Origin of the sequence: Borrelia miyamotoi (assembly GCF_019668505.1) — a bacterium.
Classification (GTDB): domain Bacteria; phylum Spirochaetota; class Spirochaetia; order Borreliales; family Borreliaceae; genus Borrelia; species Borrelia miyamotoi.
The window spans coordinates 346,030-807,402 of record NZ_AP024371.1; the positions used below are offsets into that span (position 1 = coordinate 346,030).

A 461,373-nucleotide genomic window follows, 5' to 3' on the forward strand; every position below is an offset into this window, starting at 1 on the left:
ACATATACTAAAGTAAATATACAAATATTAACCTATAAGGAGTTACAAAATGGGTTTTCATATTTATGAAATAAAAGCTAGACAAATAATTGATTCTAGAGGAAATCCAACAGTCGAAGCAGATGTAATACTTGAAGATGGTTCTATGGGTAGAGCAGCTGTCCCATCAGGTGCATCAACAGGAACAAATGAAGCTGTTGAATTAAGAGATGGCGACAAATCTGTTTATATGGGCAAAGGAGTACTTAAAGCAGTCGAAAATATAATAAACATTATATCTCCAGAACTTGAAGGAATGAATGCTTTAAACCAAGTTGAAATCGATAGAAAAATGATTGAACTTGATGGAACACCTAATAAATCAAAACTTGGAGCTAACGCTATTCTTGCAGTTTCAATGGCCACAGCTAGAGCAGCAGCCGAATACCTTGGACTTAAAATTTATCAATATCTTGGTGCCTACAAAGCCAACATTTTACCTACACCTATGTGTAACATTATAAATGGAGGTGCTCACTCTGATAACTCTGTTGATTTTCAAGAATTTATGATAATGCCAATTGGAGCAAAAACTTTCAGTGATGCAATAAGAATGGCTGCTGAAGTTTTTCACACACTCAAGAGAATTTTAAGCCAAAAGGGCTACTCAACAGCTGTTGGAGATGAGGGTGGATTTGCACCAAATCTAAAATCAAACGAAGAAGCTTGTGAAGTTATTATGGAAGCCATAAAAAATGCAGGATATAAACCTGGAACAGATATCGCAATTGCCCTAGATCCAGCAACATCTGAATTATATGATCCAAAAACAAAAAAATATGTGCTTAGATGGTCAACAAAAGAAGAACTTACTTCTGAAGAAATGGTTGAATATTGGGCAAAATGGGTAGAAAAATATCCTATCATATCAATTGAAGATGGAATGGCAGAAGAAGACTGGGATGGATGGAAAAAACTCACAGATAAAATCGGAGATAAAGTTCAACTTGTAGGAGATGATCTATTCGTTACAAATACATCATTCCTTAAAAAAGGAATTGAAATGAAAGTCGCAAATGCAATTCTTATTAAAGTAAATCAAATTGGAACATTGACTGAAACTTTTGAAGCTGTAGAGATGGCAAAAAAAGCAGGATATACTGCAATAGTTTCACACCGTTCAGGAGAAACAGAAGACACAACAATTGCTGATCTTGTTGTTGCACTTGGAACAGGACAAATTAAAACAGGTTCTTTATCAAGAACAGACAGAATAGCTAAATATAACCAACTCTTAAGAATAGAAGAAGAATTAGGAAGTATTGCCGAATACCATGGCAAAGATGTTTTTTATTCTATATAAATAAGAATATAAATAAGAATCACAAGTAAAGCCCTTTGAAGGGCTTTTTTCATACAAATAAAATGTAAAAACGAATACCTATCTTTTTGAAAATTGAAAACTTTTCCTAGCCTTCTTTTTACCGAATTTTTTACGCTCAACTTTTCTTGAATCTCTTGTTAAAAACCCATTAGCTCTAAGAATCATCTTATGCTCTTTATCAAGATCAAAAAGAGCTCTTGCAATACCATGCCTAATAGCACCAGCTTGACCTGAAATACCCCCACCATAAATGTTAATATAAAAATCATATTTTCCAAGAGTATTTGTCAAAACCAATGGAGATAAAGCAATTGCCTTTAACTTTTCAAGTTGCATATAAGAATCAACATCTTTACTATTGATCTTAATATCTCCCTTTCCTTCTCTAATATAAACCCTAGCAACAGAAGACTTTCTCCTTCCAGTACCCATCCCTAAATTAATATCCTTAACGTCTGAACTTGCCATTTTGCCTCTCTTCATAACTTAATTCTAATTTACAAGGATTTTGAGCTTTAAGCGTATGATTAGAATCAGCAAAAACTCTAAGATTCCGAAAAAGCTCACGCCCCAAAGGTCCTTTTGGTAACATGCCTTTAATAGCTATCTCAAGAGGTGCTGTTGGCTTTCTATCAGACAATGTTCTAAAAGTATCAGAGTAAAGTCCTCCAGGATACCTTGAATGTCTATAATAAATTTTCTGAAAATATTTCTTACCAGTAAGCCTGATCTTTGAAGCATTGATAATTACAACATTATCACCTAAATCTTGGTGTGGCGTATAATAAGGCTTATGCTTACCTCTCAAAATTCTAACAACTTCTGTAGCAACTCTACCAAGAACTTTATCTGCCGCATCAATTATATACCACTTTTTCTCCACACACTTTGGCTTAATCCATATTGTCTTATTACTTGTTATCCTCTTCATAATAATGCACAGACCTCTCTTAGATATTCTACAAAATTATACTCCTTCATTGTATTATTTGCAAGTTAACCTGTCAATACTGACAACCCCAAATTTTTCCTTTAGTCTAAGCGAAACTTTGAAAAACCCATCTAAATCTCCTTTAGAAAATTTTAAAGGAACAAGAGAAGGGGTGTTAAAAATAGGGCTAATTAAATAGCCACTCTTTAAATACTCATTAAAAACTTCATTATGATACTCAAACCTATAAAGAGGAAACATATATCTATTAATTATTCTAAACATAGGTGTAGAAAAAACATTAAAATTAATTTTTAAACTCTTTTCATAAGACAAAATACTAGTAAACATATGCCTAGCAACCGCTAAAGTTAAAGCATCAAAAGTATCTCTAAATTCTATTTTTCTAGACAAATTATCTACTATAGCAACGCTAATAGACATACACCCAGGCATTGGAATATTTACAAGCATAGGATATCTAAAATTATTAAATCCAACCCTAAATTCATATATGCCCTGTTTTTCTTCCCAAGGATTACTAAAACAACTCTGACCTGTTAAAGACAATAAAAAATCTCTAGCATCCTTCTCAAACTTAAAAACACATACAAAACCTGCTTCCTTAAAAAAAGAAAAAAGAACATTTTCAAATTGCTTTCTAAATACAGAAGGATAAGAAGCCGTAAGACCTCTTGAAAAAGTTTGCTTAAGAATAAGATTTAACCCTTTAACTCTATGCCCCAAAAAGCTCAGACCTCCATTTAAGTATAAATCTAAATATCTATTACCATTAATATCATAAAGATAAAAAAACCTTGCCCTTTTAATTATAGGTAAACAATCAACCAAAGATTCTCTACACATCCCTTAATTTGCCCATTAAAATTTCATTCGCAAGAATGGGATTAACCTTACCAGAAGCTTTACGCATAATTTGCCCCATCATAAACCTAATTGCATGACTTTTACCTTTCTTATAAAGTTCAATTGATTTAGGATTTTCATTTAGAACCTCAATTACAATTGATTCAATAAAAGATTCATCACTTATCTGTTCTAAATTTTTTTCATTAATAATGACCGCAGAAGAAACATTGCGCTCAAGCATTTCCAAAAATACTTCTTTTGCAATCTTACCACTTACCTTTCCGCTAACAATAAATTCAACAAGTTCACTAATATATGATGGTGATAAACTAAAATTAAGTATGCTTATTTCTTTATCATTCAGCACACTCAATACCTCAGATAATATCCAATTCGCAACTCTCTTAGGATCACTTGAATCCATTGCTGTCTCTTCAAAATATTTAACCAAGTTTTTATCAGAAGTCAAAGTAACAACATCAAAATCACTAAGCCCATATTGATTTTTCAATCTGATTCTAGCATCAAAAGGCAACTCCACCATTCGATTATCCTTTATACTTTCAATATAAGAATAATCAAGTTTGATTAAAGGTAAATCAGGTTCCTTCATATACCGATAATCAGCAACCGTTTCCTTACTTCTTTGAAGTGTTGTAACACCCCTTTTATCATCAAAACTCATTGTATATTTGCCTATACTATCAAAAGTTCTTCTATGTAAAATCCATTCTTCTTTTTGCCTTGATTCCTCATAATCAATTGCAGATTTGATTGATTTAAAAGAATTTAAATTCTTTATCTCAGCAATGGGCGTTTTATACTCAACAGACTTTTCATTAACAAGTAAATTAACATTAACATCACAACGAAACGACCCATTTTCCATGCTACACTCAGACAAATCAAGATATCTAAAAATTTCTCTTAAAGCAATTAAATAAGCTACAGCTTCTTCCCCACTATTAATATCGGGACTTGAAACAATCTCCAACAATGGAGCACCTGCACGATTAAAATCGATATAACTTCGATTTTCACTTTCAAGTAAATGCAAACTCTTGCCAGAATCTTCTTCCATATGTATTCTAATAATATTAATTTTTTTTAAACCTGAATAAGTTTTAATAAAGATGAATCCATTTTCACAAATTGGTTCATCATTTTGAGATATTTGATATCCCTTAGGTAAATCGGGATAAGCATAATGCTTTCTATCAAACTTAACAATATTTCTAATTTCAGAATTAGTAGCATGCCCAGCTAAGATTGCACTATTAATAAGTTCTTTATTTACGCTAGGCAAAGCCCCAGGAAGTCCAAGACATGTTGGGCAAGTACGGGAATTTGGAATTCCACCAAAATCATTTCTACATCTGCAAAAAGCTTTCGTCTTTAATCCTAATTGTACATGTACTTCTAAACCAACAATCAATTTATATTCCATTTATCATAATCCCTCTATTACATTCTTTGCAAAATTCAAAAGCTCAAAATCTCTTTTAACTTGACCAATTATCTGCATACCAATAGGCAATCCATTATCATCTTTAGCAAAGGGAATAGAAAGTGCAGGAGCACCAATAAGGTTAGCAATTACAGTACACAAATCAGAATAATACATTTTTATAGGATCATCAAAATTCTCACCTATTTTAAAGGGTTTTACAAGACTTGTAGGTGTAACTATATACGCATAATTACTAAAAATTGCATTAAACTTAGGAACCAATAAATTTTCAATAATCTTGCAAGCCTTTGAATAATATTTCAAATCATAACCTTCTGATAACAAATAATTACCAAGAACAATACGCCTTTTTACTTCTTCTCTTAAAAAGATACTCCTATGTCTATAATAAAAATCATCAAGACTTAAATCATCATTGAGTCTTTTTCCATAATGAAGACAAGTGTAACGCGCAAGATTAGAAGCAGCTTCAACTGGAGATACCGAATAGTAAAGAGAAAGCACAAAATTAATCTCCTCTATCGAAACCTCATGTATTTCAACTCCTTTATTTAAAAGTCCAGACTTAAATAGAGCAAACTCACAAGCAACCTCTGGCTCCATCAAATTCTCATCAAGTTCTTTAATTACAGCTAATTTAATGCCTGATAAAGGCTTACTCAACAATGGATAAGGAGATTTCAAAATATCTATACTAGTAGCATCCATTCTATCAATTCCACAAGTATACCTTAATATTAAAGCCACATCATCAATGGAACTTGCAAAAAATCCTATTTGATCAAGAGATGACGCATATGACACAAGTCCATAACGAGACAAACCTCCATAAGAAGGTTTAAAACCAATTAAATTTGCAAAGGACGCAGGAATTCTAACAGATCCTCCAGTATCACTACCAAGTGCAAAAGGAGCCTGATTATCAGCAACAACGGCCCCAGAACCACCAGAACTACCACCCACAACATATTTTTTATTTAAAGGATTAAAAGTAACGCCATAATAAGAGAATTCACAAGAAGATCCCATTGCAAATTCATCCATATTAGTTCTACCAATAAAAATTGCACCGTTATCTCTTAATCTCCTAATAACAGTTGCATCATAAGGTGAAACATACCCTTGTAAAATTTCAGATGCACAAGTTAAACTCTTATTTTTAATTGAAATATTATCCTTAACAGCAATAGGAATTCCAATTAAAGGTAAATCTTGTCCCTCCCCTCTATCTAAAAGCCCATCATACTTTTTTGCTAATTCTAATGCGTCATCAAAAAATTCAATATACCCATTAATACCTTTATTTGCTTCATAAAGCTCTTTATAAAAAGTCACAATATCATAAATCTTACACCTGCGAGTTAATACTAATTCCCTTATCTTTATTAAACTTAAACCCCTTAAGTCCAAATCAATACTCCCTATTCAAGCACCTTAGGTGATGAAAAATATCCATCTACAAACACATTACTAAAACTTTTAATAGATTCAATACTCAAAGAAGATAAAATCTCATCATTTCTGCAATCAGTAATAACACCCGTTTTCTTTTGAACATCATCCCTCACCTCAATCTGAGAAATTTTATTTAACATGCCAATAATTTTTTCAAATTTTTCAACAAATTTCTGTTCCTCTTTTTCACTTAATCTTAATAAGCTTAACTTCAAACTATTTTCTAAATGAATATCTTCCAAATTAGACCTCTAAATTTTATAAAGTTTTTCAATGTAGTTTGAGCTTAAAACAGCTTTTTTGCCATCACTTAGATGAATCTTAATAAATTGTTCATTATTTTTATACCATTTATCAATAACGATACCATTTTCACCATTATAATTTATATAATCTCCAATATTAAAGCTTTTACTACCATTTTTTGAAAAAAAATATTTAAAATTATCTTTTAAGTATTCTGGAACAAAAATAATATCATAATTATCTTTGCTAATATCTTGGAAAAAAACTGAAATAGCTGTACTTCTTAAAATTCCTGCAAAAAATCTCTGCAAATTAATTGTAACAACAAGTTCAAATTTAGCTCTAGTAATAGCAACATAAAAAAGCCTTCTTTCTTCCTCCAGCCTGTCTTGAGTCAATTTTTCAATCTCAGCAGGCAATAATCCCTTCTCAAGACCAGATATTATCACTCTATCAAACTCAAGTCCTTTAACCCCATGAATTGAAGAAAGTATCACACTAGACTTAGAATCTCCATGAATTAAAGGTGCAAGAGAAGAATTTTCTAGAAATATCACAAGTCCTTCAAAACTTCCTGAATATTCAACTCCACTGTTAATAAGCTCATCAATATTTTTAGATTTGTCATCTTTATCAAATTTTTGATAATAATCCCAAAACCCAAATTTAATTACAACATCTTTAATAAATGAAGATAAATTCGCATAAAAATCTCCTTGCAGCCTTTCCCATAGTTCATCATAAAAACTTAAAAAAGCAACAAGAGAATCTCTTGCTTTGCCCTTCAGAATATTAACAATTTTTCTACTTGCAAGAATTAAATCAAGATTGATATCACGATCATTGATCATTCCAACTATTTTATCCGTAGTGATTTTTCCAATTCCCCTAGCAGGTTTATTTATTACTCTTAAGAAAGATACTCTATCTTTTTTATTGACAAAAAGTCTTAGCAAAGAAATTATATCTTTAATCTCTCCTCTTTCATAAAACCTAATTGAACCCAATACTTTATGTGGAATATTATGTTTTAAAAAAGCTTTCTCAAACTGCAAAGATTGGTAATTAAATCGATAAAGAACTGCTGTCTCAAGTTTATCTTCAAGAAGAAAATTAGAAAAATATTCCGCCTCATCTGTAGGATTTTGAAAAACAAAAAACTTTATCCTTTTGCCCATCTTATTTTCTGTAATTATCACTTTATCATATCGATTACTATTCTTTGAAATAACATCATTTGCAACATTAACAATACTTAGACTAGAACGATAATTTTGCACCAAATAATATTTAGACACATCGTCAAATGTTTTTTCAAACTCAAGAATATTCTCAATCCTAGCACCTCTGAAAGAATATATAGATTGATCTTCATCTCCCACCACCATAAAATGATGCATATCTTTACAATAAAGCTCTTTTAAAAATAAAAACTGTGCATAATTAGTATCTTGATACTCATCCACAAAAATAGCCTTAAACCTCTTGTGAACTTTCACTTTTATATCTTCACAATTTCTTAACATAAAAGTGACCTTCAGAATAAGATCAGCAAAATCAAAAGCATTATTTCTAGATTTTTCTTGCTCATAAAGCTCAATATCTTTATAACTTTTCTCATCAAGACCATAATAGTCATCTAAAAAATAATTTTCTTTACACTTAATTATTAAAGACGATACATGCTTTGCAAGTTCAATGGTTGAAGCAAGCCCAATTTGCTTAACAAATCTCACAACATCATTAGTATCCCAAATTGTAAAATTTGAATCATAATTTTTATCAAATTCTTTAAAATAAAGTCTTAAAAGCCAAGCACCAAAAGAATGAAAAGTCTGAATATGCAAAGCCTTATCAAAATCAAAAAGATAGTTTATTCTCAAATTCATCTCACTCGCGGCCTTATTTGTAAAAGTTAAAGCAAGAATTTCTTCCGGTCTTAACTTCATTTTTTTTATCAAGTGTGCTATTTTAGCTGTTATAACCCTTGTTTTACCACTACCTGGACCAGCCAAAACAAGAATAGGATTCTTAGTATCATCTAAAACAATTTTCTTCTGATAAGAATTTAAACTAAAAAGAAACTTTTCTATTTTATCCATTAATAAACTTCAGAAACTTTAAGATCAAAACCTCCAGGGGTTTTTAACCAAAAAAATTGAAATGCCATTATTTCTCTTCCAAAACTCTTTAAAAAAGAAGTAATATCCTTACCTTGAAGAATAATATTCATGTCAGAAAGTCTTGATAAGAATAGAATCACAGAATTTTTAAAATTTAAAATAAGAGGAACACCCTTAGACGCAAGTAACGATTTACCATAAAGATTATTCTCATCAGCATATCTTAAAAATGTATTATTTAAACAATTAATCACTAAATCAATATTAACAATATTTTGAGAAGAATATACAGTAGGATATTCACTAATCACTCTATCCTTAGGACCATTAACTTTAAATCCCCAATTTAAAATATTAAATCTCTTAGATAAGTTCGTCTCAAGAACATATTCAGCATTTAACGCAAAAGATTCTAAGCTTACATGAGCTTCCTGAATGTTACCTTGAGAATAATTATCATAAACCATTTTAACTCTGATAGTACCATCCAAATTTATTTTTTGAGATTCGCCTAACTTAAAAATATATCGCCCATTTTCTAGATTACTTATAATAACCAAATTATCATTTAAAAAAGAGATTTTATACTCTGCAATAGAATTACCATAAATTAAAGATAAAAAGTCACCTTCTCCAAGTACAACATTCCAAAAACTTTCCTTATCAAAAATAACCTCATGAAATCTTGGTGTTCGCCTTGCAACATGATTTGCCTTAAAAATTTTTCCTAAAAATTGCTTGATCCCTCCGAAATTTAAAATCAAAAGTATTAACACTATAACACTAATTACTCCTAATAATATTTTAATCATTTTATAAAAATCTATCTTAAAAAGATTAAAATACTTCTCTCCAAATCCACCTTCATTCACAAAATTTAAATTGATATTTTGATCCTCATCCTTAATCCCAATATAGCTACTATTAAGATTTTTTTTATATTCCTTAAAAAGAGATGATACATACCAAACATCAACACCTAAATACTCACTATAAGCTCTTAAAAATCCTGAAGCCAAAACTTCATTTGGAAACAATTCAATATTAGAATCCTCAAGTGCTTTAAGATATTTAACAGAAATCTTAATATCATCAGATATCATTTCAAGAGTCAAGCCTTTTTCAACCCGAGCCTTTTTTAAAAAATCTCCAAATCTAATGAAATGATTTTCTTGCATCTTTTAACACCTCAAGTTTTTTTAACATCGTACAAAAAATTATCTACCTTATTTGAAGTTTTTGGCAGCTCATACTTAAATTTACTCTCAGGAAGCCCAATATTAAACTTCACAGACAAAAGATCGATAATTATTTCTTTACCACCACCTGTAGGATAAGCAACAACCCTCCTCATTATACCATTTGGGGTAAAAGCAATCATAAAGAAATCAATTGTAGCAGCACCCTTATGAAGTCGCCTTGAAAAAGTTAATTTTATAAAATTCTCTGCCCCGCCTGATTCATCAAGAGGTTCTAAATTGGGAGAATTAGTATAAGATACACTATACTCAGTGCTCAAAATACTCAGCAAACCACTCCCCACCCCACCACCTTTCCCCACAGTCAACTCTTGTCTAAAAGAAGTACCAAGAGCTGGAACATAAACTGTTAAAACTTCGCCATCACTTGCAAAAACCTGATTATTTGAATCCAAGTTGACAATAAATTTATCGGGATACTTATACAACAAAGTTCCTGTTTGCTTCAAACCTTTCACATTAAGACTAATTTTAGCCTGCATATCTTCTATGTTTTGGTACTTTGCAGAAATACTCTCAAAATACTGAGTAGCAGATACTTGAGCAAAAATCAAACAAGGACACAAAACTAACATTATTCTCTTCATCATAAAAACTCGTATATTATTAATCTAAACTTCAATAAATATATTATGAACATATGTCCAACAACAGCATAACTTGTTATAATAATAACTCTTATTTATAATATATCATTTTGCAAACTAATAATAAACATATTTATCAAAAGATTAAGAGGTAAAATGTCATTAAACTATAACGAAATAAATGTTATTCTTAAAGAAGTGCCATTAAAAAATTCATTTATAAGAAAAATCAAACAGCCTAGCCACAAAACTTTGATTATAGAACTTTATAATAAAGAAGAAAATAAAAAAAATTTTAATATATTAATAGCACTAGACCAAAAAAAAACAAGAATTCATAAAACAAGCAAAGAATTTAAAAACATCAAACCCAATTTAAGATTTTCTGAATTCTTAAAATCAAAAATTCAATATGGTAGAATATCTGAAGCATATCAAATAAAAAATGAAAGAATAATTTTCATTAAAGTGATCAAGGATAAAATAATAGTCTTGATCTTCATAAAATTATGGCCATCAGCCCCCAACATAATTGCAACAGACACAAATTTTAAAATCCTTGATGCATATTACAGAAGACCAAATTCAGGAGAAATTACAGGTAAAATATTCACAACAGTCAAAAAAATTATTGAAAATAACGATGCAAATGAAAAAAAAGAAATCAAATTAAAGGATGGATACAATAACGAACTATCTTACTCCAAATTTATCGAAAACTACTATGATGATTTAGAAATAAAAGAGACTCAAGCACACAACATAAAATTACTTAGAAAAAAATATGAAAAAGAAAAAATGAATTTAGAAAAAAAAATAAGCTCTTTAGAGAAAAAAATAAGCTCAATTGAAACAATTGAAACTCAAAGAGAAAAAGGTGAAATGATCTTATTAAATATTAACAAAATAAAAAAAGGCATGGATGAAATAATTTTAAAAAATAGCAAAGAAGAACAAATTAAAATAATACTGGATAAAGCATTATTTCCTAAAGATAATGCTTCAAAATACTTTAAAGAATATAAAAAAAATAAAAATGCTTTTAGTCTAATACAAGAACAATTAAAATGTGCAAAAACACAATACGATACACTAATATCAAAGATATCTTGCACAGATAAAAAAGATTGTAACATTCTGGAAAATAAAAGAATTATAAAAAAATCATCTATCGGTCTTCATTTCATATCTTGTGGATTTGATATCCTTGTAGGAAGAAATGCAAAAGAAAACGATGAACTTTTAAGAAATTGGGCAAAAGGAAACGACTACTGGCTACATACAAGAGACTATCCGGGTGCTTACGTTTTTATTAGAAATAAGAAAGATAAAACGCCTCCTCTTGAAGTTTTATTAGATGCCGGTAATTTATGTGTATTTTATACAAAACCTGCAAGACAATTGGGTGAGGCTGATCTTTACTATACCAATGTTAAACATTTAAGAAGAGTAAAAGGAGGTAAACAAGGGTTTGTAATACCTAATAGAGAAAAAAATTTAAATATTAAATTAGATCCTCAAATCTTAAACAAACTAAAAAATAAAAATGTATAAAGTATCTTAATCTACACTTAAAATAAAATGACAAGTTATCAAAAAATATTGTTATTGAAGATTAAAAAGCATAAAATTTATATTGTAGGAGAAAAATAAATGATACAAAAATTAACAAAAATAGTAGCAACAATATCTGACCTCAGATGTGACCCAGAACATATTAAAGAGCTATATGAAGCAGGAGTAAATGTAATAAGACTTAACACCGCTCATCAATCTCATGAAGATGCAATAAAAGTAATCAAAAATGTTAGACAAGTTTCAAATAAAATAGCATTAATGATTGATACAAAAGGACCAGAAGTCAGAACAGCTAATATTGAAACTCCTATTACCGTTAAAATAGGAGATAAAATAATAATTTCAATATCACCTATCAATGAGCCTAACTCACTGCAAACTAATTACGATGGGTTTGTAAATGAAATTCCAAATGGATCAAAAATCCTCATTGATGATGGCGAACTTGAAATGACTGTTACCGAAAAATTTGCAGATAGATTAATTTGTGAAGTCAAAAACAACGGACAAATAAAAAATAAAAAATCAATAAACACACCAGGAATTTCACTTAAACTACAATCCGTGACTGCAAAAGATAAGGGATTTATTGAACTTGCAGCAAAGCAAAATATTGATTTTATCGCCCATTCATTCGTAAGACATGCACAAGATATTCAGGATGTCCAAGATATATTAAATGCTGCTGGGAATCCAGAGGTCAAAATTATTTCCAAAATTGAAAATCAAGAAGGAATTGATAATATTGAAGAAATTGCTAAAGCTTCTTATGGAATTATGGTTGCAAGAGGAGATATGGGGGTAGAAATACCTGCTGAAGATGTTCCTTTAGCACAAATTAAAATCACGCAAACCTGTATCAAATACGGCATACCCGTAATTACTGCAACACAAATGCTTCATACAATGATTGAAAATCCAAGACCTACAAGAGCAGAGGTTTCTGATGTTGCTAATGCAATTCTAAACGGAACAGATGCCATAATGTTATCGGGTGAAACAGCTTATGGTAAATATCCAATTGAATCCGTTAAGATGATGACCAAAATTGCCATAGAAGTTGAAAAATATAGAGAAAAAAAATTATTCCAAAATGAAATTTTCTGTAGCAAAAATCTTATAAGAAACTACATTATTAAATGTGCAATTGACGCAACTAAGACAATGCCTGTTAAAGCTATTATTGTCGATTCACTTAAGGGAAGAACCGCAAGAATAATGGCAACATATAGAGCAAGTGTGCCTCTATTTATTACAACAAACAATGAAAGAATAGCAAGAGAATTAGCACTTTCTTATGGAGTTTATTCTAATCTTGTTGATAATAACTTCAAACGAGCAACTGAATTTGTAGTAACCTCTCTTGAGATGCTTAAAAAACAAAAAACAGTCCAAGACTCAGATATCGTAGTAATTGTCTCTGGAAATCCAAATAGAGACACCAACAAAGGCACAGAGTTTATGGAAATAAATACAGTAGAAGATGCAATTAAAGGATATAACCTATAAATAAAATAAGAGATAGCTTAGTTGATAATATATTTTATTCAAATAATAAGCTAAACCTAAAATTATTAAACCCAAATAAAAGAAAAACTCATAAAGCGCTTCTAACTAGCTATGGAACCTATGAGTTTTTCTTAAAAAAGATTGACTTATTTCAAAAAGTAATAGCATATAACACAAAAAATGTGTTTATTTTCTCACAAACAAAAGAAAATTTACAGATCAATATTTCAAATCATGAAACTTGGAAAATCTTTAACAAAACAATTGATGTCAATTTAGACATAGTAAATGTCATAAAAAACTTTAAATTTACAAGTAAAGAAGATAAAATAATAGAAAATGACCATAAAATTGAAATTACACTGAATTTTATTAAAGATATAACAGAAAACATAAAAATCATTCCTATCATCTTGGGTAAGAAGCTTAAAGGCCAAGCTCTAAAGGAGTTTAGTGCATTTTTAAATCCATTTACAAAAAAAGAAGAAAATTCTTTTATATTCCTATCCCAATTTATCTCACACTCTACAAATCTAAATAAAACCATCCAACTAGAAACAACACTAAAGAAACTATTGCTCACTCCTCATTTAAATTCATCAATTTTATTAGAATATTACAATGCACGAAAAATATTTCCTGAAAATATAAGTGCAATCACAATAATTCACAAAATTTTCCAAAAATTTGAATTTACAAACCGTGAGATCACAAGCAACAACAATGAATACTCAATAATGGAAAATATTTTATTAAATTAAGATTCACAAAATCAAAATTTAAATAAAATCCTCTATTTTTTTAGAATTCTTTTTCAAAAAGACGTTAAGGCCTATCTTTGAAATACTTCTTAAAGCATTTGCAGAAACCTTAATATTGATGTTTTTTCCAAGTTCAGGAACAAAAAATTTCTTATTTATTAAATTTACTTTAAAAGTTCTCTTGGTCTTTAAACCAATATGCTGTCCTCCTCCGCCTTTTCTCCTGGCAAGACCCTTTCTTGGAACATTATGACCAAACATTGTCTTTTTACCTGTTATTTCACATTCTCTTCCCATCCAAACACTCCTAAACTATATTTTTCTTTTCTAAATATAAATCTATCAATTTTAAAAATAGATTTAAACTATCAATAATATTTTTAATAATACTACCAAAGTTTACACTATTGCCATAATTCTTTACAAGATCAATATCAAGTTCTTTCCAATTATAAACAAGCTCCTTCTCTGAAGAAGGTCTCACATAATCTTCTAAACAATCTTTCAAGCGTCGTACCAAAGAATAAATCTTGGAATAATATTCATTCAATAAAACTAAAGCCTTTTTATTAATATCTGATATTATATTTAACAGTAATTTCTCTGATGATTTATCTCCAATTGCGATCCTGTGCAAAAGAGCATTAATTCTAGAACCATAGCTTCCCTGTTCACCAAGATTATCATCAAAATCAATAAGACCTGAATAAATACCAACTAAAGAATGAATATCATTAGAAATATCCCTGGAACCTTCCATATCCTTCCACTGCCCCTTAATAATAAGGATATTAATAATATCACTTAGCTCTTTTTTAACAAAATTAACAGTATATGTTTTTAAATAACCTAAAAGCTTAGAATAAACATATCCAGTAGTATTTAAAATGCTAGATGTAATCTTGGCATTCATACTTTCATTGTAATTATCCAAACTCAAAATAGTAACGCCAGGGAACAATTTTTCGGCTAAATGCTCGGACTTACTGTTTTTTTGCAAAATCTCAACTTTTGCTATTTCATTCGAAACATGCTTAGAAAGATCATTAAAAAAGACTCTTGCCTTAGCTTTTGATTTTTTAATATCAGATATAGGCAAATAATCAGGCTCACCACTAACATACCTTATGAGATATAAAATTTCTTTACTTTTATTTATTTCAATTATAGAAGTTAATATTTTAAGCCAAATATTTGGTTTAATAGGAAAATTATCCTTATCTCCATATACTTCTAAAAGAATATCGTAAAGATTCCTCCAAATAGAAATATCTCTAATAGAATATATACATTCTAAAAAATCTTTAATATCATCAAGAATTACACCACAACTAATAGCACTAAATCTTGGCTTATATATAAAATCATCTTCCGGAAACAAATGATCAAAATTTTTAACAATTGAATAATATTGATATGAAACTAAATCAAAAAAGATCTCTAAAGCTCCACAAGTCTCATCTATCAGCCTAACTTGTTCCTGAGTTATATTTTTCAACAAATAATTCAAATTATTATTCAAATTCTTAGGAACATCAGACGTAAAATTGACTATGTCATTAGCTGAGAAAGAATAAATATATTCTAAAGATTTTTTTTGATTTTCATTCAAATATTTCTCAACAACAAAATGAATGATTTTGTTTGAATTCCGATATCTTTGTACAAAAAACTTAAGAGGAATAAAAACTTTGTAAAGATTATAAATAAATTTAGCAAACTGAGGTAAAGCTTGAATTTTTGAAGCACTAAACAATTTGCTTACTTTACTTAAATTACTTTTTATTTGCCTAAGTCTTCTCTGCTTCACCTGCTCAGGAGTAAGCTCTCTAGTAAAGATAGAAAATAAAAAATCAAATAGACCCAAACTAAGCAATCTCCTTCTACAATAAAATCTAACATTCTCAAGACATTAAAATTATAAAATAAACTATAAAAATTATACATAATTTATTGTAAAATAGAACAGAATAAATGATTTTATGTACATAAAGAAAATAATTTTAACCATAACCTTAACTTTAACTTTCAGCTGTTCAAATGATAATACCATCACCATACTGACTGACAATAAAATTGTTCCATTTTACATAAATCAATTCAATGTCCAAAACAAAGCAAGCTTTATCATTAAATACAAAGAACACATTAACATGCAAACGATTAATGAAGAGAATGCCCAAATAATTATCTCAAAAAATATAGACAACATCAACATAGCCAAAAATTTTAAAAATATTAAAAAATACTATTACCCAGATTATCCAATATTAAATAACATATCTGAAAAATTTACATACAGAATTATTCCATTAAGCTTTGATATTCCTATCTTAATATATAAAAATGAATATCAAATACAAAAATATATTGATTTACAAAATATTAAGGAAATATATAAAAGCTTTCAAAAGCATAAAAAATTTTTTATCTCCCCATACATCTCTGAAAATCTATTTTACATAATGTCTGAAATAAACGACATAAACTTTCACTTCAAAAAAAACAAACCAGAATACGATGAAAAAAAAATGTCTAACATAATAAACTACTTCAAATCTTTCATGAATGCTAATGAACTTGCATTACAAAAAAGCTTCGCAGAAAAATACAAATATTTAAATTTAGAGAAAATATTATTTCAAAAGAAAACCCTTCTTATTGCAGGAACAACTAATTTGACATACTACAATAGCTTGAATAAAGATACCAGAGATAAAATCAATTTTTCATATCTAACAAATAAGGAAAAGAAATCATCAGCATACAATATAAACTTTATAGGCGTTAAAGAAATATCAAAACCTATAGACAAATTCATTCAATGGATACTAAACAAAGAAGTACAGAAAACTCTAATTAAACTTAAAAACAAAGCAAAATTTAACGAACATTTTGGATTTGTAAATGGATTTACACCTTATAAAGATCTAAACCTAAAATTGAAGTACATAGTCAAAGAAATACCTTTATTTATCATAGACGAAAATTATATAAACAAAAATTCATACATATTAAACAAAAAACAAATAGAAAAAGAAAATCAAATGATTAATGAACTATTTTTATCTAAAATAGATAACACAAATTCCCAATAAAAGTTATTCACATCTATAATTAACTAGCATTACATGTAACACACTAATAAACAAGATAGAAAAAATCAAAATAAAAGATATATATATATTAACGGATATCTGGATAAAAAGCGCTATTAAAATTAACAATAAATAATTTATAAAAAGAGAAACAATAACTGAAAAAGCAGCTATAATCAAGGATACAAGAAATATTACAAATTTTAAATTAAACTCAAAATTTACACGAGAAGCTACAGCAATAAATACAACTCCCAAAAAAACTAATACCATGGGACTCATCATTAAAAAAAGACTTGAAGAAAAAACATTAATCAATCTTAAGTTAAGTAGTTTGACTTGATTAAAAGCACCTGTAAGATTTTGAATAGGCAAAAAAATATCATTTTCACCATAATTTGCAAATAAACTCAAATTATTAATATCTTGATTAATATCAATGATACTTGGACTACTTAAATTAAAATTTGTAAGCGACACAATAATCCTAGTAACAGTAACATCACTATTTTCATTTTTCTTATCTAAAACATTCTGATAAACTCTATTCCCCTTAAGAGTAGCAAATGGCACTTTAATATGCAATATAATATTGCCTAAATTATCAAATTTAACAAGCTCAAAATTTTTAATCATCTTTATATAAGACCTAGTATTTACTACCTTTTGCATATAAATATAATCGTACGTCCCATTATTATAGTCAGGTTGAAACAAAAACACATCATTCAGACCATAATGCTCATAATATTTTTCAATTTCATCAAAAAAGAAATACTCACTTTTAAGTTTTTCTAAAGATTTATTCTTATAATTTAAGATCTCATTGTCATTTGGAAATAAATTATGAAGTTTTAAAAAGCCATAATACGCAGATTTAAATTTTCCTGTATTAAGGTATAAAAAATTTTTTTGCTTCTCTTCAAAAACTGAATATTTTTTTTCAAGATCAACGTTTTTATTCTCATTAATAGCCTTGAAGGTCAAGTCTAAGAGTGCAGAAAAATCATCATCTTTAGTCGAAGCAAATCCCATGTAAGCAAAATAATTAGCTGTAGAATAATCACCTTTATCAATAAATCCATTAACAATATCTTGAAAGTCTTTCTTCTTTAGATTTTTAATCAAATACATTTTAACAGTCTTTCTAGCCTTTTCTAAATCAATATCATAAACAGGCATTCTATCATATTCAGACCGCACCAGGTAATAATTCATTGAAAGCTCATTGTCATCAGCATTAATAAGTTTCATCTTTTCATATATCTTAATCAATTTTTCAAGGTATCTTTTTTTCTGCTTCAAAATTTCTATTGACTCATCCACACCTAAAATCTTATTTGAAGATAAATTTATATCTATGTTTTTAACATAATTAACTATTGTATTTGCCTGACCTTCAAGAAAATTATACCTCTCATAGTTATACTTACATTCACTTCTTTGAGCAAAAATGTAAGACATAATAGAGTTAAAAATAAGCATAAAAACAATGCCCATTGTAAAAAATAAAAAAATGAACGGATAAAGCTTTTTAAATAAATATCCTTTATACTCTCTTAGATAAAGTCGTGTTTCATTATTAGTCAAAAAAATAAAATAAATTAAAACAAAAAAAATAAAAAATCCATTAAAATAATAATAAACGCTTAAAACAGTGTCCAAAAATGTAACGACTAATATATCTTTTTCTAGATAATCCGCTCCAAAAAAATATACATAACAAAAAATCAAACCAATAATGAAAAACAAAAAAATAATAAAATTGCTTAAAAATATATATAATTCTCTTCTCATATCTATTAAACTATATTAATGCAAACTATTACTAAATTTTCCACTAACCCTAATATACTCAGAAATAAAACCAACTAAATAAGTAGAAAAAAAGGTTAGCAAGCAAAAAATAAAAGGAACATAGTTAGAAAATGCACTTTCTCCAATAATCAAATTAACATTCTTTGGAAATTCAATCGCATAAATATTGTAAACTTTAAAAAAGAATATAACAAAAATAGGATAAAGAAATAAAGAAAAACAACTTGAAAATATAAAGTTAAAAGTATAAGAAAATGAAAACAAAAGTAAAGAAAATCCAAATATATTAAATATTAAACTAAAAGTTTCTAAAGAAAGCAAAAAACTACTTAAGGTATCCAAATCATTCAAAATAGAACTCATCAGATTATTATATGATTTTTGAGTTAAAAATGCATTTTCATTAAAATTAATGGTATCAGATTGAGAAAAATCTGGATTATATGAAAAAGCTTTTAAATGTTCGCCATGCAACCCATTATCTTCAACTTTCAAAACACCTTTAAAACCAAACAATTTAACATCATCACTATAAAAAATTATTTTATCATCAAAAAAATATACTACCCCATCTTTAATAGTGCTTTTCCCTCTGCTATACGAATTCAAAAAGACAGAGTTAAAATTAGAGAATGCCAAAAATCCAAAATAAGATAATAGTAAGATAAAAATAAAAACTACAATGTAGAGAGTTTTAGAAACCTTAAAACTCTCTACATTAAAAGGATAAGCAATTCTCATAAAGGTAAAAACAAGAGAAAAAGGAAAGGCATAACGATAAGCATCATAATAAAGTTTAAAACTCACAATAGACAAATCTAAATGTGAAAAATTATACTTTAAGTAAGATGCACAAATAAAAATTAAAGAAAAGGCAAAAAACATAAAAATAAATCTACAAGATATTAAAAAAACAAATCTTAAAATACTCAACACAATAAGTTCCTACAAGTCACAAATAATCTAAGATTTTCCCATAGACAAAACTTCCTTAATTTTTTGTTTAGCCTCTTCAAAGCTAATTTGCAAGGCCAAACTAATTTCATGATGTAAAATTAATTCAAAATCATTTAAAATCCTTTTTTCATAGAAGGGTAATTCTTTTTGCATAGATTTTGTATATAAAAACTTATACAATTTAGCAGTACTTAATATATCACTTTGTTTATAAAAATCATGACTACCATCTTTTATCTTCTTTTGATCTATTTGGCCTTCAAAGTCTTTAATTACATCAAAAACTTCCCCTACCTTTTCCTTGCTAACTAAAGCTCTAATTCCAAGATCATCTGCTCTAGAAACTGGAACCATAAAAGTCATCTCATTAAATGGAAAATATATTTCATAATAATCAATAAATTCACCATTAAATTCTTTATTTTGAATGTTCTTTATTTTGCCCACGCCCTGCATTGGATAAACCACAGCTTGATCTAATACAAATGCCATTCTTTACCTCATATAAAATATTCAATAATATATAAACTTAAAAGAATCATAAAAACACACTTAAATTAGTTCTAATACCAAATTTATTTACATAAAACAAATTTTCAAGATAATCATTACTATAAAAACTTATTATCATGCTAGGAGTAAGCTTATTAATATTTGCAAAAAACATCTCTTTGTTCCTTTTAACAGCTTTAAAGTCATAGTAACCAATAAAGTTAATCTCTTTATGTGATTCTTTTAATCTCAGAAAATTTTTTTTAGAAATTATCTTATCTTTATCAATAATATAACACGTTTTATATGTATTTTCCAGCACACTCATTAAAACAAGCAAAATCGTATTTACATCATAGCAACCAATATCAATCCTTTTAAAAAATTTACAAACAGCTCTTAACAATTTAGAGTTTGAAAAAACAAGCGAAGAACTCTTAACACGCTTCCTAAAGGTTTTAAAAAACAAAAACTTTAGCAAAGATCTAAAATCAACAAAAATAACCATCGAATGATATGGATGGGAAATAAGATACTCAAATCGACTAATCAATTTATCACTGCTCTTAAATACGTCTATTGGAACTCCAAAAAAATAAATCCTATCTGGTTTTGAATATATATCTTTTAAATTAGCCATTATTCGCCTCTAATAATAATTTAAAACAAGCAAGAGAATAAACAATAGCTGTATCAGATCTTAAAATTGGGGTATTAAATTTTACAAACTTAAAATCTAGTTTTTTAAAGAAATCAATTTCTGCACTTGAAAAACAACCCTCAGGACCTATTAAAATTCCAATCTTATCAAAAGCACTAACATCATCACCACAACCTAGTAAAACACCATTTTTATGAGCAACGTAATAATTAACGGATGAAGAATAAGGAATGCTAAAAAAATCTCTATAAAAATTAATACTAGGCATTTGAGTATTACCACTTTGCTTCAAAGCTTCATCAATCACATTTAAAAATCTTGTACTCTTAAATGCTAAATTATCCATGTCTATTCTAGAAACAGAATGATCAGCATTAACAATATTTATCTGATCTACACCAATTTCAACGATTTGCCTCAAACTTAAATCTAATTTTCTACCCTTAAGACTAGATATAAACATACTTATTTCATAATCACGCTTCTTTAGTTTTTTCACTTTAAGAGTAGAAAGCTTAATAAAATTACTATCTATACTTGAAATTTTAGCAAATCTTACTTCTTTCCCTTTTAAGAGAACATTTAACGTATCACCTACCCTAACTCTTCTTACATCAACAAGATAATGATAAATCTTAACATCATTAATAATAATATTATTTTCCAACAAACAACTATCATCTAAGACTATTTGCTTCACAGATTAATTTTTATTTCCCTTTAAAAGATATTCATAAGCAGCTCTTAAAGCTTTATCATAACGTAAATTATAAATTGGCATTTCATTATCCGTGTGATGATAAAATTGTAACAATAAATGATGGCCTAAAAAATCTTTGTCTATTTCTTTATGGCTTGAATGCTTTTTAACAACATTATCCACAAAAGAATCTATTTCATCCTCAGTAATTGATCTTTTATTTCTTTTGCTCTTCAAAAAATTCTCTACCAAATTTTTATCAAAAATTTGCCTGTATGCTAAAAGATCATCCTCAGAGTACTCTGATTTTTCAATCTCTAAATCAGGTTTAATACCAACATTATGAATACTGCTACCAGAAGGAGTATAGTACTTTGAATTTGTAATCTTAAATCCTCCAGTATAGAAAGGTAATATACGTTGAATTACACCTTTGCCATAAGACTTTTCACCTATAACATAAACTCTATGATTATCCTTTAAGGCTCCCACTAGAACTTCTGATGCTGATGCTGAGTACCTATCAATCAAAATAACAATTTTCATGTCTAAAGGCACTATATGTGAAGAACTAGCCTTATAATGCATAGGAGCATTAGAATCTCTTGACTTTGTTGATACAATAATTCCTTCAGCTAAAATATCATCTGCTATCTTTATTGCATCTTGAAGATAACCTCCAGCATTCAATCTTAGATCCAAAATCAAAGATTTGATCTTCTGTGTCTGCAGCTTTTCAAAAGCTTTTCTAAAATTCATGTTAGTATTTGGATTAAAACTTAATATCTTAATATATCCAATATCTTTGTTAATAACATCATGCTTAACGGTATTTATATCTACTTTCGCTCTGATAACTTCAAATTCAAGATTTGAATCTTTATCTCTTAAAACGGAAACCTTAACCTTAGTACCCACTTCTCCACCTAAAAGTTCAATAAATTTCTCTATTGTCATTAAAGCAGTACTCTTCCCATCAATAGCAGTAATATAATCACCAGCTTTAATTCCAGCCTTATAAGCAGGTCCATCTTCAAAAAGACTAACAACCATAATGTAAGAAGCAATAGAATTGCCAGAGTTCAAAGAAACATCTTTCTTTGTAATCGAAATTCCAATTCCAACATAATTCCCTTGTGTAGTCTTTGAAAGATCTAATAAATCTTTCTTTGTTAAATATTGAGAATAAGGGTCATTTAATGAATTAAACATTCCCTTCAACGCCCCTTCAAGAAGAGCCTCCTCATCAACGTGCTCAACATAATTCCTCTTAATAAATTTAAAAGCTTCCAGCATCATCTGAGAATAACCTTCCTCAGACATCTTAATATTAGAAGAATTTGCTTGTGCAAAGATAGATTCCACAATAACCGAAGAACTGATACTTAAAATTAACACAAAATATACAAATATTAAAAATTTCTTTTTCATTTAGTTAATACCTACGTAAATAAATAAAACTTGATTTTATCTTCATAATATAATATTTTAGAACTATGTTAAAGACAAATCACTCAAAAATAAAAGGAATAATTGAAGTATTCATTCTTATTTTACAAGTAATTTCAAGTCTATTAATATTGTCAGCGCTATACGGATTTACTGAAAACACAATGTTTATAAGTAACTCTTCTATAAAATTCATGATAGCATTTATCATATTCTCACCAGAATTATGTGTATCAATCTTAACAATACACTACATACTGTATGAACAATTTAAAATCCTCCACAATTTAATTACCATAACAAAAATTTTTCAAATAATCATGTGTACTTCACTTATTATATTAGGATTGAGTCTTAACTTATTGTATTTGTACCAAATATGGTCTCTTGTTATGTTAGCAAAAATAGTAATAACTTACATTATATTTAACTCAATAATTTTAATTTTAATTAAAAAAAAGGATAAAATGACGGAGTAAAGGTTTGATTATTATTCCTGTAGCTAGTGGAAAGGGAGGTGTTGGAAAATCTCTTTTTTCAGCAAATATTGCAATTTGTCTTGCAAATGAAGGAAAAAAAGTATTGCTTGTAGACCTTGATCTTGGAGGTTCAAATTTACACTCTATGCTCAATATCATACCCAAAAAGAGCATTGGAACTTTCCTGAAAACAAAAATTCCCTTTAATAATATAATAATTGAATCAAACATAAAAAATTTAAGCTTCATTGCAGGAGATTCAGACATTCCTGAACTTGCAAATATAGCCATATTTCAGAAAAAAAGAATAATAAATAACTTAAAAAACTTAAACTATGATTACCTAATAATTGACCTTGGAGCTGGTACAACATTTAATACAATAGACTTTTTTTTAATGTCAAATCGTGGAGTAATAGTAACAATTCCAACAGTAACAGCAACAATGAATGCTTATTTATTCCTAAAAAATGCAATATTTAGACTTATATCAAAAGTATTTATCAAAGAAACAAAAGCATATAAAATAATATCTGATATCAAAAAAGACTCTAGTGATTTACAAAAAATATATATACCTAATTTATTACTCAAAATAGAAGCTTATGATCCTGATAATTATGCAAAATTTATGAAGATATTCTCACAGTTTAGTCCTTTCATAATATTTAATATGCTAAATACACCTGATGACATCAAAAAAACTGAAAAAATACTCAAATCTGCAAAAAACTATTTAAATGTCAATTTGCAAAGCATAGGTTCAATTTACAAAGATGAGCTTGTTGATAAAGCACTAAACTATCAAATACCAATAACTATTTATAAACCAACAAGCCTAACTTCCAAAAGCATGCAAAAAATAGCAAAAAAATTAATTGAACTTGAAATTGTAAGAAATAATGTAGAACTTCTAAGCGAAGATGATCTAAATGAAAACTATCATTTTATAATTAAAGAAGCACAAAATGAATACCTCGAAAGATATTCATACCTTGAATCATTACTAATGAACAAAACAATAGATAATAATGCAATTATTGATATAATAAAATCTCAACAAAGAGAAATTGCAAAATTGAGAAAACAAAATATGATGCTTAAAAAAAAGTTATTTGCAAAACTAAAAAAAGACTAATAAGGAGAAAAAATGCCAAATTACATAAATTATCCTAGCTGGTTACATCCTGAAGTAATTAAAGGAATACCAATTACATGGTACAGTTTGTCTTACATTAGCATAATAATAATTAGTTATAAATTCATTTGGTATCAAATAAAAGCCGATAAACTTGACATAGAAAAAAGTGATTATGAGACATTACTGTTTGCAGGTGTTATAGGAGCAATACTTGGTGGAAGATTAGCATCTACTTTAATTTACGATAGAAGTGGGATTTATTATACACACCCATGGCTAATCTTTCTCCCATTTGATCAAAATTGGAACTTCACAGGATTTAGAGGAATGGCAATACATGGAGGCTTTTTCGGAGTAATTATTGCAGTGATAATAACTATAAATACTAAGCTTAAACATACAAACGTGAAGAAATACTTCCTAAGAATAGAAGATTATGCAGCAATATCCTTCTCTTCAGTATATATACTTGGAAGGTTTGCTAACTTTGCAAATGCAGAGCTTTATGGAAGACCAATGAAAGGTGGAATAATATTTCCCAACGCAGAACCTTTTAAAGTAACTTATAAAGGAGTAAAAGAATTTGCAGAATCAGTTGGACTGGAAATACTTCCTCATGATTTATTTATTAATCTCCCAAGGATTCCATCACAACTCATCGAAGGGTTATTTGAAGGGACCATATCCTTTTTATTACTATGGTTTATTTTTAGGAAAATAAAACAATATGATGGTTTTATCTCTGGAGTATACATGATTCTTTATGGAGTATTTAGATTCTTTATTGAATATCTAAGAGAACCAGATAAGGAAATAGGATTTGTTATAACTTACAAAACACCTGAAAGTATATCAGATTTTTCATTTCTAAATATATCAATGGGACAAATATTCTCACTAATTTTAATATTATTTGGAATAATTTGGCTCTTTTGGGCAAAAATGAACTCAGAAAAACTAAAAAAATAAATCACAAAATATAGATTTAAAATAAAATTAATATAAACTTATTTAAATAAAATGAGGAATATAAATCCAAACACCATTGTAATATCTGAAAGAGATATTAGTGAAAATGATATTACAAGATGTAAATCTATATTTAAAATAGTACAAATAGTTAAATCTAGAAAAAATATCTCTAGTGAATACATAAAACAAAATAACATTAAGGTTGCTATCATCTACAACTATAAAAGACAAATAGATTTTTCAATAAGCCTGGCAAATGACCTAAAAAACATTAATAACATCCATTCTATCATCATAAATAACAAATCTATAGACGAATCAATTTATAGATCAAACCACATAGATATATTAAAGGACATCAATGAACTAAGCGATAAGTATAAACTAATAAAACAAAAAAAATTTTATTATGATAATAATAATACTAATCTTGATTTTTTCTTAAATCTAGCTGAGCTTATTCAAGAAATAGTAATCATCACAAATACCGACAATGAAATCATCTATATTAATGAGAAAGGTAGCAAAGAACTTGAACTCCCAATAAAAATTAGAGGAAAACCAAATAAAATAAGTGATATTAATATCATAGATTTAGAAAAAGAAATCAAAATAGATTTGAGTTACAACATTAATGATATTCCTGAATTCAAAAACATATTGATAACCAACTGCATTTTAAAGACTAAAAATAACAAAAAATTAGTCGTAGATTTATTCATCAGTACAATTGCTCACAACAACATTGATAAATTAATTACAATAAAAGACATATCATACTTAAAACCTAAATATAAAACTAAAGATCTCGAGATTATCGACCAACAAACAGACCTGTATAATATTAAAGGACTTGAAAAGCTGTTGATCAATCAAATTGAATCTTCTTACAAAAAAATATATTTATTTGACTTAGACTTGCAAATAAACACAGAATGCGAATATAAAGATAACAAAGATAACTTAGACTCAAAAATACTGAAAAAAATTACCTCCAAAATAATGTCACTCTACTCAGAATACATATTTAAACTAAAGGATAATAATCTCATAGTCATTATATCCACAAATGGAGGAGAGCAAAGAATAATCTCAATTGCAGAAGAAATCAAAAAAACTATCTCTACAGAACTTAGAAAGGAAGGTTTCATAATATTTAAATTTAACATAGGAATAATAGAAGTAAATTTAAAAGAAGATATAGAAACAAAGATTTCAAAATTAAAAATAGCAACAAAAATATCTGATGAGTACAAAGATTCTATGCCTATTTTATACAAAGATGAATTACCAGAAACAATACTTATTAAAAATCAAAATAAAATATTTGAGTACATAGTAAAAGCAATAAAGAATGACTTTTTTAGTCTTTACTATCAAAAAATCACTCCTCTTAAAAAACACCTTAAACCTAAAATTGAAATATTAACAAGACTTTTTGACTATACAGGAACTCCTATTCCAAACAGCAATGTTTTTAGTTTAATAGATAAGTATAATTTAACCGTTGAAGTGGATAAATTAGTAGTTACTAAAGCTTTAAGAGAATATACAAACTTTGTAGCAAAAAATGGTATTCATATCTTTTCAATCAATATTTCACCACATTCACTCAAATCCAAAAACTTCAGAATGTTCTTAAGAGAAACACTTCTCAAAAGCCATGTGCCACTTCAAAACATATGCTTAGAAATCACAGAAACTGGAATTTTAGAAAATTTTGAATTAATCAACAAGTATTTTAAAGAACTCAAAACCTTTGGTATTAAACTTGCACTTGATGATTTTGGCAGCGGATATACTTCACTTTCATACATTAAAATCTTGCCAATAGACATAATTAAAATAGATGGATCTTTTATTCAAGTAATAAATTCTAGCCAAATAGATCTTGTAATAATAAAATCAATAAAAGAAATTGCTGACACAAAAAAAATAAAAATTATAGCTGAATTTGTATCAAATGAAGCAATACTTAAAAAGATAAATGAAATCGGAATAGATTATGGACAAGGATTCCTATGGCATAAACCAGAACCAATCTAAGCAATACTCAATGTTAATGCAAACCATCAAGTTACTTTAGAAAAAAATAAAACTGACAAGCTAGCCATACATGCAATCTTTAAACACATTTTATGACAAAGACAATTTTACTATCAAACTTATAAATCTTTAGAATCCGTTTTTTGTTATTGTTAAACTGAATTTTAAAAAGAATAGAATGTTATAATAAATAATTGGGAGGAAGAATTTTAATGACAAAACAAAATCCTTGGATTTCTTTAAGCGAAAAAGAGAGAGATAATATTTTAGAATTTGCTCAAAAATACAAAAAATTTCTAAGCACAATTAAAACCGAACGAGAAGCTACCAACTACGCTATAAAAAGGGCAAAGGAACAAAATTTTATCAGTGCCTGTGAAAAAGAAGAACTAAAAACTGGAGATAAAATCTTTTATACATGCCGCAATAAAAATGTTGCTCTTATATTTATTGGAAAAGAACCTATTGAAAATGGAATGAATTTCATTGTATCACACACAGACTCACCAAGACTTGATGCAAAACCATCACCAATTACTGAAGAGAGCGAATTAGCATTGCTTAAGACAAATTATTATGGAGGAATCAAAAAATATCAATGGTTATCTCTTCCTCTATCAATACGAGGGATAGTATTTTTTCAAAACGGAGAAAAAATAGAGATTAACATTGGTGATGATAAAAATGATCCCGTATTTGTAATTCCTGATATCTTGCCGCATCTTGACAGAAAAGTACAAAGAGACAAAAAATCCGATGAAATTATTGAGGGCGAAAACTTAAAAATCATAATCGGAAGCCTACCTATTGAAACTAAAGAAAAAGAAAAAGTAAAATTTGCTACTCTTAAGCTAATAAAAGAAAAATATAAAATAGAAGAAGAAGACTTCATTTCAGCAGAAATAGAAATAGTACCAGCAGGGGAAGCAAAAGACATAGGATTTGACAGAGCACTCATTGGAGCTTATGGTCAAGATGACAAAGTTTGTGCTTATACATCACTAGAAGCAATTCTAAATTTAGAAGAAACTCCAAGCAAAACCGCTGTATGTTTCTTAGTCGACAAAGAAGAGATTGGCTCAACTGGATCAACTGGACTCAATTCAAGATACCTCGAATACTTTGTATCAGACATAATATTTAAACTTGATAAAAACAAATATAATAATCTTCTTGTGCAAAAAGTATTATGGAATTCAAAAAGCATATCCGCTGATGTCTGCGGAGCAATAAACCCCTTATTTAAATCTGTTCATGATGAACAAAATGCACCCAAATTAGGATATGGAATACCTATAATGAAATATACAGGACACGGGGGCAAAATAATGGCAAGTGATGCTGATGCTGAACTTGTATCTTATATTAGAAATTTGCTAAATAAAAACAACATAGCTTGGCAAGTAGCTACACTTGGGAAAGTGGAAGAAGGTGGTGGAGGAACTGTTGCAAAATTTTTAGCACATTATGGCATAAGAACAATAGACATGGGACCTGGAGTAATCAGTATGCACTCACCATTTGAAATAACCTCTAAATTTGACATATACACTTCTTATATGGCATATAAAGTTTTTTTCAAAGGATAAATATGAATAAAAAAACAATAAAAACATCAAAACATATCTTAGAATGCTTTGGAGGCATTGCAAATATTAAGCAAGTAGAAAAAGATATTACTAGAATAAAAATATTAGTTGATAGCAGCTCCTTAGTTAAAAGAGAAAAATTAACAGAAAATCAAAATATCATAGGAGCAATTAAGTCAAATGAATTCATAGAAATTGTAATGAATTTTGAAATAATTGATGATGTTTATAATAATATTATATACACGATGAACAAAAAAGGACAATAGGACCCCAGACAGGTCCTAAACTTTAAAATTTCTCATATAATCAATAACTGCTTCAGGCATTAACTCTTTATTTAAAATTTTATAAACTATGTTCGCTAAGTTAGAATAATTTGAATTATTACCCAAAGATCTAAAAAGCAAAAAAACTTCTTTAGCAGCAAATATTCCCTCCGGCAAATAACCAATCTTGTGAAGATTTTTTATCAAATCATCTATATCTGTCAAGCCTTCTAAAATATTTTTACTCACAAGTTCACTGCCAAATCTTCTATTCCTTCCAAAAATACTTCGACAAGTAACATCTAAATCTCCAGAGCCAGCCAAGAAAAAAAATGTTTCCTCACTACAAGTACCAATCTTACATGCAATATTTTTCATGTCACTTAAGGAAACTGAGAATAAAAAAGATTCCGTATTACTACCTATCAAATTAGGATTTTTAATTTTATATGCATCCAAAATTCCAAATGCAATTGCAAATATATTCTTCAAAGCTGACGCTATCTGAACACCAAGAACATCATTACTATAAAACATAGAAATGGAGGTATCACTAAACAAATCAATAAACTTAAAAGCATTCACCCTGCTCTTACTGGCAGCCACAAGTCCTGTAATAATTCCAAGTCCAACTTCCTCAGCATGACTTGGACCAGAAATATACGTAATTTCATTTTTATATTCATTTAAAATGCTTTCTGCCACCTCTACAATTGTAAGAGGTTTTTCATCAATCGTTATAAAACCCTTTGTAAGTATTGCTAAATTAGGCTTTTTAGCAAAACACATATGTCTTAATTTATTTAAAATGTCTAAAGTATAAAGGGAAGGAGTGGCAATAAAAATATAGTCAGATAAACTTACAACGTCAAGCAAGTCAGAACTTGCAACCAAATTATCTGGTAATTTAATGCCCTTTAAATATTTAACATTTTCATGATCATTATTAATGCTATCTTTAACACCTTCTTCAAAAGACCACAATAAGATATTATCTTGAAATTTACCTGCCAAAACCTTAGCAATAGCGGTTCCCCAAGCTCCTGACCCAATGATAGATATTTGCATATTTACTCCTTAATAATCACAAGTTATAATAACTCATATTGAATCGTCTCATCTAAATAAACTCTAACCTTATCATTCTCCTTAAACCGTTTTAAAATCATGTCATTAACCAATAAACTTCCAATTTCCTTGACCACAACCTTACGCACACCCTTAATGCCAAACCCACTTTTATAAGTCTTATCCTTCAAATAATTGATAACGCTTTCCTCAAAACAAACATAAACCTTTTCAGCCTTTAATATCTTAACAAAATTATTCATCTCTTCAATAATAGCTCTTTTAAAATCACTCCCATCTAAAGGTCTAAAGAAAAAAATGTGATCCACTAAATCCAGGAACCTACTAGAAAAGCGTTTTTCTAGTAGGTTCCTGCTATTTACTGTCTCATTTTTAAATCCAATACCATTAAGTTCTCCATGTTCCACATTAATATCCATTATTATTATACTATCTGACAAACTCACACCTCTACCAAAATTATCAAAAAGTTTCCCAGTATTAAATCCTTCAAAAAAAAAATCTATGACTCTCTTTGGAGATTTGTCAAAATCTGCTAGGAAAATAATTGAGCTTGATGATTTACTCAAAAATTTAAAAAATTTAGTAGGTTCATCATAAAACTCAGCTCCATATACAGGTCCTATTAATCGATTAATTCCATCAAAATCGCCATACTCACTCATTCCCAAAGTAAGCTTAGGAAGCTTAAGCTCTTCTGATAAAATAGATACAAGTTTACTCTTATTTATATCAGAGGAACCCATTAAAATAAAAATACCAAGAGTGTTATTTTTTAATAAAAATCTAATCCTTAAAAGTTTTATGTTTAATATCAAATCAGATAAAAGCTCTTCATCAATGATCATGTGCTCCCTTATTTTACTCTCCAGATTAATAAGTAATTCATTATCATAATCATCAAAATTAAAAATATTAGAGCCAATCATGGACTTAACAAAGTCTCTCATATCATCACCAGTTATCACTTTCCTATTACCCTCAAGCTTAAATTTAGCTCCAAGATCATCTAAGAGATCAAAAGCTTTATCGGGAAGAAATCTGTCTTTAATATATTTAGACATAGAAATTGAAGCCCATAGGGCTTCATCTGTATATTCAACATTGTGATGTTTCTCATACTGTTCTTTAGTCCCTTTTAAAATAAGATAAGCATCCTCAAAACTTGGTTCTCTAAGTTCTATGCTATGAAATCTCCTCATTAAAGCTTTATCTTTCAAAAAGAACTTCTGATATTCATATTTAGTAGTAGCACCAATAAATTTTACTCTGCCTAAAGTTAATATAGGTTTCAATAAATTAGAAACATCCATATTACTAAAAGATGTAGCACCAGCTCCAACTATCATATGAATTTCATCGATAAAAAGAATCACTTTTTTTTTAAAATATAAGAAATCTAAAATTTTATTTACTCTATCTTCAAGATCTCCTCTATACCGAGTCCCGGATATAAGTCTTCCAATATCAAGAGAATAAACTTCATAACCTATTAATTCTTGAGGTACTTGGCCTACTTTAATCACATAAGCAAGTCCTTGAAGTAATATTGTCTTTCCAACTCCAGGCTCTCCAAATACAATTAAATTACTTTTATGTCTGCGAAGCATAACTTGAATCAACTTAAACAACTCTTTTTCTCGACCAATCAAGGGATTTTTTTTTAAACATGGATCTAAACTAACAGTAACATTAACTAAAAAATATTCAACAAAATTACTATTACCCAATGAATCATCATTTTGCTCTAATTTAAAATAATCTTCTTCAAAAATACCCAAACCTTCGTCTCCATTTATATCTTTAATAGAAAAATCAAATGAACCCAATCTCTCATTCTCAAGAGATCCCAAATTTAAGTCTGAACCCAAATAATCATAAACTTCAATCATCTTGTCAAAAATAGTTAGATTAAAACCCGATTTCAATAAAGCATCTAAAATTGTATTTTTTCTTTTTCTAATTAATACCCATAATAAATCTTTCTCTTGTAATCTATAAGGCTTTTTATAATAAAAAATAGTATCTATTATCTCTTGATACAAATCATTTATTTTAAAAAGATAATCTAAAATATCAGAATCTCTCAATGGAAGCTGCTTAAAAAATTCTTCCAAGATCTTATCAAAACTATAAAAATCAAGTGTACATAAACTAAGCAATTCTTTAATTTTTTCATCGCTAATTAAACTATAAAAAATATGCTCTTCGGTAAAGATAAGATGCTTACGTTCCATAAAAAACAGAAATGATTTAAAAAATAAATTATTTAAAGCTCTTCTGTTATACATGAAACACCAACTACAAAATAACCCTCAAAACTTTTTTCTTACCAACTCTAAGTTCAATCTCACCATTAGTAAAATTATCCTTATTAAGGCAATAATTTTGATCTCCTATTCTTACTTTATCTATATAAACTCCTCCAGCACTAATCAGTCGTCTAGCCTCTGACTTACTAGATACAACTTTTAAAAGAGTCATCAGATCAATTAACAAAATACCTCCTCCATCTAAACTAAGTGATTCTACTTTAAAGAAAGGAATATCCATTTTATTTCCTCCATCTCCTTTAAATGCTGCCTGAGCTGCTGAGGATGCCTTTAAAGCTGCATCCTCTCCATGGATAATCTTTGTTATTTCAAAAGCTAATATCTCTTTTGCTTTATTTAACAATGCTCCTTTAAAACTTGAAATACGCTCAATTTCGTCATCTTCCAAAAAAGTAAACAGATATAAAAATTTCTTAACATCCAAATCTGAAACATTTCTAAAATATTGATAAAAGTCATTAACACTGTAAAGCTTTGAATCAAGATAAACTGCACCCTGTTCCGATTTGCCCATCTTTTTGCCGTCACTTCTTGTAATAAGTGGTAATGTCAGTCCAAAAACCTCTGTTCCTAACTTTCTCCTAACCAAATCAACACCTAGTACAATATTTCCCCACTGATCATCGCCCCCAATTTGAAGATTACAATTTTTAGTCTTACTTAAGATATAAAAATCATACGATTGCAAAAGTTGATAATTAAATTCAATAAAAGAAAGACCATTATTCAATCTTCTTTTATAAGTCTCAAACCCCAACATACGATTAACAGAAAAATGAACCCCAATATCTCTTAAAAATTCAATATAATTAATATTATCAATCCACTCTGCATTATTAAGAACATATCCTTGACTGAAATCTATTATTCTAAACAACTGTTCTTTTATTACCTTAACATTTTTTTCTATATCTTCCTTTGATAAAATCTTTCGCATTGTATCCTTACCCGAAGGATCACCTATCTTTGTAGTACCACCACCAATTAGAGCAATTGGGATATGACCTTGTTTTTGAAGATGCGCCATTGCCATAAAAGGAATTAAATGTCCAATATGTAAAGAAGTCGAGGTGGCATCAACACCAACATAAAAAACTATCCTTGCATTCTCCATTAAGGCATTTAAAGCTTCCAAATTAGTACACTGTTTTAAGAATCCTCTTTTTTTCAAAATCTCTAAGGCAAGATTCATCTATTTGCAACTCCTTTATAATTTAGAATTTCAGTCCTAATATATGAATATAAGTCATCAATAGAAATTCTTATTTGAGCCATACTGTCTCTCTCTCTTAAAGTAACTGTCCTACTTTCAATAGTATCATAATCTATTGTTACACAATAAGGTGTACCGATTTCATCTTGACGCCTGTAACGCTTACCTATTGTACCACTATCATCATAAAACATGTAAAAATCATCACTAAGCTGCATAAACACTTTTCGAGCAAGCTCAGGAAGTCCATCTTTCTTTACAAGAGGAAGTATTGCAACTTTATAAGGAGCAAGTTTAGGATGCAAACGCAAAACTATTCTTTTAAACCCCCCATCAAGGTCTTCATGCACATAAGCATCACAAAGAATCATTAAAACACTCCTTGTAAGTCCAATAGATGTTTCAATAACATAGGGCACATATTTCTCACCACTCGTTAATTCATGATATTCAAACAACTTAGGTTTGCCACAAAACTTTGCATGCTGAGATAAATCATAATCACCTCTATTATGAATTCCCTCAATTTCTTGAAAACCAAATGGAAATTCATACTCAATATCAACTGCAGACTTAGCATAATGAGCAAGTTCGTCCTCTTGATGTTCTTTAAATCTAAGCTTCCTGGGTTTTATTCCAAGAGCTTCAATAAAAAAACTCATTCTTTTTTGCTTCCAATAATAATACCAATCATTCATCTGATCAGGATGTACAAAAAATTGCATTTCCATTTGTTCAAATTCACAAGTCCTAAATATAAAATTTTTTGCTATTATTTCATTCCTAAATGCCTTTCCAACCTGAGCTATTCCAAAAGGAACCTTAAGTCTTGTGGCATCTAATACATTACGAAAATTAACAAAAATACCCTGAGCAGTCTCTGGTCTTAAATAAATTTCACTGGAACTATTTTCAACCGCCCCAATATTAGTCTTAAACATTAAATTAAAACTTCTTGAAGATGTAAAAGCACCCATAGTATTACAATTAGGACAATTTTTAGACAAATCAACAGAATCTGTCCTAAATCTATTTTTACAATTTTTACAGTCCACTAATAACTCTGAAAAACTCTCAACATGTCCCGATGCTGTCCAAACCTCAGGCCTCATTAAAATAGAACTATCTAGACCTACCACATTCTCATGCAAATAAACCATATCTTTCCACCATTCTTTCTGTATATTTTTCTTAAGCTCAATACCCAAAGGTCCATAATCCCATACACCTGAAAGACCCCCATAAATTTCTGAGGATTGGAATACAAAACCTTTTCTCTTAGCAAGCGAAATAATATCTTCTATTTTAGTCATATTAAACATCTCCAAACTTATTTATTGTTTATAAACTATGTGTCTCTGCAAAAACTGCTGCGCTAGATTTATTCTATCAAAAACCTTAACCTTGCCAAGTAATTTCAAAGATTCAAAAAGAGGTGGTGATACCTTACTGCCAAGAACTGCAATTCTAATTGGAAGAAGAACTTCTCCTATTTTTAGATTATTTGCATTAGCAAAATCATAAAAAATCTTTTCGTTTTCAGACAATATCCTTGTTTCAAATCCTTCCAAAATTGGCTTAATCTTTTCTAAAAGCAAATAAATATCACCCGCTGTTTTTTTATTACCTAAAAACTCATCTAAGCTCCATGTTTTAATATCCTCATAAAAAAACTTAAGCATAGTTACAGCTTCACTAAGCTTTCTAATTCTTGGCTTTATTAGAGGAATCAAAAGTATCAATTTTTGCTCATCATAATAATTAACATCTTCTTTAAGGTAGCCTGCCTCTTGCAAAAAGGGAATCAAAAACTTGGCTAGCTCGCCATCTTCTTTTTTCCTAATATAATAGCTATTAAAAAAATCTAATTTATGATAGTCAAAAATAGCAGGAGATTTATTAATTCGATCAATAGAGAATAGCTTTTGAAGTTCTTTTTTTGTAAAAAATTCACTCTTATCATCATAAGACCAACCAAGCAAAGTAATATAATTAATAATAGCTTCCGGCAGATATCCATCATTAATAAATTGTTTTAAAGCTGTAGCACCATGCCTCTTACTTAATTTTTGTCCATCACTACCCATTACCATTGGAAGATGACAATAAATGGGAGGAACCCATCCAAAAGCATTATAAAGAAGAACATGCAAGGACCCAGAAGAAAGCCACTCCTGAGCTCTTAAGACATGTGAAACTTTCATTAAATGGTCATCAACAACATTTGCAAGATGATAAGTTGGAAGTCCATCAGATTTAAGAATAACAGGATCGGGATTAATATCCTTATTAGCCCATGTAACCTTACCAAGTAGGATGTCATTAAAATAAGTCTCCCCATCAAGAGGAATCTTAAATCTAATAACAGGACTTATTCCTAAACTTAAAGCATCTTTAATTTCACTTTCACTTAAATTTCTACAATGTCTATCATAACCTGTTGACATCTTATTAACAATTTGAATCTTTCTAATTCTCTCTAGTCTCTCAGGCGTGCAATAACAATAATAAGCATGATTTGATGCAACTAATTTCTTAGCATATTTTTGATATACTTCCGTTCTTTTTGACTGAACATAAGGTCCATAAGGACCACCACAAGTAGGCCCTTCATCAAAATCAATACCAAGCCACTTTAAACTTTGATACAGATCTTCTTCTGCTTCTTTAAAATACCGAGTTTGATCCGTATCCTCTATTCTAAGCAAAAATTTCCCACCACAGGATTTGGAAAAAAAATAATTAAATAAAGCTGTCCTAATTCCCCCAATATGCTGCAACCCAGTTGGAGAGGGTGCATATCTAACTCTTATATTCAAAACATAACCTCTTTTAATAAAAAAATATCTTTTTTTGAAAAATCAAATATATAGTAAAATACCACAAAAAATAAGTTTGAATTAAGCAATTTTGTATGCTTAGCATTCAATTGCTCTTCATATTTAAAATATTTATCTCTAATCTTAAGTCTATATTCTTCAATCAACCGACATTCCAAATTAGAGCTTTTCAATAAATAATAAAAATAAACTGTAAAAATAGGATCAAATCTTAAAAAAAACTTTTTTAAAAAGTCTATTTCATTACTTAATTTCCCACACTCTTCATCAGAAATTGCATTAAGTGCCACACAATATCTTACCCATCTATTCTTACTGTCTCTATAATTTACAATCAAACTAGAAGCTTTTTTTCTTTCCCTCAAACTAATAAATACAGAATAAAGCTCTACTATTGTCTTATTATTTAATTTAGCATCTTTTAAATAAAAAAAAAGTTCATCAAGACTCTTTTTATCTTGTTTAACTAAAATTATTTTTAAAAGAAGAGAAATATCAAACACACTCTTAAGCGTCTTTCGAATTATCTTAAGCTTTAAAAAAATATAAGTATCCTCTATTCCATTAAATATAAAATATAACCTGGAATATAGAAATCTGTAATAAATAGTATTAAAAATAACTATAAATAAAATCAAAGCTAAAATAACATAAAAATGCAAGAAAAGAAAGTCTAAAAAATTAGAAAATTTTAAATTTCCTAATAAATACATAAAAAATAAAAAAGCACAAAAAAATATAATATTAAAAATCAAAAGTATTCTGTCAACCATCAAAAATCTCTTATAATAAAACTCAGTTTTAAAATTGATATACACATGTAGTATTATACTAAATAGATAGACAATTAATAAATAATATGTTATACATGGTTATTACTCAGTTTAAGCTTAAGGATAAAAATGCAAAACTTTGACAACCTAGAAAAAGATATAAAAAATTTTTCATACATAATAGATAAAGATTTCTTAGTATGGCCGGAAAACTCACTTTTAAAACCTAAAAACATTGAACTAATTGAAAAATGGGGTCTAAAAAAGGCTCTTAAAATGCAAAAAACTTTCTTTAATGAGTCAGCAATGCAAGAAGCAAAAAAACTGATTAATGTAGAATATGATAAAGAATCCATTGCTAGTTATCACATACTAATAAGCAATTTAGAGGAAGTATATGAAACCTGCAAGAAAAACAAAAAAATCTACTATCAAGACGTTCTTCCAACTGTAAAAAAAGTAATAGAGTTTTATAAAAAAAATCAAAAAACATTTATCAAATACATCAAAATACCAAAACTATTATCCGACTACAACACTATTCACCCAGTCAATACCGCAATACTAACCGTGGCACTTGGCAGTGAAATGAATCTAAACAATCATAAAATGGTTGAACTCTGCACAGCAGCTCTTTTACACAAAATAGGTTTCCTATTTATCCCCTTAAAGATAAGTGAAAAAAAAGAAAAGCTAAGTGATGAAGAATTTGAAGTAATAAAAAAATATCCCACACTAGGCCATAAAATACTATCAACTACTAATTTTTCGCAATCTATCTGTTCGACGATATTAACTCATAAAGAAAACTTAGATGGTTCAGGATATCCCAATAAACTTAAAAGTGAAAACATCAATATTGAGTCTAATGTAATAGGTGCTGCTAGCGCATATAGTGCAATACTTTTAGATAGAACATATAAAGAGGCCTTAAATTCTGGGGCATCTCTTATTGAATTAATACAAGATGCTGATAAGAAATTTGACAAAAGAGTTTTAAAACTAATAATTAAAGTTCTCTCTCAATGTCCTCTAGACTTTATTGTTGAACTTAATGATAAATCAATTGCTAAAATAATAAAAATTAATGAAACCAATACTAATACACCATACATACAATATATAATAAAAGACAACAAAGTTGTAACCTGTAGTAAAAATCAAAATTATGTTAAGTCCATCCCTAAAACAGAAACAGGCATTAAAAAAATACTCAGAAAAGATGAAATAGAATTTCTTTTAAAAAAATATAGTTTAGAAAAAATGTAAATAGGAGTAAAGCATGATTTTAATAACATCTGCAATGGATGAAGAATCAATAGAAATAAATAATATTATTGAAGATAAAGAAGAAATTATATTGGGTGATCATTTAGGTAAGAAAAAAATTTATAAAGGAGAAATCTCAGGGCATAAAATAATTTCTTTAACCACTGGTATTGGTAAAGTAAATGCTGCTATTTGGACTAGCTACATTATATCAAAATATAAAATCACTCATATAATAAGCTCAGGAACTGCTGGTGGAATAAAAGAATCTGAAAATATTAAAATAGCAGACATAGTGATATCATCTGAGACAGCATTTCATGATTTTAATTTAACTAAATTCGGATATAAACCAGGACAAATACCAAACTTTCCACAAAAATTCAAACCAGATGAAAATCTACTAAAAAAAACTGTTGACATTATCGAAGACAAAGTTCAAAATGTTAGCGCTCACATTGGCCTAATACTTACAGGTGATCAATTTATTGGAGATGAAAAACAACTAGAGCAAATTAAAAACAACTTCCCAGATGCTTTAGCTGTAGAGATGGAAAGTGCTGCGATTGCCCAAGTAGCACACACATTCAAGATACCTTTCATTATTGCACGTTCTGTATCTGACTTACCAAACATCAAAGACAATCACATAGACTTTAATAAGTTCTTACAAGTTGCATCAATTAATGCAGCTAATATGGTCAAAGAACTCATTAAACTCATATAAGGTGATAATATTTATGACCAATAACAATCAAACATTAACATCTGAAGCTGTATCTGAAGGACATCCTGACAAGATTGCAGATCAAATTTCTGATGCCATACTTGACGAAATACTTAAAAAAGACAAAATGGCGAAAGTCGCATGTGAAACATTAGTTTCAAAGAATTTAGTAGTCATAGCAGGAGAAATAAATAGCAAAGCAAAAAAATACATAGATATACAAGAAATTGCAAAACAAACAATAAAAAATATTGGATATACAAATATAGAATATGGACTTGACTATAAGTCTGCTACAATAATTGATGCTACTGGACATCAGTCAATGGATATTACAAATGCAGTTGAGAAAAAAAACACAAAAAACATAGGAGCAGGGGATCAAGGAATAATTTTTGGTTATGCATGCAATGAAACTGAAAATTTCTTACCCATAGCATATGAATTAGCTAACTTAATTTTACAAAAAGCCAGCAAACTTCGAAAATCAGGTGAAATTAAATGGCTACGCCCTGATGCAAAATCCCAAGTTACCATCGAATATGATTCTAATAAAGCACCCATTAAAATCAGTAATATTGTTGTATCTCATCAACATGATCCTGATATTCCTCAAAATTTCCTAAGGCAAACAATCATTGAAAAGATTATAAGACCTACCCTTGAAAGCAAATCAATGCTTGATAAGGATATTAAATATTACATTAATCCTTCAGGTAATTTTGTCATAGGAGGCCCTACTGGAGACACAGGTCTTACAGGAAGAAAAATTATTGCTGATAGTTATGGTGGCTTCGCAAGACATGGCGGTGGCGCTTATAGTGGCAAAGATGCTACTAAAGTTGACAGATCAGCAGCTTACATGGCAAGATATATTGCTAAGAACATGGTAGCAGCAGGTATTTCTAAAGAATTTGAAATGCAACTCGCTTATGCTATTGGGATCCCTGAACCAGTATCTGTGAAAATAACTACAGGCATAAATGATAACAAATATGAAAAAAAAATATTAAATTTTATCCTCAATAACTTCGATCTAACTCCCAATGGCATAATCAAAAAATTAAAATTAAGAGAACCTATTTATTCTAAAACATGTACATACGGACACTTTGGAAAAAATGAACTAGAATGGGAAAAATTAGATTTCGTAGATAAAATAAAAAAGGAGTTCAAACATGAATAAAATAACAAGCTTTACAATCGATCATACAAAACTAAAACCTGGCATATATATTTCAAGAAAAGATATATTTGAGCATTTAACATTCACTACTGTAGATATTAGAATGAAATCTCCCAATAGAGAACCTGTAATAAATCATGCAGAAATACATACAATTGAGCATATAGGAGCAACACTACTAAGAAATAATAAAGTCTGGGGAGATAAGATACTATACTTTGGACCAATGGGGTGTAGAACCGGATTTTATCTAATTATTTTAGGAAATTATGAAAGCAAAGACCTTATTGATTTAATATCTTGGCTTTTCCATGAAATTGCTGACTTTCAAGGAGATATTATAGGCGCAACTGCAAAAGAATGTGGTAATCACCAAGATCACAATCTAAACATGGCAAAATATGAATCTAATCGGTATCTAGCAATATTGGGAAATATAAAAGAAGAAAATCTAACATATCCTTAAGAACAATAAAAATTCATATACCTACAACTTATAAACATCATACCATTTGGAAGAAGTTAATAAAGTAGTCTGATGATGCCAAAATGTGATTAAATGCAAATTAATCAAGCATAATAAATAAAAATACTTGCACAATCAACTTTTATAAGAAAACCCTCTAGAATAAAGTATTATGACATGACAAAAGCTTATATAGAAATCAAAAACAATATTTTTCAGATTTTAAATATTATGACTTATCTTTCTAGACAAGTCCAAAAGCTCATCTCCTGATAATTCAATATTACTACCTCTTTTAAACCCAAAATTATCCCCTTTAAATCTTGGCACTACATGAAAATGAGTATGAAAAATAACCTGTCCTGCATCAGAGCCAATTGCAGTATAAATATTAATACCTCTACAAATACTTGGCCCTAACTTTTTTAAAGATAGAGCCACTTTGTTACAAACCCTCAATATTTGCCCATTAAATTCATCACTCATATCCAAAGCATCATTGCTATGTTGTTTTGGAATAACAAGCGTATGTCCAATATTTAAAGGATTAATATCAAGAAAAGCAAGAACTAACTCATCCTCATAAACCTTATAACAAGGTACCTCGTCTTTTACTATTTTGCAAAAAATACATTCACTCAAAAGTTTCTCCTATTCAATCACAATATTAGAAATAGACTAATATCTCTAAAAATAATTGTTCAGAACTAATTTTGCTATATTAAAATAAGCAATCAAGGTAATAACATCAGCAATAGTAGTAATTAAAGGTCCTGCCATTAAAGCTGGATCTATTCTTACAAATTTGGCTAAAATGGGTAAAAGACCTCCCAATATTTTTGCTACCATCAAACCTATCATCAAACATGAAGAAACAACAAAAGCTATTCTAAACCTCTCACCATGCCCAGGAATCACAAAAAGTACAATTCTTATAAAATTAATACTAGCAAGAATTGAGCCGACTAAAATACTAACACATACTTCCTTAAGTAACACTTTAAAAAAGTCTTTTACCTTAAGAGTTCCAAGAGCAAGTTCACGAATGATTAACGCAGATGCTTGAGAACCAGCATTTCCTGAAGTATCCATTAAAAGTGGAATAAAGCTAGTTAAAATGACTAAAGACAAAACCAAATTTTGATAATTAGTAATTATAGTGGCAGTCAGAGTAGAAGATATCATAAGAATCAAAAGCCAAACAATTCTATTTTTTGTCATGTCAAAAATGGAAGTATCAAGATAAGACTTGCCTAAAGGGGTAACCGCAGCCATTATCTGAAAATCCTCGGTATTTAAATTCTGAATAACTTCAAGAATATCATCGATAATTATGATTCCTATCATCCGCCCCTCATTATCAACAACAGGAACACTTGAAATATCATGATTCTGAAAAAGAAGAGCAACATCTTCCTTTCCATCACTAACTTTCACAATATAAAATCCGGTACTCTTCATTATTGAAGAAATCACAACGTCATCGCCAGACAACATCAAATCTTCAATCTTAATAACTCCTTTTAACCGTTTTTCTTCATCTGTAATATAATAGGTATAAACGTCTTCTTTGGTTTTTGCCACCTTTCTAATATAATCAAGAGCTTCTCCAACACTAAAATAATCTTTAAGTTCAATATATTCTATTGTTACAATTGACCCAGCAGAATTATCGTTATACGATAAAAACTTATTAATAATTTCTCTATTTTCCTCAGTAGAGCTTGCCAAAAATCTTTGCACAACATTTGCTGGCACTTCTTCCAAAAGATCAATAACATCATCAAGATTTAACTCATCTATCATTTCTCTTATTTCTCTGTTTGTAAAAGAATTTGCCAACTTGTTTTTTGTAACTTGATCAAAGTTAGAAAAAGCTTCAACAGCAACTTTCTTTGGAAGAAACCTATAAAGCAAAATCAAATAAGACCCATTAAGTTTTTTCAGAGTTTCACTAATATCAAAAGCATCATATTTTAAAAGTTCTTCCTTTATTTCAGAATATCTCCTCTTTTCAAGCAAGGTTTTTAAAAATACAACATCTATCATATCAACATCTCCAAGATTATAACTCTGAATAAATGTCACAATTGCCTATTAATTAAAGCTTATCTAAAAGCATTGAACACCTACCTGAAGGTATAGGTAGAGTCTTTTCTTTTTTATTCAATATATTTATTGTAAAGTAGTAAAGTTTTTCTGACTCCATTTTGATCTCCCATCCCCTCTTACCCTTATTACATATAATTGTAGTTTGATTCTTCTTAAGAGATAAACTCTCTATTCCCATGACCTCAAGAGCAGGAATATTCCAATAAACTGTTTTATCAGGTAAACTAATTGTAAGTCCAATAATATTTTCTATCATCAAACTAATACTAAAAAGTGCAAGATAACAAATAATATCTTTTTCTGGAAGAATCTTTTGCTCAACATTCAAATATGCAGGCCCCTCTCTCATTGGCTTATAAGCCTCCCAAATATGTCCTTTAACTTTGCCATCAGGCAATAGAGTATCTAATATATAATACAAATGCCTTATGGTAAATTCCCTTGCAATATTTGCACGCCTACAATATTCAAGCCCTTTAATAACAAAAAAATTCATATAAGTGTAAACAGAACCATAATACCCATTTCCATCTAAATTAAACCGAGGATCATTAGCTGAAAGAGTAGGAAAAGGATTTGGGGTTCCAAAGTGCTTATGACTTTTTAAATAAAAAATCATTCTTTCTATTCTATCTTCACTTGGAATTTCAGAAAGAAGTGGTAAAAATCCCACTATTGTTTTACACCTAATAATATTTTCATTCATGTCCAGATCATAATAAAATCCATCTTTTTCATCCCACATTAATGAATTAATCTTAGCTTTAAGAGAAAAAAACCTTTTCTTATATTCGAGTGATAAATTTTTATCATTTAGTATGTCTGCCAACTTAGCAATACAATATGCACTATGTACCTGAAATGAATTAAAATCTATCGGATAATATGCATCTTCTCTGGGAGAATTTTTATAAAAAATTTTATTCATATCAATTGAATAAAGACCGTTTGATTTTAAAAACTTTTTTTCTATCCACTTATAATATCTATCAAGAATTGGCAAAACATCACAAATACGTTTCTTATTACCCGTTTTATGATATAAATTATATTCAACCCAAGCAAAAATTGGCAATCCAATACCATCATCATTACCTTCTATGTAAACAACATTATTACTGTGATCATAGCGAGTCCTAATTGCACCAGATGCCTCTTGAAGTTCATAAAATTTATCAATAGTGGATGTGGGAGAATACTCTCCATTACTGTAAACAAGAAAAAAGCTTGAAAGACAAGCTTGAAGTTGATCTATAAACCCAAGATTTTCAGAATAATAATTTTTATCCTTTTTACTCTTTTCCAAAGCTTGAGAGAAAACAATTTTGTCTTGAATCCAAGAAAGACTCTTATTATAAATATCAATAAAATCCTGATCATAATAATAAATTTTGGGAAATACACTCTTATTCAATGCTCAAACCTCTGAAAAACAAATATCAATCGACTTCTATTTATTATACATTATAATAATAACAAAATGGGAATTGAAAACTAAAAATTTTAAAGTTAGCCCAAAGTAAGTCAGTTTAAAACAAATTGTAAAAACAGATTATCACTCTAAAATCAAAAAAGATTAGTAATAAACAAGGAAAGCCAAAACCAAACTAGCATACAAAAAACATGCAAATATATTTCCAAATAATTATTTAAGATTATTATTAATTAAAAATTCCTTTCCTAAGAAAACTATTATAAGTCTTCTCATTATTTGGAACAATAATATCCCCATTAATTATCATTTCAGAAATATGATCCAATTCTCTCTCAAGCTCAAAAGAAATCTCTTTAGGATTCTTAACAAAACCTAGAAAGCCTTCTTTTAATCCATAATTTAATAACTTTCCACCTTCAAACATATTTGTTCTTAAGTAATTTGAAGTAACAATATTCAAAACTCTTCCAATATCTTTAATTGAAGACGTAATAACATTTTCAGGAGCAAGGTGTGACTGATCTTGACCAACTCCAATAATATAATATCCATCCCCAAGCTCTTTGGCAGCCTCAATAATTCCAAGTCCAACTAATCCCGCAATATGATAAATAATGTCTACACCATTTGCATACATCTCATTTGTCATTTTCTTTCCAGTATACGTATCGACAAAACTACCAATATACTTACTATCAATACTGATATTCTTGTTAGCATACATAGCACCCGCTTCATATCCATACCTAAATGCATTAACAACTATATCATCAACTCCACCTAAAAATCCAATTTTGCCCGTCTTAGATGTTTTAGCTGCAATATAACCTACTAAAAACGCACATTCCTCGGATCTAAAAGTTATAGCTGACAGATTCTCAGGAATGATCAAATCCCTATTATAAACAGGATCAATAATTGCATATTTGATCCCTGGATTTTCTGAAGCAACAATAATAGCAAGATCACTAAACTTATATCCAACTAACCAGATAAAATTTGAACCATTATCCTTTAATGATTTTACATCAAATAAATAAGAATCTGAACTAGATTCCTTCATAACTATTTCTAATCCAAATTCCTTTTCTAACTTCTTAACACCATTCCAAACACTTCCATTAAAAGCATTATCATCAAATGTTCCATCAATTAATACAGCAATTTTAGCAAGTCTACCATCTACTTTAGAACCAGAACATGAAAAACATAAAATGCACAAAGCTAAGAATAAATTTCTCACACATATCTCCGCTTAAGACCAATCTAATTAAAATTCTATAACCTTAGATTAAATAAATCAAATTCGTATTCAGTCAAAGATATAATGAGCTCTCTATTAACTCTTATTCTGAATTTTCATAAGCTCACTAAACAAATCATTACCAGTAATGTTATGTTCTCTAAAAATATCTATAACACATTCTTTCATTCACTGATTTTTTAATAAACTTTATCCTCTCCTAATTAAATAGATTTACAATAGTCTTAAACTTTAAAACAAAAATACCTTAACAAACTATCAATAAAAATAAAACTAGGTTACAAATATTAATGAATTGTTTTGTTTATCAATAAAGAATTAATTCAATAGATTATGAATCTCTAAAAATTTTTTATACTTATCAAGATTACTTGGCACCAAAATATCTCCACTAACTATTTTATCTTCTATAGATTCAATCTTAATCATAATATTTTCCTCGATTTTGGCATTATTCTTAACAATACCCACAGCACCGTCTTTAAGACCTAATTCTAATATCCTTCCACCAGCAAAAATATTTGTTTCCAAATAACTCTTTGTTATTTCGCAAATAGAATTTCCAATATTTCTAACAACTGATGTTAAAATATTCTCAGGGGCAAGGTATGACTGATCTTGATCAACTCCAATAATATAATGCCCAATCCCAAGTTCCTTTGCAACTTCAATCACTCCAAGACCTGCAAGTCCTGCTGCTACAAATATAATATCAATATTATATTTATACATTTTCAAAGCAATAGTTCTAGCTAAAGACAAATCCACAAATGATCCCACATACTGAGATTCCAACTTAATATCCTTATTTGCATATTTAACACCAGATTCATATCCGTACCTAAATGCATTGATAATTGTACTCTCAATTCCACCTACAAATCCAATTTTACCTGTCTTAGATGTATGAGCAGCAAGATAACCAGCCAAAAATGAAGCTTCTTCAACTTTAAATGAAAGACCAAGCAAATTTTCCGGAATATTTACACCATCTTTGTAAATAATATCAATAGCCCCATAATTAATATCTCTATTAAGTAAAGCGGCTTGCTCAATAGCTTCCTGAAGCTTATAACCAACTCCCCAAATAATGCTAGAACCTTTATCCTTAAGAGCTTCTAAATCACTAACATAAGATATACTTGATGAAGTTTTTCCAAAAATATCAACTTTAAAATCTTCTTTTAAAATTTGAATGCCCTTCCAAGCACTCTCACCAAATGACTTGTCCTCAAAAGTTCCATCAACCATTAAAGAAATTACAGGCCTATTTAAAGACCTAGAATTAGATGATTCTTTAGCACATCCAAAAAAAGACAACACAATAGAAATGAACACTATTAATTTATTCATATAAAAGCTCCCACCATTACTCAACTCTTATTTATCAAACTGACAATAAAAGCATCATAAGATTTCTTATCTCTGGGAACTTCAATCTCATTATTGATTATCTTATTTTTAACTTCTGAAAACCCATCATAATCACTCATCAAATCTAAATTTATCAACTTATTAAAAAGTAAATCAAGTACTCCATCTCTAAGTCCAAATTCCAATTCTTTGCCGCCATTCCACTTTCCAAACTCTAAATAAGCTCTTGTCAAATCTAAAATAACAGCATCAATTCTCTTAACATATGAAATAATTATGTTTTCAGGAGCAAGATATGACTGATCCTGATCAACTCCAATAATATAATGTCCATCGCCAAGCTCTTTGGCAACCTCAATAGCACCAAGACCTGAGAGTCCTGCTGCTGAAAATACAATATCAACACCAGAAGCATACATCTTACTTGCAATTGAACGTCCAAATGAAAGATCAGAAAATGTCCCTACATATTGAGAATTCAATTCAATATTCTTATTTGCATATTTAGCACCAGATTCATATCCATATCTAAATGCATTAACAACTGCAACATCCATTCCACCTAAAAATCCAATTTTACCCGTCTTAGATATCTTAGCAGCAAGATAACCTGCTAAAAAGGCTCCTTCCTCAGACCTAAATTTTACATTCACCAAATTCTTAGGTAACTCAACATCATTTGCGTAAGCACCCTCAATAACAGCATAATTAATATCAGAATTTTCTATGGATTTTTGTAAAAACGTATCTGTAAACTTAAAACCAATTCCCCAAATTAATCTAGAACCAGCTTCTTCCAATCCCCCCATATCTGCTAAATAATCAGAAACTCTAGATTCTTTCTTAATCATTTTAACCTCAAATTCTTCTTTAATTTTATCCATAGCCTTAGAAGAGCTCTCATTAAAACCTCTATCATCAAAAGTTCCATCAACAATCAAAGAAATAGTATCAGACGGTGAAACTTTATTTTGCGAACCTACACAACCTAAGATAAAAAAAAATAAAACAACATTTCTTAAAATACATTAACCCCCTATTACCACAAATATATTAACTAAATTCACAAAACAAAAGTATCAAGAATTTTTTATTATTACCATCTATAATGCGTAAAAGCTCTATTTGCTTCTGCCATCCTGTGAGTATCCTCTTTCTTTTTAAAAGCAACACCTGTTGCATTGTAAGCATTAACAAGCTCATTTGCTAACTTCTCTTGCATTGACTTTCCACTCGATTTTCTAGCAGCTGCAATAATCCACTTCATTGCCAAAGCCTCACGCCTTTCTTCTCTAATTTCAACTGGCACTTGATAAGTAGCACCACCAACTCTTCTACTTCTAACCTCTACCAACGGTTTAACATTCTCCAATGCCTTATTAAAAGCAGTAATTTTATCACCCTCTTCAATTTTTTCTGAAAGCATATCAATTGAACTATACATTATAGCTTCACTGATTGACTTTTTTCCATCATACATCATTCTATTGACAAATTTAGCAATAATCCGAGAATCATACTTAGTATCTTTAAAGATTTTTTTCTTAATCTTTTTACTCTTTCTTGACATACAATTTATACCTCTTAAGCTTTTGGTTTCTTAGTACCATACTTAGAACGACTTTGCTTCCGATTATTAACACCAAGTGTATCCTTAGCCCCTCTAATAATATGATACCTAACACCCGGCAAATCTTTAACTCGTCCTCCTCTGATAAGAACAACTGAGTGTTCTTGTAAATTATGACCAATCCCTGGAATATAAGCTGTTACCTCAAATCCATTTGAAAGCCTAACACGAGCTACTTTTCTTAAAGCCGAATTAGGTTTCCTAGGTGTAACAGTCATTACACGAGTACAAATTCCTCTTCTTTGAGGACAATTTTGAAGCGCAAGAGATGATGTTTCTTCCTTTCGTCTCTTTCTTGGCTTTCTAATTAGTTGATTGATTGTAGGCATCCATGCTCCCCTTCTGCTAATTTTACCAATAAAATGGTATCAAATATATGACTTCTTTTCAAGCTATAATTCAGAGCTTGAATTCTCCCTCACCTTAACTCTCTTATATAAATTCATACCTGTTCCGGTAGGAATTAAATGTCCAATTACAACATTTTCCTTAAGACCTTTCAGATCATCAATACTACCCGCAATTGAAGCATCTGTTAAAACTTTAGTTGTTTCCTGGAAAGAAGCAGCTGAAATAAACGAATCTATATTAAGAGATGTCTTTGTTATCCCAATAAGAATTGGGCTAGCTACTGCAGGCTCACCACCTTGCTCAATTACCCTTTTATTTTGCTCATAAAAAGTATGTTTATCTACTTTTTGATTATAAACAAAATTAGTATCACCCACAGATACAATTTTAACTTTTTTCATCATTTGTTTAATAATTACACCAATATGCTTATCATTAATACTCACACCTTGCTTTCGATAAACATCCTGAATTTCTGCTAATAAAAACTCCTGCAAACTAATTCCACCAAGAATTTCAAGAACATCATGAGGATTAATCCTTCCATCACAAAGCATATCTCCAGCCTTAACAATATCTCCATCCCTAACTAAAAGATGTTTACCAGCAGGAATATAATGTTTATGCTCAACTCCATACTCATCTAAAATATTAATGAGTCTTTTACCCTTCTGAATTGCCTTAAATTGAACAACTCCACTTACCTTAGCCATTTCTGTCAAATTCTTTGGAATTCTTGTCTCAAACAAATCATTAACCCTAGGAAGACCACCGGTAATATCTTGAGTTTTTTCAGAACCCTTAGAAAGCTTAGCAATTACATCTCCTACATTAACATCTTGTCCATCTTCAACTTGAAGATAAGCATCTCCAGGAAGAACATAAGATGCAATCTCAACCCCTCTGTCATTAATAATTAAAATCCTAGGATCAAGAGACTCAAAAACTTGATCCGTAATTCTCTTCTCAATATTCCCGGTTTCAAGATTTATTTCTTCTTTAAGAGTTGTACCTAAAATAACATCTTTAAATTTAATTTTTCCTTCAAGTTCAGCAATAATTGGTTCTGCAAAAGGATCAAATGTCCCAATTATACGCCCAGCCTCAACATAATCACCCACATTGATTTCAAGTTTCGTACCAGCTTTTACAGGTATTTCTTGTTCTTCAGAAACAATCATAAGCTTATCATCTTTAATCTTAGTATAACCAATATAAGATGATATTACATCAACACATTCCTTATTTGTAAATAAAGGCATTCCCTTAATTACCTTTTGAGAATCTAAGACTTTAAGATCATTAACATCCTTAATATCTTCTTCATAAATAACATTTATTATTTTTAAAGTTCCTTTTCTTGTAAAGAGCAACCCACCATCAATCTGAACATTAAATCCCTCTATTCCATTAAGAATAAAAGAATTTTTAAGCGAAATCTTATCATCCTCACTACCAGCCTGTGCAACTCCCCCAATATGAAAAGTTCGCATGGTAAGCTGTGTTCCAGGCTGACCTATTGACTGAGCAGCTATTATGCCAACAGCCTCTCCAATATTAACAGGTTTATTATTTGAAAAATCTCGACCATAACATTTTTGACAAACTCCATGCTCAGCTTCACAAGTTAAAACAGATCTAATAACAAGCTTGTCAATACCAACAGTTTCTAATAACTTTATCCTATCCTCCGTAACTTCTTCATTTACATCTAAAATAATCTCACCCGTAATAGGATTTTTTATTCTTTCAATTGAATAACTGCCAACAACTTTTTCTCTTAAAGGCTCAACCACTTCCTCACCATTCTTTAAAGCTTCGACCTTTATACCATTAATAGTTCCACAATCTTCTGTTCTAACGACAACATCTTGAGCAATATCAACCAATCTTCGCGTTAAGTAACCAGCATCAGCCGTCTTAAGAGCTGTATCTGCAAGTCCCTTTCTTGCACCATTTGTAGAAATAAAGAACTCTATTACAGAAAGTCCTTCCTTAAAATTAGAAATAATTGGAAGCTCAATAATATCCCCAGATGTTTTAGCCATTAATCCTCTCATCCCTGCAAGTTGTCTTATTTGATTTTTACTCCCACGAGCACCAGAGTCAGCCATCATATAAATTACATTAAATCCATCTCTATCTTTTTTAAGAATCTCCATCATCCTATTAGTAAGTTCTTCATTTGTTTTTGACCAAACAGAAACAACATTATTATATCTCTCTTCTCCAGTAATAACGCCTTTAGCATAATCATTTTGAATTTTTGCAATTTCTCTATTAGCCTTATCTACATATGCTTTCTTCTCTTCAGGTACAATAATATCACTCATACTTATTGTACATCCAAATTTAGTAGCATATTTAAATCCAAGCTCTTTAATAATATCTAACATTTCAATTACAATAGAGGAACCATGAGCAACATAAACTTCAGAAATCAAAATCTGTAATTCATAATCACTAAGCGTCTTGTTTACAAATGCAATTTTATCTGGCAAAGCTTCGTTAAACACAACACGCCCTGCAGTAGTTTCTACATATTCACCATCAACCTTTACATAAATTCTTGCATTATAGTTCAAACACTTACTATTAATTGCAATAAGAACATGATTTAAATTAGAGAATTTACGTCCTTCTCCAACTACATTTTTTCTCTCCATAGTTAAGTAATAAAGACCTAACACAATATCTTGAGATGGAAATACAATAGGATGTCCATTTGCAGGATTTAACAAATTATTAGTTGAAAGCATTAAAGCCCAGCTCTCAGCCTGTGCTGCAGGAGTTAATGGAACATGTACAGCCATCTGATCACCATCAAAATCAGCATTATAAGCATGACAAACAAGAGGATGCAGTTTGATTGCCTTGCCTTCAACTAAAACTGGTTCAAAAGCTTGTATTCCCAATCTGTGAAGTGTTGGGGCTCGATTTAAAAGTACAGGATGTTCTTTAATAACATTATCTAAAATCTGCCATACTTCATCTACTTCTTGTTCAATTAAACTTTTTGCCCTTTTAATATTAAATACAGATTCACTCTCAATTAATTTTCTAATTACAAATGGCTTAAAAAGCTCAAGCGCCATCTTTGCAGGAATACCACACTGATGCAACTTAAGTTCAGGACCAACAACAATGACAGAACGACCCGAATAATCAACTCTCTTCCCAAGAAGGTTCTGTCTAAATCTACCTTGTTTACCCTTTAATGCATCAGAAAGAGATTTAAGTGGTCTATTGGATGTGCCCTTAACAACCTTTCTTTTATGTGAATTATCAAAAAGAGAATCTACTGATTCTTGTAACATTCTTTTTTCATTTCTTACAATAATCTCAGGCGCATTAAGCAATAAAAGCTTCCTTAAACGATTATTCCTATTAATTACTCTTCTATAAAGATCGTTAAGATCAGAAGTTGCAAATCTTCCTCCATCAAGCTGAACCATTGGTCTAATTTCTGGTGGAATTACAGGAAGAACATCAAGAATCATCCATGATGGCTTATTACCAGAAACTTTAAAATTCTCAATAATCTCAAGACGCCTTAAAAGTTTTTTATCCGTTTTATCATCTTTATCAATCATTTGAAGTCTAAGCTTAGATGAAAGTTCGTCAAGATCAAGATTCTCAAGTAAAGTTTTAATTGCTTCAGCACCCATTGAAGCACTAAAAGACATCCCATATCTCTCTTTTGCTTCAGAGTATTCATCTTCATTTAAAAGTTGCATTTTCTTAAGATCAGTATCACCTGGCTCAATTACGATATATTTTTCATAATAAAGAATAGAATTCAAATTAGAAGCCGTAATATCAAGTAAAAGACCAATTCTAGAAGGAATATATTTATAATACCAAATATGAGCAACAGGAGCTGAAAGCTCAATATGCCCCATCCTTTCACGTCTAACTTTAAAATGAGTTACCTCAACGTTACAACGATCACAGATAATGCCTTTATACCTGATTGATTTAAATTTCCCACAATAACATTCCCATTCTTTTGTCGTTCCAAAAATTCTTTCGCAAAAAAGACCATCTTTCTCAGGTCTTAAAGTTCTATAATTAATAGTTTCAGATTTTTTAACCTCTCCATAAGACCAATTTCTAATCTGTTCAGGAGATGCTATCTTTATTTTTATCTTTTCAAAATCTTTTATCTCTTTCATAAAACCCTCAAAACCTAAGCCTTATTAATCAATTCCTCTTCCTTTTCTGTTAAAGGAATTTGATTGCCATTATCATCATAAATTGATAAATCAAATCCTAACCCTCTTAACTCCTGCATCAAAACATTAAAAGATTCAGGAATTCCAGATACATTGGTAGGAATACCTTTAACAATATTTTCATATATCTTAACTCTACCTGACATATCATCTGATTTTACGGTTAAGAGCTCTTGAAGGGTATGAGCAGCTCCATAAGCTTCAAGTGCCCAAACTTCCATCTCTCCAAGCCTTTGCCCACCAAACTGAGCTTTTCCCCCAAGAGGTTGCTGAGACACAAGTGAATAGGGTCCTGTAGATCTTGCATGCATCTTATCGTCAACAAGATGATGTAGCTTAAGCATATATATAATTCCAACCATCACCTCATTTTCAAACGGTTCCCCCGTATATCCATCATATAAAATCTCTTTTGACGTTTCATTAAAGCCGGCCTTTTTTAACTTTTCTTGTATACATTCATTTGTAGCAGATTCAAAAACAGGAACATCATAATATTCATTAAGATATTTACCAGCAAGACCAAGCTGAGATTCCATTAATTGTCCAATATTCATACGAGATGGCACTCCCAAAGGATTCAAACATATATCAAGAGGAGTTCCATCCGCAAGATACGGCATATCCTCAACTGGAAGAATCTTTGCAACTACACCCTTATTGCCATGTCTTCCTGCCATCTTATCCCCTTCTTTAAGTTTCCTTTTCTTAGCAATATAAACCTTAAGTATTTCATCAACACCAGGTGGAAGATTACCAACATCATCTTTGGTGATTCTTTGAACATCAATTACAGTACCTTCTGTACCATGTGGAACTTTAAGTGAATTATTCTTAACATCTTTTGCCTTTTCACCAAAAATAGATGTCAAAAGCCTAAATTCAGGAGTAATATCTCCCTCTGACTTTGGCGTTACTTTACCAATTAAGATATCACCCGGCTTTACATACGTTCCTATTCTTACAATTCCATTTTCATCAAGCTTACTTAGTATCTTTCCACTAACATTGGGAATATCAGCTGTAACTTTTTCAGGTCCAAGCTTGGTTTCTCTTACCTCAATACTAAATTCTTTAATATGAACTGAAGTATAAAGGTCTTCCTTTACAATCCGATCAGAAATTAATATAGCATCTTCATAATTAAATCCGTTCCAAGGAATAAAACCAACTAACAAATTATTTCCAAGTGCTAATTCTCCATATCTAGTAGCAGGTCCATCAGCAATTATTTCACCCTTACTAACTACTTGACCTTCCTTAACTAAAACTGACTGATTAAAAGAAGTATCCTGGTTTGTTCTTTCATATTTTGCAAGTTCATATTCATCTAAATCATTATCATCAGCAGCATCATCAGGCCTGATCACTATTTTGTTACTTGTTGCCAATACAACTACACCTGCTCTTTTCACTTTAACAACAACACCAGAATCCTTTGCAACTATTCTTTCCATACCAGTACCAACAATAGGTGGTTGTGGAAATAATAAAGGAACTGCTTGACGTTGCATATTTGAACCCATAAGAGCTCGATTTGCATCATTATGTTCAAGAAAAGGTATTAACGCTGAAGAAACAGAAATCAACTGTCTAGGTGAAACATCCATATAATCAATATTTTCAGGAATCATTGTAGTATAATCACCAGAAACTCTAACAGAAATTAAATCATTAACATAATTACCCTCAGAATTAACAGCAGCGTTTGCCTGAGCAATGCACTTTTTTTCCTCATCAATTGCAGATAAATACTTGATCTCATTAGTAACTTTGCCGTTAATCACCTTTCTATAAGGAGTTTCTAAGAACCCATAATCATTTACCTTCGCATAAGTAGCCAAAGAAACAATAAGACCAATATTTGGCCCCTCAGGGGTCTCAATAGGACACATTCTACCATAATGCGTATAATGCACATCCCTTACTTCAAAACCTGCACGATCCCTTGAGAGTCCTCCAGGTCCCAAAGCATTAAGACGTCTTTTATGTGTCAACTCAGCCAAGGGATTAACTTGATCCATAAATTGTGAAAGCTGACTAGTTGCAAAAAATTCTTTAACAGCAGAAACAATAGGTTTAACACTTATTAATTCTTGAGGTTTAAGACTAAATACCTCTTTATTAGACATTCTATCCCTTGCAATTTTCTCTACCCTAGACATTGCTCCCTTATATATATTTGTAAGCAACTCACCAACAGAACGAACTCTTCTATTTCCAAGATGATCAATGTCATCAAGAACATCATGTCCATCATATATTCTTAAAAGATGAGATATTGTATTTACTATATCTGTCATAGTAAGAACGGAAGTTGTTAAGTCATCAAGGCCGAACTCTTTAGAAAGCTTATATCGCCCCACATGACCAAGATCATATCTCTTCTCTGAAAAAAACACAGTCCTTAAATCATTCTCAGCACTATCAATGGATATTGGCTCACCAGGCAAAAGCATACTATAAACCGAAAGCATTACAGCTTCTCTTGAAAGTTCTTTAACGCCATCTTTTAAAGGAAAATAAGCATCTTCCTTTTCAAAACAATTCAAAATAATATTAGAACTAATAAAATGTTTTCCAGGAACACTGTCATATCCATCAAAATCAATAAGATCTATCTCCTTTACTCCATTTTGTAGAAAATCTTCAATATCCTGCAAGGTTATTTTATCTCCTGCCCGATAACTCATATTTTCTTTTATATCAACATCTACCGCTAAGTATTGACCCGTAATATCTCTTTTAGTATCTTCATTTACTTCAATTTTTTTAATTTTATAAAAAGTTTCAATTATTTTTTCTCTAGTATCAAGACCCAAAGCTCTTAAGAAAAGAGTAACAAGTATTCTTTTTTTCCTGTCTATCTTAACATAAAGGTAATCTTTCTTTGAATCGATCTCAAATTCCAACCAAGAACCACGATAAGGAATAATACGAGCATAATATAAATCTTTTTCCTTGTAAAAAACAACCCCAGGGGATCTGTGAATTTGAGATACAATTACCCTTTCTGCACCATTAACAATAAAAGTCCCTCTATCAGTCATTAAAGGAATAGTCCCCATATAAACATCTTTTTGTCTTATCTCTCCTGTTGTTAGAAACTGCAAATTTAATCTTATCTTTAACACAGCCTCATAACTTTGGCCCTTTCTTTTGCATTCCTTTTCAGTAAAATTAATAGAATCATTGTCAATGTAGTATTTCTCATATTCAAGCACAACCTCACCATTGCTACTTTTCATAGGAAAAACATCCCTAAAAACAGATTCAAGGCCTTCATTGAGCAAAGGTTTATTATTTTTTAATCTCTTAAGCTGCAAAAATTTCTCATAAGAATTCAATTGTATTTCGATTAAATTAGGTAAGTCTAAGATTTCTTCTACTTTTCCTTGTCCGAGATGAACCCTTTTTATCATTAAAAGACTCCTTTTAAGGCACAACAAACCACCACATGCCACTAAAATGACACGTGGAATAACAAATCTGGCATATTTTTAATGCTTTACTTAATTTCAACTTTTGCACCAACTGCTTCTAATCGTTTTTTGATTTCCTCAGCATCTGCTTTTGAAATACCTTCTTTAACTGCTTTCGGAACAGCTTCAACTAAGGTCTTAGCCTCTCCAAGTCCAAGCCCAGTAATAGCCCTTACCTCTTTAATAACATTGATCTTACTATCTCCAAAAGATACAAGCATTACATCAAATTCTGTCTGCTCCTCAGTACCACCTCCTGAAGGACTAGGTCCCGCAGCAACAGCAACCGCAGCAGCAGTAACCCCAAATTTTTCCTCAATAGCTACTATAAGCTCAACAACCTCAGATGTTTTAGCCTCTTCAAGCCATGTTAAAATATCTTCTTTACTTAGTGCCATATTAACTTAACTCCTCTTACATTATTATTTCAAACAGTGATAGCATGTGCACTTTATTAAGACTAACACCATTTTAATTACACCTTAACATCAGATACAGCCTTTAAAATCCTTGCAAGTTTTGAAATTGGCGCCTTAAGCACACTTATAAACAAAGAAATAGCCTCTTTCTTAGTAGGAAGTTTGCTATATGCATTAAGTTTAGCCTCATCATAGATCTCTCCTAAAATAAAACCTCCCTTAACCTTTAGAGTAGTAGTTTTAACAAATTCATAAAAAATTTTTGCAACAACATTAGCTTCATCAACAGCAGTAACAATAGCTGTTGGACCTAAAAGATAAGAATCAAGACCATCTATATGTTTATCTTTTAAAACTCGCTTCATTATATTATTTTTTACAACCTTTAATTCACCCTTCTCTTTTTCAACTTTATTTCTCAAGTCAGTAAGCTCCGCTACTGTTAATCCCCTGTAATCTAAGAAAAAAATATTATCCTTATTATTTAAAAACTCTCTTAACAAATTAAACATTTCAACCTTTTTAGGGTTTATCTTTGCATCCATAATCCAACTCCTACACAAAATCGATCTTTACAGAAGGCCCCATGGTAGATGTCATATAAACACTATTCACAAAAGTACCCTTTAAATCACTTGGTCGCTTCTTAAGTAATTCCTTAATAAATTCATTATAATTCTCTTTTATCTTTTTATTATCCATAGACGATTTACCAACAGAAAAATTAATAACACCATTTTTATTTGCCCTAAACTCTGTACGACCCCTCTTAAAACTAGCTATTGCACTTCTCAAGTCATTTGTAATAGTTTGTGTCTTAGGATTTGGCATTAATCCTCTTTTACCTAAAATAGGACCAAGCTTTCCCACATCCTTCATCATATCAGGTGTTGCAACAACAATATCAAAGTCATTAAACCCACTTTTAATCTTATTAATAAGGTCATCATCCCCAACATAAGAAGCACCAGACTCTCTTGCCTCATCAGCTTTAACACCCTTTGCAAACACAAGTATTCTCTTCTCTTTCATAAATTGATTTGGAAGAACAACTGTGTCTCTAACTGTATGATTCTTCTTCAAATTGAGATTAACAGATGCATCTATAGTTTCATCAAACTTAACAAACTTAATCTCTTTCAATAAGTTTATTGCATCATCTATGCTATAATATTTACGCTTATCTACCCTAGATAGAGCTTGTATATATTTTTTTCCACTCTTAGCCATTATTTTTCCACCTCAACACCCATGGAACGAGCACTTCCTGCAATGATTTTAAATGCAGCCATCTCAGTTTTTGCATTTAAATCAGGCATTTTGACCTTTGCAATTTCCATGATCTTTTCCTTTGATATAGTTCCAACCTTCTCTGTATTTGACTTCTTAGAGCCTATCTCTATCCCAATAGCCTTTTTAATCAAAACCGAAGCTGGTGGAGTCTTGACAACAAATGAAAAACTTTTATCTCTGTAAATAGTTATAATGACAGGAACAACAACTCCCGTTTCCATTTTAGCCGTTCTTTCATTAAATTCTTTAACAAATTGAGGTCCACTAACACCATGAGGTCCAAGGGCCTGCCCTATTTTAGCTCCTGGAGCGGCTTGAGCAGCCGGAATTTGAAGCTTGACCCAAGCAATCTCTTTTTTCTTCTTAGATATATCAGACATAAAAACTCCTTATGGTAAAAACGCCTTTTAAGCTCCCATTAACATATAATTAATCATTAAATTTTCTCTATATGCTGAAAATCAACTTCAACAGGAGTTGATCTTCCAAAGATTTGAACTGCAACCTTCAGCTTTTTTTTCTCATAATCAATAGACCCAATAACACCCTCAAAAGAATCAAAAGGCCCTCCCTTAATCCTAACTCTCTCACCTTCTTCAAAATCATAAAGTATGAAAATAGACTTATCTGCCTTAATTTCTCCAGCCAGCATAAAGACACTCTTAACTTCTTCATCACTAATTGGAAGAGGTTTTTGCTCTTTATTAGTTCCTACAAAACTTACAACACCTGGAATCTTAATAATATCAGCAACTGTGCTTTTCCACTCTTGTTCAGGAAGATCTAGCTCAATAAGAATATAACCTGGCCAAATCTTTCTTTCTCTTATCCGCTTTTTTCCATTTCTTATCTCCTCTACCCTTTCAATAGGAGCTTTAACATCTAAAACATTACTACCAAAAATACCTTCATCAATCAAAAGTCTTATCTCTTGTTCAATCTTCTTTTCATATTGAGAAAAAGTCTGCAATACATACCAGGCCCTGGACATAATCTTTCCTTAAAATACATAAGTTATAGCAAGATACATAATATAATCCACTATACCTAAAAAAATTGAAATAAAAAAAACCAACCAAAAAACTTGCTTTCCACTGCCTATCACTTCACTGTACTTAGGCCATGTTATTTTTTTAAGTTCCAAAACGCTTTCTTTAATAAATTTAAACACTTAAAAGCCTCTCTTTAAATACCAAACCACAGGCCAGGAGGGACTCGAACCCCCAACATGCGGTTTTGGAGACCGCTGTTTTACCATTTAAAACTACTGACCTATAAACTTTATAATTATTTTATCTTGCCTTCTTTATGAAGAGTATGCTTCCTGAGAACTGGACAATACTTCATTAATTCTAATTTCTCTTGCTTATTACGCCTATTTTTAGTAGTAGTATAATTTCTAATTCCTGTTTCTTCACACACCAAAGCTATAAGCTCAATGGCACCTTTGCCCTTCTTCTTGCCCATAAATAACACTCCTGAATATAAAAAGCCCTCAATCGGATTTGAACCGATGACCGCCACCTTACCATGGTGGTGCTCTACCACCTGAGCTATAAGGGCATCATTTCCCTTTATAACAATCCCTTATACCATACTAATTTATTCTCTGAAAAAAGACAAGCCCTTCTTAAATTATATTTCTAGGCTCTCATTTAATAATGACAAGCTTCCCTTCTCTTAAAAGATTAACATTATTCTTATTTGAAAATATCTTATTAATAGAATATTCATCAAGTATGATATCTGAATTATTTTTACCATAAATCCCTTTAGCAATCAACCTTAAAGGATAATCCCCAATTCTACCCTTATCTTTATAAGAGATATCATTTGTATATTCAAGCATTCCCCATTTTCTAAGTGCAGCTGGCTCAACCATGCTTTTATCAAAATAAAGCTTAATATTTTCATCATAAATCTTAATAAAGAAAGCATTCATTAATTGCACAACAGCGCCTGAAGAAGACTTATAATCATCACCAGCATAAACAATAATCCCAGTATAAGCAAGCTGCTCAACACTTGTATTCACCAATGGATAAAAAGCTCTATAAGGCTTACTATGGGATAAAAATAAGTTAATAAAATCAGGAAAAAGACAAAGTTCATATCTAATGGTTATGCTTTTTAAATCCTCTGAGTGCTTAGTATATCCCCTTTTTAAAATGCTATCAAGTCCTGAAAAATAAAGTATCAAATGGGGATCTGAGTTAAAATAATCTTCAAAAGTATGATCAGAATCAATTACCATTTCAAAAAGAGACTGTCTTATTAAAGTATCCTTAAAATCATTAATGCTAAATATTAATCTAGAAGTAGAATCATCAAGCCCAGCTCTATCAAATTTATCCTCATCCACTGGCTTGGTAATATCAAAATAAACGTGCTTTGTATCCCAATCAATTGTCCTCTTTATACTAGACTTAAATAGAGAATCTTTTATAACAGAAACATTAGAATAAAGTAAAAATAAAAAACTAAAAAGACTATTAAGTAAATTCAAATTAAATCTCCTTACTTTTTACCTAAATAAACTCCTATCCAAGCCCAACCATTATTAATTTCTGGATCTTTTGGATAAGAAATTTTTTTAAAGACAAAATACCATTCCCAAATATGCTCCCAACCACTAGAACCAAGATAAGATATATCATTGCTAGAATCAGCCTCAAAACGACTTGCAAACTGTATTCCATTTTTTCGCTTACTTCCAAGTTTAATCATTGTTGTTAAAAAACTATCTGTATTAATTGAATTACCTTTGCCACCCCTTTGATCCCAACTTTGAATAAAAAAATTATGTTTGTCCCTTATGCTTAATAATTTTGCAGTATTTCCAGAAAAAATATATCTCTTAATATCATTAATCAGATCATTCAAATTCCTATAAATTATAAAGTCTGGATTATTATAATAATTAACTTTAGTAACAACAGCAGAATAGTCTATTGAATCTATTCTTAAATCTGCCCTTGGTATTAAAAGAAACTTTTTATAATAAAAATACGCTTCATCATAATTTTGGATACTCTCTAAAATTAGAGCAAGATTGTAATAATAATTGCCCTTATCTGCATTAGTAAGACTATCAGCATTAGCATCAAGCAACAGTTTATAATAACGTATTTTGTAGTCAGCATTAATATTTAAATTGATAACTCTTTTTGCAATATCTATTTTTACAGAGCTATTCTCGTAAATATAATCATTAAAATTATCAACAACATACCTGTAATAGGTAAAAGCCACTAAGTCTTCCTTAATAAAAGAATATATATTACCCATCAAATAAAAATACAAAGGATAATATTCCTTACCAATATCATTAGCGATTCCTTGATTGACAGACCTCAAAGCACTTTTATAATCTTTATTGCGCATACGAATATCAACTATTCTATCAACAATAATAAATCTATCTAAATCCTTTTTACCTGACTCTTCTAAAAGACCCATGAGATTTTGAATTTCGCTATGCTTAGTTCTATAACAGCTAAAAACCAGTATCAGTCCAAATACTTGAATTAATAACCTCATTGTCTTTATTATATAATAAAGGGCATGTATAACAAAACACATCTTAAAGTCAACAAAAACTATCAGGATTTAGCATGAATAAAAAATTAATATACATTATTTTATTACTCATATTATTTCTATCTTGTTATTATGAAAATAATAAATATGGTATTGTTCTAGATTCAAACAATAGAGAAAAACTTCCAAATGGCTCAATTGTTACAATAGAAGATATCAATCAAGAAAAAAAAACAATAACAATAAACTATAATGGAATAAAATTTATAGTATATAAATTTACAATAGAAGAGTTTCAAACAAAAAAAGAAGCAGAAAAATTTAGACTAAGCATTCAACCATATATAAATAAGTATGCGATCAGTAAAAAAGATCTCCTTCCTCTTAGAACCTCGCCAGACAGCTATAGAGAAAACATAATATATAGAATTCCAAAAGAAGCTGTCTTGAAAATAATAAACGTTGGAAAAGAAACAGACGCAGGCTCACTTAAAGGAAGATGGTTATACGCCTTGACAAAAGATGGATACAAAGGTTATGTCTTTGACTACGCACTCGAAACTTTCGATAATATTACAGGCACAATATTTACAAATACACTAGATCAAACCTCACAAAATGAAGTAATCAATACATTTAAAAGTATTAAACACTTAAGACCAATGTATTATGAAAAAATGATTGCTCATAAAATGTATGATACCAACCTACTAAGAAAAGACTATGGATTGTTTTTTACTCCTAAAAATGAAATAAAAATCAATATACCCGAATTAAGTCTATCTTTCAAATTTGACATTATTGATGAGGTAAAACCGAATGGATTTCTATTCAGATCTAAAACTTCAGAGAAAGATTTTATTCTCCTAACAAAAGAAACTCAAAATTATTACAAGTCAACCATAAAAGTTAAAGAACACAACATTGAAGCAAGATTCGTGACTATTGAGCAAAATATTGCAAAAATTATTCTTGAAGCAGAAGAACAAAATCAAAATCTAATAAATAAACTAACATCTTACGGAACATTACTAAATACACAATATGGAAATATTAGATTTAAAGAAGACAAAACTTTTGTTTGGGAAATAGACAAAAAAATTTATAATCTACCAAGTTCTGGAACGTTTGAAATAATCGGAATTAGTCCAAACTTACAAATTTCATATAAAAACGCTATCAAATTGATCAATAATGAAGGAAAAGAATATTTCTGTTTACTAGATTATACTAACAATGCCTTACAACTAATATTCACATCTCCAAAAAATGTCGAAAATAGTTCAGTCATAATTGATGACAAGGATAAAATTGCGATCATATTATTTAATAATATTCAGATTAATCAAAATATACCTATAAGAATCCAAAAAATATTTCAAGGGTAAAAGCAATGAAAATAATTCTCATATTACTATTCACACAATTTATTATGTCTTTAAATGCAAATGAAAACATAAAAATAATAAAAGAATTATCAAAAACAATTTATTATCTTAATAATAAAGAATACACCACAAATAAAGAAAAGCTAGACAACTTTGTAAAATCAATAAACTTAAATGATAATAATATCTTAAAAGAGTTACAAAAAATAAAAAATGAATTTTTCATCACATCTGTATATTTCAAAAACACAAAAGGGACTCTAATAGCTCTAAATCTCTCCGCAGAAATAAATTTTCAATACAAAATATCTCCACTATCAATTTCAATAATCAATAACGATTTTCAAACCACAAAAATATTAATAGACTATGGAATTAACATTAACAGAATAGATGAAACAAAATATCCATCAATATTTTGGGCAATATACCTAAATAATGAAAAAATATTCAATTTCTTAAAAGACAAAGGAGCTGACTTAAGTTTTACCCTTAAAAATGGAAAAACACCTACACAAGCTGCAATAGAAATTGAAAATATTGATTTAATCGAATTACTACTTAAAAAAAATGCCTATATTAAAGATGAATATAAAAAAGAAATGAAAAATTTAAAAAATAAAAATTTAAAAAATATTCTAAAAAAATACAAAATAATATAAAGCAATTAGTACCCATATAACATATCAACATTTTTATTCTTTTAAAAAAGGTTTTTATGTATTTTGTCTATATTTAATAACTTTGTTACCTTATGGCACTCATTACAGTCTATGTAATCTAAAATTCCATGTAAAGACTAAAACCAATATTTTATCATTAAGACAAGATTTTACAATAACAATCGATAAAAACTTATCATGTTCTTCCAAAATACTAATCTCAGGGAATTACATATTATAAATATTTTATTGAGAAATCATACTAAAATTTCATATTTACCAAAAAATCTAGTAAGATTTATTATGCTATAAAGACTATTTTTAAAACTCGCAAAGGAACAATTTATGAATACAAAAGTCAAATTTTTTCTAACCATACCCATTGGAATATTGCTTGGATTATTTCTTCCCTCTGAAGCCTATAACACACTATCACATATCTTCATAAGGTTGGCATACTTTTCCTTAATTCCTTTTTTAATATTTTCAATTCCACTTGGCATAGAAAATATTATTGATAATAAAAAATTCAGAAAATTGATTGTGAAAACCATCTACTATGGAATTTTAATTAATACAATAGGAGTAATTGTATCCATTGTAGCTGCAACAATATACATACCACAAAGAATTCCAATATTAGACAAAAATATTCCAAATCTATATATATTTGATAAAGCAGCATTTCTTGAAACATTTTTCCCAAAAAACATCTTCACAATACTTACAAACAACAACCCAAATCTTTTAAGCATTTACATTATTTCAATAATTATTGGAATTAGTTTTTATTACGCAAAACAAAAGGGAAGAATTGCTAGAGAGCTTATATTAAGCACCTCAAATCTTTTTTACAATGCAAACGGAATAGTTGTAAAAATACTAAATTTTGGAATTATTTTCATTACAGCAGCATACACTACAAACTTAAAAAATTTCAAAAACTATCAATACTACATAAACAGCATAATATTTTTTTCATCATGGACAATAATCATTATTCTAATAATAATTCCAATGATTAGCTATCAATTAACCAAAAATTTTAAACTCGTATACAAAAACATATTAATATCCATCCAAAATATAATATTTGCAGGTTTTACAATGGACTCTTATGCTCCTTACTCTGTTTTAATAGAAGATATTAAAAATGAAAGAATGAACATAAAAAAATCAATAATCACCAATATACCAATAATCAACTTTATTTCTAAATCTGGAACAATTTTTATCGCAACAATTTCATTTTTTATTATTTTAAAATCTTACTCTAGCTTGCCCATATCAATTTATGAAATAAGTTATATGAGTATATTAACATTTCTTTTTATTTTCGCATTCCCACACGTACCAAACAGTTTAATTTACATAATTACAATGCTATGTTCAACTTATACAAAAGGAATTGAACTCAGTTACTCTAATATAACTCCAATAATTCCAATCTTAACATCCCTAGCTTTAATGATAGACTTCACATCTAATATAGCAATAATGTACATAATAGACTTCAATGAACTACAAGATACTTAAAGTAGTCTTTAAATGAAATAAATATTAGTAAGACCGTGCAAATAAAACAAGATACTTGACCACTCCATTACAATAAATACAAGTCAAGTTATTTAAAGATCTATTTTGGAATTCTTCAGGAATGCATCGTATTGTAGCTTTTGTATCATTTTTAATCCCTTCTTCACAAACTTCACTTCCACACCATGAAGAAAGCACAAATCCTAAATGGTTATTAATATAAGTCTTAAAAGTATCATAATCATTCTCTTTAAATCCAATAATTTCTTTGGTATTCAAATTCCTAAATTCTAATGCTCTATTAAACAATTCAGACTGCATATTTTCAAGTTCACATCTCATTTTCGATAATAACTCTTTCATTGATACTTGATACTTAGAATTTTTATCTTTGTCTCTTCTTGCAACAGTGACACAGTCCATTATAATATCATTAGATCCTATTTCAATTCGCATAGGAATTCCTTTAAGTTCTGCAGCAGCAAATCTAAATCCCGGAGAATTCTTAACATCTTTATCAATCTCAACTCTAAACCCCTCTCTCTTTAAAATATCAAAAACAGTAGTTGAATATTCAAGAATTCTTTTATTTGCCTCATTATCTACTTTAAAAATAGGAACAATAATAATTTCAATTGGTGCTATTTTTGGAGGCAATATCAAACCCTTGTTATCAGAATGAACCATAATCAATGCTCCAATTAATCTAGTTGAAACTCCCCAACTAGTAGCAAAAACATAATCCATTTCACCTTTTTTATTCTGAAACTTAACATCAAAAGCCTCTGCAAAATTTAATCCCAAATAATGAGATGTCCCCACTTGTAAAGCTTTTTTATCTTGCATTAATGCTTCAAGTGTGTAAGTAGACACAGCACCTGCAAATTTTTCCATTTCGGTCTTCTGACCACAAAATACAGGAATAGCTAAATAGTCCTCAATAAACCTTTTATAAAGATTTAAAATAAATAAAGTCTCTTCTTTGGCTTCCTTTTCAGTCTCATGCGCAGTATGCCCCTCCTGCCATAAAAACTCAGTGGTACGCAGAAATGGTCTTGTTCTTTTCTCCCAACGAATAATATTTGTCCATTGATTTATTTTAACAGGCAAATCTCTATAAGATTTTATCCATTTACTATACATATTCCAAATAACTGTCTCAGAAGTGGGCCTTAAAATCAAAGGTTCTGATAATTCTTCCCCACCAGCAGTTGTTACAACAGCAAGTTCTGGTGAAAATCCTTTAATATGTTCTCTCTCTTTTTCCAAAAATTCATAAGGGATAAGCAATGGAAAATATGCATTCTCATGTCCTGTCTTTTCAAAATTGTCATTAAGTATTCTTCTAATTCTCTCCCAAATAGCATATCCATAAGGCATAATAACCATACAACCTTTAACAGGACCATAATCAGCCAGCTTTGCCTTCTGCACTATATCTAAATACCACTTCGAAAAGTCTTCTTCTTTTGAAAAAATAAAATTACCCATAAGCTTTACCCTTTTTGAAAAATTTTAGAAATCCTAATCATAAAAACAACACAATTTGCCTTGCAAAGCAAAAAAATGCATTTGTTTTATTTATAATAATCATCTAGCCACCACTATTTACATCTTTAATTTAAGCACTGCCATTTTTAACTCATACAAAAACAACAACAGCACTAACTAAGAAATCTACAGTAAAAACATCTTAAAAAGATCACAAAAAACAGTAAAAATCATAACAAAGAACAAAAATAACCTGAATAACTTGAAAGAGAAATCTATATTTAAATTTATATTTATATTAAAAATATGTCAAATATATTTTTAATACAAATCTTTGCTCTAATACTTATCTTTATAAGTTGAAAAAATATGATTGTACCTTACAATAGATTTTTGCAATATATATGTAGAAAAATACATATATATTTAACTACCATATAATGGCAAAAATTAGGAAAAAATTTATTACGCCAAAAACTTAGACTAAAACATAGCTACAAGAATGTTATAAACAACCCTCTATCTACCAACTTTAAAAAAAAATTAGGTATACATTTTGCCAATGTTAATAGGTTATCAATTTCCTATGTTATTTTAAAAATCAGTCCAAATTTGACATTACTTCACAAACTACAAAAAACAAAGCTAAGTTTTATGACTCAAAATCGCCAAAAACATATTGATATGAATCAAATCTTAATATTAAAAGCAGATAAAACAAAAAAAATAATAGAAATATTGACTACCCAAAAACCGCTTTATATCACACGCTTTACAAAATATAATTCTAGGAATTATACACATCTAATAAAACATAAGTTTAAAGGAGAATTTATGAAAACATTATTAAAATTGATTATGATTTTATCATTAGTAAATCCATCTTTTGCAACAAAAATTGATCCATCAGCTCTTAACAAAATACTAAATGAAAAACAAAACCAAAATAAATTTGGGATAGGTCTTGGCATGGGAAATCCTATCACTAATATTATCATTAATTTTCCATACGTAGAAATAGATCTTGGATATGGAGGTTTTAATGGCCTAAATCCTAATAATTTCACACCTTATATTGTTTTTGGAACTGACATCCTATTCAAAGAAGAAGTTTACCAACATACAATCATCACCGGTGGACTTGGTCTGGGCATTGACTTGTCTCAAATAAAAACAAATGAACAATATGCTGCGAACCTACAATCAGAAAATAGTATAAATAAACAAGAAGAATTTTCACTAGTCTCAACTAATAACAGATTGGGAACTGTACTTAGAATTCCTATTACATTGGAATACTATTTTTTGAATAATGTTGTAATAGGGTTCAAGGCTATAGCAACAATTGGAGGCACAATGACATTTAAGCCTACATCAATGGAAGGCATAAGGTTCGGATTTTTTGGTTTTGGATTCATAAAAGCATACATATAAAGGAAAGTTAATGAAAAAAAACTATCAAAAAATATTTATATTAATTTTAATATTCAATTTACACTATTTTGCGTTCTCTAAATCCAATAATGCTTATTCGATTAAATGCAAGCAAGAAGATAACGGAACAACCTGCACCACCAATGATAATTTCATTCCCAAACAACAACCTAATCCTATTCCCAAACAAAAACCTAATCCCACTCCCAAACAACAACCTAATCCTATTCCCAAACAAAAACCTAATCCTATTCCCAAACAAAAACCTAATCCTATTCCCAAACAACAACCTAATCCATATAGCTCCCCCCAATTAATGGAAACAAAAAGCAACCCCTATGCACTTGCAGCAGGAATAGGCACTGGAAATCCTTTAGTTAACATTTTAATCTCGATCCCATACATAGACATAGATTTTGGATATGGAGGCTTTCTGTACTTCAAATCTGAAAATTTTCACCCCTACATTTTAATAGGAATCGATCTAATTTTCAAACAACAAATAGGAAATTCTTTAATAGTTGGAGGGGGCTTCGGAATTGACACAGACTGGTCACAAGCAAATTTAACTGTTCCTGGAACTACACAACCTTCTCCTTATGAAAGGATAGGAATAGCGACCAGATTACCCATATCAATAGAATATAAAATTCTACAAAATTTATCATTAGGACTTAAAATTTGTTCCACAGTTGGTTCAACAATATTTCTCACAAAACCAACAATAGTATTCGAAGGAATGAGATTTAAATTTTTCGCAATCGGATTTATCAGAGTTTTCATGTAAACAATGAATTCTTACTTAAGTCAAAAGATCAATATTTTGCTATAAAGAGATTGCAACAAAAATTTCTCCATTCCCATGAATTAATAATCCTTCATTATAGTCCCCTACAAATAGGCTTTCTCCTTTTTGAAGAAAAAAGTCATCGTTGATATAAATTTCTCCATTCATAACCAACAATATCATTACACTATCTCTTTAAAATAAATCTTTCCATCTATATATCTTTGAAATAAACTTAAATTAATACCTGGAAGATTAAACACATTAAAACCATCAAGGTTTTCACCCCTTAATAATGAAAATATTCCCTCTTCAAACCTACCAAACCTAAGCATTTCCCCCTTGTCAATGTATCTAACAGTAAGACCTGCCCTAATCATATTGTCAGAATTAGTCATAAGCTCAAGACACTCACCTTTAAGATAAGCATAAACTTCTTGACTATTTATATAAAACACTTGACCTGGATTTAATTTAAAAATACGCATTCTTAAAAACACTAAAAGATCAATATCTGATCCATAAACCCTATCAATCTCATTAAACCAATAAGATCTAAAACTATCTATAGAATATAAATTTATTTGCACTTTATCAATGACATCTTCAATTTCAAACTTTTTCAAACTAAATATATTCTTTATAAATTCATTATGCGTTGTAAAATGAAAATCCAATTTCAACTTTCCATATATATTTTTGATTTCAAAGAGAGGTAAAAAGCCCTTAAGGACATAAAAGTCACTTAAAGCATAAACAAGTTCTATTTTTGGATTTATATCTTTATAAACTCTTTTAAAATCATTAATTTCTATTCCATTTTCATTCTCAAGTTTACAACCTTTTAAAGTAATATCTTTTGAAGGATGTATTTGAATTGATAAAGATCTTTGAACTGAGAGAATCTTAAATAAAAAAACAATTCATTCTCATTGCCCAAAACTCTTTATGATGCTCTAAAAAATTACAAAGAGAAACGCATTGACCATCAACCAATATCTTACTAGAAAATGTCTTATATGCTCCAAGCCATATCTCAGCTTTAGGTAAACCATCTTCTCTTCGTCCTAAAAGAAAAGGAATGAAACTAGTTTCCACCCCCAATCATATTCTTTAACTTCATTTTTCATTAAAAATGTATTGTCACTTCTCATTTAAATTCCTTAATTTTTAAAGACTTAAGAAAGATAACCAAGCTCGTTGCAACCACAATACCAACAAACATTGCAATAATAAATCCCAACTTGTTATTAACCACAGGAAGAACTATTGGGCACTCCATGTGGGGAGCATGATCTGCAACACCTAAGAATGCAGCAATTATACTCGAAACAGCACCTCCAATCACTATTGAAGGCAATACTCTTACAGGAACACTAGCAGCAAAAAGAATAGCGCCTTCACTAATACCAATAAAAGAAAACAAAAACGCTATTTTCCCAGACTCTCGCTCTTCGTCTTCAAACAATTTAGGCATAATAAAAGTAGCAAAACCCATAGCCATAGGAGCAACATGAATAGCTGATGCAACCATGCACATTATTTGTGGAACTGGAGGAATCATACCAACGCCAAAAAAGAATGCAACTTTATTAAAAGGGCCTCCCATATCAATCGATACCATTGCACAAAGTATTAATCCAAGCAATAACTTACTTAAAATGCCATAAATTTCTGAATTAGTCTGAAGTGACTTAAGACCAACCTCAAGGAATGTCATAAATTGCCCAATATAAACACCTCCATAAATCATAAAAAGTCCAATCATAACAGTACTTATTAAAGGAACTATAAAATAGGCATCATGGGACTAATCCATTCAGGAACCTTAAACTTTGCTATCCATCTAGCAATAAACCTGTCATAAACCCCGTCAATATTGCTCTTAGAAATCCTGCTTTAATATCTCTGGCAAGCACCCCCCCCAACCTCAAAAAAAGACCAGGTGCAAGACTCCGGCTTATTAGCAATTGCTATAGCAATAAAACCCGAAAGTATTGGCAACAATCATACTAAAAGATACAGCACCAATATCTATAATTTTTTTATAAAAAGGATACTTATCAAAATTTAAACCATCAGCACCAACTCCTGAAAAGGATATACCAAGAGCTATTAAAATACCACCACTTGCTACAATTGGAACAATAGGAGACACACCACTCATTAAATACTTATAAAAAGTAAATTTATCTATACCAAACTTGTCTTTAACAGCACTAACATTTTTATAATTAAATATTGGAGCATCAAACGATGCTCTGATAACATTATCTACATCACTGATAGCCTTTGTAGTTGAAATCTTATAAACTTTCTTTCCATCAAATCTCTCTCATTAATATCATTATCCACTGCAAGTATTACAACATCAGCAGCTTTTCAATATCTGACTCTGTTAAAGTATTATTAATACCAATAGAATCCTGTGGGTCTCAACTTAAATGCTGTACCCTTGCCTCTTAGATTCAATTTCAAGCTTCTTAACAGCAATATATGTATGTGCAACTCCCACAAAAAAAACACACATACATATACTATTTTGCATGGCTTAGAAACACTTATAACATTATCTGCAGAATTCTCTTCAAGATTTTTTACATAAGAATAAATTTTATCAGGACTATTTAAAACTTTTAAAATATTTTTAAACTCATTGCTTTCAAATAAATTAGCTATAAAAGCTATTGACTTAATATATTCATTATTTGGACGACTTTTTGACATATATATTAAAAATATTAAATTAATAGGTGGATTATCATCAGACCACTTTATATCATTGCTTTATATATAAAGCAATGATATAAAACTTGACTTAATAACATCTCCCATAAAATGAGGAATAGCACCTCCATTTTCCCAAGATGTATCTCCTATTTTTTCTCTCAAGTAGTCCCTGAATAAATTCATTCCTATTATGTATATAACCCTACTTACTTACTTGCTCAACTAAAAAATCAATTGTTTCTTCCTTGAAATTTATTTCATTAGATATAAAAATGAGTTCTTTTTTGAAAAACTCTACAATATAACCTTTAACCCCCTTAAATACTCAACTTAATTCTATCATAGTGGCAAATCATAACCCTTGATTTTAATTTTTCTTTATTTTCAATTTATTTTATATTAATATACACTTGTTTACATTCTTTAAATGAAATACAAAAAGCCCATTATTAAAAGAAAAATTAAAATGATTTTTCTTCAGTAGAGAAAGAATTTATTCTTTATTAAAAATTACATCACGTAACAAAGCCATATATCTTTTGAAAGATATACAAAAAAATCTATATATTATTCAATAACATATTCAAAAACTGAGTATTTATTAATACATTCAATGTTTCTTTTGATTTTGATATTAGATATAATCTTAAATGTAGTAAAGAAATATAATTATGAAAAAAAAGATAAAAATTTTGTTCTGCTTTTACATATTAATTTTATTGGTATTCTTATTTTTATATCAAAATCCAAAAACCTTAAATAATATAAAAGAAATAGCTTCTAGTTATTTAGAAAAACTCAATGAGCAAATTTACGGACCTAAAAGTTCAATCGAATTAAAAGAAGAGCATCTCTTACCAAAAGGCTATCTTACCACTCAAATACTAAATAAAAAATACTACTCTTTAGGATATGCAGAGAGTGCAAGGCAGGCAGAATGGACGGCTTACCACTTAAAAAGAGAAATGATCGAATTGGCCTTAACTTTAGTTAAAGAAAATAAAATCAAACGAAGTAAAAAATTTTTTGAAGATAAAGATATTAAAGGAATTGCTCCCAAGTTAACTGACTACATCAAAAGCGGGTATGACAGGGGGCATATTGTCAGTTCTGCTGACATGTCTTTTTCCAAGAATGCAATGATAGATACATATTTTCTGTCAAACATATCACCTCAACAAAAAGAGTTCAACTCCGGAATCTGGCTTAAGCTTGAAAAATTAGTTAGAAAATGGGCCATCTTAAAAGAAAAGCTTTATATTATTAGTGCAGGAATTTTAACAGAAAATAAGGGATTTATTGGAAAAAATAAGATTCTAATTCCAAAAAATTTCTATAAAATAATACTATCATTAAATAATGACAACTCTTATGACATATTGGCTTTCATCATCCCAAATAAAAAGGCCAAAGATTTAGAATTAAGAAATTATGTTGTGAACGTTAATACAATTGAAAAAAAAACTAAAATAGATTTCTTTGCAAAGCTTGATGCTGGAATAAAAAAAATAATTAAAATGAAAAAAGACATACATTCTTGGAAATTTTGATGAAAATACTCTTTGCAAAATTAAACATTTTCTTGTCAACAATCTCTATATTGGGAATAATTGTTGTATCAATATTCGTATATTACATAAATTTTAATATAAACTTTTACCTCTATCTTATTAAGACCTATAACGAGAACTTCTTGATTTTAGTAGATAAATTTTTCATTTTCAGCACTGGCATCATAGGATCCATTTGGACATACATAAACTATAAAAGAACCAATAACATACAATTCGTATTTTTTTATTGTTTTATTTGTTCTTTTATACTTGAACCTATTTCAATTTTAAAACATTATCTCTTAAGTCACACATTAAGTCTAGAATTTTATTATTTCATGAAATTTTATCACTTAATAAGTATATTTTCATTGCTAAATTTATTTTTTCTAAGCCTATACATATGTGACTTTCAAATAAAATCAATAACTTATACTACTTACTTAATTTTTACTTTTTCAATGCTTTATAGTTCATTAGTACCTATTAACGCTTATGACCAGACAAATTATTTATTATTTCCAACAGAAAATAATAGGTTTTATGTTGATTTAACATCATTACTAATACCAATAAACATTTTGGTAGCATTCTCAAGGAAAAAAAACTTGAACTACCTTTTAATCTTTATATCAATATTTCTAATAGTATTGGGAATTTATCTCAATTCTATAGAAATACCTTACGCCTTCATACCAAGCTTAATAGGAGTTCCAATGTACTTAAGAGAAGCAGGGAAGTTTTTCTTCTATTGGCTATAAACTATACTCATTTAACACAAAAGATAAAGTTGCTACACCTAAAGATAAAAATAAGTTATCGTATTTCTTAAAATCAAAAAGCTCCACAAGCACAGCCCCAATTCCAACAATTGATGCTAACACAAAGTTAGGAAAAAAATAATAAAAAACAATAAACGAAACCAAAAATACAACGACAACACTACCTGAGAATGTTTTATCATTTACAAGTTTAAAAGAAGGAATCATTTTGCCCAAAAGACTTGCAAGTCCATCTCCAATACATGCAGAAAATATCCCAATATAACTAAAAGGCTCAGATATAAAAAAATAAGTATAAAATATACTCATCACCAGAAATATTGGAGAAAAAGAAACCTTGCACGAAGACACCTCTCTAGACTCTAATATTATTTCCGATATACCCTTTAGAAAAAATAAATTTATTTTCATTATTCTAAATATTTCTAAAATTAAGTATACAAATATAAAAAATAAGCTAAATGCAATACCTATCCAAAAATTTACTTTATAAAACAACAAAAAAATTAAAGTAGAAACATGAAAAAATTTCCTATAAATCTCAAATTTAATATTTTTGTCCAAAAAAACTCGATTCAACATTACTTAATTTTCCTTAAAATAATATTAAATCTTAAAAAAGAATTTGCCTTTATAATTCCACCAATGCTTCTCTCTCCATAGGCAAGATTTGGCGGAATTATTATTACTCTCGCCTCTTCCTCGCACACATCTGACAACATTAAATTCCAACCTTTAATCACTTGCCCATCACCCAACCATAAACTCTATTGATTCACATCCCTGTCAATTGAACTGTCAAACTTTACTCAGCTTAGCAAAAAACCCCCATAGTCTACTCTTACAACATTGCCCCTTTTAACACTTCTACCATTACCTTGCTTATTTATCTTGTATAAGATATTATTTTCATCCTTTTAAAAATCTTTGTAATCTTGATCAATTACCTCAAGCTGAGAGGCCACATATTTTTTAGTCTCATTAACCTTCTTTGACTCATAACTTTGCTTTAATTTTAAAAATTCTTCACTGTTAACCTTAAAAGCATTTGCATCCTCACCAACACGATAAATCTTTATTCTTTCTATTTTATCTCCTTGACTTATACTTCGAACCGTATCCATCCCTGAAATTACTTTACCAAAAATTGAATGCTTAAAATCAAGATAAGTAAGATTATCTGCAAGAGTGATAAAAAACTGACTCCCATTGGTGTCAGGACCCGAATTAGCCATAGAAACAATTCCTGACTCATTATGACTACTCAATCTTTTGTTAAATTCATCGGGGAAAAATAACCAGGCCCTCCTCCAGTCCCCGTTCCTGTAGGATCTCCTGTTTGAATAACAACCTCATCAACAACCCTATGAAACATAATATTTTCAAAATAAGGCTGATTTGTAACAAAATTTTTAATAGCGCCTTCACTAAGACCAACAAAATTCATGACTGTTAAAGGTGCATCCTTATAGTAAAGTTCAATTTCTATATTGCCCTTATTTGTACTAATAAATGCAAATATCCCATCTTTTTTCACTAAATCTTTCCTTTTGCTACCACAAGCTACCAGCATTAAAACTAATAAAAAATATAATAAAAACTTATACACAAGTCTATTACCTGAATTAATGTTTCAATAAAGCTATCAACACTTATTTTACAATTTTTCTATGAAAATTGTAAAATAAGCTAGCAATTTACAATCATTAAGTAATACTATTTAATAAAGAAGAGATTTATCAAACTTGGATCTTATCAAATGTTAAATATTAGCAATGAACTCCTTCTAAAATTTTGTAACTTTATATACGAAAACAGCGGGATCAGATTTGATGAAAAAAATGAAATTGTGTTAAAGGGGCGTATTAATGTTGCAATGCAAGAACTTGAAAATATAAATACCCCAAAACAACTATATGACTTAATAAGTTCTGATAAATTTCAAAAAAAATACTTCTTAGATCTTGTTACAACCAACCTAACACAATTCTTTAGAAATAGAGCCCATTTTACAACTTTTGAAAAATTTGTAATTCCAAACTTAGTAAAAATTAAAAACCAAGAAAGCAAAAATAAAATTGTTATATGGTCTGCTGGATGCTCAACAGGAGAAGAACCATATTCTTTGGCATTCGTTCTTAAATCTAATCTCCCAAAAAATTTTGACTTCACTATTATTGCTTCCGATTTAAGTTTAAAGTCTCTAATGAAAGCAAAAGAAGGACATTATAATACAAAAAAATGCGAATACATTCCAACACAATATACAAAATACATCAAACCTCACATGGATGATGGTTACACCGTAATAGAAGATATTAAAAAACACATACGGTTTGACTATCATAATCTAAGTTTTGAAAGTGGTTTTTCAAATATAGATGTTGTTTTCTGCCGAAATGTACTCATATACTTTGATGAAAAATCTAAAATAAAGGTTTTAAAAGAATTTTACGCATCTATGGCTAGTAAAAGTTATTTATTTATTGGACACTCAGAATCACTTTTTGGTCTTAATCTTCCTTTTAAATTTTTAAGAACATCTTGGGCTATAATATACGAAAAAGATGATACAAATCTCCCCCCCAAAAAGTTTCATTTCCAAAGCAGATATAGATTATAATCTGGCACAAAAACCCACAGGAGCAAAGCAAAAGTGCAAATAAAAATTTATGTGCTTATTATTGAAGCTTCTTCTATTAATAGAAAAGCCATATCAGACATTATAAACTCATCTTCAAACCTTGAAGTTATTGCCACTGCAGCTAACAGTGACTTTGCTCTTAAAAAACTTAAAAAACATCCAGATGTAGTACTACTTAGTTTAGAAACAGAAACAATAAAAGAAATTGCTTTCATAAACAAAAAGAAAAATATCATCGACAAGCTTCCTGTTGTTATCCTATCATCATGTCAAGAAATAGCAAAAAATGCACTCTTAAAAGGTGCTAACGATTTCATAATAAAAACTAATAACAAATTAGAATGTATAAAAGATAAAATGATTAATTTACTCTCAGTTTATGGTAACAAAACTATAAAAAACAAAATTATCAGGAATATTAACTTAGAAGTTAAAACAAATAAATCCTTTACAGATAAAAATGAGAAAGAAAAAAATTCAAATACAATAAAACTAACAGATGAAAATTTAATAATTAAAAAAGAAAAAATTGAGAATAAACATTATAATAAAGAAGCAATAATAAATGAAAAAGATTTAAAAAAATTGAAAAGTAAAAAATTCGAAATAGTTGTTATTGGAATATCTACAGGTGGACCTGCAGCACTAAAGAAAATACTACCAGAAATTCCTAATAATTTTCCTGTTCCAATAGTCATTGTTCAACATATGCCAAAAGGATTCACCTCAGAATTTGCAAAAAACCTTAACAATATTTGCAACTTAATTGTAAAAGAAACAACTAATCAAGAAATACTTCAAAAAGGATTCATATACATAAGCTCTGGGGGATACCACACAAGAATAAATAAAATAAATGGAAACTACAAAACAGAAGTTTTTGATGCTGAAAATGTAAACGGTCACAAACCTTCCATCGGGGTACTCTTTAAATCAATATCAGAAAATGTAAAAGAAAAAGCAATAGCTTTAATAATGACTGGAATGGGAAGTGATGGCTCTAGAGAAATTGGAGAAATTAAAAAAGCTGGTGGATTAACCATTGCACAAGATGAGAAAAGTTCAGTAGTTTTTGGAATGCCAAAAATAGCAATAGAAGAAAATAATATAGACTATATAGTTTCAATAAGTCATGTGATAAAATTATTAAAGGCCATCCTTCTTGATGGTTAGATTTTTAAAAACAAGGATAACTTTTGGACATTAAAAAAGAGAATACCTATGATCATTTTTCACACGTCAGCATTTTTAATATGGCTCATAATAAAATATATATCTTAGGAACAGCACATGTATCAAAAAAAAGTTCACAAGAAACAGCTATTTTAATTGAAAAATTAAAGCCAGACTTTATTGCCGTTGAACTTGATGAGACTCGATACCATGCAGTTCTAGAAACAGATGAAAACGAGAAGTGGCGTAACTTGGATATATATAAAGTAATAAAGCAAGGAAAAGCATTTTTGTTAATAGTACAAATTATTTTGAGTAATTTCCAAAAAAAATTAGCAAAAGAACAAGGTATTAATCCTGGCGAAGAGATGAAAACAGCTATTTTAAAAGCTAAAGAGCATAACATACCATTGATACTTGCAGATAGAAAAGTTGAAATTACTCTAAAGAGAGCCTGGAACTGTGTTCCAATTTTTGAAAAAGTCAAAATAATATCAAGTCTATTTTCTTTCTCAGATATAAAAGTAACACAAGATGAAATTGAAAAACTTAAAGAACAAGACATTCTCTCAAATATGATGGAAGAACTTGCAAAAGAAATTCCTACTGTAAAAAAAATTTTAATTGATGAGAGAGATGAATTTATAGCAAGTAAAATACTAGAAGGTTCAGGAACAATCCTTGCAGTTGTTGGCGCCGGTCACGTAAAAGGAATAACAGAAAACTTAAGAAAAATTAAAGAAAACAAAAAAATTATCAATATTGACGTTCTTAATATCATACCTAAAAATGCTTTTTCGATGAGTAAATTAATATCTTATTTTATAGCAATCTCAATTGTTGTACTGATAGCAAGCTCATTTTACTTTAAAGGATTTGATCTGACATACAAAAATTTAGAGTCCTGGATAATATGTAACTCTTTATTTGCAGGTCTTGCTGCTCTTTTACTAAGAGCTAATATTATAACGATAATAACAGCATCAATTGGTGCCCCAATATTCTCTTTAATCCCATTTATCGGAACAGGCATGGTTGCAGGTCTTGTTGAAGCTTACATAAACAAACCAAAAATAAAAGACTTTGAAAAACTGCAAGAAGACTTGGTTAACATAAAAGGATATTTTAAAAATAAAATTACAAAAATTTTACTAATAGTATTTTTTGTAAACATTGGGTCTGCAATTGGAACAATTGTTGGACTTAAATTCTTGTTAAATATTCTTAGATAAACACCAAAAAGAAAAATAAGAGAATATAGGAGTTATATATGAAACTTGTTCTTTTAGGGCCCCCAGGTTCTGGAAAAGGTACAATTGCCAAGATCCTCTCAAGTAAACTTAACTATTATCATATTTCAACAGGAGATCTATTCAGAGAGAATATATCAAATTCTACACCTCTTGGGAAAGAAATCAAAAAAACAGTTGAAAGTGGACAACTAGTACCCGACTCAATCACGATAAAAATCGTTGAAGATAAAATTAATACCCTTGAAAATCAAAACAATCTTATTCTTGATGGATTCCCCAGAAATATCAATCAAGCTAAGGCTTTAGATAATTTCTTGAAAAATATTCAAATAATAAACTTTTTACTCGATGAAGAGGTACTAATAAAAAGGCTTTCCGGAAGAAGAATATGCAAGTCCTGTGGCGGTATATTTAACATATACACACTGCCTACAAAAGAAAAGGAAATTTGTGATCTTTGTAAAGGTATCCTTTATCAACGAAAAGACGACAAAGAAGAATCTTTAAAAGTCAGACTTAAAGAATATCATCTACAAACAAAGCCACTAATAAATTTCTACTCAAAAAACAATAGAATTAATAATATAAATGCATCAAAAAATATTGATGAAGTAAAAAAAAGTTTAATGGAAATAATTTCAAAAAACCAAAAATATTAATTTAAAATCATCATTTTATTATATCTTATTTTTTTAAAAAATAAGATATAATAAAGCAATGCATATGAAAGTAATAATTAACATTATAAATAAATTATTAATAATGTTAATGCTCTTACAGACTGTTTTGATTCATCCAAACAAAAATCAAGATGAGATGGGATATTTTTATATTACCACTCAAGCAGCTTATTATATACCACATGCACTTGGAACCTTCGGAAGTAGATTTTCTCCAAGTTTTATAACCCCTCAATTCACCTCAGTAGAACCAAACGAACAGATTTCACCTAGCGCCTGGGGAAGTATTAAAATAATATCATATTTAGGATACTATAAATCTTTTAAACTTTTTAACGATCCGTATTCACTTTTATTTAAAGATAACAAAATAAATCTTGACTTTAGAATTGGACTATCACCTATCATTTTACTACTTAAAGGAATGCTAAATTTCACTCCTATTGCATTTATGGATTTGTATACAGGAAGTGAGATCGGAATAGGTTGGCAAGGATTTGGATTTAAGGGAATTGGAGTACATATTGGTAATGGACAATATTCAAGCAACCCTGAATTTTATTCTGAGATAACAATGGGAGGCAAGCTACAATTTGATCTGAATGCTACACTTGATGGAGACTGGACACATATTATTACAATAATTGGAAATAATATTCTGTATGTAAACAATCCACATGCTAGTAATAATCAACTTTGGAAATACAAAGCTGATGAAGGTAAAAATATAAATGGATTTACAATAATCCCTTATATAGCCTTAGCTTACAAAATGCCGCTGCCTCTTAATTTAATTGGAATTTTATACGAAGGAAAAACATATATTGGATATGCAAGAAAAGTAAGTACAACACAAAATAAAGGATGGGGAAGTGATTTCTTCTATCATAATCTTTCTCTTGTCGCAAAGTTTGAAATAATGGAAGTTTTAGACTTAGACATACTATTTAAGTTCTCAACTGCGCCTATTTATACATCAGATACAATAGGAATGGCTGATATTTCAAAAAGAACAGCCACAGGTAATTCATATATTTACTACAATTCCATTGGATTCTCTTTAACTTACAGATTTAACTCTAATTCAATCTAATATTTAAACTGATTGCGGCCAGAAATCTTAGCTTCATATAACTTATCATCAGCAAGCTTAATAATATTAGTAAAATTAACATCATGAGGAATTTGCTCAGCAAGTCCAATTGAAACTGTGACAAAATTAGAAATACTACTGTATTGATGAACTATCTTCAAACTCCTAATATCCTCAATGATCAGACTAACAATCTCAATCATTTCTTCTAAACTCTTATCGACACAAAATAAAATAAATTCCTCACCACCATATCGAGCAATATCTATTTTATATCTAAGCGCGATTTTATTCAAACTCTTTGCAATCAACTTAAGACATTCATCACCATTAGTATGCCCATAATTATCATTATACTTTTTAAAGTAATCAATATCTAACATTCCCACAATGACGTGTCTTTTATGCTCTAAGGCTTGCATCCAAGCTTTAGCAAATTTATCTGTAAAAAACCTTCTATTAGGAATTTGAGTAAGACCATCAATTCTTGCAAGATTTTTAAAATAATCTCTAAGCCTCTTAAGCTCAAGATGAGTCTTAATTCTTGCATTAATAATCCTGCTATTAAAAGGTTTCAGAATATAATCCACTCCACCAACATTAAACCCCTCAAGTTGAGCCTCAATAGAGGCTCTTGAACTAATAAAAATTACAGGAATATCTCTAGTCTCAGGATCATTTTTAAGCCTTTTACAAACCTCATAACCACTCATATCCGGAAGCAACACATCAAGAAGGATTAAATCAGGACTAGCAATCTCAACCTGTTTTAAAGCATCAAACCCATTCAATGCAACTCTGATCTCATAATCATGTTGCAATATACTTATTAATAAATCCAAATTCGTGGGAGTATCATCCACAAGTAACAACTTTTGAGGCTCATTTGAAATCTCTTCGAAATTATCCAAAATCATACCTTTAATCATGATTTTTCTATCTTATTACCATGCATCATACGTTTAACAATTTTAGAACTTTCTTCAAAGTTATATAATCTTAAGTATTTAACAAGAGAATCAAGTAATATCATATTATGATTATCCAAACTATACTTTTTAAGAATTTCAAGTATTCCTCTGTACTCTTTTGGATTTCTATTCTGTATACCATTTAAAAGTCTTTGCATAAGACTTAAAAATTCATCATTATTGTTAAACTTGAATTTTTCTGGGTCCTCATCCTCAAGAATACCTAAAATTTGAGATTTTATGTTATCAACAAGTACAACCAAATCTTTACGAGCATTATAGTATAATACTTTTAATTCTTGCATTGAACCTGTACCTATCTCGATCTGTTTAAAATTCTTAAATAAGCCGCTACGCATATTACCAAGAGCTCCAGCAATTGAATGTGACAAACTCTTTACTAATTCTATGTCATCTGCATTGAAAGCTTCATCTAAATCACGCATAAAATTATCAATCATGCCAATAAATCCACTGCATAACTCAACATACATATCATATGAGATATTTAAATCCCTTAAAGCCCCATTAACATCTAAATTAGGCAAATCAGAAAATCTATTTAACTTCTTATCGTATATGGTTTTATTTTTTTCAACCTCAATATGCAAATATTTTTTTAACATACATTTAATTGAACTAATTTGTATTGGCTTTGCAAGATAATCATTCATTCCATTTTCTAAACACCTATCTTTATATTCTCTTAATGCATGTGCAGTCACAGCTATCAACACACATGGAATTAAGTTATTTTGGCTTTCAAATTTGCGCACTTCCTTAGACACTGTAAATCCATCACAACTTGGCATTCTTATATCAATAAAAGCCACATCATATCTATTAGTTTTTAAAAGCTCAATAGCCTTAAATCCATCATCTACAATATCGATAGAATCTTCTTTGACACCTATAACAATCAAGATATTTTTTAAAATCTTCTGATTAATTTCATTATCCTCAGCTATTAAAATGCTTACATTATTTTTAAGCTGAAGAGAAGTAGACTCACTCACTACCGGAATATCTATAATGGGGCCATTTCTAATCCAATCAGAATAAAAATCCCACCTTTTAAAAGGTTTTTGAATATATGCATATTTAAAATTAACAATCTTATCACTATTTAAATAATGGAACACAAACACTATCTTTATGTTATAATTTAGATTTTCAATCCTCTCAGCAAAATCAAGACCTTCTTGCAAACCAGAATCATCAACGTTTATAAAAATAAAATCATAATAAGGATATTCATAACAAGCCTTATAAGCACCTTCATACGAAGAAAAATAATTTATATTATCTTTATAATCAAAAACCTCACTTATTCTATCCAATACCTCGATAGCCTTTTTACTTAAAACCACACTTAAAATCTTTTTATCCTTTACCAGCTCTAGTTTATTTAATGCTCTATCTTTAATCTTGCCACCTAAAACAAAAGGCAACATAAATGAAAAAGTTGTTTCCTTACCTACTTCACTCTCAACTGTAATGCCAGGACCACCCATTAAACTAACAAGCTTCTTAGATATTGCAAGCCCAAGACCGGTTCCTTCATATCTTTTTGAATCAGCATAATCTCCTTGCTTAAATAACTCAAATATTACCTGCATATCTTTCTTTTTAATCCCTTTGCCAGTATCAGTTACCTTAAACTCAATAGTAACGATTTTATTACCATTACCATCCTGTGTACTGCATATACATTCATAGTTCAAAACTATGATCCCATCTGTAGTAAATTTAAAAGAATTTCCTATTAAATTAATAAGTACCTTTTTAAGTCTAGTTTTATCCCCTATTAAATAGTGCCCTAAATCTGATTTTGAATAAAAAATCAAATCAAGCTTTTGTTTCGCACTTTGAGACTGAAAACCCTTTAAAACACCTTCAATTTCATGCTCCAAATCTATTTCATTATTTTCAATATATATCCCGTTCATATCTATTTTAGAGATATACAATATTTCATCAATTAAAGAAAGTAATGAAATAGATGAATAATTTATCATTTGTACATACTCTTTTTGAACCCCCAAAAGTTCAGTATTTTGTAAAAGCTCAGCAGCTGCTATTATGCCATTAATAGGAGTACGAATATCATGACTCATACTTGCTAAAAAAATAGTTTTAGCAACAATAGCATCTTCAATAACTTTTTTCTTGATAATTGCAGAAGAATACATTTTTTTGCTAAATACTATTTCATTCCACAAATTAAATAGGAAAAATATTAAAATAGTAAAAATAAAAATACCAATGGTTAAAACTGCTATACCAGACTTTTTTAGCATTATATCTTTAGAACTCTCATGAATATTAAACACCCAGTCATTAAAATATAATTTATTGTCAACGTTTGCACAGAATAAAATCTTTTGTATAATTCTTCTTAAAATATAATCTTGGTTATAAACTGCAATATTTAAATCAAATTTTAAATCTGACACAGTAAGAATTCTCTTAACATCCCTAATATTCAAGTCCTCAAAATTAACAGTAGCAGTATATTCATCGCTAATAATTCCATTAACCTTGCCTCTATAAAGAAGGTCTAAAGCCTCTTTAAAACCATTCACTTGAATTAGTTGTTTGCCTATTTGAGTTTCCAACTTCTTTGTATACAAAAATTTAAGTATTGCAAAACGATCAGAGGACTGAGAAGTAAATGGCCTTGTCCTATTTGAAAAAATATGTAGTGGGATTTCTGAAACTGATTTAATGTTAAAAACATAGTCTGAATTTGAGTCATCTAAATTAGCAGACAACATATCTAAATTTCCTAGCTTGATTAATTCTTCAATCTCATCCCTTCCACTTACATTGATGATATTGAAATCTAAATTCGTCAATTTCATTATTTTATTAATTAACCACTCATTTACTCCTCTATAACGACTAGAATCAAAATAATCAATAGGATACCAATTTTTCACAGCAAGATTTAATTTTTTATTTCTCAATAACCAAATTTTTTCCTCAATATTAAAATTACTACTATTTATATGACCATGACAATTATCTTGATAATCTTCAATCTCATATTGTCCAAACCAATTTTTATCTATTTGCAAAAAAGTATCAAATAAAATATTCTTTGCTAATACATTAAGCATATATGCAAACACTTGCAATTTCTTATTATTAGTTGCTAACACTAAAAACCTTTTTTGACTTAAATTTGGATCCTGAAATCTCAATACATTGTTATATCCATGCAACTTTGATAAATACCTTGTGGTAATTGAATTTTCTATAAATCCATATGAATGATTTACTATATCCGAAAAATTACTTACTATATCTGTACTTTTATCTATCTGAATATCACTTAGATTGAAATCAATAATTTGTGAATTTATGACTTTATTACTATTTTTAGCATTTGTAAAATATAAGTTAAAATTAAGTGAGTATATTGGAGATGTTATTTTGTAATTCTTAGAACTTAAAATATTATCATCTTCAATAATTCCACCCCAAACAGATACGTCTTTATCATCCACACCTCTTTTAATGTTTTCTTTTAGAAATCCTACAAATTTCACTGAAAAACCATATTCTCTAGCAAGAGTATTCCATAAATCAACCAAAATCCCTGAAAATTGACCTTTAGAATTCACAAAACTCAAAGGAGGATAATCATTATACATTCCAACATCAAGCTTAAATAAATTAAAAGATTCATATTCTTTTTCAGAAAGAGATTGCATATAACTAAAAAGGTCAATATCTAAATATTTTAACTGACTAATAGCATTCTTACTAATGGCAGTTCTTACCCCAAAACTATAAAAATATTCAGATTTAAAAACTTTCATAAAAGATGGATAAAAAGAACTATACCATATACTAGATAATGATTTATAACTTCCATATACTAAATCAACCTTGTTATCTCTTAATGCCAAAAGTAATTTTTCAGTATCTGTAAATGAAAAAACATTATCAACACGACCATGAAATCTTAAAATATCCTCATATATAGTGTTCTTGACAACACCTACGCGCAACTCGTCTGAAAAAAATGAACTGATATATTTTTTGCCTTTCTCACCATTATAAATTAATGCAGACACACATTTTCCAATCTCATTTTTAAAGTAAAGATATTCATTTAAATTTGAATTATAAGTTAATCCTAAATAAACCACATCATCTTCAATTTTATTTTTGTCAAGGTAATCAATATATTCTACGCTAATATTATAATTATGATCTTGCGCCCATTTGTTCAAAAGATGAAAAATCATGCCAACCATTTTACCTTCTTTATTTTTATAATAAAGAGGATGATATTGATCTACAAGCTTAAATTTCAGGGTTTGTTTAGCAAATAAATTGATATAAGAAAAAAAAAATATAAGTAAAAAAATAACTCTTAAAATACTCATAATTTATAATACACATCTAATGAATATGAAATGAAAACAAAAAAACCCTGGCAATAACTTACTCTCCCGCGAACTCGCAGTACCATCAGCGAATAAGAGCTTAACTTCTGTGTTCGGAATGATAACAGGTGTTTCCTCTTTTCTTCAATCACCAGGGTTGCCTTATAAGGAAGACAAAAATATGGTCAAAGATTCGGGTAATTAGTATTAGTTAGCTTAATATATTACTATACTTACACTTCTAACCTATCAAACTGGTATTCTTCCAGAACCCTATAGGATATCTCATCTTGAGGAAGGCTTCCCACTTAGATGCTTTCAGCGGTTATCCTTTCCGAACGTAGCTACCCAGCACTTACCCTTGGCAGGATAACTGGTACACTAGAGGTTCGTCCATCTCGGTCCTCTCGTACTAAAGATAGCTCCTCTCAAATATCCAACGCTTGTGGCAGATAGGGACCAAACTGTCTCACGACGTTCTGAACCCAGCTCGCGTACCGCTTTAAATGGCGAACAGCCATACCCTTAGGACCTGCTCCAGCCCTAGGATGCGATGAGCCGACATCGAGGTGCCAAACCCTTCCGTCGATGTGAACTCTTGGGAAGGATAAGCCTGTTATCCCCGGAGTACCTTTTATTCGTTAAGTGACGGCGCTTCCACTCGCTACCGCCAGATCACTAAGACCTACTTTCGTATCTGCTCGACTTGTCAGTCTTACAGTTAAGCTACCTTATGCCTTTACACTTACAGAGTGATTTCCAACCACTCTAAGGTAACCTTTGCGCACCTCCGTTACTCTTTAGGAGGCGACCGCCCCAGTCAAACTACCCACCTGGCACTCTCCTCATATCACTATGAGTTAGAAACTTAATTAAACAAGGGTGGTATTTCAAGTACGACTCCACTATCCCTAACGAGATAGCTTCAAAGTCTCCCACCTATCCTACACATACCTAATCAAATTTCAATACCAAGCTATAGTAAAGGTTCACGGGGTCTTTCCGTCTAACCACAAGTAATCGGCATCTTAACCGATACTTCAATTTCACCGAGCTCCACGTTGAGACAGCGTCCAAATCGTTACACCATTCGTGCGGGTCGGAACTTACCCGACAAGGAATTTCGCTACCTTAGGACCGTTATAGTTACGGCCGCCGTTTACTGGGGCTTGAATTCAATGCTTCGCTTTTACACTAACATCTCCTCTTAACCTTCCAGCACCGGGCAGGTGTCAGTCCCTATACTTCTCTTTACAGATTTGCAGAGACCTGTGTTTTTGGTAAACAGTCGTTCGGACCATTTTTATGCTACCTAATCTCTTAGGTCATACTTATCCCGAAGTTACGTATGTATTTTGCAGAGTTCCTTAACGTGAATTCTCTCGCGCGCCTTAGAATTTTCATCCCACCTACCTGTGTCGGTTTGCGGTACGGTCCCTTATAGCCTAACCTTAGAAGTTCTTTCTTGGCACCTTGACTACCTACATTTCATGCTGACGAAACAACACTCATCATCACATCTCAGCTCTTCTAGCGGATTTGCCTACTAGAATCAACACCTTAATGCTTAAACTAGGACTACCATCGCCTAGCAGTAGTTAACCTCATGCGTCACTCCAATCGAAACTATAAGAGGTACGGGAATATTAACCCGTTTCCCATCGACTTCACTTTTCAGCTTTGCCTTAGGGGCCGACTAACCCTGGGAAGACGACCTTTACCCAGGAAACCTTAGGTTTTCGGCGAATGGGAATCTCACCCATTTTTTCGTTACTTATACCTGCATTCTCACTTCTGATACCTCCATTAAACTTCCCAGTTTAACTTCTCAGGCTTACAGAACGCTCCTCTACCACTCTAACCTAAATTAGAGTCCAAAGCTTCGGTAATGTATTTAGCCCCGTTACATTGTCGGCGCTTAAGTACTCGACCAGTGAGCTATTACGCACTCTTTAAAGGTATGGCTGCTTCTAAGCCAACCTCCTGGCTGTTTACGTACCTAAACCTCCTTTTCCACTTAATACATTTTTGAGACCTTAGCTGTTGGTCTGGGTTGTTTCCCTCTCGACTATGAACCTTATCGCCCATAGTCTCACTCCTATTCATCATGCAATAGCATTCGGAGTTTAACTGAGTTTGGTACCCTTTGACAGGCCCTAGCTCAATTAGTGCTCTACCTCTATTACACTAAAATAAGGCTGAACTTAAATCCATTTCGAGGAGAACCAGCTATCTCCGAGTTTGTTTAGCCTTTCACTCCTATTCACAGCTCATCTCTGCCTTTTTAAACAGACTAGAGTTCGGCCCTCCACTTGGTTTTACCCAAGCTTCAGCCTGGCCATAAATAGATCACTCGGGTTCGGGTCTACCACATCTAACTAAATTGCCCGTTTAAGACTCGCTTTCGCTAAGGCTCCAGCACTACTATGCTTTAACCTTGCTAGACATGATAACTCGCAGGTTCATTATACAAAAGGCACGCCATCACCATGAATAATCATGGCTTTGACTGCTTGTAAGTCTACGGTTTCAGTTCTATTTCACTCCCCTCCCGGGGTTCTTTTCACCTTTCCCTCACGGTACTCTTCACTATCGGTAGCTTTATAGTATTTAGCCTTGGAGAGTGGTCTCCCCAGCTTCAGACAAGGTTTCTCGTGCCCCGTCCTACTTAGGAACATCTTTAAGAAGATATTTACATTTAAATTACAGGGCTATCACCTTCTTTGGCTAACTTTTCCAAGTTATTCTTCTATATAAATATTTTGTAACTTCTCAGCTTATTACAGACTAAGCTCCAAGCGTCCTACAACCCTCTAAATGCAACGCTCTGCAGCTTGACACATTTAAAGTTTAGGCTACTCCCCTTTCGCTCGCCACTACTTAGGGAATCTCTTTGATTTCTTTTCCTCAGGGTACTTAGATGTTTCACTTCCCCTGGTATAGCCTTTACTACTTACGTAGTAAATAATTAGCATCTAGCTAATTGGATTACTCCATTCGGTGATCTCGGGATCGTAAAATGTTTGCTTCTCCCCCAAGCTTTTCGCAGCTTACCACGACCTTCTTCGCCTTAAAGCTCCTAGGCATCCACCATAGACTCTTTATTACTTTGACCATATTTTTATCTTCCGTCTCTAATTTGCCAATCGTTTATACAACATAAACTAATATATATTTTTAACTTTACTATGTCAATACTATTATTGAACTTTTCACTAAATAATTTTTCAAAAATTAAATCACACTATCCATATTGAGCAATGCCAGGTATAAATCTTACAGGTAAAAACATCATTAATCCTAAAATTGTTCACTTACCCTCAATAATTTCAAATAACCTACTTAAAAGCAAGAACAAATAAACAAGAAACTACAAAATAAAATATATTAAAGAATAATAATAACAAAACACATAACTTATGTCAGATGAATGCTCTATATTAAATATAGTAAAATGAATATTTACAACCTAAATTACTTAGACAAGATATAATCAAAAACATTAATTAATATCAAGATTAAAAAATTCAATTAAAAACTTTGCAACCCCATCTTCATCGTTATCAAATTTTGTAATCTCGTTATTTGGTAAATTAGACTTAACAAACTCATTTGCATTTTTCATGATAATTCCCTTTCCAACATTTTTCAACATCTCATAATCATTACCGTTATCTCCAAACGCTAAAATAGCATCCATAGAAATACATTCAAATAAAGCAACATTTTTAACAGCATTATATTTACTAGCATCAATACTTGTAATTTCCAAAAGATCCTGAGAGGAATAAAATAGATTTATATCTTTAAAATTTTTCTCTTGAATTTTATTTCTAAACTCTTCAAGCTTAGAAGAATCATGAGAATAACAAACTACTTTAGAAAAAGAATCTACTTCAAGCAGAGACAAATCAACAATAATAGGTTTTACCCCTAAATTTTCAATAAAATAATTCATAATTGGACTTCTAATCTCTCTATCAGAATACCAATCATTAAGAGTATAAAGATTAATATCGATTCCCGCTCTATTGATATTAAGAATTTCTTTTACTATATCATAATTCATCTTATGTCTCAAAATCAGATTGTTTTTTAAAAAAACCTCAGCTCCATTGGCAGTTATAATATAACACTCATCGATTTTCACCTCTTTAAGTTGCACTAAGACATCACTCACCTCATACAATCTCCTACCGGTAGCAATAATGATATGAAAATCATCCTTTAATTTTAAAAGAACCTTAAGAGTCAATGATGTAATTTCATGATTGTTATTAAGCAAAGTCCCATCAAGATCGAAAACTAACACTTTATATTTTTTAAAATTGGCATTCATTATAACACCTTCTTTTTTAATAAATAATATCACATTAAATTGATTATGACCCATAATCCTGACTTGAATTAAATTAACAAAAAAAATATAATGATGATCTTAAAGGATTAAAGATAGAGAGTTAAACGTAAGATTAAATGAATTATGAAATCTCAACTTTATTTACAGAAGAAAAAATAAGAAACAAAATTCAAAATTTAGCTCAAAAAATTAGAAACTACTATAAAGATAAAAATAATGTAGTTTTTATATCTCTCCTTAAAGGTTCTTTTATGTTTTTTGCAGACATTACAAGAGAGATTGGATTAAATGTAAAAATAGATTTTCTTCATGTCTCAAGTTATAATAATAAAACCCATTCTTCATTAAAAGTTTTAATAAAAAAAGATATTGATGTTAATATAGAAAATAGTTATGTCATGGTCTTTGATAACATCATAGATACCGGCTTGACATATAAAAAAATCATTGAACACCTAAAAAGCAAAAATCCCAAAGAGATCAAGATCTGTACTCTTTTTAATAAACCATCTAGAAGATTAACAAAATTAAAGATAGACTATATAGGATTTGAAATTGCTAATTATTTTGTAGTCGGATATGGTATTGATTTTAACGAAAAACATAGAACTTTAAAGAATGTAGCAAAAATAAATAAATAAATAGGAGATATAAATGTCAATTTATGCAGTGATTGGAACTCAATGGGGTGACGAAGGAAAGGGCAAAATTACAGACTTTCTATCAAAAAAATTAGATTATGTTATCAAATTTAACGGAGGCAATAACGCAGGGCATACAATCGTTGCTAATAATCAAAAATTCATTTTTCATCTCTTACCATCTGGCATTTTGCAAGGAGCAAAATGCATACTTGGACCTGGTGTAGTAATCAATCCACTCATTCTAATTGAAGAACTTAAAATACTCAAACAAAATAACATAAAGACAAAAATATTGATAAGCGATAAAACGCATATAATAATGCCTTATCACATTAAAATCGACGAACTTAACGAACAAAAAAAGGGTACTTATAAAATTGGCACCACAAAGCAAGGTATTGGACCTTGTTATGCTGATAAAATCAATAGAACAGGCATAAGAGCCATTGACTTAATTAACATAGATATTTTCGAAAAAAAACTAAAAACAAATTTAGATGAAAAAAACGAAATTATAGAAAAAATCTACAACGAGAAACCCTTTAATTACGATGACATTCTTAAACAATACAAAAAATATATAGCAATACTTAAACCTGCAATCACAAATACAGAAGAAATATTGAAACATGCCATTAATTCAGGTAAAAGTATCTTAATAGAAGGTGCTCAAGGTATAATGCTTGATATTGAACATGGAACCTTTCCATTCGTAACATCAAGCAATACATTAATTGTAGCAGCAACAGGATGTGGCATTCCTATCTCAAAAATCACGCAAAGGATTGGAATAGTAAAAGCATTCTCATCAAGAGTTGGTTCAGGACCTTTTGTAACTGAAATCTCAGATCCCATTGGAGATAAAATTAGAGAAAAGGGTCAAGAATATGGCTCTACAACAAAAAGACCTAGAAGAATTGGCTGGATAGATCTTTTAACAATAAAAAAATCTATCTATCTTAATGAACTAAATCATTTAGCCTTAACTAAACTAGACATACTAAATGATATCGAAAAGCTTAAAATTTGCACAGCATATGAATTTCAAGGCAAAATATATGATTATATACCCACTTCTTGTGAAATACTTGAAAAAGTTCAACCTGTATACAAAGTCTTTAAAGGATTTAAAAAAGACATCAAAAATATTAGCAATTATGACGACTTGCCTATTGAGGCTAGAGCTTACATTGAATTTATAGAAAAAGAAGTGGGTGTTCAAATTTCAATTTTGTCTCTTGGAGCAGAAAGAGACAAAACCATTGTTAGGAATAAAAAATGGATGAATATATAAATCCCCTAAAATCAAGATATGCAAGTAAAAAAATGCTTTACATTTTTTCACCAAAATTTAAATATACTACATGGAGAAAATTGTGGTACAACTTAGCTTTAGTCCAAAAAGAATTAGGAATAGATATTAGCAACAAACAACTTGATAAATTATCTAAACACATTGAAAACATTGATTTTGAGATTGTAAAAAAATATGAGGAAAAATTTCAACATGAAGTCATGGCACATCTTTATGCTTATGCTGACTTAGCTGGCGACAATGCTAGAAAAATTTTACACCTTGGCGTTACAAGTGCATATTTAACAGATAACACAGACTTAATCCAAATCAAAGAAGCTCTATTGATCATCAAGAATAATCTAATAACATTCATTAAATCTTTAAAAGAATTCTCAACAAAGTATAAAAACCTGACAACTCTTGCATATACACATCTACAAAAAGCACAATTGACAACTCTTGGGAAAAGAAGTAGCTTATGGCTTCAAAGTCTAATTTTTGACTTTGAAGAACTCAATTTCATTCTATCCAATATGTGTCTTAGAGGAGTAAAGGGAACAGTTGGAAATCAAAACAGCTTTAATGAATTGTTTTCGTCTAACTTTGAAAAGGTAAAAAATCTAGACATTAGTCTAGCAAAAAAAATGGGATTTAACAAAGTTTATAAAGTAACTAGTCAAATCTACGACCGTAAATTTGATACATCAATATTAAATTTTTTAAGCAACCTATCTCAAAGTGCACACAAAATTACTAATGATATTAGATTCATGCAACATCTTGAAGAGATTGAAGAACATTTTGAAAAAAACCAAATAGGTTCATCAGCAATGCCTTATAAAAGAAACCCTATTTATAGTGAAAGGGTAGCTTCCCTTGCTAAGTTTATCATGAGTCTACAATCAAGTGGTGGATTTATAGCGGCAACTCAATGGCTTGAGAGAACTTTAGACGATTCAGCTTGCAAGAGGATCAATATTCCTCAAGCATTCCTAGCCGCTGATGCTATTTTAATATTATTAAATAAAATATTTGATAATATTAGAGTAAACAAAACAATAATTGAAAAACATGTCAAAAAAGAAATGCCATTCATATTAACAGAAGACATATTGATGAAAGCAACAAAAAATGGTGGTGATAGACAAATATTACATGAAAAGATAAGAATTTATTCAATGCAAGTAAGAGAAAATCTTTATTCAAAAACAACTGAAAACGACTTAATTAAACTAATCCTCAATGATGAAAGCTTTAAATTAACACCTAAAGATATAGATGAAGTTTTAAATCCAAATGAAAATATAGGTTTTGCATCATTGCAAGTCGAAGACTTTATTAAAGAGACAGTTGATCCCATTCTTGAAAAAAATAAGAAATACTAATATTTAGAAACAAATTTATTGTTTTTTATATAAAATCTCCAAAGCTTGCTCGCATATTCTTCGCCTGCATAATCAACATTTATTCTCTTTGAACATAAAACTTCAAAATCAAAAGATAAGCCTCTCCTTAAAAAAAGTTCACAATTATTAATAAGATCTACTTTATTAAACTTTAAATCTATATTTAAAAACTTAGTAAGCTTGCCAGGTCCATTAGTAAATATTCCAGCAACCTTCATTGAAGGTGAAATAGGTTCAACTCCTCTTATCAAAACAGCATGGGGATTATGCTCATTAGATGCTACAACGTTTAACATATAATGCATGCCATAAATCATATAAACATAAGCATATCCCCCAATATTATACATTGCACTTGTACGAACTGTTCTTCTACCTCCATACGCATGGCAAGCTTTATCTGTTAAACCCATATACGCTTCTGTTTCAACAATCCTTGAAATAACTTCTTTACCATTTATATTTCTAACCAGAAAATGTCCAAGTAAAGACTTAGCGACAATAACAGCATCTTGCATAAAAAATTCTCTATTCATTAATACAATTCTAAACAAAAATGAAATTTAAACTCAAAACCTATTGTAATTGGAATAAATGTAAAAATTATTGAAAATAATATATAACCAAAATCTAAAAACAAACTGCATATTGACAAACACAATAAAGTTCAATAGAATTTTAAAGGGTAATGATATTTTGGGGATCATAGCTCAGGTGGTTAGAGCGCAGGTCTGATAAACCTGAGGTCGGAGGTTCAACTCCTCCTGATCCCAATTCAATTAGGTTGATTCATGACTAGCTCTTTGATAATCTTAATAAAATAATTAAAGATAAATTTTTTGCATGTAATCAAGTTTTGGAATCCATAAAAAACAATTCATCAAGATAACAAACAACATAAAAACATATCTTAGCCCCTGAGGTAATTTATTAACTCAATATAATAAAATACTAAATGCACCTAAATGAATCAAAAAAATAACGCTTTAAAGGCAACAATATGTTTGCATAGATTTTTAATAAAGGCCATTTCTTAAAAGGCTTAATTCATACTTATTTAACAATAAATAAATGGAGGTTAAGGGACTCGAACCCTTGACCCCCGGCTTGCAAAGCCGATGCTCTAAACCAACTGAGCTAAACCCCCCAAAAAGCCTTTGAGAAAACAAGGGAAGAGTTAAAATAATAATTAATTTAAACAATTTCTTTCTCTTAGAAAGGAGGTGATCCAGCCACACTTTCCAGTACGGCTACCTTGTTACGACTTCACCCCCCTCACTAAACATACCTTAGATACCTTCCTCCCTTGCGGGTTAGAATAATAGCTTCGGGTATCTTCAACTCGGGTGGTGTGACGGGCGGTGTGTACAAGGCCCGAGAACGTATTCACCGTATCATTCTGATATACGATTACTAGCGATTCCAACTTCATGAAGCCGAGTTTCAGACTTCAATCTGGACTGAGACCTGCTTTCTGCGTTTTGCTTCACATCACTGTTTCGCATCGCTTTGTACAGGCCATTGTAGCACGTGTGTAGCCCAGGACATAAGGGCCATGATGATTTGACGTCATCCTCACCTTCCTCCGGCTTATCACCGGCAGTCTCGTCTGAGTCCCCATCTTTACATGCTGGTAACAGACAACAAGGGTTGCGCTCGTTGCGGGACTTAACCCAACACCTCACGGCACGAGCTGACGACAACCATGCAGCACCTGTATACAGACCCCAAACGGGGAATAGTTATCTCTAACTATATCCTGTATATGTCAAGCCCTGGTAAGGTTCCTCGCGTATCATCGAATTAAACCACATGCTCCACCGCTTGTGCGGGCCCCCGTCAATTCCTTTGAGTTTCATTCTTGCGAACATACTCCCCAGGCGGCACACTTAACACGTTAGCTTCGGTACTAACCTTTCGATTAACACCAAGTGTGCATCGTTTACAGCGTAGACTACCAGGGTATCTAATCCTGTTTGCTCCCTACGCTTTCGTGACTCAGCGTCAGTCTTGACCTAGAAGTTCGCCTTCGCCTCTGGTATTCTTCCTGATATCAACAGATTCCACCCTTACACCAGGAATTCTAACTTCCCCTATCAGACTCTAGTCATGCAGTTTCCAGCATAGTTCCACAGTTGAGCTGTGGTATTTTACACATAGACTTGCATATCCGCCTACTCACCCTTTACGCCCAATGATCCCGAACAACGCTCGCCCCTTACGTATTACCGCGGCTGCTGGCACGTAATTAGCCGGGGCTTATTCATAAATTAACGTCATCGCTTTGTCATTTCCTACAAAGCTTATTCCTCACTTATAAAAGAACTTTACAATCTTTCGACCTTCTTCGTTCACGCAGTGTCGCTCCGTCAGGCTTTCGCCCATTGCGGAAGATTCTTAGCTGCTGCCTCCCGTAGGAGTCTGGACCGTATCTCAGTTCCAGTGTGACCGATCACCCTCTCAGGCCGGTTACTTATCATAGCCTTGGTAGGCTCTTATCCCACCAACTAGCTAATAAGACGCAGACTCATCTACAAGCGAAGCTTTAAAGGCTTCCTTTCATCAACTAACATCTTAATTGACTTTATTCGGTATTAGCTACTATTTCTAATAGTTATCCCCATCTCGTAGGTAGATTATCCACGCGTTACTCACCCGTTCGCCACTGAATGTATTACTACATTCCGTCTGACTTGCATGCTTAAGACGCACTGCCAGCGTTAGTTCTAAGCCAGGATCAAACTCTTCGTTATTTTTATTTTTTACTTTTAAAAATTAACAGGTTATTTATTTTATTTGGCTATTAAAACCTTACTTAACTCTTCCCTTCTCTTCTCTTCCAATTTTGAATATCAACTCTTACTAAGATATAACATACGTTACACTTTGTCAATACTTAACATTCATTTTTTACATTATTATTTTTCAAAAAATGATTTTCATAATCTTTCATTGCTCTACCCTTCACTAAGTGCCTAACAACACCTAAAACATTACCTATACCTTCATATCCATCATAATGACTATCTCTTAAATTTGCACCCATTACATTTTTAAATCCAGCCTTCTTAGCAGCAAGAACCTTACTATCAATATTAGAAGACGCCCTAATTTCTCCTGAAAGAGAAATCTCTCCCGTAAAAATTAATTCTTGATTTACAATAATATCCGTCTTAGCAGAAAATAATGCAACCAAAACAGCAAGCTCAATTTCTACATCATCAATCCTAAGTCCCCCAGAAACATTCACATATACATCATCATTATTAAAATTAAGATTTAAATACTTACTAAGAACAGCCAAGATTCTTGATATTTTCTTAGAATCTATTTTTTCTGAAAAAATTCTAGGAATATTCATACCTGTACTTGTAATTAAAGCCTGTATTTCTACAAACAAAACTCTACTTCCCTCATTAATAATTCCAATAGCAATTCCTGAAGATATTTTCTCCTTTTTCTCCAAAAAAATAGAAGAGGGATCTTTAATCTCAACAACTCCCAAACATGTCATTTCAAAAATACCTATTTCATTAATAGCCCCAAATCTATTTTTACTAGCTCTAAGCATACGTAAAGATTTTTCAGCCTCCTCAAAATAAAAAACAGCATCTACAATATGCTCTATTACTTTTGGTCCCGCTAATATACCATCTTTTGTAATATGTCCCACTAAGCACAAAGCCACATCCTTCCTTTTTGCCCACTCTACAAGTTTGTAAATACAATGCTTTAGTTGAGACACACCTCCAAGACTGCCTTGAACTTCTTTTGAATGCAAAGTTTGAATAGAATCAACAACCATAAAGTCCAGTTCAATATTTGAAAGCATTTCTATCAAAGAATCAACATTTACCTCATTAGTTATCAAAATATCAGAAGAAATCTTCAGTCTATTTGCCCTTAATTTAATTTGTGGAATTGACTCTTCCCCGGCAAGATAAAGCACATTTTTACCAGCACGTGAGATAATATTAGAAATTTGAAGTAAAAAAGTTGATTTTCCAATACCAGGCTCTCCTGATATCAAAATTGTACTTCCAATGACAATACCAGAGCCAAGAACTCTATCAAATTCATCAATACCTGTTAAATGCCTAATATTTTCAATTTGAGTAAAATCTTTTAAAGAGAATATTTCACTTTTTGCATTATTCAAATTTGTCTCATATCCAACTTTAAATTCAGTATACTGCTCTAAACTTTCCCAACTAAAGCACTCAGGGCACTTACCTAACCACTTTAAAGATTTATATCCACACTTTAAACATTTGTAAATTTCTTTTTCTTTATTTTTTGCCATAAAAAATCAATAAGTAGACTTCTTTTAATCTGGTAAAGTGGCAAGCTATCTTTTAAAATTAGGAACCAACTTCAACCTTAAATAATCAAAAATCTTTTAAATCTTGAATTTATTATCCTTAAACTTAATCTAAAATTTTTTAAAAGTCAAAATACCTTCCTCCAAGGTCATTATAATTTGCAAAAACATAACTTATGCTTACATAATTCCCTTTAAATTTATTTATCTTATATCCTAGCATAAAAAATATCAAATTAATTCTTTCAAGTAAATTCAAAAATTTATTTCTCAAGCTTAACTTATATAATAGCAAAGAAATACAATACAACCAAATTCTAGATGTTAAAGCCAAAATATTTGAAATATAATTAGACTGCAAACATAAACAAATTGAAAATGATCTTAACTTTTAGACTTCCTGCTAACCAGAACTGTAAACTCTCCTTTATTTTTGTTATTCTCTTCAAAATATTTTTTCAATTCTAAAGGCTTGCCAATTTTATATTCTTCATATAATTTTGTCATCTCACGACCAACAAGAACATTAGCATCTAAATTCACTAAAGAAATTTCAAATAACAACTTTAAAATTCTATGATTGGACTCAAGAAGAACAAATGCATCACCTGTATGATAAAGTTCCTCAATCCTTTTTAATCTCTTAATGCCTTTGTTTGGCAAAAAACCTTCAAAGATTACAACCTTATCTTTAAAAGGATTAACACTAATAACTGTACTAAAAGAACTAACTCCTGGGATAGGACAAACTTTATACCCATTTTTGAATGCTGCATCAACAAGCAAACCACCGGGGTCACTAATACAAGGAGTGCCCGCATCACTAACAAAAGCTACGCTTTTTCCATTAGACAAATACTCTAACAATAAGCTAATTCTTCTATGCTCTATTACTGCATTACAAGAAATTAACTTTTTAGCAATACCATAATGAAATAAAAGTCTCTTAGTAATCCTTGTATCCTCAGCAAAAACAACATCAACCAACTTTAAAATATCAATTGCACGATATGTAATGTCACCTAAATTACCTATGGGGGTTCCCACAATATATAACACATAATCTCCTTAAAATTTTAAAATACAACTCATCCAAAATTGCATTAAACTTACTAATAAATAATATCCAACACTCAAATTTTTACACATTAAATCTGCAAGAAGAATCTCCATATAAATTAATTACTCTTGAAATATTTTATGATTTAAGAAAAAAGTTCAATTTTTACATCTTCACATGAGAAAATACTTATTTTATGTTATATTTATATTATTACTTAATTTCAATAACTGAAAGCTAAAAGGGGGTAAAGTTTTATGTTTAAGCTCATTAGAAAGATATTTGTAGTCTATTTTTTGTGCATCACACTCACTGGATTAGTCATGGTTTTCGTTGACAGTAAATTTTCCGAAAAGCAACCTAACCAAAATAGCAAAAGCCAAATTATCAAACATACAATCAACCCTGACTTAATTATGCTTGCATCTTCAATTGGAGGATTTTTAGGAGTTTATGCTGGAACATGGCTTTTTGATTATGGCAAAGACAATTTTTATTTAAGCTGGGGAAGCTTAATGGTATTAAGCTATAATATAGCTCTAATTCTTTCTGTATATTCCAAAACAAAAAGCAAATGAATATAATTTAGGTGTTACTTATAATAATTCCTCTTTTTATCAAGTACTTATAAACTTCCTCTGGATTTTCTAAACTTTCGATCAAATTTTCAGTTTTATCATTTATCTTATCCACAAGTCTTTTAAAACTCACCTTTATTCCTTTACTTTCCAAAAAATCCTTTGCTGATTGAGAAATAACACTTGCATGAACATTTTGAAGTCCAATATTGTAAATGATAACAGCAGCAGCCTTGCCTACAACTTTATCATAAATTTCTAAACCTTCCTTATTTTGAATGTATTTATTAATAAAATTATCAACCTCTAAGAGAGGTTTTAATCCTCTTTCCATATTAGAATAAAGTATTCTATGTTCTTTCAACAATCTTAACTTAGGATTTAATCCTGATATCATTTTTACGCCCTCTTAAATACGCCCTCTTAGAATTTATTAAATAAGAGTTGTTAACATTAATCATATACATAAATTCAAAATACTTCAATATAAAAAAATGATATATTATTAAATTGAATTATGCTAATTACTAAAGAAAATACCAGTTCAAAAATTGAAGTAAAAAAATCAATTTTCTTATCATATATTTTCCACGTAGAGAAAAAAGAAGATATAAACAAAATATTAAAAGAATATAAATTAAAATTTAAAAATGCAACTCATGTCGTTTACGGATTTAGAATTGGAAATTCAAATTCATTTATAAATGGAATGAGCGATGATAAAGAGCCAAGATCAACAGCAGGCAAACCTACACTAGATGCCATATTAAATAAAAATTTAACAGATACTTTAATCATTACGATACGCTATTTTGGAGGAACTCTGCTTGGGAAAAGTGGTTTAATCAAGGCATATTCTAAAGCAGCACAACAAGTAATCAGCGCATCAAATTTAATAGAAAAGGAAGAAATGCAAACATTAATTCTTAATTTAAATTACAATCAATATCATTTACTTACACGAATAAAAAACAAAATAGGAATTAAAATTATAGATGCAAATTTCCTAGATAAAATAAATACTACAATAAAATTTAACATAACAGATAAAAAGAGCATTATAACATTTCTACAAGAAAATTCCCTAATTTAATTAAATTTAAAATGCATATAGACATTTAGATAAGTTAAATGTCTATATGCATTTTACCACTTTTGGGAATAATTTTACATATATTATTACCATTTTCATTATTTATGTTTTACAATAGAATATTATTAATATGCAGAAGAGAAAACTTTTATGAAAATAATATCTATTATTAACCAAAAAGGCGGTGTTGGAAAAACAACTAGTGCTATAAATATTGCTTATTCAACCACATTGCTTAATAAAAAGACTCTTCTAATAGACATTGATTCACAAGGGAATACCAGTAGCGGAGTTAACATCCCAAAAAAAGAAGACACAAATTCAAGTTATGAACTTATTTATAAAAAACAAAAAATTAAACCTATTAAAAATTTCAATCTAGATATAATTCCTTCAAATCTTAAGTTAGCATTACTTGAGAAGGAATTAATACATGAAATTGCAAGAGAAAACTTTCTAAAAAATGCTTTAGAACAATATAAACAAGATGACTACGATTTCATTATACTTGACTGTCCCCCCACCCTTTCAATACTCACAATAAATGCACTTGTTGCAAGCAAATATCTTCTAATACCAATAGAAACAGAATTTTTCGCATTTGAGGGTATCAGTCAACTATTAGATACAATAACCACCGTTAAACAAATAAATCAAAATTTAGAGATCGCTGGTGTGTTCATAAACAAGTATGATATCAGAAATAAAAGCAAAGAAAAATATATTGATTATTTAAAAAAAGTATTCAAAGAAAAATTTTTAAATACTAAAATAAGAAAAAATATAAGCATTTCCAAATCTCAAGAAGAAAACATACCAGTACACATTTATAATAAAGAAAGTAATGCAGCAAAAGATTTTTTAGAGCTTACAAAAGAAATAATGGAGAAAATTAAAAAATAAAAATGTCAGACAGTCTAGACACTCTAATGGCTTTAATGGGCCAAAAGTTAAAAAAAAATGAAAAAGACAAACATATTTTAGCAAAGCAAGCATTAATTATCATTCAAAATAAAAGTTTTAAATATGAAAAATTAGATAAAGAAATAGCTGATTTCTTAAAAATGAAGCAATATGAAATTTTTAACATTTTTAACAACACATACACAGAAATTGGAAAAATACTAAAAGAAGCAAAAGAAAAACTAAGTGGCACTAATCAACACGACGGACTCTTTTATAAATGGTTCACTAGTATGGGATTTAAAAAGGATAAAGTTTACTCATTAATATCAAGATATAAGTTGCTTGTCGAAAATTCCGATAAGCAACTTATAATAGAAAATTTACCTCTGTCTCTCTCTTATGAAATTTCCAAAAAATCCTGTCCTACTCATTTAAAAATGAAAGTCCTTAATGGAAAAATAAAATCTTTAAAAGAATTTAAATTACTTCTTTATAAAAAAGATGAAAACTATGAAAAAAATTCTGAAATTAAATTTAATAAAACACAATTTACAAGAGAAGACATTATAAAAATAATAGAACTACTTCTACAAGAACTAAAAAATATTAAAAATATTAAACTAGACAAGATAGAAAATAAAAAAGAACTTTTTACTAATTTAAAAGAAATGCAACAAAAAATAAATCAGATGAAAAAAATCACTTAATACTTTCAAAGACAGAAATAATTCTTTTCAAATCAGAAGATGTAAAATAACTTATTTCTATCTTCCCTTTTTCTTTACTACCCTTAATACTTATTTTAGTTTGCATTCTACTTATTAAAAATTCTTTAACACTATTTAAAAAAGGATCTCTTAATATTTTAGATGTATCATTAACGGGCTTATAAAAATTTTTAACATAATTCTCTGCATCTCTAACAGACAACTTCTTTTTAATGATTAAAAGATACAGAGCATATCTATCTTGATTATCCTTCAAATATAACAAAACTTTAGCATGACCTAATGATATTTCTCTTTTATGTAAAGAATTTAATATCTCTTGCTCGAGTTCCAAAATTCGAACTAAATTAGCAATATGAGACCTGTTTTTCCCTATTCTTTCAGATAAAGCTTTTTGAGTCAAAGAATGCTTATCCATAAGATTTTTATAAGCATATGCCTCTTCAACAGGAGTTAAATTTTCTCTTTGAATATTTTCAATTAAAGACATAAAATCTTTATTTTTTCTAGTTGGCTCTATTTCTATAATAGGAACTTGTCTCATATCAGCAAGCTTAGCAGCTCTAAATCTTCGCTCACCTATTATTATGTTATATCTACCATCATTATGAAAAACAACAATAGGTTGTAATATTCCATTCTCTTTTATAGAGATACTCAATTCTTCAAGTTCAGCAAGATTAATAGACTTTCTAGGTTGTAACTTATCTATATCTAAAAGATTAATATCTACCATCTTAAAAGTCTCTTTCATTCTATTAAAGCCCTCCCTGTAATAATACAAAATTTTATAAAGTTGTTCTATGCCAACTTCTATTAAAGAAACAACACAAAAAAAAGAATGTTCCACGTGGAACATTCCAACAATATAATTAAACATTAACTTATTATTTGATAAATTTTGAAACAGAAACTAACTTATCCTCATCAAGAGATATCACCTGCATTCCTCTAGCATCTTTACCTTGTTCAGATATTTTATCAACCAATGTTCTTAAAACTTTTGAGGTTTCACTTATAAGTAAAACCTCATCATCATGTGAAACTGTAATAGCATCAACAACTTCACCTGCTTTCTCATCAGATTTCTTATAGCTAGTATAGCCAGTAGCTCCTCTTTTAAGTCCCGTCACTTTAGATATTTCTAATCTCTTACCATATCCATTTTCAGAAACAATCAAAAGATGAGATCCTTGTCCTACTACTAATGCCTTAATAAACACATCACCCTCTCTTACTTTCATACCAGACACACCTTGAGTGCCTCTATGTGTAAGCCTAATATCATTTGAATTAAACGCAAAAGCATTACCTTTTTTAGAAATACAAATAACTTTCTCGTCTTTAGAAACAATTTCAGCACTTGTAACAAAATCCTTATTATCAAGTTTAATGACAATAACACCCCTTGATTTAACCGTCTTAAAGCTTTCCGTTTCAATACGAGCTATTTTCCCTTTTGCAGTTGTTATTAATAAATAATTATTCACAGATAATTCATTGCTATTTTTAATAGCCAATATTCTTTCCATCTCTCCCAAATTAATAAGCTCACGAACATTTTGTCCCTTGGAAGTCCTAGAAGCATCCTTAATACTATAAGCATTAATTACATAAAGCTTCCCTTCATTTGAAATCATCAATAAAAAATCATGAGTATTTACACATAAAGCAATATTAACTTGGTCACCATCTTGCAACTCAAAAGAACCAAGACCCTTACCACCTATACCTTGAAGTTTATACTCATCCTGCAAAATTCTTTTAATAAAACCTTTTTTTGTAAGAATAACAATAACATTTTCTCTCTGCATTAAATCTGACATACTGGTTTTTAAAACCTCCTCATCATAAATTATTTTTGTTCGGCGCTCATCGCCAAATTTTAAACTTAAATTAATAATCTCTTCTCTTACGATATCTACAATTCTGACTGGACTAACAAGAATATCCTCATAATCTTTTATTAAAGCTAAGACAGTTGTAAAATCTTCTTCAAGTTTCTTTACCTCAAGAGAGGTTAACTTTTGTAACTTCATATCCAGAATAGAATTAGCTTGAACTTCTGACAAACTAAACTCCTTAATAATACGTTCCTTAGCATCTTTTACAAGCCTAGAAAATTTTAGTATTTCTATTATTCTATCAATATTTTTTAAGGCAATATTTAATCCTTCAAGAATATGTGCCTTTTCTCTTGCCTTCTTTAAGTCAAACTCTACCCGCCTCCTAACAATTTTCTTTCTATGCTTAATAAATTCAGATAAAAGCTCTTTCAAATTTAATTGCTTTGGAATTCCATTAACAAGAGCCAAGTTATTTATACTAAAATTTTTCCTCAATTCAGAATATTCGTAAAGCAAGTTCATAACAACATTAGGATCAAATCCTTTTTTAATTTCAAGAACAATTCTAATACCATCACGATCCGACTCATCCCTTATATCAGATATACCTTCCAGTTTTTCTTCTTTCATTAATAATGCTATTTTCATAAGCAAAGATGATTTGTTAACAGCATACGGTATCTGTGTAATTATAATAGAAAGATTATCCTCAGGTTTTTCCTCAATATGGTACCGAGCTCGAATAACAACACTGCCCTTTCCTGTCGTATAAGCCTTAATTAGGCTATCATTATAAACAATTTCAGCATAAGTAGGAAAATCTGGTCCTTTAACTATTTCAATTAAATCATAAATGGAAACATTATCATGATCCAACATATAAATTATGGCATCACAAATTTCCTTCAAATTGTGTGGAGCCATACTTGTTGCCATTCCAACAGCAATTCCACTAGAACCGTTTACCAATAGAAACGGAAAAGCAGCTGGCAAAACTTCAGGCTCAAACAAAGAATCATCATAATTAGGTCTAAAATCAACAGTTTGCTTATCTATATCTCTCACAAGCTCTTCAGCTATTCTGGCCATGCGAGCTTCAGTATATCTCATAGCAGCAGGAGGGTCACCATCAATAGAACCAAAATTTCCCTGTCCACTTACTACAGGATACCTTAAAGAAAAGTCTTGAGCAAGCCTTACAAGTGCTTCATAAATAGATTGATCACCATGAGGATGATATTTCCCAAGCACATCTCCAACAATTCTTCCAGCCTTCTTGAACGATTTTTCAGATTTAAGTCCCATTTCATGCATTGAATAAAGGATTCTTCTGTGGACAGGTTTAAGACCATCTCTAACATCAGGAAGAGCTCTTGAAACAATAACAGACATTGCATAATTTAAGTAAGAAGTTCTCACCTCATCTTCTATTTTTATATTTAATATTTGTTCTTTATTTTCTTCAATTGCCATTAATGCTCCAATCACACATCTAGATTTACTACATCAAGCGCGTTTTGCTCAATAAATTCTCTTCTAGGCTCAACTTCATCCCCCATAAGAGTAACAAAAATTTTCTCAGCCTGCACAGCATCATCTATGCCTATTAATTTCATCTTTCTAGTAGCAGGATTCATAGTAGTTTCCCAAAGTTGTGTAGGATTCATTTCTCCAAGACCCTTATACCTTTGAAGGCTAACTTTATCTCTCTTAAGAGTCTCAATTGACCCCAAAAAAGATTCCTTTTCCAAATCATTATAGAAGTAATGAACCTTACTGTCATATTTAACTTTATAGAGAGGTGGCATAGCTATGTATACATGCCCATTTTCAATTAACTCTCTCATATAACGAAAGAAAAAAGTAAGAAGTAATGTCCGAATATGAGATCCATCAACATCAGCATCAGCCATAATAATAATCTTATGATAACGAAGTTTTTCAATATAAAAAGTCTTTCCAACACCAGCCCCAAGAGACGCAATTATTGGAATAAGCTTATCATTTGTGATAACCTTATCTTCTCTTGTCTTCTCAACATTAAGCATCTTGCCCCATAATGGCAAAATAGCTTGAAAAAATCTATTTCTGCCCATCTTTGCGCTTCCCCCTGCAGAATCACCTTCAACAATATAAATTTCTCTCTCAACTGGATTCTTAGATGCACAATCTGCTAATTTTCCAGGCAATGCCAAGCTTTCAAAAGCACTTTTTTTCCTCTCAGACTCTCTAGCTTTCCTTGCCGCTTCACGAGCACGAGCAGCCTTTATTGCCTTATTAAGAATTACATCTATTTCTAAAAGATTATCACCAATAATTTTCAAAAGCCCATCACGTACAATATTTTCAACAATTTTTTTTACATAAGAATTTCCCAATTTTCCTTTAGTTTGACCTTCAAATTGAGGTTCTGGAACCTTAATAGAAATTACCGCTGTTAAACCCTCTTTAAAATCATCTAATGTAAGACTTGGAACATCTTTCTTGCTTATCTTTGACTCCCTAAAAGCTTCACTCATCGCCTTTAAAAGACCCTGCCTAAAACCAGAAACATGGGTTCCGCCCTCTCTAGTATTAATACTATTTGCAAAAGACAAAATATTTTCAGAATATCCCTCAGTCCACTTAAGACCAACATTAACAATAACATCATCACAAGAACCTTCAATAAAATAAGGTTCACTTTGAATATTTTTGTTATTACTTGTTATATAATCTACAAAAGCTTTTATTCCACCTTCAAAATAAAATTCTAAAAATCTCTCTTTCCCTAATCTTCTATCTTCTAGTAAGATTCGTATCTTATCATTTAAAAATGCAAGTTCTCTAAGTCTCTTTGATAAAGTTTCAAAATCATATTCCAAGGTTTCAAAAATCTCAGCATCAGCTGAAAAAGTAACTTTAGTCCCCCTATAAGAACTTGCCCCAATAACTTCAACCTCAGATGTTGGAATACCTCTTGAAAAAGTCTGCCTAAAGACCTTGCCATCTCTACTAACAATCACTTCTAAAAAAGATGATAATGCATTAACAACTGAAATTCCAACCCCATGAAGTCCACCAGAAACTTTATAAGTATTTTTATTAAATTTTCCTCCAGAATGGAGCTTAGTTAAAACAAGTTCAAGTGCACTAATCCCTTCTTCTTCATGAATATCTGTAGGAATCCCTCTACCGTTATCATTTACTGTTATGGAATTATCCTCATTTATAACAACATCTATTTTATCACAAAATCCCGCTAAAGCCTCGTCAATGCTATTGTCAACAACTTCATAAATCAAGTGATGCAACCCATTAATTGAAACAGATCCAATATACATACCGGGCCTTTTTCTAACAGCCTCAAGCCCCTTTAACACCTGAATATTACTAGCAAAATAACTCATAAACCTTCCACACAATTAATAATAATAACATAGACATAGATATAAATAAATTTTATATTAAAATTAACATAATATCTATTAGATAATACAAATTATAAGACATATTCAACTTGAATTGAAAACAAAAAAATTGCAAAATCAATAAATAATTAAAATAATATTCTAGTTCATTATTATACTATATACTTATACCTACATTAATCAAATCAAAAAGATATAATGATAAATAGCCAAGGTCAATAAGGATAAAGTATGCAAGAGGGAAAAAACATATGGAGCTTAATTTTAGCAGCAATAAGAAAAGAGCTTTCTGAAGAAGAATTTTATATATGGTTTGAAAATTTATATTTCATAGATGCAACTGACAACAGTATAAAAATATCTGCTCCAAATTCTTTTCATAAAAATCAAGTAGAAAAGAGGTTTGCCAAAAGAATAAAAGAAATTCTCATAGAAAAAAACCATAATACAATTAATGTTGAATTTATAAATCCAGAAAATGAATTAAAAATTCATGATATAACATCTAAAAACAATGCATTAAAAAATGTTTCTATACAACAAGATTCAACAAAAAAAAGATTGGTATTTAAAACTCACACCAAAAATGTAGAAGAAAATACAAAAAAATATACCATAAAAGAAGAAATTCACACAAAATATAGAAATCCCTTTCTTAAAAAGAAATATACATTTGAAAATTTCATTACAGGCCCAAATAATAAGCTTGCATACAATGCAAGCTTATCAATTGCAAAAAATCCTGGTAAAAAATATAATCCATGCTTAATTTATGGCGGAGTTGGTCTTGGAAAAACACATTTACTTCAAAGTATAGGAAATAAAACAGAAGAATTACATAAAGAATTTAAAATACTTTACGTAACTGCTGAAAATTTTTTAAATGAATTTGTAGAAAGCATAAAAACAAATGAAACAAAAAGATTTAAAAAGAAATACCGATATTTAGATATGCTACTACTAGACGATATTCATGATTTACAAAAAAAAGAAGGAATACAAGAAGAACTTTTTCATACCTTCAATGCTCTTTATGAAGATAATAAGCAAATGGTATTTACATGCGACAGACAACCCTCAGAACTCACAAATTTCACAGATAGACTAAAAAGCAGATTTACAAGAGGATTAAATGTCGACATATCAAAACCAAACTTTGAACTAAGAATAGCAATCATAGAAAAAAAAGTAGAAGAAGATGGAATCAAAGTTCCAAAGAACATTCTCAATTTAGTTGCAAAAAAAGTTACAACAAATATAAGAGATCTTGAAGCCGCTGTAACAAAATTAAAAGCCTATATAGATCTAGAAGATATTGAAATTGACACTAACATAGTAGAAAAAATAATTAAAGAGATAATAGCTTATGAGCAAGAAAACACAAATACACATAATAAAATAAACATCGAAAACATAAAGAAAGTCATATTAAGAGAACTAAAACTCACAAATAAGGACATTGAAGGCAACAGTAAAAAACCTGAAATCACAAAAGCAAGACACATTTATGCTTATCTTTTAAGGAATTTTACAGAGCTTTCAACAATTGAAATAGGCAAAATCATTGGAGGGAAAACCCACTCAACGGTAATTTATTCAATAAACAAGATAGATAGAGAAAGAAACAATGACTTAGAAATTAACAATTTAATCATAGAACTTATGAACAAAATCAACAAAAATTAACAAAATTTATAAAATTTAAAACATTTTTGAACAAATTAAACAAATAATTCATCAAAAAATACAAATAATTAAACAGATCTTATTCATTATAATATAATAAGATAAATAAAATTAGACAATTAGACAGCTCTCTACTAATACCACTATTAAAATATAATAAGACAAACACATAGACAATAAGAAAAAACTTACGCTTATGAAAGCCCAAAATTGGTGATATAATAATCAAGGAGGGTAAGACATTGAACGAAAAATTTATACTGTGCGATACAGAACAGATTTCAAATGAGATTGATAAAGCAAAAAGCATAATTCTAAACAGGAACATAAATGATATTTGGAGTGCAATATTGTTTGAAATAAAAAATTCTAGCCTCACAATAAAAGCAACAGATAGAAATATCCTTTTTCAAAGTACAATTCCAATTGTTTCAGCTGAAAATTTCAAGGTACTAATCAATGCTTCCAACTTTTCCGATGCAGTTAAAGCACTAAATTTGTACGATGAACTAAAGATAAATTTTAATGAAGATGAGAGCAAATTAAGTATCATTGGAGAATCAGAAAATAAAAATGATATCTTAGTAAATGATCATTTAAGCGAGCCTACTTTTTCTAATGAAGAGATTGAAAGTTATAATTACGACATAAATGGAGAAATTTACAAGTTTACAGTTGAGTTAAGTCAGAGAGAATTTAAAAAGATCATCAGTAAAGTATCATTTTCAGCATCACATGATGAGTCTAAAAACATTCTAAATGGGATTTACTTTACAAAAGATAAAAATTCTGCATTAATTCTTATTTCTACCAATGGTCATAGAATGTCTATATATAGAACGGATTTAGTATTTGAAGAGGATATTAACTTTATTGTGCCTGTTAAAATGTTTAATTTTTTAAGGCAAATGATGGTAGGAGAAGGTATGATAAAGATCAAGGTTTCTGATAAAAAGTTTTACGTTGAATTCAATAATTATAAAATAGCTTGCAGTCTGATAAGTGGTAATTATCCTGATTATGAAAGTATTATACCAAAGAAACAAAAAAACAGATCATTAGTAGAGATTAATGTTTTAAAAGATAGGCTTTCAAGGGTGAGTTCTTATACGGATAAAAGGTCTAAAAAAGTTATTTTGAGTTTTGCTAGTGCTCAATTAAAACTTATGGCAGAAGATCCAATTACGGGAAGAAAAGGGGAATTTTTTGTAAAAGAGCCCAATTATAGTTATGATGGAGATGATGAAATCATAGCTATAAATAGTTCTTATTTTACTGAAGCAATGGGTGTGTTTGATACTTCAAATCTAGAAATAAAATTTAATGGAGAAGGAGGGATATTAAAGTTAAGTGAACCAGAAAACTCTGATTTTATGCATTTAATAATGCCTATGGTACTAAACTAAAATTTTTTTTATTGATGACAATGATAAAGAAAATTGAGCTTTTTAATTTTAAAAACATAGAAAATCAGGTCATTAATTTTGATTTTAATAATGTTTATTTTTGTGGAAAAAATGGCTCAGGCAAGACTAATATCCTTGATGCCATTTATTGTCTTGCTTTTGCCTCTTCATTTTTAGTTGGTACTGATAGGGAACTTGTTACATATGGCAAGACTGAATTTTATTTAAAATGTTTCTATCAAACTAAAGGCAAAGATGGTAGGATTAGTTTATCATTCAGGAATGGGAGAAAAGAAGTAAAGGTTAATAATAGACTTATAAAGGATAGAAAAGAGTTAATATTAAACATTCCAACAATTGTTTTTTCAAATTATGACACTGATTTCATCATCGGAGCGCCTGTTAAGAAGAGATGGTTTTTTGATCAAGCAATAAGTTTTATTTCTTTAAGTTATTTAGATTCTCTTAGGAAATATCGGAAAATTTTGAAGCAAAGAAATCTGATTTTAAGACAAGGTAATAGGAATTTGCTTAAAGTTTATAATGAAATTTTTGTTGATTGTGCTCTTGAAATAACAAAAATGAGAAAAAATTTTATAAAGCATTTTTATGTGTTTTTTAAATACTATTATTCTTTTATTTTCGATTTTTCTTATAATTTAGAGATTAAATACTTACCTTCTGTGAAATGCGATGAAAGAGATGATTTTTTGCGAACTTTAATTTTAAAAGAAAAAGATGAACTTTTTAGAAAAAGTACTTTAATAGGTCCTCACAGAGATTTATATGAGATATTAGATGGTGATAGAGTGTTTACTCATCATTCTTCAACTGGGCAAAACAGGACGCTTTCTTTAATTTATAGACTTGTTCAAGTTGTTATTTTTAATAAGCGATTTGGTGTAGCTCCTATTTTACTTTTTGATGATGTATTTTTAGAATTGGATAGTATAAAAAGAAGAAAAGTTTTTGATATTTTGCCAAAGGATTCTCAATGTTTTTTTACATTTTTGGATGACTGTTATAATATTAAACGAGACAGTAATTTTGTGGTATATAGGGTTAATAATGGAAGATTTGAGCTTTAAAAAAGCTACTGATGTGCTTAAAGAATATTTAAATTCGAATATATGTGCTAATGAAAAACTAAATGCTAGTTTTGTACTTTCTCAAAATTGGCAAGTTGTATTTAAGGAGCTTGCAGATAGAGTAAAATTATTGAATTTAAAGGATAATAAGATATTATTTATTTCTGTTAAGAATTCAAGTGTTTTATACAACATTTCTATTAATAAATCAAAAATAATAAAATTAATAAATGATTCTACAGGCCTTGAGATAGTAGATATAAGGGTTTTAATAAGATGATTTTATTGACAATTGTAATTTTATAATATAACATTGTAGTGTTTATCTTGTATTTTATAAATAAAGAATGTTTTTAATTGGAGGGCTTTTTTGAAGAGGACTTATCAGCCTAGTCGGGTTAAGAGAAACAGAAAGTTTGGATTTAGGGCTAGGATGAAAACTAAAGGCGGAAGACTTATTCTTGCAAGACGAAGGGCAAAGGGAAGGACAAAATTAACTGTTTCTGATGAAAAAAAGAAGTATTAATATAAAATCAAAGGTAGAAATTCAAGAGCTTTTTAAAAAAGGTGGCTTTATTAGGCTAGAGGGAATTAATGTATTTTATGAGTTTACAAGCTTGGCAATCTCTAGGATACTTGTTACCTTTCCTAAGATTTTTAAAGGTGCTGTTAAGAGGAATCGCGTTCGGAGAGTCTTTAGAGAATGTTTTAGGAGACGCTTTGATTTACTTAAGGGTAAATGTGTTGACTTTATTTTCGTGGTTTATCCTCAAAAGGCAGATGTTAGTTATTGTGAAGTTGAGACGATGCTAAGGAATATAGATTTGGATGTCATTAAGAGGAAGGTGTGAGTCATAGTAAAAGAATTTTAAGATTTATTTATTTTTCTTTGTTTTTTATTGGCATGTTTATGCTTATTGATGATATATTTTTCTCTAAAAAATCCCCTTCTGTAGTGGATAAGGAAATTGGTTTTAACTTAGATAGAGATTTTGATATTGATAATTCTTTAGTTGATGAGGATTATGCTTTAAGCTTAGGTGCTAATTCTAAGAAGATTAGTATTCAAACTAGAATATATGATGCTACTTTTTCTACGTTTGGTGGAAATTTAATTTCTTTGAAGCTTAAAAATCATTTAAATTTAGAGAAGGAACCAACTGAAATGGTTAAAGTTGGTATGAATAGGGAAGGTCTTTTCTATATTAGTTTTGATAAATTAAGTAAAAGTTTATTTTTGTATGACAGATTAGATGACTATACCCATGTTTTTAAGACAAATTTTGAGCATAATGGCAAGTATTATGAGTATATCAAGAGATATACATTTTCAAAAAAAGATGAATATCTAGTTAAGTTTGAAATCTTTTTAAACAATGTTGATGCTGATAATAATATTGATATTGATTCTTATCAGTTTGTATTAAGCTCTGATGTTGAAGAATTGAGTCAGAGAGGTCGGCTTCAGTATAGTAATTATTTATCTCAAAGCATTTATTATGATAATAAACTTAGATATGGTAAAGATGGTTTAAATGTTGTTAATCCTAGGTGGGTTGGTGCGGGTACTAAATATTTTGAAGTTTTAGTTGCAAAAGATGGGATGAATGTTGAATTTAAACAGAAAGATAGTATTTTAAATACTTTTATTTTGAATAAAATAGGTAATAAAAATATTAGAGATGCCTTTTATATTTATGTAGGACCTAGAGATAGTAACTATTTAGATATTTTTGATAAAGATAACCTTAATAGTTTTGGTTTGTCTAATGTTGAATTTGGAATGTCTGTGGAAAAGGGATTGTTATATTTTATTCAGGTTCCCATGCAATTGATAATGCAAATTTTTTATGATGTTATTCCTAATTGGGGACTTTCAATAATATTTTTAACAATTGTTGTAAGGATACTTATATTCCCTTTAACTTTTAAGGGTTTTAGAGCTACAGCAGAGCTTTCTAAATTACAGCCAAAAATGAAAGATATACAAATGAAATTTAAAGATGATCCTAGAAGATTAAATGAAGAGATGGGTAAGCTTTACAGGGAAGAAGGTGTTAATCCTTTTGGAGGATGTTTTCCTATTCTTTTACAATTACCTGTATTTTTTGCTCTTTATGGGCTTGTAAATAATTTCTTTTTACTAAGGGGGGCTAGTTTTATTCCAGGTTGGATTGATGATTTGTCAGCTGGTGATAGTGTATATTATTTTGGGTATAAAGTTTTTTTGTGGACTGATATTAGAATTTTGCCTTTTGTTATGATGGTTACTCAGTTATTTTCTACGATGATTAGTTCTAATGTTGATTTTAAGAATCTTGGCTCACAGCAAAAGCTTTTATATTTTGGTATGCCTATTATGTTTTTTTTCGTACTTTATGATATGCCATCAGGGCTTTTGATCTATTGGATTACAACAAATATTTTTACTATTTTGCAACAATATTACATAAAGATGAATGTATCTGAAAGGAGGAACAAATGAGTTATGAGTTTTATGGGAAAACAGAACAAGAAGCAATTAAAAAGGCCATGAGAGATCTTGATTTAAGAGAAGGTGAATTTGATGTAGAGATTTTGAATAAGGAAAAGGTTGGTTTTTTATTTAAAAAAGAGATGATCAAGATAAAAGTATCTCCTCATGTTAAAGAGGATGCAAAAAAGTCCGCCGGGATTCAGCTTAATGAAGATGTTTATGATAAAGTTTTAACCTTTATTAATGAAATGATAAATAAGATGGGTTATTTTGTTGATTTAAAGATTGCATCTAACGAAGGTGAGTATATTAAAATTTCTATTGAAACAGATAGTCCAAATATCTTAATTGGAAGAGAAGGAAGAAATTTAGATGCTTTACAGCTTTTGGCGAATGTTTATTTATCTAGGCTTATTGGAGACAGTAGTAATTTTAATAGGATAATATTAGATATTGAAGACTATAGAGAAAGATTTAAATCAAGGTTTATTAATTTGGCAATAAACTCTTTGCATAAGGTTAAAAGAAGTAGACGTTCTATTCTTTTGCCAACAATGAATCCTTTTGAGAGAAGAATTATTCATACTACTTTAAATCGTTATAATGATATTAAAACAGAAAGTGAGGGAGATGGAAATTTAAAGCGAGTTCGGATTTCTTATGTTAGGGGTAGTAAATATAATAGTAATTTTCGTAGTTACCGTAAGATGGATGCTAATGTTAGGAAGTAAGTGTTTGCTTACAATGTTTGTAAAGAGATTATTATACTTATGTTTTGTTTAAAGCTATAACAATTAGTATTTAATTAATTGATGATTTGTGGTAAAAGGGTGGGGGGGAGAATTAAGATAATAGTTATATTTTTATTTAGTAATTTTTGGTAGTGGTGGTTCTATGAAGGTATTTTTAACAGGTATTGCAGGCTTTATTGGGTTTTATGTTGCCAAGAAGCTTGCTGATAATGGGCATGAAGTTTTAGGTGTTGATATCTTAAATGATTATTATGATCCTAGTCTGAAGTATGAGAGATTAAAAATTTTAGGATTTGATTATGAGCATATAGATAGCGGTAAAGTTGTTCAAAGTAATAGGTATGATAATTTAAGTTTTGTTTATCTTGATATTTTAGATAAAAAGAGAGTCTTGTCTCTTTTTTCTTGTTATAAATTTACGCATGTTTGTCATTTGTTAGCTCAGGCCGGTATTAGAGATAGTATTAAAAATCCCGATAGTTATATTTCAGTTAATATTGTTGGTTTTTTTAATGTTTTGGATGCGTGTAGGATATATAAAGATAATATTAAGCATTTTGTTTATGCTTCAACGTCTGCAGTGTATGGATTAAATGAAAAAATGCCTTCAAGCGAGGATAATATGACAGATCATCCTTTAAATTTGTATGCGGCTAGCAAAAAGTCTAATGAGGTAATAGCTCATGCTTATAGTGCATCTTTTAATATTCCAACGACAGGGCTAAGGTTTTTTACGGTTTATGGACCTTATGGGCGACCTGATATGGCATTATATTTATTTGCAGCTGGAATTATAAATAAAACTCCTATTAATGTTTTTAATAATGGAAATATGGCTAGGGATTTTACGTATATTGATGATGTTGTAGATGGTCTTTATAATATACTTAGGAATCCAGCTGAAAGTGATAGTAATTTTGATGTACATAATCCCAATTCTTCAAGCTCACGTGCTCCGTATAGAATATATAATATAGGTACGGGACATTCTATTAAAATTAAAGATTTTATTAATGAACTTGAAGTAAATCTTGGAAATAAAGCTTATAAAAAATTTTTACCTATGCAAAAATCAGAGGTTGTAGAGAGTTGCTGTGATATTTCAAAACTTAAAAATGATTTTGATTATGAAGCTTTAACGTCTATTAAGGATGGAATAAAAAAATTTGCAGATTGGTATAAGTCTAGAATAGTTAGGTAATATATTTTGGTATATTTATTAGCATGGAATTGTAATATTGAGTATTTTTTGAGATTTTGTTTTTTTAAAGTAAGGTTAATTTTAGATTTTAAAGTCTATAATATAGAATATATGTCGACTGCGAGAAAGGAGGTTATATAGGTGGGTGTTTTAAATAAAATCAAGCCTGGTGTGGTTTATGGAGAAGAGCTACATACTTTATATGAGATATGTAAGAGTGAAGGGTTTGCTATTCCTGCAATTAATTGTGTAGGTACAAATTCAATTAATGCTGTCTTAGAAGCGGCAAAGGAAGTTAATTCTCCTATTATGATACAGTTTTCAAATAGTGGTTCTGCTTTTATTTGTGGTAAGGGATTGAAGGTTGAAAAACCTCAAGGGACTTCTATACTTGGAGCTGTTTCTGGTGCTTTGCATGTTCATTTGCTGGCAGAATATTATGGAGTACCTGTTGTTCTTCATACAGATCACTGTGCAAAAAAATTAATTCCTTGGATCGAAGGGCTTTTAGAATATGGGGAGAAATATTATAGAGAGCATAAAAGGCCTTTGTTTTCCTCACATATGTTAGACTTATCTGAAGAGACGATTAAAGAGAATGTTGAAATATCAAAAAAATTCTTAGAGCGAATGACCAAGATTGAAATGTTTTTAGAGATTGAACTTGGAATTACTGGTGGTGAGGAAGATGGTGTTGATAATTCAGATAGAGCACATCATGAGTTATTTTCAACTCCTGAAGAAATTTACTATGGATATTCTGAACTTATGAAGGTTAGTCCTAATTTCCAGGTTGCTGCGGCTTTTGGTAATGTTCATGGGGTTTATAAGCCTGGGAATGTACAACTTACTCCTAAAGTATTAAGAGATGGTCAAAATTATGTTATCTCAAAGACTAATTCACGTAATCCAAAGCCTGTTTCATATGTGTTCCATGGGGGTTCTGGATCTACAATAGAAGAGATTAATGAAGCACTTTCTTATGGTGTTGTTAAGATGAATATTGATACGGATACTCAGTGGGCTGCTTGGGATGGTATATTAAATTATTATAAGAAGAATGAAAATAGATTGCAAGGACAGCTTGGTGATGGGATTGATTCTGATGCTCCAAATAAAAAGTTTTATGATCCAAGAGTGTGGCTTAGAGAATCTGAGGTTAGCATTAAGGAACGTGTAAAACTTGCTTGCAAGAATCTCAATAATATTAATAGAAATTGAAATAAATGTATCTATTTAAGAATTTTGATTTTGTCGCCTTTTTATGGGCGGCTTTTATTTATGTATATTTATTATGAATAAATGGATTTATTTTTATATTTAACTTATTTAATGTATTATCTATTTTCATCATAATTTTGCTTTTATTTTTTTATTTTAGTATTGTGATTTTTATTTTTTTATTTTAACATTTAAATTGAAAGTTTGGTATGACTTTAGATTGCATTTTTATGCAAATTTTAAAAAAGGAGGTTTATATGTTGTTGACAAATTATAAGAAAAGTTTTCTGGATTTTTTGAATGATGATTTTGATTTTATCAGTTCTAAATGTATTCAAGATGTTCCAGTAAATATTAAGGACGAAGGTAAGTTGTTCATTCTTGAAGCATACTTGCCAGGAATAAAAAAAGAAGACATAATAATTTCAATTAAAAACGATTATCTGACAATAAGTTATGATAGGAAGGATGAAGAGGAAGATAATAGATACTTAAGAGTAGAGAGAAGAGATATCTCTTTTTCAAGAAGTTTTAGATTATCTGGAAATATTGAGCAAAATAAAATAAGATCAGAACTAAAGAATGGTGTTTTGATTGTTGAGCTTCCTAAAAAAGAGGAAGTTCTTAAGAAAAGTCAAGAAAAAAAGATTGCAATTGAATAAATTTGATGAATCTTGAATAGGATGCTGGATGCATCCTTAATTTTTATGATCTTCAATTTTTAAGTTGAGTTCTCTTATTTGTTCATTTGAAATTCTAGAAGGAGATTGATCAAGCGGACTGGTTGCAAATGAATTTTTTGGGAAAAGTATTACATCTTTTATTGAGCTTGAGTGGGTCATTAGCATTAAGAGTCGGTCAATTCCAATTGCTATTCCACCATGAATGGGTGCTCCATATTCTAATGCTTTTAAAAAGAAGCCAAATCTTTCTTCTGCTATTGTGTCTTTAAGTCCTATTATGTTGAAAATTCTTTGCTGAAGTTCTCTTGTGTGTATTCTGATTGAACCTGAACCAAGCTCCGTCCCGTTTAATAAAAGGTCATAAACTTCACCTAAGGCCTTGCTTGGATTGCTTTCTAGAGTATTGATATATTTTTGTTGAGGAAGTGAGAACATGTGGTGAACTGCTTGATAGTTTTTTGTTTCTTCATCATATTCAAATAGAGGAAAGTCATAAATCCATAGAAACTTAAATGTGTTTTTGTTTATTAGGTTAAGTTCATTTGCAATCTTGCTTCTAACTTGTCCCATGGCTTTGCAAGCAATTTTCCATGAATCAGCTATAAAAAAGATTATGTCGTTGTTTTTAAGTGAATAAGTTTCAATTAGAGTTTGTTTTATTTCATTTAAAAATTTGGCAATACCTCCTTGAAATTCATTATTTTCCATTTTTGTAAAATAAAGACCATTGGCCTTGTAAATTTTGGCATGTTCTTCTAAATTATTTAGCTTGCTTCTTGAGAAATTATGGGCTTGATTTTTTACTATAATTGCTTTTATTGTCCCTTTATTCTTTAATGTATCTTGAAATACATTAAATGAGGATTGCTTAAAATGTTGGCTCATATCTTGTATTAGTAGCTCATACCTAGTATCTGGTTTGTCACTTCCATATGTATTCATTGCATGTTTATAGGTCATTCTTTTAAATTTTTTTGGCAGATTAATGTTTAGTATCTTTTTAAAGACGGTGGACATAAGATTTTCCATTAATTTAAATACATTTTCTTTCTTTATAAAGCTCATTTCGAGATCGAGTTGCGTAAATTCTGGTTGCCTGTCACCCCTTGAATCTTCATCTCTATAGCATCTGGCTATTTGGAAATATTTGTCAAGTCCTGCTATCATTATAAGTTGTTTATAAAGTTGTGGTGATTGTGGTAGCGCGTAGAAGTGACCTTTATGTATTCTTGAGGGAACAAGAAAATCTCTTGCACCTTCTGGTGTTGATTTTACAAATGTTGGGGTTTCTAATTCTAGGAAGTCTTTTTTTATTAAGTAATTTCTTATTATGTGTATTACTTTACTTCTTAATATTATTTTTTGTTTTTGCTCTTCACGTCTTAAATCTAAATATCTGTATTCAAGTCTTGAGTTATCACTTGCATTATTATTATCTTCAATCATAAAGGGCAGTTCATTACATTTTGAGATTATATCTATATTTTCTGCTAGTATTTCAAATGTTCCTGTTTTCATTTTTTTATTTGCAAGTTTTGAGGGTCTTAGCTTTAATTTTCCTTGAACTTTAATGCAATATTCCATTTTTATTTGGGATGTTATCTTTAAAAGATTTTCATCATTTACAAGTACTTGTGCTTCATCATATCTGTCCCTAAGATTAATAAAGGTAACTTTTCCATGATGTCTGATTTTTTTCACCCAGGCATTTATTTCGACTTTTTGGTTTGCAAGTTTATCATTTATTTGATTACATTTAATGGTTTTAAACATAACTTTATCCTACTATTATATTATAAATTTCTTTATCAGTTTTAGCTTTAAGCATTGCTTTTTTGTTAGAGTCAACCTTGCCCACAATAGATGCTAAAATTCTCGGATAATTAACATACTCTTTTGCTGGGTATAGTATTAATATAAATATATGACTTAGATTTTTATTAATTGCATTAAAATCAATGCCATTGTGACTTATTCCAATAGCAATATGCATTTTTTTGATTAAATTAGTCTTTAAATGAGGTATTGCAAACCCTTCTTTAAGGGCTGTGGTTATTAACTTTTCTCTTTCCATTAGGTCTTGTAATATTATTTCTTTATCAATTTCGACTTTTATTACATCTAGTAATTCTCTTAATACCTCAATTTTATTTGTTGCTTTTAAGTCTAAAATAATATTTTCTTTTTTAATTCGTTTATTAAGATTAATGTTACTGCTTATTTTGTCATAATTGATTGAGTAGTCTAACTTTTGTGCATTCAAAGAGACAGTTTTAACTTCTTCAGTCATTCTTTCTATATTTAAAATGGTTTCTCTAAATAAATCTTGTATGATAATTAGGTGTTTTTTGGGACATTCAAATGTAATTTTACTTCCTTCTCTTTTTATTGACAGTGAGATATCATTGCGTCTTGCATTTATATATTGTGAGAAGTCATTTTTTATTTGTTGAGTGAAAAATCCTTCGTTTCTTAGTTCATTTTTTAATTCCCATACAAGTATTTTTGTTAAGTTATCATATTTAAATGATACTGTAATTTGAGTATTTTGTTCTGTTTTAATTTCTTTCTTTAAGCCGTTTTTATTTATTTGAAATAAGATATTTATTATTGGTGTTGCAATTATTGTTGGCAGGAAGACTATAATTATTATTATTCCAAATATTTTTTGACTTATAAATTCAGAGGAAAGTGCTACGTTTGCAATTATTAATGATATTTCGCCTCTTGGAACCATTCCAAAGGCTATTCTTAGTGCACCTAATTTGTTAAACCCTAAGAAGCATGATGGAATAAAACAATATATGACTTTTGTTACTACAGCTATACAACTAAGCAGAATTCCAAGCATTAAGACTTCTTTTGATAATATCACATTAATGTCGGCCATGAGGCCTATTGATGTAAAAAATACTGGTATAAAAAACCTTTCAAATATTGTTAATTTATCTTGAATTACACACACAATATCTGTTTTTGACATAGCAAGCCCAAATATATAAGCTCCAATTACGAATGACATTCCTAAGTTTTGGAAAAAGCTTGAAATAATAAATGTTAAAGCAATAGTTATTACAGTTGCTAGAGTAACACTATTAAAACTTTTAAGTAATTTTGAAATTGGTTCTGATAGCAAGATTAAAACAAATGTTAGACAAAACCAAATTAGTATGTTCTTAATTGTAGTTGTAATTGAGATTGCAATATCAAGATCTGAGAGTGAGCGTGATATTGTTATTATGCTTGTTAGCATAATCATTGAGAGAACATCATCAATTATTGAAGTTGATATTATTGTTACTCCTTCTGATGTACTCATTTTTTTCTTAGCTGAGAGTATGCTTGCAGCAATTCCTGCGGAGGAAGGTGTTGCTATTATCCCTATAAAAAGAGATGTCGGACTAATGAATGGCACGTCAAATAAAATAGTAGATATTAGTGCAAAACTTACGAAAGTACCAATGACCTCTATTATTCCTATTAACCCCCCACGTGGTAAGAATTTAAGGAATAATTTTAAATTAGTTTCAAGACCTGCCATAAAGAGTAGGATGATTGATGCTATTGTTGATATTGCAAATATCTCTTCATTAATTAGATAGTTATCACCCACACTGATAATTCCTAGTGGAAATAATAAAGGAATTTTAATCTTTCCAAGGAATGTTGGACTTAGGAGAATGCCTGTTGTTATTTGTCCTATTACTTTTGGAATTCCAAATTTCCCTACTAAGTTGCCAATAAGATTAGCTAATATTACAATAATTGCTAGGCTCATTATGAAAGAAGAAATTTTAATTTCAACATTATGACCCGTATCTTTCATGTAGTCTATCATCCCAAATGAAAGGATAGGATTTATCGCAAATAATGCTTTGTACAAGGCTTTTTTATTCATTCTTTAATCTCTTTTGTAAAGCTTGAATTTAATAATAATTCTGAAAGTTGATTAATGATTTCAATTTCTTCTTTCCCATTTGCTATAATTTTTATTTTTTCTTTGTGCTTAACTCCAAGTATCATAATTTCAACTGCAGATTTGGCATCAGCTTCTTGTTTGTCTTCTGTAACTAATTTTATATCGCAAAAAGGATATTGACTTGCAAAGTCTGCAATCATGCTTGATGGTTTTGAGTGAATACCTTCTTTGTTGGTTATTTTAATTGTCATTGTTTGCATTTATTTTTACTTGTTTATTACTTGTCTCTTTTTTACTTTTCTCCTTGTTTGCTGTATTTTGCAGTCTTTCTATTAAGCCTTCTGTCAAGGCATATAGTTCCTTACCTTCTTCTGTAATATGTATTCTTTTTCCCCAGTTAAAGTGCAGATGAGCATCTATGTGAAAAATATCGTTTTCTTTTTTTATTGTGATTTTGAGACTTTCTGAGTTTTGTTTAATGTGATCTCCAAGTTTTTCTAATTTTTTTACAATAAAATTTTTTGTATTATTACTTAAATGGTAATTAATAGTTTGTATTTTAGGTTCCATAAAGTTCTCCTTCAAGTTTTAATTCATTTCTATATTTATTTACAGTTCTCCTTGAAATATTGATACCTTTAGATTTTAGTATATCAGAAATTTGATTATCTGCCATCTTCTTATTTTGCTCTAATATTCCCTTTATCACTAATTTAATGCTTAATTTTGAGAATTCATTTGTTTTAGCACCACCGACTGAATTAAATAGTTTTTTAATTGATATTGTCCCCCAGTCGAATTTTAAGTATTTATTTTTTATTGTTCTTGATATCGTTGATTTTGATAGATTAATTTTTTCGGATATATCAGCCAATTTCATTGGTCTTAGACTTTTAAAGCCTCTTCGTAAGAATTCTTTTTGCAATGTATATATTGCTATTCCTATTTTAGCCAGTGTTTCATCTCTGTATCTTAGAGATTCAATGAACCATTTTGCTTGTTTATAATTTTTTAAATCTTTAACCTCTTGTTTTTTAACTTCTTTTTTGAAAATATTGACTTCTTTGATTTTTATCTTCGGTTTATTATCTTTATTGATAATAATGATATCTGGTTCAATATATTCGTTTGTATCATATTTATCTTTAAACTCAAATGTGGGATTAGGATTAAGCTTAAGCTTAATAGTTTCAAGAGCTTTACTTAAATCTTGAGAGCTGATTTTAATTTCTTCTTTTAGTTTATCTTGATTATTTGCAAGTAAATCTGCTTTTTCAAGGATTTTTATTATCCTGGCATCTAATTTATGATATTTTGCTTGTAGTATTAATGATTCTATGATATTAGGTACGCAAATTCCTATTGGATCGAATTTTTGAATTAGTTCGATCATTTTATTTACTTGAGACCAATCTTCTTTTATAAAGAAGTCATAAGGATTGATTATATACAGTCCTCTGCTGTTTAGATTGTTTATTATGATTTCTCCTATGTTAATCTCAGCTTCACTAAGTCTTTGAATTCTTAATTGTAGTAAAAGATGTTCTTGAAGAGAAGGCTTGGGTGATGTTTTAGCTAGTGCAATTTCGTATTGTGTTTGATTATCATCATTCTCCTTGTAGAGAAATTTTCTAAATTGATAAGTTTTTAGTGTTTCGAAAAATATTTTACTTGAGTCTACTTGAAGATATTCATTATTTTCAATTTCATCTGATATGATCTTTATCAGTTCTTTTTTTTCGATACTTAACATTTTCATTGCATTGATTTGTGTTATTTGTAATTTTTGTGTTAGCTTTAAATTTTGTTTTAGCATCTTTATATAAAAATATATAATATTCCACTGGATATGATTAGTACTGTAGGAGTGATACTTTTGCAGAGCAATAGAATAATTAGGTTCAATCCTATAAGTGTAATGTTTTTTAAAAATTCTGTGTTATTAAAGTTTGGTTGTGAGAATATGCTTTTAAATAAAATAATTGTAGTCATTATCCATAATGATATGATTACGGGTTTCAAGCTTTTAAGGTAGTAATTTAAGAATTTTATTTCGTTCAGTACTGATGTTATAAGAATGATGATTAATATTGGAGCAGTTATAAGGGCTATTGTGGCAATTACTGAACCAGTAATTCCAGCTACTTTTGTACCAACATATGATGCTATATTGGTAGCAATGGGACCAGGAGTAATTCTGGATATTGTAATAATATTAATGAATTCTTCTTTTGTGATCCATGCCTTATTATCAATAATTTCTTTATTGATGAGAGTTGTAATTCCGTTTCCTCCACCGAAGTTTAGGATTCCTATTTTAAAAAATGTAATGAATAAAGTTATTAGAATCAAATTTGTACCTTTTTAAGAAAATCTTTTCTTTGCTGTATACTTTGCAAAACATATTAATAAGCACATTAGTAATATGTATAATAGGTCTACATTAAATTTGTATAGAACATATGTTATCAATAAACATGTTATCCATTTTTTTATTGATTTTTTTAGCATTTTTTTTGAAAATTCAACTATGAGCATTGACATTATAATAGCTGATGATATTTTTGAACCTTTGAGAAATTTTTGGAAGTAAATGTTATTTGAATTTAAGTTTGCATAGAGTGTTATTATTGTGATTATAACTATTGATGGTAGAATGCCAGCAATAGTTAATAGAATTGCTCCTTTAAATCCTTTAAGCTTTTTACCAATTAAGAATACAAAATTGACTGCTGTTACTCCAGGAATTACATTTGATGTTGCAAGTATTTCATTGAACTCTTTATCAGATATTAATTTTTTTTTATTTACAATTGTTTTTTTAAGTTCAGATATTATTAATAACCCTCCACCAATTGTGAGTGTTGTTATCTTTAAGACAAGATATAATAATATTAATAATTCATGTGATTTTTCTTTTTTTTTATTCATGTATTCCTTGTCCTAATTTTAAAGATTGTTAGGACTAAATTCAATTGTACCATAAGTGACTATTTGTGTTGATAAACATGGATACTTTTATGTATTAATTTTTTGTTTTGGTATTGAGTCTTATAAAGATTGTATTTTTCTATTATTTTTTATACTATAACCTAGTAACTTATGGGTGAACAACCAAGAGCATTGAATATATTAAAAGAAATATTTGTTTTTCAAGGGTATGTTGATAGAATTTTTGAAACAGTAGTAGTTTATGGGTTAAAATTTATCTTAGCACTGTTAATATGGTATGTTTTAAGGTTTTTTATTGGAAAATTGAATAAGCTTTTCTTTAAAGCTTTTGAGAAGTCCAAGTTGGAAACAAAACTAGATTCTACTGTTCTTAATTTCTTTAGGTCATTTTTTAAAGTGATGACAGATGTGGTGTTAATTCTTATGATTTTACCTTATCTAGGTGTTCCTACAGCTTCTATTTTTGCTGTATTTGGATCTTTAGGTCTTGCGGTTGGATTTGCTGCTCAAGGGATTTTATCTAATTTTGTTAGTGGGTGTGTCGTATTGAATGCAAATTTTTTTAAAATAGGTGATTATATTAGTTGTGATGATTTTGAGGGAGAAGTAAATAATATTCAGATATTTTTTACTACACTTAAGACTGTGGATGGTAAAATTGTTAAGGTGCCAAATAGTAAGTTTACAAATGCGTCAGTTACTAATTTTTCTGCAAATCCGAAAAGGAGGATTTCATTCAACTTTCAAGTGCCTTATGATACAGATATTGGTTATCTTAAAATCAGTATAGAAAATTTGGCATTTTCCTTTAATAAGGAACAATATAGTGTTGATGAACCTAGTGTTGTTGTGAAAGAATATACACCTTATTATATAGTCATGCAAGTAAGATGTTTTGTAAATACTAAGTTTTTCTGGGATTTTCAGTACTTCATAGCAGAGAATATTAAATGTATTTTAGCTGATATGGGAATAAAATTTCCCATTCATATCGTGGATTTTAGCAAATTGCATTAATATTTTTGGTTCTTAATGATTTCAGAATAATACTGTTCAATTTGTTCTATGACAAATGAGCTTGAAAAAGTAGTAGACATCTCTTCTGTGTTTTTTTTAAAAGTTTGTAATTTTTCATCGTTTTCTATTAATTCTTTCATATGTTTGTATATGTCCTCATAATTGTCTATTAGGAATCCGTTTTTTCCTTGCTGTATTAAATCCTTGTATATTATGTCATTAACAAGTACTGCAGGTATTCCTGTACTTAAGGCTTCAATGACCGTCATTGGATACACTTCGCTTATTGATAGACTTGCAAATATGTCAGAAATTTTATAATAATAGTACATTTCTTCCCATGGGATTGGTCCAGTGAGTATGATTTGTTTTTCAAGACCGTATTTTTTTCTGAAATGTTTTACTTTATTTAATTCCTTGCCCCTACCTATGAGGAGTAGTTTGCAGTTTTTGTTTTCAATGAGAAGTTTTTTTAGATGTTCTATTAGCAGGGATACATTTTTTTCTTTATTGATTCTTCCAACAAAGATTATGATCTTATCATTTTGATTTATTCCATGTTTATTTAAAATTTCTTGTTTTTTTTCTTGACTTAGTTCTTTTATAAAGAGTTCTCTGTCCACTCCATTTGGTATTATTTTGTAGTCAGCATTTTTTGCAAAATTAAAATATTTGTCGCGTGATTTAATTGATGGATAAATAAAATGGTGAATTTTATCATAAAATTTTTCCATCACTTTGTCTGGATTAATTAAGTATTTGAGAATTCCTAGATAATGTTTATAATGGTCCCACATTGTATGATTTGTATGAACTATTGGGATATTATATTTTAGGGCTAATTTTTTACCAATATTTCCCATAATGAATTCCGAATGTGTATGAATTATTTCAGGCTTATGTTCTTGTATGATTTTATTTATTTGTGTTTTGTTTGGGAGTGCTATTTGTGCATCTATTTTGTTGTTCATTTTAATTGATGAGCATCTGTAAACACAGCTTTCTTTTAAATCTACTCTTTGGGATTGTGTACAAAAGATATAAACAGCATGGCCTTTTTTTTCTAATCCTGCTTTAATTTGTCTTATAGATGTTGATACTCCATTCTTGTCTGGAATATATGTATCTGTGAATATTGCAATTCTCATGTTTTATCCTTATAAACTAATTATAACATATTACTATTTGCGTTATAATGTTATTTAAATGAAGGAAATTTATTTATTATTAGGTAAAGAACAGGGATTGAAGGAAGCTTATTTAAATGACATTGTTAGCAAATTAGGTACTGATGATGTATGTGTTACCAAGCTTTTTATGTCGGAATTGTCATCAATAGAACTTTCTGAACTGCTTTTAACTAATTCTTTTTTTTATAAGAAAGAGGTCTTTGTTGTTTATGAGGCTGAAAATTTAAAAAACAAAAAGGACTTAGAGCTAATTTATAGTGTAATCTTAAAATCTTTAAATAAGGTTATTATTTTTATTTCTGATGAAAATTCGATCAGTTTTGATCCTAAAAATTCTTTAAAATTAGTTAAGAAAACTTTTTATGAATTATCCGGCGCTGATAAATTTTTGTTTGTAAAAAAAAGTTTTTTTGAACTTGGAATTAAAATTACAGATAGAGCAATAAATTTAATGCTTTTCATGTTAGATTCAGATACTAAGATTTTAGGATTTTATATAAATTCCTTTGCTCTTCTTATTAAAGATAGAACCATTGATGAACATGATGTAAATTCTTGGCTTAATTTTATGCGTCCTGAGAATCCTTTTTCCTTGTTTGAGTCAATTTTGAAAAGGGATATGGAGAGTTCATTATTTAAAGTTAAATCCATCCTGGAGCAAGGAGAAGATTTGATTAGTATTTTAATGAGTCTTGGTTGGCAGTTTAAAAAATTTTTGAAGGTAAAAACAGATTGTGAAAGTTTTAATAGTATTCCATCTGCATTTAAAAAGCATAAGATCTTTGCCTCAATAGAAAAAAGTTATAAGATAGGACTTAAAAATTACTCGATTGTTGATATCAAATTTATTTTGAAAATATTGCATAAGTTTGATTTATATGCAAGAATCTATGGTAAAAATATGCATTTGAATTTAGCATATTTTATGCTATTAATCTTATTAACCCAAGATGATACCATGCTTAATGATTTTTCTTATAAATTTGGGTGTACTTTTTAAAGTGTCTGCTTGATCTTGAAGTGAATTTAAGGTTTTTAAGTAACAGAAATATAAGTACTTATTAAATGAATTTAACTTGACTTTAATAATATTTTATGATTTATTGTTTTTCAAATTCTGATTATTTGAGAATTCTTTTATTCTTTTTGCCGTTTTGATGCTTGTCCTTATCTTTTTTGCTATTTCATCTTCACTTAAGAGTAATATATCTTTGTATGTTCCAAGCGTTTTTAAAATATTTTTGGCTTTTTGTTCTCCAATTCCTTCTATATTACTGTAATTCAATTTTATATTTCTGCGTAGCTTTTTGTTAAAGCTATTTGCTTTCCTGTGAGCTTCATCTCGAATGTTTTGTAATATCTTAAGAGCAGAATGTCCTTTTGGTAGTTGAATACATTGTATTTTGTTTGGTAAAAATATTATTTCTTCTTTTTTTGCTAGTGCACAAATAGAAACTTTGTCTTCAATTTTTAATTCTTTTAAAGCGGAATAAGCGGAACTTAGCTGACCTTTTCCTCCATCGATTAGGACTAGATCGGGTAATTCTGATTGTTCATTAATGAGTTTTGAATATCTTCTAAATGTGACTTCTCTTATTGCCTTAAAGTCGTCAATCTCGCCATTATTTAATGAGTTGATCTTATAAACTCTATATCCATTTTTAAAGGGTTTGCCCATTTTAAAGGTAATAAGTGATGCTACTGTATCGTATCCATTGAGATGAGCAATGTCAAATCCTTCAATTGTTTTTGGTAATTTTGTCATTTCAAGAATAATCTTTAGGCTTTCTAATGCTTTATTTTGTTCATTATCATATGATCTTAATGCTATTTCTGCATTAGAAATTGCCATCTCCATTATTTTTATAGTGTCTGGAGTTTCTTTGTAAATTATTTCTATTTTTTTATCTTTAAATTCATTTATTAGTTTTGTGATATTTGTAGTGTCAATCTTTTTAAAGATATGTATTTTATCAGGTACTATCATATTTAATGATGTATAGTATTGTGTTATAAATACTTCAGTTAACTCATCTTCTTCATATATGCTTTCATCGAAATTTATGTCTTTTTCTACTAATTTTCCGTCTCTGTATTTAAGTATTACTATGACATTTAAACTATCATTTTTATGAGTGTATATATAGTCTGTACTAAGTTTGTTCATTCTTGTAATTATTTGTGTTTGACTTATCTCAATTAATGATTTTTTAGTTTCTTTTAACTTTATTGCTGTTTCGAAATCCTCTTTTTTAATTACTTCTTTCATTTTTATTTCAATCTCATCTAAAAGTTTGGATATATTTCCATTTAATATATGTCTTATTTTGTTTACTTCTTTTTTGTATTGTTCTTCAAGATCTTCTCTATGACATACTCCAAGACATTGACCCATGTGAAAATAAAGGCAAGGGTTTTTTGATTTTTTTTTGCATTTTCTAGTTTTAAATGTTTTGTTGATGAGAGCTAGGACTAAGTTTAGGTTTTTTGCATTAACATATGGTCCGAAGTATTCGCTTCCATCATTTATTATTTTTCTGGTTTTAAAGATTCTTGGGTACTTTTCACAAGTTATTCTTATCATAGGGTATCCTTTATCGTCTTTTAACTTGATATTGTAATCTGGTTTGTGTTTCTTGATTAAGTTGCATTCTAATAGTAAAGCTTCATATTCACTATTTGTGGTAATTATTTCTATATTTGCTACATTTTTCATTAGTATTTTTGTTTTATGGCCAATTTTTTCTAGAAAATAGTTTTTTACTCTTGCTCTTAAGTTTTTTGCTTTTCCTATGTACAGTATCTTGTTATCTTTTGAGTACATCTTGTAACAGCCACTTGTTGATGGAAATTTTTGTACTTTTTTATGTAAATTGTTTAAATGTTCTTTCATTTTGTGCCTATTATTGCCTTGAGATAATCATTTTATTTTTGTGATATAATGCTATATTATACTTGAATTGTTATATGTTTTTGATTTTTTATGTTGAAAAAGATAAAGGTCTATAATGAGATTGATTATTATATTTTCCCTATTTTGTTTATTTATTTTTAGTGTGTTTTCTCAGGAACTTAAGTTGATTCTTGATGCTAAAGATGGATTTAAATTTATTCAGGAAGCTCATAATATTAGCTTTGCAAGAGATAGTAGGGGTGTTCTTGGAATTTATTTGGATAGATATAAGGGAATTTTAGATTTTGATAATATTGATTTAAGATTAGAAATGGAAAAAGATAACATTGTTAAGGATGCTGCTTTAAATTATTTTGTTGATTCAGATAATGCAAAAATTTCAAATTTTTTTCATAATATTTCTGGCAGTTCCTTAATTTTTTATTCAAGCCGCAATACTGTTAAACTTAAACCATTAACAAAAAAGGCTTTTTTCTATTCAGGCAATGTAATTTCTGATTTTACTATTCAGTTTTGGGCTTACCGTTCTACTTCTGTTACTGGGGAAGTTATTGTAAGTTGGAACGGATATAAAAATGTTAAGGGTGTTTGGCTGGACCAAGCTATTCGTTTAGAGAGTGAGGAAGGAACTTTCGTTTGGAATTTTAATAACGTATTTTTGAATGATAATGGAGAACCCATTAGAATTAAGATGAAAAGTGATGATGATTTTATTCCAAAAGAATGGCATTTGCATACTGTGAGGTATAGGCAGAAAGATGGTTTATTGGAATATTTGATAGACTCTAAGCCCCAGGCTATAGAATATGTTACTGCTGATAAAAAAGAAGGTTCTGGCTATTTATTAAATATTGGTGATTTTATTGATTTTACATTGGGACAGTATTTTACAGGAGCTATTGAGAATTTTGAAATTCATAAAAGTTTTGAAGAAGTTCACAATGCTTTCTTTTCAAAAAGTAAGGGATATATTATTACAGAGCCAATCAAGTTATCTAAGGATTATTCTCAAATTTTATCTATTGAATTTGATAGTGTGAAGCCAAAAGACACAGATATTGTTTACTATTATAGGTTGGATAATAAGGTTTTTTATGGAAAAAATGAGAATGGAGAGATTAAAAAGAATTTAATGGGAGATTGGATTCATTTTGAGCCTAAAAATGAATTTCCTAAATTTAATGCATCAAAGTATATTCAAATTAAGGTCGAATTTTATCCAAGTGGTGTTCCTTTAGAAAGTCCAGCTCTTTATAATATGATTATAACATACATACCTGAGGCTGCTCCTTTCCCTCCTTTAATAACAAAAGCCGTTCCGGGTTCTGGTGAGGTATTAATTGAATGGTTTCCTGTTATTAATGCTAATATTGGTGGTTATTATATTTATATTGGTTCTAGTCCTGGCAATTATCATGGTAAAGTTGGCAGTGTTTTGACATCTCCTATTGATGTTGGTAAGCAGACCTCTTTTAGAATTACAGGTCTTGAAAATGGAAGACTTTATTATATTAGTGTTGCTTCTTATAATTTAGACAAAAGTGTGAATGAGGCTTCTTTTTCAAAAGAAATTGCCGTAAGACCTATGGAGCTTTTGAAGCAATATGAATAGCACTAATGTTGAAAAGGCCTTGGATCTTTATAAAAAGGGTGATTTTAAGAATTCTATTTTAAATTTGGATGTTTTTGATGATAGTTTTGATGTTCTATCTCTTAAAGCTTTAATTTATTTTAGACTAAAGGATTATAAGGCACTTCTGTATATATTAGATACTTATCCTGTTTTAAGTGAGTATAGTTTTTTAATTAAACTTTTAAATTATGGTAAATTTGAGGGAAAGGAAGATAAATTAAGTTATTTCCAAAATTATAATCTTGGGGTTTTTTATTTTGGATTGAGAAATTATGAGAAGTCTTTGAGTTGTTTTTTAAAAGCTAGTGAACAGAATTCTAAATTTGTTCAGGCCATTAATAATGCTGCTATTTTGCTTGAGATGCTAGGCAGAAAAGATGAGGCTGTTCAGATGATTATTAAAGCTGCTGATGTGGATAAAAATAATACTCTTGTTAAATTGAATGCTTGGTTTTTGGAAAAAAATTGTATATTTGAGAGTGCAAAACCGTTTAAGATAGATGAGAGCTTTTCAGAGATTAATCTTTCTCTTATTGTTAATTATTTAATGTATTACCTTTATTCTATTGGAGAGATAAGTGGTGCAATTAAACTTTCTGAGAATCTTTTAACAGATTCGAGTCATTCTAAATATATTTGGCATAATAGAGCAACTATTTTGCATAAAATAGGCAATATGACACAAGCCACCCAGTCTTATGTGAAAGCTATTTTAAGTTTTCCTAATATCTATACAATATATAATATGCATATTGCCACAATAAAATTGTTGAATTTTTCTCCTAAAAAGTCTATTGATAGGATAGTGTCAGATTATCCTGATATGGATTCAGTTTATTTTTATGCATTTTTATTTTTTTTAAGAAATCGAGATCTTGAAGATGCTTATTTTTATATGAAAAGGCTTTGTGAACTTAAGCCAGATATTTATTCTAATTTTTTAAGTCTACTTGAAGCCAGAGAAGATATTTTTATTGAAGAGCTCTTAGATGAGTTTGCAATGGCTTTGAAGGGTAAGTGGGTGTTGGAGTATTTATTTTTTATTGATAATTCTTTGAATTTAAAAGATCCTGTGTTCATATTTAGTTATGAGACTAGAATTTGTCCATATATTTGGAAAATCAAAGATGAGCATATTGAGCTTAGGTCTAGCAACAATGAGGTAGAAATTGCTAAAAAAATTCTTTCAGATGCGCTTACACACTTAAAATTTGATGTTACAATTAAAGAATTTAAGGATTTAATAGAGGTTTATAGGGATTTTAGAATCAATTATTAGGATTGAAAGTTATTTATTGACAATATGATGACTCTAATATACTATTTTGATATACTATTTATTAGTATGTTGCAAGGAGAGATGCCAGAGTGGTCGAATGGGGCTTCCTGCTAAGAAGTTGTCCTTTTAAAAGAGGGACCATGGGTTCGAATCCCATTCTCTCCGTGTAGGTGGAGAATTTTTGTTAAGGTTTATTTGACAAGAGTTTCTTAAATTTATTAGTATTTATAAATAATTTGGGAGAGGTGGCAGAGTGGTTTAATGCTACGGTCTTGAAAACCGTCGTAGGGTAGCCTACCGTGAGTTCGAATCTCACCCTCTCCGTTCTTGCGTTTGTAATTAGTGAATTGCACAGCCGGTTTCTTAATTTTCAGTATTTTGATCGATTGGAAATGTAAATTCAACTTTTCCATTTGATCGTGCTCGAATTACAAGTGGATCATAAAAAATTACAACTTTATTGTTTTTAAAATAATATTTATATTGTCTGAAAGCTTCTTCAAATTCTTTTTTAAATTCAGGGCTGTCATTGGAATAATTTATAAATTTTATGAATTCTGTTTTTACCTGTTCTCTTAGTACTTGCATTAAAGAGTCTAATTGATCTTTTGAAATTACATCTGAGAGTTTGATTTTTTCTTTCCCCCTTAGGTTAATCGGATGATATGTTGTAAGTCCGTTTGCATCATACTTTTTTATTGTGTATTGAGAGTATAGAATTGATGTTATTTTAAGATCTGGGTTTTTAAATATTTCAAAGTTAGAGTAATAAAAAGGCTCATAGTTGTATTTCTTTGATTCCCTTATTTTAAGGAATTCAGTTTCGTTATAGGTTTTCCATTCTTTTATAAGATCTTCAAATCCAAGGTCTAGACCTGCTATGGTGGGGATTTGGGCATCTATTTGAAAGATATTATTATTTGAATCAGTAATGGTTTCTTTGATAATTTTTGTTTCAATATTAATTTCAGCACTTTCTATTTTTTTTTCATGTTTTTTGCATGATATAATCAATGAGAATATTGCTATGATGATTGGAAGCTTGATTGTCATTTATTACTCCTTTTGATATACGAATTAATATTTTACTTTTTACTAATTGTAATAAATAATAATTTTTATTACAATTGAAGTAAAATGTTTGTTTGTGCCCGTAGCTCAGCTGGATAGAGCGTTAGATTGCGATTCTGAAGGTCGGAGGTTCAAGTCCTCTTGGGCACAGAAAGTTGTTGATTTTGGAGAGATGGCCGAGTGGCTGAAGGCGCACGCTTGGAAAGCGCGTATACATGAAAATGTATCATGGGTTCGAATCCCATTTTCTCCGGTTCCTAGGAACCGCACTATTGAGTGTTACCTAATCCCGTTAGGACTGGAAAGTAGCAGCGGTAAGTGATTACTTAATGAGTGCGTAAGTCTTAGGATAAATTTAGTTTTCTTAAACAGGTTAAGTGTATTTTCATAAAAAGTTAATGTTTAAGAAAAGTATTAATGTTATGTTGCTGAAGAATAATTTTTATTGTTTAAATAATTTTTCGTTTACAAATCTAGAGCTTGAATAAAATTTATTGATGTGTGTGAGGATATGGGATGATATCTGCAAGAGGTACTGCTATTAAGAAGCGTCCCAGAGATTTTAATTCTCTTGAGGGTCAAGATTTTGTTGTTGAAACTTTAAAGCATTCAATAAAAAACAATAAAGTAGCAAATGCTTATATATTTTCAGGACCACGAGGAGTTGGTAAAACTTCTTCTGCAAGGGCTTTTGCTCGGTGTTTGAACTGTCACAAAGGACCGACAATTATCCCTTGTGGTGTGTGTTACAGTTGTAAGTCTGTTGATAACGATAATAGCCTTGATATTGTTGAAATTGATGGTGCATCAAATACCTCTGTGCAAGATGTTAGGCAAATTAAAGAAGAAATAATGTTTCCTCCTGCTAGTTCTAGATATAGGGTTTATATTATTGATGAAGTACATATGCTTTCAAATTCTGCTTTTAATGCTCTTTTAAAAACAATTGAAGAACCTCCCAGTTATATTGTCTTTATTTTCGCTACAACAGAGGTTCATAAGCTTCCAGATACAATAAAAAGTAGGTGTCAGCATTTTAGTTTTAGGCTTTTACCTTTAGATAAGGTTTATGAGATGTTAAAGAGAGTTTGTCTTGAAGATAATGTTAAATATGAAAATGAAGCTTTAAGGTGGATTGCTTATAAAAGTGGGGGGAGTGTAAGGGATGCTTATACTCTTTTTGATCAGATTGTTTCATTAAGTAATTCCAACATAGAGTTTGAAAAAATCAGATCTAAGATGGGATTGACTAGTGATGATTTTTTAGAAAAATTGGCCCTAAGTATTATTAATGATGATTTAAAGGGATTGATTTATGTTTTAGATGCTATATTTTTAACGGGAATTTCATGTGAACAATTTCTTCTTGATGCAATTGAATTCTTTAGAGAGATATTGTTTTTAAAATTAGATATTAAAAATCTTACGTTCATTGGTGTTAAATCTGAGAACTTAAAAAAAAATTTATCAAATTTTGATTTAAAGCATATTGAGAGAAGTATTAGTGTATTGCTTGCAACTTATAGAGATTTGCAGTTTTCAGTGAATCCTAGATATGAACTTGAGATTAATTTTATTAAGATACTTAGACTTAAAAATTATGTACCAAATCATATTTTAATTGAGCAAATTCGAGATATTGAAGCTAAAGTTCTTGATGAGGTTGGTTTTAATGTCAATGATCCTGATTCTGATTTAAAACTAGAATTAGATAATATTCCTGCAGTGGAGTCATTGGAGATTAATTCAGAGAAAATTGAGACTGCTTTTTTAGAGACTGATATTAATAACTCTGAATGGCTTGACTCTGATGCTGGTAATGATATTGATGAGATTTTTATAGAGACAAAAGATAGTTTTAATGAGGTGGATGATAATGATAAAATTAAAGAAAGTTTTATTTATTTAGTATCTAAATATGTCCAGACTTTAGTATACTCAGGAGAGGTTCTTATTGATAAAGGGGTACTTTATTATAAGATTTTTAGTGGGTTTGAATATAATCAGCTGCAAGCTTATCAGAATGAAATAAGAAATGAGTTTCGTAAAGAATTTCCTAGGTTGAATGTTATCTTTCAAAGGCAGTTTAAAGATAATGATGATGAGTTTGAGAATGATGTACTGAGGATTAAAAACATTTTTGGAGCAAGTGAGGTAAAGGAGTAGAATGTGTCAGTAAATCCATTTGATTTTTTGAAGAATATGTCAAATTTTAAAGGTAATATTGATAATATTAAAAGAGAAATATCCCAAATTGTTGTTTATGGCAGAGCGGGAAGCGATGTTGTTGTTGTTGAGATGAATGGAGAGTTTGTTGTCAAAAAAGTTACAGTTAAGGAAGAATTTTTTAGCGACTTAGATAATGAGTCCCTTGAGCATATGATAAAATCAGCTTTTAATGATGCTATTTTTAAGGTTAAGGAAGAAATAAAGTCAAAAACCATGGGTTCTATTCCATTTGGGATTTAAATTTTGATTATAAAAGATTTAATAGTTTTAGTTTCTAAGTTGCCGGGTATAGGTCAAAAGACGGCAACACGAATGGTTTATGATATTCTTTATAATGGTGACGATTATGCAAAAAATCTGGGACAAATTTTAATTAATCTACATTCTAGGGTAAGAGAGTGTAAAAATTGTTACAACTTTGCTGAGAGAGAATTTTGTGATATTTGTACGGATTTAGATAGAAATAAAGATTTGATTTGTGTTGTGGAAACACCACAAGACTTAGAGGTTATTGAGTCTACGAAAGAGTATGATGGATTTTATTTTGTGCTTCATGGTCATCTTGATCCTTTAAAAGATATTGGTCCTGGTAGGTTAAAGCTTGACAAGTTAGAGAGTTATGTTAGAGAGCTTGGAGCTCAAGAAGTGATTGTTGCTACAGAATTTAGCATTGAAGGGGATGTAACAGCTAATTATATTAGTAGTCTTTTAAAGAATTTAGATGTTAGTGTTACAAGAATAGCATCTGGTCTTCCTGCTGGAGGAAGTATCAGTAGTTCGGATAAAATTACTGCTCTTAGGGCTTTACGCTTGAGACTTAAGATGTGAAATTGGACAATCTTTTATTGTTATAGTTTTTAAGAATTGTTCTTCATAATTTTGCTCATTTTTTTATTTTTCTTTTGAAATTGACCTGCATAAGGTCAATAAATTATGTCTTATAATTAACTTAAATTTTGTTGAAAAAAGGGGGTTTTATGTCTGCTTTAATACAAAGAACTTTATGTGTTATTAAACCTGATGGAGTGAGAAGAGGTTTGATTGGTAGTGTAATTTCTAAATTTGAAAGAGCAGGATTGAAAATTGTGGCTGCTAAGATGATTTTAGTTGATAGAAAAATGGCTGAAACACATTATTTGTATGATGATATTGCTGTAAGGCATGGCGAATTTGTTTGGCAATCTTTGATTGATTTTATAATGAGTTCTCCAGTTTTTGCGTTTGTTGTTGAGGGTGTTGAAGTTATTGAAGTTGTTAGAAAATTTTGTGGTTCTACAGAACCAAAAATAGCTTCTCCTGGGACAATAAGGGGCGATTTTGCGTATCATAGTTTTAATTATGCAAATGAGAAAAAGTTTTCAGTTTATAACGTAATCCATGCTTCTGCTAATGTTGATGATGCTATTCGTGAAATATCTGTTTGGTTTAAAGAAGATGAAATCTTAATCTATGAAAGGGACGATGAATTTGAACATTATTATGGTTGATATGAATATTAGAGTTGCAATAAGGCCTATTTTGAAATGGGCTGGCGGAAAGAAAAATTTATTGAAATCTATTTTAGATAATATGCCCCTTGCTTTCAATAATTATATTGAGCCTTTTGTAGGTGGGGGAGCATTATTTTTTGCTTTGAATTTGAAAAATTCAATTATTAATGATATAAATTCTAATTTAATTAATTTTTATAGGGAAATTGCTTATAATTTAGATAACTTTTTATTAGAAATAGAAAAATATAAATATAGCTATCCTTACTTAAAGGATAGCTATATTTATATTAGAAATCGTTTTAATAATGAAAAATTGACCAATTTAGAAAAGGCATGTATTTTTCTTTATTTAAATAAAACTTGTTATAATGGTCTTTATAGGGAAAATCTCAAAGGGAAATTTAATACTTCTTTTGGTAAATATAAAAAAATTAGTTTTTATGAAGTTAAAAATTTACGGCTGGCTTCTAAGCTTTTAAGAGAAGTTAAAGTTTTAAGCTTAGATTTTTTTTGTTTACTTGATTTTATAGCGAAAGATGATTTTGTTTATCTTGATCCTCCTTATATACCTTACTCAAAAACAAGTAACTTTACAAATTATAGTAGATATAGGTTTGATTTTAAAATGCATGAAAAATTGCTACATTTTTGTGACAAGATAGATCAAAGAGGGGCTAAATTTTTGCTTTCAAATTCTAATACTACGTCTAGCCTTGAACTATATAGGAATTATAATGTTATTTTTGTTGATTCTAAAAGATTTATTAATTCAAATCCAGTTGGACGTGGTAATATAAGAGAAATTTTAGTGAAAAATTTTTAGGAGTATTGCATAATTATTATATTATTTTTAGATAATCCTAAAGAAGGATTATTTTTAAAGTGAAGTAAAAATTTGTGGTTTGTGAGTAATTTATATTATAAATCTGTTGGATTCAAGTGGTGTGGATAATTATCTAAATCTGATGAATTAAAATCATATTGAAATTTTATGATTATATTTTTCAATTGGAAAGCGTAAGTATTACTTTATGAGCTTGTTTAAGGATTTGTATGATGAGAATTGCTTTGTTTTATTTTTTACTACTTTTACTTTTTTTAAATTGTACTTTTGATTACAGTGAGTATTCTGGTAGAACAGAGGCTGCCAAAGAGACTCCTTCAATACAAATATTGGGGATTAGTTATCATAATATTGTAGGTGGAAAGAAACAGACTATATTAAAAGCTTTAAGCTTGAATTATTTTCATTATTATAAGATTTATAAAATTGATAATGGAAGATTTTTATATCATGCTTTGGAAAATCGAATTTCGGGTAAATTTAATGTTTTGGAAGGTTCGCATGTTACTAAGGATTCAGACATAAGAGATTCTGTAGAGTTAAAGATAGAAGATACAAATAACTATTACCTGATTAATACTAATAGGCTTTTATGGCGGAATAGTGAGAAAAGATTATTGTCACCTCCAAATGAGTTGGTATTCATTAGATTTAATGATAGTAATATAACTGGCAAGGGGTTTTCATATTTTTTAAATAATAATAATTTTTATTTTTATTCCGGGATTGAAGGACTGATAAAATGAGAAGTTTGATTATTTGCTTAATTTGTATTTCTTGTTTTTGTGGTTATGCACAAGATAAAGGGAAGTTAGATGAGTCTTTGAAGTTGCAAACCGTAGAGAGTCAACAAAAAAAGAAGGAATTTACTTTTAGATCGGATTTTTCTCATGGTATTTTGTCTTCTTTTTACAGGAGAATTGTTTTAAAGGGGAATCCTGAGGTGATTTCATCTGATTTTAAGCTTAGAGCTGATGAGATTGAAATTTATGGTGAGGGAAGTTCTTATATTGAAGCCCGTGGAAATGTTTATTATGAGGATTATGGCAATAAAATGAATGTTAAGTCTCAGTTTTTGTTTGTTAATAGAAAACTGGATAATTTCTATCTTCAAAAAGGAGTTGAGCTTGAAGACTTAGAAAATGAACTTGTTGTTAAAGCTGAAAGAATTGAAGGTAATCGAAAAACAAATATTTATATTATGCAGTATTCTGTTAAAATATATAAAGGTGATATCTTTGCAAGAGCTGAAAATGGAATTTATAATAAGGAAAATAAAGAGATAATTCTTGAGGGGGTTCCTGTAATTTATCAAGATGATAATTATTATTCTGCTTCAAGAATAATTTTGAATACAGAGACCAATAAATATAGTCTTGAGGGCGATGTTGAAGGTAAATTTACTCAAGTGGAATAAGATGTTTTTCAGTAAAAGAAATAAAATAAAATTAATAAGAGAAAAACTTAGTTTTAGCACTAATAGCGATATTGTTCTTAAGGTAGATAACATTGTTAAGAAATATGGAGAGAAATGGGCTGTTAATGGGGTTACCATTAATGTTCATCAAGGTGAAGTTGTAGGTCTTCTTGGTCCTAATGGTGCTGGGAAAACTACAACCTTTTATATTATTGTAGGCTTTATTAGAGCTAAGAGTGGGAGTGTTTTGATAAATAGTTATGATGTTTCTGATCTTAACATGTATGAGCGAGCACGGCTAGGAATTGTGTATCTGCCACAAGAATCATCTATTTTTAGAGAACTTACAGTTGAGGATAATATTTTGGTTGCTCTTGAGAGGCGAGAAGATTTATCTCAAACTGAGCGTAAGATGGAGCTTGAAAAGCTTCTTAAAGAATTTGAAATTAAGAGAATACAATATCAAAAAGCTTATACTCTATCTGGAGGAGAGAGAAGGCGAACTGAAATAGCTAGGGCTTTAGCAGTTAGTCCATATTTTTTATTGCTTGATGAACCTTTTGCAGGTATTGATCCTATTGCCATTAGAGATATAAAAGATATAATAAAAATTCTAAAAAGTAAAAATATTGGAGTTTTAATTACTGATCATAATGTAAGAGATGCTTTTGATATAGTAGATAGAGCTTATATTATTTATCAAGGACAAGTACTTGATGAGGGAAATGTTGATTATATTATAAATAGTGATAAAGCTAAAAAGCTTTATCTTGGTAAAGAGTTTAAGTTATGAAAATAATAGAAAGAGAATTTTATTATGAGTTTGAATTAGATTCTAGTGTTAAGTTGATCTATACTAAGAAACCTTTCAATTTAAGTGTAAGAGATATTAGTAGTGATAATTTAAGTTTTATTCCTAAGAATAAAAAGATAAAGTATTTAAAACAATTACATACGAATGTTGTTTATAATGTTTCTGATGATTTTGTCAATTTTCAGGAAGGAGATGGACTTGTTTCTTCTTCTTGCAATGTTGCTCTTCTGGCTTACTATGCAGATTGTCTTCCAATATACGTATTTGACAAATCAAAAAAATATATTGGGCTTGCTCACAGTGGATATAAGGGTACTTTTAAGCTTGTTATTTTAAAAATGTTATTGATGTTTGAAAGCATGGGCTCGGATTTTCAGGATTTAAAAGTTGTTTTTGGTCCTTATAATAGGTCATGCTGTTATGAAATTTCTTTAGAGTTTTTTGAAAAAGTAAATTCAAAATTTAGTAAAAAGTTGTTAGATATGTCTTTTTGTAGAAAGGATGATAAAATATATTTTGATAATGCTAATTTTAATTTGGGGTTGATTTCTAATTTTAATTTAGATCTTGAGGATTCAGGTTTGTGTACTTATTGTAGTGATAATCTTTATTCTTATAGAAAATCTAGGGAAAAGAGGAGTTACGCTTCAATTTGGAGAACTTAATTTGACTGTTAAAGAGTTATCATCTATCTTGGATGAAATTTTTAAAGTAAAAGATTATGAAAATATTGACAAAAGTATTAATGGGCTTCAAGTAGGTAATTTAGAATTAGAAGTTAAAAAGATTGCTTTTGCTGTTGATGCAGGTATGGCAACTTTAAAAGAAGCAAAGGATTGTGATTTTTTAATAACTCATCATGGCATTTTTTGGTCAAAGTCAGAGAAAATTGTTGCTGGAGTATATGAAAAAGTTAAATGGCTTATTGAAAATGATTTATCTCTTTACTGCATTCATTTACCGATGGATGCCCATCCTGTTTATTCTCATAGCAAGGTTTTTTCTGATTTTTTAGGATTTCATAGCCCTATTTCTTTTGCAAGTTATAAAGGATTTAATTTGGGTATTATTGCTACTACTAAACTTAATTTTTCTGAAATTTTGAAGAAAATTGAAGCTAATAATAAGCATATTCTTTATTATAAAAAATTTAAAGAACATGTCGAAAAGGTAGCGATTGTTAGTGGTTCTGGGTCTTCTTTTTTTGAGGAAGCGTTGGAACATGGCATTGACTTGTTCATAACAGGAGATACTTCTCATCAGATATATCCTTTAGCTGAGGAATATGATGTAAATTTAATATTTGCTGGTCATTATTTTACTGAAATGTTTGGATTAATGAAATTAATGGAATATTTTGGAAATCAGAAAGAATTAGATGTTAATTTTATTTTAAAAGATACTAATTTATAAGGATTTTACATGAGTATAAATAAGCACAGATTAATTAACAATTTGATATTTGTCTCTACTTTAGTTTTTTGTGATCAATTATCTAAATATTTAATTGTTAAGTATGTCAGAATTGGAACTGAATATTTATCTTTTTTTGGAGATTTTTTTAAAATAATACATGTGAGAAATACTGGTATTTTATTTTCAATAGGCTCTAATATTGATTCTAGTTTGAAGAATTTATTTTTCCTTGTAATTCCTATTATTGTTTTAGTTTTAGTTTTTTATTTTATATTAAAAGAACGCAGTAGATTTGCTAGAATTGCTCTTTTATTGATTTTATCTGGTGGTATTGGAAATATTGTTGATAGACTTTTTAGACCCTTGGGAGTTGTGGATTTTTTGGATGTGAGATTTTTTGGTATTTTTGGACTCCAAAGATGGCCAACTTTTAACTTTGCAGATACTTATGTTGTTATAGGAATGACTTTATTTATAATTTATGATTTGTTTGCAAGAAAGAAAAGTATTGATTTATGAAGATTTTGTATTTTATTTTATGTTCATTAATTAATTTATCTTTGATGTTTTTGGTTTTTTTACTGGAATTTCTTTTGATTGCTAAAATTAACATTATTGCTTCTTCTGTTTTTCAATTGATTCTAGTTTTTTTTATGATTATCATTTCAATTGTGATAAGCTATTTTGTATCAAGCATTATTGTAAAGAATGCTATTTCTAAGTTTTTCAATCTAGATTAATAAAGAGAGAGGCTTTAGTGAGTTTGCGGATTTTGGTTACTGGAGAGGTTGTAAGTAAGCCTGGTATTGTTGTAATAAAAAATTTTTTGTCTTCTTTTAAGCAAAAGAAGCACATTGATTTTGTAATATCTGGTAATAATTTTACTACAGGATTTAGAGGGCTTTGTAAAAGGCATGCATTTTTGTTAAAAAAGTATGGTATTGATGTTTTAACTTTAGGAGAAAATGCCTTTGTAAGGGCTGGACTGAATGATGATCTTGATAAATTTAATTTTATTTTAAAGCCTCTAAATTGTCCTACAAAATTAAGAGGTTATTCTTATTTTATTTACAATGTTAGTGGCAAGAAGATTGCTGTAATTAGACTTGTTGGACAAACAGGTATTACAAAATATAATTTTAATAATCCTTTTTTTGCTTTTGATTATTTTTGTGAAAAAATTAAGTTGCATACTAACAACATAATTGTGATCTTTGATTCAAATACCACGGCTGAGGTTAATGCTATGTTCTTTTATCTAAAATCTAGAGTCAGTGCTTGTTTGGGTACTGGTAAGAGAATATTAACAGCAGATCTCAGAATTTTCGATGGTACTGCGGTTATTACTGATCTTGGTAGGGTTGGCAGCTTAAATAGTGTTGTTGGATATGAGCCTAAATTTGAAATAGATAAGTTCTTGAAAGGATTTTTAAATAATCGGTTTACTGAATCTTGGGAAGGGCTTGGTTTTAATGGTGTTATAGTTGAGATTGATAATGGTAAAGCTGTGTGGGTGGAGGTTGTAAGGGAATATATCGAGTTTGATGGTAATCTTGAGAATAGAAGTGATATTTGAAAATGATATTTTAATTTCTTAGAATGAGTTTAATTTATGCAAGCTTTATTTATTTGGGGGCAATAATGTATAGATATGTTGTAGAGGGTGGTTTTAAAATAGGTGGAAAAATAACAGCTAGTGGAAATAAGAATGCGGCTTTGCCTTGCATTACAGCTGCATTGCTTACAGATGAAGAAGTTATTTTAGAAAATATTCCAAATATTAAAGATGTAGAAGTTATTTTGGACATTTTAAAGAACATGGGAGCTTGGGTTTTAAGGGATGGTGATGTTGTTAAAATTAAAGTTTTGAATATTGTAAGAACAGAGGTAGATTCTTCTTTGACAGATTTAATTAGGGCTTCAATTTTGTTTGTAGGACCTATGCTTGCTAGGTGTGGTAAAATCAATATTGCTCCTCCTGGTGGAGATGTGATTGGAAAAAGGCGTCTTGATACTCATTTTTATGGACTTGGTAAGCTTGGTGCTAAGCTGATAAATAGTGAACGGATTGTTTTAGAAGTAGGTAAATTGGTCGGTGCTGAAATGTTTTTAGATGAAGCATCCGTTACTGCTACTGAGAATATTATTATGGCTGCTGTTCTTGCTGTTGGTGAGACTGTGATAATGAATGCTGCATGTGAACCACATGTACAAGATTTGTGTAATATGTTGAATTCTATGGGTGCTAATATTTCTGGTATTGGTTCTAATATGCTTAGAATAATAGGTGTAAGAAAATTAAGTGGAACTAGATTTCGCATAGGAGCTGATTTTATGCAAGTAGGTTCTCTAATTAGCCTTTCTGCGTTAACAGGAGGTGAACTTGAGATTAACAAGGCTGATCCTAGGAATTTTGTTTTAATAAAGCATGTATATTCTAAACTTGGCATTAATTTTGAGTATGACAATGAAAACATATATGTTAAGGAAAAACAAGATTTGAAGGTTAAATTAGATTTTGGAGGTTATATTCCCAAAATTGATGATGGACCATGGCCAGCTTTTCCAACAGATCTTATGAGCATAATGATAGTAACTGCTACTCAAGTTCAAGGAACTGTTCTTATTTTCGAGAAAATGTTTGAATCAAGAATGTTTTTTGTAGATAAGCTTATCAAAATGGGTGCTCAGATTGTTCTTTGTGATTCCCATCGTGCTGTAGTTACAGGAAAAACTATCCTTAAAGGAAGTAATGTATCTTCTCCTGATGTTAGAGCTGGTATGTCTTTGCTTATTGCAGCTCTTTGTGCTAATGGTGAGAGTCGTATTCAAAACATTTATCAGATTGAGAGAGGATATGAAGATGTTGTTGATAAATTGAGTTCTTTGGGGGCAAGGATTAAGAAAGTGTTATAAAAATAGGAATTATATCTTTGTTAGAAGATAATTTGATTGTTTGACAAAAGCAGGATAAGGGGAATTTTATTGTTATTATTGTTTAGATTTTAAGAGATAATTGATATTTTATGTTAAAAAGCTTGGCATTTATATGTTGATATATTACTATTTACTGAGGATAAAGCTTTGTATATGAGTTTCATAATTGAATTTATTTATTTTTGAATTGAATTTATTTATTTTTGAATTGAATGAAAAAGTACTTTTGTGAAGCCTTATGATAATTTATAAGTATAATATGTGCTATGATAATAAGTAAATCTAGAGAATTAATATTAGAAGGTAATTTATATAAAGTACTTTTAGTTATCAGTTTGCCTATCGTGATAACTAATATGCTTCAGTCTCTTTATGAACTTACAGATATGTTTTATGTTGGAAAACTTGGAGCTATGTCGCTTGCTGCATTGTCTCTTGCTGGGCCTATTAATTTTCTTATTATGGTTTTTGCTATGGGAATAGCTATGGGAAGTGTGTCTTTAATGTCTAAATGTATTGGAGAAGAGACTTTTGCTAAGTTTTCAAAATATGCAGGCCAATTGATATTTTTAAATTTTGTATTGTCTTTGTTTGTTGCAATTTTGGTTTTATTGTCTATAGATTTTATTTTAGATGTTATGGGCATAAGTGGTGAACTTAAAGAAATTACAAAATCTTATTTCCATGTTGTAATCTATACAATACCTATAATGTTTTTAAGTGTTTCTGTTATATACATCTTAAATTCTCAAGGAGAGACCGTAATTGCAATGTTATTGACTTTGATTGCAAATATTATTAATATTATTCTTAATCCGATATTAATGTTTACGTTTGATTTAGGTATTTCTGGTGCTGCTTGGTCTACTCTTTTTGCAAAATTAATGACTGTTCTTTTTTATTTTTTTTTAACTTATAGACTAAATTATGGGCTTAAAGTGCATTTTAAGGATATTGCTCCAGATATTCCTATAATAAAAAATATTGTTAGTTTGGGTCTTCCAGCTGCTTTTGGACAGATTATGGCTTCATTGTCGTTTTTTATTTTTCATTATATTGCAGTTCAAATCAACCCAAAATTTTTAGCTGCTTATGGCATGGCTAATAATATTATTTCATTTCTTATTCTTTCTGGAGTGAGTATTGGTACTGGCATTATTTCAATTGTTGGACAAAATCTTGGCGCAAAGAATTTTGATAGAGTAAGAGATATTTTTAAAAAGGGATTTTTTGTTACCTTAGTAATAATGGTTATTTTTGCAGTATCTTTAATATTTTTTAGAGGAATTATAATAAAAACTTTTACAAATGACTTAGAAGTTTTTAGTTATGCTAATGACTATTTGTTAGTGGCATCGATTGGTGCTATTGGATTTGGATTGCAACAAGTTTTTTTTGGAGGGTTCATTGGAATGGGACTTACAAAACTTGTTATGATTATTGTTTGTGTTCGTCTTTGGATTATTCGCTTGCCATCTGTGTTTATATTGCAGTATTTTGGAGTTTTGGAAAATTCTTTAGGATATGCTTTTACAATCTCAAATTATGTAGCTTTAATTATTTTGTTCTGCTTAAGTCTTAATTTTAAATATTGGATTAAGAAACGGTAGGGTTATATTTATAATCATTTAAATTAGTTTGGTTGAAAATCAGGATTATATAATTTTATATTTGCAAGTAAGGAAATCATATAAAAATTGAATATTAATAAATCAATCTTGCTTTAAAAATATATAGAATATGTTTTTTTGTTTCTTATTAATATTAATATTTAATTTGAAAGTTTTTTCTTCTCCTGCCTTAAGTCCTTCTTTAATTATGAAACCTGTTTTATTTCCTTTTTTAAAAATTGCGAATGAATTTTGTTTTATGTCTATTTTTTTATTATTTTTAAGAGTAATAATTAAATTATTTTTATCACTAGTATTAAATCTTACTATTTCAATCTTTTCTGTATTTTTCTTTATGGTGATAATATGAGTAATTTCTCTGGCAATTTCTTTTGATTTGACAGAATTGTTTTTTATGCATGATATAGTGATTGATATAATGAATATTATCATCGTATTTAGTGGTATATATTTTAAATTGTGTCTTGACATATTATTATTTTATTGTAACCTTTTTAATGATAAGCTTAGAATAGTTAGTAAACTTTATGTTTTATGTGATTATTTGCCTAGTATATCAAATACTTCAATATTAAGTTTGTGATTATTTTTTATGTTATGGGCATGTAATGTCATTTAAGTCTTAATCTTATGTTTATTCTTTTAAAGAGAGTATTTATAGTTAAAATTAAGGTTTTTTATATAATGTTAAAATTGTTTGTGTGTGTTTAGCAATAATCATGGATTGATATTAATGTCAAAGTCTTTGTGTTTTATATTGTCTTTATAATTAATAAGCTGTGTCTTCAACTTTAATTTGTTTGAAGCAAATATTGTGAATCAATATGAAAAGTATTGCTTGCTTTTAATAATTTTATTCAAGATATATTAATATATTGACTATATCTTGAATAATATGTAGACTAATAGAGTTATTAAGAATTCTTTTAGAAAAACACGAAAGTCGGGTCAATTTCTAATGAGGTATGTTCTTTTAATATGGTTATGTATCGTGTAAGTATTATATATGTAATTTTATCTTAAGAAAGAAACAAAATGGAATTCTTAAAATAAGAGTCTTAAAGAAATAAATGAAGATTTGGAGCACAAATTTGGGAGGTGATTCATGGCTAAAGAAGTTTTTCAAAGAACAAAGCCACATATGAATGTGGGTACAATAGGGCATGTTGATCATGGTAAAACAACATTAACTGCAGCTATTAGTATTTATTGTTCAAAGGTCAATAAAGGTGCTAAGGCACTTAAGTATGAAGATATTGATAATGCCCCTGAAGAGAAATCAAGAGGAATAACAATTAATGCTAGACATATTGAATATGAAACTGAGAGTAGGCATTATGCTCATGTTGATTGTCCTGGGCACGCTGATTATATTAAAAATATGATTACAGGTGCAGCTCAGATGGATGCAGCAATATTATTAGTTGCAGCTGATAGTGGAGCAGAGCCTCAAACAAAAGAGCATTTGCTTCTTGCGCAACGAATGGGAATAAAGAAGATAATAGTGTTTTTAAATAAACTAGATTTAGCAGATCCCGAGCTTGTTGAGCTTGTTGAAGTTGAGGTTTTGGAACTTGTTGAGAAATATGGCTTTCCTGGTGATACTCCAATAGTAAAGGGTTCAGCTTTTGGAGCTATGTCAAATCCTGATGATCCTGAAGCTACAAAATGTATAAAAGAACTTCTTGAATCTATGGATAATTATTTTGATCTTCCTGCAAGGGATATTGATAAACCATTTTTGCTTGCTGTTGAAGATGTTTTCTCTATTTCTGGACGTGGTACTGTTGCTACTGGTCGTATTGAAAGAGGTGTTATTAAGGTTGGGCAAGAAGTGGAAATTGTTGGAATTAGAGAAACTAGGAAAACAACTGTTACTGGTGTTGAAATGTTTCAAAAGATTCTTGAACAAGGTCAAGCAGGAGATAATGTTGGTCTTTTGCTAAGAGGTGTTGATAAGAAGGATATTGAAAGGGGTCAAGTTATTGCTGCTATTGGTACAATTACTCCTCATCAAAAGTTTAAGGCTTCTATATATTGTTTAACTAAGGAAGAAGGTGGAAGGCATAAGCCATTTTTTTCAGGATATAGACCACAGTTTTTTTTCAGAACCACGGATGTTACTGGCATGGTTAATTTAGAGGGTAAGGAAATGGTTATGCCTGGAGATAATGTTGATATTGTTGTCGAACTTATATCCTCAATAGCAATGGATAAAAATGTTGAGTTTGCTGTTAGAGAAGGTGGTAGGACAGTTGCTTCAGGAAGAATTCTTGAGATATTAGAATAGTGTAAAGTTTAGAGAGCTTTTTTATCTCTAAAGCTTAGGAGAATAAATTGATTACTAAAGATAAGATACGAGTAAGGCTTTTTAGTTTTGATGTTAAAATATTAGATCAGAGTGCTGAGTCTATTGTTAGAGCTGTTCATAAGTCAAAGGCTAAAATTAAAGGTCCTATTCCTTTGCCGACAAAGATAAAGAAATATACTGTTTTACGTTCTCCTCATGTTAATAAAAAATCAAGAGAACAGTTTGAAATGAGAACTCATAAGAGGCTTATTGATATTTTAGAGCCTACTTCTGCTTTAATGGACTCTTTGATGAAATTGGAGCTTCCTGCAGGAGTGGAAGTTGATATTAAGCAGTAAAATAGATTTTTTAAGTTATGAATTTGAGGTGTTTTAATGTTGGGATTGATAGGAAAAAAAGTTGGCATGACGCAGGTCTTTCAAGATAATGGGGTTGTGGTGCCTGTGACGGTAATAGAATTTGAGCCCAATTATGTTATAGGAAAAAAAACAGTAGAAAGAGATGGATATGATGCCCTCATAATGGGTTCAGTTGATCTTAAGAGTTCTAAGATTTCAAAGCCTATAAAAGGTCAATATAAAATCCTAGAGAATATTGAGCCTAAAAGATATGTTATAGAATTTAAGGGACTTAAAGGTTATGAGGCGGGTGATGAGATTGGTCTTGATGCTTTTAGAGCGATTAAGTATGTAGATATTACTGGTATTACTAAGGGTAAGGGTTTTCAAGGGGCTATGAAGAGGCATAATTTTAGTGGTGGTCCATCTTCTCATGGTTCTAAGTTTCATAGACATCTTGGTGGTACCGGGCAAGCTACTACACCTGCTAGAACTTTTAAGGGAACTAAAATGGCTGGCAGAATGGGTGGTGAGCAGCAAACTATTCAAAATCTTGAAATTGTTTTTATTGATGAGGATAAAAGAGCCATTTTGGTAAAAGGAGCTGTGCCAGGGGTCAAGGGTTCTTTTGTTATTGTTAAAAGGGCAAAAAAAGTGGGTGTTTAGTATGGAAAAGAGAGTTTTTTCTAAGGATGGACAAGAACTTCGATTTATAGATTTAGAGGATAGAGTTTTTAATATAGATGTTAGTTATGGTTCTATATATAATGCTATTAATAATGAGCTAGCTAATCTTAGAGTTGGAACAGCTTCAACTAAGACTAGAGCTGAGGTTAGGGGTAGTTCAAAGAAGCCTTGGAAACAAAAAGGTACAGGACGTGCAAGGGTTGGTACTAAGAGAAATCCAATTTGGGTTGGTGGAGGTATAGCTTTAGGACCAAAACCAAGGGACTATAGTTATAAGCTTCCAAAGAAGGTTAAAAGACTTGCTTTTAAATCTGTTCTTAGTCTCTTTGCATCTGCAGAAGATAAATTTAAGGTTGTTGAAAATTTTACTATTGAATCAGGAAAGACAAAAGAGCTTACATTGATAATAAAGAATTTTATAAAGACTAATGGAAAAACAGTTATTTTATTGGGTAATGATGATCAGATGATTAAAAGAGCGGGAAGGAATATAAGGGATTTAAAGATTTTATCTTTTAATAGACTTAGAGTTGTTGATTTATTTTATGCTAAAAATTTAATAGCTCTTGAGTCTGCTATTAATGGGCTTAATGATCTTTATGTTAAATAAGATTATAATGGATGTTAAGGATGAGTTATGATGAAAGCTTATGATATAATAATTTCGCCTATGCTTACTGAGAAAACTAATATTCAGCGAGAAAATATGAATGTTTATACTTTTAAAGTTAGAAAGCAAGCAAATAAGAAAGAAGTTGGTGTTGCGATTAAAGAGCTTTTTAATGTTACTCCAGTATCATGTAATTTGCTTAATGTCAAAAGCAAGGTTAAGACAGTTGTTTCAAGAAAAGGTTATCCTATTGGCAAAGGGAAAACTTCTTCATGGAAAAAAGCATATGTTTATCTTAAAAAAGAAGATAAGATAGATATTTTTTAGTGGTTTTGGAGAAAGGAAAATATGGGTATTAAAACTTATAGGCCAAAAACTTCGTCTTTGCGTTATAAGACAACTTTATCTTTTGATGATTTAAGTAAGGGTAATAGCCCTTTGAAGTCTTTAACTAAGGGGAAGGTATCTAGGGCTGGAAGAGATTCTTCTGGAAGAATTAGTGTTAGAAGAAGGGGTGGAGGACATAAAAGACGGTATAGGGAAATTGACTTCGGAAGAAGAGATAAGTTTGATATACCTGCTCGAGTTGTGTCTATTGAATATGATCCAAATAGAAGTTCTAATATAGCTTTACTTGTTTATAAGGATGGAGATAAAAGATATATTATTGCTCCTAAAGGCATTAAAGTAGGTGATGTTTTACAAAGTGGTCCAAATGCTCCAATAAGGGTTGGCAATTCTTTGCCGCTTGAAAATATTCCTGTTGGTAAGGCAGTACATAACATTGAACTTAATGTTGGAAGAGGTGGACAGCTTGTAAGAGGTGCTGGGGGATATGCCATGGTGCTTGCTTCCGAGGGAAATTATGTAACGGTTAAGCTTCCATCAGGTGAGGTTCGCATGGTTTTTAAGAAATGCATGGCAACTCTTGGAGAAGTTGGGAATGAAAATTATATTAATGTTTCTATTGGTAAGGCTGGTAAGAGTAGATGGCTTGGTAAAAGGCCTAAGGTAAGAGGTGTTGCAATGAATCCTGTCGATCATCCACATGGAGGTGGTGAGGGTAAGACTTCTGGTGGTCGTCATCCTGTATCTCCTTGGGGTCAGCCAACTAAGGGATATAAGACACGGAAAAAACATAAGTACTCAGACAAGTTTATTATTAAAAGAAGAAATAAGTAGGAGTGTATAGTGGCAAGATCTATTAAAAAAGGACCTTTTATAGAAAAAAGTCTTTATAAAAAAGTTTTGGCATCTTATGGCAAAGATAAAAGGGTGGTCATTAAAACTTATTCTAGAGCCTCGACAATAATTCCTGAGATGGTAAGTCTTACTATATCTGTTTACAATGGAAAGTCTTTTATTCCTGTGTATATTACTGAAGATCTTGTTGGGCATAAACTTGGTGAATTTTCGCCTACACGGATTTTTAGGGGACATGCTAAATCAGATAAAAAGGGAAGGAAGTGAAGTTTATGTTTGTTAATAGAAGATATACTGCAAGAGGTAAGAATTTGCCATCTTCTCCAAAAAAAGTAAGGCCTATTGCCGATAACATACGAGGCAAGCCTTATACTGAAGCTGTTGCAATACTTTGTTCTATGCCCAATAAAGGTGCTAAACTTTTGTGTAAGGTAATCAAATCAGCAGCATCGAATGCTATTTATCATAATAGAAATCTTTCTGAGGATATGATATTTGTAAAAACAGTAATGGTGGATGATGGAAGAAGACGTAGGAGCATTTGGCCTAGAGCTAGAGGCAGGGCAGATAAGCTTATTAACAGAAGTTGTCATATTTTTGTTGAAGTTTATGAAAAGATGTATGGTGGAGAATAAGATATGGGTCAAAAAGTACATCCTTACAGTTTAAGACTTAAAATTAATAAGGACTGGAAATCAAAGTGGTATTTTGATAAAAAATTATATTCTGAGGTTCTTCATGAAGATTTCTTAATAAGACGGGAAACTATGAAATTTCTTAAAGGAATTAGGTTTGATATTTCCGATATAGAGATTATTAGAAACAATCTTCAAAGAGTAACAGTGGTAATTTTTACTCCAAGGCCTGGTTCTGTTATTGGTGTTAAGGGAGCTAATCTTGAAAAAATTGGACAATTGTTAACTAGAACAATATCTAAAAAAATTAATATTAAAATAAAAGAGATTAAGAAACCGGAATTTGATGCACAAATTGTTGCTAATGGGATAGCAAAGCAGCTGGAAAATAGAGCTTCTTATAGAAAGCTTTTAAAATCTACACTTTTATCTTCCATTTCCAAAGGTATTCAAGGTGTAAAAATTAAAGTTTCAGGCAGGCTTGGAGGAGCTGAGATCGCCAGAAGTTTTGAAGTGAAAGAAGGTCGAATTCCTTTGCATACTCTTAGAGCTAATATAGACTATGGTTTTGCTGAAGCTCATACAACTTATGGTGTTCTTGGTGTTAAAGTTTGGCTATTTAAGGGAGAAATTTTAGGAAAGCAGACTAATTCAGATGCTGGTCAGGTGATTAACAGGAAACCTTTAAAAGATAAGCGGGAGCCTTTTGGTAAGAGTATGTTTGATGATAAGAGTAGAAAAGTTTTAAATGACGATAGGTTTTCTAAAGAAAAATTATAACTTGGAGCTATATCCAGAAATGATTTTAAAAAGAAAAATGGTTCTGATGTTTAAGAATCTTTAAGGAGCGTTAAATGTTAAGTCCTAAGAAGGTTAAGTATAGAAAGAAGCAAAGAGGAAGACTGTCAGGAGAAGCTCAAAAAGGTAACAGAATATCTTTTGGAGAGTATGGACTTGTTTCTCTTGAGACATATTTTATTACTGCAAGGCAAATTGAAGCTGCTCGTATTGCTATGACTCGTAAAGTTAAAAGGGGGGGTAAAATTTGGATTAGAATATTTCCAGATATACCTTATACTAAGAAGCCAGCTGAGACAAGAATGGGTAAAGGTAAGGGAGGTGTAGATCATTGGAATGCTCCTGTTAAACTTGGAACTGTTATGTTTGAGATGGCTGGGGTGTCTAGAGAACTTGCAGAGGAAGCTATGATGCTTGCTAGTTATAAGCTACCGGTTAAAACTATATTTGTGATAAGGCGAGATTTGAGGTGAGTTATGTTAAAAAAATTTAGGGATCTTACTCTTGAAGATATGAAAGCTAAGATATTAGCTTTAAAAAAGGAATATATGGACTTAAGGTTTAAGGTTGTAGTTGGTCATGTTGAGAATCCTTTAAAAAAAAGAGAACTGAAACGAGATATTGCAAGGCTTAATACAATCATTCATGAGTATGAAATTGGGATTAGGAAGGTTTAAACATTATGGCAAAAGAAAATAAGAAAGAGCTGATTGGAAAGGTTGTTAGTGATAAGATGAGTAAAACCATAGTTGTTGAAGTTGTTCAAAGAAAAATGCATCCTATCTACCATAAGTATTTAAAAGTTAGCAGAAGAGTGAAAGCGCATGATGAGAGAGAAGAATCAAAACTTGGAGATACAGTGAAAATTATTGAGGCTAGGCCTGTTAGTAAAGAAAAAAGATGGATGCTTGTTGAAATCTTGGAGAAGTCAAAGTAATTTCAGTTATTTTTTAGAGGAGGTTAATTTATGGTACAGGTTCAGACATATTTAACGGTTGCTGACAATACAGGTGGCAAGATAGCACAGTGCATAAAAGTTCTTGGTGGAAGTAAAAAGCGATATGCTAGGGTTGGAGATATAATAGTTGTTGCTGTAAAGCAAGCAATTCCCAATTCACCTATTAAGAAAGGAGAGGTGCATAAGGCTGTAGTTGTTAGAACATCAAAGGAGATAAGGCGTAAAAATGGGACTTATGTTAGATTTGATGATAATGCATGTGTTATACTTGATGCTAATTTGAATCCAAGAGGTAAAAGAGTTTTTGGACCTGTTGCAAGAGAGTTAAGAGATGCTAACTTTATGAAAGTTGTCTCATTAGCATCAGAGGTAATATAAGGGGCTTATTTATGAAGACAAAATTGAAAGTAGGTGACAATATAAAGATTCTTTGTGGTAAAGATAAAGGTAAAACGGGCGAAATTGTTAACATAGATAGAAAAAATTTTAAGGTTATTATTAAGTCTTGTAATATGGTGAAGAAAGTTGTTAAGGCAAGAACGCCTCAAGAAAAGAGCAAAATAATTGATAAGGAAGCACCTATAGATATTTCAAATGTAATGTTATTTTCAAGTGGTGTATCTTCAAGAATAGGCATTAGATTTGAAAATGATGAAAAAAAGAGGTACCTTAAAAAGAATGGGGAGAATGTTTAGCTTATGAGTTATGTTCCTGAGTTAAAGAGGCATTATAAAGATATTGTTATAAAAGATCTTGTTAGTGAATTTCAATATAAATCTGTTATGCAAGTTCCAAAAGTAGAGAAAATTGTTGTTTCTATGGGAGTGGGTGATGCTGTTAAAAATAAAAAGCTTTTAGATTCAGCTGTTTTTGAACTTAGTCAAATTACTGGGCAAAAGGCTGTTAAGACAAAGGCTAAAAAGGCCATTGCTGGATTTAAAATTAGACAAGGTCAAGAAATAGGTGCTAAGGTTACACTTCGAGGTAATATTATGTATGAGTTTTTATATAAACTTATTAATTTAGCGTTACCCCGTGTTAAGGATTTTAGGGGCGTAAATGGCAATGCTTTTGATGGTAATGGTAATTACTCTTTTGGAATAGCAGAGCAGATAATATTTTCTGAAATAGATTATGATAAAATAGAGAGGATATCTGGCTTGAATATTACAATAGTAACTACGGCTTTAAATGACAGAGAGGGTAAAGCTTTGCTTGCTAAGTTTGGTATGCCATTTAGTAATTAAGAGGAGTTTTTATTTATGGCTAAAAAGTCAATGATAGTTAAGGCCTTACGAAAGCCAAAATATAAAACAAGACAAAAAAATAGATGTAAATTATGTGGGCGTCCAAAGGGATATATGAGAGATTTTGGTATATGTCGTATATGCTTTAGGCATCATGCATCTGCAGGACTAATTCCTGGTGTCTCAAAATCAAGCTGGTAAGGAGAGAGTTTATGGCTGTTACACATTCAGTAGGAGATATGTTAACTAAGATAAGAAATGCAAGTAGAGTGAAGCATGAGTCTGTAGACTTAAAGATGTCTAAGATCAATAAGTCAATCTTGGAGCTTCTTAAAGAAGAAGGCTATATTAAGAATTATAATATCTTTGATAAGAAAGGTATTTCTTTTATTAAGGCAACACTTAATTATGATAGTAAAAGAAATCCGGCCATAAATAGAATCGATGCTATTTCAACTCCTGGTAGAAAGGTTTATTCTTCATATAAAAATATGCCAAGAATAAAAAATGGATATGGTATCTTAATAGTATCTTCTTCAAAAGGTGTTATTACTGGTAAGCAAGCCAAAGATAATAAAGTAGGTGGTGAGCTCATTTGCTCAGTTTGGTAAGGTTTAAGAGGTAGGTAAATATGTCACGTATTGGTAAACTTCCTATAAAAATAGTTGATTCTGTTAAAGTTGATATTAAGGATAATATAATAACAGTTGAGGGAAAGAGAGGCAAGTTAAGTCAAAAAATAGATAATAGCATTCAGGTTAAAGTTGCGGGTAACAATATTATTGTTGAACGTTCTTTTGATGATAAACAGACAAGAGCTTTTCATGGACTTTATCGAAGCTTGATTTTTAATATGGTTAAAGGAGTGTCTGATGGATTTTCAAAATCTCTTACTATCAATGGTATAGGATATAGGGTTGAACAGCAAGGGAATAGTCTTTTTTTGAATTTGGGGTATTCAACTCAATTTGAATATGTAATTCCGGAAGGAATTAGTGTTCGACTTGATGGTAATACCAAAATTGCTGTTGAGGGTATAAATAAGTGTAGAGTTGGTCAGGTTGCTGCTGAGATTAGAAGTTTAAAAGTTCCAGAGCCATATAAGGGAAAAGGAATTAAATATGATGATGAAGTAATCAGACGAAAAGTAGGAAAATCAGGGGTAAAAAAATAGGTTCTAGGTGAGCATTTATGAAAAAAGTAAGAGAAGCTGAAAAAAGAAATATAAAACGTAAAAAGAGAATAAGGGATAGAATTGGATTTGGTGTTGCTGATAGACCTAGAGTTACAGTTTTTAAATCCAATAGATATTTTTATGTTCAAGTTATTGATGACATTGCCGGTCATACTCTTGCAAGTATTTCTACTATTGAAAAAGATCTTAAATTGAAAAAAAATGTTGTCGATGTAAAGAAACTTGGTGAAGTTCTTGCAAAAAAACTTAAGGATAAAAATATAAGCAAACTTATTTTTGATAGAAATGGTTATAAATATCATGGTCTTATTGCAAGTTTTGCAACTTCTTTGCGAGAAGCCGGTATTGATTTTTAGGGAGGAGGAGGGAGTTATAGTGGAATCTCAAATTCATAAGAAGCAAATAGAGAAATTAATATCATTAAATAGAGTTACTAAGGTCGTAAAGGGTGGGAGAAGATTTTCTTTTTCTGCTTTTATGGTTGTTGGTAATGGAGAGGGGCAGGTTGGCTGGGGATTTGGTAAGGCTAATGATGCTAGTGATGCAATAAAGAAGAGTTTAACGAATGCTAGGAAAAATTTAAGGCTTGTTCCTATTAAGAAAGGGACTCTTCCTCATATGGTCATTGGAGATTTTAAAAAAGCTAAAGTTTTAATTAAACCAGCTACTCAAGGTACTGGTATTATTGCAGGTGGGCCTGTTCGTTCTGTCATGGAAGCTTTGGGAGTTCATGATATTTTGAGTAAATCTCTTGGTTCAAATAATTCTATGAATGTAGTAAAGGCGACGTTTAAAGCATTTGATTTGGTTTTAGATGCTAGGAAAGTAGCAAAGATAAGAGGTAAAACTTTAAAGACTTTATGGAGTTAGTTTATGATTAAGAGAAAGTTAAGACTTCAGCTTAAAAAAACTAGGTTTAAAGCTTCGAGGTCTAGACATAAAAATAAGGTTTTTATTAAAAAAATGAAATCAAATAGAGAAATTCTTGCCAAAAGCGATATTAAAGTTGAGGTTCAACTTAAGAGGAGTCTTATTGGAAAATTGGATAGTAAGGTTAAGACATTGAAAGCTTTGGGATTAAAGAGAATAGGAGATAGGAAAATCCATATTTTAAATAAGTCTATTCAAGGCATGCTTAATAGTGTAATTAGCATGATCTTGTTAAGTGAGGTAAAGAATAATGGTTAAGCTAAAAAGGCCTTTAGGGGCTAATAAATCTCGAAAGATTGTTGGTAGAGGTCCAGGTTCTGGTCTTGGAAAGACTTCTGGTCGAGGCCAAAAAGGACAAAAAGCCAGAAATACTTCGCCAGGAGTTGGTTTTGAAGGTGGACAAACTCCTCTTTATAGGAGACTTCCAAGAAGAGGTTTTTCCAATCATGATTATAAAGTTAGGTATGAGATTGTGGGGCTTGGAGATATAGATAAAAAATTTGAGACCGGAGATTTAGTGAATTATAGTACTTTGTTAGAAAAAGGGCTTGTGAGTAAAAATAGAAAAAATATCAAAATTTTGGCTAATGGCGAGCTTACTAAGAAAGTTAGTTTTGAAGTTTCTCGTATTTCAAAGTCCGCTGAAGAATTTGTAACAAAAATTGGTTGCAGTATTAAATTGATTTAGTATGGTAGTGAAATGAAAGGGTTATTTTTTAGTTTATTTACAATTAGGGATTTAAGAGGTAAATTTTTATTTACTCTGTTTATTCTTTTTATTTTTAGGGTTGGCTCTTATTTGCCAATTCCTGGAATAGATCCTGTGGCTCTTAGAAGTTATTTTAAGTCTCAGTCAGATTTTTCAATTACGAATTATTTTGATTTTTTTTCAGGCGGTGCTTTTAGTAATTTTTCCATATTTATGCTTAGTATAGGTCCTTATATTTCAGCATCAATTATTATTCAGCTTCTTGTTTACTCTTTCCCTTCTCTTAAAAAGATGCAAGAGGGAGAGCATGGAAAAAAGAAAATAAAAAAATATACTAAATATTTAACTATTGTTGCAGCAGTAGCTCAAGGATATGCTACGAGTCTTTATGCCAAAAGTATTCCAGGCGCACTTAATATCCCTTTTTATAGATATATTTTTATTGCTATTTTAACCGTTACAACGGGTACTTTTATTCTTTTGTGGTTTGGTGAGCAAATTAATCAGAAGGGAATTGGGAATGGTGTGTCTTTAATAATTTTTTCAGGTATAGTTGTTAGGCTTCAGGCGGCTTTGTTTAATTTGTTTCAAAGCATGCGAGATCCATCTCAAAATATTAATCCTGTATTTGTTATATTAGTTTTAAGTGTTTTTATTTTGGTTGTCATGTTAATTATATATGAATATAAGGCGCAAAGGCGTATTGCTATACATTATGCTAGAGCAACCACAAAAAATACAGTTAGTTCATATTTGCCAATTAAGCTTAATCCGTCAGGTGTTTTACCTGTTATTTTTGCATCAGTGCTTATTACTTTGCCTTTGCAAATTTTGAGTGGATTTGCAGGAGTTTCTGTTCTATCAAGACAAATTTTATCTTATTTAAGACCTAATGGATTTTATTATACATTATTAAATGTAGTCTTAATAATAGGATTTACATATTTTTATTCAAAAATACAATTAAGTCCAAAAGATATAAGTAATAATATTCGAAAAAATGGAGGAACTATTCCAGGTATAAAGGCAGATGAAATGGAAGGTTATTTAGATAGTATTATGAATAGAACGTTATTTTCAGGCTCTATTTTTTTATCTATTATTGCAATTATTCCATTTTTAGTGCAAAATATTTTCAGATTTCCTTATGATGTCTCAAGGATTATGGGTAGTTCTTCTCTGCTTATTATGGTAGGAGTAGCTCTTGATACATTAATTCAGATTGATGCGTATTTAAAGACTCAAGGATTGTCTCGTAGAACTAGCAAGCAGTATGCTTTTTTGCAAAAAATTTAGGAGTAATTTATGAAAGTTAGGGCGAGCGTAAAGCCGATTTGTGAAAAATGCAAAGTGATAAAAAGAAAAGGTGTTGTAAGAATCATTTGTAATAATCTTAAGCACAAACAAAGACAAAAGTAAGGGGAAAAAATGGCTAGAATAGCAGGAATAGATTTGCCAAATAATAAGCAACTTCAGATAGCTCTTACGTCTATTTATGGCATAGGAAGGGCAAGAGCTTTAGAAATTTGTAAAAAGACAGGTATTTTGCCGGAGAGAAGGGCTAAAGATTTGGATAATGATGAGGTGAATAAGCTTAGAAAGATAATTGAGAATGATTATGTTATTGAGGGAAAGCTTAGAAGTGAGTTAGCTATGTCTATCAAGAGGCTTATGGATATTGCCTGTTATAGGGGGCTTAGACATAGGAAAGGTTTACCCTTAAGGGGACAGAGAACTAAAACTAATGCAAGAACTAGGAAGGGCAAGAGAAAAACTGTAGCTAATAAAAAAATGGCTACTAAATAAAGTTTGTTTTGCCTATTGAGGAGGGAGAAGGTTGAGTACAAAGGTGTCAACTAATAAAAAAAAGATAAAAAGAAGTATTGGGGAAGGAAATGTTTATATACAGGCTACTTTTAATAATACAATCGTAACTGTATCAGACATAAGAGGAAATACTTTGGCTTGGGCAAGTGCAGGTGGAATGGGATTTAAGGGTGCTAAAAAATCAACGCCTTATGCTGCTCAGATGACCACAGAAGCTGCTTTAGGTAAGGTTAAGGATTTTGGTATTAATTATGTTCATGTTTTTGTGAAAGGTCCGGGAATTGGTAGAGAGTCTGCTATACGAGCTGTTGGGTCAACGGGTATAATTGTAAAATCAATCTCAGACGTTACTCCAATACCGCATAATGGATGTAGACCTAAAAAAACTAGGCGAGTTTAGTTAGAGGAGCTATTAATGTCTTTAGGAAAGCTTTTGAAAGATTTTACTATACCTGATAGGATTGAGTTTTTAAGGGGAGAAGATAATGGCTCTTATGGAAAGTTTATAATATATCCTTTTGAGAAAGGTTTTGGTGTCACTATTGGAAATACTTTAAGACGAGTCTTGTTATCTTCTATTGAAGGATATGCTGTTTCTGCTATGAGAATTCAGTCTAATCAAAGTGGATCTTTGAAGATTGTTTCAAGTGAATTTGATTTAATACCTGGTGTTGTAGAAGATACACTTGAAGTAATTGCTAATATTAAAAATATTAATTTAAAGTTAGATGAGGGAGTTAACAGTAAAACGATAAGTATTAATGTTAATGGTAAAGATACTAATGTTTTAAAGGCAGCCCATCTTGAAAGGGAGGGTGTTGAGGTTTTTAATAAAGATTTAGTTATTGCTACACTTTCAGGTGAAGCGAATTTAGATTTTGAATTTCAGGTCAACTATGGGAGAGGGTATATTTCTTCTGAACAAAATGCGAAATATTTAGAAGAAGTTAATACCATTGCGATTGATTCTATATTTTCTCCAATAGAAAAGGTGACGTATTTTATTGAAGATACTAGAGTGGGACAAAGGTCTGATTATGATAAGCTTGTTATGGAAATTTGGACAACAGGTGTAATTAGTGCTAAAGATGCCATTAAAAAGGCAGCTTCTGTAGTGAGGGAGTTTTTACTTCCATTAGTTAATTTTGAAGATAAAGTTGTTCATTCTGTTGAGGATTCTGAATTTGGAGATTCTGATATACTTAACATGAGTATTGAGAAATTAAATTTGTCTGTCAGATCTCTGAATTGTTTAACTAAGGAAAATGTTAAAACTTTAGGAGAACTTATTAGTAAAACTCCAGAGGAACTTTCAAAAGCAAGAAATTTTGGTAAAAAAAGTTTAGAAGAGATAGTTGAAAAACTTAATTCTTATGGATTATTTTTGGGAATGCCTAAGGCAGAAGCTCTAAAAATCTTGAATAAGAATGATAAAGTATCTAATTAGGAGAGAGCATTGTTATATGAAGACTAAGGTAGGATTTAATAGATTAGATAGAAAGTCAAGTCATAGAAAGGCACTTTTGAAAAATATGGTAATTTCTTTTTTAAGGCATGAAAAAATAATTTCTACTAAGGCAAAATTGAGTGAAGTTAAGAGGTTTGCTGAAAAATTAATTACAAGAGCTAAAGTTGATAGTGTGCATAATAGGAGAGAAGTATCAAAATTTATACATGATAAATATGTCCTTAATAAATTATTTACTCAAATTTCTCCTCTCTTTAAGGAGAGAAAGGGTGGTTATACTAGGGTTATTAAGCTAGGACGAAGGTATGGAGATGCAGCTGAGATGGCGATTCTTGAACTAGTTGATAAAACCTTATAAGAAAAATAATAGTCTTACATATTAAATATGTCCTTCTGAAGGATTTGTATTTAATTGGTTTAGTAGGATAGGGGGTAATTGTATGTCATATATTACTTTTTCTTCTATTCTTGCTGGTATCCTAGGTGTTGTATTAGGTTTTGTAATAAGAATTATTTTAGGTAGATTTTCTTTATTAAATTTAGATAAAAAACTGAAGAGAGTACAGGAAGAGGCAATCTTAGAGATAGAAAATGAAAGAAAGCGAATTATTTCACATACAAAAGCTCAAATGCTTAAAGATAAGAACCAGCAGGATAGGGAAATAAGAGAACGAAAAAATGAGGTTTTTAATTTAGAAAGAAGATTATTACAAAGAGAAGAAACTTTAGATAAGAGAATATCAGCTCTTGACAAGCAGCAAAGTAGGATTGACTTTAAGCTTAAGGAGTTTGAGCAAAAAGAAAAAATAATACGAGATAAGGAATTATCTCTTGTTAAAAAATTGGAAAATATTTCAGGTCTTACTAAAGAAGAAGCAAGAAAGATTGTAATTGAAAGAATTGAAAATGAGTCTAAAAGAGACGCTCAAGTAATTATTAATAAAAGTGAGCAAGAGGCTCAGCTCTTAGCAGACAAGGTAGCAAAAGATATATTAGTTTCTACTATGCAACGCATAGTAACTGAAGTTAGCTCTGAATTTACAGTTACTTCTGTTGAACTGCCTAATGATGAGATGAAAGGTAGAATTATCGGTAAAGAAGGGCGTAATATTAGGGTTCTTGAAACGTTAATAGGTGCAGATATTATCATTGATGACACTCCTGAAGCTGTAGTTATATCTTGTTTTGATCCAGTGAGAAAGGAAATAGCTAAAAGAACTCTTGAAAGGCTTATTGCTGACGGAAGAATTCACCCCGCAAGAATTGAAGAGGTCGTATATATTGTTACAAATGAGATTAATAGTATCATTCTTGAGGAAGGCGAGAAAGCAGTATTTGATTTAAATATACATGGATTTGATAAAAGGCTTATTAGAGGACTTGGAAGACTTTACTTTAGAAGCAGTTATGGTCAAAATGTTCTGAGTCATTCAAAAGAAACAGCAATAATAGGGGAAATTTTAGCTAAAGAGATGAAATTAGATCCGGTTGTTGTAAAAAGAGCATGTCTTTTGCATGATATTGGAAAGGGCATGGAGAGTATTTCTGAGAATAGTGAGGGACATGCTATTACAGGTGCTGAGCTTGCTCAGAGTTGTGGGGAGAGCGATATTGTTGTCAATGCTATTGCTGCGCATCATAATGAGATAAAGCCTGAAAGTTTTGAGGCTATTGTTGTTCAGATAGCTGATGCTATTTCTGCTTCGCGTCCTGGTGCAAGACGTGAAAGTTTGAACAATTATATAAGTAGGCTTAAGAGACTTGAAGAGATTGCGTATGGTTTTGAGGGTGTTCAGAAGTGTTATGCAATTCAAGCAGGTCGTGAAGTTAGAATTATTGTTGACAATCTATTAATTAACGATGAGAAAGCTACTATGCTTGCAAGAGATATTGCAAAGAAAATAGAAATTGAGATGAGGTATCCTGGTAAAATAAAAGTTACTATTATTCGTGAGACCAGAGTTATTGAGTATGCAAGATAATAATTTTATTAAAGTTTTAATAATAGGAGATATCATAGGTGATGGGGGACTAAAAAAGGTTTTTTTCAATCTTAAGGGCCTTAAAGAAAAGTATAATGTGGATCTTACAATTGTTAATGGAGAAAATTCATCAGGTGGTTTTGGAATTACTCCAGAGATAGCAGAAAATCTTTTTAGATCAGGTGTAAATGTTATTACTACAGGTAATCATGTTTATGCTGAGCATAGTATAAGAGAATATTTGACCAAGCAGAAATATGTTTTAAGACCAAATAATTTTTCAGATCTACTGGAAGGACATGGATATTGTATTTTGAATGTTAAAAATGAGAAAGTTGCTGTTATAAATGTTCAAGGATTTTTAGGAATGAATTTCATTGTTAAAAATCCTTTTGAAAATATAAAGAAAGTTGTGAACATGATTAAAAGCAAGGTTAGAACTATTTTTGTTGATTTTCATGCTGAGAGTAATTATGAGAAAGAAAGTTTTGGATATTTTTTGAATGGATTGGTAACAGGAGTTGTTGGTACGCATACACATATAATGACTCAAGATGAGAGAATTTTAGATAAAGGTACTGCTTATATTAGCGATCTTGGGATGACTGGTAGTTTGAACTCTGTAATAGGCTTTAATCCTGAGATTTCTCTTAAAGGATTACTTGAACATGTATCTTTAAGAACAGAAACTGTTGAAGAGAATGTAATTATACAGGGAGTTGTTATTACTTCTCATTTAAAGACGGGGCGTGCTCTGAAAATTGAAAGAATACAGAAATAGTTTATTAAATATGCTTTGCAAAAGCTATCCCAATTTGACAAGAAAAGAATTGACAGTTCTAATTTTAACTGGCAGGGTATATGTTAATTCTCATAAAGAAAGAAATCCTAAAGTTTTGCTATTAAGAAATAGTGAAATAAAGTTAGTGGAAAGCGAATCCAAACAATTTGTTTCAAGAGGAGGAAATAAACTTTTTGAATCCTTAGAAATATTTAAAATTATGATTAAAGATAAAATTTGTATTGATGTTGGTGCTTCAACAGGTGGTTTTACAGATTGTCTTTTGCAAAATGGTGCAAAATTGGTTTATGCAGTTGATGTTGGGTTTAATCAACTTGCTTATAAACTAAGAGTTGACTCGAGGGTTAGGGTTTTTGAAAAGACTAATATTTTTGATATCAAACAATTTGATATACAGCCTGATTTAGCCGTTATTGATGTTGCTTTTAGATCTGTAGTGAGTATATGTGCAGATTTGATTGATAAACTTTCTAATAAATTTATTATTGCTCTTATTAAACCTCAGTTTGAACTTAAAGGATTAGATTTAGATATAAGGAATTTTAATGGGATAGTTGAAAATAAATATTTAAGTAAAATTTTAGATAAGATAATTAGAAAATTTTATGATAACAATCTACAAGTTAAAGATATATTAAAGCTCAAAACCAAAGGACGTAAGGGAAATCAAGAATTTATGTTTTTGATTGTTAAAGATAGTTCGGTAAGTCTTGATCAATCTCTTGTACTTCTTAAAGATATTAATTTTTAATATCTTTTGAATTGTTTGTTATCTAGAATTCCTGAGAAGTTTAAATTTAGATCTCCAAGTATTATTGGATTATCTTCAATTTTTAAAGTTATTCCGTTAATACCTTGAATTTCAAGGCATGTTAAAATAATTTGTTTTACCTGATTTATTGTTCCTTCTATTCCAAAGCTGTTTTCGTAAAATTCTTTAGATAAATTGATGTGAGCAATTCCATTATTTATACTTAAATTTAATATTTTTGTATTAATAGGAATTAAACTTAAGAAATTATTTTTAAGTTCATATTCATTGGGACCGTTAATTAGTGCTTTTAGTGTTTCTTCAAGAATGTTTTTGTCATATTGAATATTTCTTTTAATACCTTGCTTTAGAAAATGTCCCTCAGAAGTAACTTTGATAAAATATAGCTTGACTGTTTTTTTATTTTTGAAGTGTTTTTGTTTTTGATATTTCAGTTCTTCTTCAATTTTTTGTATTTCAGGTGGCTTGATTAAAAATTTTTCGTTATTTAGTGTTTTAATGGTTTCACTATTTGTAGTATCCAATTTTGCCTCTATTTTGTTAGGTTTTGATTGGATGAATTCAAAACTTTCATTATTGTTAATTTGTTCTTTGAATATATTTTTAAATATTGAATTTTTAATTATTAGTAATAAGCATAATCCTGTTAGAAAAATAGCAAATAATATTAAAAATACATCTACTTGATTAATATTACTTTTTTTGCGTCTACTGTTTCTTTTTTTTCTTATCAATTGAATATCCGTTTATAATTGGCATAAAGCTATAACATTTGATATTATAATAGAGATACCTACATAAAGGAAGAGGCGGGTTAGCTTTGATTAGTTCTAAAGTTCAAGATTATAAAAGTGTTCTTATTGCTGGTAGGCCAAATGTTGGAAAATCTACTTTATTTAATAAGCTTTTAGGTATGAATAGAAGTATTACTGATGAGATTTATGGAGTTACTAGGGATTTAATAAAAGAGGTTTGTGTGGTAGATGCTTACAAGTTTTATTTGATTGATGCTGGTGGATTTACACTTTTAAAGGATGAACTTAGCAAGCTTGTGGTTAATAAAGTTATAGGCTTGCTTGATAGCATCGATTTGATTTTACTTGTTTTAGATGTAAATGAAATGTTATCAGAAGATTATGAACTTATTGAAAAATTAAGGAAATATAGTGCTAAGATAGTTTTGGTGTTAAATAAAATAGATAGTCAGCATAAGAAAGTTTTGGCTTATGAGTTTCAAAAATTAGGCTTTCAGCGAAGCTTTTTGGTTAGTGCAACTCACGGGAAAGGAATTGATAGTTTAAGGACTTTTTTAAAGAACTCAGTAGGTAACTTGATAAGTGATGATAATAGTATTGATGTTAAAATTGGTATTATAGGAAAGCCAAATTCAGGTAAGTCTACTCTTATTAATTTTTTAGCAGGACATGAAGTTTCAATTGTTTCTCCTATTGCTGGAACCACAAGAGATTTTATTAAATCAAAATTCCAAAGAAATGGTAAAACTTTTGAACTTATTGATACGGCTGGAATAAGACGGAGAGCAAGAGTAAATGCAGTTATTGAACATTATTCTGTAAGTAGAGCTTTAAGAGTTATTGATATGGTGGATATTGTCTTTTTATTAATTGATGTTAAAGAAGACTTAACAACTCAAGATAAGAAAATAGCTCATTATGCAACTAAAAAGGGAAAAGGTATTATTATTGTGTTTACCAAGTGGGATCTGCTAGAGACAAAGAGAGGTTATTTTGAGGCTTTAAAGAATCGTGTTAAGTTCTTTTTTCCTGTTTTAAGCTTTTCTCCTATATTAAGGATATCTGTTCACAATGAAATGGGAATAGATAATATTTTTAAAGAAGCAATTAAATTAAAAAAACAACTTGAATTTAAGACAAGTACTGCTGATTTGAATAAAATGTTAAGTTTATGGATTAAGGATTATCATTTAAGTGCTTCACATAAAGTGAAATATATAACTCAGGTTAGTGTTAATCCTGTTAAGTTTATTTTATTTACAAATAAGGTAACTAATTTCCCAAATTCTTACTATAATTATTTAGTAAATAATATTCGTAAAATTGGTTATTACAATATCCCAATTTTAGTAGAACTAAGATAAAATACAAGAGACTTACAGTGAGATATATATTTTTATTTTTAGTAGTTGGTAATCTAAATCTATTTGCATTTGAGAATTTTTTTTATGATTTTAGTGTTAGATCAAATTATGAAAAGCATTTTCATTCAAGTAATCTTGCTAAAAAAATGAAACCTCAAAAATATTATATTTCAGATAATTATTATGTTGAAGTATCAAATTCAATATTGGGAGATTACGCTTATTATTCTTTTTTTAACCGAAAAGATGGTGTATCTTATATTTTTCCAGGCTCTTATGTGATTAAAGTCGGAAGACATGGTATTGAACAGGTAAAGATATTTTTCTTAAATAGAGCAGACACTTTTATTAGAATAAAAGCAAATGATGTTCACTCTAGTGCTGACTTTTATTTGATAGATACTTTGATTCATAAAGATGTTAAATTGCCTTTTAAAATTGGTGATATTGCTATTGGTTCTTTTCTAGAAATAGCAAAATATATTGGTGATTTTGTTGATTTTGGACTTTTTAATCCACAACACCTTAAAGTTCATGAGAATGTTTCTAATATTGTTGACAGTCTGAGAACTTTTTTAAAATTTTCATCTCCAATTTTTGAAGTTAATGATGGGGCTATGAATGAATTAGGTGAGATGGTCTATATTAAAACTGGTGAACCTCAAAGAGAGCCTCAAGGTTTTAATTGTTCTGGATTTGGTAAATGGGTGGCAGATTCAATTTATAAGACAATGACAGGAAAACTTTTGAAAATAGAGGATCTTAAGGTTAGGCATATTGGAATTAGAGGTAATAGCTTTACTAATTATTATGAATTTAGTCTGGACCCATTTTTTGGACTTGACTGGACTCGTAATATTGCCTATAAGCTTAAAAATATTAATTCTAATTTGGATTTGTCTAAGGTTAAGGAGTTGGATGTAAATAGCGTTGGTTTTCTTAAATACATTGATAATCGTGGATATGAGATTGATAATTTAGAGTTTATTTTGTATTATCTAGCTGTAAAGGAGCCTGGTCATATATATTTTGGCTCAATTAGTACAACAATTAATAAATTTCCAGGAAAATTGTTTCATAAGCATGTTGTTGTATTATTTCCATTTATTGATAAAGAATCTATTTTTAGAGTATCCTTAATGGAAGTTAATGATGAAACTTCTATTAAATCACTTGGAGGTAGATATCCAAATTCATATGTTCATTTAGTTAGAGTCAAAGTTCCTAATAATATATCTATAGTACCAATACCAGAAAGGATAAATAATTAGATATTATGATAAAGGCTGTGATATTTGATTTCGATGGAACTCTTTATCCTGAGATTGGTCTAAATTTATCAATGTTTTCTGATTTTTTAAGGAATATTAAATTTTTTTTAGCTTTTAAAAAGGTAAGAAAAGAAATAAGACTTTTGCAAAGTGGTCAAAGTGTGCCTTCTAATAAGGATGAGTTGATGTCCATGCAAGTTGAAATGCTTGCTAATTATCTAGGTTTCAATCCAAATAGGTGTGAATTATTATTGAATAAAATATACTATGGTGCGTCTTTTGGAGATAGATTTAGAAGTTTAAAACCGTATTCGGGAGTTCATGATTTGATTTACTCTCTTAAATCTAGGGGAATAAAATTGGGGGTGATGTCAGATTTTCCTATTGCAACTCGTGTGAGTAATTTATTAGGTATTGAAGATAGTTTTTGGGATATTCTTTATTCATCAGAGGATACTGGTTACTTAAAACCACACAAAATAGCTTTTTTAAGAATTGTAGATGAATTGGGAATAGATAACAATCATATTTTGTATGTTGGCAATTCTTATGAGTATGATATTTTGGGTGCTAGTAGTGTGTGTATGAAAACGGCTTTTTTTTCTAAAAAAAGATTGTTTAAAGATATTAGGTGTGATTTTATTTTTAATAATTATAAAAACTTGCAAAGATATATACTTTTAAATATATAGAGTGTGGGTAAAGTATTTATGGTAGATTTTGTAACCATTTTGATTAATCTCTTATTGGTTTTTATAATTTTATTTATTTATAGGCAGTATGATAGACGTTCAAGAGCTTTAGATAAGATTAAAAAATTTATCGATATTGCTAAGGATAATCTTGAAGATTTTATTGATGAGAAGACAAAAGAGATTAATAATCTTGCTGTTGATATGGAGGCATATCAACGTTCTAGTATAGAGATCATAAAAAGAATAGATGAAGTTCAGCAAAAAATTAAAAATAAAAGTAATGATTTTGCAGAAGTTGAAAAGAAAATAGCTTATCACGATTCCATGCTGAAAGAGCTAGATGACATGGCCCTTAAGGTACAAGACAATATACAAAGACTTCAAATGGATGGAAAAATAGTAGATAAACTTTCAAAAACCTTAAAGAATTTTAATACTCAGATTGATTCTGTTGATTCTAGATTAAGTACAGTTTTTGAAAAGTTTGATAAGACAAATAGGGAAAATCTTGAGGCAATCAAGATTGAGAGTTGGGATAAATTTGATAATACTATTAAAGAATTTAGTGTGAGAGTAGATAATCTGGACAGAGATCTTATTTCTTATCAAGAATCTTTGGTAATGCTTGAAGAGAGAAAGATAGAAATGTTAGATAGGGGTAACGAAAAGCTTGAGAGTGAGTTTAAGACGTTTTTGCTTAAGATGGAATCTAGTATAGATAATTATGATAAATCAATGAAGGATTCTTTTATTATATATGAAAATAAATGTAAATCAATCGAAAATTCCCTTGATCTTATTATGGAACAAGCTAAGACTAAGATTAATGATAAAGAAGATTTTATTTTAACCAGATTGAATGAAGAGCTACAGATAAAGTTTGATGAAGTCTTTATGTATGTTGATGAGCGTTCCAATCAGATGAGAAATAAACTTGAAGGCAAATTGAAATTAATAGATGATGAAATTTCTTCTGTCAGTTCTGTTTTTAAGGACAATACCTATTCTAGATTGAATTCTCTTGAAGAGACTATAAAACAAGAAATGAGACAGTATGAAGAGCAATTTGCAGATATTTTGGAGCAATTTAGAGTTCAAGTTGAATCTAATGTTGGAGATATTTATAAAGAATATGGTATTAAGATAAATCAATTTGATCAAAACATAAAAGAGAGAATAGAACGTAGTTTAGAAAATGCTAATTTGAGAATAGAAAGTGTTCAGAGTAACGTTTTAACATTGCTTGATGGCTTTGAAAGAGATTCTAATAGAATATATGTTGAATTTAAGGAAAAAGTTAAAGGGGATATTGATAATTTTAATGAGAATATATTTTCAAGGGTTAATAATGTTGGAGGTGAGTTGGAATTAAGGATTTCAAATGTTACCACAGATATTAAAGATAAGATCTCCAAGTTGGATAATAGAGTATACTCAGATCTTGAAAAAATAAATGAAAGATTTGTTAGTGGCTATTCATATTTAGATACTAGTATTAGTTCAAAGTATGAAACTCTCTTAGAAACTTTGAAATTAAAAAGTGGTGAATTAGAGACTCAGCTGGAAAATAGTTATAAAAATGTGACAGATAAGTTTGATCGTTCTATTAATGATTTTACTTTTAAGTATGATGAAAGATTTAATAAAATCTCTGAGAGATCAGATTCTGATTATCAAAATTTTGAAATTACTAGCAAAAAGATAAAAGAAGGTATAAGTTCTTTAAATGATTTGTTGGTTAAAGATTTTGAGACTTTAAGAAGAGATTTTGAATCCAATTTGAATAATGTGGTTACTGATATTAATCATGAGTTATCTGATTTAAAGAGTCGTTATGGAGAGGATATAGGTGAATTTATTAGGCAAATGGAATCTAGCAAGTTGCAGCATGAACATTGGCAAAGGGAAGTAAATTCTAATTTAGAAAATGTTAAGTTTGATTTAAGTAGAACAAATGAAGAATTTTTAAATTTGATTGAAGTTCAAAGAACAAAAGGAAAAGAACTTAGTGAGAATATTTTCAATGAACTCTCAGAACATATTCAAAAGAAAGCAATGGACATGCATAATAATTGGAAAAATGAGCTTATTGTTTTAAACAAATCTTTACTTGATATTAAGATTTCAAGTGAAGATTTACTTTTATCAGTTTCTTCAAAGATCGAGTCTTTTGAAAAAGATGTTGGTGAAAGGCTTGAGTATGTAACATTAAAGACAGAGGACTTTGAAAGTTCAATATTAGATAAGTATAAAGAATTAAGAGATATGTCATATAATAACAGTGAAGGAATTTTATCTGGGGTTAAGGACTTTATAGATAATCAGGCTGAAATAATTCACGATAAAGTCATTATAATGCTTAATGAGCTTAATGAAGGATTTTCGAATAGAGAGGAGTTAATTAAAGAAAAAATAGAAGAGCTTGATTATAGAGTTAAAGACTTTAAAGTTGAGTGTGAGGATGTTTTAAATAAAATTAGGTCAGATCTTGATGGATTTATTGAATCTAGGGTTCAGAAAGTGTCTGAAATTAAAATAGATAATCAAAAGCAAATAGATGATTTTTTAAATAGATTATCAGAAGATATTTTAAGCAAAAGGGATATACTTAATGGTGAGATAGATAGTAAGCTTAATGATTGGCAAGGTAAGTTGAGTGAAATATCTGTTAATGTTGAGAATGTATTATCATCAGGGAAGATTGATATAACTTCTATCGATTCTGAGATTACTTTAAAAATTGGTGAGCTTAAGACTACTTTTGAAAGTCTTGAGGGTTATTATCTTGAAAAAATAGATGAATTTAGAAATCAAGGAAATGTATATTCAGATGAGCTTCTGAAAAATATTATGAATCATTTTGATGCAGATACTAAGCAACTTGAGGAAAGTTTATCTAAGAAATTTGCTACAGTTTTAAAAAGATCAGAAGAGTTTGTTAAGGAAGTTGATAGTTTGCTTAATGATAAGAGGACAGATATTACTTCATTCCAGTCAAGTATTGATATTACTATTGATTCTTTGAACTCAAGATTTAATGATGTGGGTAGAGAAATTAATGAGAAATATAATAAAGTGATATCTGATTCTAGAGAATATTCAGAAATCCTCGCAAATAAATTAGAGAATGAGATAGGATATGATATTGAAAATTTAAATAGAAGACTTGCAGATAAAATAGATGTGCTTAGTAAAAATATGGATGAAAGTTTGGAAAGTTTTAAATCATCTTTTGATGTATCAAAGTATCAAGTTGAAAATTTTGAGATTAAGCTTAAGGACATAATAGAAGAAGAGGAATTAAGGATTGGTGCATTGCTTAAAGAAGTTGAGCAGCAGTATAGAATTAGGCGAGAAGAAGCAATTGATTATAGGAGAAATATAGATAATGATATTGCTCAATTAAGAGAGCACTTTGTAGAAGTAATTAATGAACTTAAGAATAATATTGAGGATAAATCTGATTTTTTAAATGATCTTTATAAAGAAAGATTCAAGATTATTGAGAATAATTTTGATGAGAGATATTTAGCATTTTTTATTGAGAGCGAAGGTGCTATTTCAAAAATTCGAGATGAAATATATAAGATACTTGCAGATAATGATGAGCATTTGAAGACAAAAATTTCTGATATGGAGCATCATTTTGAGATGATTGAGGAAAGGTCAAAAGAAATTTTGGAACTTGAAGAAGATCTAGGAAAGAGAATACAAGAAAATAATAGTAGAATATATCATCAATTTGATACCATTAAATCTGGCATTGAAGAGGAAATGAAAGCTCAATTTGATATGTGTATGATGAAAGCTACTGCTTCAATTGATGATGAGATTAAAAAGTATGAGCATGGAATTAATGAGAGGATATCTGCTCTTCAGTTAATTGAAAATAGTTTTGCAATGATAGAGAAAGATTTAAAGGCTAAGATTAGTGAATCTCATAGTGAGTTAGGCAAGATTCTAGATTTAAGATACAGTGATATTGAGGATAAGTATGATGAGAGACATTTACTAATAGAGAAAAAAATAGATGATAAGACTAATTCTATTGATGAGATGATTGCAGAGAAATATGCAGAACTTGAGGGTAAGTATGATGAGAGACATTTACTAATAGAGAAAAAAATAGATGATAAGACTAATTCTATTGATGAGATGATTGCAGAGAAATATGCAGAACTTGAGGGTAAGTATGATGAGAGACATTTACTAATAGAGAAAAAAATAGATGATAAGACTAATTCTATTGATGAGATGATTGCAGAGAAATATGCAGAACTTGAGGGTAAGTATGATGAGAGACATTTACTAATAGAGAAAAAAATAGATGATAAGACTAATTCTATTGATGAGATGATTGCAGAGAAATATGCAGAACTTGAGGGTAAGTATGATAAGAGGCATTTACTAATAGAGAAAAAAATGGATGATAGAACTAATTCTATTGATGAGATGATTGCAGAGAAATATGCAGAACTTGAGGGTAAGTATGATGAGAGACATTTACTAATAGAGAAAAAAATAGATGATAAGACTAATTCTATTGATGAGATGATTGCAAATAAATATGCAGAACTTGATAGTAAATATTTCAATATGCATCTTGATATGGAAAATAGATTAAATACATGTGTGTCTGAGCTGAGTGCAGAACTTTTTCATTCAAGTGAAAAGATGGACAGTGAGATTAAGGAGCAATTGAGGACTCTTGGTGAGCTTAAAGTAAATTTGAGTAATATTGAAGGAGATGTGTTAAAACTTAAGGAGGATTCTTATCACAATGTGTCATCCCATCTTAAACTTCTTGAAGAGGATTTTTGTGAAGATTTAAAGACAAGGAGCGAAAATCTAAAAACTTCTTTAGAGAAGTTTGTAACATTCTCAGAGCAAAGAATCGGGGATTTAGAAAAAGATATAATGAAGAGCTTAGAAGATAAAACTGTTCTTTTGCATAACTTTAAGATTGAAATTGATCGGGAACTTATGCTTAATAAAGAAAGTCTTTGCTCAGAATTTAATAAAGAGTTTGATATCAGAAAACAAGATGCAGAAAGTAAGATAATTTTAATGGAGACTGATGTTACCAATCGAATAGATGAGTTTATTAGATTGGTAGACAATCGTCAAAATAGTGTTGACTCTTGGTTTTTAAAAATTAAAGATGATATGACAAGTTGGCAAGAAAATACTTATAAAGATCTTGAAGAGCAAGCAGGCATTACAAAGCGGAATTTAATTGAAATTAAGAGTGATGTTTCTACTATTGAGAGTGGCTTAGAAATTGTTAGAGGCAGTGTTAAGCAAAGAGCAAAAGAAATTTTTGATCGTTTAAATGGAGATATTGAGGAATTTGAGAACAGGTCTTATCTTAACTTGAAAAATATTTCAGATAATGTTCAGGATAAAGTTTTAAATATTGAAACTTTCATGGATTCTAAGATTAGATCTATAGATGATAAGATAAGTTCGCTTGTAGAAGAGATTGCAACACAAGTGGAGATTAAATTTTTAAGTCAGCAGAAAGATATTGAAGATAAAATTATTGAGACTAATGAGAAATTAGAATATGAATTAAATCTAATGACTTCTAAGATTGATGAGGAAAAGCAAAAAATTTCAAGCAAATTTTTAAGTGATAAGGATAGTTTTGAATCTCAAGTGAAATTGATGCAGGATGATATTTGGAGGATTTCTGAAAAATTGAATACATATAGAGTGGATATTGAAAGAACGATTAGAGAAAATTATGATTCTTTTTCCAGTTCTGTTAAAGAGGAGTATGTTGCTTTTGAAAATGAAATTAAGAATAGTATGCATTATTCAGAAGAAGATATAAAATCTTTAAAAGATAGCTTGAGGGTTCAAGTTAATAGCATAGAGTCTGAGTTTAAGGATACATATAATCAAATGATTAAGGGTATTGATGAAAATATATCACAGCTTAAGTTAAAGGTGTTGAACTATGATAGTGATCTGAGTCATTTTATTGATGATATGAAGGATAATTTAATTGTATACAAGGCTGATTTGAGAGAAGAGCTTGATAGTCGCTATGCTACCATAAGTGCTAAGCTTGAGAATTTTAAAAAGCTTGAAATTGAACTTCATAGAAATAATGAGATTCTTAAAGAAGTTTATTATTTCAAAGATAACTTGGAAAAGTTACGGGAAAATTTAGCAAAAGAAATTAATCTTGTTCAAGTATATAAGGATAACTTTGAAGATATTAGTAGAGAAATTGAGGATATTAAAGGTAAATCATCAGATGTTGTTAAAGTATTTAATGATTTAAAGATGCATCAAATGGATATACAGGAAATTAAAAGAGATCTTGGTCAATTTCTTGAGTTTTATGCTTCCTTTAAAGAGAGATATAAGAAATTTACAGAATCTTATGATGAAATTCAAATTTACAAAACTAAGCTTAGGGAGATAAAGGAAGAGCAACATAGTATCCTTGACAATTATGATAGGATTAGTAATAAAGATAGTATATTAAAATCTACATTAGAATCTGTTGATAAAAATTTTGATTTAATAAGTGAAATAGAGGATAGAATGCAGGCCTTATTGAAGGAGAGTGCTGGGTTTCAGCAGAGTCTTGTTGATTTGAGAGATATTATGTCAGAACTGTTAATAAATAAAGATTTATCACAGGAAGTGCTAAATAATGTTCAAACTCTTAAAGAAATGGTAGGGGAGATTGAAAATAAATTAGAACATACTAGGGATATAAGAGAAAAGGTTGCTAAATCTGAGACGAGACTAGAAAATTTAAATATTGCTGCGGAGGAGAGAATTAAAACCCTTGGAATTCTTGTAAAAACAGAATCTAAGTATAAGGATAATGTTGGTCTTAATAATGAAACAGTCAGAGATTCTGTCATTAAACTTATGAGACAGGGTTGGAGTGTCTTGGAAATTTCAAGGGCTACTAAATTATCTGTTGGAGAGGTTGAGCTTATTTTGGAGCTTGGAATTAGTAATAAAAGTGATGATTAATGGGATACACTTTGATGGAAAGTAAATTTGATATAATAAAGACATTACATCCTCTTGAGATGAAGGTAATTTTAAATTATGAGGAGGGAGATGAAATTTTTGCCTTAAGGCTTTCTGAGGACTTATTTTATAATGAGGGGCAATCCAATAAAACAATTGAATGGCTTGTTTCTAAAGGTATTCTTAGGGAAACTTTTAGAAAGATTAATGTGTCTTATCGTCTAACTGAAAAAGGTTTTGATGCTTTAGATAATGGTTCGATTGAAGAGAGGATAGTTAATCTTGTATCTAGAAAAACAGTTTTAGTTGCCAATTTGTCTTCAGAATTAGGAGTTGATGTTAGGGATGCTGGCAAGGCATTTGGTAATTTATCTAAGGAGGGGGTTCTCTCTTTGGGATTGGGAAAAGAAATTATTGTTAAGGATTTGAAAAAGCGTTCTAATTATAAAGTAGTTAAAGAATTACTTGCAAAAGCTAGGTGCTGCGATCTTTTCGAAGATAATTTATCCCAAGATGAATTATTAGTTATTGCTAATTATTCTAAGAAGAAGGGTGCTAGCAGTGTATTATTTAAGGTAATAGAAAAACTAGACTTAAAATTTGAATTTTCTAAGTTTGGGGTGGAGATAAGATCTGAACTTAATAAAAATAATCTAACAGGTGGTGATGAGATTGTAAAGTTGACCCCTGAGATGTTAAAAAGTAAATCTTATGAGAATAAAAAATTTAGAGCTTATAATATTCACGTTTCGTCGAATAAGACCTTTATTGGGCGTGCCAATCCTTATTCAGAGTATATTGCTAGCGTTAAGGATAATCTTGTAAGTCTTGGTTTTGAGGAATTTGATGGGCCTTTGGTAGAAAGTGAATTTTTTAATAATGATGCTCTTTTCATGCCTCAATTTCATCCTGCACGAGATTTAAGGGATGTTTATTATATAAAGGAACCAAATTCATTACAATCTTTGCCAGAGCCTTATTTTTCTAATGTTAAGGCTGTTCATGAAAATGGTTACATTACAGGTTCAAGAGGTTGGAGATATGATTTTAGCAAAAGTATTTCGAAAAGGTTGGTACTTAGAACTCAAGGTACAGTGCTATCAGCAAAGCAATTAATTAATGCAAAAAATCCTGGTAAATATTTTGGAATTGTTAGATGTTTTCGATATGATCAAGTTGATGCTACTCATGGCACTGATTTTTATCAAACAGAAGGAATTGTTCTTGGGAATGATGTCAATGTTAAAACTTTACTAGGGCTTCTTGAAATTTTTGCCAAAAAACTGGCTGGTGCTACCGAGATCAAGTATGTTCCTGCTTATTTTCCATTTACAGAGCCTTCAATTGAGGTTCATGTGAAGCATCCTGTTCTTGGTTGGTTTGAGTTAGGTGGGAGTGGTATTTTTAGACCAGAAGTTACAAAACCCTTTGGAATTGATGTTCCCGTTATTGCTTGGGGTATTGGTATTGATAGAATGGCTTTAATGCATTTAGGTTTAAGTGATTTAAGGGAGCTTTTTACCCATGATATTGGTGATGTTGTGTTGAGGCGAGGGAAAATAAATGCCTAAGATTGAAATTTATAAAAGTATTTTATTAGAAAAAATGGGAAAAGATTTGACAACTTTTGAGCTTGAGTCTATCCTTGAAATGTCAAAAGCTGAAATTTGTGAATTTAATACGTCGAATGATAAAATAAAAATTGAATTTAATGACACAAATAGACCAGATTTGTGGTCTTGTGTAGGGCTTGTGCGTCAAATGAAGATACACCTTTTTGGTAAAATACCTTCGTTTGGATTTTTCTCAATGGCAGATAATTTGCAGAAATTTTACGGTGAAATTTTGGTTAGTCCTGAAGTATTTAGTATTAGGCCTTTTATTTTTGGGTTTTTGGCAAAAGGAATGATTTGTGATGAAAAAATGCTTGAAACTTTAATTCAGTTGCAGGAAAAGCTTTGTAATAACTATGGACAAAAACGTAAAAGAGTTGCAATGGGAATTTACTCATTAACTTCTATTAGATTTCCGTTAAGGTATATTGCTTGTGGCTCTGAGTATAAATTTATTCCTCTAGGTATGGATACTGAAATGTCTATTTCAGAGATCAATAAGGAACATCCTAAGGGAATAGAGTATGCATCAATTCTTAAAGATTTTGATCAATATCCTTTATTGTTAGATTGTAAGGATAAGGTTCTTTCTTATCCGCCAGTGATCAATTCTCATGATATTGGAGCTTTAAAATTAGGTGATACCAATTTATTTATTGAAGTTACAGGAACTGATATAGAAGCTACTTTATTGTCTTTATCAGTTGTTTCTTGCGATTTGCATGATATGGGTTTTGAGATTTTACCAATAAAGACCGTTTTTCCTGAGGAGACTCTATTTGGAAAAGAAATAGTTTGTCCTTATTATTTTCAAAATACTGTAGATGTTAATGTTGATAGTGTTAATAGGATGTTTGGTAGTAATTTAACAATAAATGATATGTGTCTTGAATTAAAAAAATTAGGAATATCTGCTTTTTTGAAGGAACAAGATAAGTTTTATATTGTTCCTCCTGTTTATAGGAATGATTTTCTTCATGAAGTGGATGTTATTGAGGAAATAATGATAGGCAAGGGACTGGGTAGTTTTAAGCCAGAGCTTCCAAAAAGTTTTACTTTAGGAAGATTAAGTCAAGTAGAAGAGTTTTCAAGAAAGATTAGAGATTTAATGATTGGAATGGGATTTCAGGAGATGATTTATAATTATCTGGGGTCTAGGAGAGATTTTATTGAGAAGATGAATATTGAGGGTAATGAACTTTTAAGTGTTGCTAATCCAATGACAGAGAGTTATGAGTATATTAGGGCCTCAATAGTACCTGATTTGCTTAAATCTGAGAGTATTAGTTCCAATTTCCCTTATCCGCATAAGATTTTTGAGATCGGTAAGGTAGCTTTAAAAGACTTAAATAGTGTTGATGGCACTATTACTTATGATAATTTGGCTTTTTTAATGGCTGATAGAGATTTTTCATTTAATGAGATTAATTCTTTAGTTTCGTCTCTTTTTTATTATTTGAATATTGAAGTTAAATTAAGAGAATCAAATAGAACTCTTTATATAGACGGTAGAGGTGCTGATATTTTCATTAATGATACTATTATAGGTAATTTTGGTGAAGTGTCACCTTACATATTGAGCAATTTTGGAATTATGGTCCCATGTTGTGCTTTAGAGATTAATCTTAATAAGTTTTTAAATTAATGCAAATATTTTTGTCATTATATGACATTTGGATACAGTTATATTTTCACAAGTGAGGCGGGAGTGGGGGATGTGTATTAATGTTAGAGTTTGAATCGCTGGATATAAAAAAGAGTAATAAAAAGATTATAAGAACGGAGCTAAATTCTGTTAAGGATGTAATCATTGTTGGTTCAGGACCTGCGGGGATTACGGCTGGAATCTATGCTGTTATGAGTGGATATAAGACAGTTATTTTAGAAGGTCCTGAACCTGGAGGGCAGCTTACAACAACTACAGAAGTATATAATTATCCAGGCTTTAAAAATGGTGTGAGTGGAAGAGAATTAATGTCAAATATGAGAGATCAAGTTATAAATTTAGGTGCTACCACTTATCTTGAGACTGTAAGTGCCATAGAGAAGAGGAATAATATTTTTTATCTCTTTACTGATAATTATATTTATAAAAGCAAGGCTGTTATTATTGCAGTGGGATCAGTACCTAAAAAGTTGGATACTCTTAAGAATTCGGATTTATTTTGGAATAAAGGTATTTCTGTGTGTGCGATCTGTGATGGCCATCTTTTTAAAGGAAAAACTGTTGCAGTGCTCGGTGGAGGCAATACGGCAATCTCGGAAGCTATTTATTTAAGTAAGTTATTAGAAAAAGTATATGTTATTGTGAGAAAGGATTATTTGAAAGCCATTGCTATGCTAAAGGAAGATGTCAAAAAGTTATATAATGTTGAAATTTTATATAACTGTGATGCAATAGAAGTTAATGGAAATAATTTTGTATCTAGTATTCAGATTGTAAATAATAAAGATAATTCTGTTTTTAAGTTAAGCATAGATGGAGTATTTATTGCTATTGGTTATAAGCCAAATACAGAATTTTTAAAGGGATTTTTAGAATTGGATGAAGATGGATATATCTTAACTCAAGATCTTGTTAAGACTAGTGTTGAGGGTGTATTTTCTTGTGGTGATGTTAGTAATAAGTTTTATGCTCAGGCTATTACGGCTGCTGCTGAAGGATTTCTGGCGTCTGTTGAGCTTAGAAACTTTCTACAATAACTAGATTTACTCTAATTATGTAAAGTGTTAAATCAAATTAAGTTGTCTTTTTATTTCAAATATTAAGATTCCTGTTGAAACTGATACATTTAGTGAATCTATTTTGCCTCTAGTTGGAATTTTTATCAGAAAGTCTGAATTTTCTTTTATTAATTTGTGTATTCCTTTGCCCTCATTTCCCATAATAAGTACAATTTTATTATTATTTATTTTAATGGTATTTATTGCCTTTCCTTTAATATCGCTGGCATATATCCAAAATCCATTTTTTTTCAATTGTTTTATTACATTGTTTATGTTTGAAACTATCAGTTTGTTGACATATTGACTTGCTCCAGAACTAGTACGTAAGATGGTTGAGTTGTCTTTTACACTTCGTTTCTGGCTAGTAATTACAAGATCAATTCTAAATTGTTCTGATGTTCTAAGAATTGCTCCAAAATTTTGAGGATCTTCTATTCCATCAAGTATTAATATGAATACGTTGTTTTTATGTTCAAATTCTTCTAAGTATTCTTCTAAACTTTTATCTTGTTTTTTTGTATTGTTAGATTTTGGAGCAATTAGTTTTAATGCAAAGCCCCTATGATTGTTGGTTTTAATTACCTTAGCAAGATCATTAACTTTTATTATTTTAAGGTTATATTTTTTTGCTAATTTTTCAATGTTTGTACTCTTTGGACTTGTTTTTGAAATATATAATTTAAGCCCTTTATTGTTTTTGATGCTTTCAATTATTGAATTGGCGTGTGTAATATACATACCTAAACTGGTCTTAAAGTTGTCTCATCAGTGTCTTTGATTTCCTTGCTTAAAGCTTCCATTAAGTTAGTGGCATCGTAACTTAGATTTTGAGGGGTTTTTATTTTAACAATCAAGATGAGATTTCCAAGTTTTTCTGTCTGTAGTATTGGCATGCCTGCATTTTTGATGATAATTTGTTCATTATTTTCTATACCCTTTGGAATCTTTATTTCAATCTTTTTTCCTGCTATTGTTTGTATTTTTACTTCTTTTCCAAGTGCTGCTTGAGTAAAGCTTATTGGAAGAGTTGCATATAGGTCTTTGCTATTTCTTTTGAAGATTTTATGGGGCTTTATAGATACTCTTATATATAGATCTCCATATTGTTGATTGTCAGGATTTATACTGCCTTTTCCTCTCATTTTTATTTGCTGGGAATCATCAATTCCTGCTGGAATTTTTAGTTCAATTGTTTCTTTATGTTTTATACTTCCAGTACCTTTGCATGATTTACAAGGATTTGATACTATTTTTCCATTTCCATGGCATTTTTGGCATGTAGTTGTTACTCTAAAAAAGCCTCCCCCTTGCATTACTCTGCCGCTACCATTACACATGTTGCATGTTGAAGGACTGGTGCCTTTTTCAGATTTTTTTCCAACGCAAGATTCACATAACATATTTCTTGTGATATTAATCTTATTTTGATATCCCAGGTAAGCATCTTCAAGTGATATTTCTATTTGGTACGTTATATCTTGACCCTTTGAATTCTGGTTACTTCTCTCTTGTCCACGTCTTCCAGTAAAAAATGAATCAAAAATATCGCCAAAATCCTCAAAAATGTCTGAAAATCCATTAAATCCGCTGGAAAACCCACTAAATCCTGATCCTCCGCCTTCAAAAGCTGTGTGTCCGAATCGATCGTATTGAGTTCGCTTGTTGTCATCTCCTAAAACTTCATAGGCCTCTGTTGCTTCTTTAAAAATAGATTCAGCTTCTTTGTTGTCTTTATTCTTATCAGGATGATATTTAATTGCTATTTTTCTATATGCTTTCTTTATTTCATCTTTTGAGGCTCCTTTTGAGAGCCCCAAAATTTCGTAATAATCTTTTTTCACTATTTTTTATCCTCATCAACAACTTCGTAATCAGCTTCTTTGCTTTCACTACCTGCATTGTTTTGAGTATTATCTTCATTTGATGATTTAGCTTGAACGTCTTTGTACATCATTTCAGCTATTTTATAAGAAGCTTGTTGAAGTTCTTCTGTTTTTGATTTAATTAAAGATATATCTAAGCCTTCTAATGCATCTTTAAGAGCTTTTATTTTATTTTCAATAGCTTCCTTGTCTTCACTTGTTATTTTGTCTCCATATTCTTGTAGAGATTTTTCTGTTTGGTAAATTAATGAATTAGCTGTGTTTTTTACTTCTATGCTTTCTTTTAGTTTTTTATCTTCCTCAGCATGGGCTTCAGCATCCCTAACCATTCTTTCAATTTCGTCCTCAGATAGTCCTGATGATGACTCAATTCGAATTTTTTGTTCTTTCCCAGTTCCCATATCTTTTGCGGAAACATGAACTATTCCGTTTGCATCAATGTCAAAGCTAACCTCTATTTGTGGCACTCCTCTTGGTGCTGCTGGTATTCCGTCAAGAATAAAATTACCTAGTATTCTGTTTTGTGATGCCATTTCACGTTCACCTTGCAGTACTTTAATGTCTACTGAGGTTTGATTATCTGCTGCTGTTGAGAATACCTGGCTCTTTTTGGTAGGAATTGTAGTGTTTCTTTCAATTAGTTTTGTCATAACTCCGCCAAGTGTTTCAATACCTAGTGATAGAGGTGTAACATCAAGGAGTACCATATCTTTAGTTTCTCCTGTTAAGATTCCACCTTGAATTGCAGCTCCTATTGCAACGGCTTCATCAGGATTTACACCCTTATTTGGCTCTTGCCCAAATATTTCTTTTACTATTTTTTGAATGGCTGGTATTCTTGTAGAGCCTCCAACAAGTATTACTTCGTTTATATTAGAAGCTTTAAGTCCAGCATCTTTGATAGCCTTAAGGCATGGTTCTTTTGTTTTTTGAACTAAATGATCTACCATCTGTTCAAATTTTGCTCTTGTGAGAGTGTATTGTAAGTGCTTGGGTCCATTTGCATCAGCTGTGATGAATGGAAGGTTTATTGATGCTTCTTGAGCACCTGATAGTTCTATTTTTGCCTTTTCTGCTGCTTCTTTTAGTCTTTGAAGTGCCATTTTATCGTTTGAAAGGTCAATAGTACTATCTTTTTTGAATTCAGTAATTAAGTATTTAATGATTTCGTCGTCAAAGTTATCTCCTCCAAGATGAGTATCCCCGTTGGTTGATTTGACTTCAAAAACACCGTCTCCAAGTTCAAGTATTGAAATATCGAATGTTCCTCCACCAAGGTCATAAACCGCAACTATTTCTTCGTTTTTTTTCTCAATTCCATAGGCGAGAGCTGCAGCTGTTGGTTCATTAACAATTCTTTTAACATCAAGTCCAGCAATTTTGCCGGCGTCTTTTGTTGCTTGTCTTTGTGCATCGTTGAAATAGGCTGGAACAGTGATTACAGCTTCAGTAACTGTTTCTCCTAAATATGCTTCAGCTGTTTCTTTCATTTTTGTAAGAGTTGCAGCTGATATTTCTGGTGGTGACATTTGTTTTTTTATGTTAGAAATGTTTACACGCGCATCTCCGTTTTGACCTTTTTCTACTCTATAAGGAACCATTTTGATTTCACTTTCAACTTCATCAAATCTTCTTCCCATGAATCTTTTTATTGAATATATGGTATTCTCAGGATTTGTAACCATTTGATTTTTTGCAACTTGTCCTACAAGCCTTTCACCTTTATTTGTATAAGCTACAATTGATGGAGTAGTTCTTCCTCCTTCCGAATTTTGTATTACAACGGGTTTTCCATGCTCCATTATAGCTACACATGAATTTGTTGTTCCAAGGTCAATTCCTATTATTTTTCCCATATAAAGCCTCCTTTTATTATTTTTGATTTCTAATAATTAATTTTTGCTTTGTGCCACTTTAACTTTTGCAGTTCTTAATACCCGATTATTATAGCAATATCCTTTTTGGTATACTTCTACAATTTCAGGAATTTTAGCTCCTTCTTTTTCTTCTATGCTTATTGCTTCATGTTGACTTGGATCAAAGTCTTCTCCTGGCTTGCCAAACTTTTTCAAGCTATATTTTTTGTCGAAGCTTGAGAGTATTTCATTTTCAATCATACTAATTCCTGATAATAGAGTGTCAAAGTCTTTTGATTGTTTTGATGAATCTATTGCTCTTTCTAAATTGTCAAGAAAATTGATTATATCTTTCATTATGTTTTCATTTGCAAATTTAATAAAATTTTCTTTGTCTTTTTCAAGTCTTTTTCTAAAATTTTCAAATTCTGCTTGTTTTCTTAAATACAGATCTTTTAGATTTGAAATTTCATTTTCTAGTTCAGTAATTTTTTTCTCCATGCTAGAACTGTCTTTATTTGGGAGTGTGTCATTTTCTTGTTCTTTAATTTTTTCAGTTGCTTCGCATTTTTCTTGTTCTTCCACTTTAGCCTCCTTTTATAAAGCATTTTATCTTCAAAGAGAAGATTTTACAAATTTTTTATTGAAAAATTTTTTATGAATTTGATTCATTTTAATTATTTTTAAAGAATGTATTTTGATTATTAAGTTATATTAGTATAATATTTACACATATTTTGAAATTAATTAATTACTATGTGTACTTTTTTGTCAAAGTAAAAAAATAATTGTTTATTTGTTTGTTTAAATTTTGTTTGAAAGAATATATTGAGGGGGTTTTTATATGAGTGTGTATGGTTTTAGAGTAAGGCTTGCGTCAGGGCCTGAGATTTCTCTTTCGGATTACATGCATAAGGTATTACTTATAGTTAATGTGGCAAGTAATTGTGGTTATACAAATCAATATTATGATTTGGAAATGCTTTATAAGATATATAAGAGGAGAGGATTTTTCATATTGGGATTCCCTTGTAATCAGTTTGGATTTCAGGAGCCTGGGTCAGATAGTGAGATTTTAAAATTTTGTCATACGGTTTATAATGTTTCGTTTCCTATTTTTTCTAAAATTGATGTTGATGGTGAAAATGCACATCCTCTATATAAATATCTTATAGAACATTCTCCATGGAACTTAAGGGGAAGAATTCGTTGGAATTTTACTAAATTTTTAATAGATAGAGAAGGCAGAGTGGTAGATAGATATGAGTCTAAGATATCTCCAGTTAATTTTAGGGATAAAATTGAAAAATTCTTAAAGATGATTTAGAACTTTATTGTAACTTTGTCTGTTATTGCTTATTATTTCCTTTGTGAAAGTATGTATAGTGCAGACAAAGTTCAGATTTTTTGAGTATGATAAAATCCTAGGTGAATTTGAGAAAATTTATGAATATGCCCTTAAAAATAAAGTTGATATTTTAGTCTTTCCTTTTATTTTTGTTGGTGGTGTTGAGTATGAGCATTTGTTTCATAGAGCAGAATATTTGAGGAAGGCTTTTGAGTGCTTTGATTTTATAAAGGAGCAAGTTGATGATAGACTTTGTGTTGTATTTGGGCATTATAGTTTCTATGAAGACAAATTATTAGATTGCATATCTGTGGTAAGTGATCATCGGTTTATATTTACAACTAAAGAAGTCAATATACCAGTTTTGTTTGATTATAAGGGAAAAAGTATTGCTGTCTTGAATTTGAATGATGAGCTTTTTTTTCAGGGATTTGAAGAAAGTTTTAATGATTATTTCAATAAATCTGATTATCTTTTAGTTCCATCAAAATCTTATTTTACTAGCGATAAAAATAACTTAAGACTTAAATTCTTCAAGGAGATAGCTATTAAAAATAATGTGGAAGTTGCTTATGCCAATTTGTATGGTGTTTTTGACTCTATTGTATTTGATGGCTTGAGTTTTTTTATTAATAAATATGGAAAAATAAAACAAGCTAGGAAATTTGAAGATGATATTTTACTTAATGATGGATTTTATGATTTAAAACTTGACTCTGAGTATGAAATTCTTGATAAGCTTATTGAAGCGTTAGTAATTGCTTTAAGAGAGTATGCTTATATTTCTAGATTTGATAAAGTTCATTTAGGTGTTTCTGGAGGCATTGATTCTGCTCTTGTTGCTTATATTGCATGTGTTGCTTTGGGTGCTCATAGAGTTGTTGGCATTTCTATGCCTAGTAGGTTTTCATCAAAAGGATCTGTTTCTGATGCAAAGGAACTTGCTAAAGAGTTGGGATTTAAATTGATTGATATGCCTATTGAGAGCATGTTCAAATCTGCTTTGGAGTTTTTTGATGGGTATTTTAATACAAAGGGAACTACTAAAGAGAATATTCAATCAAGACTTAGAGGTCTTTTTTTAATGTCTTATAGTAATGCAAATAATTCTTTGCTTCTAAGTACTGGGAATAAAAGTGAACTTGCTGTTGGTTATTATACCCTTTATGGTGATTCTTGTGGAGGAATTTCTTTAATTGGTGATCTATTTAAAAGGGATGTTTATAATCTTGCAAAATATATTAATTTAAAAGAAAGAAGAGCGGTTATTCCTGTTAATATTATTGTGAAAGAGCCTTCTGCTGAGTTAAAGCTCAATCAAAAGGATAGTGATTCTCTTCCCAGATATGAAGTTCTTGATGAGATCTTAAGTCAATATTTGATTGAAAATAAGTCCTTGGATTTACTGTATAAGTCTTTTGGCAAAGAACTAATTACAAAGGTGTTGGACTTTTATTCTGGTAGTGAGTATAAAAGAAGGCAAAGTCCTATGATAGTTAAAGTTTCAAGAAAAGCTTTTGGTAGTGATATTATACTTCCTATTCCGAAAGTTGTCTTAACTAAGTAAAAATAGTAATAATGGGATATAAGATAGTTTTATTGAAAAAAGGTTGATATGATGTTTTAAATTTGACATGTCAATTTTTACTTAAGCTAAAAGATAGGTTAGGGGGGGTATTCTTAACTATTTAAGGGAGTATGTAAGGATTTATTTGTTTTTAGTTTTTTGTTCCTTGGTATTTTTTTTAGACATTTTTTTGTTTTGGTTGATATTTGAGTTATCAAGAGATTTTAATAGTTTATTTAGTGTCCAATTTGAAAACTTGATATAAAGCTTTTTAATTGGATTTTTTGTATTTTTCAGTAACACTTTTAGAGATTCAATATTCATTATAGTTATTATTTCTTTTAAATTTTTTGGCAAGTTATTGAAGATCTTAGAACCAACTTTATGTCCTTCCATGATGAAGTTTTGAAGCATCATTTGCTCTTTTTTTTGTAACCTTTTCATGTATAATTTCAATATTCTTTCTTGTGAACTCATTATTTCTGAATTTATTTTTTCTTGTTTTTTTGATATTTTTTTATTTGATTCAATAATAGGTTTCTTAGGAAGAGATTTATATGGATTTGTTCCTGGGATGTAATTTTTTGGAATCTTCATTTGCCTTTACTCCTATTTTTGTTAATGAATATGTGCTTTTATTAATTTTATTAAGTTTTTTGCGTTTATACAACCGATATTGATATTTTAATTCTTTATTATTAATATTGAATTGTATGCAAAGATATTTGGGCCTAAGCTTTTTTTACTTGTTGATTGGTATATTGTTTTTATTTTTGGTTGTTTTTGTTCAGTTTAGAGGCTTAAGTTCGAGTGTATTTTTGTTAAAAGATTTGAAGTTTTTAGTTAACAATAAGTTTGAGGATAGTCAATCTGTTTTGGATAGTCTTGTTATTAGTTTAAGGGGAATTAAGATAAACTTATCTAAGGTCAAGCCACTTGTTATTCCTGAAACTGGGCTTCATTTGTATCCAATTTCTTATAAAGTGCAGGATGATGCAATTTTTGTTTATTTTGAAAATAATATTTTCTTATTATTTGCGTTCGATTCAAATGATAATTTTAATATTAGTTCAAATCTTTCTAAGAAACTGATAATGAGTTATGAAATTGAGGGTGATTATAAAATTTTATTTGATGAAAATATTATAATTAATGGTGCAGATAGCTATTTTAAAGTTTTTTTGGGAAAACATAGTAAGATTAATGAAAAGGAAATTTCAGTTAGTCCTCAAGAAATTTTTCAGATCGGTAATTTGATTGAAAAATCTAAAAAGTCAGAGGAATTTGTGTCTAAATCATCTTTTAAGGATACACTTTCAGATGTAAATTATTCTGTTTTATATCCATTAATTAAGACTGTAGATAAGAAGGATTTTGACTCAGAGTTAGCTTTATTTAGAGATAAAGCCTATGATGCTTGGACTAACGAGTCAAGATTTAGTGTTAAGAAGGGTGGATGGCGTAAAGGTAATATATATTCTTTTCATGAGGATATATTTATTTATCTTTTGGCTGAGTCTTTGATGAGACCTAATTATGAGGATATTTTTTTAAAGCTTAAATCTTTAATAAATCTTAATAAAGATCAATTGACATATTTAAGTGTGAATTATTATCTTGATGAAGAAAAACTTGAGCAATTTTTGCATTATTTATCTGTAAATAAAACTTTTATTGATTCTCTTGAGTTGGATAAGCTTTTAGGATATTTGAAAGAAGATGCTTATCTTTTAGAGAAGATTTTTTTATCTGAAAATGTTTCCATTTTAAATGGTGCGTTAAATATTTTAAGGAATCCAGAAGTAATATTGACTTCTGGATTTAATTTAATTCAAGCTTATAATGTGCTTTCTAATTATCTTGTATTTTTGAAATTTGATAATGATAATTTTGTTATTGGGAGACTGAAAGGAGAGCTAACTAAGTTTATATCTACTTTATTTTCTGTAACTAGTAATGGAGAAGTGTATATTTCTGATGATAAGAGTGATTTATCTAGAGATTTAAAATATACACTGAAGATTTCAGGCTTACTTAAAAGACTTGCTTACCAATTGAGCGATGATTTAATGTTAAATTTTGCTTTTAATGCTATTTATTATTCTTTAATTAAGCCTGATGTTGATCAGATTCCTTGTGAAGATTATTATGCTGATATTTTTGATAATGATTATATTCCAAAGTTCAGCTTATTTCCAAATATTGGAGTTGGTAATTGGATTTATGCTGCGTCAAAAATTGTAAATTTTAACTTTTCTGATGCTTTTTATTCTATTGATTTTGAGCGTAATTTAAATTCACCTGGGTATTTATTTTTTAAAGGTATTTCAAATCCTACTTTGGTTCGATTTAGGGATATTAATTGGTTCACTGATCCTCAGTTTTACATATATTCTGATGGATGGAGATATTACTTTGATAATAAGATGTTGGTTTTAAAAATAACACCTAAAAGAATAAGTGATACTAATATTCTATTAAGATTTGATAATGTAAAGTTAATTAGGAATGTTAATGAGTAAATTTTTTGGTACATCTTGTTTAATCATTGATATTGGCAATACAAGTATATCTTTTGCATTGTATGAGTTTAATAAAATTCAGGTATTTTGCAAGCTTGGAACAAGACGTGATTTGAGTTTCAAGGAGCTTTATGATTTTCTTAAATGTAAGTTTGACTGTAAGGTTGATAAGGTATTTGTAAGTAGTGTTGTGCCAGTTATTGATAAGGTATTCATAAATGTTATTGTTTCTATTTATAAGATAAATCCTTTGTTCATTAGATTTGATTTAAATTATAACTTAAGTTTTAATATTTATAATAGTCGTCGATTTGTATTAGGTTCAGATGTTTTTGCAAATCTTGTTGGAGCTATTGAGTTTTATAATGTTCATGATGCTTTAGTAGTAGATCTTGGAACTGCTTGTACGATTTTTGCTATTAGCAGGAAAGAAGGAATACTCGGTGGTCTTATTAATGGTGGACCTTTCACAAGTTTGAATTCATTAGTTCATAGTGCGTATCTTTTAAAAAATTTTAATCTTACAGTACCGAAAGAATTGCTGGGTGTTTCAACAATTGATAGTGTAAATAGTGGTGTCATTTATCAGTACAAGTATTTAATAGAAGGTGTTTATTATGAACTTGTGCGTGATTATGATAGGGCATTTAAGTTGATAATAACAGGCGGAAATTCTTATTTGATTTTACCTTTAATAAGCATAGATTTTGTTCATAATGTGTATTTGACTATTGAAGGAATTAGAATTTTAGGGAATGCATTTAAAGGAGATTATTAGTATTTATATTGGCAAATGTTTTTGTGTGCAATTATTAATACTATTAATACTGCAAATTTAAAGGTAACAATTTTTGAAAAACTGTAGTTATAGTGTTTTGATATAACTTATATTAAAGTTAGATATAGATATTTTTTAATGCTTGAAAATATTTGTAAATAATTCTTTTTTGTTAAATTTTCTGTTTATTCCAAAACGGGTTAAAGAAAAATCATATTTTACAGGATCGTCTTTATTGTTTTTTGCAAAGTATTTTGTAACTTCTATTGCTTTTTTAAGACTTATATTTTTATTGATTTGGATGTTAAATAGTTTTGATGAGATATCTGTCATGTGAATGTCCATTGGAACTATTAAATTTGATGAGCTGAATTTATCCCAAATTCCTAAGTCAACTTCATCTTTCCTTATCATCCATCTTAAAAATAGAAATAATCTCTTACAGGCACTCCCCTTTGAAGGTTTTGGCAGTATTATGCCAAATGATTGTCCATTGAGGTTTTCCATCTGTGTTATTAGATCGTCTAAACTTGATATGAAATTTTCATTTTTTTTGTAAATGTTATAGAGTAAATTTTCAATTGTTGAATAATGTTCTTTTATTCTCTTAAAAGACATGAGTAGTTTTACAATATCTTCTGTTTTGAAAAATCTATAAATAAAGTCCTTGTATATTATGTCTAAATCTTTTTTTTTAAGTATCTTGAGTGTTTCTGAGGGCTTATTCCCAAGTGGTTTTAAAACTGTGTCAATTGCTGATAATATTTTTTCAACTCTTCCTAGTGCTAATGAGGAGCTAATAAGACCCACAAGTTCAATATCTTCTTTTGTAGTATATTTGTATAAAAATTCTAGGGGATCAGGATGAACAAATTCTCGTTTATTATATTTACTGTATATAATTTCTAATACTTCTAATATAGTATTCTTATCTTTTTGCATTGTCGAATTCTAATAGTCCAAGCAATATTTTTTTTAATTTTTTATCGTAAAGTTTATCTTTTGCCCATTTCCCGGTAAGATCATATATTGTTGGAGCAGAACCTCTTTTTACTAAGTAAAATCTGGGATCAACCATACTGGATTTTATATTTTGACTTGAAGCATAAGCTTTTAAATGTTGAATATGGGCCCTTATTCCTTCTTTAATGTTAGGAAAAGAACTACCCTTTGTGAATTTATCAGTAGCTCCTATGCCTGAAAAATTGTGTTGTTCTTTAGAAACAATACCATTGAATTTTAAAATACCTGTTTCAAGTAGCATTTGAGCGTAGGCAATATCATAATTTATTCCTTCAATTAGCGCTTCATCTATATAAGTTTGTGCAATTGTTTTAACGTATTCTGTTTCAAGGTGGGGATTCATTTTTAATGTATATTTAACAAGATCTTCTATTTGACTTTTACCTTTACTTAGTAGAAAAGGAATATATTTTTCTTTTTGTATTTCAGTGTTTACTTCAATTATTTCTGTAATACAGTAACCTTTTACTGTTAGTAACATTAAAGATATTGCTAACAGTAAAAATATCTTTGGCATTTTAAGATCCTCTTTCTTCAATAAATTTATTTATTTCATTGATTATAAGATTAAATCTTTGTAGCATTAAGTTTTTATCTTTAAAAAAATTGAAACTTTCTAAATATCTTCTACTGAAGATAAAATCAGAAATTTCGCCAATATTATTCATGTTTATTATTTTTATAGGAGATGGCTCTACGTTTGCTTTTTCCCATTCATTTTCATCTTGATTTATTAATAGTTGCAATGTTTTTATATTTAAGTTTTGAGGTTTACCACCAATGTTTATATATTTATATATTTGTTTATTTGTGCTTATTATTGAATTTGCAATATTTGCTTGGTTTCCCATTGTAATTAGAATTAATTTATTTAAATTAATTCTCAGGCCTAGAAATTTTAATTTTTGAGTTGATTTAATAAGTTCGAGAACATTTTGAATCTCTGAAACTTCAGATGTTATATCTTTTCTATCGCTGAAGATTTTGATAGGTTCTACTAAATACTTAATAGTTGCATTTAAAGTATGAGTTAGCAAGCCTGCATTGTCATTTTTAATAAAATTATTAGTATTGATATGTTTGTATTTTGGCGCATATAGATAGACAATGTTTCCTTTTTTAACTAGTCTGTTTACAAATGATTTAAACATTGAATCATGAGAATAAAAAGGTAGAATTATTAAGATACTATCATATAGTTTTTGATTGTTGCTAATTGGAGCATCTTTATATACGTTTTCATATCGAGGAAGATAATTCATTTCATTTATGAAAAATGGGTTGAATTTATAAAACAAAAAAGGATTTTGACGTTTAAATCCTATAGTAAGATTAATTGGATACCAAATTGATAGGTTTAAATTATTCTTTTGATCTTTGATTTTTGTAAAACCTACTCTGTAGCTAGGATTTACATCTTCTGGATAATTTATAAATAAGCCAAGGTATGAAAATACTGTTGCGATAAGTACAATCATGATTGATGGTAGTATTATCATTATTTTAAAAGGGATATTCAAAATGATTCTTTTAATTTTATTGTCTTTACTATATTGTCTTCTTCTAAGAATTATTGTTTTTATAGTTTTAATAGCAGTTGTTATTAAAAAGAATAAGAATATTGTCCCAACATAGAACATTAATGGTCTGATTTCTGTTAGATATAGCGTAATTATAAAAAAGATTCCTGGAAAAATTATAAAATAATCTTCATAAGAAAATTCTCTTTTAAAATTGAATAAGTTTATTGCTAAGAATATACTAAAGCTGAGTAAAAATATTACTTCATAATATTGTTCATTCATAAAAAATAATTTATTCCTTAACTAATTATAAGCATAAAAATATTATTTACAACATAATTTATTGAGTTATAAAGCAAATAATAATGGTATAATTTAAGCGTTGTTTATTTTGTTTAACCTTAATTGATGATTGATATTGTGGTTGAAAATATCAAATTAGAATTTAGAATCATAAATGATTATGAGTAGTGTAGTTTGTAAGTTATTTTCCAAATACTTTATTTTTTAGTATTACACTGTTTTTTAGGTTAGGTTAAATATTTTTGCTTTGTGTTCATTCTATTTAAGATATTTATTACCTTTTATTTTTTTGATATCTTATTTTTAATGTTTGGTTTTATTATAATCTAATTGGACCCTTTAAAAAGGTAGTGGTAATACATGTTGGGAATTTTTTTAGGAACTGGTGCATCAAGTGGTATTCCTATGTTGAATTGTAGTTGTAAGGTATGTAGTTCAAAATATGGTAAAAATAAAAGGCTTAGAAGTTCATTTCTTCTCAGTTTGCATGGAATGAATTTATTAATTGATACAGGCCCTGATATTAGAACTCAGCTTTTAAGAGAAAATGTCGTTAAGTTAGATTTGGTATTATATACTCATGAGCATTATGATCATATTATGGGTCTTGATGATATTAAATTTTACACAAGAACTTCTCCTTTGCCCATTTATGCTCGAGATAGTGCAATGCAACATATTAAAAATGCTTTTCCGCATAATTTTTCGTCAAAAACATCTATAAGTGGGAGAGCTAATGTTATTCCTAATTTGGCAGTTGATTTACAACAAATTGTTTTTAGAGGAATAAATATAATCCCAATTCCTTTGTTGCATGGAGATATAATCAGTTTAGGATATAGAATAAATAATCTAGCATATCTTACTGATGTTAAATTTATTCCTGAGATTTCTTACAATTATTTAAAGGGATTAGATGTTCTTGTAATAGATGCTTTAAGGATCAATCCTCATCCCGGACATCTTCATTTTGATGATGCTATTATTGAAGTGAAAAAAGTAAGTCCTAAAATTGCTTATTTTACACACATTGCACATGATATAATGCATGAAGAATTTGACTATCTAAAAAGAGAAGATATTTATTTGGCTTATGATGGTTTGAGGATACATGTTTAACTCGAGTTGGTAGACAATTTATGAATTTAATTTCGTGGAATGTAAATGGAATAAGAGCTATTTTGGGTAAAGGTTTTCTTGAATTTATTGAAAAATATAGTCCGGATATCTTATGTCTTCAGGAAACTAAGGCTTGCAAAGAACAGTTACCAAAAGAGCTTATTAATGTTAAAGGATATTATTCGTACTTTTCGAAATCCATAATAAAGGGTTATAGTGGAGTTGGTATTTATTCAAAGATTGAACCTATTAAATTAGAGATTATGAATATAGAAAAATTTGATAGGGAGGGAAGATGTTTGATTGTTCATTATCCTGATTTTATCCTTATTAATGCGTATTTTCCTAATTCTCAAGCTTTAAGAAAAAGACTTAATTATAAGCTTGAGTTTTTAACGAATCTTGAGTCTATTGCAAGTTCATTTGTAAATTCTGGCAAAGACATTATCATTTGTGGTGATTTTAATATTGCTCATACAGAAATTGATTTATCTGATCCTAAAACCAGCAGAGAATCTGCTGGTTTTTACATTGAAGAGACTACTTGGATGGATAGTTTTTTAAATGAAGGTTATGTTGATACCTTTAGAATTTTTAATAAGGAACCGGGTAACTATACTTGGTGGGATTATAGAACAAAGGCGAGATCACGTAACATAGGTTGGAGGATTGATTATTTTGTTGTTAATGGAACCTTTAAATCTAAGATAAGAAATGCTTTAATTTTAAGTGAAGTAATGGGGAGTGATCATTGTCCTGTTTTTTTGGATTTAAATTAGTATAAGAGGTGTATATGTATTTTGCAATTATTTTTATTTTGTTTATTCAGGGTTTTATTTTTGGGATTAATTTAGAGAGTATTGATTTTTATCGCAGTCTTGAGAAGAAAGAGCTCTTACGTGTGCTCTACTTATTGGACAGAGATAAATATTTTACTAAGAATAATGAACTTTTTACGTATATTGATTTGGCCAAGCAGGCTTTGATTGAGAGGGGTGTGAAAATTTTAAGTGGCAGTGATAAATCAGATAATGTGCAAAATATTAGTGATTTAAAACATTTAAAGAATTGTAATAATGCAAAATTTATATCAAAAGCATCAGAGGCTTTAAATATTTTTATTTATTGTGATGATAATGATGGATTTTTGAAAACTTTAGATGGTCGAAATATAGGCATTCAAGATGGTAATTTTGTTATTTTGAATTCATTGCCTTTTAAAGGCTATGATGGCATATCAAGAGGACATTCTACCATCGAAATTTATAATGCAAGTATTTTATACCCTGATTTTAGTAAGTTTCTTTTGGATAAGTCTGGATCTTTTGTTTATGTTGAGGAATTTAATAAGAGAGTTTACTTTAATGATATTTCAAAGTTATCAAAGGAAGAACTTTTATTCTTATTTTATGAATTGTTTCCTGTTTCTAGGTTAAAGGGTGTGAAAGATTGGTATGATTTTGGATTTTCATCTATTCTTAAGGAAGTTAAAAAAGCTTATAATATAGAAATGAATTTAAATGCAAGGAAAATGAAATGAGACATAAGTATATTGACATTGATGTGTTAAAATTTATCTTTTTAATTTTGGTATTTATTGTTTTATCTTGTTCGTCTTCTAAATTAAAGGTGAATAAAAACTTATTAAGTGGTCAACTTAAAAATGGACTTAAATATTATATTTATGCCAATCAAGTTCCTGCTAAGGCTGTTTATATGGGAATCTTATTTAATGTTGGATCTTTAAATGAAGAGGAAAATGAGAGAGGTTTGGCGCATTATCTTGAACATATGGCGTTTAAGGGTACAAAGGATTATCCTGGTGGTGAGGGTATTTTTGAAGTTCTTAAAAAATTTGGGATGGAATTTGGAGCAGATATTAATGCTTATACTAGTTTTGATAAAACTTATTATAATCTTAATTTGCCAGATAGTAGTAATGAATCAGAAGTTGATGAAGCTTTGAATTTGTTAAGAAACTGGGCTTTTCAGATCGAATTTGATGAAGTAGAAATAGATAAAGAACGTAATGTTATTCTTGAAGAAAAGAAGCTGAAGGATAATTATTTAGGTAGGATTAATGAAAAGGTATTTGGATTTGTTTTGGGTAGTAGTAAGTACGCAGTTCGATTTCCTATTGGACTTGAAGATAGAGTTTTATCTTTTAAGTCAGAAGACTTTAAGAAATTTTATAAAAAATGGTATAGACCAGATGTTACTAGTGTCATTATTGTAGGAGATATTGATCCTGGTAAAATTGAAAAGAAAGTAATAGATCGGTTTTCATCTTTAGAGAAACCGGAAGGTAAGCTTGAGAAGATTAAAATAAATTTAGACACGGTAATAAATGAAAAATTTATAAGTATAGAAGATTTTGAGACGCCATTTCCTAGCATAAATTTTATTCTTAAAAAGAGTGTTAACAATAGTTTTGGCACTGTTGATGATGTTAAAAGATTTGTTGATAAAATTTTATTAAAAAGTCTTTTTAAAAATAGATTTTACGATTTAAAGACTGCTGGAACAAATAATTTTATATCATTTAATAAGATTGATTCAGAATTGAAATCAGATGACAATTATATTTTAGTTGATCAAATTTCTTTTGAGATTAACCCAGAGCATTTCAAAGAAGGGATAGAAGGGTTTTTCTATGAAATTGAGAGAATCAAGAGATTTGGTTTTACGCAGGGAGAAATTGATGAGGTCAAATCTAAACTTATAAGTAATTATAAGCTAAGTAAAGATAACATTAATAAGCGATCTTCATCTAGTATTGAGGATAGTTTAGTAAACATTGCTTTTCAAGGTTCTAAGATGTTTGATATGAATGAGTATTTTGATATTGCTATTGATTATCTAAATAAGATTAGTATAAGAGCAATATTAGATTTGGCTAAGAAGGAAGCGACCATAGATGATATGGCTATTTTTTATTCTTATTCTAAGAAATCTCATCCTAATTTGACTCTTGAAGAGATTAACGCATTACGTGACTCTGCTTTGGTTAAAGAGATTAAACCTTATAATGATGTATCAATTCAGAAAGAATTCTTTAAGAAGTCTTTGGAAAGCAAAGATATTGTTGAAGAGAAAGAATTATCTGAGGGAATTTCATCCTTTATGCTGGAAAATGGAGTTGAAGTTTACTTTAAACATAATGGACGTAATAAAAATGTAGTCAATTTTAGTGCGTATTCTTGGGGTGGTTTGTTAAGTGAGAATCCTGATCTTGTGCCCGTTTTGTCTTTGGCTCCAAGAATAGTTTCTAGTTCGGGGTATGGAGATTATTCTAGACTTCAATTTGAAAAATATTTGTCAGGTAAAGGTATAAGTTTAATTCCAACAGTTGGTGAGCAAATGTCAAGCATTAAGGGTAGTGCTGATATAAAAGATCTTGAAACTCTTTTTAAGCTTATATACTTTACATTTAATGAGCCAAAAATAGATGATATTGTTTTGCAAAATATCATTACTGATTTGAAAGCAAATATTAAGAGCAAGGAAAATGATTCTAAACATTTGTTTTATAGTGCTATTAGACGATTTTATAACAATGATGATTATCGTTTGAGAGATATTCAAGAAGCTGATTTGAAAAATATATCAAAGGATATTCTTTTAAGTTTCTATAAAAAGAGATTTACTTATGCAAATAAATTTAAATTTATATTTGTGGGAGATGTTGACCTAGAGATAATAAAAAATCTTTCAAGACAGTATTTAGGTAATTTAAATTCTCAAGAATTGGATGAGTTTAAAGATATAGATTATTCTTATAAGAGAGGTACGGATAGAATAGTTGTAAAAAAGGGTAAAGATGCAAGTAGTTTTGTGCATATTTGTTATCCTTTTAATTTTAACTATTCACCTTCGGATACTTTGAATTATGATGCTTTATCATTGCTCTTGACTGATGATCTTGTTAAGAATGTTAGAAGGAAGATGTCTAGTGTTTATTCAATAGGAGCATCTTTTGATTATGTCATTAGAAAACATTCTAATTCAGATGGTTTTATCATTATATCTTTTGCAGTTGATCCTAAAGTTCTTGATAATGTTTTAAAGGTTGTTAATGAATATATTGTAGAAAAACAAAAAACAGGTTTTACAGATCAGGATTTTGATTATGTCAAGAAAAATATTATTAAAAATGATAATATTAGTTCTGAATCTAGTGGGTATTGGATTTCAAAGATATTATTTTCAGTTTTTTGGAATAATGATTTGAGATCTTCTTTAGGTGTTAAATTTATTGAAAATAATTTGAGTAAGGACGTTATAAATAAGTTATTTAAGAAAATTGATTTGGAGCAGAAAGCAGAGATTGTGTTAATTCCTGAGAAGGGTAATTAGTTTGAATTTTTGGAGCTACATGTTTTGCTCTTTTTTTATTTTGTCTTTGAAAAGGATTAATAGTTCTCCAGCTATTAATCCTTTTGTTTCCCATAATAATGCTTCTAATTTTTTAGCCCATTTATCGTATCTATTTAGTCCAAACTTGGGGAAATAGTTGGTGTTAATTAAATAGGTTGCAGTTTCTTCTTTTGGAAGTTGGGTGATATAAGCATAGAATTCGTTTATTATTAGATATTGATAATTAGTATCATAATCTTTACTGTCTAAAAATTGAATCCAAGCTTGTTTATCTTTTTGTATAACATTTTTACTCCAGAAATTAGAGATTGCTTTATTAAAATTCTTGTCTATAAAGTAATACATGTGTAAGATTTCATGCATAAATATTGTGATTTGATCCATGCTGAGTATAGTTTCGTCTTCTGAATAAGCTGCAAATGCAATATTTTTTGATTTATCTTTGATTTTAATTGTATTATTTTCAATGTATGCTAATTTATTGATTATAATTAGATTTTTTAAAATTATTTCTTCTTTGTTTAATTTGATATTTAATTTTTGTGCTTTGTTGAAAAATGTAATTATGTCTTGAAGTCTGTAATCGTGTCCTCTCCATCCTATTTTGTTTTTTAGTTCATTGTTTGAAAGTAATACGCCTCTAAATTCTTTTTTCTCTATGAAAAATGCTATTCTTTTTAACATTAAAGACTGATATTTGAGATTCTTGAATTTTAGTACATATATGTTAGGTTCTGAGATTAGATTAAAAAGTTCAAATGCATCTCTTCTGTAATTTTCTTTTTTATAGTTTAAGATGAATTTTAGATCAGAATTTATTGGTTTATTTATATCATAATAAGCATTCATGTTAATATATCCAATTTCTAGTATTTGAATCATATTGTTGTTTTTAGTAGACTTTATTTTGTCATTTTCATTTTCTAGTGATGTGTACTTTATTAAATTAGATAATACTATTTTTTGTGATTCTTTTTCTGAATATAAGTTTGCAAGTATGGGGCTTGATATTTTTTCTTTTGCTTTAAAGCCTAAGATAGGAAACATATTTTTGGTAAGATTAAATTCAATAGAATATTCATTTTGACTAATGAGTATTTTAAATTTCTGAAGACTTGACCTTGCTGTTTGAATATTTGAGTTTTTTATTTTAGCGTTATTTAGACTAATAGATTTGATATTATCCATTTTAATTTCTATTGTTAATTCTTTGTCTTGATTAACTATTTTTGGAATATCATATGAAAAATTTTTGTCTTGAGTGTTGATTTCTATGCTTGCATTTTCATTGATCTGGAGATTTAGTATGATGCAGCAACTTACTGCTTTTTTATTACAGTATGTTACTGTTTTATTGCCATTGATGATTAGGGAGTTTTTTTTATTTTTATTTTCATATAATGCTTGATAATTTGCTAATAAAACTAATATTGCTAGAATATTTTTCCAATCGTAACATGTGTTCATTAGTAAAAAAGAGAGCTAGCAAGATGTTTTTTATTACATCCTCTAGGGGAATCGAACCCCTCTTGCCAGGATGAAAACCTGGAGTCCTGACCGATAGACGAAGAGGACAAAGAATTGAGCTCAGTAGGGTTTGAACCTACGACCCCCGCCTTAAAAGGGCGATGCTCTACCAGCTGAGCTATGAGCCCGAAAATAATTAAATCTGCCAAAGTTAATTATAACATTTATTTAAAGGCATGTCAATACTTTGCTTATTGCAAAATAACCCGATTTAACTTATTTAAGTGAGCTGCACAGGACTTGAACCTGTGACCTGCGGGTTAAGAATCCGTTGCTCTACCATCTGAGCTAGCAGCCCTCCATTTTATTAATAAACTAATAAATAGGATAAATACTTGTAGATATAATGTCAAGAATTATGATTACTTTTTTCTATCTTTTCTAGTAGCTTTTTTGCTTCTGAATGATTGGGATTTAGGGTTAGTAATTTTATTAAAGTATCTTTTGCTAAGATTTTGTTTTGTGCATTAAGTCTTGATTTTGCAAGTTTTAATAGTATGTTTTGGTTATTTGGCAAAAATCTTAAAGCGTTTTCATATGCGAAGTCAGCCTCGTTATATCTTTCAAGTTTGTAAAAAGAATCTGCGATTAAAATATAGACTTTGACTATTCGTGCCCCATTTGACCCAAAACTAATATATTTTTGAAAATATTTGAGAGCATTGTTATATTGTCCTTGAAAAAAATAAGCTTCTCCCAATGCTTGGATTATTCTTGGGTCATATTTATTTATTTCGAGACCTTTAATGGATTCTAGTTCGGCTCTTTTGTATTCACCTGTTGCTATTAGACTCCATATAAGTATTGATCTTGCATCTAAATTTTTTGGTTTATATTTTAGCTCTTCTTGAGTATTTATAATTGCTTCTTGGAATTTGCCTTGTCTGTAGAGTAAAAGAGAATCTTCTTTCTCTTCTTCTGCTTTTATTAGGTTTGAACCAGAAAGTAACATGATAATTATTTTTAAGCAAAAGCTTTTATTTATCATTTTTTCTCCATTTCGCAATTTCCGTTAAATAGTGCTCCTGACTCTATGAATAGTTCTTTTGTTTTAATGTCTCCGATTAATTTTCCAGTTTTGTAAATTTTTATTGTTTCTGAAGCATCTACATTTCCTTTCATTGTTCCATGATTTAGGAAATTTTTACACTTAATTTCAGCTTCCACATTAGCTTTTTCTCTTAGATATATTGAGTTCGTGGAATTTATGAGTCCTTTAAGCATTCCTTCAATAATTATTGGTTTATTGCTTTCGATATATCCTTCAAACTCAAAGCTGCTCCTTATAATATTTTGGGTATTACTTTCTTCAAATTCTAGGGTGTCAATGCTCAATTTAACTCCTAAAAATGAATGCTTAATGAAGCATTCATTTTTACTTTGACTTTAGATGTTTACTTTTAATCTCTTCTTTGTCCTAAAAATCTTAGTAAATATAGGAATAGATTTATAAAATCTAGATAAAGCTTTAAGGATGCTACAATGACCATTCTGTTTTTAATTTCAGTATCATCTTCTAACATTCTATTCATTTTGGAAATATTTTGAACATCGTAAGCTGTTAAACCTGTAAATAATATCACACCTATAATTGAGATTAAAAAATTAAGACCTGAACTTCTTAAGAATATGTTAAAAATTGATGCAATAATGATGCCCCACAAGCCCATGATGAGATAACTTCCCATTTTTGTAAGATCTGTATTTGTTGTGTATCCATAAAAAGACATTGCAAGAAAAGTTACAGAAGTGATTCCAAATGTGTAAAATATTGAACCTTGGGTGTATATCATAAACACAGAAGATAGTGTTACTCCTGATAAAGCTGAGTATCCTAAAAAAAGTGCTGTTGCTGTGCTACTTGATATTTTTTCTATTGCTCCGCTTATTGCATACACAAGTCCAAACTGTACAAGTATCATTGTTATATACAACATTGGATTTGCAAATATTATAGCTCTCATTGTTGCATTTTCAGATGTTGTATATGCAAATACTGCAGATATTAAAAGACCAACTGCCATTAATCCAAAAACTTGAGCCAGAAATTTATTTTTTATCCTTATTTCTTGTTTGACTTGACTTAATTCAAACATAATGATCCCTCCTATTTATTTTGTTCATTAAATTTTTTACATAATTCAGCAAATATGGCACTTGGAACTTTGCCATATCTTAAAAATTCCATTGAAAACTCGGCTTTTCCTTGTGTGGACGATCTTAGAACCGTTGAAAATCCAAACATCTCGCTTAATGGAACCTCGGCTTCAACTTTTGAGAAACTTCCCTCTTCAGTAGAGCCTAAAATTATTCCTCTTCTTTGGTTTAAAAGTCCAAACATATTTCCTTGAAATTCGGTTGGACCTTCAAGAGTTACTCTCATTATTGGTTCTAGTATTGTAGGTTTTGCTTTATTGTAAGCTTCTCTGAATGCTCCAATTGCTGCAAGTTGGAAGGCAATGTCTGATGAGTCAACAATATGGTATTGCCCATCATTAATTGTAATTTTGATTCCTGTAATTGGGAAACCAATTAAAGTTCCCTTTTCCATAGCTTTTTGGAATCCCTTGTCACATGATGGAATGTATTCTGTTGGAATTACTCCACCTTTTATAAGATTGACAAATTCATAAGTTTGCTCTTCTGTATCAAGTGGTTCCATAAATCCAGCAACTCTTCCAAATTGACCTGCACCTCCTGATTGCTTTTTATGAGTATAATTAAATTCTGCTTTATCTGTAATGGTTTCTCTGTATGCTACTTGAGGTATTCCTGTTTCAACCTCTGCCTTAAACTCTCTCCTCATTCTTTCAATGTAAACTTCTAAGTGTAATTCACCCATGCCTTGTATTATTGTTTCTTTTGATTCAGCATCTACATAAGTTTTAAATGTAGGATCTTCTTTTGTAAATCTTCCAAGAGCTTTTGCCATATTATCAGCTGATTTTTTATCCTTAGGCTTTATTGATAAAGATATTACTGGTTCTGGAATATACATTGATGTCATTGAATAATTAATTGAAGGATCACAGAATGTATCACCTGAGGCGCATTCTATTCCAAATAATGCAACAATATCTCCACTGCATCCAAATTCAATGTCTTCAGTATTATTGGCATGCATTCTAATAAGTCTTCCAACTTTGAACTTTTTAGAAGTTCTTGAATTTATTAGTTCTTGTCCTTTTTTTAATACTCCTTGGTATATTCTTACATAAGTTAATTGTCCGTATTGTCCATCTTCCAATTTAAAGGCTAGAGCTACAGTTGGTAGGTTATCATCAATTTTAAGTTCAATTTCTTTTTCATTTGCGTTTAGGTCGAGTGCCACGTTTTTAACATCATAAGGACAAGGCAAAAATCTAGTTACAGCATTAAGCAGAAGCTGGACACCTTTGTTTTTATAAGCTGAACCCATGAATACAGGACAAAGTTTTAAAGCCAAAGTACCTGTTCTAACAGCATTGTATATTGTTTCTGTAGACACATCTTGTCCTTCTAGGTGAAGTTCCATAAGCTCATCGTTAAAGTCGGATAAGGCATCAAGCATTATTTTTCGCTTTTCTTTAGCTTCATTGAGTAGCTCAGCAGGAATTTCTTTTTCTATAATTTCTGTTCCATCTTTGCCTTCAAAATAGTAGGCTTTCATTAAAACAAGATCGACAACTCCCATATGCTTGTCTTCAAGTCCGATTGGAATTTGCATTAAAATTGAGTTTAAATCAAGCTTGTCTCTAAGCTGATCTTTTACATTATTAGGATTTGCTCCAGTTTTGTCACATTTATTTATGAAAGCAAGGCGTGGTACATTATATCTTTTTAATTGTCTATCGACTGTAATTGATTGAGATTGTACTCCTGCAACAGAATCAAGAACAAGTATTGCTCCATCTAGAACTCTAAGTGAACGTTCAACTTCGATTGTGAAGTCAACGTGGCCTGGAGTGTCAATAATGTTGATCGGATGGTTTTTCCATTCAACATGAGTTGCAGCCGATGCGATTGTAATGCCTCGTTCTCTTTCAAGTTCCATTGAATCCATTGTTGCCCCAACTCCATCTTTACCTTTTACTTCATGAATAGCATGAATTTTGTTACAATAAAAAAGAATACGTTCTGTAAGTGTGGTTTTTCCTGAATCAATGTGGGCACTAATGCCTATGTTTCGCAATTTTTGATAGTCCATGGACTACTTTTCCTCCTGAGTATATATTAATTAGAACACTACTTATCCTGGACATTCTACATTATTTTTTAAAAAAAGTCCATTTTGAAATTGTTTTAATTGGTTTGACTTAAAAGAATTGTATTTTCTAAAAGGTAATCTTAATATATTTTAATGGCTTTTAGTATAAGAATTTACGTGTCTTTAGTTAAAATCATCTTAGTGGTTGTAATAAATTGTAAAAAAGAGATTAAGAAAAGATATTTTTTATCAAAAAACTCAATTATTTTTTGATTTAATCTTGTGGTTGATGATTTAGTTATTTACAGATTTACTTGACTAAATTTTATTAGCAGTATACAATTAGTTATAAGGAATATATCATTTAGTAAATTTTGATTTTATTGATTAAAAATGCTTAACATTTAATGAATTTACTCTTTCTTTACTTTATATTTTATACTCCTAAGAATAATCATTGGAGGGTATAAGTTTGAATACTTTAACAATATCTCATGAATTGAGCAAAATACATCAAGTGGATTATGATTCTGCTTTGTCTGAACTTTCTGTATTTTTTAAGGACGGAAGAGCTTATAAATATTTTAAGATTGAGCCAAGACATTTTAGTATGATATCTAAGCTTGTGCAAGAGAGAAAATCAGTTGGTAAATATTTGACAGAACATATATTTAACAAGTATGATCAAGAGAAACTTTAGTTTTAGTCATTGAATTAGTAATGAAAGAAGGACTTCCTTGTTTGGTAAGTCCTTCTGTTTGTTTTGAGTTAATTAAATGCAATTTTAAAGGAGGCTTTGTATTGATTTTTTTTGTAATAAAAATTATAATCTTCTTAAATTTAAATTTGAGAAAGGTTGAGAAAACATGAAAAAATCATTAATATCTATAATGTTTTTTTTAGTCTTCAATGTGTCTTATTCTAAAGTTTTTTATTTTTCAGCAGGTTTTAATACTCAAGTTAGCCTTGAATCGTTTTTTTTATTTAATAAAAAGACCGGTACGGTTTTGGATAAGTTGATGAGTGTTGAATTTTTATCTATCTTGGATCTTTATAAGAATAAATTTTTTAATATTTCTCGTTCATTTGTTTATAATTCATTTGATTTCAGTGCTGCTAGTAAAGCAAGTGCAGTTGCTCTTATGAAATTACATTTTGAGGATCCTGAATATTTTAGTTCAAGACTATCTGGTATAAATTCATCTGAGGTGACTAATTCGCTAAAATCAATTCAGAAATTACTAAATTTAGATTCACACAATGATATTGGTGTTAAGAAAGAACGTTTATCGAAATTATTTAAGGAAATAAAGAGCAACTCTTTATTTCAAATTTTAGATGCAGATGGATTGGGGGTGAGTAAAGTTTTAACTCCTTTCGAGAAAGCAATGACGAATTTTATTGAGATAGAGGAATGGTTATTTGATGGATTAAAAGAATTTGGAATTAATGATAAAAAGGACTTTTTGAAATTTCATTCTGAAATTTCAACTCCAGGCACTATTTTAAATGATGCTTTGAGAAAAAAATTGTCACCTTTGTTTAGCACTGGTGTTCAAGGGTATTTTCAAGTTGGTCTTCCTATTGCTAGCAGTGATTTTTATTATGGATTTGAGCTTGGATTTGGTATAAATCTTGGGCGGAGCATTTTGAAGGATGTGGGCGCTTTAAAAGATTTATCTTCTCCTGTTAGTTTTGGTGTAGGAATGATACCAAGATTCTTTGTTAAATATGATATTTATTATTTAGCGGCTACTTTATTTACAGGTTTTGGTGATAAATCTTTAGTTGCAGATCCTGTTTATGTAGGAAATTTAGCTGGTAATAGCAAAATAACTAATCCTTTTAATGTTATTGAGACAGGCTTAAGATTTAGACTAGCATTCCTTAATTTAGAATCATCAGTATTATTTTCTGTTAGTGATTTTAAATATAGAGACTTAAGGGTTGGACTTGGGTTTGAGGTACCAATAATTTTGTAAGCATTGATATTGTTTTAATGTTTTGTTTGTATTTGTAATACTTTATCTAAAGTGTATTTAGGTTTTATTTTAATGTGTAAGAGGTTATTTTTTTATTTTTTTTTTATTTGTTGTCATCTTGTAGCTCTCTTTCTAAAGAATATCAAGCTATCTCAGATGAATATTATAAGCTTGCCAAATTAAATGATGATCTTGGTAATAATGAGACTTCAGTTGCACTTTATGAACAAGCTATTAAATTTAATTCTAATGTGGATGATGCATCTAGTTATAATTTTGTTTTGGCTTATATCAATTTAAAGAGGTATGAGGAAGCTGAGTTAAAACTTGAATCTTTATTGGAAAAGGATCCTGACAATGTTTTATTGGTTAATTTAAAAGCTTATTTATTATTTAAAAAAGATAATTTGGACGAGGCTTTAAAATTTTATTTAAAGAATTTGGAAGTGGTGCCTGCTAATCAAGAAGCGTTATTTAATGTTTTTTATATTTATCATTTAAAGAATGACATAGAAAATGCAAAAAAATATATTTTGAAATATAAAGAATTAAATTATTCAGTACCTGCTAGTGCAAATGAAATAGTTTCATCTATTTTGGAAGGTTAAAGTATTAAATTATAATTTTATGCTATAATAACTCAAAATATTTTATTCCATCAGTTGATTTTTCAGATTAATTTTAGTATTTTAGGGAGGGCTTGATATTAGACTAAGAGTTTTGTTTTTAAGTTTATTGCTATTTATTACAAGCAATGCTTTCTCAAATATTGATTTTGAATTTAATTTAGGGCTTGGCTTTGATTTCCCAGTTAGCATTATTTCAAATTTATATGATACAGCTTTGTATATAGGTGAAAAACTCTATGATGATTTATCTGATTCAGATAAAGAGGTTGTCTCTCATCGTGTTGCTGATATTGCTAACATTTCTAATAGTGGTTTAACTTATGGGGTATATGCTCAAACGGGAGGAAGATTTGCAGATTTTATTTCATTTGGTTTGGAACTTGGAGTTGATTTTAATTTATTTAGGATAATCAAAAGCAGGGGAAGATTGAGTAAGGTTATTTCATTAATTGCAGCTATTAAGTCTAGGTTTTATGCAAGATTAGACTTCTTTATTGGAGCTGTTTTAATATTTACTGGACCTAGAACTAATATGGTTTTTGCTGATAAGGGGTCCATTTGTAGTGAATTTGGAGTGTTTGGTTGGGATCTTGGTGCAAGAGCTACATTTTCTTTTTTGATGCTTGAGGGATATTATAGTTGGAATATTAAGAATAATAGATTTTCTGATTTAAAGCTTGGTGTAGGATTTGAGTTTGGAATTATTTAAATAAATAACAAGTGGCTTGATAATCTAAATTTTTGCATTACTTTTAGATTGATTGCATTATCTAATTTATAAATTTACTTATATTTAAGGTTTTAACTTTGTAAATCTTTCTTAGATTTGTGTGAATTTTATTTATATTAATGTACAATAAGATAAAGGTTTTCTGTTTAAAGTAGGGAGTTTTAAAGTTGAGTTTGCTTATTAAAAAGTCGTTAGGGATTATTGCCTGTCCTGGTGGTAGAGTATTTGCAGATAAAATAATGGAAGAACTTAGAAAAATATTTTTAGATGCTGAGAGTAGAGTTATTGGAAAAATTTCACAAACTACTAATTCTTTAAAAGAAGATGTTTTGAAGCCTGAGGGAAATTTATCTCATTTATTAGAAGGATTTGAATTTTCTGACTTAAGTTTTGACGAGACTATGGAAATTCCTGTAAACTTTGTTAAATTTGCTAATGGTGAATTTAAGGCAGAAATTTTAGAAACCATAAGAAATAAAGATATTTTTATTGTGCAAGATGTTTCTAATACTTATCCAGTTTATGTAAATAATAATGAAAAAGTAATAATGACAATTAATGATCATTTGATGAATTTGATGACTACCGTAGATGCTTGCATACAGGCTAAAGCTCATTCTGTTAGTGTTATTGTACCTTCTTATCCTTACTCTAGACAGGATAAGAAACATTCAAGAGAAGGATTAACAGCAAGCCTTTTTGGAAGATTTTTAGAGGAGTTGGGAGTTAAACACATTTTGACACTAGACATTCATTCAAAAGCGATTGAAAATGTTTTTAGAAAAACATATTTTGAAAATTTAAATGCATCTTATGAGATTTTTTGTGCTTTAGCTGAACTGATAGATATTAAAGATTCAAATTTAGTAGTTGTTTCTCCTGATACTGGAGCTGTTAATAGAAATAAGTTTTTTGCATCTAGTCTTAAGAGGCCATTAGCTTTGCTTTATAAAGAAAGAGATTATTCAAAAATAGCGCATAATGTTAACGATTCTAATATTTCTGTTACTAAGCTTTTGGGGGATGTTGAAGGTAAGAATGTTTTTATGAGTGATGATATTTTAGCTACTGGTGGAACTTTTATTAAGGCTGTGAAATTGCTGAAAGGGATGGGGGCTAAGAAGATTATATGTGCCATAAGTTTACCATTTTTTAATGGAGATGCGATTAGGTATTTCGATAAGGCTTATGAGGAGGGCTATTTCTATAAAATAATTGGGACAAATGCTGTTTATCATGATGATAGACTTATCAGTAAATCTTGGTATTATGAATCTAATGTTGCGCATCTTTTTGCCGGTGCAGTTCTTGCAATTCACAATAGAGTTAGTTTTCAAAAAATTCTTGATAGAAGTCATGATATTCAAGAGTTAATTTTTAAGAGTTAGTTTTATGAATGTACTCAGTATTGATATTGGTACTAGTACTTTGAAATCTGCTTTAGTTAATTCTCAACATGGGGTTTTAGACTCCCTTGATGTAAATTATTTTGATTATTTTAATGTTGATTTTGAAAATTTTGATTATAAAATATGGATTTTTGCTTTAAAAAAAGTAATTTCTAACTTTAAATATAAAAAAATAGATTGTATTTCTATTAGTGGCATTTCTCCATGTTTAATAGCTCTTGGTTCAGATTTGATTCCTTTAGAGGTTTTACATTGGAATTCTTCTAAGATGGTTGGTAATTTTAGAGGAAAATCAGCTTTTTTGCCTTTTGTGCTTAGCACGCTTGAGAGAGGAATTTATGATAAGGTTAGATATTTTGTATCTTGTTTTGAATACTTTATTTATTTATTCACAGGTAATCTGATTACAAGTTATCCAAGCTTATCTTATATTCCTTTTATTTGGAATGATCTTGAAATAAGGGCATATAATCTTGATAAAAATAAATTTCCTCCTTTCTTAAGGATGGGAAAAAGTGCTGGTCAGGTTACTAGTAGTGCTAGTATTGAGTTTGGAATTAAGAGTGGGATAGAGGTAATTAATGCTGGAATAGATTATTTAAGTGTACTTGTTGGAAGTGGCGCATTTTTTTCTGGAGTTGTATCGAATAGAACAGGTACAAGTGAAGGCTTTAATTTTGTTGCAGATGGATATTTACCGGGCTTTTCTTTGGCTTATCCTTATTTTTTAGACAATTTGTTTATTATTGGCAAGATAGTTCCTTCTGGATATTTATTACAATTATTTAAAGATAGATTTTTTAGAAATAAGAAGTCTTTTAAAGAATTTTTTGAAGAAATTGCTAAAGCATATGCTATATGTGATGTTTATTTTTATTTAAACAAAATAGAGCTTTTTTCTGACCATATTTTAATAGATTCACAGATACGAGATGATTTGAGTAAAGGTATTTTTGGAAAATTGGATAATCCTTTACAGATAGGGATTGCAATTCTTGAGTCTTCTTATTTTGCCTTCTACAATAGAATACTTCAGCTTAAATCCGTGAAAAAGGATATCTTGGACATTTTTGTGAGTGGTTCTAATTCTGATAATTTGTTTTTAAACGAGTTAAAATCTAATATTATTGGTAGAGATTTAAAGGTTTTTGAATTTAAACATTCCGAGATTATTGGTAATGCAGTCTTGGCTTTCTATTATTTAAGAGAGTTTGATAGCTTGAAAAAGGCATTTGAAAAGATTGCTAAATTTAAACAGGTTATATATTTTAATGCTAGTGTTCATAATATTTATTTAGAGAAATATAATAAATATGTCTCTAATTTTAATTTATTTGTTGATAGTTAATATATAAGCGTCTTTAAACTCATTTAAGCCTAATATTTTTTTGAGCTCTAGTTTTGCTTCTGATATGGTTTTGTAAGGTCCAGATCTGATCCTATATATATCTTTATCATTTACTGTTGCCGAGTGAATTCTTGCATTTATTTTATATTTCATTAATTCTTGAATATTGTTATCAGCAGAAATAGGATCTGAGAGTGATGCAAATTGTATGTAGTATTCTTTTTGGGGGTCATATTTATTATCTTTATTTTTAAACTTATTATAGTTTTGTTCTTTTTTGATTTCTTTGTTTGTCTTTGTAATAATTTTTGTTTGGGGTATTTTTTCTTTTGCGTACGTTTTTTTAGTCTCTTGTTGATTTATTATTTGTGGTTTTTGTTTGTTAATAATTTTTTTATTATTGCTATTTATACTGTTACTTAAACTTTTGTCTTGTTTGCTATCTTGTGTGAGGTCAATTATGATTTCGTTTGGCTTGTCGGCTATTGATAAAGTTTCTTCAGGGTTTTCGTTTTCTATAACTTTTTCATCTTTTACTTCTTGTAAAATAATATTTTTACTTGCGATATTAGAGGCTAGGTTTTTATTTGGGAAGAAAATAATTATTCCAAGAAATATAATTGTGCAAACAGCTACAATTGAAGTTAATGCTACTAAAAATCCTTTGCTATTATTTTCATTAAAATCTTGCACTATATTACCCCTTTCATCTTTATTCTAATCTCTTTTTTTAAACACTCATAGCTCTTATTGTTAATTATATTTATTATTTTTGAGTTTAGAATATTTTTTTTTAAAAAAATATCTTCTTGCCACTTAAGCACATTTATAATTAGATTTTCGTCAATGTTGCGGTTTAATTTTATCCTTTTTTTTATTATCTCATCATTTGCTTTTATTATAAATATGTACCCGCAGAACTTTGCAAGATTTAATTTAAAAAGTAGTGCTGCATTAATTATAATTTTATGAGGCGTGCTTTTTAATATGGTTTGTTCTACTTCTTTATATATAATAGGGTGTGTTATTGCTTCTAATTTTTCTAATTTTTCCTTATCTTTAAATACAATATTACGAAGTTTTGCTCTTTCGATTTCATTTTGATTATTTAATATTTCTGTACCAAATGTTTTGACTATTTTGTCTTGTTTGAATTTTAAGGCTATGTGTCCAATTTTATCTACATTTATTTCTTGAAAATTATATTCGCTTCTAATGATTTTTGAAACAGTATCTTTGCCTGTTGATATTTTGCCAGTTATGCCAATTATTGATGTATTTCTCCCCATGATTTTCCAGTCTCAATATTTGCTTTTAGAGGAAGTTTTAAAGGATAGGCATTTTCCATTATCTCTTTGATTATTTTTTTTACTTCTTCACATTCTTGCTCTGGAGATTCAATTAACATTTCATCGTGTACTTGTAAGAGTATTTTTGACTTAAGGTTTTTACTTTTGAATTCGTTATATACTTTTATCATTGCGATTTTCATTATATCAGAGGCACTTCCTTGGATTATACTGTTTATTGCCATTCTTTCAGCATCTGAGCGTTCTGAGCAATTCTGGCTATTAATTTCTTTTATATATCGTCTTCTCTTTAAAAGAGTTTCACTGTATCCATTTTTTCTTACAAAATCTATTTGTTTTGTTATAAAAGTTTTTGTTTTGGAATAAAGATTAAAGTATGAATCGATGAACTTTTGTGCTTCTTCTCTTTTAATTGATAGTTCTTGTGAGAGCCTATAAGCTGACATTTTATAAATTATTCCGAAATTGATTGATTTTGCTATTCTTCTCATAGAAGATGTTACTTTGTCTTCGTTTACTTTAAAAAGTTGAGATGCTGTTTTTTTATGAATGTCTTTTTTATTTTCAAATGCTTCAATGAGTGCTTCATCTTCTGAGAGATGTGCTAATATGACAAGTTCAATTTGTGAATAGTCAGCTGAAATAAAAACATTACCTTTCCCGGGTTTGAAAGCTTTTCTTATTTTACGTCCTTTTTCGTCTTTAATTGGAATATTTTGTAAATTAGGCTTGGTACTTGAAATGCGTCCTGTTGCTGTTTTTGTTTGTATAAAGTTTGTATGTATTTTGTTTGTTTTTTTGTTTATAAATTTTATTAAATTGTCTGTATATGTGCTTTTTAGTTTTACGAGGTGTCTATGTTGTATGATTTTTTCTATAGATTCATGTTGATCTTTTATTCCTTCTAATACTTTAATGTTCGTTGAATTTTTCTTTACATTTTTAGGTATTGTCAGATTTAATTCTTTGAATAAAACTGTATATAGCTGTTTGGTTGAATTTAGATTAAATTTAATGCCTATACTTTTTATTACATCATTCTCAATTAATTTTAATTCTTTATCAAGTTCATGACCATATTGTCTTAAATAATCTTTGTCAAGATAAATTCCATTTTCTTCCATTTCTGTAATGACATTGCTAAATGGCATTTCTATATCCATCATTAGGCTTTCTAAATTTTCTTCTTTGAGTTTTTTTGTAAAAAGTGTAAATAGCCTAAAAGTAATGTCGGCATCCTCAGAAGCGTAATTTGAAACTATATCAAGTGGTATATCTTTCAAAGTGCCTTTTTGTACTACTATGTCTTCGTACCTGATATTTTTATGCATTAAATATTTTTCTGCCAGAAAATCAAGAGATGTTTTTGTATTTGGGTTGATGATATATGCTGCTATTATTGTATCAAAATAGGGAGGAATTATATTAAATCCATGTTTTTTAAGTATTTTGTAATCAAATTTGTAGTTTTGACCAATTAATTTAGGTTTTGTTTTAAAAAATTCATTGAATTTTTGTATTATATATTCTTTTTCAATATATTTTTTTTCTTTAGTTTCTATGGGAATATAATAACTTTCAAGTTCTTTAAATGAAACTGAAATTCCTATTATTTGTGCTTCATGGACGTTAAGAGAAGTTGTTTCTGTGTCTATTGCCACATAACTTGTACTTTTTAGTTTTTCTATTAGTGTGTCAAGTTGTTCTTTTGTTAGTATTGTTTCATATTGGATATTTTCTTCTTGTATTGTCTTAAGAGTATTTGGTGGATATGATGTTTTTTTTAAAACTTCTGTGTCTATTTGATTTAGCTTTGTTGTATTTGTTTCAATGATTGATCTTTGTGTTTGACTTATTATAATATTTCTTTTTCTTAATATATCTTTGTAAGATTTGATTAGGGTTGTTGCAGAGTATTCTTCAAGTAATGAAATAATATCTTCTTTAAGGTTCTCCAGTTTAAATTTTTCAAGTGCTGGCAATTCAAGATCTTCTACAAGACTGATAAGTTCATAACTTAAAAAGGCATTTTTTTTCTCTTTTAATAGGATTTCTTTGTATCTATTATTGATAGAATCTAAATTTTCATATATTCCATTTAATGTTTGAAATTCATTTAATAGCTTAACGGCGCCTTTTTTTCCTATGCCTTTAATACCTGGTATATTATCTGATCTATCTCCAACGATGGACAGGTAACTTTTGATTTGCGATTTATCTATTCCAAATTTTTTCATTACGTAATTATTATCCATTTCGATAAAACTACTATTCTCAATTTTGAATATTTTTGTTTGGCTTGACATAAGTTGTAATAGATCTTTATCCGGGGAGATGATATAAGTTAAGTAATTGTTACTTTCCGCTTTTTTTGAAAAGCTAGCTATAAGATCATCAGCTTCATATCCTTTTATCTCAAACATTGGAATGTTTGCTCTTAGCAGAGCTTCTTTTATCCAATAGATTTGGGGAATTAAATTATCTGGAGGGGCGTCTCTTGTTGCTTTATAGCTTGGGTATTTTTGTTGTCTAAATGTTTGTGTTTCTGAATCAAAAGTTACAATTAAACTTTCTGGATTTTTATCTTTTATTATGAAAAAAAGAGTTTTGAAAAATCCAATAAATGCATTAACATTTTCTCCTTTACTATTTATTAAAGGGTTGTCTTTCATCACATGATAGTTTCTAAATATTATATTTAAAGCATCGATTAGATAAATTTCTTTCATATTTTGACATCTACTGAAATTGAGTTATTGTAACTGAAAAGATTTTTAGGAAATTGTATTTTTGGAATCGTTGTCTTTTGATCAAATAACTCCTTTAAAACTTTGCATGTATTTTGGTATTGAATGCATATTTTTTCTTTTAATAAGTTAGTTTCTGTAATTAATTTTTCAATTTCTTCTTGTATTTGATTTTGTCCTTTGATCCATGAATTTATAGTTATATAATAATTATTGATTGAGTTTACGATTAGAGCTTTTCTAGGATTTGTAATGTTTAATATGTTTACCTCTTTTTTGATTTCTTGATTTTCAAGTTCCAAAATGGTTTTTAGCTCTTTTAGTTCAAGTATTAGATCTTTTAAATATATTTTTAATATTTCGTTAACTGACAATATTAATTCCTAATTTTTTGTTAGTAGTATTATTATTATCTTTTTTAAGTAGTATTTTCCAAGCTGTGTGCAACTTTTTGAGGTGCTTTAAAACTTCTTGAATATTATCCCTATTCTTTTCCAATATAACACTTTCGAGTGCTTTGTTTAAAGAGGAATATATTGATAATAAATTATTTGCAATATCTCCACCATCTGCAAAATTTAATGTAGACATTAGTTCAATAATTATATCTTGTGCATGATAAACTTTTGCATCAGCTTTTGTTTTACTTATTAAGTCTTTGCTTTTATAAAATTCTTTAGCCACTTCTAGATCTTGTATTGCTTTTTCATAAAGCATTACCAATACTGATATAGGATTTGATGTATTGATTTGTGTTTTTTTATATATGTGTTCTTTTGATATCAATAATTTTCTCCTAGTTAAGTTTTTTTATTTGCTCTGCTATTTGATCTTCTTTGAAAGGTTTTGTAATATACCCTTTTGCTCCAAGTTCCAAAGCTTTTGTAATTAGTTCTTGTTTCCCTAGTGCTGTAACCATTAATACATTCATTTTTTTTGCAAGTTTATTGTTAACTTCATTCATTTTTTCAAGAGCTGTAATACCATCCATACCCATCATTGTTATATCAAGAGTTATCAGGTGAATTTCTTCCTGTTTTTCAAATTCTTTAATGGCTTGTATTCCATCTTTTGATTCAAAAAATTCGTTAAATCCTAATTTTTTTAATATCTTGATTAGATTTTTTCTCATAAAAATAGAATCATCAACTACCAATGCCTTTTTATTTGTATTCAAATCTTACCCCTTGTTTAATTATAACATAGCATAATTTCTTAATAGTATATTAAAACTCATTAATATCAATAACTATTTGTAATATATAATAGTCTACTTTGTTATTGTACTTCAGATTTTAATATTAATGAATTTGTTACTCAAGGATTTGATTTAAAAGATTCATATTTTTATTGGCAATTTATGGACTTTTTTTGCGAAAGTTTATGACGTTGCTGAAATTTGTGCTTTTATTTTCACTACTTAACTATAATATTTATTATTGTTATTTACATTATTTTGTTAAAATATATTGTGAATTCTTAATTAGGTTCGATGTCATATTTATGGTCAAAGATATAGAAGATGAAATTTTAAGCTTGAGAAATGTTATCAAAAAATGGAACAAAGAGTATTATGTTGATTTTTCTCCTAGTGTGAATGATTTGATTTATGATAAAGCTCTTTTACGACTTCAGGATTTAGAAAATAAATATCCTGAATATAAAACATTAGATTCTCCCACTCTGAGATTTGGTAGCGATCTTTTAAATAGTTTTGAAGAAGTAGAACATTCTTTTCCTGTATTAAGTTTGGATAAGGCTTATGATATTAAAGCGTTATTATTGTGGATTAAAAAAATACAGCTAGATAGCTCTAGATTAGGGTTTTGTAATGTTATTTCAGTTGAGCCCAAAATTGATGGATGCTCAATTGTTCTTTATTATAAGGATGGTATACTTCAAAGAGCCTTGACTAGGGGAGATGGAAGGGTTGGGAATGATGTTACTGAGAATGTTAGAACAATTAAGAATGTTCCTTTGCGTATTGATCAAAAAGTTGAATTGGCTTTGCGGGGTGAAATTTATATTACTAAAGAAAATTTTTTGAAAATAAATCAAATGTTAAAAAATCCTTATGTTAATGCTAGAAATTTAGCCTCAGGTGTACTGAGGAGGATAAATAGTAAGGAAGTTGCTAATTTTCCTTTAGATATTTTTGTTTATGATATTTTATATTCTCAATTAAAATTTAGTATGAGTAGTCATTGTGCTTTTAACAAGCTTAAGAAATTTGGATTTAAAGTTAATCCTTGCTGTACATTTAGCGGTAAAAATTTGGAAGAAGATATTATTAGCCATGTAAAAAAGATAGAAAGGCAAAGAGATTCTTTTGAATATGAAATTGATGGTGTTGTGCTGAAAGTTGATAGCTTTCCTTTAAGGAAGATTTTAGGATCTACTTCTCATCATCCAAAGTGGTCAATAGCTTATAAATTTGAATCTTTTATAGGTTTGAGTAGGGTTGTTGATATAGTTGTTCAGGTTGGTCGCAGTGGAAAGATTACTCCTGTTGTACATGTAGAGAAAGTTTTTGTTGCTGGAGCTTTTATTACTAATGCAAGTTTGCATAATCAAGATTATATAGATTCTATTGGTTTAAATATTGGAGATGTTGTTGCGATCTCAAGACGTGGAGATGTTATTCCTGCTGTTGAATTGGTGGTAGAAAAGCTTGCGGTTGGTAATTTTAAAATTCCTAATGATTGTCCTTCATGTAAAATGACTTTAGTAAAAGAAGGAGCACATCTTTTTTGTATGAATAGATTTTGTTCTTGCAGAAAAATTGAGCAAATAAAATATTTTTGTAGTAAGAAGTGCATGAATATTATAGGACTTTCGGAGAAAACAATTGAGTTTCTTTTTAAAATGAATTTTATATCTTCAGAAATCGATCTTTACACTTTTGATTTTGATAGACTTATTAATCTGAGAGGTTTTAATCTTAAAAGAGTCAGTAATTTAAAACGTTCGATTGAAGATAGTAAAGGTAGAGCATTTAGAAAGTTGCTTCTTAGTGCGGGAATTAAAGAACTTGGAGCAAATACAGTATTATTATTGATTGGTAGCAATTTAAACTCATTTGATATAATTAGTACTCTTTGCAAAAACAAAGAGTATGCTCTTTCAAAACTTTTAAGGATTAAGGGAATTGGGGAAAATATAGCTTTAAGCATTATTGAAGCATTTAATGATAAGAATATTCTTGCTAAGTTCAATTTTTTTAAAGAATTAGGATTTGCTATGGAAGAGGATAATGCTCATTATTCTTTAGATACTTCTTTTTTATTTGGTAAAAAATTTTGCATTACAGGTTCTTTTAAGGGTTTTCACAGGGATGTTCTTGTTGAAAAAATTACTAGGAAAGGTGCTACTTTTAAAAGTTCAGTTACTAAGAGTTTAGATTTTTTGCTTGTTGGAGATAATCCTGGATTAAAAGTGAATAAAGCCAGTGATTTGGGCATTAAAATTTTTGGTCTTTCTGATATTAGAGGTTTCATAGACTTGGATGATTGAATTTATTTTATTATTTTTATGTTTTTAAATTTCGATGTTAGATTTTTGTATAAAGTACGTATTTCGTCTATATGCTCTACTTTTATTAAATTTCTAAAAAACGTTTCTTTATTTTTTAATGATGGGTTGATAAAATGGTTTTTAACTTTATATTTTGGGATTAGTTTATAAATTTCTTTTGCCCTATATAAATTTTTTGTTGGTTCTATTTCAATATAATATCCGTTGGATTTTTTAAAATCAAATTCATGACTTTTATTTTTAAAATTATAGTTGTTTGAATGTGTATCTGGGTATATTGTAAAGTCAGCAGTTTTTATTACGGCATTTTCATATGTTATTTTTGCGTTGTTAGAATAAAATTCATTTTTTGGGTGTTTTAATTTTGTTCTTTCTCTTGGTAAGAGATTTCTGTTTTGATATTTTTCAAGTTCTTCTTGAAGTGTTAAAATGGTATTTTCATTATTTGCTAATCTTTTGTCTAATGCATTTATTTTATCTTTCTTTTTTTGAAATTTATATTTATTTTCTTTATATAATTCTTCATTTTTCTCAATTTTATCGTTCAGTGCATCTATTACTTTTTCTAGTGACAATAGGTTGTTTTCGATATTTTTTAAATTATTATCATTATTATTTTTTAAATTTATTAACTCTTTTTTAAGTTCTAGTAATGCATCTTCGTTGGTTATAATTTTATCATCAAGTTCATTTATTCTGCTGATATTATTGTTAAGCGAGTCTTTATTACTAGTGATTTTATCATCAAGTTCATTTATTCTGCTGATATTATTGTTAAGCGAGTCTTTGTTACTAGTGATTTTATCATCAAGTTCATTTATTCTGCTGATATTATTGTTAAGCGAGTCTTTGTTACTAGTGATTTTATCATCAAGTTCATTTATTCTGCTGATATTATTGTTAAGCGAGTCTTTATTACTAGTGATTTTATCATCAAGTTCATTTATTCTGCTGATATTATTGTTAAGCGAGTCTTTGTTACTAGTGATTTTATCATCAAGTTCATTTATTCTGCTGATATTATTGTTAAGCGAGTCTTTGTTACTAGTGATTTTATCATCAAGTTCATTTATTCTGCTGATATTATTGTTAAGCGAGTCTTTGTTACTAGTGATTTTATCATCAAGTTCATTTATTCTGCTGATATTATTGTTAAGCGAGTCTTTGTTACTAGTGATTTTATCATCAAGTTCATTTATTCTGCTGATATTATTGTTAAGCGAGTCTTTATTACTAGTGATTTTATCATCAAGTTCATTTATTCTGCTGATATTATTGTTAAGCGAGTCTTTATTACTAGTGATTTTATCATCAAGTTCATTTATTCTGCTGATATTATTGTTAAGCGAGTCTTTGTTACTAGTGATTTTATCATCAAGTTCATTTATTCTGTGGATATTATTGTTAAGCGAGTCTTTATTACTAGTGATTTTATCATCAAGTTCATTTATTCTGCTGATATTATTGTTAAGCGAGTCTTTGTTACTAGTGATTTTATCATCAAGTTCATTTATTCTGCTGATATTATTGTTAAGCGAGTCTTTATTACTAGTGATTTTATCATCAAGTTCATTTATTCTGTGGATATTATTGTTAAGCGAGTCTTTATTACTAGTGATTTTATCATCAAGTTCATTTATTCTGCTGATATTATTGTTAAGCGAGTCTTTGTTACTAGTGATTTTATCATCAAGTTCATTTATTCTGTGGATATTATTGTTAAGCGAGTCTTTATTACTAGTGATTTTATCATCAAGTTCATTTATTCTGCTGATATTATTGTTAAGCGAGTCTTTGTTACTAGTGATTTTATCATCAAGTTCATTTATTCTGTGGATATTATTGTTAAGCGAGTCTTTGTTACTAGTGATTTTATCATCAAGTTTATTTATTCTGTGGATATTATTGTTAAGCGAGTCTTTGTTACTAGTGATTTTATCATCAAGTTTATTTAGTGCTTGCATTTTTGAATTAAAATATTCTTGTTCTGGTTCGTATATGTCATGTGTATTTTCCTCAGATAGATAGTCATATTCTTCATCTAATGTATATTCATTTTGATTTTTTTCATATTCTTGATTATTATCATAAACATTGTTTTTTGCTTGAAGAGCATGATTAAATAGATTTTCTTTTGTGCTAATTAATTTTTTTATCTTTTCAATTTCTTTTTTTAAGCTTGTTGCTAGGGTTTCGTATTCTTTATTTGTTTTTTTTATTGATTTTAAGTTTGCTTGGTTTAAAAGATTTTCTATGTTTTGTATTTTTCTCTCATAATTTTCGATTCTAATCTTTAAGTTATCTATATTTTTTATGAGCCAGTCGTCTAAATTTTCTTGTTCTGAGTAAAAATTTTGTGCACTTAAACTTTGTGGATGTTGTAATGCTTCGCTTATTAATATGTTATTTGTTGTTTGTTTGTTGTTTAATATTTGAGGTTGTTTTGAGATTGTAAACTTAAGTTTATTTAGTTTTTTACTTGATGAGTTTAAATAGCTTTCTTTTAGGATTTTATTTTTTTTTAGTTGAATTTCATCTTCTTCATTATTAAAGCCTTCGCTTAAGTCTTCTTTGGGAATGTAAATTTTTAATTGATTTATTATGTAGTTAGTTGCACTCCTTTTAGCCGTTCCAAAGAGTAATGCATGCAATAAGAGCATAAAAATTTTAAATAGCATTGGGATTGTCTTTTTGCCTTTATCCATAAATACCTTATTGATATTGTTTGATATCCTATTTAATTCTGATACTACCATAGTTTTTAAAATTTATCAAAAGAAAATACATTATCAGATAAAAATTCATAATTAATGTGAATATGACCTTTTTAGGTGGGTAATGGGTGGGGGAGGAATATGTTAAGGTCTGTGTTTTAATTTATTAAGTGTTATTAGTGTTGAGTAAACCTAAAATTATTGACATTTTGTGTTTTTATTTCCAATAGCAATTTTGTTGGCATTGTGCCATAATGATACAAATAGAAGATAAATTGTAAATTTTTGACTTCTTATTTTACTTAATTGTTTATGAAGATAGAAAATATGGATGAGGTTTTTGCTTTGCCAGTTTGTTGTAATATCAAGAATTCTGTCATTAGTGATTTTAAGCTTTCGGATAAATATAAAGATCAGGTTTCTGCGATAAGTTATAAAGATGATATTATTTTAAAGTTCATTGATGTTGTTGATTCTAGTGAGTTTAATTTAAAACTTTTTGATAATAAAATAGATTTTGAGGGACAGGTTCCTTTGATTTTGTATTCTGATAGTTTGGATTCTTTATTAGATGCAGAAGCAAGTGTTATTTTTGAACTAAAAGCTATTGAGCATAGTGATGTTTCTTTTAATTCAAAATTAAAAGAAATGGATGAATTTGAAATTCATAATTCTTGTTATGAGTTTTCAGAATATTTAAATTATTGTAATGATATTCTTTTGGTTAGAGTATGCTTTGAAAATGATAGTTTAATCATTGATGCAGACCTTGATAATATTGCACTTGTAAAACAGATTATTAGTAATAATTTTTGTATTGGTAAGGATAAGATCATTATTAATCCTATTAACAATGATTGTGTTAATATTTTATTTTCGATTTCTTTTAATGCTGTCTTACAAGGTATAATAATTGCTAAGAGAATTGGGAAAAAGGTTAATGTTCTTTATTATAAAAGGCATTTTTTAATGGCACAATCTTTGAGCTTAAAGTTTTCAGTTATTAATTGTCTATCAGCAAAGAATAGGATAGCTAAGATTATTGTAGACCTTGAAATTAACAGACCGTTGAATTTTCTGTATAAATTTTATTTTGACTATCTAAAGCATATTTTTAGTAATTTGTTTTTTGATGTGTGTATACACATTAATTTTATGGAGACTAAGAGTAATTCTGTGTTTTTTTATGACAATCATTTTTTATTTGGGATATCTGTTTATAATTTTATTTATTCAAATTTTTATAATATTGCAGTTAGTTTGTCAATTGAACCTTTGAGTTATTTACTAAGTTATGTTAAAAAAGAATATAATGTTTTTTTAAAGCTTTTTAAAGAGATAGATTTAAAAAATTCTATTATGAGGAAATCATCTGCTATAAGTTTGAATAAAGAATATAATATTTTTGATGTGAGAAGAAAGGGTATAGGATTTTCCTTTTTAAGTCTAGACTCTGCTTTTTTAGGAATTAATCAAACTGTTTCTATAAGTTTGCATAAGGATAAATTGGAAGTATTTATTCCTTACAAGGGCATAGATGTCAACTTAATTAACTATTTAAGGAATAATTTGGCTAGAACTTTTAATTTATCTTATAATAATGTCAATTTTATTGTTAGTGACATCATTAAAAATGATGTTAAACTTTATTATGGTACATTGATCAAAGAATCTTATGTTATTGAAAGAGAGGTAATAGCTATTAAGGATAATCTTGCTATGATTATTGGCAAGGAAGATTTTCATGGAGAATATCCTATTATAGTTGGTCAAAATTTTGTTGTGGACATGGAGCATAGGATTAATGTTGCTTGTTCTCTTGAAATTGATATAGAAATAAATTCTTTTAATATCACATTTAGTAATGTGAATTTTTTTATTGAAGATGGTAAGTTCGATAAACTTAGAGTAAACAATAAAAGAGTATTTTCGATTTTTAGCTTGGCAGTTGACTATGTTTTTGGGAGCATTACTTATGATATTGTTGATTCTGTGGCGCTTGAGTTTATTGAAGATGGTGAATTTGTTTTTTCTTTTAGGGCACTATTTATTGCATCTATTTCTGCAATTAGAACGGCTTTAATTCAGGCTTTTGACTTTAATGTATGTAAAACTCCTATTGATCTTAATGACATTCTAAATAGTTGGAGCGTACGAATTGATACTAATTAGTTTTAATTTGAATGGAGAGAGTCTTTCAAAAAGTGTTAAGCTTCCTTTAAGTACTAGGGAGCTGTTGATAAATATTTTTTATTCATCTGAGAGAAATTTGATTGAAAAAATGAATAAAAATTTTTTCTTAGTGCTTTTAGATTCAAAACCTGTATATTCGTTTTTAGTCCCAGCTTTTATGTTAAATGGACGTAGCATCATTACTATTGAGGGATTAAGAAATACTACCTTTTATGAGGCTTTGGTTAAGGTTTTATTAGAAAATGATTTTGGTTTTTGTGCAAATTGTTTTTCATCTAATGCATTATTATTTTATTATTTTTTAAAACGTAAAGTTATAATTAGAACTGATATTTTAGGATATTATAATACATTAAAGTGTCATTGTGTCGATGTTAATACTTTTTTAGAGCTTTATTTACGCTTAGAAGAATTAGAGAGAAAGTGAGTTGTGTGAGAGTATATTATCCAGAAAATTTTAATGCTCTTGTTAGTTTGTTTAAGAGGGATTTAGATAATTATATAGTTTATAATGAGATTGATTTTCATAAAAATTCTGAAGTTTTTATGAAAAAGGAAATTTCAGGTGATTTTTTTGTGATTAATAATTTTGAAAAATTTAATAAGGTTTCTCTTAAGAGTAATTTTTTGGAAATGGGGCCATGTATTACTTATGATGCAATATTGCAATTTGGGGAGAGAAATATTCCAAGGCTATTTTATGAATTTATTTCAAGACTAAGTGATAGAATATATCTAAGCAGCATTAATATTGCTAATGGATTTTATTATAAAAATACAGTTTTTGATTTATATCCTTTGTTATTGAGTCTTGATGCTCATCTTGAGTTTAAAAGTATTTTAACCAAAAAAACTTATACTTATAATGCTTATAGTATTAATAGAGATGATTATATACAAAGTCGCAATACTTTATTTTTGAGTAAGTTAAAATTTCCCATTACAAATGTGTGGAATAAGAGTTTTTATAGTAGAATATTTGTTGATAGTTTTTCATTTGATATCTTAGAAGAAGTAAATATTATTTTTGTTTGTGTTCTTTTAAATGTTAAAAGAGGTATTATAAGTGATTTTTTAATGAAAATATTTTATAACGACAAGGTTATTACTTTAAGTGATTTTCAAGTTTTGCTTATTAATAAGTCTTTGCCTTTATCTGTATTTGAGATTGAAGATTCTCTTAAGATGCTAGATAAGAATATTCGAGATGCTAAAATTTTTAGTTTGGGGGAGAGAAGTTTAAGACTTATAAAAAATTTTTATTTTGATATATTGTCTAATTTTTAATCTTGTAAAAATTAGCATTATTAAATAATTACTGATTTTTTGGCATAGTTTTAATATAAAAGTAATAGAATTAATTTATCAATTTGTTTTTATGCATTATAATGTTTATTTGTTAATAACTTAATCAAAAAATACATTATTCAAATAAGGGGCTTAAGTTTATGGTGAAAAAAGAAGCTACAATTAAAGCCGTTAATGGCTTACATGTTAGACCAGCGTCAACATTTGTAAAAAAGGCTAAGGAGTATGCTAGTGATATAACTATTGAAGCTGATAATAAATCTGTTAATGGAAAAAGTTTATTTCGATTACAAACCCTGGAATTATCTTTTGGTAAGAAACTTTTGGTTTGTGCTGAGGGTGATGATGAAGAGAAGGCTGTTGCAGAACTTGTTGAACTCCTTGAATCTTTTAAAGAATAGGTTTGGAAGGTTGATATGACTTTAACGGGGAAAAGAATATCTAAAGGGATAGGTATAGGAGAAGCTCTTTTTATTAAGAAAGATTTTACTAAACTCTTTGATGAATCGAAGATTACTTCTTTACAAATTGATGATGAAGTAAAGAAATTTCATGATGCTAAGTTGAAAGCTATGTCTGTACTTGAAAGTCTTACAAATAAGGCTGTAGCTCAATTTGGTGTTGACAAAGAAGGTATTTTTGAAGGGCAGATGTTAGTTATTGAAGATTCTGAACTTTCAGATTCTGTTATAAGCTTGATTAAGCATGAAAATTATTGTGCTGCTTATGCTGTTTATCTATCCTTTAAAGAATTGATTGCAGGGATGGAAAAATATACAAATAATTATTTAAAGGAGAGAGTTTCTGATTTTAAAGATATTAGGAATAGGCTTATTTCAAATATCTTAGATCAAGTAATTGATTTTTCTGAGATTGATAGAGATGTAGTTTTAATTACTGAAGAATTAACACCTTCTGATACGGTGCAAGTTGATTTAGGTTATGTTAAAGGATTTGTGACTACAGTTGGTGGTGAAACTTCTCATGCTGCCATTTTGGCAAGGACAATGGGACTTCCAGCTCTTGTGGTAACACCTTTAGATATTGAGAAAATTAAAGAAGGTGAGAAGTTAATAATTGATGGGCTATCTTCAGTTATTATTAGTAGTCCTTCATTGAGTGAACTTGATAAATATGAGCATAAGATATTAGAGTATAATGAGCATGAAAAAGAGCTTTTTGCTTTAAGGAATCAGGATTCAAAAACAAAAGATGGTGTTAAAGTATCTCTAAAGGCTAATATTGGGATTCCTGCAGATATTTGTTATGTTAATAAATATGGACTTGATGGAATAGGACTTTTTAGAACGGAGTTTTTATATATGGAATCTGTAAAACCGCCAACAGAGGATGAACAGTTTGAAGCCTATAAAAAAGTTATAGAAACTATTGAGAAAAAAGGTGTTGTTACTATTCGTACTCTTGATGTTGGAGGAGATAAGGAAATTCCATATTTTAATTTCCCAAAAGAAGATAATCCTTTTCTAGGATATCGTGCTCTTAGGATGTATATGGACTATGAGGATTTAATACAAAGTCAATTTAATGCAATTTTTAGGGCTAGTCATTATGGCAAGATAAGGATTATGGTTCCGATGCTGACTAGGTATGAAGAAATTGATATAATTAATCATTTTGTGGATAAAGCTAAATCAAATTTGAGGTCTAGAAATTTGCCTTTTGATGAGAATTTAGAAGTAGGATGTATGATAGAAGTCCCTTCAGCAGCTTTAGTTGCTTCTGAGTTTGCTAACAGGTTGGATTTTTTTAGTATTGGTACTAATGATTTAACTCAATATACTTTGGCTGTAGATCGGGGTAATCAGAAAATATCAAATTTATACGATAAATATAATCCTGCTGTCTTAAGGTTGATTAAAAAGGTTTTGGATGCTGGTAATAGTTTTGGTATTGATGTTTCTGTTTGTGGTGAGCTTGGAGGAGATGAGGCTGGAGCTTTAATTCTTGTTGGTCTTGGGTTTAGAGCTTTGAGTATGGTGCCTAGTGCTTCACTTCGAATTAAGTATTTGCTAAAAAAATATACAATATCTGATTTAAGTGAATTGGCAAATAAAGTGTTAAATAGTAAGTCAGAATCAGAGACCTTAAAATTTTTAGATAAATATATAGGAGATTAACTTATGGGATTTTTAAATTTTTTTAAAAAGGCCGCTACTCTAGATTTAATGGCGCCTGTTAGTGGAAAGGTTATTTCAATTGATGGGGTTCCAGATGAGGCTTTTGCTGAAAAGATAGTTGGAGATGGAATTGCGATTATGCCAACTGGAAGTGAGTTAGTTTCACCTTGTGATGGGAATATTGGTAAAATTTTTAAGACTAATCATGCCTTTAGTCTTGAAACTAAAGAGGGTGTTGAAATTTTTGTACACTTTGGTATCAATACTCTTAATTTGAATGGCAAAGGGTTTACAAGGGTTGCTGAGGAAGGCATGAGTGTAAAACAGGGAGATGTTATTATTAGGCTTGACCTTGAGTATTTAAAGGCTCATGCGGAGTCAGTGGTTACTCCTGTTGTTATTGCAAATTCTGATGAAGTTGCAAGTATTGAATATGTGTTTGGAAGGTTTGATGACGGATCTGAGTGTATTTTACCTTCTTCTACTGCTTTAACTGAAGAAATTAAAAATAGGATATCTCAAACTAAGTTTGTTGAAGCAGGCAAAGATGTAGTGCTTAGAGTTAAAAAATAAGTTCACAGCACAAGCTGTGAACTTATTTTTGTTATATGCTTTTCTCTAACATTTCATTTATAATGCTGATAAATTGACTTGGATTTTTGCTTGGTAAGCCTGAAGTTATCATTGCCTCTTCAAGAAGAATGATGCTTATTTTTTCTAAATTTTCATCGTCTAGATTTTTTAAATTTTGAATGATTTTATTATTTGGATTGAGTTCAAGAATAGGTTTTGTTTCTTTGACTTCTTGTCCCATTGATATCATGATTTTTTGCATTTGATAAGTGGGGTCAGTACTGTCAATTATTATTGCTGATGGCTCTTTTATTAGCGTTGCTGATAGTGATACATCTTTGACATGATTTTTGAGTATTTCTTTTACTTTGATTAGAATATCTTTAAATTCTTCTTCCGTGTGTGTGAAATTTTCATCTTTTAATTCGTCGCTTGTTTCGTTTTTATTTATTGCTTTTAATTTTATTCCGTCGTATTCTGTGATGAAATTTAGAATTGCTTCATCAAGTTCGTCATCCATGATAAGAGTTTCATAGCCTCTTTCTTTATAAGCATTTACAATTGGATTAATTTTGAGTATGTTTTCTTTCCCTCCGGTTATATAGTATATACTTTTTTGTTTTTCAGGCATTCTATCTTTGTATTCTTTTAAGGATATAAATCCATCTACATGAGAAGACTTGAATCTAATTAAAGATACGAGCTTGCTTCTGTTATCAAAATCTGAATAAACTCCTTCTTTTAAGCATCTTCCAAATTCTTTGGAGAATTCATTGAACTTGGAAGGATTAGTTTCGCTTAGCTTTTCAAGTTCAATGAGTATTTTCTTTACAGAGGATGCTTTGATTTTAGTCAATATTTTATTTTGCTGTAAAATTTCTCTACTTACATTTAGGGGCAAGTCTTGACAATCTATTATTCCTTTTATGAACCTTAAGTAATTTGGTAGTAAGCTGTCTGCAGAATCTGTAATGAAAATTCTATTTATAAATAGTCTTACACCGGGTTTAGGGTTTGGGTAATATAGATTGTAGGGAGCTTTACTTGGAACATAGAAAAGGCTTGTGTATTCAATACTTCCTTCAGCTTTTGTATGAATATGGATTAATGGATTTTCATAATCAAAGGTTATATTTTTATAAAATTCATTGTACTCTTCATCGGTGATTTCATTTTTATTTTTTATCCAAATTGCTGTGGTTTCATTTAATTTCTCTTCTTGCTCTTCAAATCCTTCCTGTTTGCCATCTTTCATTAAAGGCTCCTTATACTTAATGAAAATAGGATAACTGATGTGATTTGAATACTTTTTGATAATTTCTTGAATTTTCCATTTGTTATTGTATTCAGTTCCTTCTTCATTCAGATAAAGAGTTATTTCAGTTCCAATTTCGTCTTTTTCTGCCTTGTCTATTTCATATCCTGTTTTACCGTCACTAAACCAGATATAGGCAAATTCTTCCAAAGCTTTTTTTGTTATAACCTCGACTTTGTTTGCTACAATAAAAGCACTGTAAAATCCAACTCCAAATTGTCCAATTAAACTTGCAGCTTTTTTCTCGTCTTTTTTTAAGTTATTTATAAATTCTTTGGTTCCTGATTTTGCAATTGTGCCAAGATGATTAATCAGGTCTTCTTTGTTCATTCCAATTCCATTATCTTTTATCTTAATGGTTTGCTCATTAAAGCTTATTTCTATTCTTGGATCTAATTTGACATTCTTAAATTTTTCGTCTGTTAGGTTCAAAAATTTAAGTTTGTCAATTGCATCAGAAGCGTTTGAAATTAATTCTCGTAAAAATATTTCTTTATGAGAATAAAGAGAATGTATGATTAAATAAAGTAAATCATTAACTTCTGTGTCAAATTTTTTTTTCATAAAATTCTCCTATCTTGCATTTGTTTTAATCTTTACTTTTTTTATAATATAACATAATCTAAGAATAGTGAATAAAATGAATTTATCCAGAAAAGAATTAGGGTAGAGGATAGTATAATGGATGTTGGTATTTATGGGCTAGGAGTTATGGGCAGTAATTTAGCATTAAATATTGCTGATAACGGTTTTAATGTTTCTGTCTATAATAGAGATAATGATAAGACGGAAATTTTTCTTACAAGTAATGCTCATAAAAAGATTAATGGATTTAAAGATATTAAAACTTTTATTGGAAGTTTAAAAAAGCCTAGAAAAATTATTTTAATGATATCAAGCTCGGCTATTGATGAAGTCACTGAACAAATTTTACCTTTAGTTGAAAAATTCGATATTATTATTGATGGTGGAAATTCTCATTATAAGGATACGATGAGAAGAGAGCAAGAATTATCTTCCAAGGATATTTATTTCATTGGACTTGGAATGTCAGGAGGTGAAAATGGCGCAAGGTTTGGACCTTCTTTGATGTATGGTGGGAGTAAAAAGATTTATGAATTAATTGAGCCTCTTTTGAATAAGATAGCTGCCAAGACAAGTTCAGGAGATATTTGTTCTGCTTATGTTGGTGAAAATGGGGCTGGTCATTATGTAAAGATGGTTCATAATGGAATTGAATATGCGGATATGCAGCTAATTGGTGAAGCATATTTTTTTATGAAGAGAGCTTTTAATTTAGATAATTTAAGGATTTCTGAGGTGTTTGAAAAATGGGGAGAAGGAGATCTTTCTAGTTATTTGATGGAAATAACATCTAAAATTTTAAGATATAAAGAAAATAATGAATACTTACTTGATAAGATTTTAGATGTTGCAAATCAAAAAGGTACTGGGAAGTGGTTATCAATTGAGGCTTTTCAATTAAATGTGCCAGCAAATTTGATTTTTGAATCTGTGTTTGCAAGGTTTTTATCAGGATTAAAGCATGAAAGAGTAATTGCTAGTGACATTCTTAAAATGGATGTAGATTTTATTAAATTCGATCTTAGTGATTGGATTTTAGATCTTTATTATGCTCTTTTAGTCTCTAAAATATTAGCTTATGCTCAAGGTTTTATGATGCTTAAGGCTGCATCTGTTAATTATGCTTGGGATTTAAACTTGGGAAAAATTTCTTTGATTTGGAGAGAGGGTTGCATAATTAAAAGTGTTTTCTTAGATAAGATTAAGTTGGCTTATGATAAAAACCCACATCTTATTAATTTGCTTTTTGATGATTACTTTTTAGATATAATAAAAAAGCATCATAAATCTTTAAGACGTGTAGTCTCAAAAGCTAGTGAAATAGGAATCCCTCTACCAGTATTTTATGCAAGTCTTTCTTTTCTAGATTCTTATTCTACTAATTACTTGCCGGCCAATTTAATTCAGGCTCAAAGAGATTTTTTTGGTTCGCATAGTTTTGAAAGAATTGATTCCAAGAGGGGTGAATTTTTCCATAGTGTTTGGGAGTAATTTAAGAGTATATTGTGTGTTAAATATAATATTTAAAGAGTATTCCACCCATTATATTTGTTTTAAGTCCTGCATAGATGTGGTGATATGCAATGGATTTTGCGTTTGATACTAATTCTATTGAAGGTGCTATTTTAAGTCCTATTTCTGTTTTTGTTGTTAAATCATACAAAATAGCTATTGGAATTCTAAATCCAAATCCTATTTCCATATTTTTAAAATCTGATTTATGAGATGATATGTGTATGTTTCCACCAATTCCTGTTCCAAAAGATAATTTGTCTGTCAATGGTATCGTGAATATAAGGTCTAGAGCTGAGAGTACAAATACATTAAAATCATATTTTTTTGATTTGAGTTTGAAGCCTGACAGGTGGATACCATTAGTTCCTCCATAGCCTATTTCAAGATCAATAAATGGGAATGACATAATATAGTTGAATATTGGATTTCCAATGCTTCCTCCAAATCCTATTTTTCTATCTAAGTATGAGCTTTTCCCAAATGAATTAACCCGCATACTTAATATTAGTATTACTATTAGCATTAATTTTTGCATTAAATCACCAACAATTAAGATTTTTATATCATTATATGTTATTTTTGATGATTGATAAATTTTAGTGGAAAGGAATATTTCATGTATTAAGAATATGTGAAGGTTACTTTGTTTAGTTTATAAAGAGAAAAGTATTGACTACTTTTTCTCTTTATATAATAAATAGTTTTTATTATACAAACCAAAATCTTATTCCAAGTGCCGCAAATACTTCCCATCTAAATCCAACTCTTTTGCTCCAAATATTTATTCCAAGACCGGGTGCTACTTTAAAAAATAGATCAAATTTTTTTTTGGTTATTGCAAGATTTAGAATCAATGGTAATCTTGCTCCTAAACTCAGTGGTCCATTATTTGTTTGGTTTTTGTCCCATCTTGAAAGCCATATTGTCCCATAAATGCCACATCCAGCAAAAAAGTCTAGAATATCTGTACCTGCGAAATTATTACTTGTGGAAAAGATATAATCTACTGCTAAAAATAAGGTTCGCCAATCCTTAAAAAGGTTATTTGTCCCACTGTAGATACCAAAGTCTACATCAAAATTCCAAATGTTGAGTTCTAAAACAATTGGGAATGGTAGTAAGGTTCCTATCCCGAATTTACTTCTGGTTGTTGATTCTAAATTTGCAAAAGCATATGTTGATAATAGCATTAACATTATTAAGATAAGTATGTGCTTTTTTATCATAAGTTTTTTACCTTCTTTTTTATCATAAGTTTTTTCCTTTTGTTATAAAACTTAATTCTATTTCTATATTTTAATAATCCAATGAGTTTGTGATAGAGAAAGTGTATCTTATAATTTATTTTTTATCCAATTTTTTTTCATAGTTAGGGAAATGAGTTGTTTATTCGTGGGTATTCTTGCTTTAGTTTATAACTAGTGCTGGAATAAGATTTTTACTTGTGTATTTACTTTATTGTCCAATGTTCCATAATTGCAATTGATTTAAATAAAAATAAATTATTTGTGATTCATAGGTATATAATAGATATAAAGGCAATATTTATATTGTGTGAGAGTTAAATTTTTCATAGGAGTTTTATTGTAGTTTTGCTTGAATTGTTTTGTTAATGTTATTTAACATTTATGTTTTTACTTTACTATGTAAGATAATTGTATGAGATTTCATTTTTATTATGGATAGTAGCTTAACATTATTTTATATTTGTTTGGTATTGAAATTTTTGATTTATAATTGATACATAACAATATGTAAGATATGTGGAGTTTGAATAAAACTTGCAAGTACTCTATTTGTAATTATTAGTTATCTTAGTTAAGAGGCATTTATGGAATTAGAAACCAATGTACAAGATAAGTTAAGTCAGTATCTTTTATTTAGTTTGGATGAGCTTTATGCGATTGAGATTAAGTTTGTTGTTGAGGTATTAGAGTATACGAAAATATCAAAAATACCAAGGACCCCTGATTATATGGCAGGAATAATTAATAATAGAGGGAAAATAGTTCCAATAATTGATATTAGAAAACAATTTGGTATGGAAGAGCGTAAAGTTAATGATGATGAAATGAAGAAAAATAAAGGCGTTAATATTTCAAATATAATCATATTAACTTTGATACATGAAGGGGATGAATTGAATCTTGGGATTTTAGTAGATTATGTTAATGAGGTTCTTGAATTAAATCCATCTGATATTGATGATGCTCCAAAGCTTGGAACGGGGTTTAATTCAAGATTTATATCTGGGATTGGTAAGAATAATAATAGGTTTATTATTATTCTTAATATAGAAAACTTATTTGATATTAAAGACCTATCCAGATTTAAAAATACTACAGTACATCACTCTGATTATGATTAATAGGAGTTTTTAAGTGTTATGATTTATAAGCCAGAAGGGGAACTTGTGGTAAACAATATTTTTAAGGTTAAAGAAGATCTTTTAAATATTTTTAAAGAGATGCAAGAAAAAGAGACATTGATTATTAACCTTGCAAATGTAGAAAAAGTAGATGTTACTTTTATACAAATTTTGTATGCTTCCAGTAAATATGCTAGAGATATAAATGTATTTATAAAGATAGAATATCCGTCTGATGAAGTTTTAAGTTCATTAATATATGGGGGATTTTTAAATGACATTGAAGATATTGATAATTTAGATTTAGGGTTTAGTTTAGTTGAATTTTAGTTTTATGTATTTAAGGGCATTGTATGAATAGCAATGATATTATTGATAAATTTAAAGATTCTTTTAAAGAGGAGTCTGTAGAGAATATTTCAGATATTGAGCAAGCACTTCTTAATATTGAGTTTGAATCAGGAGAAGAGGTTATTAATTCTATTTTTAGGAATTTTCATACAATAAAGGGCAGTGCTGGAATGTTTGGTTTTAATTTGACAGCTTCTCTTGTGCATGAAATAGAAACGGTTCTTGATCCTATAAAGGGCGGATTTGATGTATTTAATCAGAATACTGTTGATGCTACTTTAATGGCAGTTGATTTTATTCGGGAGCTAATTGAAGGAGATGAGGCTATTGATGAGATTGCATATAAAGATCGTGAAAAATTTTTAATAGATAAAATAAAAAAAGGGGTTGGATTTGGTAAAGATTTGGTTTTAACTTTTAGTGGAGAAGAGGAGATAAGTTCTTCTAGTAATTTAGGTTCTCAAGGAGCTGTCTTGGGTACATCTTTAGAGGAAGATAAATTTGAAGATGAGGCTTTAAATATTGAGACTAAGTTTTATAGAGTTCGTTTTTCACCTTCAAAGGGAATTTTATTTCATGGGCATAAACCCATCAATTTTTTAAAAAAATTATTAAATTTAGGAAGTGGGCAGGTTAGGGCTAACGTTAAAAATATTCCTAATTTGGAGTTAATATCTGCTGATAATGTTTATGTTGAGTGGGAAGTTAAGTTAGAAACAGAAGAAAGTAAAAGTGCTATAGAAGATATTTTTATGTTTTTGGATGGACAGTCAAGATTTATTGTTGAAGAAGTTGACATGTCTTATGAAATTTCTAAAGCTTTTGAGCTTGATTCTTTAGTAGATAATTTAGATAAAAATAGTGATGATGATATTTTTTCTAAAGAAAGTCAGATTTCATCATCAAAAGAAATATATAATAAGGCTGCTTTTAAGGTCGGTGGAGCTAATTTTAATGATGATACTGCAAGGAGTAAAGTAAACATTGCAAGTATTAAGGTTGATTCGAAAAAATTAGATCATTTAGTAAATCTTGTTGGTGAGCTTGTTACGATTCAATCTAAGTTGGCAAAGGAAGCTGAGAATAGTAATCTTAATGTTTTAAATTCAATTTCAGCTGAGTTTTCTTTTCTTATTAATGAACTTAGAGATTATACTACAGGACTTAGGACGGTTCCTATTGAAGTTTTATTTGTAAAATTTCAAAGAGTAGTTAAGGATTTATCTGATCAGCTTGGCAAATCAATTCTTTATAATACTCAAGGTGGTGATACTGTTCTTGATAAAAGTATTATTGAAAGATTAAATGAACCCTTAGTACATTTAATAAGAAATTCAATTGACCATGGAATTGAGTCAGTTGAAGAGAGACTAAAATTAGGAAAGGATTCAAAAGGTACAATTAAGCTTTCTGCATATCAGTCAGGTGATTCTGTGGTTGTTACTATCGAGGATGATGGTAAAGGACTTGATAAGCGTAAGATAATTAAGAGGGCTATAGAGAAAAATATAATATCTGAGGCTACTTCAAAAGCTTTATCCACTACAGATGTCTATAATTTAATTTTTGAACCTGGATTTTCAACAGCTGATGTTGTGACTAATATATCGGGACGTGGTGTTGGAATGGATGTTGTTAGAACTCAGGTAGAGTCTCTTAGAGGAAATGTTGTTCTTGAGAGTGAATTTGGTAAATATACTAGAACAAAGTTGATTTTTCCTTTGACTTTGGCAATTATTGAAGGCTGGCTAATTAGAGTCAAGGATGATCATTTTATAGTTCCTATTTCTAGTGTTGAATCTTGTTTTGAGGCAGATAAATTGGTTTCTAAAGTATATGGGCTTGAAAATAATGGTAATGTGATGAATTACAGAGGTGGTATGATTAATTTTATACGTTTGCGAGAGTTTTTTGGGATATCTGAGGAAAGGAGTTATAGTGAACATGTTGTCGTTGTTAATACAAATAGTGGTAAAATAGGGCTTGTGGTTGATGAGATATTAGGGCAACATCAAACTGTTATAAAGACTTTAGGTAAAATCTATTCTAAAGCAGAAGGAGTTTCTGGAGCTACAATACTTGGAGATGGTAGTCTAGCGCTAGTGATTGATATTGATGCAATAACTAGGGCTATAAGATAGTATATTTATAATATATTTTGAGGTTTTATAAGGTAGGTTTATATAAAAGAGTAGTAATGTGAAAATATTGATAATTGATATTCAAGGTCTTATAAGGCAAGTTTTTGTTAAAGTTTTTTCTAAGGATGCGGGTGTTGAGATATTAAATCCGGGTTCTAATTCTTTAAATCTTATTAATGTTTTTTTACAAAAATTTCCTAATTTGGTTATTGTTGATGAAAATACAGCTAAGTCGCATTTTGGAACTGCTCTTAATAATGTTCTTAATAATATTTTACTTCCTGTTGTTTTTATAGTGCAAAATGAAGTTTCTCCAAATTTTGGATTTCTTGAGTCTAAGCAAGATAGAATTAAATTAATAATAAATAAACTTAACTTTAAGCTTACAATTAATTTATTTCGGAGTGATTACTTGGCTTTAATAAAATCTGAGGTCCTAAAACTAGCTAATAATAAATTTATTGCTTCGTCTGCAGCTAAAATAATTAAAGCTCCTAATTTTTTTGATACGTCTGAGGGAAAGAAATCCGATATGGATAGTTCTGGTATAACAAAAAGCTATAAAGTTTCAGATGTTATTAATGTTGCTCCTAAGAATGATCCAGATGTTGTTTTGAGATATCAAGGTGTTATTAATAAAAATAAAACCGGAAAAGTTATTTTTGTTGGTTCTTCAACGGGTGGTACTGAGGCTTTAAGAGTTTTTTTAAAGATTTTTAAGAGAGACTCTCCTCCAATTGTTATTGTTCAACATATGCCAGGGGGATTTACAACATCTTTTGCAAAAAGTTTGAATAATGAACTTGAAGTTGATGTGAAAGAGGCTGAAGATGGAGATATTTTAAGACCCGGTCTTGTAATAATTGCAAATGGTCATTATCATTTAATTGTGAAGTATGTTAATGGTAATTATTTTGTTAATTTATTAGATGGTCCTTTGGTTAGTAGACATAAGCCTTCTGTTAATGTGTTATTCCGTTCTGCTGCTATGTATGCTGGAGAGAATGCTATTGGAGTTATGCTTACGGGGATGGGAGATGATGGTGCTTTTTGTATGCTTGAGATGAAGAAAAGTGGTGCATATAACATTGCTCAAGATCAGGAAACATCTGTGGTGTTTGGTATGCCTATGGAGGCAATAAAAATAGGGGCTGTAGATAAAGTTCTTCCTTTGAATAAGATATCTGAATATATTTTGAGGAGATCTTAATGGAAGATAATAATAAACTTTTAGATATTAATCCGCATATTAATAAATTATTTTCTGAGCTTGAAATTTTTGATAATCGTTCAAAACAAATTTATGCCAGTTTAAGTAAATCAATTCCTAAATTAATAGAGAAGCTTTCTAAAGATGTTAAAGATTTATCTTTTAATATTGGTTTTATTTCTAATCTTGATATTGATAATGATTACTCTTTAAATAATTTTATCTCTAAAGTACTAAGGGTATTGGATGATTTTGTATCTTATTTTAATTCGTCAGCTAAATTGCTTGAAACTCAGTTCAGCATAATAAGGGATAAAGTCAAGGATATAGAGATTCTTGAAGATGTCATTGAAAAGATGAAAAAAAGTTCTATTGATATGGAAATAATGTCCATTAATACTTTAACTGTTGCTATGAGAGCTGGGAGAGCGGGAGGGGCTTTTTCTTATATTACAAATGAGATTAAAACTTTGACCCAATCTATGATTAAGCAAGCAGATCAGCTGACTAGTAGGGGTAGAGATATTAAAGTTGGACTTGATCGTGCTAAAGAGCAGATACTTGAAAATAATACTGCTGAGAATAAAATTCTTGAAGAGTTTAAGGATAGTTTGGTTAAAAATATAGATGAATTTTCAGGAGAGATAGGAGAAGTTATTGCCTTTTATGATAATATACTAGGCATACTTAATGATTTGAGATCTAAGTTTGTAAATGCCGTATCTTATTTACAGTTTCAAGACAGACTTACTCAGTCTTTGCATCATTTAAATATTATGTATTCAAGCGTTGATATTTTAAGGTTTAGAGATATAAATGAAATTCAAAAGTTAAAAGTTTTGTCTGTTTTTACAGATTCATCCAAGATGATAATTAAGGATGTTATTGCTAAATTGGATGAAAATTTTATGGCTTTTGAAGGATTTCTTGATGCATCCATTTCTTCTATTAGTGTTATTAATGATTTAAAATCAGATAATTCTTTATATGTTGATATTTCAAGATCAGTAGAATCTTTTTCGATTATTTTATCAAGTTTACTTAAAAGAATTGATGACGTTGAGAAAAATAATGCTGATTTTTTAAATCTTTATTATGAGCAGATTAAGATTGTTAAGTCTTTGGAATTTATGTTTTCAAATATTTCAGCTATTTCTTCTAGGTTCCAAAACATTAATATAGCTTCCAAAATAGAGGTTGTAAAAAGAGTTGAACTTGAGGATATGGAGAGTAATATTTCTGAGATGTCAAAAGTTATTAGTAATATTGAGCTCAATATTACTAAAGGACGAGAATTCTTAACTCAAATAATATTTTTCTTTGAAAAAGTTGTAAAGGATTGTGATAATAGATTTTATCTTGAAAAAAATTATTTTAACAGGTTTAAAAAATTATTTATTGAGTTAAAGAATGATATTTTTGAGATAAAAAAGATTGCTGTTGATCAAGTATTATCTTATGAGATATTTCCAGTTCAGTTCTTGGAAATATTCGAAGAAATAAAATTAGATATTCAGAATATTGAGAATTTAAAAATGGATCTTTTGAATCTTGAAAAGACTTTAGTTAAAATGGACGATGATATTAATGGTATTCTTGATTCAGAATTGTTGAAAAATGGTTTTGATTGTGTTGAAATTGAGGACAAGGAGTTTATTCGCAGAATTGCTAATAGATTTACTTTATTTGTTCATAAAAAATATTTATTGTCTCTTATTGAAGATGAAAGAGATGTGCTCTCATTTGATGAGGGTAGTGTAATTTTATTTTGACTTTTGTATACTTTTATATGGTTTTAGGAGGATTGAATGCAGAAAAAAATTTTAGTTATAGATGACAATAGAGCTATTAGACAAAGTGTTGCTTACATTTTAGAGCAGAATGGTTTTAGAGTTTCTGAGGCCCAGGATGGGTTAGAGGGTGTGTCAAAATTTAAGGAAGCTGTTGGACAGAGTGATAAAGATTTTGATCTTGTTATTACGGATATTAATATGCCTAATTTAGATGGAATAGGGCTTATTAAGCAGATAAGAGAATTTGGAAGTTTTGTTCCAATACTTGTTTTGACTACTGAGTCTGAGCAGTCAAAGGTTGATGAGGGACGTAAAGCTGGTGCAACTGGTTGGCTTGTTAAACCTTTCAATCCTGACACTCTTATGCAAACAATATCAAAAATATTTTAGTCTTTGTTTCCAAACTATGGTTAAGGTTTAGTATTATGAGTTTTAAATTAAAGGAACAATTTTATTTTCATTTAGGAGAATTAGTCAAATTTAATAGTGTTGCTGCTTCTTATTCAAAAAATAAGCCTTTTGGGGAACAGATTGATTTGTGTTTGGATAAAGTTTTAGAAATAGCTCAAGATATTGGTTTTGAAGTTTTTAAGGTCAGGGATGGATATTATGGTTTTGCTGATATAGGGAAAGGCGACGAACTTATAGGTGTTTTAACTCACATTGATGATATTGTTGATGCTGGAAATGTTTTTAATTGGCATGCAGATCCTTTTAAGCTTAGTTTTAAAGATGGCAAGGTATTATGCTAGGGATGTTTTGATGATAAGGGACCTTTGATGGCTGTTCTTTATGCTTTTAAATTGTTAGTATCAGAGGGTACTTTTTTGAAGAAAAGATTTAGGGTGATTTTTGGAACAGATGAAGAAACCGCATGGCGTTGTATTGAGCAGTATAAGATTAGGGAAGAGATTCCTGACTTTTCTTTTACGCCTGATGGTAATTTTCCTGTTGTTAATGCTGAGAAGGGGTTATTACAGTTTGATGTTATTAGTGATGAGAAATTTTTTATGAATTTTGGTCTTGGATTTGGATATAATGTGATTCCTGATGAGTGTTCTTTTGAGCTTGGTGATTTTAATAAATGTGATTTTAGAATTTTACTTGATAGTTTTGAGGGTAAGGTTAAATATAAGTTTTTTGAGAACAATGTTATAATTCAAGGAATTTCTGCCCATGCTTCATTACCTGAGATTGGTGTTAATGTTGCTCCTTATGCCCTAACTATTATTAATTATTTAGATGTAAAAGCCAATTTTATTAACTTTTTTAAAGACAAAATAGGTTTTACTATTAATGGTGAAAAACTGTTTGGTGAAGTCTTAGAAGACTCAAAATCTGGCAAGCTTACTCTTTGCTTGACAAAAATTAGTTTGTCTAAGACATCTAATCAGATTTTATCTTTTGATATGAGATATCCTGTAAGTTATAAGAGAGAAGGATTAGTGGATTTAATAAAGAAAGCTTTAAATTCATATTCTTTAGATTATCATGAAGTATCTTGTCTTGATTCTCTTTATGTTGATTCTGGTTTAAGTTTTGTTGAGTCTTTGATTGAGGTTTATAAGAAATTTACCGGCGAGATAGGTGCTATACCTATTTCTATTGGTGGTGCAACTTATGCAAGGGCTTTAAAGAATTGTGTTGCTTTTGGTCCATTATTTAAAGGAGCAGATAATACAGCTCATAAAATTAATGAATATATTAAGGAAAATGATCTTATGAATCTTATTTTGATTTATAAATATGCTATTGAGAGCTTGAATATTTAAATTTTTATAGGTATTAATAATTTTTTATTTGTTTTGTCAAGTTTATTAATATTTGTAGCAAGTTATATTTGTATTTTTTTCTATAGCATGGCTTGGTATAAGCTTAATTTCTTATTTAAGTAAATGTAAATACCGGTAGTCGGAGTCGAACCGACACGAAGTTGCCCTCATCAGATTTTGAGTCTGACGCGTCTACCAATTCCGCCATACCGGTAATAGTCTTATTTTACTACAATAGTGCCTAAAAAATCATCATTTTTATCAAAAACTTTTTTTAAGTTTTGAAGGTCAATTCCATTTAGTACATAAGCCTTAAGACTAAGCTTTGATGCTAGTTTAGTTGCTATTGGGTCGAATGGCAGATTTGCACCAGGTTCCCAGTTTTTTCCAACAATGTCTTGTAATTCCTTCCAAGTAATGTTTTTTAATCCTTTTGCATCATCAAATTTGTTTGGATCTTTATCATAAATTTGGCTTACATTTGTTAAATTAATTATTTCATCTGACTTAAATTTTTCGGCAAGCTTTACAGTAATATAATCTGTTGAGAATCCTGCTTTCCATCCTGATACAACTAATATTTGTCCTTTAAAATGGAAATCTTGAGTGGGATCGCTAACAATATTGTCAATGCATAATGGTTGCATTGCTTTCTTAATAAGTGTGGCATTTAATTTGGTTGCCATTATCCCAATCTTATCAAGTTCATGATTTTTAAACTTAGGATTGATTTGTTTATAAGCATCTTGATATTCTCTTGCTATTTTTCCACCTCCTGTTATTAAGATGATTTTTCTTCTATTACTTTCTTTTACCCATTTGAAAATAAGATTTCTAAGATTTTTAATATATTCTATGTTGATTTTATCAGGATTGATTATTCCACCCCCAAGGCTAATTATTTTAATCATTTAAACTCCTTATTTTGGGTTGCTTTATCTATTCTTTGATTTGTATTATATAGTATATTTAAACTTATGTAAGTTTCTTAACTATATTATTTGGAGTTTACTTATATTTTGTTTAGAGAGTTTCAAATTTTGTCAATAATTACTTTTTAAGGGTTTGGTGTATGAGTGCGTGTGAGATTTATGTTAATTTTTTATTTATAGAGTTTTTTTAAAGAATCAGTTTTTTGTCCTTGTATTTATTATAGACTCTTTTTACAATAAGTATGAAGAGAGTTTTAATTAAAAATAGACTTTATAGATGTTTCATTTTAGTATGGTAAGAGTAAGGTTTATTCGGGATTAAACTTAACTTTTTCACAGTCACAGACTTGCTTGATTATTGTAAAAAGAGTGGAATGGAAAAAACTACTTTGCTTAACTTTTATTAGTGGTGAGATTTTAAATTCGTTAAAAGGGGGGGGGGAGGTGAGTTTTATTTGATTCTTCAAAAGTTTTTCTAAATATAGCCTTTGAATTTGATGAATTTATTTTTTGTGTTTTAAGAATTTAAGCTGCCCAATATTTCTTTAAATGATTGTTATGAGTCTTTGTATAGATTTTGTCCAAGTTTTAGAGAAAAAGATTTATGGAATATACTTATTGAAATTTGAGGTAGATGTTAATCTCAAATTTATGTCTTTTTCATACGGTCAGAAGGAAAAGAGTGTTATTACTTTTTCTATTGCTACAGATGTTCATATATTGATCTTTGATGAATTAACAAATGGTTGTGGTATTGCTTCAAGGAGTGTTTTTAGGGGGCATTTCAAGTGAGATGGAAGACAAAATAGTTAGTGTTAGAGATTTTGTAGATCATTTGAATATTATTGGGAATAATAATACTCTTTTCTCAAATTCAGTTTCTTATATTAAGAATAACTGTGAAGTTAAGGATTGTATATAAATTAGGTTGGAAAGAGGTTGATTATGAACAAGAAAAAAGTGGATTTAAGTAGATTTATTTTGAGATTGGAGCTTGTGATAATGATTTTAAACTTGATTTTTGCTTTTTATATATTATTAGCACTAAGGTAAAGGATTTAGCAGATGTTTAGTTTAAAAAGATTTTTTAATCTGTTTATTTGTGATTTTGTTTACGATAAAAAATTATATTTTTATTTTGTTATTTCAATTTTTTAGCTCTTACTTTTTTCCACATTTTTTTAGGAATTTTTTAGGGGGGGGGTACTGATTCACTGCTTTTCTATTTCTACAAGGTGATTTCTTATTGTATTTTGGAGATTTGTTTTATCTTATTTATGTATGCAGAATGTTTGATCATTATAAATTAATTCATGATTTGCATGAAGAGATGTATTTTGTTTATTTCTATCTGTTTCAACCTTAGATAGATATTTGTTTGGTTTATTTAAGTTTTTTGTTGATAAATATTTATTTGAGATTAAAAACTAATTTTAGTGATTTCAATAAAGGGTATTATTGATTTAATTTATTTTCATTCTTTTTGCAGGTTTTATAGATAGTTGTGCATATTTTGTTCTTAAAAGTTTAGGTAACTTAAATATTCAGGCTTGTTTGAGTATTTTATTGGAATTAATATTTTTTTTGCAATACTATTCTTTTTATTATTGGGATTTTTAGTTGTTGTATATTTATCATTATTAGAGTTATGGTGACTACTGCTTATTTATGAATAAAGTGATTATTGATTTTCATAGTTAGCATTTTTTATTAAAATGATATTTTAAAGGTAATTTTTTTATATAAATTATGTTTATGGATAAAATTGTAAGTTTTTTTGTAATTGTTATGGTGCTAAAGATTTTGATTTAAGGTATTTTAGACATTGGCATTGGTTGTTTGAATTTATTTTGGAGGGTGTTAATGATAGATAATCTAAAGATTTTGGTAGTAACAGGTGGAGTGATTTCTGGGATAGGTAAAGGAGTTACATCAGCAAGTATCGCAAGGTTATTTAAGGATAATTTGAAGATAACACCAATTAAGTGTGATGGTTATTTGAATACTGATCCTGGTACTATTAATCCTGTGGAGCATGGAGAGGTTTTTGTTCTCAATGATGGTGGGGAAGTTGACATGGATTTTGGTCATTATGAGCGATTTTTGAATCTGAATTCTAAATCTAATTGGAACATTACGATGGGCAAAATATATAAAAATATTCTTGAAAATGAGAGACAAGGGAAATATTTAGGACGGACTGTACAGCTTATTCCTCATGTTACTAATGAGATCAAAGAAACGATTTTTAGGATTGCTGAAGATGAGGGCAGTGAACTTTTAGTAATTGAGATTGGTGGTACTGTAGGGGATATGGAAAACATTTTGTTTATTGAGACAATGAGACAGATAAGATATGACATTGGGAGTGATAATATTGCTTTTGTTCACTTGACTTATATTCCAAATCCTGTTGGGATAAATGAACAAAAGTCTAAACCTACGCAACAGAGTGTAAAGACTTTAAATAAAGCTGGAATTTTTCCAGATTTAATTATTGCTAGAAATTCTCAACTTTTAACAAACCAGATAAGACAAAAAATAGCAATGTTTTGTAATGTTGATGCTTCATCTATTATTGATAATGTTGATGTTTCTACTATTTATGAAATCCCTCTATCTTTTTATAAACAAGGATTACATGAAATTTTGGGATCAAGATTAAAAATAAATGTTAAGCCCAAAGTGGATAGTCTTGATCGATTAGTTAATATAATAAAGAAAAATCTTGTATTTCCTAAGAAGGTAGTCAATATTGCTATTTGTGGTAAATATACTGAGCTTGGTGATTCTTATGCATCAATATTTGAGTCTTTAACGCATGTGTCTGCTAATTTAGATATGTTGGTTAAGACAACTGTAATTGATAGTACCAATTTTAATGAGGAGATGTTGAAGAATATAGATGGTATAGTAGTGCCTGGTGGTTTTGGTGGTAGAGGATATGAAGGTAAAATTCGTGCAATTAAATATGCTCGTGAAAATAATATTCCTTTTCTTGGTATTTGTCTTGGTATGCAACTTGCAGTAATTGAATTCGCTCGTAATGTTTGTGGAATACTTGATGCTGATACTGAAGAAAATTTTTCTGATGATGGTGCTACATGCAGATCTATTAGTCCTGTTGTTCATTTATTGCCTGGTCAAAAGGAACTGAAAGATAAGGGTGCTACAATGCGACTTGGAGGACATCCTGTTTTTTTAAAGAAAGGTACGATTGCTTTTAAACTTTATGGAAGTGAAATGATCTTTGAAAGATTTAGACATAGGTATGAGGTTAACAATGACTATCTTGATGTATTTAATAATCATGGACTTGTTGTATCTGGATTTTCTCAAGATTCCCGGATAGTAAAAATGATAGAAATACCGAATAATAAGTTTTTTGTAGCTTGTCAATTTCATCCTGAGCTGATTACAAGATTGGAGAGTCCAGCTAAACTTTTTGTAGGGTTAATAAAAGCATGTCTTTAATTATTAAGTTTGTTATTATTTTATATTAATAATTATCTGAAGTTTGACTATTTGTTAGGTATATTGATTAATGATTTTTATAATTGAGTATTTTGGATTTAGTTTCTAGAAATATTAAGTTAAATATTTTAGTAGCAATTTAAATTGATTCCATGAAGTATGGGTTTGGATTGTTTTATAGGTGATTTGCAATAATCATGCTTGTTATTTAATATTTTGTTTTAGTTTAAGGTATGCCCTATTAAAAATCAGATTTTATTTTGATAAAATAAGTATGGATATGGATTTAAAAGTTGAATTTGTTCATTTGCATGTGCACTCAGATTATTCTCTCCTAGATGGAGCTGCCAAGATTACAGATATTGTGGCAAAGGCAAAAAAATGTAATATGTCCCATATTGCATTGACAGATCATGGCAATCTTTTTGGTGCTATTAGGTTTTATAGGGAAGCAAAAAGAGAAGGAATAAATCCCATAATTGGTATTGAAGCTTATATGTCAAGCACGGCAAAGCATATAAAGAAAAATGATGAGCTTGGAAGACCTTATTATCATTTAATTCTTCTTGCAAAGAATGAATTAGGTTATAAGAATTTATTGAAGCTGACAAGTATTTCCTATCTTGAGGGATTTTATTATCGTCCAAGGATAGATAAGAGTGATATTGAAAAATATTCTCAGGGTCTTATTTGCACATCTGCATGTATTGGTGGGATTATTCCTCAATTAATTATTGCAGGTAGATTTGATGATGCAAAGAGTGAAATTCTTTGGTTTAAAAGTGTTTTTGGTGATGATTTTTATCTTGAGCTTCAACGTCATGGTATTAAACAACAGGATATAGTTAATGAAAAATTAATAGCCTATTCTAGAGAACTTCATGTTCCACTAACTGTGTCGAATGATTCTCATTATGTAAATAAAGAAGATGCAAAGGCTCAAGATATTATGGTATGTATTGGAACAGGTGCTAAGATAAGCGATCCTAATAGACTTAAAATGGAGACTGATGAATTTTATATTAAATCTCAAGAAGAGATGTATGAACTATTTAGGGATTTACCAGAAGCTTTAGCAAATACTTTGAAAATTGCTGAAAAATGTAATGAATTTGAGATCCAATTTCCAGGTCCTATTTTTCCTGAATATCAGGTGCCTAATGAATTTGTTACCCTTAGTCAGTATTTGGAACATTTGACACTTGAAGGTTTAAAATTTAGATATGGAAATATAAATGATAGCATTAAAGATCGTGCTTTTTATGAACTCTCAACGATTATCAAGATGGGATTTGAAGCGTATTTTTTAATTGTTTGGGATTTTATTAAATTTGCACATGATAATGGTATTCCTGTTGGTCCTGGGCGTGGATCTGGAGCTGGTTCTATTGTTGCATATGCTCTTAGAATTACAGATATTGATCCTCTAAAATATAATTTGCTTTTTGAGAGATTTTTAAATCCTGAGCGTGTATCTATGCCTGACTTTGATATTGATTTTTGCTTTGAAGGTAGAGATGAGGTTATAAAGTATGTTACAAGCAAGTATGGTGAGGATAGGGTTGCACAGATAATTACTTTTGGAACTTTAAAGCCTAAAGCTGTATTTAAGGATGTGGGAAGAGTTTTAGATATTCCTTTTTCTGAATCCAATGAGCTTACTAAGCTTATTCCTGATGGGCCAAAGGTTTCCTTAAAAGAAGTTTTTGCAGATGGGTCTTTAAGTGCATATTTAAATAAGGGGCCTATTTATGACGAATTGATGAATGCGGCACTTGTTCTTGAAGGCATGAATAGACATGTTTCAACTCATGCAGCAGGCATTGTAATTGCTAGGACAACTTTAACAGATTGTGTTCCACTTTATAAAGATTATAAGCAAAACACGGTTTCTACTCAGTATACCATGGATTTATTAGAGGATTGTGGTCTTGTAAAGATGGATTTTCTTGGACTTAAGACATTAACTTTAATAAAGAATGCAGAAAATCTTATTAGGCTTACTAAGCCTGATTTTAGTATTGCTAATATTTCTGATAGTGATCCTAAGACTTTCAAGATGCTTTCTGAGGGACGTAGTGCTTCTGTTTTTCAGTTTGAATCTGAAGGTATGCAGCAAGTTTTAAGGGAAGCTAAACCTGATAGTATTGAGGATTTAATTGCTTTAAATGCACTTTATCGTCCAGGTCCTATGCAATTTATACCTCAATTTATTTCGGCTAAGACAGGGACTAGGCGAATTAGATATCCTCATCCAGACTTGAGGGAAGTTTTAAAACCAACTTATGGAGTTATTGTTTATCAAGAGCAAGTGATGGAAGTTGCAAAGATTATTGGCGGGTTTTCTCTTGGAAAAGCAGATATCTTAAGGCGTGCAATGGGAAAGAAGAAAGAAGATGAAATGAATAAGATGAAGGTTGACTTTATAAAAGGTGCTATTAGTAAAGGTTATGATGAAAGCCTTGCAAGTGATATATTTGAGCTTTTAAAGCCTTTTGCTAATTATGGATTTAATAAATCTCACGCAGCTGCATACTCTTTAATAGCTTATCAAACAGCATATCTTAAGGCTAATTATCCTGAAAATTTTATGGCAGCCAATTTAACAAATGAGATTAATAACACTGAAAAACTATCTTATTATATTGAAGAAGCAAAGTTAATGGGTATAAATGTTTTAAAACCCGATATAAATCAGTCTTTTAAAGAGTTTCGTGTGGTGGATTTTAATATTTCTTATGGTCTTAATGGGATTAAGAATATTGGTGGTTCAATGGTTGATCTTATAATTACTGAGAGGCAAGAGAATGGAGAATATAAATCTTTTGAAGATTTTATTAGAAGAGTAGATGATAAAGTTATAAATAGAAAATTTCTTGAAGCTGCAATAAAGTCTGGACTTTTTGACAGTCTTGGGCAAAATAGAAGAACACTTTTTGAAAATTTTGACAGATTAATAGATGTTGTAACGAAAGATAAAAATGATAAAAGGTTTGGTCAATGTAGTTTGTTTGCTACTTTTGGAACACAAGATATTACTCATAAAAGTTTTAGTTATGATATATTTGAAGAATATTCTTATCCTGAACTTTTGGGATTTGAAAAAGAGCTTTTGGGATTCTATGTCTCTGGACATCCTCTTGACCCTTATAAAGCAGAAATAGAGCGCTTTACAGATTTTAATGTTTTAGAAGATCTTGCTATTAAGAAGAATAGTACTGTTAAATTTGCTGGTATTCTTAATTCAATAAAGGTTATTCATACTAAAAGAAATAATACTAAGATGGCATTTGGTGTTATTGAAGATTTTAAAGGTGTGATCGATATTGTAGTTTTTACTGAAAGTTATGAGAAATATAAACATTTGTTTATTGAGGGTGATGTGATTGGTGTTGTAGGTAAGATGACATTTAATAGGGATAGATTTTCAATAATTGTTGAAAAAGTTTTAAATATTAAAGATATTTCTTTTAATAAGATTAATAATCTTTATATTAAACTTTCTAATGAAAGATTAAATGATTCATATCTTCTTTATTCTTTAAAGGATAAAATTTTGAATCTTGAAGATAATACTGGATTTTCGAATGTTTATCTTTGTTTAAAAAATGATGATAAAAGTTTGAAGCTTAAAATGAATTTAACTTTAAATTTTAAACCTGATGAATTTAAAATTAATTCATTGAGATGTAGTGAAATAGTAGAGGATATTTGGTTTGATTAGGAGGGTTAATTGTGATAATAGAGACTTTAATGATGTTTTTGAATATTTATAGAATTTTAATTTTAATTAGAATTTTTCTTAGCTGGCTTGTATCCTCAGGAATTAGTACTAGTATGTTTTTTAGATTCATATATAATTCAACAGAGCCATTTTTATCTCTTTTTAGAAAGATTAGATTTCTCAGACTTGGTATGTATGATTTTTCACCAATTGCGGCTTTAATTACTATTACAATAGTTGAGGAAATGTTATCTTATGGTGATTATAAGCTTTCTACATTTGTTATATTGTTTATTGTTGAGGTCTGGGGAATATTTAGAAGTATTTTTGTTACTGTTATTTTTTTCTTTATTTTAAGATTAATATTTTTGTTTTTACATCTATTTGATGGTAATGATTTTATTAGAAGCGTTGATTCATTTTTAATTCCTTTGTCTTTTAAGATAAAAAATATGGTTACAGATAAACATATGTCTTATGCTCTTAATTTAATTGTAGCAGGAGCATTATTAATGGCATTCATAATTATTTTTGAGCAAACTATACAGGCTATTCGTATGCTAAGTTTTTACTTGCCCTTTTAGGAATTTTGCATGTTTTTACATGAGTTTCAATATGATTTACAGGGTATAAGTGGTCTTGGTAAGAAGGGAATTGATAGGTTAAGTAATCTTCAAATTACAAATATTAAAGAACTCATAGAATATTTCCCCAAAAAATATGAGGATCGCCAAAATGTAAAAACTTTTCCAGACCCCTTGAAAGTTAAAAATTGTGAACTTATGACAATTTTTACTGTTTTAGAACATAAGAATTTTGGACATAATTTTAGGAAGAATTTAAAAATGATAGCTCGGAGTGAAAATGGTGAGATATTCGAGATTCTTCTTTTTAATAGAGGATTTTTAGAAGGGATTTTTAAGATAGGTCAAAAATTCTATATTTATTCTAAATTCAATTATAACGATTATACTCAGATGTGGAGTTGTTCTAATTTTGATAGTGAAGTTTTTAGTTATAATCCTGAAAGATTTAAAAAAATTGTTCCGGTTTATTCTCTTAGTGAGGGACTGACTTCTAAAAAGATATCATCTTATATCAAAGAAGCTCTTGTTTATTTTGTCAAGTTTGGGCAATCAGATATTCCTGAATTCTTGATCAATAAATATTCATTATTGCCGTTTTATGAGGCTTTAAATGAAATTCATTTTCCAAGTTCTTTTGAAATGCTTGATAGATCAAGAAAAACTTTAATTTATAGGGAGATTTTTTTGCTTCAGTTTTTTTCAAGGGGGAAAAACTCTAAAGTTTTTTTAAGGGGGGAGAGATCTCTATCAAGAAATTTGCTTGAGCAGATTATTTTAAAACTTCCATTTAAGCTTACAAGAGATCAAGAAGTTGCAATTGATGAAATAATTGACGATCTTAAAAGCAGTAAGCCAATGAATAGATTGTTGCAAGGTGATGTTGGAAGTGGAAAAACTCTTGTTGCTTTTTTGTCTAGCATTCCTTTAGTTGAGGCTGGATATCAAGTGGCATTAATGGTGCCTACTGATCTTTTGGCTCAGCAACATTATAGCAATTTGTCAAGAATATTAAAAGATTTTAATGTTTCTATAGCTCTTTTAACTGGTAGTTTAAAGAAGAGAGATAGGGAAGATGTTTTGAAAAAACTTCAGAGTGGGATTTATAGTTTAGTAGTTGGGACTCATGCTATTTTTGCTCAAGGAACAAAATTTAAAAAATTAGCTTATATCATTATTGATGAACAGCATAAATTTGGTGTTGAACAAAGAGAGGAGCTTAAAAATAAGGGAGAAGGAGTTGATGTTCTTTTAATGTCAGCGACTCCTATTCCCAGAAGCTTAGCTTTGACTCTTTTTGGTGATCTTCAGGTATCTTTAATTAAGAAAGGTCCTGCAGGTCGAATACCAGTTACTACTTATTTAGCGAAGCATGGAAATGAAGAAAAAGTGTATGAGTTTTTAAAAAATGAACTTGCAAAAGGGCATCAAGTTTATTTTGTTTATCCTCTAATATCATCTTCACAGAAATTTGATTTAAAAGATGCTACTAGTATGTGTTTAACGCTTAAGAATATTTTTGTTGAGTATTCGGTTGCTATGATTCATTCTAAGCTTGAATCTAATATCAAAGAAGAAATTATGCAGGATTTTTATTTGAGGAAAATAGATATTTTAGTTGCAACAAGTGTTATTGAAGTTGGTATTGATTGTCCAAATGCAACTTGCATGGTAGTTGAGCATGCTGAGCGTTTTGGACTTTCTGCTTTACATCAAATTAGGGGTCGTGTTGGTAGAGGTAGTTTAAAATCTTTTTTATTTTTGCTTTATAAGGAACCTTTAACAGAAGCGGGGAAATTTAGACTCAAGACTATAAAAGAAAATATAGATGGATTTAAAATAGCAGAGGAAGACCTTAAATTAAGAGGTCCTGGCAATTTATTTGGGCTTGAACAAAGTGGTTATTTAAAGCTTAAAATAGCTGATTTTATTGAGAATAGGGAAGTCATAAGTTTGATTAGAGAGGAACTTAATATGTTTTTTTTAAATAAGTCTTTTTATAATAAATCAGATATTGAATTACTTGATAATCTTTTGCTTTCATATTTAAGATCTGTTGGTAAAGATAATTAGTATTAATTACTATATTTTTGAATTAACTTTGAAAGTTCTTTTTTATGTTTATTCCAAAATTCAAGAAGTTTATACTGTAAATTGTTGAAATATTTTTTTTGAATCGTACATGCTTGTTTGCCAATGTACATGTAATGCCAAGGTTCTGATTTATAGCCAGTTTCTCTTTCATGATTCTTTGGATACGATAATGAGAATCCGTACTTTAATGAATTTTCATAAAGCCATTTGCCTGCTTTTGTATTTAGTAAATTATCATCTATTTTGATGAAATCTATAGTTGTTCCTAGTTGGTGTTGTGAGTGGTTAGGAATTGCTGATTGGATTTTTGCTATCTTTTTTCCGTAAGTTTTTACATTATATTCAAATAAAAATTTTTGATATTCTTTTGTTCTATATGCTGACATTATTTTGATTTGGAAACCATTTTCTTTGCCTGCCTCTACAAGATTTATTAAGTCATCTATTAATATTTTTCTTATCGTTAAGCTTTCTTTTCCAATGTTTTTTAATTCTTTAAAGTTTTTTAAATGGACCAAGTCAGTTGGATTGTATTCTTTAGGAATTGGGATTTTTTTATTTACAATTATTAAGAGATCATTTTTTTCTGCTTCAAGTAATGGTTTAATCTCTTTTATGAATTGGATGGGATTGTTTTTTATTTGTTTTTGATAAGGTTCGTATAAATCTTTTGTTGTTTTAAGTAAGATTGCTAGATCTTGTTTTGATATTGTATTTTTTGATTGAAAAGTTAAATTGTTAATTAATAGTGTTAGTGAAAAAATATTGAGTAATCCCATTCAAACTTAATTATATTATAATTTATTTTTATTATAGGAGTAGTTTTAAGTTTTTATAAATATTAATTTTAAGTTTTATTTGCAAAAGTGATAAACTAAATAGTATATGCTAAGAAAGTTTAGTTATAATTCGATATTAAGAGAGTTACTGGTTTTAGCCATTCCTATAGCTTGTGAATCTTTTTTGTTTCAACTGGTAACGTTTTTTGATAATTACATGATTGCTTATTTAGGTTCTGCTCAAGTAACAGGGGTTTCTCTTGCAAATAGGGTAACTTTTATTTTTTTTATTTTTATATTTGGACTTGGGACTACGTTTAGTGCTTATGCTTCTCAAGCATTTTCTAAGAAAAAATTTGCACATATTAAGCAAGCATTTGCTTATGCTTTAGTGATTGGAGCAACGATTGGAATTATTTTCTTTTGTGTGTCTTTTGTTTTCTCAAAGGAGATTGTTAATATCTTCATAGAAGAAAATGAGTCTTTAAATTTTGGTATGACTTATTTAAAAATTATTTCTTTTTCTTACCTTTTTATGACTTATTCTTTTTTGTCTGCAATGGGTTTTAAGAGTATCAAATATGTAAAAATACCTTTGATTATTACTATATTTGTTGTATTAATTAATATTATTTTCAATTACATCTTTATTTTTGAATTGAGTATGGGAATAAGTGGAGCAGCATATGCTACTTTAATTGCTAGAATTATTGAGTTTATCTTTTATTTTTTTTATAACCTTTTAAATGTAAAGTTTTATTACCATTTAAGAATAAGTGATTTTATTGTTTCAAAAAGTGTTAGAATAGTTTATTTAAGCGTACTGATGCCTGTTTTGTTACATGAGATTTGTTGGGTTTTAAGTATAACTGTTTTGCATGCTTTTTATGCACGACTTGGAGGTAGTGAATATGCATCTTTTGCTGTAGCATCTAATTTTTTTGATTTATGCTTTGTTGTGATGCATGGAATGGGACTTGCGACTGGTGTTATTATTGGACACCTTATGGTAAAGGATAAGAAGCATGTTAGATCATTGGGAATATTTTTATCTGTTATTGGAATTATTTTAGGATTTTTGGTAGCCTTTATTCTTTTTGTGACATCTAAATTTGCGCCTATTATTTTTAGTAATTTAGATTTTCCTGAACTTGTTGGCACCTTTATCTCTATTTTTGCAAGTGTTGTTGTTTTTAAGTGTTTTACATCTCAGGTACTTGTTGGTATTTTTAGGGCTAGCGGAATTCCTAATATTTGTTTTTATATTGAAGTAGGAGTAATTGTTTTTTATACATTACCAGTTGCCTATTTCTTAGTTTTTTTTACAAATTTTAGATTGCCATTAGTAGTTTTTATTGTAAATTTTGAAGAAATCCTTAAAAGTATACTTATTTTAATAGAGTTTTTTAAAGATGACTGGATAAGGGAAATTCATTATGAAGAACTGACTTAATTTATAGAAGTATTATTTAATGCTAATTAGGATATTGTATGAGCAATATGGATTCAAACTTTATATTGATTAATTTAATATTAATTTATATTTTTTACTTTACTTTTTATTAAGTCTTTCATAATGTTATTCAGCTTAGTGTTTTTATGCCTTATGTTATACTACTTAAGTAGATTAAAGTCTGTTAAAACAGAGTAGTTATTTTGTTATAATACTGTTGCTGTGTGTTTAGATAATATAAAAGGTAAAAATTTTTTGATTATGGGTTTGGGTCTTCATGGAGGAGGTGTGGCTGTTGCTAGGTTCTTGTTGAAACATGGCGGAAATTTGGTAATTACCGATTTAAAGAATGAGTCAGAATTAGTTTCAAGCATTAAATTTTTGGAACAATTTAGAAATAGGATTCGATATGTTTTAGGATATCATGATGAGGATGATTTTAAAAATGCAGATGTTGTTATTAAAAATCCTTCTGTAAGTGCTAATAACAAGTATTTAAAGCTTGCAAAAAGAATTGAAACTGATATTAGTTTATTTTTAATATTTAATCGAAATCCGGTGATTGCTGTTACAGGAACTAAGGGAAAGTCGACTCTTACATCTCTTTTGCATAGGGTTTTGGTTTCTAAGTATCCAAATTCTAAGCTTGGAGGTAATATCGGGATATCTCCTTTAAGTTTTTTAGATGAGCTTGACGGAATATCGCCTATTGTTTTAGAACTTTCTTCCTGGCAATTGCATGATCTTAAAAATTTATGTCCCATTATTAGCATTATAACTAATATTTATCATGATCATCAAAATTATTATTCAGATTTTAATAGCTATATAAAAGATAAGTCAAAAATTTTTATAGCCCAAGATTCAGGAATTTTGATCTTCCAAGATCAAGCCTATTATGATTATTTTTATAGATTTAAATCCCAATCCAAGGTTGTTTTATTTTCAGAAACTATGCCTTTAAACTTTGAAAATGACATTTTTTATTTTAGAGATGGAAAGATTTATTTAAATAAGGAAGTGATAAGTACTCTTAGTGAATCAAGAATTGTGCTTTTGATTTCTAAAATGATTGCTGTTTTTGTTGCAAGTTACTTGAGCTTGGATTTAGATGTTGTATCTAAGATTGTTGCTGGTTTTAATGGAATTGAGCATCGGTTGGAATTTGTAATAGAATGTGAAGGTGTTAAATATTATAATGATACGGCGTCAACAATTCCTGATTCTACAGTTTTGTCTATTAGAAGTTTAAAGGCTGATGGAAGTTTTATTAATCTTATTGTTGGTGGAACTGATAAGGAGCTTGATTTTTCAGTTTTTGGTGAGATTTTAAGCATGGTTAAAACTTGGATTTTGTTAAGAGGAAGTGCTACTTTAAAGATCATTAAGTTTTTAGAGGACAATAAAATTAAGTATTTTATTTTTTCTTCTTTAGAAGAATGTGTTTGTTATGCAAAAAAAATTTCTATTCAAAATGATATAGTTTTATTTTCCCCGGCTAGCGCTTCTTTTGAGCTTTTTAATAATGAATTTGATAGGGGACATCAATTTAAAAATTTGGTTAGTATTATGACTTAAAATCTTTTTTTTTAGGATTTTATAATGGAAGTATCTTAATATCTCAAGAATGCTATATATTTTATATAAAAATTTTTGGTACACAAAGTCATAGCATCCAATTCTGTGAATAATTTTGCCTCCAAATCCGGTTTTGAATTGAAACAGACCAAATAAAGGATGCTTTTCGTTAGCAGTTGGAGGGATTCCTAGGAGATCGTATTCTTGTATTGAAAGACTTTTAAGCATTTGTATTGCTTTAAATTGCACAGCGTAATTTGGCATTAAGTGTTTATTTTCTCTGCTTGAGGCACCGTAGAGGTATGTAGCTTTATCTTTATATATTCCAACAATTATTCCAGATATTAGTTTGCCATTATATAGTGCAATTATTAGTTTGATTTTAGAGTTCTCATCTTCTTTGAATGATTTTATTAGATCTCTTATGTAATCTTTTGAGTGAATAGCAAATTTATCTCTTTTAGCTGTTTCTTGATGAAGTTTGTAAAATTCATCAAAATATTTAAATTCATCATCTATAATTACTGTTATATTTTTTTTACTGCTGAGATTTACATTGTATCTTGTTTTCTTTTTCATCTTAGCTTTGATTTTATCTAATGAATCGTTTAAATTTAGTATTGTTGTATTTGGGGGCTGTATATCGTCAAATGATTTTTTGAGATTTTTAAATTTAATTTTTAGTGGGCTATAGTTTTCTTTTAGACTTCTTGAGGTATAAAACATTAAATCATATCGTACGAATATGGTATTTTTATGCAAATATTGTTTTATATTTTCACTAAATTTTTTGATTTGAGTATTAATCTTTTCAATATTAAGCTCTTCAATTTTTTGATTTGAAAATTCTGGATGAGCGATATAACTTAGGTAAAAGTTTCCAAAGATCTTTCTTTGCATCACAAGAATTTTATTGAAATGGTTACTACTTAATGCTATAGCCTTCCATGGACTTTTTTTGCTTGAAGTTTTTTTTACAATTGTCCATAGCCTACTTTGAAGGTAATTTTCATTTAAGCTTTCTATTTCTATTTTTTTAATATCCATTGATTTTTCTTAATTAGAGCTTAATATATTTTCCCATTTAGGATTTCTCTAGATAGTACTTTTTCTTTAGATTTTTCTAATATGAGGTTAATATCATTGATTTTAAGTTCTCCATTTTCTGCCATAATTTGAGTTTTAGAGAATTTATCTATGTTGATCTTTGATGGATGCTTTAATTCTTTATTAATATCACTTTCAAGTATTATTCGTTCTCCAGGAGTGGGATTATCTTTAAAATCTTCTACAATGATTACCTTAAAATTTTTGTCCTTATCTTCAGTTGCAATTAACATTCCCTCAGATCTTATTCCTCTAAATTTGGCAGGCTTTAGGTTATCAACTATTATTATGTGTTTTCCAAGTAATTCTTCTTCTTTGTAATAGTCTGCAAGATTGCTTACAATTTGTTTTCCATCAGGAGTCCCATCATCAAGTTTTAAAATGAAAAGCTTTTCTGCGTCTGGATTTCGTTCTATTGTTTTTACTTTTACAACTCTTAAGCATACTTGTTCGCTGAATAATTTTATTGGATTTTCTATTTGTTTGTCTTGCATATTTTTACCTCCTGAATATTTTAATTTTAAACTGTCAATTAATTGTTTTTCTATCTTTGAAAATAGTACTTCCGTGTTCTGAATTGTATTTAGACCTAGATTTATTCCTAAGAATTTGTTGGAAATTTCATAACTTTCTCCGAAAAACTTTCTTATTTTGTCACTTGTGTACGGTATAAAAGGTGAAATTAAGATTGATAGGTCCTTTATTAAATATATTAGGTTTAATAATAGTTCTTTTGTTTCTTTAGGTTCATTATCTTTTGTTTTCCATGGTTCTTTGTCTTGAAATATTTTATTACCTATTCTTGAAATATCAAGAATCTCTTTTAGAGCTGATTTTAGTTCTGTTTTTTTGAAAAAATTTAGAATTCTTTCATATTTGAAGTTAATTTTTTGCCAAAAGTCTTCTTTTATTTCTATTTTCTCTATTTTCTTTCCAAAAAATTTTTTATAAAATGTTAGTACTCGGTTAATAAGATTTGAAAAATTTCCAATAAGCTCACTGTTTATCCTTTCCATGAAGTCATTCCACGTGAATTGAAAGTCAGATTTTTCGGGCCTGTTATAATAGATGTAAAATCTCCAAGCATCAGCTGGTATGCCAGTTGTTATGACATCGTTACCAAATATTCCAGTTCCTGTAGATTTTGAGAATTTTAGATTTTCGTAATTTAAATATTCACTTGAAGCTAGATTACTTAGCATTGTCCAGTTTTCTTTACTTCCAAGCTCTATGCTAGGGAATATAACAGTGTGAAATAAAATATTATCTTTTCCAATGAATTGCACTAAATTTGTTTCTTCATTATTTTTCCACCATGATTTCCAATCTTTTAAAATTTCTTTTGTAATTGAGATATATCCAATTGGTGCATCAAACCATACATAAAATACTTTATTCTCATATCCCTTTTTTGGTACTGGTATTCCCCATTTTAAATCTCTTGTTATTGCTCTTTGTTTAAGTCCATCTCTTAAGAATGCATTTGTCATTTTAATAGCATTGGCATTCCAATTTTTATTCTGTGAGGTTGTTTGTATCCAATGCTCAAGTTCATTTTTTATCTTTGGTGTGTCAATGTAGAGATGTTTAGTTGTTTTTAAAATAGGTGTGTTTTTGCAAATTATGCACTTTGGATTTATTAAGTCGGTTGAAGCTAATAATTTAGAGCAGTTTTCACATTGATCTCCTTTTGCATTATGTCCGCAATTTGGGCATTCTCCTGTTACGTATCTATCTGCTAAAAAGATTAGATCTTGTTGGCAGAAAAATTGTTCGCTTTCTTTGTCTGTGATATAACCATTTTTTTCTAGCTTTAGGAATAAACCTTGTACAGTTTCTTTGTGGCATTTGTTAGTTGTGCGTCCAAAGATATCAAATTTAATGTTAAACCATTCATAAATTGATTTGTGTATTTCATGATATTTATTGCAAAGTTCTTCAGGAGTAGTTTTTTCAATTAAAGCCTTAGTTTCTGTTGCTGTGCCGTATTCATCTGTGCCGCAGACATAAAGCGTTTCTATTCCCATCATTCTTGAGTATCTTGCAAAAGCATCTGCTGAGAGAACTTGTACTAAGTTGCCAAGGTGAGGTATGTTGTTAACATATGGCAATGCAGCTGTAATTAGATTCTTTTTTTTCACTTAATTTATTTTTCCTTTTTTTGATGTATTATATTCGTATTTTAATACTAATGCTAGTTTATTTTGTGTATTTTGTTTATTAAATAATTTATTATTTTATTAATATATAAGTATAGCATAGAGATATTACATAGGAGATGTTATGGGGTCCTTTAATTTCAAAGATTATGTATTTGGTAGAGCAAAAAAAATTGTAGTGGAAAAGGGAGATAAGGCTAGTATAGTTTTTCCTGAAAGTGGGGATATTAGGATTTTGAAAGCTACTATTGATATTTTAAAGGAAAAACTTGCGGGACTTGTTGTGCTTATTGGGCGTGAAGATGAGATCTTGAAAAAATTAAAAGAACTTGTGGGATCTAGGGATGATATCTTAGCAATGGTAAAGGTTGTAGATTTGGATTCTTTTAAGGGTTTTGATAGATATATGGATGAATATTGTAGTTTGCGACAAAAGAGAAAATTGACTTTAAAGAGGGCTAAAGAAGAGCTTTTAGATGAAATTGTTTTTTCTATGATGATGGTTAGACTTGCTGAAGTTAAGACTTGTGTTTGTGGTGCTTTAACGCCTTCTGTTAAGGTTTTAAAAAGTGTTTTTACAATACTTCCTAAACTTAAAGAGACTAAATTTGTATCTTCTTTTATGATTATGGATACTGGAAGTGATCTTAGTCGGGTTGAAACTTGTTTTGGATATGAAGGAATTTTAATGTTTTCTGATTGTGCTGTGATAGTTAATCCTGATTCTTTACAGCTTGCAGAAATTGCAATACATAGTGCAAATTCATTTAGGAATATTTTTAGTGCACAGCCAAAGGTGGCTCTTTTAAGTTTTTCTACTAAGGGGTCTGCTCATTCCGTAGAAGTTGAAAAGGTGCGAGGTGCTTTAGAGATCGTTAAGAGTAAGTGTACAGACTTGCTTATTGATGGAGAACTGCAGCTTGATGCAGCTTTGATGAAAAGTATTGCTGAGAAAAAGTGTAATGATTCCTTAGTTGCAGGTGCTGCCAATATATTAATTTTTCCTAGTTTAGAATCTGGTAATATTGGTTATAAGCTTGTTGAGAGATTGGCTTTTGCTAAGGCCTATGGCCCTTTCTTGCAAGGATTGCAAAATCCTATTAGTGATCTCTCAAGAGGTTGTTCTGTGGATGATATCGTATTAACAAGTGCTTTGATGATCAGTAGTTAGTTTGTTTGAAATTATGATGAATTCTTTGACAGAGATCTCTTCAGGTCTTTTATCTAAAAATTTTTTTAAGAAATCGTTTTGAAGAATGCTTTTATCTTTGACAAAGTTAATGATTGTATTTTTAAGTTTTTTTCTGCGACTTGTAAATACTGTTCTAATTAATTTATTAAATGCTTTAAAGTCTTTAATGTCTCCTTTGCAGGGAATTAATTTGAGAGTTGTTGATTGTACTTTGGGTATTGGATAAAAATTTTTTTTATCTATATCCATTATTTTAATTACATTAAAGTGTGATTGGACTAGCACTGTGAATGATGAATAGTTTTTATTCCCCTTTTTTGCAAGCATTCTGTTTGCTAGTTCTTTTTGTACTGTAAATACCATGTGTTTTAGGATTTCATCTTCAATAAGCACTGATATTACTTTTGATGCGATATTATAAGGTAAATTTGAAAATATTTTGTTAATATTTTGTTCTTCTCGTTTATATGTCTTTAAAAAATTACCTTCGGTGAGCTTAAAATTTTTAAATTTTCCAAATTGTTCATTTAAAATTTCTGAGTATTTAGGATCAATTTCAAAAGCTGTTAGGAAATTTGTTTTTTTTAGTAAGATAGTTGTCATAGCTCCCAGACCTGGCCCTATTTCCCAAATTTTTTCATTTTTTTTTATTTCCAGTGAGTCTACTATTTTTTCTCTTATTTGCTCGTTAATGAGGTAATTCTGTCCCCATATTTTTCTTGGAGCTATATTTTTGCTTTTAAGGGCAAGCTTAATGCTGTTTATGCTGTTATAGTTTATGTTCATAGATAGTAAAATAATAGCATATTGCTATATTGGGTGCTTTAGACTTTTATTTCAGTATCTCTTTCTTGTTCTAATTTGTAGATTATGTAAAATATCGTTAAAATACTTAAGACTAAAAATATTCCTATGTTGTGATTTTGAATTACTGGAAATTTGCTAAAGAGAATAGCTGTGCCTTTTATTGTCTTGAATATATAGATGTTTATTAGATCAAAGAATAAAAACAGATGTGTGTTTATTGCATAGGCTCCTAAACTTAGTATTTTTATTATTAAAAATACTAGTATGAGAGGAGTAACTATTAGGTTTGATATTATTGAAATTGGTTGAAGATTAAGATTATTAGTGTAAAGAATGGGAGCTGTTGTAATCTGAATCAGAAAGATTGTAAAAATTGAAGAGATAAGTGCGTTTAAATTATATCTTTTCTTAATTTCAAGAGAGATTGATATTCCAAGTACTGCAAGATAAGACAATTTGAAGCCTACTGAGTTTAGTGTGTGTGGTAAGAAGATGGAATTTATTATAAAGCTAATTGATAATGTGCTAAGCAAATTAATTTTTCCGTATGTCAATTTGTAGATTATGAGTGTTTCTATCATTATGAATGCCCTTAGTGCAGATGGTGAAAAGCCAGTTAATATTAGATAATTGAATAGTATTGTGCTTAGAATGAAGTATTTTAGTTTTTCATTTTTGATTTTATAGAGTAAGTGATAAAATATGATATAAGTTAGGTAAAAATGCAAACCAGATACAACTAATATGTGTGATATGCCTGCTTTTTGAAATAAGTTATTTTCATATTTTGTTATTCCCAATTTATTATTTGTTAGAACTGCTTTGGAAAAGTGAGAATATTTGGTACTGGTTGTGTTTAAAAATCGATTTATTTTTTTATTGTATTTCGCTTTTAGCTTTACTAATAGTGGTCTTTTGATAAGTTGGATTTTATTATTTTGAATTTTGATGATATCTCCGATTTGATACTTGTCTTCAATATTTTTAAATGTAAGTTTGTATTTTTGACCAAATCCGTCTATTGATTCAATCCTAGTGTTTGAATATTTTTCAAGATATGTAATATTTGTTATTTGATAAAAATCATTCTTAAGTCTTTTGAAATTGAGGCTAATTTCAAATACGATTAGGAGACCTGTACTAATTATGAATGTGAGTGTCAGATGAGCATTTTTTTTGATTATGAATACTAATATTAAGATTAAATTTAAATAAATTGAATTTAATCTTAAATAATATCTTGTTAATAGGTTTAATGAACTTATGATAAACAATAAAATCATTAGTAGTCTCTTTTTAAGAAATATATTTTAATATATTAATTTATTTTTAAAATATATTAAGATTATATTAATTCATTTTTAAATTAGTTATTATAAAGTTTGACAATATGATATTTATATATCTATAATTTATTATGATATTATTAAACAATGGTAAATATCCTGTAAAATATGTTTTTTTAGAACTTTTCTTGGTTTATTTTATAGTTACTCGCTTGCTTTCTATTTATGGACTAAATGTTGATCTTTGGAACTTTAGTGAAAACCATTATTATTACTGGATATATAGCACCTTTTTAATTCTTTTCATTTTACATTTTTCTAGATTAACAAGTTCTTACAATTTTAGAGATGAATTTTTTATTCCTGAATTTAGGCCCATTTTTGTTTGGCAATCATTTTTAATTTTTATTGGGATTATGATTTGTATTTTTTTTCCATTAATTATTTTATATTTTTTTCTTTTTTATTTTCTTCCAGAATCATTTCAATTCTGGGTTAATGCATCTGGGCCTAGTTTTGTGTGGAGTATAAGTAATAAGCAAGCACTTTTTTTAATGGTTATTACTTCCCTTTTTACAGGAGGAGTTGAAGAATTATTTTTCAGAGCTTTTATTATTACCAAACTTAAACAGGCAGGAGTTGCTTCATTAATAGCATCTTTTATTAGTAGTGTTATTTTTGGTTATGGACATTTTTATTATGGATTTATTGGGTTTGTATTTGCATTCATTTTTGGGGGGATTTTGTCTTATATATACTTAATTTATAAGAATATATATTATTCAATTTTTTTTCATAGTTTTTATAATATTTTTGTTAGTTTTTTGCTCTTTTTATTAAATTAGTTAAGGAGGATTTTATGGTAGATACTATACCTAAGCGTTTTAATGAAGTTGTTAGACTTTATGGGGATCTTGATATTTTTATTTATAAAGAAAATGAATCTATAGATTTTAAGAAACAGACATATTCTAGTTTTTGGAATGAAGTTAGGAGTATTGGATCTGGGCTTTTACATTATGGAATTAAAAAAGGAGATAAAATAACTCTTATTTCTGATTCAAGAAGAGAGTGGTTAATTATTGATATAGCTGTTATGAGCTTGGGAGGTATTGATGTTCCAAAGGGTAATGATTCATCTGAAGATGAGTTAGCCTATATTATTAATCATTCTGAGTCTAGTTTTGTTTTTGTGGAAAATGATAAACAGCTTCAAAAAATTATTGCTAAGAAACATGATCTTAAATTTGTTAAATATGTTGTTGTGATTAATGATAACAGACTTTATGAGGATAAGTTAGAAAATATGAAAATAATATCTTATAAAAAATTATTGAGTGTGGGTGATGATTTTTTAAAAGATAATCCTAGCATGTTTGATTCTGAGCTTGAAAAGGTTTCTGATAAAGATATTGCAACTATAATATATACTTCAGGAACAACAGGATTGCCAAAAGGTGTTGTATTGCGTCATGAATCTTTTATTTTTCAACTAGATAGGATTTATGATTATTTGCCAATACTTTTACCAGGAAAGATAATGATTTCTGTTCTTCCTCTTTGGCATTCGTTTGAGAGAATTTGTGAATATATAGTTGCTCTTCATGGTATATCAGTTGCTTATTCAAAGCCTATTGGACCCATTTTACTTAAAGATTTTGCAATTTTAAACCCTCATTCGATTATTTCTGTTCCAAGGATTTGGGAGGGAATAAGGCTTGCTATTATTAAAAAGGTATCGGAGTCTTTTTTCAAGAGAGTTTTATTTAATTTTTTTTTAAAAACGGGAATTTTTTATGTAAAGCTTAAGGAGAGATTTTTGGGGCTTGTTCCTGTTTATAAGAAGCCAAATTTTTTGATTGCATTTTTTATGAAATTTATTTATCTTGCTGGATTGATTTTAATGTTTCCTTTTAAATTATTAGGATATGTTTTAGTCTTTAGAAAAATAAATAAGGCACTTGGAAAAAGGTTTGAATTTGGTATTTCTGGTGGGGGAGCTTTATTAGAGTATGTTGATTATTTTTTTAAGGCTGTAGGTATTTTGGTTCTTGAGGGTTATGGTCTTACAGAAACAGGTCCCGTTTTAAGCGTGAGACGTCTTAAGCATCCTGTTACAAAAACTGTTGGACCTTTATTTCCGGATATTGAATATAGGATAGTTGATAGTGATGGGAATGATTTATCCTATGGTGAGAAGGGCGAACTTTGGGTAAGATCTCCTCAGATTATGAGTGGTTATTTTAAAGATGAAGCGAAAACAGATGAAGTTTTAACAAAAGATGGGTGGCTTAAGACAGGTGATTTAGTTTATGCAACGATTAACGATGAAATTTCAGTTGTTGGAAGAAGTAAAGATACAATTGTTTTAAAAAGTGGAGAGAATATTGAGCCTGAGCCTATTGAGCGGGCTTTATCAAAGTCTTTGTTTATTGATAATGTTATGGTTATAGGTCAAGATCAGAAGTTTTTGGGAGCTATTATTGTACCTAATTTTGAACATCTTGGAAAGTGGGCCAAGACCAATGGAATACTATTTGCTTCTCATGATGATTTATTATCTAATAAATCTGTTAATAATCTTTATTCTAAATGTGTTTCAGATATAGTTAACTCTAAATCTGGATTTAAGAATTTTGAAAAAATCGTTGGATTTATTTTGTCAAAAGATGCTTTTGTTGTTGGTGAAGAGCTTACAAATACTCTTAAGCTTAAAAGGTATTACATATATAAGAAATATCATAATAAGATAATGACATTGTTTAATAAAGACAATGTTTAAATAAGGATGAAAGGATGACTTTGAACTATTGCGATATGCTCTTGAAAGATTCAAATTTACATCTTTTGCATGTAGGGAATGTTGAGTAAATTCATGCAGTTTTTTATTGTTTGTAGAGCGGCTTTTGATAAATCAATTCTTGCATTCGTGAGTTCAATGTTATTCCTGTCTATTATTTTTGTGTCTTGATAGTATGTGTTGAAGCTTTTTGCAAGTAAGTAAGAATAGTTGGCTATTACTGAAGGATTAAGGTCCTTTGAGGCTTTGATTATGTGTTCTTCAAGTTCAGAGATAATCTTAATTATTTCCCATTCTTTTTCATTTTCTAAGACATCAAAATTAATATTTTTAGAGGGCAAGTTTAATTCTTTGTATTTTTCAAGGATACTATTAATCCTTGCTCCTACATATTGAATGTAGGGACCTGAGTTTCCAATAAATGATAAACTTTCTTCTTTATTAAATAATACATCTTTATGTATTGCTATTTTTAATAGATAGTAATGAATAGCTCCTAATGATATGTTTAATGCGGTATTTTGATAGTTTTGCTTATCTAAATACTTTTTCTTTTTTATCTCTGACATAGTTAATTCAATTAGATCATGAATTAGATTATCAGCATCAATTATCTTGCCTTCTCTTGATTTCATTTTGCCTTCAGGTAAATTTACCATGCCATATGACAAATGCATGAGATTGCTTTCTTTTGTAATACCTAATTTATCTGCAATTAGAAACAAATTTTTAAAATGGTGAATTTGTTCATTTCCAACTACATAAATCATCTCATCGAAATTAAATTCATTTTTTCTAACTACTATATTTCCTAAATCTTGGGTTAAATAAATAGATGTTCCGTTGGCTCTTAATAGTACTTTCTGTTTGAATTTTTGTTCGGTTATTTCATTTTTTTCTGTAGGTATATCTATACATATTGCTCCATCTTTTCTTTTATAGCATAAACCGTTCTCTAATCCTTTAAGTACAATTTTTCGTCCAATCTTAAATATTTCACTTTCAAGATAAGTTTTATCGAATGTAATATTTGTAAGTGTATAAGTTTCATTGATTCCTTCAATTGCCCATTTATTTAGTTTTTGCCAAAGTTGGATGGTGTTTTCATCTTTTGCTTCCCATTTACATAGTAATTGTTGTATTTCTTCTTCTGCTACTATTTTATTATCTTTGGCATATTCATTGTATTTTACATAGAAATCACCGATTAAATGATCTCCTTTTTTAAGGGAAAGTTCAGGAGTTGTGTTATTGCCAAATTTTTTGTAAGCTAGCATGGACTTGCAGATATGTGTACCTCTATCGTTTATCATATTTATTTTTGTTACCTGTCCACCAGCAGCTTTTAGTATTCTTGATAAGCTTTCTCCAATAATGTTATTTCTAAGGTGTCCTATATGCAATGGTTTGTTTGTATTTGGTGATGAGAATTCTATTATTATTTTTTTGTTTTGGAGTGCATTGCTTATTCCATATTTTTCTTGCTGTTCATTAACTTTTTTGATTGTATTTTTGATATATTCTGTTCTGTTAAATTTTATATTTAAATAAGGTCCCATTGACTTGGTTTCATATTTATTTCCAAGCTGTTTGATTATCTCTTCAGTAATCACAGATATATTAAGTCCTAAGATTTTACTAAATTCGAATGTTAATATTGATAAATCTCCCAGTTCACTTTTTGGAGGTTTTTGCATTATTATATTTATTTTTTCTAATTGAATTTTTTGTTTAAGTGCAAGATCCTTTATTGTTTTGCTAATTTTATCTTCTAAATCTTTTTTTATTTCACTAATCATTCTTTTTTCCTTTTATGCTTATTAATATATTAATCAATAGGAATATTAAAGATGCTACTAGAAAAACATTTGAACTATAAGCTGGGGTTTTTATTATATCGCTATCTTTAATTATTAATAGTTTAAGATTAAAAAATTGTAATCCACCAGTATTAAGTATTTCTCTAAAGAGTGAAATTGTTGTGCTTAGTGATATGAATGTTATTATTGGTAATTTGGAGTATTGAAAGATGTTTGATTGATCTTGTAAGTTCTTAAAAGGTTCGTTTTTATGAAATGATACTATTATAACTATTAAAATAGGAATTGAGAATCGTAGATTTTCATAAAGGATAGGCGTTACATAATACATAAATAGGTAAGTTAAGCTAACAAATATTCCTATTATGAACAAGTAAATTATTAATATTTGATTTTTTAATTTTATTTGTTTAGTGATTATTGCTGGAAGTAAAATGCACAATGAAATCCAAATTGATATTATAGCTCCTTCTAAAAAATTTTTTGTATAAGCAAAAATTGGAAAGAGCATTAAGGATGTTTTTAAATACTTATCTGTGACATAAAATGTTGTATTCTGCATAAGATTTACCTTGAGTTATTTTGTTTTAAACTGATTGGTATTTGTGTTAATCTCTGTAATGTGATTTGAGTTTGTTGTTCCAAAAGCTTTTATGCTTTCAACTGTTTCGATTAGTTTTTTGATTTCTTCTTTTAGTCCCTTCATTGAATTTGAAACTGTGATGTTAATTTCTTCTAGGAAAGAAACTGTATTTATTATTTTTTTGTTACCTCTAAATATTTCATTTGAACCTATTTTTACTTCATATGTTATTTCTCTCATTGTGTTTAAAGCCTTTAAAATTTCTTGGCTTCCAATTGATTGTTCTTGCATGGTGTGATTTATTTCTTCTATGATTTGAACTACAAGGTTGATTGAGTTAAATATTTGATTGAAAGCTTTGTTTGTTAATTCTGATGTTTTTACTGTTTGATTTATTGAGTCCATTATTTCATTTATTGCTGTTGCAACTGATTCTGACTGTGAAGTAGCTTGTTCTGCAAGATCCTTAATTTCTTCTGCAACGATTGCAAAACCCTTTCCAGCTTCACCAGCATGAGATGCCTCAATAGCAGCGTTCATTGAGAGTAAATTGGTTTGACTAGCAATGGATGATATTAATGCATTAGCTTCTTGCAGTCTTGTTGAATTTTTATAAATTTCTTTAATTTGCATGATAATTTCTTTTTGTTTTTTTCTACCATCATCAGAAAATATTTTAAGCTCTTCTGTGCTTTTTGCAGCTTTTTGTGTTATCTCTGTTACTGATTGTATGCTTCCGATCATTTCTTCAATGGCGGAGGATGATTCTTCAACGCTTGAGGCTTGAGTTTCAATTGAATTGTCAAGTGATGCAATATTTTTAGATAAATTTTCTATTGTATTTGTTGTATTTGAAATAAACTCAACTTGCTTTTCTATTTCTTCTTGTGTCTTTTCTATATATTTATTTGAGTTTGTTATTGTATTATAAGCTTTGTTTATTTCATTAAAGAGTATATCTCCATTGTCTTTTAATAGTTTTACTCTGCCTTGTAGTGAATTTATTACATTCTTTAGGTTTTCAATGAACTGTCCAAAGTAATTTATTGTATCGCTTATTGAGTCTTTTCCTTGTGATTCAATCTTTATGGTTAGGTCTCCTTCTTTTACTTTTGGAATAACCTCATTAAGCTTTTCTATTTTTGATATGATTAATTTTTTAATTGTGAGTATCATGATGAATATAAATGTTATTATGAGTAGTATTATTATTGATATTGACATTAATTTAATATTATTGAACTCATTTGCAAATATATTGTTGTAATTCATTTGTATTGCTAAATACCAAGATGAAGATATAAGTCTTGTTATAGAAATTATATTATTATTGTAGCTAATATTGTAATTACTCTTTTTGTCATTTATTGCAGTGAGTAATGGGACTGTTATTTTTGTGTTGTTTTGCAATAGGTCATTTATTGATAATTTTATGGGTTTAAGTGTTTCTTCATTTTGTTCTCCAAAGATGTCTCCTTGATTATTAATTGCATATATTTTGAAGTAATGGGAACTTTTATATTGGAACCCCTTTTCTAGTAAAGATCTTTCTAGGAGCATAAATATATTTTGTCTTAATTGTCTTATGTGTTCTAATATGTCTATATATAGGATGATATATCCATCGCTATTTATAATAAGATCTTTTTTCAAGCTTGTATTTTTATTGTGTGCATTATTGAAATCGTTTTGTTCTTGTTGAGGTATCTTGTAAAACATTTGTATATATGCTTTATTATTTATTTTTGTTAAATCTTGACTTAATGTGAATGTATTATAGTGATTTGCATGATTACTTGCTTTAGCTTTTTTTAAATCTATGTAAGTATTTAATCTTCTATCATTGCTTGAGTATAATATTTTTCCGTTTTTGTTTATGTATTCTATTATTTTTATGTAGGATGGGAAAGAACTTAACTGATCAGTAGAGATTGTGTTTTTTAAATTTTCTTTTTTTTGTGTTTTAAGATTCTGATTATGATTTTTAACAAAATCATCAATAGCGATTAACATGTTTCTTGTATCTCTAGAGAAGCTTTTTGTCATTATATTATTGACGAATTTTGTAAAGCTTTGAAGTTCTTTTGTTATTATTTTCCTGTATCCGTTATTTAATAGTAGGAAAATACTCATAGCAATAATTATTGTATAGACTACAATAACAATATTAAACTTGTAAAAAAGACTAGAACTAGAATGATTTCTTTTCACTTGAAGCCTCACAAAACTTTTTATAAAATATTACAACTAACTAGTATTATATATGTTTTATTATATAATTATATACGTATATTAGAATAATAAAATGCATATTTTTATTAAATATTTATGTAGTAATTTAATTTAGCTTGAAACTTTGTTTTTATGGATTTGATTTTGGAGAAGTTTTTTTATGGATGAGGATTTGGTAAATGTTAAATTAAAAAATATGAGATTTTTTTTATATCTTGTACTTTTTATTTTTATTTGCTTTAGTATATTATTTTTAGGTCAAGCTTATTTAAACTATAAAGACGGATATTTGGAGCGTATTGAATCTGATTTTAAATTATTTTCAAATAATGTGGCTTTGCAGATTAGAAGTAAGTATAATAATGCTGTTGGTGTTTTAAGAGAGTTCGTTAAGAATAGTGAAGCTTTAAATAGTTTACGTAAGATTTCAGATAATTTTATTTCAAGTGTTGACTTGCGATTCATGCATGATTTGAATGCAAATATTGATTTGTTTTTAAATTCTGAGGGATTTAATGAGGTAATAAAAATTTTTCAGCATTTACCCTTTGCAGGAAATTCTTTAGAAGGGGTTTTCTACATTCCTGTTGGGCAAAATGTTTTGATTTCAAATAAAGACTTTTCTTTCTTAGGTATAAATAACATTCTTGAAGATCCGATTTACTATGTTCCTAAAAGTAAGCATGTTGTGTATTATTCAAATTATAAGAGAATAGCAAATAAGCTCTATTCTGTTGTTAGTATGCCTGTTATGAATACTAATTCTTCAGTAAGGGGTGTGATTTGTTTTTTAGTTTATTTTGACGATTTGTTTATTAATATTGCAAATCAGTTTAATTCTTATTTTAAATCTCACAATTCAAATTATGAATTTTTTTTGATTGATAGAGAGTTTAAGCCTTTATTTTTAAGTCTTAATGATTTAAATACTAATAATTTTGCTACAAACTATACAAATAGTGTTTTAAGCAGTGTTATAAGTCATATTAAGAAAAATTCCAATATTTCTAAGTATGTTTTAGAGCATAAAAAAAAGTATTATGTTTTAAGTAGTTTCCAGATTGATCAAAACGGATTTCAAGGTATTCTTTTGAATATGGAGTATCTTCCTCTTAGATTTCAATCTAATGCAATTTTTTTCTTGGGATTTATATTTTTTTCTTGTTTAGTTATATTTTATCTTTGCAATAAGCTCATTTTTCCCTTTATTGAAGATTTTAGAATGCTTATTAAGTATAAAAAGGCAAAAGAGGATATTCTGAGTTTTGAACCTATTTTAGAAGTTAAGTATAAATCTTTTATTTTTTCTTATATTGGTGCTGAATTTGATAATTTTTTTACAAAATCCACTCAGACTATCAATAGTATGAGTGGCTATGTACAAGATTTGAAGAAGTGTTTAAGTGAGATAAGTATGTCTGAAGAGGTTATGGATAAGATTCATAATAGTCTTGTTACTTATGATAATATAGGTGATGCTTGTTCTAAGTTTGAGAAATCAATTATGAATATTTTAAAAGACTTTGAGTCTATATCTGGACCAATTAGTGAGCATAATAAAAATATATTAGATATTTCTACGAAGTTTGAAGAAAATGCTATTGCTTTTTATGGAATAGATAAAAATTTAGAGATTTTTGATAAAGTTGTTACATCAAATTCTACAAGTATTAATAGTGTAAAGAGTAAGGTTTTTGAATTGAGTTCTATTTTTGAAAGTGTTAACAAAAATTTTTCTGAGCTTTTATCTCAAACTAATAATCTTCAAAGTGCAAATAAGCTTTTGGTGTTAATATCGGCTCAGACTAATATGCTTGCAATGAATGCAGCCATTGAGGCAGCCAAAGCTGGAGATGCCGGTAAAAGTTTTGCTGTTGTTGCAGAGGAAATTAGAAAGCTTGCTATTAATTCTGGAAAGTATTCTACAACTATTAAGGATGAACTTAAGATGGTTAATAATATCATTTCAGTTATAAGCTCCGAGATTGATTCTATTTATAAGGATTTTATGGATGTTCAGGATAATATTGATAATAACTCTTCTCAACATGAGAAGATTAATATTACTCTTGCTAAGCATGTAAGAGAAATTGAAGAGTTTAAAAATAAGTATTTATCTCACGATATTAAGATTAAAGATGCTAAGAATATGTGTAAGGAGATATTTAATAGTTATTTTGTTATTAAGAGAAAGTTTAATAATTTAAATAATTATTTAGGTGAGTTTGAGTTTTCTAGAATGAGTTTAGAGGCTTTAGAACCTTTGCGTGAGCATATGGTGTTTGTTAATGAATATAGAGAAAAAATTGCTAATATGAAAAATATTGTTGGAAATATTGATAATGGATTTTGGGATGTATAACCTAATTTTTGTTACTAAATCCGATATAAAGGACTTCTTCTTCAATTGAAAAGCCTGTTTTTATTTTCACTTCCGTTTTTACCCTTTCAATTAAGGTTTTTATATCTTTAGAACTTGCTTTATTATTATTGATAATAAAGTTGCCGTGGTATTTTGATACTGATGCTCCTCCAATTTTTAGTCCTTTTAAGTTGCATTCTTCGATTATTTCCCCAGTAGGTTTGAGAAAATTTTGATTATTTTTAAATGTACTACCGCTACTTGGAAATAGATAGTGACCTTTGTCTATTCGTTTTTGCTTGTTTTGTTTCATGATCTCTTCAATATGCTTTTTATTGCCTTTTCTTAGGTTAAGAGTTGCTTTTAATATTATAATGTTTTTGTTTTGAAATGGGGAAAATTTGTATGAAAATTCATTTCTCTCAAATTTTTTGCAGGTAGTTTTTCCATTTTCATCTATAAACACAATCTGATCTAGTATTGCAGATATTTCACTTCCAAAACATCTGGCATTCATCCAAATTGCACCTCCAAGTGTTCCAGGGAGTCCGTATATAAACTCTAATCCGCTTAATTCATTTTTCAGTGCAATATGACATAGGGCTTCAAAATTGGTACCACATTCAGCAGTAATTTGATTATTTTTAAGTTCAACTTTACTTAAGTTTCCAGTATAAATTATAGGAAAATCAATTTCTACTTCATCATTTATTAATAGATTGGAGCCTCCTCCTAAAACAAATATTTTGACTTTTTCTTCTATTGCTGCTTGAAAGATATTTTCTGTATCTTTGATTGTTTTAGGTGCTAAGAATAATTTGGAAATGCCCCCTATTTTATAGGTTGTATAGTTTGTAAGATTTTCTGTTTTAGGCTTAATATTGATTTTCTTGAGAAAATTATTTATGTTTTTAAACATGTTTTTAATTGTATATTGGATTTTTGCTTTTTTCAAAATTGAGGTAAATTTTTTCAGATTATGTGAATTTTGTTAATCAATTTGTCAAATTTCTTTAAATATAATAAACTTGTATGGTAAGTTATGTAGAGATTATATTAAAGTTTAATTTTTGTTTTTTTGATCTCTAGAATTAATTTTTTCATGGAACATATGCTTCTTAGGTTATATAATACAAAAACAAGAAATTTATCTGAAGTAAAAAATTTTGGTGATACTAAAGTTTATGCTTGTGGTCCGACTGTTTATAATTATGCTCATATAGGTAATCTTAGGACATATATTTTTGAAGATCTACTTGTTAAATCATTAAGATTGTTAGAATATAATGTTCGTTATGCAATGAATATTACTGACATTGGTCATTTGACAGGCGAATTTGATGAAGGAGAAGATAAGATCGTGAAGGCTGCAAGAGAGAGAGGACTTACAGTTTATGAAATCAGCAGATTTTTTACAGAAGCTTTTTTTAATGATTGTGCAAAGTTGAATGTCCTGCGTCCTGACAAGATTCTTGTTGCAAGTGAATATATTGTTGGAATGATAAAAGTGGTCAAAGTTCTTGAGCAAAATGGATTTACTTATTTTGTTAATGGTAATGTTTATTTTGATACTTCTCATTGTAAGACTTATGGACAGATGGCGGGTATTAATCTAAATAATTCTATTGATTCTTCTGTTTCCAGGGTTGAAGTTGATCCTTTTAAAAAAAATAAATTAGATTTTGTTTTGTGGTTTACGAATTCAAAGTTTAAAGATCAAGAAATGAAATGGGATTCACCTTGGGGATTTGGTTATCCAAGTTGGCATTTAGAGTGTGCGGCAATGAATTTAGATTATTTTAAGAGTACTCTTGATGTTCATTTGGGTGGAGTTGATCATATTGGGGTTCATCACATAAATGAAATAGCAATAGCAGAATGTTACTTAAATAAGACGTGGTGTGACATATTTGTTCATGGTGAGTTTTTAATTATAGAAGATGAGAAGATGTCGAAATCAAATAATAATTTTATTACCATTAAAGATTTAGAGGCCAATGGATTTTCTCCTTTAGATTTTAGATATTTTTGTTTAACGGCACATTATAGAACCCAGCTTAAGTTTACATTTAATAATTTAAGAGCTTGTAGAGTGGCTAGAGGAAACATGCTTAATAGATTAACTTCTCTCTATTCTTCTTTAAATCAATTTGACATGGCATTGCTTAGTAAGAATTATGGAAATATTGAATCTGTTTTGGAGAATAAATATTATAATAATTTTTTGGATAAAATAGCTTTTGATTTAAATATTCCTCAAGCATTAGCCTTGTTATGGGATCTTATTAAAGATAACAATTTATCTGCTCTTTCAAAACTTAGACTTGCGTTTAAGTTTGATGAAGTTTTATCTCTTAATTTAAGAGAAGGAATACTTGAAGAGATTGAGATGGATAGGGTAAATATTGGTGATGTTATGATTTCTTTGTTGGAAGAGAGAAGACTTGCTAAAGTGAGAAAAGACTTTAAGCGTGCTGATGAAATTAGGGAATATTTTCATTCTAAAGGTCTTATATTAATCGACACTGAAGAGGGGACTAAGGTGAGAAGAGGTTAATTTTTGGCAATATTTTTTAAGGGTAAATATTTCATTTTAAGCTTGGTTTTTCTAATTTTTTTGAGTTTATTTATTTTTTCTGGATTTTTATTTTACTTAAAACCTATAATTTATGAAATATCACCTATGCCTGCCTCGCATGAAAATGTACTTATTATTAAAGGATATAATTTGGGAGATAACGTTGGAGAGATTAATATTAATGATCATTACTTAATGAAAAGTAGTATTGTTAGCTGGAATAATGAGCAGGTTGTTTTTAGAATTACAGATGAAATAAATTCGGGTCTTGTTTTTGTAAGGAATGATAAAGGAGTTAGTAATGAGATTTTTCTTGTAATTAGTCGGCAAGTCCCAATTAAACTTGATGAAGAAAAAACCCCATTTCTTTTTGATTCTCAAGACTTGGTTTTAATGACAAATGTTCCTGTGACATTAAGGGGTAAAAATTTAGCATCAGATTCTGATATTGTTGAAATATTTATTCAAACAAAGCAGGAACGTTATAAAGTCTTCCCTGAAGATATATTGAGTTTAAGTGGAGAGGAGATAAAATTTATTCCACCAAAGACTTTGCATTTTGATGGTGAGATTTTTTTGTTAGTTAACGGAGTTGAAAGTAATAGAATTTCTTTTAATTTTGGTACAAATTTTTTTAAGTGGAATTTAAAGAGAGGTAGAAGTTTTAAAATATTTCATGAGATTTATTGTGTTAATGTTAATGATAAAGATTTTAGTTTGGCATCGGATGACATTAATTTTAATCTTTTTTATTTAAGTCCAATTGAAAATGAAAGACAAAAAATTAAGTTTTTATATAATAATGGGACCGAATTGAATTTAAGTAATTTATTTTTTAAAAGCTTAAAATCGAATAAATATCACTTAAAATTTGAAGTTAAGACTTATAAGTTAGATTTAGAAATTTCTGATAGAAAAGCTTTTGAAAGTGTTAAAGTAAACACTGATAGTAATATGTATGAATTTAAAACTTATGTCTTAAATAAGAAAAATCGTTATTTATCTTATAATTCGCTTGATTTAAGTTCGATTAATTTTAATATAAACAAGAAAAAAAATAGCAATTCAGTTTATGACTTATCAAAGTCTATTATTGATGCTTTAGTTTCGCATTTTACTCTCCTAGATAATGATTTAACTTTGGATGAGTCTATTAAAGTAAGAAAGATTTCAGCTGATAATTTGATCATACTTACAAATTTGTTATTTTTACGAAATAATATACCGTTGAGAAATGCTGTTGGATTTTATTTTGATTCTAAGTCTTCTACTCTTAAGGAACATACTTGGTGTGAATTTTTTTTGGAATATGTTGGGTTTATTTATTTTGATGTAGTAAATGCAGTATTATTTAAAGACAGTTCTAATTATTTTTTGAATATGTCAGAGGATTATATCCATTATGGATATAAGGAAGATTTTGATGATAACTTATTGTTTAATGGATACTTAGATTTAGTATTTTTTAAATATAAAAGTTTGATAAATAATAATTATTCGCTAAGCCATAGAATTACTTTGGAGGAAAACATTGATAGTAGATAAGATTTTGTTTGATTTAATTGAAAAAGAAGATAAGAGGCAGAGAGAAAATATTGAATTGATTGCTTCTGAGAATTTTGTATCACCATATGTAAGACAGGCTGTTGGAAGTATTTTGACTAATAAATATGCTGAGGGTTATCCTTCCAAAAGATATTATGGGGGATGCTTTGTTGTTGATGATATTGAGAGTTTAGCTATATCACGAGCAAGGGAGCTTTTTAATGCAAGTTATGCTAATGTTCAGCCTCATAGTGGTTCTCAAGCTAATATGGCTGCTATAATGGCACTTATTAAGCCTGGGGATAGAATTCTTGGAATGGATTTATCTCATGGTGGTCATTTGAGTCATGGTAGTAAGGTCAGTTTTTCTGGAATTTTTTTTGATTCATATTCTTATGGAGTGTCAAGAGAATCTGAAATGATTGACTATGATGATGTTAGGAGAATAGCCAAAGAATGCAGACCTCATTTAATAATTGCTGGTGCTTCTTCTTATTCAAGAGAAATTGATTTTAAAAAATTTCGTGAGATAGCAGATGAAGTTTCAGCTTGTCTTTTGTGTGATATTGCTCATACAGCAGGTCTTGTTGCTACAGGTTTTCATAATTCTCCTGTTGATGTTGCACATTTGACTACAAGTACTACTCATAAGACTTTAAGGGGACCCAGAGGGGGATTAATTATTGCAGGTAAAGATTCTAGTATAATAGTTAATTATAATAATAAAGAGAGAACATTGGAAGATGCTGTTAATTCTTGTGTTTTTCCAGGAACTCAGGGTGGACCTTTGATGCATGTTATTGCAGGTAAAGCAGTGGCTTTTGGAGAGGCTTTAACAAGAGAGTTTAAGGATTATATTTTTAAGGTCATAGAAAATTCCAAAGCTATGGCTGAGTATTTTATCTCAGAAGGCTTTAGAATAGTTAGTGGTGGGACTGATAATCATTTATTTTTAATTGATCTTGGTATTTTGGATATTACAGGAGCTGATGCTGAGGGTATTCTTGAAAGTGTAAACATTACCCTTAATAAGAATGTGATTCCTTTTGATTCAAGGAGTCCTTCTGTAGCTTCTGGTATTCGCATTGGGTCTGCTGCTATTACTTCAAGAGGTTTAAATAGAGATGATTCTATTAGAGTTGCTAGTTTTATTGTTAGAGCTTTGAAAACTAAGTCTGATAATGAGCTTAGAAGAATAAGACAGGAAGTCATAAAATTTATTAGTAGTTTTAGTATGTCTTAATTTTGATTATCAGTTTGTTTATTTAGGTGTCTAATTTGTTTCAGATTTTATTTTTGTTATTACCATTTATTTTGCTTTTTAGTCCCTTTATTTTAATCATGTTTCTAATATTTTTTGTTTTTTTTATAATCTCTATCATTTTAGGTGGATTTAGGATATATACAACAAGAGATTATTCTTATTCTAAGTTAAGAGAATTTGAGTTTTACAAGTTATCTTTTTTATTGATAGCTAAGTTGATTTCTATCTTAGGATCAATGACTGGGGAGCAATTAAGTTATATTAATTTTCTGATTAATTCTTTGAATTTATCAGAGAGATATAAGACAGAAATTTATAATATCTTTCATTTTTCTATTACTCAGAACAGAAATGCAGATAAGATATTATATACTTTGAAGCTTGGTTATTCTCAGTATAAAGATCTTTTTGTATGGCTTGTTGCAGCTCTTAAAGAGATTAATAATTTATCTAGATATGGCAATTATGAAGGGGATAAATTTATTCGCTATGTTACTTCTTTCCTTGAGCTTGATTTTGAAAATTATGACACTTATAAAAATGTTAATATAAAAATTGTTAATCCTTATAAGGTATTAGGATTGAGGTATGATGCTAGTAATGATGATATCAAGAAAGCTTATAAAAAGTGGGTTATGAAATGCCATCCAGATAGATTTGCGAATGAGCCTGTTAAACAAAAAGAAGCTAATGAAAAATTTATTAAGATTCAAGAAGCGTATGCAAAGATTTGTAAAGAGAGAAATTTGAAGTAGATACTGTCAGATGCCACCTTTATAAAATTTTATTATTTGAGATAAGCTTTTACAAGCTGTTTAAAGAGTAAATTTATTCTTTAAACAGCTTGTTTTTATTTATTCACTGAAAGCTACTTTAAATTGTAGGAATACACTTCCTTTTTGATCTTTTTGTAATATAAGATTATTTGAGTCCCATCCAAGTGAAATTTTTGTCAATTTAATCAGATTGTTTAGTTCTAATCCGGTTTTTACGTATATGCTTTTAGTTGAATTTTCAGGTGAGCCTAGGAAATGAGTACCTACATATGGGGTTATATATGTGTTTTTTGATATAGATTCTACAGGTATTGCATAATCGATGTATAAAGCACCTCCAAGCTTAGTTGACTTATAAAATGAATTTGCTTTACTATTATTATTGTTCTTAAAATTTGTGTCAAGAGCATTCATTATATTATCTGATTCAGGATACTCTTTTAATAGGTCATAAACCCCAATTGAAGCTATCCATCCAAGACCAGGAATAAGACCTTTCTTATTATCTTCATAAGTTGAAAGCTCTGCATTGAGAGTTTTAAATGATTTTTCAGAGATTTTCTTTAGTAGTGGTATGTTGGAAGATTGAGTATTATATAAGTTTTGTCCATAGCTAATTCCAATTCCAACTCCAGATTTTTTATCTTGTTCACCAAATATTTTTTTACTGAAAGAATTACTCCCTCTAATTGCCCATGATTCTTTTTCCCCTTCATCTTTATTCCAAGCGAAACCAATACCTATTCCTGCAGAAAATGCAAAATTAGTGGTTTGATTTGTATTAAAGTTAAGATTATTCGATTTTGGATTTAATAATTTAGTATCTTTATTTGTGTTTGCTTTTTTAGATATGTGTCCAAATATAGAAAAATCGCTGGCAAATGGATCTATTCCAAGGTCATAACCTGTTTTTAGTATTAGGTAAGTATTTTTATCATTAATTTTTGTAAGACCAATCTTGTAAACCAATCCAATGGATGCTATTATGGATGCATTTGATAAAGTTGGACTCACAAGATCTGAGTTAGTAATAGCTGTATTTTGTACAGTATATGTTGATGATGAATGATTAAATGTTGAGTTTCCGATTCCCCCTGAGAGTCCAAAATTTAATTCAAAAGGGGTTTCTACAATAACATTTGGACTGTTTTGTTCTAATACATTTTGTATTGGTTTCCATTTTAATTGAGTTCCGTAAATTATGCCTTTATAAGTCCCATTGTAAGGAGTTTCTTTTTTTTTCTTTTGCTCCTCTTCAGAATCGTCATTGTTTTTTTGATGATTTCTATTGCCTGTTCCTATTGCTCCAATTGCAATCAAAAACTCTATTTGTGGTAGCAGATTGTATCCAAATTGAAGTGTACCTGTTCTTTTAACTTTGCTTTTTGAGAAAATTTTTTGACCTATATCTCTGTTCTTACTTGGAAAACCGTAGTATTTACTTTGAATGCCAGTCATTGGTGCGAAACTGAATAATGATTCTTGGTTAAAATCAAAGTTGGTCATCGACTCCATTTTCAGGTAGAAATCATATATTTTTATATTTGCTATAATTTCCCCTAAATCAATTTTTAATATGGCATCTTTTGTTCCTTGAGCTTTGAAGCCCACATTTTCTATTTTGATGTAAGCTGAGAAGGGGTCGTCTTTTCCTATTTCTTTATTTTTTTCAGGTGATTTGAATTTGATTTCTATCTGGCTTTGGTTTTGCAGTCCAGGAGTGAGTTCATCTATGTCAAATCTGAACTCACTCTTGTTTTCAAATGTTATTTTATGAGTCCATTGATTTTCTTTAATCTCATTATTAATGACATCTGTATCTTCTGCAAAAACTATGGTCGTACTTAATGTCATTATTAAAAAATATAATATTACTTTGTACATCTTTTGTATCCTCTCTGTTATAATACTGGTTACTTCATTAGAAGTTTTATGGTTTATATATTCTGATTTACTGGATATAATATTAGTTCCTAGGTAAAAATTCAAGCGTTTTGATGTTTCATATTAATTATCTTTGAATAAGACTAACATAATTTTTTGTTAGTCTTATTTTGTTTTGCTTAAATATTTAATTTTTATAGTAAGAAGTAAATTAAAATACCTGATATAAGGACATAGCAAAGGGCGTATACGATGGTTTTTGATAGTAATTTGCCTTCTTGTCCAATAAGTCCTGCGGTTGTTGTTGCTATTGTAATATTTTGAGGTGAGATCATTTTGCCTCCCGTTGCTCCTGTTGTGTTTGCGGCTGCAAGCCAGTAAGGATTAACATCAATATTTGCTGCAATTTGTGTTTGTAGAGGACCGAATAGAACATTTGAAACAGTATCGCTTCCTGTTAAGAAAGTACCTAGAGCCCCAATTAATGGACTGAATAATGGGTAAAATGTACTTGTCATTATTGATATGCCATCTGCAAGATCTTTTATCATGCCACTATGTGTCATCAATCTTGATATTGATACTATACAAATAATTACAAATGAAGATGATGCCATTTTTTTTGTTGTAAGTAAAAATATTTTTATTTGTTCAACTATAGAAATGCCTCTGAGAGAGTAAGACACTAGTGTTGCAAAAATAATTAAAAATCCTGGTGAAGTTATCCATTTAAATTGTAGTGGATTTGCTCTTGGATAAATTGAAAGAACAGTTTTAAAGCTTGATAAATATTTGTTTATTCCATGGAAAAGTGGTGATGCAATTATTATAAATAATACTATTAAAATATAGGTCAAACAGGCAAGGAAGCCTTGCATTGGTGATAATTTTATATTTTTATGAGTTGTATCTTTTTTTTCAAAAAGCATTGCATAAATTATTGTTATTGTCATTGATAATATACTTCCAAGTATTGCAGGGAGTTCGGGTCCTAAAATCCTTGAAATATAAACTTGAGATATTGCTACTGATACTCCCGAAAGGAGTGTAAGGACAATAATTCCTCCCTTAAGAGCTTTAATTCCTCCTCCTACAAGCATAACTAGTATAAATGGTATAACTATAGTTGGAAATATTAATTGTAAAGAAATATTAGATGATAACATTTTAACATCTAATTCTGTTGCTTGGGCTAAAGATATTATAGGAATTCCTACTGAACCATAAGCGGTTGAAGATGTATTCATAATTAAACATATAAGACAAGCAAATAATGGTTCAAATCCCGTTGCTATTAGTATTGATACTGGAATTGCAACAGCAGTTCCGTATCCTGCAACTCCTTCTAGAAAGTTGCCAAATCCCCATGCTACAAGCAAAACTATTATTCGTTTATCAGAAGATACATTTGATAACATGGCTTTTATAATTTTTATATCATTTTGACTTTCAGCCATTTTATATGTGAAAATGGCAGCTATAATTACAATGACTATTGGCCATATTCCCATTATTGTTCCCTCAAGTATTGCAAGACTAGTGTTGACTGCTCCTAGGTTTTTATCAATTAGGACTATTGCAATAGTTACTATTAAGCATATTGGTATTACGTAGTAGGCTGGTTTTTTTATTATCCCAAGTCCAATAATTATTAGTATGATTGGTACTAATGCTTTAATGAAATCATAGAAATTCATCATAATATTTGCTCCTTTCTAAATTCTTAATTTTATAATAAATTATTATGAATAATATATAATGTTAATTTATGACAGTTGTCTCCACTATTATAAGTGCTTTAATTTTATTTGGTGTATTTAGCGAGATTTTTTCATTTGATTCATTTGAATTTGAAAGCGTGGTGAGAGATGCTAAGTCAATTGTTTTACTTGATTATGATACTAAATGTATTCTTTACGCCAAAAATCCAAGTTTAATTTTTCCACCAGCTTCGCTTACTAAACTAGTTACTATATATACTGCTTTAGTTGAGGCTGAGAAAAAAAATGTTAATTTGAAGAGTACTGTTCCTATTAGTAGTGCTGCATCATATTATAATTTGCCTTTAGATTCTTCCTTGATGTTTTTAGAGGAAGGTCAAAAAGTAAGTTTTGAGGAGTTACTTAAGGGTCTTGTGATTTCTTCAGGTAATGATGCTGCTATTGCAATTGCTGAATTTATAGTTGGGGGAGATTTAAACAATTTTGTTAATTTGATGAATATTAATGTTTTAGATTTGGGACTTAAAAATATGAATTTTGTTGATACATCGGGTTATAGTCGTGATAACAAAATCACGGCATTAGAAATGGCATTTTTTGCAAGAGCTTATATAGAAAAATTTGAATTTATGCTTAATATACATTCTCTTAAAGACTTTGTTTATCCAAAGCCTGAAAATTTAGGCAATACTTCTGCTTCAAAGATGTTAAATTTAAAACAAAAGAATAAAAATATTTTAATTCTTAATTATCCTTATGCTGATGGATTAAAGACAGGTTATATTAAATCGTCTGGGTTAAACTTAGTTGCTACAGCAAAAAAAGATAATATAAGGTTAATAGCGGTTATTTTGGGAGTTGATAAGGGAGCTAACAATGTTGGTGAGAAAAAGCGTGCTTTAATTGCACAGAGGTTGTTTGAATACGGATTTAGTAATTATTCTCAATTTTTTTCATTGGTAAAATTAAAAGAAAAGATCTATAATAAAATAATAGATATGGGTCGATATTTCTTTATAGGGCTTTTTAAATATGCTTTTTCGAAAGATACAATTGATGGGATGGGGTTAAGTTTAATGTAGAAGAATTTATGTATCCATTTTACAAGTGATGAAGTAGTATATTCATGAATTCTTTTGGATATTGGTAGGTTTGATGTGTTACGTTTGTTTGTTCAGTACATTGCAGGATGGGAAATTCTAAATATTTATTTATGGGATTTTTATAAAAATTTTTTAAGAGAGTAGTTAATTGTATGCTAGATCATTTTAATTTTAAATTAAAGAGAGATGTGACAATAATAGTGCCAGGTGAAGCTTTTGTGTCAAATGATAGAGTAATTTCTACAATACTTGGTTCTTGTGTGTCTGTTGTACTTTATGATGGAGTTCATAAACTTATAGGGGTAAATCATTATGTCCTAGTAAAATCTGATTCAATAGTTAATATTGATCATAGGGGTAGGTATGGAATTTATGCTATTCCTATGTTGATTGATGCTATGATAGAAAATGGAGCATCGGAGGGTAATCTTATAGCTAAAATTTTTGGAGGTGCTAACTTTATGGCTAAAGGGAAAATAAGGGTAGGGCTTGAAAATTCAAATTTTGCCTTTAGTGCATTAGCCAAATATGGTATTCCAATTGTAGCTCAAGATTTAGATCAGTCTAAATCCAGAAAGATTTTTGTGTTTCCTGAAAATTTTAAAGTTATTGTAGAGTATCCAGATGGTGCAAAAGTTTTTTAATATTATCTTAATTTGATTGAACAAATGTAATCTGTTACTGTTTTTAATGAAATTTTTATGAATTATTGCAGTTTTTAGGAATAAGAAAGTTATAGTTGTTGTTTGACAGGTAAATTAGCTATGAACATTTGAAGTTACAAATAATTGTAAGTTTTAATTTTTAGTTGATTTAGAGATTAATTTTTTTAGATCGTTGCATGATAACATATTATGAAAATAAATATGTTTAATCTTAATTTTTAGTTTGATTTTATTAAGGAATAAATATGGAAAATATTGTAATTAGTTATTTTAGGCAAATATCTCAAATTCCTAGATGTTCGAAAAATTTAAAAGGTGTTAGTAATTTTATTAAAGAAGAAGCTAGAAAATTTGGATATTCCTTTAAGGAAGATGATGCTGGTAATATTGTAGTTAAGGTTAAGGCTAATGATTGCAGTAGCAGCATGTTGCCTGTTATTTTGCAAGCTCACACGGATATGGTTTGTGAAAAAAATGAATCTGTTGACCATGATTTTGAAAAAGATCCAATTAATATCATTGAAGATAATGGATATTTTTGCGCATCAGGCACTACTCTTGGTGCTGATAATGGGATTGGAGTTGCAATGATGCTTGCTATCATGAGTGAGTCTTTGACTTTTAAGCATCCTGACTTAGAGCTTCTTTTTACTGTTGATGAGGAAATAGGATTAATAGGTGCTATTGGGCTTGATTCTAATTTATGTAGTGGAAACATGTTAATTAATCTTGATGGAGAAGAAGAAGGTTATTTTTTAGTTGGCTGTGCTGGTTCTCGACTTGTGCATATTAACTTTGAACCTCAATATAGACAAAGTAGGAAAAAAATGGGGGTTGAAATTTTATTTACGGGGCTTAAAGGAGGACACTCTGGTGCTGATATTCATGTTGATTTAGCAAATTCTTTGAAATTGATGTTTTTTGCTTTAAATAAACTTATATCAAGTATGGAATTTGAGATTGCATATATATTTGGTGGGGATAAAAGCAATGCAATTCCTAGAGAGGCAAAGGCATTAATACTAATTGAAACAGAGCATTATGTTTTATTAGAGAAAGAGTTAGAATCATTTAAGCTTAATGCACAAAAGATGCATACTCTTGATTATGATTTTGAAATTATTTTAAGGAGAGTAGATTTTTCTGATAATGTTTTAGATGATATGACTCAAGAGAAGCTTTTAAATATGGGCATGGCATTTTTGCATGGGGTTCATAAAGTTGAAAGCTATGATGAAAAACTTGTTAGGACATCTCTAAATTTTGCTAGTCTTTTAAAGGTTGGTAATGAGTATCAGTTTGTATTTACAATAAGGTCTTTATTAGATATTGAGAAAGAATATATTTGTAATCATTTAAAGGCTATTAGTTCTCTCTCAGGTGCTAATTTTAAAATAGTTTATGATTATTCTTCTTGGGAGCCTGTTGGGGATAGTAAGCTTTTGAAGCATCTTAAGAATGTTTATAGAGATATGTATGTTCAAGAGGCTAAGATTGTAGTAATTCATGCTGGTCTTGAAACTGGAATAATATCTGCAAAATTTGGGGGAATAGATTCAGTTACAATTGGTCCTTGGATTGAGGCCCCTCATACACCAAGAGAACGAGTTGATATTGCTTCAACTATTAGAGTTTATAATTTTTTGAAGGAGAGCTTAAGGACTTTATAAATTTTTTATTTTTATAGTGCTGAATTTCAGGTATATGTTTCTGTTGACTTAGTGTCTGAATGTATATAAAATAAATTTACATGTAATTGGGATAGTTGGTGGTTGTAGCTCAGTTGGTAGAGCACCGGGTTGTGGTTCCGGCTGTCGCGGGTTCAAGCCCCGTCAATCACCTTTTACTTGTATCAAACTACACCCATAGCTCAAATGGATAGAGCGTTGGACTTCGAATCCGAAGGTTGCAGGTTCAAACCCTGCTGGGTGTAAAGTATTAGTTTTGTACTTGAAAAAGCTTTTTAAGTTTTGTATACTACCTAAAGTGTGCAGGAGTGGTGAAACTGGCAGACACGCTAGACTTAGGATCTAGTGCTTTTGGCTTGTGGGTTCGAGTCCCACCTTCTGCAAGAAATGCGAAAGTAACTCAGGGGTAGAGTATCACCTTGCCAAGGTGGAAGTCGCGGGTTCAAATCCCGTCTTTCGCTTAATTTTTAGCAATTATTAACATTAATATGTGTAAATTAGAGGAATAGTGTGATATTGAATAACAATGTAAGGTTAATTTCCGATTCTAAGGTTGAGACTGTTATTAGAGTTTCAAAAGAGTTTGTTAAAGATAAGTACAACGAGATCTTGCAAGACTATTCTTCTCGTCTTAAGGTCAAAGGTTTTCGAACAGGAAAGGTTCCTTCTAGTCTTATTGAAGGTAAATATTCTGATAATATCAAATCTCTTACTATAGAAAAAATTATTCATCAGTCTTTAGAGGAATTCTTTAAAAGTTCTATTTATAAACCATTGAGTTATGCTGCTCCTAAAATATTAGATGAAAGATTAGAGATAGATTTTGAGAAAGATTTTGAGTTTACTTTTGTTTATGAGGCTTATCCTGAATTTGAGATACCTGATATATCTGATGTTGAAGTGAAAATTCCAGAAGTTACTATCTCTGATTCTGATGTGGAAGAAGAGCTTAAGTTATTACAATTTGAAAATTCAATGATTGTTAATGATAGTGGTGATGTTAAGTTAGGTAATATTGTTAAGGTTGATTTTATTGAACTTGATGATTCTTTAAGTGAGATTTTAACAACTAAAAGGCAAGATTTTGTTTTTACTGTTGGAGAGTCTCATAATTATTATGGGATTGATAATGATATTCTTGGAATGAAGAAGGATGAAGAGAGAATAGTAGAGAAAAGTTATGATTCAGATTATAAATTTAGTGAGCTTGCTAATTCTTTTAAGAGATTAAAGGTCGTTATTAAGGATATAAAAAAGCGTGATATTCCTGAGCTTAATGATGATTTTGCAAAGGATATTAAGGATAGTTTTAATACATTAGTGGAACTTAAAGAGCATATAAGAGAGAATATGTTGAGGCTCGTTAAAGAAAAAAGTGAGTCTCTTAAACTGTCAAAATTATTATCTGATATTGTGAATAGGCTAAATATAGAAGTTCCACCTGCTATGTTTGAGGCTGAATTTAAGAAAACTTTAAGTGAATTTTCGAAGAAAAATAAGATTAATTTTGAGCAGTTAGATAATTTTTCTACAGGTTTTGAAGGTGTTGGTGATATTTTAAAGGATAATGTACTTAAACAGTTAAAATCTAAGTTGGTTTTTCAAAAGATGGTAGATAATGATTTAACGGAAATTACAGAGGTTGATTTGGAAAGTGAGCTTGTTAAGCAAGCTAAGGATGCAAAGATGGGATTTGCAGATATTAAAAAGTTTTATGAGGATAACAATTTGCTTGAAATTTTAAAAGATGAGATTAAGAGACAGAAAGTTAAAGATAAAATTTTAAAAAATGTTAAGGAAGTTAAACTTAAAAAAGTTAACTTTAAAGATTTTATTAATTATAAAACAGGTGAATAATGATAAGAGAATATATGTATAATTTAGTGCCTACTGTTGTAGAGCATACTGGAAATTATGAGCGCGTATTTGATATATATTCAAGATTGTTAAGAGATAGGATAATTTTTTTGAGTGGTGAGATTAATGATATGCGAGCAGACACAGTCATTGCTCAACTTCTTTTTTTAGAATCTGAAGATCCAAAGAAGGATATATATGTTTATATAAATTCTCCGGGGGGTAGTATTACTTCAGGGCTTGCAATTTATGATACTATGCAGTATATCAAATCAGATGTAAGAACGATTTGCATTGGTCAGGCTGCTTCAATGGCTGCATTCCTGCTTGCAGGAGGTACTATAGGGAAACGAGAATCATTATCGTATTCAAGAATAATGATTCATCAGCCTTGGGGTGGAATAGGCGGTCAGGCTAGTGATATTAATATACAGGCAAATGAAATTATAAGGCTTAAAAGATTAATAATAGATATTATGTCTGATAAGATGGGAGTTTCTAAGGAAAAATTATCTCTTGATATTGAGAGAGATTATTTTATGACTCCAAAAGATGCTCTTGATTATGGTATTATTGATAATATTTTGATAAGAAATTAGTTTTATTTAGGTGGACTTTATATGGCGAGAAGCAAAGGTCAGAAAATTGAAGGGTGTTCTTTTTGTGGGCGTACTAAGATTGAAGCTGAAGGGCGAATTATTTCTTCAAAGTCCGTTGCTATTTGTTTTGAATGCTCTAGAATATGTTATAATCTTTTTCAAGAAGAATCGGAACAGCCTAAAAGCAGTAAATCTTTAAAAAAACTTCCAACTCCTAAGCAACTTAAGAGTCATTTAGATAGATATATTATTGGACAGGAAGATGCGAAGAAGGTATTATCTGTTGCTGTTTATAATCATTATAAAAGGATATTTAGGAGCAATAAGAACGAGAGTGGAGTTGAGCTTGAGAAATCTAATATATTGATTGTGGGTCCCACTGGAAGTGGTAAGACTTTGCTTGCAAAAAAGTTGGCAGCTGAGATGAATGTTCCATTTACAATTGCGGATGCCACAACGCTTACTGAGGCTGGATATGTAGGAGAAGATGTTGAGAATATTTTGCTTAAGCTCATTCATGCTGCGCATGGAGATGTAAGTTTTGCAGAAAGAGGTATCATTTATATCGATGAAATAGATAAGATTGCAAAGAAAGGTGAAAATGTTTCAATTACAAGAGATGTTTCTGGAGAAGGTGTTCAGCAATCTTTATTGAAGATAATTGAAGGAACTATTGCAAATGTTCCACCAAGGGGTGGGAGAAAACATCCTTATGAAGATACTATTGAAATTAATACACATAATATATTATTCATATGTGGTGGGGCTTTTGTGGGGCTTGAAAATATTATTAAGAAAAGAATTAATAAAAGCTCTATTGGATTTTCATCTGCTGGTAGGAAAGATTCCAGGGAAGATAATGTTTTAAAATACTTAGAGATGGAAGATTTGGTTAAATTTGGACTCATTCCAGAGTTTGTTGGTAGGCTTCCTGTGCATTCTTATCTTGAAAAACTAGAAAAAGAAGATTTAATTAAAATATTAGTTGAACCTGAAAATTCTATTGTCAGACAATATTGTCATATGTTTAAGATGGATAATGTTGATCTGGTATTTGAGAAGGACGCACTTGAAGTAATCGCAGAAGAAGCTATGATTAAAAATACAGGTGCAAGAGGTTTGCGATCTATTTTAGAAGAATTACTTAAAGATGTTATGTTTGAAATACCTTCAACTAAGCAAATTAAAAAGGTTATTGTTACTAAAGAATCGGTTTTAAATAGCGATATTGAGCCCTTAATTTTGACAGGAAAGCATATTAATAAGCCTTGGGCAAAAGAGCTTTATGAAATCAATTGTAAATCTAATTAGTGCTAAAAAAGATGATCTTCCAGTTATTTTTTTAAATAAAGATGTTTTTTTCCCCAATGTGACTTTGTGGGCTACCTTTGATGATATTGATTCAATTAATGCAGTCTATCAGTCTATGTTAGAGGGTAGATTGATCTTATTTTTTTGCGTCAATAATACTGAGTTTAATAGTTTTGGGAAAATAGGTTTAAAAAGTTTATATTCTATTGGTACCTATGCAAAGATTGTTCAAGTTGTAAAAGTTACTGAAACTTTAATAAAAATTTTAGTTGACTGTCAAGATAGGGTTGTTATAAGAAGTATTTTCAAAAAGGGTAATTACTTTAGAGCAAAAGTTGATTTTATATCTGATAAATGTGAACTTAATAGCGAACTTTTTACTTATGCTAAATTTTTAAGAGAGTCTTATGAGACTTATAGATCTTATTTTTCTGTTAAAACATTAGAAGATGATTATGATAGTAGTAAGTTTTTTGATAGTCCAGCTAAGCTTGTTGATATTATAGCATCTAGTGTGAATTTTGGATATAAAGCCAAAGTAGAGCTTTTACAAGAATTAAATATTCAGATTAGAATAGAAAAATTAATTATAAATTTAAATATTGAGACTGAGCTTTTAGTTCTTAAGAAAGATATTAAGGATAAGGTTAAGACTAGACTCGACAAGGGACAAAGAGAATATTTTTTAAATGAGCAAATTAAGGAAATTCAGAGAAGATTAGGTAAGGATGAAACTGATTATCTTAAGAGATTAAATTCTAAGGATGTTCCTGAGGATATTAAATCTAGAATCGAAAGGGAAATATCTAGATTGGCTCGTATGAATACAAATTCACCAGACACTAATATTGTTAGAAACTATGTCGAGTTGTTGCTTGATCTACCTTGGAATGAGAATACTGTTATGAGGAATTCTTTAAATGAGATTGAATTTATTTTAAAAAATTCTCATTATGGTATGAATGAAGCTAAAGAAAAAATAATGAATTTTTTAGCAGTTTATCACATTAATTCTAAAGTTCAAGCACCCATTTTATGTCTGGTAGGTCCACCAGGTACTGGGAAAACTTCTGTTGCATTATCTATTGCTAAATCTCTTTCTAGGAAATTTGCGAAAATTTTCCTTGGTGGGTTAAGGGATGAAACAGATATTAGAGGACATCGAAGGTCTTATATTGGGGCTCTTCCAGGCGTTTTTATTAATGCAGTCAAAGTGGCTGGAGAATCTAATCCTGTGATTCTGCTTGATGAAATAGATAAGATTAACAGTACTTATAAAGGAAATCCAGAAGCAGCACTTTTAGAAGTTTTGGATTCTGAGCAAAACTCCAGATTTGTTGACCATTATTTAGATATTCCTTATGATCTTTCTAAAGTGTTGTTTGTAGCAACAGCCAATTCTTTGCATGGAATTTCTAAGCCTCTTCTTGACCGGATGGAAATCATTAAGGTAGAAGGGTATTCTTGTATTGAAAAATTAAAAATTGCAAATAATTTTTTAATACCAAGTATAATTAAAGAAAGTTTTTTAAATAAAGTTTATATAAAAATAGAAGATGATGTTATTTTGCACATAATCAGAAACTATACTATGGAGTCTGGAGTTAGAAATTTGAAAAGAGTTCTGACTAATTTAATTAGAATGGTTGTGAGAGAATTGCTTTATGTTTATTCAAGGGAAGATATAATTGAAGGAAATTTCTATTTTCCAAGTTCTTTGATTCATGGTAGTAATTCACTCTTTACTCATGATCCTGATATTCCTGGTATTTACAAAATAATTAATATGAAGAATTTTCATTTTTATATTGATTGCGAATATAAATTTAATCTAATTAAGGTCGATTCTTCTGGATTTGTTTATGGTCTTGCCTGGACAAGTTATGGAGGGGCTGTCTTGCCTGTTGAGGCTATTAAATTTGATAAGAAAGGGGATATCATTTTAACAGGTAGTCTTGGAACTGTTATGAAGGAAAGTGCACAACTTGCTTATTCTGTTGTAAAAACTTATTCTTCTAAGCTTAATTTTGATATAAATGAAATTCCTGAAATTCATCTTCATTTTCCAGAGGGAGCTATACCAAAAGATGGCCCTTCTGCTGGAATTACTATTGCAACAGCGATAGCTTCTGTATTGTCTGATAAAAAAGTACCCCTAGATCTTGCTATGACAGGAGAGGTTACTCTTAAGGGTTCGGTTCTTCCTGTAGGAGGCATTAAAGAAAAGGTACTTTCAGCTTATAGAAATGGTATAAATAAAATTATTTTACCAAAAGATAATGAAAAAGATTATATTAAACTACCAGAAGAGATTAGAGATAATATTTATGTTAAGTATGTATCTCATTTAGGGGAGGTATTTGATTACTTAAATATTATTTAGAGGTTTTTATATGTTAAAATTTACTAAGGAGGATTTATGAAGGATGGAATCAGAAAACCTTCAGGAAACAGAATGTCATTTAATTCTCAAGGTCCTGATAAAAACGTAATTAAAAATAACCTTTCATCTTTTTCAAAGAGTAATTTTGGAAAGAGCTTTACTAAAAAGAAGAAAGGCAAGTAGAAGTATAAGGCATGGCTATTATTAGCCATGCCTATACTTCTACTTTTAAGCTCTCTTAGAATAGTATTCAACAATCATTTGTTCATTTGCAAGAATAGATATTTCATCTCTTGAGGGAAGGCGGACTACCTTTACCTGCAAAGTATCAGCATTCACTTCTATCCAAGTTGGTAATTTACGAAGGGATGATGTTCTTTCTATATTTGATCTGACCAGTTTTTTTAAGTTGTCTTTTTCTTTTACTTGTATCACATCGTTTGCTCTTAGGGTAATGGATGGAATTGTAACTTTTCTTCCATTAAGCATGATGATACCATGTGAAACCACTTGTCTTGCGTGAGCTCTTGAAATGGCAAATCCAGCTCTGTATACAACATTGTCAATCCTTCTTTCAAGTAATGCTAAAAGATTATCTCCTGTAACCCCATGTTGTCTTCTTGCTTCCTTAAAAATATTGGTAAGTTGCCTTTCACTTATGCCGTAAGTAAACTTTACTTTTTGCTTTTCTATTAGTTGTTTTCCATATTCTGTGGTTTTGGCTCTTCTAGATCTTCCATGCATTCCAGGTGGATTTGGCTTTTTTTTAAGTAATTTGTCGTACTTAGGCTGCTCAAATATATTAACACCAAATCGCCTTACCAGCTTCCCTTTAGCTATATTTTTTCTATTCATTAATTCCTCACGTTTACAAATAGCAGGGGTAGGATTTGAACCTACGACCTTCGGGTTATGAGCCCGACGAGCTACCAAACTGCTCCACCCTGCATCTTACGGTAAAGTTTAACACAATTTTATTTGAAGTGTCAATCAATTTTGTTTTGCTATATTAAAACGTATATTTCACATATTTCTTTATGGTGTTTTTTTATGATTTTTTTTATGTTTTCTATTTTTTGTATTAACTTTTTTAAGTTATTTTCATAATTTAAATCTAGTTTAATATAGAGAATTAAGTTATTTCCTTGATGTGAAAAATTAAGTTCTTTGAAATTTGCATCAATATTTTTTAATGTGTTTTTAACTTCTCTTTTTAAATCTATATCTTGTTTTGAGAGAAGGTTATTAGCATTGTTTATGATTACCTGTAGTCCTTCTTTGATCATGATAAAACTAATGCATATGGATATTACTTTATCAAATCCTGTCCATACGTAGTTTGCAAGTAATAAGCTTAGTGTAGTGCCTCCATGGGAGAATATGCAGTTTTTATCAGATGATGATAATGCTAGAAGCAAGTAATTGTTATATCGTTTACCAATTTGGAATTTTGCCAAATATTCAATTATTTTGACTAAAAAAAAGATAAAGGGTACTAATGGTATCCAAATGCTTTTTTTTAAAGAATTATTTGAAAATATTTCTAATATGTTTTTTTTATCTTCTTGAGAATGATGGTCATAGTTATGATGATGAATATGTAATTCAGATTTACTGCTAAGATTTATTAGTTTATTCAATCCTGTTGTGTTTAAAAATATTGTAAATCCTGTAATTATTATAATTATTCCTATAATAAATGATATTAGGTTTTCTATTTTTTTATATCCATAAGGATAATAAATTGTCTCGGGACGACTTGTAATTTTTAAACTAAAATAGGTAATTGTAGATAGTATAAGATCTGATATAACATGAAGTGCATCTGCAATGAGTGCAAAGGAATTAAAGAGAATTCCTACAGTAAGTTTAGATGTTATTGATGCTATTTCTGCTAATATTGAGCTAAGTCCTATTTTCATTATAATCGTATTTTTTTTTGTTTCATAAGTTAAGTCTTTTTCATATATATTATTTTCGTTTGAAAATTCTAGGCTTTTAAGTTCTTCATTTATGTCATTGATTTCGCATAAAATTTTTTTTAGCTTATTTTTTTTGCCATAATAAATTAGATTATTAATTAGGACTTTTTCTATTCCCTCTGCTTTGAAATTTGGATCAATATAGAAATGATTAATTTTAATCTCTTTGTTTTTTATTTGTGCTTTAAGATATGAAATTATTTTCATGTTATTTTCTATATAAGCTATATAAATTTCATCTTTTTTTAAGCTTTCAAGTTTTAAATGAGAGTACTTATTAATATTTTTATATTTGATTATCTTGATCATGTTTTCACTTTACCTTTTTTTGCTGCATAATCCTATTATTTGTAAAGATAGCATTATTTTTTTTGATGTTCAATTAATTTTGTTAATATCCTAAATTAGGTGGAAGTTGTTGGAGGTTATGTTACAATCTCAATTTTTTGTTAAGTAATGTAAAAGATATATTTTAAAGATAAAGTTTTAATAAGTAATGTAAATAATTATGAAAGATTTTTGCCTTTATATAAGCTTTGAAGTTATGTAATTTGGTTTGTCTTAAATATCCTTGATAGTTCTTCTTTATTGAATGGAACTTTAAGTAAATCTTTCAGTGTATAAATTTGTGATACTTTTTTAGTAACTTTAAATTGATTAGGATCTGTTATTAATATTTTGGTATCTTCTTCAAAAAATTCTGACATTACTTGACGACATATTGCACATGGAACACTTGCTGGAATTGTTGTAATCATTATAAAGTCTATTTTTTGTGTGCTAACAGATGATATCATATTCATTATTGCAGCTTGTTCTGCACAACGAGTTGCCCCAAAGCTTGCATTTTCAACATTTGAACCTTGAAAAAATAAATTTTCTTTGGTTTTAATACAAGCCCCTACTTTAAATTGTGAATATGGTGAATATGCATTATTTCTTGCAGCTTCAGCTAATTGAAATGCTTTTTCAATTGTTCTTTGTTCATTATTTTCCATTTAAGACTCCTTGATTTATTGTGTTGTCAATTATAGCACAGTGCTTATAATTTTCTATTGAAATATTGTAGAATGTTTAATGGTAAGAGATAGTTGTTGATTTATGTGAAAGGATTGTTAATGTTTTTTTATGATAGATGTTATTAATTTTATTAAGAAATATAATAATTTTATTATTATTGGACATAAAGAGCCTGATTTCGATTGTATTGGTTCGTCTTTAGCTTTAGCTTCTTTTTTGTCTAGAATAAATAAAAAGGCTATTATGTTAAATGAGGGTCCTTTTGTTAGGAAGGAAATAATTCCTTTTGAAAATAAGTTTTTATCTAGATGGCCAGATATTGATTTTTCAGATTATGCTGTCATTATTTTGGATTGTTCCATATATGATCGAGTTGGAGATGAATTTGTTTTTTATATAAAAAAAATGCCTATTGTGGTTATTGATCATCATGCGTCGGGTGATAAGTTAGATGCTCCTGGTTATGTTGATCCTTGTGCTCCTTCAACTACTTTTTTGATTGAGAAATTGGTTAGAGAGTTTGGACATGAGGTTACTAAAGAAGAAGCATGGTATATTTTAGTTGGATTTTGCACAGATACAGGATTTTTTAGATTTATCTCAAGAAGTGATCCTGAGCCTTTTGAAATGGTGGCTAGACTTGTTTCTAAAGGCTTAAGCCTTAAGGATGTTTATAGTTATGTTGAATCTGTTAAGAGTTTAACTTCAATAGATATTCTTAGTATGATGTTAAATAATCTTAGATCTTATTTTGATGGAAAAGTATTGCTTACTGTTTTGCCTTTCAATTCTAAGCAGGATACTAATGTTAGTGGCGTTAATGAGTTATTTTATGCACTTCTTGCTAATGTTGAGAATAATGAAATATTAGTTATTTTAAAGGAGATAGGGGATGGTTCTATTTTGGTGGGGCTTCGCTCTAGAGAATATTTTGACGTGGGTGAACTTGCAAAATGTTTTGGAGGCGGGGGACATAAGCATGCTAGTGGGTTTAAGGTAAAAAATAGTACTTTAACTCTTTTAGAAAGTCAGATCATAGCATATATTAAGGACTTTATTAAGAACTAAAGTTTGTTAAAGGAATTTGTCCTTTTGGATTAAAGTCTTCTGTCAAAGTTAGGAAGCCGGATTTAAATGTCAATATTGTTGTTCCGTATACTATTACTATATTGTGTATCCAGTCTAGTTTTTTGATATTTTGGGGTGTGAGTGAGGCCATTATACTTATTTTATCTTTATATTCTTTTAAGTTTTCTATGTATTTCAGACTGCCGGGTGTTGAGAGATTAAAAATAACTTGCTCATGTGTTTCAATTAATTTTTTTATTTCTTGAAGTTTTTTAGGTTTTATGCTGTTTAAAGGATAATAGTCATAATAATAACTGGAGCTGTTTGGAAATATTTTTTTACCTTCTGTAATCATTGTTTTATAAGGTGATATTAAAAGTGTTTTTTTGTGCTTTGAAACTTTTTTCGATAATTTGACTTTTGTTATCCCTCTTAATGTGCTTTGTTCAAAAAATTTTTTGGCCTCTTTGGTAGGTATTGTTTGAGTTTTTTTTAGATTTGGATAAAGTGTTATTTTATTTTTTTTCTCTTTTAAGTATTCTAATTTTATTCTAAGTATTCTCTTGTTGGATTTAATAATATTTTCTCTTATCTCATTATCTTTTTTCATTAGACTTAATAGGTTGTTGTAGGCGTTATTTTGGATGTCTTCATTTAGTGATATTAATAAAATGTCAGTTTCAGTTCTAATAATTCTCTCAATTGTGTCATAGATGCTCTCGTTTTTGTATCTTACGGCATTCATTAATAAATCGTCTGTTATTATTAAATTATCATATTTCAGATTTTTCCTAAGTAGTTTCTTTATTATTTCAATTGATGATGATGCAGGTATTGCTTTGCCATTTGTAAGCATTGGATATGCTATATGTCCACTCATAATTATTGGAATGTTTTCTTGTATTAGTATTTTGTATGGTAATAGTTCATTTGATTGCATTTCTCTTAAATTTAAATTTATTGTTGGCATTTGTGTATGAGAATCAATAGTGGTATTCCCGTGTCCGGGGAAGTGTTTTGCTGTTGAAATTATTCCTGCTTGTTTTTGACCTTTGTAAAAGGCTAAAGCAAACAGAGAAACAATTTTAGGATTATTTGAATATGTTCTTGGGCCTATTGCGAAATTATCTTCATTGCTGTAAATATCTGTTATGGGTGCAAAATTTAGATTAATTCCAAGTTGTCTTAACTCATTTGCTATGTAATATCCTGTAAGGTAAGAGTCGTTTGGCGATAGAGTAGCTGTAATTCCAAGATTTCCTATTGTTTTTGATGTGTTAAGCTTTATATGTTGTGTCCATCCACCTTCTTGGTCTGTTGCAATGAATAGAGGAATTTTAAATCTATTGTTTTGAGACATTGATTGTGCTTGATTTATGCTTTTTATTAGCATTTGTAAATTTTTGGCGTTCCATCCAAAAATTTTTATTCCTCCTAGATTTTTATCTTTTATGAAATTCAGGGTAAATTTGGTTATTTTATCTCCTGGATAACTTATCATAAACATTTGTCCCAATAGTTCTTTATCGTCCATTTGGTTTACTATTTTATCTATTAACTTTTCTTTGTCTTTTGTAGTCCAAAAGTTATGAGGAAAGCAATTATTATTGATAAAAAGGATCGTAATACAAATAATTTTTTTCATTTAAGTCATACTAATCTTCTATTTTTTGCTCATAAACATCTTATATTGTTTCATTCTAGGTCCTTATTATTTTAAAATCACTTCAATGAATGAAAAAATTTAAATTATAAATTTTTGTTCTTATTCTAATTCATAATTAGAAAATTTAATTTATCATCAATAATAATTTTATTCTTCTCTTTAAAAAATACCAAGTACTTATTTTCTAAAGAGACGTTATTAATATATTAATTGATTATGATCGTTTTAACGAAATGAGTTGTATCATGAAAATGATAGTTTGATATTGACAAAATATCTTTGAATTTATACACTTTAATGGCTATATAAGCTGATGTAGCTCAGTTGGTTAGAGCACTCGGCTCATATCCGAGTTGTCGTGGGTTCGATTCCCTCCATCAGCATAAAGGAGCTTACATTATGAGAGTAGCTATTGTGCTTGCAAATGGCTTTGAAGAGACTGAAGCTATAATCCCTATGAATATTTTAAGACGTGGTGGTGTGAATATTAAGGTTATCAGCTTAAATGATGATAAAGTTGTTATAGGTGCTAGGGGATTTAGTTTTTTGGCTGATGAGAATATATCAGGGTGTAGTGCAGATGGTGTTGATTTAATAATATTGCCTGGGGGGATGTCTGGCGCTATAAATCTTTTTGAATCAAGAGACTTGGATAGAATCTTAAGAAGTATGAATTTACAAGGCAAGTTTATTGCAGCCATTTGTGCATCACCAGTGATTGTGCTTGCTGCAAAGGGGCTCTTAGGTATAAATAAATTTACGTGCTATCCGGGATTTGAAAATGGTATTACTGATGGTGAATTTATAGATGAAAATGTTGTTATTAGTAATAATTTCATTACTTCTAAGGGTGTTGGTACAGCTTTTGAATTTGCTTTTGCTTTACTTAAAATACTTAAGGGAGAGAAAGTACTTGAAGATGTAAAAAATCAAGTTTTGCTTTAGGGTGATTTACAATATTTAAAATCTAGGGTATTTTGATTGATCTAATTTATGATTATTTTGAAATTAAATTTTTGATATTTTCAAGAATAATTAATTCTTCATTTGTTGGTATTATAAGTATTTTTGTCTTGCTTTTTTTACTTGAGATTTCAGATTCTACGTTTTTTTCTCTTGCTAGACTATTCTTTTGCGGATCAATTTCTATTCCAATGTTCTCAAAGCCTTTTAGTGCCAGTTCTCTTATTCCATAATCGGTAATACCTATTCCGGCTGTGAAAATTACTGCATCAACATTGAAATCAAGAACTGCAAGGTAAGATCCGATATATTTTTTTATTCTATAAGCCATTATTTCAACTGCAAGTTTGGAATTATAGTCATTTTTTTCTACTCTTTCCCAAATATCTCTGAGATCGTTTGATTTAAGAGATATTCCAAGCATGCCACTTTCTTTGTTAAGGATTTCTTCAATCTTTCTTGGGGTTTTGTTGAGTAGTTTGCTCATTAAAGGGATAATTGCAGGATCTATATCACCACTTCTTGTACCCATTACAAGTCCTTCAAGAGGGGTAAGGCCCATGCTTGTATCGTAAGATACTCCTTTTTTGACTGCATTAATGCTTGAGCCATTGCCTAGATGTAATATTATTAAGTTTAGATCTTTTGTATTTTTGTTAAGTATTGTTGAAACTCTTTTTGTTATGTATTCATATGATAAACCGTGAAATCCATATTTTCTAACGTTATGGTTTTTGTACCAGGAATATGGTGTAGCGTATAGGAATGCCTTTTCGTTCATGGTTTTATGCCATGATGTGTCAAAGCATAAAACTTGTTTAGCGTTTGGAAATATTTTAGTTATTGTTTCTATTACTTTTATTGCAATTGGATTGTGGAGAGGTGCAAGCTTAGAGACCATTTTTAGTTTGTTTAAGACATTCTCATTAAGTACTACTGAATTTTTGAAATTTGGCCCTCCATGTACAATTCTGTGTCCTATTGCTTTAATTTCATCTGGTGTGTCTATGATTTTTAATTTTTTGGTTAATATGCTAATCAGTTGTTTTAATGCTTTCTTGTGTGATTTAATACTTGGATCTGTTTTTTCCAGTAATCCGTTTTTGGTTTTAATTTTAATTATTGATTCTCTTGTTTTTATTTTTTCAATTGTTCCAGATGCTAGGACTTGTGCGTCTTTGTTTTTATAGAGTGTAAATTTTAATGAAGAGCTTCCTGTATTGAGTGTTAATATTTTCATATCTTTCACCTTATTTTGCCATTAAGATAGTTCAAATTTTTGTATATACAATTAATTTTTTCAGATACTTTAATATTTTTTAAATTTAGAAAAATTGAATTTTTGTATTTTGGATTTATTTTAATTATGGTGGGATTGTCTTTTATAATTTGCATTATTTTTTCAGCAGGAATGCTTTTTATGTTTAAATATTCGATTTCGAGTAATCCATTTCTTTCTTTAAGGCTTACAATATTGAGTTTTTTTGCAATAATTTTTAATCCTGCTAATAGAAATAAGTTATTTAGCTCTTTTGGGATTGATCCAAATCGATCATGAATTTCATCTCTTATTTTATTATTTTCTTCTTCACTTTGAATGGATGAGATTTTTTTATAGATTAATATTTTATCTTGTTCGTTATTTACATAGCTATCGGGTATGAATCCATTATAGTTGATTTCAATAATGACTTTGTCTTCTTTGAGATTCTTGCTTCCCATTCGCTTCTCAATTGCTTTGTTTAGCATTTTTAAGTAGTAATCTAGACCAATAGATTCGATTTCTCCATGTTGTTCTCTTCCAAGTAGATTTCCAACACCTCTTATTTCCATATCTTTTATTGCTATTTGAAATCCTGATCCAAGTTCTGAGGATTCAGATATTGCTCTTAGTCTTTCAATCGCATTTTCTTTTAAGCTCGAGTTTTCTTTATATAGGAGATAAGCAAAGGCTTTCTGTGAGCCTCTTCCAACTCTGCCCCTCAGTTGGTATAGTTGTGCAAGTCCAAATCTATTTGCATTGTTAATAATTATTGTGTTTGCATTTTCAATATCTATTCCATTTTCGATTATTGTTGTTGCTATGAGTACTTGGTATGATTTGTTTATAAAATCATGCATAATATTTTCAATTTGGTTACCTGTAAGTTTTGCATGGAGGGTTGCAATTCTTGCATAAGGAACTATTTTTTCTAGCATTGCTTTTATTGAGTCTAATTCTTGAATATTATGATGCACAAAAAAAACTTGTCCATCTCTTGAAAGCTCATTTTCTATTGCATGTTTAATTAATAGCTCACTAAATTTTTCTACATAAGTTTCAATTTTAATTCTGTTTTTGGGTGGAGTTTTTAAAACAGAAATGTCCCTTAGTTTAATTAATGACATATGAAGAGATCTTGGAATTGGAGTTGCTGATAGAGCAAGGCAGTCAACAGAGACTTTTATTTCTTTTAGTTTCTCTTTTTCTCTTACTCCGAATCTTTGTTCTTCATCAATTATAATGAGACCTAAGTTTTGATATGTTATTTTCTTAGAGAGTATTTTGTGTGTTCCAATTATTATGTCAATTTTTCCTGTTTCTAAGTTTTGAATGATTTCCTTTTCTTTTGATTTTTTTGTAAACCTGCTCATCATTGCAATTTTGATTGGAAAGTTTTTGAATCTTTGCTTAAATGTGTTGAAATGTTGTTCTGTAAGAATTGTTGTTGGAGAAAGTATTGCTACTTGTTTGTTTCCCATGACAGCTTTAAATGCGGTTCTCATTGCAACTTCTGTTTTACCAAATCCAACATCGCCGCACAAAAGTCTGTCCATTACTTTTGAACTCATCATATCTTGTTTGATTTCTGATATTGCGGTTAATTGATCTGAAGTTTCATCGTATGGGAATTCTGATTCAAATAATAATTGCAGTTCATGATCTTGAGGATATTTAAATCCCTTGATACTTTCTCGTTCTGAATAAAGTGCAACAAGATGATCGGCAATTTCATCAATTCTTTTCTTTGTGTAAGCTTTTTTCTTTTCCCATGTTTTTGAACTGATTTTATCTAATTTTATATTTTGTGTTTCATTGCCAATATACTTTTGAATAAGGTGTGTTTGTTCAATTGGGATAAATAATTTTTCATCATCTGCATATTCAATTTCAATGTAGTCTTTTTCAAGGAGACTTGTTTTGATTCTTTTTATCTGTCGGAATATTCCAATTCCATGGTTGATGTGAACTACGTAACTATTTTTTTCAATTTCAGTAAATGAATCAATAATTTTTGTCTTTGATGATTCGAAAGTTTTGTTTATTTTTTGTCTTCTATTAAAGATATCTGATTCAGTAATAATGGCTATTTTTTCTTTGTTTATTATAAGTGAGCTTGATATTTTAAAAATCTCAATTATGGTTTTTGGCAGATCCTTGAAGACATATTTTAATTTTTCTTTTTGTGAATTAGATTCTGCTGCAATAATTACTTTAAATCCGTTGTTTAGCCAGTTTTTTATTTCTTCCTTTATAAGTTTAATGTTTGAAAAAAATTTACACTTACTTTCGATTTTAAATTCTATGAGTTCTTCTGTTGTTGTGTTTGCAGGGGATTTTACAAAAAATATATTAGTTTTTAGTTTTAAATCTTTCAAATTTATGAAAATTTCTTTTGGTGAAATTGTTTTTTCTTTTGATTCTATTACTTGATTATAAAGCTTTTCATACTCTTTGTGGATCTTTTTGATCTCTTCTTCCAAATTTGATATTTCGAAATTTATAGTAGGTGTATCTTCATTTATTTCTTGACTTAGATATGTGTCTCCTACTAATGGATAAAACATTTCTTCTGCTCTTGCATTATATTTTGTTTCGATTTTTTTAAATAGTTTTTTATATTCATTTTCTTTGATGTAATGTTTTAATTTGTTTATGCTTGCGTTATCCCAAATAATTTCCTTTGTTGGAATGATATTAAATTCAGAAATATCATTATCTTGTTTTAATTGAGTGAGGGGATTAAAATATTTGATTTCTTCTATTTTATTAATATGCAGTGAAATTCTTATTGGTTCTGCTTTATTAAATGGGTATATGTCTATTATTTCACCCTTTATTGTAAATTCTCCAGGTAATGTAACCCTTGTTGTTTTTTCGTATCCTAGTTTTATAAGCTTATTTTCAAAATTTTTTATGTGTATTATCTTACCTGTTTTAATTGTGTAAATGTTTTTAAATAAATTTTCTTTTGTAGGAATTTTAGTAAGTAGAGACTTTAGCAAGACAATGTAGATTCCAGGGTTATTTTCGTAAAAATTGATTAAGAAATTTACTCGTTTTCTAAAGATCTTACTTTTTGAGTTGATTCCTTGATATGCAAGGGGACTGAAATAATTAAGTTCATATATTTTGTCTGTAATTTGCATTAAGTCATTTTGAATCTCATCTAAAATATTTTCGTTTTTAACTATTAATATAACTTTATTATTATTGCTGTATTCTTTTATTGTGTTGATTAAAAAAGCTTTAAAAAATCCTTCGTACCCTACTAATGTAAAAGGTATATTTTTTTCAATGAGTTGTTGCATTCTTTTTAAATTTTGATTGTTATGTAACCTGTTAGTTAATTCTTTTTTTATATTCATTTTTTACCTTTTTGTTTATGTAGTTTAGTATAATATTATATATTATAGGTATGTTCTGTTTCGTTATTTGTAATATAATTAGATTTTGAGGAGTTTATGGAATTTAGAAAATTATTGTTTGTTATATCACTTACTGTTGTTTCTTTTATGCTTTTTTCTAGAGATTATAAGGGCCTTGATTTTAAGATAAAGTTTTTCAATCAATCAATTTATCGTGTTAATAATAATGTTTCTATTGAAGTTTCGCTTAGCAATTTATCTGATGATTTACTTACTCTTGAAATAGGCGATATTAATACTTTTGGTTTTGATTTTGATGTTACAGGTACTACTAACATAAAAGTTAAAAGACCTCTTGAGTATGTTAGAAATAGAGCAAAAAATATCGCAATTCCTGTGAGAACTTTGACCTTAAGACCTAATGAGAGATTTTCTGTAGTTATGAACTTAAATCAATTTGTGCAATTTGATAAAGATGGAGTCTATTTTGTCAAAGGTGTGTTTTTTCCAGATATCTCAGATCCACAAAAAAGTATAGAGTCTAATGTTATTACTTTGTTTTTAAAGCCTAAAATGGGCAATGGTGCTGAAGAATTTGATTTTTCTAATTTAACTTCTAATCATGAAATTCAGAATGTTTTGAAAAGAGAGAATCTATCTCCTGATAAGGTTGTTGAATATTTATTTTCAGCGTTGCGGCTTGGGGATAAAGAAAAATTCTTTTTGTATATTGATATTGAAAGTCTCATTTTAAATGATCGAAGTAAATCGTATCTTTATAAGCAGGAGCTTAAGTCGGGTTCTAACAATATGCTAGAAGAGTATAAGGAGTATTTGTGGAATAGTAGTAATTCTGATATTTCAAGAGTTCCAAGTAAATTTTCCATTGTTGAAACAACTTATACAGATTTTACAGGGAAAGTTGTGTCTGATGTGTATTTTGATGATGGTCATTTTTATGTAGCCAGACGGTATACCTTTTTTTTAAAAAAGTATGATTATTGTTGGATCATTTATGATTATACTGTTCAAAATACTGGTATTAAGGAGAAATAGTAGTCCTTTTATTTTTAATATTAAAAGATTTAGTATTATTCTGTGGACCATAAGTTCCTTTGTTTTACATGCCGATTTTAAACATGAAGTGGTTAAAGGTGATACCTTATATTCGCTCTCTCTTAAGTATAATGTTTCAATCAAAGAACTTAAAAGAGTAAATAGTCTTATATCTGAGAGTATTAGAATTGGACATGTGTTAGTTATTCCAAGTTCGACTAGGGCTAACAAAATTGTTGCTAGGAAGGTCGATGATAAGCCTAAGTTGAACGATATTAATACTAGTGCTAAGATTCATGTTGTTAAAGTCGGTGATACTATTGGAGATATATCGAAAAGATATGGCATTAGGGAAAAAGAATTAATGGCTTGGAATAATTTAAGTTTTAAGAGTCTTAAGGTTGGTTCTAAGTTAAATTTAGATGAACCTGATTTTTTAAAGCCATATGTAGTTAAAAAGGGTGATTCTCTTTCAAAACTTTCCGTAGATTTTGATATTAGTGTTGAGGATATTGTACGCTTTAATTCTCTGGAGAATAAGAATTTAATGATTGGTCAAAAATTGTATATTAAAAGGGCTTTTGATAATATTAATTTTCATTATGTAAAGCAAGGAGAGACTCTTGGTAAGATTGCATATATTTATGGAGTTACTGCAAAGCATCTTGTCCGTCTTAATGGCGAGAAAGCAACAAATTTGAAGGTAGATTCAGTTTTAGATGTTTCCAAGATGATGGAAAAAAATTCGCCAAGTTTTAAGCCCTTACAATCAGAGACTGAAAAGCGCAGTAGTGAGACTTTTATATCCCATAAAGTGTCTGTTGGTGAGACATTATATAGCATTGCTCGTAGATATGGAATTTTGCTTGAAGATCTTAAGATTTGGAATAATTTGAGTGGAAATAGTATTTTTCATAATCAGGAACTTAAGATTTATAATAAGAGCAAAGGGGCAATTATTTCAGATAAAGATCTAAGGGAATTGTTGTTGGATAAATCTAGAAATGCTAAGACTAAGGTTAAAGCTATTGCAAATATTTCTTCTGCTAAGAGTAAAAAGTTAGATTTGAATTTTTCAGGTGTTTTAGACAGTAGGGATGCTTTTGATATTAGTGCTTTAGTTATTTTAGATCCTAAGATACCTATGTTTGAAGATAATGGAGTTTTCCATTATTGGTATAAGCCTAAAAAAGTGAGTCAACCAAGTGAGCTTTATTCAGAAGATTGGTATTCTCCTTTAAATGCCTATAAAAAAGCAAGTCAGCTTTTTAAAAGTTTTGAAAGTCTTGTACAATCTAGGTCGGTTAAAAATGTCAAGTTAAAAAATAAATTAATCATTATTGACCCTGGACATGGGGGACTTGATCCTGGTGCTATTGTTAAAGCTAGAGATGGACTTAATAATGAGATTTTTGTTGTAGAGGATGAATATGTTTATGATATTGCGTTAAGACTCTATGTATATCTTAAAGAATATGGAGCTAATGTTGAACTTACTATTTTATCACCTGATCATTTAATTAGGGATAGTGTGTCTGCTAATAATACATTTGTTAATGTTAAGAATGAAGTCTATAATAATTATGATTTAAATAAAAATGATACAGTTGATTCTTGGATAAATGGTACTCTGGAAGGTTTGAAAAAAAGATTATCTGTTGTAAATAAATTTATAAATAAGTATAAAAATTTTAAGGAAGAAGATGTTCTTTATATTAGTTTGCATTCCGATAATAGTATTGGTGCGCCTCGATGTATGGGATTTTATTATCAATCTGAGGAAGGCAAAGGATTTGATTCTCATTCTAAGAATATGATTGAAAAAATGACAGAAGATTTTAAAAGAGCCTCTTATATTAAGGGACAAAATCTTTATATGCTAAAAAATAACATTGTTAAGACCAAATTTTTAGTTGAGGTTAGAAATTTGGCATTTGACGAGGAGGCCTGGGCAATTAGATCTTCTAAGCTTAGAGATCGGGATTCTAGAATTCTTGCTGATGCTATTTTGAAAATCTTATAATTATGTGTCAAGTGTGCTTGACAAAAGAGTTTCAATTTAGCATAATATCTAAGTGTTAAATCCCCTATAGCTCAGCGGTAGAGCAGGTGGCTGTTAACCACTTGGTCGGAGGTTCAATTCCTTCTGGGGGAGCTTTTCTTATTTGTTTAAGATTATTTTTTCTATTTCTTCTCGTTTTATTTTAAAGTAATTAAGTCTTTCAAGTAATTTTTTATTATTACCACTTCCTAGTCTTAAGTGTTTTTGTATTTGTTTTCTTTTGTGTTTAGATTGTTCTCCTGTGATGCCAAGTTCTATTAAATCATTTAAACTTAAACTTTCTTTTTGTTTCTCATGATAAAAAGTTCCTATTTTTTTTAAAATTTTTGTTATTTCAAGTTTAGAAGACATTTCCACCTCTTGATTGTTACTTTTAAGATGAGCATGCTTAATTTTGTCTTGGTTTAAGCAACCGACTCTTTTAAGGATATTTTTCCTAATTAGGTTTCCAGCTTTGTCACTATCAGTGAAAATAATTATTCCGTTTGTTTCTATTGCTTTTTTTAAAATATTGATAGTTTCTTGTGTAAGATATAATCCTCCAGTTTCAACTATAGTACACTTAAATAATTCTTTTATTCTATTAGCATCATCTTTTCCTTCAACTACAATTATTTCTTTTATTTGTTCCAGGTTTAATTCCAATTTTCAAAAAATGATCTAACAAGTTTTATTGCTTCTATATGATCTGAGATTGCAATAGTTTCTCTTAAAGAGTGCATTCCCCACATTGGAGTTCCAATGTCTATGGTTTCGATGCCTGTTTGGGAATTTGAAATTGGACCAATTGTGCTTCCAGTGTTGGTATTTGCTTTCATTATTATTTCTTGAATTTTAATATTATTTTTCATAGCTAGTGATTTTAGTTTTGCGCAGCTATTTGCTGTTGTTGCATATTTGAAGTTGGCATTGCTTTTAATAGTTACTCCTTTCCCTAGACTGATTTGATAGCTTGGATCATGTTTGTCTATATAACCTGGATGAGCCCCATGTGCACCATCCATTGAAATGTTGAATGATTTATTTAGTTTTATTAAGTGTTCTTCTTTTCCTAGATTTAAAACATGATCAATTCTTTCTAAGACTTCTGTTAATAGTTTTGAATTAGCTCCTCTGGAAGTTAAAGACCCAATCTCTTCATTGTCGAAAAATACAATTACTTTGTTTTTATTGTTATTCGTGTTAATAAATGCATTCATGATGGCGTGACATCCTGATTTATTGTCAAGGTTTTTGGATGCTAAAAATTCACCCTCGCTGCCTATGATTTTGGCAGGTTCAGCTGCTGTGAATATTAAGTCGCATGATAGAAAATCTTTTTTAGATATTTGCAGTTTTTCTAGAATTTTTTCTTTAATGCTCTTTTGAAGACTTGTAATGATTACAATGTGTTCATGAGCATCATATGCAAATCCTTCATTTACTTGTCGGTTTAGGTGAATAGCTACATTTGGTATAATTCCAATATTTTCAATTGTTATGAGTTCTGAGTTAATTATTCCATCTTTATTAAAGTATACAACTCCTGCTAAATTTAAGTCTCTATCAGTCCATGTTGAAATTATTGGGCTGCCATAGACTTCTATATGGTTAGAAAATACATTACTTTTTTGCTTTATAGATTCTGTTTTAAGTTTTAATCCAGGACTATCAGAGTGTGCTGTTGCTATTAAGAATGGTTCATGTATGTTGTTAATGTTGATGTTGAATGCAATAAGACTTGTTTCTTCCTTTTTTACATAATAGTATCCCGTTTTTAATGACCATTTATCATCAAGTTTTAATTCCTTTGCATTAAGATAATACATCAGCTTTTTTTCGATGTAGTTTACTAAATGGTATGGAGTTAAGCTTTTATCCAGTAACTTTTGGAAGTGTGATATATCTAATGTATGGTCATTCATTTTTGTTTTTCTCCTTTGGTTTGATTGTTTTAATACCTAATATTTTATTATAATAAATTAATAAGTGTACATATATTAAGGAGATTAAATGCGTAGATTTTATAAGTTGATATTTGTGCCTTTAATATTTATTGCTTGTACTGCAATTTCAGAAGTTAATTTAAAAGATGATGTGAGTGGGACGGTTTCATTAGAATTTAATGTTAATAAAGAATTTGAGAAGGTCAGGAAAGAAATTGTGACAACTCTTGGGGGAGAGGAAGTTGCTAAAATTCCTCTTTTTCCTATTGATATAATAAAGCAATATTTTGACAATGAAGGTAAAAACTTAGGTTTAAAACTTTTAAAGATTAAGTCAGATGGTGATTCTTTTTATTTGGATTTTCAATTTGGTAGTTTGATTAAGATTTTAAAAGATTATCTTGAAGATGAGAAAATGCCTATATTTACGGTAAAAAATAAGAATGGAAAAAATGTTCTTGAGATTGATGCTAATTTGAAAAATATTACTAAGATTATTAATCTGAATAAGGAAGGTTTAAGTGATGCTCTTGCTGCACTTCTACCTTCGGAAGAAATGCCAATGTCAGAGAAGGAGTATAAGGATGTCTTAGTTTACTTTTTCTCAGATTTTACTCCGCATGCAAGCGAGCTTATTGATAACTCTGATATGACAGTTAAGATTAAGACATCAAGGAAAATTCAAGAACAGTTTGGATTTAATCAAATTGACTCAAATACTTTAGAACTTAAGTTGAGTATGATTAGAACCTTAAGCTTTGAAAAGCCAATAAAATTGAAGTTGGTTTATTAAACTTTGTATAATATTCTTTTTAAGAGATAAGCATTAATCCTTATCTCTTTTCATAAGCCCTATTAATATGCTTGTTATTAAAGTTCCTATTAGGATAGATATTATCCACATTAATGGATGAATGACTATTGGAAGTATGAATATACCGCCGTGTGGGGCCATGAGTTTTACTTCAAAGAGTGCAGATAAAAAACCTCCGATGGATGATCCTATTATGCATGCAGGTATTATTTTAAAAGGATCTGTAGCTGCTAAAGGGATTACCCCTTCTGTTATGAAACATGCACCTAGAATATAACAAATTTTACCAGTTTCTTTTTCTTCTTGAGAGAACTTATTTTTGAAGATGCTAGTTGCAAGTGCAACTCCAAGTGGAGGAGTCATTCCTCCTAACATTATGCTTGCATGAGGGATATAATTTCCTGCAGTTATCATTGCAATTCCAAATGCATAGGCTGCTTTGTTTATAGGACCGCCCATATCTATTGCCATCATGCCACCAAGTAGTGCACCCAATAGTGCCATATTTGTTCCGCTAAGTGAGTTTAATATATTTGTTATGGATATATTAATATATGCAATTGGTGCTAACAATGAGTATGTTAACAAGCCTGATATTAGTACTGAGAAGAGAGGATAGGTTAAGACGGGGTTTATATTACTTATTTTTGGCGATATTATTTTTTTACTTATTGATTTTATTGCTAAAGTTACATATCCTGAAATGAATCCTGCTAAGATCCCTCCTAAGAAACCTGCATTTCCTCTGCTCATCATTAATCCTGTAATCATGCCGGGTGCAAGTCCAGGACGTTCTGCTATGCTGAATGAAATGTACCCAGCAAGTATTGGAATCATTAGGAAAAAAGCATTGCCATTGCCGATTTGCATTAAAATATCAGCTATTTTATTATAGCTTGCATCATTTGGATCAAAGGCTTTAATGCCAAACATGAATGATATTGCAATAATTATTCCTCCAGATACTACAAATGGGAGCATAAAGGATACACCATTCATTAAGTGTTTATATGCATTTCCTGTTTTTTGAGCTTTTTCGCTTTTTCCTTTTACTTTATTACTAGTATAAATTTTTGCCTTATTATCAAGAATGTTTTGAATGAGTTCTTTTGCTTTGTGTATTCCCTCTTTTACTTCAACTTCAATTAGTGGTTTACCATCAAACCTTTCTTTATTAACGGTTTTACCAGATGCAATAATTATACCTTTTGCTCTTTTTATCTCCTCATCTTCTATTAGATTATCAATTCCACTAGAGCCATTAGTTTCTACTTTGATTTCTACTTTTAGTTCAGTTGCTGCTCGTTTTAGGCTTTCGGCTGCCATATATGTATGGGCAATTCCTGTGGGGCAGGCTGTTACTGCTAGAATGAAGGGCTTAGAACCAGTTTTGTTTATGCTTGCATTTGTATTGCCATTTAAAAGAATTTCTAAGAATTTGTCTGTGTTGTTTGTGGTCATGATTTTTTGTCTTAGAACTTCATTATTAAATATGTTATTAAGATGGGATATTATTTTAATATGGGTGTCGCCTGTGATATTTTCGGGCACAGCCATCATGAAGAATAATTTTGAGAGCTTTAAGTCAGAAGCGTTAAAATCAAAACCTTCTCCTTTAACTCTTAATATAGCTATTCCATGTTTCTCAACGAAATTACCTTTTGCATGTGGCATTGCAATATATTCTTCAAGGCCTGTGCCGCTTATTGACTCTCGTTTTTTAATCTCTTTTATAAAATCTTCTTTGTTTTTTAGATATCCATTTTCATTAAGCATATCGGCCATTTTTTCAATGACATCATCTTTGCTTTTTCCCTCATAATTTAATATTATTAATTTTTTAGAAAATAACTCTTGCATAGGGGACACTCCTTGCTATATTTATTATAGCATCCATATTATACTTATCATTATTAGTATGGATATTGTATCATATGGTGATTAATTATTACATTTATTTAATGAGGAGATTATTTTGATATATACGCTTACGCTTAATCCTTCTGTTGATTATAAAATATTTGTAGATGGATTTCAGAAAGGATGTCTTAATTATGTAGCTAGGGATGATTTTTTTGCTGGTGGTAAAGGAATAAATGTAAGTAGTGTACTTAAGAATTTTCAAATGGAAAGTGTTATTTTTGGATTTTTGGGTGGATTTACAGGTAATTATATAAAAAACTCTCTTGATTTGATGGGGATAGAACATGATTTTGTTAGTATAGCTGGTAATACCAGAATAAATATTAAAATGATGTCAGATGGAAAAGAAACAGAAATTAATGGAAATTCACCTGCTATTCTTCAGAGTGATTTTCAATCTTTAATTTTAAAATTGAAAAAATTGGATAAAGGTATGTTAGTTATGTCTGGTAGTGTTCCAAGCTCACTTGGATGTGGAGCTTATAATGAAATAGCTGAGCATCTCTCAAGAGATATTCAGTTAATTATTGATACTAGTGGTCTTGCTTTGCGAAAGGTTGTAGATCTTAATCCTTTTTTAATCAAGCCAAATATCAAGGAACTTGAAGAAATTTTAGATATGAATTTGAATTCTACTAAGGAGCTAATTGATGCTGGATGTAAGATTGTGGAAATGGGTGTGCAAAATATTATAGTTTCAATGGGAAGCGATGGGGCTATCTTTATTAATAATAAAGATATTTTTGTGGCTAGTGTTCCTAAAATTAATTCAGTAAGCACTATTGGGGCAGGAGATTCTGTTGTTGCTGGCTTTATATATGCATATCAAAATGGAAGTTCTCTTTGTGATTCTTTTAGATTTGGAGTTGCATCAGGTACCTCAACAGCACTTAAAGGGCAACTTTGTAATCTTGATGATGTTAATGATACTTTTGATAAAGTGGGAATTAGGCGTCTTTAGCGACTTTACTTAGGATAACTTGGATTTTTTTAAATATTAATGAGTTTTACATTTTAGTGGACTTTTCATGTTTTAGTGCAATTTCAATGATTGTTCTTATCATAACTTTATGTCTTGGATTTTTCTTTATCCTGATGTGCATATTCTTTATAATTAATATTAAAATGTGAAAAAATCACATAACCTAGACACAAATTTTTTCTTATAAAAGATTGTTATCGGGAGCGACGGGACTCGAACCCGCGACCTCCTGCGTGACAGGCAGGCATTCTAACCATCTGAACTACGCCCCCAAATACAACACCTTAAAATTATATGGTTTTTCTTTTTATTTGTCAATTTGATTTAATGCATCTATATGCTCTAAGATTTTTGAATCTCTTTCTATTGTTTTTAGGCTAACATTTTTAATAATATCTTTGCTTGATATTATTTCTATACTTTCTTTAGCTCTTGTTATTGCAGTATAGAGTAGTTCTTTTGTTAAAAATGGATGATCTTCTATTATTATTTGTACATGTTTATATTCAGAACCCTGGCTTTTATGTATTGTTGTTGCAAAACTAAGTTCATATTTGTTTAGTAAATTAAAATTTATCTTTTTATATTTTTCATCCTCTCTTTTGAATAAAGCGTAAATTTTGGAATCTTCTTTAAAAAGAATACCTCTTTCTCCATTAAATAGATTATTTTTATAGTCATTTTGAGTAATTAGAATTATTTGTCCAATTAAATTGCCATAGATTTTTTTTAAATCTAATTTTATTATTTCATTTATTCTTTTTATTCCAAATCTTCCAAAATTTTTTGAGCATAAAATGACGGTGTTAAGCAGAATATTGATTATTGATTCAACTTCTTTGTCTTTTAGTGAGTTAAGATCAAAGTTAGAGATATCTTTGTATAAATTTTTTCTGTAATTTAATAATTCATTTTCAATATTTACTTTTTTGATATCTTTTAAAATGATATTTTTGTTAACGTTAAGTTGAAGATCAATTAAATTTGCATCTTCTTTATATATTGCTTCTGCTAGTAAATTTATCTCATTATTGCTTCTAAAGTTTTTTTTAAGTATTTCTACATTTTCAGCACTTATTTCTTTTATTTTCATAAGACTTGAATATACATTTCCTCCAGCTATTGATGGAAGTTGATTCTTATCTCCTGTTATGATAAGTTTTGTGCTTATCTTGATTGCCTTTAACAATTTTAAGAAAGTGCTTGCATCTATCATAGATGCTTCATCAATTATTATTATTTCAAATTCTAGAAAATTGGCTTCGTCATATTTGTTGCCTTTGCTGATAAATGAAGTTTTTAATAATTTTTGTATTGTGCCATATTCTGTTTCAATTTTTTTAAATGATGTTTTTAAACTTGACTTTAGTTTTTGACTTGCTTTTCCAGTTGGTGCTATAAGAGCTACTTTTTGTTTGACATTCAAGTGAATATCGATTGCCTTTAAAATATAATTAATAGTTGTTGTTTTGCCTGTTCCAGGACCGCCACTGAGTATAAAGAAATTACTTTTTAAAGATTTTTTGATTGAATTAATCTGTTCTTCACTTAGTCCTTTAGTGTTTAAGTTGGTTATAATGTTTTTTATTCTTTGATCGCTTATTTTACTTTTATTATTCTTAAGTCTTTGATCTATTTTTTGTATTAGTTCTTCTTCTTCTCTAAAATTTTTTTGGGTATAGATGTGAATATTATTTTCTAATATTAAAGGAGTTGTGATTTTTTCATCTTTATTGTAATCTTTCATTATATTATTTTCTTTTAAATATAAGATCATTTCGTTTATTTTTGTTGGTTTTGTAAATTTTGCAATTTCTTCTAGTATGTTTATTGATCTTTGGTAAAATTGATTTTTTTCTTCCAATTCAAGGAAAGCACATTCAATTGTTTTTTGAATATCTTTTATTAGTAAATTAATATTAGCTCTTAAATGACCTTTGGAAAGGTAATTGAATAGAAATATTAAAAAAATAGTAAGTTCTTCACACTTTTCATTTTGTATTTTTTTTGTGATTGAGTATGCTTTGTAGCAATTGCCTATGTTTATGTTTAAAGCCTCTATTATTTCATAAATTTTGATTTCTGGAGCTAAATGATTTCTATTATTGCTTTTTAAAAACTCTCTTAAGACTAAATAATTTCTCATATTGTCCTTTTAATTATTCAATTGCAAATATATTTGCTCTAAATCTAATTCTTTGAAATTTGGTATATTAAAGTAAATCCCATTCTGAGTTTTAGATTGTTCTTTAGTAGCATTTTGGAATGCTCTTGTAAAGAGATATATTACTCCTCCAAAATGTTTGTTATATTCTTCTATGTTTTTAAAGAGTATTTTTTTCATTCCTAGTGTGTAAATTTTGTATTGTAAGTCATACTGTTCTTGTTTCATCTTCTTTTTTAGTCTTGTTAAATTGTAATCTTTCAAATTTTTTCCAAGATAATTTGTTTTATAGTCTAGAATATATATTCTATTATTTATCTTAAATATAAGATCAATAATTCCTTTTATATATCCGTTATTTAATGTTAAATCTGATTTGTAATGATTTTTAAATAGAGACTTTTGTTTATAGATTTTTGAGTTTATTTTGATTAGAAATTCCATTTCTTTTTGCAATTCTTGAATATCACACAATCTTGCATTAATAAACTTAATTTTAGTGTTTAATATGTTGTAGATCATCTTTGTTAGTATTTCTTGTGTTTTTGGTGTGTTTAGTTTTGAATTAAAATGTTCTATTTTTTTTTGTATAAGGGCAATGTTGATTTTTTGAAAGTTATTGAAATTGTCTTTTGCATCGCTGAAATTTATATCTTTCATTATGGCGTGTAAAATATTTCCAATATCCTTGCCTCTTGGAAGTATTTCATCAGTGAGAGTATCATCATTGCCATAAGTTTCGTCATCTTTTGTTTCTTGATTTGCATAATAATTGGACTTATAAATTGCTGCAAGACTTGTGTAGCTATGTGTGTGTTCTTTTTTAAATAGGTTTTTATTTATTGGAGTTGGCGGGATTAATTTTATATCTTTATTATTACTGATTTCTAATTTATTAAATTGATTAATTTTAATCAAATTGTATACGTTAAAATCTAGATTTATTCCATCAATTGTTTTTATTTCTGCTAGTTCTAACATTTTGTTTATTATTGTCCCTTTATTGATAATAAATAGGGCAAACCTAGATCGTGTTGTTCCTACATAAAAAATGTTTTTCTCTTCATTTAAAATTTTCTGTTTAGCAAATTGTTGATTTTTTTTTAATTTTAAAAAGTCATATTCTGTCTTATTTTCTAAGCAAAATTTATAAAATGTGTCAGATTTTTTCAGTATATTATCATTGTTTTGTGTATCGCCTATTAGAAATACAATATTAAGACTGAGTCCTTTTGATTTATGAATTGTCATTATTTCTATAGATTGACTGTCTTGAATTGTATTTTGATCTTCATCTTGTTCAATATTTTCATTAAGGATTAGGCTTTCTAGAGTGTATATTAGTGATTCTATATTTTTGTCTTCATAGTAAATTTTGGATATAAAATCTAAACTTGTCTCATAGTTTTTAAGTTCTTCAAATTTTTTTTCAGTTATTAGAATTTCTTTATAGCTTTTTTTTGATTGTGCAAATTCAGTAAAGGTAGAGTTACTAAAGTTTTTTGCCAGACTAATCCATAAATCTTTATTTGATACAATGTTGTCTATTGCTTTTATTAATGTTATTTCTTGATTTTCAAGTAAATGTATTATGTCAATAATAGCTTCTTCTATATATTTTATTTCATTTTTTTCAATTAACCTTAGATATAATTCCCATGGAAGGTTTATTATTTTGCTGGTTAATATATAATTTAGAGTGTGAAAATTTTGTTTTCTGTCTAGACATTTTATGAGGTAAAATATTTCATTAAATTCTTTAGTCTTAAATAATGACTTTTCGATCTTAAAACTTGTTTTTATATCTTGATTTTTAAGCTCTTGATCCATTAAAGAGATTTCTTTGCTCGTCCTGCAAAGTACTTTGATGTCTGATTCTTTAATTTGTCTAAGTTTATTATCATCATAAATTTTGCCGTTTGTTAGCAAATATTTTATTGTTAGTGCTGTTTTTTGTAAGACGTTTTCATTTCCTTCAGTTTCGATTATATTTATTGCTTCTATTTTTTTCTCATTTACAAAAATTTTATTTTCATCATTCTTGGGATTTGTTATTGACTTGGTAAATTCTGTTTGTTCTATTTTAGCTGTGAATGTTTTATTATAGATATTGTCAAACATAATATTTAATGGTTCAACTAATTCTTTGTTTGATCTGTGATTTGTTAGTAAAGTTATTCTTGCATCATCTTTTATTTTGTATTTTATGTTTTGGTTGTAAAATGATATATCAGCATTTCTAAATGTATAAATTATTTGCTTAGGATCAGCGATGAATACTATTTTTATACCACAATCATTAAGTATTTCAAATATTTCTATTTGTATTAGGTCTAAATCTTGTGCCTCATCTATTAATATTATTTTATATCTGTTTTTTATTGAATTTAATAGTTTGCTATTAGAAGATTCTAGGTATTTTTTAAAGTTTATCATTATATGTTTTTGGTCTATTGTATTTGTTTCATTAATAGTATGTGCAAGTTCATTTTCTATATATTTAAGTATCTTATGTTCGACTTTTAGTTTAATGTATTTCTTAAGTGTGTTTTCATCTTCTTTGTATGTGCTTGTTTGATGACTAAGTTCTATTAAATCGGTTTGTATTTTTAATTCTTTAGCTGATAGAGTAACATTTTGTTTGAGATTAGATTCTATTATTTTGTAGAAAAACTTGTTATTTACAAGTATGTCTGTTATTTTGACTATGTCTTTCTCGTGAGTATATTTTATTTCTGAGGTTTTAATTCCTTGGTTATGTTTATTTAGAAAAATTCTTTTTTCTTCCATAGTCATTTCATTTAGTGCTTCGACTATTAAGTTATAATTATGAATTAATTTATCCTTATTTATGAGTATTTTTTCAAAAGTTGTTTGATTTTTTAACCAATCTCCAAGTTCTTTTGTTTTGTTTCTTTTATATGCTTGTCTCATATGTTGAGTTATATCTTTTGTATTTTTAAAATTGGATTTAAAGATTTCAAGTTCGTACTCTTTAATTTGTAATTCTTTTTTTAATGAATCTGTTTTTCTTAAAAACTCATAAACTATTGTATCTATTTCTGATTTAAAGCTTGTTTTTACGCTGTATATGGAAAAATTTTCTGTCTCTATTTGAAAATTATTTAGAGAGTATAGTGCAAATTTGTTTATTGTTGAGATAAAAATTTTATTTGATTGCTCGTAAATTGTTTGTAGAGATTTATTTGTTTTTGAATTCTGATATGCATTCTTAATTGATTTTAGTATTCTAATGCGCATCTCTTCTGTTGCTTTTTTTGTGAATGTTAGCACCAAGATATCGCTTGGAGAGTACATTTTGTTTGTGAGTAGGTTCGTAATAGTGTTTTCAAGTATGTATGTCTTTCCAGTTCCTGCTGAAGCCTCAATTAATACCTTTTCATTGTATTTAATTTTATCTATTATTTTTCTCATAGGATTAATTGTATAGCCTTAAATGAATTTAGCATAAAAGTCCTGAAGTAGCTTTTCTAAGTTTTTATCTATGTTTAAATCATGAGTGTCTTTAAATCTGTTATAGTATGGACACCATGTTATATCTTTTTGTTTGAGAATAAATTCCATAGCTTTGTTAATATTAATGCTTTTTTTCAGAGATTTTATTTGTGTTATTAATATTGTTGGAAATTCGTTTATATCTTTTGTTTTAATTAAACTTTTTTGTATTAAATCCTTATAGATTGGTGTGGGATAGCTTGAAATATATGCTATTTGTTTTAGTAGATTTACAAGATCTGAAGAGTTTATTATCTTATTTATATATTTATTATCGAGTGATAATTTAGAGTTTTCATAAAGAATTCTTATTTCTTGAATTGAATCTATATTCTCAATTTCACTTTTTAAAATTAGCCCCATTATGTATAGATTTATTTTTCTGATGATTTTGTCTTGGCTGTAATCTTTTTTTTCTAAATTGATGTAATAATATTGATTATCGATTTTATATATGTTTTTAAGTTTTCCTTTTAACTTAAATTCTAGCGTTTCACCTTCAAAGTTAATGGGTATGTTTTTGTTTAATATGATGTCGGCTTTTTGCATTTTGAAAAATTCTTGAAAATTAATAGTAATATTATTTTTAATTTCATTGAATTTTACTATGAATTTTTCTTTTACTGTTGCTTTTTTGATGTTTATAGGAATTATTCCCTTTTGAATTTGGTTCTCAATTATAATATCTATTATTTCTAATATGTGGTTTTCATTAATTTCATCTCTTATGCATTCGTGTATTGGTATGAGATTATTCATTAGCTTGTAATTAAAATTATCAATGTCAATAATCTGCTCTTCTTGATTTTCCTTAATTTCACTTATTTGGCTTATATCTTTGATGTATACATTTAATATTTCTTCGTAAAAGTATTTGTAAGGATTAGTCATAGCTTTATTGATATCTTCTATTTCTAGTGTGATTTGTTTTTTTAATTTGATTCTTTTCTGTTTGAATTTTGAGTGATTGCTTTTTTGTAGTAATGTTGCAATATTAAAAGCCTCTGTATCATAGTTGATTAAGTAATCATCTTTTTCTTGTTTGAAGTATTCAAAATTGTAATTTTCAATTGGGTGGATTTCAATTTTTAGTTCTTCTCCCATATTTTTTATGTGGTTTACTATCTTATTTATTATTTTAGGTTTATTGCTTTCTGGATTTAGAGATTCGCTTGTTGAGTAGTAAAAATAAAATTTGTTTGATGCTGCAAAAATTATCTTAATTAAATTTGAAATGGTGTCTTGCTCCACATTAACATGGTCATAATATTCATTTAATAAATTCATGTTATCAAAGTAAATATTTGAATCTAATTCGTTAGCTCCTAAGAAGTGAATTTCGGATTTTTGTAAATATTCGATTTTATCGGAGCTTGCAACAAGTATACCTGTATTTTGATTATTTAATTGATATGATTTTTGTTCTAGGCTTTCTTCAAGCATTATTTTGAAAAGAGCAAATTCAACTTTTCTTCCTTTAACTTTTTCCATGTAATCTTTGTGAAGATTGTCATTGAAATCTCTTGAGAAATTTTTAAGGTATTGTATTCTTGTTTTTATATATTCATCAATTTTATTATCATTTTCAATTTTAATATATTTATCTATGAAGATGTCTATTATTTCTGCCCATTCGTATATTGTATATTCTTGTCCTTTGAAGTACATTATGTCTTCGTATAAGCTTCTTATTATGCTTATTAAGCTTATTATTGAATCTGAATCTTGAAAACTTATAACTTCTTGACAATTTTTGCATTCATATTTTTCATTAAAGATTTCAGATGTGAGAAATCTGTTAAAACCATCTTCCCATGAATTTAAAAAATTCTTATCATAAGATAAGCTTTCTTTATGCGTATCGTTCATTCCAAAATTAATATTTACTGCGTCGCTAAATTTTATTAAGTATTCTAATTCACTTATGGAGATGTTAAATTTATTCATTACTTTTGTATTACTTAAAAATTCAATTATTTCTTTTCTGTTGAAATTACTAATCGATCCTCTGTATGAAATAAAAAGTTTCATTAATTGCTTTAAAGCAGTTACGCTTTGGCTTTTTGAGATATCTTTAGAATCTAGAATGTTAAATTCAATTTCATATTTATTTAAAAATTCTTCTATGTATGGTAAGTACATATCCATATCTTTTGAGAGGTAAGTTATTACTATATCATTTATTTTTAAATTATTATTTTGTGTTGAATGTAAAATATTGTTTACTAAAATTTCTACCTCTCGTTTTTTTGTTTTTGCCTCTATGATTTTAAAACTATTATCCAAGTTTAATAGAGGGGTATCTTTTATAATGTTATTTTTGAAACTTGCTAAAAAATTTTTCTCTTTAAATGATTGAATATCAATTTCTTGTTCTATTTGCATGTTTGAGTTGCATTTTTGAAATTTTATTGGTACTAATTCTTCTATTAAAGTGGATTTAATTTGAGTTATGTCTTCAAGTATTAATTCGTACACTGTAATGTCAAAAATTTTTTGCAAGCAATATAAGATCTTTCTGTCAATTTCTCTGGTTTCTTCAATGATTATTATTCTTTTTGTTTCAATGCTCTGTTGGGTTTTTGTTGTCTCTTTTGCTATTTTTTCTTGCAGGTCAAAAATGTTGATTTGATTTTCAAATAGTTTGTCAAACATTTCTTTTTGCATTAATTCACTATGGTTCTCATTTTTATCTTTAAAAAGAAGTTTATTTTGTCTCCAATGCTCAATCAGATTTGAAAATTTAGAGTAATATTTATGAAATAAGTTTACTATCTTTAATGAAAATATATATCTATTTTTTGTTGATTTAAATTCTTTGATGTTTTTTATTTTATTGTCTTTTAATATGTGATATAGAATGAATTTTTCTGTTTCTGAGTAAAGGAGTAGTGTATTATTTTCTAAAAAATTTTTTATATTGTGGTTTTTTATTGAAAGTTTATATATCGTTTTCATTATGTTTTGTTTTATATTGAGGTTATATGAGACTTCATTCATATTGGCTATATATTTTTTAATTTCTCCACTTAAAATGTTGTTTTTTACGATGATGATGGTTTCTTTTTTGAATATGTCGTCATTTCTAGTTAGCTCTTTAATTTTGTTATAAATTCTGCTTACTTTGTTTGTTTTATATATTTTGTACATATTGTTATAGAATTTTGTTTTTTTTAGTAAGCATGTTCCTTAAGTTTTTTAATTTTTCTGTAATGCTTACTTTGTATATGTGTGGATTTATTATTCTCTTGTAAGTGTGATCGATTTTTTTTAGGTCGCCTTGAGCCCTTTTTCTTATGTGTTCTAAACTTGATTCGAAGGTTTTACGAGTTTTATTATGTTCAAAGGCTGTATGCATTAAAAATTCAAAGCTTTCATATGTTTTTATTTCTTTGAATATATTTTCTTGTATGGGGTGAAAAATGATAAATTTCTTTTTTGAACTTAACATTTCTTTTATTTCTTCTTCTTCTTCTTTTAAAAAAATTAGATCGAAAATCATTTGTCCATTTGAATATATTCTTGCAATTCCTTTTTGAGAAGGTAATGTTGTTTTGTCTATATTATTTGATATTTTCATTTTAGGAATAAATTCATCGTTTTGTTTAATTGATATTATTTTGTATACTCCTGCAAGATTGGGATCTCCTTTTGCAGTAACTAAATTAGTACCCACCCCCCAAAAATCAATGGGAGCATGAATTGAGTTTAGATACATAATAATCTCTTCATCAAGTTCGTTTGATATAATAATTTTTACTTCAAATAATCCATTCTCGTCAAGTTTTTTTCTAACTTCTTTGCTTAAGTATTCAAGATCTCCACTGTCAATTCTAACAGAAAAATTTTTGTTTCCTTTGTTTTTTAGTGCTTTAAAAACTTTTATTGCATTTTTCAGTCCACTGTTAAGTGTATCGTAAGTGTCAATTAGTAAGCTTACGTTGTTTGGATATGTTTTTGCGTATTCCCAAAAAGCTTTTTCTTCACTTTCAAAACTCATTACCCAGCTATGAGCCATTGTGCCAGTTACAGGGATATTGTATTTAAATCCCGCAAGCATATTGCTTGTGAAGTCGGCGCCCCCTATGTAAGCAGCTTTGCTTGCTGAGAGTGCACCATTAATTCCTTGAGCTCGTCTAAGACCTAATTCAGCTAGATTTTTAGCCCCAGCTTCTTTAATTCTTGCTGTTTTAGTTGCAATTAGGCTTTCAAAATTTATTGTATTTAATACAATTCCTTCTATAAGCAAAAGTTCAATTAGATTGCCTTCAATAATTAGTATAGGTTCATAGGGAAAAACTATTCTTCCTTCTTTTATTGAGCTTATTTTTATGTTTAATCTAAATGTCTTTAAATATTCTAAAAAGTTTTTATCAAAATATTTTAGACTTTCTAGATATTTAATCTCTTCTTCTTTGAATTGGAATGCTTTTAAAATATTAAATAAAGTGTGCATTCCTGCTAAAATTATATATCCGTTTTTAAATGGGGTTTTTCTAAAAAACATTTCGAATTTGGCTTTTGGATTGATGTTTTTTGTGAAGTAAGCATTCATCATTGAAAGTTCATAAAAGTCTGTGAATAGTGATAAATTTTTCATTGATTTATATTATACATCATACTGATATTTGCTTTTCAATTTTATGATTTTTATCTTAACTTATCTTTATTGTTATTAAATTTAGGAAAATTGTATTTGGAAGTAAGAAGTTGAGTCATAGCTTTTGATGTAACAATAATAGTATAATGATCTATTGGAGATATTTTATGAGTGAAAAGAATGTATCTAGTTTTGATGTTGTAATATTTGGTGTTACTGGTAATTTATCTAAAAAAAAACTTATTCCTTCTCTTTTTAATTTGTATAAAGATGGTCATATTAGTAATTTTAGGATTATAGGATTTTCACGAAGAAACTTTACTGACGAGGAACTTAAGATTTATGTTAAGGATTCTTTGTGGCAAGAGGAGTCTAATGCTTTAGTTGATGATTTTCTAAAATTTTTTATTTATTTATCAGGTGATTTTAGAGAAAAGGATGCTTATATAAAATTGTCTTCTCTTTTAAAGAATAGAGAGACAATATATTATCTTTCAACCTCTCCTAAATTTTATGGGATAATAATTGAAAATTTAAAACCATATTCGTTTAATAATAATCCTTATTTATCTAAGATTATTCTTGAAAAGCCTTTTGGCAGTAGTCTTGATACAGCCAGGTTTCTAAACTCTCTTCTTTACTCTGTTTTTAAAGAAGAACAAATTTACAGGATAGATCATTATTTAGGCAAAGAAACAGTTCAAAATATTTTTACATTTAGATTTGGAAATTCTATTTTTGAGAATATTTGGAATAATCGTTATGTAGATTTTGTGCAAATTACGGTAGCTGAGGAGGTTGGTATTGATGGTAGGGCAGAATATTATGATTCTTTTGGTGCTTTAAGAGATATGATTCAGAATCATATCTTGCAACTTTTAAGTTTAGTTGCAATGGAACCTCCTATTTCATTTAATGCTGACTTTATTCATGATGAAAAGGTTAAGGTTTTAAAGAGTTTGAGAAAATTAAATAAAGAAAATATGGGAAGTCATATTGTTAAAGGACAATATGTTTGTTCGCGAGTACAAGGAGTTTTAAAGAAAGGATATAAGGAAGAAGCTGAATTTTTAAATGCTTCAAATACTGAAACTTATTTAGCTATGAAATTATTTATTGATAATTGGCGTTGGTTTGGGGTTCCTTTTTATATTAGAACAGGAAAAGCACTTGTAAGAAAATTTTCAGAAATATATATTCAGTTTAAAAAACCAGGTTTCACTATTTTTAATACTGGTTTAAGTAATATTTCAAATGCTTTGATTTTTAGAATTCAACCAAGAGATGGCATTGAAATTAAGTTTAATACTAAGCGTCCAGGGTATAATTATGAAATTCAGGAAGCTAATATGGAATTTTCTTATCATGCTTCTTTTAACAAATTTTTTGGTGAATCTTATGAGAGGTTGCTTTTTGATGCTTTTTTGGGTGATAGGACTTTGTATGCTCGTAATGATGAGATTGATATTTCTTGGGAATTTGTCTCAGATATTCTTGATAAATGGGAAGACGTTAAGAATTGGGATTATTTTTATGGCTCGGAAGGACCAGTTGAAGCAAATATGGTTTTAGAAAAGGATCATTTTTGGCGTAAGATGTAGGTGAAAGCATTATTTATCATTTATTAATTAAGATAGAAATTTATGGATACTTTGTTTAGAGTGTGTTTGAGACATTGCTCTGAATGATCTTTGAAGAGTATATCTTGAAGACAATAATCTTAGTGTAATTTTAATTTATGTTTTATTTTTTTATTTGGAATGAATTTTTTATATAAAACTATTAAATATTTTGTTTTGTGCTATAATTGTAAAAATACATGCATATATTTTTATAATTATGTTTAATTAAGGTGATTTGCTTCGCTTTTTTTTATCTTTGAGGTTTTACATGAACAGTATCGATATTAATACCGTGTCAGATTTTGGTGGTTGTTTTGTTTTTATATGGATTGTGGCGGGGATATTTTTAATTTCTTTTGACATTGAAATAAAGAGCGGAGTTAATCTAATTTTGATTGCAGCTGCTTTGATGTATGGTGCTATGTTTTGTGATAATCTTTCTTTGATATCAGATATAGCTATTTTTTTAAACCGTACTCAAAAAAGTAATATTGTAGGTATTTTAAGGTTAATTCTATTTATGCCTTTTCATCAGCTATACTTACTTTTTTTGGTTTTTATTTTCTTTCATATGAATATTGTAAATGTTATGTCATTTTTAATTTATCGGCTATTTTTAATATTTTTTATAATCTTATTTATAGTTGGTTTTGCTACAGATAGATTGACTGAAACTTTTGCTAAAAGTTAAGTTTGTTTTAGATATTATTTAGATTTTGAAAAATCTTTTTGATAAAGTTCTATACTTTTGTCTAAGTTATTTAGGAGGTTTGAAAATGGGCGAGAATGATTATGTAAAACCAAGCTTTTTAGGGCTTGTTCCTTTCCTTGTTTTTATTATTTTTTATGTAGGCACAGGAGTGATTTTAGAAATTCAAGGTGTAGAGATGGCTTTTTATCAGATGCCACCAATAATTGCCATGTTATTAGCTATTATTGCAGCATTTCTTTTATTTAAGGATTCATTTGTAGATAAGCTGAATGAATTTATTGAAGGATGTGCACAAAATGACATTATGTTTATATCTTTCATATTTATGATTTCAGGTGCTTTTTCAACTGTGTGTAAGGAAATAGGCAGTGTGGGAACTGTAGCAAATATTGGACTTAGGTATATACCACCTAATTTATTGGTAGCAGGAATATTTTTAATATGTCTTTTCCTATCTACTGCAACTGGCAGTTTTCTTGGAACTGTTGTGGCTATTACTCCAATTGGATTTGAGATAGCAGATAAAAGTGGTATTCCATTGCCAATGGTTGCAGGAGCTGTGCTTGGAGGTGGTGCTTTTGGCGATAGCATGTCTTTGATATCAGATACAACTATTATTGCAAGTCGTACACAAGGAGTTAAGATTATAGATCTTTTTAAGAGTGGTGCTTTTTTGACATTTCCTGCATCTATTTTATCAACTATAGCATTTGCTATTTTAGGTTCTTATATTGGTGGCATTGGGGTTAATGTTGAACTTGGAGAGATAAATTATTTAAAGGTGCTTCCTTATCTTTTTGTTCTAATTTTTGCATTCTTAGGAGTAGACGTATTTTTAGTTTTATTTTTTGGAATATTGATTGCTGGTAGTATTGGTATTTTTTGTGGTGATTTAACTTTACTTCTGATGTTCAAGAAGATTAATGAGGGATTTTTAGATTTAAGTGAAATGCTGATTCTTGTTATTTTGACAGGAGGAATTTCTTATATGACTATTAGGCGTGGAGGTTTTGAGTGGATTTTAACTAAGTTAAAGTATTTTGCTAAGTGTAGAAGGAGTGCTGAGTTTACAATTACTTTTTTAATAGTTGTTGTGACAGGATTTCTTTCAAATAGTGGTCTTGCAATTTTGGTTAATGGGACTGTTACTAAAGGTATGTCTGAAGCTAATTCTGTGTGTCCTAAGCGTTGTGCAGCATTACTGTCAATTTCTTCTTGTGCTTTAATTGGGGCTTTACCATATGGTATGCACATGATAAGTGTTATGAATATTGCAAAAGGTACTATATCCCCGCTTGAGATCATGCCATTTCTGTTTTATCAGGTTTTTCTAGGCATTATTATCATTTTATCTATAGCTTTTTTTGGATTAAAAAATCAGTTTTTAAGTTCTGCTGAGACTTATGAGTCTTAAAAAAGAAAGGGCGTTTTCCATTTAAAAAGAGAGGCGCCCCTAGATTTTGCTAAGATGATAAGTTTACATATATTCTCATTTGTTCTTCTTTCACTATTTTTGGTATTGCTTTAAATACTTCATATTTTGAAATATTTTTTGGAAAAAATTTTTCTTCTAAAAATAGTTTAATTTCAGAATTGTTTTTTGCTTCTTCCTTTAATCGACTAAATGTATTTTTATTTGGCGAATTGTATTTTGTTGCTTCGAAGTTTGCATAAGATGTTTCATTTTCATATAGGAAGTTTATAAACTTATAAGCAAGTTCTTTATTAGGTGCATCTGATGGAATAACAATTACGTCAATCCAGAGATTTGTGTTTTCAGGTACATAAAAGTCTAAATTTGGATCTTTAAGCATTGCATCTAGTGCTTCTCCACTCCATGTTAATTGGATGGAGGCTTCATAATTAAGCATGAGTGATTTGGCAGCAATATCTGAAAAATAGCCTACTATTAAGGGAGCTTGTTTTTTTAATAGTTCTTCGGCTTTTTTAATTATTGATATGTTGTGTTCATTAAAGGAATAACCAAGTTTTTTAAGTGCTACTCCAATATTTTCTTTTGGAGAATCTAACATTGCAATTTCTTTTCTGTATTTTTCGTTAAATAATATGTCAAATCCATTCATATCTTTTATGTCAACTTTTGTTTTATTATAAAGTATTCCCATTAATCCCCAAAAGATAGGGACAGAGTAAATATTACCAGGATCATATTCTAGATTTTGAAATTCTTCTAACAAATTACTTTTTACATTTGGTAGTTTTGAATGGTCTAGAACTTCAATTTTGTTGGTATTTGCTAATTCTCCAACCAAATATTCTGATGGAACTATGATATCATAATAACCTTTTGTATTATTGAATTTTGCCATCATTTCTTCATTATTATTGAAACATTCATAGTTTATTTTTATATTGTTTTCTCTTTCAAATTGGATTAGTAGTTTTTCATCAATATATTCAGCCCAATTAAGAATATTGAGGGTGCTGCTTTTTCTGTTTTTAGAAGAACAAGATAACACTGTTAAAGTTATTATTAATATTAAAATTTTTTTCAAAATTAAACCCCTTTTTGCTAAATTTCTGTGTCTACTGTTAATTTTTTGATACCTACACATTTATTAATAATAAATAATAGACCAAGTATTACAAAAAATAGTATAGAAGAAATGACATTTATTATGGGTTTTATGCCTTTCTTAGTTAATGAATTTATAAGTATTGATAAGTTGTTAAATCCCTGTCCTGTTGTAAAAAATGATATTAAAAAATCATCAACTGATAGTGTGAATGCAATAAGGCCTCCAGTTACTACACTTCCAATTATTTCTGGATATATTATGTTTTTAAATATTTGACTCTCTGATGCCCCAAGATCTCGGGCTGCGTTGATAATATTTTCTGGAAGAGAATATAGTTTAGGTAAAATTATTATTATTATATAAGGAGTTGAGAAGATTATGTGTGACATTAGCATGGTAGTAAAACCCAGTTGAATTTTTATCAAGGAGTAAAATGTCATTAGGCTGATACCAGTTACAATGTCAGGATTAATTATTGGTATTTTATTTATTGATAACAGGATATTTTTTATCTTTTTATTTTTTGTTTTATAAATACTGTAAGCTCCCAAGACACCAATTACAATAGAGATTAGAGATGATATTATAGCCACTAGTAAAGTATTATATATGACTGTTCTTATTTTCTGTGATGCAAAGACTTCTTTATACCATTTTAGACTAAATCCTTGAAAAAAAAATCCATTGTCTCCTGCATTAAAAGAGTAAACTACTAGAATGAGTATTGGGGCATAAACGAATCCAAATATTAGAAATAAAAAAGCATTTTTTAGTATTTTTAGCATATTAATATCCTGATTTTACGTTGTTTTTTTGCATTAATTTAAGTATTATTAAATTGAATGTTAATATTACTATCATGACGATAAATGAAATAGAAGCTCCAGTATGCCAATCTTCTACAAATAAAAATTGTTTTTCAATTAAATTTCCAATTAAAATTTGTTTAGAGCCCCCTAGCAGATCTGAGATAATAAACACTGTAATTGAGGGGATGAATACCATTATTATTCCTGTTGCAAGATATGATAATGTTAATGGCAACTTTATATATAATAATATTTGCCACGTTCTTGCACCAAGGTCTCTTGCAGCTTCAATGTATTCATATTTTATTTTTGAGAGTCCTATATATATTGGTAAAACCATGAATGGTAAAAAGTTATATACCATGCCTATTATTACAGCTTTTTCATTGTAGAGCAATTCTATAGGTTTAAGTCCTATTGCTTCAAGCGCGTTATTAATAATTCCATTTTTGCCTAGTATTCTTATCCAAGCATAAGTTCTAAGTAGGGTATTAATCCACATAGGAAGTATTATCATTATTATAAGCATGTTCTGGATGTTTTTTTTTGACATGGATATAAACCATGCTGTAGGATATCCAATTAGCATACAAAAAATGGTTGTAATTAATGCAAAGTTTATGCTTCTGGAAAAAATTTTTAGGTAGCTTGGTTCTAACAATCTTGTAAAATTTGCAAAGGTGAGCTCGTTTTGTTCATTAAGAAATCCTAGAACTATTATTATTACTACTGGGAAGATAATAAAGATTGATAAGAATAAAATATATAATATTAAAATTATTCTATTCATTTTTATTATTCCTTGCACATTACATGAATATCATCAGGTCCTAATAAAATATCAACTTCTTTACCAACTTTTGTAAGTTTTGTACTTTGCACTAACCAATTAGATTGTTGAATTTTTATTGCCATTTCGTAGTGTACGCCTTGGAATATCGCTGAAGTAATTATTCCACTTAAATGTCCTTGGCCTTTTGGTAGTATTTTTACATCTTCTGGTCGTATTACTAGGTCAACGGGTTCTTTATTTTTAAATCCTTTATCAAGACATTCGAAATTTTTATCGAACATGCTAACAACGAATTCTTTTTCATACGTTCCTTCAAAAATATTGCTTTCTCCGATAAAACTAGCTACAAATTTTGTTTTGGGTTCATTATAGATTTCCTCAGGTGTTCCAATTTGAAGGATTATTCCTTCGTTCATTACTACTATTCTGTCACTCATTGTTAATGCTTCTTCTTGATCGTGCGTAACATAGATAAAGGTTATTCCAAGTTTTCTTTGTATTTTTTTAAGCTCTTTTTGCATTTCTTTTCTCATCTTCAAGTCAAGAGCTGAGAGTGGCTCATCTAATAGTAAAAGTTTCGGTTCCATAATTATTGCTCTTGCAATTGCTACTCTTTGTTTTTGTCCTCCTGATAATTCATTAATATTTCTATAGGCATATTTTTGCATATCAATTAAGGAAAGTACAGATTTTACTTTTTCTTTAATTAAGTTTTTACTTATCTTTTTCATTCTAAGTCCAAATGAGATATTGTCAAAAACATTCATATGCGGAAAGAGAGCATAATTTTGAAATACGGTATTGATCTCTCTTTTATTAGGTGTAATTTTTGAAATCTCTTTTGATAGGAAATAAATTTTCCCTTCATTTTGATTTAAAAAACCTCCTAATATTTTTATTAATGTTGTTTTTCCACATCCTGATGGACCAAGTAGGGTGATAAATTCATTTTTTTTAATTTTTAAGTTAATCTTATCTAGAGTTTTATTGCTACTATCAGTGTAATAATGACTTAAGTCTTTAATCTCTAGGATATAGCTATCCAACTAATTGGACCCTCCCTTTTTCATGTGTCTATTTGAACTACATCAAGAAGATTATACTTTATATTAATGCTTATGTAAATAATTTATTTGTTGTTATTATGACATTTTACGTCAAGTATAATTTTTCCAAATTTTCCTTCTCTGTATTCTTTTATTAGTATTTTTGATGCTCTCTCGAGATCTATTTTATATTTTTTATTTATAAATCCTCTTTTTCTTCCAAATTCTTCTAAAATTTTAAGTGAGTCTGTTGATGTTATATTATATTGTTCTAGGAATTTATTTTTATTATTTGTGTGCATTTTCTTAAGTAAATATAGTGCAAGTTCTGTATTGTCTATTATTTCGTTTTTTATCATATCTAGTATTGCAAGTTTTTTTGCAATGTCCTGGTTTTCTAAATTGTGCCATAAGATTCCTGGCATGTCGAAGATATTAATTTCTTCATTTACTTTTACTATTTGTATGTTTTTTGTGTGACCTGGTTTATTTGCAACACTTGTGCTTTTTTTCCCTACCAGTAGGTTAATTATTGATGATTTGCCAACATTTGGTACTCCAATTACTAAAACTTTTATTTTTTCTTTGTAATTTTTAATTTTTTTTACATTAGCTATTTTTTTTATATTGTATATTATTTGATTTTTTATTCTCTTTTTATATATGTTGGTAATTATTACATTATTACCAAGTATTTCAAAGTGTCCTTTCCATTTTAAAATTTCTCTTTCTTGTACGAGATCTGATTTGTTTAGAAGTATTATTTTATCTTTTTTTGAGTTTTCAATTATTTTTTCAATTAGTGGATTTTTGCTGCTAATTGGAGCTCTAGCATCAAGTATTTCTAACACAATATTTGTTTTCTTAAGGTTTGTCTGAATTAAGTCTAATGTTCTTTTCATATGACCAGGGAACCAATTGATTTTATTTGACATTGTTAAATTATAGCTTAATTTACGAAGATATAAAATTTTTGTTTTATATGCTTAAATTTATAGCTAATTGTATCTTTTTTAAAAATGATATAGTTTATAATTTAACATTTTTGAAAAATTAACTTATAAGAGGTTTTGATATTACTCTAGAAATTAAAAAGGTCTAATTGTTTCTTGTCAAGTACTTGAAGGTAACAGCTTTATTATGTCAAAGATGGCCTTAACTGATAAAGATGGGAGGGACGATTGGAATCAGAGCTAATGGTGTTTTAGATATTAATCGAATAAAATTAGAATTTTATGATAATATTTATGTTTTTATGCACCTACTATTATGAAATGGATGAACTTTATAAGAAGGGCTTGATATGACTGTTCTTAATGCTATTCTTAAGATATGTCTTGATAGTTTTTTTGTAAAAACAAATGTTTCAATCATTAACTAATAGTTAATTTTATCTCATTTAAAAATGATATACTTTATGATTTAACATTTTTGAAAAATTAATTTATAGGAGGTTTTGATATTATGCTAGAAATTAAAAAGGGTCTAATTGTTTCTTGTCAAGCACTTGAAGGAGAACCATTACATAGCAGCTTTATTATGTCAAAGATGGCCTTAGCTGCAAAGATGGGAGGGGCGATTGGAATCAGAGCTAATGGTGTTTTAGATATTAATCGAATAAAATTAGAAGTAGATTTACCCATAATAGGTATTATTAAAAAAGTTTATGATAATTTTCCTGTTTTTATTACACCTACCATTAAGGAAATTGATGAACTTTGCAAAGAAGGGGTTGATGTGATTGCTTTTGATGCTACTTTTAGAAGGCGTCCTGATGGTTTTTCGTTATCTGAATTTTTTTATAAAATTAAAGAAAAATATCCCAATCAGCTCTTGATGGCAGATATTTCTTCTTTGGAAGAAGCTATTAATGCAGATAGGCTTGGATTTGATTTTATTGGTACTACTTTATATGGGTATACAGAGGATACTGAAGGGTGCAATATTGCAGATAATGATTTTGAATTTTTAAAAAGTTTAATTAAATATAAGTTTAAATCAAGGTTAATAGTTGAGGGGAAAATTGATACTCCTCTTAAAGCTAAAAGGAGCGTTGAATTGGGAGTTGATTTGGTTGTTGTAGGTGGTGCCATTACACGACCTATGGAAATTACAAAGAAGTTTGTTGATAAAATGAGTGAGGTTAAGGAAATATAGAGAGTGTTTATTATGTTTAATGAGTCTCTTTTTTAGATATATAGGAGGGTTTTATGGGAAAATTTTTTGAGAATGCTCAAAAAGTTGGGCGTTCTTTTATGTTACCTATTTCTATTCTTCCTGCAGCAGGATTGTTTTTAGGTATTGGAGGTGCTTTTTCTAATCCAGCAACTATTAGTGCATATTCTTTTTTAGATGTGTTTGCTCTTCAATCAGTATTCAATGTAATGCGTGCTGCAGGTGCTATTATTTTTGTTAATTTGCCTCCGATATTTGCAATTGGGGTTGCTGTTGGTCTTGCAAAATCAGACAAAGGAACAGCGGGACTTGCTGCTTTTATTGGATATTTAGTTTTAAATGCTACTATTGGTGTTTTAGTTGAGATATTTGGAAAAGTTGAGGATTTCTCAAGCGGATCTGTTGGGTCAATACTTGGGATTAGAACTTTAGAAACAGGTGTTTTTGGTGGGATTATTGTTGGTGCTTTAACTTATTCTCTTCACAATAGTTTTAATAAGGTTGAATTTCCAAGAGTTCTTGGATTTTTTTCAGGTTCTAGGTTTATACCGATATTAGTGTCTTTTTCAAGTATGATTCTTGCTGTGTTTATGTTTATGTTTTGGCCTTTTGTTCAATTTGGAATTAGCAAGGTCGGTGTATTGGTAGAGGCTACTGGATATGTTGGTACTTTTATTTACGGTGTTTTTTTACGAATGATTGGGCCTTTTGGATTGCATCATATATTTTATTTGCCTTTCTGGACAACTGGTCTTGGTGGTTCTGAAATTATTAATGGTAGGTTAGTTGAGGGCACTCAGAATATATTTTTTGCGGAACTTGCATCTCAAGGTACTGGTAAATTTTTTGTTGGAACTAGTCGTTTCATGAGTGGAAGATTTATTACTATGATGTTTGGATTACCTGGTGCTGCTCTTGCTATTTATCGCCTTGCAAAGCCTAGTCAAAAGGCAAAAGTTTTTGGTCTTTTATGTTCGTCAGCTTTTACTTCTTTTTTAACAGGAATTACAGAACCCCTTGAATTTTCTTTTCTATTTGTAGCACCAGTTATGTATGTGCTCCATGCGATATTTGATGGTTTGGCATTTATGCTTGCTCATATTTTACAAATCACAATAGGACAGACTTTTTCTGGAGGATTTATTGATTTTATTCTTTTTGGAATTTTGCAAGGGAATTCAAGAACAAATTGGATTTTGGTCCCAGTGGTAGGTTTTTTTTGGTTCTTCTTATATTACTTTACTTTTACTTTTCTAATAACTAAATTTAACTATCAAACTCCTGGGAGAGAAGATATTATAGAATCTAAGAATGCACCTCTTTCTAATTCAGATGGAAAGGAAATCAATATTGCTTTTCAAGTAATTAAGGGTCTTGGAGGTTTTGATAATATTGTTGAACTTGATTGTTGTGCTACAAGACTTAGAGTTACTGTAAAAGATTCTGTGAAAGTGTTAAAAAATATTCTGGAGAGTACTGGAGCAAAGGGAGTTATTATCAGGGGTAGTGGAGTTCAGGTAATTTATGGGCCTGGTGTTAGTGTGCTTAAAAATGAAATTGAGGAAATTATGGGTAATTAATGATAGTTTGAATTTTATTTTAAGCAAGTGTATGCTTTTTAACATCACTTGCTTTTTATGTTTTTAATGAAATCGACCGAGTGTTTTGTTATATAAGATGTATTTTGGGCACTTCTATAGCTATGATTTCCGACAGGGACATGAGAGTGAATGTTTTCAATAAGAATCATGGGAAGTTCTTTTTTATATCCTCCATATTCTCTTATGAATTTATTTATTTTCTCAGGGTCTACTGTAGGATCGTTTGGGGAATAAATTATTGTTATTGGAGTTTGTATTTTGTCAAAACCATTAGAATTGATTAATTTAATAAGGCCCATCATTGCAATTATTGAGTCGACTTGTCGTGTTGGTGAATGAAATGTTTTAACCTCTTCGTGTTCTTTTCTTTTATTTTGTCTTATTGTAGGTTCATTATATCCGCCTGTTATAAGGTAGGCAATTTGACGTCCCCAAGGATAATAAATTAGGTTTGTTCTTTTATCTTTGGGATAGATATTAGGTGATATTAAAACAGAAGAGTGTATTTTGTCTGGATAGGTTTTTAATGCCCAAATAGTACAAGCCCCACCATTTGAAGTTCCAATTAGTATTAATTTTTTTCCTATTGACTGTCCAATTTGAATCGCTTCATCGATATCTCTTAACCAATCTTGAGTTTTGACATTTTTGAATGCATCTTTGCTTTTAATTCCATGTCCCTTGAGTCTTGTAAAGAAGATATTTGCATTTAATGCTTTTGCTATATTGTTTGGAACGGGGTAAATTTCATTTTTGGATGCTCCAAAGCCATGAATGTATACTACAGAGTATTCTGTTCTTTTTTTGTCTTTGTTCCATATGATTTCTTTTCTTGTGTTTTCTTCTAAATTAAACTTGGATTCTTCAATGAGTAAGTATTGATCAATTTCTTCAAGTGTATTAGGAATTTTAACTTTTGAGAATTCGTTCTTAAATTTTACTCTTGGGCTTACTAATATTAATAGAAGTAGGAATATAAAGATAAAAATAACGTTTTTTATGTTCATGGATTGTTTTCCTTTTGATTATTGTCATAGTCTATATTAGATTTTTCTTTTTTAGATTGTTGATGACAATTGTTACATGCCCCTGAATAAATAATTTCAATGGATTTAGTTTTCCATTCTTCTCCAAGTTTGTCTTTCAGAATATCTTTAATGTCATCAAGTTGGATGGGGTAAACTTGATTGCATTTGTTGCATTTAAAGTGAGCTATTGTAGAAGTCAAGCTTAAGTAGAACCTTGTTTCTTTTTGGTCGGTTGTTTTTATATCTTTTAGGATGTTACGCTCTTTCAAGATGTTCAATGTATTATACACTGTTGCTTTTGATAAACTAGGTATTTCTTTTATTAATTTGTTGTAAATTTCTTTTGCTGTAAAATACTCTCTTGGATTTGATGCAATGTGTAAAATTATTCTATTTCTTGAATGAGAGGCTTTCATGCCTAACTCGGTTGTTAATGATTTTAGTAAGATAGGGTCATTAGTAATTCCGACTTTTTCTAAAGTAGAATGTACCTCTGTTGTGTTGTTGTTCATATATAATACCCTTTATTATTTAAGATTAAGTACTTTAATGTCCTTATAAAAATAATTTTATAACGGTTTATTAATATTTTGCTACTGATAGCTATTTATTTTCATTTTTTTTTATATTTGGGTAAAAAAGTAGAGTTTTTATTTTTGAATTTATCTTTATTTTATTATCGAAATTGTTATTAATTGGTAGTAATAGCAAGTTTAAACTCAAAAAATAGTTTTTTAAATCTTCGGTTTTTACTGCATTGTAAGAACCTCCTATGTTTAAAATGAACCATCTCTTAAGACCTCTTTTTTCAATTTTGTAATTAATAGTGTATATAATATGTTTTTCGATATTTAAGAAGCTTATGAAAAAATTACTGCGTTGATCGTTTCCTTTAGATATTAAAAATTCTGTGCCATTAATATATCCTTTCATGTCTTTTTTTGTTTCAATAATTTTTTCATAAGTATCCAAATCACTGTATCTTGCAGTAATTTTTAAGTTCGCCCCTTTCTCTACTTCAAAAATAGGTATTTCAAAACTTGAATATTCAATTAAATAATTTGTGTTACTTGTCTTTGAACTTTTGTTATTACTATCTATAATAGAAGGCCATACTATTTTAATCGATATAAAAAAGCTTAAAAGACTTTCGTCTAGAAAGAAATCAATTATTGATTTTTCTTTTGTATTGAAATTTAAGTATTGTCTAATTCCTAAAATTTTCTCATTTGAAAATGAAAATGAACTTTCAATAGTTGGTTCTATAATTATGTTTTTTTTTGATAATATTTTAATATAGGTTCTGCAAGAATCTAAAAATTCAGCTTTTCTTTCTTTATATTTTATTTTGTTAAGTTTTCCCGATTCAAACTTAACATGATATTTTTCATGGGACAGTGTAAAATTGCCTTCCATGTTGTATTCAAGATTTTTACTTGTACTAGGCTCTAAGTTATTTGAATAATGTTCAAAATTTTTGTTAACTAAAAAGTCTTTTAAGGAGGTTTCGTTTATTTGGTATTCTTTTAGTCTTTTGTTTTGAAATTGTAATATTAATGATTGTTCTTTTAATGAATTAAACTCTGGAATTTCTAAGAGCTCTGTGATTATTTTTTTGCCTTCTAGATTTTGTATCTTGATACTGTAAAAGTTTGCTTCTAGCGCTTTTAGATACAGTAAAAAGTTTTTTAGTTCTTGGTTGTTATAGACGTCTTTAATTTCGTGAAAGTAAATAAGTGTATCTGTATTATATTTTTGTGTTTCAGGTTCTTGAATTTCTGATAAAAATTGACAATTGTTTTTATAAAAAACCAAATATTTTTTATTGTTTTTTGCAGTTCTTACTCCTTCTATGTAGTTAAAATTAAGTTTTCTATATAGTTCAAGTACTTTCTTTCTTAGTTTTTCCATATTGTATATGTAAAATGTATGTGGATTATCTTTAAATAAGTCTTTATATCCGCTTTTAAATGGATTTTTTAAAGCCCAGTATAAATCTACGTGTATTTCATTGTGTAACATGTATTCATGAGGATTGCCGCTGTATGTGCTTGGAATGTAAATATCTTCATTGTTTTTAAGCCTTTTAAAGAACCATTTGTTTAATTCTGGATTTAATTTTAAAATTTCAAAAAAGTATGTTGGAAATATCCAATGTATCTTGTAGTTTAGATTTTTATTTTCAATTAAATATTTGGTATTTGATAAGATGGAATATAATTTACTCTCTGCAAATGCAGTTATTGAAATGATAACAATGTAAGTTTTTGAATTTCTGAATTTTCTAAATATCATAAAAAATCTTTACATAAGTATATATAGATTAGTATAAATGGTATTGATTTTTCAGTAAATTCTTTTTAAGAGGTTTCTTTATTTTTATGTAATTTTAGCTTGATTAATGAATAAAAAAAATTTATATTTTTATAGTGATGCGTGTAAATAATAATATTTTATTTAACTTTAATTTTTATACTTAAGGAGTAAAATTTATGGCTAAAGACATATATTTTAATGAAGATGCTAGGAAAAATCTGCTCAGCGGCATTGAAAAATTATCAAATGCTGTAAAGGTAACTCTTGGTCCTAAAGGGAGAAATGTTTTAATTGATAAAAAATTTGGTTCTCCTACTGTTACAAAAGATGGAGTGAGTGTTGCTCGTGAGATTGAGCTTGATAATGCGTTTGAAAATATGGGAGCACAGCTTTTAAAAGAAGTTGCAATTAAGACAAATGATCTGGCTGGAGATGGAACTACTACGGCTACTGTGCTTGCTTATGCGATTGCAAGAGAAGGACTTAAAAATGTTTCTTCTGGAATTAATCCAATTGGAATAAAAAAAGGAATAGATCATGCTGTGACTTTAGCTGCTGATAAGATTCGCAAATCTGCTAAAAAAATTACTACTAAAGAAGAAGTTGCACAAGTGGCATCTATTTCTGCAAATAATGATACTTCAATAGGTGAAAAAATTGCTGAAGCAATGGATAGGGTTGGAAAAGATGGAGTTATTACTGTTGAAGAGTCAAAGACTTTTGATACTACAATTTCTTATGTTGAGGGAATGCAATTTGATAGAGGATATTTATCTCCTTATTTTTCTACAAATAAAGAAAATATGAGTGTAAACTTTGATGATGCTTACATCTTAATATGTGAAAAGAAAATTAGTACAATTAAAGAACTTTTGCCAATTCTTGAAAAAGTTTTAAATACAAATAAACCTTTGTTGATTATTGCTGAAGATATTGAGGGAGAGGCTCTTGCAGCGCTTGTTCTAAATAGCGTTCGTGGTGCTTTGAAGGTTTGTGCAATTAAAGCTCCTGGGTTTGGTGACAGACGCAAAGCAATTCTTGAAGACATTGCAATACTTACTGGAGGGGTGCTTGTTAGTGAGGAGTTGGGACTTACTCTTGAGAATATTGAACTTGAGCAGCTTGGACAATCTAAGTCAGTAAAAGTTGATAAAGATAATACTACAATTATTAATACTGGAAATAAAGAGCGAATAAAAGAGCGTGCTGAGCTTATTAAAAAACAAATTGAAGAAACAAGTTCTGAATACGATAAAGAAAAACTTCAAGAGCGTCTTGCAAAACTTGTTGGCGGAGTTGCTGTTATTAATGTTGGTGCTGTTACTGAATTGGAACTTAAGGAGAAAAAACATAGGGTTGAAGATGCTTTATCTGCGACTCGTGCTGCTGTTGAGGAAGGTGTTGTTCCTGGTGGTGGATCAACTCTTATTGAAGTTGCTATGTATCTTGATACAGTTGATACAAGTAAGCTTACTTATGAAGAGAAGCAAGGTTTTGAAATCGTAAAAAGGAGTCTTGAGGAGCCAATGAGACAAATAATATCTAATGCTGGATTTGAGAGCTCTGTTTATATTCATCAGATTAAAACTGAAAAGAAGGGACTTGGTTTTGATGCAGCTAACTTTAAATGGGTGAATATGATAGAGAGTGGTATAATTGATCCTGCCAAGGTTACAAGAAGTGCTCTTCAGAATGCAGCTTCAATTGCAGGATTGCTCTTGACAACAGAGTGTGCTATCACTGAAGTGAAGGAAGAAAAGAGTAGTGCTGGTGGTGGCGGCGGTTATCCTATGGATCCTGGAATGGGAATGATGTAAGTTAGTCTTATTTTTAGGTTTATTTGTTATAATATATTTGTATTGTTATGAGGAGCTAGATTTGAGTGAAAATGAGTTTGTTTTTTGTGTAGGTTATGATGGCTCTAAGGCAATAATAGATAAAGAGCTTTTAAGTCAGCATAAAGATAAGGGTGTAGAGGAGCTTTTGAATCTTGGATTTTATAGAAGCGCTTTTAGCAAGGCTCTTTGTAAAAATGATGATACTCTTATTAGATATTTAATTGAAGAGTATAATAAAATTAGTAAATCTAGTTATAGTAAAAAAGAGGAGCTTGAGCTCCTCTTTGGAGTAGTTTATCCGGATAATATTGCTAGTATAAAAGTTACTTATGTTTAAAAGTTAGGAAGTTTTATGTTTTTATTACAAGATTTTAGCCATAACAGTAGTTTTTTTCGAAGTTTGTTGGTTTTTATTCCTGTAATTGCTATATTTTGGTTTTTAGTAATATCTCCTCAGCGCAAAGAAGAGAAGAAAAAAAAGGAGATGATCAAGAACCTTAAAAAAGGAGATAAGGTTTTGACTATAGGTGGAATTTTTGGAGTTATTAAAAAGGTTAGTGATTCCGAGGTTTTACTTGAGCTTAATCCAACTTCTGAAGCAAAATTTATAAAAAGTTCAATTGAAAAGGTTATTTTTGACGACAGTAAAAGTAAAAATGCAGGCATTAAAATCAATTAATATAATATATAAATAAATATAATATATAATGTAATATTAGTTTAGACTAATATTTAGTTTAAATAAACTTAATAAGGGTGCTATTATATGAATAGAGTCTCCAAATTTATATTAATATTGTTTGTAACATCATTTGCTTATTTTTTAATATTTCCTACTTTAAGATGGTATTTTTTTACTAATGATGAAGATAAAAGAATTAGCTCTTATTCGAAAGAGGCTTTAAGAGATTATTCTAAGAGTAAAGCCTTGAGCTCTCTTATTCAACTTAAGGAATTATATCAAAAAGATCCCAATGGTCAGATTCCAGATGATTTAAAGTATTTAATTCCAATTTCAAAAAATAACTATAGAATTTATGGAAAAAATTTTCCCAAATCTTTTAATCTCAAAGCCTTAAGGAATGGATTTTTGACAGATGCTGATATTGAAGAACTTAGTCTTGAAATTTATAGGTATTATGAAAATATCAAGAAAAATAAAAACGGAATAATACAACTTGGACTTGATTTATCTGGTGGAATGAGTATTACTATTTCTCTTAATTACTCAGGTCTTGAACAAAAGTTAGGGAGAACTTTAAGTTCTTTGGAGAAGGAAGACGCTCTTGAGCGTACGATGCAAATACTTAAAGAAAGGGTAGATACCTTTGGGCTTACAGAACCTAAGATTACAAAGGAAGCAGGTGGAAGTAAAATTTTCTTAGATATTCCGGGAGAAAAGGATGAAAAACGTGTTGATTCTCTTTTAAGCGGTAAAGGTAATTTGACCTTTTATGTGATTGATAATGAGGCTACTTCTTTGCTTAATGATAGGGTCTTAGAGGCTGGACCCCTTTACTCTATTGCTGATATTAAGGATAGTATGAGATTTGGAGATAATAGGAAAATTTTTCCATTGTATGTTAAAGATTCTTATGGTATTGATGATGAATCTACAGTACGTTATTATGTTGTTGACTCTAGTATTGATAGTTCTTTTGATGGTTCTCATATTAGGGATGCTGGGATTTCAAACAATCATCAAACAGGTAAAGAGATTGTTACATTTAGTTTAGATAATGAGGGAAGTGAGAAGTTTTTTAGATTGACTCAAAGAAACGTTGGTAAAGCTTTGGCTGTGGTTATGGAGGGAAAAATTAAATCAGTGGCTAATATTAATCATGCTATTGCTGGTGGAAATGTTTCAATTCAGGGAGATTCTTTTGATAAAAGGGAAGCTAATGAGCTTGCACTTGTTTTTAAAACAGCGGCTTTCCCAGTTGAAATAAATATAGATGATCTAAGAATTATTGGACCGACTATTGGAGAGAAAACCGTTAAGCTTGGAATAAAGGCATCTCTTCTGGCTCTTGTTTTGGTTTTTTTGTTTATGTTTGTATATTATAAGATGAGTGGTTTTGTAGCAGCGTTTTCATTGGTTATTTATAATCTGTTTTTAATATTGGCAATGCTTTCGGCATTTAACTTTACTTTAACTCTTACAAGTATTGCAGGTCTTGTATTAACTATGGGTATGGCTGTTGATATTAATATAATTATTTATGAGCGGATTAAGGAAGAAATAAAAAATGGTCGAAAATTTGAAAGAGCATTTGAGGATGGTTTTAAAAAAGCTTTTTGGGCAATAATGGATTCGAATATTACAACATTTATTGCTGTGCTGTTTTTAACTCTTCTTGGAACGGGGCCTATTCAGGGTTTTGCATGGTCTTTGTCTATAGGAATTGTAGCATCACTTTTTAGTAGCTTAATCTTTTCAAGGTTTATTTTAGAATTTATTATGTCTTTAAGTAAAAATAAATGTGTAAGTATCTCTTGGAGTTCAAATTATGCAAAGGGTGTTTAATTTTTTTAATTATGGAAATAAAGTTATTATAGTTAGTTTTTGTATTATTTCCTTGGGCTTTATTTATACTTTTATGTATCATGGTGGATATAATTGGGGCATAGATTTTTCTTCAGGTGTTAGTATTAATTTTGTGATAGATAAAGTTGGTATTAAGGATTATGAAATAAAAAGATTACTCTCTTCAGTTTATAAAATATTTGATGTTAATGAAATTATTTCAAGTGATGCTTCTAAGAGCCATTTTTCCATTATAGTGAAGTCAGATATTACTGATTATGCTTTAAAAAAAGAGATTCAACGTACTTTAGTAGATAGGTTACATATGGAGTTTGGTGTTGATATTGAAATTCTTGATTCTTATTTTATTGATTCAAGTTTTTCATCTTTTTTAAGGGCAAAATCAATGTTATTGGTTTTTTTAACATTTACGCTTATTTTGATTTATGTAGCATTGAGATTTAGGTTAAGTTATGCTGTTTCATCAATCTTTGCAACGGTACACGACATACTTTTTGTAGTTGCTTTTTTAGGGGTTTTTAGAATAGAGATAAATAGCTCAATAATTGTTTCTATACTGACGATTATCGGTTATTCTTTAAATGACACAATAATTATTTTTGATAGAGTTAGAGAAAATTCTAAAAGTATTCCATATACTTCGTTTTTAAATGTTTTAAGTGTAAGTATTAGGCAAATTTTATCAAGGACCATTTTAACATCTATTACAACATTTGTTGTGGTGCTTTCTATTTATGTGTTTACTGAGGGTGCTATTAAAGATTTTGCTTTAATATTTATGGTAGGTGTTGTTGTTGGTACTTATTCTTCAATTTTTATAGCTTCTACTATTCTTTTAAGTTTTAATAAAAAAATTAAATAGATGTTTTGTTATAATATTGTGATATGAAGTTTTTTGATTTTGGCTCATTAGGATTTTATAGGTTTTTTGATTTTCAGAAACATTTAAATTTTAGTATTTTTAGATATGGTTTAATAAATTATTATTCTTATAAGGAACAATCAACTCTTATTAATGATGCCAATTTACTTAAAGGTAAAATTATATTTTTAGATAAAGCTCATCAAGATATTGCTAAAATTTCTTCTAGTACTTATTCGAAGATAAATGAGAGTTTAAATGTTAATAGGAAGATATTTTGTGATGTTTTAATTACTATTAAAGGTTTGATAAAAAAATATTATCCAGAGTCAGAATTTTTAGATTTAGAATGTGATTTGCTTTTAAATGACGAAGATACTTTTAATAAAAGTTTAGATAAGCTTAGATATTTGAATTTTAGAGTAGATCTTAAGAAGAAAATTGAGGAATTTGACAGAAAAAGTAAAACCCCATATTCGTGCATAAAAATTGCTACTTTTTTTATTAAGGAAGAGTTTTTAGAAAGACTTGCAAATTCGATTGATTTTTTTTCTAATGAAGCTAATAATAATAGTCTGGATTTGATCAATAAAGAAATAGGTGATTATTATGAAAGGGTGGAGAAGGTTAAGGTGAGCGAAAATATTAAAGACACACATAAAAAGTTTGTTATAGAGTATGCAAAAGAAAAAATATCAAAAATTATGAGGGAACATAGTCTTGATGTTTCTAAGTTACTTATTAAAATTTCTTTATTAGATATTACTATTCAGTGTTTTGAAAGTTATTATTTAAATTTATTAGAGGCCCTTAATGTTCTTTTTTCAATAAATAATATTATTGAGATTGGTTTGGATGAATTACCAGATGCTATTTTTAATGATTGGAATGAACTTGTTTATTTACGTAGGAGAGATTTTCAGAAACTTGTGTTAATATCAGATTATGTCTTTCAGAAGAGGATAATATCTGTTATCAATTCTGGGGGCTGGAAATTTACTTTCTTTAGTCTTTCACCTCGTCAAGGTGATATTATTCAGTTTGCAATAGATATTAACAAAAATTTTAATAACATTGAAGATGGAATTAAGGAATATGAACTTAAAATAAATAGGTTTAACGATCTCAAGCTTGATTGGGAAAAAAACTTAAAAAATTTTGATCATTTATTTATTTAAAATTTTTAATTATATAATTCCTTTAATCTTTCGTAAATTTTTTTTACTTCATCATTGATGATTTTGGGAACATCTACTATTAGCTTAACTTTAAGGTCTCCTTTAACAGTATTTCCAAGTGCAGGCATTCCAAGACCTTTTAAGATGAGTTTTTCTCCATTTTTTGTATCTTTTGGAATCTTTATTTTTATTTTTTTACCTTCAATTGTTTCAAAAATTTTTTCGCTACCCAAAGCTATTTCCCATGGATATACCCTAATTTTTGTTTCTAGATTTCGTTCCTTTAAGGTAAAATTTTTATAACTTGATATTTCAAATTTTATAATTAAGTTACTTCTTTTTCCAGATATTGGATTTATATTGCCTTTTCCATTGAACCTTAGTTGAGTAGTTGCACTTGTTCCTTTTGGAATATTGATTTCAATTTTTTCATTGTTTGTTAATATGGATTTTTTTCCTCCCATATAAGCGTCATATAGTGAGATTTTAATGGTTATCTCTTTATCTTTAAGTATTCCTTTTGTAGAGCTTCCAAAAATGTTTGAGAATAATTCGAAATTTTCAAAATGGTGAAAGCTAGTGTTTTTGAATCCTTTACTAAAGGATTCTGTGTTAAAATTATTATTAAAATCTGCGCTTCCAAAATTATCATAGTTGTTTTTTTTTTGTGGAGATGAGAGGACTTCATATGCTTCATTTATTTCTTTAAATTTTTCTTCAGCAAATTTGTTTCCTTTGTTTTTATCAGGGTGGTATTTTATGGCTAGTTTTTTGTAAGCTTTTTTGATTTCTTCCGTTGTAGCATCTTTTTGTATGCCAAGTATTTTGTAGTAATCTTTAGACATTCAAACCTCTTGCTTTTATTTTCCGTTTTATATCTAAGTTATTTGATTTCATTATAATTAATGCTATCATTATATATATTATAATTAATGCTATCATTATATATATTATAATTAAACTTAAATTTTTTAAAGACTGTTTGTACAATAGTGAGTTTTTTACGTTTGAGTGATTTGAGTATTTATATTGATCTTACCAGATGTTTTAGTTATGATTTTTTAAATAAGATACTGCGTGGGTTATACTTTTACTTAGAGGTTTTGGGTTTTCCAAAAATCAATACGCTTTATATTAAATATGAAACTTTGGATTTCGACAATAGTTCTGGTTTAGAATTTTTTTTAGCTTCTCTATCTGATAATTGTAACTTTGTTAAATTGGATGAATTTATCTTTGAATTGCATCCTGGCGAGGATAATATTTACATTTTTTACAGGCACTCTAAAACCATCCATGATTCCTAAAAATTTTGAAGAAAAACTATTTATATCAAGACTAACTCTACTAACAGAAAAATCATTTAAAATTGATAAAAGAGAAAGTCTATAGTTGATAATATTCATAGGTTCAATTTTGATTTGAACATTGATTTGAATATTGGTATTCCTTATCAAGAGAAGGTGCATCTTAAAAGTGATTTAGAAAGATTAGTTGCATGTTATCCTGAATATATTTGTATTTTGGAATTTTTAGTTGATGAGGAAAATTATATTGAGTTTTTTAAAGATGTTTCTTTTATTTATGATGAAGCTAAGTCTGAAGATTTTTGGTTTTATGCTCTTGATTTTTTAGAATCTAATGGCTATATGAATTATGAGATTTCAAATTTTACCTTAAAGGGTTATGAAAGTAAACATAATTTGAGATACTGGGAAGCTTAAACCATATTTGGGTTTTTGAATAGATTCCGTTAGTTTACTTATTGGTACTAAAGGTGATAATCTTAAGGTTATAATGAGAAGAGATAATACTTCTTTAAGCAGTAAAGAATCTTCAGCGACTTTTGAGATTTTAAGTGATTTAGGTTTTTTTATTTGTCATTGCATGACAAACCTTGGTACTAAAAATGGTCTTGATATCTCTGTTTTAAAATGTAGGTTTATATATAATCAGGAGGATTTTTTTAAGTTCATTGATTATCTTTTAAGTTTAAGTAGAGCAGTTGTTTTTAGCAATGATGTTATTTACTTAGATGGATATGAAAAGTTTAAATTGAATTTATACCTTAGGTTGATTAGAGATTATTTAGTTAATAATTGTTTTAAAGTAAATTTTAAGTTTCTTTAACTTTTCCATTTTGATAATATACAATTTTTGTGTTTTGGTGATTGAAAATTCCAATTTCAAGTATTCCTGGAATTAGTTTAAAGTATTTTTCAGCACCTTTAGGATTTTCAATATTCATTTCTATATCTAAAATGTAGTTATTATTATCACTTATTAATGGACCTGCTTTAGATTTACAAGTTCTTAAAATAGGGTTAAAGTTCATTTTTTCTAGATTAGCTGTAATAAACGGAAGAGCATCTGGAACAATTTCAATTGGTACAGATATTTTTTCTCCTAAAGTTTGTACAATTTTTGTTTCATCTGCAATAATTAATAATTTATCAGAATTGTATGATACTATCTTTTCCATTAAATGAGCTGCTCCACCACCCTTTATTAGAGTTTTTTTTTCTAATAAAATTTTATCAGCTCCATCAATCGTGATATCTATATTTTTGCTAAATTTTGTAAATTTAGACTCGTATGTAATATTTTCTCTTGCAAGTAAATATTTTGTATTGCTGCTTGTTGGGTAAAGTTTTAGATTTTTTAAATCTCCCGATTTTATTTTTTCGCTTAAATATTTAATGGCATAAAAAACGGTTTTTCCTGTTCCAATCCCAAGGTGCATATTGCTTTTTACATAGTGATCAATTGCATATTGTGAGACTAATCTTTTTTGTTCTTCCATTCTAAAATTATCCTTAATCATATAGGTTTAGTTATAGGCTTTTAGAATTAATTATATCATTAAGGATGAGGTAATCAACAGTTCTGAATTTTTAATAATTTTGTCGAGTAATTTGTTATGTTTGTGTCTATTAGTGAATTTTTGAGTATTAACATTAGTTGAATTTTGTGCTAATTTTATAATTGATAGGGTGTGATTAAAGCAATAAAAACATTTCTTAGGAGATTTTATGTATAAATTAGTTTTAGTTCGGCATGGTGAGAGTGAATGGAATAAAGAAAATCTTTTTACAGGTTGGACTGATGTTAAGCTTTCTGAAAAAGGTATTTCTGAAGCTTTAGAGGGGGGTAAAGTTCTTAAACAAGAGGGCTATTCTTTTGATATTGCTTTTAGCTCAATGTTATTAAGGGCTAATGATACTTTAAATATTATTTTGAGTGAATTGGATCAATCTTACATTGATATAGAGAAGTCTTGGCGACTTAATGAGAGACATTATGGGGCTTTGCAGGGGTTAAGTAAAACTGAAACTGCTGAGAAGTATGGAGAAGATAAGGTTTTAATATGGAGACGTAGTTATGATGTTGCTCCTATGCCTTTAAAAGAGTCTGATAAGCGTCATCCAATTCATGACTTAAGGTATAAAGGAATTCCTAAAAGAGAGCTTCCTTCAACAGAATGTTTAAAGGATACTGTTGTAAGAGTGATACCATATTGGACAGATAAAATTGCTAAGGCTATTATTGAGGAAAAAAGGGTTATTATTGTTGCTCATGGTAATTCCTTAAGAGCTCTTGTTAAATATCTTGATAATATGAGTGATGATGACATTTTAAAGCTCAATATTCCAACTGGTATTCCTTTAGTTTATGAACTTGATAAAGATTTAAACCCTATTAAACATTACTATTTAGGGGATGAGGATAAAATTAAGTCAGCTATGGAATCTGTTGCTAATCAAGGTAAGAAAAAATAAAGAGTTTATTAAGAATGAATAAAAAGAGATCTTCTTTAGTTTAATGATCTCTTTTCATTTTATTTTTAATTAATTGGATACTAAAGCTAAATATAGTGTTTTACAATTTCTTCAAATTTTTTAATGCCAATTGTTTTAATAAATCCTGCTAATTTTGGTCCCTTTTCTTTATTAATTAATATAATATATAGTTGCTTAAATAATAATGGGGGATCAATCTTGTTTTCTCTTGCAATGTTGTAAATTTTATCTTGAATTTCTTTTTCAGTTATATTATTAAAATCTTGTTTTAGAAAATCTATTAATTGTGTTATTGCTTGTTTATTGCTAGCATTTAAGGGCTGAATGTTATCGAATGTTGATCTTAATGAAAATTTAAAGTCTTCAGGTGCAAATTTTTTTATCCAGTTAATGGCACACTCAATTTTTTTCATAAGTTTTTCTTTTTGATTTTCTTTTACATCATTTAAGAGTTTTAAAATTTTGTCTTTATCGCCTTCAAAGATTTGACAAATTACACTTAAATGTCTAAAACCAATTTGATAAGGAATTTCTTTGTCTGGTGATTTTGGTTGAGATAGTTCATAAATTCTTTTGAAAGCTTCTTTTTTGTTTTCTTTGATTTTATCAATTCCATAATATACTCTTTCAAATTTATCGTAGTCTTCATAAATTTTTATTACATCAAGATCAAATGATATTGAAAACTCTGTGTTAGGTTTTGTTGATGCAAATAGGAATCTTGTAACTTCAGGAGTATATATTTCAAGTACATCTTTTAGTGATACGACATTTCCTGATGATGAGGATATTTTTCCACCATGTCCTTTGATTGATATGAAATCATATTGAAATGTTATGGGAGGAGTCCCTCCGAAAATTTTTACAATCTTTTTTGAGGTGTCAAAGCTTCCTCCACTACTGTGATGATCTTTCCCAGCAGGCTCGAAGTCAACTTTTTCGTATTTCCATCTCATTGGCCAGTCAACCCTCCATGGAAGCTTTACAGCTCCTGTTTTTCTTAAGTCAAGTGATTCTTTATTTCCGCATTCGCAATAGTATTCAATGGAGTAGCAATAATTATAACTTTTTATTGTTGTAGTATCTCTGTTGCATTTAGTACAAAAAACACTAATAGGATACCAGTTATCTGCAAGTTTTGTTGTTCTATATTCATTTAGGGCTTTTGCTATTTCGTCTTTATGATCTAATGCAAACTTAATTTGACTTGAATAATCACTTAACATGTACTTTAGGCTTTGATCTATAAATTCTGGCTCAATACCTACAGTAGGTAGATATTTTTCAAATTCTATTTCATTTGCTTTTGCATAGCTTGACTCGTTAGTTTTAGTGTCAGGAACTCTTGTAATTGCTTGTCTTAAATAGGACGTTAGTAATTTCTGATCTGGCATATTGTTAGGTACTTTTCTAAATACATCATAATTATCCCAAGAGTAGATAAATCTTACATTTTTGCCTGCGTCTTTTAATGCTCGTGCTACAAGATCAACAGAAATTACTTCTCTAAAATTTCCAATATGTACAGTTCCTGATGGAGTAATGCCTGATGCAACTGTATATTGTTTTTTGTCTCCCTTTTCTTCTATGATTTTTTTTGCATAAAAATCTGCCCAGTGTGCTGTTTTCATAATATTACCCCTATTTAAAGCTTGATTTTATCATTCTATTTTTTTTGTTTCAAGATTTCAAATAGATGTTTTATTACATGATTTCGTTAATTTATTAGGTTTTTAATTATTTTAGGATTTTTGTTCCAATTTTTTCTTAATTTTACTTGTAAAAACAGGTCACATTTTTTTTCAAATATTTTTGATATTACTTTTCTTGATTCTTCTCCAATTACTTTTATTCCTTTTCCTCCCCTGCCAACTATTATGCCCTTTTGACTCTCTCCAGCTACAATAATGTTTGTTTTAATGAAAAGTTTATTTTTTCTCTCTTCTAAAATTTCAATTTCTGTATATAAGGAATATGGTAATTCTTCTTTGAGTCTTTTAATAGTTATTCCTCTAATTATTTCACTGATTCTTAGGTGCATTTCTTGATCTGTATAATATTCTTCTGGATAGTAAATAGGTCCTTCTTTGAGATTTGCGTAAATTTTATCTTTGATTGTTTCAATATTAATTTTTTTTTCAGCGGAGATTTTTATAATATTTTCTTTTTTTATTCCTCTTGCTTTTAAAAATAGCATTATTTCTCTTTCTTTTGTTTTTTGAAGGTCAATTTTGTTGATGATTACTAGAAAATTAATTTTGGATTTACTAATAATTGTTAGTATTTCATTTTCTTCAATACCAGGTTCATCTTGAATATCAATTACATAAAGAATTAATTCTGTCTCTTTAATTGCAGAATATACGTTACTCATCAGTGCTGTATTAAATTTTTTTTTACTTAGATGAAATCCCGGTGTGTCTATGAAAATAATTTGACCTCTTTTGTCTGTAAATATTCCTTTTATTTTGTTTCTAGTTGTTTGTGGAGTAGATGAAATAATTGATATTTGGTGTCCACATATTGAATTTAAAAGTGTAGATTTTCCTGTTGTAGGTCTACCTATTATTGATATAAATCCTGATTTCATTTTAGCCTTCCTATTAAATATATAGTACATTTATATGATAATTGATGTATACTATCTTTAAGTATTGTATTTAAAGGATTATAGTTTGAAAAAAGTCAATTTCGAGGTTTTTTGTGAACAGTGTGGTGAAAAGGTTAAACTTAATAAGTCTGTGTGTTCTAATTGTCAATCTAAACTGGGTGATCTTGAGTGTCCAAACTGTATGTATGTAGGTGTTGTTTCTGGATTTGAAAATGGTTGTCCAAGGTGTAGTTATAGCCCCTTTGAGGAGCTTAAGGAAACTCCTTTTAAAAGAAAGCATAAAGTGAGAATGAATAGTTATTTGAATAATAATGTCTTTTTAAGATCAAGATTTAATTTTGGATTTCATGTTAATGTGATGCTTTATTTATTTGCAAGTTTTTTGATGGTTTCGTTTTTGATGTATATTCTTTTTTTCTAGGGATGATTTCACATGGGAATTACAGTTTTTTATTTGTTTTCTGTTTTTTTGTCTTTTAAATTCGGAGATGATTTTAAATCTGTTGAAGAAAATGTTATGAAAAACTCTATTTTTTATTATGATATTAAAGAAGTTGAATTTCCTTTTGCTAAGACGCAAACTTTGAGATTTGATGGCAAGAGCTCTTTGAGATATGCTTACTTTAATTTTGATAAAGATAGGCTTTATTCGTATACTTTTGTTTTTGATAGAAAGTTGATTTCTCAATATTCTATATTTCTTAGTGTTAAAGAAAAATTTGGTGATGCCACTGTTGTAACTCCTTTTAATTATCTTTGGGATATTGGTGATTCTATCATTGCTTTAAATAGTAATATCTTAAGAATGACTTTAAAGTCTTATATTGATAAGGGATAAGGAAAATTGAATCTGAAGACTCTTTTTGTGTTAATTTTTTATATGTCCTGTTCTAATCATGTTTATAACAAGGAAATTATCATAAATGATACTAGCTTTTTTGTTAAGCTTGCGGTTGATGATCTTACTAGGACTAGGGGATATATGGGAACTAAGAGCATAAATGAGAATAATGGTATGCTTTTTATTTTTAAGGGGGAGAGAAATTTATCTTTTTGGATGAAAGATACTTCTGTTCCACTTGAAATCGCTTATATTGATTCTGCAGGGGTTATTAAAGAAATTTGCAGTTTGGTTCCTTTTTCAGAAAAAGCTGTAAATTCTAGACATAAGGTTAAGTATGCACTTGAGGTCCCAAGAGGCTCTTTTTCTAGATTTAAAATTAAAGTGGGTGATAAAGTGAAGTTCACTTTTGATGTTGACTCTTTAATTGTAGAATAGCTACTTGGCCTTTATTTTTTGAAGTTCTTCTTCTATGTGGTCTTTTATTTTGTCTTCTTCATTTTGTAAGGTATCCTTATCAGTCTCATTGGGTACATTTTTAATTTTATTTTTTGTATCGTTACCTTTTATTACTTTTTTAAAGATGGATATTGTTGTTGCAACTTCCTCAATAGCATCAAGGAGAAAGGATTCTTTTGCATGCTCTTCAGCTTTGACAATGTATACCAAAGAATTATTTCCTTTTTCAGGATCATGGATAATTTCCCATGATCCTAGTACTCGATTATTGTAGCTATCACTCATTAGAGATTCTGATATTTCTTGAATTTTATCTGAATTAACATCAAATGTTTCTACGATGCCAAATATTTCTCTTGTTTTTGATTTTTGATATGAATTTAGTTTTGATCTAATTATTATCTCTGTTTTTGTGTCATTGCTAATTTTTGATACAATAAAGTCATTTTCTTTGTCTATTTTATACTCAATTTTGTTATTGTCAAGTATTTTTTTTATTCTCTTATCATAAATTATATTTTTGTCTTTGCAACTTATCAGTCCTGTAAGTATTAAAACGGAAATAACTATGCTATATTTTAGTTTATGTATGTTTAATGTACTCATTTTTAACATTTTAGTACTTATCATGTAACTATTATAGTTTAGTTATAGGAATTTTTGAAGTAAGTTTATGTATTTTAAGAGTAATAATTATTCTTATACGGTGATTCAGTCTAAAAATAATTATGTGCAAAAGTCAACATTTGGAATCTCTTTTGTAATTTTAAATAGAGGTACAAAAATTTTTAGAGAAGATTTATTTAAATCCCTTTCTAATTTTGATTTTATAAGAGAGATTATTTCTATTGAAAAACAAAGTAATAGGAATTCTATTCAATTTATTTCAGAGAGCTATGATAAATTAAAGTTTATTTTACTTTCTGATGACTTGAATTCTGGTGAGAAGGTCAATTTGGCGATGAAAGAATCCATTTGTAGTTTTGTTTTTGTTTTAAAAAGTGATATGTACTTGCTAAATCCTTTTTGGATTCCTAATATACTTGACGAAATAGTTAAAAAAAATGTGCTTCTCGTTGGAGGAGAATTTTTTGACAAGGAAGAGGCAGTTATTCCTTCAGTTTTTCTTCCCACCGTTGATAAGCAGCAAAAATTAAAGGTAATTTTAATAAATTCTGAGAGGGATTATGAAAAGACTTTAGTTACAATGGATTATTGTGGTCTTTATTCTAAGGAGAAGTTTATTCAGTTAGGGGGTTTTGATAGAAGGATTGAAAACGAGTATTTTCAAAGACTAGATTTTGGACTTAGGGCTATTTATTTTGGAGAGAGTGTTCATATCTATAGGAAATTGAGAATACAATATACTGCTTTAAATGCTCCAGAAGATTTGACAAAAGATAGAAGTTTTTTGATCTTTTTGCTTAAAAATTATGTTCCTATTTTTGTTGGAAATGGAGTAAAATTTTCGTTCTTTAGATTTTTGAAACTATGTTTAAGATATCGGATTAATTTTTTTAAGTTTGGCAAAGAATTTAAAGAGATTAAAAGTGAAACTGTTAAAAATAGCTTAAGGTTTAAAGGTGATTTGAAGAGTGCAATTGAGCTTTGGGAAAATAATATTATTGATTAATGTAATCTTTGTCTATCTATCTTTAGAGGCTCAAGAAGCTGATTATGTTAATATTCTTGATTCATTTGATAGTAAATTTTTTAAATTCAATTTTAGCATTGAAAATGATATTCTTACAATTGAAAATGAGAAGGGACATCTTAAGATCAAGGTTGGATTTGAATATGGTCTTTCATCTATTGGTTATTACATTTATATAGAGCCCATCCTTTTAAAGGATGGAGAGATCCTGATAACTAAGAAAGCTTTGATGCAAATTGAAAATCATTTTAAATCTTTGCAAACTTATAGTAAGCCACGAATAACGTCGATAGTAATTGATCCTGGTCATGGAGGTCATGATAGAGGGGCTGTTGTAACGCATAGGATCAATGAATATGATATTACTCTTTTGGAGAAAGATTTTGCTTTAACTTATTCTATGCATTTGTATAAAATCTTAAGTAATTATTTTTTAGACAGAAATATTTTATTAACGCGTGTAGATGATATTTTCGTGCCGTTACAAGATAGGTCTGAACTTGCAAATGCTATTAAACCAGATTTTCCAAATAATGTGATATTTTTGTCAATACATGTGAATAATGCTCCAAATCCTAAAGCTAGAGGGATTGAATTTTGGTATCTTCCCCAGGATTCAAAAAGAGAAGTTATAAAAAATTTAAAAGGGTATGATGTCAGAGGTAATAGATACTTAAGGGAACTTAATGATATACTAGATATTAAGTATAAATATGAATCAAGGAAATTGGCTGAGATTTTATATGAGACTTTTATTGAGGTTGTATGTGAAACTAGAGTCAGATCAATTAGGGAAGAGCAGTGGTTTGTGATAAAAAATAGTAGTATGCCAGCTGTATTAATTGAGATTGGATTTTTATCTAATATTTATGATGCGATGTTGATTTTGGATTATAGTTATATGAGTAAAATGAATATATTAGTACTTGAATCTTTAATTAAATTTATTGAATTTTATGAAAAGTAATATGTTGGACATATTTTTAAAAAGTAGTTTTGTTTATTATAATTTTGTTAATCGTAATGTGACCAAATATATACTTGTGATACTAGTTGCATTTTTATTTTTAAGTTTCCTCTTTTCTTCATATGTGATTTTTTTAAATCATGAGAATATCTTTTTTAGGAAAGTATTTTATTTTTATTCAGAACATGGTTTGATTTCTGATTTGAGATATTTAAAGGAAAAAAAAACTCTTAAAGAGAATTTGGATTTTTTAGTTAAAGACTTTTTATTGGGTAATATTAAGGGTTTTGCTTTACAATTCAGTACAAGGGATGTAAGACTTTTGTACTCTTTTATCTATAATGATGTATATTGTATAAATCTTTCAAAAGAGTTTTATGATTCTTTTGACAATGGTAGTTATAATGATTCTGATAAATTAAAAATAAATTTGTTTGTTAAATCTTTGAAGAAAACAATTAATTTTAACTATCCTGGACATGTTGGAAAGATTTTTATTTTTATTGAGGGGTATATTCTAAATGTTTAAGTGTGATATTTGCTAAGCGTTCTTGAATATGTTGTAAAATTAAGAATTGAGATCTTAAGTTCTTTTTTATGGAAGGAGTTGGTTTGTATGATTAAAGCACAAAAGCTTGTTTCTATTTTATTTTTTCTTATTTTGTTTAGTTCTCTTTTAGCTCAAGAGCTATCTGTCGACACATCAGATGATAGTTCTCAGAAAAATGGGCCTGGGGAATTAGTTTTTGACTTTTCAGAACTTGCAAGAGATCTAAATTCAACTAGGCTTGATCTTACAGATTATGTTGATCGTGTATATTCGGGGGCTTCAGGTATTGTTAAGGCAGAGGATATGATATTAAACCTAGGACTAAATAATTGGATTGTTCTTTTGACTCCTTCAGCTAGAATGCAGGCTTATGTAAAAAATTCTTTTGTGTCTCCAGCTATTGTTAAGGGTGAATCCAAGAGATATGCTGGCGATACAATCTTGGGAGTGAGGGTATTTTTTCCAAAATATTCTCAATCTTCTGCAATGATTTTACCTCCATTTAAGATTCCTTTTTATGCTGGAGACGATGGCAATCAGTTTTTAGGTAAGGGACTCATTGATAATGTTAAGACTATGAAAGAGGTTAAGGTGACCGTTTACAGTTTAGGTTATGAGGCTGATCTTGAAGTTTTATTTGAAGATATGAGTGGTATGGAATATGTTTATCCTTTAGGCACTTTAAGATTTAAGGGTTGGGCGGATTTAGTATGGTCAAATCCTAATTATCTTCCAAGCATAAATTCTAGGATGATTAAAGATAATATTCCTAACTATCCTCTTCCCTCAAGTAAGATGAGATTTAAAGCATTAAGAATTTTAAAGTCTCATAGTTCAAGGGAGCAGAATTTTATTTTTTATGTCAAGGATGTGAGAGTTATTTATGATAAGTTAAATGTTTCCTTTGATTCTGAAATTGATAATGAATCTACATTTAAAATTTATGAGACACAGGGGATAGAATCACTTCGAAAATTAAAGGCACAGGAAACTTTTAGGAAAATTTTAAAGATTAAGGAAGATGTATCAATGTCAGATGAATCTTTCCAAAATTTTTTAGAGAAAGGTAATAATGATGGGGCTGGGTTACTTACTAAAGAAAAATGAATTTAATGATGTCAATAGGGCAAAACTCTTTAGAGTTTTGCCCTATGAACTAAAATAGAATAGGAAAATTAAGCTAATGATAGATTCAGAAAATGAAGAACTTTTGGAGATCTTTTTTGAAGAAGCTCAAAATCTTGTAGATACTCTTGAAGAGAATATCATGTCATTAGATGATGACCCTAATAATACAGAAACTATTGATGAGATATTTAGGGCTGCACATACCCTTAAAGGTAGTTCAGCTTCAGTTGACATGATGGAACTTTCAGGATTTACTCATGTTATTGAAGATGTATTTGATGCTATTAGAGATAACAAATTAAAAATATGTAATAATCTTGTTGATTTACTTTTAGGTTCGCTTGATGTAATAAAAGGCATGCTTGATGCACGTCTTAATGGAAATATTTATTTACAAGATGTAAGCGATCTTAAAATTAAATTAAGAGGGTTTTTAGAGAGAGATCAGACAACTTCTGTAGTGTTTTTAGATAATGTAAGTGACGATGAATTTTTGCTTTCTTCCCGTGAACTTAGTGATATGCGTGAAGGGTTGGGACTTGGACAAAAAGTTTTAAGGGTTAGTGTCCATTTTAATGAAGACAATCCCATGGTTACAGTTGCTGGGATACAGATGTTTCAATCTTTGAAAGACTTAGGGCCAATTCTTTACACTGTTCCTAATTATGAGCAAATTATTGCAGGTAAGTTTTTAAAAAGAGTAGATTATTATTTGATGTATTCAAATAATCTTAGTGTTGAGAAAAAAATAAACTTGTCTGATGTTGCTTTAAATTATGTAATTGATGAATTTGATATTGAGAGTGAGTTAGCAAAAGCAGAGTTAAGAGAAAAAAATATTGTTGATAATAATACTTCGTCTAAAGATGAATTGCAACTTTCTAGTGATGAAATTGTAAGCTTAAAGGAATACATTGGTAATGCTAAGTTATTTGAGGTGAAGTTAAATTTCAATAAAGATAATCCTATGGCAACAATTTCAGGACTGCAAATGCTTCAGGCATTAAGAAGTTTGGGAGAGGTTTATAAATCTATTCCTAATAGTGAAGATTTATTAACCGATAAGTTTTTTGATTTTATTGTGTATTATTTGATATCAAATACCTCAGTGGATAGTATTTCTAGAAAAGTAAATTTGTCAGATGTTGTTGTTAGTTTTGATATTAATGAAGTTGATTTGAAAAAGATTAAAAAGGTAGATTTAAATACTGAAGTTGATAATTATGCTCCTGTTAAGGAATCTAAGAAAGTGCCTGTGAATATCAATTTAATTAGGGTTGATAGTAAAAGAATAGATTACATGCTAAATCTTGTAAGTGAGGCTGTCGTAAGTAAGTCAACTTATAATCAAATAAATTTTGATATGATATCTTTTCTTCATAATTTTAATCATTTTTATGATTCTCAAGAAAGTTTTCGAAATAATTTCTTGGTAGATTTAAAGATGATTTTTAAGGATATTGGATTAGACTTAGAAAGTTCTATTGAGAATCAAATAGCAGGTTTGGTCGAGTATAAGGTTGATAGAATTCTACATGATATTTCAGAATTGAAAGATTTGTTGTTAAAAATTATTCAGGATTCTAAATCTACCTCTAATAGGCTTTCTAGAATAATTACTGATTTACATGAGAGTGTTTTAAAAACAAGGATGCTACCAGTTTCTGGTATTTTTTCAAGATTTACAAGAGTTGTAAGAGACCTTTCAAAGAAGTTGGGTAAAATTGTAGAGCTTAGTACTGAGGGGGAGGATACGGAGATTGATAAATCTGTTATGGATGATCTTGTAGAGCCTTTAATGCATTGTGTTAGAAATTCTATGGATCATGGACTTGAAACTGCTGATGAGAGACTTAAGAAAGGCAAGGATGAAGCTGGTCATATAGTTTTGCGTGCTAAGAATGAGGGTAATGTGATATCAATTGAGATTGAAGATGATGGGAGAGGGATAGATCCAAATATTATTAGGAGAAAATCAATTGAAAAAGGTTTAATTAAGGAGAATACGATTTTATCTGAGAGTGAGATTCTGAACTTAATTTTTTCTCCTGGATTTTCAACGGCTAGTCAGATTACAGATGTTTCTGGTAGAGGAGTAGGGCTTGATGTTGTTAAAAATAGTATTAAAAAATTGAATGGGACTATTGTTATAGATTCAAAAATTGATGTTGGTACTACTTTTAAAATAAAGCTTCCTTTAACATTAGTGATTGTTCAGGGTCTTCTTGTAAAATCAGGCAGTGAAGTTTATGTTCTTCCTTTAAATAGTGTTCTTGAGACGCATAGGATTAGTGAAGAGGATATTAAAATTCTTGAAAATGATCATGAGGTGTATAATTTAAGAGAAGAAATTATATCTGTGCTTAGACTTGATGAGCTTTTTAATATAAAGTATGATCAAGACTTATATGAGAAATTTTTGATAGTCGTTAACATTAATGATAAAAAGGCAGGGATCGTTGTGGATTCTATTCTTGGAGAAGAAGATTTTGTTGTAAAGCCTATTAAAGACAAGTATGCTTCAAGTCCTGGAATAGTTGGGGCTGCTACACTTGGTAATGGTAAGGTTGTCTTAATTATTGATATATTTGGGCTTTTTGATTTAAAGGATATGAAAGAATAGTTTTATGATTGAAATAAAAGAGATATATTTAGGTGAGCGTGATTTAAGTAGTCAGGCAAAAGGAATTAACTCTGTTAATTTGGACTTTAAAGTAGTCTCGTTTAATATTGGAAATGATAATTATCTAGTAGATATTATGAAAGTGAAAGAAATTAGGAAATCTAGTAATTTTACATATGTTCCAAATGCTAGAAGATATGTGGTTGGTCTTGATAATTTAAGGGGAGAGATAATCTCTATTATTGATCTGAGAATAATGTTTAATTTGGAAGTTATTAAGAAGGAAGTTGAAGACATTATGATCCTTAGGAATGGAGATCTATTGGTGGGAGTTATTGTTGATAAGGTGAATAATGTTTTTTCTATTGATTCTTCTCTGATTCAAGATCCTCATCCTGTTTTATCTCAGGAATCGCTTATAGGCTATATAAAGGGAGTGGTTGAATACGGTGAAAAATTATATATTCTTCTTGATGTAGATAAGATTTTTGATTATGATGAAGAAAATGAGTTTTTAGGGGATAAGAGTAAGGATGATGATATAAATACTCTTGAGTATGAGGATAAGTCATTACTTAGTAGTAATCATTCTCTAGAGTTGCCAGAATCATCTTTTAGTGAGTATGTAACGTTATCTGAATATTCTTTAGATGATTTAAAGATTATTAAAGAGAATCTTTTTAAATATTCTTTCAATGCTTCTTTGGTAAATGATGAGTTTTTAAAGAAAGTTGCAATAAAATTAGATATTGCTAATATTAATGACTTAGTTTATGATAATTTTTTAAGTGAATTTTATTCAAAATCATCAGGACTTTTATGGGATGATAAGTATCTAAAAGAATTCCAAGATGAGATTGTTAAGAAGCATATCAATACTATGAATGATGTTAATTCTATTTTAAATGTTTTTGAGATTGGATGTGGTGATGGAAAGGAGACAATGTCTTTTGTGAATGCTTTATATGATTCTTATAAAAATCCTTTTAAGGTAACGGCTATTGATAATGATTTACTTAAGGTGATTAGCACTGCTAATTTAGCTTTCTCAGAATCTGAGATTAGTATGAGCGAGGTTTATAGAAAAAATTCCTTTGAGCAAGATTCAGGAATTTATAAATTCAAGCCAGAGGTTATGAATAGTGTTTTATTTGAATATTCAGATGCCATTTTATCAGAATTTCCAGAGAATTTAGGAGTTATTTTTTTAAGAGATATTTTATGTTTCTTGAATAATGATGATCAGGTTTTAATTTTAGATATGATTGCTGAAAAATCTGTCAAAGGAGCTATTTTGATTTTGGGAGATAATGAAGAACTTAAGAATAATAATATTTTTGTAAAGGATAGATCGGTGGAATATTTTAATCTGTATAAAAGGATCTAAAGGAGAAATTAATGAGAATAGATTATATAGAACCATTTTTAGATGCTGCTTCTTCAGTTTTAAGAGATATGTTGCTTGTTGAGGATATTCAGATGGGTAGTCCTGGACTTAAGTCGATAAATCAAAAAATAAAAGGGGTTTCTGTAATTGTAGGGCTTGCAGGTTCTGTTGAAGGTAGCATTGTTATTGATATGGATATTGCTACGGCTCTTTTTGTCGCCTCTAAGTTAAATTTTGAGGAGTATACTGATTTTGATGATGAAGAAACTAAGGAGATGGTAGCTGCGACTCTTACGGAAGTTGGTAATATTATTGCTGGTAATTTTGTTACTACTTTGCATGCTAAAGGCTTTATATTTGATATAACCCCACCAGCTTTTATTTATGGGGAAAATATGAAAATAAGTAATAAGGGTTCTGAGGCATTAATAGTACCTTTTACTTTGCCAGATGGTAAAATTATAGAAGTTAATATTGCAATAAGAGAGAGGGTTTGATATGATTATGACTTTGAAAGTACTTATTATAATAAAAGAAGAGGGTTTAATATGATCCAGAAAACTACAATTGCTACGGATTCTTTAACTAAACCAAAGGGGATTAATTATGATACAGGAGTTCCTTTTAATGTTTTAATTGTAGATGATTCAGTTTTTACTGTAAAGCAGCTTACACAAATTTTTACTTCTGAAGGGTTCAATATTATTGATACTGCTGCTGATGGTGAGGAGGCTGTGATCAAATATAAGAATTATTATCCTAACATTGATGTTGTTACTCTTGATATTACTATGCCCAAGATGGATGGGATAACTTGTCTTTCTAATATTATGGAATTTGATGCAAATGCTAAAATAATAATGATTTCTGCTTTGGGAAAAGAACAGTTGGTTAAGGATTGTTTGATTAAAGGTGCAAAGACGTTTATTGTAAAGCCTCTTGATAGAGCTAAGGTTCTTCAAAGAGTCATGTCTGTATTTGTTAAATGAAGCAGTGCTTAGTATTTGAGGTGTGATCTGTAAAAAATCATTTCATTGCTTATTTCATTTAGATTTTTTGTGAAGTAAGGTATGTTTAGGTTGAAGATTTCTAGTCTGTTTTTGTTATTATTGCCTATGTATAGCTCTAGCTTATAGAATCCTTTTTTTGTGTATATTAATGCTGAGCTTTTAAAAATTGAATCTATAGTTTTTATTTTGAATATTTTATAGTTTGAAAAACTATTGTCAATAATTTCACCTTGAAGTAAATATTTGTTGGCTTCTCTGTAAGTTGGAGTTATTTTAGTGTAGTCAATTTTACCTTTTATAATGCTTTTTATGAAATTTTCTGTTAATTTATATATCTGTATTTCATATGTGCTTTTTGGATGTTTAGTATAATATTCTTCTTCTATTATTAAATTAAAAGCAGAGTATTTTTTCGATGTTTCTGATGATCTTTTTTCAATTGAAGTTGTTATTAATCTTGAGTGAATTTGTGTGTTGATGATTAATATCAGGAATATTTTTTTTATCATGTATGTTCCTTATTGGTATTTATTATTCTTTTTACTGTTTCAATTTCTAGGGGAAGTTTACTTCTTCTTCTTTCAGTTAGCTTATCTTTTAATAAGACATTGTTAAATACTTTTGCCATTTCATATACTTTTTCTTCGCTGAAATAGAATGGAATTTGAATTTTTCTATATTCAATTGGATCTTGTAATATTTTTTGTATTAGTATAATTGGATTTAGAAAACTTGCTTTAAAGAATTTATAAAAATTTGTTAAAAACAGAGCAAATGATACAAAGAGTGTAAATAGAAATATCCCAATTACAGAATCGCTTTTTCTTTGCAGATATTTGTCTATATAAAATTTTGTTTGATCCATTTCTATAATTTTATATTCACTAGGACTGTAGTAGAAAAATATGTCATCAGATTTAGAATATATTGTTTTGTCTATGTCTTTAATTATTAGTATGAAAGGATATTTTTCTTTAATATAATTTTTTTCAGTTGTTATGGAGATGTTTTTTATGATATTAAATTCTTGTTTTTCTGGAATTGTGTTTGCAAAACCTGAGCTTGAGAATATTATAAAAAATATGAATGGAATTAGTAAACTTATTGAGAATGTTCTGGCAAATGCAATTAGTATTAAATTTTTCTCTTTTGAATTGTAATAGATTTCGATCATTAAGTCGTTAAATCTAAGGAGTCTTAGGAATCTTAATTTAAAAAGTGAAAGTATGATTGGACTTAGAATTGTTTCATGAGGATTAATAATATTTTGAATTTGATGAGAACTATAAAATATTAAAGGAATTAGGCAATGGAGCAGATCAAAAAATAAATTATTTCTTATGTATATTTGTGATGTTCGTGAAAAATAAGCTTTTGAAATTTTATATAGAAAAACTAAGATCAATATTGAATCAAATAAAAATCCAATGAATATTAGTGCAAATCGAATCTTGTATGGCAAAAAAAGTATTATTGATAATTCTTCTATTAGAAATCCAAGTATTGAAGCAATTAAAGTGGCTTTAAAAAAATTTGAGAGTACCTTTACCATTTATTTTTCCTAGCTATTTCTAGAAGTTCTTTCATAATTCTTGGATCATATTCTTTTGAGCTTGATTGTTTTATTGAGAACCAGCTTTCGTCATATCCTATGAATCCCTTTACTCTATTGTTTTTAATGTTTGGGATTTTGGTTCTGTTTGCAAAAATAGATATTAATGTTGCAATTGGGGACATGTTACTTACATTTTCATACTTAAACAAACTTTGAGTTATTAATTTAGTTGTGTTGTCGTCTAAGAAGTCAATTTCTTTGCTGACTAATTTTGATATATTTTCAATATTTGTTGAAATTAATTTCATCTCTTTTTCAAGATAAAACTTGATTATTAAAACCCTTAATAATAGTAGTATTTTTAAGTAATTTTTTATAATTTTTGAGGAATCAAGAGTATCATTTTCTTTTTTGATTAGGTATCTTGTATAGGAATTTTTGTCTTCAAAGAGTTTGTTTATATAAAATGTTATATATCCACTACTTATGACATTAAAATTATATAAAAATTCTTTTCTTAAGTAAGGATTTGCTTTAATGGAATTGAATATTAATTCTAAATTATTTTTATTGAATTCTTTTCTAAAAAGGTCTTTTACGATGTTAAGATCAATAGAATCGATGCTTGACAAAATAATAGGATTAATTATTATGTCTGTTTTTTTTTTAACGTATTGAATAAGTAAATCAGCATCAGATTTAAAGTTTTCATCAATAAATGTTGAAATCGTTTTTTTATTTTCTTCTAGATATTTTATTATTTCAATTTCTTTTTCAAATACTGATAAGCCCTTTATGCTTTCATGATTAAATAAATAATGATACAAGTGTGGAAAATATACCTTTAAATTCATTTGATTATGTCCAGAAGTTCAGATGGGCTATTTAGGATATATTTTGCTCCATTTTTTTTTAATTCATCTATTGTTCTAAATCCCCATGAAACTCCTATAGGTAGGAATCCGACATTTTGGGCAGTTATCATATCAATGTCGCTATCTCCGATGTATGCTATTTCTTCTGGCATAAGATTTAATTCTATTATCATGTCAAGTGCATTTGCAGGATCTGGCTTTGCCTCAAATCTTGATGAATAACCTCTGATTTCAAAAAAGTTGATATCTTTAAATATATCTCTTGCTATTATTAATAGTTCTTCATGGTTTTTATTGCTTAAGATACCAATAGGAATGTTAAGTGAATTTAGCGTGCTTAAAAGTTCTGGTATTCCATCATATGCTCTTGTTTGGGAAGAAAGATTTTGATTGTATTCTTTTACAAATTCTTGATAAAGATTGTCTTTAAGGTGTTTATTGTTTAGGTTTATCTTAAGGTATTTTAGAGTATTCTCTACTAATTTAGAATATCCTCTTCCAATAAGATTGTTAAATTCATCTGTTTTAATTTCTTTATATCCTAGCTTTTTTAATGCCAAATTCATTGAAACTGCAATGTCCATAATGCTGTTTATTAAAGTTCCATCCATGTCAAAAATGCAAGCTTTTATTTTCATATTTTAATCCTCTTAAAGATAATCATTATTTTAATGTGCCTTCATTTTATAATTGTTTTTTGTCTTTTATTAATTTTATTCCATGATTTTTAATATTTTACATTGTTTATGCTTTTTTTCTAAAAGATCCCTTGCAAATATTTACTTTTAATTTTAACATATTTTTCAAGGGTATGAACAAGTATCATTTTGTATTTGTGAGGTCTCAGATTGTTTTTTTATGCAAGATATACTGATTTTAGATAAAGTTACTAAGCGGTATGGCGATTTTATTGCAAATGATAATGTTTGTATAAGCTTTAAAAAGGGTAGAATACATGCAATTCTTGGTGAAAATGGTGCTGGCAAAACTACTTTAATGAAGACTATTTATGGGATTCATAAGCCAGATAGTGGGAAAATTTTTTTAAGAGGAAAGGAACTACAACTTAAAGATTCAAGCGAGTCCATTTTGAATGGTATTGGAATGGTTTTCCAACATTTTATGTTAATTCCAAGATTTACAGCTTTGCAAAATATTGTCTTAGGGTATGAAGATACAAGGTTTGGTTTTATTAATTATGCTCTTGCTAGAAAGAAGATACTTAAACTTTCTGAAAAATATGGTTTAAAAGTAGATATTGATAGTCTGATTGAAAATTTAGGTGTTGGGATGGGACAAAAAATAGAAATACTTAAAGTCCTTTATAGAAACTCAGATATTATTATTTTTGATGAACCTACAGCGGTGCTTACACCTAATGAGGTTGATGAATTCATGAATATTGTAAGAACATTGGCAATGGAAGGGCATACTGTAATACTTATTACACACAAAATAAAAGAAATAAAGACTGTGGCACACAAGTGTACAGTTATGCGTCTTGGAAAAGTAGTTGGAACTTTTGATGTTGCTGAGGTTGATGATAAAATCCTTGCTAGTTTGATGATATGCAAAGAAACTTCTCTTGATATTTCCAAGAAGCAGATTGTTTATCACAAAAACATTCTTGAGATTAGAGACTTAAATGTTAAAGATGAACGAGATGTTTTAAAGGTTAAGAATGTGAATTTTAATCTTAGAGATGGTGAAATTTTTGGAATAGCTGGCATTGAAGGAAGTGGTCAAGAAGAATTAGTTGAAGCAATTCTTGGAGTTAAGAATGTCTTTAGTGGAGACATCCTTAAGAGGAGAGTTGATGGTAAGTTTGAATCAATAAAGGGTCTTAGTGTAAGACAAATAATAGATAAAAAAATTGGCCATATCCCATCTGATAGACAAAAACATGGTCTTATTTTAGACTTTAATATTTTTCAAAATATTGGGCTTAAGAGTTTTGATGATGCAAATTATTTAAAAATTAAGAGTAGTAATGTTGTAGGTAATGGTAGATCAAGATTTGAGTTCTTAAATGCTGTTAAGAAACAGTTCGTTAACTTTGATTTAGGCGCTCTTAAAAAAATAAGTGAGCAGCTTGCAGTATCATTTGATATTAGACCAAGGGATATTTTGAGTAAAGTTAGAAATTTATCTGGGGGTAATCAACAGAAAGTAATTATTGCACGTGAAATTAATTTGAAGCCTGAAATTTTATTAGCAGTTCATCCTACAAGGGGACTTGATATAGGTGCTATTGAAAATGTTTATCAAAAGATAATGAAGCAAAGGGATGAAGGAATGACAGTTCTTCTTGTATCTCTTGAACTTTATGAGCTTATGAAAATTTGTGATAGGATAGCTGTAATGTATGATGGGAGAATTGTGGATGTTTTGGAGGATAATTTTGATGCTGGTGTTATTGGTAAAATGATGATGGGAGTGGTTTGAATGATAATTAATGATGATAAATATAAAAAGGTAGTTATAGCGTTTTTAAATTCATCAGTATTCATTAATTTTTTTTCGTTTTTTTTAGGGATTTTAATTCTTGGATTAATAGTATTGATTCTTGGGTATTCCCCTTTTAGAATGTACTATATAATGCTAGAAGGTGTATTTTCGTCTCCTAAGCATTTTGGATATATTTTAAGCTATGCCACGCCATTGATTTTTACAGGCCTTTCGATTGGCATTGCTTTAAAAGCAGGACTTTTTAATATTGGTGTTGAAAGTCAATTTATGCTTGGTTCCATTTCAGCTTTGATAGCTGGAATTTTTTTAGATTTTTCTCCTTTATTACATGTAATTTTCATTTTTATTTTTTCCTTTTTAGCATCAGGAATTTTAGGAATTTTGATTGGATATTTAAAAATTAAATTCAATATAAGTGAAATAATTTCGGGGATAATGTTTAATTGGATTTTATTTCATTTGAATAATTTAATTATAGATTTGTCTTTTATTAAAAAGGACAACAGTGATTTGTCTAGGTCCATTAGAGAAAGTGCTTTTATTGATTTTTTTGGTTCTTGGAAGTTTTCATCTGAGGGACTTGCTTATAGAGCAGAGCATCCATTTATTAATGATTTATTAAAGACTCCTCTTAATTTTGGGATAATTATTGGAATTGTTATTGCTATTTTAATTTGGATTTTATTGAATAAGACGATACTTGGGTTTAAAATAAAATCTGTAGGTTATAATATTGCTGCTTCTTATCGTGTGGGTATTGATATTAAAAAAGTTTTGATGTTTGTTATGTTTCTTTCGGGTGCACTTGCGGGGCTTGCAGGTGCTGTACAGGTTATGGGGGTTAATAAGTCAATATTTAAACTTTATTACATGGAAGGGACTGGTCTTAATGGTATAGCTGTTTCCTTAATAGGAAATAATTCGCCAATAGGAATAATATTTGCAAGTATTTTATTTTCAGTTTTACTTTATGGGAGTGGTAGAGTTCAAAGTTTAATGAGTCTATCCTCTGCAGTTGTGACTTTAATGATAGGAATAGTAATGATTTTAATTTCTGCTAGGCATTTTTTAAATAAGATATTCTTGGGGAGGTATAAAAAATGTTAGATGCACTACTATTTATAATCAGTGAAACTCTTGTAAATTCTCAGACCTTAATTTTGGCTGGTCTTGGAGGTCTTATAAGTGAAAAAAGTGGAATAATAAATATTGGTATTGAAGGTACAATGACGCTTGGGGCATTTGTTGGTGCTACTTTTGCATATTATTATGGGAGTCCATTATTTGCAATTATTGTTGGAGGTCTATCAGGACTTGTTCTCTCAATCCTTCATGCCATTTTTACTATTTTTTTTCAATCAGATCAGATAATAACTGGGATGGCTATTAATTTTTTGGGGCCAGCTATTGCCATGTTGCTTGGGACTTTTATTTTTGGTTCTGTTTCAACTCCTCCAATAGATATTAAATTGCCTGTTTTTTTGGAAGGTGTCTTAGATAAAAAGTCTCTTATGTTTCAAATTTTTGGTAAAAGGTATTCACTCCATATGGCAATAATGTGTGTTATTCTTTTTCATATTGTATTTAAATACACTAAAATTGGACTGAGAATTAAAGCTAGTGGTGAGGATCCAGAAGTTGTAGAATCGCTTGGGGTTAATGTTATTATGATTAGGTTTTTTTGTGTACTTTTAAGTGGATTATTTGCGGGAATGTCTGGAGCAGTGCTTTCTACTGTGATTGCTTCAAGTTATACTCAAGGAATTATTGGTGGGCAAGGTTTTATTGCTATTGTCATGTTAATTTTTGGGAATTGGCAATCTTTTGGAATTTTAATGGGTAGTTTTTTATTTTCTTTTGTAAGAACTCTTGTTGTTATGATATCCCAAATTTCTTTTTTTTCTTTAATGATTTCTCCTAAAATATTAATCATTTTACCTTATGTGGCTGTGATTCTGAGTCTTATGTTTTTTGCAAAAAATAATTATGCTCCTAAATCTTTAGGTTGTCCTTATAAAAAATGTTGATTTTTATTCTTATTTTTTTTAATATACTGTTTAAATTATTTGAGGTTTATTTGGGGAATTATGTTTTTTGGTATATCTTTTATAAAGATATCTACTTAATTCTTGGGTTTGTTAAATTAATTAGGTGAGTAGTTAATTTACGAGGTAGTTTTATGTTGAAAATTAAGCATAAGTTCATTGGATTTTTGTTTTTATATTTATTGATAACTATATTGTTTTTCTCTTTGATTTTTAAATTTGTTTTGGGTAATTATTTAGAAAGTTATTATAAGCAATTTACAAGATTGCAATTAAGACGAGCTGCCTTTTTTATGCAGTCTTTGTTGGATACATTTTATATCGTAATTGATGGTGCAAGTTCTACTTTAGCTCTTGAGAGTATACAAGAATATTCTTCTTTTAAGAATGGTGGGCGTGGTTTTTCAGAAGTCGATTGTAACTGGCTTGCAGAAAATTCTAAAATGGTTATTGATACTTTAAAGATGGATAAAAGATATCGAAGTCGATTATATGAGATATTATTGGATTTAAAACTTAATAGTTTCTATGAAGAATTTGCATTTCTTGATTTTGATGGTAAAGTAATTGTTACGACAAGACATGAAAATAATATAGATTTTGGTCAGTCTGAAGCAAGTGCTAGCTATATTAAGAAATCTTTAGAAAGTTATGAAAAGAATAAATTAAAGTTTATTGGCTGGTATTCTGATCTTACTGAGGGGATAGCAGGAGAGATTGCTGTGAGATCTCACTATGCGGATAAGAAAGCTTCTGCTATAGTTGTTCCTGTGTATTCAGCAGAAGATAAAATTGTTTTTGGTTATTTAGTAGGTTATTTACTCGATGATATTATAAGAGATAAATTGGATAGAGTTAGATTTGGTTTTTATAATAGAGGAAATTTATCCTATTTAGATCCGCATAATAATCTTGTTAATCCTTTAATAGAATATCGTGAGGGTTCTAAGGTTAGTGATAAATTTATTGGTACTTTAAAGAATACATTATCCAAGCCTCCTAGAAAACCTGCTGTGTCAACTGAGATACCAGTTTATCAAGTTGAGAGAGCTTATTTTCCAGAGATGAAGTTGTATAATTATTTTGCCATATTGCCTATTAGCAGTGAGCTTGGGAAAAATAGCGGAATTCTTATTGCAAGAATTCCTTATGAAGATATTTATGGTGTTGTTGACAGTTTGGCTTTTAAATTTATTGCATGTTCTATTTTAGGAATTATCATATTGGTTGTTATTTTTGCAGTAAAGGCAGAAACAATTATTAGTTCTAGGTTGAATCTGGTTGGAAAATTAGTGAAAGAAATAGTTCAAGGTAATTTAGATAAAAGTTATGTTATTGATGGTGATAAATATTCTGATGAGCTTAGTTCATTAGGCTTGCAAATTATTAAAATGAGAAATGCTATTGCGGATGCTGTTGTAAGTGTACTTAAGAACATTAATTATGTTAATAAAGCAAGTCTTGAAGTTGCTAATTCAAGTCAAAACTTAAGTTCTAGTTCATTACAGCAAGCTTCAACGCTTGAAGAAATGTCAGCTAATATTGAACAAATATCAGCTGGAGTGAAGATGAGTGCGAATAATTCCCGAGAAACAGAGCAAATCGCATTGATTACTAATGAAAATGCTCAAATAGGGGGTAAGGCTGTTGAGGAATCTGTTATGGCTATGCAAGCCATTGTTGAGAAGGTTAGTGTTATTGAGGAGATAGCTAGAAAAACTAATTTGCTTGCTTTAAATGCGGCTATTGAAGCTGCAAGAGCTGGGGAGGAAGGCAAAGGATTTGCTGTTGTGGCAAGTGAAATTAGGAAGCTTGCTGATCTTAGTAAGGAGTCTGCTCTTGAGATTGGTGAACTGGTTGATAAAAATTCTAAATTGGCAGCAGAGGCTGGATTGATCTTTAAAGAAATGTTACCTGAAATAGAAAAAACCACTGATCTTGTAAAGAAGATTTCTGAGGGAAGCTATAAGCAAAATGAGCAAATTATGCAGTTTAAAATGGCCCTTGATCAGGTTGAAGAAGTTGTTCAGGCTTCAGCATCAAGCAGTGAAGAGCTTTCAAGTATGGCTGATAGAATGCTTGAAAAGGCCAAAGAGCTTAGACAGGTAATATCTTGTTTCAAGATTAAAGATTTTGAGGTTGGTACTTCTGATGAATTTAGCTCTATTGAGGATGGTGTTATGATTAAAGATCTTGCTTCTTTAAATGTAAAAGATAATTCCTCTTTAGGAGATAGTCAAAATGATAATATACATGGCGATTTAACTGTAAGTCATAATAAGTCTATTAATAAGAGGGTAGATCCTAAAAAAGCTATTGATGTTGCCGATAAGGACTTAGATTTTGATGAGGACTTTTCAGATTTTTAGAATTTATTTTTGTGAGAGGTGGTTAGTGTATGAAGCTGAAAGTTAGGATATTGCTTATTGTTAGTATTTCTATATCAATTTTTATTTCTATATTGTTTATCATATTTGGGTTGTTGATTAATTCTAGTTTAGTAGATCAACAGTTAGATCTTATGCAAAATTTTATTGGGAATGTCAAAGATTCTTTAACGATTTATCTTTCCTCAATGGAAAAAAGGGCAAAAATTAATTCAATGTATTTAGATTCTTTAGCTAAATTTGAATCAATGAATAAGAATAAGTCTAAAAGAATAGAAGCTATTTTAGATCAAGTTGAGATCTTGGGAAAAACAAGCAAAGGCGATAATCTGATGATAACGAATAAGAAGGGTGAAGTAGTATTGACTACTGCTGTTAGAGATAATAGTGATTATGGTGTTTCTGTTGCAGATAAGGAATACTTTGCTAAGTTAAGGGAAACTACTTCTATTTATAACTCTTCTGTTCTTTTGGCAGATTATGGATCTGTTGAAGCGGTTTTAATGAAAGATATTTCTAAAATAAGAAATAAGGCGGGACAAATTCCTTATTTGTTAATAGGACTTCCTTTAAAGGATTATGAAACCGGTTATATTTTTGGTTATTTTATGCTCTTTCATTCACTTGATTATATTTATAACTCGTTTAAAGGTATTACTTTTGGCGCATTGGGTAGTGGCCGGGCTATGGTATTTGATAAAGCAGGTTCATTTCTTGTTCATCATAAATGGTTGCCTGGTGATAACTTAATTAATGCTAATTCGTACTACAATGATGTGGTTAAAAATACGTATGAAGATTTAATTCAAAAAAATAAGGAAATTAGCTTAAAAAATTACATGGATCCTTATGGAAAAAAGTTTGTTGGAATTGCGAAAAAAGTGCAATGTCAGTTATCTAATTTTCCTTTTATAGTATATATACGAGCTAATGTTAATGATTTTTATTATATGTCTAGACTGACTAATTTAATTTTGGGAATAAGTTTTGTCATTACTTTAATTATTCTTGGATTGGTTACTATTTATCTTGTAGGAAAGCTTAGTTCTTCTTTAAATAGAATTTTAGTTTATTCTGAAAGACTGGCTTCTGGAGATTTTACTGTTTCAAATAATCCTTTAGAATGGGAAACCTTAGAACTTTATGAATTGTATGAAAATTTAGAACTTTTGAGGTCTAAATTTTCGTCTCTTGCAAGAGGAGTTAATGAGAATCTTGATTATCTTTATGAGAATGCAATTCAGGTAGCAAATGCTAGTCAAAATTTGAGTTCTGGAGCAGTTGAACAAGCGTCTACATTAGAAGAGATGACGGCAAACATTGAGCAGATATCTCAGGGTGTTACCGAGAATACTGGGAATGCGTCTACTACCGAGAGTATTGCTGTTAGTACTAATGAGAGAACCAAAGAGGGACATAAGTCTGTTGTTAAAGCCATTGAGGCGATGAAAATTATTACAGATAAAATAAGCGTTATTGATGAGATAACCCGACAAACTAATTTACTTGCTTTAAATGCTTCTATTGAGGCTGCTAGGGTAGGAAATAAGGGAAAAGGTTTTGAAGTTGTTGCTGCTGAGGTCAGAAAGCTTGCTGATCAAAGCAAGGAGTCTGCTAGAGAAATTATTGATATTGCGCAGGAAAGTTTAACTATTGCAAGTAAAGCAGGTAATAATTTTGAACAGATTGTTCCTGGAATGGAGGAAACAGCTAAACTTGTTAAGAATATTACTTGTGAGAGTTCTAACCAGAGTAATCAAATTGAACAGTTTAAGAATGCAATAGAACAAGTTAGTCAGTTGGTTCAAACAACAGCATCAAGTAGCGAAGAACTCTCAGCAATGTCTGAGAGAATGTTGGAAAGTGTTAAACATTTGAAGGAATCAGTAGATTATTTTAAGATTAATCAATAATTTATAGGGATTTGGATATACCTATAAATTACTATGTCTAAACATATATGCTGTTATGTTAGTGTTTTGAGGATTTTAGCTCCGCCCAGGCATTCATCTTCTTGATAAAATATGCAGAATTGTCCAGGTGAGATTCCATAGTCTTTTTCTTCTAGGGTAACCTTTATGAAATCGTTTTTTAACATTGCTATTTTGCATTTTATTTTTTTCTCTCCATGTCTTATTTTGGCATTTAAGTTATCGTGATTTGATGGTCGATTTATCCAGTTTGTTTTGTGTACTATAAATTGTTGTTTCCCTTGTCTTAAGTAGTTTTTGCTGTTTGAGATGTAAATGATGTTATTTTGAATGTCTTTTTCTACGACAAACCATGGTCCATTGTTAAGTTTGAGACCTTTCCTTTGTCCAATTGTAAAAAACCAATATCCATTATGTGTTCCAAGTATTTTGCTCGTTTCTTTTTCTATGATATTACCTTTAAGTTCTCCTAAATGATATTTTATAAATTCGTTGTATTTGATTTTTCCAAGAAAACAAATTCCCTGACTGTCTTTTCTATTTTTATTAGGCAGATCTATTTTATGTGCTATTTGTCTTATTTCAGTTTTTAATAGGTTTCCTAATGGAAAGTGCAATTTTGATATTTGTTCTCTAGACAGATGAGATAAGAAATAGCTTTGATCTTTTATTTTATCTTTGGCTTGTTTAAGTATGTAATTGTTATTTTTATTTTCTATTTTGGCATAGTGTCCTGTAACAATTAAATTATAATTTTCATTGAGCTTGTCAAAGAATACTCCAAATTTTATTCTTTGGTTGCAGAATATATCTGGACTTGGGGTATTCCCAAGCTTTAATTCTTCAATAGCATAAGTTACTATTGTGTTATAATATTCATCTTGTAGACTAATGATTTCATATGGTACATCGAATTTTTTACACACAGCCTCTACATAATTAATATCTTCTTTCCAAGGGCAGTTTCCAATGTAGGAAAGTTCATCTTCAAGCCATATTTTTAGATAATAACATTTTATGTTCTTACAGCCTTTTTTTATCATTGTATAAAGAGCTACAGAGCTATCTACTCCGCCAGATAGAAGTACTGCTATTTTCATAATTTGTTTTCTCCCTTCATCATAATAGTATATTGAACTTTGATGTTTTTATGATCTATAGTATAATACTTTAGAATCATTTTTTTGTTGGAGTGAAAATGATGAAGGTAGGTATTAGTGATATTAGAGTTTTTTTGCCTTTAAATTGTTTGGATTTACGTGTCCTTTTAGAAAATTCTTTATATAATGCGGATGAAAATTTTTTTAGGAAATTTAATAGAGCAATTGATGCAACTTTTCAAAATGCATTTAGATTTACAAGTACAAATGAAGATAGTGTTACGATGGCTAGCTCTGCTGTTAAGCTAATTTTTGATAATAATGATCTTAAATTAGATAAGATAAGGTTATTCTTAGGAGGAACTGAAACGGGCGTAGACTATTCAAAATCAATTTCATCTTATGTTTATGGGGCTCTTAAGTTAGCTGGTATTGATTTAAAAAACAATTTCTTGACCTTCCAAGTTCAGCATGCATGCGCAGGTTCTGCACTTTCTTTGCACAGTGCTGCAAGTATTTTAAGCCATTTAGATAAATCTGAGTATGGCATAGTATTTTCTAGTGATATTGCACATTATAGTAATATGACCACAGCAGAGATTACTCAGGGAGCTGGAGCAACAGCAGTGCTTATTGAGCAAAATCCAAAGATTTTATCTATCAATCTGTCTGAATTTGGGGTTTATACTGATGATGTTGATGATTTCTTTAGGCCATTTGGAAGTCTTGAGGCTAAAGTAAAAGGACGATATTCTATTGAATGCTATAATAAGGCAAATGAAGAAGCTTTAGCAAATTTTGCATATAAGAAAAATATGAGTATTAAGGATTTATTTTCTAAGTATAGGTTTATTTTACATGTACCTTTTGCAAAAATGCCTATAGAATCGATGCATTATGTTTTAAAAAAATATTATAGTGAGGATGAATCTGAGAGAAATGCTTATTTAGAATCCATAGACTTTTATGATTCTGTTGAGGCTTCTAAAGATGTGGGCAATTTATATACTGGTTCAATATTTTTGTCTTTAATGTCATATTTAAAGCGAGTGTTTGCAAAAAAAGATATTAGTGGAGAGAAAATACTTTTTTGTTCTTATGGTTCTGGTAATATTATGGTTATTTATGAGCTTACAGTTGAAGATGGTGCTCAATTTGTTGTTAAAACCTGGGATATTGATAAAATACTGTCAGTAAAGCACAATGCAAATTTTGATGAGTATAGAGATTTTTTTGAAAATAAGATCGTTCCTGGTGAATCCCAAGGATTTTATTTAAAAGAAATTAGAGATGATGGATACCGGGTTTATGGGTATCGAGCCTAATATATTAAATAATAAGAAACGACAGATTGAAATTTGTTTAAATAAAGAAGATGTAAGTAAGAGTGATAATTTTTTAAATTATGTTAATTTAAAACATGATGCACTTAGTGAGCTTAATTTTTGCGAGATAGATACAGGTGAGAGTATATTTGGTTATAATATTGCTATGCCCATTTTTATTTCATCAATGACAGGGGGTGTTAGAGAGGGCAATGAACTAAATATATCTCTTGTTAAGATTGCAAATGATTTAGGAATTCCAATGGGTTTGGGTTCCTTTAAGCTTGTATTTAAATATCCTGAATATATTAAAGATTTTGCCTTAAGAAAGTATGCTGATAATATACCTTTATTTTCAAATATTGGTGCTCTTCAATTAAGAGAGTTTGGAATTTTTGAGATAATTGAGATGAATAAGAAACTTGAGGTTGATGCTATAATTGTTCATTTGAATTCAGGCCAGGAATTAATGAATTCAAAAGGTGAGAGAAACTTTAAGGGAATTAAGGACTCAATTGCTAGCCTTTGTTCTGCATCAAATTTACCGGTTATTGTTAAAGAAACAGGCTTTGGCATTTCTCCTGATTCTGTTATTAGTTTGCTAGATCTTGGGGTTTCTTATGTTGATTTAGCTGGGAGTGGTGGAACTAACTGGGTATTGGTTGAAGGAATCAAAGAAGAAAATTTGGATGTTGCATCTTGTTTTTCTAATTGGGGAATACCTTCAGTTTTAACGTTACTTAGTATTAAGGATTCTTTTAAAGCTAAAATTTTTGCATCAGGAGGGTATAATACTGGAATGGATATTGCTAAAGGAATTGTTCTTGGCGCTAAGTTGGTAGGCGTTGCATCAGCCGTTCTGAGGGCTTTTTTTGCAGGAGGTGAAGTTGCTTTATATAAACTTTTGAAGGATTATGAATATGTTTTGAAGATGGCTATGCTTCTAAGTAATAGTAAGAATTTGGCACAGTTTAGGGTCAATAAATATTTTTTAAGTTATCCCTTGCTGTCTAATGTTAAGAGCTTTAAAAAGTTTTATGAGGCTTAGTGAGAATTTTAGAAATAAAAGTATTTTAGATAAAAAACGAGAGATAAAGAGTCTTTTAGAATTAAATCCCTGTGATTTTTTTTATGATTCTGCTGATGAAGATTTTCTTTCTTGTATGATAGAAAATTATGTTGGTTATTTATCCTTGCCTGTTGGTATTGTAAAGAATTTGAAGATAAATGGAAAGTATTATGCTATACCTATTGTTACAGAAGAATCATCAGTTATTGCCGCATTAAATTTTGCAGCTAAGATTCTTGAAAATGCTAATTTAAGTTATTCTGTAGGTGAAGTCTTAGGTATTGCTCAAGTTTATATAAAGACAGAGGAAGATTTAAGTGATGTGCTTCTTGGTCTTTTTGCAAAAATTGATCTTTGGTCTAAATCTCTTTTGCAAAATATGGAACGTAGGGGTGGTGGACTTAAGAGGCTTTCAACTAAGTTTATTAAGGAAATTGGTATTCAGAAGTTAAATATCTATGTAGATGTTTGTGATGTTATGGGTTCAAATTTGCTGAATTCAGTAGCTGAGCAAGTGTCTTATCATATTACTCTAGAATTTGGATATGAGTGTGTTTTGAAAATTTTAAGCAATGATTCTAATGATTTTGTTTTAAACGCCAACTTTAAATTAAATGTTAATTATTTGCTTGGAGATAATAAAGAATCTTTGGCTTTGGCACAAAATATTGCTCTTATTTCTAAGATAGGATTTTTTGAAGAAGAACGTGCTGTTACTAACAATAAAGGTATTATGAATGGTATAACGGGTTTATGTGTTGCTACACTGAATGATACAAGGGCGCTTGAAGCATGTATACATAAATTTGCGTCAAGAAGTGGTAGATATTTACCTCTTAGTAAGTTTTATGTTTCTGATGATAATTTGATTGGAGAGATTGAACTTCCTTTACAGGTTGGATTTAAAGGAGGTTCGGCTGGTTCTCATGAAGCAGCTGTATTGAGCTTTAAGATTATGGAGATTGATTGTAAGAGAGAATTTATGGGTGTTCTATCTTGTGTTGGGCTTGCAAGTAATTTTGCGGCTTTAAGAGCACTTGCTCTTGATGGAATTCAAAAAGGACATATGAAACTACATGTTAAGAAGATTTTATATCTTCTTGAAAGAGATTATAATGTGTCTAGTGATGAAATAGGAAAAATATTGTTGAAGATGAGTGATAGTGGGATTTATTCTCTTGACTTTGCTCTTAAAGTTTTAAAAGGTTTGAGAGTTTAATGTGAAGGTTAGATGTAAGGTTAATCCTAGTTTGGCATTAATTAAGTATTGGGGGAAGAGGGATAAATTTTTAAATGTTCCAGCTACTTCTAGCATTGCTGTAAGTATTGATAAATTTCATTCAGTAAGTGAGATTGAGCTGTCATGTAAGGATGAAATAATTTTAAATTCAAATACAGTTGTATTAAAAGATAGAGAGATAAAATTTTTTAACTATGCGAGAAAAATCCTTGATAAGCCAAATATTTGTTTTAGGGTGATTAGTGAAAATAATTTTCCAACAGCTGCAGGACTTGCAAGTTCAAGCTCAGGTTTTGCATCTATTGCTGCTTGTATTTTAAGATATTTTAATCAATATTCTCATCAAAAAGCTTCAGACCTTGCAAGAATAGGCTCAGCTTCAGCAGCAAGAGCTATTTATGGTGGATTTACATTTCTAAAAGAAGGGGCTAAGAGTGCATTTCAGGTAAACAGTTTCAATTGTTTTAATGATTTGTGCATAATATTTGCTATAGTTGATAGTAAAGAAAAAGAAATTTCTTCAAGGGTTGCCATGGAGATTTGCAAGCAAGAAGAGTTTTATTGGGATGCTTGGGTTAAATCTAGTCGAAGTATATTCAAGGAAGCTTTATATTTTTTTTTAAAAGGGAATTTTAGTGAATTTGGTCTCAAAATTGTAAAAAGTTATCAGTGTATGTTTGGTTTAATGTTATCATCTTCTATTATTTATTTTAAAGGTATTACCATAGACTTAATAAAGTATATTGCTAATCTGAGAAATAAGGGAATTCTTATTTTCGAAACGATGGATGCAGGACCACAGGTGAAGATTTTATGTTTACAGAGAGATTTGGAATTCATTTTAAATGAACTTACTAGAAATTTCACAGATGTTGATTTTGTTGTTTCAAGGATTGGAATTGGTTTGGAATGGATATAATTAATTTTTCGGTGCCTGGTAATTTGCTTTTAATGGGAGAATATTCTATTTTAGAAGAAAATGGCCTTGGACTTTCAATTGCAATTAAAGAGAGAGCTTATTTTTCTTTTAGGAAAAATGATACTTGGCGCTTTTTTGCTAAAAAAACTAAAATTGATAATTTTACTTTAATAGAAAATAATGATGATTTTATTTTTAAAATGTTTAAGTATTTAAAACAAAAATATTTTGCTAATATAGAAGATTTTCCCTTTGATGTTTATGTTGATACGAGTAATTTTTTTTTAAATAGTGGTGCCAAGAAAGGTTTTGGTTCAAGTGCCGTTGTTGCTGTTGGGATTGTATGTGGAATTTTTTTGGTTTTGAATAATAATAGTTATTTTATTAAAAATCAAATTTTTATGTATTGTCTAGAAGCTTATCGGTATGCTCAGGGAGGTATGGGTAGTGGATATGATATTGCTACAAGTCTTTTTGGTGGTATTATTAGGTTTAAAGGAGGAAATTTTCCTATGTATGAGCTTTTAGAGCAAATGTGTTTTAGTGATTTTTATTTAATGAAAGGTCCCAAGCCGGTTAAAACTACTAGTTCAATTGTTAAGTATTGTGAGCGTAGGGCTTCTTTAATGAGTTTTATAAGAGATATTAATATTATAATGGAAAAAATTGTTCTTAATGCCAGTCGTTCTTCTGCTTGTTTGCTTTCTAGTTTGAAATCAGCAAAGGATATAGGATTAGAAATTGGAAAAAGGATAGGTATTTCTGCTGATTTGCCTTTAGATATTTCGTATCTTGAAAAAGAATGTGCCTTAATTAAGGCTTTAGGTGCTGGCAATGAAACTTTTTTAGTCTATAAGCCAAATTTTGAAGTTTTTAAACAATTTAATATTGAACCAATAGAGCTAGATTTAGAAGGTGTTAAATTTTGCAGTAGATGATGTTTATAATAAAAAAACCTTCTAAAATATTGCTTTTAGGGGAACATAGTGCTGTTTATGGTTTTCCAGTTATTGGTGCTACAATACCTCTTTATATGCAGTTAGTTTACACCTTTTCTGATTCTTGGAGGTACTTAGGAGTGCCTTCTTTTAAAATAGATGAGATAATACATTTTATTAATAATAACTTTGAAAAAGTTAGACCTATTGAATTTTTAATATTTTCCCAGATTCCAGTTGGATTGGGGTTTGGTTCTTCTGCCAGTCTTAGTTTGTGTTTTGCTGAGTATATTGTAATTCATGATGAATATAGGAGTTACAATAAAATTTTGTTGGCACGAAAAATTGAAGATATTTTTCATGGAAGGTCTTCTGGTATGGATATTTTGCTAATTGAGTTAGGTGGAACTTTTTATTTAGAAAATAAAAATGGTGTCCTAAATTATAAAAGGATAGCACCTTGTAATTTTTACTTTTTGATTGGGGCAGTCAGGAGAGAATGTGTAGTAAGTAAAATAATATCTGATTTAAATTACAGGATTTCTCTTGATAATGGTCAATTTGAAATTATTAAAAAACTTGGTTATATTGTTAGGGATTCTTGTGTTGCTTTTGATAAGCAAGATATTTCTTTATTGGCATATAATATGAATGTTGCAAATAACTATTTAAAGTCTTTGGGTTTATCCTCAGACATGCTTGATTATGTAATAAAAAGAGGCCTAGAACTTAAGGCTCTTTCTGGGAAATTGAGTGGTGCTGGTCGAGGTGGAGCTTTTATTTTGCTTTTTAGAGATAAGAATGAAGCTCGCTTGTGTTTGAGAGAGTTGAGTAAGGATTTAGATAAGAACAATATTTGTTTAATTTGTAAACTTCAAATGTTTAGATTTTAAGCTTATTGAAAAAAATTGTATACTTGCTGAATGAAATAATTTTGTTGGGTTCAGAGGGATTCGAACCCCCGACATCCTGCTTGTAAGGCAGGCGCTCTGACCAGCTGAGCTATGAACCCTTTTAATACTGAGGACAATTATATAAAATAAATTTGACTTATGTCAATTTATTCATAATTTTTCTCCAAAAAGAACTACAAATATATTTTTATTGTTTTGTGTTTTTAATACGTATCCACCTATTTTACTTGTATCTTTGTTTAGAAGAGCTCCTTTGTGTTCTGGACTTTTAAGCCAGGCATTTGTTACATCTTCGACAACTAGACCTGATGCTAGAATTTCTCTTATCTTATAAAAATATTGATCGTATTTTTTGACTCTTTGCATAGGAGTTGTGCCAAAGAGTGTATGAGTTAATACTTTATTTGCATTAAGACTTATTGCATATTCTTCTGCTACCGTCTCAAGAGTTGTATCTATTTCTAACTTTTTTAATTTTAAATCAGCTCTTAATTTGTGAATTGATGAGTAAAGAAATTCTAAGTCTTCATTTGCTCCTAGAAGCATAAATTGGCTTGTGAAAATTAAAATAATAAGAATGAATTTTTTTTGCATAATGATTCTACTTATATTAGTATGTTATTATAACATATATCAAATTGTTTTAACTAGGAGAATAATATGACAAATAATTTAAGTTATTTAAAAAAAGATTATTTAGATAAGATAAACTTGAAACTTCAAGAGTTGTTAGCAGGACTTCATGTTTTTTATGCTAATTTGAGAGGTATTCATTGGAATATAAAGGGTGTTAATTTTTTTGTGATTCATAAAAAAACTGAAAATCTTTATGATTATGTTGGGGAGGTTATTGATATTCTAGCTGAGAGAATTAGAGCACTTGGTTATGATTCTGAGTTTAGATGCTCTGCATTTATTAAGATGTCTTTTATTAATGAAATTAGTTTAGAGATTTCTTCAAATTTGGTACCTTCAATTAGTAGCATTATTTGTAATCTTAATGACATTCTTAAGAATATATTTGAAATAAGGTGTTTTGTTGATAGTAAATCTGATTATGGGACAGCTAATGTTTTAGATGATATTATTGCTTATTTTGAAAAATATTTATGGATGTATAGATCATTGTTAAATAATTGTAAGTGTTCATGTGATAAGGATGATTGTAAGTGTTCATGTGATAAGGATGATTGTAAGTGTTCATGTGATAAGGATGATTGTAAGTGTTCATGTGATAAGGATGATTGTAAGTGTTCATGTGATAAGGATGATTGTAAGTGTTCATGTGATAAGGATGATTGTAAGTGTTCATGTGATAAGGATGATTGTAAGTGTTCATGTGATAAGAAAGAATATTTTAGTGAAAATGATGATCTTGTGATATGATATAAAAACAATTTTAAGATTTATTTTTATATTTGTTAATTAATTATAGAATTATATCTTAGTTGAAGAGAGCTATAGCAAAATCTATAGCTTTCATGGTATTTGAGGGCTTTATGGAAATTAGGAATATTGGAATCATGGCACATATTGATGCTGGAAAGACTACTACTACAGAAAGGATTATATATTATACTGGTAAGTCTCATAAAATAGGCGATGTTGATTCTGGCAATACTGTGACTGATTGGATGACACAAGAACAAGACAGGGGCATTACAATTAGTTCTGCTGCTATTACTTGCTATTGGCGGGAGCATCAGATAAATATTATTGATACTCCTGGACATGTTGATTTTACAGCTGAAGTTGAGAGATCTCTTCGTGTTCTTGATGGGGGTATCGTCATTTTTAGTGCTGTTGATGGGATTCAGGCGCAAACCGAAACGGTTTGGAAACAGGCATCAAAATATGGTATTCCAAGACTTGCTTATATTAACAAAATGGATCGTGTGGGGGCTGATTTTATTAAAGTAGTTGAAGATATAAAAAATAAATTTGGTATAGTTCCAATAGTTTTACAAATGCCAATTGGAAGTGAGAGTAGCTTTGAAGGAGTTGTAGATATTATTCGTAATAAAGAGTTGCATTTTGAATTTAAGGATGATAAACCTATTGTGATTGAGGAAGTGGTGCGTGAAGAGTTTGTTGAGAATGTCAAAAATTTTAGAGAAAATTTAATAGATGCTCTTAGTAATTTTAGTGAAAGAATTACTGAACTTTTTCTTGAAAATTCTGTCATTGATGATTCTCTTATAATGGAAGAGATTAGACGATGCACTATTAGTGGCTTTATTGTTCCTGTTTTGGCGGGAACTAGTCTTAAGAATATTGGTATAGAGCCTTTAATAGATGCAATTGTAGATTATCTTCCAAGTCCTTTTGAAAAAAATTTTAGTGTTTATTCTTTAAAAACAGATAGAAGTATGTCAATTGATCCTAGAAATGAGAAAAATTTATCTGCACTTGTTTTTAAGGTACAATATTTTAGTGCAATTGCTGCACATCTTTATTTTATTAGGGTTTATTCAGGAGAACTTAATTCATCTAAAAGGGTTGTTAACGTTGCTAAGAATAAGCGTGAAAAATTTACAAGGATTTTTCGAGTTTTTTCAAATAAAAATGAGCAAATTAATGCGATTAGAGCAGGAGATATTGGAGCAGTTATTGGACTTAAACATTCTGTAACGGGAGACACGCTTGTTGAAGAAGGAAATGAGATTGTACTTGAACCTTTAGTATTTCCAGAGCCAGTTGTATTAATATCTGTTGAGCCAGAAAGATCGTCTGATGATGCTAGACTTAAAGAAGTTCTTGAAATAATTGCTAAAGAAGATCCTACTTTTAACTACAAGGAAAACAAGGAAACAGGGCAATTATTGGTGTCTGGAATGGGTGAGTTACATCTTGAGATTATTATTATAAGGATTAGGGATGAGTTTAAACTTAATGTTTATACAGGTAAGCCCCAAGTAAGTTATAGAGAGAGTCTGAGTTTGGAAGTTAATGACGTATTTAAATTTGTTAATATTTTTGCAGGTAAAGAAGTTAATTTGAAAATTGGTATGATTGTTAGTCCTTTGGTAAGAGGTGAAGGCAATAAAATTGAGTTTGAGTGCAGTGTTGATTCTTTATTTAAAGCTGCGATATTAAGAGGTATTACTTCTGTGTTTTCAACTGGTATTATTGGATATCCGATTATTGACACGGGAGTTAAGATTACTTCATTGGATTTTGATAAAGGTAAGATTAATGAGTCTGTCATTGAGTCAGTATCGGGTCTTGCTTTTAATGAATTTTTTAAAAGGGCAAATCCTATTAAGCTTGAGCCAATAATGATGTTAGAAATTAGAACTCCAATTGAGTATACTGGGGAGGTAGTTTCTACATTGAATTTTGTTGGTGGAATAATTCACTCTATTAGTAATATTGAGGACTATGAAATAATAAAAGCTGAGGCAGCTTTTGAAAAACTTTTTGGGTATACTTCTGTTTTAAGAAGCTCTACTAAAGGCAGAGGAGATTTTACTATGGAATTTTCATACTTCAAGGAAAAGCATGAATAAGTATTATTAAATTTTTTATAGTGGAATCGTTTTAGTAAGCTTTTTTTGTCTTTGTTCTTTAATAATGATTTTTGCGTTGTGGTTCTTAACATTTCATTATCTAGAATGAATTAGTGCAGTATGTATGTTTATTTATTTTGGTTTTAGTCTTAATGTATTTAAAAATTATGACTTATATTTAAGTGATGTGATACGCATCTGGTTTATATTTTGTTTTTTCTATTCTTTTTAAAGTTTTGTTATTACTTTTTTTTGGTTAACTAGCTTTGAACTTTGCGTTTTAATATTTTATTGGAATATTGCAAGATTAAAAAATATAAGATATTTTTTTTTATTAAAAAAGATTCTTTTTGTCTTGTAAGTGCTACTAGAATATTAGGGTGATTTTTTGATATGATGTCTTATTATGAATATTTTTTTATTTTAAAAATAAAGGAGGTTGTGTTATGCAGGGTGAGAACATGGTTTCAATTAGAGGTAGTAATAGAAAAAAGATACTCCTTAGTTTGAAAAATATGCAGTATTCAAGAACGGATTTAGCTCGAAAATTATCATTGACAAATGCGGCGGTTACGATTCTTACTAATCATATGATTAAAGAGAATATTTTAGTTGAAGTTGGTTCAAAGGAATCAGATATTAGAAAGCATGGGCGAAAAGAAATCCTTCTCGATATTAATAAAGATTTTGCATATTCAATTGGAGTAATTATTTCAAGTAATTATTTTCAAATAGGAATTGCAAATCTTAAATGTGAGGTTTTAATAAGTGAGACTTATTCTTTTGAACCACCAGTTAGTGCTTACGAAATATTGGAAAAAATTAAGGATCATATGATTGAAATTATCTGGAAACATAATTTTTCAAGGGATAAATTTATTGGATTAGGATTTAGTATTACTGGCATAATTAAAGATAAGGAATCTGGAATTGTTAATGATAGTCATGGTACATGGATTGAAAAAGATGTGCCTGTTAAGGCTATACTAGAAGAGTATTTTTCACTTACAGTGTATCTTGAAAGTTATGTTAAAAACCTTTCACTTGCTGAATTCATGGGAAAGAATGTAGATAATATCATGTTTTTCGATTATACAGATACTGCTGAGCTTTCTATTTGGTCTGATGGTAATGTTTATCCTGGATTTAATAATAAATCTGGTATGGTGAGTCATATGGTAATTGATTATGGAGGTGAGAAAAATTGTCCTACATGTGGAAATAAGGGTTGTGTTAATATGTTAATATCTAATTTTGCACTTCAGCGTTTGATTTCGAAAGAGTTTATGAATGGTGAGATTTCTGAACTTTATGACAAGTATGAAGGTAAGCTTAAAAAAGTTACGATATATGACATTTTTTCTCTTCATGATAGATATGAGTTTATACAGAAAATAATGGAAGATACAGTAAGATATTTGGCAATAGTTATTATTAATATTCAGAGGGTTCTTGATTTTAATTATTTGGTGCTTTATGGACAAAGTTTTAAACTTAAAAGTTTTTTTGACCTGTTGAAAGATGAAATAAAGAGGTTAAACAAGGAGAGAATAGCATTGAAGCTTAGTTCCCTAGATACTGAAGTATCAGTTGTTGGACCTGCTTCTAGTGTTATATTTAATAAATTCTATTTGACGGGGGGAGATATTGATTAATATTTTCTTTTTTTGTATTGTATATTCTGTAGAATTTTTTACAAATGAAGGTGATTTTTAGTGTTTGAGAGCTTAGGTACAGGTTTTAGAGATTTTATAAAGTATATTTCTGGAAAATCTGTGATAAATGAAAAGAATATTGAAGTAGCCATTGACACTATTAAGAATACTTTAATTGAAGCTGATGTTAATTTAAGAGTTGTAAGACGTTTTGTAAATTCTGTTGTTGAGGAAGCAAGGGGGATTAAGGTTTTAAGAAATGTTGATCCTAAATCTCAGTTTATTAAGATTGTTAATGATAGACTTGTAAATTTTTTGGGTGATAAGCATTCTGAGCTCATTTTAAATCCTGTCAACAAATTATCATGCATTTTGATGCTTGGTCTTCAAGGTTCTGGGAAAACTACAACATGTGCAAAACTTGCAATGCGACTTAAATCGGAGAATAGAAGAGTTCTCCTTGTTGCGGCAGATACTTTTAGAGCGGCAGCGGTTGAGCAGTTAAGGGTTTTAGGTGTGCAAATTGGTGTTTCTGTTTTTACTCTTGATGGTGAAAATAATCCTATTGAGGTTGTAAAGAAATCCATTGAATATGCTAAAGTAGAGCTTTTTGATACTGTGATAGTAGATACTAGAGGGCGTCTTGAAGTTGAAGATTTATTGTTAAAAGAGATAAGAAAAATTAAAGATGTTTTGACTCCTACCGAGACAATATTGGTAGTGGATGCAATTACAGGTCAGGTTGCTGTAAATGTTGCAAAGGAATTTAATGATAGTGTTGGAATTACAGGTGTAATTTTTACAAAATTTGATTCTGATGCTAGAGGTGGAGCAATACTGTCACTTAAGACTATTTGTGGTGCGCCTATTAAATTTGTTGGAGTTGGAGAAAGGCCTGAAGATCTTGATGTTTTTTATCCAGATAGAGTTGCTTCACGAATGCTTGGCATGGGAGATGTTGTTAGCCTGGTTGAAAAAGCTCAAACTGTTATAGATAAAGAGGAAGCTTTAAAACTTGAAGAAAAGTTTAGAAAAGCTAACTTTAATTTTGAAGATTATTTAAATCAATTTAAATATGTGCGTAGTATGGGTGGGATTTCTAGTTTGATGGGAATGCTTCCTGGTGTTTTTTCATCAAAAATGTTGTTTCGTAGTATCAATGAAAAGGAGATTAAAAAGGAAGAGGCGATCATTCTTTCTATGACTAAGCAAGAGAGATTGAATCCTGTTATTTTAAATAGTCCTTCAAGGAAAAAAAGAATAGCTTTGGGAAGTGGAACAACAATTTTTGAGGTAAATAAACTTATAAAAAAATTTAGTCAGGTAGTTTTAATGATGAAAAAAATGCAAAATAAGAGCTTTCAAAATAAGATAGCATCTCTTTTGGGAGGTAAAGGAGGAATAGTAGATTGAGTGTTAGAATAAGATTAAAAAGGATGGGGGCAAAAAAGAGGCCTTATTATCGAATTGTGGTAATGGATTCTGCTTCGCCTAGGGATGGACGAGCTATTGAAGAGCTTGGGTATTATCATCCTATTGAAAGCCAAAATCAGATTAAAATCAATGAGGATAAATTTAAGGATTGGATAAGCAAAGGAGCTATTCCAAGTGATACAGTTAAGAAAATTTTAAAATTTAGAGTTAGGAGGACTTAATGAAAGAATACGGCAATGAAATTGAGCTTATAGAATTTGTAGTAAAATCTCTTGTAGACAAAAGAGATGAGGTTAAGTTGAATGTAGTTGAAGGGGAGAAGTCAACTATTTTAGAATTAAGAGTTTCTGCAACTGATGTTGGAAAGATAATTGGAAAGAGGGGGCGCATTGCAAGGGCTATTAGGACGCTTCTTAGTGCTTGTGCTGCAAAAACGAATAGGAGAGTTCAGTTAGAAATTTTGGACTAATTGATGTTTGTGAAGGGCATAATATTGTCATCTTATGGAGTGAATGGATATGCTAAGATTAAGAGTATATCCAATGGTTTGAATGATTTTTTTGACTTAAAAGGTAATAAATTAGTTTTAAAAAAGGAATGTTGCTCTTCAGTTGAAGTTAAGGTTGAAAATATATCTTTAGTAAATAATTCATTATTATTGAAGTTTGAAGGATTTAATACACCTGAGGCTATTAAAGATTTAATTGGTTTTGAGTTATGGGTAGATGATGAATTTGCATCTAAATTAGAAGAAGGTGAGTATTACTTTGGTAAGCTTATTGGCTATGAGCTTGTTAATAGTGGAAAAAAATTAGGTGTTATTGTGTCTTTTTTGGAGTGTGGGGAGTCAATTCTGCTTGAAGTTAAAGTTGGGAGTAAATTGTTTTTTATTCCCTTTTTAGATGTTTATCTTGGAGATATTGATAGTTCTTTGAAGACTATTGAACTTAAGGTGTTAGAACTCTTAGAATGAAAATTACGATTCTATCTTTATTTCCTTCAATCATTACTCCATTTTTTGAAAATTCAATAATGAAAAAGGTTATAGATAGAGGAATAATAAGTTATGAGCTTATATCTATTCGTGACTTCTCTAATGATAAACACAAAAGGTGTGATGATGCTCCTTATGGTGGAGGTGCAGGAATGGTTTTGAAAGCTCAACCTATTTCTGATGCTCTTGATTATATAAATTCAAAAATAAAAACCACGATATTTGTAAGTCCATCTGGAGTTAAGTATACTCAAAAATTGGCTTATGACTTGTCAAAGAAGAATGAACTTGTTATAATCTGTGGGAGATACGAAGGGCTTGATCAACGTGTAATTGATTTGTATGTTGATCTTGAGATTTCAGTTGGAGATTATGTGTTGTCTTCAGGTGAAATTGCTGCTCTTGTTATAATAGATAGTGTATATAGATTATTAGATGGTGTAATAAGTCCAAGTTCCTTATTTGAGGAATCTTTTAATTTTGAGTATGGTTTACTTGAGTATCCTCATTATACTAGGCCTTGTGAATTTGGAGGGTTAGAAGTTCCTGGTGTGCTTCTTTCTGGTCACCACGAAGAAATAAGGAAATGGCGATTTATTAAGTCTGTTGAAAAAACAAAGAAAAATAGATATGATTTATACCTTAAGTATTTGGAAAAAAGAGGAGAAAAAGATGGATTTAATAAGAAAAATTGAAGCTAAAGGCAAGAGAACAGAAAGCTTTGATTTTAGGGTAGGAGATACTGTTTGTGTTAGTTATAAGATAATTGAAGGCACTAATGAGAGAGTTCAGAATTTTGAGGGTCTTGTTATATCTATTCAAAATAAAGGCATTGGACAAACTTTTTTAGTTAGGAAAATTTCTTCAGGAATTGGTGTTGAGAAAATTTTTCCAATGCATTCACCTATTATAGAAAAGGTTAAAGTTTTAAAGCGAGGGAAGGTAAGGAAGGCCAAGCTTTATTATATGAGAGATAGAATTGGTAAAGCTGCAATGAAGGTGAAGGAACGCCTTGATATTAAAAAGCTTAAATAACGTTCAGTTACCCAAAGTTGCTTTAGATAAAAATCTTCCTTTAAGTGGGCAATTGGAAGTTGTTAAATCTATTGGTGTTAATAAGTGGCTTGTATTTTTTTTAGGTGATTACTTTGAAGTAAAGAGTAGTTTACCTTTGAGAGTTGGACTTAAGTATTTTGCTAGGATGATTAATACTTCAGATAATTTTTTAATTAGTGTTAGTTATACATCTTTATTTGAGGATTTCGATTTATTTGAAAGTAATGATAGGGTTATGCTTAGGCGAAGTGGTAATTTTGTAGAGCAGAACACTCAAGAATTATTCAATAATATTTTTGATAATATAAAGGATGAGTTTATTTTAAAGTTTCTTTTGGCTTTACATGAACAAAGAAGCATAGGAAATGAAAATTTTATGCAAATTTGTGATTATTTTAGCGGTAAAGTAAAAATGAGGCAACAAGATGTTAAGTTTCCAATTTTTATTGAAAATAATGATGGTTTTGTTATTTCGATTCCCTTTAGATTTTTGAAAAGTTCTGGTTTATTATTTTTGTTTTCTTATAAAGATCTAGAAAAGATTTATAAGTGGAGTTTTGTTTATTTTTTTAATGAAAAGGAAAAAATTATTTGTGAGATTAGTAATGTTAGTTCTGATTCTAAATTAAGGATATATTCGGATTTGAGTTTAGATGGTATTATTGGAGAGCTGAAAAGTTCTCTTTTTTGTTATAATATAACTGATATAAAAATCTTGACTTCAATGCACGATTTTGAAAATTTTGATTGTGAAGTAAGGGTTGTTAAGAGTGTTAATTATAAAGTATGAGTAAAGAAGAATTAGCTTTGTTAATTAAATATGATACTAAATTCCCAGCTCCTTTTATTTTGGCCAAGGCCAGAGGAGCGAAGGCTTTACGTATAAAAGAGCTTGCTAAACAAGAGAATATTCCTATTGTTGAGGATAAATATTTATCTGAGAGTTTTTTTTCCGTTAATGAGGGAGATTTTATTGATTCTAAGTATTTTAAAATAATTGCACATATTTTATCTATTATGTATAAATTTAAGAATAATAAGTTATGAATAATAGGTAAATTAAAATTGGAAAGAGAGGCTTTTGTTTTGAAATATTTGCTAAAAAGTGATTATAGGGTAATAGATATAAGTTATTATGGTCAGTCTTTAATGAGTGAACTCATTTGGGAATGTTCTTTTGACATTATTTGAATTTAAGGGGGAGAGATATTATTTATTTTCTTGATAGAATTGAAGGAGATAAAATTGAAGTATGAACAAAATAAAGTGAGTGGCAATAATTTACGAAAAAACACCAAAATTCCTTATTGGAAAAGGAAGAGGATAAAATCTGATCTTAAAAAACAAAAGGCTACATCTTTAAACACTAATGATAATAAATCTGTTGACACTGACTCTGGCAAACGCATAAATCACAAGGTGAATAGTCAAAAAGGTTTTATTAAAGACCGCAGATCGCATGTGAGAATTAAAGAGATATGTCCTGTTTGTGAGAAGCAAATCAGGTATATTGCTTCGTGTATGTCTATGAACTTTGATGGTGAGGACAAGCCTATACATTTTGATTGTGCTATGGATAAGTTGAGGTCTGATAATGGTCTTTTTCAAAATGAGAGTTTAGTGTATGGGGGAATTGGTAAATTTTTCGTTGTTGATAAATCTGTTAGAGGAAATAACTTATCTTTTAAAATACTTAAGGAGATTGATTTTGAAAATTTAGAAAGTCATCCTAGTTGGCGGAAAAAGCTTTTTCAAGATATGAATAAAGGATTTAAATTTTATTAATTATGAAAGTGGCATTATTTCCTGGTTCATTTGATCCTATTACTTGGGGACATATTGATTTAGTGAAGAGAGCATCATTGATTTTTGATAAGATCATTGTCCTTGTTTCTAATAATAGTGCTAAGAGTTATTTGCTTAGTGATATTGAAAGATATGAACTTACTTGTGAGGTTATTTTATCTTTAGGATGGTCAAACATTTTTGTGGATAGATATGACGGAATTATTTTAGATTATATTTTAAAGAATAATATTGGCTTTATTGTTAGAGGTGTCAGGGCTTTTCGTGATTTTGAGTTTGAATTTGAAAGATATATTGTTAATAACAAGCTTGGTCCTTCAGTAGACACAGTATTTTTACCAAGTAGTGATAAATATTTGTTTGTAAGATCAGATCTTGTTAAGGAATTAATTAAGAATAAGAATTTTGCTCTCTCAAATTTTATTCCAGAATTAGTGCAAAAAAAGTTAAAATCTAAATTTATTGACAAATTGTCTTGATAATATATATATTATTAAGATATATTTGTTTATTTTAAGGAGACAAAGAGATGGCTGTTCCTAAATTTAAGCCTTCGAAATCTAGAAGTAGGACGAGGCGCAGTATAAATATGAAAAAAAAAGTACCTCAGCTTCAGGAATGTTCAAATTGCGGTAATCTTGGAGTAAGGCACAGAGTATGTGGAAAGTGTGGTTATTATAGAAATAGTCAATACTTGGAATTGTAATTTGAACGAGGAATGTTTATTTATGGATCAAAGTGAGATTTTTAAAAAAGTTAGGTCTATTATATCCGAGCAGCTTGATAAAAAAGAAGATGAAATTACTATGGAATCTAGGTTTGTTGAAGATCTTGGTGCAGACAGTCTTGATATTTATGAACTTTTATATTTGCTTGAGGAAGCATTTGATGATAAGATTCCAGAGAATGAAGCTAGTGAGTTTGAAACTATAGGTGATGTTGTTGCTTTTATTGAGAAAAAAAAGGATTAATGGGTATTCTTGTAATGAAGCTTGATAAGGATCGCAAAAGAAAACTAGATGATTTGTTAATGAGTTTGCATATTAATTTTAATGATATTGTTTTGTTAAATATGTCTTTAATTCATTCATCATATGCGAATGAATTTGATCAAGGATATTCTAATAATGAGAGATTGGAGTTTTTAGGAGATTCTGTCCTGAATCTTATTATTACAGATTATTTGTATAAATTTTATCCTGATAAAAGTGAGGGCGAGCTTAGTAAGGCCAGATCTTATATTGTTAGTGAAGAATCTCTGTCCAGCATTGCTCGAGAACTTAATCTTGGCAACTATCTTTTACTTGGTAGGGGGGAAGAAAGTAATGATGGGCGTAATAAGAAAGGTATTCTTGCAGATGCTATTGAAGCTTTTGTTGGTGCGCTTTATCTTGATGGTGGTTTTTTGAAAGCTTATGCTTTTGTAGTGGAGCTTTTTGAAGTTCATATAAGGTTGATGTTTAATCGTGGTGATTTTAAAGATTATAAAAGTCTTCTTCAAGAATATGTTCAAAAAAAGTATAAAATTTCGCCAAGTTATAAATTGGTTAAAGAGTTAGGACCTGATCATAATAAGATTTTTTGTGTTGAGCTTTATGTTAATGATAAATTTATATCAAATGGTAAGGGAAGATCTAAAAAAGAAGCTGAGATGATAGCGGCTGAAATGGCGCTTAAAAATGTTGTAAATATTGATCTTTAATTTTTTTGATTAGAGTCTCTTTTTTGTTTAGTTTGGGATTGTTCAATACTTCTGTTAGCAAGTGATTTAGGATTTTTCCAATATTTTTATTGTCTATTAAGTTAATGTTTTTGATATCGTTGCCATTTATTTTTAGTTCTCTTAAAGACAAGGGATCTCTTAGTAGTTTTTTTCTTTTTATATTATTCATTATGAATTTGAGCTTAGCGTCTTTTCCTTTAATAGCTTTATATATGTCAAATATTTCCTTATAGTTTTCTCTGGTGGCTTTACTTAGTAGAATTCTGACATTGTTTAGACTTTTAATTTTTAAGGCGTTGATTTCATCAATAATGATTCTGTAGAATATTATCAGTTTTATATCTTTGTTTGAGAATTTAAGTAATTTTAACTTTTCTCTTAAGCATTGTATATCTTTTTTTATTGTAAAAATAACTATTGCTTTTAAATAGAATTTTTTTTTATTTAAAAGATTAATTTTATTTTTTAATTTTTTGTTTATTTCTATATTGAAAAAATATTTGAAGAAATTTATTTTTTGTAGATAATTGACTCCCTTTATTGGATTTTTTCCTTTTAAAAGTTTGATAAATTCATTATTTATTCTTTCTTTTGATAAAAGCAAGATGTTTTCTTTTTTGTATTTCATAGAAATTAATGTGTTATGATCGATTGTAAAGTCAAGTGTAGATGCAAACCTTGCAGCTCTAAGTATTCTAAGTGCATCTTCTTCAAATCTTTTGTTTGGTTCCCCTATACATTTGATTATCTTTTTATTAAGATCTTTTTTGCCATTATAGCAGTCTATTAGTTCACAGTTAAGCATATTCATTGCAATTGAGTTTATTGTAAAATCCCGTCTTTTAAGATCTTCATTTAAGTTTTTTGTAAATTTTATTTTTTTAGGTGATCGTTTGTTTTCATAATCTATCTCTATTCTATAAGTTGTGATTTCAAAAATTTTTTTGTTAAAAATTATGCTTATTGTCCCGTGTTTTATTCCTGTTTGCATGTTATTTGGAAATAGTTGCATTATTTCTTCTGGGGTTGCATTTGTTGCAAAGTCGAAATCATAAGGTTCTTTTTTAAGAAGCAAGTCTCTTAAAGCACCTCCGACTAAGAAAAATTCATAGTTGTGATTATTAAAGATTTTACTAATTTTCATTATATCTTTAGTATTCGTGCCTAAGTTCATATAGAAATATATTATAGTTGAAATACTATTTTTATAAGGTTAGAAAATAATTTTAGTTTATTTTAAAATGTCATAAAATAGTACTTGTTTGATTTATATTTGATATTTATAAACGGGGTTTTATGAGCAAGAGTAATATTAGTATATATGATTCTATTGATAAACTTTCAAAAGATTCAAGGATTAAGTTACTAAGGGAGATTAAAAAGAATTTAAGCCTGAATTCTTCGGTATTATCTACAGTTAATTCTACTAATTATTTAGATTCAGATTCTGCCATTCAGATTGATGATTTTTTATCCAAAAAATTTATGGAAGAATCATTTTTGTTAAAGATATGGATATATGTTTTAAGTTTTTTGCAAAGAGATAAGAGTAAAGAGGATATTTATAAAATTTATCTTCTAAAAAAATTAGAAAGTCATATTAATAGTATTTATAAATATCCTGTCATAGATTTTAGGAAAGGGTATCTACGTATAGGTTTTGTAGAAATGTTTTTTGAACTTTATTGTCATTTAGTGAAGCTTAAAGAATATTTCAAGATGTTAGAAGATAATAATGTTATTGAACAAGCGATGTTTGAAGTTATTCAGAGCAAGATTCCTAATTTTAAGTGTAAGGTAGAAGATTTTTTGGAATCTGAGGTGTATGAGCAATTCTTAAAAAAAGAGAAAAATCAAAGTGAGTTAGAAGAGCTTATTAAAGTAAAAATTAGTTCTTATATTAATTCAATTCCTTCACAACTTTATAAAGTTGTAGAAGACGTGTTTGAATTTTTTTATGTTTTAAATAGTATTTCATTTTTTCCTTATAAGTCTTTTTTTTCCTTATTTAATATGGAACTTTTAGATAATGTGGATAATTTTGATGTTGCTAATCTTGATGAGACAGTTAGTGCCAGTTTTGCGAGTGTCGATAAATATTTTAAATGTTTCTTTGAGCTTTTGTATACGTTAAGAGATATTGAGATAAATGAAGAAATTTTAAAAATTATTATTAAAAATTATTTTTTAATAATAAAATCAAATGAGAATTTTGTTTTGAGTGAAGAAAAGCTTTTAAAAATTGATGCTATGTTTAAAAGTGTTTTAGGTATTATGTTAAAGATTATTAATTTATCAAAAACTTTGCCTTATTTAGATGTTTTTAAAATTTATTATGAAAATCCAGTTTTAAGACCTAAGAAGTATGTTCCTTATTTAGATGTAAAAAGTTTTTATGAAAATATTTTATTGTTAAATGTTAGTAATCAGCTTGTTAAAGAGCATGATAAGGATTTAAAAGTTCTTGTTAATCAAGAAATGAAAAGCTTCATTAAAAATTATAGTGTTATTTTAAATTTAAATAGTGTAATTTTTAAAGGAATGGAATTTGAATATTCAAATTTTAAAAAACTTTACTTTCTTAATGAGTTTTTTAAGGATATCTATGATGTAAAAATGATGGAAATATTAAGGACTATAAATAATGTAGTACTTGTAAATAATTCTGACTTAAGGAATTTGTATGTTAAGCTTGAGAAAGATATTGGTACTCTCAAGAAAGAAGTTTATGATTTTTATCTTGAGATTAATTATAAAAATGAGGAATATGAAAAATATATCAAAAATGATAATGATGATTCTTATAGGGAAAAAATCTTGGAATGGTGCTTAAAAAAGACTGGTGCTATTAAAAAGCTAATTCTTAATTTTATGAGTTATTTTCTTGATCTTAAGGAAAAATATATTGCCCTTTTAGAAAATAGTAATACTTTCATACAAAGTGCTCTTAATATTTCTTATAAATTATCTCCAGAAAGTAATGCAAAGATTAGCTTAGATTATGTTATTAGTAATAATATGTTGTTTATAATTAGACGTGCTCTTTTTATACTTGAGAATTTATAGATTCTTATGAAAAGCTTTAAGGCAAATGATTTAAGATTATTTTCGATTTTTATTAGAGTTTTAGTATTAATTTTATTTCTTAATGCTTTACTTAGTTTATTTATATTTTTAGCTGGAGCTTATAATGTTTTTATGTATTCTTTACAAAAATTTTCACTTGAATTTTCAATTGTATTAAGTGCTGTTGCTTTTGGACTTGAGGCTACTAGATTAATATTTTTTTATATCTTTCTAAGAAAGAGGATTAAAAATTATATAATTTTGATGTTTAGTTTTATTATTTGTTTTTTAGCTTTTTTTATAAAAATTTTTCTTTCTCTTGGAATATAATTTTATTTATTTCTGTATTTTCTATTGACTAATATATTGTATTTTTATAAACTAACCATTGTCTTTGCTATTGCCGACTTAGCTCAGCTGGTTTAGAGCAGCGGTCTTGTAAACCGCAGGTCGTCGGTTCAACTCCGACAGTCGGCTCTTCTTTTAAGGGGCGGTACCGAAGTGGTTAACCGGGGCAGACTGTAAATCTGTTGGCATTGCCTACGTGGGTTCGAATCCCACCCTCCCCAATTTAAGGTGTAATTTTTATAAATATTTTGTGAGGTTTAATTTTTTTTGTTTGGTTGTTTTAGATTTAATGTTGAGGTTTTTGTAGTTTTTAAATATTTTGGAATTTATTGTAATCAAATCTTAGTTAATATTTATAAATTGTGTTTTTTTCATTTTTATTTGGTTAAAAGCATAGGAGTTTGATTTGCTTTTTTTTTTAAAGAGATTTTAAGGTCTTATGGCACTAAAAAAATTTTTCATTTCCTTTTTTATATTATTTGTTGTTTTTTATGTCTTCGTATTTTATTTGTATTTATTGAATTCTTCTCCTTTGAAAGCTGAATTGATATATGAATTTGAGGTTCAAAAAGGATGGGGAGTAAAAAGAATTGCTTGGGAGCTTCAAAAAAAAGGATTAATTAGGTCTGACAAATTATTGATAGCTATTTCTTATCTTTTTGGTAGTGATAAAAAATTTAGGGAAGGCAGGTATTTGATTAATGGTAATTATTCAACTTTTAATGTATATAAAGAGTTGTTGAAAGGTAGCCCTATATTTCCTATCAATATTACCATACCTGAAGGATATACTGGTAGAAGAATAGCTTTAAAGCTGAATGAGTCAGGTATCATTAATGATGATCAGAGTTTTTTGGATTTAATAAACGATGTCAAATTTATTAATAAGCTTGGACTTAGTTATGATTCTCTTGAAGGATTTTTATTTCCAGATACTTATAAATTTTATAAGGATATGGATATGAAGGAAGTAATTCGAATTTTTGTTGCTAATTTTTTTAGCAAACTTAGCTCTATTGGCATAGATCATAAGTCTTATTCTGATGAAGAGTTTTATAATAAAGTGATTATTGCTTCTATTGTCGAGCGTGAGTATAGAGTTAGCAGTGAAGCACCAATAATTGCATCTGTTTTCTATAATAGAATAAAGTCTAATATGGCATTACAATCTTGTGCCACAATTGAATATATTCTTACTGAAGAACTAAACAAACCTCATCCTAAGAGGATTTATTTTGCAGATTTAGAGATTGAGTCCGGATATAATACTTATATGAATAAAGGTTATCCCCCAGGCCCAATTTCTAACGCCGGGATTATATCTTTAAGAGCAGCCTTTTTCCCAGATAACACAAATTATTTATTTTTTGTTATAAAAGATCCTAATATTGGGACTCATAATTTTTCTTCAGCTTATAATGACCATCTTTTAGCTGCGGATACTTATATTCGTAGTTTTGTTGCTAAGGAATAAAGAAGTATGGAGTATTCTAATTTGATAGATTTGATTAAAAAAAAAGTTGATATTGTAGATTTAGTAGGTGAGCGTGTTAGTTTGCTTAAATCGGGGGCATCTTATAAGGGGCTTTGTCCTTTTCATGCTGAGAAGACACCTTCTTTTTCTATAACTCCCTCTCAAGGACTTTTTTATTGTTTTGGATGTAAAAAGGGAGGAAATGTCATAACTTTTTTGATGGATATTGAGAAGCTTGATTATAATGCTGCTATTAAGTCTTTGTGCAGTAGGATAGGGATTGTATATGATGATATTAAGAAGACCACAAAAATTAAGGATGAAGGGCAGGATAAGGCAATAGTTTCAACAATATATGATTTGAACTATAAATTGATTAAGACTTTTGTATTTTTTTTTAATAATAATCAGGGGGTTTTAAATTATATTTTTAATGGAAGAGGGATATCAAGAGAGGTTATTGATTTGTTTAATATTGGTTATTTGCAACAAGATGTTCCAAATAAGTTTAGTTTTTATGATTTTTTGATTTCAAGAGGATATTCTAATGAAATATTAAGTCAGAGTGGTTTGTTCTCAAAAAAAAAGCAAAGGTTTTCTATTTTATCTGGAAGATTGATTTTTCCAATCAGAGATTTTAAAGGAAATGTTGTAGGATTTGGAGGTAGGAACATATGCGGAAATAATGGACCTAAGTATATCAATTTAAGTGAAACAGAGGTTTTTAAAAAGAGAGAATTGCTTTATGGATTTTATGAAGGCTTTTCAGTAATTAAGGAAAGTAGAGCTGTAATATTGACAGAAGGTTATATAGATGTTCTTGCCTTTTTTACAGCTGGTGTAAAAATTGCTGTTTCTCCACTTGGTACAACTTTTTCAAGAGAGCATCTTGCTTTAATTAGGAGATATGCAGATAAAATAATAATATGTTTTGATGATGATGCTGCTGGGCTTTTGGCTACTTTTAAGGCTTATCAGATTTGTTTACCGCTTGGTGTTAATGTAAGTGTAATTGAAATGAAATATGGAGTTGATCCTGCAGATATTTTAAAGAAGAAGGGAGCGTCTGCTTTGAAGAATATGATTAATAATAACTGTGAGGCTTTTGAATATCTGTTGAAAAAATATTCCGGTAAATATGATTTAAGTAAAACAACAGATTTGAATAGTATGATTGGTTTGTTTATAACTTTGATAAGTTTATCAAGTACTAATACGCAAAGGGATCTTCTTTTATCAAAGCTTGAGAGTAGAGTAGGTGTTAAGTTAGAAACCTTAAGAGAAGATTACTATAGTATTAGAGAAAAGGGTGCTATTGCAAGTTATAGGAGAAATGCATATTCTTATGAAATAAACACCTATGAGAGATATTTAGTCGTGGCCTTATTGAAAGACTTTAATTATTTTACTATAATAAGGCGTAATATTATTGATAGCGACTTGTATGATGTTGATGTAAAGAAAATTTTTGTATGCTTTGAGAACCTATTTGAGAATAGTGCTAATGTTTCATTGCTTAATTTAAAAGATTTATTAAGAAGTAAGTATAATTTTAATGAAGTTTTTTTTGAAGATATGCTAAAGGTAGAGTTTGAAGTGGATTGTGAAATGGTTAAACAAATTTTGTTTGCAATTAAAAAGAGAAAGGTAGAAAAGCGAATTTCCTTTTTTAAGGAAATGAACAAAGATAATTTTTTAGTAGATGCTAAGACACAAATCAGAGAATTGATGTTTTTAAATATGCAAAGAGAACGATTGAGGATATATTTGAATGAATAATACAAAGAATAAAGACTTGCAGACTTTTAAGAAAAAGAATTCAAAAGTAGTAAAAGCCATCTTAAGTTATTTAGGAGATAAGAAAGCAATTACGTTTGGAGATTTAACAACTTTTTTATCAGGGGATATTTTGGAGCCTGAAAATATTGATTATGTTTATGAATTTCTTGAAGATGAGGGAATAAGCTTGATTAATGAAAAGATGGAGTCGGATATCTGTGATATTGAGGATTTAGATGAAACAAATAGAATTGATACTCAATGCATGATGTTGGATGATGCTGTTCAAAATGATGATGAGATAGATGATAAATTAGATGGATTTGAAGATGAAACTATAGAAAGAGAAGATTTTAATTCAGGGTATATTAAGAGTGGTTTGTTAAAGGATAGTCATTCTGAGGATCCGATAAGACTTTACTTAAAGGAAATAGGAAAAGAATTTTTATTAACTGGGCATCAAGAGGTTGAGCTTGCAAAGCAGATGGATTCTGGTGAGAGTATAATTGAGAATATTCTGAGAAGTGAAGGACTTGTTATCGAAAATTATTATAATTTAGTTAATGCTATTTATTCAAGAGTAAGTAAAGAAGAGTTTTTTAAAAAAGAAAAGGAACGGGAAAAAGATAATAATTTTGACTATTATAACAAAAAAAAAAGGATCTCTTCTTTTTATAAGGCTTCTTTAAAACCATTTCAGGATCGTTTGGTAAGATATATAGAAAAAAAACATAGATTATATGAACTTGGAGAAGATATTTTTGAAGAAAATATTGCTAATGAGAGACTTGATATAAAAGAAATGCTTAAGTCTGTTCCTTTATATCAAGAGGAGTTGCGAATTTTTTCAGATGATTATATTGACTCTGCTAGCAAGATCAAAGATTTAAAGAGGCAACAAAGGTCTATATTGGATAGATTAAAGATAGATAAAGTAAGAAATCTTAGGATTCTTGGGAGGGATTTAGCTATCCCTGAGAGAAGAGAGAGGATAGAAAAATCTTTAAATATTCGAGAAGATCTCATTAAAGAGCAAATTACAGAAGCTCAGCTTGCTCAAAAGGAGCTTGAGAGAATTGAAATGTATTATGAGTATCCAATGGATAAGATAATAAGCATGTCAGAAGAAATTTTGAAGGGTAAGCAGATGATGCAGCATGCAAAAGATCAGTTAATTAAAGCTAATTTGAGACTTGTGGTAAGTATTGCTAAAAAGTATGCCAATAGAGGTTTGCATTTTTTTGATCTTGTTCAAGAGGGTAATATTGGGCTAATTAAAGCAGTTGAAAAGTTTGAGTATAAGAGAGGGTTTAAGTTTTCTACCTATGCTACATGGTGGATTCGTCAGGCAATAACAAGATCAATATCAGATCAGGCGCGTACCATTCGTGTTCCTGTGCATATGATTGAGCAGATAAATAGGTTGAATAGAGAAACAAGATATTTGGTTCAAGTTTTAGGTAAGGATCCAACAGATGAAGAGTTATCAGCTAGATTGGGATGGGATCTTAAAAAGGTAAAGACTGTAAAGAATGTTTCAAGAGAACCTGTGTCGCTTGAAACACCAATTGGAGAAGAAGAAGATTCTGTTCTTAGTGATTTTATTGAAGATAAAGCGATAAGAAATCCAGCAAAGCATACATCTTTTGTAGTTTTGCAAGATCAAATAAGAGCAGTTCTTGGCACTCTTCCAGAAAGAGAACAGGAAGTTGTTAAGATGAGATTTGGTCTTGAAGATGGGTATTCTTTAACTCTTGAAGAGGTTGGGTTGCATTTTAACGTTACAAGAGAAAGAATCAGACAGATTGAATCTAAGGCATTAAGGCGACTTAAAAATCCTAAAAAAACTCAAAAACTTAAAGATTATTTGGAAGATTTAAATTGACTAGGAGGATTCATGGAAACTAATATTGATATACTTAAAAATCTTGAAGGTATATATAAGGCTAGGTTTGAGCTTGAGGAAAAACAAAAAAATATTCCTAGGTACTTGCAAGCCAAAAAAGCTCAAATTGATGAACTTATTAGATCTCTTGATGAATTACAGCTTAAATTTAAAGACTACCAAAAAGATGATGCATCTTTGAAATTGGATATTCAAGACATTAATGTGAGAAAGAGTAAAGCAGAAGAGAAAATTGATAGCATTAAAACTCAAAGGGAGTATGAGGCTCTTGAAAAAGAATTACAGACTATTATCGATGATGAGGTTGCTATTAGGAAGAAAATGACGCATATTACTGGACTTAAGACAAAAATAGACAAGGAAATAGTCGAGGTTAAGAACAAGCTCGAGGTTGAGCAAGATATTTATGCTACTGAGAGTACTAGTCTTGAAAATGAGCTTTTAGAAATTGTAAAAAAACTTGATTCTATAAAAATAGAAGAGGATAAATATGCTTCTCGAATGGATGAGGACTTTTTGTTTAAATTTCAGAGGATTATTAGAAATAAATCCAATGGGGTTGTGCCTTTGATTGACAATGTTTGTAAGGGTTGTCATATGATACTTCCTGTTGAGTTCGCAAATAAGGTAAGGCGTGAACCGGATGATATTAAGTTTTGTCCTTATTGTAGTAGAATACTATATTATCAAGATAAATTTGAAATTGGTTTAGAAATGGTTCCTGGTGGTTTAGCAGATCTTCTAGAATAAAGTTTTTAATTTTTTTATTTTATTTAAGTTGATGTCCAGTCATCGCTTAATATACATTTAGGTATTTTAAGAGGAAAGTCCGAGCTCCAATAAGAGCATAATGCTAGGTAATACCTAGGGGTTTTAAACTTAAGAAAGTGTCACAGAAAATTACCACCTTAGGGTAAGGGTGAAAAGGCGAGGTAAGAGCTCACCGCTTATTTAGCGATAAATAGGGTCAAGACAAACCTCATTAGGAGCAAAATCAAGTATGCAAGCTTCCTTGGCTCTTGAGGGTGTGCTTGCGGGTAGATTGCATGATTTTTTCAGTGATGGAAAAACAAGATAGATGATGGCATAGTACAGAACTCGGCTTATGGATTTCAACTTAAATTTTTATAGAGAGTCTTTATGGGGATCAATTATCTAAAATATATTTTTTATTTACTGATAAGTTTATTGCTTTTGTTTTTTATTTTTTATGTTTTATCTTATTTTAAGGCTTTTTCCAACTCTTATTTAAAGGCAGGACCTACTGAGGTGAATTTACTTGTTCTTTGGGATAATAAGGAATATAAAGAAATAATAGATTATGCTGAGAATGGCCTTAAGAAAAACAGGTTTGATTTTAATCTAAATTTGCTTCTTGGATTTTCATATTTTTATTATTCCTTAATGTTGAATGATAGTTACTTGAAAGGTCAATTTTTAGACAGTGCAATAGCAAGATTAAGGTTTTTGATGTCGATTAATGATGATGCTCCTATGGGTTTACTTTATTATATTTTGGGTAAAGCTTATTCTCATAAAGGTGAATATTATAGTGATCTTTCTGTTAAATATTTAAATAAAGCCTTATATTCAAGTAGTTTTACTTTTATGAGTATGCAAAAGGATATTTTTGAGTATTTAGGATATTCTTATCAGCTTTTAAAGGATTATCATGCTAGCTTAAAATTTTTTGAAAAAGCTTATAGAGAGAACAAGTCTGATCTTGTTCTTTGGAGTTTGGCATACGTTAATTATAAGGCTGGGAACATTGATGAGAGCATTGAATATATAAATAAATTTTTGCAAGAAGAAAATGGAACATTTGTAAAAGATAGAATTGATGGTAATTTAATTCAAAAAGTATATTTATTGTATGGAGATATATTTTTTGAAAAAAATAATTATGATGAGGCGTTCAATTGTTATGATAAAGTCTTGAAAATTAATAGTTTAAATCCTAATGTTTATGTTAAAATAGGAGATGTATATAGAAAAAAAGATAAAGATTATCCTAAAGCTAGAAAATATTGGAGAGAAGCATTAAGCATTGATCCTTATTTAGAAGAAGCAAGGGAGAGGCTGAAAATTAGTTTAGAGGATTTTTAGGGAGAGCTTGAATTGAATTTTTTTAAATCTTTTTTGATAGATATTGGTATTGATCTTGGTACATGCAACACTTTAGTTTATATCAAGGATTATGGTGTGGTGATGAGTGAGCCTTCAGTAGTTGCTATTGATGTTAGTAAGGGTAATAGAGTAGTAGCTGTTGGGCGTAATGCAAAAAAAATGCTTTGGAAGACACCGGAGAACATTAAGGCCGTAAGACCACTTCGTGATGGTGTTATTGCTGACATTGAGAATACAGAGAAAATGATTAAGTATTTTATAAGTCAGATTTTTTCTAGAAAAAAATTGTTTTTTAAGCCCAGAATGGTAATAGGAGTGCCAACTTGTATTACGGAAGTTGAGCGAAGGGCTGTGAAAGAGAGTGCAATGAATGCTGGTGCTCGTGAAGTTAAGGTTATTGAGGAATCTCTTGCAGCTGCTATTGGATCTGATATTCCTATTTTTGAACCAACTGGTCATATGGTATGTGATATTGGAGGAGGAACTACTGAAATATCGGTTATTTCTCTTGGTGGTATGGTAGTAAGTAGAGCTATTAGGACAGGTGGAGATGAGTTTGATGAAAGCATTATAAAGTATATGAGGAGTGTTCATAACATTGTTATTGGGCAGCAAACAGCAGAAAAATTAAAAATCAAGATCGGTAATGTTTATCCAGATATTCATAATTTAAAAGTAGAAACAATAGATATTAAAGGGACAGATGCTGTTACTGGGCTTCCTAGAAAGCAAATTATTGATTCTATGGAGATACGAGAATCTTTGCAAGAACCTATTGGTACTGTTGTTGATGAGGTTAAGAGAACTCTTGGAGCAACTCCTCCAGAGCTTGCAACAGATATTGTTGAGCGTGGGATCATATTAACAGGAGGTGGAGCCCTTCTTAAGGGTCTTAGTAGACTTTTGTCAAAAGAAACAGGAGTTCCAGTGTATGTTGCAGATAATCCTTTGTTGTCCGTGGCTGTTGGAGCCGGTTTATTTTATGATTATGCCAATAGAATAGATATTAGTAAAAATATATATAGTTTTATTAATGAATAGGTATGAAGTTTCTTGTTAATTTCAAGAATTTTATTAAGGTATTAAGTGTATTAATATTTGCTATCATTCTTATGATTTATGATTCAGGTAGTTTTAATGCAAAAAAGAAAGATGATTTTTTTATTTTTACTTTAAATTCGTATATTCAAAGCAATATGCATGATTTTTTTATTTTTGTTTCTAGCCTTTTTAAGGCTATAAATGAATATAAGGATTATGGTAAAACAGTAGAAGCTTATAAAAAAAGAATACAGCAACTTGAGATAGTAATTCAAAATGTGCAAGTGTTAAGACAGGAAAATTCTAGGCTTAAAGAACAGCTTGGATTTTATTCAGTACATGCTAATGATTTTATTTCTGCTGAAGTAATTTATTTGAATTATGCAAATATTTCTTCCTTAATGGCAATTAATAAAGGCTATAATGATGGTGTTCAAAAAGATATGATAGCTATTGCTTATCAAGATGGATTTAGCGGTCTTGTTGGGAAAGTTGTTAAAGTTTATGCGAATACTGCAAGAGTTTTACCTTTAACCAGTTATGAGAACTTTGTTTCTGCAAGAATTCAAAATAGCAAATTTATTGGTCTTGTTGAGGGCAAGGGGTATGGAGAGGCTCTTGAGATGAATTACGTTAATAAATTAGCCGAAAGTGCTTTAAAAATTGGAGATTATGTTGTTACTGCTGGATTTAGCGATTATCCTGGTGGGATTTACATAGGAAAAATTACTTATTTTAATGTGCTTGAGTATAATTCCCTTTTAAGTATTAAAATAGAACCCATAATAGTTTTAGACAAGTTAGAATATGTTTTTTTGATTAAGGGTGATAGTAGGGTAGAGAAGTGATATCTTTTGTACTCTATTATGTTATTAGTGTATTTTTGGGACAGATTTTTCAGTATTATTGTGATGTTAGTTTTTCTTTTTCAATAGATATATTTTTAATTATTTTGATTTTCAATTCTCTAAACTTTGTTTTTAATTTAGGTTTGGTATCAAGTATTTTGCATGGCTTTATTATGGAATATTTTAATGGATTACCACTTGGATTTTTTGTCTTTAGTTATGTTTTTATATTTTATCTTCTTGGTAAAGTTAAGATGGTTGTTCCAAATAGCATGTTTAGCATAACAGTGTTTTTTATTTTTTCAAAATTTATTATTTGGTTTGTGGCAATGGTTTTTTCAGATTTTATTGATCTTAAAGGTTTCAATTATTCAATATTTGATCTTAATCTCATGCTGAATATAGTATTTTTGAATTTCTTATATCCGATTTTAGGTTATTGTACTAAAAATTTTTATACTATTAGAGAGGAATACTAGAGTGAAAGTTATTTTGAAGGGCAGATATAGGTTTGGGCTGTTACTTCTATCTTTCGTTTTTTTTTCTTATCTTTTTACTTTATTTAAAATGCAAATTGGGAAGCACTTGTTGTATGATAAAGAAGCAACAGTTCTTTTATCTAGAGTGGATAAAATTAAGGCCTCAAGAGGTGAGATTCTAGATTCAAACTTTAATGTTCTTGCGAATAATCTTACGATATTTGTTTTAAAGATTAGTTTGGAGCAATATTATGGTATGTCTCTTGAGGATAGAGAGGAGATGTTAAATTTTTTATCAAGTATTTTAGGTATTGAAAAAGAGCTTATTATTTCTAAAATTGAGGCTCCTAGAGGATATTTTAAGGATGTAGAAATAGTTGAGCTGAGTCCGGAAATGTTGTTTAGAGTGGCTGAAAAAAGAAGTTATTATCCTGCACTTTTGTGGACATATTCTTTTAAAAGAAATTATTTAGTGGATGATTCTTTTTCTCATTCTATCGGGTATGTTGGCAAGATCAATCAAAGGGAACTTCGTGCTTTTTATAATGTTAAAGGATATGATAATAATTCTACAATAGGCAAATTGGGTATTGAACAAACTTATGATAGTTATATTAGAGGAAAAGAAGGTTTAATTAAATATAGAGTAGATTCTAGAGAAAGAAAAATAGATAGTGGTTCTATTATAGAGTATATGATTCCTGGTAATAGTATTGTTTTAAACATTAATAAGGATATTCAAATGCTTGCAAAGAAAACTTTAGGTGAAAGATACGGCTCTGTAGTGGTGTTAAAACCTGCAACAGGAAGTGTGTTAGCTCTTTATAATTATCCTTATTATTCAATGAATGATGTTTATAATAAATATTCTAAAGAAGATTATTCTTTCCTAAATAGAGCAATACAATCAGTTTATCCCCCTGCATCTATTTTTAAATTAGTTATGACCACAGCATTGTTAGAAGAGAGGGTCATTGATAAGGATAGAAAGATATATTGTTTGGGATATTTCAGAGTGGGCAATAGAATATTTCATTGTTGGCATCGTAGTGGGCATGGTTATGTCAATTTAGAGCAAGCTGTTGCTCATTCATGTAATGTTTATTTTTATATATTGGGACTTAAGTACCTTGGTATTGAAAAGATTTTTAAGTATGCAAAAGAATATGGCTTTGGAGAGAAAACTGGCATTGACTTACCAAATGAGGTTTCTGGTCTTCTTCCAAGTCCGGAATGGAAAGAGAAAACTTTTAATCAAACTTGGGTAGGTGGTGATACTGTAAATTTTTCAATCGGACAGGGTTTTTTGAGTGCTACTCCTATTCAGATTGCTAATATGATAGCTATGATTGCAAATGAAGGCGTTGTTTATAAACCAAGGATTGTTAATAGGATTTTGAATGGAAATAGTAATGAAGTTATTCTTGAGAATGTTCCTGAAGTTCTTAGGAAAACAGATATTATTAGCAAAACTACTTTTAAACTTTTAAAAAATTATATGAGAAATGTCATAACTTATGGTACTGCTAGAAATTCAGTTCTTACGAAAGCTGTCAAGGTTATAGGAAAGACAGGAACAGGTCAAACTGGTGTTACTGGTCTTGAAAATAGTTCTTTTGTTGGGCTTGCTCCTTATGGTGGAGCTCCTGATGAACAAATTATTATCTTTAGTTTGGTTGAAGGAAGAAGTAATGTAGATAATATGTGGGCTGCTAAATCCATAGATTTAATGATGCAAGGGATTTTTGCTAATCAAAGTTATGAAGATATTCTTAAAGAGTATAGACCGTGGTATATTAGGTAGGGACGACAAATGGCTGTTTTTAGGAAAAGTTATGATGCTTTGACATTATTTAGTTTAGTGATGATATCTTTTATTGGAGTTTTACTTATATATTCTAGTGATTATACCTCTAATGGTTCTTTGATAAAAATTGAATATATTAAACAAATTGTATGGGTTTTTAGTGGGTTTTTTATAATTTTTTTCATAGGAAGATATGACCTTAAGATTGTACATGGTATGATTTATCCTTTGTATTTTTTACTGATTGCTTCTTTGATTTTTACTGTTCTTTTTGGTGTTACTGTTAATGGAGCTAGATCTTGGATTGGCATTTGGAAATTAGGAGGACAACCTTCAGAATTTGGTAAAATTATTAGTATTTTAGCTCTTGCTAAATTCTACAGTAGTAGGGAGGAGGGTCATCGTAGTTTTTTTGTTTTTATTTTTGGTTTTATTTTAATTTTGCCTGTTGTTTTGTTTGTATTGTTACAACCTGATTTTGGTACTGCTGTGGTTTATTTGAATATGTTTATATTTATTTCCTTTTTTGCTGGTATAGATATACATTATATTTTATATTTTACTTTAACAGGGATCTTTTCGTTCCTTTTTATGGTTTTGCCGGTTTGGTATGAATATAAGGCAGATATGGGAAGTATTTTATATTTAATTTTTTCAAATAATTTTTATTTTAAAGTGGCTTTTTTAGTATTAGTTTTAGTGTTTTTATTTTCTGCTATAGGTTTTTTTATTTCAAAATATAATTTAACCATTAAATTTGTTTATTTTTATATGTTATTTATGAGTTCAATTTTATTAATTTCAGCTTTCTTTTCTAAGTTTATTTCAAAGTTTATGAAACCTTATCAAGTTAAAAGATTTTTGGTTTTTTTAGATCCAAATATTGATCTTAAGGGAGCTGGCTGGAATTTGAATCAAGTAAAGGTTGCTATTGGTTCTGGGGGAATTTTTGGTAAAGGATTTTTAAAAGGTCCTTATACTCATGCAAAATATGTTCCGTCTCAAAGTACGGATTTTATTTTTTCAATCCTTGCTGAAGAATTTGGCTTTTTTGGGGCTAGTGTAGTTTTAGTATTATTTTTTTTTATTTTTTTTAGGATTTTAATCATAATGAATAAAAGCAAAGATGTGTATATGTCTTTGGTTCTTGCAGGCGTATTGAGTCTTTTATTTTTTCATACATCTTTTAATATTGGCATGTCTTTAGGGCTTTTGCCAATTACAGGTATACCTTTGCCTTTTTTGTCTTATGGTGGTTCCTCTACCATTACTTTCTTTTTGGCTATGACTCTTTATTTTAATATTGAATCTATAGTAACTATGGATTAGAAAATTTTATTTATTGGTTCTTATTTTTTTATCTGTTTTTTTAACAAATTTTTTTGTATATTATATTTATAAATTTAGAAGATTTCTTGTTTATCTATGACTGTAGTTAAATTTTAAATTTATTATAAAATTATATAATATAAAATCTTAGGATTTGTAAGGTGTTGTTATGAGTGAAAACTTAGATAGTAGCAGTGTTCTTTATAATAAAAGACATTCGATTGCACATGTTATGGCAGAAGCTGTGATTGAATTATTTCCAAATACTAAGATTGCCATAGGGCCTCCAATTAAAAATGGATTCTATTATGATTTTGATTTTGAAAAACAGATTACAGAAGATGATCTTTTATTAATAGAACAAAAGATGAGAGAGATTCTAAAGACAGGGAGTTCTTTTATAAAAGAAGTAATAACTAAAGAGCATGCTTTGGTGCTTTTTAAAGATGAGCCTTATAAAATAGATTTAATTCAGGATTTTGATATTAAAGATGAGATTTCGATATATAAAAGTCATCATTTTATTGACCTTTGTAAGGGCCCTCATGTTGACAGTATGAGTAAAATTGATCCAAAAGCGTTTAAATTAACTAATATCGCCGGTGCTTACTGGCGTGGCAATGAGAAAAATAAGATGCTTACTCGTATTTATGGAACTTTATGGAACAATGAAAAAGAGTTAAAAGAATATCTTAGGTTAAAAGAAGAGATAAGAAAGAGGGATCATAGAAAACTTGGGCGTGAGCTTGATTTGTTTTCTGTTCATGAAGAGATAGGTCCTGGTCTTATATTTTTTCACCCAAATGGTGCTAGGGTAAGAGCTTTAATAGAAGATTTTTGGAGAGAAGAACATTTTAGGAATGGTTATGATATACTTTTTACGCCTCATGTTGGTAAATCTTGGCTTTGGGAGACTTCGGGGCATGTAGATTTTTATAAAGAAAGTATGTTTGAAAGAATGGAGATAGATAAGCATAATTACTATGTTAAACCTATGAATTGTCCATTTCATATTGCAATTTATAATACTGGAAAGCATTCTTATAGAGATTTGCCATTTAGATGGGCTGAACTTGGTATGGTGTATCGGTATGAAAAGATAGGTGCTCTTCATGGTACTATGCGTGTTAGAGGATTTACGCAAGATGATGCACATATTATATGCACTTATGAGCAAGTTAAGTCTGAGATTCAAGAGATTTTAAGATTTGCTCTTTATATGTGGAATAAATTTGGATTTACTGACTTAAGAGCGTATATTTCTACAAAGCCGGACAAAGCTGTGGGAGATAAGGACGATTGGGAAATGTCAGTAAGAGTTTTAGAGGAAGCTTTAACTGATCTAAGTATTGCTTATAACGTTGATGAAGGAGGTGGTGCTTTCTATGGACCTAAAATTGATCTTAAAATCATTGATTCTCTTGGTCGAGAGTGGCAGATGAGTACAATTCAATTTGATTTTAATCTTCCTTCAAGATTTAAAATGACTTATATAGCAAAAGATGGCAAGGAAAGGCAACCCTTTTTAATTCATAGAGCTCTTCTTGGTTCTATTGAGAGATTTTTTGGAATTTTGGTAGAACATTATGGCGGAGCATTTCCTGTGTGGTTAGCACCTCTTCAAGTTGTAATTATTCCTGTGAACAATATTGTACAAGAGTATGCCTTAAAAGTATTGTCTTGTTTTAAAAATGAAGGCATTAGAATAAAACTTGATGATGATAGTAATACTAGGATGAGCGCAAGAATTAGACAATGTCAAGTTCAAAAAGTCCCCTATATGTTTATAATAGGAGAAAGGGAGGTGGCAGAAGAAAAAATTTCGATTAGAACCAGGGCAAATGATCAGATTAATGGACTTTCCTTAAAAGAAGCTCTTGAATTTGTGAGATTGAAGGTCAATAATAAGGAGATTTTATAGATTGAATTTCAAGAGTATAATTAGTCCAAATAAAATAACTTTTTTTAGAATTATATTATCTTTTATTATCTTATTTATATTTTTTCTTGAAGATTTTTGGAATCTTTCTTTATTTTTAATCTTAGTTTGGGTTTTAATTACTTTTAATGAAGTAACAGATATTATTGATGGATATGTTGCCAGAAAATATGGTTTGGTTAGTAATGTAGGCAAGATTTTAGATCCTTATGCAGATGTGTTGCAACACTTGACTTATTTTGTTTTTTTCTTTTATAAAGGCATTACGCCATATTATTTTTTTGTAATTTTTATATATCGTGAAATTTCTGTTGGTGTTGTTAGAAATTTAATTATTCAGTTTAATGTAGTTCAGCAAGCTAAGTTTTTAGGTAAATTGAAATCATTATTTTATGCTATTGCGACATTTTCCAGTCTTTTTCTTTATAGTTTAGATAAATTGAAAATTAGTATATTTGTTGAGAATTTTATTAGTTCAATTTTAAATCTAGATTTCAATTTTTCTTTTTGTGTTGGAATGATATATTTTATATCTGCATTTTTGACTATTATATCTTTAATTGAGTATGTTTTTGTATTTTTGGATCTTATCAAGTATGAAAAATAATATATTATTTATATTTGTTTGGATATTAATTAGTTTTCGTTCTTATTCTCAGTTAGATCAAATATTAACGGAAATTAAGCCTTTAAATATTTTAAGTGAAAGTGGGAAGGGGAGTGTTTATCTAAGAGTTAGTAAATCTTCTAACTATATCTTAACTTTTCATAGTTCGCTAGATTCAGATTTTATCTATATGGTGTATGATGTTTTTAACAAAAAATATATCACAGATAAGATAAGAAAAAGAGATATCAAGCTTGAATTGAATAAAGACATTCTTTATGCTGTGATCTATGTTACATCTGAGAATGTAAGCATTAATTTTACCTTGACTGATTTAGATTTGTCAATAATAAGTGGTAATGATTTAAGAGCAAAATCATCTAATATAAAAAAACAAGATAAAACTTTTTTAATAAAGGATTTACCAAGCTTTCAATTGGGTTCAAAACTTAAAAGGTATATTTTAAGAACTTATAACCGTAGTATTTATCTTGCTTATCAGATGGAGCATAGTGATAATATTAAGGTTTCTTCATTTATTGAAAATATTGGTTGGTTTGATATAAGTACTGCTGTTAATGACAATATTACTAATATTGCGTGTTTTGATTTTGCAGTTAATTCTAAAGGAGAATTATATGTAGCCTTTACTACTAAGAATACTAATGATTTTTTTAGCGAACTTATAGTTAAAAAATTTAATAGTCGAAAGTGGATTGATATTAGTCCTAAGTTTAGAGATAACATTGGATTTTTGGTAAGTATTAGCATTGATAAGCAAGATAATTTATATGTGGCTTATTTAAGAAAAATTGATAGTGAATATAAAATAAGTTTTGTTGCAAATAGAGGGTATGGTAGTGTTTGGAACAATATCATGGATTCTTATACCTCTAAAGGCAATGCCAATGTTAATATTTCAAGTATTGGTGTTATTTCTGAACCTTTTTTAGGAATTTTTTATAATTATAAAATCAATGATTATGTTAATTCTGAGTTTATTGTTGATACGGGAAAGAGTTGGGCAAATGCAAATATTCAGTCTGTAAATATGGCAAATTCTGTCAAAATTCTTTCTAATTCTAAGTCTGACCAAGCTGCAATTGTTCTAAGTTGTATAACAAAGGATAGACCTGTTGTAAGTGTATCTACCTTTAAGTGTGATAAATGGCAAAATGTAAGTCCCAATATTAAGATCAAGGGAATGGTTAGTGATATTTTGATTTATCGAAATGACTTATTTTTAACCTTTGAAGATGATAATAATATCAGAATTCTTTATTTTGAAGATGATAATTGGTACTTTCTAAATGAATCTGAAATTTTTAAGAAATTTGTTTGTAGGCCTCAGCTTGCTAGATATCAAAATGAAGGATTTATATTGTCATATCTAAGTTTAGACTTTAAAGTTTTATTCTTTAGCTTGATTAGCTAGTATGAGTTCAAAGTAAGATTTTTTTTCAATATTTTTTTGTAATTTAAATTCTTTTATTATTTCGTAAATTTCTATTTTAGCAAGGCTTAACTTGTTTTTATTATAAATTATTTTTTCTACTTCTAAAAAAGATCCAAGATTTTCAATTTCATTAATTTCTATGTTTAGATTTCTTTTTTTATAAATTAAACTTTTTTTGATTTTTTTATATAGGATTTTAAAATCCATTTGTTTTAAAAAAGATATAAAATTGCTTATATGGTCCACTTTAAATTCGATTTCTTTATTTATTTCTATTTCATTTTCTAAGGATTTAACTTTAAATGTTACAATTTCTTCTGAATCATTAAGTTTTCTTATCCTAATTATTTTTTCTTTATTAAAATAATAAGTATCCTCTTTTATTGCTTCTTTGATAAATTTGAATTTTTGATTAGCCAATTTTAAAATTTCCTTAATTTTTTGGGGAGGAATAAAAGCTTTCGATTCAATTTCAAACATATATTAAAAATAATAAAATTATGGTAATATTTCAATGGTCTATAATTTTGCCATTTTTGTAGTGGTATCTTATATATTTATGTTGAAATTTGAATTTAGTGATAGGTTTTTTCTTTTTAGTTATTTTATTTTTATTATGTTACTGGGCTCTTTGTTATTATCATTACCTATTTCTTGGAATAGTGAGGAAAAATTAGATTATATAGATGTTTTATTTACATCTGTGTCTGCTGTTAGTATTACGGGACTTGTTACTGTAAAGATGGAAAATTTTTCTACTTTTGGGTTTATTGTCATAATGCTGTTGATTCAATTTGGAGGTCTTGGTTTTATAACAATTGCGACTTTTTATTTGCTTATTCCTAAGCGTAAATTGAACTTAACTGATGCTAGAATAATAAAGCAATATTCTCTTTCAAATATTGAATATAATCCTATTAAGATTTTGAAAAGTATACTTTTTATAACTTTTTTAATTGAACTAATTGGGCTAGTATTAATATTATTGTGTTTTAAACTTCGAGGTGTTAGGATTTCATTGCTTGAGGCTTTGTTTACTACAATTTCAGCATTTTGTAATGCAGGGTTTTCTATGCATTCTGAGAGTATTTATGCTTGGCGTGATGTTCCTGAGGCTATAGTTGTTGTTGCTATTTTAATTGTTTGTGGGGGACTTGGCTTTATGGTGTATCGTGATGTTACAAATACTATTAAATATAGGAAAAAGCTGTCTCTTCATGCTAAAATTGTTTTTTTACTTAGCTTTTTTTTAATTGTTTTTGGTGCAGTTGTATTTTTTTTCTCAGAGATTCACAAACTTGAGGAGGGTTATTCACTTGGAGCTCTCATATTGAATTCGATATTTTATTCAATAAGTACAAGAACGGCTGGTTTTAGTTATTTTGAAAATTCTTTTATCACAAGTAAAACTCAGATGCTTTCGTTGCCATTTATGTTCATTGGTGGTGCTCCAGGCTCAACTGCTGGAGGAATTAAGATTACCACTTTCTTTTTAATTGTTCTTGCTGTAGTGAAATCTCAAAATGGTCAAAATGGTGATGGTTATATTATTGGTTCTTATAAGGTTTCAGTTGATAGTATAAGATTTGCACTTTTATTTTTTGTAAGAGCTATTTTTATTTTATGTTTTGCGTTTTTTGTTCTTCTTGCTACTGAGGGTGGTGGTAAGTGTAGAGTTATTGGTTTAGGATATGAAATTTTTTCTGCTTTTGGTACTGTTGGTTTGTCAGTTGGTATTACACAGGATTTGTCATTTTTAGGTAAAGTAATTATAATTTTTACTATGTTTGCAGGTAGAATAGGGCTTTTTTCTATGGCAATTTTTGGGTCACGAAGATCTCGTTTTGAAGAATTTACAAGACCAAGACAAGATATTTTAGTAGGGTGAGAAAGAATGAAAACATTTGTTATTATTGGTCTTAGCAAACTAGGTATACATGTTCTTGAAAATTTGAGTAAACTTGATTGTCAGATTATTATTGTTGATACATCAAGAGAGTTGGTTGAAGAGTATGATGTTATTTCTACAGAAAGCTTTGTTCTAGATCAATTTACTAAAAATGCTTTAAAAAAGATTATTCCTATAGATACTGATGCTGTGATTATTGATTTTGATAATGACCTTGGAAAGAGTGCTCTTATTACTCATTATTGTAATCTTTTAGGTATTAAAGATATATATGTTAAAACTGAAGATAATGATGATGCTGAGATATTAAAAACTCTTGGTGCTACGAAAATTATATTTCCAAGTAAGGATGCTGCAAGAAGATTGACCCCACTATTAGTATCTCCTAATCTTTCTACATACAGTATTGTTGGTTATGATATTATTGTTGCTGAGACTATTATTCCTAAAGAGTATGTTGGAAAAACTCTTCTTGAGGCTGACTTAAGAAGGGAAAAGGGCATTACTGTTATCGCTGTTAGAAATTTAAGCAATTCTAGATATGAATTTGTGGATGGAGATTATTTTTTCTTAAAGGATGATAAAATTGTGATTTGTGGTAAACCCGATAGAATTGAGAGTTTTACAAATAATAAAGATTTGATTAAAGACTTAATATCGGTTTCTAAACCAGATGATATTTCTTCTAAGGTAGAGCCTAAGAGATTAGGATTTTTAGGTCTTTTTGATTTTATGAAAAAATTTAATAAAAATAATAGAAATGATTGATAGGAATTTGAAGATGACTAAGATTATTCCTGTTGCAAGTGGAAAAGGTGGGGTTGGCAAAACCTCTTTTGTTGCTAATATTGGTTATAAACTTGCAAGTTTAGGCAAAACTGTAATACTTGTTGATCTTGATCTTGGTGGTTCTAATCTACATACATGTTTAGGAGTGAAGAATGTTGGTATTGGAATAGGTTCTTTTATTAATAAGCGTGAAAAAGATTTTTCAAGTTTAATTCTTAAAACACCTTATAAAAAGCTTTATTTGATCCCAGGGGATGCTCTTTATACTGGAACAGCCAATATTCCTTTTTCTATTAAAAAGAAGATCATAGAGTCAATTCAAAGAGATCTTGTTGCTGATTTTGTTTTCATAGATTTGGGCTCAGGTACATCTTATAATACAGTAGATTTTTATTTGGCAGCTTACAGTGGTATAATTGTTACTGTTCCAGAAACGCCTTCAATTCTTAATGCTTATTCTTTTTTAAAAAATGCACTTTATCGTCTTTTATATTTAACTTTTCCTCCAAAGAGCGCTGAGCGTGAATATATTAGTAATTTTTTTAAAAATAAAATAGAAGGTACAAACATTAAGTTTAAAGATTTGGTTACGGGAATTGAGGCTGTATCTTTGAGTTCATCGCTTAAGGTAAAAAAGATGATGAATAATTTTTATCCTAGGGTTGTACTAAATAGAATAGAATCTAGTGAAGAAATAGCTATGTGTGAAAATTTAATAAACGTTGTTAAAAATAATATTAATATACCAGTCGAATTTATTGGTTTTATTCCATTTGCAAAAAGTTTTAGAGAATCTGTTAATAATAGAATTCCATTTACTGATTTTGATAAAAACTCTAAACTCAATAAGTATTTTGAGTTTATTGCAAATAATTTAATTAAGTCTCCAGTTGAGGGTTCGCCTTATATCTATGATGATATATACGATATGATTAAGGATCAAAGTCAATTTATTAGGAGATAGCAGAATGATAATGATACTTGTTTTGGAGGAATAATTTAATGAATGGTCTTTTGATAAATAAGAATTTAGGTTTTGAAGATTTAGATTTTAAAATCGAAAATTTAGGAGAATGTAAACAAGATAATCCTTTAATTGATTTTTATGCTAATGAGGGTCATATTCATTTTGCTGATGAGATTAATAAGATTAGGTTTAATATTTATAAAAATGAAGATGTTTGTGATAAATTTGAAAATATTTTTTTAGAAAAGGCTGGACCTAGAAGTAAGATTTATTTCATTCCAGAGCATGTTAAAGCGGCAATCACTACTTGTGGAGGTCTTTGTCCAGGGTTTAATGATGTTATTCGTTCAGTTGTTAGAACCTTATGGAAATTATATGGGGTTCGTAATATTTTTGGAGTTAAATTAGGATATAAGGGTTTGTTGCCAAATGCTAATTTAAATTTTGTTGAGCTGAATCCTGATATAGTAGATGATATTAATCAGTTTGGCGGTACAATACTTGGTTCATCAAGAGGGGGAATTAAACCTATTGAAATAGTTGATACTTTGGAAAGAATGGGAATTAATATGCTCTTTAATATTGGTGGGGATGGAACACAAAAAGGTTCTGTTCTAATTGCTGAGGAAATAGAGAGAAGAAATTTGAAGATTGCCGTTGTAGGTATTCCAAAGACAATAGATAATGATTTTATGTTTGTTCAGAAATCTTTTGGATTTGAAACAGCTGTAGAACAAGCAGTTGCTGCAGTTGCTGGAGCGCATTTTGAGGCAAATAGTGCTTATAATGGAATTGGTCTTGTTAAGGTTATGGGTAGAGATTCTGGGTTTATTGCTGCTTATACAGCTTTATCTTCTAATGATGTTAATTTTTGTCTGATACCAGAACTAGACTTTGATATTGAGGGTCCTAATGGATTTCTTGCTCATCTTGAAAGAAGACTTTTGTCAAAGGGGAATTTGGATGAAATACCTCACGCAGTAATCTTAATAGCTGAGGGAGCAGGGCAAAAATATTTTGATTTTAATAATCGCCAAAGAGATGATTCTGGTAACTTGCTTTATGAGGATATTGGACTTTATATTAAAGCTAAGATTAAGGCATATTTTGAGTCAAAGAATATTCCAATCACTCTTAAGTATATTGATCCTAGTTATATTATTAGAAGTTCACCGGCTAATGCTAGTGATTCTCTTTATTGTGCTCGTCTTGGTTCAAATGCTGTTCATGCGGCTATGGCAGGGAAGACAAAGTTATTAATTAGCTTGTGGAGTACAAAGTTTGTGCATATACCAATAAAGATGGCAGTAATTGCCAGAAATAAAGTGAATATAAATGGTTCTTTCTGGCGAGATGTTCTTGCAAGTACTGGGCAGCCGTTTAGTATGAAGAACTAAAATAATAAAACTTAATTAGTTATTTTGCTGCATTACCTGCAACATTTAATGCATCCCAAGTTTTTGAGAATGGTGGAGAATATGAAAAATCCATCATTCCAAGTTCCTTTGTTGTAAGTCTTGAATAAATTGCTAAAGATAGTGCATGCATTCTTATTGCAGCTCCATTTTTTCCAATTATTTGTGCTCCAATGATTTCTTTTGTTTTTTCATTGTATATTAATTTAATATACAAATCTTCTTGATTTGGATAATAATTTGTATGGTTTTTATCCTTTATAAATACTGTTTGATATTTAATTCCAAGCTTTAAAGCGGCTTTTTCTGTAAGACCAGTTCTGGCTGCTTCAAGAGATAAGACTTTAATTGATGCAGATCCTAATGTCCCTTTAAAAGAAACACGTCTTCCTGCTAAATTTTCTCCGATTACCTTTCCTAATTTATTAGCTGTTGTTGCAAGAGGTATATAATCATTTTTTTTACTTACAATATTATAGATTGTAGCACAATCCCCTGCAGCAAAGATATTTTTTACACTGGTTTCACCATATTCATTGACAATTATTGCACCATTTGGTAGTGTTTCAAGTTGACCTTCTAAGAATTCAGTAGCAGGTCTTACTCCTGTAGAAAGAATTATAAGATCTGCTTTATATTCAGCTTTATTTGTAATGATCCCTTTAACCTTTTCTTTACCTATTAAGCTTTTTGCAAATTCATTTGTATGGATTAAAACATTATTGCTTTTTAGTTCTTCTTCCATTATGTTAGTAATTTCTTTATCAAATGATTCAATTAGTATTCGCTTATCTAGTTGAATTATTCTTACGTTTTTTCCTAGGGCTTTAGCAGCTTCTACCATTTCAATTCCAATATATCCAGCTCCGATTATTACTATATCATTGATGGTTTTTTTTTCAAAAAGCGCTCTTAGTTCCTTTCCGTCTTGCATGTTTTTTACTGTATAAAAATTATTTAGTTGAATATTGCTAATTGGAGGAATTATAGGATTTGCTCCTGTTGCAATTACTAATTTATCATAAGTGTCATTGAATATCTGTTTTGTTTTAAGATTCTTTATTTTAATAGTATTGTTTTTTGTATCTACTTTAATAACTTCATGTTCAGTGAATACTGATATTCCATTTTGTGCAAATTCATAGGATGTTCTTGCTATCATATTGTTTGGTTCATCGAAGAAACCTCCAATAAAATATGGGAGTCCACAAGTTCCAAAAGATGTAATGTTTGTTTTTTCGTAAATAGTAATGCTTAATTCTTTATTTGTTCGCTTTGCTTTTGCAGCAGCACTGGTTCCTGCAGCCGTGCCTCCAATAATTATTATTTTCATAGAATCCCTTATTGTGCTATTTCATTTTTATTATTATAAATATTTCTGTCTAATTGTTTAAGAGTTTTTGCTGTTATTACGCCTGCAACCATTGAATCACTGACATTAACAGATGTTCTACCCATGTCAATTAAAGGTTCAATTGATATTAATAGTCCAACAAGCTCAACGGGCAGGTTCATTGATGAGAGAACTATTAAAGAAGCTATTGTTGCACCTCCTCCAGCTCCAGCAACTCCAAATGAGGTTATTATTATTATTCCTATAAGTTGGAGGATGAATAGAGGATTTGTTGGATTTATTCCTTGAGTAGGAGCAATCATTATTGCTAGCATGGCAGGATGGAGGGCTGCACAACCATTTTGTCCAATTGATGCTCCAAAAGCACTTGATAGATTTGCAATTCCCTCGCTAACTCCTAATTGTTTAGTTTGTACTTCTACATTAACAGGTATTGTTGCTGTGCTAGAACGAGATATAAATGCAAATGTTAGAACTGGCCATGCTTTTTTAATAAATGTAATTGGATTTAGTCTGTTAAGTGCAATTAATGTCATGTGCATTAAAAGTGTGATACCAATAGCAACATAAGAAGCAAACACAAATTTTCCAAGTTTCATGATATTTGAAATATCGCTTGTTGCTGATATTTTTGTGATCATTGCTAATATAGCATAAGGTGTTGACTTGATAATTAAAATTATCAGTCCTGAAGTTAAATCTTGTACTGTAGATATTATTTTTTTAAAAAATTCTATTGATTCTGGTTTTTTTTTGGAAACTCTAAGAGCGACGATGCCTACTAAGGCAGCAAATATTACTATCCCGATTGTTGAATTTGGCCTTGTTCCTGCCATATCTGCAAATATATTTTCAGGGATAAGTTCCGATAATTTTTGTGTAATTGGATTTTGTTGTAGTCTTTCAAGACCTTGATTTAATCTTGTACCTTGCATAATCTCATCTGTTCCAGATTGGAGTCCTTCTGCTGTTAACTTAAAGAAGAGAGACGTACAAATACCAATTATTGCAGCAATTCCAGCTGTAAATATGAGTATAAATATTACAGATAAGCTCATTTTCCAAACGTCTTGGCTATTTGTTAATTTTACTATTGCAGATATTATTGAGACAAGTATGAGTGGTATTACCATCATTTTAATTAATCTTATATACCCTATACCTATGATATTAATCCATTTCATAGTTTCTTTTATTATGGTTGGCTTTGATTCATAGAAATATTTCATAGTCAACCCAAAGACTATTCCTAAGACTAAAGCTATTAATAGTCTTTTTGTAAATGAGATTTGTTTTTTGTATAGGAAGTATAGAAGTCCTATTAGTGTAATCATGATTGTGATATTTAATAGTATATACATTATTGTTGTATCCATTTTTACCTCTTATTCATAAGTTTTATTTTGGCATATATTTTTAATCATATTCTTGTTAAGTTACTTATAAATCAATTTTATAATTGAAGCAATCTTTCATAAGATTCTATTATTTCATCTTTTGCTTCATTGTTCTTTAGAATTTTCTTTGCAATTGTTTTACCAAGTTGAACGCCTTCTTGGTCAAATGAATTTATGTTAAGTAAAAATCCTTCAAACATTACCTTGTTTTCATAGTGAGACAGTATTGCGCCCACTGTATAGGGTGTAAGTTCTTTTGAATATATTAATGCGGAAGGTCTCTCGCCTTCAAAGTTTTTGTTTTTGTTTGTATCTTCTTTGCCATTAGAGAATGCAATTATTTGAGCTATGAGATTTGCTTTTAATTTGTTGTTATTTGATATTCTTTCTATAGTTATATCTTTTTTTAGTTGTGATTCACTAAATCCTATTAAATCCATTGGCACTATCTCTGTTCCTTGATGAAGCATTTGAAAGAATGAGTGTTGAACATCTGTTCCAATCCCCCCCCAAATTATTCTTACTGTTTTATAATTAATTTTTTCTCCAAATCTGTTTACACTTTTCCCATTGCTTTCCATTTCAAGTTGCTGTAAATGAAGATAAAAATTTTCCATTGCTTTTGAATATGCGATAATACAGTTACTGCTGTAGTTAAGAATGTTACTTTCATATACACTAATTAGTGCTGCTAGGAGAGGGGCATTTTCCTTTACGTTTTTGTTTAGTGCTTTTTTATCGACTTCATGAGCCCCTTTTAAGATTTCTTTTGTAGTGTTTTCTGTGAAACAAAGAGTAATTAGGACAAGACCAACAGCTGATGTTGGTGAAAATCTTCCACCAATTGAATCATGCATAAAAAAGTATTCAAGATACCCCTTTTCAAGGGCCAGCACACTTCCCTTTGAGGTGATGATTATGATTTGCTTTTTATATTCGTTGATACCATTATCTTCTAATTTTTTAATTAAGAATTGCATGTTAGATTCTGTCTCTAGAGTGTTCCCGCTTTTTGATACTATAATAAACAATGTTTCCTGAAGATTTATTGCATTTAAGATTTCTTCTGCTTCATCTGGGTCAACATTTGAAATGAAATATGCTTTCATTAGATGTAAATTTTTCTTATTTGCATAATTTTTGATTGTAGTATATAGTGCTTTGGGACCAAGACTCGAACCACCAATTCCAATTTGTACCACATTTTTGAAGATTTTTCCACTTATACTCTTAATAGAACCGTTTTGAACTTGTTTTGCAAATTTAAAAATTCTTTCAAGTTCGCTCTGAAAAAATTTTCTCATATTTTCATTATTTTCTATGACTTCTGTTCCAAGTTGACCTCTTGTCAAATGGTGTAGAACTTTTCTATTTTCGCTGATGTTAATGTTATTTCCATTAATTATTTCTTTATATTTTTCTATTAGATTTGCTTCGTCACTTAAATTTTGAAATATTTTTAGATGGTTCTCATTAATTTGTTTTGTAGCATAATTATAATGTACTTTATGTCCTTCTATTTTAATATCATATTCTTTTATTCTATTTCCCTTTAAAGCTTTTTTTAGTTCTTCTGGATTGGTTTGTCTTAATTCTTGAAAACTTTTGAGCTTATTAAGATCTTTGTATTTAAGCATAAAGAATCCTCCAATAATTTTTCCATATTCATAATTTTATTTTAAAGATTTTTTTTATTTTAAGTATAATAAATTTTAAAAATCTTATTATACTGTTTCTCGAATAATTTTTTAATTGATTTTCTCCTGCCTCTGATTCACTTTTTGTGAATGATTTTCTAATATTATTTTCATCAAGTTCAATTTCAAGTAAAGTTTTTTTATTTTCTATGGGGATTACTTTGACTTCGACTTCCTTGTATCCAAGTTCTTTTAAGACCTGATATCTTCTGAAGCCTGCTATTAGATTTTTGTTTTTGTCTATTATTATTGGATAAATTAAGCCATGCTTTTTGATGCTCTCTTTAAGAGTTGTAGTATCTCCTATATTTTGTCTGATTCGTCTTTTAATCCTTATTTGTTCTAAATCTATTAACATTTTATTAATCCAATTGAATATTTTCCCCATTTACATCTTTATGTTCATTTTCATTAGTGGGAGAGTTTTTTTTAATTTTTGTGTTATCTTCAGATTCCTTTTCTTTAATTTCTGTATAACTTTTTTTATCTATTTTTGTGTCATTAATATTATTATTATCTGTCATTGTGTTTGGAGTGTCATGATTTAGATTTCCTTTATTGTACTCATTTTTTGCACTGTTATTTTTGAATTCATCGACCTCATTTTCAGGTTCTATTTTGTTTTTTATTTCATTTAATTTGTCAAAATCATCCATGAGATATTCAAATTCGTTAGTTTCAATATTTAGCTCATCATTATCATTGATTTTATCTATTCCATAAATATTAAATTCCATTTTATTTAAAAATTCAGATTTATTTTCATAGTATTTTGATTTTTCAAATGGCTGAGTTCCTGGGATGAATATTTCGTTTATTGTTGTTTCGTTTGGTACTCCTTCTGGTAGTAGTCCTGTTTCTGATTGTATTGTCACATTGACTATTCCTTTGGGTCTTATAAAGACTTTTTTAGGTAAATTTTTATGGTATTCTGCCATAAATTTGCCCCATATAGGACCGGCAATACTTGTTCCCGTTCCAGCTATTCCTAGCGAGTATCCCTTTTTGTCAAAGCCAACCCAAACAGCTGTTGTTATGTAGGGTGAGTATCCTATTGTCCATCCGTCAGACCAGTTTTGAGTGGTTCCTGATTTTCCTGCAATATCAGATTTGAAGTCTTTAAGGTTTGTATATCTTTGATTTGCTAAAGTTCCATATTGGATTGTTGATTTCATCATGTCTGTCATGATATATGCAGTTTGAGGAGATACTATTTGTGCATTAGAGCCTTTATTTTTGATTTCCGTTAATATTGCAGATTCTACATTAGTTATTACTTTCCCGTTCCTGTCTTCAATATATTTTATTCCGTATGGTTCTACTTCTTTGCCATTATTTCCTAAAATTGCGAATGCTCTTGCCATTTGTATTGGCGATGTTGATATTATCCCAAGTGCAAGAGGATATACCTTAGGGAAGGTTTTGTTTATTTCATTTTGATCTTTTATTCCTAATAATTTAGCAGAATATTTAATTGCGTTTTCAAATCCTAATTTATCTAATATTCTAAGAGCTGGTATATTTAGGGATAAGGCTAGTACTTTACGCGTTAATACATTTCCTCTCCATCTTCCTCCATAGTTTTCAGGTGCATAAATCTCTCCTTCTTGATTTAAAAAGGCCACTGGAGAATCTGAAAACATTGTTGCAGCTGTGATTTTTTTCAGGTCAATTGCAGCTGAAAAGTATAAGGCTTTAAATGAACTGCCGGGTTGTATTTTTGCTTGGGTTGCTCTATTAAATTCGCTTCCCTTTCTGTATCCACTTCCTCCAACCATTGCTTTTATTGCCCCTGTTGTAGTGTCTATTGCTATGAATGCACCTTCTGGTTGTACGGTTAAATTTGGATTTGTTTTATTGTTCATTGTGTGTTCTTTTGTTGCTTTGTCTATTTTATCAATTCCTAATATTGCTGCAAAACTTGCAATTAAATCAATGTTATCTTCATAAAATTTTTTTGTTCGTAGTTTTTTATATTGTTTGCCGTTAACTCTTGTGTTTCTTATACCAAGCAAATCGGATATTGTATCAATTACAGGAACTATTTCTGAATTAATTACTAATGTTTCAGATAATTTAGTAGAGTTATACATTTTTCTCGTTTTTGTAATCATTTCTTGTGTAACTTCATCTGCATATTTTTGTGCATCAAGGTCAAGTGTTGTGTATATTGAGTATCCGTCTTTGTATATGTTTGCTCCTGCTGGAAGATGTTTAACTATTCTTTGTCTTATGTATTCTGAGAAATAAGGTGCATGATCTTCTTTATCAGAAATAGCCGATGTGTCTGCCATACGAGTCCAATCGTAGTTTTGCCAGTACTGGTTAAACTCTATCTCAGCTAGTTCAGGACTTATTATTCCATTGGATACTACTTGATTTAATACCGTCCTTTGTATTTTTTTAGCAAATTCTGGATTGTAAAATGGCGAATAGAGTTTTGCATTTGGCAGCTGTATGATCATTAAAACAGCTTCTGCAGTGTTAATATTTTTAACGCTTTTGTTGAAAAAGAATTTTGAGGCTGCTACTACTCCATAATTTCCATTCCCAAAATAGACTTTATTTAGATATTTCTCAAGTATTTCATATTTTGATAATTTCTTTTCAAGTTGGATTGCCCACCAAATTTCATTTAGTTTTCTTAATATCGATCGTCTTTCTTGATTGGTATAAAGAAGTTTTGCTAATTGTTGTGTTAAAGTGCTTCCTCCTGAAAAATATCTTCCAAGAGCAATGTTAAGAGCAGCTCTGAGGATTCCCATGAATGAGAAACCCCTGTGAAAGTAAAAACTAAGATCTTCGCGTATTAAGAGAGTGTTTATTAAGTTATCAGGCATTTCTCTTAAAGATAGCAGCTCTCTATTCTCATCAGATATAAATTGTGTTATGACCTTTCCATTGGTGTCAAAAAGCTTTGATGGTATAGCTGGGTTTATGTCACCAAATTTTTTGTCTCTTTGGATGTTTATAGTTTCAACTATTGCAATTGAGAGTAAAATAATAGCAGAGCTAATAGCAAAATACGTTAAATAAATGAGTATGTTATCCTTTTTACTAAAGATAAGGTTTTTCAAATTATATCCTTCCAAGTAATTATACTATAAAGGTGATAGAATTGATATTTTTATTTAGTTTTTATTAAAAAAAGTATTGTTATAATTTCTTTTTATGTTTATTAATGAAGATTTATAATTCAGATTTATAAAGAATGCAATATGGGTTAAATACTTGCTTCTCTATATATGTTCTATATATGTTTGAGTGAAAATTACATGTAGTTAGGTGATTTAAGTAAGGACTTCTCTTTTGTTAAGATTTTGTTAAGATTTTATTTATTCAATTGGTTTGATATTTTGTTTTTCTTTGGGTGTAAATTTCATTTTTGTGTATCTATGTTGAATAAATTGAGAACTATTGGTTGTATCTAATATTTTGGGATAGAATTATTTAAGGTGTATGCATAAATTAAGATTTTTGAGTTTTATTGCTTTAAAGTTCCTGAATATCGGTTTTAACATGTTTGTTAGATTTCAAAGGAGAGGTTTATGTTTTTGTCTAAAAAAATAAAAAATTATGAAACTAAATATAAGGGCAAAGAGATTAATATGAGCACTGAAATCAACAGTTTTCTTAATATTAGAAATGCTGTTGAAATGAGAGTTGGTACTTATTTAGCATGTGGTGTAATTTATTCTATTTCTATGAATGCTATTAAGCTTATTTTGCAGGAAGATGAAGTTTTACCTATTTTAGCAAAAAATGGAAATTCAGGAAATATTCACTTTAAGAGTTTTGACAATGTTGGAGATGGTTCTTTATTTATTCCCTCTTTAGTTGTTAAGTTAGTAAATACATCTTCTTATTTTGTTCAAGATAAAGAATATAACTTACTGACTCTAGATTTTATATCTCCTATGCCAGGAGAGTTTGCTGTTAAGATTGGCAAACTTCTTGATTTGAAGCTTGGGCAAAATCAAAGAATTCATGAGCGTATTATTATTAATAAAGATTCTCTTAGAAAGCTTAATCTTATATCTGATAAAGCTTTTATTGAAATTAATGGCACTAAGCATAAATGTTTGATTAAAGACATATCTTATGGAGGTGCACTTTTAATATCTTGTTTTGATTATGAGGGAATGGATGAAAGTAATACTGATTTGACTTTAAATTTTGATATTGCAGGTAAAGAAGTGTCCATTGTGGGCAAAGCCAGGAATTTAAGTGTTATTCAGACTCCTAATGGTAAAGTTTTGGCTTTAGGTATTGCATTTTGTGAGGATAAGATTCCACTTGACTATACTATGTTAATTCATGATTACTTTAATTAGATAATTTATGTTTAAAAATATTGTTTATATTTCTCTTCCAGTGGATTTTAAAAGTCAAATTAAGGATTTTGTATTTGATCCTAAGATACTTTTACCTGTTGAGGTCAGTAATGTCCAAAATTTTTCTCAGTATGAACTTAATTTTGAAGCTGTTATGTCTGCGATTCTTAAGATTTCGGCTTATGATCAAGGTAATGTTAATTTTTCTTATTATAAAAAGCTTCTTTTAGCTTTAAAGCCGAATATTGTCAATGAGCTTATTAATGTTGGACTTGCCAAGATTGATGAAGGAGATTATAAGTTAGCTCTTGAGATTTTTTTGTCATTGAAAGGTATTGATGATAAAAATGATATTCTTCTTTTGAATTTGGCGTTATTGTACGAAAGGATGGCCGATAATTTCTTGAAAGTTGAGCAAGATATGGATGCTTTTAGTAGCAATCAAAGTGCTTTAAAGATTTATGAAAGGCTTTTAGACTTTGAAAGTCCAAATGAAAATGTTTTTGCAAATGCTGGATTTTTCTTTGTTAAACAGTATAAATTGGATAAAGCTCAAAATTTGCTTAATCATTATTTAAAAATTTCTACTAATTTAAAGTTAAAGACTAAGGTAATCGAAGTTTTAAATGTGATAAGGGAACATAAGAATTTAGATGTAGATCTTGAGAAAATATATAATCTGATAATTATCTCAAGGGAAGATGAAGCTATTTTTGAGCTTATTAAACTCTTAGAATATCATAGAAGTTCTTGGAATGTTTGGTTTTTGCTTGGATGGGGCTATAGAAGAAAGGGATTTTACTCTGAAGCCAAGGATGCTTTTTTTAAAGTATTGTCTCTTGATTCTAATAATGTCGATGCTATGAACGAACTTGCAATATGTTTTATGGAGCTTCTTGAATTTAATGATAGTTTGAAGTATTTGCTTAAAGCTTTGAGGCTTGAACCTGATAATATCAAAATTGTTTCAAATCTTGGGATTCTTCATTTAAAGATGGATCTTAGAGAAGAAGCTAGAAAATATTTTGAAGTAGTTCTTGAATATGATTCAAATAATCCTATTGCCTTTAAATATTTGAAGCTTTTAGATAGATAATTGTAATTTATTATTTTTTATTGCTTTTAAAGAATAAATTTATTCAGGCTGGCTTTCTTAAGTCTATTGTTAATTGAGTATCCAAGTTGACTATTAGCTACGAATTCAGCAAGTATTTGTTTATGTGTTTTTTCAGATTCTACAAATATTTTATAAATATTTTTTGCATATTCTTCGAGTGTGTTAAATATGCAAATGTTATTCATATCCCAAAGATCATTAAACCAATATGATTTAAAAGTATCTCTCATAATGAGCACTTTTGTGTCTTTTCGTGTTGCATACCATCTTATGTTATCTCTTGGATTAAATAAATAAACGGGTATGCTAGGTCTGTAATGTTCTAGTAAGTTGCCAGGTGATTTGGATAGCATTTTTTCTCCTGTTGAGTATTCTACTCTGAATTCTTCCTTAAGTTCTTTTTCTATCATTTCTTTTGTAATTGAACCTGGTCTTAGTATTAATATATCTTCTTTAGAATTGAATCCTATGACAGTTGATTCTATGCCGATTCGTGATCCTTCATCTTTTTTAATGATTCCCTTAACTAGACCATTAAGTTCCTTGATTGCCATTTCAAAATTAGTAGCACTGGGTCGTCTTGATAAGTTTGCTGATGGGGCTGCTATTGGAACTCCGCTCATTTGAATTAACTTGAGGGCTATAGGCTCTGATGGTATTCTTACTGCGATACTGTCAAGTCCTCCGCTTATAAATTTAGATATTTTACCTGCGTTTTTTAGTATAAATGTTAGAGGTCCTGGAGTGAATTTTTGCATTAAAATCATTGCACTTTTTGGTATATAATCTACAAGTTCATTTATCTTTTCTATTGACTCAACATGTACTATTAAAGGATTTGTAATGGGACGTTTTTTGGCTAAAAATATCATCCGTACTGCATCATCATTGTATGCGTCAGCCCCAATTCCATATACTGTTTCTGTAGGAAATACTACTAATTCTCCTGCTTTTATAAATTTTACTGCTTTTTCTATTTCTGAATGTTTTATAATTTCTGTTTTCATTGATTGAATTCTCTATTTAATCTTACTTATTTATTAAAGCAAAAAAATTGTAAATAAACAATTTAAAGTAATTTAGGTAGTTAACTTTATGTTGCAAATATTAAGTTTTATATTATAATATGCAGTATGGTAGGTTTGTTTAATCTCGTGATTAGTAGCTTTAGTCTTGGTTTTTTATTCTTGTTTTTTGCCTTTACTCAGTTGAACAGCGCTATTGTGGGACTTGCTTCATGGTATGGAGAAGCTTTTCATGGTAAGGTTACTGCTAATGGTGAAAAATTTGATATGACATCTCTTACTGCTGCTCATAAGGAACTTCCATTTAATACTGTTGTAAAGGTTACTAATTTACTTAATAATAGAACAGCTGTTGTAAGAATTAATGATAGAGGTCCTTTTAGAAAAGACAGGATAATTGATTTGTCAAAGGCTGCTGCTGAAAAGTTAGATTTTTTAGGAATAGGTGTTGCTCCTGTGAAAATTGAAATACTAGAAAAGTTGGATGAAAAGAAAGTTATAACACAAGAATCTAAGAAAACTTTTAATATACTAGATTCTTTTAAGGATAATTCTATTGTTTCAGATTCAAAAGTGGGCAGAGATACTAATTTAGAGAAAGCTCACTTTGATGTTGCAGAAAAAATTTTAGATAATTCTACTCAAAAACCAGATTTTTATATACAAATTGGCTCTTATAAGACTAAAGATTATGCTCAAAGGGCTTATAAAATACTTAAAAAAGCTGGACTTCATGTTTTAGTAAATGCTCATGGTCCTTTTTTTACAGTTTTCATTCCTACTTATGCTGATGATGTTCATAAGAATGTTAAGCTTATTAACTCTACAGGATATAAGGACATTTTGGTAAGAAAGACTAAGATTCCAGGAGATAATGTTCCTATAGATTAGTGTTTTGATCTATCTTTTTAAAGAATGTATTGATTATGCTTTTTACGTTTTTGAAATTTGAGTAATAAGTTTTGATATCTGGTAAGGCTTGTAAGAATAATGTACCATAAGTTTTTTCGAAAATTCTTTTGTCAAAACATACTATAATTCCATAATCTTTTGGATCTCTTATTAACCTTCCAAATCCTTGTTTGAATTTCATTATTGCTCGTGGCAATGTTTCTTTTGTAAAAAAGTTTTCATTTTCTTTTATGGCTAATTCGTTTTTTGCCATTAAAATTGGATCTAAGGGGTTTTGAAATGGTAGTTTGGGTATTATTACCATTGTTAATTTGTCTCCTTTAATGTCAATTCCTTCCCAAAAGTTTTTTATTCCTATAAGTACGCTTTTTTTCTTTGATTTTTTAAAAGAATTAATAAGTTTATGTTTGGGTGATTGTCCTTGTATGAAAAGGTTTATATCGTTTGCAATTAGAAAGTCTTTAATATTTTTGCTCGTGTATTCTAAGCTTTTAAATGAGGTTAAAAGAATTAGGGTTCCTCCTTTATTTAAAATCACAAGTTCTTTGATATATTGTATTGATTGACTTAAAAATTCCTCTTCTTTATTAGGGTTTTCAATGCTTGATATAACTGTGAGTATTGATTTTTCTTTATACGGAAAGGAACATGGCAATCTTTCTGTTTTAATATCTCGATTGCTTAAGTTAAGTCCCATTTGATTGATAAAATATGAGAATGATTGATTTATAATCATAGTAGCTGAAGTGAAAATTATTCTTTTTACTCGTTTATGCATAATTTTGTTCAGTCCAGAACCTAAATGAATCTCTGATGTTTTAAATATGGGTGTATTATTTTTGTTTTCTATCCAAGCACAAAGATTGGTGTATTGATTCTCAGAGATGAAATTTTTCATTAATGATTCTTTTAGTTCTATATTTCTCATTAGTCTGTTTAGTTCAATTTTTGCTATTTTGTTTTCAATGTTTTGTATTATTGATATTATGGTTGCCCTATAATTTTCTAGGTTATATATAACGTCTTTTAAATGTGTTTTAATTTGGATGTAGGAGTCGATTTTATGTGTATCATTAATAATTCTGTAATTTGATGGGAAGTCTTTTTGTATTCTTATTATATATTCGATATTTTCAAAGCTTAGCATTGTTGCAATTTCAAAATTTTTCTTGAAATCACTTTTAATATTTTGTCTTTTGATAATTTTATCTATTTTTGTAAAAATTTGTTTTATCCCAATTCTTGAAAAATTATTGCTAAATAGGGTTCTTGCGGCTTCTTCTAGATAGTGAGCTTCATCAATTATTATGTTTTTTATATTAGGCAAGATTAAATTAATCTCTTTCTCTTCATCATTTTTTTCAGAGTTATTTTCATAGTTTTCTTTTGTTATTAATATTTCGTTTTTTATGTAGAGATCATTTAGAAGTAAATGATGATTGGTTATTATAATATCACTTTCTAGTATTTTTTTTCTTGCCTTTTTAAAAAAACATTTGTTTTCGTCAGGACAGGTGATACCTGAACATGTTTCAGGGCTTGCTGATATTTCTTCCCAAATTTGTTCATCAATAAAATTAAGTTCGTCTTTATCCCCCGTTTTTGTATTTTTTGCCCATTGGATTAATGTTTCTAAATTTCCTTTATTAAATGTATATGTCAAGAGACTTTTTTCAAATTCTTTAAGTCTGCGAAGGCACAGATAGTTTCTCATTCCTTTAATGATTCCAAATTTCATTTTAAAAGGAATAATTTTTTTTAAATACTCGATGTCTTTTTTAATTAGTTGTTCTTGAAGATTAATAGATGCTGTTGATATTATTACTTTTTCTTGTGTTTTTTGAATGAAATCAATAGCAGCAATTAGATAAGCAAGGCTTTTGCCAGTTCCTGTTGGTGCTTCAATAACTAAGAAACTTTCATTTTCAAAAGCTTTGCTTATTTTTTCTATCATCTTTAATTGTGTATCTCTTTTTATAAAGCCTTTGATGTTTAATTCTGCTTTTTTTAGTATATATTCAGTTAAATTCAATTTTAGTATATATCCTTTTTAAGAATTTTGTAAGTTTTTTAGATATTTTTCTGAGTTAATTTTAATTTCTTTATGCTTTAAAGGTTTTTTTTGTATTTTCGATATCAGTTTTGTGATACTTAAAATTACTAATAGATCCATTTTAATATATTCTTCAATAATTATTATAATAGAAATATTATTAACATTTTAGCAAATCTGTACTTATTGTCTTAAGAAAATTTGTTCTGGTTATTTTATTGTTTTATAGTATGATTTTGATTTTACAAATTGAACACAATTGTCTAGTTTTTTCCTTGAAAATATTTTTATAAATTTCTTTAATCTTGGGTTTTTGCAAATTGAAGTCATCTTTTGAAATCTTGTTTTAAGTTTTTTAATTGTTCCATTTGAATTTATAATGATGAAATTTTGAACTCCAATTTTTTTTGAAAATAGTATAATCATTATTTTTTCTTTTGTATGACTATTTTTATAGTAATGAAAGCTGATAGAAAAACTGTTATATCTTGATTGATTTTTAATGTATTTTCATGTTTATTTGTGCTTGATATTGAAAATTCTCTTATTTTCTTTGTAAAGCATGTTAATTATTTTAATACTTATTTCATATATTTATTTACCATGATGTTGTCTTATTATATATTTATTTTATGAATTTTTTAAGCAATATAAGTCGTCCAATTATGATTTTGGCTCCAATGGAAGATGTAACAGATACTGTTTTTAGAAATTTAATTCATTTGATAAGCAATGGGAAGGATGGACCTGATATTTATTTTACCGAATTTATTTCTGTAAAAGGACTTTTGAATAAATCAAGGCAGTCAATTCAGCATATTTTAACAAAAAATGACGAACTTAAGAGACCGTTAATTGCTCAAATTTGGGGCAAAGATCCTGATGAATTTTTTAAGGCAATAGAAATTTTAAGCAATTTGGGATTTTGGGGTATTGACCTTAATATGGGTTGTCCTAAGAGAAAGATAGTTAAAAAGGGAGTTTGTTCTGCTTTAATTAATAATAAATCCTTAGCGCGTGAGATAATTATTGCAAGTAAAGAGGCATGTTTGAAATTTGGATTGCCTCTTAGTGTTAAAACAAGACATGGATTTTTTGACTCTGAGGTTGAAGATTGGTTAGGATTTTTGCTGAAATTAGGCATTGATATGCTGACTGTGCATCCCAGGCTTGCTATTAATCAAAGTGAAGGATCTATAGATGTTGTTGTATTTGGTGAGGTTGTTAAGCTTAGGAATCAAATCAATCCTTCTACGTTAGTTATTGGCAATGGAGATATTTTAAGTTTAAAGCAAGCACATCAAATTGTAAGAAAGTATTCTATTGATGGGGTAATGTTTGGTCGTGGGATTTTTAGGAATTTAAACTTATTTAGAGAAGGTTTACCTAACTTTTTAAATAATAATTTGAATTTTAGGTTAAATATATTAAAATTTCATATAACAGATTTTCATTCTACTTGGGGTATTACTAAGGATTTTAATAAACTTAAAAAATACTTCAAAATTTATTTTAATGAAGATGAGAGAGATAGTGAGTATTTTTATAATATTATGAATTCAAATAATTATGATGAACTTTTTGAAAATCTAAGACGAATGGATGTTATAGGAGATGAGCTTAAGTAATGAGTGATAAACTTTCAAAAAATTATGATCCTAGGATTTTTGAAGATAAGATTTATAAAAAATGGCTAAATAATGGTGTGTTTAGTGCCAATGCAGGGCTTGAATTCAGATTTAGCATGGTAGCGCCTCCTCCAAATGTTACAGGTATTCTTCATATGGGGCATGCTCTTAATTTTACTTTGCAAGATATTCTTGTTCGTTACAAAAGAATGCAGGGGGCTGATACTCTTTGGCTTTTTGGAACAGATCATGCTGGGATTGCAACTCAAGCGGTTTTTGAAAGACAGCTCAGAGAGCTTGGAAAAAGTAAGGATGATTTTAGTCGTGAGGAATTTGTTGAAGAAATTTTTAAATTAAAAGATAAGCATAGAGCAATAATTGTTAATCAAATAGAAAAACTTGGAGCGTCTTATGATCACTCTAGAGAGAGATTTACTCTTGATGCTGAGCTTTGTCAGGCTGTTAATAAAGTTTTTATTGATTTATATAATAAAGGCTTAATTTATAGGGGAGAATATCTTGTAAACCTTGATCCTGGATCTGGAAGTGTTGTTAGTGATGAAGAAGTCGAGTATAGAGAAGTTGTTGGAAAGATTTATTTTGTTAAATATTTGTTAGATGATGATAATTTTATTGAGGTTGCAACCACTAGACCTGAGACAATATTTGGAGATGTGGCTGTTGCTGTTAATCCTAATGATGATCGTTATAAATCTTTAATTGGTAAATATGTGACAGTGCCTATTGCAAATCGAAAGGTTAGGGTAATAGCAGATAATTATGTTGATATGGAATTTGGTAGTGGTGCTTTAAAAATAACACCTGCCCATGATCCTAATGACTTTGAAATTGCAAAGAGGCATGATATTCCTAAAATAAATATTTTAACTAGGGATGCAAAACTTAATGAAAATGTTCCAATTGAGTATCAAGGCTTAAACGTTAGCACTGCAAGGAGTAAGATAGAAAGAGATTTAAGAGAAAAAGGATTATTAATAGGTGTTAAGAGTCATAAACACCAGGTTGGGCATTGTCATAGATCTGGAGAGATTATTGAGCCTTATTTATCGAATCAATGGTTTGTAAGAATGAGGCCTTTGGCTGATAATGCTTTAAAAGCTTTAATGAACGGTGAGATTAGATTTTTCCCTAAAAAATGGGAAAATACATATAAACATTGGCTACTGAATATTAGAGATTGGTGTATATCTAGACAGTTAGTTTGGGGGCACAGAATTCCTGCTTGGTATGATGTTGAGACAGGGGAAGTTATTATTAGTGAGATTAATCCTTCCTTAAGTGAAGAGTATAAGGACAGGAATTTTGTTAGAGATCCAGATGTGCTTGATACTTGGTTTTCTTCTTGGCTATGGCCGTTTTCTTCTCTTGGCTGGCCAGAAGTTACTTTTGATTTCAAGAATTATTACCCTACAAATACCTTAATTACTGCTTATGACATAATATTTTTTTGGGTAGCACGAATGGTAATGGCAGGTCTTGAATTTACAGAACAGGTACCATTTAGAGATATATACATAACACCTCTTTTAAGAGATAAAAAGGGTAGAAAGATGTCAAAGTCTTTAGGTAATGGCATAGATCCTCTTGAAATTATCGAACAGTATGGAAGTGATGCTTTGCGTTTTACTCTTGCATTTTTGTCTGTGCAAGGCCAGGATTTGAATATTGATACTAAAGATTTTATGTTTGGAGCTAAATTTGCAAATAAAGTATTTAATGCTTCTAAATTTATTTTGGCAAATTTAGAGGGTAGAGTAGTATTAGATAAGTTGGAGTTGGATGATGTTGATAAATGGTTACTTACAAGTTTAAATTCAACCGTTGCAGTTCTGGATTGGGCTTTTAAAAATTATAAGTATAATGAGGCCACTAAAGCTGTGTATGAGTTTTTTTGGAATGATTTTTGTGATTGGTACATTGAGATTAGTAAAATTAATTTAGCTAATGATGATACTAATCTTCAGAATATGGCTATTTCTAAACTGATTTTTTTTTTGAAAGAATCTTTAATAATTATGCATCCGTTTATACCGTTTATTACTGAAGAAATTTATTCTAAGTTGATGTTCTCAGAAGATAATGTATTGGCTTTAGCAAAGTATCCTGAGGCTGTTAGTCAGAGAAATTTTAAGGAAGAGTTTCAGCATTTTAATTTATTGAAAGAATTTATTGTGTCTATTAGAACGCTTAGGAGTGAATTTAGTATAGTTTCGAGTATTAAGATTAATGTTGCTCTGAAGTTTGGTGATACTTTTAAATGTGAGAAATATTTTAGGAAACATGAACATATTGCAAAAAAACTTATTAACTTTGATTTAATATTTTATAATGAAAATTATGAAAATATGATAGGTGTTCCTAATGTTGGTTTTGAGAGTTTTGCAGATATTAAGTATCTAATAGATACTGATAAAGAACTTTTAAGGCTTAGTAAAAAGTTAGAAAAATATGAGAGACTTAAATGTTCAACTTTGGCAAAGCTTAAAAATCAAGATTTCTTGTTAAATGCTCCCGATGAGATTGTTGATCTTGAGAATTCAAAATTAGAAGAGTTTGATTCTTTCATTTTAAAAATTAACAATTATGTAGATAATCTAAAAAAGGGTAGCAAGCTTCTAGCTATACATAAAGATATTCAAATAAACTAAATGCTATAAATTAAATATTTGTGGCTTTGTAAATACAACAGAACTAAAAGTAACATCTATAGCTATTTAAATATGTCTTAAAACTTATTTTGTCTTGTTAACTTCTTATCATATTTTAGAAAAATTTATTTGTTATTCTTTTTGTGCTTTTATCATATGTCTTTTATTGTTAAATCCTTTTATTATAGAGTAATTAAAATTAGCTAGTTTTAGTCCATCTTTTACAATTCTTGCTGCGGAAAATGTTGAAAGTTTTGTTCCAATTTTGCTCTTTTGAGAAATTATGCTAAATATTTCTTTATTCCACATTTTGAGATTTTTTCTTGGACTAAATCCATCTAAGAACCAGTAATCTATGTATTTTGGGACTTCTTTAAGTTTCTGTCCAACGTCTCCAACTAGGATTTTTAAACTGATATTGTCTGTTATTTTAAATTTTATGTTTTTTTTTGGTATATTAGGGTATTTTTTAAGCAATGTCTTGAAATAAGACATGTCTTTGCTAAAAAATTGTGATATTTTGTTAATTTGTTCTTTTGTTAGTGGAAACTTTTCAATTGAGTAATAATTAATTTTTGCTTTGATATTATTTTCTTTTACATGCTTTAAAAGTGCTATGAAATTAAGTCCACTTCCAAATCCTAATTCTGCAATTGTTGTACTTTGTAGTTTCAAAAGTTCTTTATCTAAGTCGCAACCTTTAATGAATACGTAAACACTCTCTTCAAGCCCGTACAGGGGATTATAGTAAATATCCTCAAATTTACTTGAATATATAGTTTTACCCTTGAACTTTAGTTTATTCATTTAATTCTTACTCATAAATAAGCCATGAAATAGCTTTGTTTATGAAAATTACCTTTTTTAAAAGAAATGTCATAATCCTTGCATATAATAGACTGATTTTGATTTGTTTGACTAGGATAATAGAATGTAAACCAATAATTTTTAGTTTCTTGTCTTTTAAGAGAAACTAACTTTAATTTTTAGTTTCTCTTATTCTTTATTCTTCTATAATAGCTATTATTTCTTTTGCTTTTAGAATTAAATGTTCCTTTTCATTAATCTTTACAGCCGCTCCAGCATACTTTTCATAAAGTACTACATCTCCAACTTTAACAGTGATTTCTTCTTTATTGGAGCCAATAGCTATTACCGTTCCAATATTTGTTTTCTCTTTTGCATTCTCTGGTAGATATAATCCTGAAGTTGTTTTACTGTCGGCTTCTTTTATTTTTATTAGAACTCTATCACTTAAAGGTTTAATATTTTTCATTTTCAAACATCTCCTTAATTTGATAATATAAATATACGAAAAAGTGAAGTATTAAGTCAATATATTTATGTAATACTTGAAACTTCGTTTAATTTTAAAGATAATTTTTTAATAGAATATCAAGTTTAGGTGGAAAAATAGTTTGATAACAGTAAGTAATTTAGAAGTTGCATTTGGAGAAAGAATTTTATTTAAAGATGTTAATATCAAGTTTTTTTCTGGAAATTGTTATGGCATAATTGGAGCTAATGGTGCAGGAAAGAGTACCTTTTTAAAGGTTTTAGGTGGGACCATTGAACCTAGCAAGGGTGAGGTGTTGATTGCTAAAAATCAAAGAATGGCTGTGCTTGAGCAGAATCAGTTTGCTTATGATGATTTCAAGGTTATTGATACTGTGATTATGGGTCACAAGAAGCTTTATGCTGTGCAAAGGGAGAGAGATGAGATTTATGAAAAGCCTGATTTTAGCGATGAGGATGGAATCAGAGCCGGGGAACTTGAAGCTGAATTTGCTGAGTTTGGGGGATATGAAGCTGAGTCTAATGCTGCAGTACTTCTTAAGGGATTAGGCATAAATGAGTCACTTCATTCTATTTTAATGAGAGATATTGAGGCAGCTTTAAAGGTAAGAGTGCTATTAGCACAGGCTATTTTTGGAGATCCTGATATATTACTTCTTGATGAACCTACTAATAATCTTGATATTCAATCAATTAAGTGGTTAGAAGAATTTTTGATTAATTTTGAAAATACAGTTATTGTTGTATCACATGATAGACACTTTTTAAATCAGGTTTGTACTCATATTGTTGATATTGATTATGGAAAGATTCAAATTTATCTTGGTAATTATGATTTTTGGTATGAAACTAGTCAAATTCTTAATAAGCAATTAAAAGATGCCAAAAAACGATCTGAAGAAAAAATTGCAGAACTTAAGGCTTTTATTCAAAGATTTTCAAGTAATGCATCAAAATCTAGGCAAGCAACTTCAAGGAAGAAGTTAATTGATAAGATTAAAGTTGAGGATTTAAAGCCTTCTTTAAGAAAGTTTCCTTATCTTAACTTTAAGAGTGAAAGGGAGCTTGGAAAAAATGTTATTACAATTAAGAATTTGACTAAGGAATTTGAAGGACGACATATTTTAAACAATTTTAACATTATTATAGAACCTGGGCAAAAGGTTGTCTTTTTGGGAAGTCCAATCTCAGCAAGTTCTTTTTTTGATATAATTTCCAATGAAGACAGAGATTATAAAGGGCATTATGAATGGGGTACTACTGTTAATTTTGCGTATTTTAAGAAAGATAATGAAAGATATTTTAATGTTGATTTAAGCTTGATAGATTGGTTAAGACAGTATTCAAAAGAACAAGATGAAACTTATATTAGAGGATTTTTAGGAAGAATGCTTTTTAGTCAAGATGAGGCTTTAAAAAAGGTTAATGTTCTATCAGGGGGTGAAAAAGTAAGATGTATGCTTTCAAAGATAATGCTTAGTGGAGCTAATGTATTATTATTAGATCAGCCAACTAATCATTTAGATCTTGAGGCCATTACATCTTTAAATACTGGTCTTCAAGATTTTAAAGGGGTTGTGTTATTCACATCTCATGACCATCAATTTATTGATACTATTGCTAATAGGATTATTGAATTTACGCCTAATGGAATAATTGATCGTTTTATGACTTTTTCAGAGTATGTTGATGATTCTAAGGTCAAGGAATTAAGGGATAGGCTTTGTGAAGGACATACCAGTTTAAAACTTTAATTTTATATGTTGGACCGTTACAGCATTTTTGTAGTATTCAAGGCAAGTATTTGTATTTTTGTATTTTTAAGTAATTGCTTTGTCATTTCAGCAGATGTTAATCTTTATTTTCAGAAAGCTTTAACAGGGCAGATCTTAGGGAATCCTATTCTTGATGAGAGGCTTAATACTGTTACAGTGTTGACAAAGGATAGATGGTTAACTACCTATACTATGTCTTTAAATAAACAATATTCTTATAGATTAAATCGTACCCCGTATCCTTTCCTTTTAAAAGATTTTGGCAGTGGTTATTATGTTATTACAGTACGTAATGAGGTTCAAAAAATTAGAAGAGGTAAGCTTATCTGGAAATATAATTTAGGAGTGCCTCCTGTAAAAGCCCCTTCAATAGGGAATGGTTATATTTTAATTCCTAAGATTGATGAGAAAGTTATTGCTTTAAGACTTGGGGATGGTCAAAAAGTTTTTGAGTTGGATATAGAAGGGAAGGCTGTGACATCTTCTGTTGTTCTGGAGAATGGCAATTTTTATATTGCAAATGAAAATTATAAAATGTTTGCTTTTAATTCAGGGGGAGAAAAAATATGGAGCTCTGATCTTATGTCTTTTCCCAATGTATTAATGATAAGTACTAATAATGAGATAATTGTTGGATATCAATCTGGAGATGTAGCTGTGTATAATAGCGATTTTGGTGATATGTTAAGTTCCATTAGGTTGAGTCATCCCATTAATTTTTTATTTGAAAAGTTTAATGGAGAATATATTGCAGTTTCTGATGTTGGGGTTTGTTTTAGTTTAAGTAAAAACCTTGAGCTTATGTTCTTTAGAAATTTACGTTTAAAGCTTAAGGAAGCTGTGCTTTATGATAATAAAAATCTTTTTATTGTAATGAAGTCAGATGGAGTTTGGGCTCTTGATGAATATTTTAAACCTGTTGATAGTTATGATGAGATAAAGGATATATCGGGACTTGTAGCTAATGTTGGAATAATTGCTACGGGCGGAGTTAATTGGATATTAACTACTTATTATTATGAATATAAGGATGAGCTTGATGTTACTGTTTGGAACCATACATTAGGTAATAGATATCATCAAAATAGGATAGATTTTAGAGAAAAGTCTTTAGTAGATCATGAAGATATTTATTTGGTTCTTGATGAAATGTTGAACTCTACATATAGTAATAGTACTTATAATAACTTTTTAAGTATTCTAGATTCTCTAATAATGAAATATGGTAGCTTTCCAAAAAAGTATTTGGATTTATATAAAAAAGCTGTGAATAATTGGCTTGCTCCAAGAAATGGTATTGATAGAATATCTCAAAGAGGTCAACTTTATAAATATTTTATGTATGTTGATGATGTATCTTCGGTTAAGAGTTTTATCAATATGGCAATTAAGGAAAAAGATATTAGTAATGTAATTCAATTGGTTGAAAGTATTGCTAAATTTGAATATTATCATGGGGAAGATGATCTTGTATATAATTATATTCAGTATATAGTATTAAATTATCAAGGCAATCTAGAGATAGCGTATGCTGTTCTTATAAGCTTGCGCAAGATAATTTTGAATTCTACAGAGGATAATCTTAAAAAGTATAGAAACAAATATTTAACCCTTTTAAAGTTTATCAAACGACAAAATTTTTCTGAAAAGATTAACCGGTTTGTTAATGAAATTATTGTGCGTCTTTGATTCATTTTGTGACTAATTTTATGTTATTATTTATTAGATACATATGTTATTATGTTTTTAAATTGATATTTGATTTATACTGATTTAGTTAGTGGTAGGGTTTATCGTTCACTAGGGGGATTTTTATTATGAAAGTAATACAGATAGTTTTTATGTCTTTATTTATCTTTTTGAATGTTTTTACTTTTAATGCTAGAGAAGTTGATAAAAAGAGGTTAAAAGATTTTGTTAATATGGATCTTGAATTTGTTAATTATCGGGGTCCTTATGATTCTACAGATACGTATCAACAAATAGTAGGTATTGGTGAATTTTTAGCGAAAAATTTAACCAATAACAAATCTAATTATTATAAAAAATATTATGTTAATAGGTACATTGAGAGTAATGATGAGAAGAGTAGCTCAGATGTTTTTCTTATTAGTGAAAGTTCTTCTCTTGATAGTATCTTAAATCTTAGAAGAATACTTACGGGATATTTGATGGGAGCTTTTAATTATAGTAAAGATAGTGCAGCTTTACTCGCTAAAGCTATTACAATATATAATGCTGTTTACCGTGGTGATTTGGACTATTATAGTGATGCTTATATTCAGCCTGCTATTGAAGGTTTAAGTAAAGATAATGTAGGACTGTCAAGAGTTTATAGCCAGTGGGCTGGAAAAACTTGTATTTTTATTCCTTTTAAGAGAAATATTTTATCAGGAAGTATTGAATCAGAGGTTGATCTTGACAAAATAGTTACAGAGAAGGTAGTTGGGGCGCTTTTAAATGAAAATGAAGAAATTCAAACAGATTTTGCAAGGGAGCTGACTGATGTTCAGGACGAAATTCGTGATGTTGATCAGGATAAGGTTGATATTGAGTTTGATACTTTGAAAAGTATTAATGATGAGTTAACTGAGACTATTGATAACTTAAGGGAGCAACTTAATAAGTCTGTTGATGACATTGAGAATGAGAACATTAAGAAGCAAATTGATGATAAGATGCTTGATAGGGATGCTTTAAAGAATAAAGCAAGTGGACTTGAAAAGTCTCAGAAGAAATTAGATGATTCTCAGCAAAAATTAGATAAGCAAAGGGATGCAGTTAAAAATAAGATACAGGAAAAACTTGAGAAGGAAAACAAACATAAAAATTTGCCAAAACCTGGAGAGATAAATTCTCCAAAAGTAGATGAGAAATTGCAGTTAACTGAAGCTATTGATAATTTGAGGGAGCAACTTAATAAGTCTGTTGATGACATTGAGAATGAGAACATTAAGAAGCAAATTGATGATAAGATGCTTGATAGGGATGCTTTAAAGAATAAAGCAAGTGGACTTGAAAAGTCTCAGAAGAAATTAGATGATTCTCAGCAAAAATTAGATAAGCAAAGGGATGCAGTTAAAAATAAGATACAGGAAAAACATGAGAAGGAAAACAAACATAAGAATTTGCCAAAACCTGGAGAGATAAATTCTCCAAAAGTAGATGAGAAATTGCAGTTAACTAAAACTGTTAAAGACTTGAAGAAGCAACTTAAAAAAGCTACCTTTGATGTATCTAAGAGAACTCCTATTATTATAAATAACAAATCTACTCAAAGTAGTAGTTTTGATAAACCTCCTTTAGATTCTAAAGTTCAACTGGATCAACCCAAAGATATAAGTAAATTGCCTCTTAAGGATGAGAATCATAAATCTGTATTCTTAGAGATTATTAATCCAAATACTAATTTGGGAGTTCTACGATTTATTGACTCGGATGAAGATAAATTGGCAAAGACTTCTCAATATGGTGTTAGAAGGTATGGATTTTATGAGAGAGATGATGATTTTGTAGTGATAAGACTTTGTTCAGGTGTTGCAAAGCTTCAGTTGCTTAGTAAATTAGAAAATTTAAAAGTTAAATCTGAAGCAGATTTTAATTTAAATAGAGATTCTTCTCTTTTTGTTGATTCAAGAATGATTTTGGTAGTTGTTAAAGATAATAATGTTTGGAAATTGGCAAAATTTTCTCCAAAGGATTTGAGCAAGTTTGTTCTCTCGGAAGATGAAATTTTTCCATTTACAAGTTTTACTGTTAATACAAAGTATGTTTATTTGCAAGATTCATCTAAGAATATTATTACTTTGGATCTAAATACTTTGAAGAAAGCACCTTAAATAATTTTTTTGATTTCAACAGCGTTTGAGTAATTTAGAAAGAAAAGATTTTGGATTCTTTTCATCTTATGGGAAGAATCGGGACAGTGAGATTCGAACTCACGATCCCCTGCTCCCAAAGCAGGTGCCTTACCACTAGGCCATGTCCCGAAAAAATTACTGCGCCAATTAGGACTCGAACCTAAAACCTACAGATTAGAAGTCTGTTGCTCTATCCAATTGAGCTATTAGCGCTTTTGAGCCTAAAGTTGAGTATATCATGTTGAAAAATCCTTGTCAATAAAATTATTGTCACTTATATTTTGTTAGGATTATGTATGTTTTATAATTGTTTTATGCTTAACATTGATTTAATTATAGATGAAGCTTTGTCTAGATATCCAGATGTTAAACCTTTTTTGACTTTTAGAAATGATTATGAGCTTTTAATAATGGTAATTTTGAGTGCAAGGACAACTGATAATATGGTGAATAAAATTGCACCTGAGCTTTTTAAAAGATACGGAGATTTTGAAAGTTTAGCCAATGCTGACTTGATAGATGTTGAGAGATTAATTTATAAGTTAGGGTTTTATTCTAATAAATCTAAAAATATTATTAACTGTGCACGAATGATTTTAGAAAGTTTTAAAGGTGTTATTCCTGATAATATTTTTGATCTTGTATCTTTGCCAGGAGTAGGTAGAAAAACAGCTAATGTTATTCTTGGAGTTGTTTATGATAAGCCTGCTATAATTGTGGATACTCATTTTAGCAGAGTTGTGATTAGACATGGACTTACAATTGAGAGAACACCCTTAAAAATTGAATTGGATTTAAAGAGGAAAATAGCTTCTGATAAACAATATAGATTTTCTATGGCTATTAATAAGCATGGAAGAGATATTTGTACGTCACGCAGTAAAACCTGTAATAGTTGTTTTTTAGAAAAATTTGCACCAAGAGTGGTTTAATTTTGGTTTCATGATGAAATAAAAGATTTTGTGTATGTTTTAAGTTTTAAGCTTATTGGTGTTAGTATGATGTTAATAGTGATTAATATAATTAATGGATTGCCCCATATCCAAAAGTATTCTTTTCCCATTTCCATGTATTGTAAAAGTTCTCCAAGACTAGGATAAGAGCTTTTGTCTGCTTTTTGTAAGAAACTTACTATTTCAAATGTAGTTAGACTCTTTGAAATTTGTAGAGGGATTATCGATGATATTGATGAAAAAACTTCTGGGAATATGTGATGTATTATTATTCTAGATTGACTTGCACCAAGAGTCTTACTTGCTTTTATATAATCAAGGTTTTTAATTATCAGTGTATTGTTTCTTGCTATGAATGAAAATTTAATCCATCCATGTATTAAGGCTAAAGTAACTGCAACTTCCAATATATTATAATTTTTTTGTTTTGCAAAGTAGTGAAAAATTAGCATTAATATGTAAGAAAATGGTATTGTTTGTAGTGTTTCTATTAGTTTTGAAATGATCAAACAAGTTTTAAATTTGAAATTTCCTATTGTTATTCCTATAAAGAGTCCAATTATTGCAGAAATTGTTGCATAACTAAATGATAGTAAAATAGAATTTCTAGTGGCAAGTATTAGTCTTGCTAGTATATCTCTGCCCATTTTGTCCGTTCCCAAAGGATTTTTGTCTGTTGGTGGTTGAGGTCGTTCATTGCTTGGTTGATTGTATATTTTATTCGGATCTTTTTTATATATTGCGAATTTTGAATTTTCGTTAATTAGTTTAGGAGTTATTATTAAAAATAAAGAGAATATTCCTAATAGTATTGATAACATGATATGTGGCTTTTTTAATTTATGCATCATTCTAATATACCTTTATAGGGATTAAAATGATATATCAAAAGATCACTTATTAAATTTGTTATGAGCATAATAAAGACCCCAACGAATAATAAATCTCTGTAAACAATATAATCATTATTTTTTATTGCATTAATTGTTAGAGCCCCAATTCCATCAATTCCAAACATTGTCTCAATGAAAAACGAACCAAAGAAAGCTGTTGCAAGGACAGATCTAAGGTGAGTAATTAGTGGGATTAGAGATGGAATTAATGCATGTAGTGTTATTATTTTAAAATTTTTTATTCCTCTTGATTTTGCAGTTGTTATATAGAATTCAGACAAATTTTTATCAATAGATTGTTTAAAAATTACAGCATTAAATATAAAAAATGAAAAAAACCATGTAAATCCGCCTATTATTAAATTTTTTGGGTTTGTTTTTAGATAGTAAAGTAAAGAAGTTATTAATATTACAGTCAAATTTATTGGTAATGAATGCAAGAATAACATCATATATTCTAAGATATTATTTAACATTTTATTTTTGACAAATAAAGTCCAAATGAGAATGAAAAAAATGGCTATTAAGTAAGACAGTATAAGGCCTGGAATTGATATTTTTAGTGTGTTCTTTATTTTGCTAAAAATTACACTCATTGGTGATTTTCCTTTTATAAGTGGGGAGTTATAAGTTGTTCCCCATATTAATCCTTTATACTTTGTTTTGTAGACTATGTATAAGTTGCCTGCAATATGTTTGGCAAAATGATCTTTGCTTAAGGGTTTGTTTGAGTTAAAATCATATGTTAATTCATAGCTTTCAATGCTCTTAAGTATTCCAATATATTCCAAATAATCTCTGAATATATTTTTTTGCATAAATGGAATGTTGAAATTTATATCCGAAAACATATTTAGTATTGATATGCAAAAAAATGTTGATAAAATGGCATTAATCAACGTGAATAATATATTTTTTAGAATTAGTGTAGCTGTAACTTTACCTTCCTTTGCTAAAAGTAGTTATTTTGTCAAAATAACTTAATAGGAAATAAAAAATAAATGAAATTACTATTGAAATTAAGTAAAAATTTTGGCCTATGTTTTTATTTCCTAATGTATGTTTTGTATTTAAAAAATTGCCTTGGTAGTAATTTTCATCTTCTTCGTCAAGATGTTTTATGATGATGGAGTTTTTAGGATAATATCCTATTTTACTTGCCTCTCTTAAAATTGTTGGCTTAGATATTTTCAAGTTAATATATCTTTTCTTTAAGGTTTTTTGTATTTCTTTTAATTTTTCAATATGGTTTTTTATCAAAATTAGGCTGTTGTTCAATTTTTTATAGTTCACAATTCCCATTTCTCCAAATATTGGTGTAATTGTAAAATAACTTATTATTCCTATATAAATGGATAATATAATTTTTTTTGTTAAAGCCATATTATCTTTACCTTGTAATTATATCTTTAATATATTATATTTACAAGTATATGGTTTTTAGATATTGGTATTTATAGTGTTTATTTGATAGATTTGGAGAAGAAACATTAATATGACAAATCATAAAAATTCTTTTTTTATCAAGCAAGGACCTGAAGAAGTTGATTTTGATATGGATAGTGTGTTTGTACATCATTCAGTTATTGATAGAATTGGTAACCATCCTTCTGAGGAATTTAAGGATCTTTTAGATGAGAAATTATTAAAACTTGATTATTCTTTAAAGCAAAGGCATGGTGAGTTAGTTGATTATTTAAAAAAGGTTGAGGGTCGTATTTCAAGGTTCGAAGAGCAAATACTTGGACGTAGTTTTAGTTCTCTTCAAGAATTTGATAATCCTAATTTGAAAGCAATTAGCTTTATAGGCTCTCAGGATGAAGCTAATGTTAAAGATAATGAGTTTAGCGAGTTAGTCAAAAAAGAAAATAATTTGCCAAGTGTTTCACTTGATCAAGAAGAGCTAGATGCTTTGCTTGGAGGTCTTAATGAGATTTCAATAAATAACAAAAAAGGTTTTGGTAGTAGTAATGATTTGGAAAATGATTTAGATATTGGTGTTTCTTTTGAGAAAACTCCTAAAAATGAGTCTAATATTTTGGATGTTAATCACAATTTATCCTCAATAGCAGAAAGTTTTACACATAATGTTGTTGATACTTTATTAAGTAAAGAAGATGGAATATCTTTAGGTGTTGATTTTGCTAAATCGCATGATGATGTTTCATTAGATAAATCTTCTTCTCTTGGTGTAGCCAATGTTGTTAATAGTGATGATGGTAAATCTCAGAATCTGATGATAATCTCAGGTGAAGATGATAAAGTTTTAACAAATGTTCTTGTTGATAGGAAGCCTGTTAATGTTGGTTTAAAAATAAATGATAATTCTCATTTAGATAGTTTTTCTCTTAATGAGAATTCTTCCAATGTAAAGAGTTTGCAGGAAAAAAATACTTCATATGATGATGTTCAAGATAACTTAGAAAAAGTTGATTATTTTTTAGATAATGGCTTAGACAAAGTTAAATCTTTAGATAAGGATTCAGATGATTTAAAGAGTGAAAAGTTTAAGGAAAAAAATGAAAAATTAAGTGATTTTGATGAGATTACTGTTCATAAAATGGATAGTGTAAGTTTGGATTTGGATGTATCCTTGAATAAAGGAAGTGATAGTATTGATGATGGTGGCTTAAAGCAAAATAAGGAAGTTGATAATATTTCTTCTGATTTGAAGAAACTTGATAATTTTGAAGATGTTTTAAAGGCAGATTTAGATTGTTTAGATTTGCAAGAACATATTAAAGATTTTGAAGAAGAAAATCTTTATGATAGTAATTTAAGAGATCTAGAAGAAAAATTGGAACAGGATGAAGAATTAGGTTCATCTTCTTTAGAAGAGCAAACCGAGGATGCTGAAAGTGTGAGTATTGCTTCTGATTTTAGTTTTGCTGATGTTGAGACGATAATAAATAAGTTTAATGATAGTGAATACTTAAGTAAAATTAAGTTAAACAATGAAGAACGGGCTGTATTAGTTAGGTTTATTAGTAGGTTAGAAGGGGATCTTGAATCTAAATCTGGGAGTAATAATTTTACAATTAAGAGAGAATATGAGATTTTGCAAAAAATTAAGCGTTTGTTCGTAAGAGAGTAGGAATATCTACTTAATTAGATACTATTTTTTATTTTTTATTGCTTCAATTTTATTTTTGTTTTTAACTTTCTTTTATTTTATTAATAAATTTTTAAATCAGATTAATTTTAATCTTGATGATTTGATAGATGATGTGAGATCCTATAATATAAGTTTTTTTAAAGATTTAAATCTAGACTATTATTTCGAGCAAACTTTATTTGAAGATGATTTGGTTAACTCTTATTATTTACTTTCATCAGTTAATGGGATGATAGTTTATAAATCAAAAGATAATTCGATTTATAAACTATCGGATAAATTAGAATCAACTTCTTTGAAGAATAGTATTTTTATAAAAAAAGTTAAGATTAATTTTGAATTAAATGATGTTCTTGTTACTTTGGTCGTATCTTACAATATCCTGCCAAAGAGCAGGATACTTTATATTTTATGTTCTTATCTTTTTTTAATGTCTTTTTTTTATTTCTGTTTTTCTATCTTTATTCTATGTTGTATACATCGAAATATTAATGGTGATGATCATTGTTGTCTTTTAGATGATCTTCATTAGGAGCATCATCTTTTGTATTTATCTTTTTCTCTAAATTGAAAACCTCAAAAAATGTCCATTTGTTGGTAGTATAATAATATGCATCATTATCTTTTTTCATTAAGATATCTCTATTTTTTTCGTTTTTATTGAAATAAATATCAATATTATTCATACTTTTGTTATCCCATTTTATTTCAACATTATATTGTAACTTATAATCCTTGATTTTGGTTTTATCTATTTCAAGTCCATCTGTTATGAATTCTTGGATCATTTGTAAGATTTTTTCCTTACGTAATACTTCTTGATTGAAAAAGTAAAGACCATCTTTCATGGATACATGATAGTCATTTTGTATTGCATCTTCTTCATCTTTTTTGGGTTTATTAATTACTTTTAAGGATAGGTGTTCTATTTTTGTGTTTTTTGCTTCAAAAAGTTTAGTATTTGCAAATGTATTATAAGAGTTGCCTTTGTATGATAAAAAGATGTTGTTTGTTAAATATACATTTTTATCGCTACCTTTGATGTAAGATAGTCTTGAATCTCCTTCTCCTGAATTTCCAATAAATATTTCTGTTAACAGATTATTCTTATCATCGAAAAATTTGAAATCTGGCTTTTCTTTTATCCCTAGTTCTTTATGTTTTTTTGGGTCTTTACTTACAAGCTTGTTTTTTTGAAGTTTTTCTAAATCTTGAATCATAGAGTTGATTCTTTTTTCATTAATTGGAAGATTTATATCATTGTATTTAAGTTCCCAAACTTTTCCTGATTTTTTGATTGTTCCCTCAAGTTCTGTCTCAATTTTTGCAATTTTATTTAACTCTATTTCAAAAAATTTTTCTTCTAAAAGTCTTGTAACCTTATTCTGATTGGAGAATATTATTCCTAGTAAAAATGTAGATATTAATATTACAATTATTGCTATTTTTATGTTTTCTTTCGTTCCTAACAACGTTTTTTTATTGTCCATAAGCTCTCCTTTATTAATTGGTTCTTCTTTTTTTGGTAAATCTGATAAGTCCAAATATTATTATTGCTATAGGCAATATGATTAAATTTATGATTATTAGTGAAAATTTTGCACTTAACATTTCTGCTGACGGATTTATAAATTTTAGTTTAGAGCGTACTTCTCTTGATTTAATGCTAAAAAATGCTTCCTTTTGCATTAAATAATCTGAAATTCTTCCGGCAAATTCAAAATTTGAAGGTGAAGCGTTATACATATAATCACTAAATATCATGCTTGAGCCTAGTAAAATTATTTTTGAATTTTCAGATTTTTTATTCTTATATAAACTTTGAATTTGTCCTTCAATAGAATATCCAAGAATTTTTTGCTTGTCTTCTTTGTCAAAGGTTTTTGGAACGTTAAATGAATGCATAGCTATGCTTGCAATTTTTTCATCATTAATTTGCCAAGATTCTTTAGAACTTGCAAATAGAGGCAAATATTTGATTTCATTCTCTTTAACCTCTGTAATCTCTATTGAATTACTCCAAGGAATTATAGCGTCATAGAAATTTTTGAGCAAGGGATTATTATTGTCTATGATATTACTTTTGTCAATCAAAATCCATGGGTAATAAGTTTGAAAGTTTCCACCCAAAAAAAGACTTGGAGATCTTTTGTCAAGGATCATATCTTCATTATATTTAATACCATAGCTTTCAATTAGATTAAAGAGTGCCGATTTAATTAAAGTTGTTGTATATGGACTTTGGGGATTATAATCGATTTTACTTGTTGCAAATAATATTTTTCCGTTATTAACAATGAACTCGTCAATTTTTTTCAAGTTTTCCTCGTTTATTTCTTTAGAACCAATTATAAATAATCCGTTTATATCTTGTAGTGTTTCATTGCTAAGATTTATTTCTTTAACTTCGGTTTTGAATCCTTTCTGCATTATTGTTATGAAATTTTTATGTATTTCTTTTAATTTGGCATCCCCAAAGACAAGTCCTAATACTTTTTTTGTATTATTTATTAATTTATCCAAGCTGCTTGCAAGGTCATATTCTAAGTTGCTAATTTCTGTTACTATAGGAAGTACTTCGCGTTTGCCTTCATAAATTATTTCAATTCCTGAGTATATTTTGAGTATTGAGAGCTGATTAATCTCTCTTAGATCAATTTGTTGGGATGGAATTCCAATTTGCTCTAAAGGAGTGGTTAATTTATCAGCATCTATTTCTTTATAAATTACTTTCCCACTTGAAGAGTCGGCAAGGCTTGTTAAAAAATTTTTTATTTGTTCTGGAAATGCAAAATAATTGCCAAGGCTTGCAGAGTTATAATAAGTAATATATATTTTTTCATTTGCATTTGTAAACAAATCTTTTGTAACTTTAGAAATTGTAAAGGCTTTGTTTTTAGTGAAGTCTATTTTAAAAATTAAAATAGATATATTGCAAAAAACCAGAAATATTATTATAAGATTTAATGTTAAATTTAGAATTTCTTTGTATTTGTTTTTCATAAAGTAATTATCTCCATTTTTTTAGTCTTATGATATATGAACTTAACGTCAGGAATGTAATTGAAAGTGTAATGAAGTAGATAAGGTCTGATAAGTTTAGTATTCCCATGTTAAAGTAACTAAAGTGATTATTAATTGAGATAAAGTTGAGTATTTTTCCCAATAAGTTGTCCTTCCCAAATATCATTACTAACTTTCCTGAAAATAATATTACTATTAAAATGAATACACTTAGTATATAAGATACTATTTGACTTTTAGTAATAGATGATATGAATATTCCTATGCTGAGTACTGATAAGGAGTAAAGAATTATTCCTAGATATTGAAGGAATATTATTCCAAGGTCAAATTCACCCATGAAAATTGTCATTATTGTCAGTGGTAGCGTGAGTGCGAAAAGTATTAATGTAAATATCTTAAGTGTAATAAATTTTCCAAGTACTATCTCTTGTGGGCTTATTGGTAGTGCATAAAGTAATTCAATGCTTCCTGTTTTATATTCTTCTGAGAATATCCCCATACTAAGGGCAGGGAGCACTAACATTAAAATAATTGGCATTGATGAGAAGTAAGACATTAATGAAGCATTATCTTTAATAAAAAATCCTGATAAAAAAATAAAAGAGAAATTTACAAATATTAGGAAAAATAACATTACAACATATGCGGTTAATGTACCAAATAAAACTTTTAACTCTTTTTTTGACAAAATTAGGGATTGTCTTAAGTCTATTTTCATTGTTTTCTCTCCTTTGTTAGTTTGCTAAATATTTTTTCTAAATTTTCATATTTTGGTATCATTGATTTTAGTATCATTCCTTGGCTTACAACATACTTAAAAAGTTCTTTCTCAGTTTTATCAGGTGCAAGTCTTAATGAAATGTTTATTTCTTTTTCATATTCTTCTATTTTAATTAATGTAAATATATTATTTTTACTGAAATGTTCTTTTGTTATTTCAGAATCTTTGTAAATAATTAGATCTATTTCAGTTTCTTGAATTCTGTTTTTCGCTATATTTTCTTTGGTATCATCAGCAATAATCTCTCCATTATTGATGATAATTATTCTCTTACAAATTGACTCGACTTCGCTTAAAATATGAGAGGAAAATAGTATTGTGCTAGTTTTTGCGAGTTCTCTTAAGAATTCTTTAAATTCTATAATTTGGTTTGGATCAAGTCCATTTGTGGGTTCATCAAGTATTACAAGTTTGGGATTATTGATTAAAGCACCAGCTATTCCTACTCTTTGCTTAAACCCTTTTGATAATTCAGATATTAGTTTATTTTTGACATTCTCAAGCTTGAAGATACCAATAGCCTTATCTATTTCTTTTTTTGGATTTTTAATTCCTTTAATTTTTGATATGAAGTTTAAGTACTCCTTAACAGATAGTTCTGGATAAAGAGCTAGTTTTTCAGGTATGTATCCTATATTTTGCAATATTTCTTTTGACTTTTCTGTGATATCTTTTCCAAAGATTTTTACATTGCCTTTGTTAGGATAATGAAATGATGTTAGAATTTTTATTAATGTCGATTTTCCTGCTCCATTTGGGCCGAGTATTCCAACTACCTCTCCTTTATCAACTTTAAAGCTAACATTGAAGAGAGCTGTAAATGACCCATATGTTTTAGTGACATTTTTTACATTTATCATGTATTATCTCCTTAGATACTAATATTTTATAATAAATTTATCTTTATCTGCTTTAAGTCTCATTCCATCTTTTGTTAAAAATATTTCTCCATTTGGATACTCTTGTTTTGCTTCATCTAGTAATTCGCATAAATCTTTATTTAGTATATATCTTTCACTAAAATGGATCAGACCTGTTTGATGCACCTTTGCTTTTTTTGCAATTTGTGCTACTGATTTTGATGTTAAATGTAATTTTTTTTTGGCCTCCTCTTTTAAGTCATTTTTGAATGTACTCTCAATGATTACTAGATTAAAGTTTTTGATTTGCTTACATAATTCTTCAAAGTAAGCCGTATCTGTTATATATGCAAATTTTAGTCCTTTTTGAGATTTGCCTAATATTTCAGAAGGTAATATTTTTTTTCCATTAAGTGTTACTTCGCATCCGTCCTGTAATTTTTTTCTAATAGGTCCTTTTGGTATATTTAGATTTTCGGCCTTTTGGTTATCAAATTTTCCAGGTTTATCTTTTTCTATAAATAAATATCCAACACAGTCTATTGAATGTTTGAGTTTTATGTATTCAATTCTTTTTTTTTTATCTTCGTATAAAATAGTTTTTGTTTTATTGATTATTATTTCTTTGTATATTATGGCATAATTTTTATGCACTCGTAAAAGTTTGATATTTGTTTCTAAATATTTTTTGATTCCAATAGGTCCAATTATGGTTAAAGGCTCTTTTCTTGTATCTCCACTTTGTGCCATAAGCATTACTATTCCAAGTAGTCCTGTTATGTGATCAGCATGTAAATGTGTGATGCAAATAACTTTGATTTTTTGCCATGATATTTTTTGTTTCCTAAGAGACATTTGGGTAGCTTCTCCGCAGTCAAAGAGGAAATTTTCACCATGATATTCTATTAAAATAGAAGTTAAATACCTGTTATGTAGAGGTCTTGTACCTCCTGTACCGAGAATATTAATATTAAAATCCAAAAACAATCTCCCAATTCTTTTTTTTTATCAATGTTTGAAGATATGTTTCAAAGTTAATTTTGAAAATAATCATGGAATCTGAATTGGTGTCTTGAATCTTCTTTAAGCTATTTTTTAATTTAATAGTGAATACTCCTTGATGTTTTATACAGCGTGCTTATTGTAATAAAAGATAGGTAAACATTTTTTTGATTTTTAGATTTTAGTTTTTCGTACACTGGGATATTATATTATTTTTTTTTGAATTTAGAAATATTTCAAATACAAATTATTTATTCGAATAAAGTTTTGAGGAATTCTCATTATATGGATATAGAGGGTATTTTTTATCTATCTTATGGAGTTATATAAATTTTCATGTCTTTTGATATCATAATAAGTTGGAAGATTTGATTTTGTATCAATATAATCTAGAATTACTTTAGATAAATATGCTGCCATTGATATTCCTCTTGTTCCAAATCCGTTTAATATAAATTTATTTTTGTGTTTTGGATGTTCGCCAATAAAGGGTTCTCGGTCAATTGTAGAGGGTCTTATGTGAGCTTTATGTTGTATTACTTTACAATTGAGATTTGTAATTTTTTTAAGCTTGTCTAGCAGTTCTTTTTTTGCCCATTCATTTGTTTTTATGTTTAAATTTTCCCATTCATAAGTTCCACCAAGATAGAATTTATTGTCTTGCAAAGGTATTAATGATACATGTCTATTGTAAATTTCTTTAAGACGCAATCCTTTAATTTCTATTATGAGAATTTCTCCTTTTGCTAGTCTGAATGGAAGGTATGAAAAAGTTCCTCTTATTTGTTCTTTATATCCTCTTGTAAATATTAATTTTTTAAATTTGATTTTATTTATTGTAAAAAATTTGTTATTTGTTTTTATTTGATCTTCATTGATTTCTGCTTCTATATATGCATTGTGTTTTATAAAGTATTGTTTAAGACTTTGTATATATAAATTTGTGTTCAGTATTGCTCCCTTTATTAGTACGCCTCCATCGTTGTCATTAGAGAAATCATATACTTTCTCATTCTTTATTTCTACGATAAAGTCTCTTATATTTTCATCATTTTTTATTTTTAAAATCAGTTCTTCTTTTTGTTTTTTTGTAGTAAACGGTCTAAAAATGAGATTTTCTTTTAAGAAATTACAATTAATGTTTTGCTCCATTTCTTTATAATATTGTATTGCAAATGTGAAAATTTCAGGTTCTCTCCAAGCAATATTCATTTTTCTTCCCATAATAGGGTTAATAAGACCCCCTGATGTGGTTGTTGCCTTTTTATCTCCATTATCAAAAAGAATGACACTTTTTTTTCTTTGTAGTATTTCGTAAGTTAAGGTACTCCCAGCAATGCCTCCGCCAATGACAGCAAATTCGTATTCCATAAATATTCCTTTTTTTAAACTTTGTTTTCTTTATAATTTTAAGATTAAAGTAATGATATTCTCTAAGTTATCTAAAAGTATTTTTACGATTTTTATCATGAAATGAAGTTTTATATGATGTCAATATTGGGGATTAGATTTGTAATGGCGGTAATTATGTTATGATAATCTTTCTGAGCTTTATCCAAAGTAATTTTTAGAGTCTTCTCAGCTTCTCTCATATCTTCATAAGATTTTTCCAATCCTGATAAGCTTGATTACGAGAATTATTAGCCTTTATTTCATCAAAATAAGAACTTGATAAACCGATAATTGCATCATTATTACAGCTTATGAATAAAATCATTATTAATGTAATACTTAATATCCTTCTCATTTGTTCTTTCTTTTTTATTCAATCTACCTATTATTACTTTGTCTCAAGTTTGACCTATTACAAATTTTGATATAAAAACTGTCGATTAATAACATATATAGGTTATAAAAAATTTCAATATTTTAATGATATAGAGTCTTTTGAAAATTAATGCCATTATTTTTTCTTGATAATTTGTTTTTTCAAAACCCATATTTAAGTGATTTTATGTGAGTTCCAGAATTTTTTAGTTTTATTTTCTCATTTTTATTTGGGTTGTGTGCGAAACTTATGAAGTTATGCTTGCTTAAAAGCTTTATTTATATTTTTTATATTTTGTTTTTTTAGCTATAATAGCATGGGTTTTTAATAATTCTTTAGTGTTTTGGAGATTTAAAAACCTTTTGTTTTTAATTATAATAGGTATCACATCATATTTATTGAAAAGGTAAGTTTATGGATTTTAAAGACATTAATGTGCAAACAGGAATACATCAGCAATTACTAGAGGTTATATTAAAGAGCAGATCAATAGTGATTACTGGAGAGATTAATAAAGATACTTCTAGGTTGTTTCAAGAAAAAATATTATTTTTAGAAGCATCAGATAGTGATAAACCGATATTTGTTTACATTGATTCAGAAGGCGGTGATATTGATGCTGGGTTTGCAATTTTTAATATGATACGTTTTGTGAAAACTAAGGTTTTTACAATTGGAGTTGGGCTTGTGGCAAGTGCTGGTGCTTTGATTTTTTTGGGGGCGGATTCAAAGAGTAGGTTTTCTTTGCCTTATGCTAGATATTTATTGCATCAACCTTTAAGTGGCTTTAAAGGAGTTGCTACAGATATTGAAATTTATACAAATGAACTTAATAAGATTAAGAGTGAACTTAATCTTATTATTTCAAAGGAGACGGGACAGAAACTTGATAAAGTTGAAAAGGATACCGATAGGGATTTTTGGTTAGATAGTGAATCTGCAATGAAATATGGTCTTGTCTTTAATATTATTACAACTCGACTTGAACTTGAAAAATTTATTTCTTAGTTTTTTAGTTTTCTCTTGTAGCTCTGTGAAGAGTGATTTTAGCATTTTGGAATTTGGTATTATTAATTCTGTTTCTCTGAATTCATTAGTGGATGTTGCTTATAACATGATTTTGCCGGATTTTGATTTAGTCATTATTAAGAATCTGAGTAATAAGGAAGAGTTGGATCTGATTAATAATAAGGTTTCGTTTGGAAGTTTTGAAAATGTCTATTTTATTAGGCAAAATAACAGATCTTCTATTGGTATTCTTGCTAAAAAGGATATTAAGATTCAAGTTTTAGATTTTGTCAAAGGGTTTTATCAGTATAGATTAGGAGTGCTTATTGATTTTATATTTAAAGATTATCAGTATGCGATTGTGATTTTTAATTTTGATGAGGCAATAGCTGATGATTTAGATGTTTCCATTATTGATGAGCAGGTAACATATTTAAGTTATAGATATGATAATCTGCTTTTTATTTTGGGTAAGTATGAGCTTAGTATATTAGACATATTAATTAAGAATGGGTTTTTTAGTTTAATTTATGACTCAATTAATCCTATACATATAATTAATACCATTGATAATAGAGTTTATTCTAAATTTTCAGCTCAAATATCTCTTCATTCTTTAGTTTATGTTATTTTAAGTTATTTGCATAATAATTTTTATATAGATAGTTTTCCGAAAAGTATTTTGATTAAATGAATTTTATAAATATTTAGTTCTTGACATCATCATTTCATTGTTATATTATTACTAGCAATGCCGAAATGGTGGAAATGGTAGACACACAGGACTTAAAATCCTGAGGAGGTATCTCCGTACCGGTTCAAGTCCGGTTTTCGGTATTTAAAGTTTCAAATTACTTTTTTGTACTCTCAATGGTTCTGTTTATGTAGATTCCTGTAATAAATAAAATGCCTGAGGATATGTTAAGTGTTAGGGTGGGTTTTACATTAAGTTTTGTTATGGTGAATAGCATTTGTAGAATTGAGCCTAAGATTAGGCCCATAGATAAATAAAGAAATTTAGCAAAATGTTTGTTTATTGTTTTTTCAATTATTAGTATTGTAATTCCTGTTCCTATTATTGTAGATATGCCAAATATTGTGCATGGTATTATTTTAAGTTGTGAAATGATATTGACAATTTCTTTGTAAGTTCCAAGACTTAACAGTATAAGTGAACCTGAGATGCCTGGTAAAATCATTGTACAGCCACCTATTATTCCTGAAGTAGCAATTACTATGTGGTATTTAATTAATTTTTTATTTTGATATTCTGATATGTCTAATGATATATTGTAAGTTCTTAATATTAAAAGAGATAGTGTTGTGAAAAATCCAATTAGAAATAAGAAATATTTTGTAATTTTTTTACTATTATTATTTCTTGTTTTAATTTCTTGTTTTAATTTAAAAATGATCCCTGTGGTTAGTCCTATAAAAAGCATATTTAAATATGTTTCCCTTGTTGAGCCGTCTAAAATATAGCTTTTTAATATTTTTGCAAGTATTGTTATTGAAGTTAATATACCAAGTGATAGCATTGTAAGAAAAATCATGTTTTCTTTTACCTTTTTCAGTCTTATTAGATTTGCGGATGAATATACTATTTTGTGGTAGATTCCTAGCATTAAAGCTAATGTTCCACCTGAGACCCCGGGTATTATATTTGCACTACCAATTAATAGACCTTTGAAATAATTGATAAACATTATTTTTTATATTTTTGTTTTAGCTTTAGTGTCTTTATCTTTCGTCGCCTTCGCCATTAATTGTGCCATTTTCATGTCTTTTTTTTAATTTTTCTAGATTTGTGATAGCAACATCTTCAAGTGTTATTCCAAGATTATTACTTAAATTTGAGATATACCATAGTACATCACCAAGTTCTTTCTTAATTGACAATAAATATTCTTGATCAAGTACATATTCCTTATCACGACCTAATTTTTTTATTTTCTCTATAACTTCGCCTGTCTCTCCAGCAAGTCCAAGAGTTGTTAAAATTAGCTCTTCCTTTTTATTTTTATATTTAGCAGTTTGCTTGGCTTTTACTTGATATTCATTTAATTCCATAATTAAGACTAGTTTAATATAGTTTTTATTTATTTACAAGTTTGTTTATTATTTCTTTTTTTTTTAAAATTTTTATTATATTAACCCATATATTAATTGGAGTTTACCTATGAGTAAATTTGCTCTTTTATTGGGATTTGGATTCTTGTTTATACAGCTTGATTATGTCTATTCTTATCCTGAGATAAAAAATTTTTCAAATAAAGATCCGATTTTTTCTGATCTTAGAAGAAAAATTGCTAAATATAATAGAAAAGAAAGTGTTCCTTTATTTATTTATTTATACAGAGTTAGAGAAAGTGATACTTTTTTTAAGATTGCAAATAAGGTAAATGGTTGGCAGACTAGTATTTCGACAATTAATTTACTAAATTCTCCTTTTTTAAAAGCAGGAAATGAAATCTTAATTCCTAGTAAAAAAGGTCTCTTCATTCTTAATAGCAAAGAACATAGATTTAATAGTTTACTCTTGGCAACAAGAGATTTAACAAAAGCAGAAAAGATAAAGGTTAAAAGAGATAATAGGGTTTATGAATTTTATTTTTTTGATTCTATTAAGCAACCAAAATTAAGCTTTTTATCAAGTACAGAAATACTTTTCTTTTTAAATGCTGATTTTATTTTTCCTTTAAAAAAATTTATTATTAGTTCTGATTTTGGATTTAGAGCAGATCCTTTTACTGGTATGGGAAGTTTTCATACAGGCATTGATCTTTCAGCGTCAATTAATTCCTTGGTCTTTTGTACGTCTTATGGTGTTGTAATTGAGGTTGGCTATAATGATATTTATGGCAATTTTGTTTTGATTGAACATAAAAATGGCATTAAATCTCTTTACGGGCATCTTAATTCTTGTATTGTGAAAAAGGGGGATATTCTGAGAACAGGTGATATTATTGGTAGAGTAGGTCAAACTGGTCGTTCAACAGGTCCTCATTTGCATTTTGAAATATTAAAAAAAAATTTACCTGTTAATCCTATTAAGATTTTAAAGTAGGTATTTGTCTTTATTGGATAATAGGTTAGGTCTGATATTAAATTATATTTATTCTGATTTAATAATTTAAATGGAATATGCATGATAGTATGATTTTTTGCCACACTTTTATTAAAATTATTACTTAAAATTGTTTTATTTTGATCTATTTATGTTGAAATTTGACATTTCTAGTATAAAAAATATACAGTATAAAATAATTAGTTTATTATTTTATACTGTATATTTTCTAATAATTATCTTATTTAGTCTGTATCATATTCTATTATTTTATTGTGTAGAGTTTTTCTTCCTATTTTAAGGATTTCGGCACACTTGCTTTTATTATTCTTAGAATATAAGAGTGTTTGCTTAATGATTTCTCTTTCTGCTTCTTTTAAACTTATACCTATGGGTAATGTTATTTTGACTATTTGATTTGTATTATTTCTAATTTTTGGAGGTAGATCGTCTTTTATAATTTGCTTTCCCTTAGATAATATTAAGGCACTCTCGAGTACATTTTTTAGTTCTCTAATATTTCCTGGCCAATCATATGCATAAAGAGCTTTTAGGGCATCATTAGAAAGAATTTTTTCTTCTCTATTGTTTTCACTTGCAACACCTTTAATCAGTATTTTTATTAGATCTGGTATGTCATCTTTTCTCTCTCTTAAGGGTGGGATATTGATATTTATTATATTAAGCCTATAAAATAAGTCTTCTCTAAACCTTCCTTTTTTAATCTCTTCTTCAACATTTTTATTTGTGGCTGTTAATAGTCTAATGTCAACTTGCATAGTAGTTTCTCCGCCTACTCGTTCGAATGCCTTATTTTGAAGTACTCTTAGTAGTTTTACTTGAACTTCAGGTGATATTTCGACTATTTCATCTAAAAATATTGTTCCTTTGTCTGCTAATTCAAATCTGCCTTTTTTTTGAGATATTGCACCTGTGAATGCTCCTTTTTCATGTCCAAAGAGTTCGCTTTCAAGTATGCTTTCAGAGAGTGCAGCACAGTTGACTTTAATAAAAGGTTTATCATTTCTATTTGATAGGCCAAAAATGGCGTCTGCTATTACTTCTTTGCCTACTCCACTCTCTCCAGTTATTAATACAGAAGCTTTTGATTTTGCAATTTTTTTTACAAGTTCTAATATTTTTTGCATTATAAACGATTTCCCAAGTATTTGTTCATAATAGTTTAAATCTTTTCGGATTATGACATTTTCTTGGGCTATGCTTTCGTGTCTTTTATCATTTTGACCATTTAAGGCTCTCTTTATTATTAGTAATAATCTTTCAAGGTCAACAGGTTTTGTTAGAAAATCATAAGCCCCTTCCCTCATGGCATCAACGGCGGAATCAACAGTTCCATGAGCTGTAAGAATAATAAAAGGTATATTTGGTTTTTTATCTTTTACTATTCTTAATAGTTCTTCTCCTGATATTTGAGGCATTCTAAGATCAGATATTATGGCGTCAATTTTTTCATTTTCAATTGTTTCAAGAGCCTCTTCACCGTCATTAGCAGTAAACACAAAGTAACCTTCCTCTTCAAGGTAAGTTGCTATTCCTTCTCTTATATTTTTTTCATCATCTGCTACCAGTAGTTTACTCATTTTCTAAACATCCTTCAATTAAAATTTTGCCTGTGTTTAATTTTGGAAGTGTAATTGTAAAAGACGTTCCTTTCATTTCTTTACTTTCCATAAAAATTTCACCCCCATGTTCTTTGACTATTTTATAAGAGATAGTAAGTCCTATGCCACTTCCACGTTCTTTTGTGCTGAATTGAGGCTTGAATATATCATCTTTTGTTTCATTCTTTATTCCATTTCCATTATCTTTAATATTGATATATACTTTATTTTCGCTTTCTTGGATGGAAATTTCTATTTTTTTTGCTTTCTTATTTGATTCAAGTAGTGCTTCTTCTGCATTTTTTACTATATTAATGATTACTTGCCTGATGAGTTTTTCATCGATTAATACTGGACTTACTTTTTTTAGATTGAATAAAAATTTAATCTCTTTATTTTTTAATTCTGGATTCAATAGATTATAAACACTTTTTATAATCTCGATAATATCTCTCTTTTCTGGCATTATTTTTATTGGTCTAACTGTCAATAAAAAATCTGTTACGGTTTTATCCATTCTATTTATTTCTTCTTTTATTATTTCGAAATAATTATTTGCTTTTGTACTTTTGATATTTTGTCTGTCTATTTCTTTTTTTAATAGTTGTAAATTTATATCAATTGCTCCTAATGGGTTTTTAATCTCATGTGCAATGTTTCTTGCATGTCTTGTGAAAGCGGCTAGAGCCTCAGCTCTTCTGAAAAGTTCTTCTTTATGTTTTTTTTCTTTGATATCCTCAATTAAAATAATATTTCCTTCAAGCTTTTGGTCTTTGACATATGGCATAAATGATATTTTAATGTATATGTTTGTTGAAACTTGAACTTCAAATCCTATTATTTTATCTTCATTTGTTGCTAGTTCTTCTATTAGATTTGTTAGAGTTGGAATTTGAATATCTTTAAGTGTTTCTAATTTGTATTTAGGACTTATAGCTAGAATTTGAAATAGCATTTTGTTTAGGTAGATTATATTATTAAGCTTATCAATTACTAAAATTCCTTCATTAATAGATGCAAATATTCCGTCATATATTTCTATTTTTTTATAGATATCTTGAATAAATTTAAGTTTTTGATCGCTTGATAATTTATTTAATTTAGATAGGGTTTTTTTTAAGAATTTGCTCATTAATCCTCATAGTTTAGCATTAAATTTTCAATTATTAATTTTTTGTTTTGGTTGTATGGACGG

409 protein-coding genes, 25 tRNA genes, 3 rRNA genes, 2 other RNA genes and 7 pseudogenes (1 of these 446 only partly in view) are annotated in these 461,373 nt (G+C 29.1%); 263 read left to right on the top strand and 183 right to left on the bottom strand.

Translation table 11 applies throughout. From position 1 onward, the window contains the following. Positions 1–49 precede the first annotated feature (49 nt). Complete coding sequence (gene eno / locus K5Q05_RS01635; protein WP_025443811.1) at positions 50–1,342, top strand: phosphopyruvate hydratase; 1,293 nt, start codon at positions 50–52, stop codon at positions 1,340–1,342. A 78-nt stretch (positions 1,343–1,420) separates the two neighbouring features. Here eno and rpsI read toward each other — a convergent pair whose 3' ends face one another. Genes rpsI through K5Q05_RS01680 form a run of 9 tightly spaced genes read right to left on the bottom strand, consistent with a single transcriptional unit; the run spans position 1,421 to position 10,305 of the window. Then, entirely contained in the window at positions 1,421–1,831 is a 411-nt protein-coding gene (gene rpsI, locus K5Q05_RS01640) for a 30S ribosomal protein S9 (RefSeq protein WP_025443810.1), read from the bottom strand. Further along, the gene (gene rplM / locus K5Q05_RS01645) at positions 1,812–2,294 is read right to left on the bottom strand and encodes a 50S ribosomal protein L13 (protein WP_044003410.1); all 483 of its coding nucleotides are present in this window, start codon (positions 2,292–2,294) and stop codon (positions 1,812–1,814) included. Before rplM ends, rpsI begins: the two co-directional genes overlap by 20 nt. 54 nt (positions 2,295–2,348) lie before the next feature. Further along, positions 2,349–3,161, bottom strand: coding sequence for a hypothetical protein (locus K5Q05_RS01650; protein WP_025443808.1), 813 nt, complete (start codon positions 3,159–3,161; stop codon positions 2,349–2,351). Next, positions 3,154–4,611, bottom strand: a complete 1,458-nt coding sequence (gene gatB / locus K5Q05_RS01655; protein WP_025443807.1) for an Asp-tRNA(Asn)/Glu-tRNA(Gln) amidotransferase subunit GatB — start codon at positions 4,609–4,611, stop codon at positions 3,154–3,156. The genes K5Q05_RS01650 and gatB overlap by 8 nt, the downstream gene beginning before the upstream one ends. A 3-nt stretch (positions 4,612–4,614) precedes the next feature. Next, on the bottom strand, positions 4,615–6,045 hold the full coding sequence (gatA, locus tag K5Q05_RS01660) for an Asp-tRNA(Asn)/Glu-tRNA(Gln) amidotransferase subunit GatA (protein WP_025443806.1): 1,431 nt from the start codon (positions 6,043–6,045) through the stop codon (positions 4,615–4,617). An 11-nt stretch (positions 6,046–6,056) separates the two neighbouring features. After that, complete coding sequence (gene gatC, locus K5Q05_RS01665) at positions 6,057–6,332, bottom strand: Asp-tRNA(Asn)/Glu-tRNA(Gln) amidotransferase subunit GatC (RefSeq protein WP_025443805.1); 276 nt, start codon at positions 6,330–6,332, stop codon at positions 6,057–6,059. A 9-nt stretch (positions 6,333–6,341) separates the two neighbouring features. After that, positions 6,342–8,438, bottom strand: coding sequence for an ATP-dependent helicase (locus K5Q05_RS01670; protein ID WP_025443804.1), 2,097 nt, complete (start codon positions 8,436–8,438; stop codon positions 6,342–6,344). Beyond that, the gene (locus K5Q05_RS01675) at positions 8,438–9,637 is read right to left on the bottom strand and encodes a helix-turn-helix domain-containing protein (protein ID WP_025443803.1); all 1,200 of its coding nucleotides are present in this window, start codon (positions 9,635–9,637) and stop codon (positions 8,438–8,440) included. Before K5Q05_RS01675 ends, K5Q05_RS01670 begins: the two co-directional genes overlap by 1 nt. Before the next feature lie 11 nt (positions 9,638–9,648). Further along, positions 9,649–10,305, bottom strand: coding sequence for a LolA family protein (locus K5Q05_RS01680; RefSeq protein WP_099497092.1), 657 nt, complete (start codon positions 10,303–10,305; stop codon positions 9,649–9,651). 156 nt (positions 10,306–10,461) lie between these two features. Between K5Q05_RS01680 and K5Q05_RS01685 the strand changes: the two genes are divergently transcribed. From K5Q05_RS01685 to amrB, 3 genes are all read left to right on the top strand, one after another. Then, positions 10,462–11,859 (top strand): NFACT RNA binding domain-containing protein, encoded by a 1,398-nt coding sequence (locus K5Q05_RS01685; protein ID WP_025443801.1) that lies wholly within the window; start codon positions 10,462–10,464, stop codon positions 11,857–11,859. Positions 11,860–11,958: 99 nt separating this feature from the next. After that, positions 11,959–13,392: a pyruvate kinase gene (gene pyk, locus K5Q05_RS01690; protein WP_025443800.1), complete on the top strand. Its 1,434-nt coding sequence runs from the start codon at positions 11,959–11,961 to the stop codon at positions 13,390–13,392. A 5-nt stretch (positions 13,393–13,397) separates the two neighbouring features. Next, complete coding sequence (gene amrB / locus K5Q05_RS01695) at positions 13,398–14,153, top strand: AmmeMemoRadiSam system protein B (RefSeq protein WP_044003406.1); 756 nt, start codon at positions 13,398–13,400, stop codon at positions 14,151–14,153. An 18-nt stretch (positions 14,154–14,171) separates the two neighbouring features. On the opposite strand, the gene rpmB is transcribed toward amrB, so the two are convergent. After that, a complete protein-coding gene (rpmB, locus tag K5Q05_RS01700; RefSeq protein ID WP_020954737.1) occupies positions 14,172–14,450 on the bottom strand; it encodes a 50S ribosomal protein L28 in 279 nt (92 codons plus the stop codon). A gap of 10 nt (positions 14,451–14,460) precedes the next feature. Next, a complete protein-coding gene (locus K5Q05_RS01705) occupies positions 14,461–16,020 on the bottom strand; it encodes a hypothetical protein (protein WP_025443798.1) in 1,560 nt (519 codons plus the stop codon). Positions 16,021–16,135: 115 nt separating this feature from the next. Between K5Q05_RS01705 and K5Q05_RS01710 the strand changes: the two genes are divergently transcribed. After that, the gene (locus K5Q05_RS01710) at positions 16,136–17,251 is read left to right on the top strand and encodes a hypothetical protein (protein ID WP_044003402.1); all 1,116 of its coding nucleotides are present in this window, start codon (positions 16,136–16,138) and stop codon (positions 17,249–17,251) included. Positions 17,252–17,254: 3 nt separating this feature from the next. Here the strand turns inward: K5Q05_RS01710 and K5Q05_RS01715 are convergent, their stop codons facing one another. The 7 genes from K5Q05_RS01715 to K5Q05_RS04350 all read right to left on the bottom strand — a co-directional run bounded on the left by K5Q05_RS01715 (position 17,255) and on the right by K5Q05_RS04350 (position 23,539). Beyond that, positions 17,255–19,048 carry a hypothetical protein gene (locus K5Q05_RS01715; protein ID WP_025443796.1) on the bottom strand — a complete coding sequence of 598 codons (1,794 nt, stop codon included), beginning with the start codon at positions 19,046–19,048 and terminating at the stop codon, positions 17,255–17,257. Positions 19,049–19,063: 15 nt separating this feature from the next. Beyond that, the gene (locus K5Q05_RS01720) at positions 19,064–20,005 is read right to left on the bottom strand and encodes a hypothetical protein (protein ID WP_025443795.1); all 942 of its coding nucleotides are present in this window, start codon (positions 20,003–20,005) and stop codon (positions 19,064–19,066) included. Positions 20,006–20,032: 27 nt separating this feature from the next. Continuing rightward, positions 20,033–20,518: a CarD family transcriptional regulator gene (locus K5Q05_RS01725; protein WP_025443794.1), complete on the bottom strand. Its 486-nt coding sequence runs from the start codon at positions 20,516–20,518 to the stop codon at positions 20,033–20,035. 46 nt (positions 20,519–20,564) lie between these two features. Then, positions 20,565–21,158, bottom strand: a complete 594-nt coding sequence (locus tag K5Q05_RS01730; protein ID WP_025443793.1) for a hypothetical protein — start codon at positions 21,156–21,158, stop codon at positions 20,565–20,567. Beyond that, positions 21,151–21,879: a 16S rRNA (uracil(1498)-N(3))-methyltransferase gene (locus K5Q05_RS01735; RefSeq protein WP_025443792.1), complete on the bottom strand. Its 729-nt coding sequence runs from the start codon at positions 21,877–21,879 to the stop codon at positions 21,151–21,153. The genes K5Q05_RS01730 and K5Q05_RS01735 overlap by 8 nt, the downstream gene beginning before the upstream one ends. A 3-nt stretch (positions 21,880–21,882) precedes the next feature. Continuing rightward, complete coding sequence (locus K5Q05_RS01740) at positions 21,883–23,310, bottom strand: S41 family peptidase (protein ID WP_025443791.1); 1,428 nt, start codon at positions 23,308–23,310, stop codon at positions 21,883–21,885. A 79-nt stretch (positions 23,311–23,389) separates the two neighbouring features. Further along, the gene (locus K5Q05_RS04350; RefSeq protein ID WP_156768795.1) at positions 23,390–23,539 is read right to left on the bottom strand and encodes a hypothetical protein; all 150 of its coding nucleotides are present in this window, start codon (positions 23,537–23,539) and stop codon (positions 23,390–23,392) included. 272 nt (positions 23,540–23,811) lie between these two features. Here K5Q05_RS04350 and K5Q05_RS01750 point away from each other — a divergent pair, with 272 nt between their 5' ends. The 5 genes from K5Q05_RS01750 (at position 23,812) to K5Q05_RS01770 (ending at position 29,824) form a co-directional block, all read left to right on the top strand. Then, a complete protein-coding gene (locus K5Q05_RS01750; protein ID WP_025443790.1) occupies positions 23,812–24,945 on the top strand; it encodes a MinD/ParA family protein in 1,134 nt (377 codons plus the stop codon). A gap of 12 nt (positions 24,946–24,957) precedes the next feature. Next, positions 24,958–25,917, top strand: a complete 960-nt coding sequence (gene lgt, locus K5Q05_RS01755) for a prolipoprotein diacylglyceryl transferase (RefSeq protein WP_025443789.1) — start codon at positions 24,958–24,960, stop codon at positions 25,915–25,917. 51 nt (positions 25,918–25,968) lie between these two features. Further along, entirely contained in the window at positions 25,969–27,966 is a 1,998-nt protein-coding gene (locus K5Q05_RS01760; protein WP_025443788.1) for an EAL domain-containing protein, read from the top strand. Between the two features lie 212 nt (positions 27,967–28,178). Next, positions 28,179–29,555 carry an aminopeptidase gene (locus K5Q05_RS01765; RefSeq protein WP_025443787.1) on the top strand — a complete coding sequence of 459 codons (1,377 nt, stop codon included), beginning with the start codon at positions 28,179–28,181 and terminating at the stop codon, positions 29,553–29,555. 2 nt (positions 29,556–29,557) lie between these two features. Continuing rightward, a complete protein-coding gene (locus K5Q05_RS01770; RefSeq protein ID WP_044003400.1) occupies positions 29,558–29,824 on the top strand; it encodes a PTS sugar transporter subunit IIB in 267 nt (88 codons plus the stop codon). A gap of 15 nt (positions 29,825–29,839) precedes the next feature. On the opposite strand, the gene K5Q05_RS01775 is transcribed toward K5Q05_RS01770, so the two are convergent. The 6 genes from K5Q05_RS01775 to K5Q05_RS01800 are packed head-to-tail and all read right to left on the bottom strand — an operon-like array spanning position 29,840 to position 38,072. Further along, on the bottom strand, positions 29,840–30,892 hold the full coding sequence (locus K5Q05_RS01775) for an NAD(P)H-dependent glycerol-3-phosphate dehydrogenase (protein ID WP_025443785.1): 1,053 nt from the start codon (positions 30,890–30,892) through the stop codon (positions 29,840–29,842). A gap of 23 nt (positions 30,893–30,915) precedes the next feature. Next, entirely contained in the window at positions 30,916–33,204 is a 2,289-nt protein-coding gene (locus K5Q05_RS01780; protein ID WP_025443784.1) for an AAA family ATPase, read from the bottom strand. A 10-nt stretch (positions 33,205–33,214) separates the two neighbouring features. Next, on the bottom strand, positions 33,215–34,438 hold the full coding sequence (gene tyrS, locus K5Q05_RS01785; RefSeq protein WP_025443783.1) for a tyrosine--tRNA ligase: 1,224 nt from the start codon (positions 34,436–34,438) through the stop codon (positions 33,215–33,217). Continuing rightward, on the bottom strand, positions 34,435–35,772 hold the full coding sequence (locus K5Q05_RS01790; RefSeq protein WP_025443782.1) for a glycine--tRNA ligase: 1,338 nt from the start codon (positions 35,770–35,772) through the stop codon (positions 34,435–34,437). Before K5Q05_RS01790 ends, tyrS begins: the two co-directional genes overlap by 4 nt. Before the next feature lie 21 nt (positions 35,773–35,793). Continuing rightward, complete coding sequence (gene gltX / locus K5Q05_RS01795) at positions 35,794–37,278, bottom strand: glutamate--tRNA ligase (RefSeq protein WP_025443781.1); 1,485 nt, start codon at positions 37,276–37,278, stop codon at positions 35,794–35,796. After that, on the bottom strand, positions 37,275–38,072 hold the full coding sequence (locus K5Q05_RS01800) for a hypothetical protein (RefSeq protein WP_165940960.1): 798 nt from the start codon (positions 38,070–38,072) through the stop codon (positions 37,275–37,277). The genes gltX and K5Q05_RS01800 overlap by 4 nt, the downstream gene beginning before the upstream one ends. Positions 38,073–38,201: 129 nt before the next feature. Between K5Q05_RS01800 and K5Q05_RS01805 the strand changes: the two genes are divergently transcribed. Genes K5Q05_RS01805 through K5Q05_RS01820 form a run of 4 tightly spaced genes read left to right on the top strand, consistent with a single transcriptional unit; the run spans position 38,202 to position 41,720 of the window. Continuing rightward, positions 38,202–39,341, top strand: coding sequence for an HD-GYP domain-containing protein (locus K5Q05_RS01805; protein WP_025443780.1), 1,140 nt, complete (start codon positions 38,202–38,204; stop codon positions 39,339–39,341). 13 nt (positions 39,342–39,354) lie between these two features. Beyond that, positions 39,355–40,068, top strand: coding sequence for a 5'-methylthioadenosine/adenosylhomocysteine nucleosidase (locus K5Q05_RS01810; RefSeq protein ID WP_025443779.1), 714 nt, complete (start codon positions 39,355–39,357; stop codon positions 40,066–40,068). 13 nt (positions 40,069–40,081) lie between these two features. Then, the gene (gene metK / locus K5Q05_RS01815) at positions 40,082–41,254 is read left to right on the top strand and encodes a methionine adenosyltransferase (protein WP_025443778.1); all 1,173 of its coding nucleotides are present in this window, start codon (positions 40,082–40,084) and stop codon (positions 41,252–41,254) included. After that, positions 41,247–41,720 carry an S-ribosylhomocysteine lyase gene (locus tag K5Q05_RS01820; protein WP_025443777.1) on the top strand — a complete coding sequence of 158 codons (474 nt, stop codon included), beginning with the start codon at positions 41,247–41,249 and terminating at the stop codon, positions 41,718–41,720. Before metK ends, K5Q05_RS01820 begins: the two co-directional genes overlap by 8 nt. 222 nt (positions 41,721–41,942) lie before the next feature. On the opposite strand, the gene K5Q05_RS01825 is transcribed toward K5Q05_RS01820, so the two are convergent. From K5Q05_RS01825 to K5Q05_RS01925, 21 genes are all read right to left on the bottom strand, one after another. Next, complete coding sequence (locus tag K5Q05_RS01825; protein WP_025443776.1) at positions 41,943–42,362, bottom strand: HIT family protein; 420 nt, start codon at positions 42,360–42,362, stop codon at positions 41,943–41,945. A gap of 45 nt (positions 42,363–42,407) precedes the next feature. After that, the gene (gene mgtE / locus K5Q05_RS01830) at positions 42,408–43,769 is read right to left on the bottom strand and encodes a magnesium transporter (protein WP_025443775.1); all 1,362 of its coding nucleotides are present in this window, start codon (positions 43,767–43,769) and stop codon (positions 42,408–42,410) included. Between the two features lie 52 nt (positions 43,770–43,821). Then, positions 43,822–45,246 (bottom strand): MGH1-like glycoside hydrolase domain-containing protein, encoded by a 1,425-nt coding sequence (locus tag K5Q05_RS01835; protein ID WP_025443774.1) that lies wholly within the window; start codon positions 45,244–45,246, stop codon positions 43,822–43,824. A 247-nt stretch (positions 45,247–45,493) separates the two neighbouring features. Continuing rightward, entirely contained in the window at positions 45,494–46,510 is a 1,017-nt protein-coding gene (locus K5Q05_RS01840; protein WP_025443773.1) for a BMP family ABC transporter substrate-binding protein, read from the bottom strand. Between the two features lie 339 nt (positions 46,511–46,849). Continuing rightward, positions 46,850–47,884, bottom strand: a complete 1,035-nt coding sequence (locus K5Q05_RS01845) for a BMP family ABC transporter substrate-binding protein (protein ID WP_025443772.1) — start codon at positions 47,882–47,884, stop codon at positions 46,850–46,852. A gap of 20 nt (positions 47,885–47,904) precedes the next feature. After that, positions 47,905–48,930: a BMP family ABC transporter substrate-binding protein gene (locus K5Q05_RS01850; protein ID WP_099497089.1), complete on the bottom strand. Its 1,026-nt coding sequence runs from the start codon at positions 48,928–48,930 to the stop codon at positions 47,905–47,907. 71 nt (positions 48,931–49,001) lie between these two features. After that, positions 49,002–49,475: a 30S ribosomal protein S7 gene (gene rpsG / locus K5Q05_RS01855; RefSeq protein ID WP_025443770.1), complete on the bottom strand. Its 474-nt coding sequence runs from the start codon at positions 49,473–49,475 to the stop codon at positions 49,002–49,004. A 14-nt stretch (positions 49,476–49,489) separates the two neighbouring features. Next, positions 49,490–49,864, bottom strand: coding sequence for a 30S ribosomal protein S12 (gene rpsL / locus K5Q05_RS01860; RefSeq protein WP_020954769.1), 375 nt, complete (start codon positions 49,862–49,864; stop codon positions 49,490–49,492). Positions 49,865–49,927: 63 nt separating this feature from the next. Then, entirely contained in the window at positions 49,928–54,061 is a 4,134-nt protein-coding gene (gene rpoC, locus K5Q05_RS01865) for a DNA-directed RNA polymerase subunit beta' (protein WP_025443769.1), read from the bottom strand. 14 nt (positions 54,062–54,075) lie between these two features. Beyond that, on the bottom strand, positions 54,076–57,543 hold the full coding sequence (rpoB, locus tag K5Q05_RS01870) for a DNA-directed RNA polymerase subunit beta (RefSeq protein WP_025443768.1): 3,468 nt from the start codon (positions 57,541–57,543) through the stop codon (positions 54,076–54,078). An 86-nt stretch (positions 57,544–57,629) separates the two neighbouring features. Beyond that, positions 57,630–58,001, bottom strand: coding sequence for a 50S ribosomal protein L7/L12 (rplL, locus tag K5Q05_RS01875; RefSeq protein ID WP_025443767.1), 372 nt, complete (start codon positions 57,999–58,001; stop codon positions 57,630–57,632). Between the two features lie 77 nt (positions 58,002–58,078). Continuing rightward, on the bottom strand, positions 58,079–58,567 hold the full coding sequence (gene rplJ / locus K5Q05_RS01880) for a 50S ribosomal protein L10 (RefSeq protein WP_025443766.1): 489 nt from the start codon (positions 58,565–58,567) through the stop codon (positions 58,079–58,081). Positions 58,568–58,577: 10 nt separating this feature from the next. Then, positions 58,578–59,252 (bottom strand): 50S ribosomal protein L1, encoded by a 675-nt coding sequence (rplA, locus tag K5Q05_RS01885; protein ID WP_025443765.1) that lies wholly within the window; start codon positions 59,250–59,252, stop codon positions 58,578–58,580. Then, positions 59,252–59,695, bottom strand: a complete 444-nt coding sequence (rplK, locus tag K5Q05_RS01890) for a 50S ribosomal protein L11 (protein WP_044003394.1) — start codon at positions 59,693–59,695, stop codon at positions 59,252–59,254. The genes rplA and rplK overlap by 1 nt, the downstream gene beginning before the upstream one ends. A 56-nt stretch (positions 59,696–59,751) precedes the next feature. Beyond that, positions 59,752–60,306, bottom strand: a complete 555-nt coding sequence (gene nusG, locus K5Q05_RS01895) for a transcription termination/antitermination protein NusG (RefSeq protein ID WP_025443763.1) — start codon at positions 60,304–60,306, stop codon at positions 59,752–59,754. A 9-nt stretch (positions 60,307–60,315) separates the two neighbouring features. Further along, a complete protein-coding gene (gene secE, locus K5Q05_RS01900; RefSeq protein WP_020954777.1) occupies positions 60,316–60,486 on the bottom strand; it encodes a preprotein translocase subunit SecE in 171 nt (56 codons plus the stop codon). A gap of 29 nt (positions 60,487–60,515) precedes the next feature. Then, positions 60,516–60,589 (bottom strand) — tRNA-Trp (locus tag K5Q05_RS01905). Positions 60,590–60,602: 13 nt separating this feature from the next. After that, positions 60,603–60,782, bottom strand: a complete 180-nt coding sequence (gene rpmG / locus K5Q05_RS01910) for a 50S ribosomal protein L33 (protein ID WP_020954778.1) — start codon at positions 60,780–60,782, stop codon at positions 60,603–60,605. Positions 60,783–60,805: 23 nt separating this feature from the next. Beyond that, positions 60,806–60,878: transfer RNA gene (locus tag K5Q05_RS01915), tRNA-Thr, on the bottom strand. Positions 60,879–60,966: 88 nt separating this feature from the next. After that, positions 60,967–61,821, bottom strand: a complete 855-nt coding sequence (locus K5Q05_RS01920) for a hypothetical protein (protein ID WP_025443762.1) — start codon at positions 61,819–61,821, stop codon at positions 60,967–60,969. Positions 61,822–61,832: 11 nt separating this feature from the next. Continuing rightward, positions 61,833–62,855, bottom strand: coding sequence for a tetratricopeptide repeat protein (locus tag K5Q05_RS01925; protein WP_025443761.1), 1,023 nt, complete (start codon positions 62,853–62,855; stop codon positions 61,833–61,835). A 74-nt stretch (positions 62,856–62,929) separates the two neighbouring features. Between K5Q05_RS01925 and K5Q05_RS01930 the strand changes: the two genes are divergently transcribed. From K5Q05_RS01930 to K5Q05_RS01940, 3 genes are all read left to right on the top strand, one after another. After that, positions 62,930–64,243 carry a hypothetical protein gene (locus tag K5Q05_RS01930; RefSeq protein ID WP_044003391.1) on the top strand — a complete coding sequence of 438 codons (1,314 nt, stop codon included), beginning with the start codon at positions 62,930–62,932 and terminating at the stop codon, positions 64,241–64,243. 5 nt (positions 64,244–64,248) lie between these two features. After that, complete coding sequence (locus K5Q05_RS01935; RefSeq protein WP_025443760.1) at positions 64,249–64,905, top strand: ankyrin repeat domain-containing protein; 657 nt, start codon at positions 64,249–64,251, stop codon at positions 64,903–64,905. A gap of 345 nt (positions 64,906–65,250) precedes the next feature. After that, the gene (locus K5Q05_RS01940) at positions 65,251–66,441 is read left to right on the top strand and encodes a dicarboxylate/amino acid:cation symporter (RefSeq protein WP_025443759.1); all 1,191 of its coding nucleotides are present in this window, start codon (positions 65,251–65,253) and stop codon (positions 66,439–66,441) included. Positions 66,442–66,465: 24 nt separating this feature from the next. On the opposite strand, the gene proS is transcribed toward K5Q05_RS01940, so the two are convergent. Beyond that, positions 66,466–67,932, bottom strand: a complete 1,467-nt coding sequence (gene proS, locus K5Q05_RS01945; protein WP_221019288.1) for a proline--tRNA ligase — start codon at positions 67,930–67,932, stop codon at positions 66,466–66,468. An 834-nt stretch (positions 67,933–68,766) separates the two neighbouring features. On the opposite strand from proS, the gene K5Q05_RS01950 reads away from it, so the two are divergent. After that, complete coding sequence (locus K5Q05_RS01950) at positions 68,767–69,366, top strand: BAPKO_0422 family outer member beta-barrel protein (protein WP_025443757.1); 600 nt, start codon at positions 68,767–68,769, stop codon at positions 69,364–69,366. Positions 69,367–69,376: 10 nt separating this feature from the next. Further along, positions 69,377–70,153: a DUF3996 domain-containing protein gene (locus tag K5Q05_RS01955; RefSeq protein WP_025443756.1), complete on the top strand. Its 777-nt coding sequence runs from the start codon at positions 69,377–69,379 to the stop codon at positions 70,151–70,153. Between the two features lie 39 nt (positions 70,154–70,192). Here the strand turns inward: K5Q05_RS01955 and manA are convergent. The 6 genes and pseudogenes from manA to K5Q05_RS04290 form a co-directional block, all read right to left on the bottom strand. Beyond that, positions 70,193–71,307 (bottom strand): annotated as a pseudogene (gene manA / locus K5Q05_RS01960) (mannose-6-phosphate isomerase, class I). Next, positions 71,304–71,921, bottom strand: a complete 618-nt coding sequence (locus K5Q05_RS04270) for a hypothetical protein (protein WP_232515448.1) — start codon at positions 71,919–71,921, stop codon at positions 71,304–71,306. Before K5Q05_RS04270 ends, manA begins: the two are co-directional and overlap by 4 nt. A 70-nt stretch (positions 71,922–71,991) precedes the next feature. Further along, entirely contained in the window at positions 71,992–72,123 is a 132-nt protein-coding gene (locus K5Q05_RS04275; RefSeq protein WP_259655172.1) for a hypothetical protein, read from the bottom strand. Then, positions 72,117–72,320 (bottom strand): hypothetical protein, encoded by a 204-nt coding sequence (locus tag K5Q05_RS04280; RefSeq protein ID WP_232515447.1) that lies wholly within the window; start codon positions 72,318–72,320, stop codon positions 72,117–72,119. The genes K5Q05_RS04275 and K5Q05_RS04280 overlap by 7 nt, the downstream gene beginning before the upstream one ends. A gap of 242 nt (positions 72,321–72,562) precedes the next feature. Further along, on the bottom strand, positions 72,563–72,880 hold the full coding sequence (locus K5Q05_RS04285) for a PTS sugar transporter subunit IIA (RefSeq protein WP_025443755.1): 318 nt from the start codon (positions 72,878–72,880) through the stop codon (positions 72,563–72,565). A gap of 60 nt (positions 72,881–72,940) precedes the next feature. Then, positions 72,941–73,066, bottom strand: a complete 126-nt coding sequence (locus K5Q05_RS04290) for a PTS sugar transporter subunit IIA (protein ID WP_255315113.1) — start codon at positions 73,064–73,066, stop codon at positions 72,941–72,943. A 488-nt stretch (positions 73,067–73,554) separates the two neighbouring features. Here K5Q05_RS04290 and K5Q05_RS01970 point away from each other — a divergent pair, with 488 nt between their 5' ends. After that, on the top strand, positions 73,555–74,433 hold the full coding sequence (locus K5Q05_RS01970; protein ID WP_025443754.1) for a DNA/RNA non-specific endonuclease: 879 nt from the start codon (positions 73,555–73,557) through the stop codon (positions 74,431–74,433). Continuing rightward, positions 74,433–75,197: a hypothetical protein gene (locus K5Q05_RS04355; RefSeq protein WP_084821517.1), complete on the top strand. Its 765-nt coding sequence runs from the start codon at positions 74,433–74,435 to the stop codon at positions 75,195–75,197. Before K5Q05_RS01970 ends, K5Q05_RS04355 begins: the two co-directional genes overlap by 1 nt. Here K5Q05_RS04355 and K5Q05_RS01975 read toward each other — a convergent pair. The 4 genes from K5Q05_RS01975 to K5Q05_RS04305 all read right to left on the bottom strand — a co-directional run bounded on the left by K5Q05_RS01975 (position 75,192) and on the right by K5Q05_RS04305 (position 76,755). Next, a complete protein-coding gene (locus tag K5Q05_RS01975; RefSeq protein ID WP_221019289.1) occupies positions 75,192–75,800 on the bottom strand; it encodes a diacylglycerol/polyprenol kinase family protein in 609 nt (202 codons plus the stop codon). The genes K5Q05_RS04355 and K5Q05_RS01975 overlap by 6 nt on opposite strands. Further along, the gene (locus K5Q05_RS04295) at positions 75,800–75,961 is read right to left on the bottom strand and encodes an FKBP-type peptidyl-prolyl cis-trans isomerase (protein WP_232515446.1); all 162 of its coding nucleotides are present in this window, start codon (positions 75,959–75,961) and stop codon (positions 75,800–75,802) included. The genes K5Q05_RS01975 and K5Q05_RS04295 overlap by 1 nt, the downstream gene beginning before the upstream one ends. Positions 75,962–76,135: 174 nt before the next feature. Continuing rightward, complete coding sequence (locus tag K5Q05_RS04300; RefSeq protein WP_255315114.1) at positions 76,136–76,486, bottom strand: peptidylprolyl isomerase; 351 nt, start codon at positions 76,484–76,486, stop codon at positions 76,136–76,138. Beyond that, the gene (locus tag K5Q05_RS04305) at positions 76,483–76,755 is read right to left on the bottom strand and encodes a peptidylprolyl isomerase (protein WP_025443751.1); all 273 of its coding nucleotides are present in this window, start codon (positions 76,753–76,755) and stop codon (positions 76,483–76,485) included. Before K5Q05_RS04305 ends, K5Q05_RS04300 begins: the two co-directional genes overlap by 4 nt. A 222-nt stretch (positions 76,756–76,977) precedes the next feature. Between K5Q05_RS04305 and K5Q05_RS01985 the strand changes: the two genes are divergently transcribed. The 5 genes from K5Q05_RS01985 (at position 76,978) to K5Q05_RS02005 (ending at position 82,061) form a co-directional block, all read left to right on the top strand. Beyond that, positions 76,978–77,841: a CheR family methyltransferase gene (locus tag K5Q05_RS01985; RefSeq protein ID WP_025443750.1), complete on the top strand. Its 864-nt coding sequence runs from the start codon at positions 76,978–76,980 to the stop codon at positions 77,839–77,841. Between the two features lie 33 nt (positions 77,842–77,874). Beyond that, entirely contained in the window at positions 77,875–79,035 is a 1,161-nt protein-coding gene (locus K5Q05_RS01990) for a chemotaxis protein CheB (RefSeq protein WP_025443749.1), read from the top strand. Between the two features lie 23 nt (positions 79,036–79,058). Next, on the top strand, positions 79,059–80,267 hold the full coding sequence (locus K5Q05_RS01995; protein WP_025443748.1) for a TraB/GumN family protein: 1,209 nt from the start codon (positions 79,059–79,061) through the stop codon (positions 80,265–80,267). Between the two features lie 38 nt (positions 80,268–80,305). Next, positions 80,306–80,947: an adenylate kinase gene (locus K5Q05_RS02000; RefSeq protein ID WP_025443747.1), complete on the top strand. Its 642-nt coding sequence runs from the start codon at positions 80,306–80,308 to the stop codon at positions 80,945–80,947. 64 nt (positions 80,948–81,011) lie between these two features. Further along, positions 81,012–82,061: a hypothetical protein gene (locus K5Q05_RS02005; RefSeq protein WP_044003387.1), complete on the top strand. Its 1,050-nt coding sequence runs from the start codon at positions 81,012–81,014 to the stop codon at positions 82,059–82,061. Here the strand turns inward: K5Q05_RS02005 and K5Q05_RS02010 are convergent. From K5Q05_RS02010 to K5Q05_RS02030, 5 genes are all read right to left on the bottom strand, one after another. Beyond that, positions 82,058–82,990, bottom strand: a complete 933-nt coding sequence (locus tag K5Q05_RS02010; RefSeq protein ID WP_044003384.1) for a GGDEF domain-containing protein — start codon at positions 82,988–82,990, stop codon at positions 82,058–82,060. The genes K5Q05_RS02005 and K5Q05_RS02010 overlap by 4 nt on opposite strands. Further along, positions 82,987–87,432, bottom strand: coding sequence for a response regulator (locus K5Q05_RS02015; RefSeq protein ID WP_099497087.1), 4,446 nt, complete (start codon positions 87,430–87,432; stop codon positions 82,987–82,989). Before K5Q05_RS02015 ends, K5Q05_RS02010 begins: the two co-directional genes overlap by 4 nt. A 45-nt stretch (positions 87,433–87,477) precedes the next feature. Continuing rightward, a 5S ribosomal RNA gene (gene rrf, locus K5Q05_RS02020) occupies positions 87,478–87,588 on the bottom strand. 25 nt (positions 87,589–87,613) lie between these two features. Next, positions 87,614–90,547 (bottom strand): 23S ribosomal RNA (locus K5Q05_RS02025). 387 nt (positions 90,548–90,934) lie between these two features. Continuing rightward, positions 90,935–91,771 (bottom strand): Cof-type HAD-IIB family hydrolase, encoded by an 837-nt coding sequence (locus K5Q05_RS02030; RefSeq protein WP_025443743.1) that lies wholly within the window; start codon positions 91,769–91,771, stop codon positions 90,935–90,937. 137 nt (positions 91,772–91,908) lie between these two features. Here K5Q05_RS02030 and hpt point away from each other — a divergent pair, with 137 nt between their 5' ends. From hpt to purB, 3 genes are read left to right on the top strand one after another with little or no spacing between them, the layout of a single operon-like run. Continuing rightward, the gene (hpt, locus tag K5Q05_RS02035) at positions 91,909–92,433 is read left to right on the top strand and encodes a hypoxanthine phosphoribosyltransferase (protein WP_025443742.1); all 525 of its coding nucleotides are present in this window, start codon (positions 91,909–91,911) and stop codon (positions 92,431–92,433) included. Between the two features lie 13 nt (positions 92,434–92,446). Beyond that, positions 92,447–93,730 carry an adenylosuccinate synthase gene (locus K5Q05_RS02040; RefSeq protein ID WP_025443741.1) on the top strand — a complete coding sequence of 428 codons (1,284 nt, stop codon included), beginning with the start codon at positions 92,447–92,449 and terminating at the stop codon, positions 93,728–93,730. Further along, on the top strand, positions 93,715–95,118 hold the full coding sequence (gene purB, locus K5Q05_RS02045) for an adenylosuccinate lyase (RefSeq protein ID WP_025443740.1): 1,404 nt from the start codon (positions 93,715–93,717) through the stop codon (positions 95,116–95,118). Before K5Q05_RS02040 ends, purB begins: the two co-directional genes overlap by 16 nt. Here the strand turns inward: purB and K5Q05_RS02050 are convergent. Next, the gene (locus K5Q05_RS02050; RefSeq protein WP_025443739.1) at positions 95,115–95,675 is read right to left on the bottom strand and encodes a DNA-3-methyladenine glycosylase; all 561 of its coding nucleotides are present in this window, start codon (positions 95,673–95,675) and stop codon (positions 95,115–95,117) included. The two genes, purB and K5Q05_RS02050, sit on opposite strands and share 4 nt — an antisense overlap. A 163-nt stretch (positions 95,676–95,838) precedes the next feature. On the opposite strand from K5Q05_RS02050, the gene K5Q05_RS02055 reads away from it, so the two are divergent. Beyond that, a tRNA-Ile gene (locus K5Q05_RS02055) sits at positions 95,839–95,912 on the top strand. Positions 95,913–96,211: 299 nt separating this feature from the next. Here the strand turns inward: K5Q05_RS02055 and K5Q05_RS02060 are convergent. The 4 genes from K5Q05_RS02060 to rsmI form a co-directional block, all read right to left on the bottom strand. Further along, a tRNA-Ala gene (locus K5Q05_RS02060) sits at positions 96,212–96,286 on the bottom strand. Between the two features lie 69 nt (positions 96,287–96,355). Beyond that, a 16S ribosomal RNA gene (locus tag K5Q05_RS02065) occupies positions 96,356–97,892 on the bottom strand. A gap of 143 nt (positions 97,893–98,035) precedes the next feature. After that, positions 98,036–99,442, bottom strand: coding sequence for a DNA repair protein RadA (gene radA, locus K5Q05_RS02070; RefSeq protein ID WP_025443738.1), 1,407 nt, complete (start codon positions 99,440–99,442; stop codon positions 98,036–98,038). A 402-nt stretch (positions 99,443–99,844) separates the two neighbouring features. After that, positions 99,845–100,519, bottom strand: coding sequence for a 16S rRNA (cytidine(1402)-2'-O)-methyltransferase (gene rsmI, locus K5Q05_RS02075; RefSeq protein ID WP_025443736.1), 675 nt, complete (start codon positions 100,517–100,519; stop codon positions 99,845–99,847). A 258-nt stretch (positions 100,520–100,777) separates the two neighbouring features. On the opposite strand from rsmI, the gene K5Q05_RS02080 reads away from it, so the two are divergent. Further along, positions 100,778–101,098 carry a hypothetical protein gene (locus K5Q05_RS02080; RefSeq protein WP_025443735.1) on the top strand — a complete coding sequence of 107 codons (321 nt, stop codon included), beginning with the start codon at positions 100,778–100,780 and terminating at the stop codon, positions 101,096–101,098. Positions 101,099–101,105: 7 nt separating this feature from the next. Here K5Q05_RS02080 and K5Q05_RS02085 read toward each other — a convergent pair whose 3' ends face one another. Next, a complete protein-coding gene (locus K5Q05_RS02085) occupies positions 101,106–101,495 on the bottom strand; it encodes a DUF1893 domain-containing protein (protein WP_025443734.1) in 390 nt (129 codons plus the stop codon). 120 nt (positions 101,496–101,615) lie between these two features. Between K5Q05_RS02085 and K5Q05_RS02090 the strand changes: the two genes are divergently transcribed. The 3 genes from K5Q05_RS02090 (at position 101,616) to K5Q05_RS02100 (ending at position 103,804) form a co-directional block, all read left to right on the top strand. Then, positions 101,616–102,191, top strand: coding sequence for a YigZ family protein (locus K5Q05_RS02090; RefSeq protein WP_420043024.1), 576 nt, complete (start codon positions 101,616–101,618; stop codon positions 102,189–102,191). Between the two features lie 150 nt (positions 102,192–102,341). Beyond that, the gene (locus tag K5Q05_RS02095; protein ID WP_025443732.1) at positions 102,342–103,094 is read left to right on the top strand and encodes a ParA family protein; all 753 of its coding nucleotides are present in this window, start codon (positions 102,342–102,344) and stop codon (positions 103,092–103,094) included. Positions 103,095–103,096: 2 nt separating this feature from the next. After that, a complete protein-coding gene (locus K5Q05_RS02100) occupies positions 103,097–103,804 on the top strand; it encodes a hypothetical protein (protein WP_025443731.1) in 708 nt (235 codons plus the stop codon). On the opposite strand, the gene K5Q05_RS02105 is transcribed toward K5Q05_RS02100, so the two are convergent. The 3 genes from K5Q05_RS02105 to gyrB all read right to left on the bottom strand — a co-directional run bounded on the left by K5Q05_RS02105 (position 103,797) and on the right by gyrB (position 109,061). Further along, complete coding sequence (locus K5Q05_RS02105) at positions 103,797–104,579, bottom strand: ParB/RepB/Spo0J family partition protein (RefSeq protein WP_025443730.1); 783 nt, start codon at positions 104,577–104,579, stop codon at positions 103,797–103,799. The two genes, K5Q05_RS02100 and K5Q05_RS02105, sit on opposite strands and share 8 nt — an antisense overlap. 133 nt (positions 104,580–104,712) lie before the next feature. After that, on the bottom strand, positions 104,713–107,145 hold the full coding sequence (gyrA, locus tag K5Q05_RS02110) for a DNA topoisomerase (ATP-hydrolyzing) subunit A (RefSeq protein WP_025443729.1): 2,433 nt from the start codon (positions 107,143–107,145) through the stop codon (positions 104,713–104,715). An 11-nt stretch (positions 107,146–107,156) separates the two neighbouring features. Then, complete coding sequence (gene gyrB, locus K5Q05_RS02115) at positions 107,157–109,061, bottom strand: DNA topoisomerase (ATP-hydrolyzing) subunit B (protein WP_025443728.1); 1,905 nt, start codon at positions 109,059–109,061, stop codon at positions 107,157–107,159. A 252-nt stretch (positions 109,062–109,313) separates the two neighbouring features. Here gyrB and dnaA point away from each other — a divergent pair, with 252 nt between their 5' ends. The 11 genes from dnaA (at position 109,314) to K5Q05_RS02170 (ending at position 119,574) form a co-directional block, all read left to right on the top strand. Continuing rightward, positions 109,314–110,768 (top strand): chromosomal replication initiator protein DnaA, encoded by a 1,455-nt coding sequence (gene dnaA, locus K5Q05_RS02120; RefSeq protein ID WP_025443727.1) that lies wholly within the window; start codon positions 109,314–109,316, stop codon positions 110,766–110,768. A gap of 242 nt (positions 110,769–111,010) precedes the next feature. After that, positions 111,011–112,174: a DNA polymerase III subunit beta gene (gene dnaN / locus K5Q05_RS02125; protein ID WP_025443726.1), complete on the top strand. Its 1,164-nt coding sequence runs from the start codon at positions 111,011–111,013 to the stop codon at positions 112,172–112,174. A 20-nt stretch (positions 112,175–112,194) separates the two neighbouring features. Next, positions 112,195–113,262: a DNA replication/repair protein RecF gene (gene recF, locus K5Q05_RS02130; protein ID WP_025443725.1), complete on the top strand. Its 1,068-nt coding sequence runs from the start codon at positions 112,195–112,197 to the stop codon at positions 113,260–113,262. Then, positions 113,243–113,542, top strand: coding sequence for a DciA family protein (locus K5Q05_RS02135; RefSeq protein ID WP_020954813.1), 300 nt, complete (start codon positions 113,243–113,245; stop codon positions 113,540–113,542). The genes recF and K5Q05_RS02135 overlap by 20 nt, the downstream gene beginning before the upstream one ends. Positions 113,543–113,632: 90 nt before the next feature. Then, positions 113,633–113,788: a 50S ribosomal protein L34 gene (gene rpmH / locus K5Q05_RS02140; RefSeq protein ID WP_020954814.1), complete on the top strand. Its 156-nt coding sequence runs from the start codon at positions 113,633–113,635 to the stop codon at positions 113,786–113,788. Next, complete coding sequence (gene rnpA, locus K5Q05_RS02145; RefSeq protein ID WP_025443724.1) at positions 113,769–114,113, top strand: ribonuclease P protein component; 345 nt, start codon at positions 113,769–113,771, stop codon at positions 114,111–114,113. The genes rpmH and rnpA overlap by 20 nt, the downstream gene beginning before the upstream one ends. After that, positions 114,110–115,747, top strand: a complete 1,638-nt coding sequence (gene yidC / locus K5Q05_RS02150; RefSeq protein ID WP_025443723.1) for a membrane protein insertase YidC — start codon at positions 114,110–114,112, stop codon at positions 115,745–115,747. The genes rnpA and yidC overlap by 4 nt, the downstream gene beginning before the upstream one ends. Further along, positions 115,744–116,469 (top strand): RNA-binding cell elongation regulator Jag/EloR, encoded by a 726-nt coding sequence (gene jag / locus K5Q05_RS02155; protein ID WP_025443722.1) that lies wholly within the window; start codon positions 115,744–115,746, stop codon positions 116,467–116,469. The genes yidC and jag overlap by 4 nt, the downstream gene beginning before the upstream one ends. A 163-nt stretch (positions 116,470–116,632) precedes the next feature. Beyond that, positions 116,633–117,691 carry an NAD-dependent epimerase/dehydratase family protein gene (locus tag K5Q05_RS02160; RefSeq protein ID WP_025443721.1) on the top strand — a complete coding sequence of 353 codons (1,059 nt, stop codon included), beginning with the start codon at positions 116,633–116,635 and terminating at the stop codon, positions 117,689–117,691. Between the two features lie 141 nt (positions 117,692–117,832). After that, positions 117,833–118,912 carry a class II fructose-bisphosphate aldolase gene (gene fbaA, locus K5Q05_RS02165; RefSeq protein WP_025443720.1) on the top strand — a complete coding sequence of 360 codons (1,080 nt, stop codon included), beginning with the start codon at positions 117,833–117,835 and terminating at the stop codon, positions 118,910–118,912. A gap of 257 nt (positions 118,913–119,169) precedes the next feature. After that, on the top strand, positions 119,170–119,574 hold the full coding sequence (locus K5Q05_RS02170; protein ID WP_025443719.1) for an Hsp20/alpha crystallin family protein: 405 nt from the start codon (positions 119,170–119,172) through the stop codon (positions 119,572–119,574). Between the two features lie 36 nt (positions 119,575–119,610). Here the strand turns inward: K5Q05_RS02170 and aspS are convergent, their stop codons facing one another. From aspS to K5Q05_RS02205, 7 genes are read right to left on the bottom strand one after another with little or no spacing between them, the layout of a single operon-like run. Beyond that, positions 119,611–121,368, bottom strand: a complete 1,758-nt coding sequence (aspS, locus tag K5Q05_RS02175; protein ID WP_025443718.1) for an aspartate--tRNA ligase — start codon at positions 121,366–121,368, stop codon at positions 119,611–119,613. 4 nt (positions 121,369–121,372) lie between these two features. Beyond that, positions 121,373–123,493: a cation:proton antiporter domain-containing protein gene (locus K5Q05_RS02180; RefSeq protein ID WP_025443717.1), complete on the bottom strand. Its 2,121-nt coding sequence runs from the start codon at positions 123,491–123,493 to the stop codon at positions 121,373–121,375. After that, positions 123,490–123,765: an HPr family phosphocarrier protein gene (locus K5Q05_RS02185; RefSeq protein WP_232515445.1), complete on the bottom strand. Its 276-nt coding sequence runs from the start codon at positions 123,763–123,765 to the stop codon at positions 123,490–123,492. Before K5Q05_RS02185 ends, K5Q05_RS02180 begins: the two co-directional genes overlap by 4 nt. Next, entirely contained in the window at positions 123,755–124,084 is a 330-nt protein-coding gene (locus tag K5Q05_RS02190; protein ID WP_025443715.1) for an HPF/RaiA family ribosome-associated protein, read from the bottom strand. Before K5Q05_RS02190 ends, K5Q05_RS02185 begins: the two co-directional genes overlap by 11 nt. Continuing rightward, positions 124,074–125,330, bottom strand: a complete 1,257-nt coding sequence (rpoN, locus tag K5Q05_RS02195) for an RNA polymerase factor sigma-54 (protein ID WP_025443714.1) — start codon at positions 125,328–125,330, stop codon at positions 124,074–124,076. The genes K5Q05_RS02190 and rpoN overlap by 11 nt, the downstream gene beginning before the upstream one ends. A 2-nt stretch (positions 125,331–125,332) precedes the next feature. Continuing rightward, positions 125,333–125,866 carry a chromate transporter gene (locus K5Q05_RS02200; protein WP_084821519.1) on the bottom strand — a complete coding sequence of 178 codons (534 nt, stop codon included), beginning with the start codon at positions 125,864–125,866 and terminating at the stop codon, positions 125,333–125,335. A gap of 12 nt (positions 125,867–125,878) precedes the next feature. Next, complete coding sequence (locus tag K5Q05_RS02205; RefSeq protein WP_044003375.1) at positions 125,879–126,445, bottom strand: chromate transporter; 567 nt, start codon at positions 126,443–126,445, stop codon at positions 125,879–125,881. Positions 126,446–126,643: 198 nt separating this feature from the next. Between K5Q05_RS02205 and K5Q05_RS02210 the strand changes: the two genes are divergently transcribed. Next, positions 126,644–127,483 (top strand): mechanosensitive ion channel family protein, encoded by an 840-nt coding sequence (locus tag K5Q05_RS02210; RefSeq protein WP_025443713.1) that lies wholly within the window; start codon positions 126,644–126,646, stop codon positions 127,481–127,483. Here the strand turns inward: K5Q05_RS02210 and K5Q05_RS02215 are convergent. Next, complete coding sequence (locus K5Q05_RS02215) at positions 127,480–128,631, bottom strand: glycosyltransferase (RefSeq protein WP_025443712.1); 1,152 nt, start codon at positions 128,629–128,631, stop codon at positions 127,480–127,482. The two genes, K5Q05_RS02210 and K5Q05_RS02215, sit on opposite strands and share 4 nt — an antisense overlap. 58 nt (positions 128,632–128,689) lie before the next feature. On the opposite strand from K5Q05_RS02215, the gene holA reads away from it, so the two are divergent. Next, the gene (holA, locus tag K5Q05_RS02220) at positions 128,690–129,673 is read left to right on the top strand and encodes a DNA polymerase III subunit delta (protein ID WP_025443711.1); all 984 of its coding nucleotides are present in this window, start codon (positions 128,690–128,692) and stop codon (positions 129,671–129,673) included. A 93-nt stretch (positions 129,674–129,766) separates the two neighbouring features. Here the strand turns inward: holA and uvrC are convergent, their stop codons facing one another. Further along, entirely contained in the window at positions 129,767–131,566 is a 1,800-nt protein-coding gene (uvrC, locus tag K5Q05_RS02225; protein ID WP_025443710.1) for an excinuclease ABC subunit UvrC, read from the bottom strand. A gap of 115 nt (positions 131,567–131,681) precedes the next feature. Between uvrC and K5Q05_RS02230 the strand changes: the two genes are divergently transcribed. The 4 genes from K5Q05_RS02230 (at position 131,682) to K5Q05_RS02245 (ending at position 134,823) form a co-directional block, all read left to right on the top strand. Then, a complete protein-coding gene (locus tag K5Q05_RS02230; protein WP_025443709.1) occupies positions 131,682–133,199 on the top strand; it encodes a fibronectin type III domain-containing protein in 1,518 nt (505 codons plus the stop codon). Beyond that, positions 133,192–134,499 carry a tetratricopeptide repeat protein gene (locus tag K5Q05_RS02235; RefSeq protein WP_025443708.1) on the top strand — a complete coding sequence of 436 codons (1,308 nt, stop codon included), beginning with the start codon at positions 133,192–133,194 and terminating at the stop codon, positions 134,497–134,499. Before K5Q05_RS02230 ends, K5Q05_RS02235 begins: the two co-directional genes overlap by 8 nt. A gap of 75 nt (positions 134,500–134,574) precedes the next feature. Continuing rightward, positions 134,575–134,664: transfer RNA gene (locus K5Q05_RS02240), tRNA-Ser, on the top strand. 74 nt (positions 134,665–134,738) lie between these two features. Beyond that, a tRNA-Ser gene (locus K5Q05_RS02245) sits at positions 134,739–134,823 on the top strand. Between the two features lie 39 nt (positions 134,824–134,862). On the opposite strand, the gene K5Q05_RS02250 is transcribed toward K5Q05_RS02245, so the two are convergent. After that, positions 134,863–135,552 (bottom strand): DUF3298 domain-containing protein, encoded by a 690-nt coding sequence (locus tag K5Q05_RS02250; RefSeq protein ID WP_025443707.1) that lies wholly within the window; start codon positions 135,550–135,552, stop codon positions 134,863–134,865. Between the two features lie 94 nt (positions 135,553–135,646). On the opposite strand from K5Q05_RS02250, the gene K5Q05_RS02255 reads away from it, so the two are divergent. The 18 genes from K5Q05_RS02255 (at position 135,647) to K5Q05_RS02340 (ending at position 148,330) form a co-directional block, all read left to right on the top strand. Beyond that, a tRNA-Arg gene (locus tag K5Q05_RS02255) sits at positions 135,647–135,720 on the top strand. Between the two features lie 16 nt (positions 135,721–135,736). Then, a tRNA-Ser gene (locus K5Q05_RS02260) sits at positions 135,737–135,823 on the top strand. A 2-nt stretch (positions 135,824–135,825) separates the two neighbouring features. Then, positions 135,826–135,923, top strand: an RNA gene (gene ffs / locus K5Q05_RS02265) — signal recognition particle sRNA small type. 163 nt (positions 135,924–136,086) lie between these two features. Then, positions 136,087–137,736, top strand: a complete 1,650-nt coding sequence (gene dnaX / locus K5Q05_RS02270) for a DNA polymerase III subunit gamma/tau (protein ID WP_099497084.1) — start codon at positions 136,087–136,089, stop codon at positions 137,734–137,736. Between the two features lie 3 nt (positions 137,737–137,739). Continuing rightward, positions 137,740–138,039, top strand: coding sequence for a YbaB/EbfC family nucleoid-associated protein (locus K5Q05_RS02275; protein ID WP_025443706.1), 300 nt, complete (start codon positions 137,740–137,742; stop codon positions 138,037–138,039). Between the two features lie 3 nt (positions 138,040–138,042). Then, positions 138,043–138,627, top strand: coding sequence for a recombination mediator RecR (gene recR / locus K5Q05_RS02280; protein WP_025443705.1), 585 nt, complete (start codon positions 138,043–138,045; stop codon positions 138,625–138,627). A 149-nt stretch (positions 138,628–138,776) separates the two neighbouring features. Beyond that, the gene (locus tag K5Q05_RS02285; protein WP_025443704.1) at positions 138,777–139,286 is read left to right on the top strand and encodes a nucleoside-diphosphate kinase; all 510 of its coding nucleotides are present in this window, start codon (positions 138,777–138,779) and stop codon (positions 139,284–139,286) included. After that, positions 139,261–140,115 carry a DNA adenine methylase gene (locus K5Q05_RS02290; RefSeq protein WP_232515444.1) on the top strand — a complete coding sequence of 285 codons (855 nt, stop codon included), beginning with the start codon at positions 139,261–139,263 and terminating at the stop codon, positions 140,113–140,115. The genes K5Q05_RS02285 and K5Q05_RS02290 overlap by 26 nt, the downstream gene beginning before the upstream one ends. A 233-nt stretch (positions 140,116–140,348) precedes the next feature. Continuing rightward, positions 140,349–140,882 (top strand): hypothetical protein, encoded by a 534-nt coding sequence (locus K5Q05_RS02295; RefSeq protein ID WP_025443702.1) that lies wholly within the window; start codon positions 140,349–140,351, stop codon positions 140,880–140,882. Then, complete coding sequence (locus K5Q05_RS02300; protein WP_044003367.1) at positions 140,879–141,553, top strand: LptA/OstA family protein; 675 nt, start codon at positions 140,879–140,881, stop codon at positions 141,551–141,553. Before K5Q05_RS02295 ends, K5Q05_RS02300 begins: the two co-directional genes overlap by 4 nt. A gap of 1 nt (position 141,554) precedes the next feature. Continuing rightward, the gene (gene lptB / locus K5Q05_RS02305) at positions 141,555–142,346 is read left to right on the top strand and encodes an LPS export ABC transporter ATP-binding protein (RefSeq protein ID WP_025443701.1); all 792 of its coding nucleotides are present in this window, start codon (positions 141,555–141,557) and stop codon (positions 142,344–142,346) included. Continuing rightward, entirely contained in the window at positions 142,343–143,032 is a 690-nt protein-coding gene (pgeF, locus tag K5Q05_RS02310; RefSeq protein ID WP_025443700.1) for a peptidoglycan editing factor PgeF, read from the top strand. The genes lptB and pgeF overlap by 4 nt, the downstream gene beginning before the upstream one ends. A gap of 1 nt (position 143,033) precedes the next feature. Then, on the top strand, positions 143,034–143,780 hold the full coding sequence (locus tag K5Q05_RS02315; RefSeq protein ID WP_025443699.1) for a Nif3-like dinuclear metal center hexameric protein: 747 nt from the start codon (positions 143,034–143,036) through the stop codon (positions 143,778–143,780). A 9-nt stretch (positions 143,781–143,789) separates the two neighbouring features. Then, on the top strand, positions 143,790–144,302 hold the full coding sequence (lspA, locus tag K5Q05_RS02320) for a signal peptidase II (protein WP_025443698.1): 513 nt from the start codon (positions 143,790–143,792) through the stop codon (positions 144,300–144,302). Beyond that, positions 144,299–144,523 (top strand): hypothetical protein, encoded by a 225-nt coding sequence (locus K5Q05_RS02325; RefSeq protein ID WP_044003365.1) that lies wholly within the window; start codon positions 144,299–144,301, stop codon positions 144,521–144,523. The genes lspA and K5Q05_RS02325 overlap by 4 nt, the downstream gene beginning before the upstream one ends. A 17-nt stretch (positions 144,524–144,540) precedes the next feature. Beyond that, positions 144,541–145,359, top strand: coding sequence for a YmdB family metallophosphoesterase (locus K5Q05_RS02330; protein ID WP_025443697.1), 819 nt, complete (start codon positions 144,541–144,543; stop codon positions 145,357–145,359). Between the two features lie 65 nt (positions 145,360–145,424). Then, positions 145,425–146,699 (top strand): UDP-N-acetylglucosamine 1-carboxyvinyltransferase, encoded by a 1,275-nt coding sequence (gene murA / locus K5Q05_RS02335; RefSeq protein ID WP_025443696.1) that lies wholly within the window; start codon positions 145,425–145,427, stop codon positions 146,697–146,699. A gap of 287 nt (positions 146,700–146,986) precedes the next feature. Then, complete coding sequence (locus K5Q05_RS02340; protein ID WP_221019290.1) at positions 146,987–148,330, top strand: MATE family efflux transporter; 1,344 nt, start codon at positions 146,987–146,989, stop codon at positions 148,328–148,330. A gap of 102 nt (positions 148,331–148,432) precedes the next feature. Here K5Q05_RS02340 and K5Q05_RS02345 read toward each other — a convergent pair whose 3' ends face one another. Next, positions 148,433–148,822 (bottom strand): hypothetical protein, encoded by a 390-nt coding sequence (locus tag K5Q05_RS02345; protein ID WP_025443695.1) that lies wholly within the window; start codon positions 148,820–148,822, stop codon positions 148,433–148,435. Positions 148,823–149,456: 634 nt separating this feature from the next. Here K5Q05_RS02345 and tuf point away from each other — a divergent pair. The 31 genes from tuf to K5Q05_RS02500 all read left to right on the top strand — a co-directional run bounded on the left by tuf (position 149,457) and on the right by K5Q05_RS02500 (position 166,802). Next, the gene (gene tuf, locus K5Q05_RS02350; RefSeq protein ID WP_020954851.1) at positions 149,457–150,641 is read left to right on the top strand and encodes an elongation factor Tu; all 1,185 of its coding nucleotides are present in this window, start codon (positions 149,457–149,459) and stop codon (positions 150,639–150,641) included. A gap of 47 nt (positions 150,642–150,688) precedes the next feature. Next, on the top strand, positions 150,689–151,000 hold the full coding sequence (gene rpsJ / locus K5Q05_RS02355; protein ID WP_025443694.1) for a 30S ribosomal protein S10: 312 nt from the start codon (positions 150,689–150,691) through the stop codon (positions 150,998–151,000). Between the two features lie 36 nt (positions 151,001–151,036). After that, positions 151,037–151,666 carry a 50S ribosomal protein L3 gene (gene rplC / locus K5Q05_RS02360; RefSeq protein WP_025443693.1) on the top strand — a complete coding sequence of 210 codons (630 nt, stop codon included), beginning with the start codon at positions 151,037–151,039 and terminating at the stop codon, positions 151,664–151,666. A gap of 1 nt (position 151,667) precedes the next feature. After that, the gene (gene rplD, locus K5Q05_RS02365; RefSeq protein WP_025443692.1) at positions 151,668–152,297 is read left to right on the top strand and encodes a 50S ribosomal protein L4; all 630 of its coding nucleotides are present in this window, start codon (positions 151,668–151,670) and stop codon (positions 152,295–152,297) included. 30 nt (positions 152,298–152,327) lie between these two features. After that, positions 152,328–152,624: a 50S ribosomal protein L23 gene (gene rplW, locus K5Q05_RS02370; protein WP_020954855.1), complete on the top strand. Its 297-nt coding sequence runs from the start codon at positions 152,328–152,330 to the stop codon at positions 152,622–152,624. A gap of 21 nt (positions 152,625–152,645) precedes the next feature. Continuing rightward, positions 152,646–153,479 carry a 50S ribosomal protein L2 gene (gene rplB / locus K5Q05_RS02375; RefSeq protein ID WP_025443691.1) on the top strand — a complete coding sequence of 278 codons (834 nt, stop codon included), beginning with the start codon at positions 152,646–152,648 and terminating at the stop codon, positions 153,477–153,479. 9 nt (positions 153,480–153,488) lie between these two features. After that, positions 153,489–153,767 carry a 30S ribosomal protein S19 gene (gene rpsS, locus K5Q05_RS02380; RefSeq protein ID WP_025443690.1) on the top strand — a complete coding sequence of 93 codons (279 nt, stop codon included), beginning with the start codon at positions 153,489–153,491 and terminating at the stop codon, positions 153,765–153,767. Between the two features lie 5 nt (positions 153,768–153,772). Next, positions 153,773–154,135 carry a 50S ribosomal protein L22 gene (rplV, locus tag K5Q05_RS02385; RefSeq protein ID WP_025443689.1) on the top strand — a complete coding sequence of 121 codons (363 nt, stop codon included), beginning with the start codon at positions 153,773–153,775 and terminating at the stop codon, positions 154,133–154,135. A 3-nt stretch (positions 154,136–154,138) separates the two neighbouring features. Further along, positions 154,139–154,915, top strand: a complete 777-nt coding sequence (gene rpsC / locus K5Q05_RS02390; RefSeq protein ID WP_044003362.1) for a 30S ribosomal protein S3 — start codon at positions 154,139–154,141, stop codon at positions 154,913–154,915. A 74-nt stretch (positions 154,916–154,989) separates the two neighbouring features. Next, a complete protein-coding gene (gene rplP, locus K5Q05_RS02395) occupies positions 154,990–155,406 on the top strand; it encodes a 50S ribosomal protein L16 (RefSeq protein ID WP_025443687.1) in 417 nt (138 codons plus the stop codon). Between the two features lie 3 nt (positions 155,407–155,409). Beyond that, entirely contained in the window at positions 155,410–155,610 is a 201-nt protein-coding gene (gene rpmC, locus K5Q05_RS02400; protein ID WP_020954861.1) for a 50S ribosomal protein L29, read from the top strand. A 5-nt stretch (positions 155,611–155,615) separates the two neighbouring features. Continuing rightward, on the top strand, positions 155,616–155,870 hold the full coding sequence (gene rpsQ, locus K5Q05_RS02405) for a 30S ribosomal protein S17 (RefSeq protein ID WP_020954862.1): 255 nt from the start codon (positions 155,616–155,618) through the stop codon (positions 155,868–155,870). Positions 155,871–155,900: 30 nt separating this feature from the next. Further along, complete coding sequence (gene rplN, locus K5Q05_RS02410) at positions 155,901–156,269, top strand: 50S ribosomal protein L14 (RefSeq protein ID WP_025443686.1); 369 nt, start codon at positions 155,901–155,903, stop codon at positions 156,267–156,269. A gap of 11 nt (positions 156,270–156,280) precedes the next feature. Then, positions 156,281–156,586 carry a 50S ribosomal protein L24 gene (gene rplX, locus K5Q05_RS02415; RefSeq protein ID WP_025443685.1) on the top strand — a complete coding sequence of 102 codons (306 nt, stop codon included), beginning with the start codon at positions 156,281–156,283 and terminating at the stop codon, positions 156,584–156,586. A gap of 3 nt (positions 156,587–156,589) precedes the next feature. Continuing rightward, entirely contained in the window at positions 156,590–157,138 is a 549-nt protein-coding gene (gene rplE / locus K5Q05_RS02420; protein WP_025443684.1) for a 50S ribosomal protein L5, read from the top strand. 15 nt (positions 157,139–157,153) lie between these two features. Then, on the top strand, positions 157,154–157,339 hold the full coding sequence (locus K5Q05_RS02425; RefSeq protein ID WP_025443683.1) for a type Z 30S ribosomal protein S14: 186 nt from the start codon (positions 157,154–157,156) through the stop codon (positions 157,337–157,339). A gap of 11 nt (positions 157,340–157,350) precedes the next feature. Further along, on the top strand, positions 157,351–157,749 hold the full coding sequence (rpsH, locus tag K5Q05_RS02430; protein WP_025443682.1) for a 30S ribosomal protein S8: 399 nt from the start codon (positions 157,351–157,353) through the stop codon (positions 157,747–157,749). A 20-nt stretch (positions 157,750–157,769) separates the two neighbouring features. Beyond that, positions 157,770–158,312 (top strand): 50S ribosomal protein L6, encoded by a 543-nt coding sequence (rplF, locus tag K5Q05_RS02435; RefSeq protein WP_025443681.1) that lies wholly within the window; start codon positions 157,770–157,772, stop codon positions 158,310–158,312. A gap of 17 nt (positions 158,313–158,329) precedes the next feature. Beyond that, positions 158,330–158,689: a 50S ribosomal protein L18 gene (rplR, locus tag K5Q05_RS02440; RefSeq protein WP_025443680.1), complete on the top strand. Its 360-nt coding sequence runs from the start codon at positions 158,330–158,332 to the stop codon at positions 158,687–158,689. After that, positions 158,682–159,203: a 30S ribosomal protein S5 gene (gene rpsE / locus K5Q05_RS02445; protein ID WP_070095319.1), complete on the top strand. Its 522-nt coding sequence runs from the start codon at positions 158,682–158,684 to the stop codon at positions 159,201–159,203. Before rplR ends, rpsE begins: the two co-directional genes overlap by 8 nt. 3 nt (positions 159,204–159,206) lie before the next feature. After that, positions 159,207–159,521, top strand: coding sequence for a 50S ribosomal protein L30 (gene rpmD / locus K5Q05_RS02450; protein ID WP_025443678.1), 315 nt, complete (start codon positions 159,207–159,209; stop codon positions 159,519–159,521). Continuing rightward, the gene (gene rplO, locus K5Q05_RS02455; protein WP_025443677.1) at positions 159,514–159,951 is read left to right on the top strand and encodes a 50S ribosomal protein L15; all 438 of its coding nucleotides are present in this window, start codon (positions 159,514–159,516) and stop codon (positions 159,949–159,951) included. The genes rpmD and rplO overlap by 8 nt, the downstream gene beginning before the upstream one ends. Positions 159,952–159,963: 12 nt before the next feature. Further along, on the top strand, positions 159,964–161,268 hold the full coding sequence (gene secY / locus K5Q05_RS02460; RefSeq protein ID WP_025443676.1) for a preprotein translocase subunit SecY: 1,305 nt from the start codon (positions 159,964–159,966) through the stop codon (positions 161,266–161,268). 9 nt (positions 161,269–161,277) lie between these two features. Further along, entirely contained in the window at positions 161,278–161,391 is a 114-nt protein-coding gene (rpmJ, locus tag K5Q05_RS02465) for a 50S ribosomal protein L36 (RefSeq protein WP_025443675.1), read from the top strand. Between the two features lie 9 nt (positions 161,392–161,400). Beyond that, entirely contained in the window at positions 161,401–161,778 is a 378-nt protein-coding gene (gene rpsM, locus K5Q05_RS02470; protein ID WP_025443674.1) for a 30S ribosomal protein S13, read from the top strand. Positions 161,779–161,809: 31 nt separating this feature from the next. After that, positions 161,810–162,199: a 30S ribosomal protein S11 gene (gene rpsK / locus K5Q05_RS02475; RefSeq protein WP_025443673.1), complete on the top strand. Its 390-nt coding sequence runs from the start codon at positions 161,810–161,812 to the stop codon at positions 162,197–162,199. 15 nt (positions 162,200–162,214) lie between these two features. Continuing rightward, positions 162,215–163,246 (top strand): DNA-directed RNA polymerase subunit alpha, encoded by a 1,032-nt coding sequence (locus tag K5Q05_RS02480; protein ID WP_025443672.1) that lies wholly within the window; start codon positions 162,215–162,217, stop codon positions 163,244–163,246. 16 nt (positions 163,247–163,262) lie between these two features. After that, a complete protein-coding gene (rplQ, locus tag K5Q05_RS02485) occupies positions 163,263–163,625 on the top strand; it encodes a 50S ribosomal protein L17 (protein WP_020954877.1) in 363 nt (120 codons plus the stop codon). 82 nt (positions 163,626–163,707) lie between these two features. Beyond that, a complete protein-coding gene (gene rny / locus K5Q05_RS02490; RefSeq protein ID WP_025443671.1) occupies positions 163,708–165,249 on the top strand; it encodes a ribonuclease Y in 1,542 nt (513 codons plus the stop codon). Beyond that, the gene (locus K5Q05_RS02495) at positions 165,239–166,030 is read left to right on the top strand and encodes a TIGR00282 family metallophosphoesterase (RefSeq protein ID WP_025443670.1); all 792 of its coding nucleotides are present in this window, start codon (positions 165,239–165,241) and stop codon (positions 166,028–166,030) included. Before rny ends, K5Q05_RS02495 begins: the two co-directional genes overlap by 11 nt. Further along, the gene (locus tag K5Q05_RS02500; protein ID WP_025443669.1) at positions 166,011–166,802 is read left to right on the top strand and encodes a TlyA family RNA methyltransferase; all 792 of its coding nucleotides are present in this window, start codon (positions 166,011–166,013) and stop codon (positions 166,800–166,802) included. Before K5Q05_RS02495 ends, K5Q05_RS02500 begins: the two co-directional genes overlap by 20 nt. On the opposite strand, the gene K5Q05_RS02505 is transcribed toward K5Q05_RS02500, so the two are convergent. Beyond that, positions 166,799–167,557, bottom strand: coding sequence for a GerMN domain-containing protein (locus tag K5Q05_RS02505; protein WP_025443668.1), 759 nt, complete (start codon positions 167,555–167,557; stop codon positions 166,799–166,801). The two genes, K5Q05_RS02500 and K5Q05_RS02505, sit on opposite strands and share 4 nt — an antisense overlap. A gap of 86 nt (positions 167,558–167,643) precedes the next feature. On the opposite strand from K5Q05_RS02505, the gene der reads away from it, so the two are divergent. The 7 genes from der (at position 167,644) to trxB (ending at position 182,226) form a co-directional block, all read left to right on the top strand. Further along, positions 167,644–168,942, top strand: coding sequence for a ribosome biogenesis GTPase Der (gene der, locus K5Q05_RS02510; protein ID WP_044003357.1), 1,299 nt, complete (start codon positions 167,644–167,646; stop codon positions 168,940–168,942). Positions 168,943–168,959: 17 nt separating this feature from the next. Beyond that, positions 168,960–170,213: a hypothetical protein gene (locus K5Q05_RS02515; RefSeq protein ID WP_025443667.1), complete on the top strand. Its 1,254-nt coding sequence runs from the start codon at positions 168,960–168,962 to the stop codon at positions 170,211–170,213. 5 nt (positions 170,214–170,218) lie between these two features. Beyond that, positions 170,219–170,905, top strand: coding sequence for an HAD family hydrolase (locus tag K5Q05_RS02520; RefSeq protein WP_025443666.1), 687 nt, complete (start codon positions 170,219–170,221; stop codon positions 170,903–170,905). 18 nt (positions 170,906–170,923) lie between these two features. After that, positions 170,924–177,910 (top strand): SpiroCoCo family coiled-coil protein, encoded by a 6,987-nt coding sequence (locus tag K5Q05_RS02525; RefSeq protein WP_133017141.1) that lies wholly within the window; start codon positions 170,924–170,926, stop codon positions 177,908–177,910. Positions 177,911–177,924: 14 nt separating this feature from the next. After that, positions 177,925–179,481 carry a phenylalanine--tRNA ligase subunit alpha gene (gene pheS, locus K5Q05_RS02530; RefSeq protein WP_025443664.1) on the top strand — a complete coding sequence of 519 codons (1,557 nt, stop codon included), beginning with the start codon at positions 177,925–177,927 and terminating at the stop codon, positions 179,479–179,481. Continuing rightward, positions 179,474–181,168, top strand: a complete 1,695-nt coding sequence (pheT, locus tag K5Q05_RS02535) for a phenylalanine--tRNA ligase subunit beta (RefSeq protein ID WP_025443663.1) — start codon at positions 179,474–179,476, stop codon at positions 181,166–181,168. Before pheS ends, pheT begins: the two co-directional genes overlap by 8 nt. 80 nt (positions 181,169–181,248) lie before the next feature. Then, the gene (gene trxB, locus K5Q05_RS02540; RefSeq protein WP_025443662.1) at positions 181,249–182,226 is read left to right on the top strand and encodes a thioredoxin-disulfide reductase; all 978 of its coding nucleotides are present in this window, start codon (positions 181,249–181,251) and stop codon (positions 182,224–182,226) included. 27 nt (positions 182,227–182,253) lie between these two features. On the opposite strand, the gene rlmB is transcribed toward trxB, so the two are convergent. From rlmB to grpE, 4 genes are read right to left on the bottom strand one after another with little or no spacing between them, the layout of a single operon-like run. Continuing rightward, positions 182,254–182,988 carry a 23S rRNA (guanosine(2251)-2'-O)-methyltransferase RlmB gene (rlmB, locus tag K5Q05_RS02545; protein WP_025443661.1) on the bottom strand — a complete coding sequence of 245 codons (735 nt, stop codon included), beginning with the start codon at positions 182,986–182,988 and terminating at the stop codon, positions 182,254–182,256. Positions 182,989–182,990: 2 nt separating this feature from the next. Beyond that, entirely contained in the window at positions 182,991–184,091 is a 1,101-nt protein-coding gene (dnaJ, locus tag K5Q05_RS02550) for a molecular chaperone DnaJ (RefSeq protein ID WP_025443660.1), read from the bottom strand. Continuing rightward, complete coding sequence (gene dnaK / locus K5Q05_RS02555) at positions 184,091–185,989, bottom strand: molecular chaperone DnaK (protein WP_025443659.1); 1,899 nt, start codon at positions 185,987–185,989, stop codon at positions 184,091–184,093. The genes dnaJ and dnaK overlap by 1 nt, the downstream gene beginning before the upstream one ends. A 36-nt stretch (positions 185,990–186,025) precedes the next feature. Then, the gene (gene grpE / locus K5Q05_RS02560) at positions 186,026–186,574 is read right to left on the bottom strand and encodes a nucleotide exchange factor GrpE (protein WP_025443658.1); all 549 of its coding nucleotides are present in this window, start codon (positions 186,572–186,574) and stop codon (positions 186,026–186,028) included. A gap of 259 nt (positions 186,575–186,833) precedes the next feature. Between grpE and K5Q05_RS02565 the strand changes: the two genes are divergently transcribed. Both K5Q05_RS02565 and nadE read left to right on the top strand, forming a co-directional pair. Beyond that, positions 186,834–187,316, top strand: coding sequence for a glutathione peroxidase (locus K5Q05_RS02565; protein WP_025443657.1), 483 nt, complete (start codon positions 186,834–186,836; stop codon positions 187,314–187,316). A 43-nt stretch (positions 187,317–187,359) separates the two neighbouring features. Then, on the top strand, positions 187,360–188,904 hold the full coding sequence (gene nadE / locus K5Q05_RS02570) for an NAD(+) synthase (protein WP_044003512.1): 1,545 nt from the start codon (positions 187,360–187,362) through the stop codon (positions 188,902–188,904). Positions 188,905–189,045: 141 nt separating this feature from the next. Here the strand turns inward: nadE and K5Q05_RS02575 are convergent, their stop codons facing one another. After that, a complete protein-coding gene (locus K5Q05_RS02575; RefSeq protein WP_025443656.1) occupies positions 189,046–189,501 on the bottom strand; it encodes a hypothetical protein in 456 nt (151 codons plus the stop codon). Positions 189,502–189,617: 116 nt separating this feature from the next. Here K5Q05_RS02575 and K5Q05_RS02580 point away from each other — a divergent pair, with 116 nt between their 5' ends. Continuing rightward, positions 189,618–191,426 carry a hypothetical protein gene (locus K5Q05_RS02580; RefSeq protein WP_025443655.1) on the top strand — a complete coding sequence of 603 codons (1,809 nt, stop codon included), beginning with the start codon at positions 189,618–189,620 and terminating at the stop codon, positions 191,424–191,426. After that, the gene (locus tag K5Q05_RS02585) at positions 191,419–192,204 is read left to right on the top strand and encodes a type III pantothenate kinase (RefSeq protein ID WP_025443654.1); all 786 of its coding nucleotides are present in this window, start codon (positions 191,419–191,421) and stop codon (positions 192,202–192,204) included. Before K5Q05_RS02580 ends, K5Q05_RS02585 begins: the two co-directional genes overlap by 8 nt. Before the next feature lie 135 nt (positions 192,205–192,339). Here the strand turns inward: K5Q05_RS02585 and K5Q05_RS02590 are convergent, their stop codons facing one another. Genes K5Q05_RS02590 through K5Q05_RS02600 form a run of 3 tightly spaced genes read right to left on the bottom strand, consistent with a single transcriptional unit; the run spans position 192,340 to position 195,032 of the window. Further along, complete coding sequence (locus tag K5Q05_RS02590; protein ID WP_025443653.1) at positions 192,340–193,146, bottom strand: TIGR02757 family protein; 807 nt, start codon at positions 193,144–193,146, stop codon at positions 192,340–192,342. Beyond that, on the bottom strand, positions 193,133–193,744 hold the full coding sequence (locus K5Q05_RS02595) for a glucosaminidase domain-containing protein (protein WP_025443652.1): 612 nt from the start codon (positions 193,742–193,744) through the stop codon (positions 193,133–193,135). Before K5Q05_RS02595 ends, K5Q05_RS02590 begins: the two co-directional genes overlap by 14 nt. A gap of 1 nt (position 193,745) precedes the next feature. Further along, on the bottom strand, positions 193,746–195,032 hold the full coding sequence (locus K5Q05_RS02600) for a hypothetical protein (protein WP_025443651.1): 1,287 nt from the start codon (positions 195,030–195,032) through the stop codon (positions 193,746–193,748). A gap of 381 nt (positions 195,033–195,413) precedes the next feature. On the opposite strand from K5Q05_RS02600, the gene K5Q05_RS02605 reads away from it, so the two are divergent. From K5Q05_RS02605 to K5Q05_RS02620, 4 genes are read left to right on the top strand one after another with little or no spacing between them, the layout of a single operon-like run. Further along, positions 195,414–196,172: an MBL fold metallo-hydrolase gene (locus K5Q05_RS02605; protein WP_025443650.1), complete on the top strand. Its 759-nt coding sequence runs from the start codon at positions 195,414–195,416 to the stop codon at positions 196,170–196,172. A 20-nt stretch (positions 196,173–196,192) separates the two neighbouring features. Continuing rightward, the gene (gene xth / locus K5Q05_RS02610; protein WP_025443649.1) at positions 196,193–196,951 is read left to right on the top strand and encodes an exodeoxyribonuclease III; all 759 of its coding nucleotides are present in this window, start codon (positions 196,193–196,195) and stop codon (positions 196,949–196,951) included. 14 nt (positions 196,952–196,965) lie between these two features. Beyond that, positions 196,966–197,712, top strand: a complete 747-nt coding sequence (locus tag K5Q05_RS02615) for a hypothetical protein (RefSeq protein WP_025443648.1) — start codon at positions 196,966–196,968, stop codon at positions 197,710–197,712. Then, the gene (locus K5Q05_RS02620; protein ID WP_025443647.1) at positions 197,709–200,528 is read left to right on the top strand and encodes a M16 family metallopeptidase; all 2,820 of its coding nucleotides are present in this window, start codon (positions 197,709–197,711) and stop codon (positions 200,526–200,528) included. The genes K5Q05_RS02615 and K5Q05_RS02620 overlap by 4 nt, the downstream gene beginning before the upstream one ends. Before the next feature lie 15 nt (positions 200,529–200,543). Here K5Q05_RS02620 and K5Q05_RS02625 read toward each other — a convergent pair whose 3' ends face one another. From K5Q05_RS02625 to fusA (K5Q05_RS02655), 7 genes are all read right to left on the bottom strand, one after another. After that, entirely contained in the window at positions 200,544–202,016 is a 1,473-nt protein-coding gene (locus K5Q05_RS02625) for a hypothetical protein (protein ID WP_025443646.1), read from the bottom strand. A gap of 115 nt (positions 202,017–202,131) precedes the next feature. Next, positions 202,132–202,204, bottom strand: a tRNA-Lys gene (locus K5Q05_RS02630). A gap of 97 nt (positions 202,205–202,301) precedes the next feature. After that, positions 202,302–202,374 (bottom strand) — tRNA-Lys (locus K5Q05_RS02635). Between the two features lie 51 nt (positions 202,375–202,425). Further along, positions 202,426–203,064, bottom strand: a complete 639-nt coding sequence (locus tag K5Q05_RS02640) for a tetratricopeptide repeat protein (RefSeq protein ID WP_025443645.1) — start codon at positions 203,062–203,064, stop codon at positions 202,426–202,428. Next, positions 203,061–203,411, bottom strand: coding sequence for a bactofilin family protein (locus K5Q05_RS02645; protein ID WP_025443644.1), 351 nt, complete (start codon positions 203,409–203,411; stop codon positions 203,061–203,063). Before K5Q05_RS02645 ends, K5Q05_RS02640 begins: the two co-directional genes overlap by 4 nt. A gap of 65 nt (positions 203,412–203,476) precedes the next feature. Beyond that, positions 203,477–204,172: a Bax inhibitor-1/YccA family protein gene (locus tag K5Q05_RS02650; protein ID WP_025443643.1), complete on the bottom strand. Its 696-nt coding sequence runs from the start codon at positions 204,170–204,172 to the stop codon at positions 203,477–203,479. 11 nt (positions 204,173–204,183) lie between these two features. Further along, complete coding sequence (gene fusA / locus K5Q05_RS02655) at positions 204,184–206,262, bottom strand: elongation factor G (RefSeq protein ID WP_025443642.1); 2,079 nt, start codon at positions 206,260–206,262, stop codon at positions 204,184–204,186. Positions 206,263–206,734: 472 nt separating this feature from the next. Here fusA (K5Q05_RS02655) and K5Q05_RS02660 point away from each other — a divergent pair, with 472 nt between their 5' ends. The 6 genes from K5Q05_RS02660 to K5Q05_RS02685 all read left to right on the top strand — a co-directional run bounded on the left by K5Q05_RS02660 (position 206,735) and on the right by K5Q05_RS02685 (position 212,360). Next, the gene (locus tag K5Q05_RS02660) at positions 206,735–206,962 is read left to right on the top strand and encodes a KTSC domain-containing protein (protein WP_020954910.1); all 228 of its coding nucleotides are present in this window, start codon (positions 206,735–206,737) and stop codon (positions 206,960–206,962) included. A 166-nt stretch (positions 206,963–207,128) separates the two neighbouring features. Next, a complete protein-coding gene (locus tag K5Q05_RS02665; protein ID WP_025443641.1) occupies positions 207,129–208,244 on the top strand; it encodes a hypothetical protein in 1,116 nt (371 codons plus the stop codon). A gap of 110 nt (positions 208,245–208,354) precedes the next feature. After that, positions 208,355–208,852, top strand: coding sequence for a tetratricopeptide repeat protein (locus K5Q05_RS02670; RefSeq protein WP_255315117.1), 498 nt, complete (start codon positions 208,355–208,357; stop codon positions 208,850–208,852). Between the two features lie 112 nt (positions 208,853–208,964). Next, complete coding sequence (locus K5Q05_RS02675; protein ID WP_232515443.1) at positions 208,965–209,582, top strand: hypothetical protein; 618 nt, start codon at positions 208,965–208,967, stop codon at positions 209,580–209,582. A 188-nt stretch (positions 209,583–209,770) separates the two neighbouring features. Further along, positions 209,771–210,991 carry a ribose-phosphate pyrophosphokinase gene (locus K5Q05_RS02680; protein ID WP_025443638.1) on the top strand — a complete coding sequence of 407 codons (1,221 nt, stop codon included), beginning with the start codon at positions 209,771–209,773 and terminating at the stop codon, positions 210,989–210,991. Positions 210,992–210,995: 4 nt separating this feature from the next. Further along, positions 210,996–212,360, top strand: a complete 1,365-nt coding sequence (locus K5Q05_RS02685) for an FGGY-family carbohydrate kinase (RefSeq protein WP_025443637.1) — start codon at positions 210,996–210,998, stop codon at positions 212,358–212,360. Here K5Q05_RS02685 and K5Q05_RS02690 read toward each other — a convergent pair. Genes K5Q05_RS02690 through K5Q05_RS02715 form a run of 6 tightly spaced genes read right to left on the bottom strand, consistent with a single transcriptional unit; the run spans position 212,343 to position 217,594 of the window. Next, positions 212,343–213,053, bottom strand: coding sequence for an SPOR domain-containing protein (locus K5Q05_RS02690; RefSeq protein WP_025443636.1), 711 nt, complete (start codon positions 213,051–213,053; stop codon positions 212,343–212,345). The two genes, K5Q05_RS02685 and K5Q05_RS02690, sit on opposite strands and share 18 nt — an antisense overlap. Beyond that, positions 213,053–213,649 carry a dephospho-CoA kinase gene (coaE, locus tag K5Q05_RS02695; protein WP_099497079.1) on the bottom strand — a complete coding sequence of 199 codons (597 nt, stop codon included), beginning with the start codon at positions 213,647–213,649 and terminating at the stop codon, positions 213,053–213,055. The genes K5Q05_RS02690 and coaE overlap by 1 nt, the downstream gene beginning before the upstream one ends. After that, positions 213,628–216,399: a DNA polymerase I gene (gene polA, locus K5Q05_RS02700; RefSeq protein ID WP_025443635.1), complete on the bottom strand. Its 2,772-nt coding sequence runs from the start codon at positions 216,397–216,399 to the stop codon at positions 213,628–213,630. The genes coaE and polA overlap by 22 nt, the downstream gene beginning before the upstream one ends. After that, positions 216,396–216,791: a hypothetical protein gene (locus K5Q05_RS02705; RefSeq protein WP_025443634.1), complete on the bottom strand. Its 396-nt coding sequence runs from the start codon at positions 216,789–216,791 to the stop codon at positions 216,396–216,398. The genes polA and K5Q05_RS02705 overlap by 4 nt, the downstream gene beginning before the upstream one ends. Further along, the gene (locus K5Q05_RS02710) at positions 216,781–217,203 is read right to left on the bottom strand and encodes a flagellar export chaperone FliS (protein ID WP_025443633.1); all 423 of its coding nucleotides are present in this window, start codon (positions 217,201–217,203) and stop codon (positions 216,781–216,783) included. The genes K5Q05_RS02705 and K5Q05_RS02710 overlap by 11 nt, the downstream gene beginning before the upstream one ends. Before the next feature lie 10 nt (positions 217,204–217,213). Continuing rightward, positions 217,214–217,594, bottom strand: coding sequence for a response regulator (locus K5Q05_RS02715; protein ID WP_044003349.1), 381 nt, complete (start codon positions 217,592–217,594; stop codon positions 217,214–217,216). Positions 217,595–217,920: 326 nt separating this feature from the next. Between K5Q05_RS02715 and ligA the strand changes: the two genes are divergently transcribed. Continuing rightward, positions 217,921–219,930 carry an NAD-dependent DNA ligase LigA gene (gene ligA / locus K5Q05_RS02720; RefSeq protein ID WP_025443632.1) on the top strand — a complete coding sequence of 670 codons (2,010 nt, stop codon included), beginning with the start codon at positions 217,921–217,923 and terminating at the stop codon, positions 219,928–219,930. Between the two features lie 2 nt (positions 219,931–219,932). Here the strand turns inward: ligA and K5Q05_RS02725 are convergent, their stop codons facing one another. After that, entirely contained in the window at positions 219,933–222,656 is a 2,724-nt protein-coding gene (locus K5Q05_RS02725) for a coiled-coil domain-containing protein (RefSeq protein ID WP_221019291.1), read from the bottom strand. Positions 222,657–222,977: 321 nt separating this feature from the next. Here K5Q05_RS02725 and K5Q05_RS02730 point away from each other — a divergent pair, with 321 nt between their 5' ends. From K5Q05_RS02730 to crr, 6 genes are all read left to right on the top strand, one after another. Then, the gene (locus K5Q05_RS02730; RefSeq protein WP_044003506.1) at positions 222,978–224,837 is read left to right on the top strand and encodes a hypothetical protein; all 1,860 of its coding nucleotides are present in this window, start codon (positions 222,978–222,980) and stop codon (positions 224,835–224,837) included. Beyond that, the gene (locus K5Q05_RS02735) at positions 224,824–225,285 is read left to right on the top strand and encodes a hypothetical protein (RefSeq protein WP_025443630.1); all 462 of its coding nucleotides are present in this window, start codon (positions 224,824–224,826) and stop codon (positions 225,283–225,285) included. Before K5Q05_RS02730 ends, K5Q05_RS02735 begins: the two co-directional genes overlap by 14 nt. After that, positions 225,282–226,145, top strand: coding sequence for a consevred protein (locus K5Q05_RS02740; protein ID WP_025443629.1), 864 nt, complete (start codon positions 225,282–225,284; stop codon positions 226,143–226,145). Before K5Q05_RS02735 ends, K5Q05_RS02740 begins: the two co-directional genes overlap by 4 nt. A gap of 161 nt (positions 226,146–226,306) precedes the next feature. Continuing rightward, on the top strand, positions 226,307–226,567 hold the full coding sequence (locus K5Q05_RS02745) for an HPr family phosphocarrier protein (protein WP_020954927.1): 261 nt from the start codon (positions 226,307–226,309) through the stop codon (positions 226,565–226,567). A 15-nt stretch (positions 226,568–226,582) separates the two neighbouring features. Next, a complete protein-coding gene (gene ptsP / locus K5Q05_RS02750; RefSeq protein WP_025443628.1) occupies positions 226,583–228,304 on the top strand; it encodes a phosphoenolpyruvate--protein phosphotransferase in 1,722 nt (573 codons plus the stop codon). A 3-nt stretch (positions 228,305–228,307) separates the two neighbouring features. Continuing rightward, positions 228,308–228,877, top strand: a complete 570-nt coding sequence (crr, locus tag K5Q05_RS02755) for a PTS glucose transporter subunit IIA (protein ID WP_025443627.1) — start codon at positions 228,308–228,310, stop codon at positions 228,875–228,877. 31 nt (positions 228,878–228,908) lie between these two features. Here crr and htpG read toward each other — a convergent pair whose 3' ends face one another. Beyond that, positions 228,909–230,756, bottom strand: coding sequence for a molecular chaperone HtpG (htpG, locus tag K5Q05_RS02760; protein WP_025443626.1), 1,848 nt, complete (start codon positions 230,754–230,756; stop codon positions 228,909–228,911). 117 nt (positions 230,757–230,873) lie between these two features. On the opposite strand from htpG, the gene gnd reads away from it, so the two are divergent. Then, the gene (gene gnd, locus K5Q05_RS02765; RefSeq protein WP_025443625.1) at positions 230,874–232,268 is read left to right on the top strand and encodes a decarboxylating NADP(+)-dependent phosphogluconate dehydrogenase; all 1,395 of its coding nucleotides are present in this window, start codon (positions 230,874–230,876) and stop codon (positions 232,266–232,268) included. 19 nt (positions 232,269–232,287) lie between these two features. Here the strand turns inward: gnd and K5Q05_RS02770 are convergent, their stop codons facing one another. Continuing rightward, positions 232,288–232,827 carry a BAPKO_0422 family outer member beta-barrel protein gene (locus K5Q05_RS02770; protein WP_025443624.1) on the bottom strand — a complete coding sequence of 180 codons (540 nt, stop codon included), beginning with the start codon at positions 232,825–232,827 and terminating at the stop codon, positions 232,288–232,290. A 172-nt stretch (positions 232,828–232,999) separates the two neighbouring features. Next, positions 233,000–233,518 carry a BAPKO_0422 family outer member beta-barrel protein gene (locus tag K5Q05_RS02775; protein WP_025443623.1) on the bottom strand — a complete coding sequence of 173 codons (519 nt, stop codon included), beginning with the start codon at positions 233,516–233,518 and terminating at the stop codon, positions 233,000–233,002. A gap of 605 nt (positions 233,519–234,123) precedes the next feature. Between K5Q05_RS02775 and K5Q05_RS02780 the strand changes: the two genes are divergently transcribed. The 9 genes and pseudogenes from K5Q05_RS02780 to K5Q05_RS02810 form a co-directional block, all read left to right on the top strand. Beyond that, the gene (locus K5Q05_RS02780) at positions 234,124–234,660 is read left to right on the top strand and encodes a chemotaxis protein CheW (protein ID WP_025443622.1); all 537 of its coding nucleotides are present in this window, start codon (positions 234,124–234,126) and stop codon (positions 234,658–234,660) included. An 18-nt stretch (positions 234,661–234,678) separates the two neighbouring features. Next, the gene (locus K5Q05_RS02785; protein WP_025443621.1) at positions 234,679–234,990 is read left to right on the top strand and encodes an STAS domain-containing protein; all 312 of its coding nucleotides are present in this window, start codon (positions 234,679–234,681) and stop codon (positions 234,988–234,990) included. Positions 234,991–235,013: 23 nt separating this feature from the next. Then, a pseudogene (locus K5Q05_RS04385) lies at positions 235,014–235,785 on the top strand (Hpt domain-containing protein); the annotation flags it as partial. Between the two features lie 173 nt (positions 235,786–235,958). Then, positions 235,959–237,152: pseudogene (locus K5Q05_RS04375) on the top strand (chemotaxis protein CheA); the annotation flags it as partial. A 58-nt stretch (positions 237,153–237,210) separates the two neighbouring features. Continuing rightward, positions 237,211–238,362: a CheB methylesterase domain-containing protein gene (locus tag K5Q05_RS02795; protein ID WP_025443619.1), complete on the top strand. Its 1,152-nt coding sequence runs from the start codon at positions 237,211–237,213 to the stop codon at positions 238,360–238,362. Further along, a complete protein-coding gene (locus K5Q05_RS02800) occupies positions 238,362–240,134 on the top strand; it encodes a BB0569 family chemotaxis protein (RefSeq protein ID WP_025443618.1) in 1,773 nt (590 codons plus the stop codon). The genes K5Q05_RS02795 and K5Q05_RS02800 overlap by 1 nt, the downstream gene beginning before the upstream one ends. Positions 240,135–240,170: 36 nt before the next feature. Continuing rightward, positions 240,171–240,545 (top strand): response regulator, encoded by a 375-nt coding sequence (locus K5Q05_RS02805; protein WP_020954939.1) that lies wholly within the window; start codon positions 240,171–240,173, stop codon positions 240,543–240,545. Positions 240,546–240,580: 35 nt separating this feature from the next. After that, positions 240,581–240,907: a hypothetical protein gene (locus K5Q05_RS04310; RefSeq protein WP_232515442.1), complete on the top strand. Its 327-nt coding sequence runs from the start codon at positions 240,581–240,583 to the stop codon at positions 240,905–240,907. A gap of 12 nt (positions 240,908–240,919) precedes the next feature. Further along, a pseudogene (locus K5Q05_RS02810) lies at positions 240,920–241,927 on the top strand (Sapep family Mn(2+)-dependent dipeptidase); the annotation flags it as partial. A 130-nt stretch (positions 241,928–242,057) separates the two neighbouring features. On the opposite strand, the gene K5Q05_RS02815 reads toward K5Q05_RS02810, so the two are convergent. After that, positions 242,058–242,141: transfer RNA gene (locus K5Q05_RS02815), tRNA-Leu, on the bottom strand. Positions 242,142–242,148: 7 nt separating this feature from the next. Next, positions 242,149–242,838: a UMP kinase gene (gene pyrH / locus K5Q05_RS02820; RefSeq protein ID WP_025443617.1), complete on the bottom strand. Its 690-nt coding sequence runs from the start codon at positions 242,836–242,838 to the stop codon at positions 242,149–242,151. A gap of 579 nt (positions 242,839–243,417) precedes the next feature. Here pyrH and K5Q05_RS04315 point away from each other — a divergent pair. From K5Q05_RS04315 to recG, 6 genes are all read left to right on the top strand, one after another. Continuing rightward, positions 243,418–243,651 carry an ATP-binding cassette domain-containing protein gene (locus K5Q05_RS04315; protein WP_232515440.1) on the top strand — a complete coding sequence of 78 codons (234 nt, stop codon included), beginning with the start codon at positions 243,418–243,420 and terminating at the stop codon, positions 243,649–243,651. A gap of 1 nt (position 243,652) precedes the next feature. Continuing rightward, entirely contained in the window at positions 243,653–243,781 is a 129-nt protein-coding gene (locus K5Q05_RS04320; RefSeq protein WP_255315119.1) for a hypothetical protein, read from the top strand. A gap of 941 nt (positions 243,782–244,722) precedes the next feature. Beyond that, a complete protein-coding gene (pyrG, locus tag K5Q05_RS02830) occupies positions 244,723–246,333 on the top strand; it encodes a glutamine hydrolyzing CTP synthase (protein ID WP_025443615.1) in 1,611 nt (536 codons plus the stop codon). 280 nt (positions 246,334–246,613) lie between these two features. After that, positions 246,614–250,057, top strand: a complete 3,444-nt coding sequence (dnaE, locus tag K5Q05_RS02835) for a DNA polymerase III subunit alpha (RefSeq protein WP_025443614.1) — start codon at positions 246,614–246,616, stop codon at positions 250,055–250,057. Between the two features lie 29 nt (positions 250,058–250,086). After that, positions 250,087–250,641: a YggT family protein gene (locus K5Q05_RS02840; protein WP_172799054.1), complete on the top strand. Its 555-nt coding sequence runs from the start codon at positions 250,087–250,089 to the stop codon at positions 250,639–250,641. A 9-nt stretch (positions 250,642–250,650) separates the two neighbouring features. Continuing rightward, the gene (recG, locus tag K5Q05_RS02845) at positions 250,651–252,714 is read left to right on the top strand and encodes an ATP-dependent DNA helicase RecG (RefSeq protein ID WP_025443612.1); all 2,064 of its coding nucleotides are present in this window, start codon (positions 250,651–250,653) and stop codon (positions 252,712–252,714) included. Positions 252,715–252,716: 2 nt separating this feature from the next. Here recG and K5Q05_RS02850 read toward each other — a convergent pair whose 3' ends face one another. Beyond that, complete coding sequence (locus K5Q05_RS02850; protein ID WP_025443611.1) at positions 252,717–253,514, bottom strand: M15 family metallopeptidase; 798 nt, start codon at positions 253,512–253,514, stop codon at positions 252,717–252,719. A 106-nt stretch (positions 253,515–253,620) separates the two neighbouring features. On the opposite strand from K5Q05_RS02850, the gene K5Q05_RS02855 reads away from it, so the two are divergent. Further along, complete coding sequence (locus K5Q05_RS02855) at positions 253,621–254,967, top strand: MATE family efflux transporter (RefSeq protein WP_099497074.1); 1,347 nt, start codon at positions 253,621–253,623, stop codon at positions 254,965–254,967. Positions 254,968–255,189: 222 nt separating this feature from the next. Further along, complete coding sequence (murD, locus tag K5Q05_RS02860) at positions 255,190–256,545, top strand: UDP-N-acetylmuramoyl-L-alanine--D-glutamate ligase (RefSeq protein WP_025443610.1); 1,356 nt, start codon at positions 255,190–255,192, stop codon at positions 256,543–256,545. Here the strand turns inward: murD and K5Q05_RS02865 are convergent. Next, positions 256,546–257,592 (bottom strand): annotated as a pseudogene (locus K5Q05_RS02865) (lipid II:glycine glycyltransferase FemX); the annotation flags it as partial. It lies immediately after the preceding gene. 20 nt (positions 257,593–257,612) lie between these two features. Beyond that, on the bottom strand, positions 257,613–259,793 hold the full coding sequence (gene metG, locus K5Q05_RS02870) for a methionine--tRNA ligase (protein ID WP_025443608.1): 2,181 nt from the start codon (positions 259,791–259,793) through the stop codon (positions 257,613–257,615). A 142-nt stretch (positions 259,794–259,935) separates the two neighbouring features. Here metG and pta point away from each other — a divergent pair, with 142 nt between their 5' ends. Further along, a complete protein-coding gene (gene pta / locus K5Q05_RS02875) occupies positions 259,936–260,982 on the top strand; it encodes a phosphate acetyltransferase (RefSeq protein ID WP_025443607.1) in 1,047 nt (348 codons plus the stop codon). On the opposite strand, the gene rsmA is transcribed toward pta, so the two are convergent. Continuing rightward, a complete protein-coding gene (gene rsmA, locus K5Q05_RS02880) occupies positions 260,953–261,789 on the bottom strand; it encodes a 16S rRNA (adenine(1518)-N(6)/adenine(1519)-N(6))-dimethyltransferase RsmA (protein WP_044003340.1) in 837 nt (278 codons plus the stop codon). The two genes, pta and rsmA, sit on opposite strands and share 30 nt — an antisense overlap. 38 nt (positions 261,790–261,827) lie before the next feature. After that, entirely contained in the window at positions 261,828–263,093 is a 1,266-nt protein-coding gene (locus tag K5Q05_RS02885; RefSeq protein WP_025443605.1) for a ComEC/Rec2 family competence protein, read from the bottom strand. Positions 263,094–263,227: 134 nt separating this feature from the next. On the opposite strand from K5Q05_RS02885, the gene K5Q05_RS02890 reads away from it, so the two are divergent. Continuing rightward, complete coding sequence (locus tag K5Q05_RS02890; protein ID WP_025443604.1) at positions 263,228–263,941, top strand: CPBP family intramembrane glutamic endopeptidase; 714 nt, start codon at positions 263,228–263,230, stop codon at positions 263,939–263,941. 14 nt (positions 263,942–263,955) lie between these two features. Next, the gene (locus tag K5Q05_RS02895; protein WP_025443603.1) at positions 263,956–265,878 is read left to right on the top strand and encodes an AMP-dependent synthetase/ligase; all 1,923 of its coding nucleotides are present in this window, start codon (positions 263,956–263,958) and stop codon (positions 265,876–265,878) included. Positions 265,879–265,934: 56 nt separating this feature from the next. Here the strand turns inward: K5Q05_RS02895 and argS are convergent, their stop codons facing one another. The 3 genes from argS to K5Q05_RS02910 are packed head-to-tail and all read right to left on the bottom strand — an operon-like array spanning position 265,935 to position 270,510. Further along, positions 265,935–267,695 carry an arginine--tRNA ligase gene (gene argS, locus K5Q05_RS02900; RefSeq protein WP_025443602.1) on the bottom strand — a complete coding sequence of 587 codons (1,761 nt, stop codon included), beginning with the start codon at positions 267,693–267,695 and terminating at the stop codon, positions 265,935–265,937. Further along, the gene (locus K5Q05_RS02905) at positions 267,688–268,278 is read right to left on the bottom strand and encodes a hypothetical protein (protein ID WP_025443601.1); all 591 of its coding nucleotides are present in this window, start codon (positions 268,276–268,278) and stop codon (positions 267,688–267,690) included. Before K5Q05_RS02905 ends, argS begins: the two co-directional genes overlap by 8 nt. 15 nt (positions 268,279–268,293) lie before the next feature. Continuing rightward, a complete protein-coding gene (locus K5Q05_RS02910) occupies positions 268,294–270,510 on the bottom strand; it encodes a methyl-accepting chemotaxis protein (protein WP_025443600.1) in 2,217 nt (738 codons plus the stop codon). 181 nt (positions 270,511–270,691) lie between these two features. Between K5Q05_RS02910 and K5Q05_RS02915 the strand changes: the two genes are divergently transcribed. Beyond that, on the top strand, positions 270,692–272,893 hold the full coding sequence (locus K5Q05_RS02915) for a methyl-accepting chemotaxis protein (protein ID WP_221019292.1): 2,202 nt from the start codon (positions 270,692–270,694) through the stop codon (positions 272,891–272,893). A 1-nt stretch (position 272,894) separates the two neighbouring features. On the opposite strand, the gene murB is transcribed toward K5Q05_RS02915, so the two are convergent. Then, positions 272,895–273,812, bottom strand: coding sequence for a UDP-N-acetylmuramate dehydrogenase (gene murB, locus K5Q05_RS02920; RefSeq protein WP_025443598.1), 918 nt, complete (start codon positions 273,810–273,812; stop codon positions 272,895–272,897). Positions 273,813–274,004: 192 nt separating this feature from the next. Between murB and K5Q05_RS02925 the strand changes: the two genes are divergently transcribed. The 4 genes from K5Q05_RS02925 to K5Q05_RS02940 are packed head-to-tail and all read left to right on the top strand — an operon-like array spanning position 274,005 to position 279,035. Further along, entirely contained in the window at positions 274,005–275,450 is a 1,446-nt protein-coding gene (locus K5Q05_RS02925) for a cysteine--tRNA ligase (protein ID WP_025443597.1), read from the top strand. A gap of 3 nt (positions 275,451–275,453) precedes the next feature. Then, a complete protein-coding gene (locus tag K5Q05_RS02930) occupies positions 275,454–277,016 on the top strand; it encodes a hypothetical protein (protein WP_025443596.1) in 1,563 nt (520 codons plus the stop codon). Beyond that, on the top strand, positions 277,006–278,259 hold the full coding sequence (gene glyA / locus K5Q05_RS02935) for a serine hydroxymethyltransferase (protein ID WP_025443595.1): 1,254 nt from the start codon (positions 277,006–277,008) through the stop codon (positions 278,257–278,259). Before K5Q05_RS02930 ends, glyA begins: the two co-directional genes overlap by 11 nt. A gap of 26 nt (positions 278,260–278,285) precedes the next feature. After that, on the top strand, positions 278,286–279,035 hold the full coding sequence (locus K5Q05_RS02940; RefSeq protein WP_025443594.1) for a J domain-containing protein: 750 nt from the start codon (positions 278,286–278,288) through the stop codon (positions 279,033–279,035). Between the two features lie 99 nt (positions 279,036–279,134). Here K5Q05_RS02940 and K5Q05_RS02945 read toward each other — a convergent pair whose 3' ends face one another. After that, on the bottom strand, positions 279,135–280,940 hold the full coding sequence (locus K5Q05_RS02945; RefSeq protein WP_099497072.1) for an integrin-binding adhesin P66 family protein: 1,806 nt from the start codon (positions 280,938–280,940) through the stop codon (positions 279,135–279,137). Between the two features lie 194 nt (positions 280,941–281,134). Continuing rightward, on the bottom strand, positions 281,135–282,637 hold the full coding sequence (locus tag K5Q05_RS02950) for a lactate permease LctP family transporter (protein WP_025443593.1): 1,503 nt from the start codon (positions 282,635–282,637) through the stop codon (positions 281,135–281,137). 71 nt (positions 282,638–282,708) lie between these two features. On the opposite strand from K5Q05_RS02950, the gene K5Q05_RS02955 reads away from it, so the two are divergent. From K5Q05_RS02955 to K5Q05_RS03010, 12 genes are all read left to right on the top strand, one after another. Then, entirely contained in the window at positions 282,709–283,743 is a 1,035-nt protein-coding gene (locus K5Q05_RS02955) for a D-alanyl-D-alanine carboxypeptidase family protein (protein WP_025443592.1), read from the top strand. Positions 283,744–283,916: 173 nt separating this feature from the next. Then, positions 283,917–284,408, top strand: coding sequence for a chemotaxis protein CheD (locus K5Q05_RS02960; protein ID WP_025443591.1), 492 nt, complete (start codon positions 283,917–283,919; stop codon positions 284,406–284,408). Positions 284,409–284,674: 266 nt separating this feature from the next. Next, entirely contained in the window at positions 284,675–286,099 is a 1,425-nt protein-coding gene (pepD, locus tag K5Q05_RS02965; RefSeq protein WP_025443590.1) for a beta-Ala-His dipeptidase, read from the top strand. 97 nt (positions 286,100–286,196) lie between these two features. Further along, positions 286,197–286,271, top strand: a tRNA-His gene (locus tag K5Q05_RS02970). Positions 286,272–286,288: 17 nt separating this feature from the next. After that, a tRNA-Arg gene (locus K5Q05_RS02975) sits at positions 286,289–286,362 on the top strand. A 57-nt stretch (positions 286,363–286,419) separates the two neighbouring features. Beyond that, positions 286,420–286,500, top strand: a tRNA-Leu gene (locus tag K5Q05_RS02980). Positions 286,501–286,506: 6 nt separating this feature from the next. Then, positions 286,507–286,578, top strand: a tRNA-Gly gene (locus K5Q05_RS02985). 49 nt (positions 286,579–286,627) lie between these two features. Continuing rightward, positions 286,628–287,974 (top strand): trigger factor, encoded by a 1,347-nt coding sequence (gene tig, locus K5Q05_RS02990; protein ID WP_025443589.1) that lies wholly within the window; start codon positions 286,628–286,630, stop codon positions 287,972–287,974. Between the two features lie 14 nt (positions 287,975–287,988). Beyond that, complete coding sequence (gene clpP, locus K5Q05_RS02995) at positions 287,989–288,573, top strand: ATP-dependent Clp endopeptidase proteolytic subunit ClpP (protein WP_020954971.1); 585 nt, start codon at positions 287,989–287,991, stop codon at positions 288,571–288,573. Between the two features lie 21 nt (positions 288,574–288,594). Continuing rightward, positions 288,595–289,884: an ATP-dependent protease ATP-binding subunit ClpX gene (gene clpX / locus K5Q05_RS03000; protein WP_025443588.1), complete on the top strand. Its 1,290-nt coding sequence runs from the start codon at positions 288,595–288,597 to the stop codon at positions 289,882–289,884. Further along, on the top strand, positions 289,859–292,267 hold the full coding sequence (lon, locus tag K5Q05_RS03005; RefSeq protein WP_025443587.1) for an endopeptidase La: 2,409 nt from the start codon (positions 289,859–289,861) through the stop codon (positions 292,265–292,267). Before clpX ends, lon begins: the two co-directional genes overlap by 26 nt. A 36-nt stretch (positions 292,268–292,303) precedes the next feature. Further along, entirely contained in the window at positions 292,304–292,450 is a 147-nt protein-coding gene (locus tag K5Q05_RS03010) for a hypothetical protein (RefSeq protein WP_099497070.1), read from the top strand. 45 nt (positions 292,451–292,495) lie between these two features. On the opposite strand, the gene rpsD is transcribed toward K5Q05_RS03010, so the two are convergent. The 4 genes from rpsD to cdd all read right to left on the bottom strand — a co-directional run bounded on the left by rpsD (position 292,496) and on the right by cdd (position 295,247). After that, positions 292,496–293,122: a 30S ribosomal protein S4 gene (gene rpsD, locus K5Q05_RS03015; RefSeq protein ID WP_025443586.1), complete on the bottom strand. Its 627-nt coding sequence runs from the start codon at positions 293,120–293,122 to the stop codon at positions 292,496–292,498. A 20-nt stretch (positions 293,123–293,142) separates the two neighbouring features. Continuing rightward, a tRNA-Met gene (locus K5Q05_RS03020) sits at positions 293,143–293,216 on the bottom strand. 55 nt (positions 293,217–293,271) lie between these two features. Then, positions 293,272–294,558, bottom strand: coding sequence for a cation diffusion facilitator family transporter (locus K5Q05_RS03025; RefSeq protein ID WP_099497069.1), 1,287 nt, complete (start codon positions 294,556–294,558; stop codon positions 293,272–293,274). A 233-nt stretch (positions 294,559–294,791) separates the two neighbouring features. Beyond that, positions 294,792–295,247: a cytidine deaminase gene (gene cdd, locus K5Q05_RS03030; RefSeq protein WP_025443585.1), complete on the bottom strand. Its 456-nt coding sequence runs from the start codon at positions 295,245–295,247 to the stop codon at positions 294,792–294,794. Between the two features lie 130 nt (positions 295,248–295,377). Between cdd and K5Q05_RS03035 the strand changes: the two genes are divergently transcribed. Then, on the top strand, positions 295,378–296,337 hold the full coding sequence (locus K5Q05_RS03035; protein WP_025443584.1) for a DHH family phosphoesterase: 960 nt from the start codon (positions 295,378–295,380) through the stop codon (positions 296,335–296,337). Here K5Q05_RS03035 and K5Q05_RS03040 read toward each other — a convergent pair. Continuing rightward, on the bottom strand, positions 296,327–297,871 hold the full coding sequence (locus tag K5Q05_RS03040; protein WP_051480312.1) for a glycoside hydrolase family 3 N-terminal domain-containing protein: 1,545 nt from the start codon (positions 297,869–297,871) through the stop codon (positions 296,327–296,329). The genes K5Q05_RS03035 and K5Q05_RS03040 overlap by 11 nt on opposite strands. 441 nt (positions 297,872–298,312) lie before the next feature. On the opposite strand from K5Q05_RS03040, the gene K5Q05_RS03045 reads away from it, so the two are divergent. Further along, positions 298,313–298,386: transfer RNA gene (locus K5Q05_RS03045), tRNA-Met, on the top strand. Between the two features lie 16 nt (positions 298,387–298,402). Then, complete coding sequence (locus K5Q05_RS03050; protein ID WP_025443582.1) at positions 298,403–298,948, top strand: DJ-1 family glyoxalase III; 546 nt, start codon at positions 298,403–298,405, stop codon at positions 298,946–298,948. 52 nt (positions 298,949–299,000) lie between these two features. On the opposite strand, the gene K5Q05_RS03055 is transcribed toward K5Q05_RS03050, so the two are convergent. Both K5Q05_RS03055 and mfd read right to left on the bottom strand, forming a co-directional pair. Then, on the bottom strand, positions 299,001–300,206 hold the full coding sequence (locus K5Q05_RS03055; protein ID WP_044003334.1) for an acetate kinase: 1,206 nt from the start codon (positions 300,204–300,206) through the stop codon (positions 299,001–299,003). A 5-nt stretch (positions 300,207–300,211) separates the two neighbouring features. Further along, positions 300,212–303,595: a transcription-repair coupling factor gene (mfd, locus tag K5Q05_RS03060; protein ID WP_025443581.1), complete on the bottom strand. Its 3,384-nt coding sequence runs from the start codon at positions 303,593–303,595 to the stop codon at positions 300,212–300,214. Between the two features lie 96 nt (positions 303,596–303,691). Here mfd and K5Q05_RS03065 point away from each other — a divergent pair, with 96 nt between their 5' ends. The 3 genes from K5Q05_RS03065 to K5Q05_RS03075 all read left to right on the top strand — a co-directional run bounded on the left by K5Q05_RS03065 (position 303,692) and on the right by K5Q05_RS03075 (position 306,806). After that, positions 303,692–304,651, top strand: a complete 960-nt coding sequence (locus K5Q05_RS03065; protein WP_025443580.1) for a hypothetical protein — start codon at positions 303,692–303,694, stop codon at positions 304,649–304,651. Continuing rightward, positions 304,611–306,674: a LysM peptidoglycan-binding domain-containing protein gene (locus K5Q05_RS03070; protein WP_165940959.1), complete on the top strand. Its 2,064-nt coding sequence runs from the start codon at positions 304,611–304,613 to the stop codon at positions 306,672–306,674. The genes K5Q05_RS03065 and K5Q05_RS03070 overlap by 41 nt, the downstream gene beginning before the upstream one ends. 60 nt (positions 306,675–306,734) lie before the next feature. Next, a tRNA-Asn gene (locus K5Q05_RS03075) sits at positions 306,735–306,806 on the top strand. A gap of 6 nt (positions 306,807–306,812) precedes the next feature. Here K5Q05_RS03075 and rnmV read toward each other — a convergent pair. Both rnmV and K5Q05_RS03085 read right to left on the bottom strand, forming a co-directional pair. Then, entirely contained in the window at positions 306,813–307,358 is a 546-nt protein-coding gene (gene rnmV / locus K5Q05_RS03080; protein ID WP_232515439.1) for a ribonuclease M5, read from the bottom strand. Further along, positions 307,349–308,617 carry a M18 family aminopeptidase gene (locus K5Q05_RS03085; RefSeq protein WP_025443578.1) on the bottom strand — a complete coding sequence of 423 codons (1,269 nt, stop codon included), beginning with the start codon at positions 308,615–308,617 and terminating at the stop codon, positions 307,349–307,351. The genes rnmV and K5Q05_RS03085 overlap by 10 nt, the downstream gene beginning before the upstream one ends. An 88-nt stretch (positions 308,618–308,705) precedes the next feature. On the opposite strand from K5Q05_RS03085, the gene K5Q05_RS03090 reads away from it, so the two are divergent. Further along, entirely contained in the window at positions 308,706–309,431 is a 726-nt protein-coding gene (locus tag K5Q05_RS03090) for a hypothetical protein (RefSeq protein WP_025443577.1), read from the top strand. Positions 309,432–309,464: 33 nt separating this feature from the next. On the opposite strand, the gene K5Q05_RS03095 is transcribed toward K5Q05_RS03090, so the two are convergent. After that, positions 309,465–311,312, bottom strand: a complete 1,848-nt coding sequence (locus K5Q05_RS03095; RefSeq protein ID WP_025443576.1) for a fructose-specific PTS transporter subunit EIIC — start codon at positions 311,310–311,312, stop codon at positions 309,465–309,467. A gap of 115 nt (positions 311,313–311,427) precedes the next feature. Here K5Q05_RS03095 and pfkB point away from each other — a divergent pair, with 115 nt between their 5' ends. Then, a complete protein-coding gene (gene pfkB, locus K5Q05_RS03100; protein ID WP_221019293.1) occupies positions 311,428–312,336 on the top strand; it encodes a 1-phosphofructokinase in 909 nt (302 codons plus the stop codon). A gap of 219 nt (positions 312,337–312,555) precedes the next feature. Here pfkB and K5Q05_RS03105 read toward each other — a convergent pair. The 5 genes from K5Q05_RS03105 to K5Q05_RS03125 form a co-directional block, all read right to left on the bottom strand. After that, a tRNA-Asp gene (locus tag K5Q05_RS03105) sits at positions 312,556–312,629 on the bottom strand. A 35-nt stretch (positions 312,630–312,664) separates the two neighbouring features. After that, positions 312,665–314,503: an exodeoxyribonuclease V subunit alpha gene (gene recD / locus K5Q05_RS03110; RefSeq protein ID WP_025443574.1), complete on the bottom strand. Its 1,839-nt coding sequence runs from the start codon at positions 314,501–314,503 to the stop codon at positions 312,665–312,667. 9 nt (positions 314,504–314,512) lie between these two features. After that, entirely contained in the window at positions 314,513–317,956 is a 3,444-nt protein-coding gene (gene recB, locus K5Q05_RS03115) for an exodeoxyribonuclease V subunit beta (protein WP_099497067.1), read from the bottom strand. A gap of 18 nt (positions 317,957–317,974) precedes the next feature. Further along, a complete protein-coding gene (locus K5Q05_RS03120) occupies positions 317,975–321,187 on the bottom strand; it encodes an exodeoxyribonuclease V subunit gamma (RefSeq protein WP_099497066.1) in 3,213 nt (1,070 codons plus the stop codon). A 4-nt stretch (positions 321,188–321,191) separates the two neighbouring features. Next, a complete protein-coding gene (locus K5Q05_RS03125; protein WP_025443572.1) occupies positions 321,192–322,637 on the bottom strand; it encodes a nicotinate phosphoribosyltransferase in 1,446 nt (481 codons plus the stop codon). Positions 322,638–322,804: 167 nt separating this feature from the next. Between K5Q05_RS03125 and zwf the strand changes: the two genes are divergently transcribed. From zwf to K5Q05_RS03140, 3 genes are all read left to right on the top strand, one after another. Next, a complete protein-coding gene (gene zwf / locus K5Q05_RS03130) occupies positions 322,805–324,238 on the top strand; it encodes a glucose-6-phosphate dehydrogenase (RefSeq protein WP_025443571.1) in 1,434 nt (477 codons plus the stop codon). A 289-nt stretch (positions 324,239–324,527) separates the two neighbouring features. Beyond that, positions 324,528–324,950, top strand: coding sequence for a hypothetical protein (locus K5Q05_RS03135; RefSeq protein ID WP_025443570.1), 423 nt, complete (start codon positions 324,528–324,530; stop codon positions 324,948–324,950). A gap of 85 nt (positions 324,951–325,035) precedes the next feature. Beyond that, positions 325,036–326,385 (top strand): Na+/H+ antiporter NhaC family protein, encoded by a 1,350-nt coding sequence (locus K5Q05_RS03140; RefSeq protein ID WP_025443569.1) that lies wholly within the window; start codon positions 325,036–325,038, stop codon positions 326,383–326,385. Between the two features lie 49 nt (positions 326,386–326,434). On the opposite strand, the gene K5Q05_RS03145 is transcribed toward K5Q05_RS03140, so the two are convergent. The 5 genes from K5Q05_RS03145 to ylqF all read right to left on the bottom strand — a co-directional run bounded on the left by K5Q05_RS03145 (position 326,435) and on the right by ylqF (position 331,094). Then, positions 326,435–327,487, bottom strand: a complete 1,053-nt coding sequence (locus K5Q05_RS03145) for an ABC transporter substrate-binding protein (protein WP_025443568.1) — start codon at positions 327,485–327,487, stop codon at positions 326,435–326,437. A gap of 17 nt (positions 327,488–327,504) precedes the next feature. Beyond that, positions 327,505–328,296 (bottom strand): ABC transporter permease, encoded by a 792-nt coding sequence (locus tag K5Q05_RS03150; RefSeq protein ID WP_025443567.1) that lies wholly within the window; start codon positions 328,294–328,296, stop codon positions 327,505–327,507. A gap of 1 nt (position 328,297) precedes the next feature. Then, positions 328,298–329,110, bottom strand: a complete 813-nt coding sequence (locus K5Q05_RS03155; RefSeq protein ID WP_025443566.1) for an ABC transporter permease — start codon at positions 329,108–329,110, stop codon at positions 328,298–328,300. Between the two features lie 5 nt (positions 329,111–329,115). After that, positions 329,116–330,159, bottom strand: coding sequence for an ABC transporter ATP-binding protein (locus K5Q05_RS03160; RefSeq protein ID WP_025443565.1), 1,044 nt, complete (start codon positions 330,157–330,159; stop codon positions 329,116–329,118). 83 nt (positions 330,160–330,242) lie between these two features. Then, positions 330,243–331,094 (bottom strand): ribosome biogenesis GTPase YlqF, encoded by an 852-nt coding sequence (ylqF, locus tag K5Q05_RS03165; protein ID WP_025443564.1) that lies wholly within the window; start codon positions 331,092–331,094, stop codon positions 330,243–330,245. A 529-nt stretch (positions 331,095–331,623) separates the two neighbouring features. On the opposite strand from ylqF, the gene K5Q05_RS03170 reads away from it, so the two are divergent. Together K5Q05_RS03170 and K5Q05_RS03175 are read left to right on the top strand one after the other, a co-directional pair. Beyond that, positions 331,624–332,316 (top strand): N-acetylmannosamine-6-phosphate 2-epimerase, encoded by a 693-nt coding sequence (locus K5Q05_RS03170; protein WP_044003331.1) that lies wholly within the window; start codon positions 331,624–331,626, stop codon positions 332,314–332,316. 53 nt (positions 332,317–332,369) lie between these two features. Then, positions 332,370–333,914, top strand: coding sequence for a PTS transporter subunit EIIC (locus tag K5Q05_RS03175; RefSeq protein WP_025443562.1), 1,545 nt, complete (start codon positions 332,370–332,372; stop codon positions 333,912–333,914). A gap of 44 nt (positions 333,915–333,958) precedes the next feature. Here the strand turns inward: K5Q05_RS03175 and K5Q05_RS03180 are convergent, their stop codons facing one another. The 3 genes from K5Q05_RS03180 to K5Q05_RS03190 form a co-directional block, all read right to left on the bottom strand. Beyond that, positions 333,959–334,942 (bottom strand): alpha/beta hydrolase, encoded by a 984-nt coding sequence (locus K5Q05_RS03180; protein ID WP_025443561.1) that lies wholly within the window; start codon positions 334,940–334,942, stop codon positions 333,959–333,961. Continuing rightward, positions 334,939–335,475 carry a ferric uptake regulation protein gene (locus tag K5Q05_RS03185; RefSeq protein WP_025443560.1) on the bottom strand — a complete coding sequence of 179 codons (537 nt, stop codon included), beginning with the start codon at positions 335,473–335,475 and terminating at the stop codon, positions 334,939–334,941. Before K5Q05_RS03185 ends, K5Q05_RS03180 begins: the two co-directional genes overlap by 4 nt. Before the next feature lie 91 nt (positions 335,476–335,566). Further along, positions 335,567–337,255 carry a hypothetical protein gene (locus tag K5Q05_RS03190; RefSeq protein ID WP_025443559.1) on the bottom strand — a complete coding sequence of 563 codons (1,689 nt, stop codon included), beginning with the start codon at positions 337,253–337,255 and terminating at the stop codon, positions 335,567–335,569. 200 nt (positions 337,256–337,455) lie between these two features. Here K5Q05_RS03190 and groL point away from each other — a divergent pair, with 200 nt between their 5' ends. The 6 genes from groL to K5Q05_RS03220 all read left to right on the top strand — a co-directional run bounded on the left by groL (position 337,456) and on the right by K5Q05_RS03220 (position 343,705). Further along, a complete protein-coding gene (gene groL / locus K5Q05_RS03195; protein ID WP_099497064.1) occupies positions 337,456–339,096 on the top strand; it encodes a chaperonin GroEL in 1,641 nt (546 codons plus the stop codon). Between the two features lie 61 nt (positions 339,097–339,157). Continuing rightward, on the top strand, positions 339,158–339,454 hold the full coding sequence (locus K5Q05_RS03200; RefSeq protein WP_025443558.1) for a hypothetical protein: 297 nt from the start codon (positions 339,158–339,160) through the stop codon (positions 339,452–339,454). 15 nt (positions 339,455–339,469) lie between these two features. Beyond that, positions 339,470–339,796, top strand: coding sequence for a preprotein translocase subunit YajC (gene yajC / locus K5Q05_RS03205; RefSeq protein WP_025443557.1), 327 nt, complete (start codon positions 339,470–339,472; stop codon positions 339,794–339,796). 87 nt (positions 339,797–339,883) lie between these two features. Next, positions 339,884–341,644 (top strand): protein translocase subunit SecD, encoded by a 1,761-nt coding sequence (secD, locus tag K5Q05_RS03210; protein WP_025443556.1) that lies wholly within the window; start codon positions 339,884–339,886, stop codon positions 341,642–341,644. Then, positions 341,628–342,527 carry a protein translocase subunit SecF gene (secF, locus tag K5Q05_RS03215; RefSeq protein WP_025443555.1) on the top strand — a complete coding sequence of 300 codons (900 nt, stop codon included), beginning with the start codon at positions 341,628–341,630 and terminating at the stop codon, positions 342,525–342,527. The genes secD and secF overlap by 17 nt, the downstream gene beginning before the upstream one ends. Positions 342,528–342,550: 23 nt before the next feature. Next, positions 342,551–343,705, top strand: a complete 1,155-nt coding sequence (locus K5Q05_RS03220) for a hypothetical protein (protein WP_025443554.1) — start codon at positions 342,551–342,553, stop codon at positions 343,703–343,705. Between the two features lie 5 nt (positions 343,706–343,710). On the opposite strand, the gene K5Q05_RS03225 is transcribed toward K5Q05_RS03220, so the two are convergent. Both K5Q05_RS03225 and K5Q05_RS03230 read right to left on the bottom strand, forming a co-directional pair. After that, positions 343,711–344,550 (bottom strand): DnaJ C-terminal domain-containing protein, encoded by an 840-nt coding sequence (locus K5Q05_RS03225; RefSeq protein WP_099497063.1) that lies wholly within the window; start codon positions 344,548–344,550, stop codon positions 343,711–343,713. 348 nt (positions 344,551–344,898) lie between these two features. Next, complete coding sequence (locus tag K5Q05_RS03230; protein ID WP_172799046.1) at positions 344,899–345,111, bottom strand: hypothetical protein; 213 nt, start codon at positions 345,109–345,111, stop codon at positions 344,899–344,901. 15 nt (positions 345,112–345,126) lie between these two features. Between K5Q05_RS03230 and K5Q05_RS03235 the strand changes: the two genes are divergently transcribed. Together K5Q05_RS03235 and K5Q05_RS03240 are read left to right on the top strand one after the other, a co-directional pair. After that, the gene (locus K5Q05_RS03235) at positions 345,127–345,429 is read left to right on the top strand and encodes a hypothetical protein (RefSeq protein ID WP_025443552.1); all 303 of its coding nucleotides are present in this window, start codon (positions 345,127–345,129) and stop codon (positions 345,427–345,429) included. Positions 345,430–345,502: 73 nt separating this feature from the next. Continuing rightward, complete coding sequence (locus tag K5Q05_RS03240) at positions 345,503–345,835, top strand: hypothetical protein (protein ID WP_025443551.1); 333 nt, start codon at positions 345,503–345,505, stop codon at positions 345,833–345,835. Here K5Q05_RS03240 and rpiA read toward each other — a convergent pair. Beyond that, positions 345,822–346,508: a ribose 5-phosphate isomerase A gene (rpiA, locus tag K5Q05_RS03245; RefSeq protein WP_025443550.1), complete on the bottom strand. Its 687-nt coding sequence runs from the start codon at positions 346,506–346,508 to the stop codon at positions 345,822–345,824. The genes K5Q05_RS03240 and rpiA overlap by 14 nt on opposite strands. A 229-nt stretch (positions 346,509–346,737) precedes the next feature. Between rpiA and gpmA the strand changes: the two genes are divergently transcribed. Next, positions 346,738–347,484 carry a 2,3-diphosphoglycerate-dependent phosphoglycerate mutase gene (gene gpmA / locus K5Q05_RS03250; RefSeq protein ID WP_025443549.1) on the top strand — a complete coding sequence of 249 codons (747 nt, stop codon included), beginning with the start codon at positions 346,738–346,740 and terminating at the stop codon, positions 347,482–347,484. Between the two features lie 86 nt (positions 347,485–347,570). Here gpmA and lysS read toward each other — a convergent pair whose 3' ends face one another. Both lysS and era read right to left on the bottom strand, forming a co-directional pair. Then, positions 347,571–349,136 carry a lysine--tRNA ligase gene (gene lysS, locus K5Q05_RS03255; protein WP_025443548.1) on the bottom strand — a complete coding sequence of 522 codons (1,566 nt, stop codon included), beginning with the start codon at positions 349,134–349,136 and terminating at the stop codon, positions 347,571–347,573. Between the two features lie 86 nt (positions 349,137–349,222). Next, positions 349,223–350,095 carry a GTPase Era gene (gene era, locus K5Q05_RS03260; protein WP_099497062.1) on the bottom strand — a complete coding sequence of 291 codons (873 nt, stop codon included), beginning with the start codon at positions 350,093–350,095 and terminating at the stop codon, positions 349,223–349,225. Positions 350,096–350,180: 85 nt separating this feature from the next. On the opposite strand from era, the gene K5Q05_RS03265 reads away from it, so the two are divergent. Genes K5Q05_RS03265 through K5Q05_RS03275 form a run of 3 tightly spaced genes read left to right on the top strand, consistent with a single transcriptional unit; the run spans position 350,181 to position 351,395 of the window. Further along, positions 350,181–350,537 carry a hypothetical protein gene (locus K5Q05_RS03265; RefSeq protein ID WP_025443547.1) on the top strand — a complete coding sequence of 119 codons (357 nt, stop codon included), beginning with the start codon at positions 350,181–350,183 and terminating at the stop codon, positions 350,535–350,537. 12 nt (positions 350,538–350,549) lie between these two features. Continuing rightward, entirely contained in the window at positions 350,550–350,954 is a 405-nt protein-coding gene (locus tag K5Q05_RS03270; RefSeq protein WP_025443546.1) for a hypothetical protein, read from the top strand. Between the two features lie 42 nt (positions 350,955–350,996). Beyond that, a complete protein-coding gene (locus K5Q05_RS03275; RefSeq protein WP_172799050.1) occupies positions 350,997–351,395 on the top strand; it encodes a DUF192 domain-containing protein in 399 nt (132 codons plus the stop codon). Here the strand turns inward: K5Q05_RS03275 and K5Q05_RS03280 are convergent, their stop codons facing one another. Continuing rightward, entirely contained in the window at positions 351,396–352,031 is a 636-nt protein-coding gene (locus K5Q05_RS03280; protein ID WP_172964335.1) for a hypothetical protein, read from the bottom strand. Positions 352,032–352,089: 58 nt separating this feature from the next. Here K5Q05_RS03280 and K5Q05_RS03285 point away from each other — a divergent pair, with 58 nt between their 5' ends. The 8 genes from K5Q05_RS03285 to K5Q05_RS03320 all read left to right on the top strand — a co-directional run bounded on the left by K5Q05_RS03285 (position 352,090) and on the right by K5Q05_RS03320 (position 360,714). Further along, positions 352,090–353,049 carry a glycosyltransferase family protein gene (locus tag K5Q05_RS03285; protein ID WP_025443544.1) on the top strand — a complete coding sequence of 320 codons (960 nt, stop codon included), beginning with the start codon at positions 352,090–352,092 and terminating at the stop codon, positions 353,047–353,049. Beyond that, the gene (locus K5Q05_RS03290; protein ID WP_221019294.1) at positions 353,012–354,037 is read left to right on the top strand and encodes an N-acetylmuramoyl-L-alanine amidase family protein; all 1,026 of its coding nucleotides are present in this window, start codon (positions 353,012–353,014) and stop codon (positions 354,035–354,037) included. Before K5Q05_RS03285 ends, K5Q05_RS03290 begins: the two co-directional genes overlap by 38 nt. Then, complete coding sequence (locus K5Q05_RS03295) at positions 354,027–354,566, top strand: hypothetical protein (protein ID WP_025443542.1); 540 nt, start codon at positions 354,027–354,029, stop codon at positions 354,564–354,566. The genes K5Q05_RS03290 and K5Q05_RS03295 overlap by 11 nt, the downstream gene beginning before the upstream one ends. A gap of 87 nt (positions 354,567–354,653) precedes the next feature. Further along, positions 354,654–355,694, top strand: coding sequence for a flagellar filament outer layer protein FlaA (locus tag K5Q05_RS03300; RefSeq protein WP_025443541.1), 1,041 nt, complete (start codon positions 354,654–354,656; stop codon positions 355,692–355,694). Positions 355,695–355,770: 76 nt separating this feature from the next. Then, positions 355,771–358,338 (top strand): chemotaxis protein CheA, encoded by a 2,568-nt coding sequence (locus tag K5Q05_RS03305; protein ID WP_044003326.1) that lies wholly within the window; start codon positions 355,771–355,773, stop codon positions 358,336–358,338. Positions 358,339–358,345: 7 nt separating this feature from the next. Next, positions 358,346–359,725 carry a CheR family methyltransferase gene (locus K5Q05_RS03310; protein ID WP_420043028.1) on the top strand — a complete coding sequence of 460 codons (1,380 nt, stop codon included), beginning with the start codon at positions 358,346–358,348 and terminating at the stop codon, positions 359,723–359,725. 11 nt (positions 359,726–359,736) lie between these two features. Next, on the top strand, positions 359,737–360,222 hold the full coding sequence (locus K5Q05_RS03315; protein ID WP_025443538.1) for a chemotaxis protein CheX: 486 nt from the start codon (positions 359,737–359,739) through the stop codon (positions 360,220–360,222). A 51-nt stretch (positions 360,223–360,273) separates the two neighbouring features. Next, complete coding sequence (locus K5Q05_RS03320) at positions 360,274–360,714, top strand: response regulator (RefSeq protein ID WP_025443537.1); 441 nt, start codon at positions 360,274–360,276, stop codon at positions 360,712–360,714. Between the two features lie 8 nt (positions 360,715–360,722). Here K5Q05_RS03320 and K5Q05_RS03325 read toward each other — a convergent pair whose 3' ends face one another. From K5Q05_RS03325 to K5Q05_RS03340, 4 genes are read right to left on the bottom strand one after another with little or no spacing between them, the layout of a single operon-like run. Beyond that, complete coding sequence (locus K5Q05_RS03325; protein WP_025443536.1) at positions 360,723–361,244, bottom strand: hypothetical protein; 522 nt, start codon at positions 361,242–361,244, stop codon at positions 360,723–360,725. Continuing rightward, a complete protein-coding gene (locus K5Q05_RS03330) occupies positions 361,241–362,287 on the bottom strand; it encodes a hypothetical protein (RefSeq protein ID WP_025443535.1) in 1,047 nt (348 codons plus the stop codon). Before K5Q05_RS03330 ends, K5Q05_RS03325 begins: the two co-directional genes overlap by 4 nt. Then, positions 362,281–363,144 (bottom strand): hypothetical protein, encoded by an 864-nt coding sequence (locus tag K5Q05_RS03335; protein WP_025443534.1) that lies wholly within the window; start codon positions 363,142–363,144, stop codon positions 362,281–362,283. Before K5Q05_RS03335 ends, K5Q05_RS03330 begins: the two co-directional genes overlap by 7 nt. Next, entirely contained in the window at positions 363,141–363,803 is a 663-nt protein-coding gene (locus K5Q05_RS03340) for an HAD family hydrolase (RefSeq protein ID WP_025443533.1), read from the bottom strand. The genes K5Q05_RS03335 and K5Q05_RS03340 overlap by 4 nt, the downstream gene beginning before the upstream one ends. Before the next feature lie 220 nt (positions 363,804–364,023). Here K5Q05_RS03340 and K5Q05_RS03345 point away from each other — a divergent pair, with 220 nt between their 5' ends. The 5 genes and pseudogenes from K5Q05_RS03345 (at position 364,024) to K5Q05_RS03365 (ending at position 371,979) form a co-directional block, all read left to right on the top strand. Further along, a complete protein-coding gene (locus K5Q05_RS03345) occupies positions 364,024–365,610 on the top strand; it encodes an ABC transporter ATP-binding protein (RefSeq protein WP_025443532.1) in 1,587 nt (528 codons plus the stop codon). Further along, a pseudogene (locus tag K5Q05_RS03350) lies at positions 365,611–366,766 on the top strand (ABC transporter permease). It begins immediately after the preceding gene. Then, positions 366,735–367,661, top strand: coding sequence for an ABC transporter permease (locus K5Q05_RS03355; RefSeq protein WP_025443531.1), 927 nt, complete (start codon positions 366,735–366,737; stop codon positions 367,659–367,661). Before K5Q05_RS03350 ends, K5Q05_RS03355 begins: the two are co-directional and overlap by 32 nt. Before the next feature lie 152 nt (positions 367,662–367,813). Further along, positions 367,814–370,048, top strand: a complete 2,235-nt coding sequence (locus K5Q05_RS03360; RefSeq protein WP_025443530.1) for a methyl-accepting chemotaxis protein — start codon at positions 367,814–367,816, stop codon at positions 370,046–370,048. A gap of 29 nt (positions 370,049–370,077) precedes the next feature. After that, the gene (locus K5Q05_RS03365) at positions 370,078–371,979 is read left to right on the top strand and encodes a methyl-accepting chemotaxis protein (protein WP_025443529.1); all 1,902 of its coding nucleotides are present in this window, start codon (positions 370,078–370,080) and stop codon (positions 371,977–371,979) included. 53 nt (positions 371,980–372,032) lie between these two features. Here K5Q05_RS03365 and mnmA read toward each other — a convergent pair whose 3' ends face one another. Then, entirely contained in the window at positions 372,033–373,097 is a 1,065-nt protein-coding gene (gene mnmA, locus K5Q05_RS03370; RefSeq protein WP_099497057.1) for a tRNA 2-thiouridine(34) synthase MnmA, read from the bottom strand. Positions 373,098–373,198: 101 nt separating this feature from the next. On the opposite strand from mnmA, the gene K5Q05_RS03375 reads away from it, so the two are divergent. From K5Q05_RS03375 to K5Q05_RS03400, 6 genes are read left to right on the top strand one after another with little or no spacing between them, the layout of a single operon-like run. Then, positions 373,199–374,422, top strand: coding sequence for a hydroxymethylglutaryl-CoA synthase (locus K5Q05_RS03375; RefSeq protein WP_025443528.1), 1,224 nt, complete (start codon positions 373,199–373,201; stop codon positions 374,420–374,422). Then, positions 374,406–375,470: a type 2 isopentenyl-diphosphate Delta-isomerase gene (gene fni, locus K5Q05_RS03380; RefSeq protein WP_025443527.1), complete on the top strand. Its 1,065-nt coding sequence runs from the start codon at positions 374,406–374,408 to the stop codon at positions 375,468–375,470. Before K5Q05_RS03375 ends, fni begins: the two co-directional genes overlap by 17 nt. Next, positions 375,460–376,710, top strand: coding sequence for a hydroxymethylglutaryl-CoA reductase, degradative (locus tag K5Q05_RS03385; RefSeq protein WP_025443526.1), 1,251 nt, complete (start codon positions 375,460–375,462; stop codon positions 376,708–376,710). The genes fni and K5Q05_RS03385 overlap by 11 nt, the downstream gene beginning before the upstream one ends. Position 376,711: 1 nt before the next feature. Continuing rightward, positions 376,712–377,650, top strand: a complete 939-nt coding sequence (gene mvaD, locus K5Q05_RS03390; RefSeq protein WP_099497056.1) for a diphosphomevalonate decarboxylase — start codon at positions 376,712–376,714, stop codon at positions 377,648–377,650. Then, positions 377,641–378,588 carry a GHMP family kinase ATP-binding protein gene (locus K5Q05_RS03395; protein ID WP_025443525.1) on the top strand — a complete coding sequence of 316 codons (948 nt, stop codon included), beginning with the start codon at positions 377,641–377,643 and terminating at the stop codon, positions 378,586–378,588. Before mvaD ends, K5Q05_RS03395 begins: the two co-directional genes overlap by 10 nt. Further along, complete coding sequence (locus K5Q05_RS03400) at positions 378,588–379,481, top strand: GHMP family kinase ATP-binding protein (protein WP_025443524.1); 894 nt, start codon at positions 378,588–378,590, stop codon at positions 379,479–379,481. The genes K5Q05_RS03395 and K5Q05_RS03400 overlap by 1 nt, the downstream gene beginning before the upstream one ends. 45 nt (positions 379,482–379,526) lie before the next feature. On the opposite strand, the gene K5Q05_RS03405 is transcribed toward K5Q05_RS03400, so the two are convergent. After that, positions 379,527–379,600: transfer RNA gene (locus K5Q05_RS03405), tRNA-Val, on the bottom strand. Between the two features lie 52 nt (positions 379,601–379,652). Next, positions 379,653–380,096, bottom strand: coding sequence for a CAP domain-containing protein (locus K5Q05_RS03410; protein WP_025443523.1), 444 nt, complete (start codon positions 380,094–380,096; stop codon positions 379,653–379,655). Between the two features lie 66 nt (positions 380,097–380,162). On the opposite strand from K5Q05_RS03410, the pseudogene K5Q05_RS03415 reads away from it, so the two are divergent. From K5Q05_RS03415 to rnc, 16 genes and pseudogenes are all read left to right on the top strand, one after another. Further along, positions 380,163–380,684, top strand: a pseudogene (locus tag K5Q05_RS03415) (DNA starvation/stationary phase protection protein); the annotation flags it as partial. Between the two features lie 317 nt (positions 380,685–381,001). Beyond that, positions 381,002–383,011: an elongation factor G gene (gene fusA, locus K5Q05_RS03420; protein ID WP_025443521.1), complete on the top strand. Its 2,010-nt coding sequence runs from the start codon at positions 381,002–381,004 to the stop codon at positions 383,009–383,011. 446 nt (positions 383,012–383,457) lie between these two features. Beyond that, entirely contained in the window at positions 383,458–384,666 is a 1,209-nt protein-coding gene (badR, locus tag K5Q05_RS03425; protein ID WP_025443520.1) for a host adaptation transcriptional regulator BadR, read from the top strand. 60 nt (positions 384,667–384,726) lie between these two features. Then, positions 384,727–386,079: a signal recognition particle protein gene (gene ffh, locus K5Q05_RS03430; protein ID WP_025443519.1), complete on the top strand. Its 1,353-nt coding sequence runs from the start codon at positions 384,727–384,729 to the stop codon at positions 386,077–386,079. After that, the gene (gene rpsP, locus K5Q05_RS03435) at positions 386,076–386,321 is read left to right on the top strand and encodes a 30S ribosomal protein S16 (protein WP_020955055.1); all 246 of its coding nucleotides are present in this window, start codon (positions 386,076–386,078) and stop codon (positions 386,319–386,321) included. Before ffh ends, rpsP begins: the two co-directional genes overlap by 4 nt. Then, positions 386,321–386,569, top strand: a complete 249-nt coding sequence (locus K5Q05_RS03440; RefSeq protein ID WP_020955056.1) for a KH domain-containing protein — start codon at positions 386,321–386,323, stop codon at positions 386,567–386,569. The genes rpsP and K5Q05_RS03440 overlap by 1 nt, the downstream gene beginning before the upstream one ends. Positions 386,570–386,572: 3 nt before the next feature. Beyond that, positions 386,573–387,073: a ribosome maturation factor RimM gene (rimM, locus tag K5Q05_RS03445; RefSeq protein ID WP_025443518.1), complete on the top strand. Its 501-nt coding sequence runs from the start codon at positions 386,573–386,575 to the stop codon at positions 387,071–387,073. Beyond that, positions 387,070–387,789: a tRNA (guanosine(37)-N1)-methyltransferase TrmD gene (trmD, locus tag K5Q05_RS03450; protein ID WP_025443517.1), complete on the top strand. Its 720-nt coding sequence runs from the start codon at positions 387,070–387,072 to the stop codon at positions 387,787–387,789. The genes rimM and trmD overlap by 4 nt, the downstream gene beginning before the upstream one ends. After that, entirely contained in the window at positions 387,767–388,129 is a 363-nt protein-coding gene (gene rplS / locus K5Q05_RS03455; protein WP_025443516.1) for a 50S ribosomal protein L19, read from the top strand. Before trmD ends, rplS begins: the two co-directional genes overlap by 23 nt. Continuing rightward, the gene (locus K5Q05_RS03460) at positions 388,107–388,940 is read left to right on the top strand and encodes a hypothetical protein (RefSeq protein ID WP_025443515.1); all 834 of its coding nucleotides are present in this window, start codon (positions 388,107–388,109) and stop codon (positions 388,938–388,940) included. The genes rplS and K5Q05_RS03460 overlap by 23 nt, the downstream gene beginning before the upstream one ends. Next, positions 388,937–389,197, top strand: coding sequence for an EscU/YscU/HrcU family type III secretion system export apparatus switch protein (locus tag K5Q05_RS03465; protein ID WP_025443514.1), 261 nt, complete (start codon positions 388,937–388,939; stop codon positions 389,195–389,197). The genes K5Q05_RS03460 and K5Q05_RS03465 overlap by 4 nt, the downstream gene beginning before the upstream one ends. A 174-nt stretch (positions 389,198–389,371) precedes the next feature. Continuing rightward, positions 389,372–389,935 (top strand): hypothetical protein, encoded by a 564-nt coding sequence (locus tag K5Q05_RS03470; protein ID WP_259655173.1) that lies wholly within the window; start codon positions 389,372–389,374, stop codon positions 389,933–389,935. Positions 389,936–389,937: 2 nt separating this feature from the next. Continuing rightward, positions 389,938–390,435, top strand: coding sequence for a pantetheine-phosphate adenylyltransferase (gene coaD / locus K5Q05_RS03475; RefSeq protein ID WP_025443512.1), 498 nt, complete (start codon positions 389,938–389,940; stop codon positions 390,433–390,435). 50 nt (positions 390,436–390,485) lie between these two features. After that, on the top strand, positions 390,486–390,662 hold the full coding sequence (gene rpmF / locus K5Q05_RS03480; RefSeq protein ID WP_025443511.1) for a 50S ribosomal protein L32: 177 nt from the start codon (positions 390,486–390,488) through the stop codon (positions 390,660–390,662). A gap of 22 nt (positions 390,663–390,684) precedes the next feature. Then, on the top strand, positions 390,685–390,927 hold the full coding sequence (gene acpP / locus K5Q05_RS03485) for an acyl carrier protein (protein WP_025443510.1): 243 nt from the start codon (positions 390,685–390,687) through the stop codon (positions 390,925–390,927). A 14-nt stretch (positions 390,928–390,941) separates the two neighbouring features. Continuing rightward, the gene (rnc, locus tag K5Q05_RS03490) at positions 390,942–391,658 is read left to right on the top strand and encodes a ribonuclease III (protein WP_420043022.1); all 717 of its coding nucleotides are present in this window, start codon (positions 390,942–390,944) and stop codon (positions 391,656–391,658) included. Here rnc and K5Q05_RS03495 read toward each other — a convergent pair. Beyond that, the gene (locus K5Q05_RS03495) at positions 391,630–392,853 is read right to left on the bottom strand and encodes a CCA tRNA nucleotidyltransferase (RefSeq protein ID WP_025443508.1); all 1,224 of its coding nucleotides are present in this window, start codon (positions 392,851–392,853) and stop codon (positions 391,630–391,632) included. The genes rnc and K5Q05_RS03495 overlap by 29 nt on opposite strands. 122 nt (positions 392,854–392,975) lie before the next feature. Here K5Q05_RS03495 and K5Q05_RS03500 point away from each other — a divergent pair, with 122 nt between their 5' ends. The 18 genes from K5Q05_RS03500 to K5Q05_RS03585 all read left to right on the top strand — a co-directional run bounded on the left by K5Q05_RS03500 (position 392,976) and on the right by K5Q05_RS03585 (position 411,864). Beyond that, on the top strand, positions 392,976–394,745 hold the full coding sequence (locus K5Q05_RS03500; RefSeq protein ID WP_025443507.1) for a hypothetical protein: 1,770 nt from the start codon (positions 392,976–392,978) through the stop codon (positions 394,743–394,745). Between the two features lie 6 nt (positions 394,746–394,751). Further along, the gene (locus K5Q05_RS03505) at positions 394,752–395,075 is read left to right on the top strand and encodes a hypothetical protein (RefSeq protein WP_025443506.1); all 324 of its coding nucleotides are present in this window, start codon (positions 394,752–394,754) and stop codon (positions 395,073–395,075) included. Between the two features lie 72 nt (positions 395,076–395,147). Continuing rightward, positions 395,148–395,222: transfer RNA gene (locus K5Q05_RS03510), tRNA-Thr, on the top strand. A 10-nt stretch (positions 395,223–395,232) separates the two neighbouring features. Then, positions 395,233–395,314, top strand: a tRNA-Tyr gene (locus K5Q05_RS03515). 218 nt (positions 395,315–395,532) lie between these two features. Next, the gene (mltG, locus tag K5Q05_RS03520) at positions 395,533–396,567 is read left to right on the top strand and encodes an endolytic transglycosylase MltG (RefSeq protein ID WP_025443505.1); all 1,035 of its coding nucleotides are present in this window, start codon (positions 395,533–395,535) and stop codon (positions 396,565–396,567) included. Between the two features lie 6 nt (positions 396,568–396,573). Continuing rightward, the gene (gene dnaG, locus K5Q05_RS03525) at positions 396,574–398,346 is read left to right on the top strand and encodes a DNA primase (protein WP_025443504.1); all 1,773 of its coding nucleotides are present in this window, start codon (positions 396,574–396,576) and stop codon (positions 398,344–398,346) included. Continuing rightward, the gene (gene rpoD, locus K5Q05_RS03530) at positions 398,339–400,231 is read left to right on the top strand and encodes an RNA polymerase sigma factor RpoD (RefSeq protein ID WP_099497054.1); all 1,893 of its coding nucleotides are present in this window, start codon (positions 398,339–398,341) and stop codon (positions 400,229–400,231) included. The genes dnaG and rpoD overlap by 8 nt, the downstream gene beginning before the upstream one ends. Before the next feature lie 12 nt (positions 400,232–400,243). Beyond that, positions 400,244–401,002 carry a zinc ribbon domain-containing protein gene (locus K5Q05_RS03535; RefSeq protein WP_025443503.1) on the top strand — a complete coding sequence of 253 codons (759 nt, stop codon included), beginning with the start codon at positions 400,244–400,246 and terminating at the stop codon, positions 401,000–401,002. Positions 401,003–401,028: 26 nt separating this feature from the next. Further along, positions 401,029–401,374: RNase P RNA component class A (gene rnpB / locus K5Q05_RS03540), an RNA gene on the top strand. Positions 401,375–401,392: 18 nt separating this feature from the next. Beyond that, positions 401,393–402,358, top strand: coding sequence for a tetratricopeptide repeat protein (locus K5Q05_RS03545; RefSeq protein ID WP_025443502.1), 966 nt, complete (start codon positions 401,393–401,395; stop codon positions 402,356–402,358). 12 nt (positions 402,359–402,370) lie between these two features. Then, the gene (locus K5Q05_RS03550; protein ID WP_020955076.1) at positions 402,371–403,420 is read left to right on the top strand and encodes a rod shape-determining protein; all 1,050 of its coding nucleotides are present in this window, start codon (positions 402,371–402,373) and stop codon (positions 403,418–403,420) included. A gap of 2 nt (positions 403,421–403,422) precedes the next feature. Further along, a complete protein-coding gene (gene mreC / locus K5Q05_RS03555) occupies positions 403,423–404,268 on the top strand; it encodes a rod shape-determining protein MreC (RefSeq protein ID WP_025443501.1) in 846 nt (281 codons plus the stop codon). Then, the gene (locus K5Q05_RS03560) at positions 404,265–404,747 is read left to right on the top strand and encodes a hypothetical protein (RefSeq protein WP_025443500.1); all 483 of its coding nucleotides are present in this window, start codon (positions 404,265–404,267) and stop codon (positions 404,745–404,747) included. Before mreC ends, K5Q05_RS03560 begins: the two co-directional genes overlap by 4 nt. 1 nt (position 404,748) lies before the next feature. Continuing rightward, on the top strand, positions 404,749–406,551 hold the full coding sequence (gene mrdA / locus K5Q05_RS03565) for a penicillin-binding protein 2 (protein WP_025443499.1): 1,803 nt from the start codon (positions 404,749–404,751) through the stop codon (positions 406,549–406,551). Positions 406,552–406,560: 9 nt separating this feature from the next. After that, on the top strand, positions 406,561–407,883 hold the full coding sequence (gene rodA, locus K5Q05_RS03570) for a rod shape-determining protein RodA (protein WP_099497053.1): 1,323 nt from the start codon (positions 406,561–406,563) through the stop codon (positions 407,881–407,883). A 169-nt stretch (positions 407,884–408,052) separates the two neighbouring features. Beyond that, positions 408,053–409,804, top strand: coding sequence for a threonine--tRNA ligase (thrS, locus tag K5Q05_RS03575; RefSeq protein WP_025443498.1), 1,752 nt, complete (start codon positions 408,053–408,055; stop codon positions 409,802–409,804). A gap of 1 nt (position 409,805) precedes the next feature. After that, the gene (gene pgsA / locus K5Q05_RS03580) at positions 409,806–410,429 is read left to right on the top strand and encodes a CDP-diacylglycerol--glycerol-3-phosphate 3-phosphatidyltransferase (RefSeq protein WP_025443497.1); all 624 of its coding nucleotides are present in this window, start codon (positions 409,806–409,808) and stop codon (positions 410,427–410,429) included. After that, complete coding sequence (locus K5Q05_RS03585; protein WP_044003319.1) at positions 410,419–411,864, top strand: hypothetical protein; 1,446 nt, start codon at positions 410,419–410,421, stop codon at positions 411,862–411,864. The genes pgsA and K5Q05_RS03585 overlap by 11 nt, the downstream gene beginning before the upstream one ends. Here K5Q05_RS03585 and cyaB read toward each other — a convergent pair. After that, entirely contained in the window at positions 411,841–412,365 is a 525-nt protein-coding gene (gene cyaB, locus K5Q05_RS03590; RefSeq protein ID WP_025443495.1) for a class IV adenylate cyclase, read from the bottom strand. The genes K5Q05_RS03585 and cyaB overlap by 24 nt on opposite strands. Positions 412,366–412,444: 79 nt before the next feature. On the opposite strand from cyaB, the gene K5Q05_RS03595 reads away from it, so the two are divergent. The 4 genes from K5Q05_RS03595 to K5Q05_RS03610 are packed head-to-tail and all read left to right on the top strand — an operon-like array spanning position 412,445 to position 416,947. After that, entirely contained in the window at positions 412,445–413,773 is a 1,329-nt protein-coding gene (locus K5Q05_RS03595; RefSeq protein ID WP_025443494.1) for a TrkH family potassium uptake protein, read from the top strand. Positions 413,774–413,779: 6 nt separating this feature from the next. Beyond that, positions 413,780–414,562 carry a potassium channel family protein gene (locus K5Q05_RS03600; RefSeq protein ID WP_025443493.1) on the top strand — a complete coding sequence of 261 codons (783 nt, stop codon included), beginning with the start codon at positions 413,780–413,782 and terminating at the stop codon, positions 414,560–414,562. Between the two features lie 13 nt (positions 414,563–414,575). Further along, positions 414,576–415,547, top strand: a complete 972-nt coding sequence (locus K5Q05_RS03605; RefSeq protein WP_025443492.1) for a MinD/ParA family protein — start codon at positions 414,576–414,578, stop codon at positions 415,545–415,547. Positions 415,548–415,585: 38 nt separating this feature from the next. Beyond that, positions 415,586–416,947, top strand: a complete 1,362-nt coding sequence (locus K5Q05_RS03610) for an ATP-dependent 6-phosphofructokinase (protein ID WP_051480302.1) — start codon at positions 415,586–415,588, stop codon at positions 416,945–416,947. A 19-nt stretch (positions 416,948–416,966) separates the two neighbouring features. Here the strand turns inward: K5Q05_RS03610 and K5Q05_RS03615 are convergent, their stop codons facing one another. From K5Q05_RS03615 to K5Q05_RS03635, 5 genes are all read right to left on the bottom strand, one after another. Continuing rightward, positions 416,967–418,298, bottom strand: a complete 1,332-nt coding sequence (locus tag K5Q05_RS03615; RefSeq protein WP_025443490.1) for a CoA-disulfide reductase — start codon at positions 418,296–418,298, stop codon at positions 416,967–416,969. 8 nt (positions 418,299–418,306) lie between these two features. After that, on the bottom strand, positions 418,307–419,695 hold the full coding sequence (locus K5Q05_RS03620; protein WP_025443489.1) for an L-cystine transporter: 1,389 nt from the start codon (positions 419,693–419,695) through the stop codon (positions 418,307–418,309). A gap of 77 nt (positions 419,696–419,772) precedes the next feature. Next, entirely contained in the window at positions 419,773–421,353 is a 1,581-nt protein-coding gene (locus K5Q05_RS03625) for a glucose-6-phosphate isomerase (RefSeq protein WP_025443488.1), read from the bottom strand. A gap of 28 nt (positions 421,354–421,381) precedes the next feature. After that, positions 421,382–421,771 (bottom strand): ParB N-terminal domain-containing protein, encoded by a 390-nt coding sequence (locus K5Q05_RS03630; RefSeq protein ID WP_025443487.1) that lies wholly within the window; start codon positions 421,769–421,771, stop codon positions 421,382–421,384. 4 nt (positions 421,772–421,775) lie between these two features. Then, a complete protein-coding gene (locus K5Q05_RS03635) occupies positions 421,776–424,490 on the bottom strand; it encodes a penicillin-binding protein 1A (RefSeq protein WP_044003317.1) in 2,715 nt (904 codons plus the stop codon). 471 nt (positions 424,491–424,961) lie between these two features. Between K5Q05_RS03635 and plzA the strand changes: the two genes are divergently transcribed. Beyond that, complete coding sequence (gene plzA, locus K5Q05_RS03640; RefSeq protein WP_025443485.1) at positions 424,962–425,747, top strand: c-di-GMP-binding receptor PlzA; 786 nt, start codon at positions 424,962–424,964, stop codon at positions 425,745–425,747. Positions 425,748–425,754: 7 nt separating this feature from the next. Beyond that, the gene (locus K5Q05_RS03645; protein WP_044003315.1) at positions 425,755–426,843 is read left to right on the top strand and encodes a tetratricopeptide repeat protein; all 1,089 of its coding nucleotides are present in this window, start codon (positions 425,755–425,757) and stop codon (positions 426,841–426,843) included. 26 nt (positions 426,844–426,869) lie between these two features. Here K5Q05_RS03645 and K5Q05_RS03650 read toward each other — a convergent pair whose 3' ends face one another. Next, complete coding sequence (locus K5Q05_RS03650) at positions 426,870–427,871, bottom strand: L-threonylcarbamoyladenylate synthase (protein WP_025443484.1); 1,002 nt, start codon at positions 427,869–427,871, stop codon at positions 426,870–426,872. Between the two features lie 126 nt (positions 427,872–427,997). Here K5Q05_RS03650 and K5Q05_RS03655 point away from each other — a divergent pair, with 126 nt between their 5' ends. Continuing rightward, entirely contained in the window at positions 427,998–428,780 is a 783-nt protein-coding gene (locus K5Q05_RS03655; RefSeq protein WP_025443483.1) for a septal ring lytic transglycosylase RlpA family protein, read from the top strand. Here the strand turns inward: K5Q05_RS03655 and K5Q05_RS03660 are convergent. Further along, the gene (locus K5Q05_RS03660; RefSeq protein ID WP_025443482.1) at positions 428,770–430,833 is read right to left on the bottom strand and encodes an ATP-dependent DNA helicase; all 2,064 of its coding nucleotides are present in this window, start codon (positions 430,831–430,833) and stop codon (positions 428,770–428,772) included. The genes K5Q05_RS03655 and K5Q05_RS03660 overlap by 11 nt on opposite strands. Before the next feature lie 653 nt (positions 430,834–431,486). Between K5Q05_RS03660 and K5Q05_RS03665 the strand changes: the two genes are divergently transcribed. Both K5Q05_RS03665 and valS read left to right on the top strand, forming a co-directional pair. Continuing rightward, complete coding sequence (locus tag K5Q05_RS03665; protein WP_025443480.1) at positions 431,487–432,482, top strand: tRNA dihydrouridine synthase; 996 nt, start codon at positions 431,487–431,489, stop codon at positions 432,480–432,482. Next, positions 432,482–435,151, top strand: coding sequence for a valine--tRNA ligase (valS, locus tag K5Q05_RS03670; protein ID WP_099497051.1), 2,670 nt, complete (start codon positions 432,482–432,484; stop codon positions 435,149–435,151). The genes K5Q05_RS03665 and valS overlap by 1 nt, the downstream gene beginning before the upstream one ends. A gap of 132 nt (positions 435,152–435,283) precedes the next feature. On the opposite strand, the gene mnmC2 is transcribed toward valS, so the two are convergent. Both mnmC2 and groES read right to left on the bottom strand, forming a co-directional pair. Beyond that, positions 435,284–435,958 carry a tRNA (5-methylaminomethyl-2-thiouridine)(34)-methyltransferase MnmC2 gene (gene mnmC2, locus K5Q05_RS03675; RefSeq protein WP_025443479.1) on the bottom strand — a complete coding sequence of 225 codons (675 nt, stop codon included), beginning with the start codon at positions 435,956–435,958 and terminating at the stop codon, positions 435,284–435,286. Between the two features lie 196 nt (positions 435,959–436,154). Next, positions 436,155–436,427 carry a co-chaperone GroES gene (gene groES, locus K5Q05_RS03680; RefSeq protein ID WP_020955103.1) on the bottom strand — a complete coding sequence of 91 codons (273 nt, stop codon included), beginning with the start codon at positions 436,425–436,427 and terminating at the stop codon, positions 436,155–436,157. A gap of 142 nt (positions 436,428–436,569) precedes the next feature. Between groES and K5Q05_RS03685 the strand changes: the two genes are divergently transcribed. From K5Q05_RS03685 to K5Q05_RS03695, 3 genes are all read left to right on the top strand, one after another. Further along, positions 436,570–438,201, top strand: a complete 1,632-nt coding sequence (locus K5Q05_RS03685; protein ID WP_025443478.1) for an ABC-F family ATP-binding cassette domain-containing protein — start codon at positions 436,570–436,572, stop codon at positions 438,199–438,201. A 6-nt stretch (positions 438,202–438,207) separates the two neighbouring features. After that, positions 438,208–439,911, top strand: a complete 1,704-nt coding sequence (locus K5Q05_RS03690) for an outer membrane protein assembly factor BamB family protein (protein WP_025443477.1) — start codon at positions 438,208–438,210, stop codon at positions 439,909–439,911. A 128-nt stretch (positions 439,912–440,039) separates the two neighbouring features. Further along, entirely contained in the window at positions 440,040–442,061 is a 2,022-nt protein-coding gene (locus K5Q05_RS03695; RefSeq protein WP_025443476.1) for a P83/100 family protein, read from the top strand. Positions 442,062–442,139: 78 nt separating this feature from the next. Here K5Q05_RS03695 and K5Q05_RS03700 read toward each other — a convergent pair. Both K5Q05_RS03700 and K5Q05_RS03705 read right to left on the bottom strand, forming a co-directional pair. Continuing rightward, positions 442,140–442,211, bottom strand: a tRNA-Pro gene (locus tag K5Q05_RS03700). A gap of 10 nt (positions 442,212–442,221) precedes the next feature. Next, positions 442,222–442,295 (bottom strand) — tRNA-Arg (locus K5Q05_RS03705). 83 nt (positions 442,296–442,378) lie between these two features. Between K5Q05_RS03705 and K5Q05_RS03710 the strand changes: the two genes are divergently transcribed. Beyond that, a complete protein-coding gene (locus K5Q05_RS03710; protein WP_025443475.1) occupies positions 442,379–443,014 on the top strand; it encodes an endonuclease III domain-containing protein in 636 nt (211 codons plus the stop codon). 8 nt (positions 443,015–443,022) lie between these two features. Here the strand turns inward: K5Q05_RS03710 and K5Q05_RS03715 are convergent, their stop codons facing one another. The 3 genes from K5Q05_RS03715 to K5Q05_RS03725 all read right to left on the bottom strand — a co-directional run bounded on the left by K5Q05_RS03715 (position 443,023) and on the right by K5Q05_RS03725 (position 445,311). Further along, entirely contained in the window at positions 443,023–443,883 is an 861-nt protein-coding gene (locus K5Q05_RS03715) for an ABC transporter permease (protein WP_025443474.1), read from the bottom strand. Beyond that, positions 443,883–444,779 (bottom strand): ABC transporter permease subunit, encoded by an 897-nt coding sequence (locus K5Q05_RS03720; RefSeq protein ID WP_084821527.1) that lies wholly within the window; start codon positions 444,777–444,779, stop codon positions 443,883–443,885. Before K5Q05_RS03720 ends, K5Q05_RS03715 begins: the two co-directional genes overlap by 1 nt. A gap of 88 nt (positions 444,780–444,867) precedes the next feature. Continuing rightward, positions 444,868–445,311 carry a septum formation initiator family protein gene (locus K5Q05_RS03725; RefSeq protein ID WP_025443472.1) on the bottom strand — a complete coding sequence of 148 codons (444 nt, stop codon included), beginning with the start codon at positions 445,309–445,311 and terminating at the stop codon, positions 444,868–444,870. 112 nt (positions 445,312–445,423) lie between these two features. Between K5Q05_RS03725 and K5Q05_RS03730 the strand changes: the two genes are divergently transcribed. After that, a complete protein-coding gene (locus K5Q05_RS03730; protein ID WP_025443471.1) occupies positions 445,424–447,022 on the top strand; it encodes a hypothetical protein in 1,599 nt (532 codons plus the stop codon). A gap of 133 nt (positions 447,023–447,155) precedes the next feature. Beyond that, positions 447,156–447,575 carry a hypothetical protein gene (locus tag K5Q05_RS03735; protein WP_221019295.1) on the top strand — a complete coding sequence of 140 codons (420 nt, stop codon included), beginning with the start codon at positions 447,156–447,158 and terminating at the stop codon, positions 447,573–447,575. On the opposite strand, the gene K5Q05_RS03740 is transcribed toward K5Q05_RS03735, so the two are convergent. The 6 genes from K5Q05_RS03740 to K5Q05_RS03765 all read right to left on the bottom strand — a co-directional run bounded on the left by K5Q05_RS03740 (position 447,532) and on the right by K5Q05_RS03765 (position 454,084). Then, positions 447,532–448,533, bottom strand: a complete 1,002-nt coding sequence (locus tag K5Q05_RS03740) for a DUF4340 domain-containing protein (protein ID WP_025443470.1) — start codon at positions 448,531–448,533, stop codon at positions 447,532–447,534. The genes K5Q05_RS03735 and K5Q05_RS03740 overlap by 44 nt on opposite strands. A gap of 13 nt (positions 448,534–448,546) precedes the next feature. After that, the gene (locus K5Q05_RS03745; RefSeq protein WP_025443469.1) at positions 448,547–450,046 is read right to left on the bottom strand and encodes a GldG family protein; all 1,500 of its coding nucleotides are present in this window, start codon (positions 450,044–450,046) and stop codon (positions 448,547–448,549) included. 7 nt (positions 450,047–450,053) lie between these two features. Beyond that, the gene (locus K5Q05_RS03750; protein ID WP_025443468.1) at positions 450,054–450,788 is read right to left on the bottom strand and encodes an ABC transporter permease; all 735 of its coding nucleotides are present in this window, start codon (positions 450,786–450,788) and stop codon (positions 450,054–450,056) included. Next, complete coding sequence (locus tag K5Q05_RS03755) at positions 450,785–451,711, bottom strand: ABC transporter ATP-binding protein (RefSeq protein ID WP_025443467.1); 927 nt, start codon at positions 451,709–451,711, stop codon at positions 450,785–450,787. The genes K5Q05_RS03750 and K5Q05_RS03755 overlap by 4 nt, the downstream gene beginning before the upstream one ends. An 18-nt stretch (positions 451,712–451,729) precedes the next feature. Beyond that, the gene (locus K5Q05_RS03760; RefSeq protein ID WP_099497050.1) at positions 451,730–452,692 is read right to left on the bottom strand and encodes a ribonuclease Z; all 963 of its coding nucleotides are present in this window, start codon (positions 452,690–452,692) and stop codon (positions 451,730–451,732) included. A gap of 330 nt (positions 452,693–453,022) precedes the next feature. After that, positions 453,023–454,084, bottom strand: coding sequence for an NAD(P)/FAD-dependent oxidoreductase (locus tag K5Q05_RS03765; protein WP_025443466.1), 1,062 nt, complete (start codon positions 454,082–454,084; stop codon positions 453,023–453,025). A gap of 811 nt (positions 454,085–454,895) precedes the next feature. Here K5Q05_RS03765 and K5Q05_RS03770 point away from each other — a divergent pair. From K5Q05_RS03770 to K5Q05_RS03780, 3 genes are all read left to right on the top strand, one after another. Further along, positions 454,896–455,489, top strand: coding sequence for an ATP-dependent Clp protease proteolytic subunit (locus K5Q05_RS03770; RefSeq protein ID WP_025443465.1), 594 nt, complete (start codon positions 454,896–454,898; stop codon positions 455,487–455,489). Positions 455,490–455,514: 25 nt separating this feature from the next. Further along, complete coding sequence (locus K5Q05_RS03775; RefSeq protein ID WP_232515436.1) at positions 455,515–456,183, top strand: hypothetical protein; 669 nt, start codon at positions 455,515–455,517, stop codon at positions 456,181–456,183. A gap of 59 nt (positions 456,184–456,242) precedes the next feature. Continuing rightward, positions 456,243–456,326, top strand: a tRNA-Leu gene (locus K5Q05_RS03780). Positions 456,327–456,340: 14 nt separating this feature from the next. Here the strand turns inward: K5Q05_RS03780 and K5Q05_RS03785 are convergent. Further along, the gene (locus K5Q05_RS03785) at positions 456,341–457,195 is read right to left on the bottom strand and encodes an undecaprenyl phosphate translocase family protein (RefSeq protein WP_044003309.1); all 855 of its coding nucleotides are present in this window, start codon (positions 457,193–457,195) and stop codon (positions 456,341–456,343) included. Positions 457,196–457,229: 34 nt separating this feature from the next. Then, on the bottom strand, positions 457,230–457,559 hold the full coding sequence (locus K5Q05_RS03790) for a nucleoside triphosphate pyrophosphohydrolase family protein (protein ID WP_025443463.1): 330 nt from the start codon (positions 457,557–457,559) through the stop codon (positions 457,230–457,232). Positions 457,560–457,668: 109 nt separating this feature from the next. Here K5Q05_RS03790 and K5Q05_RS03795 point away from each other — a divergent pair, with 109 nt between their 5' ends. Then, positions 457,669–458,556, top strand: a complete 888-nt coding sequence (locus tag K5Q05_RS03795; protein ID WP_025443462.1) for a LysM peptidoglycan-binding domain-containing M23 family metallopeptidase — start codon at positions 457,669–457,671, stop codon at positions 458,554–458,556. A gap of 245 nt (positions 458,557–458,801) precedes the next feature. Here K5Q05_RS03795 and K5Q05_RS03800 read toward each other — a convergent pair whose 3' ends face one another. The 3 genes in view from K5Q05_RS03800 to K5Q05_RS03810 are tightly spaced (each overlapping or abutting the next) and all read right to left on the bottom strand, a layout consistent with a single transcriptional unit that may run on beyond the window. Then, positions 458,802–460,157 carry a sigma-54-dependent transcriptional regulator gene (locus K5Q05_RS03800; protein ID WP_025443461.1) on the bottom strand — a complete coding sequence of 452 codons (1,356 nt, stop codon included), beginning with the start codon at positions 460,155–460,157 and terminating at the stop codon, positions 458,802–458,804. Next, positions 460,150–461,310: a two-component system sensor histidine kinase NtrB gene (locus K5Q05_RS03805; RefSeq protein WP_025443460.1), complete on the bottom strand. Its 1,161-nt coding sequence runs from the start codon at positions 461,308–461,310 to the stop codon at positions 460,150–460,152. Before K5Q05_RS03805 ends, K5Q05_RS03800 begins: the two co-directional genes overlap by 8 nt. Beyond that, positions 461,310–461,373, bottom strand: the 3' end of a protein-coding gene (locus tag K5Q05_RS03810; RefSeq protein WP_025443459.1) for a DNA polymerase III subunit gamma/tau. The gene runs 980 nt beyond the window's last position; 64 of the gene's 1,044 nt are visible here — the last part of the coding sequence; its start codon lies beyond the right edge, outside the window; its stop codon occupies positions 461,310–461,312. The genes K5Q05_RS03805 and K5Q05_RS03810 overlap by 1 nt, the downstream gene beginning before the upstream one ends.

Excerpts from the sequence above, each read along its gene's own strand:
- K5Q05_RS02010 (WP_044003384.1), bottom strand. The coding sequence starts at position 82,990 with ATGATTAAAGGTATGATTTTGGATAATTTCGAAGAGATTTCAAATGAG.
- tyrS (WP_025443783.1), bottom strand. The coding sequence starts at position 34,438 with ATGAATCTTGCCTTAGAGATTTTGAAAAAAAGAGGATTCTTAAAACAG.
- rplM (WP_044003410.1), bottom strand. The coding sequence starts at position 2,294 with ATGAAGAGGATAACAAGTAATAAGACAATATGGATTAAGCCAAAGTGT.
- K5Q05_RS01805 (WP_025443780.1), top strand. The coding sequence starts at position 38,202 with ATGCAAAACTTTGACAACCTAGAAAAAGATATAAAAAATTTTTCATAC.
- mfd (WP_025443581.1), bottom strand. The coding sequence starts at position 303,595 with ATGAATATAAAAAAAGAATTAACTAACAGGTTACATAACAATCAAAAT.
- K5Q05_RS03650 (WP_025443484.1), bottom strand. The coding sequence starts at position 427,871 with ATGAAAACAGAAATTATAAAACATTCAGAAATAGAAAAAGCAGTAAAA.
- K5Q05_RS03720 (WP_084821527.1), bottom strand. The coding sequence starts at position 444,779 with ATGTTTTCGGATATAAATTTCAACATTCCATTTATGCAAAAAAATATA.
- rplP (WP_025443687.1), top strand. The coding sequence starts at position 154,990 with ATGTTAAGTCCTAAGAAGGTTAAGTATAGAAAGAAGCAAAGAGGAAGA.
- mnmC2 (WP_025443479.1), bottom strand. The coding sequence starts at position 435,958 with ATGAATAAACTAAAGTTCAAGGGTAAAACTATATATTCAAGTAAATTT.
- recB (WP_099497067.1), bottom strand. The coding sequence starts at position 317,956 with ATGAGAAAAATAATAGATAAAATTAAATACAATGAAAAGGTATTAATT.
- K5Q05_RS02205 (WP_044003375.1), bottom strand. The coding sequence starts at position 126,445 with ATGAATAAAAAAAAAGAAAAATCACATGAATTATTAATATTATTATAT.
- rplA (WP_025443765.1), bottom strand. The coding sequence starts at position 59,252 with ATGGCTAAGAGTGGAAAAAAATATATACAAGCTCTATCTAGGGTAGAT.
- K5Q05_RS02185 (WP_232515445.1), bottom strand. The coding sequence starts at position 123,765 with ATGACAATTAAAATAACCAACAAAGAAGGTATTCACTCAAAACCATCA.
- fusA (WP_025443642.1), bottom strand. The coding sequence starts at position 206,262 with ATGGACTATCAAAAATTGCGAAACATAGGCATTAGTGCCCACATTGAT.
- aspS (WP_025443718.1), bottom strand. The coding sequence starts at position 121,368 with ATGTTTAAAACCATTAAATGTAATCAAATAAATGATAAACTTGCAAAC.
- hpt (WP_025443742.1), top strand. The coding sequence starts at position 91,909 with ATGAATTATGAAATCTCAACTTTATTTACAGAAGAAAAAATAAGAAAC.
- K5Q05_RS02580 (WP_025443655.1), top strand. The coding sequence starts at position 189,618 with ATGCAAAGATATTTGGGCCTAAGCTTTTTTTACTTGTTGATTGGTATA.
- K5Q05_RS03395 (WP_025443525.1), top strand. The coding sequence starts at position 377,641 with ATGGATATAATTAATTTTTCGGTGCCTGGTAATTTGCTTTTAATGGGA.
- valS (WP_099497051.1), top strand. The coding sequence starts at position 432,482 with ATGAGTGATAAACTTTCAAAAAATTATGATCCTAGGATTTTTGAAGAT.
- nusG (WP_025443763.1), bottom strand. The coding sequence starts at position 60,306 with ATGTCCAGGGCCTGGTATGTATTGCAGACTTTTTCTCAATATGAAAAG.
- K5Q05_RS03240 (WP_025443551.1), top strand. The coding sequence starts at position 345,503 with ATGAGAAGAGATAATACTTCTTTAAGCAGTAAAGAATCTTCAGCGACT.
- K5Q05_RS02775 (WP_025443623.1), bottom strand. The coding sequence starts at position 233,518 with ATGATAAAAAAGCACATACTTATCTTAATAATGTTAATGCTATTATCA.
- rplS (WP_025443516.1), top strand. The coding sequence starts at position 387,767 with ATGGATTTAATAAGAAAAATTGAAGCTAAAGGCAAGAGAACAGAAAGC.
- rny (WP_025443671.1), top strand. The coding sequence starts at position 163,708 with ATGTCATATATTACTTTTTCTTCTATTCTTGCTGGTATCCTAGGTGTT.
- K5Q05_RS02745 (WP_020954927.1), top strand. The coding sequence starts at position 226,307 with ATGGTGAAAAAAGAAGCTACAATTAAAGCCGTTAATGGCTTACATGTT.
- rimM (WP_025443518.1), top strand. The coding sequence starts at position 386,573 with ATGTTTGTGAAGGGCATAATATTGTCATCTTATGGAGTGAATGGATAT.
- era (WP_099497062.1), bottom strand. The coding sequence starts at position 350,095 with ATGAAATCAGGATTTATATCAATAATAGGTAGACCTACAACAGGAAAA.
- rpsD (WP_025443586.1), bottom strand. The coding sequence starts at position 293,122 with ATGAATAGAAAAAATATAGCTAAAGGGAAGCTGGTAAGGCGATTTGGT.
- K5Q05_RS02890 (WP_025443604.1), top strand. The coding sequence starts at position 263,228 with ATGATATTATTAAACAATGGTAAATATCCTGTAAAATATGTTTTTTTA.
- K5Q05_RS01985 (WP_025443750.1), top strand. The coding sequence starts at position 76,978 with ATGTTAAATATTAGCAATGAACTCCTTCTAAAATTTTGTAACTTTATA.
- K5Q05_RS04285 (WP_025443755.1), bottom strand. The coding sequence starts at position 72,880 with ATGTCAAAAAGTCGTCCAAATAATGAATATATTAAGTCAATAGCTTTT.
- pyrH (WP_025443617.1), bottom strand. The coding sequence starts at position 242,838 with ATGATTAAAATAATTAGCCTTGGGGGTGGAATAATCAATCCTGATAAA.
- K5Q05_RS03755 (WP_025443467.1), bottom strand. The coding sequence starts at position 451,711 with ATGATAAATGTAAAAAATGTCACTAAAACATATGGGTCATTTACAGCT.
- K5Q05_RS02230 (WP_025443709.1), top strand. The coding sequence starts at position 131,682 with ATGAGATTGATTATTATATTTTCCCTATTTTGTTTATTTATTTTTAGT.
- rpiA (WP_025443550.1), bottom strand. The coding sequence starts at position 346,508 with ATGGAAGAACAAAAAAGATTAGTCTCACAATATGCAATTGATCACTAT.
- K5Q05_RS03770 (WP_025443465.1), top strand. The coding sequence starts at position 454,896 with ATGGATTTTAAAGACATTAATGTGCAAACAGGAATACATCAGCAATTA.
- K5Q05_RS03305 (WP_044003326.1), top strand. The coding sequence starts at position 355,771 with ATGATAGATTCAGAAAATGAAGAACTTTTGGAGATCTTTTTTGAAGAA.
- K5Q05_RS03610 (WP_051480302.1), top strand. The coding sequence starts at position 415,586 with ATGAATGGTCTTTTGATAAATAAGAATTTAGGTTTTGAAGATTTAGAT.
- K5Q05_RS02605 (WP_025443650.1), top strand. The coding sequence starts at position 195,414 with ATGTTGGGAATTTTTTTAGGAACTGGTGCATCAAGTGGTATTCCTATG.
- K5Q05_RS03025 (WP_099497069.1), bottom strand. The coding sequence starts at position 294,558 with ATGATCAAGATAATCAAATATAAAAATATTAATAAGTACTCTCATTTA.
- K5Q05_RS03745 (WP_025443469.1), bottom strand. The coding sequence starts at position 450,046 with ATGAAAAACAAATACAAAGAAATTCTAAATTTAACATTAAATCTTATA.
- mnmA (WP_099497057.1), bottom strand. The coding sequence starts at position 373,097 with ATGAAAATAGCAGTACTTCTATCTGGCGGAGTAGATAGCTCTGTAGCT.
- rodA (WP_099497053.1), top strand. The coding sequence starts at position 406,561 with ATGGCTGTTTTTAGGAAAAGTTATGATGCTTTGACATTATTTAGTTTA.
- K5Q05_RS03710 (WP_025443475.1), top strand. The coding sequence starts at position 442,379 with ATGTTTTATAATTGTTTTATGCTTAACATTGATTTAATTATAGATGAA.
- K5Q05_RS02095 (WP_025443732.1), top strand. The coding sequence starts at position 102,342 with ATGAAAATAATATCTATTATTAACCAAAAAGGCGGTGTTGGAAAAACA.
- gpmA (WP_025443549.1), top strand. The coding sequence starts at position 346,738 with ATGTATAAATTAGTTTTAGTTCGGCATGGTGAGAGTGAATGGAATAAA.
- rplR (WP_025443680.1), top strand. The coding sequence starts at position 158,330 with ATGAAAAAAGTAAGAGAAGCTGAAAAAAGAAATATAAAACGTAAAAAG.
- K5Q05_RS01845 (WP_025443772.1), bottom strand. The coding sequence starts at position 47,884 with ATGAATAAATTAATAGTGTTCATTTCTATTGTGTTGTCTTTTTTTGGA.
- rnpA (WP_025443724.1), top strand. The coding sequence starts at position 113,769 with ATGAAAAAAAGAAGTATTAATATAAAATCAAAGGTAGAAATTCAAGAG.
- K5Q05_RS03620 (WP_025443489.1), bottom strand. The coding sequence starts at position 419,695 with ATGGATACAACAATAATGTATATACTATTAAATATCACAATCATGATT.
- K5Q05_RS03230 (WP_172799046.1), bottom strand. The coding sequence starts at position 345,111 with ATGAATATTATCAACTATAGACTTTCTCTTTTATCAATTTTAAATGAT.
- pepD (WP_025443590.1), top strand. The coding sequence starts at position 284,675 with ATGGAAAATATTGTAATTAGTTATTTTAGGCAAATATCTCAAATTCCT.
- K5Q05_RS02080 (WP_025443735.1), top strand. The coding sequence starts at position 100,778 with ATGTTTAAGCTCATTAGAAAGATATTTGTAGTCTATTTTTTGTGCATC.
- K5Q05_RS01650 (WP_025443808.1), bottom strand. The coding sequence starts at position 3,161 with ATGTGTAGAGAATCTTTGGTTGATTGTTTACCTATAATTAAAAGGGCA.
- proS (WP_221019288.1), bottom strand. The coding sequence starts at position 67,932 with ATGGGTAATTTTATTTTTTCAAAAGAAGAAGACTTTTCGAAGTGGTAT.
- K5Q05_RS03315 (WP_025443538.1), top strand. The coding sequence starts at position 359,737 with ATGAGAATAGATTATATAGAACCATTTTTAGATGCTGCTTCTTCAGTT.
- K5Q05_RS03090 (WP_025443577.1), top strand. The coding sequence starts at position 308,706 with ATGCGTAGATTTTATAAGTTGATATTTGTGCCTTTAATATTTATTGCT.
- K5Q05_RS02925 (WP_025443597.1), top strand. The coding sequence starts at position 274,005 with ATGCTTCTTAGGTTATATAATACAAAAACAAGAAATTTATCTGAAGTA.
- ylqF (WP_025443564.1), bottom strand. The coding sequence starts at position 331,094 with ATGTCAAATAAAATCAATTGGTTCCCTGGTCATATGAAAAGAACATTA.
- K5Q05_RS03795 (WP_025443462.1), top strand. The coding sequence starts at position 457,669 with ATGAGTAAATTTGCTCTTTTATTGGGATTTGGATTCTTGTTTATACAG.
- K5Q05_RS02000 (WP_025443747.1), top strand. The coding sequence starts at position 80,306 with ATGAAACTTGTTCTTTTAGGGCCCCCAGGTTCTGGAAAAGGTACAATT.
- K5Q05_RS03800 (WP_025443461.1), bottom strand. The coding sequence starts at position 460,157 with ATGAGTAAACTACTGGTAGCAGATGATGAAAAAAATATAAGAGAAGGA.
- dnaE (WP_025443614.1), top strand. The coding sequence starts at position 246,614 with ATGGATTTAAAAGTTGAATTTGTTCATTTGCATGTGCACTCAGATTAT.
- K5Q05_RS01790 (WP_025443782.1), bottom strand. The coding sequence starts at position 35,772 with ATGACTAAAATAGAAGATATTATTTCGCTTGCTAAGAGAAAAGGTTTT.
- K5Q05_RS02170 (WP_025443719.1), top strand. The coding sequence starts at position 119,170 with ATGTTGTTGACAAATTATAAGAAAAGTTTTCTGGATTTTTTGAATGAT.
- rpsG (WP_025443770.1), bottom strand. The coding sequence starts at position 49,475 with ATGTCAAGAAAGAGTAAAAAGATTAAGAAAAAAATCTTTAAAGATACT.
- rpmC (WP_020954861.1), top strand. The coding sequence starts at position 155,410 with ATGTTAAAAAAATTTAGGGATCTTACTCTTGAAGATATGAAAGCTAAG.
- htpG (WP_025443626.1), bottom strand. The coding sequence starts at position 230,756 with ATGAAAAAAAAATTTGACACAGAAGTTAATGATTTACTTTATTTAATC.
- mgtE (WP_025443775.1), bottom strand. The coding sequence starts at position 43,769 with ATGATAGATGTTGTATTTTTAAAAACCTTGCTTGAAAAGAGGAGATAT.
- K5Q05_RS02600 (WP_025443651.1), bottom strand. The coding sequence starts at position 195,032 with ATGAATGAACAATATTATGAAGTAATATTTTTACTCAGCTTTAGTATA.
- K5Q05_RS03400 (WP_025443524.1), top strand. The coding sequence starts at position 378,588 with ATGTTTATAATAAAAAAACCTTCTAAAATATTGCTTTTAGGGGAACAT.
- rpoD (WP_099497054.1), top strand. The coding sequence starts at position 398,339 with ATGAATAATACAAAGAATAAAGACTTGCAGACTTTTAAGAAAAAGAAT.
- K5Q05_RS03630 (WP_025443487.1), bottom strand. The coding sequence starts at position 421,771 with ATGTTAATAGATTTAGAACAAATAAGGATTAAAAGACGAATCAGACAA.
- K5Q05_RS04270 (WP_232515448.1), bottom strand. The coding sequence starts at position 71,921 with ATGATTGGACTTTTTATGATTTATGGAGGTGTTTATATTGGGCAATTT.
- recG (WP_025443612.1), top strand. The coding sequence starts at position 250,651 with ATGTTTTTACATGAGTTTCAATATGATTTACAGGGTATAAGTGGTCTT.
- K5Q05_RS02590 (WP_025443653.1), bottom strand. The coding sequence starts at position 193,146 with ATGCAAAAAGATAAGAATACTATATTAGAAGTATTAGAAATTATATAC.
- polA (WP_025443635.1), bottom strand. The coding sequence starts at position 216,399 with ATGAAAGAAATTTATCTAATCGATGCTTTAAATATAATATTTAGAAAC.
- K5Q05_RS02105 (WP_025443730.1), bottom strand. The coding sequence starts at position 104,579 with ATGAAAGAGACTTTTAAGATGGTAGATATTAATCTTTTAGATATAGAT.
- rpsC (WP_044003362.1), top strand. The coding sequence starts at position 154,139 with ATGGGTCAAAAAGTACATCCTTACAGTTTAAGACTTAAAATTAATAAG.
- K5Q05_RS04350 (WP_156768795.1), bottom strand. The coding sequence starts at position 23,539 with ATGATAAATGCTATCATGAATTTTATAGAAGAGTTACTTATAAACATT.
- recD (WP_025443574.1), bottom strand. The coding sequence starts at position 314,503 with ATGAGAAATTATTTAGTCTTAAGAGAGTTTTTAAAAAGCAATAATAGA.
- rpmJ (WP_025443675.1), top strand. The coding sequence starts at position 161,278 with ATGAAAGTTAGGGCGAGCGTAAAGCCGATTTGTGAAAAATGCAAAGTG.
- K5Q05_RS02085 (WP_025443734.1), bottom strand. The coding sequence starts at position 101,495 with ATGATATCAGGATTAAATCCTAAGTTAAGATTGTTGAAAGAACATAGA.
- K5Q05_RS03595 (WP_025443494.1), top strand. The coding sequence starts at position 412,445 with ATGTTGAAATTTGAATTTAGTGATAGGTTTTTTCTTTTTAGTTATTTT.
- fusA (WP_025443521.1), top strand. The coding sequence starts at position 381,002 with ATGGAAATTAGGAATATTGGAATCATGGCACATATTGATGCTGGAAAG.
- K5Q05_RS03335 (WP_025443534.1), bottom strand. The coding sequence starts at position 363,144 with ATGAATTTAAAGGTATATTTTCCACACTTGTATCATTATTTATTTAAT.
- K5Q05_RS03065 (WP_025443580.1), top strand. The coding sequence starts at position 303,692 with ATGGAATTTAGAAAATTATTGTTTGTTATATCACTTACTGTTGTTTCT.
- K5Q05_RS03440 (WP_020955056.1), top strand. The coding sequence starts at position 386,321 with ATGAAAGAATACGGCAATGAAATTGAGCTTATAGAATTTGTAGTAAAA.
- K5Q05_RS03140 (WP_025443569.1), top strand. The coding sequence starts at position 325,036 with ATGGGCGAGAATGATTATGTAAAACCAAGCTTTTTAGGGCTTGTTCCT.
- fni (WP_025443527.1), top strand. The coding sequence starts at position 374,406 with ATGGGTATCGAGCCTAATATATTAAATAATAAGAAACGACAGATTGAA.
- K5Q05_RS04280 (WP_232515447.1), bottom strand. The coding sequence starts at position 72,320 with ATGAGTGGTGTGTCTCCTATTGTTCCAATTGTAGCAAGTGGTGGTATT.
- rplW (WP_020954855.1), top strand. The coding sequence starts at position 152,328 with ATGAAAGCTTATGATATAATAATTTCGCCTATGCTTACTGAGAAAACT.
- trmD (WP_025443517.1), top strand. The coding sequence starts at position 387,070 with ATGAAAATTACGATTCTATCTTTATTTCCTTCAATCATTACTCCATTT.
- K5Q05_RS03035 (WP_025443584.1), top strand. The coding sequence starts at position 295,378 with ATGATAGATGTTATTAATTTTATTAAGAAATATAATAATTTTATTATT.
- rplF (WP_025443681.1), top strand. The coding sequence starts at position 157,770 with ATGTCACGTATTGGTAAACTTCCTATAAAAATAGTTGATTCTGTTAAA.
- K5Q05_RS02950 (WP_025443593.1), bottom strand. The coding sequence starts at position 282,637 with ATGAATTTCTATGATTTCATTAAAGCATTAGTACCAATCATACTAATA.
- K5Q05_RS01955 (WP_025443756.1), top strand. The coding sequence starts at position 69,377 with ATGAAAAAAAACTATCAAAAAATATTTATATTAATTTTAATATTCAAT.
- K5Q05_RS03150 (WP_025443567.1), bottom strand. The coding sequence starts at position 328,296 with ATGCTAAAAATACTAAAAAATGCTTTTTTATTTCTAATATTTGGATTC.
- gyrA (WP_025443729.1), bottom strand. The coding sequence starts at position 107,145 with ATGGCAATTGAAGAAAATAAAGAACAAATATTAAATATAAAAATAGAA.
- K5Q05_RS03600 (WP_025443493.1), top strand. The coding sequence starts at position 413,780 with ATGAAAACATTTGTTATTATTGGTCTTAGCAAACTAGGTATACATGTT.
- K5Q05_RS03345 (WP_025443532.1), top strand. The coding sequence starts at position 364,024 with ATGCAAGATATACTGATTTTAGATAAAGTTACTAAGCGGTATGGCGAT.
- rplN (WP_025443686.1), top strand. The coding sequence starts at position 155,901 with ATGGTACAGGTTCAGACATATTTAACGGTTGCTGACAATACAGGTGGC.
- K5Q05_RS01740 (WP_025443791.1), bottom strand. The coding sequence starts at position 23,310 with ATGAAAAAGAAATTTTTAATATTTGTATATTTTGTGTTAATTTTAAGT.
- plzA (WP_025443485.1), top strand. The coding sequence starts at position 424,962 with ATGTTTTTGTCTAAAAAAATAAAAAATTATGAAACTAAATATAAGGGC.
- uvrC (WP_025443710.1), bottom strand. The coding sequence starts at position 131,566 with ATGAAAGAACATTTAAACAATTTACATAAAAAAGTACAAAAATTTCCA.
- K5Q05_RS02595 (WP_025443652.1), bottom strand. The coding sequence starts at position 193,744 with ATGCCAAAGATATTTTTACTGTTAGCAATATCTTTAATGTTACTAACA.
- K5Q05_RS02345 (WP_025443695.1), bottom strand. The coding sequence starts at position 148,822 with ATGTCAAGACACAATTTAAAATATATACCACTAAATACGATGATAATA.
- eno (WP_025443811.1), top strand. The coding sequence starts at position 50 with ATGGGTTTTCATATTTATGAAATAAAAGCTAGACAAATAATTGATTCT.
- rplD (WP_025443692.1), top strand. The coding sequence starts at position 151,668 with ATGGAAAAGAGAGTTTTTTCTAAGGATGGACAAGAACTTCGATTTATA.
- rpmF (WP_025443511.1), top strand. The coding sequence starts at position 390,486 with ATGGCTGTTCCTAAATTTAAGCCTTCGAAATCTAGAAGTAGGACGAGG.
- K5Q05_RS04315 (WP_232515440.1), top strand. The coding sequence starts at position 243,418 with ATGAGTCTTTGTATAGATTTTGTCCAAGTTTTAGAGAAAAAGATTTAT.
- K5Q05_RS01940 (WP_025443759.1), top strand. The coding sequence starts at position 65,251 with ATGAATACAAAAGTCAAATTTTTTCTAACCATACCCATTGGAATATTG.
- K5Q05_RS01970 (WP_025443754.1), top strand. The coding sequence starts at position 73,555 with ATGAAAAAAAAGATAAAAATTTTGTTCTGCTTTTACATATTAATTTTA.
- K5Q05_RS02135 (WP_020954813.1), top strand. The coding sequence starts at position 113,243 with ATGGAAGATTTGAGCTTTAAAAAAGCTACTGATGTGCTTAAAGAATAT.
- K5Q05_RS02005 (WP_044003387.1), top strand. The coding sequence starts at position 81,012 with ATGAAAGTAATAATTAACATTATAAATAAATTATTAATAATGTTAATG.
- K5Q05_RS03050 (WP_025443582.1), top strand. The coding sequence starts at position 298,403 with ATGAGAGTAGCTATTGTGCTTGCAAATGGCTTTGAAGAGACTGAAGCT.
- recF (WP_025443725.1), top strand. The coding sequence starts at position 112,195 with ATGATAAAGAAAATTGAGCTTTTTAATTTTAAAAACATAGAAAATCAG.
- K5Q05_RS03790 (WP_025443463.1), bottom strand. The coding sequence starts at position 457,559 with ATGGAATTAAATGAATATCAAGTAAAAGCCAAGCAAACTGCTAAATAT.
- rplO (WP_025443677.1), top strand. The coding sequence starts at position 159,514 with ATGGTTAAGCTAAAAAGGCCTTTAGGGGCTAATAAATCTCGAAAGATT.
- K5Q05_RS03715 (WP_025443474.1), bottom strand. The coding sequence starts at position 443,883 with ATGCATAAATTAAAAAAGCCACATATCATGTTATCAATACTATTAGGA.
- K5Q05_RS03330 (WP_025443535.1), bottom strand. The coding sequence starts at position 362,287 with ATGGTAAAGGTACTCTCAAATTTTTTTAAAGCCACTTTAATTGCTTCA.
- K5Q05_RS02250 (WP_025443707.1), bottom strand. The coding sequence starts at position 135,552 with ATGACAATCAAGCTTCCAATCATCATAGCAATATTCTCATTGATTATA.
- K5Q05_RS03785 (WP_044003309.1), bottom strand. The coding sequence starts at position 457,195 with ATGTTTATCAATTATTTCAAAGGTCTATTAATTGGTAGTGCAAATATA.
- K5Q05_RS01680 (WP_099497092.1), bottom strand. The coding sequence starts at position 10,305 with ATGAAGAGAATAATGTTAGTTTTGTGTCCTTGTTTGATTTTTGCTCAA.
- trxB (WP_025443662.1), top strand. The coding sequence starts at position 181,249 with ATGTTAGAGTTTGAATCGCTGGATATAAAAAAGAGTAATAAAAAGATT.
- gnd (WP_025443625.1), top strand. The coding sequence starts at position 230,874 with ATGGATGTTGGTATTTATGGGCTAGGAGTTATGGGCAGTAATTTAGCA.
- cyaB (WP_025443495.1), bottom strand. The coding sequence starts at position 412,365 with ATGTTTGAAATTGAATCGAAAGCTTTTATTCCTCCCCAAAAAATTAAG.
- K5Q05_RS03155 (WP_025443566.1), bottom strand. The coding sequence starts at position 329,110 with ATGAATAGAATAATTTTAATATTATATATTTTATTCTTATCAATCTTT.
- K5Q05_RS03535 (WP_025443503.1), top strand. The coding sequence starts at position 400,244 with ATGGAAACTAATATTGATATACTTAAAAATCTTGAAGGTATATATAAG.
- K5Q05_RS01730 (WP_025443793.1), bottom strand. The coding sequence starts at position 21,158 with ATGGCTAATTTAAAAGATATATATTCAAAACCAGATAGGATTTATTTT.
- K5Q05_RS03655 (WP_025443483.1), top strand. The coding sequence starts at position 427,998 with ATGGTAGGTTTGTTTAATCTCGTGATTAGTAGCTTTAGTCTTGGTTTT.
- K5Q05_RS03500 (WP_025443507.1), top strand. The coding sequence starts at position 392,976 with ATGAGCAAGAGTAATATTAGTATATATGATTCTATTGATAAACTTTCA.
- rsmA (WP_044003340.1), bottom strand. The coding sequence starts at position 261,789 with ATGAACATAAACTATAACAGCATAAACAGCATTAAGCTTGCCCTTAAA.
- K5Q05_RS03665 (WP_025443480.1), top strand. The coding sequence starts at position 431,487 with ATGAATTTTTTAAGCAATATAAGTCGTCCAATTATGATTTTGGCTCCA.
- rplX (WP_025443685.1), top strand. The coding sequence starts at position 156,281 with ATGAAGACAAAATTGAAAGTAGGTGACAATATAAAGATTCTTTGTGGT.
- K5Q05_RS02650 (WP_025443643.1), bottom strand. The coding sequence starts at position 204,172 with ATGTTTGAATTAAGTCAAGTCAAACAAGAAATAAGGATAAAAAATAAA.
- pyk (WP_025443800.1), top strand. The coding sequence starts at position 11,959 with ATGATACAAAAATTAACAAAAATAGTAGCAACAATATCTGACCTCAGA.
- rpsM (WP_025443674.1), top strand. The coding sequence starts at position 161,401 with ATGGCTAGAATAGCAGGAATAGATTTGCCAAATAATAAGCAACTTCAG.
- rplC (WP_025443693.1), top strand. The coding sequence starts at position 151,037 with ATGTTGGGATTGATAGGAAAAAAAGTTGGCATGACGCAGGTCTTTCAA.
- K5Q05_RS02805 (WP_020954939.1), top strand. The coding sequence starts at position 240,171 with ATGCAGAAAAAAATTTTAGTTATAGATGACAATAGAGCTATTAGACAA.
- dnaA (WP_025443727.1), top strand. The coding sequence starts at position 109,314 with ATGCAAGAGGGAAAAAACATATGGAGCTTAATTTTAGCAGCAATAAGA.
- K5Q05_RS02840 (WP_172799054.1), top strand. The coding sequence starts at position 250,087 with ATGATGTTTTTGAATATTTATAGAATTTTAATTTTAATTAGAATTTTT.
- K5Q05_RS02770 (WP_025443624.1), bottom strand. The coding sequence starts at position 232,827 with ATGCAAAAATTAATGCTAATAGTAATACTAATATTAAGTATGCGGGTT.
- dnaX (WP_099497084.1), top strand. The coding sequence starts at position 136,087 with ATGATATCTGCAAGAGGTACTGCTATTAAGAAGCGTCCCAGAGATTTT.
- K5Q05_RS03135 (WP_025443570.1), top strand. The coding sequence starts at position 324,528 with ATGAACAGTATCGATATTAATACCGTGTCAGATTTTGGTGGTTGTTTT.
- K5Q05_RS02685 (WP_025443637.1), top strand. The coding sequence starts at position 210,996 with ATGAATGTACTCAGTATTGATATTGGTACTAGTACTTTGAAATCTGCT.
- rplV (WP_025443689.1), top strand. The coding sequence starts at position 153,773 with ATGTTTGTTAATAGAAGATATACTGCAAGAGGTAAGAATTTGCCATCT.
- lspA (WP_025443698.1), top strand. The coding sequence starts at position 143,790 with ATGAGTATAAATAAGCACAGATTAATTAACAATTTGATATTTGTCTCT.
- K5Q05_RS01930 (WP_044003391.1), top strand. The coding sequence starts at position 62,930 with ATGAATAAAAAATTAATATACATTATTTTATTACTCATATTATTTCTA.
- K5Q05_RS03355 (WP_025443531.1), top strand. The coding sequence starts at position 366,735 with ATGTTAGATGCACTACTATTTATAATCAGTGAAACTCTTGTAAATTCT.
- K5Q05_RS02520 (WP_025443666.1), top strand. The coding sequence starts at position 170,219 with ATGATAAAGGCTGTGATATTTGATTTCGATGGAACTCTTTATCCTGAG.
- K5Q05_RS01775 (WP_025443785.1), bottom strand. The coding sequence starts at position 30,892 with ATGCAAATATCTATCATTGGGTCAGGAGCTTGGGGAACCGCTATTGCT.
- cdd (WP_025443585.1), bottom strand. The coding sequence starts at position 295,247 with ATGGAAAATAATGAACAAAGAACAATTGAAAAAGCATTTCAATTAGCT.
- K5Q05_RS03170 (WP_044003331.1), top strand. The coding sequence starts at position 331,624 with ATGCTAGAAATTAAAAAGGGTCTAATTGTTTCTTGTCAAGCACTTGAA.
- mltG (WP_025443505.1), top strand. The coding sequence starts at position 395,533 with ATGGCACTAAAAAAATTTTTCATTTCCTTTTTTATATTATTTGTTGTT.
- K5Q05_RS02730 (WP_044003506.1), top strand. The coding sequence starts at position 222,978 with ATGAAGATAGAAAATATGGATGAGGTTTTTGCTTTGCCAGTTTGTTGT.
- radA (WP_025443738.1), bottom strand. The coding sequence starts at position 99,442 with ATGGCAAAAAATAAAGAAAAAGAAATTTACAAATGTTTAAAGTGTGGA.
- K5Q05_RS01710 (WP_044003402.1), top strand. The coding sequence starts at position 16,136 with ATGTACATAAAGAAAATAATTTTAACCATAACCTTAACTTTAACTTTC.
- pgeF (WP_025443700.1), top strand. The coding sequence starts at position 142,343 with ATGAAAATAATAGAAAGAGAATTTTATTATGAGTTTGAATTAGATTCT.
- mreC (WP_025443501.1), top strand. The coding sequence starts at position 403,423 with ATGAAGTTTCTTGTTAATTTCAAGAATTTTATTAAGGTATTAAGTGTA.
- K5Q05_RS03070 (WP_165940959.1), top strand. The coding sequence starts at position 304,611 with ATGATTATACTGTTCAAAATACTGGTATTAAGGAGAAATAGTAGTCCT.
- rpoC (WP_025443769.1), bottom strand. The coding sequence starts at position 54,061 with ATGAAAGAGATAAAAGATTTTGAAAAGATAAAAATAAAGATAGCATCT.
- K5Q05_RS04320 (WP_255315119.1), top strand. The coding sequence starts at position 243,653 with ATGGAAGACAAAATAGTTAGTGTTAGAGATTTTGTAGATCATTTGAAT.
- K5Q05_RS04355 (WP_084821517.1), top strand. The coding sequence starts at position 74,433 with ATGAAAATACTCTTTGCAAAATTAAACATTTTCTTGTCAACAATCTCT.
- clpX (WP_025443588.1), top strand. The coding sequence starts at position 288,595 with ATGGCGAGAAGCAAAGGTCAGAAAATTGAAGGGTGTTCTTTTTGTGGG.
- K5Q05_RS02780 (WP_025443622.1), top strand. The coding sequence starts at position 234,124 with ATGGAATTAGAAACCAATGTACAAGATAAGTTAAGTCAGTATCTTTTA.
- K5Q05_RS02425 (WP_025443683.1), top strand. The coding sequence starts at position 157,154 with ATGGCTAAAAAGTCAATGATAGTTAAGGCCTTACGAAAGCCAAAATAT.
- K5Q05_RS02575 (WP_025443656.1), bottom strand. The coding sequence starts at position 189,501 with ATGAAGATTCCAAAAAATTACATCCCAGGAACAAATCCATATAAATCT.
- K5Q05_RS02190 (WP_025443715.1), bottom strand. The coding sequence starts at position 124,084 with ATGGAACCTAAAATACAAACTATTAATTACCATTTAAGTAATAATACA.
- lysS (WP_025443548.1), bottom strand. The coding sequence starts at position 349,136 with ATGAAAACAGCACACTGGGCAGATTTTTATGCAAAAAAAATCATAGAA.
- coaE (WP_099497079.1), bottom strand. The coding sequence starts at position 213,649 with ATGGGGAGAAATACATCAATAATTGGCATAACTGGCAAAATATCAACA.
- K5Q05_RS01810 (WP_025443779.1), top strand. The coding sequence starts at position 39,355 with ATGATTTTAATAACATCTGCAATGGATGAAGAATCAATAGAAATAAAT.
- rpsL (WP_020954769.1), bottom strand. The coding sequence starts at position 49,864 with ATGCCTACAATCAATCAACTAATTAGAAAGCCAAGAAAGAGACGAAAG.
- K5Q05_RS04310 (WP_232515442.1), top strand. The coding sequence starts at position 240,581 with ATGAGTTTTAAATTAAAGGAACAATTTTATTTTCATTTAGGAGAATTA.
- K5Q05_RS02030 (WP_025443743.1), bottom strand. The coding sequence starts at position 91,771 with ATGAATGCCAATTTTAAAAAATATAAAGTGTTAGTTTTCGATCTTGAT.
- K5Q05_RS03270 (WP_025443546.1), top strand. The coding sequence starts at position 350,550 with ATGGGAATTACAGTTTTTTATTTGTTTTCTGTTTTTTTGTCTTTTAAA.
- rplB (WP_025443691.1), top strand. The coding sequence starts at position 152,646 with ATGGGTATTAAAACTTATAGGCCAAAAACTTCGTCTTTGCGTTATAAG.
- K5Q05_RS03805 (WP_025443460.1), bottom strand. The coding sequence starts at position 461,310 with ATGAGCAAATTCTTAAAAAAAACCCTATCTAAATTAAATAAATTATCA.
- jag (WP_025443722.1), top strand. The coding sequence starts at position 115,744 with ATGAGTTATGAGTTTTATGGGAAAACAGAACAAGAAGCAATTAAAAAG.
- K5Q05_RS03180 (WP_025443561.1), bottom strand. The coding sequence starts at position 334,942 with ATGAACATAAAAAACGTTATTTTTATCTTTATATTCCTACTTCTATTA.
- rplK (WP_044003394.1), bottom strand. The coding sequence starts at position 59,695 with ATGTCTGATATATCTAAGAAGAAAAAAGAGATTGCTTGGGTCAAGCTT.
- K5Q05_RS02160 (WP_025443721.1), top strand. The coding sequence starts at position 116,633 with ATGAAGGTATTTTTAACAGGTATTGCAGGCTTTATTGGGTTTTATGTT.
- rpoB (WP_025443768.1), bottom strand. The coding sequence starts at position 57,543 with ATGATAAAAAGGGTTCATCTCGGACAAGGAAAAGTAGAAGAAATCTTA.
- K5Q05_RS02960 (WP_025443591.1), top strand. The coding sequence starts at position 283,917 with ATGCTAGATCATTTTAATTTTAAATTAAAGAGAGATGTGACAATAATA.
- K5Q05_RS01925 (WP_025443761.1), bottom strand. The coding sequence starts at position 62,855 with ATGAGGTTATTAATTCAAGTATTTGGACTGATACTGGTTTTTAGCTGT.
- K5Q05_RS02905 (WP_025443601.1), bottom strand. The coding sequence starts at position 268,278 with ATGCAGAATACAACATTTTATGTCACAGATAAGTATTTAAAAACATCC.
- groL (WP_099497064.1), top strand. The coding sequence starts at position 337,456 with ATGGCTAAAGACATATATTTTAATGAAGATGCTAGGAAAAATCTGCTC.
- K5Q05_RS01935 (WP_025443760.1), top strand. The coding sequence starts at position 64,249 with ATGAAAATAATTCTCATATTACTATTCACACAATTTATTATGTCTTTA.
- K5Q05_RS03125 (WP_025443572.1), bottom strand. The coding sequence starts at position 322,637 with ATGAAAAATTTATCACTATTCACAGACTTTTATGAACTTTCAATGATG.
- gatB (WP_025443807.1), bottom strand. The coding sequence starts at position 4,611 with ATGGAATATAAATTGATTGTTGGTTTAGAAGTACATGTACAATTAGGA.
- K5Q05_RS02050 (WP_025443739.1), bottom strand. The coding sequence starts at position 95,675 with ATGAATAGAGAATTTTTTATGCAAGATGCTGTTATTGTCGCTAAGTCT.
- K5Q05_RS02855 (WP_099497074.1), top strand. The coding sequence starts at position 253,621 with ATGCTAAGAAAGTTTAGTTATAATTCGATATTAAGAGAGTTACTGGTT.
- K5Q05_RS02180 (WP_025443717.1), bottom strand. The coding sequence starts at position 123,493 with ATGAATAAAAAAGCCTTGTACAAAGCATTATTTGCGATAAATCCTATC.
- K5Q05_RS01715 (WP_025443796.1), bottom strand. The coding sequence starts at position 19,048 with ATGAGAAGAGAATTATATATATTTTTAAGCAATTTTATTATTTTTTTG.
- K5Q05_RS02640 (WP_025443645.1), bottom strand. The coding sequence starts at position 203,064 with ATGATAAATAAAAGCTTTTGCTTAAAAATAATTATCATGTTACTTTCT.
- K5Q05_RS03645 (WP_044003315.1), top strand. The coding sequence starts at position 425,755 with ATGTTTAAAAATATTGTTTATATTTCTCTTCCAGTGGATTTTAAAAGT.
- K5Q05_RS02725 (WP_221019291.1), bottom strand. The coding sequence starts at position 222,656 with ATGGATAAAGGCAAAAAGACAATCCCAATGCTATTTAAAATTTTTATG.
- K5Q05_RS03320 (WP_025443537.1), top strand. The coding sequence starts at position 360,274 with ATGATCCAGAAAACTACAATTGCTACGGATTCTTTAACTAAACCAAAG.
- K5Q05_RS01670 (WP_025443804.1), bottom strand. The coding sequence starts at position 8,438 with ATGGATAAAATAGAAAAGTTTCTTTTTAGTTTAAATTCTTATCAGAAG.
- K5Q05_RS02040 (WP_025443741.1), top strand. The coding sequence starts at position 92,447 with ATGTCAATTTATGCAGTGATTGGAACTCAATGGGGTGACGAAGGAAAG.
- pheT (WP_025443663.1), top strand. The coding sequence starts at position 179,474 with ATGCCTAAGATTGAAATTTATAAAAGTATTTTATTAGAAAAAATGGGA.
- rpmG (WP_020954778.1), bottom strand. The coding sequence starts at position 60,782 with ATGGGCAAGAAGAAGGGCAAAGGTGCCATTGAGCTTATAGCTTTGGTG.
- rplE (WP_025443684.1), top strand. The coding sequence starts at position 156,590 with ATGAGTTATGTTCCTGAGTTAAAGAGGCATTATAAAGATATTGTTATA.
- K5Q05_RS03010 (WP_099497070.1), top strand. The coding sequence starts at position 292,304 with ATGAAGGATGGAATCAGAAAACCTTCAGGAAACAGAATGTCATTTAAT.
- K5Q05_RS03325 (WP_025443536.1), bottom strand. The coding sequence starts at position 361,244 with ATGATAAAAAAAATATTCCTGATATTAATCATCAACACACAAATTCAC.
- K5Q05_RS02615 (WP_025443648.1), top strand. The coding sequence starts at position 196,966 with ATGTATTTTGCAATTATTTTTATTTTGTTTATTCAGGGTTTTATTTTT.
- K5Q05_RS03585 (WP_044003319.1), top strand. The coding sequence starts at position 410,419 with ATGAAAAATAATATATTATTTATATTTGTTTGGATATTAATTAGTTTT.
- lgt (WP_025443789.1), top strand. The coding sequence starts at position 24,958 with ATGCCAAATTACATAAATTATCCTAGCTGGTTACATCCTGAAGTAATT.
- K5Q05_RS02895 (WP_025443603.1), top strand. The coding sequence starts at position 263,956 with ATGGTAGATACTATACCTAAGCGTTTTAATGAAGTTGTTAGACTTTAT.
- rplQ (WP_020954877.1), top strand. The coding sequence starts at position 163,263 with ATGAAGACTAAGGTAGGATTTAATAGATTAGATAGAAAGTCAAGTCAT.
- K5Q05_RS02325 (WP_044003365.1), top strand. The coding sequence starts at position 144,299 with ATGAAGATTTTGTATTTTATTTTATGTTCATTAATTAATTTATCTTTG.
- K5Q05_RS01975 (WP_221019289.1), bottom strand. The coding sequence starts at position 75,800 with ATGTTGAATCGAGTTTTTTTGGACAAAAATATTAAATTTGAGATTTAT.
- ligA (WP_025443632.1), top strand. The coding sequence starts at position 217,921 with ATGGTCAAAGATATAGAAGATGAAATTTTAAGCTTGAGAAATGTTATC.
- rpmB (WP_020954737.1), bottom strand. The coding sequence starts at position 14,450 with ATGGGAAGAGAATGTGAAATAACAGGTAAAAAGACAATGTTTGGTCAT.
- K5Q05_RS03300 (WP_025443541.1), top strand. The coding sequence starts at position 354,654 with ATGATTAAAGCACAAAAGCTTGTTTCTATTTTATTTTTTCTTATTTTG.
- K5Q05_RS01820 (WP_025443777.1), top strand. The coding sequence starts at position 41,247 with ATGAATAAAATAACAAGCTTTACAATCGATCATACAAAACTAAAACCT.
- K5Q05_RS03055 (WP_044003334.1), bottom strand. The coding sequence starts at position 300,206 with ATGAAAATATTAACACTCAATACAGGAAGCTCTTCATTAAAATTTACA.
- lon (WP_025443587.1), top strand. The coding sequence starts at position 289,859 with ATGAAATCAATTGTAAATCTAATTAGTGCTAAAAAAGATGATCTTCCA.
- thrS (WP_025443498.1), top strand. The coding sequence starts at position 408,053 with ATGAGTGAAAACTTAGATAGTAGCAGTGTTCTTTATAATAAAAGACAT.
- xth (WP_025443649.1), top strand. The coding sequence starts at position 196,193 with ATGAATTTAATTTCGTGGAATGTAAATGGAATAAGAGCTATTTTGGGT.
- K5Q05_RS02800 (WP_025443618.1), top strand. The coding sequence starts at position 238,362 with ATGGAAGATAATAATAAACTTTTAGATATTAATCCGCATATTAATAAA.
- pta (WP_025443607.1), top strand. The coding sequence starts at position 259,936 with ATGGGGTCCTTTAATTTCAAAGATTATGTATTTGGTAGAGCAAAAAAA.
- K5Q05_RS02625 (WP_025443646.1), bottom strand. The coding sequence starts at position 202,016 with ATGAACACATGTTACGATTGGAAAAATATTCTAGCAATATTAGTTTTA.
- K5Q05_RS02290 (WP_232515444.1), top strand. The coding sequence starts at position 139,261 with ATGAATTTGAACATTATTATGGTTGATATGAATATTAGAGTTGCAATA.
- K5Q05_RS02340 (WP_221019290.1), top strand. The coding sequence starts at position 146,987 with ATGATAATAAGTAAATCTAGAGAATTAATATTAGAAGGTAATTTATAT.
- acpP (WP_025443510.1), top strand. The coding sequence starts at position 390,685 with ATGGATCAAAGTGAGATTTTTAAAAAAGTTAGGTCTATTATATCCGAG.
- K5Q05_RS02300 (WP_044003367.1), top strand. The coding sequence starts at position 140,879 with ATGAGAAGTTTGATTATTTGCTTAATTTGTATTTCTTGTTTTTGTGGT.
- K5Q05_RS03280 (WP_172964335.1), bottom strand. The coding sequence starts at position 352,031 with ATGTTAAAAATGAGTACATTAAACATACATAAACTAAAATATAGCATA.
- murB (WP_025443598.1), bottom strand. The coding sequence starts at position 273,812 with ATGTTTAAAAACATAAATAATTTTCTCAAGAAAATCAATATTAAGCCT.
- K5Q05_RS03095 (WP_025443576.1), bottom strand. The coding sequence starts at position 311,312 with ATGCAAGAGTTATTTTCTAAAAAATTAATAATATTAAATTATGAGGGA.
- K5Q05_RS03220 (WP_025443554.1), top strand. The coding sequence starts at position 342,551 with ATGAAGTTTTTTGATTTTGGCTCATTAGGATTTTATAGGTTTTTTGAT.
- K5Q05_RS02565 (WP_025443657.1), top strand. The coding sequence starts at position 186,834 with ATGAGTGTGTATGGTTTTAGAGTAAGGCTTGCGTCAGGGCCTGAGATT.
- K5Q05_RS03375 (WP_025443528.1), top strand. The coding sequence starts at position 373,199 with ATGAAGGTAGGTATTAGTGATATTAGAGTTTTTTTGCCTTTAAATTGT.
- K5Q05_RS03410 (WP_025443523.1), bottom strand. The coding sequence starts at position 380,096 with ATGCAAAAAAAATTCATTCTTATTATTTTAATTTTCACAAGCCAATTT.
- K5Q05_RS03295 (WP_025443542.1), top strand. The coding sequence starts at position 354,027 with ATGAAAAGTAATATGTTGGACATATTTTTAAAAAGTAGTTTTGTTTAT.
- argS (WP_025443602.1), bottom strand. The coding sequence starts at position 267,695 with ATGATTAGTGAAATAAAAAAAGATTTAGAAGATAAAATTAGCAAAACA.
- K5Q05_RS03750 (WP_025443468.1), bottom strand. The coding sequence starts at position 450,788 with ATGAAAATAGACTTAAGACAATCCCTAATTTTGTCAAAAAAAGAGTTA.
- K5Q05_RS02955 (WP_025443592.1), top strand. The coding sequence starts at position 282,709 with ATGACAGTTGTCTCCACTATTATAAGTGCTTTAATTTTATTTGGTGTA.
- K5Q05_RS02915 (WP_221019292.1), top strand. The coding sequence starts at position 270,692 with ATGGATGAGGATTTGGTAAATGTTAAATTAAAAAATATGAGATTTTTT.
- K5Q05_RS01760 (WP_025443788.1), top strand. The coding sequence starts at position 25,969 with ATGAGGAATATAAATCCAAACACCATTGTAATATCTGAAAGAGATATT.
- pyrG (WP_025443615.1), top strand. The coding sequence starts at position 244,723 with ATGATAGATAATCTAAAGATTTTGGTAGTAACAGGTGGAGTGATTTCT.
- K5Q05_RS02525 (WP_133017141.1), top strand. The coding sequence starts at position 170,924 with ATGGTAGATTTTGTAACCATTTTGATTAATCTCTTATTGGTTTTTATA.
- holA (WP_025443711.1), top strand. The coding sequence starts at position 128,690 with ATGAAGGAAATTTATTTATTATTAGGTAAAGAACAGGGATTGAAGGAA.
- K5Q05_RS03545 (WP_025443502.1), top strand. The coding sequence starts at position 401,393 with ATGGGGATCAATTATCTAAAATATATTTTTTATTTACTGATAAGTTTA.
- dnaK (WP_025443659.1), bottom strand. The coding sequence starts at position 185,989 with ATGGGAAAAATAATAGGAATTGACCTTGGAACAACAAATTCATGTGTA.
- murA (WP_025443696.1), top strand. The coding sequence starts at position 145,425 with ATGTATAGATATGTTGTAGAGGGTGGTTTTAAAATAGGTGGAAAAATA.
- K5Q05_RS02015 (WP_099497087.1), bottom strand. The coding sequence starts at position 87,432 with ATGAGTATTTTAAGAGTTATTTTTTTACTTATATTTTTTTTTTCTTAT.
- K5Q05_RS01725 (WP_025443794.1), bottom strand. The coding sequence starts at position 20,518 with ATGGCATTTGTATTAGATCAAGCTGTGGTTTATCCAATGCAGGGCGTG.
- gyrB (WP_025443728.1), bottom strand. The coding sequence starts at position 109,061 with ATGAGTTATTTTGCTAGTAATATTCAGGTGTTAAAGGGGCTTGAGGCT.
- K5Q05_RS02850 (WP_025443611.1), bottom strand. The coding sequence starts at position 253,514 with ATGGGATTACTCAATATTTTTTCACTAACACTATTAATTAACAATTTA.
- K5Q05_RS03225 (WP_099497063.1), bottom strand. The coding sequence starts at position 344,550 with ATGTCTAAAGATTACTACAAAATACTTGGCATACAAAAAGATGCTACA.
- K5Q05_RS03465 (WP_025443514.1), top strand. The coding sequence starts at position 388,937 with ATGAGTAAAGAAGAATTAGCTTTGTTAATTAAATATGATACTAAATTC.
- rpoN (WP_025443714.1), bottom strand. The coding sequence starts at position 125,330 with ATGCTAAAACAAAATTTAAAGCTAACACAAAAATTACAAATAACACAA.
- clpP (WP_020954971.1), top strand. The coding sequence starts at position 287,989 with ATGTATAATTTAGTGCCTACTGTTGTAGAGCATACTGGAAATTATGAG.
- K5Q05_RS03360 (WP_025443530.1), top strand. The coding sequence starts at position 367,814 with ATGTTGAAAATTAAGCATAAGTTCATTGGATTTTTGTTTTTATATTTA.
- K5Q05_RS02665 (WP_025443641.1), top strand. The coding sequence starts at position 207,129 with ATGAAAAAATCATTAATATCTATAATGTTTTTTTTAGTCTTCAATGTG.
- groES (WP_020955103.1), bottom strand. The coding sequence starts at position 436,427 with ATGAAAAATATTAAACCTTTAAGTGATAGAGTTCTAATAAAAATAAAA.
- K5Q05_RS03085 (WP_025443578.1), bottom strand. The coding sequence starts at position 308,617 with ATGAATGACCATACATTAGATATATCACACTTCCAAAAGTTACTGGAT.
- K5Q05_RS03765 (WP_025443466.1), bottom strand. The coding sequence starts at position 454,084 with ATGGAATACGAATTTGCTGTCATTGGCGGAGGCATTGCTGGGAGTACC.
- K5Q05_RS02945 (WP_099497072.1), bottom strand. The coding sequence starts at position 280,940 with ATGTACAAAGTAATATTATATTTTTTAATAATGACATTAAGTACGACC.
- K5Q05_RS01800 (WP_165940960.1), bottom strand. The coding sequence starts at position 38,072 with ATGGTTGACAGAATACTTTTGATTTTTAATATTATATTTTTTTGTGCT.
- rpsI (WP_025443810.1), bottom strand. The coding sequence starts at position 1,831 with ATGGCAAGTTCAGACGTTAAGGATATTAATTTAGGGATGGGTACTGGA.
- rlmB (WP_025443661.1), bottom strand. The coding sequence starts at position 182,988 with ATGTATATTACACACGCCAATTCAATAATTGAAAGCATCAAAAACAAT.
- K5Q05_RS02295 (WP_025443702.1), top strand. The coding sequence starts at position 140,349 with ATGAGAATTGCTTTGTTTTATTTTTTACTACTTTTACTTTTTTTAAAT.
- rpsQ (WP_020954862.1), top strand. The coding sequence starts at position 155,616 with ATGGCAAAAGAAAATAAGAAAGAGCTGATTGGAAAGGTTGTTAGTGAT.
- K5Q05_RS03740 (WP_025443470.1), bottom strand. The coding sequence starts at position 448,533 with ATGGACAATAAAAAAACGTTGTTAGGAACGAAAGAAAACATAAAAATA.
- K5Q05_RS03285 (WP_025443544.1), top strand. The coding sequence starts at position 352,090 with ATGTATTTTAAGAGTAATAATTATTCTTATACGGTGATTCAGTCTAAA.
- crr (WP_025443627.1), top strand. The coding sequence starts at position 228,308 with ATGGGATTTTTAAATTTTTTTAAAAAGGCCGCTACTCTAGATTTAATG.
- K5Q05_RS02480 (WP_025443672.1), top strand. The coding sequence starts at position 162,215 with ATGTCTTTAGGAAAGCTTTTGAAAGATTTTACTATACCTGATAGGATT.
- K5Q05_RS01685 (WP_025443801.1), top strand. The coding sequence starts at position 10,462 with ATGTCATTAAACTATAACGAAATAAATGTTATTCTTAAAGAAGTGCCA.
- K5Q05_RS03605 (WP_025443492.1), top strand. The coding sequence starts at position 414,576 with ATGACTAAGATTATTCCTGTTGCAAGTGGAAAAGGTGGGGTTGGCAAA.
- K5Q05_RS03730 (WP_025443471.1), top strand. The coding sequence starts at position 445,424 with ATGACAAATCATAAAAATTCTTTTTTTATCAAGCAAGGACCTGAAGAA.
- rpmD (WP_025443678.1), top strand. The coding sequence starts at position 159,207 with ATGATTAAGAGAAAGTTAAGACTTCAGCTTAAAAAAACTAGGTTTAAA.
- pheS (WP_025443664.1), top strand. The coding sequence starts at position 177,925 with ATGGAAAGTAAATTTGATATAATAAAGACATTACATCCTCTTGAGATG.
- K5Q05_RS03275 (WP_172799050.1), top strand. The coding sequence starts at position 350,997 with ATGTCCTGTTCTAATCATGTTTATAACAAGGAAATTATCATAAATGAT.
- K5Q05_RS03175 (WP_025443562.1), top strand. The coding sequence starts at position 332,370 with ATGGGAAAATTTTTTGAGAATGCTCAAAAAGTTGGGCGTTCTTTTATG.
- rnc (WP_420043022.1), top strand. The coding sequence starts at position 390,942 with ATGAAGCTTGATAAGGATCGCAAAAGAAAACTAGATGATTTGTTAATG.
- K5Q05_RS01950 (WP_025443757.1), top strand. The coding sequence starts at position 68,767 with ATGAAAACATTATTAAAATTGATTATGATTTTATCATTAGTAAATCCA.
- secF (WP_025443555.1), top strand. The coding sequence starts at position 341,628 with ATGCAAAGGGTGTTTAATTTTTTTAATTATGGAAATAAAGTTATTATA.
- K5Q05_RS02100 (WP_025443731.1), top strand. The coding sequence starts at position 103,097 with ATGTCAGACAGTCTAGACACTCTAATGGCTTTAATGGGCCAAAAGTTA.
- K5Q05_RS02885 (WP_025443605.1), bottom strand. The coding sequence starts at position 263,093 with ATGATTTTATTGTTTATCATAAGTTCATTAAACCTATTAACAAGATAT.
- secY (WP_025443676.1), top strand. The coding sequence starts at position 159,964 with ATGAAAGGGTTATTTTTTAGTTTATTTACAATTAGGGATTTAAGAGGT.
- K5Q05_RS02785 (WP_025443621.1), top strand. The coding sequence starts at position 234,679 with ATGATTTATAAGCCAGAAGGGGAACTTGTGGTAAACAATATTTTTAAG.
- lptB (WP_025443701.1), top strand. The coding sequence starts at position 141,555 with ATGTTTTTCAGTAAAAGAAATAAAATAAAATTAATAAGAGAAAAACTT.
- K5Q05_RS03615 (WP_025443490.1), bottom strand. The coding sequence starts at position 418,298 with ATGAAAATAATAATTATTGGAGGCACGGCTGCAGGAACCAGTGCTGCT.
- K5Q05_RS01770 (WP_044003400.1), top strand. The coding sequence starts at position 29,558 with ATGAATAAAAAAACAATAAAAACATCAAAACATATCTTAGAATGCTTT.
- badR (WP_025443520.1), top strand. The coding sequence starts at position 383,458 with ATGCAGGGTGAGAACATGGTTTCAATTAGAGGTAGTAATAGAAAAAAG.
- coaD (WP_025443512.1), top strand. The coding sequence starts at position 389,938 with ATGAAAGTGGCATTATTTCCTGGTTCATTTGATCCTATTACTTGGGGA.
- K5Q05_RS03040 (WP_051480312.1), bottom strand. The coding sequence starts at position 297,871 with ATGGACGATAAAGAACTATTGGGACAAATGTTTATGATAAGTTATCCA.
- dnaG (WP_025443504.1), top strand. The coding sequence starts at position 396,574 with ATGGAGTATTCTAATTTGATAGATTTGATTAAAAAAAAAGTTGATATT.
- K5Q05_RS02235 (WP_025443708.1), top strand. The coding sequence starts at position 133,192 with ATGAATAGCACTAATGTTGAAAAGGCCTTGGATCTTTATAAAAAGGGT.
- K5Q05_RS03385 (WP_025443526.1), top strand. The coding sequence starts at position 375,460 with ATGAGGCTTAGTGAGAATTTTAGAAATAAAAGTATTTTAGATAAAAAA.
- K5Q05_RS02285 (WP_025443704.1), top strand. The coding sequence starts at position 138,777 with ATGTCTGCTTTAATACAAAGAACTTTATGTGTTATTAAACCTGATGGA.
- K5Q05_RS03340 (WP_025443533.1), bottom strand. The coding sequence starts at position 363,803 with ATGAAAATAAAAGCTTGCATTTTTGACATGGATGGAACTTTAATAAAC.
- K5Q05_RS03690 (WP_025443477.1), top strand. The coding sequence starts at position 438,208 with ATGTTGGACCGTTACAGCATTTTTGTAGTATTCAAGGCAAGTATTTGT.
- yajC (WP_025443557.1), top strand. The coding sequence starts at position 339,470 with ATGTTTTTATTACAAGATTTTAGCCATAACAGTAGTTTTTTTCGAAGT.
- secD (WP_025443556.1), top strand. The coding sequence starts at position 339,884 with ATGAATAGAGTCTCCAAATTTATATTAATATTGTTTGTAACATCATTT.
- K5Q05_RS03625 (WP_025443488.1), bottom strand. The coding sequence starts at position 421,353 with ATGCTTAAATACAAAGATCTTAATAAGCTCAAAAGTTTTCAAGAATTA.
- ptsP (WP_025443628.1), top strand. The coding sequence starts at position 226,583 with ATGACTTTAACGGGGAAAAGAATATCTAAAGGGATAGGTATAGGAGAA.
- tuf (WP_020954851.1), top strand. The coding sequence starts at position 149,457 with ATGGCTAAAGAAGTTTTTCAAAGAACAAAGCCACATATGAATGTGGGT.
- K5Q05_RS03505 (WP_025443506.1), top strand. The coding sequence starts at position 394,752 with ATGAAAAGCTTTAAGGCAAATGATTTAAGATTATTTTCGATTTTTATT.
- K5Q05_RS03185 (WP_025443560.1), bottom strand. The coding sequence starts at position 335,475 with ATGAACAACAACACAACAGAGGTACATTCTACTTTAGAAAAAGTCGGA.
- rplJ (WP_025443766.1), bottom strand. The coding sequence starts at position 58,567 with ATGGATGCAAAGATAAACCCTAAAAAGGTTGAAATGTTTAATTTGTTA.
- K5Q05_RS01675 (WP_025443803.1), bottom strand. The coding sequence starts at position 9,637 with ATGCAAGAAAATCATTTCATTAGATTTGGAGATTTTTTAAAAAAGGCT.
- rplL (WP_025443767.1), bottom strand. The coding sequence starts at position 58,001 with ATGGCACTAAGTAAAGAAGATATTTTAACATGGCTTGAAGAGGCTAAA.
- rpsH (WP_025443682.1), top strand. The coding sequence starts at position 157,351 with ATGGCTGTTACACATTCAGTAGGAGATATGTTAACTAAGATAAGAAAT.
- purB (WP_025443740.1), top strand. The coding sequence starts at position 93,715 with ATGGATGAATATATAAATCCCCTAAAATCAAGATATGCAAGTAAAAAA.
- K5Q05_RS02495 (WP_025443670.1), top strand. The coding sequence starts at position 165,239 with ATGCAAGATAATAATTTTATTAAAGTTTTAATAATAGGAGATATCATA.
- K5Q05_RS03365 (WP_025443529.1), top strand. The coding sequence starts at position 370,078 with ATGAAGCTGAAAGTTAGGATATTGCTTATTGTTAGTATTTCTATATCA.
- K5Q05_RS01765 (WP_025443787.1), top strand. The coding sequence starts at position 28,179 with ATGACAAAACAAAATCCTTGGATTTCTTTAAGCGAAAAAGAGAGAGAT.
- K5Q05_RS03495 (WP_025443508.1), bottom strand. The coding sequence starts at position 392,853 with ATGAACTTAGGCACGAATACTAAAGATATAATGAAAATTAGTAAAATC.
- metK (WP_025443778.1), top strand. The coding sequence starts at position 40,082 with ATGACCAATAACAATCAAACATTAACATCTGAAGCTGTATCTGAAGGA.
- K5Q05_RS01780 (WP_025443784.1), bottom strand. The coding sequence starts at position 33,204 with ATGTATAACAGAAGAGCTTTAAATAATTTATTTTTTAAATCATTTCTG.
- K5Q05_RS02215 (WP_025443712.1), bottom strand. The coding sequence starts at position 128,631 with ATGAGAATTGCAATATTCACAGATACATATATTCCAGACAAGAATGGA.
- K5Q05_RS02620 (WP_025443647.1), top strand. The coding sequence starts at position 197,709 with ATGAGACATAAGTATATTGACATTGATGTGTTAAAATTTATCTTTTTA.
- K5Q05_RS03695 (WP_025443476.1), top strand. The coding sequence starts at position 440,040 with ATGAAAGTAATACAGATAGTTTTTATGTCTTTATTTATCTTTTTGAAT.
- K5Q05_RS03725 (WP_025443472.1), bottom strand. The coding sequence starts at position 445,311 with ATGGCTTTAACAAAAAAAATTATATTATCCATTTATATAGGAATAATA.
- zwf (WP_025443571.1), top strand. The coding sequence starts at position 322,805 with ATGAGTGAAAAGAATGTATCTAGTTTTGATGTTGTAATATTTGGTGTT.
- K5Q05_RS03120 (WP_099497066.1), bottom strand. The coding sequence starts at position 321,187 with ATGTACAAAATATATAAAACAAACAAAGTAAGCAGAATTTATAACAAA.
- K5Q05_RS02585 (WP_025443654.1), top strand. The coding sequence starts at position 191,419 with ATGAGTAAATTTTTTGGTACATCTTGTTTAATCATTGATATTGGCAAT.
- K5Q05_RS02090 (WP_420043024.1), top strand. The coding sequence starts at position 101,616 with ATGCTAATTACTAAAGAAAATACCAGTTCAAAAATTGAAGTAAAAAAA.
- K5Q05_RS04290 (WP_255315113.1), bottom strand. The coding sequence starts at position 73,066 with ATGAATTTATTCAGGGACTACTTGAGAGAAAAAATAGGAGATACATCT.